The following is a 461,373-nucleotide window of genomic DNA, read 5'->3' on the forward strand; positions in this document are numbered from 1 at the left end:
AGACGCAGCCGTTTAACCCTCCTGGAATTCCGGCGGCCAACCCTGCCGATCCGAGAGAAGTGGTAATATGCTCAAGTACAGCTCTGTTTGATTTTTCTACATTGTCTGCAGGAATTCTTAATGGAAATCAAAACTTTAATGTAAGTTACCATCTGAGTCAGAATGATGCTTTAACAGGGAATAATCCTATTACAGCTCCAATCACAGTAAATACAACTACTGTTTACTATTACAGTATCAATTATACCGATCCAACCAATGCCACCAATCCGCTTAATAAATGTAAACAGGTTGGGACATTTAAATTCAAAGACGGTTCTATTACAGTTAAGAATGTAACATTAACCGAATGTAACAATAATAATGCGGGTACAGCTTTATTTGATTTAACCACAGCAGATGTTATTGGAAACCCAAATGTCACTAAGAAATATTATCACACGATGGCGGATCTCAATGCCGGTATCAATGAAATTACAACTCCCATGGCATTTGTATCTGCAGAAGGGGTTGTTTATGTAAAAGTCATCTCTGAATTTGGCTGTACAGCAGTCGCGCAGATCACATTGAAGTTTTATCCGGTAGTTGTTGTGAATGAAGTGACATTAAGATCATGTTTCATCGAAGGCAATCCTTCCACAGCATCTTTCAATCTTGTAAATGCTTCGGTAACGGGTCAGACGAATCCTACAAAAAAATACTATCCTTCAATGACGGATGCTGTCAATCAGACTAATGAGATTTTGAATGCTAATAATTATATTGCTCCAAATGGATTTGTATATGTAAGAGTTTCCAATGCTCAGGGATGTTATGCAGTAGCCAGAATTACCTTAGTCGTTATTGCGCCGGTATATTCTGCTACTCTTAAAGATGTAACTATTTGTGCAGAAGATCAGACCACGCTGGATGCGGGTGCAGGATTCAAAAGCTACGAATGGAGCACAGGAGCCACTACTCAAACGATCAAAGCAGGAATTGGAGTATATTGGGTAAAACTTAAAACCGGAGAATGTATTGCTACACAAACAGTAAAAGTACTTCCTTCCGAGCAGCCGGTTGTTTCCGGAATTGATATTTCTAATAATACAATTACGGTGTCCGTAACAGGAGGAAATCCGGCATATAAATATTCAATAGACAATATCATTTGGCAGGACTCCAATGTTTTTAATAATCTTTCAAGAGGAGATCATAAAGTATACGTAAAAGACGCTTACGATTGTGATCCCATAGAAATAGGAGTGGTTGTACCAAATTTGGTTAACGTGATAACCCCGAATGCAGATGGAGTGAATGATGTGATTGATTATTCAGCATTAGGCAGCAAGCAAAACCTGATCATGAATATTTTTGACCGCTATGGAAACAAAATCTTCCAGGCAGATAAATCAAATGGCTATAAATGGGATGGTACACAGGGCGGAAGAAGAGTGCCTACCGGAACTTACTGGTATTCTATCACATGGAATGAAAATGATAAAAATAATACAGCAATCAAATTTACAGGTTGGGTATTGGTGAAAAACAGGGAATAACAATAAATATAAAGCATAGATAAAACCACTTCGTTTGAAGTGGTTTTTATTTTTAAAAGTTTTTAAATTAGTTATCAAAATAGAAAAAATGAAAGACCTGTTTGTAAAACGTTTTGAATATTATAAATCCCTGGGAGATAAAACATTTGGTCAGCTTAATGATGAACAGATGTTCTGGCAGTATAATGATGAAAGTAATTCTATTGCCGTCATTGTGAAGCATATTGCAGGAAATATGCTTTCAAGATGGACTAATTTTCTGACTGAAGATGGAGAAAAATCCTGGCGTAACCGTGATGGAGAATTTGTCAATACATTTACGACTAAAGAGCAGGTACTGGATTTTTGGGAAAAAGGCTGGGAATGTTTTTTTGATGCTCTTGAAAAGATAAATGATGATAATATGTATTCAACAACTTATATCAGAGGGGAAGCTCACCCTGTTATTGATGCTGTTCTCCGCCAGCTGGCTCACTATCCTTATCATATCGGCCAGATTGTTTATATCGCTAAGATGATAAAAAATGAAGATTGGAATACACTGACTATTGCCAGAAACCGTTCTCAGGAATTTAATACAGAAATGAAAGGCAAGTTTTTAAATAATGAACCGGGTGCCAATTCGTCACCCGTCTGCTTTCAAAACAGCCCTGAAGTAAGGGATGAATATAAACAATAGATTGAATCAATCTTGGATTCTTATTAAAATTACTATCTTTGCACCCATAAAATTCAGGAGTAACAAATGTCTACTTTTCATAGAACTGCCGCGTTTCATACACTTGGCTGCAAATTAAACTTTGCAGAAACATCTACTATTGCCCGTCAATTAACAGATGCTGGTTATGATAAGGTAAGTTTTGATGATAAAGCGAATGTATATGTTATCAATACATGTTCCGTGACAGAAAATGCTGACCGTGAGTGTAAAATGCACGTAAAAAGAGCAATGAAAGCCAATCCGGAAGGACTGGTAGTTATTGTTGGATGCTATGCACAATTGAAACCTGAAGAAATTTCACAAATTGAAGGGGTTGATCTCGTTTTAGGAGCAAAAGAAAAATTCAATATTCTTAGCTACCTTGATGATTTAGAGAAATCCGAAAGTGAAGGAATAGTTCACTCATGTGAAATTGAAGAAACAGACTTCTTTATCGGAAGTTATTCTATTGGTGACAGAACCAGGGCTTTTCTGAAAGTTCAGGATGGCTGTGACTATAAATGTACCTATTGTACGATCCCGTTAGCAAGAGGAATTTCACGTTCTGATACTATCGAAAATGTTCTCAGAAATGCCACAGAAATTGCTGCAAAAGACATCAAAGAAATTGTTCTTACAGGGGTGAATATCGGTGATTATGGTAAAGGTGAATTCGGAAATAAAAGACACGAGCATACTTTCCTTGATCTTATTTCAGAACTGGATAAGGTAGAAGGGATTGAAAGAATCCGTATATCTTCTATTGAACCCAACCTTCTGAAAGATGAAAGTATTGAGCTGGTTTCTAAAAGTAAAAGCTTTGTTCCTCATTTTCATATTCCCCTACAGTCCGGAAGCGATGATCTCTTGAAAAAGATGAAACGCCGTTACCTGACAAAACTGTATAATGACAGAGTAAACAAGATCCGCGAGGTAATGCCTGATGCGGCTATTGGTGTAGATGTTATTGTAGGATTTCCGGGAGAAACAGAGGAGATATTTATGGAAACCTATAATTTCCTTAATGAACTTCCTATTACTTATCTTCACGTATTTACCTATTCTGAAAGAGAAAATACGGAAGCCGCTGCAATGGAAGGTGTTGTTCCAATAGCTGAAAGAAAAAAAAGAAATAAAATGCTTAGAATTCTATCTGAAAAGAAGAAAATGGCATTCTATCAGACACAACTTGGAAAATCGCTTCCTGTTCTTTGGGAGCACGAAAATAAAGACGGGAAAATGTTTGGCTTCACAGAAAACTATGTGAGAGTTCAAAAAGACTTTGACCCTGCCTCAGTAAACAAAATCGAATTTCTAAATTTAGAAAAAATCCTGTCAGATGGCACGGTTTCAGTGCAATCTTCCTACCAAAATTTTTTAGCAAAAGCATAGGCTCTTTGCAAAATTTCCACTAAATTTATTTTTAAACTTTAAATACTACATTCATGAGAGATAAGTTTTTATCTTGGGGAATTGTATTAGTAGCTGCTACATGGATTATAGCACTGCTGATCAGAGCGCATTATTGGATACCAACACTGTTATCCGCAATTTATGCATTAGGTGTATACAATGCTTATCAATCGAAACATGCTATTTTGAGGAACTTTCCTGTATTGGGATACTTCAGGTATTTTTTCGAGAGTATTTCACCTGAAATGCAGCAATATTTTATTGAAAGGGAGACAGATGGGAAGCCGTTTCCAAGAAATCAGCGTTCTGCAGTATACAGACGTGCAAAAAATTTAAGTGATACCGTAGCTTTCGGTACACAGCTGGAAGTTAATCACAGAAAATATGAAGGGATCAAGCATTCTATTTATGCAAAATCACCGTCAGAAGAGCTTCCGAGAGTATGGGTAGGAGGAGAACAATGTACACAGCCTTACCACGCCTCATTATTTAATATCTCAGCCATGAGTTTCGGAGCATTGAGTGACAGAGCTCAGATCTCCCTGAACAGAGGGGCCAAAAAAGGAAATTTTTATCACAATACAGGAGAAGGAGGAATTTCACCCCACCATATGGAAGGAGGTGACTTATGCTGGCAGATCGGAACAGGATATTTTGGATGTCGTGATGAAGAAGGAAAGTTCAATCCGGAGCTTTTTGAAAAATATGCGACACTTCCTAATGTTAAAATGGTGGAAATTAAATTATCACAAGGGGCAAAACCAGGACATGGAGGAGTTCTTCCAGGTGTAAAAAATACTCCGGAAATTGCAGCGATTCGTCACGTAACACCAGGAATGACCGTTATTTCGCCACCATCGCATACCTCATTCTCTGATGCAGCCGGATTGCTAAGGTTTGTACAGCAGTTGAGAGAACTTTCAGGAGGAAAACCTGTAGGATTTAAGCTTTGTATCGGTGATACCAAAGAATTTGAAGATATCTGCGTTCAAATGAATGTTCTGAAAATTTATCCGGACTTTATTACCATTGACGGAGCTGAAGGAGGAACAGGAGCTGCACCACCGGAATTCTCAGATGGAGTAGGGATGCCATTAGAACCGGCCTTGATATTTGTGAACAGAACGCTTAATAACTATAACTTAAGAAATAAATTAAGAGTAATAGCAAGCGGAAAAGTTCTTACCAGTCTGGATATTCTGAGAGCAATTTCGATGGGGGCTGATATGTGTAACAATGCAAGAGGATTTATGTTCTCTCTGGGATGTATTCAGGCATTGAGATGTAATACAAACAACTGTCCTACGGGAGTCGCTACACAAGATAAAATGCTTATCAAAGGACTTGATGTGACAGATAAGGCAGAAAGAGTATATCATTTCCATAAAAACACCCTTCATACTTGCAATGAACTGATTGCCGCAGCAGGAAGAAGTTCTTACGAAGAAGTAGATGCTACCATGTTTATGAGAGGAGATGAATTTGACCACCTTGCAGATCTTTATTTCCCGGATATCTTAGGAAATGTGAAGCAGAAGGCAAGATGATCGTAAAATATTACATAAAAAAACACCGCTATTGAGACGGTGTTTTTTTATTATGTGATTACTTTTATTGTTGTTGTTCTGATGTTTGTTTCTCACCACTTGGTCTGTCCTCCCTTCCATAAATCTGAAAGTTGAATACAAAAGATTTGTTTCTGTAAGAAGTATTTAAATACGGATAGTGAGGATTTCTGGCAAAAGCAGCTCTGGAAGGAACAATAATTACTCCCTGTAAGTTATAAGGTGCTTCATTAGAAAGATTATCAAATGCTTTGAACTTTTGTAAAGCTTCTCTGAAACCAGGGATTTGATAATAACTTGCTTTTTTTGCAGCATCAGGGGTAGTAACAGGGTCTAATATTGATTTCTTTGTGTAATAAAACATAGGGTCAATAACAGGGATACCAGTTCCGTCAATGGTATTTAAAAAAGCAGCTTTTGCTTGAAATGAAGTATTTCCATCAGAATTAACTGCCAGATAGGAGTATACTCTTCCCATGATTTTGATAATATCTGTACTTTCAATGGTTTTTCCATCAGCTGGTGAAGGCTGGGCTCCACTTCTCATGATATAAATAGTTCCGGAAGGAAGTGTTATAGGAGACAACTCAGATAGTTTCTTTTCATTGTCATCCGCAGTATCTGTTGAACTGAAAGTTTTTATATTACCCTGCGCATCCAGATAATTCTCATCCATGAATTTCTTAATGGCTTGATCATCATATGTGTTTTGTGTTGCAACGTCTTCCGGCTCTACATAAGGTTCTGTCGTATCATCTTTTTTACAAGCAGAAAAACACAAAGATCCTGCAAGGATATATAAAAATATTTTTTTCATTTCAAAAAACTTTAATTACTTTACAAATAATATAACGGCAAAAGTATAAAAAATTATGAGAATAGATAAATTTTTATGGAGCATTCGTTTTTATAAGACGAGAAATATTGCAGCAGAGGAGATTAAAAAGAATAGAGTTTCTATAGGAACGTCTTCCGTAAAGTCATCTAAAGAGGTAAAAGAAGGAGATACTATTAAAATCCGTAAAAATCAAATTGATTATAAAATAAAGGTAATTCAGCTTCCTAAAAGCAGAATAGGGGCTAAATTGGTGCCTCTCCATATCCAGGATGTGACGGATAAAGAACAATATGAACTGTTGAAACTTCGTAAGATGTCACAAGACTATTACAGAAATAAAGGAGAAGGAAGACCTACGAAGAAAGACAGAAGGGAAATGGATGATTATGTCGGTAACGACATTGCTTCAGACTTTACAGACTGGGATGATTTCTTTGGAGAGACAGATAATGGAGAGGAAAACGAAGATTAACATAAAAAATAAAAAAGCTCTAGAGATAGAGCTTTTCTATTATTTCGTTGACAATGTCTTCCGGTTCTCTGGAATCTGTACCCACAGTAAATTGTGCTTTACTGTAAAACTGATTTCTTTCAAATAAATGTTTAGCGATGAATTCCGGGAGGTCTTCATCAGATATATTGGCAATCAACGGTCTTTTTTCTTTCTGTTTTGAAAGCCTTTCAACCAATGTTCCCACAGAACTTCTTAAGAAAACACTTTTAGAGTTATGATTGATGATCTCCATATTATTGTAATACACAGGAGTCCCTCCGCCAAGGCTTAAAACTACATTTTCTTCCGAAGCCAATATCTCTTCCAGGGCCTCTCTTTCCAGCTTTCTAAAGTAAATCTCACCCTTCTTTTCAAAAATTTCCGGGATGGTTAATTTATTTCTTCTGGAAATCTCTTTATCGAGATCAATCAGTTTAAAATCGATTTTTTCGCTTAATATTTTGGAAATGTGAGATTTGCCACTTCCCATGTATCCAATCAATGAAATTACCATGAATTTTTTTTAAACAAATTTGCGAAAAAGTTTTGAGATAAAGAAAAAAGTCATATCTTTGCACCACTTAAAACAAGGGACATTACTTAAATGAAAACTTGATGAGTAAGTGACCGACTCGGTAGCTCAGCTGGTAGAGCAATACACTTTTAATGTATGGGTCCTGGGTTCGAATCCCAGCCGGGTCACAAGCAATAAAAATTACTGAACTTGTAATTTTATTGCCTGCGTGGTGAAATTGGTAGACACGCCATCTTGAGGGGGTGGTTTCCTAAGGATGTGCTGGTTCGAGTCCAGTCGCAGGCACTGCAAAGAAAAATTTATAATTAATATTGAAATTTATTTCATTTTAATTGTGGCCGACTCGGTAGCTCAGCTGGTAGAGCAATACACTTTTAATGTATGGGTCCTGGGTTCGAATCCCAGCCGGGTCACAAGTTTACTGAAAAGTAAATTTTTTTCATATTAATATTTTGTGATTTGGTGTTTCAAAGGCTTCCTTCAGGAGGCCTTTGATTTTTTTGTATTCAATCTAATGATCATAAAATATGAGTGATATTAATATAATTGATGAGGAATTAGCATGGATGATAGTTGCCGGATTATTGTCCGCAGCAGTATTCTTTTTAATCTTTTTATATCATGTTATTGTTGCTCACATCAAATCCAATAAAGAGAAAATAAAATTTAAAGATACCAGATCATATGGTTATATCATAGGAGGAGGAGCTGTGATGGGCTTTGAATTCTTTTGTTTACTATTGCTTTTAATCAAAAATAATAGTGTTCAAGAGATTGTAACTCTGCTGTTCACAGTGGTGTTATTCCTCTCTCCTGTAATGATTGGGTTGATTGGTTTTTATTACAATAGATCAAAAAAACTCTGACGTTGCCATCAGAGTTTATATCTTATAAAAAGTATGCGTTCTTGTATAATATTAATCTAAATGCATATTGTCAATTAATCTTACACCATCCACAACTACTACAATAAAGGCTCTGAATTTTCTGTCTTTATAGAAGAAGTCAGTTTCCTGCAGAGTGTTTTCATCGGCAATCAGGAAGTATTCCAGCTTCATTCCCTGTTGGTTGTCGAAAATATCTGTTACCCTTTCCTTTATTTCCGGTATTGTAACGGTTCTGAACCAATCGTTTACTTTTTGTAAAGTCTCATAAATGACTTTAGAAGCTTCTTTTCGGTCTTCATGAAGTCTCTGGTTTCTTGAGCTTAATGCCAATCCGTTTTCTGCTCTGTAGATGGGAACTCCTGATATTTTAACGGAAAGATGCTTTTTATCTACCATCTTTTTAATAATAGCAAGCTGCTGAAAGTCCTTTTCTCCAAAATAAGCATTGTCAGGCTGTATCTGTCTGAAAAGCTCTTCTACAACAGTTCCTACACCATCAAAATGTCCTGGTCTGGATTTTCCTTCCATCTCATTTTCTAATCCATCGAAATCATAACGCTGGCTTTCAGTTTTTTCAGGGTAGATATCTGCTACCTCAGGGATGTAAACGGCATCTACAAGACCTGAAGTTTGAAGAATAATAATGTCTCTGTTAACATCCCTTGGGTATTTTTCAAGATCTTCAGAATTGTTGAACTGGGTTGGATTTACAAAAATTGAAGAAATAACAAGGTCATTTTCTTTTCTTGCCTCTTCATACAGAGAAAGATGGCCTTTATGTAAAGCGCCCATAGTAGGTGCAAAGCCAATTCTTTTCCCCATTTCTTTCTGTCTTTCAATAAAATCCTGAAGGACTTTCCTGTTTTTTATAACTTCCATAGTTTATTTTAATGCTATTTCAAAAATACTAAAAATATCGTATAATAATATGCACTTTTAATAATTTGGAAAAGGGAATTTTCGTAAAAAAATGTTAATTAAAATAATGTTGGATGTTTTTTTGTAATTTTGCACATTAAAGCATTTTTACAAAAATTAGATAGAAAGTTTATGCCGAATCAAAAAATACTGTACATTACTACAGAGATGTATCCATATCAGGAAGATACCAATATGGCTGCAGTGGTAAACAAAATGGCACTTAAGATGCACCAAGAAGGCAATGATGTAAGAGTTTTTATGCCAAGATTTGGACAAATAAGTGAGAGAAAATTCCAACTTCATGAGGTGATCCGTCTTTCAGGAATGAATATTATTATCAATGACCTGGACCAGCCTCTTATCATTAAAGTAGCGTCTCTTCCGGGGGAAAGACTTCAGGTTTACTTTATTGATAACGAAGAATACTTCAAAAGAAAACAATACTATTTTGACGATGAAGGAACTCCTTTCGAAGACAATGACGAAAGAGCTATTTTCTTTGCCAGAGGAGTTATTGAAACCATTAAGAAATTAAATTGGGTACCTGATGTAATTCATTTGAATGGATGGATGGCTTCTTTTGTTCCAATTTATCTTAAAACTTATTACGAATCAGATACTTATTTCAAAGACGCAAAAATTGTACTTTCTCTTTACAATGAGAAAGATGCAGACCTGGATAAAAAGATCGACGAAAAACTACAGTTTGATAATATTTCAGGATTAAAAGCGTTAGATAACCCAACAATTAAAAGTTTTGTTATCGAAAGTATGAACTATGTAAATGCTGTTGTGAAAGGTGACGAGTTTCTGGATGAAGACCTGGATAAGGCTTTCAATGAAACCTCTACTGAGAAGTCGGAATATCTTGACATAGATTCTATAAATCAACTTTATTAAAAACACATTTTTAATGACTCATAATCTTAAAAGGACCTTCGCCATGCTTTTATTGGCGATTTTCGGAAGTACAATCCTTTATAACTGTGAACCGGATCCGGATTCTCTTGGTGAACAGTTGTTCAACGATGATGCAGCACAGGGTAATGAAATTGCATATCCAGTTATCGCATACAATTATAGCAACAATGATTCAATTAGAAGTGATGCTGCCAGATTAATCAGCGGAGTGAATGAATCAGGTGCGGCTTCATATGTTGGTGTTCTTGGAGCTTTTACTGAAAGCCAGTTTGGAATGCAGAGAGCATCTTACGTTACTCAGCTGAGAATGCCGGTAGATAATTATGATTTTAATGGTGCCAATCCAAAAGTAGACTCTGTTGTTCTTGTAGTGAGACCACCAGCGAATACTGCAGCGAATACCTATTTCTTTGAAAGCGATTCATTAAAAACAAATACATTTGAGAAAAGTGATTTTCCAGTAGATGGAGTGGCTACAGCTGTTTCAATTGAGAAGAAAACTTACCCTGTTCGTAAATACGGTAAAATAGGCGGTGGTTCAAAATCAATGAAAATCAATGTACACGAAGTGACTACGTTCTTAGATTCAAATGATGATAAGTTCAAACGTTCCAATGCGGGTACGAGTATAAGCACTGGTGAGTTATTAGGATCAGGAGTGTTTGATGGTAACATTAACTCCCTGTCTATTACTAAAAAATCTGACAACTCAGTTGTATTTACAGGAAACCTGGGATTCAGAATGAAGCTTAGCAATACAAACTTTTTCCAGACTCATATTCTTGATAAAAAAGGAAAACCTGAGCTTCAGGATGCTGCTAACTTTATCAGATACTTCAAAGGAATAAAGATTTCTGTGGACGAAACGGATAAATATCTTTACCAGTTCTCTCCGAATGACCTGCAGCTTATTATGTATTATAAATATGATAAAACAGAAAACGGAACAACAACAAGACCACAAACAAATCTTGTTTTCAACCTAGGAGGTTCTAATGCTCATATCGGACTGTATGAATACAACAACGCCGGAACTCCTGTCGCTAATGCTTTAGCGGCAAGCAACTCTAACGAAGGTGATGAAAAGCTTTATATTCAGGGAATGGGTGGTCCTTCTGTAGTTATGAAAATTAAGGATGAGACAATTGCAGACCTTAAGAAGATCTATGTTGAAAAGAAAGCAGGTATTTTAAGTGCTAAGATAAGAGTATATGTAGATCCTTTAAGCTGGAAGAATACGAACTCAACAGAAGATCGTAGATTTTCAATTCTAACCAATACATTAAATAGTAATGGTACTATTGATTTCTCAAAGCTAGCATATACATCAGACTTATCAACAGGACTTGGGTTATATAATTACAACAAGGATAAAGATTACTATGATATTGTAGTAACAAAAACAATCAAGGATCTTGTTGAAGGAGTAAAAGATAGTGATGGGAAGTTAATTGAGAATAAACCATTAGTAATCAGTGCTGGAACATTTGCAACAAATGCTACAGGAACCCTTTTAGGAGTTCGTAATACAACTAGAGCATTTGATATGAACAGAGTTATTTTGACAGGTATAGATAAAACGAATACCAATCCAAAAAGAATCCAGCTGATGGTGACTTACGCTACAAAAAAATAAATACAATAAATACAAAATACACTAGACAAAATATAATATGTGCGGAATAGTAGGATATACAGGTTTTCAAGACGCTTACGAAATTGTAATTAATGGTCTTAGAAGATTAGAATATAGAGGGTATGACAGTGCCGGAATTGTTTTAGAAAGTCCAGGTAACAAGCTGGAAGTAGAAAAAACAAAAGGTAAAGTTGAGGATTTGGTGAATATTTCGAAAGAATTAAAAGGGAAGTTTAAAATTGGAATGGGACATACCCGTTGGGCAACCCACGGAGTTCCAAGCGACAGAAACTCCCATCCGCACTTGTCAAACAATGGAAAAATAGCAGTTGTACATAATGGTATTATCGAAAACTATGATACCATTAAAACAATGCTTACGGAAAAAGGGTTTACTTTCAAATCAGAAACTGATACAGAAGTATTGGTAAACCTTTTCCAGTATTTTATGGATATTAATCCTGAAACTGATTTCCCGACTGCAGTAAGATATGCATTGAATGAAGTATATGGAGCGTATGCAATTACTGTACTTCACGAAGATTATCCGGGAGTATTGGTAGTGGGAAGATTAGGTTCTCCTCTGGCAATTGGAATCGGAGATAAAGAATACTTTATTGCATCTGATGCTTCTCCTTTCGTAGAATTTACGAAAGAAGCTATTTATCTTGAAGAAGGACATATGGCAACAATCTCTCTTGAAAATGGAGTAGATATCAGAACCATCAATGAAAACTCTAAAATTGAGCCGGAAATTCAGGAGCTTAAGATGAGCCTGGAGCAGATCGAAAAAGGTGGATACGAGCATTTCATGCTTAAAGAAATCTTTGAACAGCCTAAATCTGTACACGATACAATGAGGGGAAGACTTCTTTTAGATGAAGGAGTTATCAAAATGGCTGGTATCTGGGATCATGTGGAGAGATTCAAAAATGCCAACAGAATCATCATTATTGCTTGTGGAACTTCATGGCATGCAGGTCTTATCGGAGAATATCTGATAGAAGAATATGCAAGAATTCCTGTTGAAGTAGAATATGCATCAGAATTCAGATATAGAAATCCAATCATTACTGATAAAGATGTGGTGATCGCAATTTCTCAGTCCGGAGAAACAGCTGATACGATGGCTGCTTTAAAACTGGCAAAAGAAAAAGGTGCATTTATATATGGTATATGTAATGTTGTAGATTCTTCAATTGCAAGAATTACAGATGCTGGTTCATATACACATGCCGGTCCTGAAATTGGGGTTGCTTCTACAAAAGCATTTACTGCACAGCTTACTATTCTTACTTTAATTGCATTTAAATTAGGAAAACACAACGGAAACTTAGGAAACGCTGAATTTATGAGCTTAATTGCTGAGCTTGATGCTATCCCTAAGAAAATTGAAGATGTGCTGAATACGACCCACGAGCTGACTCAAAATATTGCAAAAGACTTTGTGAAAGCTACAAACTTCCTTTATTTAGGAAGAGGATACAATTATCCGGCTGCCCTTGAGGGAGCATTAAAATTAAAAGAAATTTCTTACATCCATGCAGAAGGATACCCGGCTGCAGAAATGAAGCACGGTCCAATTGCCCTGATCGATGAAAATATGCCAATTGTAATTATAGCACCTAAAAAAGGTCACTATGATAAGATTGTAAGTAATGTTCAGGAAATTAAAGCGAGAAAAGGTAAAATTATCGCTGTAGTGAATAAAGGAGACCGTCAGGTGAGTGAAATGGCAGATTATGTTATTGAAATCCCTGAAACTTCAGAATGTTTCTCACCAATCGTTGCTTCCGTACCTCTGCAACTGCTTGCTTATTATATTGCAGTATATAGAGGGGCAAACGTAGATCAACCGAGAAACCTTGCAAAATCTGTTACCGTGGAATAAAAAGTTGTTGTAAATAAAATAAATTTAGATTTCTTCCGTTATTTCAAAAAAAATCTTAAAAGTTTCTTAAAAAAATTATATATTTACGGCTTAATTATAAAAATTAACATGAAAAGGATATTTCTTTTATTATTGTCTGCGTCGGTAGCATCGGTATCTTGTTCAGGTGGTGGCAGCTCTTCTGTGGGGAAGCCAGGAACAAAAGGAGAATTGATACCAAGAGAAAAAACTAAATCATTTGTTGCGGAAAGACCATACGGAATGGTCGCAATTCCTGCAGGTTCATTTGTTGCTGGTTTAGCAGACCAGGATCCAACAAATACTCCTGAAAAAGCAGCATTGAAGACTGTTACTGTTTCTTCTTTCTTCATGGATGAAGCAGAAACTACCAACTCGGAGTACAGAGTATTTATCAACTATGTAAGAGACTCTATTGCGAGAACTTTACTTGCCGAAGCTGCCGGAGAAGGTGGTGATGAAGGCGGACGTAAAGGAGCTGCAATAGGAGATTACGCATATCTTGCTAAAAAAGAAGAAAATTTAACACCTTATCAAGAATATATGGAGGGCCAGGGTGGCCGGGAAGACGGAAGTTATGATGCCAGCAAAAGGTTAGATTGGAAAATCCCTTTGCACTGGAGCACAACAAAATATCCGGATGTAGAATACGCAGAAGTTTTAGAATCTCTGTATCTGCCTTCTTCTTCCAGAATTGGAAACGAAAGAATTTTAGATGTAAGCAAGCTTAAATATACTTACCGTTGGGGAGATATGGATGCCGCTGTTGCAGATAACGAAAGAGGAGCTAATTACCTGAAAAGCGAAAGTATCGCGATCTATCCTGATACTACAGTTTGGGTAAAAGATTTCCACTTTGCTTACAATGAGCCATTGTTTGAACAGTATTTCTGGCACAAGGCTTACAAAGACTATCCTGTTGTTGGGGTAACCTGGGATCAGGCAAGGGCTTATTGTAACTTTAGATCTAAATTGAAATCTGATTACAACGAAAGTTTAAAAAGAAAAAAACAAAAACCATTAGTGTTCCGTCTTCCAACAGAGACTGAATGGGAATATGCTGCAAGAGGGGGAATGCAAAATGCTACTTACCCTTGGGGTGGTCCATATTTAATGGATGACAGAGGTTGTTACCTTGCTAACTTCAAACCGAAGAGAGGTAACTACATGGAAGATGAGAAAAAAGGTACTTATACATATACAGCTCCAGTTAAGAAATTTAAGAAAAATGGGTTTGGGTTATTTGATATGGCTGGAAACGTTTCTGAGTGGACATTATCTTCGTTTAACAATTCATCAGCTGGGTTCACTTCTACATTAAATCCTTCTACTAAGGATAAAAAAGATACGAAGAAATCTGTAAGAGGTGGATCTTGGAAAGATATAGGATATGCACTAATGACAGGTGCTAGAGATTGGGAAAGAAAAGATTCCGCAAGAAGCTATATCGGATTTAGAACTGTACAGGATATTCCTGAAGCAGCTGTTAAGCCAAGAAGAGTTAACAGAAATTAATCAGACAATTTTTCAATAACAATTTTATTTAACATTAAAAAAACTAACTCAATATGTTTAAGACTAAAGATGCTTGGATGAATTTCTTTTATTCATTCGGTGCTGCAATTGTAATTCTTGGAGCTTGGCTTAAAATTACTCACATTACCTTGGGACCAATTAACGGTAACATCGCTCTTACCGTGGGACTTATTACTGAGGCGATTATCTTTATCATTTTTGCATTTGACCCTCCAAAATCTGAAGAGTCTTATGCTTGGGAAAATGTTTATCCTGAATTATTAGATAAGCATGCTAACCCAAATCCATTACACTCTAATGTATCTTCTAGAAATAACAATGCTGCAGCTCAATTTGCAGAATTAGAAAATTCTCTTTCTACCAAATTGGACAAAATGCTTGAGGATGCTAGATTAGATGTTCAATTATTTGAAAGATTAAGAACAGGAATTGATAAATTTTCAAACTCTGTTGATCAGATCAATCAAACTGTTGACGTATCTGCTTCTACTCATAAATATAATGACCAATTAAATAAAGCTGCTCAGCATATGGAAAGCATGAACGCTCTTTATGCAATGCAACTTGAAAGCGGTAAAAAACAATCAGAATTTGCTAACAAATATGTTGCAGATATGCAGAAATCTGCAGAACACTCTGAGAAATTCAATCAAGAGCTACAAGGTTTAACTTCTAATCTTAATAACTTAAATAGAGTTTATGGTGGTATGTTAACTGCTATGAAGTCTTAATTCCTAACCATTTCTAAATTTAACTATTTAATCAAAAAAACAAAGAAAAGAGAATGGCACAAGGAAAACAGACCCCTCGTCAGAAGATGATCAACCTGATGTATTTGGTGTTCATCGCGATGATGGCCCTAAATATTGATGCAGAAATCATCAGATCATACTATGACTCTACCAGAGCATTGAATGAAACCAGAACTTTAACAGAAAAAAAGAACGAGAAGATCTTTGAAAGAACGCTGGAAGCTAAAGCTCAGCAGGTTCCGGATACTTACGCTCAGCCTTGGGCTCAGTACAAAGTGCTGAAAATCAAAATTGATGCGTTGGTAAAATCTTCTCAGGATATCAAAGATTTGTTAAAAAAACAATCTGAGTTTCACGATAAAGATAAGGACGGAAAAGATATTGACGTAAGTGAAAACTTTGCTGCACTTAACAACAATGAAGCAACTACTGAATATTTCTTCAAAGAAGGAGATGAAAATACTCCATCAAAGAATGCATTAGATCTGAAAGCTAAAATTGATGATGTAAGAAACTATATCAATGCTACTTTTGGAAGCAATGGCCAGTTACAGGATTTAGTGGCAAGAGCTAACAAGTCTCTTATTGCGGAGTATCCTAAAGGGACTTCTCCAAATGAAAAGACTTGGTTCCAGAATAAATTTTATCATCAGCCGCTAATTGCTGCAATATCTAATTTGGAAATTATCCAAAATGATGCCAGAAACGTTCAGTCTGATGCATTGGCACTATTACTTCAGGAAAAAGTAGATGCGAATATCAAATTCTCAAGCTACGAACCTATCGTTTCAGGTCCGGTTGATATCCAGGCAGGAAAACAAGCTGAAGTAAAAGTAATGTTAGGAACTTATTCTAACAGCAATAAAATCAGCATCTCTGGTGTAAGCAAAGTAGAAAATGGTAAAGGTATTACACAAATTTCAGGTTCTGGAATTGGTGAACATAAATTAGGAGGTACAATTACATTGACAGATGCTACAGGTAAGCCACAATCTTTCCCTTGGACGCATACTTATAATGTAATCGCAGGACCTAGAGAAGTAAAACTTGAAAAAGGACTATTGCTTTCTGCTGATAAAATGAATGTAATGTATAGAGGACTTGAGAACCCTGTTTCAGGATCAATCTTAGGTGCTGACAATTCCAAACTTTCATTATCTGCTGCGGGAGCTACTGTAAAAGGTAAAGGTCCAGGTAAATGGGATGTAACGCCTACTACAGGAAATGTAGTTAAGTTAACATTATCAGGAACAGATCCATATGGTAAGACAGTTTCTCAAGTATTTGAGTACAGAATTAAGAATATTCCTAGACCTCAGGGTCAGATCAGAGGTAAGGCTGTAAACTTTATGCCGGCAGGTTCTATCCCTAACCAGATTGTATCCGCTACTTTACCTGATTTTGACTTCCCTGTTTCATTCACTGTAAATAGCTTCATTATCAAGCTTCCAGGAAAAGCAGGTACTCTGATTCAAGGTAGTTCACTAACAGGAGCAGAAGGTATGCTTAGAAATCTTAGACCTGGTGATGTAGTTCAGATCTATGATATTCAGGCTACGGCTACAGGATTGGGTAACCAGAGACTTAAGGAAATTTCACCTGTAATTATTAATGTACAATAAGGTTAATTTGTAAAATCATATTATGAAAAAATATATTAGCACCCTTTTAGTTTTAGTTTCGGGATTTGCATTTTCCCAGACTATTCTGAATGCTGCTTCTCCCGAAGAATTTAGACAAATGAGATCTGAATCTATGAGAAAAGCAGGGGATACTGTTATCAGCAATAAAGTAAAGCCTCTTGAATATGGTTTCGTTGATGACAAAGATATTTACAAGAGTATGTTTGTTTGGGAAATCATTGATATGAATGATAAGATCAACCAGCCATTCTATTATGACAATCCGGATGGTCTTCTTTCTAGCTCTACAAGATCTTTATATCAATTATTACTTGATGGAGCTCTTAAAGGTGACATTAAGGAAGTGTATGATGACGAAAACTTTGTGACTAGACTTACACCTGAAGCCATTCAGAAAAGACTGGAAAGTATAAGACTTGACGAAGAAGCGATCGATATTCTTAACTCTGGAAGAACACTTACAGAAGACGAGAAAAAAAGATTAACAGATATCATTAGAACAACAACTGATAAAGTAAAAGTTCTTAAAGTGATGGGTATGTGGTTTATCGATAAGAGAGACGGTCAAATGAAATACAGACCTCTAGGTATCGCAGCTATGGGGCCAGATCCTACATCTGTTGGAAGAATTGGTCCTGACGGTCAGCCTTTAGCTGGTGCCGATGAATTGATCGACTTATTCTGGATCTATTATCCAAGCGCTCGTGATATTTTAGCAAACAATTATGTTTTCAATAGAAAAAATTCTTCTGCCGATCTATCTTTTGATGATATCATCAATGCAAGAAGATTCTCTTCTATTATCTATAAGTCTTCAAGCGGCTTAGGAGATGGTACTATCAAAGACTATATTCCTAAAAATGCTGATGAACAGCTGGAAGAAAGCGATAGAATCAAATCGCAGATTCTTGACATGGAAAATGATATGTGGAATTACTAGATTTCACTTGATATTTATAGAAAACCTGAGTATTTTTACTCAGGTTTTTTTTATTATGAAATCGCCCTTTGCTTATTGCTAATCAATAATCAATGATATAGGCAGTTATATATGACCTTTAAATAAATGAAATTTCTCATATGAAAAATGTAGATTATATTATTGTAGGAGACGGATATGCAGGACTTTTTCTGGCTCATCAGCTAATTAAGAACAATAAGTCCTTTGTGATCTTTTCTGAAGGAAGAAAAAGTGCTTCACAGGTTTCAGCCGGAATTATCAATCCTGTTGTTCTTAAAAAATTTACCACATTCTGGAAAGCACAGGAGCAAATAGACTTTCTTAAAGGCAGTCTTAAAGAAATAGAATCTTATACCGGAGAAAACTACCTGATCAATGCTCCCATACATAGAATTTTTCATGATGAGAATGAACAGAATCTTTGGTTAAAGAAATCAGGAAATGAAGAACTATCAGCTTTTCTTGATAGAAATTTTGATCGCTTAAATGGGGTAAAAAACGATTTTCAGACGGGAAAGGTGAATCAGTCTGCCAGGCTTAATGTTAATGGTTTTTTTAGTGGTCTATTCAGTTATTTGGAAAAAAATGATCATTTAGTAAAAGAAAGATTCGATTATACTCAATTGAACCCTTCTGAATCGGTTTATAAAGATTTTTCTTTCAAAAATATCATTTTCTGTGAAGGAATGGGTGTGAAAGATAATCCATACTTTTCTGAAATAGCAGTGATTCCCAACAAAGGACATCATATAAAAGTAAAACTTTCCCAACCGATTCAGGAAAATATCACCATTAAAAAGAAACATTTCTTATTTCCAACCGAAAACGGGCTGTATTTTTATGGTGGAACCTACGACAGAGATCAGCTTCATCACCATATCGATGACTCAGCGGTCACTCAATTGGTCAATGGGCTTTCTGAATTTTATCCCTATGATTTTGAAGTGGAAGAAGTACATCTTGGCTTCCGTCCTACTGTAAAAGACAGAAGACCAATCATTGGAAGACATGAAACATTGCATAACTTGTATGTTTTTAATGGAATGGGTGCACGTGGTATTCTGAATGGATGCTATTTTTCACGGGATCTGTTCCATTTTATTGAACAGGGTACCCCATTGCACGAAGAAGTTTCTTCAAAGAGGTTTCAATAGCATATCTTAGTGTAAAGATTCAAAACTATAAAATATATGGACGAAAATATATTAGGTATCATTGCCGGTTTTCTTACTTCTGTTTCAATGATTCCGCAGCTTGTAAAGGTGATCAGAGAAAAGAATGTAGAAGATATTTCTCTGGTCATGCTTCTTGTTCTTATTTCAGGACTTTCGCTGTGGGTCTGGTATGGGATAAAAAAAGATGAAATGCCTATTATTTTATCCAATGGATTTGCTGTTCTGGTTAATATCAGCCTTCTGATCTGCTATTTTATTTACAACAAAAAGAAATAGAGTCTAACACATAAAAAAGACGCCTCAGAAATGAAGCGTTTTTATTTTTTTTATTTAAGTGAAATACGATTATTGAAGAACAAATTTGGCTAAAGGAGCCATTCTTGCCTTGTTTAAAGTAAGAGTATTTCCATTTACAGAGTAATTATCCGCAGCAAGGATAGCTTTTGTAAACTGGTTTTCAATATCCAGATCTTCACAAGCCATCATAGTAGACATTCCCTGATTGAATTTTATTCTCATGATTTCAGGTTTGATCTCGAAAGTTCCTCCTAATCCGTTACATCCGGCGTGGCCTTCATATCTCATTCCATTCATATCAAGTTTGAAATAAGGATTGTTTTTAGGATTTTTAAGATCAATCGGTTTCCCGTTAAGCTCTGTCAGTTTCCATGTTTTTCCAGTAATATCAGGAGTCGCTTTTTGTGCGTTTTGTGTTTTACATGAAACAACAAGAAATGTTGCAATAACAAGTGCCGATAAATAGTAATATAAACTTTTCATAATGCTTATTTTTTTAAGATGAATGCTATTCCTTATGCTAATACGATGCCATTTTTGCGGGGCCAGACTCTTTTTTTGCCTGTTTAAGATGGAACAGAACCATGTCTACATTCTTTTTAAGAAAAGTTATATTTCCCTTAATATCAGAATATTGATACTCTTCATTGGAGGCTGTATACTCAGGTAAAGCATCACTTTTTTTAAGGTCAAAAGTTTTACCGTTTAAATGTATAGTTGCGGTATTTTTAGTGTTGTTGATCGTTACTTCTATCTTTTCTCCATAGCTGTCAACATACACATCTTTGAAAATTTCGTCTGTGTTTTCGGGTGCAGCAGCGGTAATGGTTTCAGCTTCTTTTCCGGGATGTTTACATGCTGTTAGGGAAAGAATGGTCAATCCCAGAAGGATTGGTGGTAATAATTTTTTCATAGTGATAAGTGATTTTAAAGTGTTTCATGAATTATGATGTTAATGCCTTATAAATTTACAAATATTTTTAATAAATATGTGTTAAATTTTCATAAACTAACAGAGAGTTAAGATTTTGTCTAATTTAACTCACTGTTTTTTGAAACATTATTCACGAAACAGAAAGTAATAGTTATTGTAGGAAATTGAGGATCATCGTTGTTAATTCGGGAATTTTAAAGGACTTATTTTCAATAGTATAATGTATTTTTTTTTCATTTTTCATTTGTTGTGTAAATTTTCGGCAAAAATAATTCAAAAAGAAGAGAGTAACAATAAGTAAATGTTAATAATTAGTAATCATGATAAAGTTTAGGTTTGATTATGGAAATTTTTAAAATAGAGTTCCAGGCCATTAAAATGTTCAAAAAAGTAACAACTTAAAAATTAAAATTTCCTTAATTCAAAAAAAATGGCTTGATTTTTGAAAATTGAAACTTGCACAGATGAGATGTCAGAATTGCTCGAATTACCCTTGAATAAAGAAATGTTTAATGTTTATTATATTTTTAGATTCAGGTAATTTAAAGGATAGTTAAATTTTGTTAATCCATGATGATAATATCATAATCTGGGTGTACATTTGCCACTTCAAAATGAGAAACTTTATAGTATACTTTTTAACTGGTCTTTTTCTGCTCTTTGTAGTAGAAAGCAGGCTCGACGTTAAAACGCTTCGAAATGACTATTCCGGTCATGTTTCTCATCATATACCGAAAAGAGCCAACCGTCTTAACCAGACTTTTGAAAAACTCTCTGTTCAGCAGATGGCTGATACTGTAGACAACTCCACATTAGAACTTGCTGAAAATGATTTCCAGTTATCTGACGTATGGCAGGCTATTGTTGTTTTTGCAGGAGTTTTCAGCCTGGTTTATATTTTTGGATTAAAAAGCGATAAACGGTTTAGACCGGATATTCATGGCTTTGTCTTCGGTCTTACAGCCAAAAGATTCATTCTGATCCGTTCTATTAGAATTTAAAATTTTCTCAATCTATTCTTTTTCTGCCTGATTTCAGGTAGAAATACTTTGCGTTGTGTATGCTGGTAATCATCACATTGTACCTCTTTTATTACCGTTTTATTTCTATCAAAACATTAACGATTTATATAAACTCTAGAATTATGATAAAGAGAGTTGCTTCGGGAATTGCGCTGAGTGTCCTTCTGTTGGCGGTTGGCTGCAATAAGAAAAAAGAAGAAAAAGAAGAAGTTACCGTATTTCCGGTGACGTCCCCTGTAGTAATGGATACTGTAATCAACAAAGAATATGTTGCTCAGGTTCAATCCGTAAAAAACATTGAAGTAAGAGCTCAGGAAAAAGGTTTCCTGGAAAAAATCTTTGTAGATGAAGGACAATACGTGCAGGCGGGACAGACATTATTCCGAATCATGCCTAAACTGTATCAGGCAGAATTATTAAAAGCAAAAGCAGAGGTAGAACAAGCTTCTATCGAACTGAAAAATGCAAGTACATTAGCAGGAAACAATATTGTTTCTAAAAATGAAAAAGCAATGGCAAAAGCCAAGCTGGATGCTGCCAATGCAGAAATGAAACTGGCTCAGATCCATCTTTCATTTACTGATATCAAAGCGCCGTTCTCTGGTGTTATCAACAGAATTCCTTTGAAACTGGGAAGCCTGGTAGATGAAGGTGATTTGTTGACTTCATTGTCAGATAACACAAGTATCTATACTTATTTTAACGTTTCTGAGCCGGAATATTTAAGCTATCAGACTCACGCTGCAGACAGAGGAAGCAATCAGGTATCCCTGATCACAGCGAACGGAGAAACCTATTCGCAGAAAGGAGAGATCCAGACTATTGAAGGAGAATTTGATAATGAAACAGGTAATATTGCTTTCCGAGCCAAGTTCCCCAATCCTGATAAGCTTTTGAGAAATGGAGAAACAGGAAAGATCCGGATGACAATGCCTGTTCACAATGCATTAATTATTCCACAGAAAGCTACTTATGAGATTCAGGATCAGAAATACGTATTTGTTATTGATAAAAACGGAGTCGCTAAATCCCGAAATATCAAAATTGCTTATGAACTTCCGGATCTTTATGTAGTAGGTTCAGGAATATCAAAAGGAGATCAGATCCTTTTGGAAGGAGTTCAGAAAGTGAAGGATGATCAAAAGGTGAAAACAAAATTCCAGGATCCTAAGAAAGTTCTTCAATCATTGAAATTAAAAGCAGAGTAGTGGTCTCTAAAATGAAGTAGTATGTTTAAGAAATTCATTCGCAGACCAGTTCTGTCTATAGTAATCTCATTGATTATTGTATTTATGGGGATATTGTCATTGGTAAAACTTCCTGTGACGCAGTTCCCATCCATTTCTCCGCCTAAAGTAAATATTACCGCAGAATATCCCGGAGCTAACAACGAATTGTTGATTAAATCCGTAGTTATCCCTTTAGAAAGAGGGTTAAACGGAGTTCCAGGTATGAAATATATGACCTCGGATGCCGGAAATGACGGGGAAGCTTCCATTCAGCTTGTATTTGATCTGGGGACAGATCCCAACGTAGCTGCGGTAAATGTTCAGAACCGTGTATCTTCAGTAGTGAACAAACTGCCGCCTCTCGTAGTACGTGAAGGGGTAAAGATCACTCGTGAGGAACCTAACATGTTGATGTATATTAACCTGTACAGTGATGATCCTAAAGCTGACCAGAAATTCCTTTTCAACTATGCAGATATCAATGTAATGTCTGAATTGAGAAGGGTAAGCGGTGTTGGTTTTGCCGATATCCTGGGAACCCGTGAATATGCAATGCGTATCTGGCTTAAACCTGATCGATTAACGGCTTATAATATTTCAGCTGATGAAGTAATGGAATCTCTGAATGAGCAGAGTTTGGAAGCTTCTCCGGGTAAAACGGGAGAAAGTTCCGGAAAACGCTCTCAGTCATTCGAATATATATTAAAATATTCGGGTCGTTTCAACAACGAAAAAGATTATGGAAACATTATTCTAAAAGCAAAGCCGGACGGTGAGTCTGTAAGACTGAAAGATGTTGCAGATATAGAATTCGGAAGTTCCATGTATGATATTTATTCCACATTGAACGGAAAACCATCTGCGGCAATTACAGTAAAACAATCCTACGGATCTAATGCAAGCGACGTTATCAAAAACGTAAAAGCATTGATGAAGGATCTTGAAAAAAATAATTTCCCTAAAGGCATGCATTATGACATCAGTTATGATGTTTCCAGATTCCTGGATGCCTCTATGGAAAAAGTAATTCATACTTTGTTTGAAGCCTTTATTTTGGTTGCTATTGTGGTATTCCTATTCCTTGGAGACTGGCGTTCAACTTTGATTCCGGCACTGGCTGTTCCTGTTTCATTGGTAGGAACATTTGCGGTGATGTCCGCTTTTGGAATTACCCTGAATATGATTTCGCTCTTTGCCCTGGTAATGGCGATCGGGGTTGTAGTAGATGATGCGATTGTGGTAATTGAAGCCGTTCACGCCAAGATGGAAGAAAAACATCTTTCTCCATTGAAGGCAACAGAAGAAGCAATGCACGAGATCAGTGGAGCAATTATCGCAATTACGTTGGTAATGGCATCTGTATTTATTCCGATTGCATTTATGTCGGGACCGGTTGGAGTATTCTACCGTCAGTTCTCTATTACAATGGCCTCATCCATTATTTTATCAGGAGTTGTAGCACTTACTTTAACACCGGCTTTGTGTGCGTTGATCTTAAGAAATAACCACGGAAAACCTAAAAAGAAAACTCCGATTACCATATTCCTTGATAAATTCAATAATGTATTTACAAAAGGAGCTGGAAGATATGAGAAGATGCTGAATAAAACAGTGACGAAGAAAACAATTACATTACCGTTACTGTTAGCATTTTGTGCCTGTACATATTTCCTCAGCAACTCTTTGCCATCTGGATTTATTCCGGCTGAAGACCAGGGAATGATCTATGCAATTATTCAGACTCCACCGGGATCTACGTTGGAAAGAACCAATCAGATTGCCAAAGAACTTCTTAGAGAATCTGAAGATATTGACGGTGTACAGTCTGTTTCTTCTCTTGCAGGATATGAAATTTTGACCGAAGGTACCGGATCCAACTCCGGAACCTGTCTGATCAACCTTAAAAGCTGGGAGGACCGTAAAGAATCTGCTGCAGAAATCATTGAAAAGCTGGAAGAAAAAGCCAAGAATATTCCGGGAGCCAATATTGAATTCTTCCAACCGCCTTCCGTTCCGGGATATGGAGCTGCCGGAGGGTTTGAACTTCGTTTGCTGGATAAAGCAGGAAGTGGAGATTATCATAAAATGGAGCAGGTGAGTAATGACTTTGTGAAAGAACTGAAGAAACGTCCGGAACTTGGATCGGCATTTACATTCTATTCCGCGAGTTTTCCACAATATATGCTTAAGATTGATAACGATCTTGCAGAACAAAAAGGAGTGACCATTGAAAAAGCGATGGATAACCTATCTACATTGATCGGGTCCAACTATGAGACGAGTTTCATCCGTTTCGACAGACCTTATAAAGTAATAGTTCAGGCCGGACCTCAATACCGTGCTCTACCAACGGATCTGTTGAAACTGTATGTTAAAAATGATAAAGATCAGATGGTTCCTTACTCAGACTTCATGAGATTGGAAAAAGTATATGGACTGTCTGAGATTACACGACATAATATGTATAACTCTGCAGAGGTGAGTGGAACTCCGGCACCTGGATATAGTAGTGGACAAGCGATTAAGGCTATTCAGGAAGTGGCAGATAAAACACTTCCAAGAGGTTTTGGTATCGACTGGGCAGGTATTTCCAAAGATGAAGTAAGCCGTGGAAATGAAGCGGTATTTATCTTCCTGGTATGTTTAGGATTCGTATATCTGATTCTTTCTGCACAATATGAGAGTTTCATCCTTCCACTTCCGGTAATTTTATCTCTTCCGGTAGGTATTTTCGGAGCATTTTTATGCTTGAAACTTTTAGGATTGGAAAATAACATTTATGCACAGGTGGCCATGGTCATGTTGATTGGGCTTTTGGGTAAAAACGCTGTGTTGATTGTCGAGTTTGCTGTACAGAAGAAGGCAGAAGAGGGAATTCCTGTAGCAAAAGCTGCTATTGAAGGAGCTGCCATTCGTTTCCGTCCGATCCTGATGACATCATTTGCATTCGTTGCCGGATTGATTCCATTGGTTATTGCAACAGGTCCGGGAGCAATCGGTAACAGGACAATTGGTACTGCAGCGGCAGGAGGAATGTTGATCGGAACTATTTTCGGATTGATGATTATCCCAGGATTATATTACATCTTCGGAACTATTGCAGATAAGTCCAGATTGGCAAAATATGAAGAAGAAAATCCTTTAACAGAACAAACCGAACCTTATGAACATGATGGAAAATTTGAAGACTAAAAATATAATCACAGCCATTGCCTTATCACTTGTTCTTGCAAGTTGTAAGGCGCCAATGGCGACTGTCATAAAAGACGAGGTAAAAGAAAATATTCCTCAGAATTTTAATCAGGAAGAGCAGCAGGATGCAAATAACAATAGCGGAACAACTCCCTGGAGACAGTTCTTTACAGATCCAAACCTGGTAACCCTGATTGAAACAGCTTTAAAGAATAATCAGGAGTTGTTAATTACTCTTCAGGAAATTGAAATTGCTAAAAGTGGTGTTTTAGCTAAAAAAGGTAGGCTTACCCCAACTGTTTCCGCAGGAATAGGTGCTGGTCTGAAAAAAGCCGGTCGTTATACCAGTGAAGGAGCCGGTGATGCTACTACAGAAATTGAACCTGGAAAGGAAATGCCGGATCCGCTGGGAAATTTTGAAGCGGGATTAAATGCAAGCTGGGAGATTGATATCTGGAAAAAACTCAGAACCGAAAAAGAATCTGCAGTGGCCCACTATCTTTCTACGGTGGAAGGCAAAAACTTTATCCTGTCTAATCTTATTGAAGAAGTTGCTGATAATTACTATGAATTGCTGGCTCTTGATAATCAATTAGATATTATACAGCAGTACATCAAGCTTCAGCAAAGAGCGTTGGAAATTTCTAAAATTCAGAAAGAAGCTGCGGCTGCAACGGAACTGGCAGTGAAGAAATTTGAAGCGGAATTGGCGAAATCCAAAGCAGCAGAATATACAATCCGTCAGCAGATCACTGAGAAGGAAAATCAAATCAATGCTTTGCTGGGAAGATATCCACAGCCGATCGTGAGAACAAAAGAAAACTTTATGTCTACGATTCCTCCAACGGTTTATACGGGAATTCCGTCACAATTGCTGGCAAACCGTCCAGATATCAAGCAGGCAGAACTGGAATTGAAAGCATCAAAGCTGGATGTAGAAGCAGCAAGAAAAGAGTTTTATCCTTCTCTGGAAATTTCTGCGACATTAGGATTAGAGGCTTTCAAACCTTCCTATCTTGTTAAATTACCTGAATCCATTGCTTACAATCTGGCAGGTGAATTAGCAGGACCACTGATTAATAAAAGTGCGATAAAAGCTAATTTTCAGACAGCAGATGCAAAACAGGTTCAGGCATTGTACGAATATGACAAAACCATTCTGAACGCTTATCTGGATGTTGCCAATCTGATGTCGAAGGTTAAAAATATAGATCAGTATTATCAATTGAAATCTCAGGAAACCAAAGCGCTGGATCAGTCTATTGATATTGCCAATCAGTTATTCCGTAACTCCAGAGCTGATTATCTTGAAGTTCTTCTGAACCAAAGGGATGCGCTGGATGCTAAAATGGAACTTATTGAGGCAAAACAGAAACAGCTCAGCACAGTAGTTGACATCTATAAAAGTTTAGGTGGAGGCTGGAAATAAAACATCATAATTCTATCAATAAACAGTTAATGTTTTTTGGAAGGGTCAATTCTTTTGAATTGGCCCTTTTTTATTTTTAATGCGACAAGTTTTGTCGTTATCCGGAGATAATTTTGCATCAGGAAAATGAAAATATCAATATAAATAAAGTGAATTTAACAATAAATAGTATGATTTACAGGATACCACATGAAAGTGATTTTTATATCTTAAAAAGTGTTAAATTTGCGAAGTTTTAAGAAACTAATTACTAACTCAGAAAACAACATTGGAATGAAAAAAATCTATATTGGTGCATTCACCTTATGCACGGTCTTGGGAATCTCTGCCCAGGAAGTAGTATGGCAGAAAGATATCAAATCCTCTACCCAGGATTTTCTAAGCCAGGTTACTACAACCATAGATCAGCAATATCTTATCACGGGAAGCTCTATCCAAAGCGATAAGCAGCAAGCTTCAGGCAGTAAGCAAAATAATGGTTATGATTTTCATTTGGTAAAGCTAAACCAGCAAGGAAATGATGTCTGGGAGAAATACTTCTCAGGCTCCAACCATGATTATTTATCAGCAACAGTCACCACGCAGGATGGCGGATTTCTTTTGGCCGGAACATCCTATTCAGGAAAGGGTCTAGATAAAAAAGAGGATTCTAAAGGAGGTTCAGATATCTGGCTGATCAGAATCAATGAATTTGGCGATGAATTATGGCAAAAAACCTTAGGAAGCTCTTCCGATGAAGAAGCCAGAGCGGTTATTCAAACTACCGACTTAGGATTCTTTGTTGCTGGAAATGTACAAAACTCATCAAAAGGTTACGGATCCAAAGATGTCTTAATTACCAGAATCGATAAAAGTGGAAAAGAATTATCCCAATTAATCTTAGGCGGAAAAGGTTTAGATGAAGTGGAGAAGATGATTCCAACGAGAGATGGCGGAGCGTTATTGGGAGTTTACTCAAGGAGTTCCGAGGTTCGTGTTTCGGGATCTGAAAAGGGTTCCGGGATGCGAGATGCGGGTTCCGTGTCAAACATTCAAAACTCGAATCCCGTATCCCGAAACTCGAAACAAACTGAAAACTTTGGCGAGGGCGACTACTGGATCGTTAAGCTGGACAAAAATGGAAAAGTAGAATGGGAAAAGAATTTTGGAGGGAAAGGAGATGATCATATCAGAACATTGGCATTAACATCAACTGGCTTCATCATTGGTGGAGAATCCAGATCAGAAAGATCAGGAAATAAAATGGTAGGAATAGAAGAAGGGACAGACCTTTGGCTGATTTCTTTAAATGAAAGAGGTGATGAACTGTGGCAGAAATCCTTTAATTTCAAAAACCGTGATATTTTGATGAGTATGAGTGTGATTCAGAGTCAAGATGCAAGAATCAAGAACCAAGACGTCACAAAAGGAATATTGTTGGGAGGATATACTCAGGCTGAGGGAAGAATTCAGACTGATGATGAAACCTTCTGGATGCTCTATCTGGACCAAAACGGCAATGAACAGTGGAGAAAACATGTAAAAGGAGAATCCAGAAAGAAGGAAGAAAGACTTTCAGATTTGAAACTCAACAGAGACGGTTCAATTGTTTTGGCTGGAACAAGTGCAGAAGAATTTGGTAGAGAAAACTGGAAGATCGTGAAGCTGGGAGACAAGCAGGTTGATCAGCTGATTGAAAAATACGACATTAAAATTTATCCAAATCCTGTTTCAGATTATGCTTATGTAGAAATAGGCTTTGATTTTAAAGAAGCAGATATTCTGTTGTATGATATGAGTGGAAGACAGCTTCAGATTTTAAAGACAAAAAACAGAGTGACCAAGATCAATACTCAGGCTTTGGTTCAGGGAGCTTATCTGGTGACCATAAAAACGGATACGAATAAAACGGCGAATGCTAAATTAATCAAGAAATAAAACTAATGAAAAAAACATACCTAATACTGCCATTGTTTTTCATACAGTATTTACAATCACAGATTACAAATCAACAGCCTGTTTCCGCAAGCAGTCCTATGGACAATATAAAACAAATTTATCCCGCTGCTCCCACTGCAAATAATTTAATGAAATTTGAAGAAGTTCCTGTAAGCTATTATACGGGAATTCCGGATATTAAGATTCCTATTGCTGGTATCCCAACGAGCGATTCTAAAATCTCTATGAATGTTTCACTAAATTATCATCCTCTTAATGCAAAACCTCTTGAAAAATCAGGAGAAGAAGGATTAGGGTGGAGTCTATTTGCCGGAGGAACCATCACCAAAACCATAAGAGGGAGTGCAGATGACCGTAATTATGAAGGGGTTGAGAAAAGGGTAGGAATTCTTTATGATGAATTTAACTATGTGGGAGCCCATACTAATTATACAAGAAAATATTTAGATGAATTGGCCGTAGGTGGGGTATATCATACGGATCAGTATAAAAAACTTTTATTTGATGCCCTATTTTTTAACCAATATGATACGGAGTATGATCTTTACCAATACAATTTTATGGGCTATACCGGGAGATTTATCATTAAAAAATCTTCCGATAATAATTTGTATGTTGAAAAGTTAGATAAAAATAATCTAAAAATTACCATAGGCTCTACTACCCCTGGCAATGCATTAGAGGCAACGTCTTTTGTAATTCTTGATGAGTACGGAAATCAGTTTACCTTTGACGTATTAGAACGAACCCAGAGATCGAGTATCTCTAATAAATTAGGGTATTATGATTCATATCAAACCAATTCAAAAGATTCTGGTGAAAGTACTACTGCTTTTCACCTGAGCAAAGTTGCCAACACATCCAATACAGAATTGGTAAAGCTGGAGTATTACCCTCCGTTTGAAATTCAATATACAGATCACTCTAATATCACTAGGAATAAGTTTGCAAGTGAAGATGCAAACTCTTTGCCTGTAGCAACTACGTTTGATGGCCAGATGCCGGCTTCTTATGAAACGAATACCATAACAAATAATACATTTGTCCGAAGTTTAAAAGAGATAGAAATACCGGGAAAGGGAAAAATTAATTTTACATATTTGCAGGGAAGGAATGATTCAGGCTATAGTCTACCTCAGCAGTTGCAAAAACTAGATAAGGTTAAAGTTTTTGATTCATCCGGAAAATTACTGGAAACACACCAGTTATCTTACAGCTCTTTTACTTATAATTTAGCAGGAGGAAATTTGCCTAACACAACACTATCACTCTCAAAAGTAACTAAGTTTGATTCTTCTTCTAATAAAGAATATGATTATGTATTAGAATATACATCGAATCCGCAGAACCGAACTTTGGGAACAGATTCATGGGGTTGGTTTAACTGTCCCCGTCCTAATGCAAATCCTCTTTTGGCAAAATACGTTTCACCGGATTGTATCAACATGAATATCCTCAAAAGCATGAAACTTCCTTCAGGAGGAATTAGGACTTTTGATTTTGGAGCCAATACTTACTCATCAGATCATTTGGGAATGCCAATTACTAATTTTGATGATAATATTGAAAACTGGACTTACAGTAATGTTACTGATGTTACCTTGCAGAGTACTTTTTTTAATTCTGCTACTTATAGTTTAGGGAAGGTTCTTCAGAATAAAATATTGTTGCTGGAAAGTGGCGAAATTTTAAACAATGCCGATAATATTGGATTTTTATTCTTAGAAAAATTAAACTTGAATCACGAATTGCTACAGTCATATGGTATCAATACTACAGATAAAGAAATTAATTTAGAAGGTGGACATTTTTATAGAATTAAATTTACTTGGACCAATTCAAATGATCAGGGAACTGCTCTCGTTAAGTATTCATTTAAGACCAAAAATCCTATACAAAAGCAGTGGCTTAACGGAGGAGGGATTAGAATTAATACGATCAGTTATTATGACAATCCCAATGATGCCACTCCTCAAAAGAAAGTTACATTTTCGTATAACAAATTTACGGATTCAGGAAAAAGCAGTGGTGCCTTGGTATTTCCAAAACCTTTGCTGACTTATAAGTATGGGTATAGTAATAAATTTGTTTCGACTTGTGGAGGTATGTCTGTAGGATACTGTCAATACCCTTATGCCAATGAATTTGCAATCTATTCATCTCAGAGTTTTCTTCCTGTTCAGAAAACACAAGGCTCTGATGTGGGATATCAGAATATAACGGTTTCGGAAACGGATAAAGGTAGAACAGAATATTCTTACACTTCACCTATTGATAAGCCTAATCCGGATTCACACTATATTAACTTTGAATTGCCTCCATTTCTTCCTGTAGATAATTATGATTATAAAAGAGGACTATTGACAAAGGATGAAAAAAAGGATAATTTGAGTGTAAGTCTGTATAAAAAGGATACAGAATATAATATCTATGATTCGAGAGTTCTTACGGGATTAAATATAAGCTACATCAATTCACCCTACTCAGAGTATTTGTATGCAGGTCATTTTAACTCCTATGAAAATTATTATGCAGGCTGTATACAAAATCAAGGGTTAAACGTGTTTTGTGATAGCCGTAGCAATGTAAGCAGCATGATGAGAATTCTTCCGGTGCAGGAGATTATAGGAAAAGCAAATCCTATCCATTCTGAGACTACAGAATCTTTTAACGGGAAGACTTTAAAAACCTATGAAGATATTACGTATAATACAAGAGACTATCCTATAAAACAAAAAGTTACTTTTGCCGATAATAAAACCTCGGAAACTACTTCCAGCTATGCCCATGAGAAAAATAATCAGAGGCTTATCAATGCCAATATGATTGGTGTTCCTTTAGAAACCGAAACAAGTCAAACTATTGGAACTGTTACCAAAACACTTTCAAAAACAGAAACCAAATACGATAACCCATTGAACTTACTTCCAAGTTCCGTTGTATCTACTGACTTACAAAATGTTGTTTCTACAGAAGTTACTTATGATCAGTATGATTCCAAAGGTAATCTGCAGCAGTACACCACAAAAGATGGCATTTCAACAGTAATTATCTGGGGGTATAACCAAACCCAGCCGATTGCTAAGATAGAAGGAGCAAAATTATCAAATATTCAACAGTCATTAATTGATTCAATTGTTACTGCTTCTAATACAGATGCTTCAGCAGCTTCGGGTAATGATGAAACGGCGTTTTTATCTGCATTAAGTTCATTCAGAGCTAATACTTCCTTATCCGGTTATCAGATTACTACTTATACCTATGATCCTTTAGTTGGGGTAAGAAGTATCACTTCACCATCCGGAATCAGAGAAAGCTATGTCTATGACTCAGCTAATAGGCTTGAAAAAGTGATTGATGCGAATGGTAAAGTGCTGAAGGAGATGAAATACAATTATAAAAACTAAACACAATCATGAAAAAGATATTAATTCCAATAGGAATTCTCATAATGGGAACTGCCCAGGCGCAGCTTACTAATACAGAAAACTATGTCTATTCAAAGACGTATTTATCCGATCCTACGCTTGCTAATGTAAGAAGTTCCGAAACGGTTCAGTATTTTGACGGGCTGGGAAGACCTAAACAAATCGTTAATGTAAAAGCCTCTCCATTAGGAAAAGATGTTGTTACTCCCATTAAATACGATGCGTTCGGACGACAGGTTCAGGACTATCTTCCCATTCCCCAGGGAGGAACTCTCAATGGAGCCATTACTCCTGATCCATTATCCAATGTGAGCAGTACCCCTTATGGTTCAGAGAAGATTTATTCAGAGAAGATTCTGGAAAACTCGCCGTTAGACCGTGTTTTAGGACAAAAACAGGTTGGGAATGCATGGGACAACAAACCTGTACAATTTGGGTATGATGCCAATGCCGATGGCGAGGTGAAAAAATATACAGCCGCTTTTAATTATACCACCTTTACCTCCAGCCTGACATTATCAGGCTCCTATGGAATAGGACAGCTCTATAAAAATACAGTTACCGATGAAGACGGAAACCCAACCATTGAGTTTAAAAACGGACAGGGCCAGGTTGTACTGGTAAGAAAAGTAATCAGTGCTTCAGAAAATGCAGATACCTACTATGTTTATAATGATTATAACCAGCTGGCTTATGTAATTCCTCCCAAAGCTTCAGTAGAAGCAGATCCTAATACAGTACTTAATGACTTATGTTACCAGTATAAATATGACGGGAGGAACCGTCTGGTAGAAAAGAAGCTTCCGGGAAAAGGCTGGGAATATATGGTGTATGACAAACAGGACAGGCTGATCATGACCCAGGACGCTGTCATGGGAGCATTAAAACAATGGCTTTTTACCAAATATGATCAGTTTGGAAGAGCCTCCTACACCGGAATATATACCAGTTCCCAGACTTATGGTACAGCAGGAAGAGCCGCAGAACAGGTATTAGCAGATGCTAAAGGGAGTAATAATGTAACCAGATCCTCTACGGTAGGATTCACCAACAGCGGAGTGGGGGTATATTATGATAATGGTTCTGCGAGTTATCCGGGTTCTGTTACTAAACTATTAACGGTTAATTATTATGATACTTATCCCCAAGGCTCTCCTGGGGTCACCAATGTGTTTTCCCAGCCTCTTCTTACGGATAATCCTACTCAGGAAAGGACAACTAAAGGATTTCTTACCGCTTCTTATGTAAAGAATATAGAAGATGACAATTGGACGCGGAATTTCCTATGGTATGATACCAAAGGAAGAAACATCGGGTCAAGAAGCCGTAATTATTTGGGAGGCTATACTGTGATTAACAATAAGCTTGACTTTGCCGGGGTTGTCCTTCAGACCAATACCTACCATAGAAGGATTGGTACAGACCCTGAAAAGATTATTGTAGAAAAATTCACTTATGATTCCCAGAACAGGCTTCTGACCCATACCCATCAGATAGGAAGTAATCCTGTTGAATACCTGTCTCAGAATAAATACAATGAAATTTCCCAGCTGGAATCTAAGAAAGTAGGAGGAACAACGATTTCTTCTCCACTTCAGCAGATAGATTATAAGTATAATATCAGGGGTTGGATGACCCAGATCAATGATCCTGCAGCTTTGAATGGAAAACTATTCGGATATGAAATAAAATATCAGAATTCAGTTAATTCATCCTATAGAAAGTTCAATGGTAATATCTCTGAAGTAGACTGGAAAACTTCTATAGATGACAATTTGAAAAGATATATTTATGCTTATGATCCCTTAAACAGGCTTACAGCAGGGTATTATCAGGAACCGGAAACTTCTGTTCCTGTTAATCATTTTTACAATGAAGAAATAGCATATGATTCTAACGGAAATATTACCAGGCTTCAGAGAAACATGAAAGGAAGTACTAATTCATCAGAATATATAGACAATATTTATTATACCTATTCCGGAAATAGGCTTCTTTCAGCTTCTGATCTCACACAGAATTTTAATGGATATCCGACAGGAGGAAAACTGATAGATTATGATGACAACGGTAATATGATTAATCATAAGGATAAAGACATCAGTGAAATAAAATATAATTATCTGAACCTTCCTTATTCAGTTAGTATTTCTGGGGGGAAGGGTATTATAACAAAAAACATTCAATATACCTATAGAGCAGATGGAGTAAAAGTTGCTAAAAAATACACTCCGTTTTTAGGTAATATTGAGACCAATTATTTAGACAGCTTTCAGTATGATAATAGAGAAACAGGAGAGACAAGTTTACCATTACCTCCGACATTAAAATTTGTTTCTACTTCGGAAGGTTATTTTAATTTTGAAAATAATAAGTACATTTACAATTACACAGATCATTTGGGAAATGTGCGGGTAAGTTATTTCAATAATGGAAGCAGCATAGAAGTTCTTGAGGAAAGTAATTACTATCCATTTGGATTGAAGCATGGAATATCCAACCCTTCTATAGGAAACCCAAGCTATAATTATAAGTATAATGGGAAAGAGTTGCAGGAAACAGGAATGTATGATTACGGAGCAAGGTTTTATATGCCTGATCTGGGAAGATGGGGTGTGATAGATCCACTGGCGGAGAAGATGACAAGACATAATCCTTATAACTATGCTTTTAACAATCCTTTAAGCTTTATAGATCCCGACGGAAGGGCTCCCGATTGGCATAAAGATGGAAAAGGAAATTTGGTTGCTGATGTAGGAGATAGTGCGGGAACTTTAGCCACTTACTTGGGGACAGGTCAACAAAATGCAGAAAAGTTGCTAGAAAGTCAAGGCTATAGCTCTTATGAAAAAGATGGGGAAATTTATACACAAATAAATGAAGGAAGTAAGGTACAGGTTACATTTTCAAAGCTAGAACAAATTGACGGTAAGGCCTATGATAAAGTCATGAATGATCATGGTTATGAAAAGGCAGATATTGTACAAGTAGATAAAGTGACAAATACAGAGTTTAGTACAGATAGAAGTACTCATAAAAATGAACTCGGGTATCAGCAAGTGGGTGGTGTCAAACAGGAATATGTTAAAAAAGGTGAGGTAAATACCCATAAACAGACAGGCGCTGATATAGAATACTTTGCTTTCAGTAATACTATACGCGTTCACAATGAATATGTTACTCCTTTGGGAAAGGGAAGTAGTATAGTTAGTGGTTTAAATCAAAAACATAAAAGTCCTGGTACCAGATTAAAAAGTGAAAAAGGAGGATATAAAGAATTACTTCAAGGTATTTTAGAAGTCATAAAAAAGAAGAAATAAAGATGAAAAGTAAAAATTGGATATTCTATATAATTTTATTTTTTTTACTATTTGGATGTAAAAAAAATAATGATTCTTTTATGGTTGAAAGATTAAACCAAATAAATATTAATTATCTAGAAGTCATAAATAAATACAATCCTTTATTGATTAATCAATTTCCAAAAAAAATTAATAATTTGCCTGTAAAACTATCGTATAAAAATAATTCGTCAGAACCGTTTAATTATATTTATTTATTCGACTTTAATGTAGAAAAAAAAGTTGTAGATAGTATAACGTCCAGTACTCAGAGAAATGGGGGGATTTTAATAGACGCAAACTTTAGCACAAAGTCGATTGTTCTTAATACAAATCAGTTAAAAAAGATAAATCTAAGAATAAATAATAATGAAATGTTAGTTCCATATTTTTCAGATGAAAACTCAGAAAATAAAGAAGACATTATAAAAAAGGAAGACATGTATAGTTTAACAACGAAGGACGGCTTAGTTGATAAGTTTAAAACATACATTATTGACTATAATTATGATGACAAAATAAATCATAAATATTCAAAAGGAGTAAGTATATATTCAGAAAAAAAAATTGTTATTTATTGGACTATTTATTGGTAGAAAAATATGAAGAGTTTTATGCAGAAGATAGAAAAAATTGTAATAAGTATAACTTCTAAAATACTAGAATTTTTAAGTGAATTAATCAATTTTTGGTAGTATTTCAACTATGTTGATTTGATTAAAAATAATTAATATTGACTATCAAAAGTCTATGACTTTGAGTTGATAAAATAAAACCACTGCAATAGCAGTGGTTTTATTCATTTCCAGTATAGAGGAAAGCTTACGATAGAGGGTTATAACTTATTAAGTGCCTTATTTATCAAGCAATTTTTCCAGTCTGCTCATCACTTAATTTTCCCTTTTCTTTTAGCCCCCTCGCTCGTGTCCTTGAATAAAATAAAAACCACTGCAAAAGCAGTGGTTTTCTTTTAAAAAAGTCCTTGTACATCCTTATCAAAATACTGTGAACCACTTTATAAACAACCTCCAACCACTTAGTAAGTCTCTCCAGCCTCTTCATCAAGTGTCTTAAGACCGTTATTGAACATCCTCTAGCCCCTTATATAACAGGGTGTACCCCCTTACCCAAGGGGGTAGAAGGATATTAAAGTACCTGATAATCTCATTTTTCAATACACGAACTTTGGAATTAAAACAAATCGTATCAGAATATTTTAATTTCCTAACTTTGTAGTTCTCAATAACAAACAAAACTATGTCAATCACCAACGAAGATCAGATGATCGGAATGAAAAAAGTAAGTGAAGCCGTTGCATATACTTTGAAGAAAATGATGGATTATGCTGAACCCGGCATGACTACGAAAGATCTTGATGAATACGGAGCTAAAATACTGGAAGGTTTCGGGGCAAAGTCAGCGCCTTATCTGACTTATGGATTTCCAGGCTGGACGTGCATCAGCGTGGATAATGAATTCTGCCATGGTATTCCGACTGATCAAAGGATTTTGAAAGAAGGTGATCTGATCAATATTGACGTTTCTGCAGAACTTGATGGATATTGGGCCGATAACGGAGGCTCTTTTGTGATTGGGAAAGATATTCACGGACATCAGAAACTCGTGGAAGCATCCAAAGATATTTTGAGAAAGGCCATTGATAACATAAAAGGTGGTGTGAAAATAGCAGACATAGGTCATTTAATGGAAACAGAAGCAAAGAAAAGAGGTCTTAAAGTCATTAAGAACCTTGGTGGCCATGGAGTAGGACGAAGTCTACATGAACAGCCTGATGAATTGCTCAACTACAAAAACCGTTATGACACCAGACGTTTTAAGAAAAACTCTGTAGTCGCCATTGAAACTTTTATTTCCACTGATTCCAATCTTGCTATAGAATTAAAAGACGGATGGACTATGGTAGGAAATAAAGGTGGCTATATGGCTCAGCACGAACATACGATTGTTATCACCGATGGAAAACCTATCATTTTAACCGAAATGAACGAAATCCTGAATTAAGTACAGATTATTCTTGTGTGATTTGTAAATTACAAAGACACCAATTTCAATAAAAAAGTATTTTTTAGGCGCAAGATTTTATCATAATTTCGTTGCTGAAAATCTTTGATTTTCTTGCGCCTTAAAATATACATCATTAGTAAAAAACTTAGCGCCCTTGCGTTAAAACCCAACAATAAGTATTATTAAATCCCAAAGCTTCATCCAATCAACGTGTTGATTCCTTTTTTGTTCCCTTAAATTCAGTGTAAATAGTTGAAAACTTTGTGTTTACCATAAATCTCTCTTAGGAAAGATCATTTACAGCATAAAAATCTTTCAGAATACTTTCATAATCTGCTATAAAACCACTCTCCATAGTCCCTTCAATACGATACGTTTCCACATCTGTAATTCCTGTATAACTTCTGAAAACATCTTTGAGATAATCAGAAATATAATCCGGAGTTCCCTCAGTATTTCTTCCGCCGGAAGCAATAGCCAGATACACTTTTTTACCTTTAAACTGTCCCACACGATTCCATTGTTCATCAAAAACATAAGTCACTCCCGCCCGGATCAGCTGATCCAGCCATGCCTTCAAAGGAGTGGAAATTCCCAGATTAAACATAGGAGTTCCAATGACAATAATATCTGCTTCACGCACTTCATCCACAGTCGCATTGGCATACGAAAGAAGCTGCTTACTTTGCTCGTCATACAATCCCGGATGCTTATAAAACTCATGAATAGACACTTCATCAGCATATGGTGGTACATCTTTAATCAAATTCCGTACAACGACTTTATTGATAGTATGCTGTTGTAAAAGCTTTTCCAGAATGAGGGAACTCAATCTGTTGCTATAAGATAAATCTCCTCTCGCGCTGGAGATAATGTGCAGAATATTCTTCATACTTTATTTTTTGTTCTTATGACGATCTGATGTTCACAATGGGGACAGATGCATGTGCTTTTTATCAGTTTAAAATTGTAAAAAGCAGTATTCAGGAGAGTCAGCGATTGAAAAAGCCCGGTTTTAAATTGTTAAACAATAAATAGTTTGCTATATTTATGGGGTAAAACCACACCACAAAACTGATCTGCTATGAAAAAAGTTCTTTTAATCCTTTTGGGAATCGTTGTCATTCTGGCCGCTGTAGTGTTGATTAAAACTTACATCTATCCATTTAAGAAAAATGATATCGGAGCAGGTGAGGGATGGAAACCTGTAAAAAATGACTCTGCAGTGATGAGACTTTCAGGAGGAATAAAGGTTCCAACCGTTTCTACAGGAAGTTTAGGTGAATTCAATTATGCCCCGTTTGATCAGTTCAAAACCTATTTAAAAATATCCTATCCATTAGTCTATCAGAACACGGAAAATGTTGAAGTAAACCAATATGGGTTAGTATTCAGACTCAAAGGAAGCAATCCTGCTTTGGAACCTATTTTATTTCTTTCCCATATGGACGTTGTTCCTCCGGGAGATGCCGATATAAAGAATAATGAAGAAAATATATTCCGCCCGGATGATAAACCGGCAGAACCTGTTGCAAAAGTAGCGGAAGACTGGGATTTTGCCCCTTTTTCCGGAGCCGTAGCCAACGGAAGAATCTATGGAAGAGGAGCAATAGACATGAAAGGAATGTTATTTTCCTTAATGGAATCCATGAATTCTATGATTAAAAATAGGCAGATTCCACAACGCGATATCTATCTTGCTTTTGGTTTTGATGAAGAAGTTGGCGGACAGAAAGGAGCGATTCAGATTGCTGATTATTTTAAGAAAAAAGGATTGAAGTTCGATGCCGTTTATGACGAAGGCGGATTGATTATGAGAAAAGGAAACGTCGCAGGAATAGATACAGACGTGGCTGTCGTAGGATGTGCTGAAAAAGGTTTTCTTTCTGCAAAAATCAAAGTAAAAGGTCTTGGTGGTCATTCATCAATGCCTCCAATGGAAAGTGCTATCGGGAAAGCAGCTGTTATTATGCAGCGTTTGGAAGATGATCAGATGAAGCCTGTTATCACACCATTAATCAAAGAGTTTTTTAATAATATAGGAGGTGAAATGCCTTTTACAACAAGAATGGCACTGGCCAATCAATGGCTTTTAAAACCTGTTTTGATTTCACAGCTCACCAAAAATAATACAACCAATGCATTGGTAAGAACAACCACAGCCCTGACAATGATGAAAGGAAGTGACGGTACCAATGTACTTTCTCCTGAAGTGGAATTTGTGGTGAATTTCAGATTACTTCCCGGAAATTCAGTGAAGGATGTAAGGGATCATATTGCTAAAGCAACTGAAGGTTTCGATGTTGAGGTAGAAGAAATTGACAATACAAGAGAAGCTTCCGCGATTTCTCCAACCAATACGAAAGCTTTTAAAATGATAGAAGCCGGAGTCAAGGAAATTCATCCCGGAGCGATTGTCACTCCATATCTTACCATGGCAGGAACAGATGCCGGAAAATATGAGATTGTGAGCAAAAATGTATACAGATTCATGCCGATCAAGATCAACAGTGCGGAACAGCAGAGTATCCATAGCACCAATGAATACCTCAGTATCGAAAACTACCTGAAAATGATTCATTACTTTGAGTATGTGATGAAGAATTATGATAAGTAGATATCAATGATGAATGGTGAATGGTCAATTCTCTGCGCTTGTGAATTTTAATTCGTGTAAATCAATTTTTAACACAAAGTTCGCTAAGATATTTTAATGTTTAAAAACGATCGCAAAGGCGCTTCACTCAGCAATGATAAAGCAGCTATCCTAGCTGAACGAAGTGTCTTTGCGAACAAAATATAAAACGTTACTCAACAAACCTTGCGAACCTTAGCGTTAATAATGATTCACCATTGACTTTGCGAAGCAAAAATTGACTATTGACTTAATAATCTTTCAAATCTTTTCACAAAAAATATATTACGTCAAGTTTTGTCGCATTACGGGTATAGCTTTGTCATATCAAAATTACAGAGCTATGGAATTGCCATTTTACTTAAACTTTAACGACTTTGAACATAATTATTATGATAACCTTGAAAAATGGTTTGAAGAATATCATAATACCAGCGAAACAGATTATCTGAACGCTCTTGCGGAACTTTATAGTCCGTATGTCTATTACAATTTTGGAGATGACATGTTAAAGCCGGATGCTTCCATTGAAGTCAAAGACTGCTTTTTTCCTTATCATGAAAAAATCGGGATTTCTTTCTGCATTGATTGTGAAAACGGAACTTCACCAGCCAATGGGATGAATCAGGTTTTTGAATTTAAAAATATTTCCATGATGGAATATGCCCAGCATATTCTGGATAAGATCAATAAGTTTTGTTCAAAAAATGCCCAAACTCTGGACGGTACCAAAAATATTCAGGATTATATCAATAACTACACTATTATTACATCCATGGAAGGAGTAGGGTATTGTATCAGCTACAACCGTCATCAGAAAGCAATTCCTTTTTTAAAAGCTTATCTTCCGTATTATGGTCAGACAGTTAATATGGCAGTATACAGAGATTTTCTTTTCTCTGTTGTGCAGATTGCAGAATTCATAGATCAGAAACTGAAGACAGTACATGCTTTTAAACAAACTATTTATGCCCGCTCAAGAGCTGAAGCCAAATTCAATGTACAATTGAGCCGCCAGTTTCTGACTTTGTGCAACTAAGATTTTACACCAAACATTCATACTTAATTATATTGCAGGGAAACTTATGTTTCAAACAAAAATCCCGGTCAGTGATGACTGGGATTTTGTTGTATATAATGTGTAAAATTATTTTTTGCTATCTCTTTCTGTAAGGAATATTCCAGATCAGGTCTGCAGCCAGATAATGAACCCCTCCATGATGAATGCTTCTGCTGTCTCTGATCAGGTCATCCATATATCCTATATCTACGGTAAAAGGCGAATTAGGGATTGTAAACATATAGTAAGCTGCAATACGCATTTCACGATACCCGAAAGAACCCCATTGAGAATCAGGTTCATTGAGATGGCTGATTGAAAATAAGGCTTCTGCACTCAATGCCAGCTTTTGATTGTTTTTAGGAGATAAATTATAGGTTAATTGACTCTTGATACGGGTTCTGAACTGAAAGTCTTCCTCTACTTTATGAAAACCTGCATCAAAAAATTTCCTGAATTCCTGCCGCATTGTATTTTTTAGTTTCCATTTCTTTCCAAGGTCAAAAGTGTATGCATACCTTCCGTAGATTCTGAATTCCTGTTCCGTATTTTCTTTATCATAAGGAGCGGTGCTTTCGTACTGGGGCTGGCGGCGGTAGCTGATTGCATAACTGTACTGCTGATGGGGAGCAAAAGAATGGTATACCTCATGATTTAAAACAATGATCGCCTGTTTTGAAAATAAGTTATGATGATCCGGACTGCTTTTTCTTCCGATGGCAATATAACTCAACGCCTGTTTCTTTCCCAGAGAATCCAGCTGTCGTTTCACTCCAAAGGCACCCCAGAATGCATTATTGGTATCTCCTAATCCCGGTGGACTGATCTGTGCTTTGACAGATGCTCCTAGACATCCTAATAAAAATAATCCTGCAAAAATTTTCTTCGTGTTCAACATGATGGATAGCTGTTTTACTGTTAATTTTAGATGACTGCGAAACCATAAGATGAAAAAAAATACCGTTGAAACGCAGAGAGAATACTTCGTGATCGCAAAATTATAAGCTTTGTTCATAGAATGTTTATTCAAAATCTTTTAATACTGTTTAAAAACATGACAAAATAAACACCTGATTTAGGATAGAATTGGGAATAAAACATTCAATGCTTTTTTATACAAGATCAATTGTGGATAAAATGTTGATAACTTGTGGAAAAGCTATATGTGCGCGCAATATCAAAATCGCCGCAACATTCAATATTGCGGCGATTTAAAAATTATGGAACTTATTTTTATGATCCTATCCTGCTTTACACATTGCATCCCAGGTTGTCCAGAAATGAGCATTGATCGATCCGGTAGGAGGATTGGTGCTGTCAGCTACAATACCTACCATGGATGCACAGTTAGAATTACAGCCTATCTCATTGTGGCTTCCGTTCTGAGGCGGAATCTGACGCCATGTGCCGGTAGATCCGCTTAGTAATTCTACCTTAATCTCAAAGATCCCTGAAAGATTTGGAGTCTGAATTTGCTTGGTCGGATTTTCACTGGAAATGGTATCACTCCAATTTCCTTGCGAAAATGTTACCCGCCATGTAGATATCATTCTGGCAGTGTCGTTTTGAGGGGAAAGATATACCCAAAACTGTGCTCCGTTTCCAAGTACTACCTGGCCGGAAGAATTTGCATTTACACTTGTTGATGTCATATTGGTTTGGTTTTTAGTTGATTAGATTGTAATTCAAAGTAACGAAGAACCAGACAGATGTTCTATAGTGTAAATTACCAATTATGGTCTTAGGTATAAATACTTATGAAGTAGAGAATTGAATATGAACCAAGAATTCTGACCAAAAAATAAGCCTGTGCTTCATTAGCACAGGCTTTAATTTTCTTGCAGAGAGGAAGGGATTCGAACCCTCGATACAGTTACCCGTATACTACCTTTCCAGGGTAGCTCCTTCAACCACTCGGACACCTCTCTTTTTGAGATTGCAAAAATAGTGTAATTTCTTTAATATCCAAATTATTCCTGCAATTAATCCGTAATTTCTCCACAAAGGCTTCTGGTGAAATTATCAGCAAAGCTTCCGGAGTAGCTTGGGTTATCAATAAGGTGCATTGCTTTGGTAATAGCCGTTTCTGCAGTCATATCCCTTCCGCTGATTGCTCCGATTCTGGAGAAAATATTGCTGTTCTCATACTTTCCGAATGAGATACCTCCTGAAATACATTGGCTTACCACTACGATTTCCGTTCCGTTATTTCTGATTTCCTGAAGCGTTTCCTGAGTTTTTGCACTGCTGAAAATGGTTCCTGAACCGAAAACCTGAAGAATAAGAACCTTCATTTTAGGAATTTCTCTGAAATGGCTTAAGTGCATTCCCGGAAAAATCCTCCAGAATAAAATATCTTCAGAAATATGTTCATCAACATGAAATTCTACTTTCGGGTCACAACGGAATAAATTATCTTTAATAATATTCAAGTGAACTCCGGATTGTCCCAGAATAGGGTAATTCGGGCTTGAATAGGCATCAAAATACTCAGCAGAATATTTCAATGTTCTGTTTCCTCTTAATAATTTGTACTCAAAATAAATGGCAACCTCCTGAATAACCGCTTCATCGTTCTCGTAAAGGCTGGCATAATAAAGACTGGTCAGAAGATTTTCCTTGGCATCTGTCCTCAGATCTCCAATGGGAAGCTGAGAACCGGTCATGATTACAGGTTTTCTTAACCCTTTTAGCATGAAACTTAATGCGGATGCTGTATAAGACATGGTATCTGTTCCATGAAGAATGAGGAAACCATCGTAGTCGTTATAATTTTTGTGAATATAATTAGCAATCACTCTCCATTCTTCGGGTCCCATATCCGATGAGTCCAGTGGTTTGGCGAAAGGATGAACGAAGACTTCGCATTCCATGAGCCTCATTTCGGGCATCTTTTCAAATATATTACCAAAATCAAAGGCACGGAGACTTCCGGTTTCATAATCTTTTTCCATTCCGATGGTTCCACCGGTATAGATAAGCAGGACTTTTCGCTTCATGTACTATTTTTAATTAAGAATTGGAGCCCGATTAGGGTTCATAGGTCAAAATTACGTTAATTTGCAAAGATTTGAAAATGAATGAAACGCTTATATCAAAATTTTATAAAAATAAGATGGCAATCGTAGGCGTTACATTGGGCTATTGGAAAAAATAACTAAATGCAGATGAGTGATTTATCGCAGACTTATGAATATTTAAAACAGTTTTTAACCGAAGAAAGACTGGCAAAAATTGAACATTTTTCGCAGGAAAGTTCAGACTTTGTGCTTCCGGTTGTAGAAGATGTCTATCAGTTTAGAAATGCAGCTGCAATTGTACGTTCTGTGGAGGCTTGCGGCTTTCATAAAGTGGTCGCTTTACAGGAAGAGTATAGTTTTGAACCCAATCTTCGGGTCACAAAGGGCGCAGATACCTGGGTTGAGGTAGAAAAGCTTCCCCGAAATATGGAATCTTTTCAGAGTATTAAAGACAGAGGATATAAAATTGTGGTGGTTTCATTAGAAAATAATGCTAAAATGCTGCCTGAATATGAAATTACAGAACCGATTGCTTTAGTTTTCGGAACTGAAATGGAAGGAGTTTCCCAGGAGATTTTAGACTTTGCGGATGAAACGCTGGCTATCCCGATGTATGGTTTTACAAGGAGCTTCAATGTTTCCGTAGCAGCTTCAATCTGTATGTATGAATTGAAACAGAAGCTGATCAAATCTGATATTGATTATAAATTAAACGAAGAAAAACTTTTAAGGATGAAAATCCTTTGGACGGTAAATTCAATAAGAAGCGGACAACAGATCTTTGAAAAATATCTGAGAGAAAATAATATTGACTGGAAATAAGTCATTCAAAAATAAAAAAGAGAAGGCTCATGAACCTTCTCTTTTTGTTATCTATATCATATTATAATAATTCCATGCGGCGACAAAAACACCTGCTGTTTCTGTTCTAAGCCTTTGATTTCCGAGTGATACAGCTTTTACTTTATTGTCTGCCAGAAATGCAATTTCCTTTTCAGAAAAATCACCTTCAGGACCTATTAAAAATGTAAGCTGTTTCAGTTGAGGAATATTTTTAAGATCAATTCTTTCTAAATTTTCATGACAGTGTGCTACAAACGTATGGTCAGGATCAGTATTTTTCAAGAAGTCCGTCAGTTTTACAGTGTCATTGATGACCGGAAAATGAAATCTCAGACTCTGTTTTGATGCAGCAACAGCCTGTTTTCTGATTTTATCAATATTAATATTTTTACGTTCGGTTTTCTCCGTTACAATAATACTGATCTCAGAAATACCCATTTCTACAGCCTTTTCCACAAAGAATTCAATTCTGTCGATATTCTTGGTAGGAGCAATAGCAATATGAAGTTTAGGAGTGAATTCCGGCAGGCTTTCTTTGATTTCAGATACCTCAATACCTGCTTTTTTACCTTCTATAACCAGTTTTCCTGAAGCCAGCTTTCCTTTTCCATCCGTCACATGAATGTCTTCACCATCTCTCATACGAAGTACTTTCACAATATGCTGCTGTTCTTCATCATTGATGATGACCCCGTGATCCGTTATTTCACCGTAAAATAGTTTCATATATCCTGAGTTAAGAAGGCAACTCCTGTTTTTATAGTTGTGTAGATATCTGTATCACATTCACGGTAAGAACACATGTATATTTCTTCAATCCAGATATTGTTAATAAAAATCAGATTTAAATATTCCTGTTTTCTTAAATTATTTTTGATTGATAAATAATCTCCTTCTTTTGGAGTATAAGGAAAACTGAAAAGATGCTCAGAGTTTATTTTTTTTATAATTTCCTCTTTTATATCCTGAATATATCCTGTCTCAGAACTTGATGGAAAGTAATCTAAGGCATGTTCTACATCTTCATTTTTTCCTGTAACCGTTTCTAATACCCAATAATATTTTGAATTCTTTTTAGAATGCGTTCCCAGTATTTTTTCTTCTAAGAGTATTTTCATAAATCGTATTTTGCTGTTGCCGAAGTTCTCAAATCTGTAAATTCACCTCTCTCAAACTTCAGTTTCGCTACCATGGCAATCATCGCAGCATTATCTGTGGTATATTCAAACTTGGGGATGTAGATACTCCAGTCCAGTTTTTCTTTGTTGTCTTCCATTGCTTTTCTCAGCGCAGAGTTGGCAGATACACCACCTGCAATAGCAACTTTATTGACGTTGAGATCCTGGGCTGCTTTTTCAAGTTTATTCATCAGAATCTCAATGATAGATTTCTGTACAGATGCACACAGATCATTTAGGTTTTCCTTAATGAAATCCGGATTTTTTCTGACTTCTTTCTGAATAAAATACAGTACCGAAGTTTTAATACCGCTGAAAGAATAATCGTAGTTTTCCAGCTTCGGTTTGTTGAATTTAAACGCATCAGGATTCCCTTCTTTGGCAAGTCTGTCAATGATAGGTCCGGCAGGGTAGTCAAGATCAAAAATCTTTCCGATTTTATCAAAAGCTTCTCCTGCGGCATCATCAATGGTTTTTCCGATAATTTCCATATCGAAATAGTCTTTTACCAGTACAATCATGGTGTGTCCGCCACTTACCGTAAGACATAAGAATGGAAAAGTAGGCGGCACAGGATTTGCATCTTCGATGAAATGGGCCAGAATGTGGGCTTGAAGATGATTTACTTCAATTAAAGGTACATTCAGGCTCATAGCCAAAGACTTAGCAAATGATGTTCCTACAAGAAGAGATCCTAAAAGTCCCGGTCCGCGAGTAAATCCTATAGCAGAGATAGCATTTTGTTGTATATTTGCTTTAGAAAAAGATTTTTCAACAACGGGGATAATATTTTGCTGATGGGCCCGTGAAGCCAGTTCAGGGACAACACCACCATATTCTTTATGGATGGCCTGGTTTGCGGCAATGTTTGAAAGAATAGAATTTCCCTTGATGATAGCTGCTGAGGTGTCGTCGCAGGACGATTCAATACCTAAAATTATAGAGTCGCTCATAATAATGGCAAAGTTAGAGAATAATAACGAGAATGAGAATAAAAAATCGGTAGCTGAAAACCTAGGGGATCAGGTACAGAAAACTGTCGAAAATGTAGAAGAAAAAGTTCGGGAGACAGTAAAAGAAGCATCTGAGCTGGCTTCAGATGCCATACATCATCCTGTGGAAACGGCTGAAGAGTTTGGGAAACAGGCCATGAAAGATGTTACCAGCTATACCTGGTGGGGAAAGCTTCTCTTGATTCTCTTTTGGCTTGGCTTATTTGTAATAGGAGGTATATTGGTTATCATCAACCTTCCGGTAACGAAGCAATGGGCGGCAGATCAGGCTCTTCAAATCGTAAATAAAGATTTTAAATCAGGGTTTTCTACAGAAAGTGTGGATGTTAACTACTTTGGAGATGTAACAATCAAAGGTTTAAAAGTAAAAGACTATAAAGGGTTTGATTTTATTAAAGCCCGTGAATTCCGTGCAGATTCGGACTGGATATCTTTGGCTGTGAATGCTATTTCAGGAAAAAGCAATTCTTTAAGCTTCAATTCTCTGACTCTCGTTAATGCCGAAGTAAGAGTAATTACCTATAAAGGAGATAGTATATCCAATTTTGTCAGATTTACAGAACTCTTTGATGATGGTAAGAAAAGAAATCCGAACAAACCTCCTTTTCAGCTGAATTCCAGAGTACAGATTATTGATTCTGAAGTTTCCATCATCAATGAAAACTCTCCCGGAGAACAGGGGAAATGGCTAACAGCAAAAAAATTCAACTTAAAAGCACCGAACGTAAAAGTGAACGGACCAAATGTTTCGGCATTGATCAATAATATGTCCTTTGTGACCTCAAGATGGGGGAAATCTCATATTGTGGATACTTTTTCAACAGAACTGTCTTTAACGAAACAATTTTTGTCATTAAAAGATCTTACGCTGAATACCGACCATACATTACTTCAGGGAGATATTAAATTTAATCTTCATGATGGATCGTGGTCAGATTTTGCTGACAGGGTACGATGGGATATGAACATTCAACAGGGAAGTCAGATCAGTGGTTATGATATCAGCTATTTTGTGACGAACTGGGATAATATCAAACCGTTCAACCTTTCAGGGACAATGACGGGACCCTTAAATAAATTTCATCTGGAGAATTTCCTGATCAGAAATCCTGATGTCAACATTGCAACCAAAACAATGAAGGTTGATAACCTGCTGAAAGGACATTTTGCCATTGAAACAAAAGATCTTTCTGCAGATTTTACTTACAAGGATCTAAAAGCAATGATGCCTTCTTTTATCTCCAAAAAGATGAAGAATTTTGCTGATGATTTTGGAAAATTGAAATACAACGGGACAGCAAGAGTAAATCCGGATCAGATCTATGTGGATAGCGGGAATTTAATGACAGGAATAGGGCAGGCTAAAATTTCCAAACTTACCTTATCCGGTTACAGTACTGCAATGCCTAAATATTCCGGTTATCTTGATGTGAAAGACCTTAATACTTCTGTCATTACAAAGAATAAAACGGTAGGTTTAATCTCCGGTAAATTCGATCTTAACGGACAAAGCTTTGATGTCAATACCATGCGTCTGACGACTAAATCTCAGATTGCAAGCGTTGAAATTATGGATAAAACGATCAATAATCTGTATCTGGATGGATTATTGGATCATAAAAAATACAACGGACTTATTACCGTTAATGATGAACAGGCAAAAGCTACGATCAAAGGATTGATAGATTTCAGTACTTCAAGAGTGGCTATGGATGTCAACGCGGATGTCACTTACCTGAATATGAACTATTTTACCAATAAGCCTGGCAGCCAGGTGGTAAGCGGTCAGGTTGAAGGAAAGATGGCAATGTCTTCCATTAATGATCTTACGCTGGATGTTAATGCCAATAATCTGAACTTTGCTACGGCAACTCAAAAATATAATATTCCGAATGCTAAATTAAAAACTTTTGTAGAAGCAGGAGGTCGTGTGATTGATGTAGATGCTCCGGGAGCTGCTACAGGGAAGATATCGGGAAGATACAGCCTGGCTGATCTTGCAGGAATGGTAGAAAACGGAGTTGGAAAGATATTGGTAGGGCCACCACCGAGAAAATTATACCGTGGACAGAATTTTGCACTGAAATTTGATGTTCAGCAAGGATTGGTCAATTATTTTTTACCGGAACTTAAACTACCGCAGGGAGCTATAGTGGAAGGAGAATATGATGGAAATTCAAACAACCTGATTCTGAATCTGGATGCCGCTTCTTTGAAATATGTTATGACAAAAGAGGAAGAAATTACCGATGCTGATAAGGCACTGGCATCTTCCAGCCCTGATTATAAGGTTCACGACAGAAAGAATCTCAACAGAGACAGTGCAATGGTAGACAGTGTTAAAGTCAGAATTAATACAGCCGACCTTAACCAGCAATTGTATGCAAAGATCAATAGAGTAGTTTATAATAAAAATGTAATCAAAGATTTTGAGCTTAAAGGGAATAATGAGAATGGAAATACCCTTCATTTAGCTACCGTATTTAAGCATGGAAGTCCTGATGATGAAATTAATGAAAAGCTTAAAGAATATGCTATTAATGTAGATCAGTCTACGGATGCGGCGGGAGATTATGTATTCAGATTTGAGCCTACCGAAGTGAAATTCAATGAAGTGACCTGGGCTATAGATACAAGTCCGGAACTGAATCACTCCATTACCTATAGAAGGAATACCGGAGATTTTGATATCAGGAACCTAAGGGTGTATTCCGATAAAAGTGCTTTGTTTATTAAAGAAGCGCAATTTAAATCAGCAAAAGATTTTTATGTAGATGCCGATATCAATGAATTTGCTGTAGAAAAGCTTCTGGAAATGCAGTCCGGAGGAAATAGCATGGATATAAAAGGTCTTGCCAACGGAAGTGTCAAGATCAAAATGGATAAAAGTACCCTGCAGCCACTGGTAGATCTTAACATTGATAATATTAAGATGAATGGCAACGATATGGGAGATATCTCTATTTCTGCTACCAATGGTTTCTCACTGAATGTTTATGATATTGATGTGAAAGTTCATTCTGCAGGAGTCCTTGGAAATAACAGCCTTAATCTTACAGGAACTGTTAATAATAACACCTCTTCTCCGATTATTGACCTTACGGCTGAAATGCGTGATTTTGACCTGTCATTTACACAACAGTTTGTGCAGACTGTTTTTGGAAACCTTCGTGGTAAAGCTACCGGGGATCTTAAAATTAACGGAAAGCTTAATAATCTGGATTATAACGGTGATATTGCTTTAAAAGATTTTGGACTAAAGCTTTTGTTTACCGGGGTAGATTATGCATTTGATGATACTGTCATTCAGCTGACCAAAGGGCTGGCCATTCTCAACAATATTGAGGTACACGATGGAAGAACCAATTCCAAAGGGAATATTTCCGGGGCGATTCAGTTTGAGACCCTTTCTTCAATGGGGGTATCTCTCGTAATGAGAGCTGATAACCTTCTCATGCTAAATACAACACAAAAAGATTTTGACCTTTTCTGGGGAAGAGTTTACGGACAGGGAGATCTTTATGTAGACGGACCTGTTTCAGGATTAAGTATTACAACTCCTAATATGAAGGCGCTTAACGGAAGTACCTTTACCTTTAATTCCAGTTCTACATCCAATGTTGAAGAATTCAAGATGCTGAGATTCCTGAAAGAAGGAAAAGACGGTCTGATTACACTGGAAGAAAAGAAAAAAACAGGAGCCAATATGAATATTGATTTCAATCTGGCCGTAGATAAAGGAACTACTGTAAATGTGCTGGTAGGAGATGATGTAGGAAATATTACAGTAAAAGGTTCCGCAGATCCGTTGAGGTTCCACATGAACAGACAAGGGAATATCGCCATGAGCGGTACTTATAAAGTAGATAACGGAACATTTGTCTCTAAGGCAATTCTTAATAAAACTTTCCAGATAGAAAGGAACAGTAGTATCAGATGGGATGGTGATGCCATGAAGCCTGCATTAGACATTAATGCCAACTATATAAGAATGGTTTCTAATGCCGGGGAGTATCTTAGTATGGGAAAACTACAGCCTATAAGTATTTTGCTGCAGGCTCACATTACCCAGTCGTTGGTAGACCCTAATATTGACCTTAACGTAACTGCTATGGATGTTTCCAGCCAGGTGAGGGAAACGCTTGCTGCCAAAATGAGTCAGGAAGGGGAGAAGGTTCTTCAGTTCGGATCTGTCCTGCTGTTGAGTACTTTCAACGTTTCAAACTCTGGCGGGGTAGATGTGAATGTGGGAAATGTTGCAGAGTCTTCCGGATATAATATGCTTCTGAAACAATTGGGATCTGTACTTAATACGATGAGTAATGAATTCCAGATTGACCTTAATTATGTAAAAGGTGACCAGAACTCAAACTTTGGAGACAGAGCAAATGCGGGATTGAGTGTAGCCCTTTCCCCAAGAGTGAATATAAAAACAGGTCTGGGTATTCCACTATCGAAAACAGATGGTGCCCAAAACAACTATTTGTCTACAGAAGGCTCTGTAGAGTATGATTTATCTAAAAAGAACGACGGAACGTTGGTTATACGCGCTTATTCCAAGCCTACGAACATCGGAATGGTGAGTACAAACGGTTCTGCAAATCAAGCCTATGGAGGAGGGGTCGTGTGGAGTAAAAGCTTCAATTCTTTGTTTAAAAAGAAGAAAAAAGACAAAAAAACTTCAGATGCAAAAGGTGAAATAAAAACAGATTCTATAAAATCAAATGGTAAATAATTAGAATATTTTAATGATTTTTATCATCTGTGTTAATTATTGTTAATATTTGATATATATTTTTTAGTTAAATTATTTTTCGTAAATTTGCAAAAAATACATAGATTTTTTAAAGAAATTGTAATTTAACTAATATGAACTATCAACTGGACGAAATAGACAAGAAAATTCTTGATTTCTTAGTAGAAAACACAAGAATGCCTTTTACTGAAATTGCAAAGCAGATGGATGTTTCTGCTGGAACAATTCACGTAAGAGTGAAAAAGATGGAAGATGCAGGTATTATTTTGGGATCATCTCTTAATATCGATTATGGTAAGCTGGATTATCACTTTACAGCTTTCATAGGGATCCTTTTGACAAAATCAAACCGTACTCAGGAAGTATTGAAAGAATTGTCAACTTTACCTAACGTCATTGAAGCTAGCGTTATTTCAGGAAAATATAATATTTTCTGTAAAGTAAGAGCTAAGAATACAGATGATGCTAAAAGAATTATTTATCAGATAGATGACATTCAGGACGTAATGAGAACTGAAAGTATGATTTCTATGGAAGAATTCTTAAGTGACAAAAATAGATTGATCAACGCGATCTCTATATAAGTCAAATTTTAAACGAATAATTATAAAAGAACTTATGAAATCTCTCATAAGTTCTTTATTTTTGTAGGTATGGAAGAATACAGTTATTTTGACGAAGACCCGAAGAAAGGATGGGGATTTGTACTGGCATTTGCAGCCTTAATGTTGTTTACCATAATGGGGCTTGGAATAGATGTGGATGAATATCTGCAGCATGAATACCTGGAGATCCCAAGGTGGTATTTCTATGTTATTTTTTCAATTGATGTGTTGATGATGATTGGGTTGGTACTGATGTTCTTCTACAGAAAAATAGGAATCTTCATGTTCCCGGCTTTACTGGTAATGCACTTCTTTATGCACAATTATTACCTGTCTACATTCCTGTATACAGATGTTACCAACCTTTTTCTGTTTACAGGATTCGGAATGCTTGCCATTATCCCGAAATGGAAGTTTTTCAAATAGGAATATAATCACTTTATAATAAAAATAACAAACGGCTTTTAAATGGAATTTAAAAGCCGTTTTTGAATATATATAATATAAGGGGATGAGAAATGCTATCTGAGTTCTAACGAATGAAAAATTTTTTGCTTCAAAGGATTTTTTGTCCAGTCTTCCCAATCTCCCGTATAGGGATTATAGCCACATTTTAAAGGTTTTGATACATTCAGACCTTCTTTGCTTTTTTCTGCATTTTCGGTATATGCCCTGCAGTCTGTGCAGACATAACGGAACTCACAGTCCTTACAGATTTCTATATTGTCTTTGGTCAGATCCCAGTATTTTTTGAAATCGGGCTGGGTTATAGCCACTTCAAGACTGTTATTACGAATGTTTCCAAAGCTTTCAACCATCAGCGGGCAGTTTTTAATGGTGCCGTTTCGGTCAATGCCTATCTTTTTATACAGGCAGGAATTGTGGTTTATCGCTTCCAGTACTTTTGGAAGGTTGGTATTGAAATACTTCAGTTCCACTTTTCCACAGACAGATATTTTCAGGTCATCTTTCAGGAAATTCAGCGAGAATCTATATTCATCTTTAGCTTTGAAAGGAGGTTTCGAACAATTGTAGAAAATGAGACTATATATTCTGACTGTATTTTTTTGAAGAGCCTGTATAAAAGATAGATTGGTTTCCTTATGAAACGGAGAGAATATTTCTATTCCCGAAAGCACAGAGGTTTTAAATACATCATCAATTTCTATAAATTCATTTATTGTTAATGGTTTTAAACTGTAAATAACCAAATGTTTAATTCCAAGGTTTTCTATAGAAGGTTTTATTTTTTTTACGATCTCAATATCTTCCATTTCAATAAAGAGATTCGTTATATCACTGGGTTCATGATATTCATAAGAAAGAGGAGGGAAATTTCTGTCCCAATCGTTTTCAGTAACAAATCCATATTCTTTTTCCAGCAGGAGATTGATATATTCATGGACAATTGCTCTGGATTCTTCATCATAATCTTTCAATATCCCCTCAATAGATTGGTTTTTAAGTTCTTCTATGATTCCATAGAATTCTAACGGATACAATTCTGAAACATTTCTCTGTAGATCTGAGATCAATATCCGGGTTGCTCCTTTGGTGATCAGAATGTTGCTGAATAGGTTGAAATAGTTCATGAATTAATAAATTATATGGGAAAAAAATTAGTTTATTTTAATTTCAAAAACTTCATTTTCATGAATATGAGTAAAGTCTTTATTCATTGAAGTGAGATACCACATAACTTCAATCGTTGTTCTGTCATTATCATTTGAGAAAATCATTATCATTTGGTTTTTAAACTATCGGCTAAATCTTTTGCTAATTTGTTTCGGTACGTTAAACTTGGAAGACCAATGCCTTTTCGGTTATCATTTACTATTGATGAATCTTTTATATTTTCATATCCCTGATAAACTCCATAAGTATAAGGAACTTTATGATGCAGATTATTTCTGTCAATCATCGCAGCATAATCACGAGGTGGGCATTCACCAGATTTTACATATTCTAATATTTTAGTTTTAAAATAAGGGTAGTATTCATCATAATCTGCCATATGAAGCAGTATAGGTCCTGACGGCATAAAAAAGTCACTATTTAATAAACCTATTTTTTGCATACTTGGAAATCCATAATTTTTAAACATCCATTTTAGAAGCTCAGCATTCTTTTTATCATTTTTAGTAATTTCCTGATAATTTAGATCTCTTCGGCTGTTCTGATCACGCATAGATGCAACAGTAAAAGAGTCTACAAGCTTTTGATTAAGTCTTTTTTTCCACTGTGTAACTTTCAGCTCCATTTCCAAACTGTCTATTCCATATTTTTTATACAGCTTAATCAATTTTGGATCTTGTTTTTTATACTCCCAATAAGGAGCTATCAAAGGAATAAGTTTGTACAGACTTTTTTTTCCTCCAAATTTTGTATGATGCTGATCAGAGAGCCTTATATAAGTTTCATATTCTTCATGACGTTCTTGATTGAGAGGGGGTATTTTCTAAATAATGGTTTATATAATTTTATGGCTTTTTCAGGTTGTTTAGCCATTCTGTATATACTGTCAATTTCGTTTACTTTATTATAATATAAAATATAATTTCGATTTTTGCAGGCACAAAGAAATAGACAGAGAATCAGGTAAATGGTAGGCTTAAAATTAATATTGGGGGCTTTGTGTTTTTAAATTAGAATATTTCATTTCTTAAATTTTATAAAATAAATTACCTGTGTTTATTACCTTGATTTAAAAAAATAGTCTTTATGTATTGAAACTGTTTTTTCCTGTTACAATGGCTATTTCACTACTTGTACACAATTCTCTGAGATAATTAGTATCATTTAAACCTATTTCTATTCTACTTTATGATTTAGCTCAATAGGATTATTTTTCTCCCAAATTCGTTTTTGAATATTTCCTGTCATTTCTTTAAAATTGGTTCTTATCTTATTTCCACTTTCGTCGTAAGATGTTATTTCAGATTTATTGATCATGGATAGCGGCTCATTGTAAAAATTTTTTTGAAGTTTTTTGAAGTCTTCCCAGGTAATTTTCTTTTGAAATTTATCTGTATAAAGCTCTTTCCATTTGAAGTCTCTTATCTGAATGAGCTCAAAATCATAATCCAATTTTTCATCAGAAATTTTTATAATCAATCCTGGAAGACCATAAAAGACATATGGACCTTGCTGTAAAGGAATTTCGTTTGTAAACCATGCAGTCCAGTTTCTTCCCCCATATTCTACTTTTGCTTTTTGACAATTATAATTCCCAATTTTCTTTTTTTCGTCAATAATTTCCCAATGAAATTCTTCATTAATAGGAATAGCATACGTGCTATAAATTAAAGGAACAAATACATACTTTAGAATTTCATTATTTCCATTTTTCTTATAAACATAAAGTTGTTTGTGGTTATATTCCATATCAAATCCGTTTCCCCAACCTCTTTTTGCTCTTAATGAATCAGATTCACGAAATTTATCTGATCGAAACAAAGATTCTTTATTTTTAATATCTAGGTAAAAAATATTTTTTTCACTTTTAAAATTATCTGAATCAGCTCTGTAATTTAATTGATATATGAAGCTTGAACTTTGTGCTTTTAGAAATACAGATACCATAACAATAAAGAAAAAATATAATAGCTTCATAATAGCCTTACAAGTGATTTTATAGGTCTTTCTCTGATATAGAAATTGGTTTGGTACTTTTCACAATCTAAAACATAAATAATATCGTTTGGTTTTTTAAGCTTCTGATCATTGAAGGATTCAACATGTTTGAAAGTAAGTGGAAGCTTGTTTTTTTCTTTAACTTTAATTTTCATAGGTAATCAGCAATTTCTTGGTCCAACGAATAGTTACAGGTATGAGATAATCCCAGAAACTGCCCAATTGTATTGACTTCTAAAAAATAAAATTTACCATCTTTTCCTTTGATGAAATCCAATGATCCACAATTAAGGTCTAATGTCTGCATCAGTAGATGAATTTTTTCCTCAATGTCAACACTAAGTAGGTAAGGGATATTTCTGTTTGGTTTTTCTAAATTATATTTTCTGAAATCTGTTTTAGTCTGCTCGTCATTTTGAGAAAAAATAGCCATTGAGTAGCACTTTCCATTAAGATAAAATGTTCTGATTTCAAATTCTTTATCAATTTTATGTTGGAAGAATGTAGTGAAAAACTTCATTTTTTCCCGCTTATGTACAGTTGAAGTATACATAATGCCGTTTAAATCCGTATCAATATCATCCAATATAGGGTTTCCTCCAATCGTTTTTACAATGGTTGTGTTCAAAGAAACCTGATCTGTATTATCGGCCAAAAAATATTTCGGAACTTCTAATCCTACTTTTATAGCCTCTTCCAATACTAATAACTTATTAATATCACTGTTACTCTCTTTACTGATATGTTTCCTGGATTCCAGTTTTGTTCTTACATAATCTTCAAGCCAATGCTGTACTTCATTCATATGGGCATTCACAGAGGTATTGTCATACCGCAGACGTTTGATATTCAATCGGCCTCTTCTATACCATACGCTGGTAATCTCATCCAAAAAAAAGGAACTTCTGTTGCTTTCTAAAAAGATCTTTTTATTTTCCGTTTTAATTTCAAAAATTTCATCCTCATGGATGCGGATAAATTTCTTTTTCATAGCAAGGAGCCATTTTATGATCACCATGGTGGTTCTTTCATTGTTGTTGGAAATAATAAGAATCATCTCACAATTTATTTTTGGCTTTGGAAGAACGTCTTAGAGCTGGCAATCCAATGTTTTTTCTGATACGGTTTACTTTTACAGTATCAATGACAGATCTATAACTTGGATAGGAGCCGTAAGGCATCTCTTCTTTTTTGATCTGGAGATCATGTCTGTCTACCATATTAGCGTAATCCCTTGGTATACATTCTCCGGATTTTACATATTCAAACATTTTCATTTTAAAAAACGGATACTCTTTTGATTCTATCATATGGCTGAACAAGGGATGCATGGGCATAAAAACCCCATCATTTCCAATAAGTCCTATTTTCTGTATAGAAGGATAACCATAATTTTCAAAGGTCCATTTCAACAGTTGTGCATTTATTCTGTCATTTTTTTTCATAAGCTGTGGATTTCTTCGTCCTTCTGCTTGATCACGGATGAAAGCAATACTGAAAGAATCTACTAACCTTTTATTTAAACCTTTTTTCCAGTCTGCAATTCTTTGTCTCACTTCAGTGCTGTCTATACCGTATTTTTGGAACAGACCGAAGTAACTTTTCTCAGACCCTTCATAAGGAGCAATCAAAGGGATAAGCTTGTAAAGACCTTTCTTTCCTCCGAAATCTTTTTGATATTGATCAGCCAGTTTAATGTACGTCTCATACTCTTCAATACGGTCCTGATTTCTCGGACTATATTTTTTGAATAATTTCCGGTATTGTTTTATTGCCTCTTCTGGCTGATTGGCGATTCTATAGATGCTGTCAATTTCATTTACCCTGTTGTAATACACAATATAATTGTTGTTTTTGCTTTTACAGGAAAAGAATATAAAACTAATGATGAGTAAGGGTCCTATATATCTCAAAATCAAATTTCGTTTCATTATAATCCGTTTTATAAAGTCAATTAAGATTTTTTTTCTTTGTAAAGGGAGGAAATAACTCCTCCCTTACAATGTATGATATATTGCAGATAAATTTTATCCGACGTCTAAAGTTGACGAAAGCTTGTGGTCTACCCAGGTTTCTTTATCATACACTTCTCCTTTGTTTGTAGAAACATAGTTGATTGCAGTGTCTCCACTACCTTTGATAGATTGTAGACTTTTCATTTTTTTGTTTTCCAAAGAAGAGAAATTACTCTTCATACCGATTAACTTTTTCATGTTGATAATTTTTTGTTGTGTTGTGTAAATTATTTATGTCATGTAAACCCTGACATTTGGGGTGAATAATTCACATGTTTTCATGTACTGTACACATACAATGCAAAAATGTAGAATGTCTTCCGTCAACGTTGATGTTTTCAAATCTATCAATATTCAGTTCACTTCAATGGGATAAAACATGTAAATGAGTTGTTTATTTTGTGTACACATATTCATGTGCAAATTCTGTATATGTCAGAGGATTTAGTGAAATATTCCAAATATTGAAAAGTATAAAGTGAAGTCCGATAATGTAAAGAAAGCTTAGGAATAGTATAGGATATTATGCAGTAATATATTCTATTGTACAATACGGCGGAATGAATGAATTTAACATTAGAAATCACACGATAATTCTTTTATTTTGAAAGAAATTTGTATGTTACAAAGCATGTTTTTATAAAAAAGTACTGATTTTCTGCTCAAAAATGATGTGCTTTTTTTGTGAATTTTCACAGAAAAAGCATTGGTTTCAGATAAATTAATTCAGATAGACAATATTGAGTCATAAAAATGAAATTTTTTAACACCGTGGTGAAAAGTTTATGTGGTTTAAATATAAAAGTAAGGTATATACATATGATACTCGGAAAATAGGATCATCCAGAGAAGCTTTCTGGTTGTTTAAATATGGAGAATTGGTTCCTTTGCTGATTGGGGCAGCTATTTTGATTCCCGGATTGTTCCTGTATAATAAAAACAGATAGCTATAATCATGAAATTGAACAGCCTTCTAAAGAATATAATGTGCTGATTTGATAAGATAAAGGTAATTTTACCGCCCATTTTAAAAAAGAAAAGACGTATGGATTTTGAAATTTTAAAACAGCAGATAGAAAATGCTGCCAGGAAGGCTTTTTTAGAAGTGTATGAAAAGCATGGGGCAGAGGGAGTTTACAGTTTTGCACTGTACAGTGATGAAGGCGCAATGACGGTATGTCCTGCTGTCAATACAATGAAAGTTATGGAAATGGCAGATGAAGATGATGCTCTTTATAATAAATATGAACCGGCAGAATGGACTTATGAAATGGAGGGAGCGGAAAAAGAATTTGGTGATATCTGTACTCAACTGAGAGAAGAACTGGATAATCATGACGACGATGATCAATGGTTTGAAGGTTTTCAGACTAAGTTATATTCCATCTGCATTGAAGTGCTGGAGAAGCTTAGAAATGAGAATTTTTTCACAAAGATAACAGGCAAAGATATTTTCCTGATTTTCACGGTCTCAGATTATGAGTTTGAAGAGGAGGAACTGAAAAATATTATCGTCAGACTTAATGATAATGAATATAAAAGTGAATATCTTAACTGGATGGCTACCTGGGGCAATTAAAAGTATGACAAATTAAAAAAACACTTTAAATATATACATATGAAGCCCGATAAAATAATTGTCTCAGAAGCCTCTTTTAACAGCAGTGATCCTTATGATGTCATCAATTCCAATATTTCTGTTGTCAATCTTTTACACGAAGAAGGAGTTGGAGAAGAAAATATGCATGAAGATTCAATAACCAGTTACTATGTCGACTATTATGTCAGTCAGTATAAAAATGGAAATTTTTCTCAGTTTGTCTGGAATTCCGGATGGTCACCAGAACTAAACAGGATTATTGAAGAAGGTTTAAAGAAAATAGGTGCCCAAAAACATTGGGAACTATTTCTGGAACAGTCTTCAAAAGTAGAAAATATGGAAGAAGGAGAAAAGAAAGAGTTCCTGGAAAGTGAATATTTCGGACCTAACAAAACGAGAGATATTTTGAAAAATGATTCCTTTTACAGTCTGGATGAAAACTTAACAGAGCTTCATTCGCAATGGCTGAAGAACCATCCAGATCTGAAAGTTTTGTCTATTGATGAAATGTTCTCGCAGCTGGAGAAATGGGTAGGAAGGAAAATCGACCGTTAAAATTTAAATGAAACCTCAATCTATGGAAGATCTTGAAAACCTCAATATTGAATTTAAGAACTATCTGGCAGGAATCAGTGGAAAGTTTACCGAAGACCTTATTCATTTGCTGAAAGGTGAAAGTATCAATTATCTGAACGGAAATACGCAGGCTCATATCAAAGCTTTTTATTTTGAATATGAATTTGACTATCTGAATATTGTATTCTGGGGCGTAGACCATAAGGGAGAAATTGCAACAGAAATCATGTTTTTGCCAACCAAAAAGAATAACAATGATAATGGAAATGAAAAATGGAGCGGCTTGATTCCACAGAAGATATGGCAGAAAGCTTCAGATTTTGAGGACAATTATGAAGGTGATGATTTTGATGACATTCTGGATGAATATAATGATGAAAAATACAGGTTATTTGAACAATGGTTTTTTGATGTCTGGAAAGGAGCATCAGAACAGACCGGCGTAAAAACAGATGCCTATTTCTCAATTCATGATACCTATTTCAGAACAGATCTAAATACCCTGAAAACCATTAATGAGGATGAAATAGCACTGCGTTATGAATAACTGTCCTACAATAAAACCTTTTCAGAACATTAAAAACAAATCAAATTATAAACAATAATTATATTAATTATGAACAACTACAAATTTTATAAACAGGAGGGTAATCAGTATATCTTTAAGAACCAGCCGGTATTTATAACGGTACTTTGCATTATCTTTCTGATTGTGGCAGGATTGCTCTTTAACAGCGTAAGGACTCTTAGCTACGTTATCATTGCTGTGGTAGCACTTATTCTGATTAATTTTTTCACCAAGAAATTCATCATTGATATGGATCGCATGACGATTACAGGAAAACATACCATTTTTGTTCCGGCCAGAACCTATCCGATAGAGAATTTCAGAAACTTTCATGTGCTGGCAACAAAATACATGGGTTTTATCACTACCAATGTGATGCTGTCTGTTTATTTTGAAGTTAATGGTAAAGAAAAGCAGCTTACTATAGGCCAGGCTCTTACACAAAGAGGAATACAGAAGATGGTAAATGAAACGGAGGATATTATGAACATTAATAATCCAGAGAATGGATATCCGAGACCGCTATAAGTTTCAGGAAAACGGAAGTGAAATAAGCTTTATGCCCAACTACAATTTCCTGCGTGTTTTGGTATGGTGGTTGGCTTTGGGTGTTATTGCTCTTCCTTTGATCATATACTTTTTTATGGATAAAATGTCCGGTGACCAGTTCAAAATTGCATTGGGTTTGTGGATAATTTACATGGTTTACTTCCTGTTTGACTTATTTTTCAGGGTTCCGGTGAAATATATTTTTGATAAATCAGAGAAGTGTATTTACAGAAAACTTTTACTTTCCAAAAAGCTCATGAATTTTGATGAAATGACCTATTTTGTCAATGATGAAAGAGGAGGCTATTATTATTCAATAGGGAAAAAGAGAAATCAGTTTGTGAAAAACTACAGAATCAGCAATTACTTTTCTGGTTCAAAAGCTTCAGACAAAAGAGAAGATGAGTATGTAGAAAAAATCTTATTTCCTGTTTTGATCGTTGCTGGAGTTCCCCTAAATCATCAATCAGAACAATAATGAAGGATAAAAACTAATACTATGAAAAAGGAATATAACCATTCTTCTCCTTTGCAGGGGTGACAAAATTCAAAGGATTTTTGACGGGTGGTTATATGCACTACAACAATCAACTTTTTACAAATATCTAATAAAAACCCCGGCTGTTTCAAGGAAACAGCCGGGGTTTGTCTATATAAAAATAGCTTATCTTAAGCTAAAATTCTCTTTACAGCTTCTTTCACTGCAGCAGCATCAATTTTGTACTTCTTCATCAATTCTGCAGGTGTTGCAGACTCTCCGAAAGTGTCATTTACCGCTACAAACTCCTGTCTTGTAGGCCTTTTTCTTGCAAGCATACCTGCAACAGATTCTCCTAAACCACCAAGGTAGTTGTGCTCCTCAGCCGTTACAATTTTACCTGTTTTTTCAACAGATTTTAGAATGATCTCTTCATCAAGAGGCTTAATTGTGTGGATGTTGATGACCTCACAAGAAATACCTTCTTTTTCAAGCTCGTCAGCCGCTACAAGAGATTCCCAAACAAGGTGTCCTGTTGCAACAATCGTTACATCAGTACCTTCCTGAAGCATAATTCCTTTTCCAATTTCGAAAGGCATATCTTCCGGAATGAAAACAGGAACTACCGGTCTTCCGAATCTTAAATATACAGGACCTTCAAAATCTGCAATCGCCAGGGTAGCCGCTTTAGTCTGGTTGTAGTCACAAGTATTGATAACCGTCATTCCAGGAAGCATTTTCATCATACCAATATCTTCAAGAACCTGGTGGGTAGCTCCATCTTCTCCTAAAGTAAGACCTGCGTGAGATGCACAGATTTTTACATTTTTGTTAGAATAAGCGATAGACTGACGGATCTGATCATATACTCTTGAAGTAGAGAAGTTAGCAAAAGTTCCTGTAAATGGAATTTTTCCTGTAATGCTAAGACCTGCAGCAATCCCCATCATGTTCGCTTCTGCAATCCCTATCTGGAAGAATCTTTCCGGAGCTTTTTCAATGAATTTCTCCATTTTCAAAGAACCGATAAGGTCTGCACAAAGTGCTACTACATTAGGATTTTTGTCCGCCAGTTCTGCCAATCCTGCTCCGAATCCTGAACGAGTGTCCTTTTTTTCTGTATATGTATATTTCATTTTTATTGTATTAATCGAGATGTTAAGATATTAGTAATCAGCTGGAGCTTCTAGGTACAATTGCTTGAATGCTGTTTCTAGCTGCTCATCATTAGGAGCTTTACCATGCCAAGCATGAGATCCCATCATATAATCAACCCCGTAACCCATTTCTGTATGAAGAAGAATGGCTACCGGCTTGCCTTTTCCGGTTTCTGTTTTTGCTTTCTCAAGGATTGCAATCACAGCTTCAAGATCATTACCGTTCTTTTCTTCCAAAACAATCCATCCGAATGCTTCAAGTTTAGCATGAAGATTTCCTAAGCTTAATACATCATCTGTATCCCCATCAATCTGACGACCATTGTAGTCTATAGTAGAGATGATATTATCTACTTTTTTAGCAGCAGCATACATCAATGCTTCCCAGATTTGACCTTCCTGAAGCTCACCATCTCCGTGAAGAGTGTAAACAAGAGACTGATCACCATCTAACTTTTTACCTTGAGCTACACCAAGAGCTACAGAAAGTCCTTGTCCAAGAGAACCTGAAGCGACTCTGATTCCCGGAAGTCCCTCATGAGTAGTAGGGTGTCCCTGTAATCTTGAATCTAATTTTCTGAAAGTACTCAGTTCTTCAACAGGGAAGAAACCAAATCTTGCTAAAGTAGAGTAGAATACCGGAGAAATATGCCCGTTTGATAGATAAAAATGATCTTCATTTTTGCCTTCCATTGTGAAAGGAAGTTTATAGTTCATTACCTTTCCATAAAGGGCTGTGAAGTATTCTGTACAACCTAAACTTCCGCCCGGGTGTCCTGAATTTACAGCATGAACCATTCTTAAAATGTCTCTTCTGATCTGTGTAGTAAGAGATTTTAGCTCTTCAATACTTTTACTCATTATGTCTGATTTATTTGCACGCGAATTTACAATTTTTTACCGGCTTATGGAAATGCAAAAATCCGGATATGAAAACCCGGATTTTGATTAATTTGAATATTTTCCTGCTTTTAACAGCCTTCATTGAGGTAAACAGAGATTTCGGTTACTATATTATTAATAAATTTAAAGCTTAATAGAGTTCCTGCCTGGCTGTCTTCAATATTAAAATAACCGGAATCTTTAATAGGTTTGCTATTGTCATCCCAATCCGGGCGTACACTGAAGTTGGGATAATTTCTGTAAGCATTGATAAGGTCATCTCTGGTGCTTCCAACCCCAATTCCGCTTTTGGTCTTAAATTTTTTACTCGTTGTTGTCATGTAAGTAATAGAAGGCACACTAGGATTGGCTTCGTTAATATAATTGTCAAAAAGATCAATCTGGATGGCCTCCCCATTATACTTTACTGTATTTTTTTTCTCCCCATTAGAGTTTGTAAGTTTTGTTCCTGCAAGTTTTTCAGCTTCAGCCTTGGGCATGAAGACTTTAAACGGTCCGATTCTTAATGTTGACACTTCAAAATTTTCCTGAGCACTCATACATCCGAATGTGAATGCAAACATTAAAATTGAGATAATTTTTTTCATAGTTTTTTGATTTTTGTTTCTTTTTATTTTGTTGAATTTTTGAATGACTTTATATCATTCGGATCAAAGATAATTAAAATGAAAAAGTCTATAAAATTAGTTATTTAAATAAAGAAAAATTTACTTCTTAAGTTGAAGGCTTTGTGGTAGCTAGATTGTTGCTGTTTGTACAAAAAAAACATGCTTTTTTTAAATTTTCATATATAAATTTGGATAAGTTTAACTATTTTTATAATTCAATATTATTTGATTTATGAACCTTTAACTGATTATTTCTTAGTTTTTGGTATTATTAGTTGAATTAATAAAAATTACAAACCATTATATATGAAAATTAAACAATTATTTTATCTGGGGATATTTATTATATCTATTTCCTCAGGGAAAGCACAGGACTTTTTTACCGTGATCAGTGAGAGGTCCATCAAAGCAGATCCTAAAAACAGGACTGTACAACCGGAAAAGTCATTAACCTATACATTGGATGTGGCTGGAATGAAAAGTTATTTTAATTCCGTTCCGGAATTGAAAGACAGCGACCGTAAAGATAATGCACCCATTATTGTGTTGCCAATGCCTGACGGTACGAAAGCGAAATTCAAAATCTGGAAATCTTCGGTAATGGCTCCTGGATTAGCCAGCCAGTTTCCACAGATCATTACTTTTACAGGACAGGGAGTTGATGATAAATATGCTACTATAAAGCTTGATTTTACTGAGCTTGGTTTCCATGCGCAGATAAAATCTGTGGTAGCAGGGGATACTTACATTGATCCTTATGCAAAACAGGATATTAACAATTATATTATTTATAAAAAGAGTGACTTAATTGATAAAAATCCAAGATCCTGCGGAGTAAAAGATGAGGACGATTCTCCATTGGGAAAAAAAAACGCTCAAAAAACCGTAAGCCCAAGCGTAGGAACTCAAATTAGAGTTTTTAGATTGGCTGTGGCTTGTACTGGAGAATATGCTGTAGCAGCCACTGGTTCAGCCGCTCCTACTATAGCACAGACACTTTCAGCAATTGTAACATCAGTAAACAGAGTAAATGGAGTCTATGAGCAGGAAGTTGCTTCAAGACTGGTATTGGTGGATAATGAAACAAATGTTGTTTTTACAAATGCTGCTACTGATCCTTTTAACGGGAATAATGCTGCAGGAACATTAATTAATGAAAGCCAGACTCAGATTGATTTACTGATAGGAAATACTAATTATGACATCGGACATACTTTCAGTACAGGTGGTGGTGGATTAGCCGGATTAGGAGTAATCTGCAATGCAACCAATAAAGGAAGAGGAATTACCGGTTCCCCTAACCCTGTTGGTGACCCTTATGATATTGATTATGTAGCGCATGAAGTAGGACATCAGTTTGGAGGTCCGCATACTTTTAATGCAACTACAGGAAGCTGTGGAGGAGGAAACCGAAGTGCTGCCAATGCCGTAGAGCCCGGAAGCGGAATTACGATTATGGCATATGCCGGAATTTGTGGAAGTACAAATAACTTGGCTTCTAACAGTATTCCTACTTTCCATACCAAATCATTCCAGTCTATTACAGCGAAAGTTCAGTCAACAACATGTCAGGTGACCATTCCTTCTAACAATTTTCCGCCTTCTGTAAATGCCGGAGGTGATTATACCATCCCTAAGAGTACACCGTTCAGATTAGAGGGATCTGCTACAGATATAGACAATAATCCGCTTACTTACAGCTGGGAACAGAATGATGTAGGACCAGCAAGTGATTGGAATGCCCCAACAGGGAATGCTGCTATATTCAGATCATATGTGCCTGTAACCGTTCCTTACAGATATTTCCCGAAACTTACAGACGTGATCAATGGAACGGTATCCAAAGGAGAAGTTAGACCAGCCTATGCCAGAACCATGGAGTTCAGACTGACTGTAAGAGATAATAATGCAGGTTGTGCAGGAGTTACGAATGATGATGCTATTATTACTGTTGATGGAAATTCAGGACCGTTCAATGTAACTGCACCTACTACAGCGGTAAACTGGGCAGGTAATTCTACTCAGACCATAACATGGGATGTAGCGAATACAACTGCTTTCCCTGTAAATTGTGCTACTGTAAATATTTTCCTTTCCACAGACGGAGGTCTTACGTATCCAACACTTATTTTAGGTTCCACTGCAAATGATGGCTCCGAGACCGTTACCATTCCTAATGTAACGACCACGCAGGCCAGAATTATGGTGGCAGCAGAAACGAATGTATTTTATAATATTAACCCTATTAATTTTACCATCACTCAAACACTGGGTGTGAATGAAATTGCTACAAATAAAGATGTATTCGTGGTATATCCTAATCCAAGTAAAGGGCTTCTGAATATTAAATTTACCAATTCAAATGAAGTGTATGATATGACTGTATACGATGTAAGCGGAAAATTAGTATTCACTCAGGCTAATAATAAATTGAACCATGATAAAGTAGGTACTTTTGATTTGTCTCAGTTGGTGAAAGGTGACTATCTGATTAAAGTTAAATCTAAGAATATAGAGAAAACAATCAAGTGGATTAAAGAATAAAGAATCCATTTACTGAAATAAAAAAGGCTGTCTTCAATTGAGGACAGCCTTTTTAGATTTTTATAAAGATTAAACGACTTTTAAATAGTTTTTGTTTTTTACCAGCCAAAGACCGATAAAGGTCAGCAGTCCGTTAAGAACAATCAGTTCCACACCAATTTTGTAATCGGTATAAGTGGTAACAGCAAGATTGATCAAATAGGTAAGTACAGGTGCTAAAATAGTTACTGCAAGGATGGAATATTTTCTGGAGATCTGAAACTTTGTGAAAATTCCAAAAGCAAAAAGGCCTAAAAGCGGTCCGTAGGTATATCCTGCAATTTCCATGATCAGGTAAACAATAGATTTGTCATTCAATGATTTGAAAACCATGATCAGAATAAAGAAAACTACGGTGAAAATCAAATGCACTTTCATACGAAGACGTTTCTTTTCTTTTTCAGTTTTGGTTTTATCTTCATTAAGGTTTAATAAATCTACACAATACGAACTGGTTACAGCCGTTAAAGCACCATCTGCAGAAGGGAACAACGCTGAGATCAATCCGATAATGAAAATAACGGAAATCATCATTGGGAAATGCCCCTGAAGTGATAAAGCCGGGAAAAGGTCGTCTCCCATTATATTTTTAATATTTCCGGCACTATCTTTAAATCCGAAAATATTCGTCACTGTTTCAGAGTTCAGAGTTCCATATTCTGCTCCGTGCTGTAATGCAAAAAGATAAAGCAGTCCTCCCAGGAATAAAAATGCAAGGTTCACGATAAGAAGTGTTCCTGCAAAGGTCAGCATGTTTTTCTTTGAATTCTTAAGATTGTCTACAGAGATATTTTTCTGCATCATTTCCTGATCCAGCCCAGTCATTGCAATCGTAATAAAAATTCCGCCTAAAATTGTTTTCAGGAAAAAGGTTTTGGAATTAGGATCAAAATTGATGAAATGGGTGTAGTTTTTCTGTTCCAGAATAGTATATGCTTCCCCAAATGATAAATTCAGATTTGATAAAATATAAACGATACATGCTACAAGGCTGATAATCATAAAAGAAGTCTGCAGGGTATCCGTAATGACAATTGTCTTTACCCCCCCTTCAAAAGTGTACAGAAGGACCATCAGCAAAAGAATAAGAGAAGTTACCCAAAATGGAACTCCCAGTCCTTCCAGTAAGAATATCTGTAAAACATTGACGACCAGATATAATCTTGCCGTAGCACCAATTGCTCTTGAAATAATAAAGAAGATAGAACCTATTTTATGAGCTTCTACATTGAATCTTTTCCCCAGATAGGTGTAAATAGAGGTGAGGTTCATCTTATAATAAAGCGGAAGCAATATGGCTGCAACGATAAAATATCCGATGAAAAATCCGATGACCATCATATAGTACTCAAAACCTCCGTAAATATATTCGGAGCCGGTCATTTTTCCTACAGTTCCCGGAACGGAAATAAAAGTAACTCCGCTTAAGCTGGTTCCTATCATTCCGAATGCAACGAGCCACCATTTACTCTTTTTATTACCGATAAAAAATGACTGGTTATCAGAATTCCGGCTGGTGAAATAAGAAATCACCAAAAGGCCGATAAAATAGATGAAAACAAATAGCAAAAGGATAGTTCCTGAATTCATGCTTGATTTTTAAATTTTAGCAAATATATAAAAAAGATCAGTCGTGAATCATGAATTTAAAATACTGTTAGTTTTAGAACAAATTGTGATTATTAATTTGCTTTACAGTCTGTAATTTGCATAAAAATAAAAAACCTTCCAGAAATACTCTGAAAGGTTTGTATTGTAAGGGTGGAAAACAGTGGTTAATTCACTAAAACATCCTGAAGTTCCTCACTTTTCTGGAAACTTGCCTTAGCAAAAGGGCAGAGGGGAATAATCTTTTTCCCATTTTTTCTGGCAAAATCCACTGCAGCCAGAAGCATTTCCTTACCTACACCTTTTCCGTTGTAGGCTTCTTCCACCTCGGTGTGGTCTATAATAAATCTTTCTTCTCCCGCCCAGGTATATGTCATCACTCCTGCGCTACTTCCATCTATGAAAGCTTCAAAACTTCCGTGTTTCTCGTCGTTGTTTTGTTTTACTTCGATCATGTTATGAGAATTTAGTTAGTATTTCTATGTCGTTGGTAAATATTTTATGAACTGGGCATGCATCAGCAATGGTGTGCAGTCTTTTCAGCTGCTCATCATCCAGAATACCTTCAAAGCTGATATCTCTTTTGAAAACCGCTCTTTTTGTTAATGGGAAATTTTCAAGCTCTACTTCTACATTGATGTTTTCTACATCCCATTCCTTTCTTTCAATATACATTCTCAAGGTAGCTGCTGTACAGCTTGCCAGTGACGTAGCCAGAATTTCCATTGGGTTAAAACCTTTGTTCTGTCCGCCTTTATCAATCGGTTCATCCGTAATGATCTTATTTTCGCCGGCTGTTACTTCTGTATAATATTTTGTTTTTCCTAAACTTGCTTTTACCGTTACCGCCATTATTTTTCTGTATTGAATTTATAACTTAATGCGCCTGAAGGGCATTGGTCTATCTGTGTTTTAAGTTCTTCCGGGCTTGCATTCTCTGCTTTTATCCAGGGTCTTTCTTTAGGATTGTAGACTTTGGGAAGCAATTTTACGCATACAGCCGAGTGGATACACTTTTGAGGCTGCCAGATGACGGTGATGTTACCGTTGGGATATTCGTGTGTTTCCATATCAATTTTCTTTTAATGATTTTTCGATTCTTCTGTCCGGAATCAGCCATATAAGAGCCACTAGATAATAAAAACCTATGGCAATATAAGGATAAAAAAACGAAGTAACGATGCCAAGAACATAAAAAATAATAGAGATATATTCTTTATATTTCGAATGGATGGCCTCTTTCAGCTTTGAATCTTCCCCTTCGCACCGGATAATGACATGCTCCATAATGGTATAGGCAATTGCCGCCATAATGAGTCCGATCCCGTATACTGCAACAGGATTTTTAGCAAAACCGGTGGTTCCGATCCATTCTGTAGCAACAGGCATCAGAGAAAGCCAGAACAGCAGGTGGAGATTGGCCCAAAGAATGCTGCCATTTACTTTTTTTACCGTCTGAAACAAGTGATGATGATTGTTCCAGTAGATTCCTACATAAATAAAACTGAAAATATAAGCCAGGAACTTAGGAAGGAGAGGTTTGAGACTGGTCCAGCTATTTCCTTCCGGTACTTTCAGTTCAAGTACCATAATGGTGATAATAATAGCAAGGACACCGTCACTGAAGGCCTCTAATCTTCCTTTAGTCATTGGTTTTAACCTGATTTTTAAAGTTTTGTATTTTACCTTTCAGATCATTCAGCATATCCGGATTGATGACTCCGCTTTCCATATCAAAATTTTCATAAAACTTAGGCAATGAAAAAGTTTCCTTGATATCTGCTGCAAACTGTGGGAAAAATGTTTTTGCCGTATTCATTACATTTCCTCCGCCATAGCCTCCCGGAGAAGTGCTCATCAAAAACATTGGTTTATTCTGAAATACTTTTACATTAATTCTGGAAGACCAGTCAAAAACATTTTTAAAAGCTGAGCTGTAAGAACGGTTGTGTTCCGCAAGAGAGCAGATGATCACATCACATTCATCAATAACTTTTAAAAAATGATGGGCTTCATCCGGAAAACCTTTCTTTTCAAGGTCTACAGAGAATACAGGCATAGTGAAATTGTTGAGGTCGATCAAATTGATTTCATCTTCCTGAAAATCTTTCAGAACAAACTTTACCAGTTCCCTGTTGATAGAAGTGGAAGACGTACTTCCGGCAAATGCTAATATTTTCATGGTTTGAACTGAAATTATTTTCTGTTTAAAATAGCCTTTGGAAGCGGAACGTATTCATTTTCATCTCCCGGAACCAAAGGAAAAGCTTCGTGATTCTGGTCATTCCAGTTTACTTTTGCCTGATCAAGTAATTCCTTATCAGAGTTAACAAAATTCCAGAATATAAAACGTTCTTCATCGAATGGCTCACCTCCGAAAAGATAAACTGTTCCGTTTTCGCTCATATCAAACTCGCAAAGCTTGGTATCTTTAGCGATCATCAGCTGTTTTGAACCATAAGAATTTCCTTCTGTGGTAACCGTTCCATCCAGAACATACATTGCAGCTTCTCCGTAAAGATCTTTTCCGATGCTTATTTTTTTAGCCTCTTTTGTTTTTATTTCGATGAAAAATAACTTGCTGTGTACAGGAACCGGAGATGTTCTGCCAAATGCTTCACCAGCAATTAGTTTATACTGAATACCATCTTCTTCCCACACCGGAATCTCATCAGCTTCAATATGATGAAATGTAGGCTCAGACTGTTCAAGATGTTTCGGAAGTCCCACCCAGATCTGGAATCCATGAAGTCTTTTATCGGTGTGTCTTAAATATTCAGGGGTTCTTTCCGAATGTACAACTCCTTTTCCGGCAGTCATCCAGTTGACAGCACCCGGTTTTATTTCAAGAGCACTTCCAATACTGTCTCTGTGGAAAATAGAACCTTCCAGCAGATACGTTAATGTGGATAATCCGATATGGGGATGAGGGGGAACATCAAGGTTCTGATAATCCTTCAATTCTGAAGGTCCCATGTGATCTATAAAAACAAAAGGGCCAACCGCTCTTTTCTCACGGAAAGGCAGAAGCCTTCCTACCAGAAAATTTCCGATATCTGCTGCTTTTTCTTCAATGATAAGTCCAATATTTGACATGATGATGTGATACTTTTTTTAATGTTAAATAAATAGATTGAGAGGTTTTACAGGAAATTTAAAGTTTGTCATATCCTTCAAATTTCTCATCCACGATACGTTTCCATTCAGAATGTTTCTTGATAAAAGCGAAAACGTAAGGACAGAAGGGAAGAAGCTTTTTCCCGCTTTCTTCGATATAATTGAGCGTTTTCTCTACCACAGCTGCTGCTGCACCTGTTCCTGCCAGTTCAGGATCTGCTTCAGTGTGTACCAAAGCAATCTGGTGTGTTGTCTCACGGTAATCTATAAATGCATAATGCCCGTTGAATTCTATTTCAAATCTTTTTTCCGCTTTTACAAGAGGTATATTTTCAAATTCTGGTTTCATAATTTTTGAATTAAGGATTGCCTGCTTCTGTAATAGAGCAAAGCTTATTTGTTATCATAGCTAAACCTTACAGGTTTTCAAAACCCATAAGGTTTGCAATTATATAAAGTTAATAAAAAAGGAATTACCTAAGATTAAGATAAATTTAATTCTTTTAATCTTCAAGATATCCGAATTTCCCGGTGTTGAAATCCTCAAAAGCCTGCATGATTTCCTCTCTGGAATTCATTACAAAAGGGCCATGAGGGTAGATCGGTTCATTAATAGGCTCACCACTGATAATTAAAACAACAGCATCTTCTTTTGCTTCAATAGTGAAAGTTTCACCTTCATTTTTAAATAATGCAAAATGATCAGACTTCACGGTTTCTTCACCGTTGACGGTAATGTTTCCTTCAATAACCAAAGCTGCAGTATTGAAATGAGCCGGAAAATTAAAATCAGCTTTTCCACCTGCTTTAAGTTTGGCATTCATCATATGAACCGGTGTGAAAGTACTTGCAGGACCTTTATGACCGTCATATTCGCCGGCAATTATTTCTACAAAACCATTTTCACCTAAATCTACTCTTTCCATTTTAGAATTTTCGATAGCCTGATATTTCGGGCAGCTCATTTTATCTTTTGCCGGAAGATTTACCCAAAGCTGAACCATCTGAAAAATTCCTCCTTCTTTTGCCCATGTTGTTTCATGGTACTCTTTATGAAGAACTCCTTTTGCTGCGGTCATCCACTGAACGTCACCTTCTCCTATAACACCGCCGCCGCCAGCACTGTCATGGTGTTCTACTTTTCCGCTATACGCTATTGTTACTGTTTCAAAACCTCTGTGCGGATGAACTCCCACTCCTCTTGGTCTGTCGGAACCATTGAAATGAAATTTTGAATTGTAATCAAGCATAATAAACGGGTCCATTCTTTTCATATCTAATCCGGATACTCCCGGAATAAAATTATGAACCCTGAATCCATCGCCTACAAAGTGTGCAGGTCTCGGAGATACTACGATTTCTATTTTTTTAGTTGCCATCACATTGTTGATTATGTTAACAAAATTACCATAGTTATATGCGAAAAGCATTGATCTGTGTTAAGTTCGTAGGAAACGTAGAAAGGCAAAATGTACAGCGTGAAGTTTCAAATTTACCATTTTAAGTTTCATTCTTTAATCTTCCTTCGACTTCATATTCTTTCCATCTGAAATGTGTAGCCTTCTGAAAACAAATCCTGATAAAATTGTCAATATTCCTACCGTGAGAAATGTGAGTCGAAAGGCATTGTGAATTTCACCATTAATAAGATCTGTATTTTCAAACAGCTTTAAAACAATCAGTCCGAATGCAATTCCGAAACCGATAGCTAGCTGTTGATTCACTGAAATTAAAGAGTTTCCGCTGCTGGTCTGAAAATTCCGAAGGTCAGCAATAGAAATGGTATTCATAGAGGTGAACTGTATAGAGTTGAAAAAACCTAATACTGCGATAATGGGAATAAACCAATATAAGGAAGTATGTATATCAGGTATAGCGAGCAGGCAGATCAGCGTTCCGATGATGAATGTATTGATCATTAAAGTCTGACGATAGCCATATTTATCAAGAATTTTAATTACTGAGGATTTCCCGAAGATTGCCGTTAAAGCCATGGGAGCAATAATCCAGCCTGAAGTTACTGCTGATTGTTTATACGCAATCTGAATCATCAGGGGAAGCAATAACGGAACAGAACTGATTCCTAATCTGGTGGCCAGGTTTCCCACGATACCTACCCGAAAAGTTCTCACCTGAAAAAGGTTTAACGGGAAGATAGGATTTCCTCCTCTTTTAGCATGTTTGTAATAATAATACAGAAACAGGAAGCCCATAATGAATACAAGTAAAACAGGAGTGATATTCTGCATGTCCCCAAAAAGTTCCAGTGAAACGGAAAGCAGGAGGGAGGCCGCTGCAAAAATTAAAAAGCCTTTTAAATCAAAATCAACATCATCCGACTTGTAATTGGGCATGAATTTTAATCCTAAAAGAATTCCTAAAACACCAATCGGGATATTGATCAGAAATATCCAGTGCCATGAAAGGTAATCTACCATATAACCTCCGACTAACGGACCAAGTACAGGACCAATAAGAGCCGGAATAATGGCAAAGTTCATTGCTTTAAGGAGCTCACTTTTATCAAATGTTTTGATTAATGCCAGCTTTCCGACAGGAGTCATTAAACTTCCTCCGACTCCCTGGATGACCCTTGAAATTACCAAATGGGTAAGATTCTGAGACAAGGAACAAAACAAGGAACCTAAGCTGAACAGTACCAACGAGAAAATAAATACTTTTTTGGTCCCGAACCGGTCTGCCAGAAATCCGCTGGCAGGCATGAAAACAGCTAATGTAAGAACATAACTGATAATGGCGTTCTGCATATTAAGCGGAGATTCGTGCAGATCTTTTGCAATAGAAGGCAGGGAAGTATTCAGGATGGTTGAATCCAGCATCTGCATAAAAATAGCGGTAGCCAGAATCAAAGGTAATATTTTCTTTATGGATGTCTGTGGTGTGCTTGTTTCTGTCATTTCGTATAGGCTGAACCGTTAAAAACGTCCAGACTTATTTTATTTGAAGAATCTGCTTGCTTTAAGCAGGTTGATCTTTAGATAAAGAAATCCATATAAAATTAAAAAAGTCCTGTGAGATTTCACAGGACTTTTTGATTTATTTTCTAGGCTTTTCTACTCCTTTCCATTCATCACCGGCTTTTCTATACTGGCTTAAAGTGAAAGTTTTGAAATCCTTTGTTTTGTATTCGATGTTATCGGTATTCTGCTCAAATGGCATGATGTAATAATATTCGATATCTGTCTTATCAGATTTGTTTCCTTTTTTTACACTAGGAACATATTTTGAAAACTTATAGCTTGGAAGATATTGTTTCAGTCTTGCATAGAAAGCTTTGTCTTCTTTTTCGCTAGGAATGATATCTACAATATTCAAATCATCTTTTTTCTTGTCAATCCAAAGATAATATGTCTTTTCCTCTCCCATATTTCTGTTGAAAGAGTTGAAGGCAAATAATTCTTTCGGTACAAGTTCCTTTATTTTCTCAGGATCAACCTTTGTGTAGTATTGTCCTTTTGAAGGATCTACATAGGTTTCAAGATTGTACATCAAAACAGAATTGTTTTCAAATTTCTTATTTTTAAAATATTGATTTAAAGATAATTCTGCAGTTGCTCTAAGTTCTTTACCTCTGGCATCCAATTTTTTTGTTGGATTCTGAGGGTTTACATATTTTACGAATTCATATAAAACGACAGGTTTTATATCTTTAAGGTGAGGATACGTTTTTAGCTGCTCTGCTTTTACAAGCCAGTAGAATTGCTGGTAGTAATCATCTTTATCTTGATCTTTCACGCTCTTATAAGCCAAAGCAAGCTTCTTCGAATTCAGATATTTGCCATATTTTCCTTGTCCAAAAGCAAAACTTATGGCTAATAAGGCAAATAAAACAGTAAGGTTTCTTCTCATTTTTTTATAATTGATATTTTCGTTTTTCAAATATAATTATTTATTAGATATTATTTTGGATTGTCAGTTAAATTATGCCATATTGTTATTGTTAATTCAAAAGAAAATCCTGTATTACTACAGGATTGATAAATTATAACTGAGGAAGTTAGGTGTTTGAAGCGATGAAATTAAATATCAATAGTCAATTTTTGCTTCGCAAAATGAATGGTGAATGATTAACAGTAGATCAGAAAATACCTCTGTATTGATGGTTCTTAATCTCGAATCTCGCAACCCGAACCACATAACAAAATTGACAAGCACAGCGGATTGACGATTGACTATTCACTAATCAACCCCTCTAGTACGAAGTTTCATGTACTTTCACCGCTCTTCCGCTTGGATCATTCATTTTTTTGAATGCTTCATCCCATTCTAAAGCGATAGGAGTGGAGCAGGCTACAGATGGAACAGAAGGTACGGTAGCAGCTGCTGTTTCACTTGGAAAATGTTCTTCAAAAATAGTTCTGTATCTGTATTCTTCTTTGTTTTGAGGAGTGTTTAGCGGGAATCTGAATCTTGCGTTAGCCATCATTTCATCCGTCACTTCTTTTTCTGCAACTTCTTTTAAGGTATCGATCCATGAGTAGCCTACACCATCTGAGAACTGTTCTTTCTGTCTCCAGACAATAGAATCAGGAAGCATATCTTCAAAGGCTTTTCTCAATACCCATTTTTCGATTTTTCCTTCAGCCGTATTGATCATTTTATCTTTTGGGTTAAGAGTCATGGCAATATCCATAAATTCTTTGTCCAGAAAAGGAACTCTGCCTTCAATTCCCCAGCTCATTAGCGCTTTGTTGGCTCTTAAGCAGTCATACAGGTGAAGTTTGCCTAATTTTCTTACCGTTTCATCGTGGAATTCTTTTGCGTTTGGAGCTTTGTGGAAATATAAATAACCACCGAATAATTCATCAGAACCTTCTCCTGAAAGCACCATTTTTATTCCCATAGACTTAATTACTCTTGCCAGAAGATACATCGGGGTGGATGCCCTGATTGTTGTTACATCATAAGTTTCCAGGTGATAAATTACATCGCGTACAGCATCCAGCCCTTCCTGAACGGTAAAGTTAACTTCATGGTGAACAGATCCGATGTGTTTTGCAGCTGTTTGTGCAGCAGCCAGATCGGGAGAACCTACAAGTCCTACAGCAAAACTGTGAAGTCTTGGATACCAGGCTTCCTGTGTGTCTCCACTTTCAACTCTCTGGCGGGCAAATTTTGCGGTAATCGCTGAAATCACTGAGGAATCCAAACCTCCGGAAAGAAGTACACCATAAGGAACATCACTCATCAGTTGTCTGTGAACAGCATCCTCAAGACCCTTTCTTAATTTTGCGATATCTGTTTCGTTTTCTTTCACATGATCAAAACTGTCCCAGTCTCTTGTATACCATTGCTGAAGTTCAGCGCCGTCCGGACTGTAAACGAAATGTCCCGGTAAGAATGTTTCAATTTTTTTACATACTCCTTCAAGTGCTTTCAGTTCAGAAGCTACATAATAGTTTCCGTTTTTGTCCCAACCTTGATAAAGAGGGCATATTCCCATATGATCACGGGCAATAAGGTAGATGTCGTTTTCAGTGTCATATAATGCGAAGGCAAAAATCCCGTTCAGTTTTTCAACGAAATCTTTTCCGTACTTTCTGTAAAGAGCAAGGATTACCTCGCAGTCAGATTGAGTCTGAAACTCATAATCAGAAAATTCTTCTTTTAATTCTCTATGGTTGTAGATTTCACCATTCACGGCTAATACTACTTTTCCGTCTTTTGTAAATAAAGGTTGTTTTCCAGAGGTAGGATCTACAATGGCAAGTCTTTCGTGAGAGAAAATTACTTTTTCGTCCTGAAAAACGCCGCTCCAATCCGGTCCTCTGTGACGGATTTTTTTTGACATTTCCAGCACCTGAAGTCTTAATACTTCAGTTTTCTGTTTGGCATCAAATAAACATACAATTCCACACATAATTTCTATTATTTATGTGACAAAAGTAGAAGGGATGTTTATAAATAACAATGAAAAATATTTAAAAGCGAAAATTTTTAATTAATTAATTATTTAAAGTTAAAAGTATTAACTATTCTTTGAAATTAACATGTTTTTGATTAATTTTTTTCGTTGAGCCGAAATTGATGGTTTTTCCATACAAAATAAAAATGACATATTTATTAATCTATGGTAATTAATTATATGAATTTTAACCCTTACTTTGTGGCTCGAAATAATTTTTTTTCATCATTTGTGTTTTTACCTTCTTGCAATTCTCATGCAAGAAGGTTTTGTTTTATTGTACCCCAAGTAACGTTCCCGAAACATTCCATGAGCTGAAACTTGTGCCTTCGGAAGCTCCCTGAGAAATTTTCACCTGAATCGTATGTTTTCCGGCTTTCAAATCTCCAAGAGGAATGAAGTTAGGATTGGTAACTGTTCCCGGACACCAGTTTGATCTGCTGAGGTCTGATGAAGAAAGACCGTCCTGAAAATTTCCTGATGCCGGATTGTACAAACGGTACGAACCACAGTCTGTTCTCCATGGGACGAATGAAAATACCGGATTTCCATCAACGAAAATAGAATTGGCTTTAGGAACAAACTCATCTCCGTTTTCCCAGCCTCCATGTCCGGTTGTAGTATATCTTAACTGAGCATTTTTCAAATCTTTATTTAAAGTGAAATTAACAAGGAGTCCTTTATCCTGATTGAACATCGTAGAGTAGTCCTGCCCGGCCATTTCCATAATATTTAAAGTATTGAATAATGGTATCGCTGTATTGTTTTTATTAACTGTCTGATCACTCTTGTGAATGGTGATATCAAGGCTTACTTTATGTCCGCCTTTGTCATAGTTGCCAATAAATGTACCTACCCAAATTTCTTTTCCTGATAATGCAGGCTTAAGCTCTGTAATATCCTGCCGGTAAGGACTGATAGTCTGCCAGTTTTTTCCTTTAAGCTGAATATGATTGAACTTCTGGATTCCAAAAGCGGTAAAAAATCTCATCATTTCCGTAGCGGGGCTATAGTTATCGGTAGTTGTTATCCCGTAATATTGCTTTCCGTTTCCATTTTCATAGACAGGAAGTGTTTTTGCTCCTTTTTCCAATCCATCAAAAAAAGATTTTTCCTTATCCTGAGGGATGAAAAATACTGTTCCGGTTCTGTCATAGGCATCCCCGTTCGACTGTTGTTTCAGTTCTACAAAAATATTTTCTCCTTCTGTAATCGCAGGGAATTTTACTTTTTTAAGAATGATGGTTCCGTTGGCATATCTTTTTATCTGTTCATCAGATTTTGAGGCATCAGAGAAATTGATGGTTTCATTTTCAAAAACATTCAGCGTAGTAAATCTGCTTTTCCAAAGCAAATCTTTATACCCCAACTGATCCGTTGTCTGTATATTTCCCTTTACTATATTTTCAATTCCTGTATCCTTGATTTTTTTGATCGAACTGGCTGTAATTAAAGAGTTTTTATTTCTTTCGACTTCCAGAACCAGTCCTAAATTCTGTCCTAAAACAGAAGGCCCACCCTTTAGCTTCAAATCATTCGTGTACCAGATCTCAATGGTGTTTGAGTTCACCTTTGTGACTGCTTTTTTACAAGTGTAGCCTAGAATCTTTTTAGTTTCATTGGTGAGTTCAAAATCCTGCTTTCCCACAGACTCAGTATCTGATGTTAAAATAGTAGATCCCGGTTTTAAAAAAGCATATGAAACAATAATGTTTGTTGGCTTTTCTACCTTAGTGATTTCATAAGGGAAGCTGCTTTTTTGTTCTTTGATTGTACTGTTGAGAATGAAATTTTCTTTCTCATTAACCCAAACGATAGTAGAGGGCTGGTCTGTATTTGTTTTTCCGTTATATGAACTGGTATACTGAATTTCATAGGTCTGTGCAGAAAACAGACAGTATAAGAAGATGGCTAGAAAATTGAAAACAATTCTTGTATGCATAAATAAAATGAGTTTGCTGCAAAGTTATTCTAAAGTTTCCAGAGCATCAAACCGGTTTAATCTATACAGTTAGTAGACAATGTGCTTTAAATGTTACAAAAAATGTTACATTTTTTTAGAAAGATTTTTAAATAAAAAAAAACTACTCCAAAAAATAGAGTAGTTTTATATATTGTTATTGGGTTTGGATTAAGAAATTCTCTCAATCAAAGCCATATAGAATCCGTCATAACCCTCGCTAGGCATTACTTTTTCATCCTTAATCATTTTGAATCCGGGGTTGTTTTTGATGAATTCGTCTACCTGCAGATTGTTTTCAGATGGAAGGATAGAACATGTTGCATATACCATTTTTCCTCCTTTTTTAAGCATTTTAGAATAGTCCTGAAGGATTTGCTGCTGTTCTTTTTTAATTCTGTCAATAAAGTCCTGATCAATTTTCCACTTACTGTCCGGATTTCTTTTTAAAACTCCAAGACCAGAACATGGGGCATCAATCAGAAGTCTGTCAGCCTTTTCATGAAGACGTTTGATTACTTTATTATCGGCAATCATACGGGTTTCAATATTGTGGGCGCCAGCTCTTTTAGCACGACGTTTCAATTCGGCAAGTTTCCACTCGAAAATATCCAGGGCAATAATCTGGCCTTTGTTTTTCATTAATGCTGCTAAGTGAAGTGTTTTTCCTCCCGCACCTGCACATGCATCTACCACTCTTTGTCCTTCCTGCACATCAAGGAAATAACCGATCTTTTGAGAAGAAGCATCCTGAACTTCAAATAATCCTTCTTTAAACGCTGTGGTAAGAAAAACATTCTTCTTCTCTTCTAACTGAACAGCATCAGGATAATTTTTAATAGGAAAAGAAACAACACCTTCATCAGTAAGGTCAGAAATAAGTTCTTTTGTTGTTGTTCTTAAAGAATTTGCTCTTAAAACAGTGGGTGCCTGCTCATTCAAAGCAATCATTTCTCTTTCCCATTTAGCTCCAAGTTCTTTTTCAAGAGTTTCAGCAAGCCATTCAGGAATAGAATGCTCTATTGCTTTTGTAGGAACTGTATTCTTTTTAAGTTTGGTAAGAATGTCGGCAATTTTGATTCCGTCAAATTCTTCAAACTTTTTATAATTGGTTTTACTCCAAAGTAAATAGGCGATGATAAGCTTGTAAATGTTGTTGGGCTTTACACCCTCCCCCATATAATATTCAAGACGTTTTTTCCAACGGATAATATTGTAAAAAATTTCAGAAACAACAGCTCTGTCCTGGCTTCCCCATTTTCTGTTTGCTTTCAAAAGTCTTTCAATAACTTTATCTGCATATTTGTTTTTCTCAAAAAATGTCTCCTGTAAGGCATCGTGAATTCCGATTGCCAAGTTTCTGTGAATAAGTTCCATAAGTTTGCTTCGCTGTTTGAATCTGCAAAAATACGACTTTTAATTGAGAGTTTGGAATTTGGGATGTGAGAGTTTAAGAATGGCAGGCTGATGGTGATAGTGAATGGTCAATCCGCTTAGCTTGTAGATTTTTATAAGTATAAATAAATTTTAACGCAAAGACCGCTAAGAAATCTTATAGTTTTTTAAGAAGGATCGCAAAGGCGTTTCACTTAGCAATGATTAAACTGATATTCTGGCTGAACGAAGTGACTTTGCGAACGAAGTATAATATTTTTAATCAAGCTTTGCGAACGATAGCGTTTAGTTTGACTTTTCAACAGTAATTATACTGCACTTGACTTCAACCTCCAAAAAGCTCTACCTTTGCAAAAAATTAAAAATATGAGTGATACAGTACTTTGTCCGAAATGCAGCTCTGAGTTTACCTATCCGAGCGATAATATGATGGTCTGTTCCCAGTGTTTCCACGAATGGAATCCTGCAGAAGCGGCTACTGAAGCAGCTAACGAAGGAAAAATATTAGATTCAAATGGAAACGAACTTCAGGATGGAGATTCTGTAGTCGTAGTAAAAGATCTTCCTGTAAAAGGAGCTCCAAAACCGGTAAAAGCAGGAACCAAAGTGAAAAATATCCGTTTAAGACCAGGAAGTGATCATAATATTGACTGCAAAATTGATGGTTTCGGGGCAATGGCTCTTAAATCAGAGTTTGTAAAGAAAGCATAAGAAAATTACTGTTTTCTTATGTCTTAAAAATAAGAAAAGGAAAAAATTGGACAGTGTAATCTTTCTAAGACTTAATTGCAAGATTGCTAATGTCCGTCTGGAAGGCAGAAAGAGAAATAACCAAAAATTTCCTTAAGCTTTGGAAGTACAAATGTAAGAAAAAGTTTGAATAACCAATTCTTATGTTTGTATTTTTTTTATAGATAAGTGTAAGTAAATGTATAAGTTATGTAAAACACAGAGAAAAGGGAAAATATCCCGTATATAATAATAGCCCTGCCTTTTTGTCTTTAAATAAATGAAATATTTATAGATCCTGATATGCTCTCATCTGTATAAACTACAAGTTCTTTTTCCTTTGTTCTTAGCTTATTCCAATAATAGTTTCCTGCAAATCTGCTTTCCAGAACTTCGGCTTCGAGGCCGGATTCTGTAATTTTGATTTCTTTGGGATAATAAGAGAATTTGGGAAGCTGGAAGTCTTCAGCCTCGTTTTCACTGAAAATATTCACTTCTCCGAATAATTTTGCAACATAAGAGTTGTAAGGGTGTCTGTAGGTCTCTTCCGGACTGTCATTCTGAATTAGTCTTCCGTCCTGAAGAATAACAATCTGATCCAGCCACGGCATAATCTCCTGAAGTTCGTGAGTAGAGATAATTAAAGAAACTCCATGCTGCTTTACATATCTGAAAAGTCTTTCTCGAAGCTCAATTTTTCTCGGAAAATCCAGATTACTGAATGGTTCGTCTAAAATCAGGAGCTTTGGAAGTACAGACAATGCTCTGGCAATGGCCACTCTCTGCTGTTGTCCACCACTTAAATATTTGGGAAGTACGTTCGCAAATTCCTGAAGACCCACCACTTCCAGAAGTTCCGTTACGGTTTCTTTTTTTTGTTTTAAATTGATATTAGAAATAAACTTTCCTACGTTTTCGGCAACTGTAGCATAAGGCATAAGATCAAAATTCTGTGCTACGAATTTCATTTCCGGTTCCCCGGGAACAAGATTTCCTTTCGGTCCCAAAAGCTTTGTTCCGTTAAAAATAATTTCTCCACTTTCCCAATCAAGAAGACCATAAATAAGATTGAGAAGAGTGGATTTTCCGCATCCGCTTTCTCCTGCAAGAGCTATAATTCTGTTTTCTTCAAACCTTAGATTAAGGTTCTGAAACAGGGGATTTTCTTTGTTATGAGAGAAAAATAAATTGTTTATTTCTAATAGCATATTACAAATGTAAGGTTTTTATGAAAACATAATTTTTTTTATTATATTAGCGGAACTAATAAAAATAAATCAAAAATGAGAAAAAAACTGTTTTCGATAGCGATTCCTGCTTTATTCGTTGCTGCTGTAATGGTTTCTTGTAAAAAAGATAAACCGCTTACCAGTGAGAGTAATGAGGTGACGACTACCAAAGAAGGTAGCCAGTTCACTTTGGATACGCTAAACAGTAAAGTTGAATGGAAGGGATATAAAGTTTTTAAATCTGAGAATACAAGTCATTTTGGAACAATCAGGTTTGAAAGCGGAGATGTGACAGTGAAAGACGGAAAACTGGAAAGCGGAAAATTCGTTGCTGATATGAACTCATTAACTTCTGTGGATTTGAAAGACAGTCCGGAAGATATGGGAAAATTAAATGGCCACCTGAAGAGCGGCGATTTCTTTGAAGTTGAAAAATTTCCAACGGCTTCTTATGAAATTACAAAAGTTACTCCGGCTACAGAAGGTGATTATAATACTCTTTTGGATGGTAATTTAACAATTAAAGGAATTACAAAATCCGTTCAGTTTAAGGCTAATGTTTCTGTAAAAGACGGAGTGGTAAGTGTAGCTACTGAACCAAAGGATATCAAAAGAGAAGAGTTTGGGGTGAAGTTCCAGGCTCCTGCTGAAAACGGTGTGATTAAAGACGAGGTGACTCTTCAGATCAACGTTAAAGCTTTAGAAAAGAAATAATTTTTTTATTTAAGTGAAATAAGTGATTGAAGTCTGCCTCCCGAAAAAGAGGCAGATTTTTTTTTGACGGACTTATTATTCAACTTAAAATCGTATTTTTGCAAAACATTTTGAAAGGGTAAAATAATGATAGAAAAGATAGAAGAACTACTGATCGAAGTAAACGGCTTCAATGCTACCTCTAGGGAAGATATCGAAAACTTCCGAATCAAGTACAACGGTAAAAAAGGGGTTCTTAATGATTTTTACGAAACATTAAAAGAAGTTCCTAACGACCAGAAGAAAGATTTCGGACAGAAGATCAATACTTTGAAACAGGCAGTTGCTGTAAAATTGGAAGATTTGAAAAATTCTTCTGAATCTTCTGTTGTCGTAGAAAAAGAAGATCTTACAAGACCTGAATTTCCATTGGAATTGGGTTCAAGACACCCAATTAATCTGGTGAAAAACAGAATTATTGAAATCTTTAAATCTATTGGTTTTGCAGTAGCAGACGGACCAGAGATTGAAGATGACTGGCATAACTTTACGGCACTTAATCTTCCGGAATATCACCCGGCAAGAGATATGCAGGATACATTCTTTATTGAGCAGAATCCTGATATTCTTTTGAGAACACATACATCTTCTGTACAAACTCGTTTTATGGAAGAAAATCAGCCTCCAATCAGGATTTTATCTCCGGGAAGAGTTTTCAGAAATGAAGCCATCTCTTCACGTTCTCACTGTATCTTCCACCAGATTGAGGGATTATATATTGATGAGAATGTAAGTTTTGCAGATTTAAAGCAAACAATCCAGTTCTTTACTACTGAACTTTTCGGAAAATCTAAGATCAGAATGAGACCTTCTTTCTTCCCGTTCACTGAGCCGAGTGCTGAAATTGATGTGTATTGGGGATTAAACTCTGAAACAGATTACAGAATTACAAAAGGAACAGGATGGCTGGAGATCATGGGATGTGGAATGGTAGACCCTGCCGTACTGAAAAATGTGAATATCGATTCTGAGAAATATTCAGGATATGCATTCGGAATGGGAATTGAAAGAATTACAATGCTTCTTTACCAGATGAGTGACATCAGAATGTTCTTTGAAAATGATATCAGAACACTCGAACAGTTCAAAACACTATAAAAAATCAAACCTCCGGAGCTCCGGAGGTTTTTTGTTTTTAATTACTGACCTAAGAAACAAAACGTAATTAAAAACTGATCTTATTGAAAAATTTACACGTGTCTGTCTCTTATATCTATACTTCGGTTCGGATCCGCTTGGTACCTCAATGGAAGTATTGACATGCTGCAACTCTTTTATCTGCCTCTATTATTAAGACAATCCGTGTTAAGGATATATTACATCAGCAATAAAAAAAGCCTGTAAAATTTACAGGCTGTATCTTTAAAAACTTACAATTGTTATTTGCTGAACTTTAAAGGATATTTTACGTTTTTGTAATCATCAATACTGGCTTTCAGTGAACCTACTGCCAGTTCAGCTTTCAACAGCATCGGAATATGATTGGCATCATTGGAAACCCACATAGTTACGCCTTCTTTTTCTTTAAATACTCTTCCGCTTTTTACAGATGGAATAATCTTTAAACAATTGATGGTACCGAATTTTGTCTTTAAATTTTCTGTTCCTGTTACTTTTAACTGAAATGGAAACATCTCGTCATCAATCCATACATTCATATTGATGATGGTTCCCACCTTCAATTCATCCGGGCTTTTACTCCTTAAATAGTAAAAACATGAAAGCATATCCTGAACCCCTTTTACTGATTTTAGAACCTTAGAGCCATTGGCAGGAGTTTTTTTATCTGTTAAAATTAATGTATTATTATCGTGATTAAAAACCGTTTCAAAATGCTGGCGATAGCTTCCTTCACGTACATTTCTGACGTAGAAACTTGGTAATCCTGTTTGGGTATTGATGAAACTTTCATATAAATCTTCCACCTTGAAGAATGCTTTTACGGCGCCGGTAGTCTGTCCTGTTCCTTTTACATACAGATGGGGAATCCCTTTGTAATTGGTCTGTTTTGTAGTAAGGTTCGCTGTTCCTGCGTTAAGGAAGCCGTAATGTATTCTGAGAGTGATAGATTCTCCGTCCGCGATGTTATCAATCTGGGCTGAGCCTAAAAAGAATATAAATACTGCAAAAAGGTTTAAAATTTTCTTCATAACAAGACATTTACAAAAACATTGCCAAATTTAAAATCTTAAATGATAGATATTTGACAAATCTCAGGTTTTTATTTAGAATCAATTAAATATGCTTCGCATTAAAATTAGTAAATTTGCAGTTACATGTATAATTAAATTATCTTAAATATTATGATAACCACTGATATATTGATCATAGGTGCGGGACCTACAGGACTTTTTGCAGTTTTTGAAGCTGGTTTATTAAAAATGAAGTGCCATATTATTGATGCGCTTCCACAGCCAGGAGGGCAGTTGGCAGAACTGTATCCTAAAAAACCTATCTTCGATATTCCAGGTTATCCTTCAGTGAATGCTGGAGAATTGGTGGATAATTTAATGGAACAGATCAAGCAGTTTCAGCCTGGATTCACTTTGGGAGAAACCGCTGTTTCTTATACTAAAGTAGATGATGAATGGTTTGAAGTAATTACCAACAAAGGAACTGTTCACAGATGTAAAGCTATTGCCATTGCCGGTGGTTTAGGTACTTTTGAACCTAGAAAACCTACGATGGATAATATTGCAGATTACGAAGAAAAAGGCCTTGAGTACTTTGTGAAAGAACCTGAGCATTTCAGAAATAAAAAAGTAGTTATTGCCGGAGGTGGTGATTCTGCTCTTGACTGGAGTGTTTTCTTGTCAAATGTTGCCAGCGAAGTTACATTGATTCACAGAAGAAATGAATTCAGAGGCGCTTTGGATTCTGTAGAAAAAGTTCAGGACCTGAAGAATCAAGGGAAGATTAAATTAATCACTCCAGCAGAAGTTACAGCTATTAAAGGTGACGGAAAAGTAGAAGCGATCACGGTACAGGTTGACGGTCAAGAAGCTTATGATATTGAAACAGATTATTTTATTCCATTATTCGGATTGACTCCAAAACTTGGAGAGATCGGAAACTGGGGATTAAATATCGAGAAGAATGCAATCGTTGTAAATAACGCTTTAGATTACCAGACGAACATTGACGGAATCTATGCAATTGGAGATATCAACACCTATCCTGGAAAACTGAAGTTGATCCTTTGTGGTTTCCACGAAGCTACTTTGATGTGTCAGAGTGTTTACAACAGACTGAATCCTGGTAAAAAATTCGTATTAAAATATACAACGGTAAGTGGTGTTGACGGATTCGACGGAAGCCGTAAAGAAGCAGAGAAGGCAGTTGTGAAAAAAATTGACTAATTTTGCAGAATTATGTCAGACGTTAATATTAAAATTACCGACAGAGAAGGGGTAACCCATGATGTCGTAGCTCCTACGGATATGTCCATGAACTTAATGGAAATTATCCGTTCCTATGAATTGGCAGAAGAAGGTACTATTGGTGTATGTGGAGGAATGGCGATGTGTGCTTCATGCCAGGTATATGTAATCAATGATCCTGGTCTGGAACCAATGGGAGATGAAGAAGATGCTATGTTGGGTGAAGCTTTCCATGTGAAAGAAAACAGCAGATTGGGATGCCAGCTACATATTGCCGATGCAATGGAAGGGCTCGAAGTGGAAATTGCTCCTTATCCTTAGAAAATATTTTTTAATCTTAATAAGAAACCCGTCCGAATTTTTCGGACGGGTTTTTGTTTTTAAAAGAGTTTATTATTTAAACTTCTTCCTTAGAAATCCACTTTCCAACCGTAGGAGCCTGATAATTTCTCATCTTTTCCAGTAAGTCATCTATAGTGTCGCTGATCAGCAGCATATCACTGTTTATCTGCTTCAAGAACCCTTTATCCACCATGGTTTGAACCAGTTTAATCAGATCATCATAAAAACCATCAATATTCAAAATTCCGATCGGTTTTTTGTGAAGCCCGAGCTGTGCCCATGTGATCATCTCAAAGAATTCTTCTAATGTGCCGTAACCACCGGGAAGAACGATAACACCATCACAAAGTTCATTCATTTTGGTTTTTCTTTCGTGCATGGTTTCCACGATGATGAGTTCGGTCAGATTTTTGTGAGCAATTTCTTTAGATTGTAGAAAGTGGGGAAGGACTCCAATGACGCTACCATTTTCACTCAATGCTCCGTCGGCAATCGTTCCCATCAAGCCAACATCAGCACCTCCATAAATAAGCTGTATATCATGTTTAGCCAAGGTTTGTCCAAGGAGAAATGCCTGTTCTTTGTAAATGTCATGCGAGCCGAAACTTGAGCCGCAGAATACGGTGATACTTTTCATTGTATAAGGTTTTTTATGGTTTGGATGCTTCGACAAGCTCAGCATGACATCTCTAATACTAACTTTTTTTTAGGTATAAATTTTTAGCTGTGTCATGCTGAGCCTGTCGAAGCATTTTTATTTCAATTAAAACTAAAAATATCCAAAATCATAAGACTTTGGATATTCAATATAGTAATTTTAATGTTCTATTTCTGAGGAATATTGGCTAAAATATCTTTCAGGAAACTCCAGAATTTCTGAGTTGAAGGAATGTTCGCTTTTTCATCAGGAGAGTGAGCCCCTCTGATCGTTGGTCCAAAGCTTACCATTTCCATTTCAGGATAGTTGGCTCCAATGATACCACATTCAAGACCTGCATGGCAAGCTACTACATGAGGTTTTTCAGTGAACTTCTCAGTATAAAGTTTCTCCATCAGCTGTACGATCTCTGAACCTGGTTTTGGCTTCCATCCTGGATATGAACCGCTGAATTCAACATTCATTCCAGCCAATTCTGCTACAGATTTCAATTGTTCTGCCACTGAATATTTTGAAGAATCTACAGAAGATCTTGTAAGGTTTAAAATCTTAAGTTCTCCAACTTTCAATTCTACTCTTGCTACGTTATTAGAAGCTTCTACAAGATCAGCCACATCCGGACTCATTCTGTATACTCCATTATGAAGAGCTTTTAGAGTAAGGATTACTTTTTTAGAATCTCCTTCTGAAATTGCTTTGTCAGAAGACGTGGAGTTCTCAATATTGATCTGAATTCCCGGCTCTACAGTCGCAAATTCTTCTAAAATATCTTTCTTAAGAATCGTTACGTTTTCTATAAATTCCTGAGCATTTCTCACGGAAATCAGAGCTACACCTTCTCTAGGAATTGCATTTCTCAGACCTCCGCTGTCGATAGAAACCAATTCAATATTCTGATTTTCTAAACCGCTGTAAAGAAGTCTACCCAAAATAATATTGGCATTTCCGAAACCTTTATGAATATCCATTCCGGAGTGTCCACCCTGAAGACCTTTTACTTCAAGTCTTACAATTTGTCCTTTTGGAGCTTCTGCAGCATAGTTTTGAGTGATAGTTACGTCAACACCTCCTGCACAGCCAATATCAATCTCATCATCCTCTTCAGTATCAAGATTCAATAGAATTTGTCCTGTCAGTTGCCCTGGCTTTAGTCCTAAAGCACCCGTCATTCCAGTCTCTTCATCAATAGTGAAAAGAGCCTCCAATGCAGGATGTGGAATATCTGAACTTTCAAGAATAGACATAATGGTTGCTACTCCTAAACCATTATCAGCTCCTAAAGTAGTTCCTTTTGCCTTTACCCAGTCACCGTCAATCTCCATTTTGATTCCTTCTGTTTCAAAATCGAAATTAACATCGTTATTTTTCTGGCAAACCATATCAAGGTGCGATTGAAGCACGATAGATTTACGGTTTTCCATGCCAGCAGTGGCAGGTTTCTTAATAATAACGTTTCCTACTTCATCTACCGTAGTTTCCAGTCCTAAATTTTCACCAAATCCCTTGATAAAAGCTATTACTTTTTCCTCCTTTTTTGAAGGTCTTGGAACAGCATTTAATCTGGAGAAATTTTTCCAGATAATCTGCGGTTCTATATTAGATAATTCCATTGAATTTTATTTTTCTCAAATTTACAAAATAAAAAATGCTTCCGTGAGATACAGAAGCATTTTTGTTGTATGATTTCGCTTTTATTAACATCCACACTCTCCATAGATCGGAGTCGTAAATGTAGTTCCGTCTGGTTTCTCTATAGTCAGAGTCCCTTCAAACAGTAAAGCTTCTTCGCCTTTTATTTTTTTACCTTTTACGGAAATTTTGTAATCATCATTTTCTATTTCTTTGGTAAGCAGTTCATCTACCTCCATATCACTTGAAGAGATGAGATTCAGAGCCAGTCTTTTGCCATCCAGCATCATGTAAGCAGTTTTTCCGGCATCATCTGCGTAGATGTATCTTTCATTTTCAAAATCAGTTTTGCTTATCGCAAAATAGCAGGAGCATTCTTTAATTTCTTTAGGAAACGGAATGGTTCCCACCAGAATATTTCCAGAAGATGTACCTGTTGAAGCAGAATCTTTTGCAATAGGTAAAGAATCGGCAGAAGGAGAACCTGAAACCGTTTCTTTTTCCTTTTTGCAAGCTACCAATAGAAATGCGGAAAATAAAATGATTAAATATTTCATGTGTTTGTGGTTTTATTATTTTTCTTACCCTCTTGCTCTTTCAAGAAGTGTCATCATTAATAAAGAAAGGATTACTAAACTTTCTTCTTCATCATCAATATCGATCAGTCTGTCCAGCTGGAATCTTCTTCCGAAGAATGAAGGCATTTTTTTAAGTTTAAAATAAGCTTTCCCATCAATACCAGTCACCGTATAAGATGGATTAAGGAAATATCCTGTGAACATTCCGATGATAGGAAGTTCTCCTACAAAGCTGTCCCAGAATCTCACCCATGCACTGTCTTCCTGAACTTTAAACTTAGGCTGATCTTGGGCATCCAGAATATCGTAACTTGCTTTCCAGATAGAACGCATTCCTTTTCTTGCCAGTCTACCGAAGTTTTTATTGTCAATAAGATCATTCAAAGAATACGAAGCGTTGAAATCTATCCATTTATTAGCTTTGATTCTGAAAAGTTCCTTAGACTTGCTCTCATCATTGAAAACGATAACATCTTCTTTCAACTTGAACATTTTCTGACGCACATACGCTACATAATTTCCGTTTTTGTCAGTAATATTGAAGTCACTTGCTAAAGTAGTGATTTTGAATTTGAAATCCAGAGGATAGTTAAGATTGTTAAGTACCATGTTAGTTAATTTTTTTCATATTTAATTTAAGCCGCAAATATAAAGGTTTTTTTAGAGTTCTCAGGTAAGGGTGAAATTTAAAATATCATATTGAGACATTGTGTTGACGGAAATTTATAAGGTGATTTTTGTGAAAAATAAAATTAAACGCTGAGTTCGCAAGGGTTGTTTACTCTTTTTATATGTTTTGTTCACAAAGGCATTTCGTTCAGCTGAGATACAAGTTTTCTTATTGCTGAGTAAAGCGCCTTTGCGATCATTTTTTTAACCTTTAGACATCTTAGCGCGCTCAGCGTTAAAAATTTATTATACTGTATAAAAATTCACAAGCGAAGCGAACTGACGATTGACTATTCACTATTAATTATCAACTTTAATCCTTATTTTTGTACCTATGGATTATCCAAGTAAAGTATTGGCAAAGGCGGTAGACGAGATTTCGGGACTGCCTGGGATTGGAAGAAAAACCGCATTGAGATTAGCACTGCATTTGTTGAAGCAGCCCAATTCCAGAGTTGTAAGTCTTGGAAATTCCCTGATTAACCTTGTCAATGAAATAAAATATTGTAAAGAATGTCATAATTTTTCAGATTTTGACATCTGTGAAATATGCAGCAATGAAAAGAGAAATGGTGAACTGATCTGTATCGTTGAAGATGTACGGGATGTAATTGCTATTGAGAATACCGGAAAATATACAGGCAAGTATCTGATCCTGGGCGGAAAAATTTCTCCAATGGAAGGAGTAGGACCCGGGCAGTTAAATATTCCAAGTATTGAAAAGAAATTGAATGATGGAAAGGTGAAGGAATTTATTTTCGCATTGAGTGCCACGATGGAAGGAGATACAACAGCGTATTATATCTATAAGAAATTTAAAAGTTTCAATGTGAATTTCTCCAGCATTGCAAGAGGAATTTCAGTAGGAGATGAACTGGAATATGCTGATGAAATTTCATTAGGAAGATCCATTATCAACAGGCTGCCATATAACGAAAAGGATTAATATGAAGCTGTCTGTTATTATCGTTAATTATAATGTTGTACAATTGCTCAGAAGCTGCCTCTTGTCACTTCATAAATATATACAGGAGATAGACTATGAAGTGATTGTTATTGATAATGCCTCTACAGACAATTCCTGGAGAGATCTTATTCCCGAGTTTCCGAACGTACATTTTATAGCTTCTGAAATAAACGGAGGTTTTTCAAAAGCGAACAACCGGGCGATTCAGGCAGCAAAAGGAGAATATATTTTACTTTTGAATCCTGATACAGAATTTGAAGGGTTTTATATGAAGGAACTTCTGGATTTTGCCGATTCTCAGCCTGCATTCGGATGTCTGGGAGTGAGGATGCATGATGCGGAAGGTAATTTTCTTCCTGAAAGTAAACGTTCTGTTCCGGATATGTTTAACTCTTTTGAAAAGCTGTTTACAAATTTTAAAAAGAATAATTCCAAGTCTTATTACAGAAACGACATTGAGGAAAATGCGGTTGCTGAAATAGAAGTTATGACAGGCGCTTTTTTACTGGCTAAAAAAGACGTTTACGAAAAAATAGGAGGGCTGGATGAAGCTTATTTTATGTATGGAGAAGATATTGATCTTTGCTATACTTTCTTAAGAAACGGTTACAAAAACTTCTATTATGGTAAAGTTTCTATTCTTCATCACAAAGGAGAAAGCACTATTAAGAATGAAGTATATCTCAAGAGATTTTATGGAGCCATGCAGATCTTTATTGATAAATATTATAAAGAATCGAAGCCTGTACAATATTCATTTTTAAAGGCAGGGCTGAAACTTCGCTATCAGATTGAAAAGATCAAGTTAAAATAAAAAAGCAACTCAATTGGAGTTGCTTTTGTTTTATATAAGATGGTATTCTTCTTATTTTGCCGGTGCTACAGGAGTTTGTGCCGGAGTTGTTGTAGAAGAAGCAGGAGCTGACTGTTTTGCAGGAGCTTCTTTCTTCACTGGTTGTTTTTGTGTAGGAGCTACCTGAGACGGCTTTCCTGTAATAACAACGCTTAAAAGGATAAGAACGATGATAGTTCCGCCTAGAGTCCATGTTGCTTTTTCCATGAAATCATTGGTTCTCTGTACTCCAAACTGTGCAGATGATGCACCTCCGAATGTACTGGAAAGGCCTCCTCCTTTTGGATTTTGTGCCATAACGATAATTACCAATAAAACGCTGGCAACCATAACAAGAACCATCAATAGTGTAAATATAGTATCCATTAATTCTGATATCTTTTTGAATGGGCAAATTTAATCTTTTTTTACTGAATGACAAAGAAAGATATCGCCAAATGTTGATAAAAATAAAAACGGCAACAATTGTTGCCGTTTTTTCTATAAAAATTGGATGTTATTATTTAAAATCAGTATCAGTAGCCTTATTTATTTCATAAGACTTTACATTCATGGTCATATCCATTCCCATCTGGCTTACAGAGATTGTATATGGCATTTTTACCCCTTCTACATCTTTGTAATTAGAGAATGTTGTAGGGATTGTCACTTCCTGGCCCTTAGCTTTTACTTTTTTTGTTTCTCCGGTTTTTAATCCTGTTGCAACGCTGTAGTAATACGTTGTATCCCCACTTTTAATTGCATAAGAATCTTCACCTCCGATTTTCTCAATTCCTCCTAATTTATAATCAGCAGATTTTGCAAAACCTAATTCTTCAAAAAGCTCCGGGTTCTTTTGTTTTTCAGCAATTTCTTCCGGTGTGATGTCAATTTTTTGTCCCATCTGCATAGAATAACCGGTTTTCCCATCAAATACCTGCTTCTGAACAACCTGTCCCATTGCTGTTACAGTTGTCAGCTCCTTTCCGCCTTGTGCTTTAACGATTTTAAAATCGATGTTTTGTCCTTGCATAGACATTGAAGCATTCGTAGTATATGAAGTAATTTTAGCCAAATTAGCTTTTCCTCCGATAGCATTGATGTATTTATCTGCAATAGAGGCAACCGTTACACTTGCATCTACTTTTTGTACAGTTGGTTTTGAAACAGGATTTGCATCCTTATCAAAATATTTTACAGGGTAACCTAATTTTTCCAATCCTTCAGAAATATCAGATGCTTTACCTGCAATGAAAATTCTGCTTTGGTTTGGTAAAATGGTAGTCTTGACAGCATTTGAAACATCTGCAGCTGTTACTTTATCGATAGATTTCAGGTAATTGGTGTAGAAATCAGCTGGTAAATCCTGAACTTTTTGGTTCAATGCAAACCTTGCAATAGTTGCAGGCTGCTCTAAGGACATGATGAAAGAACCTTTCAGCTTTGCTTTTGCATTTGCCAATTCTTCTGGTTTTACCGTAGAAATAGCATTAAGTTCATTCATGAATTCCTTAACCGCTTTGTCTGTAACCTCATTTCTTACACTCGCACTTGCAGAAAATTCAGGAGAATACTTGCTTGCTACCATACTTGAATAAGCACCGTAAGTAAATCCGTTCTTCTCTCTAAGGTTCATGAAAAGTCTTGCTTCACCACCACCTCCAAGGATGTAATTGGCAATTGTTGCAGGGAAATAATTGGCATCTTTCATTTTCAACGTGTTCAGGTTTTTTAGAGAAACAACAGACTGTACAGCAGAAGGAACATCCACTACATTAATTTCTGTTTTCGCAACATTAGAAGCTGGCTCTAATTGTGCAACAGGGGTATTTGCTTTTTTCCAGCTATTGAAGGCCTTTTCGATCAAAGGTTTTACCTGGTCAAACTTTACGTCTCCAACGATTACTAAATAAGCATTGTCCGGAGCGTAGTATTTTTTATAGATGTTCTGTACATCGGCAAGCTGGATTTTGTTAATCGATTCAACAGTTTCAAATTCACCTCTTGAAGTATTTTTTCCATACATCAAAGCGTTTGAAACTCTTTCCGCGATAGAAGAAGCATTTTTTTCCTCAGATTTTAATCCTTCAATAGCTCTTTCTTTAGAGTTTTGAATTTCCTCAGCAGAGAATTTAGGATTAATAATTGCATCAGCCATCAGGCCTAATACTTCAGGGAAATATTTTGAAAGTGAGTTGGCAGAAGCACCTCCTGAAGAGAAATTAAGATTTGCCCCAAGGTAGTCCACTTTTTTGTTGAAATCATCTTTGGAGATATTCGTAGTTCCGTTTTCAAACTGTTCAGCCATGATTCCGCTTACCCCAGTTACAGCTCCTTCATTGTAAGGAGGTCTGTCCATAGAAAGGCTTGCACTTACTCTTGGCAGCTTGTTGTTCTCAACTACCATTACTGTAAGACCGTTGCTTAGCTGGAAAGTTTTTGGCTTAGCAATGTTAATCGCAGGAGTAGGTCCCGGCTTTGGCATTGCATTAAGATCTATTTTTTGTGCTGAAACCATTCCTGTAAAGAAAAACGCTGCAGCTATATATGTTAATTGCTTTTTCATTTGTAAAAATTTAATTTTTAATAATCATATTGTAACCTTAAAAGTTGAAATGATTACTTTTTCTCAGGTACGTAGTTAATGATTATTCTTTGGTTGGAATTAAGATACTTTTTAGCAGCATTTTGAAGATCCTGTCTTGTGATAGATCTGTAAATGTCGATTTCTTTATTGATCAAATTCGTGTCACCCATCAATACGTGGTTGGTTGCCAATGAAGCAGCAATTCCCTGAATGCTTGAGTTAGCATTTACAAACTGATTTTCGTACTGGTTTTGAAGTTTTTGATAATCATCTTCAGAGATTAGTGTAGTCTGAAGATTTTTGATTTCAGCGTCAATGTCAGTCTGTAAAGCCTGCTTTGTAGTCTGTCCCATCGGGATCGCGAAGAAGGCGAAAATACTGTAATCTTCCAGCCCTTGGTTAAAAGCAGCTACCTGAAGTGCTTTTTTGTCCTGATCAACTAATTTTTTATATAAAACCGAAGATTTTCCATTACTTAAATAAGAAGAAAGCATATCTAAAACATAAGCATCTTTCTCTTTGTTAGCCGGAGTTCTGTACGCGAAAACATAAGCAGGAAGCTGGATATTCGGGTCTGTTGCCGTTACTTCTTTTTCCTGAGTGATAGGAGTATCTTTAGGGAAATCTTTTGGATATAAAGTTCCTTTTGGAATTCCTCCATAATAGGTTTCGATCCATTTTTTAGTCTGTTCAGGTTTGATATCTCCTGCAACAACCAAAGTGGCGTTATTCGGTACGTAAAACTTCTTGTAGAACGCCTGGAATTCTTCTAGTTTAGCAGAATTCAGATCTTCCATAGAGCCGATTGTAGGCCAGTTGTACGGGTGATTGGTAAATAAATTTTTCTGAATAGTTGTGAAAAGATTTCCATAAGGCTGGTTGTCCATTCTTAATCTTTTCTCTTCTTTTACAACCTCTCTCTGTGTATCTACACCTACCTGATTGATTACCGCGTGACGCATTCTTTCAGCTTCCATCCAAAGTCCAAGCTGTTCGTTGTTAGAAGGGAATGTTTCATAGTAATACGTTCTGTCATTGGTGGTGTTGGCATTGTTCTGTCCTCCGTTGGAAGAAACAATCTTGAACCAGTCTCCTCTTTTGATATTAGGAGTTCCCTCAAATAAAAGGTGTTCAAAGAAGTGAGCAAAACCTGTTCTGCCTTTTACTTCATCCTTTGCACCTACATGGTACATTACACCTGTTGTTACAACCGGCGCCGAGTTATCCTGATGAAGAATTACGTGAAGACCATTGGGAAGGTCATACTCTTCGAATTTGATTTGCTGTGCATTCAGCATTAGCCCGAAGAAAGCTACGGCAGCAGCAGAAAGAAGTCGCTTTTTCATAAAATTTAGAAATTGTTTATCAATTAGTACGAAAAGTGAATTAAATGTTACAAAATGTATAGAAATATATGTTGTAATAAGAAAATTTTTAGAAATTAAAAGTTTAAAAAGTAGGAATTTATAATGTTAATTATCAATTTACTTTGCCTGCAAATAGTATTTTTAACGCAGAGTCCACTAAGATATTTAAATAACCTTCAGATCGGTGGCAATGGCGTTTTACTCAGCAATGCTTGCCCGAGATCTTTGCTAAATGTAATGCCTTTGCGAACAAAATATATAAGATTAATAAATCTTGCGGACATTAGCGTTTAATTTTGAATATTTAATAGGAGCCACTCACATTTTAAAGCAAAATTGACTATTGATATATATTTTAAGTATTAAAATTTGAGTGTTGCAATTTCTAACTTCTCATGAAAGTTTGAATTCTCCTCTGAATACATTAATTTTGTGTTCCCAAAATTTTTTTGCTGTATGGACTATTTGAAAGGACTCAATGAATCACAATATGAAGCCGTTACCTCTTTACAAGGACCTTTGATGGTGCTTGCCGGAGCAGGTTCCGGGAAAACGCGTGTACTTACCATGCGTATTGCTCATTTAATACATAATGGAATAGACCCTTTCAATATCCTGGCGCTTACCTTTACCAATAAGGCGGCTCGTGAAATGAAAGACCGTATTGCAAAAGTAGTAGGAGACAGTAATGCAAGAAGTCTTTGGATGGGAACTTTTCACTCTGTTTTTGCAAGAATTTTAAGAATTGAGGCTCATTATCTTGGATATCCTTCCAATTTTACCATTTATGATCAGCAGGATGCCCTGAATGTGATCAAAAAAGTACTGAAGGATATGAATATTGATGCAGATCTTTATAAACCTAAAAAAGTTCAGGCAAGAATCTCAACCTATAAAAATAATCTGATTACGGTAAAAGCTTATTTCAACAACCCGGAACTGATGGAGGCGGATGAAAAGGCTAATATGAAATTCATCGGACAGATTTATCAGAAATATGTAGATCAGTGTTTCAGAAACGGATCCATGGATTTTGATGACCTGTTGTTGAAAACCAATGAGCTGCTGACCCGTTTTCCTGAAGTGCTTGCAAAATATCAGGATAGGTTCAGATATATCATGGTGGATGAGTACCAGGATACCAACCACTCTCAGTATCTTATTGTAAAAGCATTAGCTTCAAAATTTGAGAATATCTGTGTGGTAGGGGATGATGCACAATCCATTTACTCTTTCCGTGGAGCTAACATTTACAATATCTTAAACTTTAAAAAAGATTATACAGATGCTAAAACAGTATCTCTGGAACAGAATTACCGTTCTACACAGAATATTGTAAATGCGGCTAATGTAGTTATTGCAAAAAATTTACAGCAGTTTAAGAAAAATGTATTCAGTGACAATGAAGAAGGGGATAAGATCAAAATATACCGATCTCTTTCCGATGCTGATGAAGCGAATTTTGTTGCCGGAAATATTTGGGAACTCCGTAACCGTGACCAGAGAAAATACAGTGATTTTGCCATTTTATACAGAACCAACTCTCAGACACGTGCTTTTGAAGATGCACTGAGACGTAAAAATATTCCATATAAAGTGTATGGAGGACTTTCCTTCTACCAAAGAAAAGAAGTAAAAGACCTTATTGGTTATCTTCGACTTCTGATCAATGAAAATGATTCTGAAGCATTGATGAGGATCATCAACTATCCTGCAAGAGGAATTGGAGAAACAACACAGAATAAACTGATCGTTTTTGCAGATGCTCATAATATTGCGGTTTCAAAAGTATTGGAAAATCTTCCGATGTATGCACCTCAATTGGGCCTGAACAACGGAGTTTTGAACAAGTTGAACGACTTCTGGTCTATGATAAAAGCTTTTCAGGTATTGCTGAAAACAGAAACAGCTTACAGTGTTGCTATGGAAGTGGCAAAACGAAGCGGCTTAATCAAGTTTTTGAAAGATGATCAGACTCCGGAAGGAATTTCCAGAGTAGAAAACGTACAGGAATTGATGAACTCCATGCAGGGATTCATTGAAGAGCAGATGCAGCTGGAAGACGGAGATCCGAGTCTTTCCAATTTCCTTGAAAATATCGCCCTTTCAGCAGATACTCAGGATAAGAACCTGGAAGATGATATGGTTTCATTGATGACTATTCACCTTTCAAAAGGACTTGAGTTTCCAGTAGTTCACTTAGTAGGACTTGAAGAAAATCTGTTCCCAAGCTTTATGAGCTCTGCCACCAGAGAAGACCTTGAGGAAGAGAGAAGACTATTTTATGTAGCACTGACAAGGGCTGAAAAACAGGTCTTTTTCTCATATGCTGTTTCCCGTTTTCAATGGGGGAAAATCACAGATGCAGAACCTTCAAGATTCTTAAGTGAAATTGATGATGAATATATTGAATTCCTTAATCCTGCTTTGGAAAAAAGATTTATCAATAATTCAGGGGTAAGATCCAATATTTTTGATGAACATCCTTCTGACATGAAATCTTTCAAAAAGGTTGAAAAGAAGACTCTCGATAGAGGTGATGCCTCAAAACCTGCTCAGGAAGTAAGAAAACTGAAACCTGTAAGTACAGCTAAAATTATCAACCCAAGTGGAGCTTCTTCTCAGGATATTGAAGTAGGAGATAAGGTGAGACACGACCGTTTTGGAATTGGAGAAGTTAGCTTCTTGGATGGAACGGATCCTCAGAATATCAAAGCAAAAGTTATTTTCATCCATGAAGGAGAGAAAAACCTGATTCTGAAATATGCAAAACTGACTAAGATTTAATTTCAGAACAATACAATATAAATAAAACGGGTTCAATTTTTGGATCCGTTTTATTTTATTTTTAAATGCAAAGCCCGCAATGTAACTATTGCACTTTGTCTATTTTTTTCGTTCGCAAAGGCGTTCCACTTAGCAAAGAGAAATTTCTCTGCTGAACGAAGTGCTTTTGTGAACATAAGAATAATAAGCTGTAAATTTTCCTTTGCGGTCATAGCGTTTAGATTACCTATTTTAAACACAAAGTTCGCAATGTGTTCATTCAGATGTATTTATTTTTCGTTCGCAATGACGTTCCACTTATTGAAGACAATTTCTCTGCTGAACGAAGTGCCTTTGCGAACATAAGAATAATAAGCTGTAAATTTTCCTTTGCGGTTATAGCGTTTAAACGGTAATATATTTCTCTATCTATTTTGAATTTAACCATCTATAAAGCAATGTTTTTATGAATGTTTCCTTAATTTATCTTAACTTTAAATAGGGATAGAAAGAAACGATAACCATTTTTTATAAAAACAAAGTCTATTGATTTTGTAGACTAATAAATATATTTTACATTTGCAGCTTGTAAAAACATAAATGTTCAATCAAATTAAACTATATGAGAAATAAAAAAACTATTCTTTCGGCCTCTGTTTTATTTTTTCTTGGAGTATATACTTACGGACAGGAAAAAGACAGCATCAAAACAAATAAAGACAGTATAAAAACCAATAATGTAGAAGAAGTAGTGGTGCTGGGATCAAGAGCTGGAGCCAGATCTAAAACAGACAGCCCGGTTCCTGTAGATGTATTCAATGTGAAAGAATCTTCAATCATTCTCCCACAAACAAATATTGGACAAATCCTGAATGCAGTAGCACCATCATTTACTTCTACGATTCAGACTAACTCAGACGGAACAGATCATTTGGATCCTGCTCAGCTGAGAGGTTTGGGACCGGACCAGGTATTGGTTTTGGTTAACGGAAAAAGAAGACACACTTCAGCATTGGTGAATGTAAACGGAACACCCGGAAGAGGTACCGTAGGAACGGATTTAAATGCCATTCCGTCTTTTGCATTAAACAGAATAGAAGTATTAAGAGACGGAGCTGCAGCACAATATGGATCTGATGCCATTGCCGGAGTAATTAATCTTGACTTGAAAAGAGATACAGGAAAACTGGCAGGACAAATAAGTTATGGAGGAAATTTAACACCAACAGCTAATGACCATACCGGCGATTTTGACGGACAGAATATTCAGCTGGATCTGAACTATGGTAATAAAATAGGAACCAAAGGAGGTTTCTTCAATATCACTTGGTCTTCACAGTTCAGAAATCCAACCTATAGAGCCGGAACAGAAAATGGACCTATTTACAATGCTTATAATGCCATTGAACAACGTGCACTAAATGACGGAGTTAATCTTTCTTCTCTTTTTACGAATATTGGGAATACACCCAATTCACAGCAGATTGTAAATTATGTACATCAGTATGCACAAAATGTAAACTACTTTTCTCAGGAGCTGCAAAATTCAATCCAGGGAGCCAATACCATTTCTGCATTACAAAGTATTTTGAAATCAGGAAATTTTACCAGAGATCAGCTTAATTACTTTACGGATCAGGAATTGGCGTACAGAGGGCAGGAAAGGAAGGATTTTAATATGCAGGTAGGGCAGTCGAAGCTTAATAATCATCAGCTTTTTGTGAATGCCGAAATCCCAGTAAGTGACAATTGGAAAGTGTATACTTTTGGTGGTTACAGCATAAGACACGGAACTTCCGGAGGATTCTACAGAAGACCAACTGAAAACAGAACTTTTACAGGATTGTATCCTAATGGTTATCTTCCACAGATTGGAACGGATATCCAGGATATTTCCCTGGCTGCAGGAATCAAAGGGAAATGGGACGGCTGGAATATTGATTTCAGTAATACATACGGGCAGAATTCATTTGCCTATAATATTCAAAACACCGGAAATACCTCCTTACGTTTTGCTTCGCCAAGAGAATTTAATGCAGGAGGGCTGAGATTTTCCCAAAACACAATCAATTTAGATTTCTCTAAAAAATACGATGTATGGGAAGGGATCAATGTCGCTTTCGGAGCTGAGCACCGCTATGAGAATTTTAAAATTACCCAAGGTGAAGAAGCTTCGTATCAGACATATGATCAATTTGGAAATATCTGGAACGGAGATCCAAGCCAGAGAGCTACGGACTTTTTTGGACTGCCTCTGCCGGGAGGATCACAGGTATTCAATGGATTTAAACCTGAGAATGCTGTGGATAAAAACAGACAGTCGGTGGCAGCTTATGCAGATGTAGAATTTAACTTCACCAACTGGTTATTGGTAGACGCTGCTGCGAGATATGAAAATTATTCTGATTTCGGATCGACATTCAATTATAAATTAGCTTCAAGAATCAAAATAGCGCCTAATTTCAATGTGAGATTTGCAGGATCTACAGGATTCAGAGCTCCGTCTATCCACCAGATTTATTATAATGTAACTTCTACATTGTTTACGAATAATCAACTTTTGGAAGTAGGAACTTTCAGTAATGATTCCCAGCTGGCAGGATTGCTAAGTATGCCAAAACTGAAGCAGGAAACTTCCAAATCAGCAAGTGTAGGATTTACCTACAAAATTCCTTCGGCAGGGCTTAGCTTTACAGCAGACGGATATTTCACAAGAATCGACAACCGTATCATCCTTACGGACCAGTTCTTAAGAAAAGATGTGCCTTCAGATGCACAAAAAGAGTATGATAAATTAAATGTGAACGGTGCTCAGTTCTTTACCAATGCAATTGATACGGAAACAAAAGGGTTGGATGTAGTGATTTCACATAATGTAAGATTTTCAGGTATAAAACTCGATAATAACTTTGCTATTAACCTTAATAAGACCAAACAGGTAGGAGATATCCATTCTGCAGGACTTTTACAGTCACCACAGCTTGAGAAAGTATATTTTTCTGAAAAATCAAGAGTGTATCTGGAAGAAGCTGTGCCTAGAGTGAAAGCCAGTCTTTCGCACACCCTTTCATGGAAGGATGCTACGTTCTATCTGAGAAATACTTATTTTGGAAAAGTAACAGGTGCTGATATTATTGATGTGAACGGAGACGGAATCATAGATTTTAATGAACACCAACCGATCGGAGATAAGATCATTACCGATATATCTGCTGCTTACCAGTTTACTAAAAACGTAGGGTTGACTTTGGGGGTGAACAATTTGTTTGATATTTATCCAACAAAAAACCTTACTGCTTCTACCAATAATGACCAGTTTATCTATTCACGTTCTACTTCACAGTTTGGACAAAATGGTAGATATGTTTTCGCGAGACTTAATTTCAATTTTTAAGTTCAATAGCAGATCTTACTTATGACTTATGAAATTGTTTAAAGTTTTATATTTTGAAACATTAAGATTGTATTAAGATATTGAGAGTATTAAGATAAGCTTCGCTTTAAGCTTAAAAATCAGAATGATTCATCTTAACTTAAATCCTTCTTAATGGTTTTAATGTATATATTCTGCATTTTTATCAGATTAAGGAACTTCTATAAAAAAAAACAGTTCAGAATTTCTGAACTGTTTTTTTATTTATGATCATATGAATTTATCTTTCCACAAGTTCCTTCACAGGTTCTCCATAATGATCCATTACTGTTTTGTTGATCTGAAGCAATTGATACCATTTTCGGAAAGCCCCTATAAATACAATAAGCATAAGAATCATGGCTGTTGCTGCTAGTGCAGCCAGTAAGTACTGTCCTTTGGGAATATAAATGGCGGTCACCTGGATATACCCGGCCCAGAATGTAATTCCGGCCATGAAAACTCCGGGAATAGCTGAGCATAAAGCATATTTTCCCCTGTTCATCCTGATTAGCATTGTTGTACAGACGATAAGTCCGCAGGCAGCCAGCAGCTGATTACTGATTCCGAATAACGGCCAGATGCTGTTTACGTTTCCGGTATACACAAGATATCCCCAGGCAAAAGTGAAAAGAAGACTGCTGATAATAATTCCCGGAATCCAGTTTTTATCATTGAATTTTGGAACTACAGAACCCAGCATTTCCTGTAAGAAGAAACGTCCCACTCTTGTCCCTGCATCAATAGCAGTAAGAATAAATACAGCTTCAAACATAATCGCAAAATTATACCAGTAGGCCGTCAGCTGATCCATATAAGGGATTTTGTTGAAGATATGGGCCATTCCTACAGCCAGAGATACAGCACCTCCGGTTCTTCCATACAGGTCAATCCCTATTTTTTGTGAATAATAATCTATGTCTACACCATGTAGTGAAGGATGTGTTGCAAGAAAAGAATCATAAGCTTCCTTAGGGGTGTTGATCGCAAAATAATCACCCGGCATCAGTGTACATGCCGCAATAAGTGCCATCAATGCTACAAAACCTTCCACAAGCATTGCTCCATATCCTACAAAAAGAATTTCTCTTTCCTTATTAAGCATTTTAGGAGTTGTTCCCGTAGCAATCACAGCATGGAAACCAGAAATTGCTCCGCAGGCAATCACGATAAAAATAAAAGGAAGTACAGGTCCGCCAATAATAGGCCCTCCACCATTTACAAAAGCAGTGATTGCTGGCATCTGTATGGTAGGATGAATCACAATGACCCCGATAGCCAGCATGATAATAGTTCCTATCTTTAAATAAGTGGAAAGATAATCTCTTGGAACCAAAAGCAGCCATACCGGTAATACAGAAGCAATAAAGCCATACAAAGGAATCGCGATAGAAATTGTTTTAATATCCCAGGAAAATAAATTGTTCATGGTAGGGTTCTGCATCAGACTATGTCCTCCGATGATTCCGGCAATCAAAAGGATACCGCCTAAAATACTTGCAAACAAAACACTGTTCTTTTTATAACGCATAATCAGTCCCATGATGATGGCGATAGGCATTGTGATGATTACTGTAAAAAGAGACCATGAAGCTTCATGCATTGCATTGATACAAGCCAGCGATAAACCCGCCAGCGTAAGAATCAGGATAAATAGAATTGCAAAACCAGCTACGGTTCCGGTTGCTTTTCCGATTTCTTTAGAAGCGATAGTCGCAAGACTTTGACCTTTGTGTCTCACAGAAGCAAAGAGTACAACCATATCATGAACTCCGCCTCCCAATACACATCCAATCAGAATCCATAATGCGCCCGGAAGATATCCGAACTGAGCGGCAAGAACAGGTCCTACTAATGGCCCTGCAGCAGCGATTGCAGCAAAATGATGTCCGAAAAGTACATTTTTATTCGTAGCGACATAATCTTTACCATCTGCAAATTCTACAGCAGGAGTCATATTTTGGTCGTTAAGCCTGAGAACTTTATTGGCAATAAAAATACCATAGAAACGGTAAGCTATCGCAAAAATAAGAACAGATACAAATATGAGAGTAAGCGCATTGATATTGTTTAAAGATTCCATATTGCTTATTTTTATTGATAAATAATTAATTGATTGGTGTTTTTGTTGTTAATAATTTAAACAATAGCCAAGGTAATTAATTCTCAATGAAAAAATATCAATATGTATATCAATCTAGCAAATTTGTTGTTGTAATGTATTTTATTATATTGATTTATAGTTATTTGAATTGTAATTGAATAGATGAATGTATATTACTTCTTTTGTGAAAGAACAAAATCCACCATTTCATCAGTAATTTTGTCCAGATAAGCTTTATCAGTTGTTCCAAAACCATGTACTCCGCCATCAACAATGATAAGAGCGTTTTGTATTTTGGCTCTGTTTAATTTTCTGTGAAGTTTTTTAGATTGGTTTAAAGGAACAATTTTGTCATTATTGCCCTGAACAATTAAAGTTGGAACTCCTTCCGAAACAAAATTAACTGGAGATAAGGTATTCAGATAATCGATGGCTCTATCCTGATCTTTTCTGATATCATACCCGGAAATTCCTTTTACCAGATTTTCCTGTAAACCGACAATCTTTTTTGACATCAACCCGATCATTCCTACCGGAATTGTTCCTAGTCTTGTATGGAAAAGCTTATTAAGATCAGCAGGACCATAATGATCAATTACATAATTTACTTTGGCAGAATAAGACGAAAGTTCCGGACTTCCCAGATAAGTATTGTCGGGAGTATAAGCCGCCATCAGGGAAAGGTGAGCTCCGGCTGAAGCCCCAAACAGACCTATATTATTGGTATCGAAATGATATTTATCTGCATTTTTTCTTACCCACCTGATAGCATCTTTGGTATCTTCCAGAGGCAGTGGAAAATGAGTACTATCATTCAGCAGCGTATAATTAATGCTGATCACGGCATATTGCTTTGCCATTAACTTTTCAACAGTGGTTTCCAGATAATTGTCTGCATGAACTACTTTATCGCCTTCAATCCATCCGCCTCCATGAACATAGATCAGTACAGGTATTTTTTCAGTGGCAACATTTTTAGGAATATATAAATCCAGAGCAAGAGGATTCCCTTTTTTATTGGTTTTATATACAATATCCTCAGACAGATGGGCTATCTTAGGAAGTACTGTACTTTTTACAGGAGGTGTTTTAACCTGTACTTGTGACAAGTTCTGGGAAAAAAATAAATTAGAAAAACCTAAGAATAAAACAAAAAACAGGTTTGTGAAAAACCTGCAGATTGATATGTTGTTTATCGATAAATTCATAATAAATTTTTAAGGATGTGTTATTTTACTAACTCCTCAAAAAGTTTACCAAAAGTACTGTTTAGATCTTTGGATTTTCCCGGATGAGGTCGGGAAGTCTGTACCACAGCACTTCTTACAGCTGTCAGCCAGCGGAAACGCTCAGGAATATCAAGCAGTGCAATAGGACCGCCGTCTTTATCACCATTGGCAATTTTCTGAAAACTTTCAAGATTCTGGATAATATCTTCATAGTCCAGTTTACTGTGCATGAGTTTAAATTTATCAGGACATAAATAGAATTCTACCCTGATGAATTTTTCCCTTTTGGAAAACATAACCAGTCCGATATTGAAAAATTCTTCTCTTTCAACTTTAGGTACCAAGCGTATTACCGCATATTCATATATTTTATCCTCTTGCATTTTTAGCTTCGTTTATAAAGATTTGAGAATTTTCTAATCTGGTTTTCAGAAACTGAAAATAGATCTCACGAATTTCTTCAGGCGTTTCATCAGCATCATTCCAGTGCAGCCAGTCCTCAGGAATTGTATTGACAATCTCCCTGAAAAGTATATCATTCAGTACTTCATGGGCAAATTGATCTGCTTCATCAAGCATTTTTGCCTTAGGAAGAAGTACATGGTCTTTCACATATTTGAAAGGCGTTTTTGCTGCTGTATCAAAATTCTGCCATGAATGGTGGAAGTAGAATGAAGCACCATTATCGATGATCCAAAGCTCTTTATTCCACATCAGCATATTTGTATTCCTAAAAGTACGGTCAATGTTAGTAATAAAGGCATCAAGCCATACTATTTTTGAAGCCAGAAGGGGATCAACACTTACTCCCGGATCATAAGTGATAGAACCGGAAAGATAGTGCAGACCAAGGTTCAGACCTTCAGAAAATTTTAGGAGATCCTGTATTTCCTCATCGGCTTCCGTTCTTCCGAAATCGGCATCAACATTGATAAAAACCAGTTCAGGAATTTTTAGTCCCAATGCTTCGGTAATCTTTCCACCCAAAAGTTCAGAGATAAGCATTTTTACCCCATGGCCTGCACCACGGAATTTTAATACATATTTGAAATCATCATCAGCTTCTGCCAGAGCAGGAAGAGATCCTCCTTCTCTCAATGGCAGAATGTAACGCGTCACGGTTACAGTTCTTAAATTCTGCATGAAGCAAAAATAAGCTTATTTTTTTATAATCTTTTTAGTGAATTCCTTTTCATCAGCTTTATACTGTAAAAAATAAACTCCACTGCTCAAATGCTGAAGTGGCAGAATATATCCTGAATCTGTTTTACTCAAATGACAATGAACAATTCTTCCGGAAGCATCGGTAAGTGAAAGTATTTCAATTCTCTTTTTAGAAGTAATGGTAATATGATGTTGAGTAGGGTTAGGATAAATCTGAACAGGATCCTGAATAGCTGTTTCTGCTGTATTTAAGGTACTTACCACAATCAGTTTTGTTTTGGTGGTAGTGGCTCCGCAGGCAGCTGTTGTCAGCTTTACGGTATAAGTTCCTCCTGCAGGGTAGGTATGTACCGGATTTTCTAGAGTTGAGGTTGTACCGTCACCAAAATCCCATGAATAGGCAGCTGCATTCTGTGTTGTATTGGTAAACTGAACCGTTCCTGCTCCGGTAAGCTGATAGGTGAATCTGCTGTGAACATCATTATTCGTTACAAACCATTTTACAGGCTGATTGTAAACCTCTGTTTTAACGATATCCTTGATTAGCTGTGCCTGTGCCGGACTAAGATTTCCATTAAAAGGGATCTGTGCAGGATCTTTCTTGAATAAAATAGTGTAAAATGTATACGCAGCAGCCATAGACCCAATATAACTCGGATGTGATTCATCCTGATCATACAATTCAATAGCTGGGTTTTGCTCCCTGATTGCTCTCCACACTTTACCTACAGGGGAAACAATACCTTCGTTGGTTGTTGCCATTTCCATATAGCGGTTATAAATCTGAGTATCCATTCCCTGATAGGTACAGACAGCGGGAAGTCCCGGACAATTCGCAGCATCACCGTTTTTACGGCCCCAGGTCATATAGAAGATTACATTTCCACAGGGATTTGATGTTTTAATCAAATTGGAAAGCTGAAGAGCATAAGGATATACCTGATTTTGAACCTGAGAATCCGGAAATGACGGAAGCTGGCTCTGTTCCTGTAATACGACATAATCCCAGTTTCCCTGGTTGATGGTTGAAATCACATCCGGATTGTTGGAATGATCCTGCAGCGTTGACCCGCCAGGTGTATGGCTGTGATGCTCCAGTACATCGCCGTTAGAAGCAGCAATACTTTGGATGAGGTTAGGCAAATCATTAACGTAAGTATAACTGTTTCCGATAAAGAACACCCTTTTGGTTGTCTGGCTGAGGATAAAAGAAAAAGTAATTAAAAGTAAAAGAAGTAGAGTTTTTTTCATAAATTTCAATTTAAATTAATCCCATAAATATAAATAATATTAAATAAACCCCATTTATTTTATGAATTTGATTAGTGAAAAGAATATATATTTAGAAAATAAAGAAACAAAAGGTTTTCTTGCTGATATTTTTTATAAAGACATTGGAAAAAAGCTTCCGTTGATACTGTTTGTTCATGGATATAAAGGTTATAAAGATTGGGGATCGTGGAATCTTATGGCGGAAAAGTTTGCTGAAGCAGGTTTTTTCTTCGTGAAGTTTAATTTTTCCCATAACGGAACTACACCGGATGATCCGCATAACTTTGGAGATCTTGAAGCTTTTGGCCATAATAATTATTCTAAAGAGCTTTCTGACCTTGGAGTGGTGATTGATCACTTTAGTAAATATCCTCGTGTGGATGAAGAAAAGATCATTCTGATAGGTCACAGCAGGGGAGGAGGAATTTCTATCATTAAAACTTTTGAAGATGAAAGAATCAATGGTCTGATTACTCTGGCCAGTGTGGATACTTTAGACCGCTTTCCCACAGGAGAAGCTTTTGAAAACTGGAAGAAGGACGGAGTTTATTATGCTCTGAACGGGCGTACCAAGCAGGAAATGCCCCACTATTATCAGTTTTATGAGAACTATGAGCAGAATGTTCACCGTTTTGATGTAGAACGGGCAACGGAGATGGCAAAAGCTCATATGCTGATTATTCATGGAACGGGTGATGAAGCTGTAGAGGTAAAACAAGCAGAGCATCTTCATATTCTTCATCCGAATTCTGAACTTTTCCTGATTGAAAATGCTAATCATACTTTCGGAGCAAAAGAGCCCTGGACAGAAACAGATTTACCCAAAGATCTGAATACTGTAACCGAAAAATGTATTGATTTTATCAAAGAAAAATTGAAATAAAACGGTTAAAACTACGTTATTATAAATTAACCACCATATCAGTATAATTATGAAAAAAGTTATTGCAGGCGCATTCGCGCTCTCATTATGTGTTATTTCGTGTAAAAAAGAAGCAAAGACAGAATCTTCAGCAAGCACAGATACTTTGGCTACAGTAATGTCTAAAGATTCTGTCATTACAAAAAATGATTCTGTAGCATCACCACCTCCTTCTGCTCCGGCTCCGGACGACAATAGTATCACTAAAAATGTGGGTAAATATCCTCATGATATCAAGTTGTTTGAAGATAAAAGCATCACTGAAAGACTGAAAAAACTTGCAGGAACTCAATATGATGAGATGGTGAAGAATTTTAATGTAGAAAGTCCTATTACATCAGAAAACGGAATTTATAAACTGTCAGGATGTAAGCAGCACGACTGTCCGGCATATGCAACACATATTTACTATGATGCCAAGAATGATAATCTGAATATTTCTATTGATAAAAACGGAAAGGTAACAGACTTTGCTGAAAAAGGGAAAATAACGATTTCCGAAACATTGAAAACAAAATAAAATATAAGAAGGGAAGTGGGAAGATAGAAGCTGGGAGTTGCTAATGGCATTCGATATCTATTGAAATCAAAATAGAACTATTTTCCAAAAGGTTATTAACTGAGTAAAAGTTATTCATAACCTTATGAACCTCCGGATTCTAACTTCCTCTTTAAATAAAAAAAGCCTGAAATTTCAGGCTTTTTTCTTTTATTTAATGGTCAAAATGGTCCATGCTTCTTCAATTTTACTTTCCAGAAGCAGTTTCTGGGCATTAAGGTGAATATGCTCATCCGCATGGAAGTCACCTGCAGGTAATACTTCTGTATTGGCAAGCATTCCAAGGTCATTCCCAGTAAATACTTTACTGTACTTAATAGAATCAGGCAACAGATCAAAGCCGATTCCTTTTGTTACCAAAGGTTTTGGAACTTCAAAAAGGCTGTTCTCATTACTTCTGGAATACCAGTTACTGCCTAAACGGGCTACCATATCCAGTTTTTTCTGATCCAGATTTCCGGTTTCATTCAGGTATTCTTCTCTGATGTGAATTTTCTGAACTTCACAGATCACAAGATTCCCGGCACCGCCCTGATCTCCCAATGGCTTTACCTCTAAAACTTTACATTCAAAGTTGACAGGGCATTCTTCAATCAGTTTAGGCTGTACAAGATCAGCCTCTTTCATGGTAAGTCCGGATTTTATAAACTCATTGACTCCGGTTTCATACTCTGTAGAAGCTAATGAGATCTGCTGTACAATAGGAAAATTCACTGTTCCAATGACTACTTCCGGTACTTCAAGAACATTTTCCAGCGTATGTTTGGTTGTATTATCACGAACTCTTCTCGATGGTGAAAAAATCAAAATCGGAGGAACTGTGCTGAACATATTAAAAAAACTGAACGGAGATAAATTGATGGTACCATCTTTATCCACAGTAGATGCCAAAGCAATCGGGCGCGGTGAAACAGCCGTCTGCATGATGGTCTGTAATTGTACGGAAGTTATCTCGGAAGGGATTACTGTTTTCATATTTTTGTTGTAACACTTAAGTTAAATTAAGTATTCAAATGATATTAAAAAGATGCTTCGACTCTGCTCAGCATGATATTTCTAATACTAACTGTTTTACAGCATATTTCTAGCGATGTCATGCTGAGCGAAGTCGAAGCATTTAATGATTAATTTTTATATTAACGTGTAGGAATAATTTTGCCGGAAACTTCCCCGAAACCTACTCTCACACCATCTTTTTCAGCCCAAGCCTTCATTGTAACGGTATCATTATCTTCAATGAATTTTCTTTCTTCACCATTGCTTAATGATAAAGGATTTTGTCCTCTCCAGGTCAATTCAAGCATAGAACCGAATGATTTTGGATCGCTTCCTGAAATGGTACCGCTGGCATATAGATCTCCCACTTCTACATTACATCCGTTTACTGTGTGATGGGCCAGCTGCTGGTTCATATTCCAGTACATGTGTTTATAGTTGCTTTCGGAGATCAGGTTTTGTTCTCCGTTTTCTGGTTGAATATAGACTTCAAGGTTGATGTCATAGTTTTGATCTCCTTCAAATTTTAAATATTCTAAAACTTCAGGATCCTGTACTGGAGAAGCTGTTCTGAATGGCTCCAAAGCTTCAAGAGTAACTACCCATGGAGAAATAGAAGAACCAAAGTTTTTCGCAAGGAATGGCCCTAGAGGAACATATTCCCAAGATTGAATATCTCTTGCAGACCAGTCGTTGAAAACAACCATTCCGAAGATGGCATCTTCTGCTTCTTTCGTTGAAATACTTTCTCCCATCTCTGTATTTTTATTGATGATGAAAGCCATTTCCAATTCAAAATCCAATTGTTTACATGGTCCGAAAACAGGGGTATCTGCATCAGCAGGTTTCATTTGTCCTTTTGGACGGTTGATTTCTGTTCCGGATACTACAATTGAAGATGCTCTTCCATGATAACCTACTGGTAAATGTTTCCAGTTAGGTAATAAAGCGTTTGCCGGATCACGGAACATTTTTCCTACGTTGGTAGCATGTTCGATACTGCTGTAAAAATCCGTGTAGTTCGGGATGTGAACAGGCATCATCATTTTTACTTTATCAAGGTCGTAGAAAGCTTCTTCTATTGTTTTCTGATCTTTTGATAATGTTGATCCTTCCTGTAATAATGTTTGAATTTTGGTACGAACAGCATTGGTAATTGGTTTACCCAGTTCGATAAATTCGTTGATGGTGTAAGCTTCAAAAACATTGTCGTCTAATCCTTCAATATCTTCAAAATAACCAAGATCATACAAGGTAGCAAGATCAATTACCTGATCTCCGATTCTTGTACAGCATCCGATATATTCTTTGTTAAAAACTGCGACTCCGAAAGGAATATTGTGTATAGAAAAATCCGAGTTTGAGGAATAGTCTACAAATGATTTCATAAGTTTAGATTTTAGTTAGATTAAAATATTGCTGAGTGTTTCCAAAGAATATTTATTTTGCCTTTTTTGAGTAAGATGCTTCATCTATCCACCTGTCTCTGGTATTGACATCGATGAGATATAGAATATTATCCTGCTGAGTCAACAATAACGTTTTCGTAACAGGCATTGGGATTTTTTTATTTTCAAGCATATCTGCTCTTAAAGAAATAATATTTTTTTTCCTGATGATATCGCCGGTGAAAACATTAGAACTGCTTTCTCCTGTAGCTTTATCATCGAAAACTTCTACATAAGTGGCATTGTTCCCTTTGATAATAATAAAGTCCCGTTCCGTATGATCAGCCTCATCTTTAATAAAAACGAATTTTTTGTTATCAATATTTACATTTTCAAGATGCTGATTGATGCCTTTTCTTTGTTCAAGTCGGTTAAGGATTTCATTCAAAGAACCGTATTGTGCTTTAAGCCCTAAAGTTCCTAAAAGGGAAATCCCGATTAAAAGTTTTCTCATATACTGTGTTTTATAAAAAAGTTTTGCCAGAATACTGAATCCTGACAAAACCTATATTTTTAATGTAAAATTAAAGATTACCTCTTCTTTCCTGCTCTCTTTCTAATGCTTCGAATAAAGCTTTGAAATTTCCGGCACCAAAACTCTGTGCACCGTGTCTTTCAATAATTTCGAAGAATAGAGTAGGACGGTCTTCTACAGGCTTGGTAAAGATCTGCAATAAGTACCCTTCTTCATCATGATCAATAAGTATACCTAAATCCTGAAGTTTTTTAAGATCTTCATCAATATGACCTACTCTTTCAGGAACCATATCGTAATAAGCTTCCGGTGGAGCAGAAAGAAACTCTACACCACGTTTTTTCAATTCAGTTACGGTATGGATGATATCTTTCGTAGCAACCGCGATGTGCTGTACGCCTTCTCCTTCGTAGAAATCAAGATATTCTTCTACCTGAGATTTCTTTTTACCCTCTGCAGGTTCGTTGATAGGGAATTTTGCAAATCCATTTCCGTTGGACATTACTTTAGACATCAATGCAGAATATTCTGTATTGATCTGCTTGTCGTCAAAAGAAAGAATGTTTACAAATCCCATTACCTTTTCATACCATTCTACTGTTGGGATCATTCTGTTCCAGTCAACATTTCCTACGCAGTGGTCTACATACAATAAACCTGCTTCTTCAGGCTTATAGTTACTTTCCCACTTTTCATATCCAGGCATGAAAGCTCCGTTGTAATTTTTTCTTTCTACAAACATGTGAACGGTTTCTCCATACGTGTAGATACCGGACATTCTTACCTCACCATGCTCATCAGTTAAAGTTACAGGCTCTAAATAAGGTTTACCACCTCTTTTAGTTGTTTCTTCGAAAGCTGCATAAGCGTCGTCTACCCAAAGTGCCAAAATTTTTACTCCGTCACCATGTTTTTTTACGTGTTCGCTGATAAGAGAGTCAGACTTAAGTCCTGTTGTTAGTACCAATCTGATTTTTCCTTGTTGAAGCACATAAGATGCACGGTCTCTTACTCCTGTTTCAGGACCCGCATAAGCTACAGACTGAAAACCGAAAGCGGTTTTGTAATAATGGGCAGCCTGTTTTGCATTTCCTACATAAAACTCAATGTAATCTGTACCGTTGATCGGTAAGAAATTTTCTGCTTGAGCTATTTTCTCGGCAAATGTAAGTGTTGACATATTTTCTCTTTTACTTTTATTTTATTGGTATGCAAATTACAAAAAACTTAGACATTGCGAAAATATTCCCTTGGATTCATTGAATATATTTAACATAAAGTTAAAGAAGAGTTTACTTAAGTATATTTAAGTTTCTTACGTTTGAAATCGGCTACTTACATTTGTAATACAAAAGACAAGTGAAAAAAATATTTCGAAACATGAAAGCCGTAGAGATTCTCTACGGCTTTCTTTTTATATTGTTTCAATCTTTCTGTTTAGCATTCCGGCATCAGGATTATAATTATCCCATATCTTCCAGGTATTATTTATCTTCCGGATGAAGTAGATCTGGGTACTAAGCTGGTTGACAAAATGCTCTTCTCCCGTTTCTCCCACTTTGAAAAGAAGGTTCCAGAATTCCTGAGACTCCAGTATTTTTTTGTCCGGCTCATCTGTAACGATGTGAATATCAAAAACTTCATAATTGGACCGGTTGTTTTTAGTAACCAGATGAAAATCCTTATCACACAGTTCTTTACTGAATTGTGACGCTCTTTCCAGAAACGGGGAATCATCAAATACCAGATCTTTTAACAGTTCAGTATTGTGAATGGGAAACAGCTTGTAAAATTCAAAAGCAGCAGCACAGTAATCATAAACCATCTGCGTAAGATTTGACCGGTTATCAGATTCCTCATGATCCTGTTTCTTATGTCTTACAGATAGTATATAATCATTAAGGTCTTTGTAGCCTAAGAAAATACAGATTTTATCTAATGTTTTAAGAAACCTGAGATCATTATGGGTTTTATCCTGGTAATCATTTTCAAAAAAACGCTGAAGGGTAACATGTGAAATGGTATTTCCAATTTCAAATTTTTTTCCCCCCTTCAGTTCTTCAGCCTCAGAGAGTTCATCTTTAATAATTTCGGAAAGAATAATATAATGGCTTCTCTTCCATTCATTCACATTCCCCAAAACAGAATTCCTTACTTTAGAATGCTTTACAACTTCTTCTCGTATCGAATTATATATAGTTTTCAATTTCCTTGTTTTTGAGTGAGTTTTATCAAAAATACTGCCAAAAGATTAGCGCTTTTTTATGATTCTGCAGATGTGGTTTCAAAATATGTTTTGAGATTTTAAATAAAAAAAACAATTTGGAAATCCTTTTTATTTGATTATCAGTGTTTAAATCTATCAAAGGCTGCTCTCTCCAGCATTTCTCTATCGTCCGGATGGGCAATGCTGATGAGTTCCTGTGCTCTCTGGCGAAGGTTTTTCCCATACAGGTAAGCCGTTCCGTATTCAGTAACAACGTAATGGATATGTCCTCTTGTGGTTACTACACCAGCTCCTTGTTTAAGAAAAGGAACGATTCTGGAAATTCCTTTTTTCGTTCTAGCGGTAATGGCTATGATAGGTTTTCCGTCATCACTTAATGCGGCACCGCGCATAAAGTCCATTTGTCCTCCAATTCCACTGTATTGCATTGTTCCGATAGAATCGGCGCATACCTGTCCCGTCAGATCTATTTCAATGGCGGAATTGATGGCAACCATTTTTTTGTTTCTCATGATATTGATCGGAAAGTTTACTTCGCTTACATCTCTGAAAGCAAATACAGTATTGTCATCTACATAATCATACAGTTTTCTGGTTCCGAAGCAAAAGCTTGTAATGGTTTTATTATCGTTGTATCCTTTATATTTATTGTTGATCACATCATCCTGAATCAAGTCAATAACACCATCACTCAGCATTTCGGTATGAATTCCCAGATCTTTATGGTTGGTAAGGCATTTCAAAACAGCATCAGGAATGGTTCCTATACCCATCTGAAGGGTAGATCTGTCTTCAATGAGTTCAGCCACATTTTTTCCGACAAGCATTTCTTCAGGACCTACTTTTGAACCATAATCTACGGTTGGAAGTTCCTCTTCATGCCAAACCAGTTTATGAATTCTGCTGATGTGGATCATCCCGTCTCCGTGGGTTCTTGGCATCCTGGGATTGACAATAGCAACAATGATTTTTGCGGTATCTACAGCCGCTCTTGCAATATCTACAGAAGTTCCCAGCGTACAGAAACCATGTCTGTCCGGAGGAGAAACCGTAACAATGGCTACATCAAGAGGCAGAATATTTTTTCTGAATAAAATAGGAATTTCACTTAGAAAGACAGGCACAAAGTCTCCTCTGTCAGAATTTACGGCATCACGCACAGGAGTGGAAACAAATAACGAATTGATGAAAAAACTGTCTTTGTATTCCGGTTTTGCAATTTCCACATTTCCTTGCTGGGTAATGGAGACCATTTCTACATTTTGTAGCCGGCCAGCCTGTCTTGCCAGCTCATCAATCAGGTAATTGGGAGTACATGCACTGCCGTGAAAAAATACCCGGTTTCCACTTTTTATCGTATATATTGCTTCTTCTGCACTGATGTAATTATTCATATTTAATCTTTTTTCAAAGGAGGTTGAGAGCATTATTTATTACATAAAATACTTCTATTCTTTCAAAGATAACCTTTATAATTTTATATTCATATAAATAGTTTAAGGATATTGCACAGACTTTTGTCATATAAATAAACCAGATACAATTTAAAAGATAAAGGACCAAATGCATTGGCATTCAGTCCTTTTATATCATTTATTATTTTGTTTAAAATCTTAATTGGCAGTTTCAACAGCTGTTTTCTGTTTCATACTTCCGGTTTCAGAGAATCGCAGATGCCAACTGAATGATTCTTCCAACAAATGAGGGGTGTGTCCGCCTCTTTCACATGCTCTGTCGAAATAGGATTGCAGTTCTTCTTTATATTCCGGATGAACACAATTGTCTATGATTTTCTGTGCTCTTTCTCTCGGTGCTAATCCTCTTAAGTCAGCTAATCCCACATCTGTTACCAGAATATCTACATCATGTTCTGTATGGTCCGTATGAGAGACCATCGGAAGAACGTGAGAAATATTATTGCCTTTTGAAGCAGCCTGAGTCACGAAAATACTTAAATAGGCATTTCTTGCAAAGTCTCCGGAACCTCCGATTCCATTCATAATTTTTGTTCCTCCGATATGGGTAGAGTTTACGTTTCCATAGATATCAAACTCAATAGCAGTGTTGATAGCAATTACTCCCAATCTTCTGATCAGTCCGGGAGTATTGGAAATATTCTGAGGTCTTAAAACGAATTTGTCTTTATATTTTGACAGGTTTCCTAACACTCTTTCATAGCATTCCTGAGAAACAGTAATGGATGATGCTGAAGCAAAACTCAATTTCCCGGAATCTATCAGATCAAATGTACTGTCCTGAAGCACTTCGGAAAACATGGTCAGGTCATAAAAATTACTGTCTTTGAATCCTGTAAGAACGGCATTCGCTACTTTACCGATACCTGCCTGAAGAGGAAGTAATCTGTCTGTAAGGCGTCCCAAAAGAACTTCATTTTCAAAAAAAGCAAGAAGATGTTTGGCGATAGCTGTTGTCTTTTCATCCGGCTCCGCAATATCTGCCGGACTGTCTTTACGATTGGTAAACACAATGGCTTCAATTTTTTCAGGATCAACAGGAATACTTTTTCTCCCGATTTTGTTCCATGGAGCGACAATAGGAATAACATTTCTGTAAGGATAATCTTCTGCCTGGTAGATGTCATGAATTCCATAAACTTCTTCCGGAACTTCCGTATTGATTTCAATGATGACTTTTTTAGCCAAAGCAGCAAAAGTCACGGAATTACCTACAGAAGTTGTAGGAACAATACTTCCGTCTCTTTCTATATAAGCCGCTTCAATAATGGCTACATCTATGCTCTGAAGATTTTTGGTGTGAAGAAGTTCAGCACTTTCACTCAAATGCTGATCGATGAAGAGAATTTCACCGTTGTTTATTTTGTTTCTTAAGACAGGATCTACCTGGAAAGGCATTCTTTTCTTTAGCACATTGGCTTCTGCCAGTTTTCCGTCAGTACCGTGGCCTAGTGAAGCTCCGGTCATCAAAGTGACTTTAAAGTCTTCTGTTTTTCCTCGTTCTGCCAGTGCAGGCAAAATTGCTTTGCTGTCACCTGCTTTTGTAAAGCCGCTGGACCCAATGGTCATGCCGTCTTTAATAATTTTTACAGCATTTTCTGCCGTGGTTACTTTTTGGTGTAGACTTTCTAATCTGATTCTTTCTAACATGTAATATTGATTTTGTTTTAAACCACCATTACTTAGGATGCGTCATGAAAAATAATGATGGCTAATATGTTAACCATACCTCACAAATTTACGAAAAAAGACGCTTTAAATAAAGGATTTAAAGCGTCTTTTGTATGTATTCAGTAATACTTTTTGATATGAACCTGATAGACTTTTTTACTGTTGAATAAATCTATTAGAATTTTTAACCACAAAAGTCACAAAAGTTTATTTTTGAGTATTTTAGATCACTGATAAAGGTAATAAGAATGTTACATAAAGTATACATCAGAAGAAAATCTTCGATTTTCAAAACTTTAGTGTTCTTTATAAACACTAAAGATTCACTTATAACCTTTAGTGTTTAGATTTTGTGGTTGATAGTAAAATTTAAAGCTGTTATAATTTTTATTGTTTTATTCTAACCATGAAGTTTTATAAGAAGGATCTTCTACTTTTAAAGCTTCTTCGGTAATTTTTAAAGGACGGAACGGATCTACCATTACCGCATATTCCTCTGTGAATTTTTTACCGATACTTCTTTCCATCGCACCTGGGTGAGGTCCGTGTACAATTCCTCCCGGGTGAAGGGTAAAGTCCATCAGATCAATATGATTACGGCTCATAAAGTCACCTTCTGTATAGAACAATACCTCATCAGAATCAATATTGGAATGATTGTAAGGTGCCGGAATAGCCTGTGGATGGTAATCATACATTCTTGCACAGAATGAACACACTACGAAATTGTGTCCCTCAAAATTCTGGTGAACCGGTGGCGGTTGGTGAATTCTTCCGGTAATAGGCTCGAAGTTTTTAATATTGAATTTATAAGGATAAAAATATCCGTCCCAGCCTACTACATCAAACGGGTGTGTTGCGTAGATGAAATCTGTAATCTGGTTTTCTTTTTTTACTTTAATCAGGAATTCTCCTTTCTCGTCAATAGGTTCTTTGAAAGCAGGAGCAATCATATCTCTTTCGCAGAATGGAGAATGTTCCAAAAGCTGTCCGAATTCATTTCTGTATCTTTTCGGAGTATAAATAGGAGAGTGGCTCTCCAATACAAAAAATACAGTATCATCAGACTTCAGCTCTACCTGATAGATCGTTCCTCTCGGAATAATAAGATAATCTCCGGTAACGAATTCAAGATCTCCCACAAAAGTTTTTAAAATTCCGGTTCCCTGATGAACATATAAAAGTTCATCACATTCCGCATTTTTGTAGAAATAATCCATCGATTTTCTTGGCTTAGCCAATCCCATCTTCAGATCATTGTTCATTAAAAGGATTTTTCGGCTGTCCATAAAATCGTCTTCAGGAGTGACATTCATTCCCTTAAACATTCTCGGAGCGATGTTTTTTTCCACGGCAATTTTTGGAGTGACATCTTTCGGCTCACCGATAGATTTGATCTGTGTAGGACGGTGGATATGATATAACAGAGAAGAAATACCATGAAAGCCTTCTGTACCAAAGAGCTGTTCATAGTAAAATTTATCTTCCGGTGACTTAAAGATCGTATGTCTTTTTGGTGGGATATTTCCCGCTAGATGATATCTCATTTTACTTTCTTATGTAGTTTCTCAAATTTAATCATTTTTCATGAATTGTCTCAACCTATTATTTTTCTTCAAGAGTTTTGTATTTAAAAAATAATTGTTAGATTTGTCTAACAATTTTAATTTCATGAAGCGAATATTATTTTCTATCACTTTTTTATCAACCTATTGTTTTGCGCAGGAGACAGACAGCTTAAGTTTGCAGCCCAATAAAAATCTGGATTCTGCAAAAGTTATGAAGAGGGAAATCAAAACAAGTAACATCGAAGATGTAGTGGTTACCGGAACCATAAAACCGATGAGCAGATCAAAAAGTCCTGTGGCAGTAGAAATCTACAGCCAGAAGTTCTTTCAGAAAAATCCGACTCCCAGTATTTTTGAAGCCATTGCTATGGTAAATGGAGTAAAACCTCAGCTGAATTGTTCTGTGTGTAATACAGGAGATATCCATATCAACGGACTGGAAGGACCTTACACGATGATTCTGATTGACGGGATGCCTATTGTAAGCTCACTTTCTACGGTATATGGCTTGAGTGGAATCCCGAATAGTCTGGTGGATAGAATAGAGGTGGTAAAAGGTCCTGCATCATCCATTTACGGTTCAGAAGCGATGGGAGGAGTAATTAATATTATTACTAAAAATGCTTTGACTGCTCCTAAGCTGAGTGTAGATATGATGACGAGTACCTGGAGTGAGAATAATCTGGATATTTCAACTAAGTTCAATGTAGGAAAGAATGCCGCTTCATTATTAAGTTTGAATTATTTCAGTTTTCAGGAAAGAATAGACCAGAATAAAGATAATTTCACAGACGCTACTCTACAGAGCAGGATTTCGGTTTTCAACAAATGGAATTTTAAAAGAAAGGAAAACAGACAGGCAAGTTTTGCGATGAGATATCTGTATGAAGACCGTTTCGGGGGAGAAATGCAATGGAATAAATCTTACCGTGGCAGTGATCAGGTATATGGAGAAAGTATTTATACCAATAGAGCGGAAATTTTCGGTTTGTATGAATGGCCTATGAAAGAGCATATTGTAACTCAGTTTTCCTACAACTATCATGACCAGAACTCATTTTACGGATCAAATCCTTTCAATGCCACACAAAAAGTAGCTTTTGTGCAGACGTATTGGGACAGAAGCTTCGGAAAGCATGATATCACGGCCGGACTTACTTTTAAAAGAACTTTTTATGATGACAATACCCCGGGAACATTAGCCTCAGACGGAATCACCAATGCGCCGATGAAATCTCCGATCTGGGGAGCTTTTGTCCAGGATCAATGGGAAATTAATGATAAAAATACCTTGTTGCTGGGATACCGATATGATTATGATAAAGTGCATCATTCCGTACATTCACCGAGATTAGCATGGAAGTTTTCACCCAATCCGTATCATACCCTGCGTTTCAATTTTGGAACGGGCTTCAGAGTGGTGAATTTATTTACTGAAGATCATGCAGCATTGACGGGTTCCCGCGAAGTGGTGGTAAAATCTGATCTTAAACCGGAAAGATCGGTGAACGGAAACCTGAATTATATATGGAAAATTCCTGTAGGAAACCGAATGGTAAATCTTGATGCTTCTGCATTCTATACTTATTTCAGCAATAAAATCGTGGGTGATTTTGATTCTGATCCTAATAAAATTATTTATGATAATCTTCACGGATACGGAATTTCAAGAGGAGCTTCTTTGAATGTGGATTTTGCATTTCAGTTTCCGCTAAGTGTCAATCTTGGAGTAACTTATCTTGATGTGTACCAGAAATTTGATAATGAAAATCAAAAAACACAACAGCTGCATGCTCCAAAGTGGAGTGGAACATATAATCTGACATATAAGTTCCCAAGTAACCTGACCATAGATTTTACAGGACAGTTTTACGGACCGATGAGGCTTCCTGTTCTGCAGAATGATTATCGCCCTGAATATTCACCATTCTATTCTTTGGCCAATATTCAGGTATCAAAGAGTTTCAAATCAGGATTTGAAGTATACTGCGGAATTAAAAATTTATTCAACTTTACTCCTAAAGATCCTTTGATGAGACCTTTTGATCCATTTGATAAACATGTTGATGATCCTATCAACAATCCTAATCATTATACTTTTGACACGGCATACGGCTATGCTCCAATGCAGCGTATCAGAGGTTTTCTGGGAGTAAAATATACTTTAAAATGAAAAAAATAACTTTATTTTTAATGTTAGTGCCCTGTTTTTATCTGTCTCAGATGAAGACAGGCACTTTTTCTGATCTTGAGATTCAGCAGAAGGAAAATCCAAAGCCGGTTGTCATTCACCTTTATACGGATTGGTGTGCCGTCTGTAAAATTGAATCTTATCGTTTAAATAAAGATAAAGAACTGGTTAATATGATCAATGATCATTTTTATTTTGTCAATTTCGAGGCAGAAAAGACGAAGGAGAAAATTCATTTTCAGAATCAGGAGTTTGAGTATCTGCAGAATGGAAACTCCGGAATTCATGAGTTGGCGCTGGCTTTGTCTAAGAATAAAAATCAGCCTGTTTATCCTTTATGGGTGTTTCTGGATAAGCATCAGAATCTGGTATATTATCAGGAAGGACAGATGACACCTGAAAAAATGAAGCAGAAGCTGTTGGAGATTTCTGCTTTGTAAATTGGGGGATTCTTGTTGGAAAACGCAAAGGCGCAAAGTTTTTTTCTTCTCTTATGTTTTAAGGCGCAAGGATTTTATCTGCGATAAATTGTATATTCCTAATACTTTATAGATCATTCCTTGTTGAAAATCTTTGATTTTCTTGCGCTTAAAAACAGTTATTATTTATTTTCTTTGTGCCTTTGCGTTTGTCCAACTTTAAAGATTTTCTGTTTATTTCTCACAGATTATACAGATTTTTAAGCTTGTTGAACTTTTAAAATTCGTGAGAACTATCCCAATCTTTAAATTTTTAAATAATTAAATCTTTTAATTCTCCCCTTCCGCATCTATCAACACAGCGAGCTGAATACACGGTTCATCAGAACGGTTGCTCCACGCGTGATTGGTGCTTCTTTGAATGACGATGTCTCCCGGTTTCAAAAGCGTTTCACCTTCTTCCATGATGAGGTAGAGTTCACCGGAAAGGATAATGATATAATCCAATGTGGGAGTTTGGTGCATCATCGGATGAGGTTCATTCTTTTTCCATTCAACCCCTAAATCTTTATCAGGAGGAATCACTACATATCGAAAGTAAGTACCGTTTTTGGGAGTTTGTGGAAATCCGGTATTCGGAATTCTGTTTTCAAAGTCCAGGCTTGCCGGTGTTTTCTGAGTATTCCATACATCAGAAATGATCAATCCCGGAAAATGTTCTACTGCGTTTTCTACCTGCTGGTCTTCTATAATAATAGATTTTCCGTTTTTAATTCCTGTTACGATTCGTCTTGGTATTGTGTTCATAGATTAATGTTTCATGATGAGTTTATGACCTTGGGTCTGATTATTTTTTAAAATAGAGTGTGCCTGCAGAACAGTATCCAGAGAAAGATTACCAATTACTTTATGTTGTGGCGGAAGAATCGTTTCGTTCTCAATGAGCTTTTTTATTTCAAGTAAACTGTTTTTATAATATTCATATTTTTTAATCATTCCATAAGTATAATTGGAGATATTCATAATCAAAGTTCCTTTGTTGAACAATGTTTCATGAGCATCTTTAGTGACTAAGGCGGTCACATCCACATAAGTTCCGTTAATTTTTAAAACTTCTGCCGTCACTTCAGACATGTAGTTTCCAACGAGATCAATTCCAAACTCAAAGGGCTGATCGTTATTGGCTTTTAAAATGTTCTCAATAAGATTTTTATCTCTGTAATTAACGATCTGATGGTTTTTTAATCCTAAATTGAGAAGCATCTGCCTGTTTTCTTCACTACCAACAGTTGCGATGACCTGTGGGATATTATGGGCTAATAAAAGTTTGATTAAAAATGAACCAACGCCTCCGGCTGCGCCAGTGATAAGGAGTGTATTCTCCGGGTTTAATTTCAGGCGGTTAAAGATTTGCAGAGAGGTAAGTCCTGCAGAAGGAATGGAAGCCGCCTGCTCAAACGAGATATTTTTTGGTTTAAAAGAAACAATAGCTTCAGGAACGGCAATATATTCTGCATAAGTGCCGTTGCTTCCCATAGAGCCGCTGCCACAATAGACTTCATCACCGATATTGAATTGCGTAACCTCGGGACCTTTGCTGACAATGATTCCGGATAATTCTCTTCCTAATATAGGAGAACTGATCAGTTTCCGTTCAAGCTCGTTTTCCAGCATTTGGTAGTCGATAGGATTAAAACCGCTGGCTTTAATCTGGATTAAAACTTCATGGTCCTTGGGTTGAGGCTGTTCGGTAAAACTATCTTCCAGATTTCCGTTTTTATTCAAAATAACTGCTTTCATAGGTAAGTATTTGTATTTGAGAAATCATGCGATTTCATATTACTGATTTGATACACAAATGTAAAGAGGGAATAGTTTATATTTGCTACTAGTTAACTAATGGTAACTAGTTACCTTGACGAAACTATTATGGCAAAAATTACTAAAAACGGCATCGAAAGAGAAGCAAGCTGTACCGAAGAATTGTTCGCGATGCGGGACAGTCTGGATGTATTGGGAGGAAAATGGAAACTTATGATCTTACGGTATCTTACCAACAGACCGGATCAGATGATTCATTTTAAAAAGCTGGAACGCAGTATTGAAGGAATCTCTGCGAAAATGCTGAGCAAGGAATTAAAAGAACTGGAAACGAACCTTCTGGTCACAAGAACGATTCAGGATACGAAACCTATCACTGTAACGTATGCTGTGACCGAATATGGAAAGTCTGTTTTTCCGGTGACGGAAACATTGGTAAACTGGGGAATACTTCATAGAGAAAAGATCAAGGAATCAATGGGGTAGTTATGAGTTATTGGAAAACGCAAAGACGCAAAGATTTTCCTTTAAACATGCCTTAAGGCGCAAGGATTTTATCTGCGATAAAATTGTATATTCCTAATACTTTATAGGTTATTCCTTGCTGAAAATCTTTGATTTTTCTTGCACCTTAAAGCAGAATATTATTAAATTTCTTTGCGCCTTTGCGATTACTAACACATATTGCTTCATCGGGAAAATATCAAAGAATCTATGAATTCTTCTGAACTATAAATCTCAATAAAAAATCCTCAGACCCGTATAGGATTGAGGATTTTAAATAATACCAAATTGTTTATTAATTTTTATCTAGCCATGACTGTACCAGCTCAGAGTGGTCTTTCACCCATTCTTTGGCGGTGGCTTCTTTATTTTTACTCTGTTCCATTTTCATTAGAAGATCAGACATATTTTCATCATCAAAATGGAGTCTGGAAAAGAATTTGGCGAGTTCAGGATGGTCTTTTCCAAAGCTTTTCCTGGAGTAAGTCTTAATCTGTTCTGCTTCACCGAATATCTTTTTGGGATCATCAAGAAACTTAAGCTTCATTTTACCAAACATCCAGTGGGGCTGCCATCCTGTTACCACAATCCATTGTTTACGTTGTATGGCATTTTGTAATTCGGTGATCATGGCAATGGTAGAGGAGTTGATCTGCTGATAATCCAGTTTATAATCGATAATTGCTTTATCTGCTCCGGTTGTTAGTCCAGCTCCTTTTTCAATTCCAATGATTCTGTGACTGAATTCCTCCTTATGCTGATTGAGTTCTTCAATAGAGTTAACAGGAACATATTCCGGAACGACCAATCCTATACGGCCGTTGTTGTAATTGGTGCCAAGATGAGTTAATCCCGGGAATTTAGCAAGTTTTTTAGCGTGAGTGTAAGGAAGCCAGACCCCCATGAAAAGGTCTGTATCTTCATTATTCATAGAAGCCAGAATCATATCTGTTGAAGCTTTTTGAATAATGACATGATAGCCCTGCTGATCTAAAATAGCTTTAGTAACGTGCGTCATGGCAACATCTTCTGCCCAGCCATCTACCATTCCTATGGTAATGTATTTGGAGTTTTTTATATTTTCACACGAATATAATGCAGCAAATACCAACATTAAAACGGGAAAAAACAGATATTTTAATTGTTTCATCTTATTGTTTTTTCTTTACAAATCCCTGGGTAATACGGTCGAGGATAATGGCTAAAATCACAACGGATAATCCACTTTCAAATCCTAATCCGATATCCAGATTATTAATTCCTTCCAATACTTTTTCTCCTAAGCCTCCTGCGGCAATCATTCCTGCGATAACCACCATGGATAAGGATAAAAGTATGGTTTGATTGATCCCGGTTAAAATTGTTTTCATGGCTAAAGGAAGCTCTACTTTAAACAGTATCTGTCGGTTGGTGGCTCCAAAAGCTCTGGCGGCTTCCACAATGTCTTTCGGAACAGCTTCAATTCCCAGTGTTGTTAATCTTACGGCAGGCGGCATCGCAAAAATAATGGTTGCAAAAGCTCCTGGAACCTTACCAATGCTGAAAAACAGTACAGCAGGAATCAGATACACAAATGCCGGCATTGTCTGCATTAAATCCAGTAATGGACGGATAACCTTTGCTGCTATTGCATTTTTAGCTGCCAAAATTCCCAGAGGGATAGAAAGGATAAGAGCTGTAATGGTGGAAACAAATATAAGTGCTAGTGTTTCCATGGTTTCTTTCCATAATCCCATTAAAAATATTAAACTTAGTCCGGCTGCGGTTACTACAGCAATACCTTTTCCTGCTTTCCATAGTGCCAGCAGTGTAAAGAAGAGAATGATTACATAAAAGGGTGTGTTTGTTAAAACCCATTCAATCCCCATAATAGAGGCATTTCCAACGTGTTTTATGACATCAAATACAGGTTTTCCATTTTCTGTGAGCCAATTGATAGCAGTTTCTACATATTGACCTATATCTATAGTTTTATTCATCTTATTGATTGTTTGCGATTTCTTTTAATTCAATGATTTCTTCTTCGTTAAACTTGGTCGCTTCTATGACAAGAGATAACTGAGTGACAAGACCTAAAAATTTATTGTCTTCATCAATTACTGCGATGGCTGATTTACTTCCGGAAATTAACGGCAGCATTTCTTCTACAGTGACTTCAGGATAGACTGAAGGAACATTGCTGTTGATAATTGATTCCACTGTAGGTTCTTTTCTTTTGGCAATTCGGACAACATCGTTAAGGGTTACAAAGCCCAGAAATTTATTTTGAAAATCTACTACAGGTAAGTTTTCTAATCCGGTGGCTCTCATTTTTCTTAATGCCCCTTCCGGACCGTCTTTTCTGAAACGTACTACGGTAGCTTTATCAAACATCAGAGATCTGGCAGTGATAATTGTTTTACGGTCTACTTTCTCTACGAAAGCTTTTACATAGTCGCTGGCAGGATTGGTTAAAATATCTTCTGCAGTTCCTATCTGTTCTATGACTCCATCTTTCATAATGACGATACGGTCTCCGATTTTAATAGCCTCGTCCAGATCGTGGGTAATGAAAACAATGGTTTTTTGCAATGTATTCTGCAGTTCAAGCATCTGATCCTGCATTTCAGATTTTATCAGAGGATCCAGTGCAGAAAAAGCCTCATCCATAAGCAGAACTTCAGGATCGTTTGCCAATGCTCTTGCTAAACCTACTCTCTGCTGCATTCCTCCTGAAAGTTGGGAAGGATACTGGTTTTCAAAACCATTCAATCCTACAATATCCAGGGCTTTCTGTGCTTTTTCATCACGGGAAGCTTTGTCTTCTCCTCTGATTTCCAGGCCGAAACCTGCATTGTCTAAAATAGTATGATGGGGAAGTAATCCGAATTTCTGAAATACCATACTCATTTCCGTTCTTCTTACTTCCAGAAGTTCTTTATTGTTTTTGCCGGTAATATCATCATCATTGATGTATACTTTTCCTGAGGTAGGCTCATTCAGCCTGTTAAGACAGCGCAGCAGCGTAGATTTTCCGCTTCCTGACAATCCCATGATGACAAAAAATTCTCCCTCATAGATTTCAAAACTTGCTTTGTTGATTCCTATGGTGCAGCCTGTTTTTTCAAGAATTTCTTTTTTGGAAAAGCCTTTGTCTAAAAGTTCCTGTGCTTTTTCTTTGTTTTTGCCAAAAATAATAGTCAGATCTTCAACTTTAAGTTTTACTTTTCTACTGTTTTCATTTTTTTCCATATTCAGAATTTTTGAATTAATAAATGATATAAAAAATTGTACACCAATTCATTATATAAGTTTAATCTTTGTTGTTCTGCTGATGACGATAGTGCAAAATAATTTGCAGAGCTTATAGTGATAAAAGCTTTTAACAAAAAAATAAGAGCATACAGACCATTGGGCCTTATGTTTATTTTTAAATATTTCAATTAGATTATACTCTAGAAAAAGAGTGTAGCATGTAAAAAGAGGTTAATCTCTTACATAGATTCTACAATTAAATTACGGATGAGGTAATTACAGATATGTGTACTGAACAACTTGAATTTCTACATCTCATCAAAATGCAGATCAGCATAAAAAACCTGTATATCAATTTTTTATGACGATGCAAATTTACGAATTTTATATTAAATGGATTTTTTTGGACGTAAGAAGCTGGTTTTAAGTCTGGTTATGGAAGGTGATATGTAGAGTGATTTTTCTCTTACCATTAAAGATAAGAGCGTATTGATATGGTAAAGATCTCGAAGGTGATCTTTCCAAATATGAGCTATGAAAATTACTTTAGTAAAACAGCAGTAATTGCCAATATTGCGGGTAGTGCCTGTACAAAGAATATTTTTTTTGTGGCAGAAATCGCTCCGTAAATTCCAGCTACCGCTACACATCCTAAAAAGAATAGTGCCACATTGGTCTGCCATTGCGGATCTTTGATCAAAAACGACCAAATCAGTCCGGCAGCCAGAAAACCATTGTAGAGCCCCTGATTGGCGGCTAGTCCCTTGGTAGGTTTAAACATTTCTGCAGGCAAAGCTGCTTTAAAGACTTCTTTTCCTTTTGTTTCCCAGGCAAACATTTCCATCCACAGAATGTAGATATGTTCTATTGCGACTAAGGCGATCAAAATTTTTGCAACGATGTCCATGATTTATTGTTTTTTGGAATTGTAAAACTAAAAAAATAAAGTTAAGTTTGATTACTAAATATTACAATGGAAACTTTCAAGGCACATTTAGATAAATTCATTACGATCACCGACGAGGAGTTTACTTCTATCATTTCTTTTTTTCAGGTTTTAAAAGTGAAAAAGAAAGAAAATCTGATGCTGGAAGGTGATATCTGTAAATTTAAATATTTCGTTGTGGAAGGATGCCTGAGAAAGTTTTTTGTGAACGAAAAAGGGGTAGAACAAACCACAGAATTTGCTATAGAAAACTGGTGGATGTCTGATACTTTTGCTTTTGAAAAACAGATGAAGTCAGACTTTAATATTCAGTCTGTAGAGAATTCTAAAATTTTAGTTATTGATTTTCAGTCTCAGGAACTTTTACTGGAAAAGCATCCCGTTATGGAACGTTATTTCAGAATGGTCTACCAAACGGCTTATGCTGCCGCTGAAAAAAGAATCCGTTATATTTATGAGATGACGAAAGAAGAATATTATGTACATTTCAGCACGTTGTATCCTTGGTTTATACAGAGAATTCCGCAATATTTAATTGCTTCCTTTTTAGGATTTACCCCAGAATATTTAAGTGAAATCAGGGCAAAGTTACGATCTTAAACCAGTTTAAGATTTTTACGGATCAAAAGCCGGAAATTTGTCATGTTATTAAAAGCCAATACAATGACAGATACCAAAAATCGATTTCCGCAGTTATTTTTAAGACTTGCTCTTGCTGTAACCATGCTTTCTGCAGTGGCAGACCGATTTGGATGGTGGAGTAAAGAAAATTCATCATGGGGAAATATGGAGAGTTTTAAAGAATATACAAGACAGCTGACATTTTTTCTTCCGGAAACAATGAGTACGTTCTCGGCGTATGCCGCTACTTTCTTTGAGATCCTTTTTCCATTTATGCTGATTGCAGGGTTCAAAACCAGAATTGCAGCGTATGGAAGCTGTATTCTGCTGTTGGTTTTTGCCATATCCATGACCATTGCTTCAGGACCTAAAGCTCCACTCAACTATTCTGTATGGGTAGGAAGTGCCGCAGCTCTTTTATTGGCGGTTCAGCAGCAATATTCTTTAAGTATAGATCAATTAACCAAAAAAAAATAATATAATGAGCGCAAGATTAAATATTGCAACAGTAGATTCAGCAGCTTACAAAGCGATGATGGGATTAGAAGGATATTTACAGACAACTTCTTTAACTCACATTCAAAAAGAATTAATTAAAATCAGGGCTTCACAGATTAATAAATGTGCTTTTTGCCTTGATATGCACACAAAAGATGCCATTAAATATGGTGAAACACCTCAGAGAATCTTCATTCTAAACGGATGGACGGAGGCAAAAGAATTTTTCACAGAAGAAGAGCAGGTGCTTTTGAAGATGACAGAGGAAATTACACTGATTAGCCAAAATGGATTAACAGAAGAAACGTTCCAAAAGGCGAAATCATTCTTTGATGACAGCCAGATTTCTCAGATTATTATGGCGATTGTAACCATCAATGCATGGAACAGAATTGCAATAAGCACGCATCTTCCGGTTGCAAAATAATGAAATAATGAAGCAGGAAGATGGATGCTCATGAAGCCTGCATAATTTACGGATGTTTACTTTTTATAAAAACGGCCTTTCAATTTTGAAAGGCCGTTTTCTGTAAGATTCAAAGCAACAATGTAATAGGGCTGTGGTATTAATTCTAAAAATAAATTCTAAGGTTAGCTTTATTTTTTTAACCGGAATTATTTTGTTACTCTGTTTTTTAAAGAAATTAATAAATAGCCACAGGATTCACATTCACCTGAGTAGAGCCTACGTATAAAGGCTGTCCCAATACGAATAAAAATTCCCAGACTTTTTGCTTCACTAAAGGTCGGCTGTCGATCAGTTCCAGATTATAAATTCCCTTTTTAGCCAGCATAAACTGGTTGATGGGAAATTCTTCTTTACTTTTCGGATTAGGATAGACTTCAGAAGCCCAGGTGTCACCACCAAAAGCTACGATTCCCTGATCGGCAAGCCATTTTGCAGCATCCATTCCGATTCCCGGTTCAGTTTCTAAGAATTGTTGATTGTTTTTACCGATCAATTCAAGCCATCCGGTATTGAAAAGAATGATATCACCTTTTCTCAGGGTAAGGCCCTGTTTCTTTAAAACAGATTTGATATCTTCTACCGTAAATTCTGTTCCTCCGGGTACTATTGATTTTCCATAATGAGCGGTCATATCAAGGACTACACCACGGGTTACGAAAGGAGGGACTTTTTCAACTCCCAGTTTTTTTACGCCTTCCACAGTCACAAAGTCTGTTGCTTTATTTCCGTTGTAGTAAATATTGTCAATACCGATGTGTCCGATACCGTTCAGCTGGGTTCCCACTCCGGTCCATCCGTTTACGAGTTCATCATTGAATGTAAATTTATTGGGACCTATGCTTTTTCCACCCTGTTCTCCGGGCTGGATATTATATAAATTGAAGCTTCTGTGTCTGAAAGCCGGAAGTTTTTTGTCAATAGGAACTGCAAGAGCTAAGGTTTTACCCTGTTTTACCAGTCCCAGAGCCTGTTTTACAACTTCAGGAGTCAATAAATTAGCAGCTCCTATTTCGTCCTGCGCTCCGTAAGAAGAAGGAAACCATGATTTATCTTCCGGATTGACAAGTGTCTGAGCATTGAATGTAATGCTGTTAAGAGTCAATAGGGTTACTAACCCGAATATTTTAATCAGATTATTTTTCATTTTTATGAGGTATGAGAGTTAAAGGGAAGAAGTTGGAAGCTGGAAGAGGGAAGTTTTATTAGTGTATTGATAATCAGTAGGCTTTTATTGCATTTTTCTGCATGTGACAAAGAGATTCCTCCTTCGTCGGAATGACAATTGAAGTTAAATTGTAAACCAATCTATTGGTTATCCGGCATCAATAACTTCTATCTTCCAGCTTTTGTATTAAATTTCGCTCAAAGCTGAATTGATGATGTTCAATTCTTCCTGAGAAAGGTCAATAGACATAGCTTTTGCATTTTCGATAGCTTGTTGTGCGTTTCTTGCTCCTGCCAGTACTACTGTAATTGCCGGCTGCAGTGTAGTCCATCTTAATACCAGTTGAGAAAGGCTGGCACCTTTTTCCTGCGCAATAGGTTCAATTTTTTCTAAGAAAGTTTTCACTTTATTCAAATCAAACTGCGAGAAATATCCGTTTCTGTGGTCGTTATCTTTTAATTGGGTTTCTTTAAAATATTTACCGGTTAAAAGACCTCTTTCCATTGGGCTGTATACGATAATTCCTGAATTGTTTTCCAAAGAATAGGGAACAAGGTCGTTTTCAATGGCACGGTTCAGCATACTGTAAGAAACCTGGTTGCTGGCAAGCTTTAAAGTTCTGTTAGCTTCTTTCATTTGAGCTACACTATAGTTGCTTACCCCTGCAGTACGGATTTTTCCCTGCTGGATTAATAATTCCATAGCTTCCATTGTCTCACCGATAGGAGTGGTGCTGTCCGGCCAGTGAAGCTGTAAAAGGTCAATATAATCTGTCCCTAATCTTTGTAAGCTTTCCTCAACTTCTTTGATGATGTTTTCTTTGGAAGCTAATTTATATACGGGAATTACTTTTCCTTCGTCTTCAGCATCAAAGAAAAATTCTCCTTTTCCGTTATTGCTTCCGTCCCAGACCAATCCGAATTTTGTTAAAAGCTGAATTTTTGAACGGTCTTTTCCTTTGATTGCTTCACCAATCATTTCTTCACTCAATCCGAAACCGTAGAAAGGTGCTGTGTCGATAGAAGTTACTCCATGATCCAATGATGCGTGTATAGAGTTGATAGAGTCCTGCTTTTCATTTCCTCCCCACATATTTCCTCCGATAGCAAAAGCTCCGTGTGTGATTGCTGATAATTCTAGATCTGTATTTCCTAATTTTCTATATTCCATTTTGTTTTAAAATTGTTATATGTAAACCACCCCGTCAAAAATTCTTTGAATTTTCGCCACCCCTCCAGTGGAGGGGAATTCTCGATGTTTCAATTGTAGTATTCGTGAAAATCGGAGATTTTCAAAAACTTAAGTGTTCTTATCAACAGCCTGTATTATAACTTTATTTACTTAAGTATTTAAAACTTTTGTGACTTTTGTGGTAAAATTATTTGTTATTTATTTAATTCTTTTAAAATAGCTTCTCCAACTCTCTTTGCAGATTGAGGATTCTGTCCTGTGATCACTCTTTGATCTGCAACTACATGGTTCTGCCAAAGCCCTGATTTTTCAAATTGTGCTCCTCTTTCTTTCAGCTTGTTTTCTAATAGGAAAGGAACTACATCTGTTAATTTTACTTCAGCTTCCTCTTCGTTAGTGAAAGCATTGATTTTTTTTCCGTCTACAAGATATTTCCCGTTATTCAGTTTGATATTTACCAATCCTGCCGGACCATGACATACTCCTGCCACAATACCTCCGTTTTCGTAGATTTTTGAAGCGATATCTGCCAGGTCTTTATTGTCTGCAAAATCCCACATGGCTCCATGTCCTCCTGCATAAAAGATGGTTGAATACTCTTTCGGGTTTACCTGAGAGGGTGTCATAGAATGGTCAATTTTGTTCTTGTACTCCTTGTTTTCCCAGAATTCTTTGTTTACAGGATCTTTCAAATCGAATCCGTCTACCGGAGGAGTTCCGCCTTTCGGACTTACAAAGTCAATTTCATATCCTGCATTGTGAAGAACTTCCCATGGATGAGAAACTTCACCCAGATAATATCCTGTATCTTCACCAGTACTGCCTTTTTTATCGTGGCTGGTTACGACGAATAAGATTTTCTTTTTCATATTTTTTGATTTTTTAGTTTGTGCCTGAGCGAATCCTATCGTGAAGATCGCCAGCATTAAAAACGCTAATTTTTTCATTATTAAATGATATTGGTAATATAAATCTGTGGTTTTTCCTGAAGCTTTTCATCTACCAATGCCCCGAAAGCCTGAATATAAGGCTGTTGATTGTGCTGATCCAGTCCCTCTTTACTTTTCCAGATTTCATAGAAAACAAATTCGTTTTTGTCTTCAATTCCCTGATGGAGGCTGTAAAGCTCACATGGTTCTTCTTTTCTTGTCTCTTTTACCATATTCTGAAGAACTTCCAATACCTCTGGCTGATGTTCTTCTTTGGCTTTTATAATTGCTGTAAGATGAATTTTCATATTAAATAAAATTTTCAATTGAGTTATAGATAGGTTTCCATTCCAGTTCTGTTCTGGCTTTGTCTGCATTACATCTGCTGTTGGATGCAAAGCCGAAGTAGCCGCCTGCAGGACCGAAATTGTCAACAGCGTCCTGTATACTTAAAGATTGGGCTGGTTCCAGATTGTATTTTTTACTGATAACTCCGGCAATGTTTTTTAAAGATGAAGCACCATTTTCTGCATAATAGATAGAGCCTTCTTTCGCTTTCTCCAAGGCCAGCACATACAGATCTGCCAAATCTTCAATATGTAAGTTGGACCAGATATTTTCACCTTCTCCAAAATAAACACCGTGCCCTTTTTTCTGAGAAAAATTAACCAAAGCCGGAATCTGGATACTGTCTTTTTTTATTCCAAGACCTTCTCCATAAACCATAGTAGGAACAATAACGATACTTCTTATCCCTTTTTGAACGGACTGAAGAACATAATTGTTAATGAGAACCCTTGATGCCATTTCCAGTCTTGGAGTCAGAGGGAAATCTTCAGTATACACAAAATCACTTCTTTTACCATTTTCTTTACCTCCGAAAATAGCAGATCCGGAAGTAAATATGAATGTTTTATGGCTTCCTTCCATTGCTTTGATAAAATTATCCACAGCATAAGCATCATCCGCAGAATCAGCATTATGGATTACTGCATCAACGCCGGAAACGGCTGTTTTTATTAAATCTTCATTGTGGATATTCCCAATAATGGTTTTAATGCCCAACGATTCCAGTTCCTGTACATGAGCTTCGTTACGAACTAATCCGGTTACTTCATAATTTCTGTCAAGCAGTTTTTTAGCGATAGTACCTCCTATATAGCCGGTAATACCTGTTATCAATATTTTTTTCATGATACTAATTCTGGTTTTAATTCTTTTTCAAATACATTTCTTACATGTTCTCTGTAAAGCTTCATATCACGCTCTATATTAGCATTTTTCTCCACATCATGGAAGTGGAAACTTTCCATTTTCTCCAGCGAAACAAAGGCATTCATTCTATGGAAACCAAATAATGGTCCATCATCTACACTTGTTTCACTGAAAAATTCTCCGGGAAGTGTAAAAGCTGTTGCAGGAGCGTTCCAGCTGGTAGTCAGCATATATTTTCTGCCACCAAGCATTCCTCCTGTACCATAATTGATTTCAGGATTCTCAGCCTTTCTTCCATCACTCATATAAATTCCTTTTGCATGACCTGCTGTGAAAACTTCATCAATATATCTTTTTAATCCGTTCGGAAGCTGAAACCACCAGATTGGAGTATGGTAAATAATGTAATCTGCCCAGACAAACTTTTGCACTTCTTCATGGTTATCATAATTTTCACTTACATTGGTGATCTTCACTTCTACATTATCAAATTCTTTAAGGGCTGCTAATGTATTTTCTGCAATAGTCTGATTATATTTTCCTCCGGAATGTCCGAAATTCTGTCCTCCGTTGATGATTAGTACTTTTTTCATTTTTTTATGATTGTTTAAATTTTACTCTGCAAAGTTAGGATGGATGTTTGTATAATAAAAATAATATAAATTATAGGAAAGTATTATTAAAATTATAGTTGGATTGGTTCAGGATTTTTGGTTTAAGTTGAAGGTCGAGAGTGAATGGTGAATAGTCAATAGTGAATAGTCAATCCGCTTCACTTGTGAATTTTTATGAGTATGCCAATTCACCATTGACTTTGCGCAGCAAAAATTGACCATTGACGGCACTAATGGTAAAATGTCATATCATATCTGAACTGAAATTCCTTTCTGTCATGTAAATTTGTTTAACAAATTGAAGGACAATGATACAGATAGCGGTTTTTAGTGATGTGCATGGAAATCTTCCTGCCCTGGAAGTAGTGTTGAAAGATATTGAGCAGAGAGGAATCAGGCAGAAGTTATGCTTAGGAGATCTGGTGGATTTTGCACCCTGGGGAAATGAAGTGATAGAAAAAATAAGAAACCTGAACATTCCCTGCCTGATGGGAAATCATGATGAAAGAATTGCTTTTGATATTCCTGTTGTTCCTTTGTCCAAGCATTCGGAAGAAGAGACGAATGCCAGATTCATAGCAATCGATCATTCTAAAAAACATATTACAGAAGAGAATAAAACGTTTTTATCAGAGCTGCCTTTTCATTTAAAATTAAATTATAAAGTAGGGGAAAAGCATTGGAATATTCAATTGGTTCATTCCAGTCTTGAAAGTAATGATACTTATCTTTATGAATCAGAAAATGATGAGGTTTTTGAGAATATGCTAAAAGATTCCCGAGCTGATATTGTGGTGATGGGACATACCCATTTATCATTTAAAAAACAGTTTGAAAATAATACCTGGGCTGTTAATTGTGGCTCTGTAGGACGTTCTAAAGAAGAAAACAGACTGGCTTCCTATTTGGTGCTGACTTTAGACGAAGAAAAAATCACCCCTGAAATTGTACAATTACCATATCCGATTGATGAAACAGTCCGTCAGATATGGGAAAGCGGGATTCCTGATTATTATGCCTCATTTCTGAAGAATGAAAATGTATTAATATTATAATTATTTTGTAAATTTGCATCAGAATATTAATAAATAAATCATGGTCAATTTAGAATGGTATCGTACTTTTAAGGCGATATATAAAACCGGGACATTGACGGGTGCTGCTGATGCTTTATTCATATCACAGCCGGGAGTGAGTCTGCATTTAAGCTCATTGGAAGCTTATGTAGGATACAAACTATTCGACAGGACCGGTAGAAAAATGATTCCTACAGAACGCGGGAAAGTATTGTTTAATGCCGTTGCTGAACCTATTACCAAACTGGAAGATGTAGAAAAAAACTTCCAGAAATCTACAGAAAAACATACCCCTACCATTAGTGTGGGAATGTGTTTTGAAACGTTTCAGACTACTTTGGAACAGTATGTTTCTTCATTGCCTTTTAATCTGATTATCAGTTTTGGAGAATATCCGGAAATGCTGGATCAGCTGGACAAAGGAATTCTTGATCTTATCATTACGCCGAAAAAAGGATCTTCACCCAATATCGAGCATGAAGCATTTTCTTCCGAGCAGATCGTTCTTGTAGGAGGGAAAGATGTGGATAAAGCTGCTTTCAATAAAATGTTAAAAACAAAAGATGCAGAGCAGATTGAAGGATGGCTGAAGAATGAAAAATGGTACGGAACCACCGGAGATATGGAACACCTTTTCCAGTTCTGGATATTGAATTTTGGTCATAAACCCAATTTCCGTCCCAATTATATTGTTCCCAATATGAATTCCATCATCCGTTGTCTGAAAGGAGGAACAGGATTAGCTGTAGTTCCCGATTTTCTATGCAGAAGCGATATCGAAAGCGGTGAAGTTCAGTTAATCTGGGAAGGAAAGAAGAAATTTGAAAATACATTGTACTTCGGATGCCGTAAGAAAACCAATTATCAAACTGAAATTGAACATATTAAAGGTTTATTCCGTAAGGTGATGAACTAGTAAAATCATATCTTTCATCTGTAAACCGTTTTCATAAATAGGATCTGGATAATTTTTAATAAAGAAATCTTTCAGAACTCCATTTTTGATGAATCCGTTTTTCTCATAAAATCTGATCTGTTGGAAACCGGTATCCGATGTTCCGACAGTCAGTGTTTTATAATGATTTTCTTTTGCAATTTCTTTTGCTTTATCCATCAGGATTCCTCCGATGCCTTTACTTCGGCAACTTTCAGTCACTGCGACGTTTTTAATTTCCAGTTCACTATTGCTCTTCTTGTACAGTGCCATCACAGCAATATTTTCAGTACCATTATTCAGAAGATAGATGTCAGAATTGAAAATATATTGATTGATCGCCTCCTTGGTTTCATCTGCCAGCAGCAAGAGATGATAAGGAATTTCCGAATCAGAATTTAATAGATTAAAAGTAAAATCTTCCATTTACAGACTCATATGAATAAGTGGATAGTCTTTTCCTGAACCGTCTTTCTCAGATCTTCCGATTTTTTTGAAACCCATTTTTTCATAAAACCCGATGGCTTGAGGATTTTGTTCATTCACATCCACTTTGGTCAATCCGGTTTTCTCTTTCATGAATTGATAAAGCGTTTTTCCGTAGCCTTTTCCACGCGTGTCATTATGAATAAAAAGCATTTCGAGGTTGCCTTCTGCTACAGAGGCAAATCCTTTAGCTTCATTATCTTCAGTGATTAAATAAACTTCCAGGTTAGGAAGATACTCTCTTGGAATGGCTTCTTTAAAATAATTGAAATCTTTTTCAGCAAGAAAATCGTGAGTTGCTTTTACAGCCGATTCCCAGATTTCCATAATTCTCGGATAATCTTCTGCAGCAGCCAGTCTGATATTTTGTGACATGATTTTTTAAATTTAAACAAAAATAAAGAAAATAGTGTTGGAATGCTAGCTGGACCGTAAATTAGAAACCAGAAATCAGTAAAAAAAATCAGTAACTGAAAGCTGGAATTACCTCATTACATAGCCATTTTTTAATAGAAACAGTAAAATTGGTAGGCGGGATTTTCAAAATTTTGTTGCAAATTTGTTTATCACTTTATATTAATAATTAAATAAAGACTTATGCAAAAGAAAACCTATACAGGACAGCCTGTGGTAACCTTAAATAACGGAGTGGATATTCCTGCTTTAGGCTTTGGAGTATGGCAGATGGAAGACCTGAAAGAATGTGAGAATGCAGTAATAAAAGCTATTCAGAGCGGATATAGAATGATTGATACGGCTGCTATTTATCAGAATGAAACGGCTGTAGGTGCCGGGGTAAAAAATAGCGGAGTAGACAGAGAAGCATTATTTATCACATCAAAAGTATGGGTTCAGGATCATGGGTATGAAAAAGCTAAAAGTGCTTTTCAGAGAACATTAGACAGACTGCAGATGGATTATCTTGATATGTACCTTATCCACTGGCCTTATGGAGACTTTTTAGGAACCTGGAAAGCTTTGGAAGAATTATACAAGGAAGGAAAGATCAAAGCTATAGGAGTATGTAATTTTACGATTGAGAAACTGGAAGAATTAAAAGCCAATTCAACCGTGTTGCCGGTAATCAACCAAATTGAACTGCACCCGGTATTCCAGCAAAAAGAATTGCAGGTATATGACAGAGAAAATAATATCATAACACAGCCATGGAGTCCGCTTGGAAATGGGAATGCCCAGCTTTTAAGTAATCCTGATCTGAAAGCAATTGCTGAAAAATATGGTAAAACCGTAGCTCAGGTAATTCTGAGATGGCATCTTCAGGAAGGATTTGTAGTGATTCCAAAATCTGTGACACCATCAAGAATTGAAGAAAACTTTAATGTATTTGATTTTGAACTTACAGAAGATGAAATGAATGTTGTTCGTTCTCTGGATACAGGGAAAAGATTATTCTTTGATCCTAAAGATCCTGAATGGGAGCAAAAAATGCTGAATTCCGTAGCGGATATTTAATCTTCAGATTGACAAATGAATAATTCCCGCAGGTTTCATGAACACAGATCAGGAATCTGAGTTATTGTGAAACCTGCGGGATTTTAAATGAATAATAACCCATGACTGCACAAGAATTCATACAAACACTCTCGTTATTCAGGAATGAAAAAGAACTCGATAAAGTAGAGAAGTTTTTCAAAGGAAATGATGGGATTACAAAGAGTTTCGGAGTGAAATTCGGAGATGTCTTTACTATGGCTAAAGAGTTTTCTGCTATGCCTTTGGATGAGGTCAATAAACTCCTTGACAGCGATTTTTATGAAGTAAGAATGGGGGCAGTGAGTATCATGGATTTCCAGGCCAGAAATAAAAAAACGACTGAAGATCAGAAAAAAGACCTTTTTGATCTGTACCTGAATCGCCATGACCGTTTGAATAACTGGGATTTTGTAGACAGGGCGGCCAGAAATATTATTGGAGAATATCTTCTTGACAAGCCTAGAGATATTTTGTATAAGCTTGCTTATTCCGACAGTCCGTGGGAAAGGAGAACAGCCATTGTAAGCACTCATGCGTTTATCAGGAAAAATGATGTAAAAGATACTTTTGCCCTTGCAGAAATCCTTATTCATGATCCTAATGAACTGGTGAATAAAGCAGTAGGAAGCTGGATCAGAGAGGCTGGAAAAAAAGACCAGGAGAAACTACATGATTTTCTCACTACTTATGCTAAAACAATGTCTGCTGTTACATTTTCTTACGCTACAGAAAAGCTTGATCCAGTATCAAAATTACACTATAAAGGACTGAGGAAAGCAAAATAAATCTTGCCTTGCACAATGTGCAATAGACGTTTTTCAATAACCCTAACCCTTAAACTTTAAACGTTGAACTTTAAATTCACTGAGGAATATCATGGTATTGAATGACTTTCATTGTCACTTTCTTCGTAAATTTTAATAAAAATAATTCTTATGTTTTGGCCGGATACAATCAGTAGAAAACTAGGGATACAATACCCTGTAATTCAGGCTCCGATGTTTGGAGTAAGTACGGTACAGATGGTGGCAGCTGCTGCAAAAGCAGGTTGTCTGGGATCACTGGCGCTGGCAGATCTTTCTGCGGATCAGTCTGTTGAATTGATCAGGGAAACGAAAAAACTGACTGATAAACTTTTTGCAGCCAATATATTTGTACATCACATTCCTGAAGTGACCGACGCTTTAAAAGAAAAGTTTATCAAAACGAAGCAGTTCCTTGAGCAGCTGGCGAAAGAAAATAATATTGAAGTAGAACTTCCGGAACTTGAGACGATCAGTATACATCCTTATCATGAGCAGGTGGATGTCATCATCGAAGAAAATTGTAAGATCTTGAGTTTTACATTCGGAAATCTGGATGATCAGAGTATTCAGAAATTAAAAGAAAACGAAATTACCCTTATCGGAACCTGTACTTCTGTGAATGAAGCTTTGCAGCTTGAAAAATCAGGTATTGATATCATCTGTGTTCAGGGAATAGAGGCGGGAGGCCACAGGGGAAGTTTTGAGGCGGAGCACATTCCGCAGATCGGAGGTTTATCTTTGCTGTCACAGGTGTATGATCATGTAAATGTTCCTTTGATCTATGCAGGAGGAATTTATGGAGCCAAGACATTGCAAGCCGTTAAAAATTTAGGAGCTCAGGGATTCCAGGTTGGAAATCTTCTGCTGGTTTCTCAGGAAAGTGCTTTGCAGCCTTTTGAAAAAGAAAGACTGAAAAAAGTACGGGAAGAAGAGATTGTTTTAACAAAAAGCTTTTCCGGAAGATATGCCAGAGGAGTGAAAAATCAGTTTATAGAAACGGTTGAAAATTCAGAATATATTTTACCATATCCTTATCAGAACAAGCTGACCAATGCACTGCGTAAAGCTGCAAAATCTTTGCAAAATCCGGAATTTGTTGGAATCTGGGTTGGACAGTCTATTCATCAGTATAGTGAACTTTCCACAGAAGAAATTTTGAGAAATCTGATCACAGAATGTGAAAGATAGATCAATATGTTTTCAATTTGCTGTTAATTTTCTATTTTCGTGAAATATAAAAACTAAAATCAGCGAAAATAAAAATGAAATTTTCAGAAGGAATTCAAAAATCACTCCCGTTCGGATACTTATTTCTTGTTGTAATGGGAATACTTAAAGAGAGTGTCTTCTACTATCAGATAGGCATTAATATTCTGAAATATTCAACAATAATGGATATTTTAATAAGTCCGATTGCTACCTTAACTGCTCATCCAGTAATACTGATTGCCCTGCTTGTTATCGTTGTATCTTCATTTGCCTTTCCGTCCTATTTATCAAAGCAAAGTAATAAGAATAAAAAATGGGCACTGAAAATGGCTTCTCTTAAAGAACATGAAAATATGAGTAAAGAGGCTATTGAGAATCATTTTACCAATATGTTTGTAAGATTTCTGGCCATGATGCTGTTGTCTTTCTTTGTAGGAATAGGTATGGGAGAAGGGATGACATTAACGAAAAGAATAAAGGAGAACAGACTTAAATATGATTATAAATTAAACTATAGTGATGATAGTTCTGATCTGGTTCATCTGATAGGATCAAACAGTATGTATTATATCTATCTGGCAAAAGGAAACAAAACGGTAAAAATTTCACCGGTAGGATCTATCAAAAGTATTGAGCTGGTCAACAACAAAAGATTGAATAACTAGAAATAATGCTTAATAAAAAAGCTTCAGATCATATGCTGAAGCTTTTTTATTTATTTTGTTAAATCAAGACCGCCAAAATTTCCGGAACTCATCATTAAATAAACACCATCCGTTTTATCCAATGTATTCCAATAGGCATGAAGATCTTCAGCATTCGTGAAAACCTTTAAATTTTCATTCTTGAATTTTTCTTTGATAAATTCTGGAGATATAGGCTCCATTCTCTTGATCTTCAAAGCATCTTCAGAGTAGAAAACGATGGCTTCATTCAAGCCGTCCATTGCATGATCATACTGCTCAAGGAAGGCCGGATTTAAGCTGGAATAGGTGTGAAGCTCCAGAAATCCATATTTCTTATCATTTTTGAATTGCTCCGTAAATGCTTTTACAGCTGCCTTCACCTTGCTTGGTGCATGAGCGAAATCTTTATAAAGTATTCCTTTATCTTCTCTTTCTACTTTTTCAAGACGTTTGGATGCTCCTTTGAAGCTCATAATAGCCTCATAGAAGTCTTCATCCATAATACCAAGCTGTCGGCAGATATGTCTTGCTCCTTCCATATTCAACAGGTTGTGGGCTCCAAAAACAGAAAGCGGAACATCTCCCATTTCAGTTTTTAAATACACTTTACCATTATTGATTTCGTATTCAGGAGTGTTGTAAGGGATTTTTCTGAAATAGTTTTCTGCATTTTCCACTACTTTCACTACTTCCGGATCCTCTTCATTGTATACCAGAACTCCACCTGGTGTAATGCTTGCTACAAACTTTCTGAACTGATCAATATAATCATCAAATGTTTTGAAAACATTGATATGATCCCATGCAATGCCACTCATCAAAGCGATATTCGGCTGATACAGTAAAAATTTAGAACGAAGGTCGATAGGAGAAGAAAGGTATTCATCACCTTCCAGAACCATGAAATCATTATCCTGAGTCAGTTTTACCATACAGTCGAAACCTTCAAGCTGAGCGCCTACCATGAAATCCACATCTTTCTGGTGGAAATTCAAAACATGAAGGATCATTGAAGTAATGGTTGTTTTACCATGTGATCCGGCAATGACAACTCTTGTTTTATTTTTTGACTGTTCGTAAAGGAATTCAGGATAAGAATATATTTTCAGACCCAGTTCTTTTGCTCTTGCCAGCTCAGGATTATCCTGGTGGGCATGCATCCCAAGAATAACAGCATCAATATCCGGAGTGATCTTTTCCGGGAACCATCCCATTTCCTGAGGCAGAATTCCTTTCTTTTCCAGGCGGGATTTTGAAGGCTCAAAAATAGCATCATCAGAACCTGTCACCTGATATCCTTTGTCTTTTAATGCAATCGCAAGATTATGCATGGCGCTTCCGCCAATGGCAATGAAGTGGGTTTTCAATTGTATTTACTGTTTTTTAACATTAGTATTAATGATCTGCTGGAAAACTTCAAGAATGTTGTTCCAGTTGGTCTGGTAATTCGGAATAATCATGCTGGCATCCGATTTACTCCCTTCATTTGGACCTTTCTTGATGTTGATGGAAGTTGAAATATTATCGTACAGTTTTTTGCGGTCTTCCTGTATTCTTCTGAAATTGTTCTGAGAAAGAACCTGATCCAGTTTTTTTAAATCTTCATCAGAAATTTTAAAATCCTGTTTATATTTTTTACCCTGCCCTTCAAAAGAGTAGTGTACATTATTCCCTTTTATAAGCATGTTTTCATATACAGGAGCATAGCCTCCACTTTTCGAATAGCTGATATCAAAATCCGAATATACCTTCTGGCTGTTGCATGAAACTAATACTATGATTGCAAATAAGATTCCAAGTATTTTGTTCATAATTTTTGTCATTACTTTAATTATTTGAGTCCTTTTGTTCTAATTTTTTAGCTTTAAGTTCTTCATCATAACTGTGTAATAAGTTGAAATCTTCTGTCTGCTCAATGGCAGTCATGATTTTCAATAAAATTTCCGGTGCTTTTTCATTATCATAATCAATATCCAAAGGAGCTTTGAATTCCATCGTAGGTTTTACACCGGTTACCTTTACGCGGAGTCCTTTTTTATCAAAAGCTCTTCTGAATCCGTTTATTTTGATTGGAATTACAATAGGACGCTGATTTTTCACCAATTTGGCAGTTCCTCTTCGTCCCTGTGCAAAAGCGGAAGTAGTTCCTTGAGGGAAAGTCGCTACCCAGCCATTGTCCAATGCTTTCATAATGTTGTCTACCTCACTCATATCTACCATTCTGTTGACATTTTTCCCTTCAGCTCTCCATGTTCTTTTTACTGTTACAGCACCCGCAATTTTGAAAATTTTGGGAAGAATACCTTTATTCATGGTTTCCTCTGCTGCTACATAGTAAAAATCGATCTTAGGGTTCAATAAGTAGATCGGGTTTTTTATCGTGTTTAAATATCCGTTATTTACAGCACAGAAAGCATGGTACATTGCTGCCACATCTGCAAAATAGGTCTGATGGTTGGATACAAAAAGTACGTTAGAATCCGGAAGATCCACAAGGTGTTCTGTTCCGGTTATCTTTAACTTATTAAAGCCGTTGAATCTTCTGTATGATACAACTCCTAAAATAAAAATAATAAACCTTTTCAAAAAATAAGGTGTTCCGAATGCATCGGTGAAAATATTTTTCTTCGCCATCTCTCAATTAAACACGGTAGTGCAAAGTTACATTTTTTTCAGCAACTGGCTGAATTCACTTAATATCATCGCTGTAGCACCCCAGATAATGTATCCGTTGAAATTGATAACAGGAACCTCATATCCGTTTGCATTAGGCAGTGCCATGATTTCGGGGGTACCAGACAGGTTTAGAAAGGAAGTGATGGGAAATTCTATGGTTTCCACAGCTTCCGTCTGCTGAAGAACGAAGGCGGGATTCTTTTTAGTATAAGAAATATAGGGATATACATAAAAATTGCTCGGTGGAATATAAATAGGAGACATTTCTCTGATGATCCTTACATAATGTTTGTCTATTCCAATTTCTTCGGAAGTTTCCCGAACTGCAGTTTCCGCAAAATCTCTGTCCATCTCCTCACGCTTTCCTCCAGGCAGTGAAATCTGCCCGCTGTGTCTGTCGTGTTCGTTAATCGTTCTTTGAATCAATGGAAAATACCATTCATTGTCTTTCAGATACAGAAGGATGTTGACCGCGGCAAATTTGGGATTCTTTGCCAATACTTCATCATAAGTAAAAACGGGGCGGGAGGGAGGTGAGAAAACTCCATGGGCGTGTTCACCAGGAAGCTCTACACTTTTTATTTTTCGTAATAAATCTTTTCCAAAATTTTCCATACCTCAAATTTAACAATATATCTTGAAGAAATAAGGGCCTTAACATTAATTAACCTATGTCGTATTAGAATGAAAAGATGAGTAATTGTGAATTTTGCTTCACCAATGAAAGGTGAATTATTGTGGGGTGGTAAAGATTTTAACACCCGGCACTGTGAAGTTTTACTACTCATGATGAATTTTGAAAAATGAGTGAAAATCGTGGCCGTAGAAAATTTAATATTCACCACTGAATGAGCTACTTACAGTTGTTAAAATAACTCCCGTATTTTTCCGTAACTGAAAACAATGACACCCGTACAACGGCAAATAGTGACCCTTACAACTATAAACAGTGACTTTTGAAATTTACACTTTGATGGTGGTTTTTCATCTTGGCTCAGAGGCTACCTTTGCCTTACTATTAACCAATTAATTTTTACTAAGATGAAAAATTTACTTACAGGTGTATTTACACTATTCGCCATGAGTTTCGGATTTGCACAATTCAATATTGATGTAACTACCCAAACAGGAAACTTAAATGTTGCTACTGTGGATCAGACTGGTCTTTTGAACATCAACTCTTTGACACAGACAGGGAATCGTAATACTGCAGACATTGATCAGGTAGGTATTTTGAACGTTAATACTGCACAAAGTATAGGAAACAGAAACTCAATAGATGTAGATCAGGTGGGTATTGGAAACTCAAATGAAGTAATGCAGATGGGAAACAGAAACTCTGCTTCAACATGGCAGCTTGGAGTTCTTAACTCTACAGAACAAACTCAGATAGGAAGAAGAAATGATGCTTCTTCGGTACAGGTAGGATTAGGGAACTCTGTCGTTCAATATCAGGACGGAAGAAGAAATGATGCTTCAGCTATTCAGTTAGGTAGCGGTAATGAAGCTTACCAGGTTCAGCTGGGAAGAAGAAATGATGCCAGCGGACTTCAGGTAGGAGCCAACAATATCCTTGTTCAGTATCAGGATGGTAATGATAACAGTGCTACTCACGTACAAGCAGGAACAGGTAATATTGCCGCTTCAGTTCAGGTAGGAGATGATAATACCTCTGCTGGATTACAGATTGGTAATGCCAACCAGCTTTATCAGTTCCAGGTAGGAGATTCCAACACAGCTATTGACCTTCAGATGGGTAATGGTAACTTCACCTGGGTAGCTCAGAGTGGTGATGGCCATATTCACGTAGGAGCTCAGATGGGTAACGGAAACTCAATGATTGTGAATCAATCCAATTAAGCCCTATAACATATACTGTAAATCTTAGAAATTGTAAAGGAGAAACTACAGGGTTTCTCCTTTTTTACCTCCGGTTTTCTTCGGTTTGCGTCAGTATCTTTAATACATAGAGGCCATGTTTACTTTAAGATGGAGTGTTTTTGCTCTTTTCATATTATTGCCATTACAGGCACAGGAAATAGACTGGGATAAGATCAACAGCAATACAATCTTTAATCTTATAGCCAGGCAGCAGATTGATCAGATTTCATACGGTACTAATATCATTCAGATGGGTGATTATAACAATGCCGAGCTTTCTCTTAATGCCAGAACTAATATTGTTGTAAAACAACTGGGAGACTTTAATACACTTTATTTTATCAATTCATTTACAGATAAAGAATCTAAAGCTGCCATTACTGCACAAGGAAACAATAATATTATTGATGTCACGGGAAGCAACAGTATTTCGGATGGAGTTCAGATCAATGTAAAGGGAGACAATAAAACAGTTTTCATGAGAAACTATTAAAATACAAATGATGAAACTTTTATATTCCCTTAGCCTGAGCACATTTTTTAGCTTCCTGTCTGTATGGACTTATGGGCAGGAAGATAAAAAAATAAATGCAAGAATAGAGAGCAGCCTCCTTGAAAATCAGATTATACTGAAAGCAATTGTAATGAACAATACCACCGTTTATAAGGAATTAAATTACCTTTTAGTTTCTATTAAAAAAGGAAATGACGGGAACCTTTCAAACAATCAGCAGAGTGGTAAATTTTCTGTGAATCCCAATGAAGTTAAAATATTATCGGAAATCAATGTCAATCTTGAATCAAAAGATGCATTGAAAGCCTTCCTTTATATCAGGGATGAAGAAACACAAAAGCTGGTCGCCAAAGACAGTCTGGAGCTTAACAGTGATCTTTTTAAAAAGAAAACAGCAAAGGTAGAAGAAGATGCGGCTTATGAGCTGAGAGGATTGACCATTGATGAAACTAAAACCAAGGTTGGAAAAGATTTTTATGATCTTTTTTATATACAATACAGCCAGCTTCCGGATAAAAGCATCAGTGCTATTACAATTACAGAACTTCCCCTTCGCGGAACAAGCGGCCAGATTAATATTCAGATTGAGGATAAGATTATTTACAGTTTTATGACCAATCCTGCAGAAGATTATTTAAAAGAGCAGCTGGTCTACAGCTTAAAATATATCAAAGAATTTAACGCTAAGAAAAACCTTATTAAAAATGAATTTATCTACTAAAAATGTCCGCCATGAAAACCTTTATCATTATTTTGACCTTTATTGCAGGTATTTTCTACGGAAAATCTCAGCAGCTCGTCTACAAACCGGTCAATCCGGCTTTTGGAGGAGACACGTTTAATTATCAGTGGCTTTTAAGCTCTGCCAATGCACAAAACCAATTTGACGAAAAAAATGATTTCAGCGATCTGCTGGATCGTGTAAATTCTCTTGACAGCTTTACCCAGAGTCTCAACAGGCAGATTCTCAGTGAACTTTCAAGAAAACTGTTTGATGAACAGTTTGGTGATGGAAATATAAAGCCCGGAAATTATCTTTTCGGATCGCTTTACTTACAGATTACCAATACTAATCAGGGACTTTTAATCAATATTTTGGATACCAGTAATGGCGATCAGTCCGAGATCGTAATTCCGAAATAGGAATAACTAAAAATAAACTTACCATGACAACCTACACTTACACCAGAATCTTTTTCTGTAGTTTCCTGCTATGCATTCTGCAGGCTTGTAGCTCAATATTTGGTTTACCTTCGGATCCCGAAAAACCAACAATGGGTGAGGTTACTTCCTCTACCGCAGAACTGAAAAACCTTCCCCTTCCCAAAGAAAAAATTGTAATTGGGGTCTACAAATTCCGGGATCAGACCGGCCAGTATAAACCTTCCGAAAACGGAAACAACTGGAGCACGGCAGTCCCTCAGGGAACCACCACCATTCTTATCAAAGCACTGGAAGACAGCCATTGGTTTATCCCTATTGAAAGGGAAAATATCGCCAATCTTCTCAATGAAAGACAAATCATCCGTTCCACACGACAGGAATATATAAAGGATGCAGATAAAAACAGTCAGGCACTTCCTCCTCTTTTATATGCCGGAATTCTTCTTGAAGGGGGCGTAATCTCCTATGACAGCAATATTCTCACCGGAGGGCTTGGAGCGAGGTATTTCGGAATCGGTGCTTCCACACAATACCGCCAGGACAGAATTACTATTTACCTTCGTGCTGTCTCTACTCTTAATGGAGAAATTCTTAAAACAGTTTATACCTCTAAAACCATTCTTTCAACCAGCGTCAACGGAAGTTTTTTCAGATATATTGATACGGAAAGACTCCTTGAAGCTGAGGTAGGACTCACCCAGAATGAGCCCGTTCAGCTTGCTGTAACCGAGGCTATTGAAAAAGCCGTAAAATCTCTTATTGTAGAAGGAATAAGAGATAAAATCTGGGGAAAAGCAGTGGATCCCAATGGAGGATACCAGACTTTAATCAATGAATATAACAGAGAGCAGGAGCAAAATGACGGAAGAGCAGTAGGTGGCAAATATCCGGAGAACTACAGACAGAAAGTTTCTGTATTTGCCAATGTTGAAGGGCAGAAAGTGAAAGATGATTATGTAGGCCCTAAAATGAATGTTGGAGGTAAAATAGGATTCAAATATTTCCTTACTCCCTACCTGAATATAGAATTGAATGGCAGTTATTTTACGCTGGAAAATTCAAATATTGTGAAAAGAAACTATTTCGGTCCCGAAGTGAATCTGGAATATGTGCTTTTTCCTAAATACAGATTCAGCCCATACATTTACGGTGGAGCTGGGGCTATGTATTCAAAATATAAACCTCAATATAAAACACAGTTCGGAGGAGGGCTGGAATATATGATCAGCCGGAATGTTTCACTGAGAGCTTCGGCTCAATATGACCTGGGATTCAAAGATGACTGGGAAGGCCTTGTGAATGGGAAAAGGAAAGATCAGGCTTTACGCTTTGGTATAGGAATCAATTTTTACTTCGGAAACAAATAAAAACACGAATTATGAAAACTTTAATTAAAATACTCAGCATATTCATCTTTGCTTTTTGTCTGTTTTCATGCAATGAAGACCTTGTAGAACAGGCTCAAACAGGAACACTAAAAGGAAAAGTTGTAAAAAGAGGCAGTAATGTGCCGCTTTCCAATGTGAAGATTTTTACCAATCCTACAACACAGACGGTTTTCACTGGTACAGACGGCTCTTTTGAAATCGCAGGCATGCCGGTAGGCAATTATTCTGTAAAAGCAGAGCTTTCGGGATATATTACCAGCTTTCAGTCTGTCAATATACAGAATCAAAATCAAGTGGTAACAGCAGTTTTTGAGATGGATGATGATACATCATTGAATTCTCCTCCCGCTACACCACAGTTGCTAAGTCCGATAGATAACGCAGTAAATCAACCTTTGAGCGTCGAATTAACCTGGAGCGCAACAGATCCGGATACAGCGGATGTTTTAAAATACAGTTTGGCAATTAAAAATAATCTTGACACTAATGTGATTCAGGTTAATGATTTGACAGCGAATCATTATACGCTTTCAAATCTGAAGTTTGGTGTAAGTTACTTCTGGCAGGTGTCTGTTTCGGACGGCATTCACCAGCCAGTTTTAAGCTCTATCAGTAAATTTACTACCAATACGGTACCGGCCAACAGGTATCATTATACCCAAAAACAGAATGGGAATTTTGTGATCATCTCCAGTGATGATCAGGGAAGTAATTTCCAGTTTACCAATTCTTCCTACAACAGCTGGCGGCCACGTAAGAACAACAATGCAGGTCTCATTGCTTTCCTTCGTACAGAAGGCGGAAGTACTCATATTTATACAGCCAATCCTGACGGTTCCAATCCTTTTAAAGTAACAACAGTAGCTGTAGCAGGTTTTAATAATTATGAAATGGATTTTGCATGGAGTACAAACGGTAAGGAGCTTATTTATTCTAATTTCAACAAACTGTACAGGATCAATAAAGACGGCAGCGGTCTGAGTCTGGTGTATACCACTCCTGACGGAAGTATGATATCCGAATGCGACTGGAGTTATGATGGTAGTAAAATAGCTTTGAAAACCAACGATTATAACGGCTATAATACCAAAGTTTATGTTATAGATATGACGGGAACTGTTCTTAAAACTGTATTGTCCGGTTCCCCGGGAGCCAGTGGTGGACTGAATTTCTCCGTAGACGGACAGCTTCTTCTCTTTACCCGTGATGTCTCAGGATATCTGGACGGAAGTGGAAATTACCGACAGCTGGATTCACATATTTTCATCTATAATCTTGTCACAGATGTTATAAGTGATATTTCTGCTGAAAGCGAAAAAGTGATGGGAACCAATGATCTTGACCCAAGATTCTCACCGAATAATGCACAGATCATTTTTATGAATACTTCCAATGATAATATTTCGCAAAGAAATGTAATGGCCATTGATCTTAACAGCAGTATGACGGATCTTACCCGAACAGCGCTTTTCAGCAACGGGGAGATGCCGGATTATGAATAAGCTTCAAGGTTTTTAAATTCAAAGTTTAATCTTGTTTCGCTACTTTTTATGATTCAATGATTGGTTTTGCAAAACAAATTAACTCATGATATTAAAAGTCCAGGGTTTTAAAGTTTAAAGTTCCAAGTTGTGAGCCAGAGATTAGAGATTTGGGTTGTTTGCACATAAACAATAAGTCAAAGTTATATAAGCTTTTTCATAGCTCAATTTCTGATCTCTATGTCTCACTTCTGGTTTTACAATGAATAAGGATTAATAATAAGTTACGCCCTGATTCTAGAATAAAAATGGATTAGGCATAAAAAATTCCAGACTGTAAAGTTTGGAATTTTTTTGAGTTTTTCATGGGAGAATTTCAGTCGATAATATGATTCTCAATAGCATATTTTACAATTCCGACTGAGTTTTTCGCATTTAGTTTCAAAAGAATTCTTTTTCGGTGTGTTTCTACCGTATTGATACTGATAAAAAGTTTTTCAGAGATATCTTTACTGCTGCATCCGTCGCAGATCAGTTTCAGGATTTCCATTTCACGGCGGGTGAGGGGTTCTTTGATGTGGGGATTTTGTTTTCCCTGCTCACTGCTGATGAAATTCATCATTTTTTCCTTTGCATGATCACAGATATAGATCTCATTGAGGAGTAAAACATTAATGGATTTCAGGAACTCATCATAAGTGCAGTTCTTGTCCAGATAACCTTTGATGCCTTTGTTGAAAAGCTTCCGCATATCTATCACGTCATAAGAGCTTCCTATGACAATGATTTTGGTGTTTTTATGTTCAGAAATAATGTTTTCTACCAACTTGCAGATTTCTGTAAGCATGAGCATGTTGGAACTCATGACAAGCATTTCCGATGGCTCTTTTTTTAAGTGTTTGGAGAGGGTTTCTAAAGAATTACAAATGTCAATTGTGCTAAAAATTTTGCTTTGTGTAAGCAGTCTTGATAATCCCTCGGTATAAAGCATGGGCTCATCAAAAATGGTCAATTTTGGTTTCATCATGGTTTGTTTTGTTTATATAAAAATATGAAAAAAACTTTATATTTTAAACAAAATTGATAAATAATTTTAAGTTATGTTGTTTTTCTTAGTGGTTAAATGTTGTTTTTATTAATTATTTAATAAATAATTCTCTTTTTGTGGAGTTTTTTAGAGTTATTACTGTTAAAACGTATTGTTTATCGTTGTTTTTAAAGTTTGTTTTCAAATGTGGTATCATATAACTAACGTGGTAGGGATATGCTTTACCGGAAAATTAACCGAGTTGGCAATGAAACAATATTCATTGGCTTTATGATGAAGCTGTTCTGCTTTTTCCTTCATAGATTCTTCTGCAACGGTTACTGCAGGATGTAAAGTTACTTCTGTAAAATATCCGCTTCCGTTGGCTGTTTCTGCCATTATACCTGTTGCTTCATCGGTGTAATCTGTCACAATAATGCCAGCCTCGGAACAGAAATGAAGATACCACAACATATGGCAGGAAGAAAGTGAGGATAGAAGCATCTCTTCCGGATTATGTTTTGTTCTGTTACCATGGAAAGCAGGATCTGATGAACCCTCGATAATAATTTTGTTTTCTGCAGAAATAGTATGGCTTCTTTCGTAATCTCTATATCCACTGGTTCCGGTTCCCTGATTGCCTGTCCATTGGACGGTGATTTTGTAACGATGATGTTTTTCCATTTTGAATTGAAATAAAAAAAGTATCTGCTAAAATTAAGCAAATACTTTTTTTTTAAATAAAATATGAATTTTTATTAATTTTTGATGAGCTTTCTACTGGTCGTATTACCATTCTCGAAAGTTATCTTTGCGGTATAGATCCCTTTGGATAAGTCTGAAACAGAAGAGTGAGAGTCTTTTATTGTTTTTATTACCTGCCCGCCAACGGAGAAAATTTCTATTTTAGTCACTCTATCCTTTGATATGAAGATGAGGTTTTGGCTTACGGGGTTTTCAATGGCAACTACAGAAGAAGATTTGCCCGGATTAGTGGTTGCCAATGTCATACTATTAAGAAGGTATTTTACGATATAGCCGCTTCCGTTAGCAATGATATTGTTGTCGTTAATGATCATATCTCCAACTGTTGTCAGGTTTGGGTCTGTTTCCACAGAATAATTGAAAACAGGTTCTATTTGTCCGTTTTGAGCAATTTTTGAAATGAAAAATTCACCTCCGTTCTGGGCATAATTCATTCCTCCGATGTAGTAGTAGCCATTTTTTTCAACGATACTCAAAATATCATTCAAAGAGGAAAAGGAAGAATTGAAATTAGCTGTAAATGATGGGTCAAAAGTTCCGTTTGCATTAATTTTGTTAAGACTTCCGGCTGCGTTCGGATCAAAGCTTGAAAAAATAATATTGTTATTGCTGTCAAGGATTGCAGATTGTATATATCCTGGATTGAAAGTTAGATTGACAATACCTGTGTTTCCAAAACCCGTAATAAGCTGTCCATCTGCGTTGTATTTTGCCATAGCACCCACATATGCCGAACCTGTAGGATCTGCCTTGTTGTATCCAAAACCGATAATATTGGATTGGTTGTCTAAAGCGACTAAGTTAAAGTTTGAAAAATTATTGATAAAGCCATTCATCCCGAATGTAGTATCAATGCTTCCATTTTCATTCAGTCTGCATATAATCCCTGTAGGATCTTGTAAGGGAATAATTGTTTTCTGTCCGTAAACGATTATTTTGTTATTCTGAAGGACAAGTCCGTATCCCCGAACATTCAGATCAGGATTGATATCAGCAATTTTTGCGATTCCGTTAACGCCAAAGGTATTGTCTAATTGTCCGTTTGGAAGTATTCTGATAACCACTGAGTAGTTGATATTTGCATCAGACGTAAATGCTTGAATTAAAAGTTTGCCATCCTGCTGCATTTTCAGCTGGCTGTCATTGGAAGTGTAAGGTAATTGAATTTCACCGTTGTTTCCGAAAGTGGTATCAATTGTACCAGTTGCGGTTAGCTTTGATAAAAAAGAGGGTGAGGGAGTCATTCCAGTATTCTTGGTATAAGTAAAATAAATGTTTCCGTCTGAATTTTGAACCATTTTAGACCAGGCATCATAGTTGGGGGTAGAATAGATACCATTTGAAGCAAAAAGATTGTCTTTAGACACAATCTGGGCAGAGATATTCTGAATCACCAGAATAGCCAGTAATAAAATTTTTTTCATTATTTGTTTGAGTTTTTATGTCTGACAAAAGTAATAAAAAAACCTCCGGTAAAAACCAGAGGTTGAATTTTGTCTTAATTAGAGAATTCTATTAATTCTTCTTTTTTAGCATTGTAGATTTTGTATTCTAAATATTTAAAAGAATCTCTTGGAACGATGGTTACCCATTTTTTGTATTTGATAAACCATTTCATCTGGATACTTTTAATGCCTTTTGTAAGGTAGGCTTCCACAAACGGGTGTACATGCAGATAGATTTTTCCTTTTTCTTTCTGCAGGATGTTTCTTAAGGTTTCACCCATTCTTTCCACGATAACAATAGGAGCTACAATTTCTCCGTCTTTGTTCGGGTTTTCTTCTTTGGTGTCGATCTGCTTTTCCGGACGGTTTCTTTGTCTGGTGATTTGGATCAGACCAAATTTACTAGGAGGAAGGATTTTGTGGCGTGCTTTGTCGCGCTTCATTTCCTCTTTCAGATGCTCGTAAAGATCTCTTCTGTGATCAGAATTTGGCATGTCTATGAAATCAATAACGATGATACCTCCCATATCGCGGAGGCGAAGTTGTCTTGCGATTTCAGTAGCGGCCATTTTGTTCACTTTCAGTGCATGTTCTTTATTGACAGCGGCTCCGGTAGTAATATTGTTGCCGGAGTTGACGTCAACGACGTGAAGTGCTTCTGTGTGTTCAATAACAAGATAGGCTCCTTTGGAACTTGGAATGTTAACGTGTTTTCCGAAGCTCTGTTTAAGCTGTTTTTCAACATTGTAATATTCCAGAAGAGGAATATGGGAATCATAAAACTGGACAATATTTTTCTTTTCAGGGGCAATTACTTCTACATAATTTGTCATTTCGCTTACCATTTGCTCATCATCGCAGATGATATTTACGAAATCCTGATTAAAATTGTCTCTTAAAATAGCTGAAGCTTTGTCTTCTTCGCTTAAAACTTTGGATGGAACTTTATTTTTCTGGATGTTTTTAAAAGTGCTTTCCCATTTCTGAACCAGCTGGTTCATATCATTATGAAGATCCGCTACTTTTTTTCCTTCGGCTACTGTTCTGATGATAACTCCGAAACCTTCAGGTTTGATACTGTCGATAAGGGTTCTCAGTCTTTCCTTTTCTTCAAAACTTCTGATCTTTTTAGAAATAGAAACTTTATTGTCGAAAGGGATCAGAACCAGAAAGCGTCCTGTCAGAGAGATTTGGGTAGAGATTCTTGGGCCTTTTGTAGAAATTGGCTCCTTAGTGATTTGCAGAAGAACTATATCGTCTTTGACGATCACTTTATCTACCGTTCCATTTTTGTCTATTTCGGGTTGTATCTCGAAATTCTTTAAGCTTGAAGTGCTTTGTTTTTTAGAAATAGTATCTTTTAAAAACTTTTTGTATGTAAGATACTGAGGCCCCAGATCCTGATAGTGCAGAAATGCATCCTTGTCATATCCGATATTGACGAATGCTGCATTCAGATTGGGTGCCAGTTTTTTTACTTTTCCTATAAACAGATCTCCAACTATAAAATCGCTTTTGTCCTCTTGCTCATGAAGTTCACATAGTCTTCCGTCTTCCAGTAATGCAATCTTTGTAAGATCATCTTCATGCGAAACTATTAGTTCTTTCTTCATTTTTTAATAAGATAAAATTGTTAAGATTATAGGAAGTGGATGTTTTCTAGATTAATTCATCTATTAAATATAAGGATTTTGAATGAAAACCATTATATGTTTATTAAAATAATATTTGAAACCATCTGCTTTCCGCGGAATCTTATAGTTGCAAACAAAAATATAGTTAGTGAACTTTAAGAATTTAAATCCACCAACTATATTATTATATTGTAAATCTCGAGAAGAGGAGATTATTTTTTCTTATGTCTGTTTGCTCTTCTTCTTTTCTTTCTTTTGTGAGTCGCAACCTTGTGTCTTTTTCTTTTCTTTCCGCTTGGCATAATTTTAATTTTTTAGTAACTAGTTAATATTCAGTTAATGTTCTTATTTTACTGCAACTTTAGTTTTTACTTTCTCAACAAAAGATTTTGAAGGTTTGAAAGCAGGAATGTTATGAGCAGGAATCTCAATTGCAGTGTTTTTAGAAATATTTCTTCCTGTTTTAGCAGCTCTTGTTTTAATGATAAAAGATCCAAAACCTCTTAGATAAACATTATCCCCATTATACATAGAAGTTCTGATCTCCTGCATAAAAGCTTCTACAACTTTCTGTGTTTCATTCTTTTCTGTTCCCAACTTATTTGAGATGGTGTTTACCAATTCTGCCTTTGTCATTTCCTTATTTTAATTTTAAATTTTAGGTGTGCAAATTTAGTTAAAAAAATTGAATACTAGCAAATTAGTGGCAAAATATTTTTATTCAAATCGTTGAGCTTTTAATGTATATGCTATATTAAGGCAGGATTGTAACAATTTAACAATAAAATAATCTAGCGGGATAAAGGTACAAAAAAAATAATGAACAAAATTTAATAAATGCCGGCAGCAAAAGGTTCTGCAGGGTTTTCTTACTTTATATTAAGTATTTGTGAACCCTCCTCAGTCTCCACCAGATATCCGGAATTTTAAATTTTAAATTTGAAATCAGAATTTTTTATAAACTGGAATTGTAATATCCGTTTTCTACGCAGAAACGTATAAGATGAAGCTTGGTTTTCAGTCCCAGTTTTTCTGTAAGCCGGTTGATATAAGTGTCAATAGTTCTTGTGCTTAGGTTAAGTTTTTCTGCAATTTCTTTATTGCTGAATCCCTCATAGCAGAATCTCATCAACTGTATTTCAGCCGGAGAAAGCTCTTCCTGGCCCTTTTTCTGCCTGTCCATGTATTCCTGTACGGCAAGGGGCTGCTGCTCCCATTCCTTGGAATAGGTTTGATAATCAAAGTCTTCAGTAGCAATACTTCCTTTAATAATATCCTTTATAATGGTGCTTTTTTTCTGACAATAATAGATATTAGGGATTTTTGAAAGAATTTCAGCCATATCTTCCTGGTAAGTACCGGAATAGGTGATAATAGGAGTTTCTGTGTTGTTTTTTCGGATGTATTTAATGGCTTCAATTCCGCTTAATACGGGCATAAATAGCTCAATGATGAACACATCCTCCTGTCTTCTGTAGATTCTGTTTACCAGCTCGTGCCCATTGTTACAGTCATTCAGAAGCATATAGAAAGGATTCTCCATGAGTGTTTTGATCATTATTTTTTTAAAATAAAAATCACTGTCAGCAATAGAAAAACGTACGGTATTAGATAATATTTTACTCATTCTTAATATCGATTTGGCGAATGATATTTAAAATTTAGAGGTCTAATTTATGAAAAACTTATCAAAGTGAAAATTAATATTAATTTAATCAGGGTTTTCACGAAACAGGTCTGGGGAAACTACGTATTGTGCATGAATTTTTTTTTTTATATTTTCACAGGCCAAACAAATCGCAAATTATGTCTTCTAACAGGGAAAAAAAATTAAACAAATCTGACGTAAGAATAGGCATTTGGAAGTTTATTCTGTCTTTTGTTGTTTTGTCAGTTGTAACTTTTACGTGTTTATTTCTCTTCTTTAAGAGTTATGATATACAACGTGAGGGGATCAGCCGGGATGCTGAAGCCTATAAAGAACTGATGCTTCGAAGTGACGTTCTGAAAGATCACATTGATGATATTTATGACAAAATGAACCAGCTTAGTATTAATAAGGTGGAGAATGAGGTATTCCTTAGAACCAGTATTATGGATAACGTGAGAGATGCCAAAAATATTATGGGCAAAGACAGTGCGCAGAGCTTTAAGCATTATGCTATACTGATGAAGCAGATTGTGCCTATGATGACCTTAAAGGCCAAGATCATTGAGGTAGAGTATAAGAAAAAAACAGTTCTAAGGGATCTGGATGAATGTATGGGTAAAATAAAAGTAACCAATAACGAGCTTAGAAAAGACCCTACAAGAAATTTCACAGGAAGTAAAAGAAGAAGATAAAAAATAAAGATATGCAAGGACAAATCACATTATCAAAGAAAGAAAGGCATTATCAGTTTTTTTATTTAATACTGATGCTTGTGACTGCCATGTTATTTTTGGGAGTCATCTTTTTAAAAGGTTTTGTATCTCCATTTTCTGATGAAGATGTAAGAGGAATTCAGAATCTTGAACAGAAAGCCGAATTTGAGCGTCATCAAAAAATTGTTATTCCTATCATGGACAGTACCTATACGATGATCACGAAGCTTACCGATGACGGTCCTCAACCATTTATAGAAAATAATATTCAATTAGGGGTTAATGACATTAACAGCTATTTTAACAGTACCGATGTTATTGATATCAGAAAAGATGCTTATCCTCAAATTGCAAAATTCTATAAAATGTACTATGATGACAAAAAAGTTATTTCAACTACTTCAGAAGACATTAAAATCTTTCAGAAGCAGGTGGATGAATGTAGAATCGGATTTAAGGATAAGCAAAATAAGCTTTATCAGCGTGAGCAGGATCTGAAAGCAAGAGTACAATAAGTAATAAATACCAGGAACTTTACATAAAACACATCACAATTACTAACTATGAATTATTTTCAAAAGAACAAGAAAAACATTATTATCGGTGTTGTTGCAACTTTGCTTATCGCAGCATTGGTTGCCCTATGGCTGCAGAAAAAAGTCATCCATTCAGCCGATGATATTGTTGGGGTAGTTTATCCGTCTTCACTGGCGGTAGGAGACACACTTTTATTCGAAGATAAGACCCAGTTTGCGAAAACCAAAAGATGGAATTTCGGAGACGGTACAACTTCAGATAAAAACAGTGGGATTCACTTCTATAATAAACCGGGGTACTATCAGGTGAGTTTGATCGTTGACAATAAGTATACGAAATCTTTCCCTGTAATGGTAAGCGCAAGAGGCGTTCAGAAAGCAAAAGATACAGCAAAAAATGCAACGACCATTGAGGCTGTAGCTCAGGCTATGCAAAATGAAAGCGTATCTTTCCGTGCCATTTCTGATGCAAAAGTGTTTGCCTGGAAATTCGGAGAAACAGGAAATACAGATTCTAAAGATAAGTTTACAATCTATTCTTACAAAAAACCCGGAGATTATGTGGTAACGCTGTACACTGAAGAATCTCAGGAGCCTATCTATCACCATATTAAGATCCTTCCGGCTTATGATGCTCTTGCAGAAGAAGAAGTTTCAGTAGAAGATTCTTACGCAAAGGTAGATAGTGATTTTAAATATCACCTGCAGCAGATTGCGAATGGAAACAGTTTCAATATGCATTACAATTACCTGTTGAGAACCTATCTGTGTAACAATGAAAACACAGTAGTAAAGGTAAATGACAGTAAAGTGAACAACTTCTACATGTATTGTGCCGGTCTTCAGTTTGACAAAAACACAGTGATTCAGACTGTGAAAGTGAACCTGGATGATAAGCAGGAGTGTGTAACTAAAGTAGAAATCAACCAAAGCAAATAATATCATCCGGTTTTACGGATGCGCCAATCATTAAAGATAAAATAGGATGAAAAATAAATTTCCTCTAGCAGCATATTATATAGGGTTATCAGTATTATTGACGAGTTGCCAGGTAAAACTGCCGTCAAAGAAAACCCCGGAGCCGTCACAGTATGGACAGGTGGATGCTTCCCCTGTCGTTAACGGGTATCCTAAAAAATCAGCGCCATGGATCGTTATTTCAGACAGATCGAGAAATACAGCTTATCTGGATAAAGATGATGAGAAATCTTACAAAGAAGTAAAATTCCTTGAACCTTTAATGGTTTTAAAACATAGAGACGGAATGGTAAAAGTAGCGGAATATGTTCCGGATGCTTTAATGAAAAAAGTTTCGTCAAAATCCATCAAAACATATGGATGGATTCCGGAATCTGACCTTCTTCTTTGGAATAACGCTTTAAAAAGTGAAAAAACGGGGTATCCTGTAAGAGTAGCCGTAGTGCCAAGTAACAGCGAAGTCATCAAAAATGCCGAAAGGTACTATAAGAATGACTCTATTATGGTGTTCAATTCACCAAGCCTTATTGAAACAGCCAATGTAAAGATTCCAAACGGACAAATTGTATATGTCTACAAACAGGCTGAAAACAACAAACGATTTTTAGTAGGTAAAAAACCTTCAATTGATATAGACAGCATCGGCAAAGGACTTTACGGATGGGTAAGTTCTAACGTGATTTCCAGCTGGGGAGAGCGTTCTGCAATTAAACTGAAAAACACAACAGGGATCAACGATTCTACATTAGGAATCTATGAAGGATATCCTGGAGGATCAGGATCAGATGCTGAAAATAAAAAAGCAGTTCTTCTTACAGATGTTAACAAAAGAACGCAGCTTGAGAATATCTTTCCTGTAAACCTTCCATTGGAACAGGCTCCAACTCCGGATTCAAAAACAAAATATTTTACCAATATCTTAGATTACAGCAAGAACTTTGTATCAAACGTATTGGGTGAACCTATTTATTTTGACCGTTACAGAGAGATCACAGAAAGAGATAAAAATATTAATATTGTTTTTGCATTGGACGTAAGCGCAGGAAATGCACCTTATGCACCTATTGTAAAATCATTATTGCAGGATCTTCAGCTTAGATTTGAAAAACCATCTTATTTTAGCAATGTTAAATATGGAGTGGTTTTATATAAAAATAATCCTTGTGGGGAAAATATTTCTGTATCAAACTTAAGTGCAGACTACAGCAAAATGACAGCGTTTATTGATCAGAAAACGAATGAGATGAACTGCGCAAGCAATAACGGGTATCAGCCGGTAGGAGAAGCTCTTACTGCAGCAGGAAACCTTCTTTCAAACGTATCTGATGAAACCAATATTGTAGTTACTGTAGGAACTTCTGCCAACCAAAGCGGAAATATGTACAGTGTGATCAGTTCACTTACTCAGGCTCAGGCAAGACTGATCATGTTCCAGACAAGTGCAAGATCATCTGATACCTATAACGATTTTGTATTGATGGCTGAAAATGTTGTTACCAATACAGCCAAAAATATTGCTGAACTTAAAAAACAAAAGATCATCAATCAGTATGATGTTCTTACTAAGAATAACTTCAGCCTGGTAGAAGGTGATGCGGGATTCTTCTCACTGGCTTACCCTAAACAGAGTATGTCTCAGGGATTTGTTATCTTCCCTAAAAAAGGTGATATTACAACTCCCGGATTCCTGAAAAAATCTGTTGACAGTCTTATTTCACAGGTTACTTTAGATAACCAGAATATTGATAAATCACTTAATGAATATTTCCATTCATCAGTGGGAGCAGGAAAAACAGATGTTGACGTAAAATATAAATATCTGTATCCGGGTCTTACCAATCCGGTATCTGCAGGAATTGCGGCACAGCTGATCAACTACGGAAGTCCATTCCTTGTAAAAGGATACATTCCAAAAGATCTGAAAGATTATACTCCTGGAATAGAAAAAGGAATTCTTATTTCTGAATCGGAATATGACAACTTAAAAGCTTTCTATACGGAAGTATACAGGAATACTAAGGCAGACCGTCCAGACTTTAATCAGGCAAGAGCAGTGAAAGAATATGTGAAGCTGCTGAAGAAATATAACCCGACTATAAAATTCCTGGATAAAGGAGCTCTTTATGAGCAGCCAATGTCTTATGCTATTGGAATGAGTACAGGATTTGATCTTTCTGAAGAAGAACTGATGGCTAAGTACAAACTTAAAGGTTGGAAAAAATCAAAGGTCGTACCTGGTGAGACCGTGAAAAATTATTTCTATCACTACAAAAATTTAGCAGACAGAATGCTTGCCAACAGAAATAACCCAGCTGTAAAGATTCAGCAGAACGGGCAGACTTTCTACTGGCTTAATGAATACTTTACCCCTTCAAGAATTCCGACGGAACAACCGGAATATACAAAGCATTAAGAAATTCATTTTTATAATATCAAAAAGCAGGAGTACATACTTCTGCTTTTTTTGTGTTCAAAAACCGGAAGTGAAAAGTTGAAGTGTATTAACCTTAAACCTTAAACCTTAAACCTTGAATCCAAAACTCACAGCAAAGCGAATTGGTCATCCATTATTTACCAGTAATTTCTCAATTATTTCTCTTTATAGTGCAAAACTGTTTTTTATCTTAAAAATGGGATTTAATTTAAAATGCTGTATGGGTGGGTGTTGCGATGTAGTGTTTAAATCTATTGTCGTAGAATTACGACAAGAAATCGTAGAACTACTACAATTTCTCAGATTTATATTGAAAAGTTTTTTTTAGCGAAAAAGAGCCTCTATATTTGCTAAACAATCACTGAATCACAAAATATTACTAACGATTAAAATTTACTAATCATGGCCGAAAGAAATTCAAGAGGAATCTTAAAATTCAACAACGGTGAAGGACAGAAGTTGTTAAAAATGAATTACAGCGTATCCAGATCTACAGACGTATCAGGACGTGTAGCATCAGATCCTTCTAATGCACTGATCAAAGTCACAGTAGAGGCTACTGAAAAATCTGATATTCTTGAAAGTTTATTAAATGGTAAATACAAACCTACAGTGGGAGAGATTACATTCAATAAATCTCACGAAGAAGGAACATTGATTACTTTGAACTGGCAGAACGGATATGTAATTCAACACCAGGTTGATTTTGATGCAATAGACAGCAATAGCATGCTTATCAGCTTTGTAATCAGTGCAGAAACCATTGACTATGGTACTTCTCAGTACGCTGGACTATGGCCGTCAAGCTAAAATTTACACACATTATCAACATTCATAAGAAAAAAGACTGTCCCTATTTAAGGCGGTCTTTTTTTGCCTGAATGAAAAACTTATACCAGGAAATATTACTTCATAACCTATTTATATAGTGTCTGTTATATAAAATAGTGTTATCTTTAATACAAAACACAAACACAAGCATATGAAAACCGAATCAAAGACAAAAGGATCTTCCTTCCGTCCGTCACAAAATGCAGACGGAATATCCGAGAATCATCATGCAGGAATCAACCGGCTGGTTAAATTATCACTGGTTGTGGAAGGTAAAATTATTAAGTACTACAAACATTTCACTCTTAAACAAAAAGCTAGCCACCACCACGAATTCAGTCTTACCCTTGCCCATGACGCATTGGGAGACAGGCAGAGCCACACGCTTGAAGAAGCTAATAAATTTTTGGGAAAACGTCTTACTGCTGTTATTTCTTACAAAGATATTGAGAAAAGTCCCGAAAGAAATTTTGTAGGCATCATTACCAAAGTAGGATTCAGCCAGGAAAAAATGAGTCTTGGAAATATTGTAATTTCCGGATACAGTCCAACAATTTTACTGGATGGAGCTCCACATATACAAAGTTTTGGCGGCGGACAACCTGTTAATATGGGTATCATAGCTGAAGAAGTAATCAAACAGGGAATTGATAAAGAACGATTTGATATACGGGTAGACACCAATGATTATTCCCAGATCATTTACAGCAGCCAGTACAATGAAACCCATTACAATTATCTGGCAAGAATGGCTGAAGCTTATGGGGAACAATTCTATTATGATGGAGAGGTACTGCATTTTGGAAAACTTCCTCCACAGAATAAACCTATCAAACTGCTCTATGGCAGCAATGCAGATCATGTAAAAGTAGAGTTAAAAGCTGTTCATACAAAGCCTCAATACTACGGCTACAACAGCAGCAAAAACGAAAAACTGACTTCCGGGGAAACTCCTGTAAGTCATATGGGCGATCTTGCCCGTACAGCATACGGTCATAATGATAAAATATATAAAACTCCGGCGCTTCAGATTGCACCTATTAAAGCTACAACCCATCTGGATGTAGAACATTCCCAAAGAAGCACTTCAGGAAGCGAAGCGGTAAATGTATTTTCCGTTTCCGGATCTACAACAGTTCCGTTTTTACATCCTGGATGTATTGTGGATATTCACATGAGAAAACCGGACAGTAATGAAACATCCTATTTTACCAAAGTGATGGTAACAGAGGTTGTTCATGAAATTGATACCATCGGACATTATTCAGGAACTTTTGAATCTATTGCTGCAGATACAGGTTTTTTACCCAAACCGGAATTTAATGTGCCCGCTGCACAGCCACAGATCGCAACCGTAATCTCAAATACTGACCCGGAAGGACAGGGAAGAGTTCAGGTGAGATTCGACTGGCAAATGAATGATACCACTCATTTTGTAAGAGTAATGAGTCCTGATGCCGGGGGAACAGATCAGATTACTCAAAACCGAGGGTATGTAGCGATTCCTGAAATAGGAGATCAGGTGATGGTTAATTTCGTTCACAGTCACCCCGACAGACCTTTTGTCATGGGAGGAATGTTTCACGGTGGAATAGGCCTTGGAGGTGGTGCAGACAACCGTGTAAAGTCTATTCAGACGAGAAGCGGACACAGAATCGTTTTCACAGAAGATGAAAGCATCATTATTACAGATAAAAGCGGTAATGAGATTCATCTGGATACTACCGGAAGCAATATTAACATTACGGCACCGGAAACGATTAATATTAATGCAAAAAATATAAATATAAGTGCTTCAGAGAATATTACATCTACAGCAGGATTAAATATTACAGAAGGTGCGGGAGTAAATCATATGAGTACCGCCGGAGGAATGATGATGCAGAATGCTGTGTTGGATTATTCTTTAATGGCTGCTAATATTTTGAAAGTGGCAAAAGGAGATATTTCTTCTGAGTCAACAAATGTGAAAAGAAATGCAAGTAAAGATATAGAGGTTATTTCTGCTGAAGGTACGATTCATCATAATGCTCAGAAAGAAGTAAAAAATAATAGCGGAGAAAAAGGGGCTAACTATTAATTTGATATCATGGGAAATATTACAGAAATAGCAGGTGGAAAGATATCTGAATTATCAACCCAGGAGATTGAAAATAATGCCGGAAACTTTATAAGTAATTTTGCTTCGAAATTTGTAAAACAAAAAGGTGATCAGCAAGGAGTTACTTATGACAATCCTCCTGGGGATGAAAGAAAAGTTAAAAACTCAATAAAAGGACTGGCCATTTTCCGGAGAAAAAGCAATTATTCCGCTCAGCCAGACTTTGGCTTTGATTGGTATGCAGGAGAAAATTACGAGACCACCTATACTGAGCCGTTTAATTATGAAAGTCTGGTGCTGGATGGGGTTGACAGTCTTAAAAAAGAATATGCTCCCCATTTAAAACATATCTCTTTGGGAGAGTTTGGTTATATTAACGTAGGTTCCAATAGTGGAAAATCAGGGTTGAATATCAATGGGAAACCCTATTTTGTTCCCTGGTTTTCTGGTTTTGCAAAAGACGGATCGGGGAGTAGCAAGAGCTATGAACTTGATGTGTTTTTCAATATTGAAGAACCTGTAGAAGGAAGAATAGATATAGGCAGTGATGCTGATGAGATAGAAATAGAATTTACGGATGAAGGAGGCAGCAGCTTTGAGATATCAGAAAGTACTCCAAAACAGTTCAGTAAAAATATTAAAATTACATTTTTAGATTATATTGCGGAAAGCACATGTATAATCATTACATTTCATAAAAAGTCTGAAGAAGAAAAGGCTGAAGAAAAACAATGGAAAGAAGATAAGGCTGCAGGAAAAAAAGTTGATTCAATGCCAACCATTTATATTACCGCAGGTGAATTGATGGGAATGCTTAATGTTTACAATAACAGCATAGAATATGATTTGAATGTCCGTTATGTAAAAGTTCACTTTAAAGGCTGGATCAAGGTGGATGGATATGATGAGAAAATATATCTGTCAAAAAGAAACGGTACTACTTCCTTACCTGATTATTTCGAAGATAAAGATATTATTAAAAGACAGCAGAAGCTCCAGAAACAAAAAGCCGAACTTGAAGCCGAATTGGCAGAGGTGCAAAGTGGTAAAACAGGGTGGTTCAACAGCAGTGAAGAAACATTGCAGAAGAAAATAGCAGAGAAAAATGAAGCTATTCTTAAAATTGATACTCAGAATAAAGCGAGGCTAAAAATAAACCAAGAACTGAACACCTATGAATTTAATACTTTAGAAACTAAGTTTAGCAGTTCATTTCTCAAAACTTATGAACAAAAAATTAAAGATACTTTCTCCCAAACATTAAGCCATTTCAAAATAGATAAAGAAGAATATCTGGAAGCAGATTTTGATAATATGGATGATGATCTGTATTTGAAAAAAAATGGTGCAAGCTGGGAATTGATGGAAGACGGAATATTTTCTGATAAGGGAGATGCAGGGTATGTGCAAAACTATTTGGAAAAAATATACAGGGAAAACAATCCCGGTTATGAAGATACTATTGTATTTTTTGTTCCTTTCGATATTGATGATTTATTTGGTAAATCTGAAAGCATAATGGCCGGTGCAGATAATGTGATCGTAGGACCTGCAATTATGGCAAAAAAGGATTGGATAACCATTCCTCATGAAGTAGCACACTCTTTGGGTCTGGCCCATTCTTTTCCCGATTCGGGATCAAATAAAATTGCAGGATTTTTTGAAGATTTCGTAAAAGCAGGGCATCTCTTCAAAGAAGGGAAAACAGAAAATGTAATGGATTATATTTATGGAGATGTATTGATCACTTTTTGGAAGTGGCAATGGGATAGGATTCATAAAGACTCGGATGATATGAAAGCAATAGATAAATTGAAAAAAAATGAAACTGAAAAATAAGAAATCCATCATCTTTAAGATGTTAGTTTTTATTGGCATAGTAATAAGTTGTCATTCAAATAGTCAAAATATGCAGGAATATAATAAAGAGGTTGAAAAGTTCAGCACCAAAGAATTGTACCCCAGCCAGAAGAGTGCTTATGAGAAAAATGGAGATATGGTATTGTTTTACCTACCCGGCAAACTGCATGAAAGGTATGCGAAAGTTGACCTGAAATCGCATGTTTTTGATATAAAGCATTCAATGTTTCTGAATACGGATGATCTGCTGGAGATTAATCATTTCAAATATTTTTTACCCCAAAAGTATTCTACTTTTTATAAATACCCTATTGGAAGAAGCGGAACGGCAGGAGGTGATTTCTTTACACTTATAGAATTTAATGAGCTTGGGCTCGTTAAAAGTATCGAAAAAAATCTTCCGGATGCCAAAAACAAATATCTGTATCACTACAATAAGTATGGTCAGTTATTGCGGATAGCTGAAGATAAAATGATTGATAAAATCTTGTTGGAGAATATATATGATGAAAACGGGAGGCTCATTTCTCAAAAGAAGAATACCAGAGATATACAGTCAGTAAGAGAATTTTCTTATGATAAAAATGATAATATTCTAGTAGAAAATATAAAAGAAAAAGTAATAGCACCTAACGGTAAAGTGGTAAAAGATGAAACTTATACTTTGCGCTATCAATATGACAGTAAAGGAAAAATCGTAAGAAAATACAGTGAAAATGAAAATCATGTTGTTGAATTTCAGTACGATCCTGCAAGTGATACCCTTATGAATATTGTTGAATATTACGGGATTTCAGATAAAGGAGATGCAAAAAAATGGGTAAATCATTTTACGAAGACAACTTACACCTATACTAAAGATCAGATTACGGGAGAGAACAAGTATGAATATAATATTGTAAATGCTTCAGTTCTTGCAGATAAAAAATGGACCCCAATATCTGTAGAACAACAAAAAGCATTAGCCTGGAAGAAATTTAAAGAAGGATCTGAAACACCACTGTCAGAAATTGATAAAAAGTATCAATATGAGACAGGTGCAATTCATACTGAAATCAATACCTACAATTTTTCCAACAAGTTTAAAAATGGAAAAACAGAAGTAAATAAAGAACTTGCCGATTCGGAAAAAATTAAGTTTATACTGGATAATAACGGAAGGATAACTCAGAAAGAAATTAGCAATACCAAAAAAAACAGCTCAGAAGTGCAAGTATTTTATTATTAAGTTTCTCTAAAAATGAATATCTTACAGCGGTTTTAAATCATGTTTGATTATTAAAAATGATCAATACAAAACCTGCTTTTTGTAAAAGCACTTAAACTAAATAACCTCAAACCCTAATGAATAAAATCACGGATCACCTGAAATATTTTTCCAAACTATCCGCAGCATTCATCCTAAGTATATTTAAAATTTATGCAATAGGCCTTATTTCTACCATTGTTACCCTGATATTGGGAATTTATATTTTATCTGATCGTTTAGGTCCATCATTGGGACATACCGGAGCTGTTGCATTTTTAATAACAACCATAAAAGCTAAACCGGTTTCAGCAAGTCTTTTTTATGTATTGACTATTATTGCTCCATTTTTTACTGTTGTTTTTGCTACAAAATACGCGATGTCTGTAGTGATCAGCAAACTCCTTCAGGATCATTCCAAAACAATTGTAATTCCGTTTATAGATAAAATAATTGGGATTTTTAAAGCAAAACAGCCAACGGTAATCCGTACAAGTGCTGATTTTGCAATTGCTAAAGTTAAACTCTTAAATGAGTTTAAAAATAGTTCCGAAAACAAAATACTCAAACGAATTTTAGGCTATGCTTTAAATAAAATAAAGTTCGATGAACTGAATCTGGGGGATGATAATGCAGACTTTTCAGAAATTATCAAAACTACATTGATTGAAAAACTACATGAACTGGCAGAACCATCGGCGATGTTATTCTATATCTACATCGGACTTCAATGGATCAGTTTGATTTTATTATATTTTTTGAATATATAAAAGAAAAAAGAAGGCTTAGAAGGCTAATTTGTTATAAAATTCAACCATCAGAATCTGGTTTAAAAACAAAAACACACCGTTGTTACTTCTCTAATTGAAGAATTAACTATCTTTATCTCGTTTAGAATAAAATAATTAATTTTAGCTACACAAAAGAAGAACTTTTCATTCTCTGACAGACAGGGATGAAAAATACAGATCAATACCATCAAATCTGCATAGTAAAACAGAACGCAAATATATTAATATAAGAAAATTATAAATGGGAGTACTAGTAACCAACGAAACCGTAAAGCAACTATTTCACATTGCTCAGTCGATAGCGAAGGAAAATTATAATGGAACCTATGGAGGCCCGCATATTCTGCAGGCTTTAATGCATAAGGATATCGGACTTAATGAATTTCTGAAAAGTATAGATAAAGATCCCGGCTATTTCTATGAATGGGCAGATGTCCGCATTGAAGAATACCCTAAAACAAATCATCTTCCCGATGAAGTAGGTCAGGATGATGCGATAGATACCCTTATCGAAGAGGCAGATGATATCCGTTTAAAATTAGGATTAGATGAGATTACTCCCATCTGTATTTTGACAGCAATTGTAAAACCACAGGTTGTTTTCTCACTTCAACAGCTCAAATCACTTCCGTTGAGAGAACATGAGATATTCAATCTTTATAGAAAAGATACACCGTTTACCGTTTCAGAAGATGGTGATTTCTCTTCATTGTTTTCAAATGGTTCAGACTATTCAGACTCTTCTTTTCCTTCCATTAAAAGTTACTGCGTAGACAGAACGGCACAGGCGAGAAAAGGAGAAATTGAAAATATCATTGGTAGAGATAAAGAACTAAGAATGCTGGTGGAAATCCTTTGCCGAAGAAGCAAACCCAATGTAATCATTATCGGGGAACCGGGAGTAGGGAAAACAGCATTAGTAGAAGGATTTGCTACTGAGATTATCAAAGGAAATGTACCCGAAATGCTTAAAAACGGAACCCTTTTAGAACTCGACACCGGAGCATTACTAGCCGGAACTTCTTATAAAGGAGAAATTGAAGACCGTCTGAAAAAAGTCATCAATGAATGTAAGAAAATTGAAAAAGCCATTCTTTTCATTGATGAGATTCATACCCTTTTAGACCCCAAAGGAAGCATCGGAAACGTTGCCAACCTTTTGAAACCTGAGCTTGCCAGAGGGGAAATCACCGTAATTGGAGCTACAACACAGGAAGAATACAGAAAAATTATAGAGCCGGAACAAGCTTTCAATCGTCGTTTTGAGGTATTAACAGTACATGAGCCGGATGAAAAAACCTGCGTAAAAATGATTGATGTACTGCTTGAAGGTTACAAAAAGCATCATGGTATTGAAGTCGAAAAAACTGCAATTCCGGAATGTGTACGTTTGGCTAAAAGATATGCAAAAGGTAAAAAATTACCCGATGCTGCTATTGACTTATTAGACAGAACAATGGCAGCCATCAAAATGCTTGATGAATTGTCAGAAAAAGAACTCAGCAGCTGGAAAGAAAGCTATGATGTTATTTTAAATGAAGAATATGCAGACAGCAAAGATAAAGCAGACGAGTTGATCTGGACTTACAACTTATTAAGAGATAAAATAAGCCCGATCCTTTGGGGATCGCTGAGTGAGCAGCCTGCCATTGACAACTCTATGCCGGTAGATCAGATTCAGCAGATTATTGAAGATACCTATGCCGAACTTCTACAGCATGCTGCGAAGAAAAGAGAAAAAGTAGACAGACTTGAACTTGCCGCTGTAATGGCTGCTAAAACCAATATTCCAATTGGAAAGATCCAGGCTCAGGAAAAAGAAAAACTCCTGAATATGGAATCACTTCTTCTGAACAGAGTCGTAGGGCAGGATCATGCATTAAAAATCCTTTCCGATGCTATTGTTGAAAACCGAAGTGGGTTGAATAAACCCGGGCAGCCCATTGGATCATTCTTCCTTCTGGGACCTACAGGAACCGGTAAAACAGAGCTGGCAAAATCTATGGCAGAATTACTTTTCAATGATGAAAAGGCAATGGTGCGTTTTGATATGTCAGAATTTAAAGAAGAACATTCCGCAGCCTTATTGTACGGAGCGCCTCCGGGATATGTAGGATATGAAGAAGGAGGTATGCTTGTCAATAAAATCAGACAACAGCCCTATACCGTTGTTTTATTTGACGAAATTGAAAAAGCCCATCATTCAGTTTTTGACGTATTCCTTCAGATTATGGACGAAGGAAAAGTACACGATAAACTGGGTAAAGAAGGAGATTTCAGCAATGCATTGATCCTTTTTACCTCCAATATCGGAAGCGAAGAAATTGTAAAACAGTTTGAAGAAGGAAAAATTCCGGAATCATCTTCATTGATGCAGATTATGTCCAATTCAGGACGATTCAGACCTGAGTTTTTAGCAAGAATCACCGAGATCATTCCTTTTGCACCGATCACAGAATCTATTGCAGAAAGAATCTTCAATATTCAGCTGAAATCACTTCATACCTCACTTATGAGATTGGGAATTACCTTAAAGATTAGTGATGATGCAGTAAGAAATCTGGCATTAGGCGGATTCAGCAGCAAGTATGGAGCAAGACAGATCTCAGGAGTAATCCGTGCACAGCTTGCAAGACCGATCTCTAAAATGATTGTTAGAGAAGAAGTAAAATCCGGCCAGACCATTCATGTTGATTGGAATAATGACGAAGAAAAACCAAGCTGGAAAGTAGATTAATTAGGAAGCGAAAAGGCAAAAAAAGTATATTTACCTTTTCGCTTATAAATACAAATAAAATGAAAACCATTGTCAGAAATATTTTTACAGGCTTACTATTATTAGGAACTGTTATAAGTGTAAATGGGCAGTTTCTTGCTGCTTCAGATACTTCAGAAAGCAGTGTGAGAAAATATAAAGGCATCATTAATGCCAATAAAGATCTTGTAGAATTTATTGAACAGTTACTTCTTCAGAAAGGGCTTCCCAAGCATTTGAGAAACCTGGCCCTGATAGAGTCCCATTTCGACAGAAATATCACTTCCGGAGCCGGAGCAGTAGGTATATGGCAGTTGATGACTGCACATGCCAACCAATATGGGCTTACGGAACAAAATCGTACCGATGTCTATAAAAGTACGAAAACAGCTGTTATCTCATTAGGAAACCTTTATAAAAAATATAACAATTGGGTAACCGTTGTGGCAGCTTATAACTGCGGTGAAGGCAATATTGCCAAAGCGATGGAAGCTGCAGGCTCCTCTCAATATCACGAATTCTCTAAATACCTTCCCGGAGAAACTATTAACCATGTGAAGAAATACCTCAATGCATGCTATGCTACAGGAGAACTTCAGAGTGTTTTAAGTAACTATAATTCTTCAAGAATCAACAAAATTTTCTTTGAGGACGGAAACAGAAGAGAGATGACCGCTGCGCTTTCAGAAACGGAAATCAACGCCGGATTCAATCTGAAAGTTGTCGCTGATGAGCTTAACGTAGACATGGATAAAATCCTTACGTGGAATCCTGGTATTGTAGAAGAACTGCAGAGAAAAGGAGAAAGCCCTTTCTATCTTCCTGTTGACCTTATGCCGGATTTCCTGCTCAGAAAAAATAAAATACTGGTTCGTTCCATCAAAGAAGGAGCAAGTATTCAACAGTAAATAATCTCAAGTACAAATAAAAAAACAATCAACGTTCAGTTGGTTGTTTTTTTTATGCAATAACTGATCTGTTAAAAAAGGCTAATTTTATATTAAAGGATTCTTAATATTTCTCACTTAGGTGGAAAATTATTGTTTTTATTGTTCTTTTTCAATATGTTGAAATCCTTTACTGATGATGTTTTGAGCGTGTTTTTTAAATCTATTGTCGTAGAATTACGACAAGAAATCGTAGAACTACTACAATTTCTCAGATTTATATTGAAAAGTTTTTTTTAGCAATAAAGAGCCTCTATCTTTGCTAAACAATCACCGAATCACAAAATATTAACGATCAAAATTTACAATCATGGCAGAAAGAAATTCAAGAGGAATCTTAAAATTCAACGGAGGAGAAGGACAAAAGCTGTTAAAAATGAATTACAGTGTATCCAGATCTACAGACGTATCAGGACGTGTAGCATCAGATCCTTCCAACGCATTGATCAAAGTAACAGTAGAGGCTACTGAAAAATCTGACATCCTTGAAAGCTTGTTAAACGGTAAATACAAGCCTACAAAAGGAGAAATTACATTCAACAAGTCTCACGAAGAAGGAACATTAATCACTTTGAACTGGGAAAACGGATACGTAATCCAGCACGAAGTAGACTTCGATGCAGTAGACAGCAACAGTATGCTGATCAGCTTCGTAATCAGCGCTGAAACCATTGACTACGGTACTTCTCAGTACGCTGGACTATGGCCTTCAGCAGGTAGTAATTAAGCCTATTCATCATCTTAGTAAAAATAAAATTGGTACAGAACAGTATACTCATCGAGTTTACTGTTCTGTTTTTTTATATAAGTTCAAGCTAATGAAAAACGGAATAAAATAATAAATACTTTCCAGTCTCAACCCATTCAAATTTATAGTGAATAAATAAAACAGTTTTGATTCTTGTAAGTTACCCTTTTAACGTTTTATTTCTCTTATTGGTGTAATAATTGGTGAAATTTTCTTATTTCCCAATGATATTTAATGTATTTATTTATAATATATTATGTTTTATTTTAAATCTTTTGTCGTAGAATTACGACATGAAATCGTAGAACTACTACACCAAATCGTATAACTACTACACTTTTTCATATTTCTGTTTAAATGCTTTTTTTTCAAAACCCAGGGAGCTATCTTTGTTATATAATTATTGAATAACAATTTATTACTAACGATTAAAATTTACAATCATGGCAGAAAGAAATTCAAGAGGAATTTTAAAATTCAACGGAGGAGAAGGACAGAAACTGTTAAAAATGAATTACAGTGTATCAAGATCTACAGACGTATCAGGACGTGTAGCATCAGATCCTTCTAACGCATTAATCAAGGTTACAGTAGAAGCTACTGAAAAATCTGACATCCTTGAAAGCTTGTTAAACGGTAAATACAAGCCTACAAAAGGAGAAATTACATTCAACAAATCTCACGAAGAAGGAACATTAATTACTTTGAATTGGGAGAATGGATACGTAATCCAGCACGAAGTAGACTTCGATGCAGTAGACAGCAACAGTATGCTGATCAGTTTTGTAGTAAGTGCCGAAACTATTGACTACGGTACTTCTCAATATGCTGGATTATGGCCAGGTAAATAATCCAATACAATGTAAAAAAAAAGGAACAGTATACCATTGGTATGCTGTTTCTCTTTTTTATCCATGACCTAATTAATAACCATATATAAAAAATAAGCAAAATGTTCAGACAAATTCTACCTGCTAAATGCTGAATATTGCCTCAAAAGTAAATACCGCTAAAAAAAAATTCACGAGCGAAGCAAATTGACGATTTACTATTCATCATTTGAGCCCCGAATCCCTTCCCCGGACTACCAACTTTTACGCCTATTTTCTTATATTTGTTCATTATTCAAAATATGGACGCAACACAAGATAAAAGGCTGTTTCTCATCGATGCCTATGCGATGATTTTCAGAGGATACTACGCATTAATCAGGAATCCGAGACTCACCAGCAAAGGACTGGATACTTCTGCTATCTTTGGTTTTACCAATTCTTTGATCGAATTGATCAGAAGAGAAAAACCTACCCACCTGGCAGTAGTTTTTGATGTAGGACAGGCTAGTGTAAGAACTGATGACTATTCAGATTACAAAGCCAACAGAAGCGAAACTCCTGAGGCGATTAAAATTGCTGTTCCATACATCCACAGAATTCTTGAAGCCATGCATATTCCACGCCTGGGAGTAGAAGGATATGAAGCGGATGATGTAATAGGTACCATTGCGTGCAAAGCAGAAAAAGAAGGGTACACCACTTTCATGGTAACGCCGGATAAGGATTTTGCACAGCTGGTTACAGATAAAATTAAGATTTATAAGCCAGGTTTAAAAGGTGGTGATATTGAAATTCTGGGCGTTGATGAGGTAAAGGCAAAATATGAGATTGAAGATCCTAAGCAGGTTATCGATTTTCTTGCCATGATGGGAGATGCGGTAGATAATATCCCCGGACTGGAAGGTGTAGGAGAGAAAACTGCGATGAAGTTCCTTAAAGAATTCGGAAATATAGAAACTTTATTAGCTAATACTGATCAACTGAAAGGAAAACTGAAAGAGAAAGTAGAAGCTTCTGCAGAACGTGGCATTTTATCTAAAAAATTAGCAACCATTATCTGTGATGCTCCTGTAGAATTCCATCAGGAACAATACGATCTGGAAACGCCGGATTTTGAAAAAGTAAAAGAAGTTTTTGATGAAATAGAATTCAGAAGACTTTACGAAAACCTTTACAGAGCTTTTGCACCTGCTCCAACAGAAACAGTGGTTGTGAGTGAAGTGGAAGTGAAGCAGACTCCAGCTGGTACAGAAATGAAAGGACAGGTGATGCAGCTTGATCTTTTTGCCAATTTTGAAGAGCTGGAACAGGCTACTTCTACAAAATCTACTATTGAGCAGAACGATCATCTTTATCAGTTTATCGACAATCCGAAAGCCCAGAAAAAATTAGTTGATAATCTGTTGAAGCAAAAGGTTGTTTGCTTTGATACGGAAACTACTTCATTAAACGAACTGGAAGCAGAATTGGTGGGAATGAGTTTCTCTTATAAAAAAGGGCTTGCCTATTATATTCCGCTTTCTGAAGACAGAACCGAAGTGTTACAGACGTTAGAGATTTTCAGGCCGTTTTTTGAAAAGGAAGACCTGCTGAAAATTGCTCACAATCTGAAATACGATTATAAAGTTTTAAAACAATACGACATTACTGTTAAAGGGGCAATGTTTGATACGATGATTGCCCATTACCTGTTGAATCCAGACGGAAGACATGGTATGGATTATCTTTCAGAAGTATACCTGAACTATAAACCGGTATCCATAGAAACCATCATCGGGAAAAAAGGTAAGAAACAGGGCAGCTTCAGAGATGCAGATCTGAGAACGCAGACAGATTATGCAGCAGAAGATGCAGACATCACTTTCCAATTGTATGAGCTTTTTGCACCACAGCTGAAAAAAGAAAATCTGGAAGAGCTTTTCTATAATATTGAAATGCCTCTGATGGAAGTCTTGGCAAAAATGGAACTGGCAGGTATTTCTCTAGATGAAAAATGGCTGGCACAGGAAAGTATAGATCTTGAAAATGACCTGAAGCAGTTAGAAACTACAATTTTTGAACTTTCAGGGGAAGAATTCAACATGAACTCACCCAAACAGCTTGGAGAAATTCTGTTTGAAAAAATGCAGCTGGATCCGAAAGCCAAAAAAACAAAGACAGGACAATATGCAACTTCAGAAGATGTTCTTCAGAAATTAAGTTCAAAACATGAGATCATTAAGCATATTCTGGAATACAGAACCTATCAGAAATTAAAATCAACCTATGTAGATGCGCTGCCTTCGCAGATTGATAAAGAAGATAACAGAGTACATACCAATTTCTCACAGACGACAGCTGCTACAGGCCGTCTGGCGAGTGTAAATCCAAACCTGCAGAATATCCCGATCCGAACTTTGAGAGGACAGCAGATTCGTGGAGCCTTTGTTTCCGGAGAAGGGAAGAAGATTATTTCTGCCGATTATTCACAGATTGAACTTCGTTTAATCGCTGAAATTTCAGGAGAAGATAATATGATCAAAGCATTCCAGGACGGAGAAGATATTCATGCTTCCACAGCAGCAAAACTCTTTAAAATTCCTCTGGAAGAAGTCTCCAAAACCCAGAGAAGCCAGGCAAAGACTGTAAACTTTGGTATCATCTACGGACAGGGAGCTTTTGCATTGGCAGAGCAGACTGGATTATCCCGTACAGAGGCTAAGCAGATGATTGAAGCTTATTTTGAAACCTATCCAAAACTGAAAGAGTACATGGCGGAACAGGTGAATAAAGCACGTCAGATGGGCTATGTGGAAACTATTTTAGGAAGAAAGCGTCACTTGAAAGATATCAATTCCAACAATTTTGTAGTAAGAGGTCATGCAGAAAGGAATGCTGTGAATGCCCCGGTTCAGGGAAGTGCCGCAGACGTTGTAAAGCTTGCGATGATCAAAATAGACAGAGAAATCATGGAACAGCAGTTAAAAACAAAAATGCTGCTTCAGGTACATGACGAATTGATATTTGAATCACCGGCAGATGAAATTGAAGCCGCTTCAAAACTCATCAAAACTGAAATGGAAAACGCCTTAAAAACGCAGGTTCCGTTGTTAGTAGAGATTGGGGTAGGAGACAATTGGCTGGAAGCGCATTAATCAATACTGCAAATCATACTTTAAATAAAAAACTTCCGTCTTTTGGGCGGAAGTTTTTGTTTATAATGTAAAATTGACTGTCAGAATAGTTTTATTTTATCATTCTTATCATAGCCAAATCATCTGTAGGTTTTACTCCATACTGATGCTCAAGTTGTTTAAGCTTTCTGTTAAGCATTTCTTCAGTATCACTATTTTGGCGGTCAATCATCAAATATTCTGCAAAATTGATCATTTCATCAGAATCTGTTTTTTTAATTTTTGAAAAGCTCAAAATACCATCAGTTGCAATGGAAATATCATTCGGATCATTAAAAATTATTTTCTGAGATTGATTAGAATACCAGTCTTCAAAGTTTTCATGAAGATGATAGGCAAGGTAATCAGGTTTATTATTACGATCAAATTCCATTATCTTTCCATTGACGCAAATAACGCCGTCACCAATGGCTAAGATTATTCCTTCGTTCTTTACCTTGTCATAAACCAAGATGATAAGAGTGGCTAACAGCTCTTTTTCATCCAGCATCATATGATTTTTACTAAATACAAGTTCTTTGAATAGGCCTTCAACTATTTCTTTGAGATCTTCGTCTAGACTGCGTTGAATATCTTTTTCATATAAAGATTTATAACTTGTTTCAATGATCACTTTACGTAAAAGCTTTCCAAAAAGTGCCGAAGCAAAATGACTGTCCATCGCTGTAGAGCAGCCGTCCATTACAGCACATACTATTTTATCAGAATCGATCTTTTTAACAAGCAAATAGTCTTCACAATGGTTGATATGATAATCTCCGATTTGTAAGGTAGAATATACGTTCATCGGATGCTAAAATAGTTCTATTTTTTCTGATATAAGTGTATGAGGGTTATTTTAGACGGTCAATTTCTTTTGTAATCTTCTTTCCCGGATGCTGTAATTTTGTTTTATTAACAGCAAGTGACTCCATATCTAAATGAAGTCACTTGTTATAGACGGTAAAAATCCCTGATATTAGATCTCATATTCTATTTCCCCCACATAATGCAGCGAATAATCGTCATTCTCTACAGAAACCGGATTAGGAATCACAAATCTTGTTGCAAAAATGATGGCATTCACAGGCGTATCCAGACTTAGTTCATTCAGTTTTCTTTCCAGGATTGGAATCCATTGGTCAGCGTAAGAATATTCTGCAAACTTGTCGTAAAGTCCAAGACTTTCATCCTCAAAGCCATATTCTATGAAGTCATCATCAAACCATTTGATGTTCTGTGATTCTGCGAATTTTGAAACATACTGATCGTCGGTTTCTTCCTCTATATAATAATTTTCATCCTCTTCTACGAAACTATAAAAATCTTCTTCATTCTTGAAATACCCTAACCAGAAGTGTGAAATTTCTTTATCCATAATAATCTTTTTATTCTAATCTTTTTAATTGTTTACTTGTATCAATAGCTTTTTCAAGCCGTGAAAGCCTTGTCTTTTCCTGCTTGGCACTCATAATCCAGTGTATAATTACCTTTTTATAAGAAGGAGCCTGGCTTTCAAAAAATTCCCAGGCAGCCTGATGATCCGTAAACTGTTTTTGATAAACAGGATCAAGAGCAACTTCTGCTTTTTCATGGGAATAAATTCCGGATTTGTTCTCTTTTCTGAGTTCAAATGCTTTTTGTCCTGCAGGAGTCATCAGCCCTGCTTTGGTGAGCGCTTCAACTTTCTTTATATTAATATTGCTCCAGATACTGGAAGACTTTCTTGGCGTAAAACGGATAGAATAGCTTTCGTGATCTATTGATTTTCTCACGCCGTCTATCCAGCCAAAGCACAAAGCCTGATCTACAGATTCAGACCAGCTCATAGAAGGTTTTCCACTTCCGGTTTTGTAGAATCCTGTCAACAGTTCTTTTTCCCCTTCGTGGTGCTTCTCAAGCCACTTTCTGAATTCTTCCTTTGTCGAAAAAAATGTAGGTTTCATAACTCCTTTACCTGCCTTTTACATTTAATCTGTAATATTACGAAAGTTTTCAGTCAAATAAAATCTTCTTGCCCTAAACAAAGTTCAATGATAACCCCGGAGATAATTTTTTTATTGTAATTTTATTCTAGGTTATAAATTATAAAAAATGGATTTTCTTCAGGACCATTACGCTGTCAAAAATGAATTGCTGCTTATCCTTATTTCTGTCATTTTAGGACTGTTCATTGGTGCCGAACGCGAATACCGTAATAAATCTGCCGGACTCAGAACCTTTATTCTGGTCTGTTTCGGAGCCTGTCTGTTTACGATTCTTTCCATCAAAATAGGTGTGGCCAATCCGGACCGTCTTGCAGCCAATATCATTACCGGTATAGGATTTTTGGGAGCAGGAGTGATTTTCAAAGGAGACAATAAAATTGAAGGTATTACTACTGCAACCACCATTTGGGCAACGGCTTCAATTGGAATGGCGGTAGGTTCCGGATATGTCTATATTTCCCTGCTGGGAACCGCTTTGGTATTGATTATTTTGAGTGCTTTAACTTACCTTCAGAATTTCATTGATAATTATAATAAAGTAAGGGAGTATAAAATTGCTGTGACAGGTTCTGCGGATATCAAATATTGTGAAAACATATTTAAAGAACATCACCTGAAATATCTGATGATTAAGCAGCAGTATTCACCGGAAAGTTTAACCGTTATCTGGCGGCTTACCGGAAAGAATACCCGTCATGAAGAATTAATCACACGTCTGGTAGACGATCCAAAAATCAGAGCCTATCAGTTTTAGAAGATATGAAAGTAAAAAAATAAAGGCCTGAGCCTTTATTTTTATTTTTTCTTGAATATATACAAATCCTTGTTGGGGCCGTCAATTTCTTTTCCTTCCATATCCAGTTGGAACAGCATATTTTCACCAACTTTATATTTATAGTTTGCTGTTTTTCCTTTTAAAGTAATCATAGTTCCTGTTGCATCCCATGTGAAAGATCCTTTATCCTGATTTTTTGAATTTCTATCAAGATATTCTTCAGAAATACTGAATGTTTTATCATTATTCAATGTTAAGGAAGTCTTGATACCCGGACAGTCAGCGCAAGGAATTGTTGCTTCATAAGTACCAGCCCAATCCAATGCATTTTCAGAAGTGTCACCAGCTGCTGTAGGGGTAGCTTTAGTGATGCTGTCTGTAGTAACTTGTTGAACAGCTGTTGCAGAATCTGTGGTTGTACCGGTTGTTTCAGTTGCTTCTTTTTTAGAACATGAGGCAAGGAACAGAGCGGCTCCCATTCCCAACATGAGCATTTTGCTTTTCATCATAATAATTGATTTAAGTATGTTTCTTAATAATAAAGTTACTTCCAATCAACAAAAACTAAGCCAGAGGGAGGAGAGTTTAATGTTTAATGTTTAATGTTTAATGTTGTTGGCCGATAATTGTCAGTATATGGTTCCGGGTTTAAATTGATAGATTTCTAAATAAGTTTTCTGCTTTCCCTGTTATCAATACATTTTATTTTTTACATTTTACAAAAACTACTTCTTAACAACTTTTCCGCGCGTTTTATAAGGCCTATTCTTATTTTTCTTTGTAAATTCGGGCAAAATTTTGATTATGACAAAAAAGATACTTTTATCTGTATTTCTTTTGCCAGCTGCAATGGCATTTGCACAACAATATGGCGGAATGTGGATTCCTACTGAGCTGAATGAAAAGGAAATGAAGGATTTGGGAATGAAGATTTCTGCAAAAGATATTTTCAACCCTCAGAAACCAAGCATAAAGGATGCGGTAGTACAGTTTAACGGTGGATGTACTGCGGAAATTATTTCGCCTAAAGGACTGCTTTTAACCAATCATCACTGTGGTTTCGGTCAGATTCAGGCGCATTCTACCGTTCAGAATGACCTTCTTTCAAACGGATTCTGGGCAAAAAATACACAGGGAGAACTTCCTAATCCGGGAGTAAAAGTAGATTTTATTGTAGATATAAAAGAAGTTACTGATCAGATTTTAGAAGGTACAGACAACCTAACGGAGCCGGAACTTACTAAAAGGATCAACAACAATATTGAGGTTTACAAAAACTCTCAGAAAATTGAATCTTACCAATCGATCATGGTAAAGCCTATGTATTATGGAAACAAATACTATGCTTACACCATCGAAACTTATAAAGATATCCGTCTTGTGGGGGCTCCCCCTCAAAGCATCGGAAAATTCGGAAGTGATACAGACAACTGGGTTTGGCCTAGACATACCGGAGATTTCTCTATGTTCAGAATCTATGCAGATAAGAACAACAGACCTGCGGAATATTCAAAAGATAATGTTCCTTACGTTCCGAAACACTATTTACCTGTTTCTATAAAAGATAAAAACGAAAACGATTTTACCTTTGTATTCGGTTTCCCTGGAAAAACTACAGAATATCTTCCTGCGGTAGGAGTAGAAAAAATCATGAAGGATATTGATCCTGCAAGAATTGCGGTACGTGATGTTGCTTTAAAAACATTAGACGAAAAAATGCGTGCTGACAATGAAACACGTATCAAATATGCTTCAAAATATGCTTCTGTAGCGAACTACTGGAAAAAATGGATCGGTGAAGTAGAAGGATTGAAAAAATCTAATGCTGTAGAAAAGAAAGTAATGTATGAAGGTTCTTTGGTGGCTAAAAATCCGGAGATCAAAAATACATTGGATCAGTTGAATAAACTATACAATGATCAGGCTCCTTATGCATTAAACAATGCTTATTTTACAGAAGTGGTAAGAAATGCTGAGACTTTGAAGCTTGCTGGTGATTATTATGACTTCGTAGCTTCTGTAGAAGCGGGTAGAATGGATGAAAAGGAACTTACAAAGTTAAAAACAAAATTAACCTCTTTCTACAAAGATTACAGTGCAGAGCTTGATGCTAAAGTAACCGCAAAATTATTGGCTTTATACGTTAATAAAACAGCGCCACAGTTTTTACCGACAGGGTTCAGTAAATACAAAGATGAAAGCCCGAATATCCCTGTAATAGAAGATATGTCTAAAAACTCTATCATCACAGGAAGAACTGCTGTGAATGGAGGAACATTAACTGCAGATATTGATAAAGCGTTTTCTAATCAGGATAAATTGATCAAAACGTTAAAGAAAGATCCTATTTATCAGCTGTATGTTTCTATGAAAGAAACATATATGAAAACTGCAGATCCGCAATATACCTCAATGCAGGCAAAAATTGATGCTTTACAGAAAAAGTTCATGGCACAGCAGATGCAGACGGATAAAGACAGAAAGTTCTTCCCGGATGCGAATTCAACGCTTCGTGTAACGTACGGTAAAGTAAAAGGATCTACACCTAGAGATGCAGTTTCTTACGGATATCAGACTCACCTGGCAGGAGTAATGGAAAAATATGTTCCCGGAGATTACGAATTTGATGTTCCAAAGAAACTGATTGATCTTTACAACAAAAAAGATTTCGGAAACTATAAAGATAAAACAGGTGATGTTCCTGTAGGATTCACTGCAACAAACCATACAACAGGAGGAAACTCTGGAAGCCCTGCTCTTGATGCCAACGGAAATCTTGTAGGATTGAATTTTGACAGACAGTGGGAAGGAACAATGAGTGATATCAACTATGATCCACGTTTCAGCAGAAACATCATGGTAGATACAAAATATATCCTTTTCATCATCGAGAAGTTTGCTGACTCAAAGTGGCTTGTTGATGAAATGAAGATTATAAAATAATTTTTAAAAGTTATACCTTTAAGAATCTATTTAAACTGAGTTTTGAATAGATTCTTTTTTATTTTAAATAAGATGAAAGACAGGATCATCAATGTTTTGGCAGCTTTCGAATCTGGTAATATCGGGAAATCTTTTCCGCTGGATTACTGTTTGCCGCTTTATCACAGTGTCTCCGACAGAGAACTTCCCCATATAAAACATGTGATCCGTTATAAGAATACAAAACAGTTTGAAGAAGATCTTGATCATCTTGCGAAGAATTTCCGGTTTGTCAACTGGCAGGAGTTTAAAGAGTGTATGTCCGGGGATTTTAAATCTAAGAAAAAAATTGCCCTGCTTACTTTTGATGACGGTTTCAGAGAATTTTATGATATAGTAGCACCGGTTTTGGAACGAAAGGGAATTTATGCCTGCAATTTCGTAAACCCTGCTTTTATTGATAATAAAGATATGATGTTCAGATGCAAAGCCAGCCTTCTTGCAGATGCAGTTGAGAAGAATAAAACTATAAATCCCGAGGTTTATCGTATATTTTCTCTTGACAGCCATGCAGACAAAGGTGTTTTACAAAAGAATATTTTACAGGTTAATTATCAGGGGAAAAATATTTTGGAAAGGCTTGCTGAAAAGCTTGAAGTGGATTTTAATGCTTATTCAAAAGAATGTAAACCCTATTTAAGTACAGAAGAGCTAAAAGAACTTACAAGGAAAGGTTTCGGAATCTCTTCTCACAGCTGGGATCACCCTAAATATGGAGATTTATCTTTGAAAGAACAGATGGAAACTACGAATAAAACTTTTGCTTATTTGAAAGAAAATGATTTCCTCTACGAAAGTTTTGCATTTCCGTTTACTGATTTTGAAGTTCAGAAAAACTTTTTTGATGAGCTCTTTAAAAATGAGGAAATCTATTGTAGTTTTGGATGTGCAGGGGTAAAACTGGATAGTGTAAAGAAAAATTTTCAAAGAATTCCAATGGAAATGGGTGAGAGCGGGGAACAAATACTGAAAAAAGAAACGGCTTACTTCAAACTGAAAAGACTGATTAACAAAAATACCATTCTGAGAAAATGATAGCGCTGAAAACATTCAACAGAAAAGAACTGGAAGATTTTATATCATCCGGAGCATTTCTGCAGTATGATTTTCTTCCTATTACAAAACATCGTGCATTGTCGCATATTCACAATCCTAAAGCATCAGAGGAAGATACCCTTCTTATTCTGGCATTCTTTGAAGAAAAACTTATTGGATATGTTGGGTGTTTCCCGGATTGCTTTGAGATTGATGGAAAGGAAATCCGCTATGCCTGGCTAAGCACTTTATATGCAAACCCTGATTACAGAAAAAGAAGACCTGCAAAAGCATTACTGAAAAAGGTTTTTGAAGAATACGAAGGCAGAATTGCCATTACAGAATTTACCAAAGAAGCAGAAGCCCTCTATAATATTATGGGTGTTTTTGAATATGTCTTTCCTAAAGAAGGGAAGAGATATTACTTCAGAACTGATGCTGCTAAAATGATTCCTGAAAAAAAACCGGGAACACAACCCTTGAAGCCGCTTTTTCAGTCTCTGGATGCTGCCGCCAATTTATTAATCTCAATAAAGAACTTACCGGTACAGAAACCGGACTTCAAATATGAGGTTCTTCCTCGTATTGACAAAGAAAGTGCTGATTTTATGACTGGATTTTCCGGGGTACGGAATGCAGATGAAATCAATACTTTTATAGATTATCCATGGATTTTGGAAGGAAAAAGAGACGTGAAATATTTCTTTTCAAGTTTTGCGGATACATTTACATACTTTTGGATTAAGATTTTCGATCAGAATAATCAACTCAAGGCTTGTTTCCTGTTGCAGCTCCGCGACGGATACCTTAAAATTCCCTACCTTTTTTCAACTTCTGATCTGGCTGAGGTTGTCAGGTTTTTAAATTATTTCATAATTACCAATAAAGTAAAAGGATTTACAAGTTATCAGACCAGCCTCAACAAGACAATACAACAATCGAAAGTATTTTCTCCTATTTATGACCGTGATTTTAAAAGAGAATATCTGTTTCATCAACAGCTGTTAGAATTACTTCCCAATAATTTTAATCCCAATTATCAGGACGGGGACGGGGATTGCATGATGACGTAATAGAATTATGAATTATAAATGATCACTGATCAATTATCATTGATCATTTATAAAAAACAAACCGCCCGATAATTCTATCGGGCGGTTTGTTTTTTAATGTCCGAAAATATCTTTCAGACTTACTTCTTTAAATGTTCCCATTTTATTGACTGCTTCCATATTCAGATTTTCTTTTTTACCGATAATGGCGGTGTTAAAATCTATGGATTTAACTTCTGTCTGATAAAAATGTCTGATATCTTCAAATTTCAGATCCTGAATCTGGTTGTAAATATCTTTTCTGAAATCATGATAAATATTCAGTTTCTTCAATCTTAATGTATTGAAAAATATATTATTTCGGGTAATCCTTGTTGAGGCAATCTGTTTCAGAGCAGCATTTCTGGCGTTCTCAAACTGAATAGGCACTTCAGGAAGTTCATTCATCAGTTCATTCATCGTATCCACAGCAATCATAAGCTTGTCAGGCTGAGTTCCGATATAAGTCGTTACATAATCCGGATGGTTGAGTTCCGAGTTCGCTGCATAAGAAACGTAAGCAGAGTAAGCAAGACTCTTACTTTCCCGGATTTCCTGGAAAACAATTGATGATAATCCCCGTCCAAAATATTCGTTAAATACATTGATCTTTCCAAAATGAAGTGGATTCACCAGATTTCCTTTTCCGATTTTGCTCATTTCCATCTGAACCATATCATAATTGATGAAATTTACATTTCCTCCGGTGGCAGGCTCTGGATATTGTTTAGCTTCCGAAATCTGAAGACTCTCAGTTTCTATATACTGACCAATATATCCCTTGAAATTTTCAAAGCTTTTACCATAGAAGAATACCTGATATGGATATTTGAAAAGCTTTTTTATTCTGTCAGTGAAAACTTCAGAATTGCTGCCTTCAAGTTCCTCTTGGGAAATAATATCCGTAAAACGTGAGTGAGCACCCAATTTTGTATAATTGGTCAGCGCTGTCATAATACGGTTTTTATCTTTCTTAATGGCCTCTCTGTTTTCCAGTACAGTTCCCACAAACTGATTATAGATTTCCTGGTCTGGTTTTACATCATGCATCCAGTGCTGCAGAAGAGCAATTCCCTTTTCTATATTTTCTTCCAATCCGCTTAGAGAAATGATCAACTGATTATTTGTGGTTTTGAAATCATTGCTGATTCCGATTTTGAAAAATTCCTTTTTTAAATCTTCAGGCGAAAGAGTATCCGTACCCAGGTATTGCAGCAACTGAGTGGAAATTCCCAAATCTCTGTCATTGTCACTTCCAAAAGGAAAAATGAAATGAAGCTGTGCAATATCATTATAGTTGTTCTTTACAAAACTTAATTTCTTTCCGTTAAGCTGATCAGTGGCAATTTCTTTCTGATAGTCGATAAATTCCGGCTTAATATCCTCTGTCTTATCCATTAAAATCTCTTTTAAAAACTCAGACTGAGTATCTCTGTTGATTTTAACAGGAGTAATACCTGGATTTTCAACTCTGATCAACATGTCATTGACACCTTTTTCTTTATTGACAACAACATAATTTTCTTTGAAAAAATCCTTGGCAAAATTCACTATATCTTCCTTCGTAAAAGCAGTATATTCATCCATCTCATTCAGTTCCTGCTCCCACGTTATCCCTTTTATATAAGAATCGTACAGGGTGGTAGCAAGCCCTTCTGCTGTTTCAAGGCCTTTCATTCTCTGAATTTTGAAATCATTAATGATTGCTGGCAGCATCCAGTCTGGGAAATCGCCTTTCTTTATCAGTTCAATTTCCTCCAGCACCATGTTCTTTGCTTCCTCAAGAGTTTGGTTTTCCTTAGGTACAGCTACAATAGAAAAATATCCATATTGTCTTAACCCTACAGAAAATGCCTGAGCCCAAAGCATTTTTTGAGTCTGATTGATATGCAGATCCAGTAATCCTGCTTCACCCCTGTTGCTGAGGATATTGGCAACAACATCTGCAAGCATAGCGTCCCTTGTTCCATAGCTTTCTGTTCTCCATGCCAACTGAGTGCGTGGAGTAGTAGGGCTTTTCACTGTTCTTGTTACAATTTCTGTAATGGGTTGTTCAATAATCGGTGTCTTTTGCGGAAGCTCTTTATAAGGCAAGGTGCCAAAATATTGATCAACTAATTGAATGGTCTCTTCAAAATCAAGATCACCAACCAGCACCATAGCGTAGTTATTAGGAACATAATACTCATCAAAGTACTTGTGAATAGCCTTCATAGAAGGGTTTTTCAAATGCTCGGCTCTTCCAAGTGTTGTCTGTTGGCCGTTAGGATGCGTAGGGAAAAGAGCATCCATCAATTCATAGCTTACAAGTCTTGTATCATTATCCTGAGCTCTGTTGAACTCTTCATATACAGATTCCAGTTCCGTATGAAAAAGACGAAGTACAATCTCAGAAAATCTTTCTTTTTCTATTTTTAGCCACTTTTCAAGTTCGTTGTTCGGGATATTGTTCTTATATACTGTTTCATCAAACCAGGTATGTGCATTCGTTCCGGTAGCTCCCAAAGAAGAAATGGCTTTGTCATATTCATTGGCAATAGCATATTGACTGGCTTCCTGAGAAACTTCATCAATTTTTTTATAGATCTCCTTTTTCTTTTCAGGATCCTGTTCTGCTTTATGCTCTTCATACAGCGCTGAGATCTGGTCCAGAAGTACTTCTTCCTTTTCCCAGTTTTGAGTCCCGATTTGTGAAGTCCCTTTAAACATCATATGCTCAAGATAATGGGCCAGTCCTGTATTATCAGACGGATCATTATTGCTTCCGGTTCTTACAGGAATAAAAGTCTGTATCCTAGGAGCATCAAAATTTTGAGCAAGAAAAACTTTCAACCCATTTTTCAAAGTATAAATTCTGACGTTATTTTCGTCATGTGTTATCGTAATATATTCGTAGTGGTTTTTATCAGTATGAACCGTTTCCTTATATTTTCTGTCTGTCATATAAAACTCATTTCACTCCTTAGAATCCGGAATGCACTACAAATGTATGAAATCAAAAAAAATGTTAGCTGCTTTTTATCACTATTACATCTATTGTTGTAGTTGAAAAGGTAAATCATAAGAATGAAATACCCATTGTAGAAAGGAAATAAAGGCTGCTACTGGTAATTTATTTTTATAGAATATCTTTCATACTATATAATATATAATAGTATACGCTTTAATATCCATTATTATACAGATGATCTTTTTCAGGAGCTATTTCCTGCTATCCATTCATACTCCTCACGCCCGGGCTGTGCGATTCTCAAATCCACCTGCTCTCCAACGCGTGCTGCGGGGTACCCATTTCTATCAGGGCTAGGGGGAGGTTAATGATGAATTATGAATTCCCCCGAAATACCCTATACTAAATATACATCATCATCTGTGCAAATGCGTGATCTGTGGTTAACCAGTACTCATTCCATAAGAACGCACTATTATCCTGAGCGTAGACGAAGGGAGCCTGTTTTATAAAAGCTTCCCCTTGCACCTTTCCCCCAACCTTCCCTTTATCTTATATATATATAATAGAATGTATCTTTCATTACCCCATTACTCATGATTTCTTCTCCCTCAAAGCGCTCCCTTGAATCTCCCAAACAAATGTTTAAAATTTTTCTCTCTGCGTTCCAGCGTATTAGGGTTAAATATTACGGGTGTGTAAAATTTATGTTAAATAAAGTTGTTTTGCGTTGCAATAAGTTGTTATCTTTGCCCCACTGAAAAACGAGAGTAATACAGTAGCGCAGGAGAGCTTTTAGATAAGCATAGACATTATGATACTTCAAAAAGAGGCAGACAAAAAACTTTAATTTTTTTATCAAAAAAAGTTGCGAGTTTAAAAAGAGTTTGTATCTTTGCAGTCCCAAATAAAGGGAGCGCAGGAGTAGAGTGATTAAGGTTTAGGAGAGGGATTAAGGTTACTTAAAAAACTTTAAAATTTTCTTTCAAAACATTTGGTCATTAAGAAATAAAGTTTTACTTTTGCACTCGCAAATACGGAGCGCCACTGACAGAAGAGAGTGCTTCGTTACAAAGCGAAAGATATAAAGATCATTGACATACAATATAACAACCAAGTAAGGAAAAACTAAAGCGTAAAAAAAACTTTGAGTGAGTCAGACAAACATACAATGGAGAGTTTGATCCTGGCTCAGGATGAACGCTAGCGGGAGGCCTAACACATGCAAGCCGAGCGGTATTGTTTCTTCGGAAATGAGAGAGCGGCGTACGGGTGCGGAACACGTGTGCAACCTGCCTTTATCTGGGGGATAGCCTTTCGAAAGGGAGATTAATACCCCATAATATTTAGAATGGCATCATTTTAAATTGAAAACTCCGGTGGATAGAGATGGGCACGCGCAAGATTAGATAGTTGGTGAGGTAACGGCTCACCAAGTCAACGATCTTTAGGGGGCCTGAGAGGGTGATCCCCCACACTGGTACTGAGACACGGACCAGACTCCTACGGGAGGCAGCAGTGAGGAATATTGGACAATGGGTGAGAGCCTGATCCAGCCATCCCGCGTGAAGGACGACGGCCCTATGGGTTGTAAACTTCTTTTGTATAGGGATAAACCTACCCTCGTGAGGGTAGCTGAAGGTACTATACGAATAAGCACCGGCTAACTCCGTGCCAGCAGCCGCGGTAATACGGAGGGTGCAAGCGTTATCCGGATTTATTGGGTTTAAAGGGTCCGTAGGCGGATCTGTAAGTCAGTGGTGAAATCTCACAGCTTAACTGTGAAACTGCCATTGATACTGCAGGTCTTGAGTGTTGTTGAAGTAGCTGGAATAAGTAGTGTAGCGGTGAAATGCATAGATATTACTTAGAACACCAATTGCGAAGGCAGGTTACTAAGCAACAACTGACGCTGATGGACGAAAGCGTGGGGAGCGAACAGGATTAGATACCCTGGTAGTCCACGCCGTAAACGATGCTAACTCGTTTTTGGTTTTTCGGAATCAGAGACTAAGCGAAAGTGATAAGTTAGCCACCTGGGGAGTACGTTCGCAAGAATGAAACTCAAAGGAATTGACGGGGGCCCGCACAAGCGGTGGATTATGTGGTTTAATTCGATGATACGCGAGGAACCTTACCAAGGCTTAAATGGGAAATGACAGGTTTAGAAATAGACTTTTCTTCGGACATTTTTCAAGGTGCTGCATGGTTGTCGTCAGCTCGTGCCGTGAGGTGTTAGGTTAAGTCCTGCAACGAGCGCAACCCCTGTCACTAGTTGCCATCATTAAGTTGGGGACTCTAGTGAGACTGCCTACGCAAGTAGAGAGGAAGGTGGGGATGACGTCAAATCATCACGGCCCTTACGCCTTGGGCCACACACGTAATACAATGGCCAGTACAGAGGGCAGCTACACGGTGACGTGATGCAAATCTCGAAAGCTGGTCTCAGTTCGGATTGGAGTCTGCAACTCGACTCTATGAAGCTGGAATCGCTAGTAATCGCGCATCAGCCATGGCGCGGTGAATACGTTCCCGGGCCTTGTACACACCGCCCGTCAAGCCATGGAAGTCTGGGGTACCTGAAGTCGGTGACCGTAAAAGGAGCTGCCTAGGGTAAAACAGGTAACTAGGGCTAAGTCGTAACAAGGTAGCCGTACCGGAAGGTGCGGCTGGAACATCTCATTTTAGAGCGTCGTAAGACGATAAAAAAACAAAGGTACTTAAATGTACCATGCACTTACTTCAAAGTAAAGCTTTAGTTTTTTGTTTGGTTGGTTATATTAAAAATACAACACCCACTAGAAATTAGTATAGGGAAAGAGATTGAGAAATGAAGAAGAGGAAAAGTATAACTTACTTACTCATTCCCATAACTCATATAAAGTCTCGTAGCTCAGCTGGTTAGAGCGCTACACTGATAATGTAGAGGTCGGCAGTTCGAGCCTGCCCGAGACTACTAATTAAAGCGGCTGGCAAATAGCTTATAGCTGATGGCAAAAATGCCAGAAGCCAGAAGCAAATAGCCAACAGCAACTAGAGGGGAATTAGCTCAGCTGGCTAGAGCGCCTGCCTTGCACGCAGGAGGTCAAGGGTTCGACTCCCTTATTCTCCACAGTTTTGGAAGACTGATTTAAAAGTTACGGATAGAGCCAAAAACAATATCTGTTCATCAGTTGTACAAAAAGAATTTAAGATCATTGACATTAACGGTAAAGACATCACAAAGAGATAACCGAGCACTTTCGAGTGCCGAGTTTATAAAAATATCGATAAATTAAATTTATCAAAAAATACTGAACTAATATAATTATTAGGAAAGAAATCGTTAAGGGCGTATGGCGGATGCCTAGGCTTTCAGAGGCGACGAAGGACGTGGTAAGCTGCGAAAAGCTGCGGGGATTGGCACACACGAATTGATCCGCAGATGTCCGAATGGGGCAACCCGGCTGGTTGAAGACCAGTCACCTCGTAAGAGGAGCAAACCCGGAGAACTGAAACATCTAAGTACCCGGAGGAAAAGAAATCGAAGAGATTCCGTAAGTAGTGGCGAGCGAAAGCGGATTAGCCCAAAAGCTGATATATGTTTAATAGAATGTTCTGGAAAGAACGGCCGTAGAGGGTGATAGCCCCGTATATGAAAGGCATATTTGAGTGATAAATGAGTAGGGCGGGACACGTGAAATCCTGTCTGAATATGGGGGGACCATCCTCCAAGGCTAAATACTCCTGAAAGACCGATAGTGAACAAGTACTGTGAAGGAAAGGTGAAAAGCACTTCGAATAGAAGGGTGAAATAGAACCTGAAACCGTACGCCTACAAGCGGTCGGAGCAGCATTAAGCTGTGACGGCGTGCCTTTTGCATAATGAGCCTACGAGTTAATTTTACTAGCGAGGTTAAGGTATTAAGTACCGGAGCCGGAGCGAAAGCGAGTCTGAATAGGGCGTATAGTTAGTAGGATTAGACGCGAAACCTTGTGATCTACCCATGGGCAGGTTGAAGCTCTGGTAACACAGAGTGGAGGACCGAACCGGTTGACGTTGAAAAGTCTTCGGATGACCTGTGGGTAGGGGTGAAAGGCCAATCAAACTGGGAGATAGCTCGTACTCTCCGAAATGCATTTAGGTGCAGCGTCGTATATAAGTTTATTAGAGGTAGAGCTACTGATTGGATGCGGGGGTTTCATCGCCTACCAATTCCTGACAAACTCCGAATGCTAATAAATGTTCTACGGCAGTGAGGGCATGGGTGCTAAGGTCCATGTCCGAGAGGGAAAGAACCCAGACCAACAGCTAAGGTCCCAAAATATATGTTAAGTTGAAACAACGCGGTTGGACTGCATTGACAGCTAGGATGTTGGCTTGGAAGCAGCCATTCATTTAAAGAGTGCGTAACAGCTCACTAGTCGAGCGGTCCGGCATGGATAATAATCGGGCATAAACATATTACCGAAGCTATGGATTTGTATTTTAGATACATCTGGTAGGAGAGCATTCTATTTGCGCTGAAGCAGTACTGTGAGGTATTGTGGAGCGGATAGAAAAGAAAATGTAGGCATAAGTAACGATAAAGCGGGCGAGAAACCCGCTCACCGAAAGACTAAGGTTTCCTCAGCCATGCTAATCAGCTGAGGGTTAGTCGGGACCTAACGCGAACCCGAAAGGGGTAGTGGATGGACAATGGGTTAATATTCCCATACTTGCTCACACTAAAAAGGGGACGGAGTGCCGTACTTACTGGAGACTGACGGAATAGTCAAGGCCTAGCCTTCGGGCGAAGCTGCTGTAGGGAAAGTGCTTCCAAGAAAAGCCGAAGTGAAGCAACCCGTACCAAAACCGACACAGGTAGTCGAGGAGAGAATCCTAAGGTGCTAGAGTGAATCATGGTTAAGGAACTAGGCAAAATAGTCTCGTAACTTCGGGAGAAGAGACGCCATCAGCAATGGTGGCCGCAGTAAAGAGGCCCAGGCGACTGTTTATCAAAAACACAGGACTCTGCAAAATCGAAAGATGCAGTATAGGGTCTGACACCTGCCCGGTGCTGGAAGGTTAAGGAAGGTGCTTAGGGTTAAACCGAAGGCATTGACTGAAGCCCCAGTAAACGGCGGCCGTAACTATAACGGTCCTAAGGTAGCGAAATTCCTTGTCGGGTAAGTTCCGACCTGCACGAATGGTGTAACGATCTGGGCACTGTCTCAACCATGAGCTCTGTGAAATTGTAGTATCGGTGAAGATGCCGATTACCCGCAATGGGACGAAAAGACCCTGTGAACCTTTACTATAACTTCGTATTGACTTTGAGTAAGTAATGTGTAGGATAGGTGGGAGGCTTTGAAGCTTGCACGCTAGTGTAGGTGGAGCCAACGTTGAAATACCACCCTTTACTTACTTGGAGCCTAACTTCTTAAGGGAAGGACATTGCGTGGTGGGTAGTTTGACTGGGGTGGTCGCCTCCAAAAGAGTAACGGAGGCTTTCAAAGGTACCCTCAGCACGCTTGGTAACCGTGCGTAGAGTGTAATGGCATAAGGGTGCTTGACTGTGAGACCTACAAGTCGATCAGGTGCGAAAGCAGGACATAGTGATCCGGTGGTTCCGTATGGAAGGGCCATCGCTCATAGGATAAAAGGTACTCCGGGGATAACAGGCTAGTCTCCCCCAAGAGCTCACATCGACGGGGAGGTTCGGCACCTCGATGTCGGCTCGTCACATCCTGGGGCTGGAGAAGGTCCCAAGGGTTGGGCTGTTCGCCCATTAAAGTGGCACGCGAGCTGGGTTCAGAACGTCGTGAGACAGTTCGGTCTCTATCTATTGCGGGCGTTAGATGTTTGAGAGGGCTTGATTCTAGTACGAGAGGACCGAATTGAACAAACCTCTGGTGTATCAGTTGTACCGCCAGGTGCACTGCTGAGTAGCTACGTTTGGAAGAGATAAGCACTGAAAGCATATAAGTGCGAAACTCGCCTCAAGATGAGACATCTTTTAAGGGTCGTTGGAGATGACGACGTTGATAGGCTACAGGTGTAAAGACAGTAATGTCATAGCCGAGTAGTACTAATTACCCGTAGATTTATAGCCTAATATGGCGCACGAAAGTGCAGCAAGGTTACCTCTTTGTGAAAGTTTTTATCGAAAATAACCAGGTAGCAGATGGTAGCTATTGGGAAGCAGGTAAAACCTGTATCCTTTTACTTATACCGTGCAGCCTTATATACCTTCTTTAGGGTGGTTTTAGCGGTGGGGCTCACCTGTTCCCATTCCGAACACAGAAGTTAAGCCCACCAGCGCCGATGGTACTGCGAAAGCGGGAGAGTAGGCCGCCGCCAGTTTTTATTTTATTTTTAAAAAATCCTTTATCTTATGATAAAGGATTTTTTTTTGCGTTATACCCAACTCATAAATAATAGGCAATCAGCAATCAATAATGATTGACTGTCCCCTATTGTCATCCACGACCATTGATCATTTACCGTTTATCATTTATCACCAATACTCCACTCCCCAGGAATCTATACAATACATTTTAAATTTTATAATTAAGTAGATCTAAGATTATCAATTTATCAATCACTTAAATATTAAAACATCTATAGTATTCCTTTGAACTTTTAAGATTCTAATAAGCCTTGATTCCTACGGAATGACATTATTGGAACAGGGGTATTAGTACGATTTAGAACTCCTCATTTCTCATCCCACAGTTCATACGCAGAACCCAGAGCCACACAACTCATCATTCATAACTTATAATTCATAATTAGCTTCCTCCCTAGCCCCGATAGTGATGGTTACCCCGCAGCATGCCTGGGAGAGCCAATGGGATGCAGCGCAGGGCAGCCTGGCGCGAGGAGTATGAATGGATAGTGGGAGAAGGCTCCAAAAATATCACCAGTTGTTCACTAAACTATTTCCTTGTAGAAACCAGTTTTACTCGAATAAATTCAATAAGTTTGTATTAGTTTTCCAAAAATAATTATAATGTCAGGAAACATTCTGATCATCGATGATGAGATCAAACTCCTTAAGTTACTGGGAATGATCCTCTCCCAAGAAAATTTTAATGTAAAAGAAGCTTCTACAGCACGTTCAGCGATGACAATGCTGGAGCAATATGATTTTGATGTTGTTTTAAGCGATGTCCGTCTGCCTGATGCTTTTGGAGTAGAACTGATAAAGTCTATTAAAAGCAAATATCCTCAGCTGGAAATTATTCTAATGACTGCATTTGGAAATATCACGGATGCAGTACAAGCCATGAAGAATGGCGCTTACGATTATCTGGTGAAAGGAGATGATAATGAGAAAATTATACCATTGGTGTATAAAGCCCTTGAAAAGGTAAAGGATAATAAATCTAGAATGGTCCAGCAGGTTATTACGAAAGGTTTTGATCAGATCCTGGGTAAATCACCTTTAATTCTGCAGGCTAAGAAATTAGCAGAAAAAGTGGCTTTAACGGATGCTGCTGTGCTTCTTACAGGAGAAACAGGAACGGGTAAGGAAGTCTTTGCCAGTGCTATTCATGAAGGAAGTGACAGAAATAAAAACAGCTTTGTGGCAATCAACTGTTCAGCATTTAGTAAAGAGATTTTGGAAAGTGAGCTTTTTGGCCATAAACAGGGGGCTTTTACAGGGGCGATAAAGGATAAAAAAGGGTTGATTGAAGAAGCAAATGGAGGGACATTATTTCTGGACGAAATTGGTGAGATGCCGATAGAACTTCAGGCTAAGCTGCTCAGAGTTCTGGAAACCAGGGAATTTATCAAAATGGGTGAGACGAAAGTTTCAAAGTCTGATTTTAGATTGATTGCGGCTACCAACAGAGATCTGGAGGTTGAAATAAAGCAGGGAAACTTCAGAGAAGATCTCTATTTCAGATTGAATGTATTTGAAATCAGTCTTCCGTCTCTGCGCAATAGAAAAGAAGATCTGAAAGTACTTGCGAAGAACTTTATTGATCTTTTTTCTCATAAACTTCACTTGTCCTCTGTTCAGGTGAGTCCGGACTATTATAAAGCGCTAGAAGTAAATGAATGGAAAGGAAATATTCGTGAGTTGAGAAACGCTGTAGAGCGGAGTTTGATTTTAATGGATAACAATATTCTTGATGCTGAAAGCCTTCCTCATTATTCCGAGAAAGCAGTTCCGGAAAGTGATTCGCTAAGCATTCGTTCACTGGAAAAAATACATATCCAAAAAGTATTACAGTACACAAAAGGAAATAAAGCAGAAGCTGCCCGTTTACTAGAGATCGGTATTGCTACGCTGTACAGAAAGCTTGAAGAATATGGATTGAAATAAATCTTTTATCATTTTAATAAAGAGCCTATCATTTTGATAGGCTTTTCTGTTTTTATATAGTTTGGTTATTTAGGTTAATGTGTTGATATATAGATTTTTACTCGATTGTTTTTCAGAATGGACTTTCTTTTGGCATATAGTCTCTGAATAAAATATTTTAAAATGACAATTTCAAGAAAAACGTTTAAAAAACGGGAGCATTCAACTTTTAGTCTGCTGATTGTATCGTATGTATTACTGACTCTTTTAACCCTAATGATTAAGATATGATGCTTATAAGTTTAATTCTGCTTTTTGCAGTGTTGTTTTGGCTTTTATATAAATCAGTTGAATTTTTTGATAGAATATAAATTATGTGGAGTTTATTTTTCCTCTCAATACTTGCCTTTGTGTATATCTGTTATGTTTTAATTAAACCTGAAAAATTTTAATTGGTCATGAATACAGAAATTTTAGGCATTATAGCAATGTTTGCTGTCACGTTAGTTATCGGAATATTTTTAGGTAAATACATAGCTAATGTTTATGGATACAAAAAAACTTTCCTTGATCCGGTTTTTGAACCCATTGAAAAGTTAATTTATAAAATATCGGGAATCAATCCTTCCCGTCAGATGAATTGGAAACAGAATATGTATGCCATGCTGGCGATCAATCTGATCTGGTTTATCATTGGTTTTCTTCTTTTAATGAACCAGGCCTGGCTTCCTTTAAATCCTGATGGAAATCCGAATATGTCACCCGATCTGGCTTTTAATACAACTATTTCGTTTTTAGTCAATTGTAATTTACAGCATTACTCGGGAGAAACGGGAGTAAGCTATCTGAGCCAGCTTTATCTGATGTTTTTACAGTTTGTAACAGCAGCAACAGGGATGGCGGCAATGGCGGTTCTTTTCAAAGCTTTTAAAGAAAAAACAAGCACAGAATTAGGGAATTTCTACGATTTTTTCACAAAATCAATGATCAGAATTCTGGTTCCAATAAGTATAATTGTAGCTTTCATTCTTTCTATCAATGGAAGTCCGATGACTTTTGAAGGAAAGGATCATATGATTACATGGGAAGGTCAGAAAGCTGATGTTTCCAGAGGTCCTGTATCTGCATTTGTTGCCATTAAACATTTAGGCACTAATGGAGGTGGGTTTTTTGGAGCCAACTCAGCACATCCGCTTGAAAATCCTAATTATATAACCAATATGACAGAGATGGTCACTCAAATGATCATTCCCTTTGCATTGGTATTTGCACTGGGTTTTTATCTGAAGAAAAGAAAGCTTTCATGGGTGATCTTTACCGTAATGACAGTCGGTTTTCTTGCTCTTACCATTCCGAATGTTGTGAATGAAACAGGAGGAAATCCTCTGATTACACAAATGGGAACAGACAACAGTCTGGGAGCAATGGAAGGCAAAGAAATACGCTTCGGAAGTGCTTCATCTGGTTATTGGAGTATCGCAACTACAGTTATTTCCACAGGGTCTGTGAATTCTATGCATGACAGTACAATGCCGCTTTCAGGGATGAATGAGCTGCTTGCGATGATGATCAACTGTTTCTACGGAGGCTGTGGAGTCGGAATTCTGAACTATTTCATCTTTATCATTCTGGCGGTATTCATAAGCGGTTTGATGGTAGGGCGAACCCCGGAATTTATGGGCAAAAAGATTGAAGCCAAAGAAATGAAGATCGCGATGATTGTAGCTTTATTCCATCCTTTCTTAATTCTTGCAGGAACAGCTTTAACGGCTTATTTACCGGAATTTGGAACAAAAACATTGAATAATCCCGGTTTCCATGGTTTCAGTGAAATGCTTTATGAATTTACCTCTTCTGCAGCAAATAACGGATCCGGATTCGAAGGACTTGGAGATAATACCCCTTGGTGGAATATCTCAACAGGAATTGTGCTGTTACTATCAAGATTCATCCCGATTATAGGACCGGTAGCGATTGCAGGACTATTGGCACAGAAGAAATATATCCCTGAAAGCTCAGGAACGCTGAAAACAGATACGGCTACTTTCGGATTTATGACACTGGCAGTGATTCTACTGATTGCAGCACTGTCTTTCTTCCCTGCATTGACCTTGGGTCCTATTGCAGAGCAGATTCAGTATTTCTCAAAATAAATGTGAACATTAAAAATTACAATCAATATTAACCATTAAGGATGCTGAGAAGTTTGAGGAAGCTAGTCTGACACTTACTGAAACGTTCACTTAATATTATCCATATCTATCCTTATTATTTGGCAGACCTTAATGGTGATTATTGATTTACAATGATATAAACTCTTTCAAAAAATGAAAAATCAGTCACAAACATTGTTTCAGAGAGATTTGGTAAATGAAGCGATCAAGCAGTCCTTCGTAAAGCTGAATCCGAAAATTATGTTTAAAAATCCAGTAATGTTCCTGGTGGAAGTCGGAACAGTTGTCATGTTCATTGTGAGCATGTTCAGTCTTACTGGTGATAAAAGCCAGGGAAGTTTTTCCTACAATTTTTTAGTATTTATTATTTTATTTTTCACCGTTCTGTTTGCGAATTTTGCAGAAGCTATAGCAGAAGCAAGAGGAAAAGCGCAGGCTGATACTCTCAGAAAGACAAGAGAAGAAACTCCAGCCAAATTAGTGGTTGATAATAAACCCGGGTTTCAGGTAGAAACAGTGTTGAAAATGTCTGCTGAAATGACTTTAGGTGATATTTTCCTTTGTGAAGCCGGAGATCAGATTCCGATGGATGGTGAGATTATTGAAGGTCTTGCAACCATTGATGAGTCTGCCATTACCGGGGAAAGTGCGCCTGTAATCCGTGAATCAGGAGGAGATAAAAGCTCTGTAACAGGAGGCACAAAAGTTCTTTCAGACAGAATTAAAGTAAAAGTAACAACAAAACCGGGAGAATCCTTCCTTGATAAAATGATTGCTCTTGTAGAAGGAGCATCAAGACAGAAAACACCTAACGAAATCGCATTAACTATACTTTTGGCAGGATTTACCCTTACATTTATTATTGTTACCCTTACTTTAAAGCCTTTTGCAGATTACGCGCAGACTCCGATTACCATTGCGGCATTTATATCTCTTTTCGTTTGTCTTATTCCGACAACAATTGGAGGTCTGCTTTCTGCAATTGGGATTGCAGGGATGGACAGAGCATTGAGAGCGAATGTGATTACCAAAAGTGGTAAAGCTGTAGAAACAGCGGGAGATATTGATGTTCTGCTGCTGGATAAAACAGGAACAATTACTATCGGAAACCGTAAAGCAACCCAGTTTCATCTTGCAAACGGAATTCAGCTTGAAGAATTTATTAAAGCTTCTGCACTAAGTTCTGTAGCTGATGAAACACCGGAAGGAAAATCAATCATTGAATTAAGTGCTTTGAAACCTGAAGATTTATTGGTTCCTAATCCTACTTATATTGATTTTACAGCAGAAACTAGAACTTCAGGGATCGATTTTGACGAAACAAGAATCCGTAAAGGAGCTTATGATACCATAAAAAAACTGACTGAAAAAGCCGGGAATATCTTCCCAAAAGAAACCCAGGATGCGGTGACCAAAATTTCTGAAAATGGAGGAACTCCTCTGGTGGTAGCCGTTAATGAAAAAGTATGGGGTGTAATTGAACTTCAGGATATCATCAAAACAGGAATTCAGGAGCGTTTCCAGAGACTGAGAAAAATGGGAGTAAAAACGGTAATGGTAACCGGAGATAATCCTTTAACAGCAAAATTTATTGCAGAAAAAGCTGGAGTAGACGACTTTATTGCTGAAGCCAAGCCTGAAGATAAGATGAATTACATCAAAAAGGAACAGCAGGAAGGGAAGCTGGTAGCCATGATGGGTGACGGTACAAACGATGCTCCGGCGCTGGCTCAGGCAGATGTAGGAGTAGCAATGAACAGCGGAACACAGGCGGCAAAAGAAGCCGGAAACATGGTAGATCTCGATAATGACCCAACAAAGCTGATCGAAATTGTGGAAATCGGGAAGCAGCTGCTGATGACAAGAGGAACATTGACAACTTTCAGTATTGCAAACGACGTTGCAAAATATTTTGCCATTATTCCTGCGCTCTTTATCACTTTTATTCCTTCGCTTCAGAAGCTGAATATTATGAATCTTCACAGCCCTGAAACAGCCATATTATCAGCGGTTATTTTCAATGCAGTGATCATTCCATTTCTGATCCCGCTGGCGTTAAAAGGGGTGGCTTATAAGCCAATTGGTGCAAGTGCCTTATTGAGAAGAAACCTTTTGATCTACGGTCTGGGTGGAGTCATAGTTCCGTTCATTGGGATCAAAATGATTGATCTGGTAATCAGTTTATTTTATTAAAATTTTAAAAATGAAAAATCATATTGTTTCAGCATTCAGATTAACTCTTGTAATGCTGGTGGTTACAGGTATTTATCTGGCAATTGTATACGGAGGTTCTAAAATACTTCCCAATAAAGGAAACGGAGAAATTGTTTATAATAAAGGGCAGAAATTTTATGCCAATATCGGACAGGAATTCAAATCTGAAAAATACTTTCATGGGCGTCCTTCTTCTGTCAATTATAATGCAGCAGGAAGTGGTGGCAGCAACAAAGGGCCAAGCAATGAAGAATATCTGGAAACTGTACAAAAAAGAATAGATACTTTAAAAATGAAGAACCCTGAAATGGGAAATACTAAAGTTCCTGTAGAACTTGTTACGGCAAGTGGTAGCGGTCTGGATCCTGATATTTCTGAAGAAGGAGCTTTGTACCAGGCAAAGAGAATCGCAAAAGTGAGAAGCCTTTCTGAAGAACAGATCAAAAATTTAATCAATAACCAAACTGAAAAGCCCTTTTTAGGACTTTTCGGACCATCAAAAGTCAATGTTCTGAAGCTTAATATTGCTTTGGATCAGTTAAAATAATAAATTTAATAACCGATAATCATGTCAAGGATTTAAACCCTGACATGATTAACATACCTTAATAAAAGTGAAAAAATATTTAGCTATAGGTGCCATATTGGGAATGTTTTTCTCAAAAGCCCAATCATCAGATTCATTGAAAACAGGGAATAAAGTGACATTTTCCGCTTATGCAGAACTCTTTTATACCTATGATTTTAATGAGCCGGGCAATCATATGCGTCAAAACTTTTTATACTCATATAACAGACATAATGAAATGAATCTTAACCTGGGATTAGTTAAAGCCAACTATCAGAGTGAAAATCTCCGTGCCAATGTAGCTTTAATGGCCGGAACTTATGCCCAGGATAATATGGCAGCTGAACAAGATGCTCTGCGCTATGTAAATGAAGCGAATATCGGAATCAAAATTTCTAAAAATAAAAACCTGTGGATTGATGCAGGGATCATGCCGTCTCATATCGGCTGGGAAAGTGCCATAGGAAAGGATAATATTAATCTGACCAGAAGTTTTGCAGCAGAAAATTCTCCTTATTTTGAAACGGGTGCCAAAATTTCTTATACCTCAGATAATGGGAAATGGTTTTTAAGCGGATTGGTCTTGAATGGCTGGCAGAGAATTGCCAGGCCTGAAGGAAATCAGAGTATTTCTTTCGGACATCAGGTGACCTATAAACCCAATGATAAAATTACCCTGAACAGCAGCTCGTTCATCGGGAATGATAAAGCAAAGGATGATAAAAGAATGCGCTATTTCCATGATTTGTATGGAAGCTTTCAGCTGACAGATCAGTTTTCAGCGGTATTAGGATTTGATATCGGAGCAGAGCAGAAGTCAAAAGGAAGCGAGCAGTATAATATCTGGTACAGCCCCAATGTATTAATGAAATATCAATTAGACAACAAATGGGCACTGGCAGGAAGATTAGAATATTACAATGATAAAAACGGTGTGATTATCAGTACAGAAACTCCCAATGGATTTCAGACTTTCGGATATTCTCTCAATGTAGATTATGCAATCTTTAAAAATGTGGTTTTCCGTACAGAGGCAAGAGGTTTTACTGCTAAAGATGCCATTTTTGCAAAAAATGATGAATTTAGAAAAGGAAATTTCTTCATCACAACAAGTCTTGCAGCCTGGTTTTAGTGATCAGTTTAACCACAGTTGAACGTGTTTAAAATAAAATTAAAAAGAATAAAATCAATGTCATCAGCAAAAGATTTTTTAGAACTTATCCAGAAATCCCGTAAAGGAAAATTCAAAATTTATATCGGGATGAGTGCAGGTGTAGGAAAGACTTTCCGTATGCTTCAGGAAGCGCATTCTCTTTTGCGAAATGGCATTGATGTAAAGGTTGGTTATATAGAAACCCATGGTCGGGAAGAAACCGTGGCACTGGTAGAAGGACTTCCTGAAATTGAAAGAAAATCGGTTTTTTATAAAGGAAAAAATCTTGAAGAAATGGATCTTCAGGCTATCATTAATGAACATCCTGAAGTCGTTTTGGTAGACGAGCTGGCCCATACCAATGTAGAAGGATCTAAAAATAAAAAAAGATGGCAGGATGTCCTGGAAATCCTTGATAATGGGATCAACGTTATTAGTGCCATGAATATCCAGCATATCGAAAGCCTGAATGAAGAAGTAAAGAAAATCACAGGAGTAGAAGTGGCAGAACGTGTTCCCGATAAAATTCTGGCATTGGCAGATGAAGTGGTGAACATTGACCTTACAGCTGATGAACTGCTGACCCGTTTAAAGGAAGGAAAAATCTATAAAAAGGAAAAAATTCAGACCGCTCTGAGCAATTTTTTCCAAAGTGGGCATATTCTCCAGCTTCGTGAGCTGGCTTTAAAAGAAGTGGCTACCCATGTGGAAAGGAAGGTAGAAACAGAAATCAAAACTGAAAATTTTAAACCCATAAAATTCCTTGCCTGTATCAGCAGCAACGAGAAAATTGCCAAAACAATTATCCGGAAAACAGCGAGATTAGCCAGTTACTATAACAGTCCATGGACTGTTTTGTACGTTCAGAAACCTTCTGAAAATCCGGAAAAAATTGCACTCGATAAGCAGCGGTATTTAATTAATAATTTTAATTTAGCACAGGAATTAGGCGCCAAAGTAGTCCGGATCAAAGAAAGCAGTGTTCATAACGGAATCCTGGAATATGTGATTGCCCATAATATCACAACGGTCTGCATTGGTAAACCTCATGCCAGTTTCTGGCAGCGAATGCTGGGCTACAGCTGGATCTATACCCTTATGAACAGGCTGAATGAAAGACAGATAGATATTATTATTTTATCATAAAAATAATGAAACTTAAAACGAAACTTACCTTAGGCGTTGGCCTTTTATTTCTGCTGATCGTTCTGCTTTCAGTGATAGGTTCTGTATACATCAATAAATTAAAATCTGATACTGAAAAGATTCTTACCGCCAATTACAACAGTCTGGAATTTTCCAAGAATATGCTTCTGGCCCTGGATAATATCAGTACAGACAGTACCGTTGCAATAGCAGATTTTAGGAAAAATAATAAATTACAGGAAAAGAATCTTACAGAATTTGGAGAAAAAGAAGCTACCCAGAACCTCAATATGCATTTCAGCAGCTATCTGAAAGCACCGGACATCCATAAAGAAAAACTAATCCGCGAGGATCTGGCGAAGATTATGTCTTTGAATATGAAAGGCATAGAACGGAAGAGTGATATCGCCATCATTACAGCAGAAAATGCCACGTTCTGGATCGTAAGTTTAGGAACAGTGTGCTTCCTGATTGCTTTTATTCTGCTTTTCAATTTACCACAAACTATTGCAGAGCCAATCAATCAGTTAACCTTCAGTATCAAACAGATTGCTGATAAAAACTATAATGAGAGGGTGCATTTCAAAGGAAGTGAAGAGTTCAGCAGTCTGGCAGATTCATTCAATACGATGGCGGAGAAACTTCAGGAGTACGAAAGCAGTACACTTTCCAAGCAATTGATGGATAAAAAACGGATCGAAACACTGGTGAACAATATGCATGATGCGGTGATTGGCCTGGATGAGAATCATTTTATCTACATGATCAATGATGAAGCATTGAAGATCACCAATCTCCATAAAGAAGAAATCATTGGTAAAACGGCTCATGAAGTAGCCATCAACAACGATCTGATGCGCGAACTGCTGAAAAATATTGACCATCCGGTAAAAGACCCGATTAAGATTGTCCGTGATAATAAAGAAAACTATTTTGAACAGGATATTGTTCCCATCAATATTGTAAAAACAGGTGAAAAGGAGAAAAAATATATCGGAAAGGTAATTTTGCTGAGAAATATTACCCCTTTTAAAGAACTGGATTTTGCTAAAACCAATTTCATTGCAACGATTTCCCATGAATTGAAAACTCCGATTTCTGCTATTAAAATGGGCGTTCAGCTCCTTGGAAATCAAAAGTTTGGGGAACTGAATGAGCAGCAGCAGGAATTATTGAAAAGCATCAATGAAGATGGGCAGCGTTTACTGGATATCACAGGAGAATTGCTTAATCTTTCTCAGGTAGAATCGGGAAATATCAGACTGACCGTGGAAAAATGTTCTCCTAAAGAAATTGTACAGACTGCTGTAAAGAATGTTGAAAAGCTTGCCGAACAGAAAAATATCACCATTAGTACAGAATATCTTTTAGAAGAAAGCGATGCGGTAACTGCCGATTTTGATAAAACAGTCTGGGTGATGAATAACTTTCTTACCAATGCTGTGAAACACTCTTTTCAGGATGAAAATATTCAGATTGTAGTAGAAAAACAGAACTCATTTATTCAGTTCAGTATTGTTGATACCGGAAGCGGAATTGATGAAAAATATCACCGTCAGATCTTTGACCGTTATTTTCAGGTTCCCGGAGAACATCAGAACGGAACAGGGCTGGGATTAGCAATCTCCAAGAATTTCATTGAAAAACAGCATGGAGAAATAGGAGTGAAGAGTTCTCTGAACAACGGGAGTACATTTTACTTCAGACTGCCGGTTTCATAACGATTAATGTTATATTTTAGTGTCATAGAATTTAAAGAACTTATAACTGTGAATATCAAAACTATTGCTTTCTTTTTTGGATTTATAATCGCTAACTTTTGTTTTGGTCAGCAAGAATTTCGTGAAAATTTTACTTTAAAACTTGCGGTTGATTCTGTGAAGTATTATCAGCAGGAAGTTAAAAAATCTCCTTATTTTGTTAAGGAAAATACTTTACAAATATACCCTGGTGAACATTTATTTATAGAAGCAGAGGTTAAAAACGGAAAATTGGAATTAATGAAGGTAGTTAAGGAGAATATAAACCCGTCAAAGACCATAGAAATAGAATTTTCGCAAGATGATGAAGATAAAAAACATAAAGGTATGATGCTTCAGGTAAGTAATCCCTTTGATAAAAATCTCTTATATGATGCAATGATGTATACTGTAGGAAAAAGCCAATGGGTTGAAACCTCAATTCTTCCAGTAAAACCTAAGTTGATGAGCTTTGAATTATGGAATGACGTTATTATTACGCTTGTGCTTCATAACTGGAGATTAGAAAACTGATAATCCTATTCTTTATATTTAATATTTACGATAAAAACAGAAATGAGAAAAACATTAGGACTTTTATTGATTTTACTAAGTATTCAGATCTCTGCTCAGACATTTTCATTAGAACAACTTAACGGCTTCAACAAACTGACAATGGATGAGTTTAAAAAGGAAATGAAACAGCAAAAGTTCAAGTTTTATGACAGAACTGAAGGTTTAGGTTTTCTTTTAACTGAATACGAAGCCCCAGACTATACCTCAAAAATCGGAAAGTTTGAATATACTGAAGAAAAATCAGAAGATAGAATTGAATTTGAGTTTAAAGAAAAGAAAGAATATGATCATTACCTTAAACTGATATTGGCAGCCGGATATAAAGAAACCGGGAAAGGAAAGATTATTACTAAAGAACCATACAGAGACTACTACAGGAATAAGGAACATATCAGGCTGATTCTGCCAAAGCCTGGAGAAAGTTCTCCATATACTATTATTGTTTTCAAGTAAATAGGATTGCACATATAAGCTGAAGTAATATGATGCAAAGACTGTAGATTTTATGATTTGAGTAAATAGTTTTAAATAAAATTTCTAAATTTGAATTTAAATCGCACAAGATGAATACGTCAGATTTAAAAATTAATTTGATCAACAGGATCACCCAATTAAAGGAAGCCAGAATTATTGAAGAAATTCAAAAAATTCTTGATTTTGAATTGGACCAGAATGAATATATTCTTAATGATGAGCAAAAAGAAAGAGTTGCTGAAGGAAGAAAAGAATATAAGAATAAAGCATACCTTACTGAAGACGAAGCCAACCAGGATATTGAAGAATGGCTAAAAGAAAAATAATCTGGACTGTTAAAACCCATCAAGAAAGAAAAGATATCCTTGAACGCTATGAGATAAAATCTAAAAGCTCAACTTTACGATAATAAAAAAGGCTGTGAAATTGATCACAGCCTTTTTATATGAAATTTTTATAAGCTTAATCTTTAATAAACTTTTGTACAAGTACTTTGTCCTTTGTGAAAGCTTTTAGAATATAATTTCCTTTGGAAAGTTCTGAAACAGAAATTAAATTTTCAGTTACATTTGTTGATCTGATAATTCTTCCAGTCGCATCATAGATTTCAGCTTTGATAATTTCCTGCTTGGATCTGATATTTAAAACATCTTTTGCAGGATTAGGATAAACAGAAATACTCTGGTTTTCCTTATCAATTTCTGCTGTTGCCAATACATTTTGAACGCTTGTTGTGTAAGTATTGGTTACAATAGGGTGGTTGTAATCAAAATAGATTCTCGCTGTATTACTGAAGCTGTCTCCAAGATTTAAGGTAGATTTTGTTTTGATTTTGAACGAAATATATCCGTCATTATTCGCATCATCAAAAGGTAGTTGGATATTTTCAAAGATGAATTCTACCGTATTTGGATTGGTAATTCTTGTTACAAAATTGTGACTTCCGTTCAATGCAACTAAACTTGATATATCAAATTTAGAAGTATCAATAACATCTTTTACAACAATATTCTGTGCATTTGCGGTTCCTGTATTTTCAAATCTGATCAGGTAATGTACATAATCTCCCACCTGGGTTTGCGTAATAGTAGTTCCTTCAAGACAGGTCTTATCATTCGGATCAAAAGAATTCACAGCCGATTGGTTCAACATAAACTTATTGTCAGCAGGTGTTTCATCAGTAGCTCCGTTGATTTGTGCCATGTAATGCAGAATGTCCCCGCTGTTTAACGGTGGAGCCTGTGTTGGTGTATTTAATTTCAATTTTACAGTGATTTCTCTGGTTTCCAGAGGAAGAAGATTGGTGAAATTCCAGGTTAACATTCCTGTAGACTGTATATCGGGAGAAACTGTTGCATTCAGGAAATTCATCAGGTTATCATTGAAATTGAAAGCAATATTTCCTGATTGGGCAACCGTTCCTTTATTTTTGTAAACAATTTTATATTTTGTATTAAATCCTGGAATAGCAGGTGTAGTAGGAATTATAAGGATTTCAAGATCATGGTGAGTTCCGTTAGGAGCTAAACAGAAATTTTGGGTTAGCGGACTTGTTTGTGTGGGAAAGTTAACGGTCAAAGTACTCGGAGATATTGTCCAATAGGCTGGATTTTCTGAAATAGGGGTAATCGTATGAGTACCCGCCTGTAAAGGAATAGAATAATTCCCTGACGAATCAGCGATCATACTTCCTGAGGCAGATCCACTTGTAATCGAAAATTTTTGAAACGATTTGTTAACATCATTGGGGTCACAGCCATTGTTGTTAATATCATACTTTGTATTACCGATAACTTTATAGTAAGTACCGCCCGGTGTGAATGAACAGTAGGAATTCAAATTGATATTGTTGAGTGAATAAGAAGTTAGATAATTACTAATCGCTGTGAAATCATCATCATCACAGCAAATATATTTAAGATTAGGATTGTTATTATTAATATGAAACCAGGATGCAACATTCAATACAGTTCCTCCGCTTTTCAGATTCATGTTTTTTAGAAGTGGATTGTCGTAGATCGTGATATTTTCCAGTAAAGGATTCATACTTAAATCCAATGTTGTAAGATTATTGTTTAGAGAACTAAACTGTCTTAAAGCTGGAAAAATTGAAAGATCTATAGCTGTTAAACCTGTAGATTGTAAACCAAGAGATTCTATATTTGTTGTATTATTGAAAGATAATGTTGATATCGGACTTTGTGAAAAATAAACAGTGTCTAAATTTTGTAAATTATGTAATTGAAGTGATGTTAAAGAATTACAATTATAAATTCCCAGATTATTCAGATTTGTACAACCTGTCAGATTAATATTATTGGTTGAAGAGCTGTTTCTTATTTGAAGCCATTCCAAAGCACTCATATTACTAAAATCTAAAGATTGAATATTAGTCTTATTGATCTCCAAAGATTTCAAATTAGGACAAAGACTAAGATTAATAGCATTGATAGGCTGAGTAGAATTTAGATTGTTAATAAGAAGACTTTTCAATGAATTGCTTTGCAGGTTGTAACTCGTAATATTATTATGCTCGGAAGACATTGTTGCTAAAGATGTACACCCTGCAATATTTAGAGAAGTTAATTGTGAATTATAGTTTATTGCTAAAGCGATGAGGTTAGTCATAGTACTTACGTCAACAGTAGAAACAGAAGTCCCATAGAGATATAGATCTGTTAAATTAGTAAAGCTTTTAATACCTTCGAGGGATTGAATATTGGCTCTGTTTCCATAATAAAGATCAGACAGCTTTACAACATTATTAGCTTCGCTTTGCTGTATGATGCCATCATTATTAGTGTCAACGGGAATACTGATTCCATATTGATCTTTTGCATAGCCATTGCTGTAATTAGCTGTTAGCAAAAAGTTCTTAAAAGCTGCATCAGGAATATTCACAATCTGTGCCTGAAACACTGCAAAAATCATCATAGAAATGATGAAGTAGATTTTTTTCATGTATTATTAGTTTGGAGTTATTGTTATGATTAAAAAACAAAAGTAAACCATTGAAATTGAATCTCAATGGTTTATGTAATAAATATTTTTCTTGAAAAATTATTGCTTTTCAATCAGGTCCAGAAACTGCTGTTCGTCCAGAATAGTAATTGTTCCAATATCCTGCGCTTTTTTCAGCTTGCTTCCTGCCTTTTCACCTACTACAAGATAGTTGAGGTTCTTTGATACCGCAGAAATATTTTTTCCGCCATGTTTTTCTACCATTTCCTCAGCAGATTCTCTGGTAAATAATGATAATTTCCCGGTGAATAGGAATGTTTTTCCTTCCAGAACGTTGGATAGTACTTCATTGGTGCTTTCTCCCTTTTCAAGCTGCACCCCATAAGATTTTAAACGTTCAATCATCAATACGTTTTCAGAGTTTTGGAAGAAATCTACTATACTTACCGCAATCTTGGCCCCGATATCTTCTACCTGGCAAAGCTCTTCAACAGTAGCATTTTTCAATTCTTCAATCGTTGGGAAGTTTTTGACCAGTTTCTTGGCAACCGTTTCTCCCACATGCTTGATCCCGATTCCGTACAGTACTTTCTCAAAAGGAATTTCTTTAGATTTCTCAATTCCTGAAATGATATTCTGAGCAGATTTCTCAGCCATTCTTTCCAATGGAAGAAGCTGCTCTTTCGTCAAAACATAAAAGTCTGCAGGATTCTCAATTAGCTTTTCCCTGTAAAGCTGTTCAATAGTTTCACTTCCCAGATTATCAATATTCAAGGCTTTTCTGGAAACATAATGAATCATTCTTCCCACTACCTGTGGAGGGCAGTGAAGTTCGTTTGGACAGAAATGAATGGCCTGATCTTCAATTTTTACCAGTTCAGTTCCACATTCAGGGCAATGTTTGATGTATTCTATTTCTTTGCTTTCTTCTGTTCTTTTATCCGTGTTTACGCCTACAATTTTTGGAATAATTTCCCCTCCTTTTTCTACATAGACGAAATCATGTTCATGAAGATCCAGTTTCTTGATGATATCCTCATTATGCAGAGAAGCTCTCTTAACGATAGTTCCGGCCAGTAAAACAGGTTTAAGATTAGCAACAGGCGTAATGGCACCCGTTCTTCCCACCTGATAAGATACACTTTGAAGCTCTGTTTCTACCTTTTCAGCTTTAAATTTATAAGCCATTGCCCAGCGGGGAGATTTGGCAGTATAACCAAGCTGTCTCTGCTGCTGTAATGAATTAACCTTTAAAACAATACCATCAATTTCAAAAGGCAGATTATGACGCTCTGTATCCCAGAATGTGATAAACTCCTGTACCTCAGCCATGGTTTTACATAATTTTGCCTGCTGAGAAGTTTTGAAGCCCCAGCTCTGTGCTTTCTGAAGGAGTTCCCAATGTGTTTCTGCAGGAACTTCATCAGAAATGAACTGGTACAGTACAGAAGAAAGTCCGCGCTTTCTTACCTCAGCGCTATCCTGCATTTTCAAACTTCCGCTGGCTGTATTTCTGGGATTCATGAAAGGATCAAGACCTTCTTCCTCACGAAGCTTATTAATTTTATCAAAGTTTTTTCTGGTCAGATAAATTTCTCCGCGCATAAAAAACTGACCCGGAAAATCACCTTTTAAAGTCAGAGGAATGTCTGAAATGGTACGTACATTCGGAGTGATTTCGTCTCCCTGAAAACCATCTCCACGGGTAACAGCCTGTGACAGTTTTCCGTTTTCATAAAGAATAGAAATGGATGCACCGTCATACTTTAGTTCAGCAACAAACTCTACCGGATCTTCAATGGTTTTGATGATTCTTTTTTCCCAGTCTTCCAGGTCGTCAAAATCATAAGAATTGTCCAGAGAATACATTCTGAATTTATGCTGAATGGTAGGGAAGACTTTGGTAACACCACCCCCTACACGTACCGTAGGCGAGTTCTCATCATAAAATTCCGGGTACTTGGCCTCCAGATCCTGAAGTTCCTGCAGAAGCATGTCGAATTCAAAATCCGTAATGGTAGGAGTATCCAGTTGATAATAGTTGTCGTTATGCTGGTGAAGCTCTTTGCGGAGCTGTTCTATCTTTTGTTGAATGTTTTCAGACATTGGTTTCTATCTTTTGAGCAAAAATAACTAAAGTAATTGCATTTAAAAAATAACAGAATTAAATAGTACAGGAAAATTAAAAATACGTAATATGCCTTAACAGATTGGTTTTGTAGGAAATAAAACATTTGTTTAAAGTAATTTAACATAACGTTCTGATTTAATTAAAAAAATGTTAAAGCTTTCTTAAACACCCTGCCATTAAAGTCAAAATACCTTTGCACATCTGATTGAAAGAAACCTCAACGTGATCTATTAACATGAAAATCAAAGAGGTTTCCTGGCGAACATCAAAAAATTAATCATAAAGATCTTCGGAAGAAATGAAAAAAGTAAAGATTGTACTGGGATTATTGTTTTTAGGGCTTGGGACAATGGCGTATGCACAGACCACGCAGGCTTCTATTGTAGGGAAAGTTACCGGACCGGGAAGTACGGCTCAGGAAAAAGTGAAAGTAACGATCGTGAATGAGTCTACAGGATTCAAAACGGAAACGGAAACAAACTCAAAAGGGGAGTATATTTTTAAGGAAATTCCTCTTGGGGGCCCTTATACAGTTATTGTAAATGATGATAAAAAAGAAGGCTACAATGTGAACTTCGGAGATCAGGTTACCGTAAATATGGATCTTGGTAACGAGAAACAAATTGAAGAAGTAAAAATTACCGGAAACCTTAAAAACAAGATCGGAAACCTTGGAGCTGCTACAGCAATTTCTGCTAAAAATATCAGTATGCTTCCGGTGAACGGAAGAAACTTTACCAACCTTGCTGAACTGTCACCATTGAGCGGAAAAGGCGGAAACCTTTCCGGACAGCTAGGATCTTCCACCAATTTTACCATTGATGGGATGACGGCGAAAAACCCTACTTCTGCAGGAGCTACTACCAGCCGAAGCGGTGCGCCATTCTCCATCTCCATTGAAGCGGTGCGTGAATTCAAAATTACAACCAATCAATATGATGTGACATTGGGAAGAAGTGGAGGAGGAACGGTAAGTGCCGTTACAAAATCAGGAACCAATAAATTTTCAGGAAGTGCCTGGGAATATTTAAGAACCAACTGGCTTTCCAGCCCATATGACATCAGGGGAAATAAAAGAGATAACGATTTCTCTACTTCTCAGTTCGGTTTTTCATTGGGTGGACCGATCATTAAAAATAAATTACATTTCTTCGTAGCCTGGGATCATCAGCTGGATTCAAGACCTTTGATAATTGCCGATATCAAATCTCCGGATGATGAGAAGAGATTCAATACAACAACGCAGACTCTTAATCAGTTTGTAGATATTGCAAGAGCAAAATATGGAGTGGGAAGCGGTCCTCAGTTTGGAAGTTTTGACAAAGTAAGAAACTCGGATGCAGGATTTGTACGTTTAGACTGGCAGATTAATGAGAAGCACTTATTGACCCTGAGAAATAACTTCACCTACGACCTTAATAAAAATGGTTTGGGTGATAATACCAATATCAATTTCTTTGAATCTTACGGAAACGACAAAAACCTTGATAACAGTTTATTGTTAACCTTAAGATCAAACCTGCGGCCTAATTTAACCAATGAATTAAAGGCGCAGTATCTTTATACTTTTCAGGACAGTTATCAAAACAATCAGCTAGGGAAACCTGTTCCTAGAGCGATTGTTGAGGGTGTAGCTTCAAGTGCCGGATCTACCAATATTCAGATTGGAGGGCACCGTTTTGCACAGGAAAGCTTTAGAAATAATGTATTCCAGATTGTTGACAACTTATACTACAATACAGATAAAGTAAAATATACTTTCGGAGCCGATTTGATGTATACAACCGCAAAATCTGTGTACGGAAGTGAAGTGAACGGAAGATTCCATTTCCAGGGAATGGGTAACTTTGATGCAATGACTCCTTACAGATTCTACAGAGAAGTTCCTTTGATGGAGGATCCGTCTGTAAGATCAAATATCTGGAATCTTGGTGTCTATGGGCAGTTTCAGACGAAAGTGGCAAAAGGTCTTGATTTAATGGCCGGTTTAAGATTAGATTACGGAGGTTACCCGAAAGCGGAATTCAATCAGAAACTGTTTGATGAAATGGGAATCAGAACTGATAATCAGATCAAATCATTTGTGATCCAGCCGAGGTTTCAGTTTGACTGGAATATCAATGAAGGAAATAAAGACTTCCTTAAATTCGGTGCCGGAATTTTCTCTTCGGATATCAACAATTACATGATCATCAACAATCTTGTATTTGATGGGAAACATTTGGCTACAGTGGATGTAACGGGTAAAGATGTTCCGTTCCCGGATTTCAACAGTTATAGAAACGATTACAATTCGGTGCCTTCACTTTCTCAGAAGCAGATTCCAACCATCAACTATACCGGTAAAGATGCAAAAATTCCAATCGTTTATAAAGCGAATATCTCTTATACCCATTTCTTCAATGAAAGATTCAGAGCCGGAATTGCAGGATATATGGCATTAGGTAGAAATAATTACTATTACTATGACAGAAACATGGTGGCGAATCCGTTCTTTACATTAGCTAATGAGGGAGGAAGAGGTGTATTCATTCCTACAGGTGCTATTACCAATAATGCCAATAACAGTGTAAGTTTCGACTGGAAACAAGGAAGAATCAATAACAACTTTGGAAGAGTATTGGAATTGGCAAGTGATGGTAAAGTAAACCAGTTCTCCTTCGTAATAGATACGAGTTACCGTTACTGGAAAGATGGAGAAATCACGGCAAGTTATACATGGTCTGATATCAAAGACAATACTTCTTACAACGGAAATGTAGCGAACTCTGCAACATTATCTACGATGATTCAGAGTGATCCGAGAGACTTAAGAATGACTTATTCTGACAACCAGTTTCGTAATAAAGTGGTGATCTATGGTAACTCTCCTACCATTGCCGGATTTACATTAGGAATCAGATATTCAGGAATTGGAGGTACCCGTTTTTCTGCTACAACAGGAGGAAATATCAATGGTGACTTCGTAGATTCCAATGACCTTGCTTTTATTTTCCCGAATCTTACCAAATCTATTTTGGATGATCCGCAGGTAGGACAGGCTCTGAAAGATTATATCAACGAGTATAATGGTAAAATTGCAGAACGTAACGGAGGTAAGAATGGTTTCTATGGAGTTTGGGATGTTCGTGTAGCGAAGAAAATAAAACTTGATAAAGTAGGAGCTTTTGAACTTTCTGTAGATATCTTCAATGTGGCGAACCTACTTAACAAAGAATGGGGAGTCAACAATTCATACACAAACACATCTTTGTATAAAGTAACCAGGTTTAATAAGGATACCATGCAGTATGAGTATGCCAAAAACGTAAGTGGAGGTGGTTTGGTTCCTATGTCCGGAAATCCATATCAGATCCAGATTGGTGCGAAGTATTCCTTCTAAACAATTATCTTTTTTAACCACTGAAGACATAAAAGAAATATAAATGACTCTTCTTACTATTAGTTTAAAATCTTTTATGTCTTTGTGGTTTCCATATTTTAATACCTACCTTTATCAGAAAGTTTCAGGACTTTTTTAAATTATCTAAATTATATTATGAAAAATTTTATCTTAGGGTTAGCAGTTTTAAGTACAGTTATGATGAAAGCACAAACCCAGATCATTGCCCATAGAGGATATTTCCAGACACAGCCTTCTACAACGGAGAACTCGCTTCAATCATTGGAAAATGCTCAGAAATTAAAAATTTATGGGTCTGAATTTGATGTAAGAATGACAAAAGATGGTGTATTGGTGATCAATCACGATGAACATCATGGTAAGATGGAAATTTCAGAAGCTACGTTCAAAGAATTGGAAGCATTGAAATTATCCAATGGAGAAAAGTTTCCTACGTTAAAAGATTATTTGAAACAGGGAAAAAAAGATAAAGCTCTGAAGCTGATCGTTGAGATCAAACCAGCCAAGACTCCGGAAATTGAAAATGAGATCACACAGAAAACAATCAAGATGATCAGGGATATGAAGCTGGAATCTCAGAGTGAGTTTATTTCTTTCAGCCTTAATATCTGTAAAGAGATCAAAAAGCTGGCACCTTCTTTTAAAGTACAATACCTGAACGGTGAGCTGTCTCCTGAACAGATCAAAAAAGAAGGATTGGATGGTATGGATTATCACTATAGTGTTTTCCAGAAAAACCCTACCTGGATTGTTGAAGCAAAGGCATTAGGATTAATTACCAATTCATGGACAGTAAATGATGTTGCTGTATACGATGAGTTGAAAAAACAAGGAATCGGGTTTGTAACAACCAATATTCCTGATCAGTTAAAGAATAAATAGTAATTGAAAATCCTTCACAAATAGTACAAATGAAGGGCAAAATATTCCCCTCTTCCGGAGGGGTGGTGAAAATTCAAAGAATTTTTGAAGGGGTGGTTTACAAAACCTTCTCAACCATTCGCCAGTAATCAACAATTTAAACAGTCTGTCCCTTATAAAGAGACAGACTGTTCTTTTTTAAGGGGTAAATAAAAAACAGTATGATTAAATTTGATTTATTGTATTGTAAATCAAATAAATATGTATTTTGTGTGGTATTATCTCAAGGAAAGACAATAAAGATACGTAAATAGGCTTGTAAACTGGTATTAAAAAAACTTAATTACTTAAGTGTTTATTAATTAGATTCTTATGTAATGTTATTAAGGCTGAATTAATATATGGTTTAATGTTTTTTTAAGAAACGTTAAAACTGTGTTAAGGTCATCCTTATAATGTCGTTTTAATTTTGCGCAAACAAAAAGGAAATGCGTAAAGAGACACAAAAACTGTTAGTTTTGTCACTGTTGGGATTCGTCAGTGTTAATCTGGCAGCTCAGCAGAAAGCTAAAAAAGACACAGTTAAAGGACTTGATGAAGTAGTAGTAACTGCTTTGGGAATCAAGAGACATGACAGAGCTTTGGGGTATGTTGCCGAGAAAGTAGATGCCAAAACATTTGAAGAAACCCAAAATAACAACTGGGCACAATCTATGGAAGGGAAAGTGGCAGGTCTTAAAATTCAGACTGCAGGAGCAGGGCCGCTTGGAACTTCCAGAATTACTTTGAGAGGAGAGAAATCCATTATGATGGATCATAACTATGCTCTTATTGTAGTGGATGGCGTTCCATTGGGGAATTCTACCACAGGTTCTGGTACTGCAGCATACGGAGCAGGTTCCGGAGGAGATGTTCCTATTGATCTCGGAAACGGATTAAACAGCATCAATCCGGATGATATTGAATCTGTAACGGTATTAAAAGGAGCTTCTGCAGCCGCATTATACGGATCCCGTGCCGCCAACGGAGCCTTAATGATCACTACAAAATCCGGAAAAACGAAAAACGGAAAACTGAGAGTAACCTTCAATTCTTCCTCAAGCTTTGATTCCGTATTGAAATGGCCGGACTGGCAGTATGAATACGGACAGGGAACTCTGGCAACCAATACAGCAGGAAATTTTTACTATTCTTATGGCCTTTCCGCAGACGGACCAAGTACAGGAGGTACAAGTAGTGCTTTCGGACCTAAATTCGCCGAACAGTATTATTTTCAATATGATCCCAATGTACTGGGACAAAGTAAGGAAAGACAATTGTGGAGACCTTATGAAAATAACATTAAAGGTTTCTGGCAAACAGGTTCTACCTACTCAAACAGCATTTCAGTAGAAAGCTCAAATGACAAAACAAGTTTCAGATCTTCACTTACCTATCTTAATAACGAGTGGATGATGCCGAATACAGGCTTTGACAGATTCAATTTTGCCCTGTCTTTTGCCCATCAGCTTACCCAAAAATTAAAAATCTCTACAAAATTTGCTTATAATACTACTTCCAGTGACAACCTTCCTGCGACGGGATACAACAACCAGTCGATTTCCTATTTCATGATTTTCCAAAATCCCAATGTGGATCTGGAATGGTATAAGCCCATCTGGAAACCGGGTCAGGAACAGGTTGACCAAATCCATCCTTTCAGCTCATTTATTGACAATCCATATATGATCGCTTACGAAATGTTGAATGGGGTCAGAAAAAAGACCATTACAGGAAACATTACGGCAGATTATCAGTTTAATAAGAATTTCAGTGTAATGCTGAGGTCAGGTATTGAAATTCTGAATGAAAAAAGAACAACCAAAAGACCATGGAGTTCTGCAAATTACCTGAAAGGGTTCTATAGAGAACAGTTTATCAAAAATCAGGAATATAACAACGACCTTTTATTCTCTTACAAAGCAGATTGGAATAAATTCAGTATTTCTGCCTCTGCAGGAGGAAGTATCCGTTATAATGAATACCTGATGACAGATTATCAGGCAATAGGATTGAAAACAGCCGGCGAATACAGCCTTACCAATGCGCTTTCTATTCCGGTTAAATATCCGGCACCAAGAGACAAACATGTAGACAGTGTTTATGGATTACTAACGCTGGGATATGACAATAAAATATTTGTGGACGTTACCGGAAGAAATGACTGGAGTTCTACACTTCCGAAGCAAAACAGATCCTTCTTTTATCCTTCAGTGAGTACCAGTTTCATTCTATCAGATATTTTTAACCTGAAAAGTAATAACCTGAACTTATGGAAGCTAAGAGCTTCATGGGCGAAAGTAGGGATAGACAGTGATCCTTACCTTTTGGATAATTACTATACAGCAAGTAATATTACCGGAAGTGTGGTGGCGCCTACTACTTTCAATAACCCTTCTCTTAAACCTGAAAAAAATACCAATATTGAAGCGGGTATGGATTTCAGCCTTTTCAAAAACAGGTTGAATCTTAATCTTACGGCTTATCAAAACATGAGTGAAAACCAGATTATTCCTGTTTCGCTGCCTTCCGAAAGCGGATATTCTAAAAGAGTGATCAATGCAGGGAAAATCAGAAACAGAGGACTTGAACTTTCAGCTGATATCTTAGCTGTGAAAGGTGAAAGCTTCTCATGGAAAGTAGGCGGGAACTGGTCTACCAACGAAAACAGGGTGATGACTTTACCTGAAGGATTTGACGGAATCGTGTCCAACGTAGGAGATGTTGTCTTCTATAAAATGGAAGTGGGTGGTTCTCTTGGAGACATGTATGGATTTAAATTATTAAGAACTCCGGACGGAAAAGTAATTTACGGAGACAACGGACTTCCGGGAAGACCTGCAGATATTGAAAAAGTAGGAAATGCATTCCCGAAATGGAGAGCCGGTCTTCAGAATGATTTCAAGATCAAAAACTTTACGATCAGCTTCTCGTTTGACGGTCAGTATGGTGGAATTGCTTATTCTCAGTCGCATCATAAAATGTCCGAACAGGGTAAACTGAAATCTACTCTTCCGGGAAGAGATAATCCTGGTGGAATGATTGTAGGAGACGGTGTTGTTCAGAATCCTGACGGATCTTTCAGCCCGAATATAAAAGGAGTACTGGTATCTTCTTATTATGGAGATTACTATAGAAGAGCCAATGTGGAAACCAACAGTTTCAGCACAGATTTTATTAAGCTGAGAGATGCAAGAATTGCCTATTCATTCCCGAAAGAGACCATAAAATCTCTGGGTCTGGATGATCTTACTCTTGCTATTTTCGGAAAAAATCTGTGGATGTGGACGAAGTTCCCATTGTTTGACCCTGAAGTCGCTACGCTGGATAATGCAACCATTACTCCGGGAGTAGAGATGGGGCAGCTTCCAACTGCAAGAACAGTTGGGTTTCAGTTAAATCTTAAATTCTAAAATCGTTAAAAATGAAAAAAATAATCATAAATCTGACATTGGCTGTTTCTGTTTTTATGCTTCAGTCCTGCGACAGAACATTTGAAGAAATCAATACAGATACCAGCAAAATAAAAGATCCTTCTGTGGGAAGTCTTCTTGCTCCCATCCAGTATGAAATGGGAAGCTATGGCTATAACAGAGCAGATGATTTCACTTTTGATATCATGCAGATTGCTTTAGACTTTCCGAATGAAGGAAATACCTACAGCAGATATTATATGGACGAAAAAAGTGGTAACGGATACTGGAATACCTCTTATAAATGGCTTAAGCAGGTAAGTGATCTTAGGAAATATGCTGAGAAAGAACAGAATAATAATTATCTGGCCATATCAATGGTCCTGAATGCATGGATTGCTTCCAACCTCACTGATGCTTTCGGTGATGTACCTTTATCTGAAGCAGTGAAGATTGAAGAAAATATTTTAAGACCGAAATATGATAAGCAGAAGGACATCTACATTCAACTCTTAAATGATCTGAAAACAGCAAATTCACTATTCAACACAAACCAGGCATTAGCAGAAACAGATTTGTTTTACAATGCCAATACCAACAGCCAGACCGGTATCTTAGGATGGAAGAAATTCTGTAATTCTCTTTCATTGAGATTATTAACGAGAATTTTAAGCAGAAACGGTGAAGTAAATGTGCATGAAAGAATTCAGGAGATTATCAATAATCCTGCACAATATCCTGTTTTTCAAAATAATACGGATAGTGCAGTGCTGCCACTTTCAGGAGTATCTCCATATTTGCCGCCAATTGCCCGCCCTCAGGATTTTACAGCTTACAGATCAGCAGGTGAGTTTTTTGTAAATGCTATGAAAGATAATAATGATCCAAGGCTGAGTATGTTTTTTACGAAAGCGAAAGCAACTACCGGGGAAGATCTTGGATATAAAGGAGCTCCGTCAGGATATGCTTTAGGAACAGCTTTCAACTACCAGCCTTCTAACCTTAATCAGAATCTGGCGAAAGCACCTTTAAAAATATTAATCATGACCTATTCTGAGGTTCAGTTTATTCTGGCAGAATTGGTTAACAAAGGAATTATTGCAGGAAATCAGCAGACCTATTATGAAACCGGAGTAAAATCTATTATTGAACAGTGGGGAGCAACAGTTCCAGCCAATTACTTCAGTAATGCAAACGTAGCTTACGACGGTTCTTTACAAAAGCTAATGCTTCAGAAATATATTTCCCTGTTTTTTGTAGACCATCAGCAATGGTACGAATACAGACGTACAAAACTGCCGGTACTTCCTAACAACGGAGGACTTCAGAACGGAGGGCAGATGCCTGTAAGATTTATGTACCCTACCACCACAAAAGTGATGAATACGGATAATTATAACGTAGCCGTACAATCTATGGGAGGTGACAATATCAACGTAAAAATGTGGTGGAATAAATAATTTGAGATTTAGAGATTAAAATAATTTAAAAATTAAAAAGATAATGAGTATCAATATAAAATTTTTAATGCCTTGCATCCTGGTTTCAGCAATGGCATTCTCACAAACTTCTGTTTCCGGATATGTATACGAAGACAGTAACAAAAATCAAAAGAAAGAAAACCGCGAAAAAGGAATTGAAGGCGTAGCCGTTTCTAACGGAGTTCAGGTAGTTCTTACGGATAAAAACGGACGATACAGCCTGCCGGTTCAGGAAGATCAGACTATTTTTGTGATCAAACCTTCAGGGTATCAGACTGCTTTAAATGCGAACAACTTACCTCAGTTTTATTACCATCATAAACCAAAAGGTTCTCCTGCAGATTTCAAATACAAAGGAGTAGCTGCTACAGGAGATCTTCCCAAAGAACTGAACTTCCCACTTTATAAACAAAACGAAAATAAGAACTTTGATATCCTTGTTTTTGGAGATCCACAGCCTTACACAGAAAAAGAACTGGATTACTTCAAAAGAGGAATTGTAAATGAAGTGAAGAACACTAAGAAAAATGCAGTGTTGGGAATCAGTCTTGGAGATTTGGTAGGAGATAATTTAAGTCTTCAGAAACCTTATGCAGACGTTATGAAAGAAGTCGGACTTCCTTGGTATAATGTAATGGGAAATCATGACATGAATTATGATGCGAAAGAAGACCGTCTTTCTGATGAAACATTTGAGTCGAATTTTGGTCCGGCCAATTACTCTTTCAACTATGGTAATGTACATTTCATCATTCTGGATGATATTCTTTATCCGGATCCGAGAGATGGAAAAGGATATTGGGGAGGATTCCGTGAAGATCAGCTTCAGTTCATTGAAAACGATCTGAAACTGGTTGATAAAAGTAAACTGATTGTCATTTCTTTCCATATTCCGTTGGAACATAGCAATGAAGACAGCTTCAGAAATGCGGACCGTCAGAAACTATTTGATTTCTTAAATCCTTTCCAGAATGTATTGCTTCTATCAGCACATACGCACATCCAACAGCAGATTTTCTATGGGAAAAAAGCAGGCTGGAATGGAATCAAGGAATTGCATGAATATAACGTAGGAACTACTTGCGGTGATTGGTATTCAGGAACACCGGATGATGCCGGCCTTCCTACTTCTACCATGAGAGACGGAACAGCAAAAGGATATTCATTCATCAGTTTTACAGACAATCAATATAAAGTTAAATACAGAACAGCCGGAAAACCGGAAGACTATCAAATTAAGTTATATATCCCAAAAGTGATTCCTTCCTCAAGAACTTCTGCAAAAGTGTTGGCTAATTTCTTTATAGGAAGCAAGAAAGACAAAGTAGAATACAGAATAGATAATGGAAAATGGGAAGAAATGGAATATGATGAAACCATAGACCCGAATTTTGCACTTTCTGTTTTCAAATGGGATTCTACGGAGAAAATTCTTCCGGGAAGAAGACCTTCCAATCCTGAAATGTCAAAGCACATCTGGGAAGCAGACTTTCCTAAAAAATTATCATTAGGAAAACATAAAGTTGAGGTGAAGGCTGTTGATATGTATGGAAACGAATTCACAGCTTCAGAAGAATTTGAAGTTCAGAATTCAATTCAGATTCCTTAAGTTTTTATTTTTTTTTACTATACCTTTTTTTTAGATTTTGAAGCCGATCCAACAGATCGGCTTCTATTTTTGTGGTTTAAGAAGATATAAGTTTCAATTGCCCTTCCCAACCATTAAAAAACTATTAAATCTGTGTTTTAACCATTTCATAAAAATGTTCTTTCGTAACTTTGTATAAAGAAAAGTATTATTACTATGAATATAAACGGAAAAAATGCCATCGTAACAGGTGGTGGAAGAGGATTGGGGAAAGCTGTAGCACTTGCTTTGGCCAATGAAGGAGTAAACGTTGCCATTACAGGAAGAAATGAGGAAAACCTAAAAATGACGGTTGAAGAAATCAAAAAACTGGGCGTAAACTCAGCATACGCAGTTTTTTCTGTAGACAATGAAATTCAGGTAAAAGCTGGAATTGAATCTTTAGCAGAACAATTGGGTGGTATTGATATCCTAATCAACAATGCAGGGATCGGAGACTTCGGAAGTATTGAAGAAATGCCTTCTGAAACATGGGAGCAGGTGATTAAAACCAATCTGTTTGGAGTATATTACGCAGCGAAAGCAGCTCATCCGTTTATGAAAGCTAAAGGAGAAGGTGATATCGTAAATGTAGCTTCTACAGCAGGTCTGAAAGGAGGTCCGAATATGTCTGCATACGCCGCTTCAAAGGCTGCAGTAGTATCTTTATCACAATCTATGATGGCAGAATGGAGAAAACAAAACATCCGTGTAATCACTTTGACTCCAAGTACCATCGCTTCAGATATGAGCATCCAGGGAGGTCTTACAGACGGAAATCCTGATAAAGTATTACAGCCGGAAGACTTCGCAGAATGGGTAAGAGATATTCTTAAAATGAACAGAAGAGCACTGATTGCAAACGGATCAATTTTCTCTACGAATCCATAAGAGGTTAAAAATTTAAAGTTCAAGGTTTAGAGTTTAATGTTATCAGCAGAGAATTGTTAGTCTACCTTGAATAATAAAAATCAATAGGAGCGGGCTATTATCCTGAGCGTAGACGAAGGGAGCCCGCTTTCTCTTTTTACGTTTCCATTTTATGCCTTAGCCAAAACTTACAATTTCCCTGCAATTCAAAAAATCTGTATCATCTGCGGGATAAAAAGCATAAAAATCCCCGGTTTCAGCCAAAAATTACGCTATCATTTTTTTAACCGTAATAACATTAGTATTTTTGCAGCAAATTAGTCACATGCAAAATTATTTAGAATTCAATTTCAAAATTTCTCCATTGCAGCCTTGGAATGAAATTTTAATGGCGGAACTTATAGAAATAGGTTTTGACAGCTTTACAGAAGAAATTGACGGAATTTTAGGATATATCCAGACAGAATTGTTTCAGGAAGAGCAGTTGAAAGCACTTTCGATTTTTGAAAATGAAAACGTAAAAATCGAATATTCTTTCGAAGAAATGCCTAATATCAACTGGAATGAAGAATGGGAAAAGAATTTCTCTCCAATCAATATTGATGATAAAGTATTGATCAGAGCCGAATTCCATGAATCGGTATCTGGAATGCATGAAATTATCATTCAGCCTAAAATGTCTTTCGGAACAGGACATCACCCTACCACCCACCTGATGATCCAGCAAATGATGGATATTGACTTCCATGGTAAAAAGGTATTGGATATGGGATGTGGAACTTCTGTACTGGCAATCTATGCGAAACAGCAGGGAGCAGGAGATACAAAAGCGATCGATATTGATGAATGGTCGGTAGAAAACTCAAAAGAAAATGCAGTAAGAAACAGTGTTGAATTAGATATTGAACAAGGAACTGCTGAAAATTTAGGAAAAGAAAATTTTGATGTTATTTTAGCCAATATCAACAGAAATATCCTTATTTCAGATATCCCGACTTATGTTTCAGTATTGAATGACGGTGGAAAACTATTACTTTCAGGACTGTGTTTCTTTGACGTAGATGATATTCTTGAAGTATGTAAAGAAAGCGGACTGGAACTGAAAAAACAGCTACAGCGTGAAGAATGGGTAAGTCTTCTGCTTGAAAAATAACACACAAAAAACAAAATACGAATATGAAAACTTTATGGACAGCTTTATTTTTACTGATGCTGCAGTTTTTTACAGCGCAGGAAAATGAAGTATATGCAGATGGAATCTTTGGTTTTGAAGAAAATAAGACGCAGAAAATCTTTACAGACTGGACCCGCGTGAGGCTGTATCCAGGAGTCAATACTCAGATTGTAGACTCATTGCAGACCAATCAGCAGGTGATGATTCTTAAAAAAGAAGAAACTGTCCTGAAATTGGGAGAAAGAGCGGCCAATTGGTATAAAATCTCTTATCAGAAAGGAGAGAATATATTGGAAGGATATATCTGGGGTGGTAATCTTTGTGTAGGGTACCGTAATAAAAACGGATATGATTTTCTCTTTGGACTTTCCAAAACGATTGACAGGAAGAATAAAGAATCCAATGAGACCGAAAAACAGAACATTGCCGGAATAAAAGTAATGGAAGGAAATACACTCATTGATGAGGTATATTTTGATACAGGAAGAGGAGAGGAGTTGAGTTCAGCGGCATTCAATATAGAAAGCAGTCACAAATTGCAGAATGTTGAATTTACCCTGAAAGCAATGGTTTCCGGAGAAGCCTGCGGAATCGCAAGCTATGATCAGTATGTTCTTTTTAAGGATAAAAAACTGATTACCCTTCCACAATTAATGAATGTAGGTGATGCCGGAGCTTTTTATCACAGTGAAGAATATGTTTTTCCTAATGATAAAGGAGGAATTTCTAACGCATTTATCCTAAAAGTGGAAGACATGGAAGTGGATGAGAAAGACAGAGAGAAGAAGAAAAGCTCTTCTAAAACTTATCTTTGGAACGGAAGTTCTTATAAGTTAAAATAATACTATTTCCTTAAAATAAATTAAACCGTTGTAGCAGCAGCGGTTTTTTTATTGTATAAAAAGGGTATAAAAAATAGGACTGGAACAAACCAATCCTACCCAAACATGATTAAGTGTATAGTTGAACCATAAGTGGCTATAAGGAATTAAGCACAAAAAGATTTTTATTGATCCTTAATCAATGTTTCCTTGATACTAATTAAAACTAACTAAGTGACCTTTCGGCTACGTTTACCATGTAAAAGTAATACGTCTTCCCATCTCTCAAATTAAAAGATAAACTGATTCAGCAAAATAGATAGGTGAAACGGAATTTTCAGCAAATGAAACGTATTTTGAAGATTTATAATGTTCCCGTTGTACTAATTCATTCCTTACTATGTCCAGTCGTTTACTTTAATGACATCAGCCTGTCTTGGGAAAATTTTTCTCATCAGCACATGATGTACTTCTTCATCTCCGTCTTTACAGCAATCTTCAATCACTGTGAGTTTGTAATCTTTATCTGAGGCTTCTCTCACTGTAGATAAAACAACACCGCTTGTAGATACTCCTGTCAGTACCAAATGTTGAATATTCAGACCACGCAGAACTACTTCAAGATCACTTCCTGTAAAAGCACTGAACCTTCTTTTGGTAATAACAATGTCCTCCTCTTCAGGGCTAAGCTCAGGATGAATAGCGACCCATTCTTTCATATTGACATCTGCCATATGTTGTTTAATTCCTGAAAATACTTTGTTATTAGAGTTTATTTCCGGCATTCCCTGTCTGAACCCTACTGTGATATAAATAACCGGAATTTGGCGATTTCTGGCGGCTTTAATGACCTTGTTGACATTAGATATCAATTCTTGTGTGTCAGGTAAGTTGCTTAATATTGATGACTGCATGTCCATCACCAATAATGCTGTTTTTATGTTTTCCATTTTAATTACACTTTATTAATAAATTGTTCCTCAGATTCTTCTAAAAGTTGGTTGTTCACTGCTTTTGTCTTATTCTTTTTAAATAGTAAGCGTCTGAAGACAACAGCAACTAAAACTCCCGCAATTCCTTCCAGTAATAAGGTTTTGGGTGCTCCTATTTTTTCCGATATAAACCCAATAAGTACACTTCCCAAAGGCAGCATCCCGAATATGGCGGTTAGCAAAATACTGATCGCTCTTGAGCGCATCTCAGGGATCACCTCAGACTGGACAATAATATTACAGGTGGTAAATTGCGCGACACCACCCAATCCTGTGAGCGCTGCAAAGAACATAGACCAATAGAAATTGGTGGCATATGAAAAGCATATCAATCCAATACTCAGAATAACTGTACTCAGGATGAGAATATTCCTCATAGATGCTCCTTTCTTCAGAGAAGCCAGAAATACAGTTCCGAGAACCGCCCCAATCCCAATGAAACTGGAAATATAACCGAATGTCTTAGCATCACCTTTGAAGATTTCCTTTGCATAAACAGGAATTAACGTATCGTAAGGTAAAATCAGCAAACCTGTAATACTCAGCATAATAATAACCAGACTGATGGATGGTTCTTTTTTCAGATACCTGAAACCCTCAGCCAATTCTGTGAAAGTTCCTTTTTTAGTTGTTTTTTTCGGAATGATCTTTATTTTCATCAAAGAAATCGAAAGCATTACCGCTGCAAAACTGGCTGCGTTGATAAGAAAACATGTTCCCGCTCCGAATTTTTGGAGGATAATTCCGGAAAGGGCAGGGCCCGCCAATTTAGCTATACTTGCCATGGCAGCACTCAGAGAAAGAGCACTTGGAAGGTCTTCATCATCCGTTACCACTTCATTAATCATAGCCTGACGGGCCGGAATGTCATAAGCGTTGATAATGCCGAGAAAAATGCTGAGTATAATGAAACTCCATATATTCTGATGTCCCGTCATTACCAGGAAAGCTAGAATAGATGCCTGTATTAATGATAAAATTTGAGTGATCTGTATCATTTTATACCGGTTATACCGATCTGCAGCAACTCCGCCGAATGCTGAAAATAAAAATGAAGGGAATTGTTCTGCAAAAATGGTGAGCCCCAGCATAAAAGCAGACTTGGTCATGCTGTATACAACCCATACTACCGCTGTACGCTGCATCCACGTCCCAAATTGAGAGACAGAACGCCCGAAAAAATACAATGTATAATTGGTGCTTCTGAAAGCCCGGAATGTACTGATATTACTTAGTTTGTTCATTTTTTTTAAAAAATAGACTATTTGACAAATAATGTAAAAGTGTCAAAATTTGGATAAAAAATTTTTACCCAATATGTTTAATAACCATAGAGGTTAGAGTGCTTACTGTACTGTTTAAGTTTTCGAAATTGTTTTTTAAACTCATCTCACGCCTTATTCCCCTGATACTGCTCTGTAGAATAAAGATGATGGTTTCCTGTTCTTCAATGGCAACTTCTGGAATTGAACCTTTGATAATGTTTGTTGAAAATAAATTCAACAGGAGATTTTTTTCCGCTTCCATCATTCTGTTGTGAGCATCGGTGATATGTTTTGACTTCTCTTCATTGTCCATTCCTGCTTCTATAGCTCTGAAAAAAGAAGATCTTTCTTCCGATGTTTTTACTTTAGCAAGACAAAACTCCTGTATTTTTCCTTCGAAAGTTCTTTTCTTCTTCATCTTGGAATCAATCTCAGAAATAACTTCCTTGATCAAATTTTCCAAAACCGCCTGAAATACTTCCTCCCGATTTTTATAATAATAATAAATTGAAGTTCTGCTTTTACCAACTGCTTTTGAAATATCATCCATTGTCACCTTCTTTAAACCATACTTCAAATACAGCCCTGAAGCGGTCTCCAGGATTTGTTGTGAAAGCTGATCTTGTTCTGTGTGAGATGACATTGTCTGAAAATTATCTGAAATAGGAATACAAAAATAAAATATTTTTGACAAAAAAACAAATTTTGTCAAATTGTACAATACGATAAATCAATTGAGGTAAATTGTATTCACAATAACTCTTGAATACTTATAATTTTTGATAAGAATAAATACACAAAAAGACTCACTGTTTCCAGTAAGTCTTTTTGTGATGATCTTCAAACTCTTTGGCTGCTGATCTTAATTGGAAATTACGGGTATTTTAGAGTGGTATGGCATTGAACAAGCTTCATATTGAAGTTAATAAAAAGCCGGCTTATCACCATAAACACCAGGTTTATTGACACCCACGCTTGATTTTATATCTTTTTCAGGATGCTCAATAATGTCAGTAATATAAGCTGCTACTGCCTTTCTTGCCACTTCTGTACCTATGAATGGTTCGCCTTTTTGGGTGGTTTCATAATCTGTTTCATCATTGTTGGTCAGCCAAGACGGACGAATAATCGTATAGTCTAAATCCTATTTTTCGATAATATCAGCTGCTTTTCGGTAAGGAGCTAAATCAGAACCAATCATTCTTTCATTCCACTGACCGAACTTACAGCCACTTCTTTATAAATGCCCAATGAGGTTACGAATATTAAACGCTTCACATTATTGGCATTTCATTGCCGACACAATTTCTCCTGCCATTTTATCTACTGCTCCCGCAAGGTTGGCATAAACAATATCCTGCCCTTTGATTGCTTCGTTCAAATCATCTGTGCTTAGCACATCGCCTTCAATGATGGTTGCCGATGTTTCAAAATGTTTTATAGGGGTCGGCATTTCTTGCAAACAAGGTTAATTCTATATTCTCTTTGGCGGAAAGAAATGTGATAACGTGTTGTGCAATTGCTCCGTTTGCACCTAATACCAATGCTTTTATTGTTTTCATTTTTTATGTTTTGCCTTCGTTATATTATTTATCTGGAAAATACATAGTTTTTTAACCACGCTTTTCCTGTAAAATATTCCTGCTGCGTAGAGACAAATCCCATTGCTTCGATTTCTTTTTCTGTATACGTTGCCTTTTTATTTTCAATGTTTATCCAATTTCAAAAGCATTTCTTTGGCGTTTGTATTTTTAGAATTTAAATCCAAAGATTTCTGATAATTTTGTTTTGATAATTCAAATTGTCCATTATTAAAATAGGCTTCTGCCAAACTGTCGTAAGGATTTCCGGAGTTGGGGAATTCAGAAACATAGAGTTTAAAAAGTTTGATGGAAGAAATTACGTTGCCATTTCTCATCAATTTATAACCTAGCGTATTCAATTCAGATTCATCAGAAAAGTTGTAAGAATCTGGTTTGCTTTTCTTTAATTCTTTGTAATAAGCGATTCCCGAATCGATGTTTTCAAAACATTTTTTCTCGATTTCTCTTCCTATTAATTTCTTCCCAAACGGTTTCAAATCATCTACCAGATATTGGACAGCATTGTATAAATTCCCGTAAGTATTTTCTCCTCCCTGATTTGTAATCACAGAAATCCCAATGTTATAATCTGGGAAAACCCAAAACAGATTCTGTGTTCCAAAAGCTCCGCCGTGTTTTCTGGCATTTCGTCCATTGTGATTTACGGTCACTTCATCCCAAAAATAAGCGTTCCAGTAATTTTTATTGTTGAGCAAATCCCTTTGTGATTCCTGAACAAGCAAATTTTTTTTATCAAGTTCAAATTTTAAAAATGTGGTCAAATCTGTTAGGGTTGATTTCAAATAACTTTGAGAGCCCCAAAGCGAGTATGGCAAAAATGGCATCAAATTGCCATTTCCATCATAACCATTTGCGATGGTTTCATTTTTATTGATATGAAGCGTTGTGTTATTTAATTTTAATGGAATTAAGATATTTTCCTTCAGCAAAGTTTCGTAACTTTTACCATAAACATTTTCAAGAATATGTGCTGTCAGTTGTAAAGTTCCATTATTATAATTATAAACTGTCCCTGGCAAAGTCTCCACTTTTATTGATTTTAGATCCTTAAAAAACTGTTCTTTTGTATATGCTTTTTCCAATTTTTCAATCTTGAAAGCAGTGCTGTAATTCCTTTCTTTCAACAATTCACTTTTGTCCGGCAAATCTTTGTTGAAACCGGATTTTAATGAAACCAAACCTTTAATCTTTACAGGCGTTCCATTAAATTGAAGATTGGGATAAGAACCTGTGATATATTTTCTAATGTCATCATCCAAACTTACTTTTCCATCCAAAACAGCTTTAGCCATCAATGTTCCGGTAAATAATTTAGTGATGGAAGCGATTTCAAATAAGGTAGAATTATTGGCTTTATTCCCTTTTCCTTTGTCGATTTCGCCGTAATGTTTGGTGTAGGTTTTTCCATCTTTCACGATTCCGATGGAGAAAGAATTCGCTTTTGTCGCTTTTAAAAATATTTCTGCCTGAGCATCCATCGAAGTAAAAATTTGCTTTTCGGTTAGTATTTTTTGTGCAAAAGCATAAAATCCAGAGATGAGCAGGACAATGCAAAGTAGTTTTTTCATTTGGGATATTGATTTCTAATTAATATGACAACTCAGAAAAGTGTTTGTTACATTTCGGGAACGCATTATTTCCCAATTTCCTTTTCAATTTTTAAAAGCATTTCTTTCGCATTATCATTATTGGGATTTAGTTCCAATGTTTTGTGATAATTCTTTTTCGATTCAGTGTAATCTTTTCTTATATAATAAATTTCTCCACGTGTATCATATACATTAAAGGAATTCGGGAATTCTGAGACTGCATAATCAATGACCTTCAATGCAGAATCTGTCTTGTTTTCACCTAAAAATTTATAGGCTAATTTGTTCAGCTCATTTTCAAAACCGTTGAAATTGTAGGAGTCAAACTTATTCTTTTTAATATCTTTTAAATAAAGAATTCCTTCCTCTACCGAGGATGCTTTTATTTTTTTATGCACTTCATAGATGACCAAAGGCTTAGGTAAATTCACTTTGTCATTATAAAGAACCCCGAAAATATCATCAATAACCGCTTCCAATTGTCCACCCCTTTTCCCTGCTCTGGTATTATCCAGCAACACAACATATATTCTATCCTCCGGGATTCTGGCTATATTACAGGAAAACCCATTGATTCCGCCACTATGAGCCATTACTGTAATATCTTTCCCTGAACCTAAAAAATTCTGATGTTTCTCAATATTCAAGCCATAAGCATAATTACCAGTGTGGGGTGTGAAATAGATTTTTTTGTTCTCTTCATTTAATAAAATATTGGTGTACAAAGCATCATCCCATTTCTTCATATCATTCGCTGTACTGTACATTCCGCCGGCAGAAAACACAGCAGTTTTCATATTGATGTAATCTGTTTTTTGGTAGCCATCGTAATCAAAATCATAACCTTGAGCGTAATTTGAAATGATTTCTTTCGGGTTTTCAATGCCTGTGTTTTTCATTCCAATCACATCAAATATTCTTTCCTTGAGAACTTCTTCATAAGGCTTTCCTGTAATTTCTTCGATAATCAAACCGAGTAAATAATAGCCTGTGTTACAATAGTTCTGTTTAGTTCCTGGCTCGAATCCCAGATTATCTTTGAAATATTTGACCGCAAAGTCTTTGTTGGATAAGTTTTCGAAAACCATTTTTGTTTTAAAATCAGGGAAATCAGTGTAATTGGGCAATCCTGAAGTATGGGTCAGAAGATGCTGAATGGTAATTCTATCCCCGACAGATTTGTTATACCAAGGTAAATACTGGCTTATTTTATCATCAAGGTTAATCTTTCCTTCTTGTTTGAGCTGCATAATCAGCATTCCCGTGAACTGTTTTGTAATGGAGCCTATTCTGAATTTAGTATCAGAAGCAGCAGCAATATTCCAGCTCATATCGGCTTTTCCATAATTTTTCTTTAGAATGATCTTGCTATTTTGAGCAACCAGCGCACTTCCGTTAAAAAGATCAAACTGATGATATTTTTCAAGGATCAAATTTATTTTTCCAACTTTTCCTTGTTCTGATTTTCGGATGTTTTGTTGGCAAAAGCCACTAATTGATAAAAGCAGAGAACAGACAAACAAGATAAGTTTCATATATGATTGATTTTTTAAAATTTCCGCAAAGATGCTCCGAATTGTCTTCATATACGACCGATTAAAAAAAGTCGAACGCATTTTCCGGATAAAATTCGTGTTAGAATGAATTTTTTCTAAAATCTGTTGGTGTTTTTCCTGTATATTTTTTGAAAGACGTATTGAATGATGATTTAGAATTAAAACCAACTTGATATAAAATTTCTAAAACTGTTAAATCTTTTTGCAGAGGATCTTTTAATATTTCCATTGCTTTCTCAATTCTGTATTCGTTGACGAAATCAAAAAAATGTTTATCCATATAAGAATTAATCAAAACCGATAAATCTTTAGCTGGTATTTGGACCTTTTCTGCCAATTCTTGAACCGTTAAATAAGGATTCAGATAAGGCTGTTGAGTCCGCATAAAATCTTTTATCTGGTTATTTTTTCATTATCTTCGGAAATCTGAACTTTTAGGCTTTGGAATAATATCTTTGATTAATAATTAGTGAGCGCGAAAGGATTCGAACCTTTGCCATCCCGACTGAAATCGGGATGCATTATTTCCTGAGCTATAAAAAAGAGTACACACAAAAAAAGACTCACTGTTTCCAGTAAGTCTTTAAGTGAGCGCGAAAGGATTCGAACCTTTGACCGTCTGCTTAGAAGGCAGATGCTCTATCCAGCTGAGCTACGCACCCATTAAGTAATTTTGAGAAAACTACTAAAACAGTCGGGGCGGCAGGATTCGAACCTGCGACCTCCTGGTCCCAAACCAGGCGCGATGACCGGACTACGCTACGCCCCGAGGGTGTCATCAGTAACGATATTTACTTCGTTTTTGCGGTTGCAAAGGTATAATATTTTTTCAAATAAAAAAATAAAATGAAGAATAATTTTTAATTAATTTTTTGTGAATGGGGTTTTATAAACTTTACATGATTAATAACCATTGACTTATCGTATTTGAAAAAAGATGAAAAAATTTCATTTTTTTTTACTTTTTTATTTGAACCCGTTTGTTCATGGTTTCTGCTTTAATAAATGATTTCATTGATCATTCAGTCAAATGAAAGAATTATAGGTTTCTGTCATTGTTAAAAATTGTTAAAAAAAAACTTGTGGTATCTGTTTCTTTTATAAATTTGCAAAAAAAAATTAATACCATAATAATACTATGAAGAAATCAGCCATTTCCATCTCTATCTACTATTATATTCTGAATTTTTAAGATAGTTTTCTTTTTTCGGTTAATTTTCAAACTAAACTTCAGTTGGCTATTGCTGACTATTTATTTGGCAAAAAATATCTAATATGTATAACCCTCTTTATTCTAGGGCATTCGCGATAATTTGTTTATCGTGTTCTGTGTCTGTTTATTCTCAACTGGTGGGATCTGATGTCCAATTATGGGAAAAAGCCAATCCAATACTTCACGAAGTAACAAAGTGCAAAGATGAAAATTTACTCAATTTTCATTGTGGTATCAAGGATAAGCTTTTCAAAAAATATATTAAATACAGTAAAAATAAGAGCCATACTCTTACAGCGGTCCACCGATCGAAGGAAGATGAATTGATATGGGAAAATACTGAAAAAAAGATTTCCTTAGGAAATAACAACTTTAAAACTGGTGGAGAAAAAACTGTTGAAATTAGAAAAAGGCCAAGTATTTTTTCGTTTGTAGCAGTTGCAGATCCGAACCGTGATAAATCTGATAGCTTGAAAATTAAATTTGAAGATCAGAATCTTTATGAGATGATATTTTTTCCAAGAAAAGCAAAATCTTCAGATCTTGGTAAAATACACTCCTATCTCTCTATTAAATACGGAATTTCACTGGAAAAGGGGAAATATTATAGCAGTGATGGAAAGATAATCTGGGATCCGGAAAAACATAAAGAATTTAGATACAAACCTACTGGATTAGGAAGAGACAATGGTAATGAACTCTACCAAAAACAGTCGTCCAACCAGGCTGATCTATTTTTAACAATTGGGAAAAATTCTATTGAAAGAACAAATGTTGAGAATCAATCTGTTTTTGAGAATAATCAGTTTGTTATTTGGTCTGATGATAATAATGAACTGACTTTAAAAAACGATGGTACCTTTGATGTTTTGCAAAAAAACTGGGAAATCAACTTTATAGGTAATAAAGTTCCTAAAACCGATTATAGTGTAAGAATATTGAAAGAAACGGTGAATCCAAGGTCTTTACCTATTGCTTATTGGATGTTCCTGAAAAAACCTGACGGAAGTATTCTGAAAGTTCAAGGATCTGAAGCTGCAAATTATATCATTTTTAATAAAGTTGATTTCCTTAATGATTTTGATAGTGGTGATACAGCTCATTTCACTTTTGCAGTAAGTCCATTGAAAAGTGCTAAGAATGAACGAGCGAATCAAAATCCAGATTCTGGATTATTAATTAACGGGGACTTATCACTGAATCTGACTAAAATTAATCTTTATCCGAATCCAGTTAAAAAAGGACAAACTTTTACAGTTACTTTCCCTCCTATGGAAGGACTTGGAATTTCCATTTATGATGGATCAGGAAGATTGGTCAAATTTGATAATATTGACCGAAAATCAAATCATTACACTGGTCAGTTGAAAGTTCAAAGTGCTTACATTATTAATCTTATTCAAGATAAAAAAATCATAAAAACGTTCAAATTAATCGTTGATTAAACTATACCATGAAAATAAATACGGATCAATTTCCTGTTACCAAGAAGTCTTGTTTACTGATAGGCTTTTTTGCGTTGATGTTTGTCTTTGCGAGCTTTACCAAAGAAGACAGGCAGAAGTTACAGGTATTCAAAAAAGAGCTGATAAGTAAATGGACTGATAAAAAAGTTGATTTAATTGATCAGGATGTAAAAGAAAATCCTTCTAATCAATTAACACAATCTGAAAAATTACTTGAAAAGAATATTTTAGATGAAAATCATTCTGTATTTTTAAATTCAGCAAAGGAAAATTTAGAATTCTCTGAGTTTAAAAATGATGTTGCTGTCGACAATAAGAATTTTTATCCATCAAAGGAAAAAGAAGGAACTATTGGTGCTTTCACGGATCAGGAAGAAGATGAAGTTTCTGATAACTTCTTTACCATTGACATTCCATCTGCGGAAAAAAACACTGTAGCATATCTTGAATACGATCTGTTTGGATTGGCTTCTCATGAGTCAGTATCCAGATCTATTAATCATAATATTGCGATAGGAGGAGGAATTATTGTTCCAAGCGCAAAATGGAGCCATCAAAAAGAGGAAATCAATTCTGAACTTATAAAAACAGGTTCTAATTCCATATTATTTACTTCACCTTCAGCCGGGGTAAAATACAAAGTAAAAAACTTACGTATTGTTTTTGAAAAAGATAAAAAGTATGATAATGATCTAATCATAAGTTCTGTACTGTCAGGAGATCAGTTGTATGTAAAAGGAAAGACAGCATCGTTAACAGATGTGGTAGTTAATAATGAAGTTGTTGCTGTAGAAAATGGTGAGTTTGAAAAAGTTGTCAAACTTTCAGAAAAAAATAAGGCAGAGGGTTCATTCTCTGTTATTGCAGGAGGTATAACTAATGCTTACAAAATTCCGGCTTCAACAAAAGCCTTTAAAGTAGTTGACAATTACTATGCAAAACCAAAAGGTGTTGAAATTTCAAAAGATAAAGAATTCAGTATAAGCTATGAAAATATGAATGTTTCTATAGAAAAAGGAACATCAGAATCGGCTTACATTGAAGTACTGAAATTAAGAGAAAAAGATATACCGGCAGTATCTCAGGGACTTAAAAATGTAACGTTGAATAATGCCGCTTACAGATTTTCAGTAACGGCCGGAAAGCTGGAGAAAAAGGCAAAGATTACTATTCCTTACGATACCAAAAGACTGGGATTGTTCTCTCCTAAGGATATCAAAATTTTCCATTTTGATTATGTCAAGAAACAATGGGTAGCAGACAAATCAGTTGTTGATGAGAAAAATAAAACGGTAATGGTAGAAGGAGATGGTGACCATGATTATATCAACGGAATTATTTCCGCTCCTGAATCTCCTCAGACAACAGCTTTTTCACCAACAAGTATCAGTGGATTGAAAGCTGCAGATCCTATGGCAGGAATGCAGCTGATGAATGCTCCTACAGCAAACCAAAAAGGAGATGCCAATATGAATTATCCTATTAAAGTTCCTGCAGGATTGGGAGGATTACAGCCTTCTTTAGCAATAGGATACAACAGTGGTGTCGGTAACGGATGGATGGGTGAAGGATGGGATCTTCAGGGATTATCTGCAATTACAGTGGATACCAGATGGGGAACGCCTAAGTTCGGTAGCCAGGAAACGGAATTGTATACTTTAGATGGTGAAATGCTTGTTTATCCTAATGGTTATCTACCACACAGACATAATAATACAAGTGAGACCTCTACAGATATTACGACAGCAAGACAGACTCGTAATTCGACAGGAAAAAAGCAATTTTATCTCAGAAAAAATCATGATTTTACTCTTATAGAAAGGGAAGGAGCTACTCCTGCTAATTATGCATGGATAGTAACTTCTACAAATGGTACTAAAAGCTATTATGGCGGAAGTGATAATTCTGTTATAAAAAATGACGAAGGCCAGATTGTTCATTGGGGATTAAGAATGGTAGAAGACAGTCATGGTAATAAAATGATGTTTACCTATCAGAAAAATATATTGGATCTTGGATCAACTAATGCCCTAACCGGAGGAATTTATTTTCATATTCAAAAAATAACTTACGGAAAAAATCAGGATTATAGTGTCAACTTTATTGCTGAAACCGGGATTAGCAGAAAAGATATCAGTATCAATGCAAAGCAAGGATTGAAAAGAGTAGAATCATATCTTTTAAAAGCTATTGATATAAAACATAAGACAGAAAAAATACGAACATATGGTGTAGAATACGAAGATGGACAATTTAATAAAACAAGGTTAAAAAGATTATACAGTCAGGTATACAACATTAAGATTGTGAATCCGCTTCCTATTGTTGATGACTATTCTTTTGAATACTATAACCAGGTAGAAAATAATCAGATATTTGGACCTGATACTCAGGTGCAGGTACAAAATTCCGAAAATGTTTATAACGGGCTTATTGAAAATATTCTGAAACCATCGAAAATCAATGGAAATATTTCTTCGGAAAACGGTTTGAACTTTAGACCTGCTGCCGGATTGAATTTCTTTTATTCTTCCAATGATGCATATGGGCACCTGATGTTTGGATTTCCTTTTGGATATTCCACGGCCGAAGCAAAGAATGCCCAACAGCTTATTGATTTTAATGGAGACGGTATTCAGGATATGATCTACAGAACTTCTTCTGAACTGAAATTCAGTCAGGGAAAATTGGATCAGGACGGTCATTTATCTTTTTTACCAGCCAAACCCTTATTAAATTATAATAATAACTTTACCTATACCGAAACCAAGACCAACAATTCAGGATGGGATATGGGAGCTACAGTATACAGTAGATCCCAGATTAAATCTACTTCCAAAGGAACAACATCTACCTATCTAATTGATGCTAATTCTGACGGATTAGTTGATATTGTCAATAATGGACAGGTGTGGTTTAACAAATATAATAAAGGTTTGCAACAGCCTGAAATGACCAAACATTCAGAATTTACAGAAAATATGGTTGTGAAGGATAAGCCAATAGCACCTCCGCTTTTACCACCTGTAGATCCTATTGTTACTCCAGATATTCCGGCAGTACCAATTACTGATGTTGTAAAAGTATGGATAGCGTCACAGGATGGTTATATCACGATTAAAGATAATATATCCGTACCTTCTTATACTGGAGATCAGGATGATTTACCAATAAAAATGTATTATTCGGTGGAAGCTCCTTACGCGTCTTCGGGTGCTTCTGTTAACACAAGAGTTTATCTTACTGAACTAAACCCCGGAGGCCTTGCGAAAAATATTTCGATCTCGAAGTATAATGATTATTATACAGAAATGAATACTATTTCCCCGGGATACAATATGGTGTCTAATTTTGTGGGAGCAGTTGATAGTTCTAATAGGATTTTTGTAAAAAGTGGGGAAAAGGTATATATAAGATTACATAAAAGTATGACGAAGAATTTAGAGGTAAACTCTAATCCGGAAGTTATTTATGTTGATCCCACAACAGGATCCCCTTTGTCAAGCAAGTTTATATTTCAGGATCAGTTTAAGTTGAATAATGGAAATTATGGAAGTAACTTCCTTACCAATAATTTATTATCATCAGCATATCTGGATGGTACGGGGACAGCAAATATTACAGTGGAAAGTGTTAATTTTCCTAATAGTACAGATAGCTTTACCTTTAAAGTAATTGCAGAAAATGCAAATACTGGCACAGCTACAGTGCTTCATTCTTCTGAATACATTCAGTCATATGATCCTTTTAATACTGAAGCTTATACAGGTACTTTGAATGTGAATTCAAGTGAGCCTGTTTATTTGAAATTTATTATAGAATCTGATTCTCATACATCATTCTTCAACAGCAACTGGAAAGATAAAATCAAAGTACATTATAATGCTGTTTCAAATAATAATGCATCAGTTAACTTAGATTTGTATCCCGTTGCTCAATATCCTTCATATGCAGTAACACAACTAAGAGCAAGGATAGACATTAGAAGTACACAGGATAATCCTAATATCGTTAGTGGGAAAAGAGCTTATGGTGTTCAGATAGACAAAGGTGTGACAAACTTTTCTACTCTTTCAACCGGATCGTTTTATTACGTAATCAAAACCGGATCTACAGTGATGGGAAAAAGAAAAGTAACTGTAGCAGCTAACGGAGCCAACTCCGTGATTAAAGAAGAGGATATGATTGGTGCATTTGATGTTCCGGGAATAAGTCCTATCAGTTTTTATAAAGGAGATTTAACAATACCGGAATTTGGTCAACCTCATCTTGTAAATATTCAGGTATACTGTAAAACAGATGGTGATTACGCTTTATTCAATAAATATTCTCAATACTTCCAGGGGAAACCATTCAAAATTTACGGAAGTGGTGAGTTGATTACCTCTGTGCCGCCAACTTCGGTAAATACAGCAATGTATAACCCAAAAACTGCTGTCTATAATAACTGGGGACAATTTTTATACAATCCGGGAATTATAGAAGGTTACACCTATGGGAAACCAATTGAAGCAGAAACTATGACTCCGGGTAATGTAGCTCAAAATACTTATCCACAATGTATTCAGCAGCCTCCTTTATCTGCAGAGGAATTGGCTAAGTGTATTGATAACCTACCTAATGCGAATCCTAACACAGGAAACAATACAGTTTCCCAATTTGTTTCTCCTATGAAACCCTATAGTTCGCTGGTAAATACAGGAGGGAACTATACTGTTAAAAGCATTTGGGTGGGAGCCGGAGAGAATCAGTTCGCTTCTGCAAGTTCTTTCAAGGATGATGAAGCTGTCAATTATTTCAATAATCCTATACCTAATACACCATCAGTAACACCTACTACTCTGGTAACAGCAGTACTTTCATTGGATACCACAATGAAGGCTATTAGTAGAAAACAGAGCAGCTACACTCGTAATACAACAAATACATTAAATGTATCAGTAGGAGGGGTAGGAATATCTGAAGCTGAATCAGAAACTGTACCTTGGGGGAAAGGAAGTATTGAAACTCAGACATTCTCTGATATAAATGGAGACGGGTATCCTGATATGGTATATCCTGAGTCTATTCAGCTGACTAATTCTGTTGGAAGTTTAGATGATATAAACCTGGTATCATCGGGAGGTTTTCCTACGGATTCCAATACCTATCAGAAGATGAATTCTCTGGGATTCTCTTATAACCTTTTTTCCGCTAGCGGAAGAATTAGTGTAAATGGTCTGTTGGGTACTACTTCAAAAGGGGATTCTTCTATGCCATGGTCTGGGTCCGGATCTGCTAGTGCAGGAGTTACCAAATATTTTAACTCATTTGATTCAGGAAATAACTTTTGGATGGATATTAATGGTGATGGACTTCCTGACAGAGTGGTAAACGGAGGAGCAATAAACATGGGAGTAATGCTCAACTTAGGAAAAAAATTATCGGGGATGAAGCCTGTTGAAAATATGCTTACTTACAGATCTCACCCGATAGGAAGTGAAAATATTTCTATAGGTGGAGGGTTAGGTTCTTCAGCAAATATGGGTGCTTTGAGCAGCTTTGGATTTGGTATCAGTGCAAGCTTAGGCGGTTCAGCTTCAAAGGGAACTGCAGATGTTGTATATGAAGATATCAACGGAGATGGTTTAATTGATATTCTTGAGGTGAAAAATTGCGATCTATTGCCAGGTTGTACTAAATGGACTAATGTTCGCTATAATTTAGGACATAAATTTGATACAGCTGTCCCATTGCTTAAAACAGTAGGAAATGTAGATTTCACTGAAGAAAGTGGCTCATATAATGGCTATTTCTCTTTCGGAGGAAGCTTTATGGTAAATATAGGACCTATCCCGATTATTCCTCCTGTTCCGATTCTGAATCTTTTCATAAAAGTAGGAGCAGGGGCAACTGCCAATCTGGGAATCAATGTTTCTGATACCCAAAAGGCTTTCAGAGATATGAACGGAGATGGATTTGTAGATCTTGTTGTAGATAACAGTAATGGATTTATAGTCAATTACTCGCTGATTGGGAAAACCAATAAACTGAAATCTGTTACTCAAAACATAACCAAAGGGAAGTACACTATAGACTATCAGTTTACACAGCCGAATTATGAGGATCCACATGCAAAACTGGTGGTTAAAGAGGTTAAAATATTAAACCCGGATGTCTTTAGTACAGACTATACGCTTTCCAGTACAGAGAAAGATATTGTAACCCGATATAAATTTGAAAATTCCAGATATGACAGAAGAGAAAGAGATAATTTTGGTTTTGGAAAAATAACACGTGAAGAAATAAATATCGATGGAAATCCTTATCGTAAAGCTGAGGATATGTATTATAACACAAGTTATTTCTTAAATGGATTAATTAAAGAAAGTAAAATCCTTTCGGGAAATGATGAGTTAATTTCCAAAGTGATCTATAACTATCGTTTATATAAATTTAAAGATAATACAACCAAAATAGACCCTAATTACTTAGCGGAAAGTTTTGATACCGGAGGAACAGAAGGTAGAAGAATGGCTACCGTTCTGTTGAATACGAAGATCAATACGAGATTTGAAAATGGTGGTGAAATAGAGACTACGGAAAAAATGGAGTATGATTACAATACCGGATTGGTTTCAAATTATACCTATACCAGCCCTACCAATTCCTATAAATCTGTGATCACTTATTGGACCGGACTGAATAAAAATATGATCGCAGTACCAAAAGAGATCAATGTATATGACGGAACAGGTTCTACTCTTTTAAGGAAGAGAAAAACCCAGGATATAAACGTTAATACAGGAGATGTCGGAAAATATATCGTATTTGATGGTTCTCAGGATATCATAACAGATTATACTTATGAGCCATCAGGTAATGTTAAAACAGTAACTTATCCACCTGATGAATCACAGAACAGATATTCCATATCCTATGAATATGATGATGAAACAGGTAAATATGTAATAAGGACAACTGATGCCTTTGGATATATTTCCTTTGGACAGTATAATCTTTATTTGGATGTTTTAACAAAAAGTACAGATATAACAGGAAATGTAATACAATATGGATATGATGACTATGGAAGGGCTATATCCATCATTGAACCTTATAGTCCTGCAAATATTTCTACAATAACTCACTCTTATTATTATGACCATTATGGTATGCCGAGTTCAGATCAGAATATTAAAATATTCCGTGCCAGAACCTCTCATTATGATGCAGACCATCCGAATAACCTGATTAATACAGATTCTTACTCAGATTTTATGGGAAGAGTAATACAGGTGAAGAAAGATATTGATATTAATGGAACAGAACGCAGATCTGTTTCAGGAAGACCAATATTTGATGTATTCGGAAGACAGCTATATCAATATCAGCCTCAGGAAGGAGACCTTCAGGATAATAATCTGAATCTGAATCTCAGCCAGTTTATGTTGTCCAATACGTACGACCACTCTGACAGGATTACGAATGTTAAATATGAAGACGGCGTTGAAAAATCAATTAGCTATGAGATAGAAGGGAATCTGTTTAAAAGTATTGAAGAATTGGATGTTACCAGGACAGAGACTTTCACCAATGCAGAGGGACAGATTGTTGAGAAAATAAATTATCTGAATAGTAACCCACTGTCTACAAAATTTGAATATAATACAGCAGGTGAACTGCTTATGGTAACTGATCCTCAAGGTATTAAGACGACCTATAAGTATAACCTTGCCGGAAGAAGAACAGAAATGTTGCACCCTGATAAAGGGCAGACTACTTATGAATATGATGCCGCTGGACATCTGATCAGATTTGTAACTCCAAATCTTGTTAATGATCCTAATATACAGAGTCATTTTATCCATTATCGATATGATAAGAACAGACTTATTGATATTACGCTTCCTAATCTTCCAAGTGGAGCAGTCAACCCTAATAATGTTCATTATGATTATATGCCTGCCAATTCAGGAAATAATTCAGGAAGGATTACAACAAAAACAGATGGAACAGGGTATACTACTTACAATTATGGTAAGCTGGGTGAAGTAATATCGGAAACCCGCAGGATATTCGGATACAGTATTCCAACGATGGAGTTCAAAACGGATTATATCTATGACGGCTGGAACCGTCTTAAAAAACTGACATATCCTGATGGAGAGCAGCTTACTTACAGTTATGATCTAGGAGGGAATCTTAAAACGGTAACCAACGGAAGTTATAATTATATTCAGAATATCAAATATGACCTTTATGAGCAGAGAACAGCAGCCAACTATGGAAATGGAACAAGAACAGATTATTCATATATTGCTACCAACAGAAGGTTAGATCACTTTGGGTTATGGAGCAATTCCAATGCGTTTTTATCCAACAGCTACGAGTATGATAAGAGAGGAAATATTATCCGTCTTGCCAATGATGTAGGGGTAACTCCGAATCAAATGGGAGGAACCTATGCTTTCAAATATGGATATGATACCTTAAACAGATTGATTGGTACGGAAAGTGATATGGGGCTAAATGATAAAGGAGGAACTCCTACAACACCCAATACTTCTCCATATGCGCAAAGTAACTCACATTTTGATCTTAAGAAGGTAATGTATAACGAGAGTGGAGGGATTGTATTGAAGGAACAGGTGCATCAGATCGACCAGCAGCCGAACCCGTTGAATACGTACTCGAATAACTATAAGTATATTCCGGAAACTCATAAAGTAAAGTCAATTACTGACGGTAATGTCAGCGGGACACAACAGCTTTTCGCCTATGATGAAAATGGGAACACCATTGAGCATGTTGATGAATTTGGTTCTAAGCATATGTTCTGGGATGAACAGGATCGTTTAAAAGCTTTTTACAGTGATGATTCTGGTGTATACCAATATTATGCATACGACGACAAAGGAGAAAGAACGATAAAGTACAATCTTCATGGAAGTTCTCAGCTATATCAGAACGGAGAATTGGTAGATCCGGGAAGCTTAAGTCTAACTGACTATACATTGTATCCTAATCCTTATGTAACGGTATCCTTAAACGGGCAGTATACCAAACATTATTTTGAAGGATCAACCCGTTTTGCCAGCAGGGTGATGGATGGAAGCAATATTTTTGTTCCCTTAAACCTCAGAACATCTGATCAGGGAACAACAATGAGAGAACCTGATCCTTCTGTTGATTTTAAAATATATCTTGAAAAAGCAGGAGTAGGCGATATTTCAGCAGAGCTGAATACTTTAAATGGACCAACCAGCCAGTTAGGATTATACTATTTGCATAATGACCATTTAGGAACAGCAACATTTGTTACCAATTCCAGTGCTCAGAGTACGCAGTTTTTCTTAAATTTACCATTCGGAGAAACGATGCTGGAGCAGAGAACAGGAGTATATGATAACCCATATAAGTTCAATGCAAAAGAACTGGATAGAGAAACCGGGCTGTATTACTATGGAGCAAGATATTATAACCCGAGAGCAAGTATTTGGTATGGGGTGGATCCTTTGGCTGTTTACAATCCGGCGATGGAGACTGAGTTTTACGGTGAAGGACAGCATAATGGAGGAGTATTTTATTGGGGTAACCTAAATCCTTATATTTATACATATCAGAATCCGATTAAATATGTTGATCCTAATGGTAAACAGACACTAAGCTGGAATATTTATGGAGATAATCCTCAGACAAGATCTCAGGTTGCTGGTGAGTATCTAGAATTGTCTAAAAATATTAATATGGCTTCCTTTGCGTTGGTAGACACATTCTTAACCAGAGGTTTTGGAACTAAGATTATGATTGCTTACGCTAGTGGAGAAGCCGCTCATAGTATGCAGATGCAGACTCATTGGCGAGATAGAGGTAATGAGGCTCAGGCAAAAAAATATGAACAGGAAGGAGCAGAAGCTACTAAAGAATTATTTATTTTTGGGGGTGTATCGGCTGTAGGTAGTATCGCTAAGAGCATGTATACAAGAATGTTACTTTGTTTCGTGAAAGGAACCTTGGTCTATACTTCAGATGGTCTGAAACCTATAGAAGATATTGAGATTGGAGACAAGGTGTGGTCTTACGATGAAATTAAGAAGCAAAATGAGTTAAAAAAAGTTCTTTCACTTTCACGTAATATTACTAAGCAATTATTAGAACTATCTATAAATAACTCTAAAATTATATGCACACCAGAACATCCTTTTTATATTAAAGGAAATTGGGTTCATGCTAAAGATTTAAAAAGAGGAGACCTTGTTGTCAATGATAAGGGGCACTTAATAAAAGTAGATGATATTAAAATTATAGACAAGATAGAAAATGTTTATAATTTAGAGATTGATGGAAATCATAATTATTTTGTTTCTGAACATAAAATTCTTGTACACAATGATGGCTGTGGGTTTATGGCAACCAAGAATGGATTTGTTAATAAAGAAGTAATTGAAGTTGCAGCTGGCCGAGGAAAACCACGATTGGAAGCAGATGGAAGTGTTAAGATTTTTAGAGGAGATCAGTATAAACAAGGGAAAATAGGCTATGGGTCTCAAAAAAACTGGATTGGTGCTGAAGAATTCGAGGTACCTAAATCAACTAATGCACATGATAGAATTTTAAGAAGGGTTGAAAGAGATGGTACAGTAAAATATGGATATAGTATGGAATCTGATTATAACGTAATTCATGAAATAAAACAAGTGAGTAAATAAAATGGAGATATTTTTAAATAATATTAAAATAGATTATTTAGATCTTACTAGAGATAGGAAAATTATCAATGATAAATTATTGCTAAAGGTTAAACCTGAGGCTAAATTCATTATTTTAGAAGAATTAGAAAAATCTGAAATTAGACTGGTCATAAATATTGATAATAGAGCTGGTATAAAAAAAGCTTTGTATGAAACCCGATTTCTTGTAGACTATGTTTTAACAGAGTATGATTATAATGAGCCAGACGGAATTATTCTTTATGGAACTATGATTAATAAAATGAGTATTACGGGAAGAGGATATGCTCAATATCTCATTAAAATTTTTTACGATTGGTTTAATCATTCAGATTTTAGCTGGGAAAAGTATGAAAATAAAGAAGTCAAAAGCTCTTATCTTCTGGCTTGCTTTATTTGGAATAAAGGTTTTTATAAAATAAGTGCTGAGAATAACATCATGAAAATGGATGGAAATATTGTTAGAGATGAAGAAGATTTTTTCTGTTATTTAGGTGAATTGTTCTTTGGAAAAAGAGGTTTTATGGGACTGGGATTAGATTCACTTCATGACCATACTATAGATGTAAGTAAGAATAATAATATGCAGGAATTTCATTTGTATATAAATTCAGCAGACGCTTTAGAAAAAACATTGGGAAATAGTTATTTTTTTAGGTCTTTAGAAATTTTAAAAAGAACTGGTATTAATATTTATATAGATGATTTAGTCTTTAAAATAAATAATAGCATTTAATAATTAAGATTACTTAATATTTGCTTCTGTTCCGCAAAGTCTCCCAACTTTGAGGTGAAAAAAATCAAATAACTTAATTCAATATTTAAAAAAAACCTCGCAAAACGCGAGGTTTTTTAATTTGTAATGACGACTAATCCCTATATTTGCCGAATGAAACGATTAATGTTGGCGTACCTGCTTTTCCCTGTATTCCTATTCTCACAGACTACCGGAAAAGTGATCAAAATTTCAGACGGAGATACCATTACTTTACTGTTAAAAGGGAACCAGCAAAAAAAACTCAGACTGGCTGAAGTCGATTGTCCTGAAAGTGGACAGGCATTTGGGAAAAATGCAAAACAGTTTACTTCTGCCCAGGTATTTGGGAAAACAGTAAGCTTTGTTGAGACGAACACGGACCGTTATGGGAGATCTATTGCAAAGGTTTATTATGATGACGGCAAATACCTTTCCAAAGAACTTATCAAAGCAGGAATGGGATGGTGGTATTTTGCTTACTCCAAAGATGCTTCTTTAGGTAAAATTCAGGAAAATGCACAATATAGAAAAGTTGGTCTCTGGCAGGATGTAAATGCTGTTGCACCCTGGGATTACCGTAAAATGAAGCGTGAGCTTAGAAATAATAAGAAAATCGAGGCCGCTAAAACTAGTGTAAAAATAAAAGGAGTAGCATAAGCCTTTGTTGGAACGCCTGAAGCTGGAAATTAATTAATATGTAGGCTGACAGTAACTCCCATCTTCAAGCTCCCTGCTTCCAACATTTTATCTATCCCCCTTTCTTCCTTACAAAAAGATAAAAACTCGCAGCCATGAAGATAAAAACGGAGGCGATATTACAGTAATCTATTCTTTCAAAAGCGATATTTTCACTCATGAAGTTATCCATTGATTTGTAGCCTCCGGTATAAATCAAAAAATCAGAGAATTTTTTCTGATAGATAATCGTCGTGAAAAGTAGCATGAATACACCAAAACCGATAGGGTAAATGAAGTTTTTAAAAAGAAGACTCAAAGTTAGCTGCACCATGGCAATAGCAGAAAGAGTAATGAAGAATTTCACAAAGACATAAAATATCACTTCTCTGAAGTCATAATTCTGGAAGCCCAGCTGTGGAAAAGCAATACTTAGCAAATATCCGCTTAACAATAAAGCCAGATAAGAGAAAAGCACTGAGAAAAAAACTGTTATCTGGATGAATATAGCTTTCGAGAAAAATATTTTAGTCTTGGAAACCGGAAGCGTGAAGAGAATTTTATAATTATTATTTCTGTATTCCACATCGCAGCAGGCATGCACAAAAAGAGAAACGAGTATAGGAAACAACAGATAAAAAAACATAAATACGATTTTTCCCAATGAAGCTTTCCATGGATTTATTGTTCCCTCAGATTCTTCTATTCCGGAGCGGAGTACATCATAAACCATATACAGATCAACCGCGAAGATAATCAGGACAGGAACGAGCAGAATTCCGAAAATTTCTTTGTTTTTGGAAAGTTTATACTGTTCGGATGAAAATGCCTTTAAAAAAGTATTAGTATTAGTCATGGTTTTTAGAAATTAAATTAATGAAGATCTGCTCAAGATTGGTGCTTTGAGACTCTATGTCATAAATCTCAATTCCATTTTGGATTAACATGGTAAGAAGACCATTGAATTTTTTGTCATCATTGATTTTCACTGAAATTTTGTTCATATTATTCAGTGTTGCGGAATAAGTGTCTTGGAGTAGAGATAATGCTTTTTCAACAGGATTGACTTTTAAAGCAACTTCTTTTTCGACTTTGCTTAAAAGTTCGTTCTTTGTTCCCTGGAAAATTATTTGCCCGCCTTCAATAATTCCGATATGGGTAGCTGTTTTTTCAAGCTCACTCAAAATATGGCTCGAAAGGAAAATGGTTTTCCCTTGTTCATTCAGATGCTGGAAGAGTTTTCTCATTTCAAAAATTCCCTGAGGATCAAGCCCATTGAGAGGTTCATCCAGAATCAGAAGTTTCGGATCATGAAAAATAGCCATTGCAATTCCCAGGCGCTGCTTCATTCCCATGGATAGAGCTGTTGCCTTTTTTTTCTTCTCGTTATGCAGATCTACCAGTTCCAGAACTTCATCAATTCTTTTATTTCCTTTACCATAGATGATATCCAGATACTTTAGGTTTTCAAAAACAGTAAGTTTTGTATAAAAACAAGGGGATTCAATCAGGTTTCCTGTACTGGCAAGAATCTCTGTCCGGTTCTGTTGTAAACTTTTATTTTGAATGAAAATATTGTCGGCCGATGATTCCAGAAGCCCTAAAAGAAGTTTAATCGTAGTCGATTTTCCCGCTCCGTTCCTTCCAAGATAGCCATAAACACTGCCTTCAGGAATATTGAGGTTGATATTGTTCAGAATGTTTTTAGAACCTATGGTATAACTGAGGTTTTTAGTAGTGATGCTTTCCATTATTCGTGAGAGGTTAAAAAAGTATTGGTGTCTATATAAAATATTCCGTCAAAAAACTGGCTCCAGACCTTTTTCTGATCTGTTCCCTGATTGATGGTGGAGATAAACTCTTTCTTCAGTACAGAACTTTCCGGGATACTTCTGAGATTGATAAAGAAATAAGGAGTCTTTGTTGCATGAAATGTATTTTCGATGGCGAGCTTTCCAGGCTTATCAATGGGAGTTCCGGTTTTATTGTATTTGGTATAGGATGAAAAATCAATCATATAAGAAGCCTTTCCGTATTTACTTTTGATATGAGCGCCCAGAGGTAAATAATTTTTGCTGTACCGGCTTGCAAAAGTATGAAGGTTTGAACACCACACAATGATTTTTTGTCCCTGATACACAGAATCAATCTGATAAATAAGGTTTTTAGCCATCAGAGAATCCCTGAACTGCATACTCTGCGTAGATCCTGCTTCATATTTCCATATTTTATCAAAATTGTTTCTCATATCATGTAAATACCGGGTATATATTCTGTTTTCAGGTGTTTTTTTCAGTTTTGAAACTATCTGTTCAAGTCGGCTTATTTCATTGAGAAAGTCCTTTTTCTGATTTCCGGATAAAATTTTTCCGGCAAACCCCTTGTACATAAAATTGGAAATCTGATTGATGTGTTTATTTAAAAGAGGAAATGGCTTAAGGTCAATCGAATTTTTGCTTAAAAAATCCTTCAAAAGCTTACTGCGTCTGTCATAAAGTTCCTCTCCGGAAAACTGTATATCAAACCCGCCCAGTTCTATGGGGTGATTTGAAGCTTTCGTTTTCTGATAATAGCTGATCAGAGGCTGGGTCTCCCTGTTGTTCCACCAGAAATCGAAAAGTCCCAATCCTCCTATAGAAGCCGAGGGAATTTTAAGGCTGTGGTTTTTCATTTCCTCATTCATCATCCAGATATCATACTGGCCGGCTTCATACAATAGAACATGATACCCCAGATTCTCATGGAGATATTTGATGAGTCTGCTTTTGGCTTTCATGGTAGCGCCGTCATAATGAATGTTTTCTCCCAGCATTACAATCCTGTTGTCTTTGAGCACATAATCCAGAATCTTCAGGTCGCTGTTATCCGGATATTCCATAGAAATACTTTTTATAGGGTATTTATACCGCTGGACATCGTTCAGGAGTTCCTGTTTTTCTTTTTCAGGGATATCTTTAAAAACAATTTTATTCAGGATTAAAACTGCAATTACAGAAACTATAAAAGTGTAAAGTATTTTTTTCATCCATTCAAAATTATACAGTTACTAAATGCCTTATTTGATTTTAAATTTAATAAAAAATAAAAGCTTTTTATGAAAACTATTTATCATTTAGTCGAAAATGATGCCAAGGGAAAAATAATGTCAATTCGTCATGTTTTTCCTGATGTTGGGAAATACCTTAGTGGTAAGGATAAAAACTGTCTCAAAAATAGCTGCACGTTTAGCTGGTAGTTTCACTGTTTTTTAGATAAGAATAAATGCTTATAAACCTGAAATTTCAATTTTTATTAAGAGAATTCCAGATCCTTTATTGCTCATATACCATATCTTTACTCAGACTTAAGCAGAACAAAAAAGCTGCAACTTTTTTTGAATATACAATAACCGTTCGTTTTGAATATACAATAATTCTTAGATTTGGATGCTGGATTTGATATGTAATCCATAGATGGTTAAAAAGAAATAAAAGGCTGAAAAAGATTGAGAAATGACTGACATATTTGAAAATTATCTATCCTCTACAGGAGAACTATCAGCTGGGGAAATCAACTTTTCTGCTCAGTTCTTCAAATCAGTCCGCTTAAAAAAAGGTGATTTTTTTATTCGCGAAGATGAATCCTGCCGTTATGTTGGATTTATAGTTAGTGGTGCTGTAAAAGCATACGCTATCGACAAAGAAGGAAAAGAAAATATAACCTGCTTTAAATTTGAAAATGAATTTGTCACCTCGTTTTCAGAGTTTATAACCCGGGAAAAATCCAGAAGGAGTATCAGAGCTATAGAAGATAGCATAATCTATAGGATAAATTATCCGGACTATCAGCATCTGCTTTGTCAGGTGGCTGCCTGGAATAGTGTTATAAAATCGGTGATGGAGCAGGAGTACAACCAAAAGGAACGTTATCTGCTGAACTATAATAATAGGTCCGCTCTGGATAAGTACCGTCATGTATTGTCTAACGAACCCAAGCTCGTCCAGCGCGTAACGACACAGGATCTTGCATCATATCTGGGTATCACGCAGCGATCACTTACACGCGCGAAAGGACAAATACACAGACCCAGTGTATTATAGGACAAATGTCCTTATGAAGTCCTTGTCAGCGAAGTAGATTTGCACAAAAAAACAATGTTACGTCAAATTGCTCCTGAAGTGTTCCAGATTTCACTGATGCCCCGAAATAGTATCAACTGTTATATTATCGAAGGCGTATTGGTAGATTCCGGAATACGCAGTTCATATACCACTGTAAAAAAAACTCTCCAGAAAATTCCTGTTTATCAACATGTACTGACACATGCGCATGCAGACCATCAGGGCTGTAGTGATCAGATTTGTGCTGAGTTTGAAATCCCTTTACTCTGTCATCCCGACGAAGTTTTTAGGACTGAAACGGGTATGGTGACCAACGATTACCCAACTCCACAACATTGGGTAGCAAAGTTGCAGCAAAAGTACTGGGCAGGTCAGGGACATAAAGTTGAACAGACAATCATTGAAAACGATAAGATCGGAAACTTTCGGGTAATTGAGACGCCCGGGCATTCAGCGGGTCATATTTCTTTATTCCGTGAGCGAGATGGTATACTGATCATCGGAGATGCGGCGACAAATATGAATCTGCTCACAACAGCGACTGGTCTGCGGCTTCCACCAGGCATATTCACTTCGGATCAGAAGCGTAATATCAAATCGCTCCAGAAGTTAGCAGAACTGAACCCTGCCATTATCTGTTTCGGTCATGGACCGATTATGCAAAATACCGATCGGAAGTTTGAACAATTTGTGGCTAAATGCAGTACGGCTATCTAAAGGTAGATCGTACTGTGATTGCGGTTTAAAAGAAGACGCATTTATTATATACATGGAACTAATATAAACAAAAAAGACTCACTGTTCAGTTCATCAATGAAAATTACTTCAACAGAAACATCAACAATGTAAAATCAAATATAATTTAAAATGCACAACGGGTATATGATATAGTCTGTTATTTGATGAATTAAACATAATGGGAGGTAGTTATAATATTACTCATGGAGGCTTTATTTTATCACCGGACGGTAAATGAAGCTGATTATCAAAATAATCCAGCGACTACAGGTGTTTTTATTGGTTCATTTGAGAATTCTAGTGGGGGATGTTATTGGGCCAGAAATATATAGAGAATCAATATTTTTGAGTTTATCAGAATATGATAAATGTATTTTTATTACATTCTGAGTATCATTTATAGAGGAATAAAATGGATATCTAGTGGCATCTTCTGAATTATTTAAAAAGGTCATAGTTGGTTCACTATTCTTATCAAAAGTATCAAGCTTCGCTTCTGATTCAACAGTCTTTCCGTGACCGAAGATGAGAAAATAGCATCCGTTAAAAGTAGATGTTTTTTGAAAAATAATTAATTTTAAATAAAGAAAAATTTATGATTAAGAAGTTTTAAAGAGATGGCCGTTTTACCTCATTTCCTGTAAAAACCATCTAGTAATAAATGATTAATCTATAGTGTCAACATTAAGATTTTTAATATATTCTGAAGGTGTAATTCCTTCAATTCTTTTGAAAGCTCTATTGAACGTAACTTGGTTGGAAAATCCTGAAGCGGTATAAATATACATAAAATTAACTTTATTCAAATCTTCTTCTTTAAGCATTTTTTTTACATTTTGTATTCTGCAGAAGTTTAAATAGTGAGTGTAATTGTCATAACCATTTAATTTTATTGCTGTTGATATATATATTACATTTGAATTAATAAGTGAAGATAAGTCTGATAAACTAAAATTCGAATTTGCAAAGTAACGTTCATCCTCAATGATTTTTTTAATACTAGCGTATAAAATCATATACTTTTCAATATCTTTATCTTCCTTTTTCTCGAGATCTAATGAATTGATATTGGGAAAACTATCTTTGTTTTCTAAGTTACCACTGCTATATTTTTCTTCACTTTCCTTTTTTTTTATCAAACGATTATAATGCATTAACAGTATTAGTATAAATAAATTTGAAAAAAATATAATCACTTCAGATGCTTTTCTTGATGATTCGGATACAAGTGTCAATTCATTGAAGTCATATATTTGATTTAATAAAAATATGGTAATAATTAATAGAGTTACATATATAGTATATATGTATACATATTTTTTTGAAAAAAATGTGTCAGCGGCCACAATTATTGGTAAAAACCACATTGAAACAAGTGTATTGTTTTTCCAGACATTAAGCATTATATAAGTAAGAAATATCGAAACAGAAATTATATAGATATGGACAATTTTATTGATATCATATTTTGGAAGAATAATTACCCAGGTATATAAAACAAGAAATAGAAATCCCAAAATATAATATGAGAAAAAAGTTGTTGAAGCAAAAAAGTATAAATAAATAGAATAAAAGCTTAAAACGATTGTTATAATCAAGACATATTTGGCTATAAGATCTCTTTTTAATTGATCACTCGTCATATTTTGGGTGTTCCTAACTAATTTCATTTAACTGACATTTTTCATTATAAGGATTATGATTTTACCATTTAAAAAAAACAATTGCTTTTTTAAATGATAATTTTTATAACAATTATCAAATATGTTTTTCAATCTTCTAAAGAAAATTCTGTTGGCAAAATAAACGAAAAAATAAATCAATTACTATTTGATTTCTATATCAAAACATTCGCGAGTGTTTAAACTAAAGTAAATTTTAATATTGTCTTCTTTAATGATCTTTATATCAAGACGTTAAGTGTTTTGATTACTCTTTGTAAATAACAATTCATATATTAAATATGTTTTAATCTATTGGAATAATAAAGAGGTTGTTTTAAATCATATTGCATAAATGAATTAATGGTATTGTAAATATCCTGTTTGTTTATAAATACATTTGTCTTGTGCCAAGTGAGGCAATTTCCCTAAAAAACAAATCAAATACATTTACAATCATGAAAAAAAATTTATTACCCTTACTAATTACCATTTTAACAGTATCGAATGTTTTTTGTCAAGTAGGTATAAACACAACAAACCCTCAGGGTATACTTCACATGAAAAACGTAACAAAGAAATTAGGTGTAGTGATGCCTATTGTGGATTCTGCTCCCTCAACAGTTACTCCAGCAGGTGCTGTTCCAGTGGAAGCTACGGTTGTATATGATTCTATAAAGCAATGTTTACGACTGAATACATCTGCAGGATGGTCAGATTGCCTTCTGGATAAGTCAACAGTAGAGGGATTGATATCAACATCTGTTCTAGGAGATAGGTTTTGGATGGTTAGCAAATATTCTAGTACTACTAGTCCGCTTATGCAAAAAAGATTTGATTATTCGTATTATACTAGTGCTTTCAATAGTATTACAGATAAGAACTTTCTTACGGGGGCTGGTTATACATCATATGGTTTAGGTCTTTCCCCTGCCGGAACCCAAAGTCCAGCTACCAGATTGATGGCAAAATCGGCACTTACAACAAATAGTGGTTTAGAGTCTAGAACTGTCATTACCACTTCCGGGGATATCTTTGTTACCGGATCTAATTATGGTGGGAAACTTGGCACCGGAGGTAATGGAGATGTGATAAGCAGCTGGACGAAAGTTACTATAGCAGGTTTGGCAGCTGGGGAAAATCCAATTCAGGTTCAGCAGAGTGCTTATAATACAATCATATTAACAAATCTTGGTAACGTATATGCTGCGGGTGAAAATGCAAGAGGGCAAACCGGACTAGGAACTACAGTAGGAAATACTTTAACTTATACTAAAATACCAACATTGAGCAATATTAAATCTATTTGGAGTGAACAAGAAAGAACTCCTTATAATATGTTTACTGCTATCGATGCAACGGGTAAAGTATTTGCCTGGGGATATAATTTCTATGCAGGACCTTGGGGAGCCACTGCAACATTTATTTCTACCCCTCAGGATATAACCAGTTTTTTTGCTCCGGCAACAGCATCAGGTGCTAAAGTGGTTAAAGTAATGATTGGGTATTACTCTTTGATTGCGCTGATGGATAATAATACATTATGGGGGTCTGTAGCACAAGGATTTCCACTATATAGGATAGGTAAAGGAAATGCAAATGCCACCAACAGTAATTTAATGTTGCTTTCTGACAGTATTTCCTTAGCTTCTGGTGAGACAATTGTTGATTTTGATATGGATATGGACGGAGCCGTAGTGATTACCAATCATTTTATATGGTATACAGGTTTCTCTTATAATTATAGATTTGGAAATGGCGGTGTTGGCCAAAGCGTAAACTGGACATTGCATTCTACTTCATTGCTTGATGGTGACGTAACATTAACAGCTGTGGATATGGGGTATTATGGGGTAATGATTGCGACGGGAAGTGGTGTTACAGAAGGTGGAAGCCGATTATTGGTTGCAGGATATAATGGTTTTAAAAGTTTAGGTACTACTCCGGCAACTGGAGATGTTCAAAACTTAACATATGCTACATATTAATTAAGTTAATTAACTAAATCGTAAAAATGGTTAAGGAAATATGGAATTTAAAGATATTCATATTGGTCGTTTAATTGAAAAAAGAGTTTTGGAATGTGAATTAGATTTGGAAAGAATCTGTAGTTTCTTTATGTGTAGTACTGAGGAGGTCTATAGAATGTATCACCTGAAAAGTATGGATTCAGAAATTATTCTTCGTTGGAGTAAATTAACCGAGTATGATTTTTTTAGAATATACACGCAACATTTAATTTTATATTCTCCAGCTACTGAGAATAATGTTAAAGCTTCATCAACGACCCTTCCAAGATTTAAAAAAAATATTTATACCAAAGAGATAATTGATTTTTTCTTAGAGTTAATAAATTCTGGAGAAAAAAGTAAAAATGAGATTATTGAAGAATATAATATTCCAAAGACTACCCTTTATAAATGGGTTGTTAAATATAGTGTAAATCAGTAGTTTATGTAATTTTAATTGTTAATAACAAGATATGAAAGCGTCTTCACCTAATTATAAGAAAATATTTTACGATATGATTGTTAGAAAATATCCTCATAAAATGGAAAGTGCAATAGGAACTCTCGTAAAGACGAATTTTACGGTATTAGATGTCATAAAAATTAACCAATTACTGGTGGAAGATAGCAATAATGAAAATGCAAAATTTAAATCTTATGATAAGACAACCATATTAATGGTTCTTAATTATCAAAAAGATAATAATTTAAACAATACCCAAACAGCAAGGCATTTTAAGTTAAGTAGAAATACATTAACCAAATGGAAGAGAATAGTTTGGTAAAAATGTATTTTTAATTGCTATAATAGATTCTAAATCATGTTTTTATTATATTAATACTATCTCACAACAATCTATATAAAAAAATCGAGGAGTGAATGCCTCGATTTTTTAGTTTTAAAATATCCAATCCTATTAATTAACTATATGTGTACATTTACAAGTTTTCAGCCAAGTCTGAGTTGACCTACTTTGCTTGTTATAGCTACTATATTCGTTCTGTTAGTTTTAATAGTCTCATTAAAAGTATCGTTAATTGATCCTAATTTCCAGACTAAATCGTAGCTAATTCAGTTTAGAGGCTAGAAGTTTTTATAGTATTTCTATGGCTCGTTTATTTTGAAGAATATGACCTTTAAAGAAGATTATAGGGAAAGGAAATAAAGAGCAGTGCAAAATTAGAGGCTGATAAGCTGGAAGAAGAACTGAGGTATTTGGTTTCAGAAACTAGTATATGACATTCAAGCCAGGCTTGATAATACCCTAAATCCTATTTCAAAGTATCTCAAAGCGTTATAAACAGGGCAATATAGAAACAAAAAAGACTTACTGGAAACAGTAAGTCTTTATGTGAGCGCGAAAGGATTCGAACCTTTGACCGTCTGCTTAGAAGGCAGATGCTCTATCCAGCTGAGCTACGCACCCATTAAGTAGTTTTGAGAAAACTACTAAAAACAGTCGGGGCGGCAGGATTCGAACCTGCGACCTCCTGGTCCCAAACCAGGCGCGATGACCGGACTACGCTACGCCCCGAATATATAAAAGAGCGGAGGGTAAGGGATTCGAACCCTTGCGACACTTTCGCGTCGACAGTTTAGCAAACTGCTCCATTAACCACTCTGGCAACCCTCCTTTTTGTTTATTTTTTAATGATCGTTGTTCCGTTATTGCGAGTGCAAATATAGAACAGATTTCCTTATTTACCAAATAAAATTCAAGAAAATTTTGTGTATTTTTGAAGTAATAAATCATCCAAAAACCAAACTGATGCGTAAGACATTATATATCATCGGATTAAGCACTTTTGTTTTTTCATGTACTTCTCAGCAAAATGTGAAAAAAAATACTTACAAACCGAAAACCCCAATAACACAGGCGAAACCGAAGGTTCAGACAACACCTCCGGTTGCTCCGAAACCAAAAGTAGTATCCGATCGTGGAGTTGACTTTTTTACTACTAATATAGCAGACCCAACAAAAAATGATAATACGATAAGTTATGGTTCTATTGTATCTGCAAAACCGGGAGGATATAAAGTTGTAAAGACTTATTTCCCTGCAGTAGCCCAAAACTTCAGACAACGTTACTTAATATTACATTATACAGCTCTTGCAGATGACAAATCTATTACCGTTCTTACCCAGCAGACGGTGAGTGCCCACTATCTGGTAAACAATACAGGAGACAACGAGATCTATCAGTTGGTAGACGAAAACAAAAGAGCATACCATGCAGGAATCAGTTCATGGAGAAATGACAAAAATCTTAATGATACTTCTATTGGGATTGAAATTGTAAATGCCGGCTATACTACAGATGCTACAGGTAAAAGAACATTTGCTCCTTTTAGTGATGATCAGGTGAAAAAAGTGGCAGCATTGGTTAAAGATATTGTAACAAGATATCAGATTCAGCCTAATTATGTACTTGCTCATTCAGATATTGCTCCTACAAGAAAACAGGATCCGGGACCAATGTTCCCATGGAAAAAACTGTATGATGAATACCAGATTGGGATGTGGTATGATGAAGCAGCCAAGCAAACTTATCTTGAGGCAGCGCAGGCAGACATTACGGCAAGATATAATGAATCCAGCTTTATTTTCCTTATTCAGACTTCATTGCAGAAATTTGGATACGGATTGGAGCCTAGCGGAACCTGGGATGATGCCACCAAGAAGACAATTGAAGCATTCCAGTACCATTTCCGTCCGCAGAATTATGACGGAATCATGGATGCCGAAACATGGGCAATACTGCAAGCTTTAAATCAAAAATATCCAGTAAAATAATTCAAATTAAAGCGCATCGGTTAGATGCGTTTTTGCTATCTTTAAACGATCAAAAACAGTAAAATATCTGTAATGGAAAATTTCAGGAAAGAAAGTGATCTATTAGGCGAACTGAATGTGCCTTTAGATGCTTATTATGGGGTTCAGACACAAAGAGCTATTGATAATTTTAAAATTTCAGGACAGCTTTTGTCTTCATATCCGGATTTCATAAAAGGGTTGGCTTTTGTAAAAAAAGCGGCAGCAAAAACCAATTATGAACTAGGACTTTTAGATGAAAGCCTCTATTTTAAAATAGCAGAAGCGTGTGATGAAATTGTAGACGGGAAATATCATGACCAGTTTCCGGTAGATATGATTCAGGGTGGGGCAGGAACCTCCATCAACATGAATGCCAATGAAGTAATTGCCAATATCGTATTGGAGAAATTAGGGAAAAATAAAGGAGAATACGAATTCTGTTCACCTAATGATCATATCAACCTTTCCCAGTCAACCAATGATGCTTATCCTACAGCCATCAAAATGGGATTGCTGCAGATGAACATCGGACTGGTAGAAAAGCTTGAAAAAATTATTGCTGCATTCCGTGCAAAAGGAAAGGAGTTTCATGATGTCATCAAAATGGGCCGTACACAGCTTCAGGATGCCGTTCCAATGACTTTGGGGCAGGAGTTTGAAGCGTATGCAGCTACATTAGAAGAAGATATCTCCAAGCTGAATAACAATGCAAATCTTTTTGTTGAAGTAAACATGGGGGCAACAGCTATCGGAACAGGATTAAATGCTCCGGTAGGTTATGCTACACTTTGTGCTAAAAACTTGGCTCAGATTACAGGATACCCAATTGTTTCAGCACCGGATTTAGTGGAAGCAACACCAGATACAGGATCTTATGTAATCTACTCTTCAGCAACGAAGCGTCTTGCTGTGAAATTATCAAAGATCTGTAACGATTTAAGATTATTGTCATCAGGTCCGAGAGCTGGGCTTTTTGAAATCAACCTTCCGCCAATGCAGCCGGGATCTTCTATCATGCCAGGTAAAGTAAATCCGGTAATTCCGGAAGTGGTAAACCAGGTTTGTTTCAAAGTGTTCGGGAATGATCTTACCGTGACTTTTGCAGCAGAAGCAGGACAACTGCAGCTTAATGTAATGGAGCCGGTACTTTCCCATGCAATCATGGAAAATATTAACTTTCTTTGCAATGCTTTAGATACCCTTCGCGAGAAATGTGTGGTTGGAATTACGGCTAATAAAGAGATCTGTCTGAATATGGTGAAGCACAGCATCGGTATTGTAACAGCGCTTAACCCTTATATCGGGTACAAACAGTCTACACAGATTGCCAAAGAAGCATTGGAAACCGGGAAAAGCGTTTACAACCTTGTTCTTGAAAAGGGAATTCTTTCCCAGGAGAAACTGGACGAAATCCTTGATCCGAAAAATATGCTGAAACCGCATAATAAATAAATTCTATAAACGATGAATGATCAATGATAATTGATATCCTAAAATCTTCTTATCATTGATCATTGATCATTAATCATTGATAATTCGTGAGGTTTTTAATTATAATTCCTGCTCATAACGAAGAAGACAACCTCTCCTTTACGCTGGATTCTTTACAAAAGCAAAGCAGCAAAGATTTTAAAGTAGTGGTAGTGAATGACGGTTCTGTAGATAGAACCCCTGAAATCATCAGGAAATATACAAAGACTGATTCCCGTTTTGAAACAGTCAATCTTCAGAAATCTGCACATCAGCCCGGTTCTAAAGTTGTTCATGCTTTTAAAAATGGCCTCCGGACTCAATCGATGGATGAATTTGATATCATCTGTAAATTTGATGCCGATATCATCCTTCCGGAAAACTACCTGACAGCAGTAGAAACAGCTTTTACAAACAATCCGGAATATGGGCTCGTAGGAGGTCTTTTGTACATAGAAAAAGACGGAAAGTGGATCTATGAAGGAAATTCCAATAAACATCACGTAAGAGGTCCTATGAAAGCTTACCGTAAAGAGTGTTTTACTCAGATCGGAGGCTTAAGGGAAACTTTAGGCTGGGATAATATTGATTCCATACTGTTGGAAAATCTGGGATGGAAGGAAATTGTTCTTCCGGAACTTAATGTGAAGCTGATTAAAGTAAAAGGAGCTGATTATACCATACGGCCTGCGGATTATTATGGCAGGTACTTTTATTTCTTAGGCCTGAACAGGTTTCTGGCTTACATTGCCTCCTCAAAAGAAGCGATGAAAAGCAAGTCTCCATCATTTTTCTTTGATATTATAAATTCCTATGAAAATTGCAGATCAAAAAAAATGGAGCTTAAAATTACAAAAGAAGAGCAAAAAGCAATTAATGATCAGCGTTGGAGAATGCTGAAGAAGAAATGGCTGAAGATGTAAGGGAATAATTTGTAAACTTTGATATAGATCAATAGGAATGGGCTTTAGCCCGTTTAATTAAAAAAATAAAAAATCCACTGGCTTTAGCCAAAATTTATAAGACTTAATTCCCGCTAACCCTGTGAAAAAAATAGCTTACATAGAAATAGACACGCACGCAGAAATTGCTCAGGCTTTTATAGATGTTATGGAAGGCTCTCAGGATTTTACGGTAGATTATTATTTTTCAAAAAGAATCAAAGATCATATTAATCATCGTAATGAAACTGTTTTTTTATCAGACAGTTCTATGATTCTGGATCAGTTAAAAGGGAAAGGATATGATTTGGTTGTCATTGGAACTGTACATCGTTATTTTAATACATTTTTGGCGATAACAAAAAAGTACAATACAGCAATCATTACCCATAATCTTAATTTTGCAAAAGCTTCAAAACTGAATCTGATGAAAAGTATTTTCAAAGGAGATATTATTTTCAGAGTGAAATTGTGGCTCAAAGAAGGATTATTTTATAATACTAAAGTTTATAAGACATCCCGATCGCTTTTAGTGCTTGATGAGGCTTTGGTTTCAGGAAGACATCAGTTTTTGCCACTGTTTTATACCAGAGATTTTGATACCATTAAAAATGATAATCTTATTGTAGTTATTCCGGGAGGAGTTTCTCAGAAGAGAAGAGATTATGCTTATATTTTTAAAACAATTCAGAATGTAAAGACAGATAAGCATTGTGAGTTTGTATTCCTTGGAAAAGCAAAGGATCATGAATTAAAAGAGGTTGAACAGCTGTCGCAAAGACTGCCTGAAAATATCAGTATTACTTATTTCTCCGAAAGAGTTTCTTCTGAAAATTTCGAAAAATGGATGCAGAAAGCGGATGTTCTATGGTGCCCTATTCAGCAGGAAACAGAGTTCTTCAGCATGAAAGAGACGTATGGCGTGACTAAAATGACAGGAAATCTTGGGGATGCAGTAGCTTACGGGAAATTGGCCGTTTTCCCTGAGGATTATCCTTCAAAACTTGAATTTATCATTCCTGAAAAAGAAAATATTCTTGATCAGTTAAAGACTTTATCAGAGACTCCATTTGACTTTTTTAATACTTACAGTAAAGAAGTGGTGCAGAAAAAACTGTTTCAATTTTTACATAGTCTGATGTAAGTAAAATCAACATACTTCAATAAATAATACCTTACCTTCTCCGTGTTTTCGCCTTAAAAAGTCTATTTAATCTTAAATACACTCTTGATGAACCTCATATTCAGATAGTCTTCAACCGGGAATATTTTGGTGAAATAATTTCCAATATAAATCAGTATCAGAACAACTGCCGGTTTATAAACAAGATTAAGCAGATTGCTGTTGAAGTTGGGAAGAACAATAGCTACTGTAATCGCTAAAGTACAGATAATAGAGACAAAAATCATTTCAATACTTAAAGGTGAAACCTTGAATACAATATAGTTGAAAACGATTTTTACAACGTTATAAATCGTAAGAGAAATGGCTGTAGATAAAGCAATTCCAATCAGTTTCAGATCTGTATTTTTAATGAAATAATAATTAAGCCCAATTGTCAGCCCCGCCAGTAAAAGCATCACCAGAATATTAAATCTGTAATATTTTGAAAGAGAAATAATGTTTCCGTTGAAACCTGTTGCAAGATCTATCAACACGGCAGAACCCCAGATCCAGACTACAGGTTCATATTCTCTGAGCATAGTTCCGTTCTTGGGCATAAATTGGGTCAGATACGGGAATCCAACCATGATGCACGAGAATAAAACAGCACCAAGGAAATATAATGTTAAAGATGTTTTCTTGTGAAACCTGTCTAGCTCTTCCATATCTCCGTCTGCCAGCGTCTTGTTGATGATAGGAGCAGAAATATTAAATAATCCAAGCTGTGGAATAGAGATTAATGAGATCAGGGCATATAAAACAGAATAGATTCCTACCTCTTCCATTCCCATGAATTCCCCGATCATAAAGCTGTTGATTGCCAGATAATTTCCAAAAGTTCCCAGGAATCCGAAGAAACTGTAATTGAAAAAATCTTTCCAGAAATTATTTTTCTTAAAATAATCTGTATTAAAATCAAGTTTGATTTTCTCCAGTTTATTGGTATAATAGATATACCCCAAAAGCATTAAAAAGAATATTCCAAAAAAGAATGCAAAAGCAATTTTCTGCGATGTTACAGCAGTAAGATTCTGTGATAAAGCAAAGAAAAAGAGGCAGAAAGCTCCCAGATTTGCGATTTTCGGAAACAGATTGTCGAAAATATTGGAAACCACAATTCTTTTATAATTGGAAGTATATTTATTAAAAATAGCACAAAATGAAAGGATTAAAATCAGAGGAAGAATCATTTCTTTGATTTTCCATGCTTCCGAGTGCCTGAACTTTGGATAAAAATAGGGAAGTATAAAAAATACAACTGTGAAAATAAGAAAGTTGATAAAAACAGTGAGCAGCGACAATGACAGCATGTTTTGTTTTTTACCGTCTTTTTCTACCGTGTGAAAAAATTTTACGTTTGAATAGGAAATTCCCAAGACAACAAAAGGAACCAGCATTTCTGCAGTAGGAAGAATGTAGCGCAGCTTTCCATAAAATTCAAAATCATTCGGAAATATGAATATTGCGGAAACTGTGCCCAGCAAAAACCCAATATAACCGATAATGGAATATTTGAAGCCTTGTCTTGCTACTACACTCATAAAGTTGTTTTAAATGTTTTTAGGTATAAAAATAATATTGTTGATGTACTGAGTTTTATTTTTTTCGTCGTTTGTATTTTGTGTTATGATATCTTCTGTAAGACTTTCCAGGGTAAAGCTGTTTCTGTTCAGATATTTCGCTTCATATCCCCAGCTTATTACTTCAGATATTTCATTCCATATAGGAGTCTGGTGGTGTCTTTGTTCCATCTCAACCATTAATGTCGGTGTGAACTGTCGGATGGTTTCTCTTGCTCCTAAAAGTGTTTTTATTTCGTTTCCTTCAACGTCTATTTTGATAAAATCAAGCCTTTTGAAATGTTCCAGTGCAGCCCATTCATCCAGTTTGATCACTTTTACTTTTTCCATATAGCTTTTTTCTTCTCCTTTTTCCTTGTATGAAGTGTTTAAAGTACCGCGGGAAGCAATTGTTTTTCCGTTAATAATAGGTACTTTGAACTCGGCCATTATGTTTTCGTCAGAAAGAGCCAGAGGAAAAATATGCATTGCAGGAAACAGTCTCTTTAATCTACGGTAAAGCTTTTTATTAGGTTCAAAACCATAAATGTTATCGTGGTTCAAAGTGTTTTCCAATTGATATAGGAAAGTTCCCACATTAGCACCAATGTCCAATATAACAGCATTCTTAGAAAGGTATTCTTTGATCCATACCAGTTCCGGCTCTACATTACGTTCCGAAAAATTATTTTTATTAAGATTATTTAACGTTTTAAAATATCTTTTTTTATAGAAATTCGGACTTATATATTGTAGTTTTTCTGCGATTTTTTGGTATAAAGACATTCGTAAGCGTTTTGACGAACAGCAAAGATAAGCAAAAATGTAAAACTTTTCTTAAAAAATGTTAAATATAATAGATTGATTCTCAATAATTATCTTTTGTTTCTGTTTTGTAATCAGTTGTTTTTTAATGGATTTTAAATTTGTCACAGAAACATCTCTATACCCTGAATGTTTGTAAAAGATTCAGAAATAGAAAGTTTATTACCAGTTATCTGTGAAAACTTGTGTTACCTGCTGGTAAAAAACATCTGTGTTTCAGGATAAATTAAAGAAAAGGAGTGTTCAGGAAATCATTGAATGGTTTCATCAGTTTGAAAACTTTATTCATGTTTTTCACAGCATTTTTATCCAGTACTTCCTCATCTTTTAAAGAGTATACTACAATGAAATTTTTAAGTTTCAGATATTCTCCCATAGGATCCTCTTTCTCGAAACCTTGCGGGATTTTTTTCAGTTTGTCGTCCTGGTCAAGTTCCGGGAAGTGCTTTTTAAAATCCTTATTATTGAGAATTTTAAGGAAATCATCACCATACAACGATATTTCTTTACGTACTTCTTTCAGAACTGAAGATTCTGGCATATAGATACCTCCGGCTAAAAAGGATTTTCCAGGTTCCATATGAAGATAGTAACCTCCTTTCTGATTTCCTTTTCCCATTCCCAGAGATGCTCCGAAATTGGTTTTATAAGGAGATTTGTCTTTTGAAAATCTTGTGTCTCTGTAAATTCTGAACAAGGCTTTTTTACTGTCAATTTTAGCAAGTTCTTCATCAAAACCTGACATCTCTTTAATCAGTTCATCCAGAAATGAAACAACGTTTTGCTGAGATTCAGTATACAGGTTTTTATTTTCATTAAACCATTCTCGGTTATTGTTTTTATTTAATTTGTTTAAAAAATCAAATGTTTTGGAAGAAATACTTGCAGACATATTGTATTAGGTGTTTTTTATCGTTGTTAAGTGAGATTTATAAAGGCTTCTCAACCCCGAATCCCGAATCTCACAACTCAAATTTACAAAAACTATTCATATCTCAATGCCTCAATAGGATCAAGTTTTGAAGCTTTCAGCGCGGGATAATACCCGAAAAATACTCCCGTCACGGCACATACGATAAAGGAAACAATAATGGAAGATTCCGTAATGAAAGTAGGCCACGAAAGGAAAAAAGTAACCAGTTCTGAAGACAGAATACCTAAAAGTACTCCAAGAATTCCACCGGTAATACTGATAAGCACAGCTTCAATAAGAAACTGGTACAGGATATCTTTTCCTCTGGCACCAATAGACATTCTCAGCCCGATTTCTTTGGTTCGTTCCGTAACGGATACATACATAATATTCATAATTCCGATTCCGCCTACAATAAGCGAAATACCGGCAATAGCAGATAACAAAACGGTCAGAAGCTGGCTGGTGGAACTCATGGTAGAGATAAGCTCAGCCTGAGTTCTCACACTGAAATCATCATTGCTTCCGTCGACAGGAAGTTTATGTTGCTTTCTCAAAATTTCTGAAACCTGATCGGTAGCCTGCTGTGAAGTATTTTCACTGGAAGAAGCTGCATAAATGGTCTGAACATAGGTGATTCCTAAAAATCTTCTCTGAACAGTGTTGAATGGTGCAATAATGACATCGTCCTGATCCTGCCCAAATGCATTGGAGCCTTTTGGAGCCAGGATTCCGATAACTTTCATGGGAACTTTATTGAACCTGATAACGGCTCCTACGGGATCTTCACCATTGGGAAATAAATTATTGTAAACCGTTTGCCCTAAAAGACAGACCTTATTGGAAGATGACACATCTTTTCTGGTGAAAGAGTTGCCATTCGCAATGCTCCAGTCTCTGATGCTGAAATATTCTTCATTCACACCTTGTAATTGAGTAGGCCAGTTATTAGGCCCGTTGATAGACTGTCCATTAGTTTGTACAGCAGGGGAGACATAAGAAACATCAGGAGCTCCTTTTGAAATAGCGTCTGCATCCTGCGGTCTCAGTGTCTGTAATCCAGAAGCCCCGATTCTGGCCCCTCCGGAAACATTCACATTACTGGACGGACGTATGGTAATCATATTGGAGCCCATAGAAGAAAGCTGATCACTGATGCTTTTTTTTGAACCTTCTCCAATGGCTGTCATTGCAATTACCGAAGCCACACCGATAATAATACCGAGCATGGTTAAAAATGCACGAAGTTTATTCCGTAGGAGGGCTTTCCAGGCAATTCTAAAGAGGTTTGAGAGGTTCATTGTAATAAATTTTCAGTTTAAAACTATTTGTAATCATCATTTACCGGAAGGTTTTCGAGGGCTTCTCTGGCAGATTTGATTTGATCATTATTGACATCTTTAATGACTTTTCCATCCCGAAGAGTTACTGTTCTGCTGCTGAAAGTGGCAATATCAGGTTCATGAGTTACAAAAACGATGGTTCGTCCCTGTTTATGCAGATCCTGCATGAGTGCCATGATTTCATAGGAAGTTCTGGTATCCAGGTTTCCGGTGGCTTCATCTGCAAGGATCATTACAGGTTCGTTTACCAAAGCTCTGGCGATGGCAACTCTTTGCTGCTGCCCTCCGGACATCTGATTGGGAAGATGATCAATCCTGCTTTCAAGTTTTACCGCAGTCAGAGCCTGTATAGCTCTTTTGTGACGTTCTTCAGTAGATGTTTTTGAGTTATAAAGAAGCGGAAGCTCTACATTTTCTTTTGCTGTGGTCCTTGGAAGAAGGTTGTAAGACTGAAATACAAAACCTATTTTTTGATTTCTGAGAACAGCAAGCTCATCGCGGTCAAGATTCTTAATATTAACCCCATCCAGGCTATAATCACCTCCAGAGGGTTTATCCAGGCAACCAATAATATTAAGCAGGGTAGATTTTCCGGAACCGCTGCTTCCCATAATGGTAACGAATTCACCTTTCTCTACTGTGAATGTGACGCCTTTCAGTGCATGAACAACTTCTTCACCCATCTTGAATTCTCTTTTCAGATCTGTGATCTCCAGAATTTTTTCTGCCATGACTTTTGTTTTTAGGTTTTCTAGTTGCTTAGGCTTGGTTTGAATTATTTTGGTCCGCCGCCACCGCCACTGTTTCTATTGTTTCCGCCCCCTCTTCTTTGAGGCATAAATGGACTTTTAGCCTGCCCGCCGGATGATTTTTTTGAAAGAACTTTATAGCCGGTGATGATATTGTCGTTTTTATTTAACCCTGAAACAACCTGTATTTCGGTGTCATTATCCATTCCGGTTTTTATTTTTTTGCGGGAAATAGTACTGTCTTTAGTAATGATCCAGACGGCTGCCTCACTTTTATTCTCTGTTTCTTTACCCTGTTTCTTCCATTGTCCTTTTTCATGTTTTTTACCATTGGCAAAGGGAGGATTTATTTTATATTTTTTGATAATCAAACTATCTGGTCTGAAGCTGGTTGCTGCTACCGGAATTTTCATGATACTGTCTAAAACCTGCGTATAAATTGTAATATTTGCCGTCATTCCCGGCTTTAGTTTTAAACCCGAATTATCTGCGTTGATAATGGTGGTATAATTCACCACATTCGATGAAACGGTAGGGTGAAGACGGACTTCTGAAACCTCACCATCAAAGGTTTCATCCGGAAAAGCATCTACCGTAAATGTTGCTTTCTGACCTACTTTTACATTTCCTATATCAGCTTCATCTACAGAAGCACGTACCCTCATTTTGGTAAGATCTTTAGCAATACTGAAAAGGGTAGGAGTACTGAAGCTTGAAGCTACGGTCTGCCCCTCACTTACATTTCTGTTGAGAACAGTTCCGTCAATAGGGGAATAGATATTAGTAAGAGACAGGTTTTTGTTGGCAGTAGAAATCTGAGCATTTACAGATCCTACCTGTGCTTTCGCAGCATTGTACTGATTGGTTGCATTATCATAATCTGCTTTACTGATAGCTCCCACTTTGTACAGTTGTGACTGTCTGTTGATGTTAATTTCGTTGTAAGCAAGATTGCTTTTTGCATTTTGCAGGTTGGCTTTGATCTGCTGTGACTGGAACTGAAGCAGATCCGGATCTAAAGTAGCCAGTAGTTGGCCTTTTTTCACTGTAGAATTAAAGTCAACATAAATATTTTTAATGATTCCTGATACCTGAGTACCTACTGCAACGGTATCTACAGGCTGAATGGTTCCTGTAGCAGTAATGGAATTTGAAATTTGTCCCATTTCAGGCTTTACTGTTTCCAGCTGGATTTTTATTTCTTTTTCTCTGATGAAAAAAAACCAGGCTGCACCTATTGCAATGATGCCGCCCACAACCCAGTACAACCATTTTTTATTCTTTGTTTTCATAGCTTACTTTAGATTTATAGGGTTACCTGCGTAAAATTCGTAGATCTGTTTATTGAGAATTGCAGTGTATTTTGCCTGAAGGTAATTCTGGACAGACTGTATATAAAGCAATCTTTGCTGCTGAAGCTGTACATAATCAATGCTTCCGATTTTCATCTGAGCATTCACAATATCATAACTCTGTTTGCTGATGTCCATTTGCTTGTAGGCAGAATCGTACTGGGATAGCGCATTCTGGAGATTAATGTAAGATTGTTCTACCTGCTGATTAAGGACCGTTTTTGTATTCAGTAAATCAAGATTGGCCTGTTCAATCGCTATTTTCGACTTCTCAATCTGTGTTTTGTAAATTCTGTTGTTGTAAATCGGAATTCCAAGGCTTAATCCAATGGGCATATAAAAGTTATTTCCCAACTGATTAAAGTAATTTCCATTTCCATTAGAATAGTTGGTGGAAATATTTCCTGTCAGACTCAGGGTAGGCTGAATGGAAGCTTTGGTCATTTTTAGATTTGTATTGGAATTTTCTACGTTAAGTTCCCCGTATTTTATTTCCGGACGTTGGTTTTGTGCCAGATTTTGAACATCCTGTAAGGTTTTCAGCTGATCATCTACAGCAATGCTGTCGGGTTTTACAACCTGAAAATCATACCCTGAGGGAAGCTGCAGGATTTGTTTTAAATTAACAGTATTCGTGCGCAGATTGTTTTGAGTAGCTGTCAGGTTATACTGATCCTGAGCAACTTGTGACTGGATCTGTAGATAATTTAATTTGGAAAGGCTTCCGGCTTTATACAGCTGGTCACCTTGTTTCAATTGAGTTTGTGTTGTTTTCAGAACATTTTCAAGAGAAATAATATTTTCCTGATTCATCAGAATATTCAGATAAGCCTGGGTGATCGTGAGGGTAATGTTGTTTTGTGCTTCCTGGACGGATAAGTCTGCCATCTGAACCAGCAGATTTTTTGAGGCTTCATTGTTTTTAATATAATTGGCATGATAAAGGGTCATGGAAGAATTGGCCCCGATACTTTGAGATTGTGCACCTGTCATATGAAGACCGTCACTTCCGTTGACAGCAAAAAGTCCTTGTGAAACGGTTCCGCTTAAATTGGGATATTTTGCATCTTTTGCCTGAAGGAGATCCTGTTGGGCAGCATTTTTTGAAAGTCTTAGAGAATTAATGGAAATATTATTCGCTTTTGCATATTCAATGCAATTTTCCAGAGTCCAGGCGGCCGGATAATTGGGTGTTTGGGAAAATATTTCCAAGGCCATGCATAAGAATATCAAAAAGAAAAATTTGCGTTCCATGGTTTTATTTTTGAAAATTCATAAATAACACAGAAAAAATCAATCCAATTTAATAAAAAAAAATAATGTTTAACAAGTTTTTAACCTAAAGCTGGTTTTTTTACATTTAATTTTCAAAAAATTAAAAATATATTAAAAGATTCTGAATTTAAGATTGTATATTTAAAACTTTATTCAAAAACAAGTCAAATATTTATTGTATCTTTGCAAAAATTTTAAAATAGTTAATGAATTTATTTACGGAAACCAATTTAAGTCCTGATATCCTTAAGGCAATTGGCGAACTGGGCTACGAAAGCCCAACAGAAATCCAAAAACAGACTATCCCTTTTATTCTTTCAGATATTCGCGACTTGATCGCACTTGCGCAAACAGGGACAGGCAAGACAGCAGCGTTTTCGCTTCCGATTTTGGATATGATTGACGATACGAGTCGCAAAATCCAATTATTGGTGCTTTGTCCGACACGGGAATTATGTCTTCAGATTTCGAAGGACATAAAGAATTACTCTAAGTACATGAAAGACATCAAAACTACTGCAGTTTATGGTGGAAGTAGTATTGTAGATCAGATGAGATCTTTGAAGGATAAACCACAGATTATTGTGGGAACTCCGGGAAGAGTAATTGATCTTATCAACAGAAAGGCATTAGACTTTTCTGCGATTCATTGGTTAGTATTAGACGAAGCTGATGAAATGCTTTCTATGGGATTCAAAGACGAATTGGAAACCATTCTAAGCGAAACTCCGGAAACTAAACAAACTTTCTTATTCTCTGCAACGATGAATAAAGAGGTGGAAAGAATTTCCAAAAATTACCTTACAAAACCACACCGTATTTCAGTAGGTTCTATCAACGAAGTGAAGAAGAACATTACTCACGAATACTATGTAGTAGGGTACCGTCAGAAAAAAGAAGCGTTGAAGAGATTGATCGATGCTAATCCTAATCAGTACTCCATTATCTTCTGTAGAACGAGAATGGAAACTCAGGAGGTAGCAGATTTCTTAATGCAGAACGGTTATGCAGCTGATGCTCTTCATGGTGATCTTTCTCAGGCGCAGAGAGATACGGTAATGAAGAAATTCAGATTGAAAAACATTGATATTCTTGTAGCGACAGACGTTGCAGCAAGAGGATTGGATGTAAACTCTCTTACACACGTTATTCACTTCTCTTTACCAGATGATCCTGAAGTATTCGTTCACAGAAGCGGAAGAACAGGTAGAGCTGGAAAAGACGGTATTTCTATGGCTTTGATAAAGCCTGAAGAAAGCAGAAAACTGAAACAGATCAAATCTGCAACAAAAATTGAAATCAACGAAAAATTCATTCCTACAGGTGAAGATATTATCAAAGCTCAGGTAGGAGGTGTATTCGAAAAATTATTGACGGAGCACGAGGATCTTTTCGAATTTGATGATAGCTTAATTCCTGATCTAAGCAAATTTACAAAAGAAGAATTGGTGCACCAGCTGCTACAGTTTCAATTGAAGGATCTTGCTTTATATTACAAAGATAAACACGATCTTGCTGAGCAGAAGTTTAGCAGCAGAGATGACGATTACTCAAGAAGAGACCGTGGACGTGATAGAGACAGAGATAGAGGCCGTGACAGAGAAAACAGCCGAGACAGAGATCGCGGTGGAAGAGACAGAGATCGTGGTGGAAAGCCAAGAAGAAGAGATGAGAATATGGTAAGATTCTTCTTTAATCTTGGAAAAAAAGACCAGTTGAAGAAGCTTGATGTTTTGGATATTATCAATAAGGCTACAGGTGATGGAAAATCCAAGAAAAGAGCTGAGATTGGAGATATCGAAATCTTAGAAAAATTCTCTTTCTTTGAGGTTGAAAAATCGTTTAAGGACAATGTCTTGAGCAATATTCAATCAATGAAGTTCAAAGGAAAAGATATGAGAGCTGAAGTTGCAAACTAAATCTCATCAATTACTATATAAAACCGGCGTTAATGCCGGTTTTTTTATTTGATAATCAGGAGTTAAGCGAATGTTAACAAAACTTAATGTCATATAGTTTCACGTACAATCCTTTTTTAGGAAATTTGCACTCGAATTATAAATACTAAAAAATGGGAATTGGTAATATTTTCCACGCTTTTCAACCAAAAGATAAAATCTTCTTTGTACTTTTCGAAAAAGTAACTGAAAATCTAGTTGCAATGTCAGAAGATTTCAACACAGGAATCAAGGATTTCGATCTTAATGATGATTCTATGCTGAAGAAAATGAGTGACTTCGAACACAAGAATGATGAACTTACTCACGAAATTTTCGTAGAATTAGGGAAAAACTTCATTACACCTTTTGACCGTGAGGATATCCACACATTGGCAACAGGACTGGATGATATCGCTGATTATATCTACGCTTCCACAAAATATATTTTCCTTTACAAATCACCTGAGATGAAGGCTTATTCAGACTTCTCTTTATTGATCCATAAAGCATGTCTTGAAATTCAGAATGCAATGAAAAACCTTAAAGGGTTCAAAAATATGGAACAGGTGAAAGAAGCTTGTATTAAGGTGAACTCTATTGAGAATATTGCTGACGATTTGCTTTCCAATTCAATGGTAGACTTATTTGAAACCAATGATGCGATCAACATTATTAAAGTTTCATCTGTATTGAACTACCTTGAAATTGTAACGGATAAAGCAGAAGATGTTGCCAATACAATTGAGAACATCATGATTAAATACGCCTAATACATAGCAAAAAATGGAATTTCCGATTTTACTTGTAGTTATTGTTGTGTTGGCCCTGATCTTCGATTATATCAATGGTTTTCATGATGCAGCCAACTCAATTGCAACTATTGTTTCTACAAAAGTTTTAACTCCATTCCAGGCTGTACTTTGGGCAGCACTTTGGAACTTTGCAGCGTTCTTTATTGCTGCTTATATTATTGGAGAATTCAAAATTGGTAATACAATTGCCAAAACAGTTAATGAGAATTTTATTACTCTTGAGGTTATATTTTCCGGTCTTATAGCGGCTATTGCCTGGAACCTTCTTACATGGTGGTTCGGAATCCCTTCATCATCATCACATACGCTGATCGGAGGTTTCTTGGGGGCAGCTCTTATGCATGCTTTCATGATGGATTATCATGCCGTGGCTGCAGCACAGCCGGAGCTTGGGATATGGGAGACCACTAAGGAGGCTTTCGTTCAGGTAACCCATCAGGGTGTGGTGAAGTTTGACAAAGTGATTCCTATCTTCCTGTTCATTTTCATGGCACCGATCATAGGGATGATTATCTCCATCATTATTACATTGATTATTGTACACCTTTATAAAAAATCAAACCCGCACAAAGCAGACAAATCTTTCAAAAGATTACAGTTGGCATCGTCAGCATTGTTCAGTTTAGGACACGGCTTGAATGATGCTCAGAAAGTAATGGGAATCATTGGGGCAGCGGTAATTTATTATCATGTTAACATGCTTCAGGATGCTCAATATTTGAATATTCCTTCTGCCGAACGTTTTGATTATTTTGCTCAACATTATATTTGGGTTCCTTTAGTATCATTTATTGCAATTGCCTTAGGGACAATGAGTGGTGGTTGGAAGATCATCAAAACAATGGGTACCAAGATTACGAAAGTAACTTCATTAGAAGGTGTAAGTGCAGAAACTGCAGGGGCTATTACCCTGTTCATTACAGATCACTTTGGTATTCCTGTATCTACTACACATACGATCACAGGTTCTATCATCGGGGTAGGATTAACGAAAAGAATTTCAGCAGTAAGATGGGGAATTACAGTAAGTCTTCTTTGGGCTTGGGTACTTACCATTCCAATCTCTGCAATAGTGGCAGCAATTACCTATCTTGTGGTAACCTTCCTTTTCTAAAAAACAAATCATATAATTATATAAACTTTGTCCGTTTGGGCAAAGTTTTTTGTTTTATAAAGCCCCGAAAAATCGTATTTTTGTTCAAATTAAAAGATTTTATGGAATTTTTAGACAGATACCAGCAGATTGTTGCGGACGCCATCACTAAATATACTTTTAAAGATAAACCTTCGGAGCTGTATGACCCGATGAATTATATTATTTCCCATGGTGGAAAGCGTCTTCGTCCTATTATGGTGCTGATGGCTTGTGAGATGTTCGGCGGAGATCTTACGCAGGCAATTAAGCCCGCTTTGGCTATCGAGTTTTTCCATAATTTCACGCTGATCCATGATGATATTATGGATGAAGCTCCTTTAAGAAGAAATAAGCCTACCATTCATACTTTACACGGTCTTAATGTGGGAATCCTTTCCGGAGACGGATTGATGCTTAAAGCCTATAAGTTTTTTGAGGATCTGGAGCCTGAAATCTTTAAAGCATGTATCAGAATATTTACCCATACCGGGCTTCTGCTTTGTGAAGGGCAGCAGTATGATATCAACTTTGAAACTCAGAAAGACGTTACTTTTGATGACTACATCAGAATGATTACTTATAAAACAGGAGTTTTGAGTGCTTCTTCATTTGAGATTGGCGCTTTGATTGCAAGAGCAGATTTTAAAGATGCCAAAGCTATTTTCAATTTCGGAAAACATATCGGAATTGCATTCCAGATTATGGATGATTATCTTGATGTATTCGGTGATCAGGCACAGTTTGGGAAAAAACATGCCGGAGATATTTACGAAAACAAGAAAACCGTTCTGTATTTGTTGGCAAGAGAACATGCTACCGATGAAGAAAGAAAAGAGCTGGATTACTGGTACTCTAAAAAGACGGAAAATGTTGATAAAGTCTATGGCGTAGAAAAGATATTCAGAAGAACAAAAGTAGATGAAAAAGCGTTACGTCTGATCGAAAAACATAATGAAATCGGACAAAGCTATCTTCAGAAAATAGATGTTCCTGAAGAAAAGAAAAAACCTTTTATCGAACTGGCAAATTATTTGTTGAGAAGAGAAAGTTAATAGAGGTAGTGGATAGTAGGTAGCAGGTAGCAGCATTTACCTGCGATCTATTTCCTGCAACCTAATCCCTATACAATGAAATTCAGAACAGAAGTTGATATTCCTGCCTCAGATAAGAAGATTGAGATTGAAGATAAAATATTTTCAATAGGCTCATGCTTTGCCTCTGAAATGACTGATTTACTTCATGATGGGCAACTTCAGACCCTTAACAATCCTTTTGGGACGATATTTAATCCTTTTTCAATCAATAATGCTATCAACAGATTACATGATTCTGCGTTTTATGAAGAAGAGGAACTGATTACCTATAATGAAGAATATATTTCTCTGGATCATCACACCAGTTTTGATACCCGGTATATTCATCAGACCTTAGATAAAATTAATGGAGCTATTGAAGCAGGAAATTCCTTTCTTCAGGAAGCTGACTGGATTATTATTACCTACGGATCCTCATTTATCTATGAGTTTCTTCCCAAGAACAAACTGGTGGCCAACTGTCACAAAATTCCACAAAAGTTTTTTGAGAAAAGACTGCTTTCCCATCAGGAACTGACAAGTTCTATTTACCAGACGATTCTTGACCTTAAAGATATTTGCAAAGAGGGAATACAGATCCTGTTTACCGTTTCCCCAGTAAGACATATTAAAGATGGAATGGTAGAAAACCAGCTAAGTAAATCCAAATTAATTACAGCCATCCACGAGTCTATTTCTCTCTTTGAAGACTGTCATTATCTGCCGGTCTATGAGATTTTAATGGATGACCTCCGGGATTACCGTTTTTATAAAGAAGATATGATTCATCCAAGCACACAGGCGGTTAATTATATTTTTGAAAAATTTGGAAATGCCTATTTTTCAGTTGATACCCAGAATTTTATTAAAGAAAACTTTAAGATTATTAAGGCACTGGAACATAAAACCAGTGATAAGAAAGACCCTAAGTTTATAGAATTCAGAGAGAAATTAGATCAAAAAATTGAAATTCAGCGTAAAAAGGTAAAACATAAAATTTTTTAAATGCTTGATTTTACTGGAATTGACTATCTGAAAAGTGGGAATGAGAGACAGAAAAGGGCTTATGAAGTTCTTGAAAAATATCAGATTTTTGAAAAATTAAAGAATTATTCACCCATTTTAGCAGGAACTGTTCCTATTGAAATTGATATAGAAGGAAGTGATCTGGATCTTATTTTTGAGATTGATTTAAGATTTGAAGAAGACTTTCTGAATGATTTAATGACTAGCAGGTTTATTCCTTACGATGTGGACGTGGAGCATCCCATTGTAAACGGCGAAAAATGCATTACATTGAATTTTGTACTGGAAGGGTTTCCCATCGAAATTTTTGGACAGAATAAGCCAACAAAAAAGCAAAATGCTTATCTCCATATGGTGGCTGAATATAAAATATTAAAGGAAAAAGGAGAAGAATTTAAACAAAAAATAATAGAACTTAAAAAGCAGGGAATAAAAACAGAGCCGGCTTTCGGAATGTTGCTGGGGCTTGAAAATCCTTATGAAGATCTATTGAAATTTTAAATAAAATGATTGATACACATACACATCTATACGCAGAAGAATTTGATGAAGACAGAAAAGAAGCTATTCAAAGGGCTTTAGATAAAGGAATTACAGAATTCTATCTTCCTGCTATCGATTCTGAATCTCATGGGAAGATGTTGCAGCTGGAAACAGAATATCCGGGACAAATTTTCTCAATGATGGGGTTACACCCTTGTTATGTAAAACCGGAATCGTGGGAAAAAGAACTTGAAATTGTAAAAAATTATCTCGATCAGAGACATTTTCCTGCAATTGGGGAAATCGGGATTGATCTGTATTGGGATAAAACAACTTTGGATATTCAGGTGAAAGCTTTTGAACAGCAGATTGACTGGGCCATAGAAAAGGATCTTCCGATTGTGATTCATACAAGAGAAAGCTTTGATGAGACATTTGAAGTGCTGGAAAGAAAAAAACACCCGAAGCTGAGAGGAATTTTCCATTGCTTTTCAGGAAATCTGGAACAGGCACAGCACGCTGTTGACCTTAATTTCATTTTAGGAATTGGTGGAGTAGTAACGTTCAAAAACGGGAAAATAGACCAGTTTCTGAATGAAATTCCACTGGATAAGATTGTTCTGGAAACAGACTCTCCTTATCTGGCGCCGGTTCCCCACAGAGGAAAAAGAAATGAAAGCTCCTACCTTGATCTGGTAGCCGGTAAACTGGTGGATATCTATGGGAAAGATTTCTCTGAGATAGATCGCATCACTACAGAAAATGCAAAGAATCTTTTTCAGTCATAAAGGTTCTCAACTTTAAGATAAACAAAACCCTCTTCAATTTTGAAAAGGGTTTTATTTTTATTTCTTTCTGGTAAAATTCTTGTTTTTAGGCTTTTTGAAACCTACTGAAGCTCCTGTAGAAGGCTTCTTACGGTTATTATTTGGCCTTGAATTATTACTGTTTCCTGTTGTTTTAGGTTTCTCACCACCTGCATGAAAAGGTTTGTTGTTAGAATCCCTTTTCTGGGCAATCAAATCATCAGTATGGAACGGATGGTCTTTGATCACAGGAATTTTCTTCCCAATCAATTTTTCAGTATTCTTTAAATTCAAAAGATCAAGTCCGTCTACAAAAGATATAGAATTACCTTCAGCTCCGGCTCTACCTGTTCTTCCGATTCTGTGTACATAGGTTTCGGAAACATCGGAAAGTTCAAAATTGATCACGAATTTCAATTCATCAATATCAATTCCTCTTGCTGCAATATCCGTGGCAACAAGAACTCTTGTTTTTCCGGATTTAAAGTTATTCAAAGCATTTTGTCTCGCATTCTGAGATTTATTACCATGAATGGCTTCAGCAGAAATATCGTCTTTCTGAAGTTTTCTCGAAATCTTATCTGCACCGTGTTTTGTTCTTGCAAATACCAATACAGAATCTGAAATATCATTTTGAAGAATGTGAGAAAGCAAATTCAGTTTGTTATCTTTTTCTACAAAATATACAGATTGTTTAATGGTATCTGCTGTAGAAGAAACCGGAGTTACTTCTACTTTTACCGGATTATTCAGGATAGAATTAGCCAGTTTCTGGATTTCAGCCGGCATTGTTGCAGAAAAGAACAAAGTCTGTCTTCTCTGAGGTAAAAGTTTGATGATTCTTTTTACATCATGTACAAATCCCATATCCAGCATTCTGTCTGCTTCATCAAGAACAAAGATTTCAAGGTTTTTTAAGCTGATGATGCCTTGAGCAATAAAGTCAAGAAGTCTTCCTGGTGTTGCTACCAGAATATCAATTCCTTTTCTCAAAGCAGCTTCCTGGTTTCCTTGTTTTACCCCTCCAAAAATAACAAGTTGTTTTAATGGAAGATATTTACCATAAGCGTTAATGTTTTCCTCAATCTGAATGGCCAGTTCTCTGGTTGGTGTAAGGATTAATGCTTTTATATGTTTATTGGGAATTTTATTTTTGGATAAATTCTGTAGAATAGGAATAGAAAAAGCAGCTGTTTTACCAGTTCCTGTCTGCGCGCAGCCTAAAAAGTCTCTACCGTCTAATATATCAGGGATCGATCTTTCCTGGATAGGAGTAGGAGTCGTGTATCCCTGTTCCTGAATTGCTTTTGCAATAGGTTCTATTAAGTTTAAGTCTGTAAAATTCAAATGAATTATTTTAAAATTTAAATAAAAATTCCTTCAGTCTGAAAGAATTACATTCTACAAAGGTAGTCTAAATATTTTTAAGTATCTTATTCCACTTTTTTAGACTTATTGACTATTGGAAAAAAGAAATGGCCACCCAAATATGAGCCGCCTTTTTTTCTATTAAATGTCTGAAATTTATTTAAATCTATATCCTACACCAGCCTGCAGAAATCCAATTTTAATAGGAACTGCATTGCTTTTATTCATTTCTATAAAATTGAAATTATATCTGGCATCAACAAAAAACTTCTCATTAATCTTATATTCTGCACCCAGGAAAGGAAATAAATTCAAGGTTTTTAAAGATTCATAATTGTGGGTTTCTGCCTCATCAAAAAGATTATCCATTTTTACTTTGGATGATATGTTAAACCCTAAGTTGATTCCTGCAGATGCAGAAAGTTGTGGAACAATATAGTATTTTAATGAAATAGGAACCTGTATCTGATTGAATTTGTAATCAAAGTTCATATTACCCATGCTTACCACTTCACTGCCAACCAACTGATACCAGGGATAAGCATCTTTACCACCCAATTGAGTATACAGTAATTCAGCCTGCAAACCAAATTTAGAAGATAAAGGTTGTTCTGCTACGATACCTGCATAGAAATAGGATTTTGAATCCAGCCCAGTTCCAAAAAATTTCATATTGGATAAGGAATATCCTCCTTTTACACCAAAGCTCATAGATGTCTGGTCTTTTGTATTTTCTTGTGCATTAAATAGTGCTGAGAAAGCAAATACTGCAAGGAAAAAAATGTTTTTCTTCATGTTTATTTTAAATGGTTATTAATTTTACAAAAAAATAATTCCTCCAAATGAAGGAATTACTGTTACAAAGATAATTTAAATATTTTTTTAGTGAAACTATTTCACTTTAGTCCATTCCTGGTTTTTTCTTAAGTTTTCAAAAAATTGATAGACTTCTGAAAGCTTTTCACTTCCGTGTTTTCCATAGTCTTCAATATTTTTTGAAGTACCGTCAGCGAATTTGATTCTTAAATAAGAGGTTGGAAGATCGGTAATGTTTCGCTCACCATATTTGTCGTTTAAGTTTTTTGCATTGAGCCCATCCAGCAAACTGATTAGTTTATTGTAATCCTCTTCCTTGATTGTTCCTTTAAAAGTTCCTTCGCGAGGCTTGGAAAATTCATCTTTTGAAGGTTTATCATTAAAATTAAAATGTTCTGCTTCAAAAACTGCTGTTCTGTCCGGACTGATAGTCATTTTAAAAACAGGACAGAATCCAAAACAGGGAGTTGCCTCATATTCAATAGCAGAATATTTGGAATTTACTTTCTGAGAAGTACACGAAAATAAAAATACAAATGCGCAAAGGCCCAGTAAATATTTCATAGTTTTTTCAATTTCGGAGATTCTCCCAATAATTGTTCCAAAAGACAAAATTTTCCTTTGTTTTTATGTTAAATATATATGGAAAACCTGCTTAACCTTTTATTTTAACCATTAAGATTGTATTAAGATGTTAAGAATATGAAGATAAGCTTCGCTTTACGCTTAAAAATCAGAATGATTTACTTAACTATACTTTATTTTTTAAATCCTTCTTAATGGTTTAAAATATTGTCTAAAAGAAATAGAATTAATTTTATTAAAAAACAGCCTCAGATTTTTCTAAGGCTGTTTTGTATGTTGCAGTTCCATTCTAAAATAAAACTGGTGAATCAATGTTTTTTCTATCCGTGCAATTGTTTCCAGATGGCGTCTTTAAGTTCCATAAGGCCTTCTCCGGTAACTCCTGAGAAGAACAAAGGCTGCTTGTTTTCAGGAAACTCTGCTGCAATTTCTTTTTTCAGTTCATCATCCAAAAGGTCAGATTTTGATACAGAAATAATAAAGTCTTTATCTAAAAGTTCAGGATTGTATTCTTTTAATTCATTCTCCAGAATTTTAAATTCCTGGTAGTGATCTTCAGAATCAGAAGGAATTAAAAATAACAAGATAGAGTTTCTTTCAATATGTCTCAGGAATCTGTGTCCTAAGCCTTTTCCTTCTGCTGCTCCTTCAATAATTCCCGGAATATCAGCCATTACAAAAGATTTGTAATTTCTGTAATCTACAATTCCAAGGTTAGGAGTCAGAGTAGTGAAGGCGTAATTGGCAATTTTTGGTTTTGCTGCAGAAACAGATGCTAAAAGTGTAGATTTTCCAGCGTTTGGAAATCCAACAAGTCCTACATCGGCCAAAATTTTAAGCTCGAAGACAACATAGCCTTCTTCGCCATCCATTCCGGGCTGAGCAAATCTTGGAGTCTGATTAGTAGAAGATTTGAAAAATTCATTTCCTCTTCCTCCTTTTCCACCCAGCATCAAAATTATTTCCTGCTTGTCATCAAGGATTTCTCCGATAATTTCACCTTCTTCATTTTTAGCGATAGTCCCAATGGGAACATCAATATAAATATCAGAACCGTCAGCTCCTGTAAGCTGGTTTTTCGCTCCGTTTTCACCTCGTTCTGCTTTTATGTGACGGGTGTATCGAAGTGGAAGCAAAGTCCATTCATTAGCATTTCCTCTCATGATGACGTGTCCGCCACGACCTCCGTCGCCACCGTCAGGACCACCTTTAGGGATATACTTTTCACGGCGAAGGTGGGCAGAGCCAGCACCTCCGTGTCCGCTTTTACAATGGATCTTTACGTAATCTACAAAGTTAGACATATAGTTTGTGTTGCGAGTTGCAGGCTACGGGACGAAATTTTCTATCCCGCACCCGTATCCCGATTATTTAATTTTCTCTACTTCAGCGAAAAGTTTTTGGGAAATTTCATCAATTTCTCCAACACCGTTTACCTCTACATATTTACCCTGCTGCTTATAAAGCTCGGCAACTTCTGCTGTTTTAGTATAATATTCTTTAATTCTGTTTTCGATGATCTCTACATTGCTGTCGTCTGATCTTCCACTGGTTTCACCTCTTTTCAGAAGTCTTTCAACCAAAATTTTATCCTCTACTACCAATGAAAGACAGATGTCAATATTGTCATTCAGTACTTCCTTAACGATGGTTTCCAAAGCTTCTGTCTGTGCAGTTGTTCTTGGATATCCGTCAAAAATAAAACCATTGGTATCAGTAGGTTTTTTGATCTCATCGATCAGCATATCTGTTGTTACCTGATCCGGAACCAATTCTCCCTTATCGATGTATGACTTAGCCAGTTTTCCAAGTTCAGTGTCATTTTTCATATTGTATCTGAAAAGATCACCTGTTGAAACCTGTTTTAAATTGAATTTCTCGATTAGATTCTGAGCTTGTGTTCCTTTTCCACTTCCTGGAGGGCCGAACAGAACAATGTTTATCATAATGTTGATACGCTTCCAGCCACTAGTAATACACTGTTGGCTTTTAGCTTTTTTAAGTTAATATTTTACTTTTATTTCGATTAAGTTTTAAAGCTAACAGCCAATAGCCAGTAGCTAATGACAATAATTAATGGTTGATTTGTCCGTCTTCCAATTGATATAAATTAGGTAGGTTTCTTCCCAATTCATCATAATCAAGTCCGTATCCAAGTACAAATTTGTTTGGAATTTCCATTCCGATATAATCCAGCTTGAAATCTTTCTTGTAAATCTCAGGTTTCAGTAAGAAACTAGCCAGCTTTACAGATTTAGGACGTTGTGTTTCCTTAAAATATTTGAAAAGACTCTCAACAGTGTTTCCTGTATCTACGATATCTTCTACGATAATAATGTGACGGTCTCTTACATCTTTGGTAAGTTCCATTTTCTGATAAACAATCCCTGTAGATTCAGTTCCTACATAAGAACTCATTTGAATGAAGGCAATTTCACATTCCCCCGGGTAATATTTTAAAAGATCTGAGAAGAACATCACCACCCCATTTAAAACGCCAATGAAAACAGGCACTTCATCTTTGTAATCTTCATAAATTCTTAACGCTGTCTCTTTTACAATTTCCTGAATTTCGGCATCCTTTAAATAAGGAACGAAAGTTTTGTCGTGAACTTTAATGCTTTCCATAAAATTTTTAGTAGGAGGCAAAGTTACGGATTTTTGATTAAAATACTTTCCTGTTTTTATTAGTTTGACAGTTTGATGGTTTCGGGATGACAAAGTGAGGGATTATGATGAAGCCTGTTTAAATCAGAATAAGTATAAGTCATTGAACAACATAGGAAGCTATAGCCTTAGAAAAATGAATTCTTTGGAAGAGAATAAATAACCGGTGTTTAAGTGTGGAAGAAAAAAGAGATGATAAATATCCTGATAATTTATGAAAAAATGAATATTGCGGAAAATGAGTATCTTTGTTCCTTCAAAACCCAAAATACGGACATGTAGGATATCATTTCTTTCAGATTCAATAAAACAGTAACGAAGATGTTACTGGTGTTCAACCATTTTTTAAGAAAGAAATCATGATTTTACTACAAAATATATCCTTTGGGTTTCCGGGAGGAGATCTTCTATTTAATTATACCCATTTAACGATACCTTCTCACACCAAATCTGCATTGGTGGGAAGTAATGGCATGGGAAAATCAACCCTGCTGAAAATGATCGCGGGTGAAATACAGCCTTTAAGCGGAAATATTACTACTTCAGGTTCTGTTTTTTATATTCCTCAGATGTTTGGGAACTTTAATCATCTTACTATTGCTGAATGTCTTAAAATAGATCAGAAACTGAATGCGCTCCAAAAAATTACCAATGGAGAGGTTGATGAAATTTATTTTGAAATTCTCAATGACGATTGGGATATTGAAGAGCGTTGTCAGCAGGCATTGGAACATTGGGGACTTGACAATTTTGAACTGTCTCAAAAACTGGAAGGCCTGAGCGGCGGTCAGAAAACCAAGGTCTTTCTTGCCGGCATTCAGATCAGTCAGCCTGATATCATCATATTGGATGAACCTACTAACCATTTGGATCTTGATGGAAGGAAGATCCTGTATGATCTTATTGATAAAACAGATGCAACAGTAGTTATTGTAAGCCACGACCGGACTTTGCTTAATCTTGTTGATACCATCTTTGAATTAAGCAATCAGGGAATTGCCACGTATGGAGGAAACTATGATTTCTATGCAGAGCAAAAAGAAGTAGAGGAAGAAGCTTTATATAATGATATCCATGCAAAAGAACGGGCCTTGAAAAAGGCGAAAGAGAAAGAAAGGGAAACACTGGAACGGAAACAGAAACTGGATGCAAAAGGAAAGCAAAAGCAGGAAAAATCCGGTGTTGCACGAATTATGATGAACACGCTTCGGAATAATGCTGAAAAAAATAGTTCAAAGCTGAAAAGTGTGCACGCAGAGAAAATCAGCGGGATTTCAGATGGTTTGAGAGACCTGCGTTCCTCCTTAAAGAATTCTGAACAGATGAAAGTGAACTTTAATGATTCCAATCTGCATTCAGGGAAGATTTTAATTACGGCTGAAGATATTAATTTCAATTATGGAAATGGAAATCTATGGAAAGAAAATGTCAACCTTGAGATCCGAAGCGGGGAAAGAATTTCTATCAAAGGTTCGAATGGCTCAGGAAAAACAAGTCTGATAAAACTTCTGTTGGGAAATACTGAACCTTCCGAAGGAATAATAGACAGAGCGGAGTTTAACAGCATCTATATTGATCAGGAATATTCGCTGATTGATAATGATTCTACTCTTTATGATTTTGTCCAGACCTTTAATGATCATGCACTGCAGGAATTTGAGGTGAAAACATTACTGTCCAGATTTTTATTCGGTAAAGATACCTGGGACAAAAAATGTGGAATGCTGAGTGGAGGGGAGCGTTTGCGCTTGCTTCTATGCGGACTTTCCATCAGCAATAAAGCTCCGGATATGATCATTCTTGATGAACCCACGAATAACCTGGATCTTCAGAATGTGGAAATTCTCACCCATTCCATTAAAGATTATCATGGAACGCTGTTAGTTATCTCGCATGATGAAGTTTTTCTGGAAGAGATTGGGATTGATCGGGAATTGATGCTTGGCTAAGTGATTATTTGTATAATGTGGAATATATTCAATAGGGGAGGGTTTTAGCTCGTCTTCATTATCAAAACAGTTTCATTGGCTTTGTCCAAAACATGTAAGAAAATCTGGAAATTTATTTCCAGGTTTTTTTATAAATTTTAAGTAACATAACCTTTGTTATTGCGGGCAAAGCGAAGCAATCTCTATCCAGCCTGTAAATTTCCCTGTTTTATTTTATTCAGAATAATATCCATCTTTTGAGGCAGGTCATAATCACCTGAAAGCTCAATCAAAGGAGTATTCATCTCAGACAGCCATTCCAGATGGGCTTTTAGTGTTCTGTTGGCAACACCTGTATTGTGATCATAATCTTTAGCCCAATCCATAAACTCCTGGAATTTTTCTGCTCTTTCCGGATGGGTAATAATTTCTTCGCCATATCTTTCATACTCTCTTTTTCGCAGTCTGTCCAGTCGTACTTCAGGAGGAAGATAGAGGAAAATAATCAGGTCAAATGCCGGAAATACATTTTCACCCCAATGAATGATTGAACCTCCAAAAATCCAGCTGTCTGTGGAGTGGAGTTTATCTGAAACAGCTGCGTTTCTTATTTCCGGGTTTTGTCTTTCTGTAAAGGGATTTGATGTGGTAAGCCAGAAAAAATCATCACTGTCAAAGTATTCAAGATTGAGTTCCTCAGATAATGCTTTTCCTAAAGTGGTAACCCCGGAACCTGAAGCTCCGAAAATATGTATTCTCATGACTTTTTAAGTTTATTAAAGCTGCTGAAATTGAATGATCTGCGAGAGTCTTTATGATTTTAAAATCCAGTTATAGATCTCATTCAGGACTTCTTCTCTTATGGATTCATTTAAAATCTCATGACGCATTTCCGGATAGATCTTTACTTCCACATTCTGAAAACCGTCTGTTTTTAAATTGTTGACTGTATACATTACGCCTTTTCCAAAATCACCTATTGGATCATTCTGTCCGCTTACAAACAGAAAAGGAAATGACTGAGAAATAGTGGCAGCCCAGTTTCTCGCCGTAGCTTTTTTATAAACAGTAAATAAAGTATAAAAAGCGTTATGGGTAAACGGAATTCCACAAAGTTCATCCTGCTCAAAAGCTTTTCTGTTGTTAGGATTTACGCTCAGCCAGCTGGTATCACTGAAATCTTTATCCTTTTTAAAATGTTTGTTATTAACGCTCGTAAAAACAGAATTCAAAAAAGTACGATGACGAGGGGCGATGGCATTGGTTAATGATAAATAAACTCTCAATACATCTATTCCCGGTAAAGGCCCGCCGGTTCCTGTAATAATAGCTCCTGCAAATTTAGTGCTTGCTTTTTGAAGAAGACATCGTGTAATAAAAGATCCCATAGAATGCCCCAAAATAAAATGCGGAACATCCGGATATTGCTCTGCGAGATAATCTGCCATCATTTCTGCATCTGCAACAAGTCTTTCATCCGGTTTTTCAAGCTGAAAGAAACCAATGTCTTTTTTCTCTTTGACAGATTTTCCGTGTCCCAAATGATCATAGGTCAGTACAGCAATGCCATGACTGGCAAAATATTCTGCAATTTCCGCATACCTTCCACTGTGTTCCTGCATGCCGTGAACAATGAGAAGGGTGGCTTTTGCTGTTTCCGGAGAGAATAGAGTGTGGAAAAGCTGAGACTTACTGTCTGTAATCGATGATAAATAGGTTGAGTGTTGGGATGAGGTCATAGCAATTGGAATATTATTTTATTTCAATTTCTGGAAGTTTATAATTTCCAACAATTTCAATTAATTTTGAAGTATTGGCTTTTAAATTATTAAAGAAAGAATCCATATTTTCCGGGTATCCTCTTTCACTCATTGCAAAAAGAAGAATACCTTTATTTTTACCCTTATTAACAAGTTTATAGCGGTAAATATTTCTTTCTGCAATTAATATCTCCTTGCCATCCTTTGAATTTTCACTGATAAGAAAATCTAAAATATACTCTCCATTATTTTCAAAAATCTGATAATTGACAACAGGGTTGTTTTTTTTCATCTCCTGAAGTTCACCTACTTTTTGATCAACAATATCTTTAAGATTGAAATCCCCTTTTATAAAGTCGATTAAAATCATGCTACCATATTTATTGATATTTTCATTTGAGCTTAAATATTCTTGCTTGTAGTAATTTTCATTGGGATGCGAGCTCCAAACAAGATTATATTCTTTTTGATTCAATTTGATAGGACCCGATATATTTAGATAATCATTTACTTTATTTTGAGCATTTACATAAAGCAGAGGTACTATTAAAAGTAAAATCAGAATTCTTAATTTCATTTTGTATAATTTCTAAAGTAAATATAACCCATTTTATATACTTGTGAAAGTAAAATTATATATATAAAGTAATATTCAACCTCATGATTTTCATCCCAACTCAAAATAAATATCCTCTATAATTTGGTCGTCATTTTTTTTAAAAGTAATTTTGCACGAATCTAAAAACAAAAGTAAAATATGTCAACTTATGTAGTTGTAGGTCTTCAGTACGGAGATGAAGGCAAAGGAAAAATCACGGATGTTTTATCAGCAAAATCGGACTATGTAGTACGTTTCCAGGGTGGAGATAACGCAGGTCACACGGTTTATGTGGGTGAAGAAAAATTCGTTTTGCACCTTCTTCCTTCAGGAGTTCTTCAATGCAAAGGGAAATGTATCATTGCGAACGGAGTAGTGGTAAACCCTAAGTCTTTTATTAGAGAAGTTGGTCAGATCGAGAGCAAAGGCTTGAGAACAGATCACATCTTTATCAGCAGAAGAGCGCATGTGATCATGCCTTACCACATCCTTTTGGATACTTACCGTGAAGAGGAACACGGAGGAACTCAGATTGGAACTACCAAAAAAGGAATCGGACCTTGTTATGAAGATAAAATTGCAAGAATCGGGATCAGAATGGTAGATCTTTTAAATCCAGAAATTTTAAGAGATAAAATTGAGAAAAACTTAAAAGTTAAGAATTCTCTTTTTGAAAAATATTACGGAAAACCAACATTAGACGTTGAAGAAATCTACAACGAATATTTAGCAATCGGAAAACAGCTTCAGGACAGAATCGTTGATACTGAATTAGAGCTGAACGAAGCGATCAGAGACGGTAAAAACGTATTATTCGAAGGAGCACAGGCGTTGATGTTGGATATCGACTTCGGTACTTATCCATATGTAACTTCATCTTCTCCGTCTACAGGAGGAGTTTGTACAGGAGCTGGTGTTCCGCCAACTTCGCTTCAGAACTTAATCGGTGTGGCAAAAGCATACTGTACAAGAGTTGGAAACGGTCCTTTCCCTTCTGAATTAGATAACGAACTGGGTGAGAAAATCAGACAGATCGGTGGTGAATTCGGAGCTACTACAGGTAGACCGAGAAGAACAGGTTGGTTAGACCTTGTTTCTTTAAAGCACGCTTGTATGATCAACGGAATCAACAATCTTGTGATCACTAAGCTTGACGTTCTTACAGGAATTGAAAACCTGAAAGTAGTAACACATTATAAAACTGAAGACGGGAAAATTATTGATTATTTCACTTCTTCAACAGAAAAGCTATACAATTACGAGCCAATCTATCAGGATTTACCAGGTTGGAGCGAAGATATTACAAAAGCAAGAAGCTATGATGAACTTCCTGACACTGCTCAGAAATACATCGAGTTTATTGAGAAATACTTAGGAATCAATGTATACTTAGTTTCTGTAGGTCCTGAAAGAAGTCAGAACATCATCAGAAAAGAATTATTCTAATTTCTTAGACTATAAAATAACAGAGAGACTATCATTGGATGGTCTCTTTTTTTTGTTTAAAAATTAATGAATTTCGTTTTTTACCTGAATTAGTCACCCCATGTCAAGGTTCTAAACCTTGACATGGGTGCAGCTTAAAAGAGAATATTTGATTTTAAGATCTTCATTTATTGAAATCCTCTTATATTTAATATTAATTTTAATCTAATGGAAGAAAATAAAATACCCCAGCGTTTTCTGGATAATATTGTGATCAGTTTATATCTTACCATTACATATGCTGTTTTGATTATTGTTTACTTAGGCTTACCATTCAGTATAAGTTCAGATTTCTTACTGATTCTGTTTATTGTCTGCAGTTTGATTTTTAGCATAGGAGCAATCTATTTTGCTGCTAAAAGTTATTCAAAAACAAAGATCAGTTCTGTTATTCTCATTATTATTAATGCTTTGGGATTATTAATACCGCTAACTCTTCTTATCCTGCTTATATAATCTTTTCTACTACGCTAAGGCTATGGTATTTGTGGCTTGTTGTTCTTATTTACTTTTATGAGAAATAGAGCTGTTTTTCTGTGCAACTTTCTATTTAAAAATGTTAAAATTCAAACATTATCATAAAATTTTCTAATATTATGTTGTTTTGCTAAAATTTTGGCAAATGTTTTGATATTACAACATTGCTTATCGATAAGAGCTAACCAAACTAATAATCAAAATTTTTAACAGTTTAAAAAGTAGTAGTGATGAAACAACATAATCAAAACCAGGAATTTCGTTTTAACGAAGTTCTCTTTGAGCACCGCAATAAAGAATATGGTGCCTATGCATTAAGAAACGAATCAGATCGAATATTAACCAAAGCGCTTTTTATCGGAGCAAGTTTAATGGCCGCAGTATCTATTACTCCGTTTGTGATTTCTGCAATGAAATCAGATGTAATGATAGATAGAATTAAGGATAATGGTGAAAGAAGAATAATTAAAATTGTTGAACCACCTGAAAAAGATCCTCCTGTCCAGATTGTAAAAACTGTTGCACCTCCAAACACGAAAACGTTTGACAGTACAGTGCCTACACCATCAAGTGAAGCTAAAGATGACGTAAAAAAAGATCCTGTACCGGATGACGCTGTTGCGGGCTTTGTAAACAACTTTAAAGGAGATCCTGTAGCACCTAATACACCGAATGTTCCAGTATCAGTAGGAACAGGCCCTGTAATTAATACTCTGCCACCGGTAATTTCTGATCCGGTGGATAAAAATAAAATTGCAGAATCTGGAGAACTTGGCGTAGAAGCTAATTTCACAGGAGGAATAGACTCCTTCAGAAATAAAGTAATGAACAACTTCGATGGTTCAGGATTTGAATCAGAAGATGTAGTAAAAACGACAGTTACCTTTATTGTAGAAATGGACGGAACCATCTCAGGGGTAAAAGCTAATGGAACCAACGCCGACTTTAACAGTGAAGCTATGAGAACAATCAAAAATATCTCAAGCAAAGGAAAATGGATTCCAGCCAAAAACAAAAAAGGAGAATTCGTAAGAAGTTATTTCAAATTTCCTATCTCAATGAAGTTTGATAATTAATAAGGAAAAACACATTTCAAATAGTTATCCACAAAGATTTTTTTTTGTGGATAATTTTTTTTATTGCTAAATTGCTTATTAACAATATTTTAACTCAATTTTGATTTTCCCCACTCACTGAGAGCAAAGAAAAAAGTGTATTTTTGAAACTTAAAGTTCTAATAATGGCAAAAATCATAGGTATTGCTAATCAAAAAGGAGGCGTTGGTAAAACTACCACCGCTGTCAACTTGGCGGCAGCATTAGGAGTATTGGAAAAAAGAATATTAATCATTGATGCTGATCCTCAGGCGAATGCTACATCCGGTCTGGGTGTTGAAGATGTTCAGTATTCTACTTATAATCTTTTGGAGCATAGTGCAGAAACAAGAGTTTGCATCAAAAGAACTGCGACTCCGAACCTGGATATTATTCCGTCGCATATTGATTTGGTAGCTGCGGAAATTGAATTGGTAGACAAGGAGGATCGTGAGTATATGCTGAGAAAAGCACTGGCAAGTGTAAGAGACGATTATGACTATATCATCATCGACTGTGCACCGAGTTTAGGTCTTATTACAGTAAACGCTCTTACTGCAGCAGATTCTGTAATTATTCCGATCCAGTGTGAGTATTTTGCATTAGAAGGACTGGGGAAACTTTTGAATACCGTTAAAAACGTTCAGAAGATCCATAATAAAGATCTTGGGATAGAAGGTCTTCTTCTTACGATGTATGACAGCCGATTGAGATTATCCAATCAGGTAGTGGAAGAAGTAAATCTGCACTTCCCGGAAATGGTTTTTGAAACCATTATCAGCAGAAACGTAAGATTGAGTGAAGCACCAAGTTTTGGAGAAAGTATCCTGAATTATGATGCAGAAAGTAAAGGAGCTGTTCAGTATATTCAATTAGCTGAAGAAGTTCTTTTAAGGAACGAAAACTTAATAAAGAATTAAATTAATAATAAATGGCCAATAAGTGTATGCTGGTCATCACTTGTTAAACATCATTTATCAATTATATCTATGAAGGACAAAAAAAGAGCTATGGGACGCGGTTTGGGCGCTATTTTAAGTGCAGAATCTAAAGCAACTGTCAATTCAGCTACTGATGAAGGAGCAGATAAGTTTGTGGGAAATATTGTAGAAGTTTCGCTTGAAGATATCTATCCGAACCCGACGCAGCCGAGAACTTATTTTGATGAAAAAGCATTAAACGAGCTTGCACAGTCAATTGAAAACCTAGGTGTAATCCAGCCGATTACCCTGAGAAAAGATGGTGAAAAGTTTGAAATCATTTCCGGGGAAAGACGTTACAGAGCAACTAAAATTGCAGGGTTAACGACTATTCCTGCCTATATCCGTTTAGTAAATGATCAGGAACTTCTTGAGATGGCTCTTGTTGAAAATATCCAGAGAGAAGATCTTGATGCCATCGAAATTGCATTGACTTATCATAGGCTTTTAGAGGAAATAGGACTTACACAGGAAAATCTGAGCCAGAGAATAGGAAAGGACAGAAGTACCATTACCAATTCTATCAGGCTGTTAAGACTAAATCCGGATATTCAGAATGCTATCAGAAGCGGTGAAATTTCTGCAGGACACGGCAGAGCAATCATCAGTCTTGAAAGTGAAGAAGATCAGCAGGTTTTGTTCGAGCTTATTATCAAAGAAAAATTAAACGTTCGTCAGGCAGAGCAGGCTGCTGCTGCATTGAAAAATCCAAAATCTCCCGCTGCAAAAAAAGCAAAAGTGGAGCTTTCCAATAACTATAAAAAAGCCCAGAAGACAATCGCTGATATCTTGGAAGTAAAAGTGGAAATCAAATCTTCTGGAAATGGTAAAAAAGGTAAAATTGTCCTGGACTTCAAAAATGAAGAAGAGCTGGAATATATTTTATCCCATATTAAATAATGAAGAAAATATTTTTCACATTTTTCTTGTGTATCGCTGCATTGGCCTATTCACAAGTAAAACCTATTGATACCGTTCGGATGCAGACTCCTCCGAAAGAGGAACCCCGTGTGGTAAAACCAGGTAAAACAGAAGCAAAGATCATTGAAGATCTGGAAAAAGCCAATGGTCCCACAGTAAAAACTATAAAATTGAATCCCACCAGAGCAGGATTATATTCTGCTGTTTTACCGGGATTGGGACAGTTTTATAACAAAAAATACTGGAAAATTCCCATTGTTTGGGGAGCAGTAGGAGCCGGAGTGGGGATTGCTGTATGGAATGACAACCAGTATAAAAAATATCGTGAATACTACATCGCGAAACTTAATGGAACACCCAATGAGTTTGTGGACAGCCACCCGTTTTTAGATAAAAGAGCATTGGGGAACGCCCAGGACAGAGCGAAGAGACAAAGAGATTATGCTATTGCAATTACAGGACTTATTTATATTCTGAATATTGTAGATGCCGTAGTAGATGCTCACCTTTACGAAAGCCGTCATGACCCGGATTTGGTTTTTAAACCATCTGTTATTCAGGATCAGTATGGGTACAGTGCTCCCAAAACAGGGTTCAGTTTAAGTTATAGATTTTAGAAGACAACATATCTGCTAAAGACTTCGGTTGAAAGCAGTATTTAAAAATAAAAAAGATTATATGAAAATAGCATTAGTTGGTTATGGTAAAATGGGTAAGATCATTGATGAGATCGCACAGAAACGAGGTCATGAAGTAGTTGCCCGTCTTAAGGAAACCCCAACTGCTGAGAATCTTAATAATCCGGATGTTGTGATTGAATTCTCATTGCCGGAAGTGGCATTTGAAAACATCAAAGCTTGTCTTGAAAATAAAATTCCGGTGATCTGTGGAACTACAGGCTGGCTGGATCAAAAAGAAGAAATAGAAAAACTGGCTGTAGAAAACGACTCTGCATTCCTATATAGTTCCAACTTTAGTTTAGGAGTCAATTTATTTTTTGCTTTAAACGAAAAGCTTGCAGATCTGATGAAAAATGTAGATGAATACTCTTGCCAGTTGGAAGAGATTCACCATATCCATAAAAAAGATGCTCCAAGTGGAACTGCTATTTCTATTGCAGAAGGAATCATCCAAAACAATCCTAAATTTGATGCCTGGAAGCTGGAAGAAACAGAAGGTAAACAATTAGGGATTTTTGCAGTACGTGAAGATGAAGTTCCGGGAACTCATAGCGTGTATTACAGAAGTGAAGTAGACGAAATCGAGATCAAGCACACTGCTTTCAACAGAAACGGTTTTGCGCTGGGAGCTGTAGTAGCTGCCGAATGGATCAAAGATAAAAAAGGAAACTTCGCAATGAAAGACGTTTTGGGACTTTAATTTGTAACAAATTCTGTAAATTGCAGACAAATAAACAGAAAATGATGAATAGTGAATTGTAAACAGCGGACTGCTTTTATCATTTATTACTCATCATTTTTATCATAAGAATAGGCACAAAAAATTTATGAATTATTTTTTAACTTATACAGTATATGTCCTCATACTATCCGTATTGATGGGTGTTTCATCTTGGAAACTGTTCAAGAAAATGGGCTATAGCCCTTTATTTGCTTTTATCCCTTTCTACAACTATTTCATCATTCTGAAAGAAACAAAACATCCGAAATGGTGGGCGATCCTGTCTTATCTTCCGATTGTAGGGCCAATCATGATGTCTGTTTTCCACCTTTATCTGGTGAAAAAGTTCGGGAAAACCCTTTTCAAAGATCAGATTCTTACCGTGATCCTGCCGTTTATTTATATGGCGGTGATCAACTATTCTAAAGATGTAGAGTTAGAAGATGAAAATGCAAACGATCTGTTTCTTACAGACGAAGAAAAGAATGATAAAAAGAAAGATACATTCGTAGGTTCTATTACCTTCGCGGTAGTTTTTGCAACCATTATCCACGTTTTTGTAACACAGCCTTTTGGGATTCCTACAGGATCTATGGAGAGAACATTATTGGTGGGTGACTTCCTTTTTGTAAACAAATGGAGCTATGGTTACAGACTTCCGATGCGTCCGGTAGCAATACCTTTCCTTCAGGGGACCATTATGGATACAGGACAGAAAGGTAACCCGAAGGATGATCCAAAATCTTACGTAGACGGAATAAAGCTTCCTTACACAAGAATTTTACAATTCAACAAGCCGCAGAAAAATGATGTGGTGGTTTTCAACTATCCTCAGGATTCTGTACATACAGCGATCGACAGAAAAGATCCTTACGTAAAACGTTGTGTTGCTACAGCAGGTGATACTTTTGAAATGAGAGCCGGAAGACTTTTCGTTAACGGAAAGCCGGAAGTTGTTTTAGGAGATCAGGAAGTACAGCACAGATATATTGTAACAACCGATGCTCAATTAGATATCCCAACCTTATATAAAGCTTATGGATTTTTACCGGTTCAGGAGTTTCAACAGGATAACGGAGGATTTATTTATGGTTTTCAGGGGTTAACGGATAAGACGGCTAAAGAAATTAAAGAACTTCCTCATGTTCTTGATATGAAGGAAGAGGTTTCAGCAAAAGGTGAAGCTGCAGTATATTACAGAGATGAAGCCAAAACAAAGATTGATACTACTCAGTCTATTTTCCCGATCAACAAACCTTGGAATCAGGATTGGTACGGCCCGCTTAGAATTCCTAAAAAAGGAGATGTGGTAGCTATCAACCAGGAAACACTTCCAACCTATCAGTGGATCATTTCTGAATATGAGCACAACAGTTTAGAGAAAAAGAACGGGAAAATCTTTATCAACGGAAGAGAAGCAACCCAGTATACTATTCAGCAGGATTATTATATGATGGTAGGGGACAATAGAGATGCTTCTTTAGATGCAAGATTCTTTGGTTTTGTTCCTGAAGAAAATATTGTAGGAAAGCCAATGTTTACATGGATGAGTCTTCAGGGTGCATTTGCAGACAGCAGTTCTACTTATCAGGCGCCATTCAAAATCCGTTGGGAAAGAATGTTCAAAGCAACCAATACAGGAGAAGCCAATAAAACCTCTTACTGGTGGATTGCAGCGATGATCCTGATCTTGTTCTTCGGATGGGAATATTTCGTAAAATTATTCAGAAAGAAAAAAACTGAAGACGACTAATAGAAAAATTAAACTTAAAATAGAATGAAGTATTTGAAAAAATACTTCATTTTTGTATTATGAATATGAAGAATGTATTATTGCCGGCATTTTATTTGCCCCCAATTTCATGGTTTTCAGTGTTGTTAAATCCTGAGAATGAAATTACACTGGAACAGTTTGAGAGCTTTCCCAAGCAGACTTATAGAAACAGAGCGAACATCTATGGAGCCAACGGAAAACTGTCTTTAATAATCCCTATCCATCATAACGGAAAAAGAGAATTTAAAGATGTTGAAATTTCTTACCGTGAAGATTGGAGAGCCCTGCATTGGAAATCAATCAAAACAGCATATCAGAGTTCCCCTTATTTTGAATACTATGAAGATAAGTTCAGAAAAATATTTGAGCTTCAGGAAAAGTATCTTCTTGATTTTAACCTTAAAGGGATAGAAGTCATCCAACAGATACTTAAAACAGAAAAGGCACACTCTTTGAATGAAGAATATATCAAAAATCCTGAGAGTATTAATTTCAGAGAAAAGTTTTCGGCAAAACTTCCTTCAGAGTTTCAGATGGAAGAATATTACCAGACGTTTTCTGATAAATTCGGATTTTTGGAGGATTTGTCGGTTCTTGATCTTCTATGCAATAAAGGTCCGGAATCGCTTATGTATATAAAAAATATAAAACAAGCATATTAGCATACCATCGCTATTAATGGAATTTTCAGCATACAGCAGATGAAGTTGGCGATTGGTATATCTTTTTAAAAAATAAATTTCAACATATGAAAAAGGTATTATTAGCTGCAGTTTTTTTAGCAGGTTTTAGTTTTTCTTTCGCACAGGAATCTAAAGCTAAAAGTATTGATCCAAACGAAGACAAAGATCTGATGACATGGTATCATAAGGATTTTACAACTTCAAAAGTATATGGGGTAAATACGGCAAATGCTTATAAATACTTAGAATCTAAAGGACTGAAGCCTAAAACCGTTGTGGTAGGAGTTTTGGATAGTGGAGTACAGGTAGACCACCCCGGATTGGTAAATAACCTTTGGTCAAACCCTAATGAAATTCCCGGAAATGGTAAAGATGATGACGGAAACGGATATATTGATGATGTACACGGTTGGAACTTCATTGGAGGTAAAAACGGTGATATTGATATCGACAATATGGAAGTGACAAGAGTCGTTGCCAAATACAAACCTGTTTTTGAAGGAAGTGATTCTACTAAGAATAAAGCAAATCAGGCTCAAATGAAAGAAGAGTTTGAAATGTATATGAAGGCCAAAGATATGTTCAATACAAAAAGTATCGAGGCTCAACAGGATTTTATGACCTATTCTATGCTGAATGAGCTGATTCCTAATATGGTTAAATTATTAGGAGGTAAGCCTGTAACAGCTGAAACACTTTCAGCAATTAAAGCCCCTACAGATCAAAAAGATGCAATCGCACTGGAATTCCTGGGCCAGATTTCTCAAAGTCCTGAATTCAAAGGAAAATCTTCCACTGAATTTGAAAAAAAGATGAAGGAAGAGATGAAGGAGGCAATAGACCATTTTGCTCCGGCAGCAAAACAATATGATCTTTCCTATGATCCTAGAAAAGAGATTGTAGGTGATAACTATGATGATTATTCTGAAAAAGGCTATGGTAACAATCATTACGAAGGACCGGATGCAGAACATGGAACTCACGTAGCAGGAATCATTGCAGGACTTCCCCAGGGAAAAGAGATTCAGCACGGGGTAGCTTCAAAAGTTGCTAAGATCATGTCTGTAAGAACAGTTCCAAATGGCGATGAAAGAGATAAGGATGTTGCCAACGCCATCAGATATGCAGTAGATAACGGAGCGAAAGTTTTAAATATGAGCTTCGGGAAACCTGTTTCCCCGGGTAAAAATGTAGTCTGGGATGCTTTTAAATATGCCGAAGATAAAGGGGTACTTTTGGTAAAAGCTGCAGGTAATGAAAATGAAGATGTAGCAGAACATCTGGCATATCCTACCAACTTTAAAAATGTTACTGATGAAAAACCATTTGTAAGCAATGTTCTTGTGGTAGGAGCAAGTACCAATAAAAACAGTGCTTTGAGAGCCGATTTTTCTAACTACAATAAAAAAATGGTGAATGTTTTCGCTCCGGGAGAGGAAATTTATTCTACCGTTCCTAAAAACGAATACAAATACCTTCAGGGAACTTCTATGGCTTCCCCTGTGGTAGCTGGAGGAGCTGCTGTTTTATTAGCATATATGCCGGATCTGAAACCTTACCAGATTATTGAAGCGCTTGTGAAAAGCAGCAATCCAAGTACTGCAAACGGATTCACAGATCAATCGCAGGCAGGTGGTGTTATCGACCTGAAAAAAGCTGCGGAATATGCCTATACCAATTTCTACAAAGGAAAGCCGTCAAGTACTGCTAAGCCTTCGAAATCCGTAAAAAAGGCTGTTAAAAAATAATTTATCTCCCTGTGTTTAAGGAGAAACCATAGAAAGTCCGGATTTTTTTCGGACTTTTTATTTTTTATTTTAAATTTTGGCACGGTTTTTTGTAACTTTATAATAACAAAATAATAAACAACAAAATGAAAAAGTTACTACTTGCAGGGATGTTGGGAACATCACTTTTTGCAGTGTCGTGTTCCTCTGTTAACAAAGCAGCTACATCTCAAAATCAAAGAGCAGACTTCCTTAAATTAAAAGGAGATTGGCAGATCGTGAGCGTAGATTATGAAAAAGGCTATAAAATCAAACCTTTTGATGAAGGTGCAGATGCGCAGTGTTTCGTAGGAAGCCACTGGAGACTGATTCCTAACAACTGGACAGGAGCGTATACTTTGAACGGAGGTGGAGATTGCCCGGCAATTACACAACCTATCAAGTTTGAAGTAAAAGACGGTAACACGTTTATGTTTAAAAAAATTGCTCAAGGTACTAAAGCAAAACAAAATACAGCCGGTTATACAATGACGTTAATCAGCCAGACTACAGATCAGTTTTCTCTTCAGCAAGATGTTCCTTTTGAAGGAGGCAATGTAAAAGTAGTTTACAACTTCCAGAGAGCAGGAATGAAATAATTTATCAACATAAAAGATCAAAAAAATGAATTTTAATAAAACATACGTAGGAGCCCTTTTCTTGTCATCAGCATTATTATTGACAAGCTGTGAGGCGGTTCAGAATTCAAATCACCAACAAAGAGGCACAGCAGTAGGTGTTGCTTCAGGAGCAGTACTTGGAGGTATCTTGGGTAACAATGTAGGAAAAGGAGGAAATGGAGCTATTGGTGCTGTATTAGGTGGTATTATCGGTGGTGTAGCTGGTAATGTTATCGGTAACAAAATGGACAAGCAGGCTAAAGATATTAAAGAAACTTTACCGGGAGCTCAGGTAGAAAGAGTAGGAGATGGTATTAAAGTAACAATGAACGAAAGCATCGTTAATTTTGCATTCGACTCTTCAAACCTTACTTCTGTTGCACAGACTAACCTGGATAAACTGGCTCAGGTATTAGCGAACAACCCTGATACTAATATCAATATCTACGGACATACAGACAGCGTAGGTAAAGACGCTTACAACGTGGCGCTTTCTCAAAGAAGAGCAGATGCCGTGAAATCTTATTTAGTAGGAAAAGGAATTGTATCAAGCAGAATGTTCACAAAAGGGGAAGGTAAAAATATGCCGGTAGCCAGCAATGATACTGATGAAGGAAGAGCTAAAAACAGAAGAGTTGAATTTGCGATCACTGCAAATGAAAAAATGATTAATGATGCCAAGCAAGGGCAGTAATTAATTTTACATATAAATATTTTCGTAAAAGACCGCCCCGGCGGTTTTTTTTGTATTTTTATGCTAGAAATTTTGAATTGATTACTTTTGCACTTGAAACAACATAAATGAAGAAATATTTAAAGCTGCTCCGCGTAGAGCAATGGGTGAAAAACCTTTTTGTATTTGTCCCGCTCTTCTTTTCAGGTAACATTACCAACATAGATCTGCTTACTAAAAGCATTTTCGCATTTGTAATATTTTCGCTTGCGGCTAGTGTTGTATATATTCTGAATGATTATAATGATATTGAAGCAGACAGAAAACATCCTGAAAAAAGGAGAAGACCTCTGGCGAGTGGTGCTATTTCAAAAGCAACAGCTATAGGAATTCTTATCGGTCTGATTATTACAGATATTGTTCTTGTATTTTTTACACGATTCTATTTCCATGAGTTGCTATGGAAGTTTGCGATTATAATAGGATTCTATGTAGTGATGAATCTGGCATATACATTTAGACTTAAGCATGTTCCGATCATCGATATTTTTATTATTGCCATAGGATTTGTACTTCGTGTATTGGCTGGAGGTTATATTACTGGAATCAGTATTTCACAATGGGCTATTCTTTTAACGTTTGTATTGGCACTCGTGCTTGCTATTGGAAAAAGAAGAGGAGAATTGATCAATGCACAGGTTTCAGGAAAAACAAGACGGGCATTAGACGGGTATAATGTTCAGTTTGCAGATATTGCATTATCTATTTCTATTACGCTGGCTATTGTATGTTACCTGATGTTTACCCTGTCACCGGAAGTTCAGGAAAGATTCCATGAAAGGGTTTTTTATACGGTAATCTTCGTGGTTTTTGCCTTATTAAGATATCTTCAGCAGACATTGGTCTACAACAGAACGGAATCTCCTACAAAAATTGTGTACCGGGACCGCTATATACAGGTTACCCTATTACTTTGGGTTGCTGCATTTTTAATTCAAATTTATTTTAAGAAATGAAGCCGAATTTCACACAGAAAGTTACAAACTGGGGTAATTACCCGGTAGTGGAGAAAGAAATGAGATCAGAGGACAGTTTCAAAAAAATAAAAGAATTTGTACTCAATCACAACGAGATTATTGCCAGAGGAAACGGAAGATGCTATGGAGATGCTTCGTTGGGAGAATCTATATTTTCAACAAAAAAATTAAATAAGTTTATCAATTTTGACCGTTTAAACGGGGTGATAGAATGCGAATCCGGAGTACTGCTTTCAGATGTTCTGGAAATTGCTGTTCCGCAGGGATATTTTCTATACGTTACTCCCGGGACAAAGTTTATATCAGTGGGAGGAGCTATTGCTTCCGATGTTCATGGGAAAAACCACCATGCAGAAGGATGTTTTTCAGAATACGTGATTGAATTTAAGCTCATGACTGAGAGCGGACAAATTATTACCTGTTCCAGAGAAGAAAATTCAGAGAAATTCTGGGCTACTATTGGTGGAATGGGACTTACAGGGATTATTCTTACAGCAAAATTTAAGCTTAAAAATATAGAATCCGCATACATTCGCCAGGAAAGTATCAAAGCAGAAAACCTGGATGAAATCTTTAAACTGTTTGATGAAAGTGAAAACTGGACTTATACCGTTGCCTGGATCGATTGTCTTCAGAAAGGAAAAAATATTGGAAGAAGTATCCTGATGAGAGGTGAGCATGCCTTCCAACATGAGCTTCCCCAAAGTCTTTCGAAAACTCCTTTAAGATTAAAGAAAAAATTACAGCCTACAGTTCCTTTTTATTTTCCGGGATTTGTACTGAATGCACTTACGGTAAAAATATTCAACTGGCTATATTATAAAAAACAGTCTAAGAAGGAAGTCAAGAACTTTATTGATTACGAAACATTTTTCTATCCTTTGGATGCTATTAATGATTGGAACAAAATCTATGGGAAATCCGGTTTTATACAATATCAGATGGTGATTCCTAAAGAAGCGGGAAAAGAAGGAATGAAAAAAATCCTTGAAACGATTGCCAATAGTGGGAATGGATCATTCTTAGCAGTTTTAAAACTTTTTGGAAAACATAATCCGGAGGCTTATAACTCATTTCCGGTGGAAGGGTATACACTGGCCTTGGATTTTAAAGTGAATTCAAAACTGAAAAAACTGGTAGACCAGCTTGATGCAATTGTTCAGGAGTTCGGAGGAAGAATTTACCTTACCAAAGACAGTATGAGCAGATCATCACTTACCAATTATCTGAAAAATATTCAAAATCCTAAATTTGTGTCTTTACAGCACAAAAGAATCATAAACAACAACTCATAATGATAGTTCTGGGAAGCACATCTGAAGTGGCACAGGCTTTTGTGGAAAAAGCACTTCAGGAAGGAGAAAAGTTTGAAAAAATCTATCTTTTTACCTCAAATAAAGAAACTACAGAACGGTTTGCAAGACATATTGATGTGAAATTTCTGCAGCAGGCAGAAGTTATTGAACTGGATCTGACGAAAGAAATTGATTACAACAGATTTGATAATATCAATTCAAATGTATTATTTTGTGCCGTAGGATATTTAGGAGAAGGAACAGAAGAAGGACTGTATGATAACAGGAATACGGAACGCATTATAGATATTAATTATTCAAAACTGGTTCCCGTAATGAACTATTTTGCTCATAAATTTGAAAACAGAAGATCCGGAACGATCATTGGGCTTTCATCAGTAGCAGGAGACAGGGGAAGACAGAGTAATTTTATCTATGGAAGTGCAAAAGCTGCGTTTACAGCCTATCTGAGTGGTTTGAGAAACTATCTCTTTGATAAAAAAGTACACGTTCTTACGATAAAACCTGGGTTTATGGCAACCAAAATGACTGAAGGTCTGCCTTTAAATCCAAAACTGACCGCAACGCCGAAACAAGCGGCTGCCTGTATTTATAAAGCCTTTAAAAAGGAGAAAAACGTGGCATATGTTTTGCCGGTTTGGAGTATTATTATGATGATTATCAGGAATATCCCTGAATTTATATTCAAAAAATTAAAGCTTTAAAGAGAAATGAAAAAATTGTATTGTTTTGATTTTGACGGAACTTTGACCTACAAGGATACTATGTTTATGTATCTTAAATTCTACGATTCTACAAAATACCGGATACAATTTTTAAGACATGTACCGCTTTTCATTCTATTGAAGTTAAAGCTTGCCGAAACAGAAAAAGTGAAAAAAAGTTTTATCGGGTCTATTTTAAAAGGACAGTCTCAAGAAAAGATCGAAATGAAATCTAAACAATTTTTTGAACTTCACTATCCTAAAATTGTAAGGGAAAATGCATTAGACTTTATAAAAAATATCGATAGGAATAATACACAAAGTTTATTGGTGACCGCATCCTTAGATATTTGGGTAAAGCCTTTCGCTGAGGAACTTAAAATGGAGCTTGTTTCTACGCGGGCAGAGTTTAAGAACGGAATTTTCACAGGAAACTTTGTAGGGAAAAACTGTAATGGGAAAGAAAAACTGGTAAGAATTAAAGAAGAAATAAACAATTCTAAATACGATAAAATTATTGCATTTGGGGATACTTCAGGGGATCGGGCAATGTTGAAATGGGCAAATGAAGGACATTATCAATTTTTTCACTAATTTTGGGAGATAAAATTGTAAAAAATGAAAAGCCTGATAATTGCATGTACAGTAATATTGATGAGCTGTGCAAGCACTTCATCTCAGAAGTCTTCTGCTATGCAGGGAAATACTGAACTCCTTGTTTCTGAATCTCAGGGAGGAACTGATAAACCAGGCTTTAAGATAATTGAAGACGAAAAAGAGTTTCGTAACATTATCAGTGGAAGTTTTGGTACCGCAGATCTGGGAAAAGATTCTTATGTCAGCTATCCGAAATTTCCGAAAAATAAAAAAGTTGTTATATACAATTTGGGAACCTTCAGATCAGGAAGTCACAAAATTGAAGAAATCAAAAGTATCTCTGTAAAAAATCAGATTCTCTATGTAGAAGTTCCGGCAGGAGAACCCTCCGGTGGAATGGAAATTCAGGTGATCTCCAGTCCATGGTTTATTTTTACTGTTCCCACAGATTACAAGTTTACCTCCGTAGAATTAAAATATTCAAAATAATAATGGATAAAGTATATTTAGATAATGCCGCAACCACTCCGCTTGCAGAAGAAGTTATAGATGCAATGGTGGGCACTATGAAGATGAATTTCGGAAACCCGTCTTCAACGCACAGCTTTGGCCAGGAAGCAAAAATCCTTATTGAAAATGTAAGAAGACAGGTTGCAGACTATCTTCATGTAACTCCTGCTGAGATCATTTTTACTTCCTGTGGAACCGAATCCAACAATATGATCATCAAATCCTCGGTAGAACACCTTGGAGTAGAAAGAATCATCAGCTCTCCTCTGGAACATAAATGTGTTTCTGAAAGTATTTTGGACATGAAAAACAGAAAAGGAGTAGAAGTAAACTACATCCGTCCGAATGAAAAAGGAGATATTGACCTTACAAAATTAGAAGAGCTTTTAAAAGCCTCAGATAAAAAAACATTGGTAAGCTTAATGCATGCCAACAACGAAATCGGAAATATCATTAATCTTAAACAAGTTGCCCAGCTGTGCAAAGAGCATCATGCCCTTTTCCACTCGGATACGGTACAGACGATGGCTCATATGAATCTTGATTTCTCTGATATTCCTGTAGACTTCGCTTCCTGTAGTGCCCATAAGTTTCACGGACCAAAAGGAGCTGGATTTGCATTTATCAGAAAAGCAACGGGCTTAAAAGGAATTATTACCGGAGGACCTCAGGAAAGAAGCCTTAGAGCCGGAACTGAAAATGTTAGCGGCATCGTAGGACTGGGTAAAGCGTTAGAGCTTTCTCTGAATCATATGGATGAATATACCAACCATATGCAGGATATTAAAAATTACGCAATTGAAAAACTTTCTGCTGAAATTGAAGGAATTAAGTTCAACGGAAGAAGTGCTGAAAAAGAAAACAGCCTTTATACGGTTTTAAGTGCTTTACTACCTTATAAAAATCCATTGATAGGACTTCAGTTGGATATGAAAGGAATTGCAATCTCTCAGGGAAGTGCATGCTCATCAGGAGCTTCAAAACCTTCAATGGTTATGATGATGGTGCTTTCTGAAGACGAAATGGATCATTGTACACCATTGCGTATCTCTTTCAGCCATATGACAACCAAAGCGGATATCGATACATTAGTGAAGGCTCTGAAAGAAATTTCAAGCGACTATACTATAGAAAAAACTAATGTTGAGCATAGATAGTCTTATGCTTTAAAAATCGTAATTTTGAACATCCAATAGAGGATTAAAAGAAAATAATATTAATTAAAATAAAAGAAACAAAAATGGCTTTAGAAATTACAGACAGCTCATTTCAGGATACGGTTTTAAAATCTGATAAACCGGTATTAGTGGACTTTTGGGCAGTATGGTGTGGACCATGCAGAACTTTAGGACCAATCATCGAAGAAGTAGCATCAGATTTTGAAGGTAAAGCAATCGTTGGGAAAGTAGATGTAGACAACAACCAAGAGATTTCTATGCAGTATGGTATCAGAAATATCCCTACAGTTCTTATTTTTAAGAATGGGGAAGTGGTAGATAAATTAGTAGGTGTGGCTCCAAAAGAGGTAATCGCTGAAAAATTAAGCGCTCACTTATAAAAAAATAAGTTTGATAATGAATGCCTTCCAGTATTGGGAGGCATTTTTTTTAAAATAATTTGCAGATAACAAAAAAAGGTGTAATTTTGCAACCACGAAAAAGAAACGACGTTCTTTAAAAAATGATCCGGTAGTTCAGCTGGTTAGAATGCCGCCCTGTCACGGCGGAGGTCGCGGGTTCGAGTCCCGTCCGGATCGCAGAAGTTTTCTCAATTTCTTTTAAAAAATTGATCCGGTAGTTCAGCTGGTTAGAATGCCGCCCTGTCACGGCGGAGGTCGCGGGTTCGAGTCCCGTCCGGATCGCAAATACAATATAAAATTTGTATAGAATACTGTAAAATATATGTTTTACAGTATTTTTTTTGTTTTATGTGTATTTTAAAAAAATGAGAACGGATCAGGTACAAAAGCTGGATGGAAATAATATCCGTATATCTCGGTGGGTTTATGGGTCTTTTTAATAATCTGTTTTTGGAATTTTGTTTCAAAATGTTAATTTATAATTTAAATAAAAATTAGCATGTAGTACTAAAAATATTAATAATAATTGTTACCTTCGCCCAATAATAAAAGCCACTGAGTGTTGAATTAATGAAAATGATATTTTAGGTTTATTTGTATATGGGGGATATTTTTAAAATCAGGGAGTTAAGGTATATACCCAGATGGTCGGTTTTTTTTATCGACATTTCAGTTATTTTCTTTTCTGTTTTAGTTTCATATTTGTTCTTAAAAAGTCTGGAGGTAAAACTGAACTTTATTGAGTACCAAAATGAAAAAATATTTTCAGTAATTATTGTTAATATTCTGTTTATACTCCTGTTCAAAACATATGCAGGAATCATAAGACATTCTACTTTTTTAGATTTTTGTAAAATTTTGTGGTCTTCGGGTAGTGCTCTTATTGCATTACTGGGACTGAATTTTATATCGGGACTGGCATTGGGTAAACCTCTTTTTTTATATCCGGTTCTGTTTTTATTTTTCTTTATTTCTATTTTTCTGATGTTCTTTTTCAGAATGATAACCAAACAGTTTTTTTCTATATTTATGGATGTTAAGGATATTTCATCTAAGGAAAGGGTTGCTGTTGTAGGAATAAGTGATGCTTCTGTTTCATTAGCGAATGCTATTATTCATCATCCTGATCATCCCTATCAGCTGGCAGGATTTCTTAGTGCCAGATCAGATTCTAAGAAAGCAATGCTGCTAGGTCATAAGATTTATAATAAAAAACAGTTTCTTAAAAGCAATAATCTGAGAGAACAGTTTGATGCTGTTTTAATCAAAGATATGATGACAAAGCGGGAAATGGAAGAATGGACTGCTCTTGCATTGGATAATGGATTGAAAGTATTAAAAGCACCCGTAGCCAGTATAATAAAAGAAGATGATGTTGTAAAAGGCATCCGTCCGCTTAAGATTGAAGATTTGCTTAATCGTCCGGCCATTAAAATAGAAGGGGACGAGGTAAAGAGTTTTCATGTTAATAAAACTATTTTAGTAACCGGAGGCGCCGGGTCTATAGGAAGCGAAATTGTAAGGCAGGTTGCTCAATTGAATTCATCACTTATTGTGGTGGTTGATCAGGCGGAATCTCCTTTATACGAACTGCAGCTTGAATTATTAGAGAGATTCCCGAACCAAAGATTCAAATTTGTATTGGCAGATATTTCAAACTATCCAAGGATGGAAAAACTGTTTGAAGATTATCAGTTTTCAATTGTCTATCATGCGGCTGCGTACAAACATGTTCCCTTAATAGAAGATAATCCGCATGAAGCTATTTTTGTCAATATCGGAGGAACTAAAAATTTAGCTCTTTTATCGAAAAAATATAGTGTAAATCGTTTTGTGATGGTATCTACAGATAAAGCTGTAAACCCAACTAACGTAATGGGAGCTTCTAAAAGAGCCGCTGAACTTTTTGTACAATCTTTACAAAATTCTTCTGAGAATACAACAAAATTTATTACAACACGTTTTGGAAATGTACTAGGTTCCAACGGTTCTGTAATACCGCATTTCAAAAAACAAATTGAAAAAGGAGGTCCGGTTACAATTACTCATCCTGATATTATTCGTTATTTTATGACTATCCCGGAAGCCTGCGAATTGGTACTTCAGGCAGGAACAATGGGAGAAGGGGGTGAGATTTATGTTTTTGATATGGGTAAACCTGTCAAAATCTTGGATTTAGCAGAAAGAATGATTAAATTATCAGGATATACGCCAGGTATTGATATTAAAATTGATTTTATAGGCTTACGACCAGGCGAAAAATTATATGAAGAACTTTTAACAGATCATTCTACGACTATTCCTACGCATCATGAGAAAATTATGATATCCAGAGATCCGGTGATGGAGTTTGAAGATATAGAAGCTTTGTGTCAACGGATTATTATGTTAGCAGTGAATAAGGATAGTTTACAAATTGTGAAAACATTAAAAGTTATTGTACCAGAATTTATAAGCAATAATTCGGAATTTGAAGTTTTAGATAAAATATCTGAACATTAAGTATATGAGTGAATTATATGAATGAAATTAATAAAAAAAATAGTGGAAAATAATAATTTTCGTTATTTTGTTTTCAAACGGAATGAAAATTGCTAGAAAAAGAAATAATCTAAATATAGGGATTAAAATACGCCTCACATAAGTAAAAACTTCTTATAACATAGTATATTAAATAAAATTGAAGTTAACTCAAGTAGACTAGAACAAAAAAACATATGAATAAAACTATTATTGCGTATATAATACTGTTATCGGTTACTTTATTATCATGTAGACCGAAGCAAAATATGGTATATATATCAAAACATAATATGGAAGAGGAAGTTGCAAAAGCAAAGTTCCAGGGCTTACATATTCAGGAAGGAGATGTACTTTTAATTCTTGTTTCTGCACTGGATGAAGTTGCAGTAAAACCATTTAATCTTAACACTACAAATAAGGTAGGAAGCACTTCAAATGCCGGAATAAATCAATATGCACAACCAAGTGAGTATTTGGTAAATGAGGAAGGAAACATCTATTTTCCTGTAATAGGGAATGTATATGCTAAAGGAATGTCGCAGATACAACTGAAGAATGACCTTGAGGCTCGTCTTAAGAGATATCTTACAGATCCTATGGTGAGTATTACTCTCAAAAATTTCAATGTGAGTATCTTAGGTGAAGTAAAAAATCCGGGACAGAAAGAAAGTGTTTCTCAAAAGATTAACATTTTTCAGGCATTAGGCCTTGCCGGTGATATGACAGATTTTGGAGACCGTACCAATGTAAAGCTTATCCGTACTGGAGAAGATGGGACTGATCAGATTGCTAATGTTGATCTTACCAGATCTGATATTGTAAGTTCTCCATACTATTATATGAAACAAAATGACATATTATATGTACAGCCGGACAAAAACAAACAGGTTCAGGCCAACTCGAACCCGAACAGAGCGCTTACATTCCAGATTATTGGTGCATTATTAACAGCGGGCACGCTTATTATTGCCTTAACACGAAGATAAAATATGCAGAAGATAGAATTTCAGGAAAAGGAAGATAGTTTGAATCTAAGAAAAGTTATCTCTCAATACCTATATAAATGGCCGTGGTTTATTGCTTCCATTTTACTTTTTGTAATAGGAGCTTACATTTATCTTAGATATAGTGTACCTCAATATCAATCAACAACGGTTCTTAAATTTGATAAAAAACAAAATAATCTTTCCTCAGCATTATCAGATCTGGAGAATCTTGGTATGGGCTTAGGGAATGCTGATGAGCTGAAAAGTGAGGGAGCTGTTGTAACCTCACGACCTATCCTCATGGAGGTTGTGAAAAATCTTAATCTTAATGTTGAATATTTCAATACAGGAGAAATTAAAGATTCACAGCTATTTAACAAAATTCCCGTTGTTGCAAAAGTATTATCATATAATAATAATGAAAATTTTAAATTTTCTGAATATACAATGATGGACTTAAAGGGGGATGAGTTTACGCTTCAGAATGAAAAAAAAGCAACCTTTAAAGGTAAGTTTAATATTCCTCTGAATTTAGATTTTGGAATCGTAATGTTTCAGAGAAATTCTGCTGTTCCTTTTAAATCAAAATATAAAGTAATTTTTTGGAATCCCATTGAGAAAGTAAAAAAATTAGAAAAAACGGTTGAGATCAATTTACCAGATGAAAAAGCCATGCTAATGGAAATAAACCTGATAGGATCTCTTCCTGAAAAATCGGAGGCTATTCTTAATGAGGTGACTAAGCAATATAATCTGGATGGTCAGAAAGATAAAAATTTACAAGCTCAGAATACTCAGGAATTCATCGATAAAAGACTGGAAGTGATTACCAAAGACCTTTCAGGGGTAGAAAACCAAAAAGAAGATTTCGAGAACCGTAATCGTATTGTAGATATTCAGGCACAGGCGGAACTTGCATTACAGAATACAAGTGATAACACCAAAGTTCTCCTTCAGCAGCAGGCTCAGCTAGACCTTCTGAATTCACTTTCAGGAGAGGCTTCAAAAGGCAATAACCAGCTTATGCCATCCAACCTTGGGTTGAATCCTTCATTGGAACAATCTATAACTCAGTATAACTCATTGATTATCAGTAGAAATAAAACCCTTAAACAAGCGACCAATGAAAACCCTGCTGTTATAGAAATGAACAGGGAAATTGCTTCTTTAAAGGAAGTAATCCGTGATAATATCCGTGAGCAGAAGCAAACGGTACAGACAGGTATTTCTCAGCTGCAGAACCAGATCAATACTAACAACAGTATGATTCAAAAAGTTCCCGGACAGTCTAAAGTCTATAGGGGAATTGAGCGTCAGCAAAATCTTAAAGAACAGTTGTTTTTATTTCTCCTTCAAAAAAGAGAAGAAAATGCAATCAATCTATCGGTAAATGTACCGAAAGCTAAAATTGTAAACCCTGCATTTACAGAAGATATACCTGTATCCCCTAAAAAAGATATTATCCTTTTAGGAGCAATGTTACTTGGTATATTATTTCCTTTTGCTGTTTTATACTTCCTTTTCATGCTGGATGATAAGATTTATACCAGAGATGATATTAAAGAACGCTCAGAATTGGGTGTATTGGTAGACATACCTTCACTTAAGGATAATGAAAATCATTTGATACAGAAAAACGACTTTTCCGAGTTGGCTGAAGCTTTCAGAGTTCTTGTTTCAAACCTTAAATTCGTTTTGCCTGTAAAGGAGACTGCTAAAGTAGTTATGGTAACTTCTTCAGTAAAAGGAGAAGGGAAAACCCTGGTATCCGTGAATCTTGCACTTACCATTGCCAATAAGAATTCAAGAGCGCTTCTGATAGGTTCGGATATTCGTAACCCTCAGATTCAGCGATATGACAGTGAGCCAACCAAAAGAAAAGGTCTTACAGAATATTTATATGATAATTCTGTAAACGTGGAAGAACTTATCCATACATCCACTACCAATCCTTCATGTGATGTCATTTATGCCGGAGCAATTCCTCCTAACCCTCAGGAACTGCTTTCTAACGGAAGGTATCAAAAACTTATTGCGGAGATGTCTTCTCAATATGCATATATCATTATAGACTCTGCACCACTTATGCTGGTTTCAGATACTCTTAGCATCGTTGATACAGCAGATGCAACATTATATGTTGTAAGATCAGGAGTATCAAGAAATATTTTGATAGATTTTGCTAATGATCTGGTGAAAGACTCTAAGTTGAAGAATGTGTCTTTTGTCATTAATGATGTTTCAAAACGTGCAGGAGGTTACGGATATAACTATAGCTATGGATATGGCTACAGTCAAACAAATGATAAAAAAAGTTGGTGGAGTAAAATTTTCAAATCATAAAAATGAATAAAATTTTAATTACAGGTGGAGCGGGTTTTATCGGTTCTAACTTAACAGAGTATTTTTTAAATAAAGGCTATTATGTAGTGTGCTTAGACAATTTTGCAACAGGACACCGTCATAATGTTGAACCTTTCCTTGGAAATCCAAACTATCAGCTTATCGAAGGAGATATCCGTGATTTGGAAGTTTGTCAGAAAGCGGTGGAAAATGTAGATTATATTCTGCATCAGGCTGCTCTCGGTTCAGTTCCCAGATCAATTAAGGATCCTATTACAAGTAACGATGTGAATGTTTCAGGATTTTTAAATATGCTGATTGCTGCACGAGATGCCAAAGTAAAGCGTTTTGTTTATGCAGCTTCCTCATCCACATATGGTGATTCTGCATCATTACCTAAAGTAGAAGATGTTATCGGAAGACCATTATCACCATACGCCATTACCAAATATGTAAATGAATTGTATGCAGATGTATTCGGAAAAACTTACGGATTGGAATGCATTGGTTTGAGATATTTTAATGTGTTTGGAAGGAGACAGGATCCCAACGGAGCTTATGCTGCTGTGATTCCATTATTTATAAAACAGTTGATCAATCATGAGTCACCGAAAATTAATGGTACAGGTGATTATTCCCGTGATTTTACATACATTGACAACGTAATTCAGATGAATGAGCTGGCCATGCTTACTGAAAGCCCGGATGCAGTGAATACAGTTTATAATACAGCAGTGGGTGATCGTACAACATTGAATGATCTGATTGGATATCTTAAAAAATATCTTAGCGAATTTGATGGAGAGATTGCCAATATTGATGCTGTTCATGGTCCGAACCGTGTAGGAGATATTCCACACTCACTGGCATCAGTTGAAAAAGCAGAAAAATTATTAGGATATAAACCTAGCCACAATATAGATAAAGGTTTAAAAGAAGCTATTAACTGGTATTGGACAAATTTAAAGTAACATTTTTTAATTGAATCTTTATGAAGAAAGAACATAAAATTGCCATTATAGGACTAGGATATGTCGGTTTGCCTTTAGCCAGGTTGTTTGCCACACAATATTCGGTTGTAGGTTTTGATATTAATCAGAAAAGGATTGCAGAACTGAACACTGGGGTAGACAGTACTCTGGAAGTGGAAAATGAAGTATTGGAATCTGTATTAATTCAGAATAACCCTTTTAACCAGGGAGCTGCAAAAGGATTATATTGTTCAGCTGATATCAAGGATATTCAGGATGCTGACATTTACGTTATTACTGTTCCTACTCCGGTGGATCAGCATAACCGTCCTGACCTTACTCCGCTGTATAAAGCCTCAGAAACTGTAGGAAAAGTATTGTCCAAAGGTGATATTGTGATTTACGAATCTACAGTATATCCCGGAGCTACTGAAGAAGAATGTATCCCTGTTCTTGAAAAAATTTCAGGAATGGTATTTAACCAGGACTTCTTTGCAGGATATTCTCCTGAACGTATTAATCCCGGTGACAAAGAGCATACTGTTGAAAAGATCTTAAAAGTTACCTCGGGCTCAACACCTGAAATCGGGGAAATAGTAAATAATTTATATCAGTCCGTAATCATTGCAGGAACTCATTTGGCTCCAACAATCAAGGTTGCAGAAGCTGCCAAGGTAATTGAAAATTCACAAAGGGATATTAATATTGCTTTTGTAAACGAATTGGCAAAAATATTCAATCTTTTAGATATTGATACTCATGCAGTTTTGGAAGCAGCAGGAACCAAATGGAACTTTTTACCCTTCAAACCAGGGTTAGTAGGAGGACACTGTATTGGTGTAGATCCATATTATCTGGCTCAGAAAGCTCAGGAAAAAGGGTATCATCCGGAAATTATATTAGCAGGACGCCGTCTTAATGATTCCATGGGACAGTATGTAGCTTCTCAGCTATTGAAAACCATGATTAAAAACAAGGTAACCATCAATGGTGCCACAGTTTTGAATTTAGGAATAACGTTTAAAGAAAACTGTCCGGATGTACGTAATACAAAGGCGGTAGATGTGATTCATGGGCTTGAAGACTATGCTTTACAGGTTACAACTTTTGATCCATGGGCTAATCCTGATGAAGTAAGACACGAATATGGACTAGAGGTCGTGAATGAAATTCCACAGGAAAAATATGATGCTATTATCCTTACCGTTGCACATAAACAATTCAATGATCTGGATTTAAAAAATCATTTAAAAGAAAATGGAATAATTTATGACGTAAAAGGAATCTTAGAAGAAAGTCATTCAAGGTTATAAATAAATATGAACTAAATAATATTTATTACTATAATAATGAATAGCAATACTTTACTAAAAAGTACATTAATATATACAATTGGTAATTTTGGATCTAAGATTTTATCTTTTCTATTAATTCCTATTTATTCCTACTACCTTTCCAGAAAAGAATTAGGAGAATATGACTTAGTGCTGACTAGTGTCAATTTATTAGTTCCTTTTGTCTCCTTGCAGATGAATGAGGCCATTTATCGCTGGTTTCTGGACAAAGAAAACGAAAAAGAAAATTATATTGATAATATTTTTAAGCAATGTAGTATTCTGTTACTGGTTTCCTTTATCAGCTTTGAACTGTTGCTTTACCTGGCTGGGCTTTTTTATCATATTCCTTACCAGAAAGAATTGTCACTGCTGATTATAAGCTCTTGTTTATTGCCTTTCTTTCAGCAAATATTAAGAGGGTTGGGGTTAACGAGATACTATTCATTTATAGGAATTATAAATAGTTTTTTTATATTTTCTTTTAGTTTACTTTTCCTGCTGACAGATATATTTCAGGATAAGGTACAGGGGATCTTTTATGCACTTTTTATCAGTAATTTTATTGCAATTTTACTGATGCTGTTCAAAGTAAGTTTTCTGTTTAAGAAATATGTTAGTATAAAAATTAACTACTCATTACAAAAGCAGATTCTATTTTACTCCCTTCCATTAATATTAAATTCTATAAGCTGGTGGGTTATTAACGCATCAGACAGATATATTATTTTAAAGTTTTTAACAATAGAAGACAATGGTATCTATGCTGTTTCTGCAAGGCTTCCCGCTATTCTGACGATCTTTAATACCGTCTTTATGCTGGCCTGGCAGGATATGGCAATCTCCGGAAACGATCCCAATAACCCCTTTTTCTCAAAGCTTTTTAATAAATATATCGCTGTAAATATTGGCTTATCAACCATTTTAATAGCAGCTACTCCGTTGATTACGGAAGTTCTGTTTGATTCAAAATTTTATGAATCCTGGAAATATGCCACCCTTCTGTACATAGGATCTTGTTTTTCGTCGATTTCCGGCTTTTTAGGTGCTATTTATTTAAAAACCAAATCAACAAAGGGGATTTTTATTACAAGTATGATAGGGGCATTGGTGAATGTATTTATTTCAGTGGCTTTTATTAAGTATATTGGTCTTTATGCACCTGCTTTAGGTACATTTGTCAGCTTCTTTGTTATGTTTATTATAAGATACAGACAGACAGCTGAGATTTTAAAATTAGATATAGATATTAAATCTTTCATCATACAGCTGCTGGTGGTTTTTAGTATAATTATACTGTTATACATAAATAGTAGTCATTTAATTTCAATATCTTTAACGGTATTGTCGTTATTCCTTTTCGGTTATTTTAATAAAGATATTTTAAAAAAAGTCTTTAATAAATTAAATTCTCTAAAAAAATAAATATGAATTCCAATAAAGAAAATATAAGACAATTAAAAAATATAATATCTACTCAGCTTACTCCACTCATTGATAATGATTTTATTCTGTTAGATATACCTAATCATAGAAATATTGGAGATTCTTTAATTTGGAAAGGAGAATTAGAATTTTTTAAAACATTAGCCCATAAGTGTATTGGGCAGTACAACAGATATACTTTCAAAAAAAGTGATATAAAATCTGAGAAAACAGTTATTCTGCTGCACGGAGGAGGAAACTTTGGTGATATATATGAATCAAGTCAAAGTTTTAAAAGATATATCATTGAAAACTTTCCCAATAACAAGATTATTGTTCTGCCTCAAACGGTACATTACAATAGCGAAGCAAATCTAAAAAGAGATTTTGCTATTTTCAACAATCATCGTGATCTTCACGTATTAGTAAGAGATTTGCCTTCATATGATACTTTAAAAGCTGCTTTTAATGAAGAAAAATTAAAATTAGCACCGGATATGGCTTTCTTTTTAGATTTTGATGCTGATATTAAGACCAATTCTCCTGAAACGAGAAAGAATTTATATCTGAACAGAACTGATGCAGAAGCAAGTAAAGATTCTTTTCAGAATGTCATTGAAGGGGAATATGATATAAAAGATTGGCCAACTTACAATTCTTCCTCAAAGAGAATGAATACCATCACCAATTATGTAGAAGCTCTGGACGGTAAGCTTTCAAAAATCATTAAGTTTTTGCCTGCCTCTTCTTTAATAATTGATAACGCCTATGGATTCAAAAAGAGAAATGGAATGGATCTGCATATCAACCGCGGAAAGGAGTTTATCAATCAATATCATAAAGTATATACAACCCGTTTGCATGGTTTAATCCTGAGTATCTTATTGGATAAAGAGGTTGTTATCTTAGATAACGTTTATGGGAAAAGTAAAAATTTTTACGATGCATGGCTGAAGAATTTTAATAATGTTAAACTTTATGTAAAGAATGAGTCCTAAAATTTCGGTAATTTTACCTGCATATAATGCTGAACAGTATCTTAGAACAGCGGTAGACAGTATACTTGCACAAAGTTTTAAAGACTTTGAATTGTTGATTATTAATGACGGTTCCATAGATTTCACAAAAGAAATCATATTAAGCTATAAGGATGAAAGGATAAGGTACATTGAAAATGAAAAGAATTTAGGATTAATAGAAACTTTGAATAAAGGGATCTTACTAGCAAAAGGTGAATATATTGCCAGAATGGATGCTGATGATATATGCCATTCATCCCGTTTTCAAATGCAGATAGATTTCATGGAGAAGAATCCGGAATATATTATCTGCAGCTCATCCAGAAAGGAATTTGCCCATTCTATTTCTCATTTTCACCTTAGTGTACTTCCGGTTGATGATACATCAATTAGGATACATTCAATTTTCAGTACACCTTTTACCCATCCGGCAGTGATGTTCAGGGCTGGTATTATTAAAGAGAATAATCTTTTTTTTGAAAAGGATTATAAGTATGCCGAGGATTATCAGTTGTGGATCAAAATTCTGCAATATGGTAAAGGGTACAATTTTAGAATGCCTTTGTTGTATTATAGAGATACACCCAATAGCCAAACCAATGTTGGAGCTGGCCAGATAGAACAGAGAAAGAGAACAATATCTAATATTCAGCAGCTGGCTTTACAGCAGCAGAATATTGTTTTAGATCAAAAAGAATTAGATTTTATTTATATTCTGTCTTTATCGGATAAAATTAGAAATATCAGTTTTGAAGACTTTTCAGTGGATTTTATTCTTTCCTTTTTTAAGAAACTTTCTTTAGAACTAAAATCAAATTATCCGAATAATAAATTCAATGTTAATTGTGTTTTAGGTAAAAGATATCTTAAAATTTTATTATTTAACTTAAAAAGGTTGCCATTTACTCAGTTAATGAAGTTAGGGTTTAGTAAATTAACTTTTTTTGGAATATATGAATTGATAAATGAAAAGATTGGAAATAAATAATACGATAGATAAATTCACGAAATCTGATTACCTTATAGGTACATCAATATGTTTTGTGATTTCAATATTATATATGTTTAATTTAAACCAGATAGTAGTAGGCGGTTTATCTATTCTATTATTTTTGTTTTACTTTAATCGTATACGTAAAAGGGCTACCCTTAATGAAGCATTTACTATTTGTTTAATATTAACTTTACCTTTCAGCTTCAGCCCTTTGGTGGGAAGTAGTTTTTTCAGCCTTTTTATTATTATTCAGTTTTTATTTATCTGTGTATTATTTGCCAGTAACTTTTCTTCAAAAAAGAACCTGCTCATTCAAATTCTGGGGCTGGGGTTATTGTTATTTTGTTTGGGTGTTTATTTTTTTAATCAGTCTAATTATCCGAAAATATTGGTCGAAACATTGATAAAAACACTGTTATTTTTATTAATAATTATAATAGCGTTAATTAAGTTGAAAATGTCCGACTTAACTGTTTCTTCGATGATGAAGTTCTATGTTTTCGCAGCATCCGTGGCAGGTTTAATGGTATTAATCCAATACCTGTCTTTGAAAATCTTGGGAATAAATTATCTGGGTGTTCAGAATCAATTTGGTAAATCCAGAACTGGATTTGCTGGTCTTTTTTATGATTATAGTATTTCATCTATCTATTTATCAAGTGCCTCTTTGATTTTATGTTATGGATTACTGACTAAGAAATATATCATTAATTATAAATGGAGTATCATTTTCTTGCTTTTTACTATAGGAACCAGTGTATTAACTTCCGGAAGATCCGGTATAGCGGCTCTTTTTATAGCCCTTTTCTTTCTGCTTATATATTTGAGGAATATAAAAATAATTGTGATCTCATTAATTGTAGGCTTTCCCCTGGTTAAGACCATATTATATATATATTCTTTAAATAGAACAACTAATTTATCCAATGACTCCGGACGTCTAGATAACTATTTGAACGCCCTGAACTATTTTTATAAAAACTTCTGGTTTGGTTCCAGGTTTTTGGGCTTTAGTGAGACATCAAAATCCATGTTACCCCATAATTTTATTTTAGATTTTCTTGTGCAGTATGGTGTTGTTTTTACTTTACTGCTATTATTATTTCTAATTGTTGTGTGGTTTAAAGGTTTAAAAAAGCAGCCAATTTTGTTTTTTCTTTTTTTATTAATGCTTGTTGGAGGAAACTTTCATGCATCATTTATAAATACACATTATATAGTTATCCCACTTATTCTAATTATCGGAACACTCAATAATAATGAAAGTATATCATATCATAAATAGTTTAAGGTTTGGCGGTGCAGAAAGGTTAGTAGTTGACCTTTGTACTGAATTGTCTGAGGGAAGTTCAGACGAAATACATTTGTTATTATTAGACGATATTGATACCTCTTTAAAAAAAGAAGTAGAAAGTAATGGAAAAATAAAAATTGACGTAATTCCTTCAAAAAGCCTATATGATATTCGGATTCCCTTTTTTATAAATAGAAGAGTCACAGATGCGGATGTTATTCATTTGCATTTATTTCCTACACTATATTGGGGGGTATTGTACAAACTTTTATTTTCCCGAAAACAAAAAGTAGTATTTACTGAACATAGTACCGAAAATAACAGAAGATCTAAGTGGTATTTAAAAAGAATAGAAAAATTTATTTACGCCCAATTAAACTCTATTATCTGTATTTCAGAATCCACAGAAAAAAATCTTATTCAACATTTAGGATCTGAATTTAAAGCAAAGATGAAGGTCATAAATAATGGAGTCAACCTCAATAAGTTTTATAATTCAAAAGCTTATTCCCGTACTGCGTATAATGTGTCAGACAAAGATTTTTTATTAATTCAGGTAGCAAGTTTCAGAGCTGCAAAAGACCAGCCTACCCTGATCAGAGCACTTACATTGTTACCTCCTCATGTAAAAGCGATATTCGTAGGAGAGGGGCCGGAATTAGAAAACTGCAAAGAACTTGTTAAAAATAATGGGTTGGAAAACAGAGCTTTTTTCTTAGGTAATCAGGCCAATATTGCTGAACTCATCAAAATGAGCGATGTAGTAGTTGTATCATCCCATTATGAAGGGTTTGGTATTGTAGCAGTAGAAGGGATGGCTTGTAATAAACCTGTGGTTGCCTCAAATGTGCCGGGTCTTTCAGAAGTCGTTTCAGAGTATGGAATATTATTTGATAGAGGTAAAGCTGAGGATTTAGCTGAAATAATTAAAAATTTACACTCAAATTCATCTTTTTATAACACAACTGCCGAAAAATGTTTTTCTAGATCAAAAAATTTCTCTATTGAAGAAATTGCAAAATATTATCGTGAAATATATTATACATTATGAGAAGCTTATTAATTTTTTTACTTATAGTTAATCTATCATGTGCGCAGGGGAAATTTAGTTATAAAGATGTTCCTGATACTTATATTAAAAAAGCTGAGGTCACTTCAGCCTTCAATAATTTAAAAGCAAAATCTTTTGAAGTTGTAAAACTTCTTCCCAATAATTACAAAAAGGACGGATCAGAAGATTATACGGCATATGTTCAGAAAGCAATTAATGAAAATGCAACGGTTTTACTACCCAATTTTCCCATTTTAATCAATGATAAAGGGCTTCAGCTAAAGGATAATTCTACCTTATTATTTGATGATAAATCCCAATTGAAATTGAAGGCATCCAATAATCAGGGATATGCCATGATTGATATTACAGGAAAGAAAAATGTAAGTGTATATAACCCTGATATTATAGGAGACAGATCTGTTCATCTGGGGAAAACAGGAGAATGGGGTATGGGAATAAATATTAAAGATGCCGTAAATATAAAAATCTATAATCCTGTGATCAAAGACTGTTGGGGAGATGGTATCTATATAGGGGGAAATGGTTTCTCCAATAATATTTCTGTGATAGGAGGTCTTATTGATAATAACCGAAGAAACGGAATTTCTGTTATAAGCGGTGACAATATTTTACTGCAGAATTTAGTAGTTTCAAATACCAATGGAGCTAATCCTAAGACGGGAATAGATATAGAACCTAATACTCCTGATAACAAAAAAGTAAATATTTCATTAAAATCAATCGTAACATATAATAATGAGGTGAGCGGGCTTGCCTTTTATTTAGCTAGGCTAAGAGGAGATAGTGACGCAAATAACGTTAATGTAGTTATTGAAAATTATAAAGATTTTTATTCCAAAAGTGGAATTTCCTATTCTAATCAGAAAAATGATGCTAAAAAGAAATTGATGGGGAATATTGTTTTTTCAGGTATTGACTTAAAATACAACAAAGTACCTTTTAATTTCTTGTATAAGAATTCATCCTTGGATAATATTAATTTGAAGGTAAATGACTTTAAATCAGATCATAAAGATAATAAAGGAATAGTAACTGATTTACAGAAATTTTCACAACAAAAGATAAAATACAATCAATAATTACTTTTACTTTGAAATAAAGAAAGGTAATGTGTAAAATATACATATTCTATAAATATTAATTTTTCCAAAAAAAGTGATAATGGAAAGATTTTTGCTTATGATATTATGCTTAAAAAAGACTTAAAATAAAAATTAAAGTTTTTAATGTTGTTAGAAATGTTAAAAATATAATGAAATTGTTTACGAAACTTGAAAACTGAAAATAATTAAGAATTTTATTTTCTTTAATGATCTTAAGGAGAATAGTAAATTAAAATGTTAATGAAATCAATCATCTAATCAAATTTATGTCATATAGAATATAAATGACATCAAGGTATTCAACTACCAATATATAGCTGGCGAAGATGTGAAGATGATGCACATTTATCTCTGCCACAACGCTATCAAATCTCAAAAAACACGTATGCAAATAGGAGGATTAATGATTTTCCTAGATTGAAATGATGCTATGTCAACCCAAAACTAAGTTCGGTTTGTAACAAATTTTGGATTAACAGGGGTTCATAATAATTTATATTGTTTTTAAAAAAAAAATCACAAACAAGTGAAATTTAAATAAATGAGTAAAAATAACAACACACAAAAGATTTATGAAAAATTTATTAATTAGTTCTAGGGTTTATAGAAATAATAATAAAAAAATGAAAGAAGTTGAAAACTAAATTAGTACGGATTACAACAGTGCCGCTTTCTTTAAAAATTCTACTGAAAGGGCAGCATCGGTTTATGTCAGAACATTTTGATGTAATAGGTGTTTCATCCCCAGGTAAGGAGCTGGATGAAGTGAAAAAAGATGAAGAAATAGACGTAATAGCGATTGATATGTCTCGTAAGATTACTCCCATTAAAGACATTAAATCTTTATGGAGTACTTATCGATTTTTAAGAAAAGAGAAACCACAAATTGTTCATACTCATACCCCTAAAGCTGGTATTGTAGGGATGTTGGCTGCAAGAATGGCAGGGGTTCCTCATAGACTGCATACAGTGGCAGGCTTACCATTGATGGAGGTAACGGGTATGAAACGTCAGGTTTTAGATCTTGTTGAGAAATTAACTTATGCTTCTGCAACACAGGTGTACCCAAATTCAAAAGGGCTGTCTGATTATATTATCGAGCACAAATATGCAGACAAATACAAGCTTAAGGTAATTGGAAACGGTTCATCAAACGGAATTGATACTTCATTCTTTTCACCCGAACACGTTTCAGAAGATCAGAAAACTTTTCTAAAAAATGAATTAAAAATAGAAAACACAGATTTTGTTTTCGTGTTTGTAGGACGTTTGGTTGGAGACAAAGGAATTAATGAACTGATAAAAGCATTTTCTGCTTTAAATAAACAAGAAAATCAACAGCGTTCAAAATTATTATTGGTAGGTCCTCTGGAACAAGAGCTGGATCCGTTATATCCCGATACATTAAATGAAATAGAAAATAACCCGGATATTGTCTCTGTAGGTTTTCAGAAAGATGTTCGTCCTTATTTTGCGATTTCTGATGTACTGGTTTTTCCTAGCTATCGGGAGGGTTTCCCTAATGTGGTGATGCAGGCCGGAGCAATGGAACTGCCAAGTATAGTTTCTGATATCAATGGATGCAATGAAATCATTGTGGAAAATGAGAATGGAGTAATTGTGCCTGTAAAAGATAGTGAAAGTCTTAGGGAAGAAATGGAGAAAATGATCTCAGACAAAGATTATTATCAGACATTAAAAAAGAATGCACGGCCGATGATTGAAGATCGATTCGAGCAGTCTGTGATCTGGAATGCTATATTAAGTGAATATAAAAAATTGATTAAAGAAAGAGAATTTCGTGCTTAAGATTTAATAAAATATGTAATATTTTAGAGCTATATTTAAAAATGCCTGAATAGTACGGTGAATCTATCATCTTAAGATTAGATATTGAAATAGTAAGAATGTTGATTTTGTGTGTGTTTTTATAGTCGACTTTCTTAAATGCTCTAAGTATAACCTGTTAAAAAGGTGTTTACAGTAGTTAATATCTGAATTTTTTATATTTGAGAATGTGTATTTTACAAATAGCTTTAAAAGAAAAGGAACAGGTTTCTTGGGAAAAACTAAAAAAAGCTATATATTTGCACCAGTTAAAAACAAATGCTCTTAGATTGTTTACGAAAGTGATTTATATGATCATTTACTAAATAGGAGAGTATCTTAAAGCAGATGGATAGGACTTTCTGATAATCAGAAGTTCGGTCCGGATTGTAAAAGTTTTGTCAATTTACCTTAAAAAAATTGATCCGGTAGTTCAGCTGGTTAGAATGCCGCCCTGTCACGGCGGAGGTCGCGGGTTCGAGTCCCGTCCGGATCGCAAAAAGTCTTCTAGAAATAGAAGACTTTTTTTTGTTTATTACTTTGATAAAAATTGCTATCATCGAAAATGATAAAGCTTTATCTACTCTTATATATTTAGACATAAATAAAAATGGCCGGAAGAAATTCCAGCCATCATTGCTTTAAAGTATTGTTTATAATTTACTTTTTAATAATTTTTACAATAGTTTCAGAATTGTTGATTCTTACCAGATAAGCTCCGGTTAATAGTGAAGTAACATCTGTTTGTTTATTGATAAATTTACCTTCTTTCATCAACTGTCCGGACATATTATAAATCTGATAATAATAGTCCTTATTGTCTTTAGCTTCAACATACAGGATATCTTTTACAGGATTAGGATATAGAACAAGCTTATCGTCTTTTACTTTTTCCTCGATAACCGTTTTACTGAAAGCAGTTCTGGCCTGAAAACCGGTGTTTGGTGTTACAGGAATACCTGGCAGCGGTCCTCTTGGAATATTGATATCTTCCTGCTTCACACATCTGCAGCTCATAGCTGCATAAGGATCAATATCAGCATTTTTCACCATAATTCTGGAAAAATTATCGAAAGACATATAAGTAGCTCTGCCTGTCAGTTCTCCATTTAAATTAGCATACCAGATTCCACCTGATAAAGTACCAATACTATAATAAGGGAATGTAATTGCCGCATCAGGATACATTACACTTCTGCCGCCTTTTGTAAGACTTTTCGGATAATTTCCTACATTATATAAACTGTTATTAAATACAAATCCTACTGTTTTACCATAAGGACTGGCGAGATTGCTATAAATAGGTGATCCATAATAACCAGTCTCTGTATTACCTACAATCTGACCAGATTTTATTGCACCATTAGTATCTTTATACGATGGCGTTTCAAAGTTTTCTTTAAAGCTCCACGGGGTAGTTTTTATGGTAGAAGACCCACTGATCGGATGTTTATATGTAGGACCTGTACCAGTCTCCGGTATTCTCCATCCATTCGGGCAAGGATCAAAAACAGATTTTTTATCACCTAATCCCCATCGTTCAGCATATAACCCATGATAGTTAGTGTCAAACAACCAATCTGAAGCAAGATTATAATTAGCATAATTAGCTCCACGTGACGGATACTTAACTGTTGGTACCATAAACTTTAAAGGGTTTGCTGTAGAATACCCCAGAATTTTTTCTATTCTTACATCTATTTTATCATTGGCACTAATACTGCTTTTATAAGTGTCATAATTTACTATATTACTTGAATTATAGTTCGCCTCAGTAAAATTTGAATAGGTTACAACTCCATTATTAGTAGTACCCAGTGATATATTATACTTAGAACCGCTTATATTAGTAAATATAGGAAGAGGATCTTTTCTACCCCATTGATAGTGTAATCCTTGCGAACGATTAAGTTGATTAACATCATTTGCTACCCCTGGATTATAAGGGCTCGGCATAATGTCAATAGCTCCTAAATTCCTATCCATGATGGATGTTTTCATGATCATTCCTTTCTGAGTATAGTTGATGTAATTATCAGTCGTGATTGGAGTATCATTTACATGGGTAAAAGAATTTACGGATGTATTGGTTACCCAGATGTGCCAGCTCCAGTAAACAGGATTACTCACTGAACCATTGTGTAAAGTAACTACTGCATTTCCAGACTGATTGGCGTTTACCTTCACATTGATATTGGAATCTTTGGAAGATGGATTGTCCAGAGTCAATTGGGTTACCATAGCAGGATTATCTGTCCAAAGGATATTCGCTTTTAAATTATTAAAACTTGCAGCATCCAGAATCTGAGTATTGCCTAAATAATTACTTTGTACAGAAAAAGCTTTACTCACCGGGATTGAAATTACCTGATCTGCTGTAGATTTTGTAATCATATAACTATTAGGATTATCTAATCCTACTTTGTATGTTTCAGATTCACTAAAGAAAGTGGTTTTGAAGTCGTAGTTATTTTTTACAAATAGCGGATCCTTAATACATCGGCATGCATGTGCATTGTTAGTTGGATAATCATCAGATGGTTTATAGCTGTAAACACCATAAACATCCGGGTAATTAGTTTCATCTGGTCTGAAACCATTCACTATCTGATCCGAAGACGGAATTAACCTTAATGCACTGGCTACTGAGGAATACCCAGAAACTGTAGTCATTGTTGAAGTCCACAAATAGGTTTCAAGCTGGTCTGTGAAGGCTGCTTTAGTATGATATCTGGTATCTCCGCCTATTCCTCTTCCTATCCAGCCGGTTCCTGGGAATATACCAATATTGTTACCTTCTACATTCGTCATATCAAAACCATACTGAGGATATATTTTGATACCGGCAAGATATGTTTTCAGATTAGGCAATCCCGGGAAAATATTTGATCTGCCAAGATTTAAAGCGGAAAGCGGGCTGTTTACTTTAGGCCCGAAAGGCGTAAAATCCATTCTTACATTTTTTGTTGATGATGCAACCAACACTGAAGGTAACCTCCATCCGTTAGGACATGGGTCAAAAGAAGACTTATTTCTGTAAGGTTGTGAAACAGTATAATCTACTGCCTGTACTCCCAGTGAATTATCAGACCATAAGTTCACTTTACTGAGTTCATCAGTTTGTAACCCTGGTACCTGCCCAAACCAGTTGTAATAGTAAGGCACCGTATTTACAGTACCATAGGTGGAAAGAGGAGAGTTATTAGTACCATTATCATTTACATAGATCAGGCTCAGAGGATTTTTTACTGATACTCTGATATTATCTGTTATGTTGGCTGTAGATTTATTGACAAACTTTATTAATTCATTAAAATTTTTATAATCATTAAAAGGACTGTCGGTAAATCTTACTCTTGATATAGCATCGTCATATACAATTTTTCCTAAGCTTCCGGTTATTTGATAGAAACTGGCATCATTATTTGTCAACGATGGAAAAGGATCTTTTCTTCCCCATTGGTATAATAATCCGCCGCTTCTGTTCCATCCTGCTCCAGTAAGAGAATTCCCCATTGCACCAAGGTTCCTGTCCATCCAGCCCCATTCAGAATTTGGAATAGTCTCTACGGTTCCGTCGCTTAATTGTCTTTTTACATCATCATAGCTTTTATAGGTAGAGCCATTTGTTGGGTCATCTGTTACCCAAACGTGCCATGACCAGAAAACTTCTCCATTTACCTTAAAAGAAATCAATGCATTTCCTTTTTTTACTTTATTGACAGGTACTTTAATTTTTGCATTTTCACCTGAATCTATAATATCCAAAGTATAATTTTCTTTAGATTTTATCAATCCCATATTGTCTTCCCATAAAACATCCGCTGTTACCGGTCCGGAAGGCACATCAATACCTTTCATATAATTCCCGCTTCGCCACATTTCATAGGCTTTTTTTACAGGAATATACAATCCGTCTACCGTATTGCCATCCTGATCTTTACCTGTGAAAATATAGCTGTTGGGGGCTTTGGTCCAGTCTGCTACTGTATAGTCAGCCTGTGCTCCGGCGTTGATTGCAAAGCAGTTGTTCGAGCAGTCTGCTGAATCATATGCCGTGGAATTTCCAAAAATACCTACGTACTTTATGAATTTTTTGATTTCAGCTTCTACTTCCGAAAGTGGTCTCATCGGTCCGTTCCAGTCAGCACGTACTTTTCTGTTTCTGATGGCTCCGATACCATATAATGACGCTTGAGGAGTATTGCTTAAGAAAAAGTTTTCAGATCCGGGTCCTCTCTGTTTGTCATATAAAGGAGGGTAACCGAAATCATTCACTGTATTATAATTGCTTAATGCATTCACAGTAATATACTGTCCGGTAGATTTGTATACCCTGAAACCTGTTATTTTACTTACAACAATAACTACAGGCTCTTGATCTGCAATAATGTCAGTCAGTTTCTCGTTGATGTAATTGTAAAGGTTGTAATACCTGTTAACTAGAGCATTAGGGTTTGTAAAATCCAAATACCCTCTGCCCCAGGGTTCTCCGCCCTCTTCAGGAGGTAAAAACCAGTTACTGAAGTTAATAAAGAAACCCGAACTTGAAAATTTACCGGCAAATACATAAACAGGGTCATGATATGAAAACTCAAAAGGGCTTGTATCACTGCCCTGGTAGATATATTTCTGTGAGCTGACAATCGTACCGAGATTATTAGGATTTTCAATGTTGATGACAGGTGCATTGGTATTCGTGTTATCTAATGTACCGTTTGCATTGACTGATAAAACAATATCATCCAGTTTCTTTGTTAGATGCTGTGATTTTACCCGGTCTTTTACACCGGAAACAGTTCCGTTAGGATTAAATAATACTGTACCGCTTTTTTTCGGGGTGAAAAGTATGGTGTATTCATTTTCATCCAGTTCACAAGCTGTCGCAGTATAATCTCCGAATTTGTAATGGCTCACAGCCTTATTCCATGTGATGTCAGAGAAGTTGTTAGTCTCTGAGCCTAGCTCAACTTTTAAATTGTATGTACTGTTTACAGAAGCGGGCAATTCAAATGTTGCATTAAGATTTTCATCATACTGGTTGCTTGCATACAATGTTTTACACCACATGCTGATCCATTCTCCCTGAGCATTCTGATATTTGACGGAAATTAGAATATCACTCGTGGTGACAGGTTTGTGAAGCTGACCGCTCATGACAACGGCTCCTTTTTCATTCACGTTTTGTGAAATTACGATCAGCGGATCCAGATCAAAATTGTAGGTAGTTACAGGAATATAGCTTCCCAAAATAATGGGGGCATTACGAAAATGCCAGTCCGTATCACCTCGTGGAGAGGCGTAAACGGATGCTGCTGAGCATAATACAGCCCAGATTGATAAGAAAGTTTTTTTTCTCATACACATGTTTTTTTAGATTAATATTTGATCCTATGAATAACTTGTATTCAAATTCTATGGTAATTGCAGATTCCTAATTGTAGAGATAGAAGAATAATAATAAAGCAGATCTACTTTAAAACAATAGTTACTGAAAATCAAATAGTACTGTTTATTACAGTCTTTTAGAACCGATAATTCATTAGAACCGCTTCTTTTCATTACAAAATCAGAATAAGAGAAACCGGATTATATTGGTAAGTCCTTAAACAATCCAGTTTTCTGATATAAATGATTATTACCGGTCTTCAGTGTGTGGTCTTGTAGTGGAGTATAGGCTGGTGTAATAGGATATATTGCAGCCGGGATTGGGGATAAAGATTTTTTTTTCATGTTTGTGTTTTTAGTTTTTTATAAAAATAATGAATAATCAATTATACAATTAGGCAAGTTTACAATCAGGGCAATCAGAAGAAAATATCATAAAATAGATATTATATTAATGAGAATTTTCTATTGATTTTTTTGCGCTTTTTATAATGTTTTAAATAAATATGAGCGTAAAACTGCATTAATTTGTTAATAACCATTATTTTTGCAAATATACGATATTAAAAAAAACACACAATGAGTCAAAAAAATCTGACTAATAAGACCTCAGCTGAGGGTAGAGAAATATGCCCCGTTCAAAGGTTTTTAAAATCCATTTCAGGGAAATTGAAACCGGAAATACTGAGTCTGGCAATCAAGTCAACGTTACGTTTTAGCAGTTTGCTTCGTGAAATAGAAGGATCTAATAAACAATCATTATCTGTCGCATTGAGAGAACTGGAAGAAATGAATTTATTGGAGAGGGTGGTCATCAGGCAGAAACCTTTACACGTAGAATATAATCTTACTAAAAAAGGAAAAGCATTAATCCCCATTTTTCAACAGTTGGAAGGTTTGGTATAAAAACGAAAAATTATTTGCCCTCAGGTAGAGCTGATCGTAAATCAAAAAGCCGGCTCTGAGTGAACCGGCTTACTATTTATTTACATGAAGAATTCAAAGGGTTGTTAAGATAATCTTTCCCTTGTGGCGGCTGTACAAAATAAGGTGTTCCATACGTATTTCCCGGGCGGAAAAAGTCGGTGGAAATTACCTGGGCACCGCTGCTGGATGCTGCCTTAGATCGTGTAAAATCATTGGTCTTAGCTTCGTAGGTTTCAATATCTGATCTGGTTCTGACCATAAAACCCTGCTTTACCAGATTCTGTATCTCTTTCTGTCTTACAATAGCATTATCCCGTAGGATAAATCCTGCGAAAGAATCATCAGGCTCACTGTTCAGGAACATGACTCTTTCTTTTAATGAACCGTCTATGAGGTAAGGGTTATTTTTTGAAGATAAAGTTCCCGCACTTCCGGGAAGCAGCATAAAAATGAATTTTCCCTTACTGTCATTCAGCTTAGGCCAGTTATTGTGGGTTACAGCTTCCCTGAGTGTAGAGTATTTACCCTGAACTTCTTTTGGAGTGATGATCTTGTCCTTTCCAAGGTATTTTACAATTTCTCCATCCAGATCATCGTAGGCTTTTTTATCAAAAGGAAGGACTTTTGTACTGTTTTCAAGAATCGGGAAACCTGAATCTTTGGCTTCGATCATCATAAAAACCGGAGTATGATCAGGATGTTGATCAGACCATGTTTTAAGAGCGGTAAGCGCATCTTTCAAAGTCGGATAATGAGTTCTGAAATCAATATCTGCCATATGCAATACTTTAAAACCAGGCTGATCCATCCCTGCTGTATTAAAAGAAGCCAGATCTGTTACTCCTTTTGCCTTTAATGTTTCATACGTGGCAGGATGGCTGAATCTGCCACCTTCCGGATCATAATAGACATCTATTTCCAGGCCTCTAAGATTGGCGTTGAGCTGTTCCGAGAAGTCAGGATGATTATAATTCAGTCCTTCTTTCAAGTCCATTCCATAGGGGTGATACTCTTTAAATTTAGCTTTTTGCTCTTCAGACATCATACTGCTGTATTTCTGCATCATTCCGTTGATGATAGGAGTTACCAGATCCAGCACTTTAGGATCTGCCGGCTGGGCGTATGAATTATGAGTTCCTACAATCTGCAGTTGATTGATTCTTATATTCTGGCATTTATCCTGTGCCTGCAGCAGTGCTGTCATACAAAATGCAGCTCCATACATATACTTTTTCATATGAATTAAAAAAACTTTTGATTAAAAATTAAAATTGAATCCCAGCTGCCCTCGTATTCCTGAGTAAGAAATATTTTCTACACGGTCTTTTGTACCCATATAATAGCGGTTGGGTTCATTGAAAATATTGTTCAGTTCAATAAACAGGCGGACCTTCTTTGTAAGACTGTAAGAAGTGGAAAGGTCTACCGTAAAGTTTTTATCAAAATACTGATAATGATCTGCACCTGCAGCTGCTCTGATTTCACTTACATAATTTCCTTTATAATTTCCAGCCAGACGGATCATCAGCTTACTGGTTTCATAGAACAGAATGGTATTGAAAATATGCTTGGCCTGATTTGGGATTGTGGTAGACATTGTTCCGGTCTGTTTGCCGTTTTCGTACACTGGCATATTCATTTTGGAAGAGATGTAGGTGTAATTCCCTTCAAAACCAATATTTTTCAAAAATCCGGGTAGGTTTTCAAAACGTTTGGATATTCCGAATTCAAAACCAAACAGTTTGGCTCCTTCCAGGTTTTTGGGAGCTGTAAAAGTATAAGTTCTTCCTGCGAGATCTACCACAGACTGGTCTTTGTAAATAAGATTGGTAATATCTTTATAGAATACTCCGGCTGTTATTAGATCCAGTTTTCCGAAGTAGTTCTCAAACATAAGATCAAAGTTATTTGAAAATGTAGGATCCAGTTTGGTATTTCCCTGAGTGATGGTGTTGGTAATATCATTGACAATGGTTCCTGGGTTCAGGTCATTAAAATCCGGTCTTGCAAAAGAACGGGTGTAGGCCAGTCTCAGAATCCTGTTGCTGCTGATATTCCACTTCATATTCACCATAGGAAGTACTACATTATAGGTTTTATTGTCTTTAATGTCTTCCGTTTTATTGTCTTTATCAGAGATTACTTTTTTGCCCCAGAAGGTAACGTCATTATATTCATTCCTGAAACCTCCCAATACCTGAAGCTGGTCTGAAATCTTCAAGGTTCCCATCAGATATGCGGCCCATACATTTTCGGTACCTCTGTAGGAACTTGTAATATTCGAATTGCTGTCTTTACCGCTCACCTGCATCAGTCCCAGGCTGTTTTGTGTGGCAGGATTGTACATCTGGTCGATCTGCGCATTGGTAATCTGATCAATGATTACTGCATTGTAAGGATTACCCAATGGATTCATAAAACCTCCTTTGTATGGGAAACCTTCACGCTCAAGCTGGCTTAAATAGGTTACCGGAGATCCCGGAATTCCCAATGATGATTTGGGCATCCAAACCAATACGGAGCTGTCAACTATTTTATTCTTGTTGTTGTATTTTGTTCCGAATTTAATCTCAAAATTATCTGCTGCTTTATATTTGATATCAACCTGTCCTCTAAGATCCGTTTCACTGTTATGATTCTGGCTTAGGATAATCTGATTCAATTTAAGTTTATCTGCAGCTATTGCCTGCTGATTATAAGGAAGGGTATATCTTCCTGTATCACCAATACCGTCCGGAGCATCCATCGCCATATATTTTCTTCCGTCAGCAGACAGATTTCCATAGGTCATAGCTTGTGTGAAATTGATGATAGGGTAGCCTCTTTGATCTTTTTCAAGATTATCCGGCGAATCGAACTTAAACTCAGAACGCGCTTTGGATAAAGACCAATCCACCTGCATACGCTGTCCCACTTGATGATTACCTCCAAGCTGAATAGAATAAAGATCCGTAAGATAATCTGCATAACGAGCCTGAAGAAGGACATTTTTACTGTCAAAATTAAAATAGGTTTCCCTTACGGACTGACCATCTTTGTACTGGCTGTATAATGCTTTTGCATATAATTTATTCCTGCTGTCTATCTCATAATCCAAGCCTAAATTGAATCCCAGCGTTCTCCGGTTCGCCAGATAATCACGAAGCTGAAGCTGATTGATGGAATAAGAGGCTGTTTTATCTTTCAGTCCATAGTTGTAAATATTCCTCATCTGATCAATAGCTGTAGAGCGCTCCCAGATCACTGCTGAGGTAATGAATTTCAGCTTATCAGTAATTTTATTTCCATAGACAATAGACGTGTTGTAACTGGGGGATTTTGACATGTTGACATATCCGGAAGCCATACTTACAGCCAAAGTTTCCTTATTGGGTGAGGTTTTCGTGATAAAATCCACATTTCCTCCAATGGCATCTCCGTCAAGATCCGGAGTCAGGGCTTTGGACAAACGGACATTCTGAATAAGTTCCGATGGGAAGATATCCATCTGAATTCCACGGTTGGCATTGTCACCACTGGCACTCGGCATTCTGTTGCCATTCAGAGTGGAAGCAGTCCATTGTATAGGCGTTCCTCGTACCGCTACAAAACGTCCTTCACCCATATCCCTTTCAATAGATACTCCCTGCATACGCTGTACGGCATCTGCAGCATTACGATCCGGTAGTTTCCCGATGGCATCGGCAGACAGTACTTCCGTAATCGTGTTGGAGTTTTTCTTCATGGTAATTGCTCTGGCCTGTGATGCTTTATACACACTGGTAACCACAACTTCCTGAAGGTTGTTTTCTTTAAACTTAGCTCCGAATTTAATCAAGCCAAGGTCTACTTCCTTTTTATCTGTAATGGTGAAAGGAATATAAACATTATCATATCCTTTATATTCCACAACAAGCTTATAACTGCCGTCATAAACATTATTAAGAACAAAAGAACCGTCGGTATCAGAAGTTATCTTCTGTCCGCTGTTTTCAATATAAACCAAAGCATTGGGAAGGTTTCCCTGACTGTCTACTACGGTTCCGTGAACAGTGGTTTGTGCAAAGGCCAAAGGCCCAAGAAGAAAAAATGCTGCTTTTGTTAAAAAAAGTCTTTCTCGTGACATCCTTATAAAGTTTGGTGCAAAGATGTCAGTTCCCTCAAAAGTTTTGGTTCATTTAAATTTTATGCAACTTTTTCTGTTGAGTTCGAGGTGAACTGTGTTGTAAATCAATAAGTTGCTAATATTAAATAATTGTAACTAATGAACAAGCTGAGAAGGAAGACAATCGAATTCCTTTTTAAAATATTTATAAAAAGTAGATTTGGATTTAAAACCACATTGAAATGCGAGATCCGTAACACTGGCTGAAGGATCTTCTGATAGAATCTGTTTAAAATGTTGTATACGGCTTCTGTTGGTATATTCGTGAAAATTGGAATGCAGATGTTTATTAAAAGTGATGCTTAAATCTGCCTTGTTTATTTTCAGTTGACCCGAGAGTTGGTCTAAGGTAAATTCCTCATCCAAATATACATGGCTCTCCTGATAGAAAGAAATAATAGCACTTTGCACAGAGTCAAAATCTATTTTTGACAGATCTTTATACTGATAGGTTTCTTTGGGAGCAGAAGAATGTGATATATTTTGCTGTTCCTGCAGTTTGTGCTGGTACGTTAAAATATAAACGTACAAAATCCACCCGAATTGAAAGAGAAACAGAAGGCTGTAGATCTTCTGATAAATCAAAGTATCCCATCCCAGTTGGTAGACCGTCCAGAACATCAATACTCCCAACAATACGTAACCAACCAGATAACGGAAATTGCCGGCTACAGGATGGGTAATATTTTTGCGGTATCTTGTCAGTAAATAAATACATAAAACAAGGCAGGCGATCCAATAATAACTGTAATATACAAAGTAGGATTTATAAGATGTGATGGCCAGATCTGCCCAGGAAAGGTCAAGCATCTTTGCAGAAAGTGCAATGGCATGATGAATAACAACCAATGTTAGCGGAACAATCAGGTATTTAAGCTTGTCTCTCCATTTTGCATGAATTAAATGGGTAGTAATATAAAGAAAAATGAGCCCTTTAAAAACACGAAGGCTTCCCGGAATTTCATACAAAACAGATTCATAACCGAATTTTTGAATGATGAAATATTCATATCCCATATCCAATGTGACCACTCCGATATACAATAGCAGCATATTCAGTACAGATTCTCTGTTTTTGATAAGAGATATAAGCAGAGTAAGGGTGATAAGTGCCTGTAGTACAACTACCATAATGATATATAACATGATAACTGATATTTTGCCAAAATTATAGATAATATGGGCATGGCATCTTTAACAAATTATTAAATATCAACTTATAAAAACAGACAATAATTAAGATATAGATCCTGACAGGTATTTTTTCCGGTTTTGTATATTGAGCGGATATTGTTATTTTAGCTAGTAAGCATAATTCGGATGTCAAAAAAGAAAATTTATTCTTACAGATTCAATGTCCGTTTTAATATAACCCATCACTGATACCATATTATTCATGAAAAAACAATTTCAAAACTGGACTCTCTTTTTTATTGCAGGAATCATTGCAATTATTGGCGGGTTGATTGGTTCTATTATTTTAATGACAGGAGTATCTGCTGCTGATGGATTATTCGGAATGTATATTCTGTTCAGCCTGCTTCCCATATTGCTTGTGATTATTATAGACCGGCTTCTCGTATGGAAATTCGGAAATAAAAACGTCAATAAAGTTCAGTTTTCAATACTGCTGTTGATCATACTCTTATGGCTTGTAAGATTTGTGGTGAATCTGATTATATAAATTACTCCTATGAAAAAATTGTTGCTATTCTGTATTATCACGATCTCTGCTGTGTACTCTGCGCAGCCTTTTACCCTGAAATCTACAGGAGAAGCGAAAGAGTTCAGCCTCACACTTTATTACGGAGCGCAAGGCAAAGGAGCTTTTGTGCAGTATTCAGGGAAGAAAGAAATCATTCCTTTACAAGTAAAAAGCTTTAAAGTTGATACTGACGGGAGAAGTGACGGACAGCCGGATATCGAGTATTACGTCTGGAATGAGATGGTTGGAGGGAAAATAAATGGAGTATACAAGTTTGAAATCATGCAACATCAGGCTTCAAACATTAGCTATACAAGAGGAAAGGATAACAGAAAGTTTACGCTGGAAATGGTTGAAGATGAAAAAAAGTACGACGGAAGTGGCAAATATCTTCTGCATGGGGCTTTACTTTCGTTTAATCATTTTTATAATAATAACCTCACCATTACTTATTCTGACAGGAAAAAGACGGCTATAGAACTTCCGGCTCCTGATAAACCTTCTTTTGTCAGACAGAGCATTATAGAGGATTATAACTTTGATGGCTATGATGATATCGCATTCTCTGTTCCTGATGAAGGAATGGGTGTTTACAGGATGTTTGATATTTATCTGTACAATCCTGGAAGCAAACGTTTTGAAAAACTTAAAGAGCCGGATTATTCCCGTTCAAGCTGCTCCTGCCTTTGTGATGTGACTATAGAAAAAGATAAGAAGCTTTTAAAAACAGGATGCAGAGGCGGAGCAAGATGGCATCAGGATGTCTACCGCTTCGTTAAAAACGGGATCTTAGAATGGATTGCCACAAAAGAACAGACGGAAGAATAATGTTTTTGTTCAACGTTTGAAAACACCTTTAAAATCTATATTTTTATAAAACCTTTACGCTATAACTCCTCATTTACAGTGATAAAGCCTCCGTTTTTTTACGGTATTTTTAATAATGTCTTTTGTGTTTCAATTTTAGGTCTGATATTTGTACTGGGTAGCCAAACTAAATGGCCGATTTATTTATGAAAAACATATCTGTGAAAAAATCCTTTCTTTATGCATGTTTGTGCGCAGTTTTTCTTGTTTCCTGTAAAAAAGAAATAGACAAAATAAGCGATACTTTTAAAGATACCGTGTCTGCTTCGGAGACCCCGGAGGTAGAAAAGGATTCTATAAAGAAAGATTCTGTTCCTGTAGTAAAGAAAGAATCTGTTCCACCTGTAATGCAGGAAAATGGTTTTTATAATGCTTTTGTTCTTCCAAAGGATAAAAAAATGCGTGACTCTATCTATGCTGAATACAGTAAGAAATACAGTGTAGAAGAACGTACAGCTATTTTAGCTTTAAACAGACTGGACTCTAAAAGTAAATGGAATGCCGATACACTGGTAGTTCCAGCGAAAATAGATACAACATTAATGGCGTATTCACCATTTCCAATGCAGTTAGATGTATTAAGCGGAGTGAAAAAGTTCGTTATTTTCTCTTATCCTATACAGGCTTTTGCGGTATATTCCAATGGAAGTCTTGTGAAATGGGGACCTACAAGTATGGGGAAAAAAGCTGCACAGACAACAAGAGGGCTTACTTTTGCGAACTGGAAAAAGAAGCTGGCAATTTCCACAGTGAGCACAGAATGGAAGCTTCCCTATAATTTCAATATTCACAATATAGGAGGAATCGGATGGCATGAATATACGCTTCCGGGATATCCTGCCTCACACTCATGTCTTCGATTGCTGAGGAAAGATGCCCAATGGCTGTATTCCTATGCAGATACCTGGATACTGAATCCTGGAGGTGCTACAACTAAGGCCAAAGGTACAGCAGTAATGGTATTCGGAGATTATAAATGGGGTGGAAGAAAACCATGGAGAAAGCTTTTAGAAGATCCTAATGCCAACAATATATCCGTTGAAGAACTTACCAAGCTCCTTGAACCGGAGGTTCCGAAAATGCTGAAAGAACAAAGCAACAGAGAAAAAGTAGCGGATTCTATCAAAACGGCAAAAGCAATGGCCACACCTATTCAGAACGAAAAGCCTGAAGAATCCCCGTCTAATTAATTTTCTTTTCAAACTGCAGAGTAGATTCTTCAGCAAACCTTCTCAGCTTAAGCATTTCATCTTTACCTTTATGCTGCCCGAATCTTGCAGCGATATAAGTAAGAAGAATAAAAAATAACATGATAAAAGAAGCGCTCAGTGCCCAAGGGTATTCAGCGCTTTTTATTTGCTTCTCTACGTAATACATAGTGAAGAAAGTCATCCAGAGAATAGAAAAAGTAAAATACAGGAACATGAAGAATGTCCACACCGCAGAGCTGGGACCAAATACTCCGCGTATTGCCGTATGCTCATCTTCCATTTCTACCCTTAGTGCAAGGCAGGGTTTCCAGTAGCTGTCATATTTTGTTTTTATCCAGATGGTAGCAACTTCTCTATTGATATTACCTGAAAACTCATCTTTATGCTCTTCCATATACTTTTTCAGATTTTCAGCGTACTCTTCCTTGGTGAGATGAGTAAACATTTTAAATCTTGGCCGGGTTCTTATTCTGTCTAAGGTGCTTTCTTCAGTATTCATATTTTTATTCTTGATATGGAATGGGATCTTCAAGCATGAAGCGCAATATCAGTTCTTTATTTTTTCTTTGGATAACCATGGTAATATTTCTTCCTTCATTAGATTTCATAAGCTCTACAATTGTTTCCAAGGTCATATTTGAAGTTCTGGATCCGTTTATACTAATAATCTTATCTTCTTTTTGTAGACCTGCCTTATAAGCTGGAGAGTCTTTTCTCACCCCAGCAATAGAAAAGATAGGTTTTAAACTGAACTTATATTGAAAGGAATCATTGTAGATAACATTTACTACGGATACTGCCTTTTCTGTTTCAATTTTTACCCTGTCTTGTTCCCATTCAAGCCCTTCTTGCTTAAAATCTAATCCACTCATATTAAAATGAAAAGGATCATCAAAATATCTGTTTTTTCTCAAATATAGTTTTTGGTTGGGATAATCAAAAACAACTGTGAACCGCCGCATAATTTCTCCACCTATGGAACCTTTTCTATTTTCAACTAAATTAACGTGCTGGATAGAAAACTCATCTGGCATAGCGGTAAGAGGTTTTTCAAATTTAAACTTTCCAAGATAAAAATTATGAATACGGCTTCTTTTACCATAAATATCTCCATTGAAACCACGGCCCAGAAAATCATCAATATTAGGCCTGTTGTAGACGAAATTTTTAATAAGAGTGGGGAAGAGCCAGATCGCATCACTGTTTCCAAGGTCAATCAAAAGTTTAGAATCTTTCTTTTCATTTGTCATTTCCACACCAGCATACAGATAAGGTTTGTCTTTTTCAATCGTGATTGGAAACTCTTCAAATCTTTTGGTTTTCTTGTTTAAAAGATCAGCATTTTCATAAACCGTTATTTTCTTTGAGGCATAATCAATGTAAATAGGATGATCTTTAAAAAAATGATATCCAATAACTCCATTCACAGGAATTCCTACGTGAGGTGAAATATTAAATTCCTCATCAATAATGATGTAGAGAGACATGGAAGTATTGACAATTTCATTTCCTATTTTACCCAAATTACGTTCAGATTTTAAGCCATCAATACTTAAGTTTCCTCCTAGACCTGAAAATTTAACTTTTTCAACATTACTTAGTTTCAGTTCTTTATTTTCCAGACTGAAAAGAATAGTCTCCGAAACTCCCGTATCCAGCAAAAAGGTAAGTTCCGCACCGTTGACATTGATAGGAATAAAGATAAGATTGTTGATAAACTGAAAAGGAATGACCGCTTTTTTTGTATTAATCAACTCAAAAGAGTTCTGGGCATTTATAAAAATGCTTAGAAATAATCCCAGTAAAAGCAATTTAAATTTCATTTACTGAATTTACTGAAATTATCTATATGATAATAAAAAAACATTCCAAAAGCAGGAATGTTTGTGTAAACTACAATGAAGTAGTGTTTTTTGTTGAATTTATTTCAAATTGGGTCTTGATTATTTGGAGAAGAATTCCATCAGATCCATATAATTCTTCTGATTAACACCATGTCCGCTCATATATTCTCTGAAAGTGAAATAACAGCTGAGATCATACAGAAGGTCAGCCGCTTTTCGTCCCCATTCAAGTGGAATCACAGCATCATCGGAGCCATGTGAAATGAAAAAACGAAGCTTTTCCAGTTTCTTTTTATCTTTTACAATACCATCCAGAATTTTATCTTCAGGATAACTGCTTAGACAGGCAACATAATTGAATAATTCAGGGTGTTTTAAAGCCAAAGCATAGCACAAAATTCCTCCCTGGCTGAAACCGCACAGATGAGTTTTGCTTTCTGTAAGTCCATAATGGTTGATGATCTTAAGCATGCTTTCCAATACGGCATTTAAAGATTCCTTTGCCTGAGGAACATCAATAAAATTTTCGGGATCGTTGAAATTAATATCATACCAGGAATATCCTTCAAATTGAGTATCATGTGGAGCTCTGAAACTTACAATGATCCAGTCATTGGGAAGTGTTTCCCTGAAGCTGAAAAGATCTTGCTCATTACTGCCGTAGCCATGAAGCATAAAAAGAATAGGGGTATTGGAGGTAATATTTTCCGGCTCTCTTACTAGATAATCTAAATTCATAGAGCAAAGATAATTAAATTACATTCAGAATCTTAACTTTTGTTATTCATACAATGAACTTTGACAGGATGATGCTTTATGTGTAAGGATTGTTTCTTTGAAGTGTATTTTTGGGCTTTAGGGACAGATTTTTATTTTTGTTGATTTGATATTATTTAGAAATTTTTGTTGGAAAATTTTCATAAAAGTTATTTTTATATTAATAAAAAACTTATATTTGAAACATTAAAAAATCTATTTGGAGAAATGAAGCAATTTTACAATTCAAAAAGTTTACTTAGACTTTCTTTTTTATTCGTTTTATTATTTTCTGTAATTACCATTGTTAATTCTTGTAAAAAAGATGACGATGAAGAATTTAAGGATCATGTGGTTCAGTTTGAAGTGAAGACCACTACAGGAGGAAACATTATAAGTGTTGTAACACAGGTGGGCACGGCTCAGAACACTATATACAATACTCCGCAGTCACCGGTAATTTCACCATGGACAAGTGGGGAATTCTTTGTGAACTCCAGCCAGGCACAGTTGAATCTTGATGCTAACGCGTCAATGCCGGATGATAATTCTGAGTTAACGATCAATCTTTATATAGATGGAGAAGTTGCAAGAACTGTTAAGAAAAAAGGAAAAGGAGTATTAGTTGCTTCTATCGATTACAGTTTCCTAGAACCATAAAATAGTACAATATTTATATACAAAAGACCGCTCTTAGAGCGGTCTTTTATTTTTCAATCAATTGTTGCTGTACTGCAAGATTGATCAATTCTGTTGAGTTCTTTGCATGGAATTTCTGAAGCAGATTCTTACGGTGGGTGTCTACAGTAAGCGGACTTAAGAAAAGCTCTTCGGCAATCATATTACTTGTTTTCCCCTGCGCTACCATCTGAAGGATTTGTTTTTCTCTTTTGGTAAGCCGCGGCATTGGAAGATCATGCTGAGATGGACGGCTGATGATCTGTTTTGTCTCATTGCAGAAAACAATGTCTCCGGAAAGAGCCCCTTTGATGCATATTACAAGTTCATCAATAGAAGTATTCTTGAGAAGATAACCACTTGCTCCGTTTTGTATAGACTGCATGATGATACTCCGCTCAGAACGGTTACTGAACATAATCACTGAGGTATTCGGGGATATTTTCTTTATTTCTCTGCAGAGTTCCGTGCCGTTGCTATCAGGTAGCGTAATATCAAGGAGAATAATATCTACCATTTCTGATTGGATAAAATTGATGGTTTCTGCACCAGTCGTAAAACTTCCTGCTACGTTAAAAACGGGCTGGCTGTTTAGCATCATTCTAAGACCTTCAATGACAATAGGATGGTCGTCTGCGATGATGATATTTATTTTCTCATTCTCCATGGATGTTGAGTTCTATATTAATGGTAGTTCCCTGATTATCAGAATGTATTTCCATTGTTCCTTTCAGGTAATTGACCCTGTTTTTCAGGTTACGAAGTCCCATACTTTTGGTGGTGTTTTCTATATTTTTATCAAAACCTTTTCCGTTGTCTTCAATCGTGATCATAAAATTTTCGCCGGATTGTGAGCATTGAAGTAAGATGCTGCTGGCTTCTGCATGTTTTATGGCATTGGCCAATAATTCCTGTACAATCCTGTAAATATTAAGCTGAATATTTAAAGGCAGTTTTTTACTAATATCTATAGCCTGAAAATCAATTTCGAGGTTTTTTCTGCTGTAAAATTCACACAAATCATGTATGGCTGTTTCCAAACCAAAATTAAGCAATGATTCAGGCATTAAATTTCTGGCTACATGCCGGAGCTCACTCACGGAGTTGTCCAGCTGGCCTAAGATTTTATAAAATTCCTGATCCTTTTCAGGGTGAAGATGAGTGGAAGACCATGTAGAAAAATTGATTTTAACCCCCGCAAGCATTCCGCCCAAACCATCATGAAGATCTCTTGCAATACGCTCTCTTTCTCTTTCTTCCCCATCAAGAATAGCTTTGGTAAGGGATAATTCTTCCTTTTGTTTAATGTCTTCTATTTTCTGCTTGTTTATTTTTTTATTTTTTCTGAAAATGATAAAAAGAAAGCCCAGAAGGCTTAGTGCCAGCAATAAAACAAGACCCATTCCCCATAAATAAGAGTTCTTCTTACTTACCTCAAGATCCTTTTGATTTTTTTCAGCATTTAAATTCGCTATTTTTCTTTCCTTTTCAGCGGTATTGAACTTGGATTCAAGTTTGTTGATTTCAAGCTTTACATTCTCGGTGTTCAGACTGTCGTTTAATTTAGAATATTTCTGTTCCCATAGAAGTGCTTCTTTGGTATTTCCTGTTTCCTCATTGAGTAAAGAAAGTTGCTTATAAAAAGTTTTTCTGTTGTTAAGATCAATAGCTAAGGACTTTTCCGTTAAAACATCCTCTAAAGTAATCTTAGCTTCCTTATATCTTTTAAGTTTCTTTAAAATATCATACTTGTTGAAATAAAACATCTGAGCCAGAAGATTCTGATTGAATTTTTTTGCATAAAAAATCCCTTTTTCTATCACCGGGAGTGCTTCTTCATTTTTTTGCCGGGTAATATAGAAAAGTGTTTTACTGTAATAATAGAATGCATTGGATGAAGACTCCGGATAAGGGCGGATGAGTTGTTCTGCTTTATATAAGAACTTTTCAGCTTCATCTCCATTGGCCTGATAGCAGAAATTGTTGGCAGAGTTGAGGTACGTGAAAAATAATTCAGCAGACTGCGGATATTGTTTCTCAAGAATTTTCAATGCTTTATTATTGTAATCTTCTGCCTTTTTAAACTGTGCATTATAAGTAAGGATTACCGCAAGCTGAGTGTATAAGAAACCTAAATTCCTGCTGTTTTCATATTTTTTTACCAGCGGAATACTTTTTTCAAGAATAATCTTGACCAGCGGAATGTATCCTTCTTTATCTTTTTGGGTTACCCCATAGCTGTACCAGGCCAGTGCCTGAAAAAAATCGGATTCTTCACTTTTAAATTTAGATAAAGATTTGATAGCCTGCTGATAAGAAATACCCGCTTTCCTTTTGTTCCTTTCCATGTTATACTGCCCCTCGTAATAATAATATTTTGCTGAAAAGTAAGGGTTGCTTCGAGCCAGTATTTTTCCATTTGCAAGATATTTTTTACTCAAAACAGAATCACTGTTTCTATAATAATTTGATAAAAGGAAAGAAGCCGTTGCTTTTGAAGTATCGGGAAAATTTCCCCTTGCAATGCTTTGTAAGCTGTCTATATAAGATTTCTCATTAAGTGGAATGATTTGCTGGGATTGCAATGTAAAAAATAAGAATAGGCTTAATAGGGCAAGTAATCTCTTCATTATGGATCAATTCTGAAAAATATTTTTTTAAACGCTCAATTTAATTAAAAATTTTAGCATAAAAAATACCTGAATTTAGGTAGAAAAAATTACTGATTTTTCAGGATTGATAGACATAAGTGATGCTCATAGCTTTGCAATCAAATCATGAATCATAGAATATTTAATATAGTAACTAAAATTTAAACAAAAAGATTATGAAAAAAATGAGAATGAATCAGCTGTTAAGAGGCGCATTTGTTGCAGTAATAGCAGTAATGCTTATTGGATTTACAGCTTCATGCAGTAATGATGATGATGACAACAATGTGAATGGAGCAGGGAAAAGTCATAAAGTGGTTTTTAAAGCAATCGCTTCATCAGGAAGTAATATTGATGTAGCGGTGTACGGAATTGACGGTAACCCTACTACAGCATCAAGTCTTAGCGGATCAACATGGAGCAGCCCTGAAGTAACATCAGAATCAGGAGCATACAGTGCCAATGTTGCAGTAAACGCTATCGGGCTAGACGGTTCTGCTACCTTGAAGGTTCAGATCTGGGTAGACGGAGAACTGAAGAAAGAAGGAACTTCCAGCGGACAGTATTTATCAGCTTCTGCAAGCTATACATTTTAATATCAAATTTTTAGGACATAAAACAGGCGCTGAGATGAATCTCAGCGCCTGTTTTTATTTTTATATGGTATTTAAGATTAGCCTACCTTAACAATAAAGTAGCTTTTCTTACCTTTTTGGAGCAATAGGAATTTACCGTCAATAAGATCAGCTTCATTGGCTGTAAAAGTGTCATTCACTTTTTGCTTGTTGACAGAGATCGCATTTCCTTTAATTTCTCTTTGAGCTTCACTTTTAGATTTTAGGAATCCTGATTTTTCAGAAAGAAGATCGATAATATTCACTCCTAAAACATCAGTTTTTGCAATTTCTTTCTGAGGAACTCCATCAAAAACTTCAAGGAATATTTCCTCATCAAGGCTTACCAGATCTTCAGCTGTGGAACGCCCGAAAAGAATTTCAGAAGCTTTCAGTGCTTTTTCATATTCTTCTCTTCCATGTACCCAAACAGTAACCTCTTCAGCCAGTCTCTTTTGTAGTTTTCTTTCGTGTGCCGCTGTTTTATGTTCTTCAATTAAAGCTTCAATTTCTTCTTTTCCTAAGAAAGTATAGAACTTGATGAATCTTTCAGCATCATCATCAGTAGCATTCAGCCAGAACTGGTAGAATTTGTAAGGAGACGTTTTCTTTTTATCCAGCCAATAGTTTTCTCCACTTTCAGACTTCCCGAATTTAGAACCATCCGCTTTAGTAATCAAAGGAACTGTTAATGCAAACGCTTCACCCTGAGCTTTTCTACGGATCAATTCTGTTCCTGTAGTGATATTTCCCCACTGGTCAGAACCTCCCATCTGTAGCTTTACATTGTTGTTTTGGTATAGGTGAAGGAAATCATATCCCTGAATTAGCTGGTACGTAAATTCTGTAAAACTCATTCCGTCAACACCTGCATCTCCTGAAAGTCTTTTCTTTACAGAATCTTTAGCCATCATATAGTTGACTGTGATGTTTTTTCCTACATTTTTAGCAAAATCAAGGAAAGAAATATTCTTCATCCAGTCATAGTTGTTCACCAATTCAGCTTTATTGGGTCCATTTCCATCAAAATTTAAGAATTTTGAAAGCTGGTTCTTTAAACAATCAACGTAGTGTAAAAGAGTTTCTTCATCCAGAAGATTTCTTTCGGCCGATTTCCCGGAAGGGTCACCAATCATACCTGTAGCGCCTCCTACCAAAGCAATCGGTTTGTGGCCATGCTGCTGGAAGTGAGCTAAAATTTTTATCTGGATAAGACTTCCGATATGTAAAGAATCGGCAGTAGGATCAAAACCAATATATGCAGTAGTTACCTCTTTATTCAGTTGTTCATCGGTTCCTGGCATCATATCGGCAAACAGACCACGCCATTTCAGTTCTTCTATAAAGGAATTCATTGATTGTTAACTTTAAAATTTTAAGAAGCAAAGATAGTAAATTCAGAAGGAAGAGAAAAAAGGAGAAACAGCAAATAAGCAAATTGATAAAAACCTGAAAATGCTTTGGTGGTAACTTTGGAAGCAAAGGTAGATTCACTGTTTTCCCTTTTGCAATTATGCCCCAAATACGCTATATTTGTTATTAATGAACGACGAACAGCTATTCCTGCTCATACAAAAGGCCAAGGATAAAGACCAGAAGGCCCAGACTAAACTCATCAATGTTTTTTGGGTGGATGTTTTCTCTTTTGTAATGAAAAAGGTAAGGGATGAAAACGATGCTGATGAAATTACCGTAAATGTTTTTTCAAAAGTATTGTCGAAACTGGATATGTTTGATCCTCATTTTCAGTTTAAAACCTGGATATTGACCATTGCCCAGAATACCGTTATCGATTTCTGGAGAAAAAAGAACCGTGAGAATGAAGATGCTGTTGAAAATCTTGATGAGGTTAAAAACCAATATGCAAAATCTCCGGAAGAACTTCTGATTTCTGAAGAAGAACAGAAGAAAATCATCAAAACCATAGAATCCCTGGATGCCAACTATCAGGATATTATCAAGTTGAGGTTTTTTGAAGAAAAAAGCATCAAAGAAATTGCTGAAGAGCTGGGGATTTCCGTTGCCAATACCAAAGTACGGGTAATGCGTGCTAAAAAAGTCTTAGCTGAGCTCTTGAAGAATAATGAGTTTGATGATAATTAAGTTCAATAATACTATTCAATAGAAGCGGGCTTTAGCCCGTTTACTGAAAAAAAAAATTCAAAATCGGCTTTAGCCAAAATATAAATCTTATAATTTAGTTTAAAAATAAACTTCTTCTTTTGTTTTAGGAAGAATTATTTTTTGTTGTTTTTCCTGATTTCTGTTTTGAAGATTGATCTTGAGTCCTTTTTTAATATAAGTTTCCTTTAAGGATTTACCATATTCAGCTGTATTTTCAACTTCTTTTGAATAGTTCAGCTGCCCCGTTGAAAGGTTGAAATCTATATCTTTCCAGTAATCTCCCGGCCTTCCTGAAGTGGAGGATGTTCCTATTAATTCAAAATGCCCGTTTTGAAATCTATATTTATCTGTGACATCCCACTTCCAGCTGCTTCCGCCATTTTGAGAAATAACCAGAATTCCTTTTTCTATTTTAGTTTCTCTATAAGGATCACCCATCATACCTCCACCATTGCTTTCCATAACAGCGTTTCTCGATTTTTCCAGGACAGTCCATGCTCCTCCAACTTTCTTTAGGATCTGAATTTCGCGGATGTTTCCCATGTCAGTTGTATCCTTTGTATTGTAAATAATTACTTTTTCAGGAATTTTATCACCATCAAGATCTCCGTCTACCGTTTCAAGAAGAGTAGAACCTGCTGGCTGAAATTGTTTTTGAGCAAGACAGAATGTTCCGGCTGCCATACATAAAATAAAGACTATTTTTCTCATAAGGAATTTTGAAAACTTAAATGTACAATGAAATTTTGAATTATCAGTTTCATCAATATCTCTGGTTGATGGTTTCCATTAAAAAATCCTTAACTTTGAACTTCAATTTTAGAAATGGAAAATTCAGTTCAAGACACTACCGTTCAAAAACCAAAATGGATCCGCGTAAAACTTCCTACCGGAAAGAATTACAGAGAGCTGAGAACTTTGGTTGATAAATATAAATTAAATACCATTTGCCAAAGCGGAAGCTGCCCGAACATGGGAGAATGTTGGGGTGAAGGTACAGCAACTTTCATGATTTTAGGAAATATCTGTACGAGAAGCTGTGGATTCTGTGGCGTAAAAACAGGAAAACCGCTTGATGTAAATTGGGATGAACCTGAAAAAGTAGCAAGATCTATCAAATTAATGAAGATCAAACATGCCGTTCTTACTTCTGTAGACCGCGATGATCTGAAAGATATGGGATCTATTCTTTGGGGAGAAACAGTGAATGCTGTAAGAAGAATCTCTCCGGGAACAACGATGGAAACTCTGATTCCGGATTTCCAGGGTATTACAAAACATCTGGACAGACTGGTAGAAGTAGCTCCGGAAGTAATCTCTCACAACATGGAAACGGTAAAACGTCTGACCAGAGAGGTGAGAATCCAGGCAAAATATGAAAGAAGCCTTGAAGTATTAAGATATCTGAAAGAAGCCGGACAAAGAAGAACCAAAACAGGGGTAATGCTTGGATTAGGTGAAACTAAAGATGAGGTTTTCCAAACGATAGAGGATATCAGAAATGCGAATGTAGATGTTATTACTCTTGGACAGTATTTGCAACCGACTAAAAAGCATCTTCCTGTAAAAAAATTCATCACTCCTGAAGAATTTGATGAGTTCGGAGATTTTGCAAGAAGTTTAGGTTTCAGACACGTTGAAAGCTCTCCTCTTGTAAGAAGTTCTTACCACGCAGAAAAACATATTCATTAAAATATAAACCGTTCAGCAATGAACGGTTTTTGTTTTTTTAGGTAGCAGAGATTAGATTGTAGGGATTAGGGATTAGGGATTAGGGAGTGAAAGGGCTTCCATTTGTAATAACGATTTTCATAATTCCCTTCCTCCTGAGGGGTGGCGAAAATTCAAAGAATTTTTGACGGGGTGGTTTAGTTGTTACCTTCAATGGCTTACATTGCATCATTTACGTCCTACTTATTACAAGACGTTTCCTTTGTAATCACTCCAATCCGGCCATTGATTTCAATCGGTTTAAAATGTTTCTTTTTAAATTCGGAAGGTGTTTCGCCTGTATGTTGTTTGAATAGTTTATTAAAGTAAGAAAGACTTTCAAAACCTACCTGAAAGCAAACTTCAGTCACAGAATAATCTTTCAACAGGAATATTTTAGCCTGATTGATTCTATAGTTATTAACAAAATCGGTAAAGGTCATGTTGGTCTGCTTTTTAAAATAACGGCAGAACGCAGGCGTGCTTAGACTTACAATTTTTGCAATTTCATTGACATTAGGTTTCTTGTCGTAATTTTCGTGGATATAGTCGTAAATGGTTCCCATCCGGATTTTATCATTCAGAAACCACTTGATTCTGGTATCTTCCTTGTTGAGTTCCTTTACTTCTGTTGAATCAGCGAGGATCTGTAGAATTTCAATTAATCCTACCAGAGATTCAAAAGAGTTTTTATCTTTAATGATCTGTAGTTTTTCAACTACTGTATTTTTTGTTTCCCCGGAAAATGATAATCCAAGATATGACCGTTCTAAAAGAATTTTGATATTCTCAAATTCAGGAACAGGAAGAATAATATCCTGAAGGAAGTTTTCCCGCATCTGCAGCACAAGTTGTTGGCATTCAGTCTGAATACCATAGTCAAAATTAAGATGGGGAACATTAGATCCAATCAATAAAAGATCACTGTCTGTAAAGGCCGAAATATCTCTTCCTACATGCCGGATTCCGTTCACGGCTTCTACATAGACCAATTCGATTTCCGGATGATAATGCCAGAAAAAACAGTTTTTCAGGGAAGGGGCAAATAGTTTAAAAGATTTCCCTTTTTCAAATTCAATAATTTCTTTCTGGATTTTCATCTTGTTCTCATTTGATTGTTTCTGAATATAAAATTAAATAAAAAGGTTAATATGGAGCAAATTTTTATCATTCGAAGAGGTGTGAAATTCAAACTTTCTTTCGATTTTTGCACTTTCAAAATGAAGACGCTCAGGTATTTTTAATTTGAAAGAAAATAATTCAGAAAAAAGATTTAGATACAATGAAGATTGATAAAAGAATAATCCCCCTGGCCATCGGTGGTTTGGGGATAGGAACTACAGAATTTACCGTAATGGGGCTGTTGCCGGATATTGCAAAAACATTACAGATTACGATCCCGCAGGCCGGACATTTAATTTCTGCTTATGCTATGGGAGTGGTCATCGGAGCTCCGATTCTGATCGGGTACTCGGTGAAATTTCCCCCTAAGAAAGTTTTGATCGCTTTTATGATCCTTTTTACCCTATTTAATGGACTTTCTGCAATTGCTCCAGGATATAACAGTATGCTGGTTATCCGTTTTCTGTCTGGACTTCCTCATGGAGCATTCTTCGGAGTAGGAACGGTAGTCGCTTCAAGAATGGCAGGAAAAGGGAAAGAAGCATTTTATATATCGATGATGTTTACGGGGCTCACGGTCGCCAACCTGGCCATGGTTCCTCTGGTCACCTACATCGGACATACATTCCATTGGAGACTGTACTTTGCTATTGTAGCAGTTATTGGTCTTTTTGCCATATTATTTTTGAAACTGTGGCTTCCTGCAATGGAATCCAATCAAAATACCCATTTCATGGAAGAGCTGAAATTCCTTAAAAATAAACAATCCTGGCTGGTCCTTGCCATTACAGCGATTGGATTTGGAGGTCTTTTCACATGGTTAAGTTATATTACACCTTTAATGACGGTTGTTGCAGGAATCAAAAGCAGCCAAATGGCCTATGTCATGGTTCTTGCCGGAGCCGGAATGGTAGTTGGAAACCTGGTAGGAGGGATCGTTTCAGATAAATTGGGACCTGAAAAAACATGTGCCCTTCTGATCTTCCTGATGATGATTTCTCTGGGAGGAGTATTTTTCCTTGCTGAGCATCAGAATATCGCTCTTATACTGACCTTTATGTGTGGCGCTTTATCGATGTCTATTGCATCGCCTATCAATATTATGATGATGAAAGCTGCTCCAAAAAGCGAAATGATGGCCGCTGCTTTTATGCAGGCAGGTTTTAATATTGCCAATGCAATGGGAGCTTTTTTTGGGGGAATTCCTCTGGAATACGGTTATTCATTCAACTATCCATCACTGGTAGGAGTAGGAATGACTTTTATTGGGGTGATTATAAGTGTAAGGTATATGTATCTGTACGGTTCAAAGGCTCAAAATGAAGAGGAAGTTGCCGCAGAATGTGTATCTTGTGATAAATAAGATTATTCTTTCTTATGAAATAAAAAAAGAGCCTGTTTCTGATTGAAACAGGCTCTTTTGTATAAAATGAGTTTTATGCCTCTACCTCATCTCCATTTTTGCACCAGTAGAGGGCATTGTATAAATTTTCTTTGGGAAAAGATTTAAACTCTCCCGGCATCAGAACACTGAAAATACTGGTAAAATCACGTATACCTTCTTTGTCAGTCACAATGGCCGACCGGTTCCAGTTGGTAAGATTTTTCAATCCTAACAACAGATCTTCAAGCCATGCTCCCATGGTAAAATTATCCAGATCGGTATCCAAATACAATAAGTAATTCAACTCACCGAATTGCTCTACCTTCTCTTTTACGCGCGGAATTACCAGTCTTTCAAAATCCTCTTTCGTTACTTCTCCCGTTGCATTAAATGCTGCAACATTTTCCGGGGCTTCTGGAATAATTGTTATCATAATAAATATTTTATGGTGGTTTGAGTTTTAAAGAACAACAATAATTACACCATAATTTGATGAAAAATTGTTAAAAAAGGTATAAATATTGTTACTTTCAGTGTAAAATATTAATATGGATCTCAAATCAAATGAACCTTTCTGGCTTTTAAAAAACGGACTGTTAGCTTCTTATCCTTCTTTAAAATCAAATGAAGAATGTGATGTTCTTGTTTTGGGAGGTGGTATTACAGGAAGTCTGATTGCCCATCAGATGATAGAAAACGGATATAATACAATCCTTATTGATAAAAGAGAGCTTTGCAATGGAAGCACTTCTGCTACGACTTCAATGCTGCAGTACGAAATAGATGTTCCTCTTTATGAACTGATAGAAAAAATAGGCATAAAAGGAGCTGTTTTAAGTTATAAAGCCTGTAGTGATGCTATTGATACATTGGAAAAACTTTCAAAAATGATTAAATCCAATGCAGGTTTTAAAAGAAAGAAATCTCTGTATTTTGCTTCAAAAAAGAAAGATGCAGAATGGCTGAAGAAAGAATATGAAGTGAGAAAAGAAAACGGATTTGAAGTGCAGTGGCTTGATGCAGAACAGATTCTTGAAAAATTTGAATTTAAAAATACTTACGGCGGTATTTTATCCAGGCAGGGAGCAAGTATTGACGCTTTTCAGTTTGCTCATGAACTTTTCATGCATAATGTAAAGAAAGGATTGAAGATATTTGATAAAACTGAAATGATAAAAGTGGAGGAGCATAAAGGTTTTAACCTGGTTACGGTAAACAGTGGATATCAGATCAAAGCAAAAAAAATCATTTACTGCATTGGTTATGAAAGTAAAAATTTACTGAAAGAAAACTTTGTGAATCTGAAAAGTACTTATGCTGTGGTTTCTCAAATAGACAAAGACAAGTTTAAAAATATAAGCAGTACATTGGTCTGGAATACTGATGATCCTTACCTCTACATGCGGACTACCGATGACGGAAGAATTCTTATCGGTGGGGGAGACGAAGACTTTTATGACGCTGAAAAACGGGACACTCTCCTTAATAAAAAAGAAAAAGAGATTCTTAAAAATCTGAAGAAAATAAAGCCTGATTACCATTTTTACCCTGATTTTGTATGGGCAGGAACTTTTGGAGAAACTAAAGATGGTCTGCCTTATATCGGAGAACATAAAAAACTGAGAAACTCCTATTTTGTATTAGGTTTTGGAGGAAACGGAATCACTTTTTCAGTAACGGGAATGGAGATGGCTTCTCTATTTATGAAAAATAAAAAACATCCGCTGTCAAGATATTTTAAGTTTGGGAGGTGATACTGGAGTTTTTGAACCACAAAAGTCACAAAAGTCTTTAAGCACTTAAGTTATTTTAAGCTACTGCTAAATGTTTAAGGAGTGCACTTAAGTTTCTGAAAACCTTCGATTTTTAATCTATCCATAAAAACTGTTTAGATTCCTACGGAATGACACAATTGGAACAGCTGTTTATTTATGCAGGTTGTCATTCCGTAGGAATCCTGGTTAAATTACTTGAAAAAATGTAATAAATAGATACTCCAACAAATACTCCAATTGCAGACGCTTAATTCCCATCCTCTGGAGGGTGGCGAAAATTCAAAGAATTTTTGACGGGGTGGTTTACATGTATTTAATAACATAAAAAAGCGGGTAAAACCCGCTTTTAAACTACAAACTATACCCGTTCTTTTTTGCCAGTTCAACAATAGAACTCTCAATTGCTTTTCCCAGGTCATCAGAATCATCAGTGCCTCGTTTTTTCATTTCTCCGTCAATAAAGGTCTGGCGCTTTTTGGAAAGCTCTTCAATTTCTTTCTGAATTTTATCACGAGCGGCAGACTTTGCCGTGATCGTTTTTTGAATTTCTTCCTTGCTTTTTCCTTTCAGCTCGGCAGGAAGTTCACTTTCTTTTACATTGGCAATAAATCCGGCATCCTTTTCGGCCTTATCCACCAAATCCCAGTGATCATTTTTGTAAGCATTCTTTTTAGATTTGGCAACGGCCCTTTCCACTAAGTTGGATGCTGACTGTGATTCAGCGTTTTTATCCTGCGTGATCTGCTTTAGTCTGTATTCCGAACCGTGGTTTCCATAATAGATGTAAGTATCGTTCAGCTTTGCATTGCATTCGGAAATTTTGATATCGTAAGGCGTTTCAATATAGATTACTTTTCTGTCACTGTCGATATTGAAATATTTTCCACCTCCCAAAGACGCGCCGTTTTGCCAGAATGTCTGGATTCCTTCTTCCCGGCTTCCGCAGAAAATAGTGTTGGTGTAAATGTTTTTATCCTTTGCTTTTGAAACAACATCCTTATAATTTATTTTTCCCTGATTGAATGCTTCATTCCCTGCAATATAAATCAGTTTCATACTTTTATCATTGCTGTCCCAGTTCAGGTTGGCAGAAGCATCACGGATAACAGCACCGCAATATTCACTGCCGCCATTGGTTTTTAAGGCAAATAGTTTTTCGGAAATAAGATCAAGATCCTGAGTAAGAGGAGCAATCTGGCGGATATAATTTTCATCGCGGATTCCGTCGTTGCCATATTCATACAGGGCAATTTCAATCTGGGGCGCTTTTCCGTTGTACTTTAAAGTGGTCAAAGTATTCACAATATTCCACAGTCTGGATTTTGCCTGATCAATCAATCCGTCCATACTATTGGAAGTGTCCAGTAAAAGAGCGACCTGAATTTTATTGTCCTTTACAATTGAGCTGGACGGAATCAATGTTACTGGTACATTACTTTGTATAGAGCGGTTCTCCGGAATATTGCCAGAGCTTAAAAAAGCTGTACCCGCTGCAAGTGCTAAGATTTTTAAAGTTGTCATATTATTATTTATTATTGGTTATCTGCTGTAATATTGGATCTGCATCTCTTTAGGATATTTTACTTCATAAGAGAATGTAATCTTCTCAGAATTGCCTGAACCTATGTTTTTGTTCCACAGGATACTTCCCGTTTTATCATCAAGGTTTCCTCCACCCAAATCCAATGTTTTGACCAGAATCTTAGAATTTTCACTGATTGGGAGCTGGTCAAGAACTTCCAGTTCAATATTTTCTTTCGTATTATTTCTGATACTTATCTGGTAAGACTCTGTTTCCCATTTGTTAGAATTCATTGCCTTTTGAGAAGTTTTATCTTCAAGCTTAATTCTTTTTACTGTAATTCTTTCATCTGTTCCCAGAGAAATCGGGAATTCGTCTTTCACATAATTGCTGGTAATATTGGTTTTCCCGATATAATTATCATCAAAGTAAATATTGGCTTCTCCATTGATGAGGTTAAGATTCTGCCAGTTCTTTATAAAAGCCATCAGGAATACCTGATTATTAAGTTTAGGAACGGTGTGGTATTTATAAGTGGCATCAATTTGTTTTTTATCCAGAATGACATACTGTTCTTTTTCCTGGCTTACTATGGTCTGATTGTAATTAAGCTCATAGATCACATTCATCTGGCTGTCAGAAACTGAAGCTACAGGAATCTGACTTGGCTTTGCAGCAATATCTTCTCTCATTTGATAGACATTAGCTGCTGAAGTTTCCTTTTTAGATTTATAAGCTGCCACTTCCATCTGAGAATTGTATGGTGTATATTCAGCTACGTACAGCGGAGATAAAATAGGTCTGTCCTGGTTGTATGAAGGTCTGTAAGTAGAGACAAACAACTTTACATTTTTCCAGTCCTGTCCGGTCTTCTGATAAATTTTACCTTTATAAACCATTTCAAGAGGTTTCTTGACAGACTCAGCACGCAAATCATAAGAAGGAATCCATCCGGCATCAGAAACAATATAGCTTATCCCAAGATTCAGATTGGTTTCGTTATCTGCAAGAATTTCAAGCAATAGCTCTCTGCGGTTGGTATTTTTATGCGTTTGCTCCTCGGCAGACTGCTTGTTGAGTTTTGCGATACTTTCATCCAGAACCGTTTTCTGTTCGTCCAGAAGAAATACCTGGCTATCGATTTCCAGCATTCGTTTTCTATAAAATTCCGTAAGCTTAATAAGCTGTTCCTGCGGAGTAGATTTATCATTGGTGGAGACTTTTAAATTGTCATTAATGATCCGTTGCTCTCCCATCAGGTTTTTGATTTGAATATTCAGCAGGCTCACCTGTCTTTGAAGCTTTTTTGTCTCTGTTTCAAGTTTCTTTTCATTGTCTGATAATTCATCATTCTTCAAAAAATTATTTTGAGGCGTTATGGAAAGGAGTGTAGTATTTTTTTCAAGATTGATTTTATACGTATTTTCATCCAGATTATTGGGAAGATTGACAATTCTTATGGTATTTCTACCTTTCTGAAGACTCACATTGGTACTTCCGAAAACTTTTGCTCCCTGAAGAAATACAGTGGCCTGCTTTACTTCAATTTCTTTTTTTATTTCCTGTGCTTTACTAAAGGCAGCCAAAAATATGATTAATAGTAAAAAATAGCGTTTCATCGTTTATTATTTTGAATTTATAGAAGTAAAATTATCTCTATTTAAGGCTGAAAATTGGGAAACTTGGTGAAGGGGTAATTTGACTTGGTGAGTATGCCATAGAGAAAAAAGAGGTTGTTTCAAAATTGTCATTCTGACGAAGGAAGAATCTCTTTTACAATAAATTCGATTCCGTTCGAAACGACAGAAAACAAAAAAAGCTACCCTTTGGGGCAGCCTTATTTAATTTATTATTTTAAAGAATCTCGTATCTTGTCTTGATACTGTATTTCAGCTTGATGTTTTCAATATTATCAAAAGAATAGTCTACCGGAGCATCAGACATTTCCATCTGTACACTGTTTACTCTGCCTTTATAAGCTGCCGGCATGATCATATCGCTGGTATAGTCTTCTATTTCTACGATTTCAAGAGCATTTCCGGTTTTTTTGCCCATACTTTCCAGTAAATAATCTGCTTTTTCTTTAGCGGCTTTCAAAGCATTGATCTTTACTGCTTTTCTGAAATCTGCAATTTTAGTACTCTTTACCTCTGCGATGTTCAGGCTGCTTACCCATTTTTGATTCAGGTCTTCAAAAATTTTACTCAGACTTGATTTTGTGTCGGCTTTAAACTGATAACTTTTAGTAAACTTGGCTGTTTTAGAATAAATATTCTGGTACATTGATTTGAACTTGATGTCCTCGTTCTTTACTCCTGCATTTTTTAAAGTTTCAAATAACTTCTTCTCATTATCTGCCAGATCATTTTTGTTATCTGCTTTTATTCCGATGCTGAAGATGATTTCATCCGGTTCTACTTCCATTTCGGCAACACCTGTAACTTCAATTGCGTTTTTCTTTACTTCTTGTGTCTGAGCGTTTACAAAGCTTCCAAGAGTTAAAATTCCGATTAATAAAAAATGTTTCAATTTCATAATTTCCTGTTTTTAAATTTTTAATTACTGATGTAAAATTACGCCGATCAGAAACCGGAATTCGGGAGACTTGGTGAAATGGAGCTTTCACTTGGTGAGACTTCAGAAATGAATTACTTCTCTTTATTTTTCTTCAGATCATATTTTACGTTGAGGTTCATAATATACTGTATACCCACTTCAGGATCAGAGTTGTTAATAACCTTATCAAAGCCGGTATAATCTGTTCCGTCATAGTAAAAGGTCTTTGATTTTCTTTCTTCTTTTTTTACATATCTGCTGTCATATCCATAGGTGACGCTGGCGCTTTCAAGAGCGGTATAATTTTGATATTGATTTTTGGGAAAAATATAAGTAAAACCTGAACTGGCTGTAGGTTTGCCGATAATTTCCTTTTTAAATAAACCAAAGTAGTTTTCCTTCTTTTTATCGAAAACAGCATATGCTTCTTTGAGAAGATCTTCCTGGATTTTATCAATATCATTGTTGATGTAATCCACTTTAATAATATCATAGATCTGAAAATCCGAAGCTTCAGAGATCAGTTTTTCAATCATTGAATGTTTGTTTACCGTAATAATGATATTTTTCTTGGTTTCGAACCCATCCATTTTCTGAATGGTTACCTGAGTGTCTTTATTAATGTCATAATCATAGATTTTTGTCTGCGAGATAAAATCCACAAAAATATCATCGTTTTTGATGCCCATTGATGATATCCTTTTTATAAAACCATTGATTCTCCTGTTGATATTTTCGATGGCAATTTTAGGTGTGGCAGCTTCTTCATTCAAACCCAGAGTAAGTTTATATTGGTCTGCAGTCTTATTCATCAATACTTTTACACTAACAACCAAGGTGGAATCATTGGCGAAATAACTATTAGTATTGTTGAAGTCAGGGAGGTTTTTTAGGGCGGAATAATCGTTGTTATTTTTGTCTCTGTAAATTTGGTTTCCTCCCACCTGCGCTTTTGAAAAGCTTAAAAAAGAAGTCATGATGAGAAAAAATGCTACTGTTTGTTTTTTCATGATTTTTAAATTTGAATTATTTTGCCCCAAACTTAGTCTTACGGTCACGGTGTCAATGACTAAACTTGGTGAAAGGGTATTTTCGCTTGGTGAATAGTTTTTGAGTACACTATATATATGTATATCTTTGTTTTATGAAAATGTTTACACTTCTTACAATCTTTTTACTGATGCTTTGGGGAAATACTATGTCTTCCCAGAACACTAATAATAGCAGTGCTGCTGTGGAAGAAGTGCAGGTAGAGACGAAGAAGCTGAAAAAAGCAATGGATACTAAAAATGAACCTGCCCAGGCAGATTCATATTATAATATTGGCGAAACATTTTTTAATAGTGGAAATTTTCCGAAAAGTGAAGAGTATTACACCAAAGCGAAAAATCTGTATGAAAAACTCAATGACAAGCCAAATATTGAAAAAGCAACCCGCAGATTGGCCCAGTCACAGGAAAAACAGAATAAAATAACGCCTGCTATCAGTAACTATGGCAGAGCGGCACAAATGAATTATAGTGAAAAAAGTAAGGCCGTCAATTCTAATGACGTTACAAGACTTTCTTCTCCTACGCCGGAGCTTAGGGCAGAAGCTATTCAGAATAATATCAACCTGAGTAAAAAAGAAAACGAACAGGGTGATCTTGCGGAAAGCTACAGTCAGTTAGCTGATGTCAATCTTAAACAGAAAGATGTTTCCAGTGCGGAAGAAAATCTTAATACAGCGTATAAAATCTCTAAAAAAGAAGCTCCGCAGCAAGCATTGGCCATCAATCAGAAACTTGCAGATCTTTATGTTGAAAACAAGAACTTTGAAAAAGCTATTGAAGCCAAAAAGAAGGTGTTGAAAGAAGATTTTGTAAAAGAAAACTCGCAGGAAAAAGTCAATCAGATTCAGGAACTTGCGGATATTTATATTAAGAAAAATGATCCTAAAGAAGCGGTAGATCTTTTGAAAAATGCCTATGGAATTGCTTTGGATAAAGGCCATACATTAGAAGCGCAGAAGAGCGTAAAAAAGCTGGACAGTCTGTACGCTATTTCAGGAAATATTGATGCCTCCGTTCAATTGTACAGAGACTTTTTAGGAAAACTTCCAAACCTGGTTTCCAAGGACAGAAGCCTGGTAGACAATAAAATTCTGGAAGATACCGAGCAGCGGATTTCTCAGCTGGAAAAAGAAAGAGAATTGAAAGATGAGCTTATCCGCAAGAAAAATGTATTCAATTATAGTCTGATCGGAGCTTTAATTCTATTGACGGGATTGATTATTTTTATTTTCAGAACACTGAAAAAAGTTCAGACAAAAAATAAAAAGATTGCTCTTCAGTCGTTGCGCAGAGAGATGAACCCGCATTTTATCTTTAACAGTTTGAATAGTGTTAACCACTTTATTGCAACCAATAATGAACTGGAAGCCAACCAGTATCTGACAAAATTCTCCAAGCTGATGCGTGGCGTGATGGAAAATTCTACCGAAGATTTTATTCCTTTCCAACAGGAGCTTGACCTTCTCCAGAATTATCTTGCTTTAGAAAAAACACGTTTTGCAGATAAGTTTGATTATGAAATTGAAGTAGATGAAAGTTTGAATATGCAAAACCTCCAGATTCCGGGAATGCTGATACAGCCGTTTCTGGAAAATGCAATATGGCACGGACTCCGTTACAGAACAGAAAAAGGATTTTTAAAATTAAACTTTGAAAAGAGTGAATCGCATCTGAAGATTCTTATCGAAGACAACGGAATAGGCATTGAAGAAAGCAAAAAGCAGAAAACCCAGCATCAAAAAACAAGAGAGGGCAGAGGAATGAAAAATACACTGGAAAGAATTCAGCTTCTGAATGATTTGTACAAAAAAGATATTACCTGCTCTGTAAAGGACAAGGAAAATGATACCGGAGTTTTAGTCACTATAAAAATTAATATGCACTAATCTGAATTCAGGTTAGTGTATTTTGTTTGTGAATCAGTCATTTACTTACTATATTTTTTTAATTTAATAGGATGTTACTTTTTATCAAAGTGCCAGAAACACTCGAAAATTGCACTTTTCTAATACCTTTTACCTTCTATCTGCCACCCGTCACCCAAAAAACCTGTAACCATTTTGAGAAAGTTATTGTCTTAATAGATAAAAACTTAACCCAAAATGGAAACTAACCGTCAAACAGCCAGACTCGCAGGATTTTTTTATCTTATTGTTATCGTAACCGGACTTTTCAGCCTAATGTACGTTCCGTCTAAGCTGATCGTCTGGGAGAATCCTGCATTGACTTTTCAAAATATTTCTTCTTCAGCACAGTTATTCAGATTAAGTATAGCAAGCAGCATTACCTGTTATATCGCTTTTACTTTACTTCCTTTGGTCTTGTATAAACTATTGAAAGCTGTAGATGATCGTTATGCAAAACTGATGGTTATTCTCGCTCTTATCAGTATTCCTATTTCCTTTATCAATCTCCAAAGCAAATTTTCTGTTCTTACTATTATTGAAGGCGCTGACTATCTGAAAATATTTGATCTACAGCAGCTGCAGGCCCAGATGATGCTCTTGCTGAGCAGTTATAACAAGGGACTTTTAATTGCGCAGATCTTTTGGGGATTGTGGCTTTTTCCTTTTGGATATTTGGTATATAAGTCCGGTTTTTTACCAAAAGTTTTAGGAATCTTCTTAATGTTGGGCTGCTTTGGATATGTGATCAACGTTTTTGGAAGAACTGCAATTCCTCATTTTTCAGACAATTCAATATCTGGTTATGTCACATTACCGGCAACAGTAGGAGAGATAGGAATCTGTCTGTGGTTGCTGTTGGTTGGGATACGAAATAAAAAAATAGATTAAAAAATCATAACCATGAACAATTCTACAAAATTTGAAGATGTGCAGATCAATGTGAAAATCATATTGGCCGGTCTTTGGACTTCGGTTACTCTGTGCTATCTGTACGGTGATTATTTCGAGCTTTATACTCCGGGGAAAACCCGTGGTCTGGTGGAGGGAACTAATTTATTAGATTCCCCACCTAAATTACTTCTTGCTTCAGTCATTTTGGCTATTCCCGCGGTAATGGTGTTTCTTTCTCTGATATTAAAACCGGTAGTGAACAGAATGCTCAACATCACCTTTGGTACATTTTTTACTCTGGTAATGCTGTTTATTGGTATTATTTCTTTCTCGGATTGGTATTTGTTTTATGTTTTTCTTGCCATGGTAGAATGCATTATTACAATATTGATCATAAAGCACGCATGGTGCTGGAAGAAAGTATAACCTTTATCCACACATGGTTTGGGTAAGATTGTAAGGTTAATTAAATATTCCTAATTTGCATCTGGAATCTATTACCTGCCACCTAATATCTTACGTAATGAAAATAAAAGCCGTAATTGTAGACGATGAACTTATAGCAAGAGAAGTTTTACGAAGTTATCTTACCAAATACTGTCCGCAGGTGGAAATTCTTGGTGAAGCTGAAAATATTAAAGAAGCCGTGCCATTGATTGCTGAAAAGCAGCCTCAGTTGGTATTTCTGGATGTAGAAATGCCTTTCGGAAATGCCTTTGATGTATTGGAAGCTACCAAGGAATTTTCCTATGAAACCATTTTCATTACTGCATTTTCACAATATTCATTACAGGCTTTAAACAAATCAGCAAGTTATTATATTTTAAAACCTATTGATATTCAGGAGCTGATTCTTGCGGTGAATAAAGTAGTAGAAAGCCTTGAGAAAAAAGAAGAGCTCAACCGGAATAAGATTCTGCTTGAAAACCTGAAATTAAAACCTGAAAAACAGCAGTTAATTCTTCCAACCCTGCAAGGATTCGATGTTGTAAAGACTGAAGATATTATGAGACTTCAGGCTGATGGAAACTTTACGCAGGTCTATCTCACTGACGGCTCCAAAAAAATGGTGTGTCGCTTTTTAAAACATTTTGATGACTTGCTGGAAAGCCCGTTTGTGAGAGTTCATCGTTCCCATATTATCAATACAGGGTTTGTGAAATCCTACCATAAAAGCGGAACCGTAATGCTGTCTGATGATACTGAAATTGAGGTTTCAGGAAGCTTTAAAGATAATTTTCTGAAAGTATTTTCATAGAATTTATTGTTCCTTAACAGCTTTAAGGCATTATTTTTGACGTTTTTATAAGAACCACACAAAATATTCCGATCATGAAAACCATTCATAAAATTATACTTCCCGTTTCGTTGGGAGCATTGGGGCTTGTTATTTTCAACTCATATTCTGTAAGGATTCCCAGAGGTGCCTCTGCGGTAAAGAATTTTGATCTTAATAAATACCTTGGTAGATGGTATGAGATTGCCCGTTTTGATTACAGGTTCGAAAAAAATATGGATAATGTCACTGCAGAATATACAGAGAATCCGGATGGAACAGTTCAGGTTAGAAATAAAGGGTACGATTACGTTAAAAAAGTATGGAATGAATCTATAGGGGAAGCAAAATTTGTAAAAGATCCGAAAGAAGCCCGTCTGAAAGTTTCATTTTTTAAACCAATCTGGGCCGGTTATAACGTTATAGATATTGATGAAGACTATCAATATGCTCTGGTGGCAGGAAGCAGCTTAAAATATTTATGGATGCTTTCCCGTACTCCTAACATTCCTGAAAGCATCCGCCAGCGTTTCCTTCAGAAAGCAAGAAAAATTGGCTATAATACCGATGAGCTGATCTGGGTAAAACATAATCAGTAAAAATAAAAGGGCAAAATGATGTGCAAATTTGCCCTTTCATTTTTTAGTTTTTAATATATTCTTTCCATTCCTCAAAGCGGTGATCAATAACCTGTTTCATCAGATCATAGTTTTCGTAGGTATCCTCAATGTGGTAGAAGGTTTCGTATTCGTAATCGTTTTCCTCAGCTTTAGTATCAAAAATATTAACGTAATCATCAGCAAATGAGCTGTATCTGTTTCCGAAATCTGTTTCATCGGCATAGTAATCCTTTGCAAAAAGATTTCCCAGCTCATTCAGGTCATATTCAGAAAATTTCCCGTCGCAGGACTCCATAATAAATTCTGCACCTGTGATTTCTCTGCGTTTTAATTTTTCAATTTCCTCTTCATTATCTTCTTTCAGTTCATCAGAAATCAGATCATTCTGAATGCACCAGTTCAGGAACATTCCTGTATGTGTTGCTCCGTTTTTCTGAGGAAGTTCCTCAGGAAAATCACCACCATAATGCCATGAAGCATCATCATATTTCGACATAATTATTATTATAGTTTTAAATAAATTTTGTCAAAAATAGAAAAAATCAATTTATATTGCTGCAGCCACAGAATTTTCCGTCATTTGCATAGAATTTTTTTCAACAAAAAAACATATGGAAAAAGCTGTTCTGATTACCATTGGTGATGAAATCCTTTCTGGAAACACGGTAGATACCAATTCTAATTTTATTGCTGCTGAACTTAAAAACATAGGAATAAAAGTTACTCAGATTCTTACAATCTCAGACGAAATTGAAACCATTAAAGAGGCTTTGAATGTTGCTTTTGGAGCAGGCGACTTAGTGATTACAACAGGAGGACTCGGGCCTACCAGAGACGACAAAACCAAAAAGGCACTTGCGGAGTATTTCAATGATGAAATTGCCCTGGATGAGGTGACATTCAATCATCTTAAAGGGTATATGGAGAGAAGGGGAAGGGCAGATATTCTCGAAAGAAATAAGGAACAGGCTTTTGTCCCAACCAAATCTATTGTGTTTCAGAATCATTACGGAACAGCGCCCTGCATGATGATGGAGCTGGAAGGTAAACTGTGCTACAGCCTTCCTGGTGTTCCTTACGAGGTAAAACCGCTTATCAAAGATCAGATTATTCCCTATTTACAGGAAAGATTCAGCCTTCATTATATCCATACCAGGATTGTTTCCGTAGTGGGAATTCCCGAGAGTATCCTTGCAGACACCATTGAAGACTGGGAACTGGCACTTCCGGAAAATATTGCACTGTCTTACCTTCCGGTGGGAACGCGTGTAAAGCTTCGTCTGACAGCTTCCGGTGATAATGAGGAACAGCTGAAACAGATAACGGAAGAAGAAATTCAGAAACTACTTCCTTTGGTAGAAGGTCACGTAATCGCTGTATCGGAGGATAAAATCGAAAATATTCTGGCAGAAATGCTTACCGAAAGAAATCTGACGATTTCCACAGCAGAAAGCTGTACCGGAGGTGAACTGGCAAAAATGATCACTTCAGTTTCCGGCAGTTCAAAATATTTCCTTGGCGGAATGGTGGCTTATGCTACAGAGAAAAAGATTAAAATTTTAAATGTTTCTAAAGCAACCGTAGACCAGTTTACTGTGGTAAGTGAAGAGGTAGCTCAGGAAATGGCAAAAGGCTGTCAGGAATTATTTGAAACCCATATTTCTCTTTCTACGACAGGTGTGGCAGGCCCGGGAAAAGGAGAAGACGGTAAAGATATCGGAACGGTTTATTATACGATAAGGATTAATGACAAAGCAGAAACATTTACATTATACATGCCTCATCTGGAAAGAGTAGACTTCATGAATTTCGTTTCCCAAAAGGTGATTCAGGATCTTGTAAGCTTACTTATAAACAGTTAGATACATTTCTGCTTTTTAATTTTTTTTTAATTAATTTTAGTAGAGTTTTTCACACTTTTTGAGACTCATTCAATAAATTTCAAAATTGTGGAAGATTCCAAACAGATTTTTCAGACCAACAGCAGGAAACGCTGGAAAAGTGTACAGTGGGGAAGCCGTATTTTTATCTTTGTAGGAATACTGCTTTTGCTTGCTTTGGGGCTGATGATGACCCTGGACAGAAGTCCTAAAATTCCTTTTAAAGAAGATTATAAAGCTGTAATTACGGCCAATAAACCCTATCTTCAGGAGAATAAAATTTCCAAAGAATATAAAGGTTTCAGAAGCTTTATCTCGGAAAAAACAATCCATACCAACCTCGATAAAATTCAGAAAGCGAGAGCAGAAAGATATAAAAATCAGAACAGAAACTGGGCTCAGTTTCCAGGCGGAATCCGGTCTGCATTCTATGTAGCATGGGATCCTCAGTCTCTGATGTCTCTGAAACGAAATATCAGACACGTTAATCTGGTTTTTCCGGAATGGTTTTTCCTTGATCCTAAAACAGGTGATCTGAAAACCAATGTGGATCCGGAAGGGTACAAAGTGATTAAAAGAACGGGAGTTGCTGCAATGCCAATGTTGAGCAACAACTCTGATCAGGAATTTCATTCAGAAGGAATTGTAAAAGTTCTTAATGATCCTCAGAAAAGATCACATTTGATTCAAAAACTTACCCAGCAATGTAAAAAATACCATTTCAAAGGCATTAATATTGACTTTGAGGATATGAATCTGGATTCTGATGAAAATCTGATTGCTTTTATGAAAGAGCTTTCAGAAACTTTCAAAAAGAACCAGCTGCTGGTGACTATGGATATCATGACAGACAATGATGATTACAACATCCCGAGATTGAATCCCTATGTAGATTACTTTGTATTGATGGCTTACGATGAATATTCTGCAGGAAGTGATGCAGGGCCGGTTTCCTCTCAAAAATGGATCGAAGAACAGACAGGAAAAATCGTAAAACAAACCTCTCCACAAAAAATCATTCTGGGCTTGGGAGCTTATGGCTATGATTGGAGTTCCAATAAAGATGATAATACCTCTGTAACCTATATGCAGGCAATTACCAAAGCCAGCGCCAGTAAAGCAGTAATTGATTTTAATGACAATACTTTTAATTTAAATTATTCCTATACCGATTCTAAAAACCTCACCCACACGGTGTTTTTCAATGATGCGGCTTCTATTTTCAATACGATGCGTTTCTCCTCAGAATATCCATTGGCAGGAACAGCACTCTGGAGACTGGGAAGTGAGGACAGCAGAGTCTGGAATTTCTATGATAAAGATCTTACGTTTGCCGGCCTTTCCAAGCTGAATTTAAAAAACCTTGAAAATGTAAAAGGGCAGACCATGGTGGATTATATTGGTGATGGAGAAGTATTGGATGTTCTGAATACTCCTCATGACGGAAAAATTGCACTTGAAATTGACCCGAAAGAAAAAATAATCACGGATGAAAATTATATTACCTATCCAAGCTCTTATGAGGTGAAAAAATATGGAAGTGCCCCACAAAAAGAATTGGTGCTTACTTTTGATGACGGTCCGGACGAAACATATACTCCGCAGATATTAGATGTACTGTCCAAATATCATGTTCCGGCAGCATTCTTTTTAGTAGGATTAAATGCAGAAAAGAACCTTCCACTCGTTAAAAGAATTTACAGAGAAGGACACGAGATAGGAAATCACACATTTACCCACGAGAATGTAGCGAAAGTAAGTCCGGAAAGAGCTTTGCTGGAACTGAAACTAACAAGATTGCTGATAGAATGCGTGACAGGACATAGTACAATTCTGTTCAGAGCTCCGTATAATGCAGACTCTGAGCCTACTACTTCGGAAGAAATTATTCCGGTAGCACTGGCAAGACAGCAAAACTATCTGGATATCGGGGAAAATATAGATCCTGAAGACTGGCAGCCGGGAATAAAAGCAGATGAGATTGTAAAACGTGTGATGGCAGGGCTCAAACTACAGAGAGGAAATATCATCCTTCTTCATGATGCGGGCGGAGACACCAGAGAAGAAACAGTGAAAGCTTTAAAAATCCTGATCCCTACACTTCAGAAACAAGGCTATCATTTTACCAACCTTACCAGTATTCTGCATAAAACCAGAAGTGAACTGATGCCTGAAGTTCCGAAAACGAAGTCATATTATATCATGCAGCTCAACCTTGTCTTGGCCACTGTAATTTATGGAATAAGTCATTTTCTGGTTGCATTATTTACCATTTTCATTGTATTGGGTTTGATCAGACTATTGCTGATGGTATACTGGGCTTTTAAAGAACGAAAAAAAGAAAAAAAACTGGGTGGGTTTCCGGTTTTGGAATCTTATCCGAAAGTTTCTATTATTGTGCCTGCTTATAATGAAGAAGTGAATATTGTTTCTTCTCTGCAGAATCTGCTGAAGCAAACCTATCCAAATTTTAACATTATTATGGTAGATGACGGAAGTAAGGATTCTACTTATGAAAAGGTATTAGAAGCATTCCTTGGGCATCCGAAAATGAAAATTTTCACCAAAACAAATGGCGGAAAAGCAACGGCCCTGAACTTCGGAATATCACAGACAGATGCAGAATACGTAGTCTGCATTGATGCAGACACCAAACTGCAGCAGGATGCCGTAAAATATCTGGTTGCAAGATTTTTGAACTCAAATCCGGAAGAGAAAATTGCAGCCGTAGCAGGAAATGTGAAAGTTGGAAACAGAGTCAACTGGCTTACCAGATGGCAGGCTATAGAATATACAACAAGTCAGAATTTTGACAGGCTTGCATATGCGAATATCAATGCGATTACCGTAATTCCGGGTGCTATCGGGGCATTCAGAAGAGCTGTGATCCTTGAGGCCGGAGGTTATTCATCCGACACTTTAGCAGAAGATTGTGATATTACCGTGAAAATTTTAAAAGCAGGGTATACCGTCGCCAATGAAAACAGAGCGGTTGCTGTTACGGAAGCTCCGGAGACTGCGAGCCAGTTTTTGAAACAGCGTTTCCGCTGGACTTACGGAATCATGCAGATGTTCTGGAAACAGAGACAGACTTTCCTTAACCCCAAATATAAAGGATTGGGACTTTGGGCAATGCCGAATATTTTATTATTCCAATATATTATTCCATTTTTCTCACCGCTGGCAGATGTGATTATGTTCTTTGGAATTTTGTCCGGTAACGGAGATAAAATATTTACCTATTATCTGATCTTCCTTTTGGTGGATGCTTCCTTAGCTTTAGTGGCATTCATTATGCAGCGTGAAAAACTGATCAATCTGCTGTATATTATTCCGCAGAGATTCGGATATAGATGGCTGATGTATATTGTTTTGTTTAAAAGTTTAAGAAAGGCATTGAAAGGCGAAATGCAGTTCTGGGGATTCCTGAAAAGAACCGGAAATGTAAAAGAGATAGCAACTTCTTAAGAAATTGGGAAACTGGAAGGAGGAAGCTGGAAGTTATAAAAATCATACAATAACTTCAAGCTTTGTTCTTCCAGCTTCCGTCTTTTATAAATTCTTATCATGCTATGACATTATTGTTTAAATTTGTTTCCTTAAAAAGTAACAAATACGAAATAAATCATACCTATTCTAAAAATTGTTATCATAATGAAAAAAATAACGCTTTCTTTGTTTTTAATAGCAGGGATTTGTACTCAGACTACCATGAGCGCACAAGCTAAAACTGCTAAAGTAGCAGTGAACAATACAGACAAAGGTTTAGACCTTAGCTTGATGGACACTTCGGTGCGTCCTCAGGATGATTTTTACAACTATGTGAGTGGAACCTGGATGAAAACTGCCAAAATTCCATCTGATAAACCAACTTGGGGAAGCTTCAACAAACTGGCTGAGGACACGGATAACAATTCCATGACAATCCTGAACTCTCTTCTGAAAGATAAATTTGCTGACGGAAGTGAAGGTAAAAAAATCCAGGATCTCTATGCTACTTACATGAACATGGAGAAGAGAAATGCAGACGGAATCAAACCTATCCAGGAAAATCTGAATAAGATTGATGCTATTAAAAACATGGCTGATCTTCAGAACTACCTTACTTCTGTAACGAAAGAAGGAGAAAATGTTTTTTACGGATGGGGAGTAGATGCAGACCTTAAAGATTCTAAAATGAACGCGGTTTATTTAGGAAATGCTTCTTTAGGTTTAGGAAGAGATTACTATCAGAAAGTAAACGAAAAAAATACAGAAGCAATTGCTGAATATCAGAAATATGTAGCTTCAATGCTAAAAGAATTAGGGTACAAAAATGCTGATGAAGCAGCAAAAGGTATCGTAAATTATGAAAAAAGCATCGCACAGACTTATCTGACAAACGAGCAGAGCCGTGATAACACACTTCAGTACAATCCTAAGACGATGGCTGAACTTTCTGCTCTGGTAAAAAATGTAGATCTTCCAGGATATCTTAAAAAAGTTGGAGTAAATTCTGACAAAGTAATTATCAGTGAATTAGGATTCTATAAAAACTTCGATAAATTAGTGAATGCTCAGAATCTTTCTGTAATCAAAGATTATCTGAAATTCCACATGATCCACGGAAGTGCTTCTTACTTAAGTGAAAACTTAGGGAACATGAAATTTACTTTCTATGGTAAATATCTTAGAGGACAGCAGGAACAAAGAGCTCTTAACAAAAGAGGTTTTGAATTGATCAACGGTTCTTTAGGAGAAGCTTTCGGAAAATTATATGTTGAGAAATATTTCCCTGCTGAAGCTAAAGCTCAGATGGTAGAATTGATCGATTATTTAAAGAAAAGTTTCGCAGTTCATATCAACAACTTAGCTTGGATGTCTTCTACAACTAAGGAAAAAGCAATGCAGAAACTGAATAAGTTTACGGTAAAAGTTGCTTATCCGGACAAATGGAAAGACTATTCAAAATTAAATATCCTTTCTGAAGCAAATGGTGGAAACCTGTATAAAAACCTTCAGAACATTGGAGAATGGCAGTACAATAAAGATTTAGCTAAAATCGGTAAGCCAGTGGATAAAACAGAATGGGGAATGACTCCACAGACTGTAAATGCATATTACAACCCGGTAAACAACGAGATTGTATTCCCTGCTGCTATCCTTCAGCCGCCATTCTTTAACCCTAAAGCTGATGCTGCTGTAAACTTCGGAGGTATTGGTGCCGTTATTGGTCACGAAATGAGCCACGGATTTGATGATTCAGGAGCACAGTTCGATGCTGATGGTAACTTAGTAGACTGGTGGACTCCGGAAGATAAAGCGAACTTTGAAAAGGCAACAAAAGCTCTTGCTTCTCAGTATGACAAATACGAGCCTGTAAAAGGAACTTTTGTAAATGGTACTTTCACAAACGGTGAAAATATCGCTGACTTAGGAGGAGTGAATATCGCTTATGATGCTCTTCAGATGTATTTAAAAGACAAAGGAAACCCAGGAAAAATCAGTGGATTCTCTCAGGATCAGAGATTCTTCCTAAGCTGGGCAACGGTTTGGAGAACATTATCTAGTGAGAAATATATGGTAAATCAGGTGAAAACTGATCCGCACTCTCCGGGATACTTCAGAAGTTTTGGTCCGCTTATCAACGTTGATGCCTTCTATAAAGCATTCGACGTGAAAAAAGGAGACAAATTATACAAAACTCCGGAAGAAAGAATCAAAATCTGGTAAAAATAACAACCGCTCAGCAATGGGCGGTTTTGTTTTTTAGGTAGCAGGTGAATAGGGTTTAGGGATTAGGGAATCGGATGAGTTATATTTGTCGTAGTATCTTCCATCATTCCCATCCTGTGGAGGGGCGTCAAAAATTCCTTGAATTTTTGACGGGGTGGTCTACAACAATGTCATTTTCCACCCACATTTCAAAAGAACACCCAAAAACTTCAAACCTTAAACTCAAAACTTTAAATTTTTAACCTTAAATCTCCATTCAGATATAAATATCACTCATCACATATCATTAAAGTTTGTATATTTGATAAGTTTGTGTAAAATCAAAAATAATCTTTAATGAAAAAGCTAAATATTGGAATACTTGCCCTTTCAGGTATTGTATTTCTTAATTCGTGTGGTGCAGCAAAGACTGCAGGGACAGAGAATAAAACAGAAGCTGCAGCAAAAGTGGCTGAACCGGTAAAAGAAGAGGGAATCAATTTATCGTATATGGATACCAGTGTCCGTCCACAGGATGACTTTTTTAGCTATGTAAACGGAAATTGGGTGAAAACTACTCAGATTCCTTCTGATAAAGCAAACTGGGGTTCTTTCAATGCTTTGAGAGAAAACGTAGATGATGCTTCATTAGATATATTAAACAAAATCCTTACAGAATCATATCCGGCCGGATCAGAAGGACAGAAAATCCAGAATTTGTATGCCTCTTTTATGGATACCAATAAGAGAAATGCAGAAGGTCTGGCTCCTATTAAGGCTGATCTTGCCAAAGTAGATGCCATTAAAAGCCTTAATGATCTTCAGAAATACCTGTTGGATGCTACAAAATTGGGAGACAACTCTTTCTATGGATGGAGAGTAGGTGCTGATATGAAGAACTCCAACATGAATGCAGTATATCTTGGCGGTCCGGATCTTGGGTTGGGAAGAGATTATTATCAGAAAGTAAACGAAGCCAATACTAAAACACTGGCAGAATATCAGGCATACGTTGGAAAGCTATTCGGAGTTTTAGGATATAAAAATTCTCCACAGGCTGCACAGAATGTGGTAGATTTTGAAAAACAGCTTGCTAATTATCTATTGACTCTTGAGCAAAACAGAGATGCCAATTTAAGATACAACCCTAAAAATGTATCAGAATTGTCTGGTCTGGTTAAAAATGTTGACCTTGCAAAATATCTTAAGGATGCCGGAGTAAATACAGACAGAGTAATCATTGGTGAACTGAAGTACTACCAGAATATGGATCAGTTTGTAACGCAGAAAAACCTTCCTTTACTGAAAGACTATCTGAAATATCATATCATCAATGGAAATGCAAGCAACCTGAATGACAGCCTGGAGCAGATCAGATTTGACTTCTATGCTAAATATTTGCAGGGTCAGAAAGAACAGCGTCCAATGAACAAAAGAGGTCTTACGCTTGTAAACGGAGTTCTTGGAGAAGCTTTCGGAAAATTATATGTTGACAAATATTTCACTCCTGAAGCTAAAAAGCAGATGGAAACGTATATTGATTACCTTTTAAAATCATTCAAAACACATATCGCCAATATAGACTGGATGTCTCCTGAAACCAAAGTGAAAGCTCAGGAAAAACTATCCAAGTTTACCGTGAAAATTGCTTACCCTGATAAATGGAAAGATTATACACAGTTAAAAGTAGAATCTCCAAAAGAGGGAGCAACATTATATTCTAACCTTCAGAATGTAGCAGCATGGCAGTATCAGAGAAGTTTAGATAAAGTAGGAAAACCTGTGGACAAAACAGAATGGGGAATGTCTCCACAAACGGTAAATGCATACTACAGTGGATCAAACAACGAAATTGTATTCCCTGCAGCTATTCTTCAACCGCCTTTCTACAATCCTAAAGCTGATGCAGCAGTGAATTTCGGAGGTATTGGTGCCGTTATCGGTCACGAAATTTCTCACGGATTTGACGACAGCGGTTCCCGTTTCGATGGAGATGGTAACCTTAATAACTGGTGGAGTGATGCAGATCGTAAAAACTTTGATGCAAAAGTAGGTCAGCTGGCAGCTCAGTACAGCGCTTATGAGCCTGTAAAAGGAAGTTTCGTAAACGGTAAATTTACAAGCGGTGAAAACATCGGTGACTTAGGTGGAGTAGCGGTGGCTTATGACGCGCTGCAGATGTATTTAAAAGATAAAGGAAATCCAGGTAAGATCAGCGGGTTCACTCAGGATCAGAGATTCTTTATGAGCTGGGCAACCGTCTGGAGAACAAAAGCTACTGATCAGTATATGATCAATCAGGTGAAAACAGACCCGCACTCTCCGGGAATGTTCAGAGCTTTCGGGCCACTGGTAAACCAGGATTCATTCATCAAAGCATTTGATATCAAACCGGGAGACAAATTATATAAAGCTCCTCAGGACAGAATAAAAATCTGGTAATTTTACCTTAAATTGTTAGAAAAGAAAGAATCCGTCTCACATTGGTTGGGGCGGATTCTCTTTTTAATATTCTTTCTTATAATTCCGGAGAACAAATTTTATTCCTGTTTCTATAATATCTCCCATTGTTTTACAATACTTGAAATTGATATCATAAGTGAGTTTTTGTAAAGCAGTCTTTAGTTCTTTAACATTGGCTTCCGGTGCAATATTATCTTTTTTCATAATAGAAATGAGCTCATCGAATCTGTTTTGGCTGCTCGTCACTCTTTTTACGATTTGTGAACGGACCTCCTTACGGTATTGCTCTATAGAACTGGGCTTCAGTTTTTCCAGTACCATATTCACCATTTGACTGTTTTCTTTGAAATACTGTGGAAGATAAACTTTCAGATTTCCCTCATAAGACTGCTGGTCAAAATCAATGGGGCGGATTCTGTAAATGACCTGGTCAAAATCATGTATGGGAATCACAACATAATTATAAGACCTCATATCACCAAGAAGCCCAATAAGACAGCGCTCATTGAATTTCACAAATTCCTTGGAAATCTGTGCCTTTTCCAATTCCGTACAGTTGAACATATGCTTCTGAATAAAAACATCCCCTGGAATTCCCAAAATATGCTCTTCAATCAAAGTGTTTTTATACACCAGAAAATTAATTCGGTTGGGAGAAAGCAGGTCTTCAAGTTCCAGTCCGAATATTCGGGAAGCATCCGCCTGTTTAATATAAAAATAAGTATAATTATCATTAAGGATATTTCTCACCCGAACCCGGAAAGGTTTAGAATTTCCGAAAGTACAAAAGTCAATGGTATCCACTTTCAGATAAGGTAAAGTAGCGATGTCTCCATCAGAATGAAGAAGGGTATAAATCTTATTTAAATTAGCCTCTATTTCTTTAAACTCAAATTCAGGATATAATACCCCAAGCCACAAAGTATCTTTTCCGTCTTTATCCAGAATACTCACGCTGTCACTGAACCTTAGAAGATCTTCATACAAAAACTTAATCTTAGTAGTTCTGTTATATTTTTCCAGGTATTGCTGTAATGCTTCTGAAACTGGAAATATCGGTTTTCTAAACGCTATTTTTACATCTTTCATACACTGTTCACTTTGATTAAATATAAAGAATATTTTTTGTGTAATAACTGGGAATCCTTATTTTAACATTCATTGGATGCTTTTGTATAAGAATAAAGTGAACGAAAATTTTATTTACTTTTTCTTGAATTTTTTTATTTATTTTTTCATAGCTTAGTGATATCGTAATATGGTGATTTTATGTTGAATAAATGTAGATAAAATTAGATGATTCAAGAAAAATCTTAGTAAAGTTTTTTATGTTACAGTTTTTTTTTAAATTTAAACACTGGATTGGTAATTTATTTGATTCATCTGTAAATTACTCAAAGACAGATCCAAACCAAAATAAGAAATCTCAAAATAACAATAATATGGCAATGTTTAATTATGGTGTTGGCGGAAACGAAGTAAAAGTAGACGCTAATGAAGCTATTCAGGAAATACAGGAAAATAAATCACTGATAGTAAGCCAACTTACAACAGAAGAGTCTTATACACCTGAAATCGTAACAGGATTAAAAACAGTGGAAGACGTTTTCAAACATTTTCAGCCTTCAATATCGGTACAACACGAAACAGAAGACGGAGGAGTGGTAGAAGAAGAATTCCGTTTTCAAAACCTTGGAGACTTTACCCCTAAAAGCCTTACTCAGAAGTCAGATTATCTGCAGCAGCTGAGCATGGAGCAGGAGCAGTACAATAAAATCGTACGTCAGCTGAAAACAAACAAAATTCTACGCAATATGCTGGAGAACGATCAGACAAGAGCAGCGTTCATAGAAGTATTGAAAGAAGTGGCACAAGAACTTGAAAAATAATTAAAGACTTACATTAAATCATGGATAGCAAATTACAGGCACAAGAAAGCCAGCAGCAGGGTCAGCAGCAGCACTCGGGACAACCGAAAGGAAACCCGCTTGCAGAGCTCAATAAAATGGGAGGATTTGGCTTTGTTGAATCCGTTGTAGACGGTATTGCCAATATGAACCCAACAAGAAAGGCAAGAAAAGAAATCTTCCTGAATGACAGCAATAAAGCAGATGAAAGAAAAGAACTTCTTCAGAAGATCAATCTTTGGGTAAACCTTTTAGAAGGTAGCGAATCTGCAGATAAAATGGCTGATACGTGCAAAACTAAAGCACAACAGGCCGACCAAAACTTAAAGACAAACTTAAAAAATACACTGGATACTGTTCGTCTGTTGGAAACCAATTACAGAACAGTAGCTCAATTCTACAAAAACACAGAATTGGATAAAGTGGACAACGTAAGTATTGTAAACGCAAGCATCGAACAGGTTTCAGATTTGGATAATCCTTTGTTCATTGATGCAATCTCAGAAGAATTTAAAAATTACTATGACCGTCTTGACCTTAGAGATAACTACTCAATCCTTGCAATACCAGGATATTTAGGATCCAACAAGGTAATCGAGAAATGGGCAAAAATCTGTAACGAAAACAAAGTAATGATGGTTACAGACTTTGCTAACCTTGATAAGCCGGATGACGTGGTAGACTTATTCCACTCAGCCAATCTTACAGGAGGAGAACTTCACAGAAGTAACGTTATTATGACGTGTAACTGGCTGGTAGGACGTGGTAAAGCTGAAGAAGTAGGGGAAGAAGAAAATGTAGAACTTCCACCTTCCACTTCATTAGCAGGAAAAATCCATAAAACCCTGATGTCTCAGGTTGCAGCAGGTAAAAAACATGGTAATATCAACGAAGTAGACGCTGTAAAATTTGAATTGAAGAAAAGTGAAATTTCTCAGTTGGAAAAAATGGGTCTTGTACCAATGGTAAACGAATACGGAAAAATTATGGCCTTCTCTGCGAAGACATTATTTACAGGAGACAATATCGGTCTCCAGACGTATTCCGTAGTTCGTGTATTCGACTACGTAACCAAAGTACTTCTGGACTTCCTGAACAGAAGAGCTTTTGAAAACTGGAATGCTAAAAACGAGGACGATTTGAGAAGACAGATCGTAACCTTCCTTGATAACATTAAAGGGCCGGACAAATTGATCGAAAAATTCAAAATTGTTCGTTTCGAGCAGGATAGAGTAAACAAAGACAGAGTGTGGCTGGATATCCGTATGACCCCTTATTTCCCTACGAAGAGTTTCGTTATTAAACTTGACGGACACAAAGGAGATGATGGCAACGAATGGGATGCAGAATATACTCAGGAGTAACATCAACGTACTTTACATAACAAAAACCGATGCAATTTTACATCGGTTTTTTTTCAACCAACACCTATGAAATTTAATATGAATAAGAAACTTATTATTAGCTTACCCGCTATAGTGATGGTGCTTTTGATAAGTTGCGAGAAAAAATACCAAAGTCCCGGACAATACGAGAATGATCTTTTTGCAGATGAACATCAGGAAGGGAAGGCATATATCATGAGTAAGGATGAATGTTTTGATGGCAGTGAGCTGGTAATTGCAAGTTCAGAAGTAAAACTGGCAGACAGTTCAAAAGGCCGTGGAAAATCATTCTTCCTTTACAAAGTAAGATCTGGAAAAGTATTAAAAACGGTAAGAGATTCCACCGTAGAAATGCCGATGCTTTTTTTATCTCAATACAAACTAAAGATAAAAAATACTGATTCTATGTATGTTTATCTGAAAAAACTGGAAGGATACCGTTTTTTAAAGAAAGACAGAAACCTTAATTATCAGTGGTTAAAAGCGGCTCCTGTTTACAATGTAGATAAGAAATAACTTTGAATCCGATAATTTTTTATATCACGATATAATGATTTTTTGTATTTTTGTTTTTGAACAAACACAAAAACAAAATGAAAAAAAATGTTATCCTAATTGATGATATTATCCATCATCGTTTCTTACAATTTGATCCGAAAATCAATACTTGTCTAAATAACTGTCAGCTAAAAGTTAGTAATACATTATATTACCCATGACAGGAACTATTATCGGGAATCAAAATCCAATGGTGGGAAAAGCCTATCCTTACGAAATACAACCTTCCGGCCTCTCGTTCGGGTTGAAAGGCGAATATGAATGGCATCTTTATAAGAAACAGAAAAACGGAATCTGGAAAGATATTACCTCCCAACCTAAAAAAGGTGAAAAGGTAACGTACAGATTTGGAGAAATAGGCTTGGGAATAGAATTTCAAATGAAAGTCTACGAAACTAAAAAAGGTATTTTCCCGGGGCTTCCTGCTACCAAAGAATTGGCTGCCACTTTCATACTGATTCCTACCAGTGATAAGGTTCCAAATAGATAAAGTAATTCTTTTCAACAGAGGAGGAAAAGATGTTAATAAAGCCAGCTATCGTGATACTCTTATTGCCCAGGCTCACTGCATTGCAATGTTCAATAAGGAAATAGAATTTCACCTTTGGGAAGATGATGCTCCGGGCAAAGGCCATGATCCCAATATTAATAAAAACAACCGTCATACAAGAAGTTACAAGGCTCTTGTCAATGAAAAAGGGATTGCGGAAGTACCAATCCCCCTGATGTCTGATGAAAAAATTCTTCGTCAGGTAGCCAATCAGTTTATGATGAAAGGTGACAAGAATGAAGGAGCTAATCATGAATACTATGTTACGGCAACTTACTCCGGGAAAATTCAGGGAGCCAGCCAGGTGAATGTAGATGTAGCCAATCCTGATTATAAAGGACAGCCTCAAAATCAGCCCAAGCCACAACCTAAGCCTCAAAATCAAAATCAACCTCAGCAACACACGCCAAAATTCACGCCTGGACAAGGAGGTGGTCCCAAACAGCCCGATCCTAAAGGGAATATCATAGAAGCTGTTTTCATTGATGATACTGGAAAAGAGCTTTCCAAAGTAGCTGTAGGAGATAAAGTGAGGGTAAGAATTCACTCCAAAAATATGGTTGGAAAACACATCCAGTATGTGGTCTGGGAATATGACACTACTTCCAACGATGAAGTCTACAGAAGCGGAAATATTAAAATTCCTGCCGATGTATGTGATACTTCAGGATTTATCATTAGCAAAGATATTTTTGAAAAAGGAATCGGCTCTCCTATCGGCGATCCAGATGCAGATAAACAAAATTATTTTATAGAAATTATCTCCAAAGATCTTTCAGCAGAATCTCAGAAATTTGGGGTAAATTCGGAGGGCTTGATGGAAGTGGAGAAGGTGAAGAGTGCGGCGGGGGTGCAGAAACAAAACAAAAACCAGACTGGAGAAAAATGTTTTTGTAATAGAGATTTTGAAGAAAAAGATGTAAAGCAACTTGTTAAGTTACTAAAAGGAACTGAAACAATTTGGGAAGGACAAGCATTAAAAGGAGGTAAAAGAACTCCTTGCAATATCAGTGACAAGTCTTTTGCCACCCTTACAAAAGGATTAAACTCTGCATTCAAAAAGTATAATATTAATACCTGTATTCAAAAGATCCATTTCCTCGCCCAAGCTTGTGAAGAGACTGGTACCTTTGCCCTATCAGAAGAAACTAAAAGTGATTACTTATCAAGTCAAAGTATTTATAAAGGTCGCGGATTACTACAACTAACTGGTGTTAGAACAGATGAGAAAGATTTAACAACTTTATTTAATAAACCTGGGCCTTATAAGGATTATGCTGATTATAAAAATGATCAAAATATTGTAAAAAATCCGAGTATTCTTGCTAACAATGCAGATTATTGTATTGATAGTGGGGCTTGGATTTGGAGCGTTAATAAAAAAATGACCAGTAATCCTAAATCTGATGCAATAACCAAATGGGGTAAAGAAACTTTAGGAAAATCTCTGAATGAGTTAGCATTATATGGTGATAAATATTTAGAATTAATTTCTGTTTTATTAAATGGACGTAATTCAGAAACAGAAATGCCAAATGGATGGCAAATAAGAAAAAATAATTACGATCTATTAAAGACAGGTTTTTTCATATATAACAAATTTCATGGAAATACTTCTCCTTCTGCACCTGTTAATGCTAAAGATATTGTCACATATCATATATTTGCTAATGGAGATATCGAAAAACATATTCCTAAAAATATAAAATTAGAAAACCAATACCTATACCAATATATTTATCATGACAAGAATAATAAGGAGCATGTTATATGTAAAGCAGAATGGCATATAACGCAGGAAAAATTAAATGGACAAAAACCAGGAATAAAACCAACACACAGCAAAATACTTTCAGATATTCCAGTATCGGATGGACAAACTAAAAGAAGAGTAAAATATCAAAATGGTGATATTGCCGAATATGGGACAAATGAAGGAAAATCATTTTGGGTTCTTTATAAAGTAACTGGAAGAAAAATAGAACTAGTTAAAATGCCTGATTCTTTAAATTATAATAATTCAGGAATTTCAATTAAATACTCTTTTACCAATACTAAAAGGAGATACACAGAGCCTGGGCATCTTGCTGTATTTATAGGTGTCTTAGCAGAATGTGGATATTCTGATGTTCAAACAACAGGAAGCTGTTTTAGTGAAGCATCTTGTTTTCCAAGTGTTGAACATGTAAATGGGAAAAGCATTGACACATTATATTTAGATGACATTAGGGAACAGAAATTAATTAATGCTTTTCATAAATTTGGTATCACTAAGCAATTAAGAGGTAGCAAAAAGAAAGCTTTCACTCATACTACTGACGGTAAAAAATTACATAACAGTCACTTACATTCAGGAATTATCGCTCCTGGTAAAATAAAAATTATAAAAGAATGAAAAATAATATAATTTTCTTATTATCTCTAATTATTATAAGCTGCAAAAAAAGCAACACTATTCAGGATAATAATTCTCAACTAACATTAGGTAAAACTGATACAACTTTTCAATTTAAACCGATAGGTTTAGAGTCTATAAAAGTTTATTCCTTTCCAAAAGAATGGAAAGTTAATACATATATGGAAGAAAATGTATCACTTAACAAAGATGATATCACTTCTCAGACTAAACTTGAAAAAATTGATTATTTTAATACAATCAAGGGAACAAAAAATGAATACACGAATCCAAATTATTTCAATTTCATTAAGCAAGACAGCATATTAAAGATCTCAAAAATAGATTCTTTATTTATTACTGATTCTACAAATTTACATGATGGTAGAAAATTATTAGCATTTAAAACTGTAGCAACTTTAGATAGTGATGAATACGAATTCCCTGTAAAGATTTTTAAAGTAGATGTTGCTATTTTTAAAGGTAAGAATGTCCTTAAGAGTGAAAATATCTTTTCTGAAATTGATTATCCATACGCAACAAAACAAAATATATGTTATTTAGATAAAAATGGAAATTTAGAGTGTAAAAAATTTAGTATTGAAGAAGACAAAGTTTATTTTGAAGGATCCCATAAAAAAAATTTAAAAAAAATATTTAATATCAAATGACAACCATAAAAAAAGTATATAGTTACTTCGCTTTGTTATTGACAATATTGATAAGTATTTGTTGTAAACAAGCAGTGGATACTTCATCAAAAAACATCGCACACAATGAAAATTATTTTATTGGAGATTCTATTCTTGCAAGTGCAAACTATTTCAATTCTCTAAAGAACGGAAAAGGGTATTTAGTATTAAAAAAACAAAATGAAGAATATTTGAAAAAATACTCTTTAACTAAAAACAATGAGCTTTATTTGCCGCTAGAGAATAATATTTCAATTAAACTTATAAAAGAAAAGCTAGAAGGTAAAAATACAATAAAAGTAAACCTCTTTACTTTTATCAACAATAAAAAAACTGACTCAATACAATTTTACAGAAATATTCCTCAGTCGGAATTAGGTATGTATAATTGTTTATCATATTTTAACTCTAAAACAGGGAAAATATGGCAAATCAAATATTTTCACTCAGACAATAATAAAGGTCTTAATATAATTTCCTATACAGAGAGAAATATATCTTCTGATGGTTCTATTAAATCGGATTCGATACAATATTTAGATGAATCTTTGGATCTGAAATTAGATGAGCTTAATTTATATTATTAAATATTTTTAATAGTATAAAACATAAAAAGAAACTTTGATAAAACAAATATAAAATCATAGTTTTTTGTACACTGCACAGTACGATCAAATGTGAAATAAACTCTCAAGCTATTTTAATTATAATTTACCTTATTTAGAATATATGATTTGGCACAGAGACGATTTTGATAAGATTGGGACCCTATAATAGGGGTGTAAAATAACCACAAATAATGAAAAACATTTCTTTAGCTCTTATATATTCACTGCTACTATCTTGCACCGGACAACTTCACTTGCAGAATATCAAAGAAATAATTTCATTAAAAGACGCACCTTATAATATTACAGATGAAGGAGACGGCACAAAATCAAACTGTGGTGACCTGTCTCCTGAATTTATCAATAAAGCGAAAAAAGTATTAGAGCAAAGAAAATTTCAATTTCCTGACGAAAATACATTTAGTCAAAAAATTTTGGATATATTTTCTTTCAATTTAAAAGATTATAAAAATTCCATAATTGCTTTACGTCCAGCAATGTTTCCAGAGGTAGTTATTAAAGAAAATAAATTTATTTTCATTCAGGATGCCGATGCTGAAGAACCAGAGTTTATAAATCCTGACTTATTATATCATTTTAATTCTTACGTATTTTATAATACTCCCGTATCTTATGTTTGGCTGCAAACAAACAATTCAAATCTTTTATACGATTTAGTTGTTTACTATGGATACAATAAGGATAAAAAGCTTGTAGAATCAGTATTTAAAAAATTCGATTTTAATAGCCTTTCCGATATGGAACAGTTAATTTTTATAGATTCTGGTGGCTATAAAAAATTGAAAAAACAAATATTTGACGACATAGAAACCATTATTTACAAAGGTAAAGTTGAAGACTTTTCTTATGCTAAAGAGGGTAATAGTTATTTAAGAATAGGTGATATTATAAGTAAAATATCATCATCTCCAAAAGAATATTTTGAACCTGAAAAAACAATATCTTATTTATTTGAGAGAGAATTAAGAGTTGGAATACAAGGTGATATTGAAAGCTATTTAAATAAAAATCCAAAATATAAATCAAATCTGGAAAAAAACAATTTTTATGATTTAGCTACTTTAAAAAGTTATGTAAAATATATCTACCAAAAAGAAAACAATACCAATTTTATCATTCAAGATTCTGACGGCTATACTAATTTAAGAAAGGATAAAAATTCGTCTTCTCAAATTCTCCAAAAGATAAATACAGGTGAAAAAATTGAAGTTTTAGATCAAAATGGTGATTGGTGGTTAGTAGTTTCTAAAGAAGGTAAAAAGGGATATGTTCACAAAAGCAGAATAAAAGCAGAATAAATAACTTAACCAAATAATGAAAAACTTTACTACTTTACTACTTCTTATATTCTTATTCTACAATTGCAAAGGCCAGGATAAGGATGAAAAAAAGAAAATAGATACAAAAGTTTACATTGCCAACTGTAAAGGTGAATATTCTACAAAAGAAAAATTAACTAAAAAAGATAAAGGATGGTCTCTCAATAATAGTGATATTGAAAAAATCATGAATTTATCAGTTCCTCTTACCGAAGAAGAATGGCATTTTTCATATCCAATTACACCATGTAATATTAATATAAAAGGTTATTCATATAAAGGAAAAAAATATGACTTACAGATTAATGGAGGTTCATACATTTCTTTTTTTGATGGAAAAAAAACACAAATCTTAGGATGTGAACTACCGGAATGTAAAAAGTATTTTCTCAAATCTAAAGAAAATATGGAAGAAGAAGATCTATCCTCTTCTTCTAATTCAGAATCTACACAAACTAAAAATTATAGAGTTAACTTTAATAAAAGTGATAAAAATGATATCGTTTTTATAGAAAAAAATATAAATGACTATACTTTAAAAGCACAAACTGATAATAAAGTATTTTTTACCAAAAATATTAGCTGTGATTTTATAGAAATAGATACTAATACAAAAAACAAACAAGCTTTCAATTTAATTTTAGGTTACACTGATCAATATCAAAACACATCTCGGAAAATTGTTATACCAGTATTTTTCAAAAATAATGATTTACTTATTGAAAAATTATTTATTGCAACTTTGGGAACGAGTGCGAAAACAGGTAAGGAAGAATGGATGCAAAAAGAGATTTCTGAAAAAACATCCCTTAAACAACTTGATTTGGATAAAATCCTATTAGAATAAATGAAAAAAATAATTCTATTATCCTTACTTTTCTTTATTAACTGCAAAGAGGATAATGCAAAAGCTATTGATAGTATAGAATAACAATATGAAACATTATACTTTGATGATGATAATGTTGGGGACAAAGCGGAAGTTAGGGCGAAACAAAATGCAGAACTCTCAAGTTTTATTTTATCCATCTATTTATCTTCTTTGAACAAAACGGTTGAAATCCCCATTATAAATAATAGTATTCTATATAACAATGCTGAATCAGATTATTATTTAAGTGATCCTATTATTAAAAATAAAATCATTATCATTCGAGTAGATTATGCCGATCAAATTACAAAACCAAATATTTCCGGAGAAAGAATCTGATTGAAAAAATAAAATTTAGGTTTGATCCTAAAAACAAAAAAATACAAGTTATTGGGTATGATCTAAGTTATACAAAAGCTCAAAAGAATTATTCAAAATCATTTAATTTTATTACAGGTAAGTTTTATTCTTCATCATACTTTGATGGTAAAAAAGAAGAGACATCTGGTTGGGCTTCAGAACTTCAAAACATATATATAGAAAATTGGAATAGTGATTTTATCGGTAAACTTTTACTATATGGAAATGAAATTGAATAAAATTTTATAAAAAAAAGGACAATGATGAAACCCTTTTTAATTTTATTACTTCTTATTTTTTTCTTTTACGACTGTAAAGGTCAAAAAGAGAAAAATGATAACATAAATTTTCTAGATACAAAATACCAAACAACTGGTTTTTTTATTCCAGATATCTCCAATCCTTATCCAAAATACACTTATTCGGATAAAAAAATGGGTGTTTTCAGTGTTGACTTTATTGGAAAAAAAGACATAGAACAATATTTCTGGAACCCCAACAATTCAAAAGGTTTTTTTTCAAAGTCCATCAATAAAGAAAATGATTCTCAAGATTCAAAATTGATAAAAAACTATATTAAAGAAAACGATTATTATATAGTTGCTTCTTATCTACCAAATAAATTCATCTCTTATACAGGAGGGAAAGATGGAGAATTTGAACCAAAGCAAAATGCAAAAACAACTTTCTATTTATATGAAAACAATAAATGGAAAAAAATAGGAGAAATAGAGCCTTCAAAGATTCCAGAAGATATTTTAGCATTTGAAACAAACCTTATTCAGAAAGAGCTTTTTAAAAATCTTAAAAGCAACTCATCAACTTATGATGGTACTCATTCTACTTCAGTAAAAACAGAGCCTACAACAACAGGTATGGCTTCTATTTCATATAAATTTGATATAAAAAAAATAATGTAATCTTATCATTAAATACATATAAAGAGTCAAATCTTTGTGAAGGCAAATAGGTATCGAAAAAGGCAATCAATTAGAAATATATTATAATGGTGATCAATTAAATTGTGTAGGTATTGATCCGAAATTTATAATTAAAAAAGATAAAACTCAATTTTATATAAAAGGAGTTGGAGGAGAATCTACTAATAATGAATGGATATTGATGCAATAAGTCAATTTTTACCCTATTTATAAACCAAATGATGAAAAAAAAATTGATTTTAGTTATTCGCACTTCTCCCATACTCTTGTAAACAGTCTAAAGAAGAAAAACAAACGAATGATGAAATTCATTCGGAAAATATTGCCAGTAATTTATTTAAAGGTAAATGGCATCTCATTAGTAAAGAAAACAATAAATATTATTATTGCTTTCATATTTCAAAAAATTCTGGAGCATCTGTTTAAACTCTTTCTAAAAATTTTAAACAGGTCTAAAAAATAAAATAAACCTATCTTTGCAGCATTGAAAATAATGTTAAAGAGAAAGAGAAAATCATCTCTTCAATGATTTAAAACAAGATTGGTTTTTGGAAAAAAATAAAACAGCCTCAGAATTTCTATACGTTGGCAACAAAATCCTGGAATGGTATAGAAATAATGCAAGAGATTTACCTTTCAGACAGACAAAGGATCCGTATAAAATCTGGATCTGTGAAATCGTATTTCAGCAGACAAGGATCAATCAGGGATTGAATCATTATAATAATTTCATTAAAAGATTTCCCGATGTAAAAACGTTGGCGCAAGCTGAGGAAAATGAAGTTTTATTATATTGGAAAGGATTGGGCTATTATTCAAGGGCCATCAATATTCATAAAGCTGCCCAACAGATCATGGATGATTACCAGGGTGTCTTTCCTCATCAATATGAAGAAATTCTAAAATTAAAAGGAGTAGGGAAATATACCGCTGCAGCTGTGTCAAGTATCTGTTTCTGTGGAAAAATGCCTGCTGTTGACGGGAATTTCTACCGTGTTCTGAGCCGCCTTTTTGCTGATGATTTTGATATTTCGAATTCCAGAGCTTTTACCTATTTCTCTGAGCTGGCTGCTTTGGTGATGCCGGAAAATGTTGGGGACTTTAATCAGGCGATGATGGATATAGGTTCAGAGATCTGTAAACCCAAAAATCCACTTTGTGGAGAATGTCCCATCAATGAAGACTGTCTGGCATTTTCTATGCAAAAGACTTCAGATTATCCTGTAAAAACAAAAAAAATAAAAGCCGAAGATCTTGCTTTGACTTATTATTTTGTCCACAGAAACGGCCAATTTCTGATCCGTCAGAGAACAGACGATTTCATATGGAAAAAGTTATTTGAGTTTCCAGCAGGTATTTCATTGGATATGGAACCATTTATTACAGGTTCAAAAACGGTTGCTCATAAACTTACTCATAAGAATTTAAGTATTGAAATATTGAATGTTGAGGTCACTTCACAAAAGATATGGAATGATTTTATAGCTGAAAATCAATACCTGATTACAGATGTTGAAGGCTCTCACGAAAAATCGTTTCCGAAGCCTTTGGAAAATTATATTCAAAACTCTCTGAAAGACTGAAATTTGTCTTCCGAAATCTGAAATCTAATTTGTACTTTTGCAAAATGATTAAAAAAGTCATTTTTATTTTTGTATCACTGCTTTTAATTTCATGTGGAAAAGACCCTTCACCCAAACCTTATGGAGAACTGCGTCTTGAATATCCAACACCGAAATACCAAAAGTTTGAAAACGATTGTGCCTATACCTTTGAGTACTCGGACTTTGCTACTATTGCTCCTGCTAAAAAACCTTGCTGGTTCTATGTGAACTATCCTAAAATGAAGGCAAAGCTTTTCGTTACCTATTACCCGATACAAAATGACTTTGCAGACCATATCAAAGAAGCTGAAAAAATGGTATATGAGCATACCATCAAAGCCAGTTCTATAGATACGAAATCCTTTGAATACCCTGAAAAAAAAGTATACGGTAACTTCTATGAGCTGAAAGGGCAGAGTGCTTCCAACCTTCAGTTTTACATTACAGACAGTACGAAACACTTCGTTACTGCTTACTTATACTTTAATACGAGACCGAAACCGGATTCTCTTGCACCTGCAGTGAACTATATCAAAAACGATATGAAACACATGCTGGACTCTTTTGAATGGAAAAAATAATTACTTTTAATATACATTGAAAAATATATGAAACTTTTAGTTGTAGGAAGTGTTGCATTTGATGCAATTGAAACACCATTTGGTAAAACGGATAAAATTTTAGGAGGTGCAGCCACTTATATCGGAATCACTTCATCAATTTTAGGCGTTAAATCCGGAATTGTTTCTGTAGTAGGAGGAGACTTTCCACAAGAACATCTTGATATGTTCACAGACAGAGATATAAATATCGAAGGAATTGAAATCGTAAAAGAAGGAAAAACATTCTTCTGGTCTGGAAAATACCACAATGATCTGAACACAAGAGATACTTTGGCTACAGAAGTAAATGTGCTGGAGAATTTTGATCCGAAAATCCCGGATTCAATGCAGGATGCCGAAATTTTGTTACTTGGAAACCTACACCCTGGAGTTCAGTTATCAGTACTTGAAAAAATGAACAACCGTCCGAAATTGGTTATCCTTGATACCATGAACTTCTGGATGGATTCTGCATGGGATATCTTAATGGATATGATTGCGAAAACAGACGTAATTACTATTAATGATGAAGAAGCAAGACAGCTTTCTGGAGAATATTCTTTAGTAAAAGCAGCTAAAAAGATTCATACAATGGGACCTGAGTATGTGATCATCAAAAAAGGAGAGCACGGAGCTTTACTTTTCCATGACAATAAAGTATTTGCTATCCCGGCACTTCCGTTAGAAGATGTTTTCGATCCAACAGGAGCTGGAGATACTTTCGCAGGAGGTTTTGCAGCTTATCTTGCTAAAAAAGAGAAAATAGATTTCGAAACAATGAAATCGGCTCTTATCGTAGGATCTGCTATGGCTTCATTCACTGTAGAGAAGTTCGGAACAGAAAGAATAGAGGAAGTAAGCGAGGCAGATATGTTCAGCAGATTGAGACAATTCAAAGAATTAACGACTTTTGATGTTGAACTGCAGTAAATAAGTCTTTTTAAGAAATATTTATAATAAAAAATTGAGTGAAATTCGTTAAGAATTCTAAATTTGCAACTTGTTAAAATAGTAAAATGACAAATAAACTAAAAATCACTTTTCTTCTTGGGATTTTCATCATGATATTCTCTTCAAATATGATGAATGCCCAGCTAAAACAAGGAGATTTGGTGGATGGTATTGCAGCTGTTATCGGAGATGAGATTGTTTTGGAATCTGATGTTCTTGAGCAAATGAATTATGGGAAACAGCAGGGAGCTGCCAACACAGACAAATGTGAGTTCCTGGAAAACCTTATCAGCAACAAGCTTCTTGTATATGAAGCAAAAAAAGATACCTTAATTGAAAACCGTTCTGCAGCAATCAAAGAACAGGCTAATGCAAAATACCGTCAGTTGCTTTCTCAATTTCCGGATGAAAAAACTTTGCTTACCGCTTATAAGTTCAGAAATGCTTATGAAATGAAAAATGCTATCGAAAAGATAGATACTGACCAGTATTACGGACAGGCAAAATACCAGAGAGTTACTGAGAAGGCTGACGTAACTCCAAATGAGGTAACTGACTTTTATAATATGTATAAAACACAGCTGCCACAGATAAAAGATGAAGTTACTTTAGCTCAGATTATGATCTATCCTACATTAACGGAAGCACACAAACAAGACCTTATCAACAGATTGAAAAAAATCAAGCAGGATATTCTTGGGGGAGAAACTTTTGAAAGCCAGGCCAGAATTTATTCTGAAGATGAAGGATCAGCTGCTAACGGAGGATTATATAAAAATATCAATAAAGGGCAGATGGTGAAGCCATTCGAGGCTGCTGCACTGAACCTTCAGGAAAATGATATCTCAGATCCTATTGAATCAGAATTCGGATTCCACATTATCCAGTTGCTGAAAAGATCAGGTAAAGTGTATGATGCAAGACATATCTTGCTAAAAGGAGTACCTACTGATGATGAACTTAAAACTGCAAAAGCAAAACTAGACAGTATCAGAGGTCTTATCGTGAGTGGTAAAATGACATTTAAAGATGCTGCTTTTAAATTCTCAGATGATAAAAGAACAAAATTCAACGCAGGGATAATTCCTGGAGCAGATGGTTCTGATAAAATTGAGAGAGAAAGTATTCCGGGAACAATCAGCTACGAATTAGCAGGATTGAACAAAGGAGATATCACTACAGCTTTTGAAGATGAAGAAAACAAGAGAAAGGAAATCAAAATCATCAAAGTGGAAGATGTGATTCCTTCTCACCAGATTACACTGGAAACAGATTTCAGCAGAATCAAGCAGATGGCGCTGAATAAAAAGAAAAGTGAAATGGTTGAAAAGTTTGTCAACTCTAAGTTACCTACAACTTTTATCTCTATTGACGGACGTTACGACAGTTGTAGCTTTAAGTCAAACTGGAAGAAACAATCCATGACAAAATAAAATCAAAACCTTCAGAACTTCTGAAGGTTTTTTTATTAATATATTTATAAAAATAAGAGTATGGATTATACTTTTTATCTTAGAAAATTTCAATTGGCAACATCCGGAATTCCTGAAGAAATACTCTGTAATAATGGGTTGAAATTGTCTGTTGATATAGTTTTGGAATCTGTTGCACTTAAAGTCTACAATCCGGAATGGAGTGGGGACCCTCAGTCACCTTTGGATGCCGAGGGGCGGATTTTCTTTTCTGTTTGGTTAAATGATGAAACGATTCGTGAAAAAAAGATCTATTATAACATCCATGCCCTAAAACTAAGAACATTGAAAGCCTACAAAATATCCAGCAGAGATTTTGCTCAGAATTTCAGGAAAGAGTTTTTAGAATACCAGAAAGAATGGCCTAATGTGAGTGTAAATTATGGCCCTCTGACATTAATGCAAGGTTGGGTAGAGCTACAAGAAGATAGTATAGAGAAAGATATATGTGAGCTTGCTCAGCTTTTTTTGAAAATAACTCCAGTTATTGACCGTATTTTGGAACTTTATAAAAGATGATAATATGAGTTTTCTGTATATTTTTAGCGAACAGAAGACCCTTGGAATCGTTGTTTTTAGTATTTTTACGCATGAGCAATTTTATAGATTTTAACGCTGCAAAAAAACTTCATGATATGGAGGCTTCCCAAAATAGAATTTCACACCTTTTTAATATTAAATATCCCATTATCCAGGCAGGTATGATCTGGCATTCCGGATGGAGACTCGCTTCTGCGGTTTCCAATTGTGGAGGATTGGGCTTAATTGGAGCAGGAAGTATGTATCCTGACATCCTGAGAGAAAATATCCAGAAATGCAAACAGGCTACAGATAAACCTTTCGGGGTAAATGTACCAATGTTATATCCTAATATTGAAGAGATCATTCAGATCATTCTTGAAGAAGGAGTCAAAATTGTATTCACGTCAGCAGGTAACCCGAAGACTTATACAGAAACCCTGCAGAAAGAAGGAATAAAAGTAGCTCACGTAGTTTCCTCCACCAAATTTGCTGTAAAGTGTGAAGACGCAGGAGTAGATGCTATCGTTGCAGAAGGTTTCGAAGCAGGAGGTCACAATGGAAGAGATGAAACAACAACGTTCTGCCTTATTCCAAACGTTAAAAAACATATTTCTAAGCCGTTAATTGCTGCAGGAGGAATTGCTTTAGGGTCACAGATCAAAGCGGCAATGATTCTGGGGGCAGATGGTGTACAGATCGGATCCCGTTTTGCCGCTACTACAGAAGCCAGTGCTCATGAAAACTGGAAAAAGAAAATCACAGAACTGCAGGAAGGAGATACCCATCTTACTTTGAAGGAACTGGCACCTGTAAGAATGGTTAAAAATAAATTTTTCAGTGAACTGGAAGGCATCTATCAGATCGGAAGAGATAAAGATGCATTAATTGCTTCATTAGGAAGAGCCAGAGCAAAACGCGGAATGTTTGAAGGAGATATGGAAGATGGAGAGTTGGAAATAGGTCAGGTTTCTGCCCTGATTGATGAAGTTCTCCCGGTGGAAACTGTTTTCAGTCACTTATTAAAAGAATTTGAAGAAACGAAAATGCCTGTATTTTAAAATATAATTGATTTAATGGAAGGAAGAATAATTGATGTAAAGGGTAAAAAATTATATATAGAACACTATAATCCGTTTGAAGGCAGACCTACCATTGTTTTTCTGCATGATTCACTCGGTTCAGTACAGCTTTGGAGAGACTTTCCAGCTAAATTATCTGAAGCTGCACAGTGCAATACTCTTGCTTACGACCGTTTAGGGTATGGAAAATCACATCCGATGCCTACTCATGAAAGACCGGTAAATTATATGGAGCTGGAAGCAGATCTCTTGAATGATTTATTGGTTGAAATGAATATTGATAACGCTATTCTTTTCGGGCACAGTGATGGAGGAACCATTGCTTTGATCATCGCTGCAAAATATCCGGAAAGAGTAAATACCGTTGTTTGTGAAGCAGGACATATATTTGTGGAAGATGTAACGTTGAAAGGAGTTTATGATGCCTGGGAAGCCTACAAAACAATCAATCTTGCAGAACGTTTGCAGAAATATCACGGTGATAAAGTCGAAATGCTTTTCAGAGCATGGACAGAAACATGGACACGGGACGATTACAGAACCTGGAATATTGAACATCTCTTGAAGCATATCATTTGTCCATTGTTATTTATCCAGGGAGAAGCTGATGAATATGGCACATTGGATCAGGTAGAGAAAACTGTTACCCAGGTAAGTGGAATTGCTGAGAAATATATTATCCCAGCTACAGGGCATACACCACACAAAGAAGTTCCTGAACTAGTATTGGAAAGAGCAACAGAATTTATAAGTAAGTATTCTTAATCTGGAATTACGATAAACAATATGAATTAAGACACCTTTTAACGGGTGTCTTTTTATATTAAATGAATTCCGGTTACAGTAACTCCAGTTCAGCGGCAATGTTTTCCTTTGCCTGCACCTCATATTTTTCCTTAAAATACTCTGTTTTAAAGATACTTTCAAGTTCCAGAAAATGTCTGAGTACTTTTTTTCGTCCCGGCCTATAAAGAAAATCAGGGTAAATGGAATATTCTTTTCTGATATTTTGAGTATATTCCAAATAAGTTTTAAAATCTTTTCCCAACACAGAAAGATCAGCATCTAAAAGATAATTGGTATCCTTATGATCAGACTTCTGATGCGATTTTGTGGCAAGAATCTGCTGCGAAATGATAGTGATTTTGTCGTTATTTATATGAAGCTCACCAAGTCTTTTCTCAGCTCTAGCAGCACTTTTTTCCTCATTAGACTTGGAAGTGGCATCATAAATAATATCATGGTAGAATACTGAGAAAGCAATAGCTTTAAAATCTGAAATATTAACTTTCACCGCTTCAAGTTCATGAAACATATTTTCCAGATGAAAAAGATTGTGGTAATATCTGCCTTTTTCAGAATATCTGGTCTCAAGTTCGTTCCACAGGCTGTTGATCAGCTGTTTGTTTTCGGTGAAAGGAGAACAAAGCGTTTCAAAATAATTTTTCAGATCCATAGAAATAAGATATAAAAAAAGGAACTTTTAAAAAGTTCCCTGATTTGATTCCAGAACAGCCTTCAGCTCGGCCCAGCCTCCGCCGTTATAACCGTCCTTTAATCCTTGATTGTTAAGATAATCCAATGCCTTTCCGCTTCTGTTTCCGCTTCTGCAGAATAAGATCACCGGCTTTTCAATAGATAGAATCTCATCCTGTCTATCTTCTACTTCACCTAAAGGAATATTCTTAGCACCATCTATATTGCCGTCCATTTCAAGCTCCATTGGCTCACGAACGTCAATTAATTCATAGTTTCCGGATTGTATTACTTCTATTAAAGACATAGTTGTTGGGTTTAAACATTAAATTAGAAACGAAATTACGTAATTTTTTTTTGAAAAAAATCCTAATTAAAACATAATTTTTCAGAAAAGAAGCAGGATAGGAACAGGAGTTCAGATGAACCTCCACAGAAATCAGAAGATTGATAAAATAATCTTAATTTTGCAGTGTGAAATTATGAATGCAGGCGCTGAAAAATATTCCCAACTGATAAAGTCCAAGGCAAAAAGTTTTGGATTCCAGAGTTGTGGCATTTCTAAAGCTGATTTTTTGGAAGAAGATGCTCCCCATCTTGAAAAATGGCTGAAGAACAATTATAACGGCGAAATGAAGTACATGGAAAATCATTTCGACAAAAGACTTGATCCCCGGCTTTTGGTAGAGGGTTCCAAATCTGTTATTTCACTTTCATACAATTACTTTCCCGAGGAAAAAATTTCAATATTAGAAAATTACAAGATCTCAAAATATGCTTATGCAGAAGATTATCATGAAGTAATCAAAGAAATCCTTCGTGAGATGGTTGCAGAGCTGCAGGAGGAAATAGGAGAGTTCGGATTTCGGGTTTTTGTAGATTCTGCACCCATTATGGAAAGAAGCTGGGCCCGAAAATCTGGAATCGGCTGGGTAGGAAAAAATGCAAACCTCATTACCAAACAGAACGGATCTTTTTACTTTCTGGCTGAAATTATCTGCGATTTGGAACTGATTGCCGATCATGCCACTACAGACCATTGCGGAAGCTGCAGAAAATGTATTGATGCTTGTCCCACGGATGCTATTGTTTCGGAGAAAATTATTGACGGAAGCCGTTGTATTTCTTATGCAACCATAGAACTCAAAAATGAAATTCCGGATTATTTTAAAGATAAAATGGAAGACTGGATGTTTGGCTGTGACATCTGCCAGGATGTTTGCCCATGGAACCGTTTTTCAGCCCCCAACAAACAAAGCCGTTTCAAACCCAATGAAGCCCTGAAAAATTTTAAAAAAGGAGAATGGAAAGAAATTACCCAGGAAATTTTCTCTGAAATCTTCAGGAAATCCCCCGTGAAAAGAACCAAATTTGTAGGTTTGAAGCGAAATATTGAGTTTTTACAGAAGTCTTCTGATTGATTTTTCCCTGAACTTTCGGTGACAATCCCTCCTTCGGAATTTTTTATAGTTCCAAACCAGAGCTGATAATCGACCATTCCTTAAATTTTTGGCTTTAAGGAGGTAAAGATTTGTATCAATAAGTTAATTGAAAACCGTTTCCTATAAAGAAAAAATGACTTTCAGGAGATCAGAATCTCACCGAAAATCAACGTTTTTTTTGTATTCTTTTAGGAGCAGTTTTTACTCTTACTTTAAACCTTTTTTGGGATTTGATAGTTTTACGCATATTTGTGAATATTTCGTAACTAAATATAGCTAATTTTTCGATTAAAACAAATACTTTTACTAAAAATTAAAGATTAAATTTTATTAAAACATGACTGTGAAAACTATATTAATGTATCTCCTGAAAGTGGTAGGAATTATTTTAGGAATTGTGGTGATTTATGTAATCCTGGGGTTACTGATTCCCTATATTCCGGTTTCGGCTAAAAATGATGGACAGAAAAAAGAAATTCCGATTTATATTTATACCAACGGAGTACATACTGATATAGTAATGCCTGTAAAAAATGATCTGCAGGACTGGAGCATGAAAATTCCTTTCGCCAATACAAAATCAAAAAAAACAGATTATCAGTATATCGGAATAGGCTGGGGAGACAAAGGATTCTATCTTGATACGCCTACATGGGCAGACCTGAAGTTTTCAACAGCTGTAAAAGCAGCATTCTGGCTTAGTGATTCCGCTATGCACTGTACTTATTATAATACAATGAAAGAAGGAGACGACTGTAAAATGATTATGATCAGCAGAAACCAGTATGAGAATCTGGTAAAATTTGTAGAAGATAAATTTGACAGAGATCAGAACGGTAATTTCATGTTAATTCCTACAAATGCAGTGTATAGTGATAATGATGCCTTTTATGATGCCAAAGGAACCTACAGCTTTCTTTACACCTGCAATACATGGTCAAATAATGCTTTAAAGGCTGCAGGACAGAAAGCAGCACTTTGGACTCCATCAGATTTCGGAATTTTTCAGCACTATAAATAATTCATGAAGGGAATTTATCTGTTTTTCATCGCATTTTGGTTGTGTTCATGTTCTCAGGAGAAAAAAAGCAGTACCATACATACTGCTGAAATACCTGCTACTATTGAAAAGAAGCCTGCAGCAGACTTATCCGGGATAAAAATGAAAGCCGAAGAAGCGTTGAAGTTCTGTAATTCAAAGAACCTTAATAATGATTTCTGTATTCTTATTGATATGAGTCTCCATTCCGGAGTGAACCGGTTTTTTGTCTGGGATTTTAAAAATAATAAGATCTCCAAAAAATACCTGGTAGGCCATGGTTGTGGTTCCAATTCATGGAGTAAAGACGATTCTAAAGCAAATCCGGGATTCAGTAATGAAGATGGAAGCCACCTTTCCTCTTTAGGAAAATATAAGCTTGAAGGAAGAGGGTACAGCGACTGGGGAATTAATATAAAATACCTGATGCACGGACTTGAGGAAACAAACGGCAATGCTTTAAAAAGATTTATTGTCTTTCATTCCTGGGACATGATGAGTGATGATGAAGTCTTTCCCAAAGGATCTCCCGAAGGATGGGGTTGTCCTACTGTTTCCAACAATGCTATGAAGGAAATTGATCCGATGATTCAGTACTCGAAGAAACCCGTTCTGATGTGGATATATAATTAAATCTTTGTTATACATTTGTTTCATAACAATCATGTAAATTGATTCCGTCTTATGAAACATACGCTTTTCCGCGAACAACAGCTCAATTGTGATATAGAAACCGCCTGGAAATTTTTTTCTTCAGCCAATAACCTTTCAGAAATTACCCCGAAAGATATGGGCTTTATTGTATTGACGGAAATGGATGATGATGAAATCTATGAAAGAATGCTCATCGACTATTATGTTTCTCCATTGTTTGGTATTAAAATGAAATGGCAGACAGAAATCACCCACGTCGATTTTCAAAAAAGCTTTATTGATTTCCAGAAAAAAGGCCCATACAAACTATGGAACCACCATCATGAATTTATTCCCAATGAAGAAGGCGTACTGATGAGAGATACCATAGATTATGAACTTCCTATGGGATTTCTAGGCGAAATTGCTCACCGTCTTTTCGTTAAAAAGAAACTGGAACATATTTTTGATTACCGTTTCAGAGTGCTCAGTAAATTGTTCTAGCTATCAATAGAAATGGGCTTAGCCTGTTAAAAATAAAAGCAAAATCAATTGGCTTTAGCCAAAACCTTTAATGATTTTATCTAAATTCCTATGGAATAACAGAGGCTATGAATAAATATAACGTTCTGTTTGTCATTCCGCAAGAATCTAAATTCCAATAATTGGAATTTATTCATCCATTGTTTAAGTTTTTTTAACAGTTCAATGATCGGATTTCCCAGTAGAAATCACTATTTTTGCACCATATCGTTTTTACTAAAAAACTAATGTGTTCTGGTTGACATGGCAGGTCTGAGGTCATTTATCTTATTTTATATCATGCTGGTTTTTACCCTTTTCAATTCGAATTGGGCAGAAAAATCATTGCAGAATATTCCTCATGTTCCCCATGTAACCAATATTCATCTTCTGGATGTGTACGAAGAGGCAGATATGAATACGCATGCATTGCCTGCAGCTGCCAAAATTGTAAAACATTCCGTCAAAAAAAGTGATCCCGCAATTGCGGATTTTTCAGGAATTTTAAAAGTTATTCCGAAAATCATCCTTCCGGAGATTGCTGTATCTACTATTTGTGGAGTTAAATCCTTTCTCCATCTCCTCCAGTTGTACTAGGTTTAAGTTATTGAATATCAAATTACTTTAACGAAAATTTTATAACTTAAACATTTAAAAATGTATTTTAAAACTGTGATAATTTGCTTTATGGCAACATTATTCGCTGTGTCATGCAGTAAAGACAAGGAGAAAAATAATAAAAAAGACAAAGAAGTTCCCGTACTGGAAATCAAAGAAAAAGATACACTGGTAAGCAACCAGTTTGTCACCGATATCCAGGCTAAAAAAAATGTTGAAATGCGGTCCAGAATCGGAGGCATTATACAGCATATTTATGTAAACGAGGGACAATTTGTACATCAGGGGCAGGCTTTATTTAAAATCAATGATGCTGAGCTGCAGATGGAACTTCTGAAAGCTAATGCGACATTAAAGCAGACTGAAGCTGATGTTCGTATAGCAGAAGTAGAACTGAAGCAGATTCAGAGTCTTCATGCTAAAAAATTTGTAGCCAATAACGAATTGGAAATGGTGAAAGCAAAACTGTCCTCTGCCAAAGCAAAACATGCTTTTGCCGATGCAGAAAAGAGAACGGTTCTTCAGAAAATAAGCTTTACAAGGATAACGGCACCTTTTGATGGGGTAATTGACGTGATTCCTCATAAAGACGGAAGTCTGGTAGAAAATGGGACGTTATTGACTACGCTGTCTCAATTGAATGAAGTATATGCGTATTTTTCCATTCCTGAAAATCTGTATTTTGAGCTTTTGGCCAACGATAAGATCGGAAGTCATCAAAAGATAGAGCTGACGCTGCCCAATGGAGTCAATTATCAGTTCAACGGCGCTTTAAAAACCGCTGAAGGGGAAATCGACAGAGCCACGGGTTCCATTCGTTATAAAGTACTTTTCCCGAATCCGGACCGTCTGATTAAACACGGGACTTCCGGGAAACTTATTATTTCTGAACAACAGAATAATGCGATTCTTATTCCACAAAAATCTACCTTCTCCATCCAGGATAAGACCTATGTTTTTGTTGTGGATAAACAGAATAAAGTGAAAATGACCAGTATTAAGATCGGAAATACCTTAAGGGATTCTTATATGGTAGAAAGCGGCCTTAAAAAAGGAGATTTAATCATTTATGAAGGGACTCAGTCTTTGAAAGATGGTGATATCATCAAAATCAAAAAGAAATATTAACCTTTCATAATCTTTAAATCTATTGACTATGGTAGAAATGTTTATAAGACGAAAGGTTCTTTCGTTGGTTATTTCCATATTATTTGTATTACTGGGAATTATGGCATTGCTGAAGATGCCGATCACCCAGTTTCCGGACATCGTACCGCCCTCAGTAACCGTTACGGCAAAATATACAGGAGCTAATGCGGAAGTATCTGCCAATGCTGTAGCTCTTCCACTGGAACGTGCTATCAATGGAGTGCCGGGAATGACATATATGTCTACGGTTACTTCCAATGACGGACTTACCCTTATTCAGGTGTTCTTTGAAGTGGGAATAGATCCTGATGTAGCAGCGGTAAACGTCCAGAACAGGGTGACAACCATTCTTGACGAACTTCCTGAAGAGGTAATCAGAGCCGGAGTTACCACTGAAAAAGAGGTAAACAGTATGCTGATGTACCTCAATATCACAAGTACAGATCCGAGCCAGGATGAACAGTTCATCTATAATTTTACGGATATTAATGTCCTTCAGGAATTGAAACGTATTGATGGAGTTGGCCGTGCCGAGATTATGGGGCAGAAAGAATATTCGATGAGAGTATGGCTGGATCCACAGAAAATGGCGGCTTACAATATTTCTGCGGATGAAGTGATCACTTCATTACAAAAACAGAATATTTCTGCAGCGCCCGGAAAAGTTGGAGAAACGTCAGGGAAGACTTCCAGTCAGCTTCAATATGTGATCAAATATAAAGGGAAGTTTTTTGAGCCTAAACAATATGAAGAAGTTCCCATTAGATCTGATGTTGACGGAACAATTTTAAAGCTTAAAGACATTGCTAAAGTTGAATTCGGAGCGATGAACTACGGAATGGTTTCCAAAACAGACGGAAGACCATCCGCATCCATCATGATGAAACAACGTCCCGGTTCCAATGCTTCCGAGGTTATTGAAAGTGTAAAAGCAAAAATGGAAGAATTAAAAGTCACATCTTTCCCACCCGGAATGGAGTACAATATGGCGTATGATGTTTCCAGATTCCTGGATGCTTCCATCAGTGCGGTACTGACAACTCTTATTGAAGCCTTTATTCTGGTAGGAATTGTGGTGTTTATCTTCCTTCAGGACTGGCGTTCCACTTTGATTCCTGTGTTGGCTGTTCCGGTAGCATTGGTAGGAACTTTTGCCTTCATGAATATGCTTGATTTCTCTGTTAACCTTTTAACATTGTTTGCATTGGTTCTTGCCATCGGAATTGTGGTTGATAATGCCATTGTCGTCGTTGAAGCCGTCCATGTGAAAATGGAAGAAGGAATGAATGCAATGGATGCAACCATCAGTGCAACCAAAGAAATTGCAGGAGCGGTAGTGGCTATTACCATCGTAATGTCAGCAGTATTTATTCCTGTAGCATTTCTTGATGGTCCGGTAGGAGTATTCTATCGTCAGTTCTCACTGACATTGGCAATCAGTATTGTGATTTCCGGAGTGAATGCATTGACTCTTACGCCAGCGCTTTGTGCGATTATTTTAAAACCTCACAATCATGATAAAAAGAAAACAATCATTGACAGAGCTTTCCAGAGTTTCAATACAGGTTTTGAAAGGCTGACCAATGGATATGTAAGTATTCTATCAAAATTTGCGACGAGAACTATGGTTACTTTTGGACTGTTATTTTTATTCGTTGGATTGACTTTTGTGACCAGCAAATTCCTGCCAACCGGATTTATTCCAATGGAAGATCAGGGAATGGTGTATGTAAGTGTCACTACTCCGCAGGGAGCAACGGTAGAAAGAACTGAAAAAGTGCTGGATGAAGTGACTGTTATTGCCAAGAAAATTAATGGAGTAGAAAACGTGACCACTCTTGCAGGGTACAGTATTGTAACGGAAATCGCAGGTTCATCCTACGGAATGGCGATGATCAATCTTAAAGACTGGAAAGAAAGAAATATTTCAGTGAACAATCTGATCACGGAGCTTTCTGATAAAACTAAAAGCATTGCAGATGCCCAGATTGAGATCTTTGCCCCGCCCACAGTTCCGGGATTCGGTAATACCAGTGGTTTTGAACTGCGTTTGCTGGACAGAACCGGAGGAACCATTGAGAACACAGATAAAATCACCAAGGACTTTGTTAAAAAACTAAATGAAGCTCCGGAGCTGCAGAACAGTTTTACCAGTTTTGATGCCACTTTCCCGCAATATATGATCAATGTGGATTATGATATGGCAGCGAAGAAAGGAGTTTCAGTAGACAATGCGATGTCCACATTACAGACCATGCTGGGATCCTATTATGCCACGAATTTTATCCGTTTCAGTCAGATGTATAAAGTGATGGTACAGGCAAGTCCGGAGCATCGGGATACCCCTGAAAGTATTCTGAATTTATATTTAAAGAATGATAAAGGTGAAATGATTCCCTTCTCTACCTTCATCACCATTGAAAAAGTATACGGACCTGAAGTACTGACGAGATACAATATGTATATGTCTGCGATGATCAATGGAGAACCTGCGGACGGATACAGCTCCGGGGATGCTATTGCTGCTGTAGAACGTGTTGCCAAAGAGACACTGCCAAGAGGATTTGATGTTGAGTGGTCCGGAATGACAAGAGAAGAAATCTTATCAGGAAACCAGACTGTTTATATTTTCGCGATCTGCCTTTTATTCGTCTATCTTTTACTGGCGGCACAATATGAAAGCTTCCTTCTTCCTATGCCGGTATTATTAAGCCTTCCAACGGGAATCTTTGGTTCCTATATCGCATTGGTACTTATGGGATTGGATAATAATATTTATGCACAGGTAGCATTGGTGATGCTGATTGGACTTTTGGCTAAAAATGCTATCCTGATCGTAGAATTTGCGGTGGCAAGAAATAAACAGGGATACGATATCATTCCTGCAGCAATTGAAGGAGCCAGACAGCGTCTGAGACCTATTCTGATGACCTCTTTTGCATTCGTAGCAGGGCTTATTCCATTATGTATTGCATCAGGAGCAGGAGCAATAGGTAACCGTTCCATTGGTACAGCAGCAGCAGGAGGAATGCTGATAGGAACCATCTTCGGATTGGTAGTGATTCCGGGACTGTATATATTCTTTGCAAAACTTGAAAATAAGAAGAAAGATGAAAAGATTAAATCATAGAAATATAATATACGGAATTGCTTCACTAAGCCTGGTTTCATGTGCTGTTCCAAAAGTAACCGAATTGAAAAAAGCTCAGGAATTGCCAGAGGAAATTATCAAAGCTGATAACAATAAATCTCCGGATGAATTCCAGCAGATCAACTTAAAGGCTTATTTTACAGATCCGCAGCTGCTCGAACTTTTTGATAAAGTGGTTCAGGCCAATCCGGATTTCCAGATTGCGCAGCAAAGAGTGGAGATTGCCAACAGTTTCCTTCAAAGATCAAAAATGGATTTACTGCCTTCCCTTGAAGTAGGAGTAGAGGCTTCCGGCAACCGGTATGGAAAATATACCATGGAAGGAGTCGGGAACTATGATACCAATCTTTCTCCCAATATTACGGAAGATCAGAAGATCAATAGAAATTTTACGCCTAATTACGGGCTTGGAGCAAGGAGCAGCTGGGAAATTGATGCGTGGGGCAAACTGAAAAACAAAAAGATTGCTGCCCAGAAGAAATATCTGGCTTCCACAGAAGGGCTGAGACTGCTGCAGGTAGAACTTTTTACAGATATTGCCAATTTATATTATCAGCTGGTGGCTTTAGACAATCGTCTTGCTATTTACCAGAAGAATTACAACCTCCAGCAGAGAGCATTTGAAATTGTTCTGGCGCAGCGTGAAGTGGGAAAAGCTACAGAATTAGCTGTACAGCAGTTCAAAGCGCAGAATAACAACTGGCTGGCAGAGATTGAACACATAAGGGTAGAAATTGTTACTGTAGAACAGGCTATTACTACACTCACGGGAAGTTATGGCGGAGATGTAAAACGCGGAAAAATATTGATGCCTACCAATATGGAAGTCTTAAATAAAACAATTAATGTAGAAGGAGTTATTCATTCCCGACCGGATGTAGCCGCAAACTATTATGTTTTAGAGGCTTCTCAGGCTGATGCAAAAGCTGCAAGGGCTGCATTTTATCCTAAAATTGATCTTGGAGCCGGCTTCGGACTGAATTCTTTCTCTATAGAGACATTTTTTAAACCAAGTTCACTGGCAGGGCAATTGTTGGGTGGATTGATGGTGCCTGTTTTTAATAAAGGACAACTGAAATATGAATTCAAGGTAGCGAGTAAGGAGCAGGAAATTGCTTTTTTAAACTACCAGAAAAGTATTACGACTGCTTTTAACGAGCTTCAGTCGATCCTGAAACAGACTAAGATCTATGAACGTGTTCTGAAACTGAAATCAGAGGAAGTAGGTTTTCTTGATCGTGGGGTGGAGGTTTCCAACGATCTCTATCTGACAGGATATGCCAATTATTTTGAACTGATCAACTCTCAGAAGAGCAAACTGACTGCTGAACTGGATTTATTACAGTTCCAGCACCAGAATACCAGAAATAACGTCCTGCTGTTTAAAGCGCTGGGTGGGAAACTGGATTAATTTTTACTTTTTTTACGATGAAATAAGCTGTCTTTTTGGACAGCTTATTTTATATTTTTAAACTTTAACTATGTTCTGCGGGTTCCCGTAATGGTAATTGAAATAATTCAAGGATATTGCATTAGAATCTAACTTTTTATAAGTTGAGTTAACTTTTTTTATATGTCCAAAAAAAGAGACTGTCTCATTGAGACAGTCTCTTTCTATATTTCTTAAAACAAACCTGCTTTACGGGCAGAATCATTTTATGTGTAAGTATTATTTAACAATCTGGATTTCAACAGCTGAAAATCCTTTAGGAGACTTCTCTTTTTCGAAAGATACTTTGTTTCCTTTTTTTACCGGCTCCACACAGTTGTTGTTGTGGAAGAAGATATTTTCTTTGTTATTATCTTCGGTGATGAAGCCATACCCTTTTTCACTAAGGAAAGTAACAATTCCAGTTTTTCTTGGATCTTCCTCAATAATAGGAGCTGCTCCCAATTGAATATCATCAAGGTTTACTTCCTGTCTTTGTTCAGGTGGAGTAGATGTTAATCTTCCGAATTCATCTACATACATGTAGACGTCCTCCGCTCCTTTGTTGTTGTTCGTCTTACGATCTTCGCGTCTTAGCGCCTTTTCTTTTTGCTTTTGAATTTTTTTCTTGAAATTTTCCTTTTTAGAAAAAGAATCTGCCATAAATTATTTTTAGTATTTAGTTTCTATAAATTAATTGGTTCAATCTGGTCCGTTTTAGACCTTATAAAGCCTGGCTATGTTTTCTGTTTTGGATAATCCCAATCATACAGAGCTTTAAAATTCCGACAAGTATTGTTCTTAGTAGAAGAATAAAAGTTTAAAATATGGCTGCTCAAAAAGCAAAGACTGAATAAAAAATATTCGGGTCGTTACAGAAAACAAAGTATAGACTTGGTTATTTAATGTACAAATATACAACAATAAAATGAATTATCAGGTTTTAAATGATTGATTATCAGAAATGGTTTTACGGCAGATCTGCCGGGATACCTTTATAGTCTGAATGTAAGACGATAATGAGAGCCAGAACAAGGGCATAAAAAAATCCTCAGAAGACTGAGGATTATAAAAAAATATATTATAAAAATGAAGTGGTGTATAATACGGCTGGAAAAGCATCAAATGTTATGCCTAAAATTGATGCGTAATAGTGAATTATATAACTTTGTTTAATATGAAAGGGGTGTTTTGGGTCATATCTGGCTGGTAAATAGCATTCTATTAAAAAATGTTGTTTATAAAAAAAAATAAATGTTTCTGTCTTAGTTTACATTGAGAATCATAATATCAGCTGATAATCACTTTGCAGTTTTCTAAAATTCCCGAAAACTTCACCATGTTGAGACCATTTTTATTATTCATCTTTGTCTCATTAACATTTAAAAATAAAATCGATGTCAACACAAAATGTAAAAGGAAAAGTTGTTTTAATTGCCGGAGGAGGTAAAAACCTTGGAGGACTTTTAAGTAGAGATTTTGCTGCGAAAGGAGCAAAACTGGCAATACATTATAACAGTGAAAGTTCAAAAGCAGATAGCGAAAAAACACTTGCTGAGGTACAGGCATTAGGAGCAGAAGCATTTTTGTTCCAAGGAGATCTTACCAAAGTAGACAATATTACAAAATTCTTTGATGAAACAATTTCCCGTTTCGGAGGGATTGATATTGCAATCAATACCGTAGGAATGGTACTGAAAAAACCATTTTCAGAGACTACAGAAGCGGAATATGATACCATGTTCAATGTCAATTCAAAATCAGCTTACTTCTTTTTGCAGGAAGCAGGTAACAAACTGAACGATCACGGGAAGATCTGTACCATTGTTACTTCACTGCTGGCTGCTTACACAGGACTGTATTCTACTTATGCCGGAGCAAAGGCACCTGTAGAGCATTTTACAAGAGCTGCTTCTAAAGAATTCGGAGCAAGAGGAATTTCTGTAACGGCTGTAGCCCCTGGACCAATGGATACTCCTTTCTTCTATGGACAGGAAACAGATGATGCCGTTGCTTATCATAAATCAGCATCAGCATTGGGAGGACTTACAAATATAAAAGATATCGCTCCGCTGGTAGAATTTCTGGTAACAGAAGGCTGGTGGATTACCGGGCAGACCATTTTTGCTAACGGAGGATATACCACAAGATAATCTATCAGATAATCATAAAAAAGAAACTCACTGAAAACTGTTTTCAGTGAGTTTTTATTTTAGAAGAAAATCAGAAAATTAAGTGGTTTTTACCTTTCCTTTTTCCAATATACTTTTGATGATAAAGAATAAACCGAGAAGAATAAAAGGAATACTTAGCAGCTGTCCCATATTCAGAATCATTCCGTGCTCAAATTCTACCTGGTCTACCTTGATGAACTCAATCAGAATTCTCATAATGAAGATCAGCAGAATACTGATTCCGAAATAAAACCCTTTTCCGATTTTAAATATGTTTTTCTTATAAATAAAATACACAGAAAGGAAAATAATAAAATAAGAGATCGCTTCATAAAGTTGGGCAGGGTGTCTCGGAAGATTATCTACCTGATGGAAAATAAAAGCCCATGGAACGTCCGTAGGAACTCCTATGATCTCAGAATTCATAAGATTGGCAAGCCTTATAAAAGTACCACCCAACGGAAGTACAATCGCTATAGCATCTAAAACCGTCATGAACGGGATAGAAAATTTTCTCGCATAGATGAGAAGCATGATCACCAATCCGATACCACCACCATGGCTGGCAAGTCCTGCAAATCCTGTAAAGTGATAGGTTCCGTCTACTCCTTTCTGAATTGGCAGCAATATTTCAAGCGGATGCTGGGAATAATAATCAAAATCATAAAAAAGACAGTGCCCCAATCTGGCACCCACCAAAATTCCTATAAGTGCATAAGAGAATAAAGCTTCATGAGCCTGCGAACTAAGGCCTTCTTTTTTATAAATACGTTTTAAAATATTTAAACATAAAACCAGTCCTGCAAGAAATAGCAGCCCGTAATATTTTAAAGGAAATCCTAAGATATTGACGATTTCGGGATTCACATCCCAGTTGATATATAATAAATTCATTCCTGCAAAGATAAGAAAATAGGAATTTCTGAACTGAATGGAAGTATTTTACTGTTTTTCAATTTGATTTTCAGAATGCTAAGGGTTCGTTTGTACATCAGATAGAATTCTGTTTCTGAGCATACGAGATCTTTATCCGGGGTAAGAATGAACATAATTTAAAATGATTCTTGATGAAACATTTGGTAACTTTAGGGGACCACCAAAATAAAAAGCTATGCATCATCAGTTGGAGAAACATTATGTAAACAGGGTAGGCTGGCTTCGTGCAGCTGTATTGGGAGCGAATGACGGTTTGTTGTCCACCACAAGTATTGTCATTGGGGTTGCAGCCGCAGAACCAGACCGGCATATTATTATTCTTGCGGCACTGGCAGGTATGATTGCCGGAGCGATGTCTATGGCAGCGGGGGAATATGTTTCCGTGAGTTCGCAGGAAGATACCGAGAAAGCAGATTTACTTCGTGAAAAACGTGAGCTTGAAGAAATGCCTGAAATAGAACTTAGAGAGCTTGCCAAAGTGTATGAGAAACGAGGATGTACCAAAGAGACAGCAATGCAGGTAGCAGTTGAACTTACGGAACACGATGCATTGGGAGCACATGCCCGTGATGAATTAGGTATTAATGAAATAACGCAGGCGAAACCATTGCAGGCAGCGATGGCTTCATTCAGTTCATTTGCTGTGGGAGCTTTATTGCCGTTTAGCGTTTCTCTTTTAGCACCACTTAAACAAATGGTGTATTTCCAATATGGATTTTCAATTATATTTTTAATGCTTTTGGGAGCAATCTCTGCCAAAGCGGGAGGTTCCAGTATTAAAGTAGCCGTATTGAGGATCTGTTTCTGGGGAACTGTTGCAATGGGAATTACAGCATTTGTAGGGCACATTTTTGGAGTTAATGTAGCGTAAAGTCTGTAAAAATTATTTACATTTTATATGCCTTAAAAAGTGTATTTTACATCACAAATTCAGATAAATGAAGAATATTTTTATTTTGTTTTTTGTGGTTGTTATTAATGCAACTGTTTGCGCTCAAAAAAATAGCTACACCTATTTTATGAAGACCTGGAATTTCATAAAATATTATCATCCTGATGTTGCCAGCGGAAAAAAAGATGCCGACAGCCTGTTTTTGGAGACTATTGGGAGAGTGAATGAAAAATCAGATGAAAATGCAGTTATTACCTTTTTATCAGCAAATCTGAATCATAAATTTTCCGGTGCTCCGGTTATTGATACTCCGAAAGATGTACTCTCTGTCAATCAAGACTTCAGATGGTATCAGAACAATAAAAAAGTCAGTTTAGAAAACAAAATAGTACTGAATGATATCTACAGCCATAGATTCATTGCTGATGCTGATCAGAAAGAAAAAATACTTGCTTCTGAGACAAACGAATTTAAAAAAGATGAGAATCTGCCGCTTGCCTACCGTTTGCTGACATTGGCCAAATTGCAGGGTGCGATTGATTATCTTTATCCACATAAATATCTGATGGATAAAAATACTGAAGCCTATTTCTCGGATTTAACAGACCAAACTGTTCACTGTACTTCAAGAAAAGAGTTTGAGATTATTCTGGCAAAAGTAGTTTCCTCAATGGAAGATACCCATTCTTTCAGGTTTTATGATCAGCTTAATTATAAAAATGAAATTTTCTACAGATCATATTTTCCTCCCTTTAATTATGTGATATTGAAAGATCATATATTGGTGACCCAGCTTCTTTTACCTGAAATCTGTTCCAAAGCTAATATTCATATTGGAGATAGAATAACGGAGGTTGGTGGTAAAAGTATCCGTCAGATTATTAAAGAAAAGAAAGAATTACTTTCCACCTCTAATCCTGAAACGTTGTTGTATCTGATGTCAGATTACCAGAGAAATCTGATCTGGCCTGATGATCAGCCTCGTAAAGACTTAAAAGTAGTGTCAAAGGATAATAAAGCCTATCACGCAGATACAGAGTTTATTAATTTCACAGACAAACAACAACGAGCAATAGTAACAGAGTACATCCAAAATAAAACCCGCCTTAAGCAGCAGTACAAAATTGATCATAAAGATATTGCCTATTTTAAAATCAATGATGCTTTTGCTTTTACAAACAATATAGCTGATGATAAGCTGGATGATCATATGGATTCTATTTTCCAAGAAGCATCATCAAAAAAGGCTATTGTCTTTGATATGAGAGGATATCCGGATTGGGGTGGATTTGTATTCTATTATGTCTACAAATACTTCTCGCCCGTAGAGAACCATTTTGGAAAATACTATAAACCCAACGTGAAAAATATCGGGACCTATATTCCAATCAGTTATAAAGATTTTGGGACTTATTATTCTGATATTAAAAATAAAACCATCCATCCATACACGGGAAAGGTATTTATGATTGTCAATCCGGAGACCTTAAGTATGAGTGAATGGAATACAATGAATCTTCAGAATATTTTTCCTCAGTCCAAAACCATCGGCCAAAGAACAGCAGGTGCAGATGGTGACATCAGAACATTGAAACTGCCTGCCGGATATAACTTGGAATTTACCGGAAATGGTATTTTTTATTATGACAATTCCCAGACTCAAAAAGTAGGTGTGAGGATCAATGAATTCATTGAGTATTCTGATGATGATATTATTCAGAAACGGGATCTGGAGCTTGAAGCAGTTTTAAAAGGATTGAATTAGTTAATAAAAGATGAGTTAGATAAAAGAATAAGACCACCTGCAAAACGCAGGTGGTCTTTTGTATTAATAAACTATTCTCATATTTTATTTCATGAGAGGTAATTATTACTTATTTAGAAATCTCTTTTCAACCAGGTGATAAAAAATAGTGGTTATAGGGATAATAAAAATAAAAATAAATGCAAAGATCACCCATTGCCGGGTATCATCTGTGAGTTCAAAGTTTTTTAATAAATAAAGATTTATTAATGCAAGGAACGGACCGTGTATAAGATATAAACTGTATGATATTTTTCCTAAAAATTCTAATGGTTTGCTTTCAAGAATAATGATTGATTTTCCTGTTGCTTTTTTGTATGTGACTAATGAATACAATAAAAAAGAGAATGTTACCCCTGTAATTAATATCATTAAAAAACTGTTAATATCTAATAATGCGAATAGTGATAAACTTCCTATGAAAAGAATTACAGCTAAAGGAATTAAAAATTTATTGATTGTTGTCTTTTTAAATGATAAATAACAACAGATAACTCCCATGAAAAATAGAATTATAAATTCAGGTTTTGCCATTGGAATCAGCTTTTTTAATAATAATGCCAATAAAGCGAATATAATAAATGAGACATATTTATTAGTTTTTTTCCAAAGTATAAGCATGAGAGGAAAAAGCCAATAAATCTGCCATTCTGTAGCTATGGACCAATGTGCTCCATTGATCTTATAAACCCATGAAGAATTTAAATTATGAAATAATCCAATATGACTGATAACAGACCAAAAAGTGACAGGTATTTTGCTATCCCAAGCTGTATTTTGTGCTGTTTGTAATAAGGGAAAACATAAAATCATTAATCCTGATAACAATAATGCAATATAATAGGGCGGAATTAATCTTTTGGCTCTTCTGCTAATATATCTTTTAAACCCTCCTTTTATTTCCATATTATTGTTAACCACTGGAATAGCAAGGCAAAAACCGGAAAGAACTATAAATATAGATACTGCCAAATGACCAATTGACGTAGCTTTTTGTATAAAATAGAGAACAAGGTCATTAGACCATTTAATATCATGAGCTGCAGAATAGCCATTAAATAATAAAGAATGATACAAAACTACCCATAACGCAGAAATTCCTCTTATTCCATCAAGAAACTCAAATCTTATCTTCATAAAAAAATTTTCCGCAAAAGTAAAGAAAATTAAAATCTGAATGTGTTAAAAAATAATATTACTAATACTTTATTAATGAATCTGTTTAGGCTTAGATTATTATATTTCTAATATTTGAAAAATAAGAGTTATAACAACAAGAGTAAAAGTGAAATTAAATTGAAGAAAGTATTGTAAAAAGTTACCTTTTGATCACTGTGAAAATTAAAAACCTCTGAAAATCAAATGATTTCAGAGGTTTTCTGTACCCAGGACCGGGATCGAACCGGTACTCCTAAGAACTGGTGTTTGAGACCAGCGCGTCTACCAATTCCGCCACCTGGGCTTGATGTTGAGTTCAAACATGATGTTTGTTTCAAATTGGTGTGCAAATATAGGAACTTTTTTCAATGTTCAAAAGCTTTTTGAAGAAAAATTTTTAAAAGCTGAGTTCCAAACCATCGTAGGCAAGGTGTATTCCGGCCGGAAGCTGCTTGTCTTCAATATTATGCAGCCCTAAATGATGGCTGATATGTGTTAAAAATAATTTTTTCGGTTTTAGCTCTTCAAACAGTTTGATGACGTCCGGAAGAATAAAATGGGCAGGATGGGGGTCAAATTTTCTGATACAGTTTAATATCAGGACATCCAGATTCTTCAGCTTTTCCTTTTCTGTTTCAGAAATGAATCCGGCATCTGTAATGTAGGCAAGGTTTTTAAATTTGTATCCAAATACGGTAATTTTATAGTGGATCACTTCTACGGGAGTGATTTCTGTGTCCAGTACGTGAAAAGGTTTGTTTTCAATTTCATGAAGTTCAAAAGCGGGCGCACCGGGATACCTTACATCTGCAAAAGCGTAAGGAAACCTGTTTTTAATTTCGTGAGCGACTCTTGAATAGCAGTAGAGAGGAACATCTTTTCCACTCTTAAAAATCAATGGCCGCATATCATCAAGCCCGATTACGTGGTCATTATGCTCATGAGTAATCAACGCAATATCTACGGTATGTTCTTGGTTGGTAAGCATTTGCTGCCTGAAATCCGGACCGCAGTCGATCAGTATTTTTTTATTTTCCTCCGTAGTCACCATCACGGAAGAACGTAAACGTTTGTCTTTGGGATTTTCAGAAGTACACACTTCACATGTACAGCCTATAACGGGTACACCTTGAGAAGTACCGGTTCCTAAAAATTTCAACTTCATTTTGTTTTGAGGTTGGTTTAATTTTGGTAAATTTACAAAAAATTTCATGTCCTAATGTATCAGAAACTAACTCCTAAACAAAAAGCATTAACAATTAATCTAGATCCTACTATTTATGGTACTTTCGCAGAAATTGGAGCAGGGCAGGAGACTGTTCGCCACTTTTTTAGAGCAGGAGGAGCTTCCGGTACGATTGCTAAAGCGATGTCTGCGTATGACAAAGATTTTAGTGATGCCATCTACGGAAAGGAAGTAAAAAATAGATACGTTACCCAAAACAGGCTTCGCAAAATGCTTCGATATGAAGTAGCTTTGATTGAAGAAAGAATTTCAAGAGATAATAATCCTGATAGAAAATTTTTTTCTTATGCCAATACGGTAACAACCATCAATTTTGACAAGACTGTAAAAGGCCATGGCTGGGTAGGAATTCGTTTTCAGACCAAAGAAAATGAAGATTACAATGAAATCGTGATTCACGTAAAATTCAAAGAAAATGATGCTACCCTTCAGCAGGAAACCTTAGGGAATCTTGGGGTAAATCTTATTTTCGGGGCTTTCAATTACTTTGACAACCCAAGAACTTTAGTAGAATCTTTATACGATGATGTTGCAAAAGACAACCTGGAAATTGATATGATTGATTTCAGCGGACCTGCTTTTGCCTATGTTGATAACAGACTGATGTCTCTTCAGCTGGTGAAAAATGGAATGACCGATGCGGTGATTTTCAATTCTCAGGGCAGTAATATGCTTCCGGCAGATGTATTGTACAAAAAAAATATTTTCGCAGTAAGAGGAAGTTTCAGACCGGTAACGAAAGTAAACATTGATATGCTTAAAAATGGGATGGATATGTTTTTCAAAGACGCTATCTGCACCCATGAAGAAACAGAAGTTCTAATCGAAATCACTATTTCCAATCTGAGAGCAGATGGAGATATTGACGAAAGAGATTTCCTTGATAGAGTAGATATTCTTGGTAAACTGGGCTATACTGTTATTATTTCAAACTTCTCTGAATATTACAGACTGATCGATTATTTCGCATCTTATACAAGTGGAGATATTGGTGTAGCGATGGGAGTAAACAACCTTTTGATGGTATTTGATGAAAAATACTATAAAGATATGTCAGGAGGAATCCTTGAAGCATTCGGGAAATTTTTCAGAAACGGAATGAGAGTATATCTTTATCCATATAAAGATCCTGAAACTCACCAGTTGCTGGATTCTTCAAACCTGAAAGTAGAAGAAAACCTGAAAGAACTCTATAAATATTTCAAACACAACAATCGTATTGTAGATATTACGAACTATAATCCGGAGTTTCTGGAAATCTACTCAAGAGAAATTTTGAGAAAAATAGCATGTTGTGTGAAAGGCTGGGAAAGCCAGGTTCCGGAAGGTGTAGCAGAAATGATTAAAGAGCGTGGAATGTTCGGATATAAAGAAGAACTTTCCCTAAAACAATTCTCTTAAAAAAATATATACAATGTCAGAATTAAAGAAAAGACTTTCCTCAATTCTTGAAAGTCCTAAACATAATACAGAAGAAAAACTTGAAAAAGTTTGCCACTTGTTGGATCAGGAAATTTCTTATTTCAACTGGACGGGTTTCTATTTCAAAAACGGAGATAAGGAAGAATTGATTTTAGGTCCTTATGTAGGAGCACCAACAGATCATACCATTATTCCTTACGGTAAAGGAATTTGCGGACAGGTTGCGGTTTCCAATGAAACATTTGTAGTTCCTGATGTAAATGAAGAAAGCAATTATTTAAGCTGCTCTATTGATACAAAAGCAGAAATTGTAGTTCCTATCTTTAAAGACGGAAAAAACATCGGCCAGATTGATATTGATTCTCATAAGGTAGACCCTTTCACTAATGAAGACCGTGAATTATTAGAATGGCTTTGTAACGAAGTTTCTAAGGTTTTATAGTAGAATTTCAATACGAATACAATATAGACTCCGGCTTTTATAGTTGGAGTTTTTTATGAGTATAACCGGAAATTCCTAGTTTATTATTCAGAAATTATGGATTATAAGTGGTAATGACAAACATGATTAAAGGTCCGTCTCCTGTATTTTCAATAGAATGATAACCTATAGAACTGATGGCTGTAATATCTCCTTTCTTAATAACTTTCTTTCGTATGGATCCCTCAAGTCCGGTTCTTTCACGGTATTCTCCGGTTCCGTGAATGACCACGTACAGTTCCTGCTCATTTCTTTGGTTGTGCGTATGAAACCCGGATTCATCACCTTTATTCAGTAAAACCATATACGCTGCAAGGCGATTATTAGCTAATTCCTTCTGATCAAACATCTGTAGCATATATACAGTTCCTTTTCCACCGTACATATTCTCACGTTTATCCATTTGTGTGATGGCTCGTTCATTCTTTTCAAAAGCCATTACATAAAGATTGATGTATTTTGAAACTTCCTGAATAACGTGATCAAATTCTGCTCCTTCAGATAATATAAATGTATCAGACATGTGAGTTTAAAGTTTAATGTTTTAGAGTTTAAAGTTAATGGTCAAAAAAATTAGCTTTGCTGCATCAGGTGAATTTCAGCCAATAATTCTTTAAAGTAATTCTCACATTTTGCAATATGAGTTCCATACCAGGAAAATGCTTCACCATCTACAATCATGATTTTTTTATCAGGGTAAAAAGCCTGCAGTTCTTCAATATGTTTTTCTTTAAAGGGAAATGGTTCGGAAGAAAGCATGATGACCTCTGCATCTGCAAGATCTTCAGTAGTAATCTGAGGATAGCGGGTTTTATCTTTGAAAATATTCTCAAAGCCAATTTCTGATAAAATCCTATGAATAAATGTATCTGAACCAATGGTCATATAAGGATTCTTCCAGATAAGATAAGCCGCTTTCAGAGGTGTTTCCAGCTTGGCCTGATTCAGTATTTCATATATTTTAAGATTAAAAAGCTGTGCTCTCTCTTCCTTTCCGAAAAGTTGTCCGAGATTTTTAAGCAGATAATAATTGTCCTCAATTGTTTCAACATTCGTCACCGTTACTTTAAAGTCATCCATTAAAGCTTCTACCTGGTCTTTTACATTCTCTTCCTTATTGGCAAGAATAAGATCCGGCTGTAATGCTTTTATTTTCTCGATATTGATATTCTTGGTTCCACCGATTATGGGTACATTTTTTATTTTATCCTGAGGATGAATGCAGAATTTTGTTCTTCCGATAACTTCATTTTCGGTGAGTCCAAGGTCAAATAAAGCCTCAGTAATTGAAGGTACAAGTGAAACGATTTTCATATTGGCATGTTAGATGATGCCTAAAATTACAAAAGTTTTCCGGTTAAGAAAAGTCCGGCTACGGTAAAATAGATAATAAGTCCCGTCACATCTACCAATGTTGCTACAAACGGAGCCGAAGAAGTAGCTGGGTCAAGGTTTAATTTCTTTAAGACAAACGGGATCATAGAACCGGATAGCGTTCCCCACAACACAATGGCAATTAATGAAACTGAAACACTTAATCCAACGTAAGCCCAGTACTGACCATAATCAAAAAGACCAATCTGCTGCCAAAGCATAATTCTTATAAATCCTATAACTCCCAAAATTGCCCCAAGACATAATCCGGAGATAATTTCTTTTTTCATGACATACCACCAGTCTTTAAGACTGATCTCCTGAAGCGCCATTGCACGGATAATTAATGTTGCTGCCTGCGATCCGGAGTTTCCTCCACTGGAAATAATCAACGGAACAAATAGAGCAAGAACAACAGCTTTTTCAATTTCTTTATCAAAATATCCCATTGCAGAAGCTGTCAGCATTTCCGAAACAAATAAAATGATCAGCCAGGTTGCTCTTTTTTTGATCATTTCAGTCCAGGAGGTCTGGATGTAAGGAAGATCCAATGCTTCCAATCCCCCGAATTTCTGAATATCTTCCGTATTCTGCTGTTCAATCTGATCGAGAATATCGTCAATTGTTACAATTCCTACCAGAACACCGGCTTCTGTAATGATTGGAAGAGCGCCACGGTCATACTTTTCAAAATAAGTTACTGCATCTTCTTTGGAAGTTGTTGTGGTAATCGCAACGAAATGATTGTCTGTGATATCAGAAACCAGTGTATCTTCCTCTTCCAACAGCAAAGTTCCGATAGCAAGGTCATCAATCAGGCGGTTTCTTTCATCCACCACATACAGGTAGTTCATGGTTTCCACTCTTTTTCCTACCTTTTTGATCTGCTGAAGACATCTCTTTACTGTCCATTCCTTACGGATCTGAATATAATAAGGCGTCATCAGACGGGCAATAGAGTCTGAATTGTATCCAAGAAGTTTTAAAGCAATTCTTCTTTCCTGAGGGTTAAGATGATTGATAGAATATTTGATAAGCTCATCCGGAAAATCCTCGAAAAGAGCAGTCCTGTCATCTGGAGTCATTGCATTCAGGATCTCAGAAACTTCATCGCTTCCGATACTTCTGATGGTATCTTCCTGAAAATCAGGGTCAAGGTGTGAAAAAACTTCTGCTTTGTATTCTTTCGGAACCTTCAGGAACGCGAGCAGTCTCTCATCAGCAGGAAGTTCGCTGAGAGTTTCGGCAATATCGGCAGGGTTGAAGATAAGTTCGTCTCTAGAATTCAAAACGTGAAATTTTTTGGATATGCAAAAATAATTCAAATTTTTAAGACTGAGCAATAAAGTGGCAAAATTAAGGATTAATTAAAGTTTATCACTTCAGTATAAGGCCAAAAAAAAAACACCCGCCGAAGCGAATGTTAAAAAATTAAATTTAAATTCCAATATTCTTTAAATTGGTTCACATTCTGAGGTAGGGATGTATGTGCAGACAGCATTTGTACAGCACTGGTAGGGGCCGCAATCTGAGTTGTCCCCACACTTTTTTATTCCGCTTCCTTTAATATTTTTTTGCTGCAGCCTGTTGAGCTTCTTAAGATTTGAATTTTTCATGGTAATCAAATATAGTAAGATTAAGGCTCTATCGGACAGTCATGATCCCAACATTCTCCGTTACAGCAATATCCCACAGAACATGGTCTTGTTATACTGCATCTGAAGGGGCCGATGCCGCCGTTGATCTCTTTAGCAGCTTGTCTGCTGAGTTTCTTCAAGTTTTTCATATGGTTTAGATTTAATGTTAAACTAAAATAGTAAATATTTTCATATTATTCATTTGGTGGTGAAAATATTTTACTATAAATCAAGGTTTTGTTTAATTTTTAAATAAAAAACACCTACAAGTGCAGGTGTCTGTAATGATCATATATTATTCCAGGGGACATGGATTCACAACACAGATGTTATGACAGCACGAACCGCCCGGACATTCGTAATGTTCTGTACATTTTTTGAAAGGTCCGCTCCCTTTGATTTCCTTTTGTACTTGTCTGCTGAGTTTTTTTAGATTTTTCATGATATTTTATGTGAGTTAGTTAAGTTTTTTATATTCTATTCAAGGCAGATGAACGGTGAACAAATGCCATAGCAGCAATATCCTACAGTACACGGGTTACTGTCACTGCATCGTTCAATGGATCCTCCATTGATTTGCTTTGCTTTTTCTCTACTGAGTTTCTTTAGATTTTTCATAGGGTTTAGATTTTAATATTGAACTAAAATAGTAAAAAATATTTAATAATTCCTTATTTGGTGAAAATATTTAATTGTTAATCAGTTATTTATGATATGTTTAAACTAAAAAGCACCTGTTTCATAGGCGTGAACAAGTGCTTTATTTAACATGAAAATATTTATAATTCAGGGCATGGATACACTACACATACTCTGTGACAGCATGATCCACCCGGACATTCAAAAGGATATTGACATTTCTGAAGACGTATGATACTTCCTGAGATTTCTTTCTGACTGTTTCTGTTCAGTCTTTTTAAATTTAAATTTTTCATAATAATTTAGATTTAAGATCAAACTAAACTAATGAAAGCATTCAAAGTATTGATATACATGTAGATATTCTGCAGGATAAAGGCTATGAAAGAATTATGAATTATGAATTATGAATTATGAATTATGAATTATGAATTATTCTGATACGGCTAATTGATCTGAAGTGTAAAAATTCACGATTGACTTGCGAAGCAAAATTGACCATTGATTATCAAAGGTCTTATATTCCAACTTTAAACTCAAAGCACTGCTTCCGTTGACTTCAGCTTTCTCAGCTTTTTTATGATTCCTTTTATAGCTCCTTCGGTTCCTATTTTAACAGAGTTTACTGTTGAACCCAGCAGGCGCATATTTTTTCGGTAAGTATCATAGTCTGTTTCCGTGACAAGATTTCCGTCAGAACCAAAAAGTTTCATGCTGACAACTACCTGATTGGAGAAAACATATTTTCCTAAGCCTACTTTGAAATACCGTACTTTGGAAACAATCGCAAAATCAGCATCGTTATTGAGGCAGTAATCTGCGATGGTCTGTTTATCTATGCTGTCAAAGGGAACCTGAACTTCCGCCCGGAGCATTTTATTTCTTCTGCTGCTGAAATTATCGGAAACAGCGTCAAAGAATGCATTGTTGGTGGGATCTTTTATCTCATCAACATCAGGCTCTACTTCAGGATTGAAGTACAGAACTTTTTTTATTTTGTCATCAGCCGTTTTCTGAGCTTTTACCGAAGTAATGCCGATGAATAAAAAAGTTGTAATTGCCGTAAAGAATATAATTTTTTTCATTTGTAATTCGAATGCAAAATTACTGCCTTTTCGTTGGATTGCATAAAATTTATTAAGAAATTTTTAACATTTTTTTCTATCAAATTTGATTTATGAAATCAATAATGTTTGCAGAATCAAAAAATAGTCGTAATTTTGCACCCGTTACATAATAATCATTAAACAATATTGGAATGTACTTAACAACAGACAAAAAGCAGGAAATTTTCGCAAAACACGGAAAATCTGCACAAGACACAGGAAGTGCTGAAGGACAAATCGCTCTTTTCACTTTCAGAATCAACCACTTATCTCAGCACTTAAAGGCTAACCGTCATGATTTCAACACAGAGAGATCTCTAGTGAAATTGGTAGGTAAGAGAAAAAGTTTACTAGATTACCTTAAAAACAAAGATATCGCAAGATATAGAGCAATTATTGCTGAACTAGGTTTAAGAAAATAATCTATAAAGATTTTCAAAATAAAAAGCAACTTCGAAAGAGGTTGCTTTTTTATTTTATATTACTGTGACTCTTTAACCACAAAAGGGACAAAGCTTTTTAGAAACTATTAAATGTTTGAGAAGAGCACTTAAGTTTTTTTAAAGTCTTTGATTTTCATGTGATATAAAGAGTATTTAGATTCCTACGGAATGACACAATTCAAATGGAGTTGTATTCATGCAATTTGTCATTCCGTAGGAATCCAGCTTTTATTATTCATAAAAGATTACAACTTAAGCCAATAGCACAACTGAAGGTGCACTAATTCCCATCCTCCGGAGGGGTGGCGAAAATTCAAAGAATTTTTGAAGGGGTGGTTAATTGCTATCTTTTCCAATCTTCCCCAAATGCGTATTCTGAAAACTGTCCGAATACTTCAATCCATAGCCCATAATTCTGTCAAAAGCTGAATGAGAAAATAAAATGGCTCCGGCCATTTGCAGATAGGGTAGAGATAGAGCTGTTCCGGCAAAATAAACAAGGATCGCTACTCCAAAGTGATGGAAGAGATTATAGAAAAATGCTCCAACTTTGGTATTCACTGTATACCCCAGCATTGAAATGTCCGGAGCAAGAAATAGCCCTGCAAACCACCACCATGAATATCCCGTTAGGGCAAAAGCATAGATTCCTAATAACAGAAATGCTGCGTATTCAAGCTTTAATTGTATTTTCATATCATATTGTTAATCTATTAGATAAGTTCCTGTTTATTACAAAAAGTTACATTTTAAGATCAAAAAAAGAAAGCGGAACACCTTTGAGATATTCCGCTTATACATTTTGATATGATTGATTTTAATGACCAGATTTAGCTTCGGTATTCTCTACATGACCAAGATACTTGGTACAGTAAGCCCCGAAGATAAGAATAACCAGATAACAGAATACAGGAATGATGAATGAATGCTGTACGCCAAACTGATCTGCAAGATATCCCTGGAAAATAGGAACTATAGCCCCACCTAAAATAGCCATTACAACCAGTGAAGATCCCTGGCTGGTATATTTCCCCAGTCCTGAGATTGCCAGTGTATAAATATTCGAGAACATAATAGAGTTGAAAATTCCGATTCCTAGAATACTGTACATTGCCAGTTCTCCATGATTGACCATAGCAGAAATCAGTAATACAACATTGATCGCTGCAAAGATGGATAATGTTCTTGCCGGAGCCGATTTACCCACGAAAAAGGCAATGAAATTAAGAACGATAAATACAAGGAAAAAGCTGATCTGAGAGAAGGTAAGGTTCACAATACTAAAGATAACAAGGAAAACTGCTCCTGCTGCCCCAAGCATATAAACAGCCTTTTTACTCTGGCTTAAAGATTGGTTCAAAGAAATAGCCCCAAGAAAACGGCCGATCATGGCTCCGCCCCAATACAGGGAAAGGTAGTTTTTGCTGATAATTTCATTAAATCCCATAATCTGTGGCTGCTCAAGGAAACTGATAATAAAACTTCCTACAGCAACTTCTCCGCCTACATAGCAGAACATTGCAAATACTCCGAATTTCAGGTGGCTGAATTCAAGAGCTCCCCAGCCTTTTATCACTTCTTCTTCACCCATCTGGAATGAAGGAAGTTTAACTCTTGAAATCAACAGAGCTACCAATAAAAGGATTCCTGCGAAAATAAGGTAAGGGATTCTCGTTGCTACCGCACTGAATGACCCATCCGGAGAAGAGAAAAATTCAAAAATAAGATGGCCTCCAAGCACAGGAGCAATCGTAGTTCCGAATGCATTGAATGCCTGTGTCATATTCAGCCGGCTGGAAGCAGATTCTTCACTCCCCAGTAACGAAACATAGGCATTGGCAGTAATCTGCAGTACCGTAAAGCCTAGTCCCAAAATAAACAAAGCTCCCAAAAACAACGGATAATACGAGAAAGTAGCTGCCGGATAAAACAGGACACAGCCAAAAGCTGCCAGAAAAATTCCGAACAGAATTCCTTTTTTGTACCCTAATTTATTGATAGGATCTCCTTTTGTGATCGAGATCAGGAAATAAATCAGCGATCCGATAAAGTAAGCCCCGAAAAAACAGAACTGTACCAGCATGGATTCGAAAAAAGTAAGATTGAAAAGTTGCTTCAGATAAGGGATCAGGATGTCATTCATACAGGTGATGAATCCCCACATAAAAAACAACAGGGTGATGGTAATCAACGGAACCGTATAATTCCTGCTTTGCGATTGTACTTCTTTATTAATCATAAACATTTATTTATCTGTATAAGGATAAGTCCTTAACTTTTTTTGCCTACAGCATTGCATTTTTTGAAGTAAGGCAAATATAGGGATCAACCTATGTTTCTGCAATAATTTTAATGGTTTTTATAATGAAATGTATACTTCTTTTCAATTTAGAATATTATTTACATTTTTTGAGACAATAATACAAAAACAACAGCATTTTTCAATGCATTATCTTCAGAAAAATGCATTGAAATAATGAATAAGTTGAGATTACAGCTATAAATTTTGAATCTTTCATCAACTGATAGCCAATTTTTTGTATTTTGACAGCCTATTTATGCAATTGAAAAATTTAATATTTCATTATTATATAGTACCTTTGCACACGAAATTTAAAGAGTTTAAATATTAATTCATACTCAATACGGAGTATTAAGAAGACAAATTTATGAGTATACCTCAAGCGTTTACAGAAATGATTACTCTTGCAGATGGCAGAGAAATCACTATTGAAACAGGGAAATTGGCCAAGCAGGCTGATGGATCTGTGGTAGTAAAAATGGGTGGAACAATGCTTTTAGCAACTGTTGTAGCCAATAAAGAAGCAAATCCTGGTGTAGATTTTTTACCATTAACAGTTGATTATAGAGAAAAATTCTATGCAGGTGGAAGAATTCCTGGAAATTTCTTCCGTAGAGAAGCAAGACCTTCTGATCAGGAAATTTTAACGATGCGTTTGGTGGACAGAGTTTTACGTCCGCTTTTCCCTGAAGATTTCCACGCTGAAGTTCAGGTGATGATTTCATTAATTTCTTATGACGGAAAAACAATTCCTGATGATTTAGCAGGTTTGGCAGCTTCTGCAGCGATTGCTATTACAGATATTCCTTTCAACGGACCAATGTCTGAAGTAAGAGTTGTAAGATTTGACGGAGTGCTTTCTGTTAACCCAAGTTATGAAGAACTGAAAAATTCTGAGCTTGATATCATGGTGGGAGCTACTAAAGATTCCATCGTAATGGTAGAAGGTGAAATGAAAGAAATTTCTGAGCAGGAAATGTTGGAAGCTATTAATTTTGGTCATGCTGAAATTAAAAAACAAATCGAAGCTCAGGAGAGATTAGCAGAAAAAGTAGGAAAAGCTTTCCCTAAGAGAGAATATTCTCACGAAAATCACGACGAAGAAATTCGTGAAAAAGTATGGAAAGAAACTTATGATAAAGTATATGAAGTAGCAAGAACTCCATCTGGAAAAGAGGAGAGAGGAGAGAAATTTAAAGCAGTTCGTGAAGAATTTTTAGCTCAATATGCTGAAAATGCAGAAGAATTGGAAAGAGTAACACCTTTCGTAAAAGTATATTATCATGATGTAGAGAAAGAAGCAATGCGTCAGATGATCCTTGAAGACAATATCCGTCTTGATGGTCGTGATCCTCAAACGATCCGTCCTATCTGGTCAGAAATTGACTACCTTCCGGGAGCTCACGGTTCTGCAGTGTTTACAAGAGGTGAAACTCAGTCTTTAACAGCCGTAACTTTAGGTTCTGTGAAAGATGCAAACATGGTAGATAGTGTTATTTCTCAGCACGACGAAAAATTCTTCTTACATTATAACTTCCCTCCGTTCTCTACAGGTGAAGCAAGACCTTTAAGAGGAACTTCAAGAAGAGAAGTAGGACACGGAAACCTTGCTCAAAGAGCATTACAGGCAGTTATTCCTGAAGAAAATCCATATACCATCAGAATTGTTTCTGATATCTTAGAATCAAACGGTTCATCTTCAATGGCAACAGTTTGTGCAGGAACACTGGCACTAATGGATGCCGGGGTAAAGATTACAAAACCTGTTTCAGGTATTGCAATGGGATTGATTACGGATGCAAAATCAGGTAAATTCACTGTACTTTCTGATATCTTAGGAGATGAAGATCACCTTGGAGATATGGACTTCAAAGTAACAGGTACTGCAGACGGTATCACTGCTTGTCAGATGGATATCAAAATTCAGGGTCTTTCTATGGATATCATGGAAAAAGCTTTGATGCAGGCAAGAGACGGAAGATTACACATCTTAAATAAAATCACTGAAACAATCTCTGAACCAAGAGCAGACGTGAAGCCTCACGCTCCGAAAATGGTAGTAATGGAAATCTCTAAAGACTTCATTGGTGCTGTAATCGGGCCTGGAGGAAAGATCATTCAGCAGATGCAGAAAGATACGGATACCGTTATTGCTATTGAAGAAGTAGGGGAGATTGGACGTATCGAAATTGCAGGAACAGACAGAGAGAAAATCAATGCTGCTGTTGCTAAGATCAATGAAATTACTTTCGTACCGGTTGTAGGAGAAGTTTACAATGGTAAAGTAGTGAAAGTAATGGACTTCGGTGCATTTGTGGCGATTGCTAAAGGAACAGAAGGACTTCTTCACATTTCTGAAATTGAATGGGCTCGTCTTGACAAAGTTCCTTATGCTGAAGGTGATGAAGTAGAAGTGAAGTTCATGGGTTACGATGACCGTAAGAAAATGAAACTTTCAAGAAAAGTTCTTTTACCAAGACCTCCAAGACCTGAAGGACAGGGGAGACCAGAAGGGCAAAGAAGACCGGAAGGACAAGGAAGACCTGAGGGACAAAGAAGACCAGAAGGACAAAAGCCACAAGGTGAAAGACCAGTGGAAAACGAAACTCCTTCTAACGAAGCTTAATAAGATTCATTCTTACATATAAAAAATCCCTCAATTTTGAGGGATTTTTGCTTTTTATGTCATTGCGAAATGCAAAGCATTGAAGCAATCTCACTTTTTAAAATTCAGAGATTGTTTAGCTTGCAATGACTGTGGTTATTAACTTCCAATTCTCTGTTTCAAATCCTCAGCGCCTCCTGTTTTTCTGGGCTGCCCGTTTTTGGAAGATCCGAAATTGTAGGCGTAAGAAAGTGTCACCACACGGGTATCTCTTTTTACTGCGAAGTTTTCGAGATAATCATTATAAACAGTTTGCCCTTTTATATTGCTTGTAAAGAACATATCGGTGAAGGCCAGCTTCAGGGTGCTATTGTTTTTGAATTTCTTTTGCGCTCCGATATTCAGATACCAGTTAGGACTCACATTCAGATAAGCGTAAATTTCTCTTGCTTTGTAATTTCCGGTAAGTTCGGCAGTGAAACCATTGCCTAATTTGAAGGAATTAATACTGTTGATGCTAAACGTGAAATTTCCTTTGTTATTGATCTGTGTTCCTGAAACATTCCCGGTATATGATCCATAGTAGAAATTAGCACTGTTGTTCATATCCCACCATTTGGTCACCTTTACAGGAGCAATAAGATTTAATCCGAAATAAGATACAGAACTCAGGTTTTCAATGGTTTGTACCGTTACCACCTGTCCGTTTTCTACCACAGGTTTAAGGATATCTGTGATATTATTAGAGGTCTTACTATAGCTTAATGTTGCAAAATATTTGTTGCTCAAGCTGTAAGTCAGTTCATAATTCATCGTGGTCTGTGCATTCAGATCAGGATTTCCTGCCTTAAGCGTGGTGGGATCAAGATAAAACTTAAACGGATTCAGCTGGTTGTAGCTCGGTCTTGTGATTCTTCTGCTGAAATTAACTTCAAGGTTACTTTTATCTGTCAGATCATAAGAAAAGACGGCACTTGGAAACAATTGTGTGTAATTTCTTTTGTTAATTTGATTCGTGGTAAGCTGGGTTCCTTTTACATTGGTGTTTTCCATTCTTAGTCCGGCAGTCGCTTTGAACTTTTCCCATTTTTTAGAGACATTTCCATAGACCGCATTAATATTTTCTTCGTAAATAAAATGATTGGTTTTGGAAAGATCAGGGATCAGAATTCCGGAACTCGCATTGAAAAACTTCAGATCATTGTCTGTTTTTACAAAGCTGGTTTTAATTCCCGTTTCCAGCTTCCATTCATGGTTAAAATTCTTGGTAAGATCAGACTTTAAAGAATAAATGTTCAGTTTTCCATCCATATCACCTTTTATAATATCCAGATTATCTGTTCCGCTGGCTATTTCATGTATTTGGGTATCAAAACTTTGCAGCGAAGAATTTGCATAATTAATGTAATCGAAATCAGTAGAGATTTCAGAGCCTAAAGAATCAATCGTGTATTTATGGTTAAGATTGAATGAAAGATTGGTCCAGCGGTCATTCGATCTGTTGACGGTGGTGAATGAGCTTTCAGGAAGATGGCTGCTTCCCAGTGTCACGTTAGAATTATCTCCGTTTACATTGAATTTATTTGAAACCAGCCCTACAGAAAAGCCAAGCACATTTTTATCATTCAGATAATAATCCATTCCCGCTTTGGCAACATGGCTGTTGAATTTGAATTTCAGATAATTATCCTGTACATATGCTTTTTTGAAATTGTTGGCTTCATAGAAATTCCTGTCCAGGACCAGACCGTTGTAAGCTTCCCTGTAGGCAAAGCTGTAATTTCCGAAAATATTGATTTTCTTATTTCGGTGGTTAATACTGAAACTGTTATTATTCTTCACATATTTACCCGTTCCCAATGACGTGGAAACACTTCCGTTGGTTCCTTTTCTCTGTTCCTTTTTAAGCTTAATATTAATGATTGCAGATCCTGCTGCATCATATTTGGAAGATGGGTTGGTAATGAATTCTATCTTTTCAATCGTAGAGGATGGAATTCCCTTAAGGTAATTGGCAAGGTCACTTCCCGTCATTGGTGTATTTTTGCCGTCAATCTGAATCAGAAGATTTCCTTTTCCGCGAAGGCTTATATTATCATTATTGTCAATACTCACTCCCGGAGCTTTTTCCAATACTTCAAAAGCGGAATTTCCGGTGCTGGCAATGCTGTTTTCAACATTCATAATCATCTTTCCGTCCTGTCTTTCAATAAGAGGTTTGGTTTTGGTGATCGTTACACCTTCAATAGATTTTATATTCAGGTCTATGGAAGGTAGAGTCGTATTTTCGGCCAATGAAATATTTTCTGAATGATAGACTTCAGTACCGTTTCTATTGATCTTTACCTGATAAGTTCCTTGTTTTAAATCATTAAAATTAAACTTACCATTACCATCAGCAATTTCTGTTTTGATTAACTGATGATCTGCATTAAAGAGATTGATCTCCATCTGCTCAGCTTTGCCGGATTGTATATTTCCGGACAATGAAAAACTCTGTGCAGCCTGTTGGGCAGAATATCTGCTGCTGAACAAGATCAGTATACAGATAAATATAAATGAGAGTATTCTGGTCATAGCGTTTTACTTTTTAGGGTTAAGACAGTTTTCTGAAATTTTCAGTAAAGCTGAATACATGACTTCCAGTTCCTCATTTTTAATACCCTTCAAAGCCGTTTTACGGTTCTTCTCCACGATATTCTGAACCTCTCTGATCACTTTTACTCCGGAATCTGTTACTTCCAGATTGGTTTTTCGGCGGTCTTCAGGATGAACATGTCTTGTAATGTATTCGGATTTTACCATTAAATCAATAATCCTCGTGACAGAAGCATTGTCTTTGAAAACAAGATCACCAATCTCATTCTGAGTAATTCCCGGGTTTTCCAGAATCGCTTTGATGATAAGCCACTGATCAATCGTGATCGTATAGCCATGCGCTTTCAGCTGCCGCTGTGCATAGTTTCTGTAGGCTCTGATTGCTTTGTCTATGTTGTAGAATATAATTGAATTTAACTTTTCCATATTTCAGAATTTAAAATGACTTATCAATTATTGATATATCAACTAATTGGTAGAATCCCTTTTTATTTTGTTACAATTCCTGAAAAATATTTTTAAAAAAATTAAAAACGGTTTGTAAATTATTTCTGATTTGTCTTTGTAGAAGCATTTTTCGACTCTGAAGTAAACGTTATATTTTCTGTGGTTTTGAATAATCTGTCGATCTGTTTTCTGACTGAGGCATTCGGAGCAGCTTTGTAAAATTCATTAATCAGATCCAGTGAAGAGGGTTTCTTGGGATATTGATTATTGTTCAGAAAGCTTTTTAAAGCCGTGTTCACGTTCTCTTCACCAATTAAATTGCTCAATTCTACCATGGCTGCAGCACCTTTGGAATAAGAAATATGAGGAACACCTCCCGTAGCTTTATAGATCGGAACATTTTCAGACAATCCTTTTTCATTGTCATAGATCTGCTCATGCACCTGGATTCTTTCCATCATTTTTTCTCTTCCGTGCATTTTTTTGTAAAGCATCATTTCCGTATACATAGCCAGTGTTTCGGTTAGCATTACAGAACCCTCTCTATTGTCAGGATTGATCTGGCTGTTTCCCCACCAGAGATGGGAAAGCTCATGACCAGCCAATTCATTGATGACATCCTGTTTTTTATCCGCCTGTATATTGGCATGGAAAACCATATCTTCAGGCATAAAGACTGCAGAAGGATAAGCTGTTGCAGCAAAGCCTCTGGTGAAAGAAGAAATCTCTGCAAAATTAATGGTTGCAAAAGGATATTTCCCAAAATTCTGCTGGCAGTAATCCAAAGTAAGCTTTGCGTTTTCCAGAAGATGATCTACGTTTTCAAAATGTTTTTGATGATAAAAGATATTGATGGTGATTCCTTTATAGCGCTCACTTTTTATTTCATAGTTAGCTGAAGAAACGGCAAACCGGAAAGGAATCTGATCTGCTTTATACCGGAAATAATGACGGCCGGATTTTGTCCATTTCTTTACTAGGTCTCCTGTGCCTATGGCTGTCTGATTCTCTTCAGTAGAAACAGTCATATTGAGATTAATGAAATCCTTTTTTACTACTTCAGGAGCTTCCGGCTTCTTCAGTTCCGTAAGTTTTCCCAATCTGAATTGGCTGCGTTGTTTTTCATCCTGAATTTCATAATCCTTTTGATAACCGATGGTGGGATAATATCTGCTGATCCTCATAAAAGAACCGTTTTCAATAACGGAATTAAAGGATTGATGGCCATTGACCGCAAACCATTGGTAAAACAGGTTGAAATTCAGGGAAGCTGTCTCGCCCGATTGAATAGCCTGTTTTAATACAACTTCTTTAGTGTTTTTGTTAATTTTCATGGTTTCCCGACCCGATATCAATACGGCAGATTCAAGTTTCAGATCCTCATTAAAGTTGATGAGTATTTTATTGATGGGCTGACCGGTTTGATTGGTAAGAGTATATTTCCCTATAATCTGATAGGCGTTTTCTAAAGGATAAAGATTGATTTCTGTGGTAATATCAGTAATATCAGGCTGTGGCAGATTTTCATACTTCCGGAAGTTTTTTTCGTATTCTACTGAGCTTAAGATAGCCAGGTCTTCATTTTTAGGAACATACCCTTTCATAAAAAATACTCCGGCAAAAATTCCTGAAATCAGCAGAAGAATACTGAGACCAGAAGGAATGACAGAGATTTTTTTAATCCTTATAAAATGATTAAACATCCATAAAGTACAGATGATACCCGTTCCGAACAGAAGTCTTTGTGCAAAAGCCTTTTCATAGATCCCATAGCCGTTAAAATCACTGTAAGTGCCTTTAAAATCTGAAAATATTCTGAAAAGAGGGTAGGAGATGATTTTCCCGGAAACAGGACCGGACAATACAAAAACTGCGAGAATGGAAACTGCGAGTGCAATGAACTTATTAGGAATTCTGTCATTAATCAGAAGGATCAATCCGGAAAAAAGGATCAAGGGGAAAGTGTTGAAAAGGAAAACACCCAGATAAGCCCTCCAGTCGATATAAAAATACTGATAGGCAGCCTGGAAAACAATTCCCTGAGCAATTAAAATTCCTGTAAAGAAAAACAGCAGGAGGCTGATTGAAATAAAATGCCCGGTTACTTTGTTTTTGGAGAAATAAGTACTGTTTTCAATGAGGAAAAATCCGGAAGACCGGCTTCTCCAGAAGATATCGTTCAGAAAATACACTGAAATAAGAAGGCCAAGCAGATGGAAATTCTCTGAAATAGTTTTAGCCATAAGTCCAGAACCGGCATATTTCTGCGGAAGGCGAATTCCTTTTTCAATCTCGGCATACATTTCCATGCCGACACAAAATAAAAGGAGGATAGAAACAGCAGGAACAGCAATGCTTTTGAACAGATACGTAAGGTCGATTTTTACAAAAGAAAATACAGCCCGAGAAGAAGCCGATCCGCCAAAGTTTGCTGAAACAGTTGAATATTCTGATCTATCCGTTTCAGATAATAACTGAATAGGTCCCGATGTTTTTACTTTCTTTCCGGATACATTGGAGAATGAAAATAACCTGAATGAAAGAAGAAGAAATCCAACTGATATCAGGATAAATAAGAGTCTGTTGAACAGCAGATAACCTGTAAAAGGAACCATCTGAATATTTTTCTGATATGAACTCAGATCACGGGCCTGCATGAAATAAGCAGACAGTCCAAAAGGGTCAATCAAAGCCGAAAGCTGTTGTGTCTCTAAAGACTGTGGCAAACTTCCCGCCATAAAAGGAGAGTTGGAAAACAGTAAAACAATCATATATAACACATACAGAAGCAGCCCGCCCACTACAACCAGTAGTTTTTTCTTAACAATAAATGAAATAAGAAACAGGAAACTGCAGACAAAAAAGCTGTTGATGAGGCCGAAGATCAATAGTGGATAGATGTAATGAATGATATTAAAACCTTCCTGCATTTCACTGCCGGTACGCATGATTTGTCCTATGAGAAATCCTGTCATCAGAAATGAAAAACTTACAAAGGTCTGGAGGAAATAAGTGGTGAATTTCCCTTTCAGGTAAGTGGACTTTGAAAAAGGAAATGAAAACAGAATATGGTCAAATTTTGAATCCTGATCTTTAAACAACAGCTGTAAGGCATACACGCTGGCAAAAAAAATAATAGCAAGACTCAGCATTCCGGTCATAAAACCGATGGTATAGGGTGAGTTTAAATAAATTCCTTCTCCTACTGAAAGATTAAACTGGCTCCCACAAAAAATACCGAGAGCTGCTAAAAGTAAGGCCACAAGATAGGTGAGCCAGTGCTTGCTAGTGCGTCTGGCTTCAAATAAAAATATAGTATTCATGATTAAGGTTTTTGAGTGAGTGTATGGAAATAAACGTGTTCCAATAAAGGAGTTACGGAACTGAAATTTTTGGGAGATTCTTCAGAAAATACAGTAATATGAAGTTCTCTTTCGAGAAGCTGTCTGCTGATAATCTCATACTTGGAACTATAAGTATCCAGTTCGGTTTTGTCAATAGGTTTTGACCAGATTTTGTTGTCCAGCGCTGCAATTAATTTTCCGGGATTCCCTTTTCTGAGAATCTGTCCGTGGTTCATCACTGCCATTTCTGAGCAAAGATTTCTGACATCTTCAACGAGATGAGTTGACAAAATAACGATAACCTCCTGGCTGATATCATTGAGCAATGTATTGAATCGGTTGCGTTCTTCAGGATCCAGTCCTGCGGTGGGCTCATCTACAATAATAATTTTTGGATCTCCCAATAATGCCTGAGCTACGCCAAAACGCTGTTTCATCCCTCCTGAGAAGGTGTGTACTTCTTTTTTAGCAAAATCAGAAAGGTTGACCTTTTCAAGCAGACCCAGAATTTGATTTTTACGTTGGTTTTTATCGGTGATACCTTTTAATACAGCAATATGTTCCAATAGGTCGTAGGCTGATACTTTCGGATAAACTCCAAAATCCTGAGGAAGAAATCCAAGATTCTGTTTGATATAATCGGGATTCTTGATAATATCTACTTCATTGAAAAGAATCGTTCCCGATGTTGGTTTCTGAAGCCCCACAATGGTTTTCATCAGAGATGATTTTCCGGCTCCGTTGGGTCCCAGCAGTCCGAACATTCCGTTTTTGATGTCGAGAGAAATGTCCTTAATGGCTTGAAAACCATTTTTATAGGTAAGACTTAAGTTGTTGATGGATAATGTATTCATAATGTTATGTTTGGGGAATAGAAGGACAGGCGGCCTTTCGGCAGCGATTTTAGAGGTTTAAAGTTTAAAGTTTAAAGTTTAGGGTTTGGAGGTTAGCTGGAAGTTAAAAGTTAGATGCGGAATTTTTACACATTCATCTTCAAACTCACCAACCCGAAACTCGTACCTCGAATCCCGTTTACTCTTTAAATTCAAGAATATCGCCGGGCTGGCATTCCAGGATTTTACAGATGGCTTCAAGCGTATCGAAGCGGACCCCTTTGGCTTTTCCGGTTTTAAGGATAGAGAGGTTGACGGGCGTGATACCCAGTTTTTCTGCCAATTCTTTACTCTGCATTTTTCGTTTGGCAAGCATCACATCTAAGTTGACTATAATTGGCATTTTAAATAAATAGGTCTTGTTCGTTTTGCAAATGTAGTCCTTGCTTAAAGATATTCGCAAGAAACAGACAGAAAATTCCAAGCATAAAGTGAATAAACACCAGTCCCCATATCATACTTTCTACTTCCACAAAGAAACTCGCGATAATCACCAGCGGAAGGGGAATAAAAATATTGTACAGGTAAAATTTCTTAAGCTGATTGATATTTTCCTGCGTAAACAGTTTCTGCTGGAAAAATACTTTGAAAACCCTGGCAGATAACCAGAAAAAGATTCCATACGTGATGAGTACAGCCAGAAATGAAAAAATCATATAGGAGTAATTGTTTTCGATATTCAGAAATGGCTGTTCTGTAAACGGATAATTGATGTGGAGAAACTTTCCCTCTTTGTAAGGTGTAACCGCAAATCCGGTGATAAGACAGAATATAGAGTACACAAAAGTGATTAAATATCCAGCTGACAATACAGAGCAGATATAAAATAAAATCCTTGAAATAATTTTGGTCTGGTTCATGGCACGAACATTAATTACTATTGCAAATGTATAATTAATTATCGTAAAACAATAATTAATTTAAATAAAATTTTATTTTTTTAAATTTGATGCTTCTCAAAAAAACCGATAGAATAATGTGATAATCAAAGTTTTTAATTAATTTTAAATAACAAAAAGATAGAAATCATGGCTTACAGTACTGAACTTGCCGAGCGGGTACGTGAACGGCTTTCAATGGTAGAAAATATTGAGGTTGAAGAGAAGAAAATGTTCAGCGGACTGTCTTTTCTGGTGAACGGGAAGATGTGCATCAATATCAGTCATGACAACCTGATGTGCCGTTATGATCCTGAGCTGGAAGATGAGGTTTCGGAGAAAAAAGGTTTTCTGCCGATGATTATGAAAGGGAAGCAGCTCAATGGGTATTGCTATGTAGAACCCATTGGTTTTAAAAAAGCAGATGATTTTGAATACTGGATCAAAATCTGTCTGGATTATAATCCGATAGCAAAGGCTTCGAAGAAGTGAGTTTTGGAGAGTGAGAATGTTTGAGAGTAAGAGAGTGGGAATGCCGGAATTCAGCAGTCCCACATTCATCATTCATCATTTATAATTCATCATTATCTCCGTACAGTTTTTCTCTGATCTGAATTAATATTTTTGTTGTTTTTTCCAGATCCGGCCCGTCAGGAAGACTGGAGGCAGAATAATGATTTTCTATTGATTCTATAAGGTTTTCTGCCTTTTGCATTACGTTTTCATACGATTGATTGCCTACTTTGATATCTAACAGTTCGTCGCGGTTTTCTACGAGGATCGTCAGTGAGCTGGTTTTAAAAATCTGCTCACAGGACTGCAGCAGCCGGATCGTGTGCATCATGTTCTTGCTGTCGTAATTCTGTCCGTGATTCTGATTGACATTATAGCGGTCTTCATTGCGCTCAGCCACCCATTTCCAGTATTCCCTGTAGTCTTTGCAGTACACAGAGTAGGCATCGAGGTTGCAGAACATATAAGCAACAGGTTTTTCATCTTTAGGAATGGATGAGACAGAAACCTGGTTTGCCTCTTCATTTTGGATAACACCTTTATATCCCAACGTTCCAGTGTCATCATAAAATAAAGCATACGTTCCTTTTGTATGGTCAATGCTTATTAATCCGCATTTCTCTTGTGATAAACCACCCCGTCCTGCGGACACCCCTCCAGAGGATGGGAATTCAAGAAGCCATTTTTTCAAGGGTACAGAACCTTGTCCTTCAAGAATAAAACAGAAATCCAGAACAGATTTTCTCTCTTTATCGATAGGATTTAAAATCTTTTTGTTGAGACCTTTTGCTTTTTTAATCTGTGAAACAGCATAGCCAGCAAAGGTATCTTTACATAGTCTTGATAGAAAATCTTCAGTTTTCAACAAATCCATCAACGGATGTTTATATTGGATACAATCCTCCGGACTGGCCAGAATTTCAAGAATATTGGGATTGTTTTTCTGTAACAGTTCAACAAATCTCCCGATTTCATAATACGTAATGTCATTTGTCTCATTGGAAATCTGCGGAATATAGTTCAGGCCAAAGAAATCTTCCTTCGGCAAGTAATACACACCACGGATATCCGTATCAGAATTCTCCGTTGCCAGCCCGAAAGCCCGGCTTCCGGAAATGGCTTCGAAGAGGAGAAGGTTGTTATTTTTTAGGTCTTGGATGGTCATTTTAATTATTTAAATTGTAGCTTTTTGATGAAGTCAATTTTTTGATATTTAATGGAACTCGCATTAATTTCAATTTTTTCAAAATCATAGTGAGAACGCCCTGCAATATACCCGGTTTTATCATCATTAATGATTAGGAATTCTTCACCTCCACAGGTTTCAAATGTGTAAATTCCAATATAAAAAGGAATTGAATCATATTCCTGAAGACATGTATTCAAAAAAGAAAAATCAATATTTTCAGAGACAAATTTTTTTTCAAGCAATGAATATTCATAATTCCCCTCATCAATCATATTTTGAAGAAATTCAAAATCTATAGCAGAATCTACATATTTCCCGATAATAAACTCAACAAATTCTTTAGTGTAAAATATTTTATAATCATCAGTTTTTTTTAGTACCTGATAATAAAAATTGTCGGAATCTTCTGAAAATTTGGCAAAATAAGTCTGTATATTTTCTGGTATTACAATTCTATACTTTGACTGTATGATATTACAATGTTTAATAAAAGAGTTTTCTTTTTCCATGGATATTAATTTTTAATACAACTGTTCACAATTACTTCCAAAGCACTTCAAATGGTTTAAATTATAGCGCTAATATTTCCCTAAAAACCCTCTCCATCTCACCCTTATCCGCTTTTCCTCCTGACAGACTTTTCGATTTTTCTTCATTCTCAGCGATTGTTTTCTCCAGAAATTCAAACAGTTCCCAATCATTCGGGTGATAATAAGATTCTCCTTTGGTTGCTTTTAAGGTGATAAGATCTTCTATTTTTCCTCTGGTTGTATCATCCGTTAAAACAAGCAGATCACTGAACAGTACAGGAGGAACCGTTCCTTTTTCTATGATCCATTTTCCCGTTAATGTGGTTCGTAAGCAATAAAAGTAACTTTTTAATTTTACTTCATCACTTCTGCAGGCTTCCAGATATTTCTTGCTCATGCTTAAATAATGATAAGAAACCGCAACCGGAGAAAAACAGGTGTCTGCCAACGGGCTGAACAGTTCTACAAACTTTTCATTTGCTTTATATACTATTGGAGAATAAAACCAGCTTAGTAAGGCTGCATTCGACTTCAGCAAAAGATGAAAGGTCTTTCGCAGATCCCAACCCGAACCGTCCAGATTATCTTCTGTCATAAATTCTATTGTTTCATCCTTATCCCATGGAGAAAGATACCAGTCTTTTTCATGACGGTATATGAAACGTATGTCATAATCACTGTCAGGAGAGGCAAAACCCCAGGCTCTGCTTCCTGATTCTACCGCAAGAAGGACTTCTACGCCCCGGCTTGCTTCAACTTCTTTTATTTTTTCAAGTATTTTTGGTGTCATTGTTTTTGATTTATAATGCAAAGGAAAGAATGGTGTGCGCAATGTTCTTACGTAGAATTTTTGTGTTTGAAAGTTTTAGTGTGAGAGAGTTTGAGGGTGTGTATCTAACTTGCAGCCCTAAGCTTATAAAAACTACTGAAAAAGGTACAAATTCTTCCTCATTTCACTAATATTGCACTTTCTCAATTTAACATAACTACATTTAATATCCATGTTATCATCAGAATTACAGCATAAAATTGATTTTAAGACAAAACCGTTAGGTGCATTAGGACATTTGGAACACCTTGCTCACAAAATCGGAATGGTTCAGAAGACCACTTCACCACAGTTATTGAATCCTCATATGGTGGTTTTTGCTGCCGATCACGGAATTGCTGCTGCAGGCGTAAGTGCTTACCCACAGGAAGTAACCTATCAGATGGTCATGAATTTTCTGGGTGGTGGTGCAGCCATCAATGTTTTTTGCAGACAGCATGGTATTAAGATTAAAATTGTAGATGCCGGAGTGAATTTTGATTTTCCTGAAGGGCTGAATCTGATTTATAAAAAAGTCAGAAAATCCAGCCGTAATATCCTGGAAGAACCAGCCATGACTTTTGAAGAATACCAGCTGGCACTTAAAAATGGAAAGGCTGTAGTTGCTGAAATTGCTGGAAAGGACTGTAATATCATTGGTTTCGGTGAAATGGGAATCGGGAATACTTCAGCTTCTTCATTGATGATGAGCAAACTGTTTGACATTCCGATTACCAATTGTATAGGACGCGGAACAGGTTTGAATGACCACCAGTTACAAAATAAGATCAGTATCTTAACAGAAGCGATAGAGAAATATCCGTCTGAAATGACTGAGGATGAAATTGCTCAAATCTTTGGCGGATTAGAAATTGTACAAATGATCGGAGCCATTGAAGAAGCTTATCATCATAATATGCTGATTATGGTAGATGGATTTATTGCAACGGTAGCAGTAGCAACGGTATGGAAAAAGAATCCTGAAATCCTGAACAATTGCATTTTCTGTCATGTAAGCAATGAAAATGCCCACCCTCAATTGTTGGGACTGATGAGGGAGAAAGCTATTTTAAATCTGAATCTGCGACTTGGTGAAGGAACAGGCTGTGCATTGGCCTATCCAATTATTCAAAGTGCGGTTAATTTCCTGAATGAAATGTCAAGTTTTGAAGATGCTCACATTTCCAATAAATCGTCTTAAGCTTTATAAAATAATAAAGGGGCAATAAAGCCCCTTTTATGTATCAATGCAATCTGTTAGTAAGTCTTGGCAACATCTTTACCAGTAAACATCATTCTTATAGGTTTCTTTTGGATCGCATCCTCATTAAAATTATAGATTTTAAAAATCAGTTCAGTAGGAATGTATCTGTATAAACCGTCATCCACTAAATATATTTTGCCGTCATTGGTGTTTTGTACCAGTTGATTGGCTGAGGTAATATCAGGTCCTCTCTCTCCGGTATAGTCGTTGATATTGTTAACTTTTAAAAGTTTCCACTCTTTAGATTTTCCGGTTCTTGGATCTGGTTTAAAATCAAACAATCCATTCACAACAGACCAGGAATCAATACGTCTTAAAGTACTTTCAAAGACAAGATAAACTGCTCCTGTGCTGGTATCCTGGAAAAATTCTCCGTCACGAATTCTGAAAGCTTTAGGCTCTGATTCTTTCAGGTAGAAGGAAATACCTTCATAAACAAATCCATCTTTTCCATCCCCCAATTCATTCTTATCTCTCGTATAGAAGTGGGTCTTTTTATCACCATTAAAATACCTGTAAATAGGAAAGCTTCCTGGCTCATCACCGTTATAACTGGTACCGAGATCTCTTTTTTCCCAGTAACTTTGACCTGTAAGCTCATTAGGGTTAGTCGTTAATACCAGATCATTAGTTCCTGTATGAAACCATCTTGTAATTACCGGACCGGGGCCATCTGCAGAACCTAATAATCTCTCCTGAAAATAATAGCTTAATCCAGGATAGGATTTAGGAAGTTCGGATGGTAAAGGGGAGGTATTGTACAGATATTTTTTAGTAAGATCACTGTAGAAACCGTAAATAGGATTAGTTAAATAAAAAGATTTAGACCAGATTCCTGCAGGAGGAGGAGTGGGTGTATCAGGGTTATCTCTGAAGCCTCCTTTTGCCAGCATGTTTTTTCCGGATGAATTTAAGGCTTGTGATTCATTTACATTTTCCAGTTCATCACCGGGAGCTGAACAGCTTACTATGGATATAAGACATAATCCAACGAAATACGCTTTTTTCATTTGTTTTTTTTCATGGTTATTAATGGTGCAAAAGTAAAAAAACACTGTATTTAAAGTGAAAATAGTAAGGTGATAACATTCATGTTTTTCATTTTTCCCATTTATCTTTTGATCATATCTGAAAGCTTTCCTAATTTTACTGAAATTGATTAATCCCGGTTTTTATATCTAAAAAACAATGAAAGTCCTCAAGAATGAACTGATCTACTTTGCAACAGCGCTGATGTTTTTCACAAGAATCCCGGTTCCGTTTACCATTCCTTATTCCAGTGAGATTATGAACAAATCTCAAAAGTATTTTGCCTGGGTTGGGTTGGTAATAGGACTTATCAATGCGGTGATCCTTTATCTTTCCACAATGCTTTTTAATTTGGAAATAGGAATTGTTTTAATGATGATCTCCAGTGTTTTGCTTACCGGAGCTTTTCATGAAGATGGTTTTACAGATATGTGCGACAGTTTCGGAGGCGGCTATGGAAAGGAAAAAATCCTGACTATTATGAAAGACAGCCGGGTAGGAGCATATGGAACGATTGGAATTATCCTTCTTTTTGCTTTGAAATTTTATAGCATCCAGGCTTTGGGAGTTGTTGCTCCATTGAGAGTCCTCGGCATCATTATTTTAGCGCATACGGCAAGCCGGTTTATTTCAGGGACTATGATTTATACCCACCAATACGTTACTGATATTGATGTCAGCAAATCGAAACCTTTAGCCAATAAACCATTGGATAAAATGGCTTTACTGGTGGGGTTTATCAGTGTTTTAATTGCTTTTGCCCTGATTCCGGACTGGCGGTTGATTTTCGCTTTTGCGCTGGCATATTCAGGCAAAATATATATGGGTTGGTATTTTAAAAAGCATATCGGCGGCTATACAGGCGATTGTCTGGGATCTGTGCAGCAGGTTTGTGAAGTTTTATTTTACTTAGGAACAATGATCGTATGGAAATTCATTTAATCCGTCATACTGCCGTAGAAAATCCGGAAAATCTATGTTATGGTTTTGCTGAAATGCCTTTAAGAAAAGAGTATCCTGAAGATTTTAAAACGTTGGAGATAGATGATGATTATGATATGATAATCTCCAGTCCTTCCCAACGCTGCTGTCTTTTAGCTGATTATTTTAAATTCGATTATCGGACAGATGAAAGACTTCGGGAAATGAATTTCGGGAACTGGGAACTGAAAAAATGGACTGATATTCCGGAAGAAGAAATCAATCCCTGGTACAAAGATTTTGTCAATATCAAAGCTTCTGGCGGAGAAAATCTCCTTGAAATGCAGACCCGTGTTCTCAATTTTTGGAATGCATTAATTCAGAAAAAAGATATACATAAAGTTCTCATTGCCACGCATGCCGGAGTCATTCGTCTGATTGTTCAGACTGTGCTTCAGTTTCCGCTGGAAAATATGTTCAGTATTCAGATTGATTATGGAAAGAAAGTGATCATTAATGTAGATGCAGGCATCTTTTCTGTTAAAAAGATAAATGTATAGACACTGTAAAGTTCTTTACTAACTAGAATATGATGTTTAGATTCCTATGGAATGACACAATTGTAATGATGGTCTTACCCATATAGTTTGTCATTCCGAAGGAATCCAGCCACTTTTATCCACAAAAAACGCCACCTGATACCATCAGATGACGTGAAAGAATTTATTTAAAAATTCTGATAAAACTATCTTTTTCCAGGCTTTCCAGAGAAAAATCAAAGTCAGCTTCTGCTTTTTCTGTTGTAATCTCTGCTCCCAGTTCTTTAATAAGATCATTGAAAGACATCGCTTCAAACCATTGCTGGTATAATGCACTTGTTGCCATAGTGGAAACTTCACTATTTCCTGAAACATGAGAATGTCCGGCTCCGAAATTCAATAGCACGAAACATTGCTTTTCGTTTTTTGTGACCAGCATTCCCAGAATCATTTGCTTCTGAACCGAGTTACATCTGGCTTCAGCAAAAAGATGGTTAGGGTTCATCATATAGTCGTAGGAAATATCATCTCCCTTTCCGATCACGATTTTATATCCACAATTTGACTCTCCGCTGAAAACGTTATTCATAACAAGTGTTGGTGCACAGTGTCCTTTATTGGCGTAAAGATATTCAACGGCACCATTGGGAGCAGAAGTCATATCTCCTGAATACATCAATTGTCCGTCACCATGATTATAAGCAGCGTTCCAACCTATTTTTCCTGCGATATTCAATCCCGAAAGGTCAAGATCACTGGCTCCCCACTGATCTTCCCAATAAATACCTACTGCCAGTCTTTCACTATAAAAACGGGTTCCGGTAGGAATATTTCCAACAAACATTTTTTCAGAAGTTGGTAATGCAAATTCTACATTCTCAGGAAAATAGAATTTCTTTCCGGAAATATTTTCATACTTCAGTTTCAGGAAATCTAAAATAAATTCATAGTTGAATTGATTCACGTAAGTTTCCTTACCTTTTTTCACCCATGATTTTCCGTTTCTGACTCTGTAGACAAAAGTATCCTGACCATACATTCTTGAGTAACACGCTGACAGTGCTTTAAATAATGCAAATGGTGTCGCATTTTCAAGCCAATGCCAATCACTGTTTTCCAGTAATGTATTGGTAGCATCATTCAACGGGTTTGAGACCAATGGCTTATGATTTACTTTAGAGAGCTTTGAAATTTTATTAATGGCTTTGGGAGCTCTGTTTTTATAAGAAAGGAATAAAGGCTTAAATCTGTTGAAAATTTCTGCCAGTTTTTCCTGCCCAAAACTTTCAAACAGATAGGTTGGATTAAAATTACTTTGCTTAATTAAAGTAATCAATTCATCGTTTTTGATTAAAAGCGTTGTATTCGTCGTTTTATAAATGACATAACGGAAAAACTCAACAGGATTTTCAGGATAAATATCGTACAGATCAGCTATTTTTATAATGGCTTCTTTATTTCTGATATTTTCTTTTCCTGTGAAATCATATTCCAGTTCCGTATGCAGCATATACAGCAAATCATCAATGGTTTCTTCTTTCAAAGCGATTCCGGACTTTAGGAGAGAAAGGCATTTTTCCTGCATTTCTTCTACTGTATAAGCCTTGATTACTTTAAAAATCAACTTTGCATCAGGAACATTCAATAGTTCTTCAGGAATATAAATTTCACTCTGAAAATTACTTCCATAGGTTGAAATATAATGTCTGATTTGTTCAAAAAACAATTCTATTCTGGAAGTATTTTTTATTTTCTCCCAGGATTTATGAAATGTTTTATTCAAATCATTCCCATTCAGTTTTTCCTTGGCATAATAAGAGATGATTTCATTCTTTGCCCAAACTGCATTTGGTTCAATAATAAAACCGTCATTAGAAATAAATGGCTCTGCATTTGATTCTCTGGCCAATACCGCATTGAATAATTGTAGTGTTTTCATTGTTTTAAGTTAAAAAAATAAGTGAGGAGTATATTCATTAAAAGTGAAGGGTATAGGAACTCCTTTTACCTATAGTTTATAAAAAGCGGGGAGTAATTTATCCAAAAAATATAGGAACTCCCTTTGCCTTATAATGTGTAAAAAAGCGGAAAGTAAATCTGGAAATATAGGAACTTTCTTTGCCTTTAATTTTTTTAACATATGAAAATGACTGATAAGTGAATATAAGCATTTTCATTGTTTTGAGGAGCAGACAGGACTCGAACCTGTGACCCACAATCTTGGCGATTTATAGGAACTTTAGTTGCCTGCAGCGAAAAGTAATTTTTGTTGCTCTAACCATCTGAGCTACTGCCCCTGCCGTTATGAAAAAAGTTTTCATTAACCTTACAGGCTTTTATACCTGTAAGGTTGGTCATTAGTTTTTTTCAACCTTTATGGTTTGTATTTAAATTAAGAATTATGCTTTTCTATATTTCTTCTTTCTCTTCCATGGTGCATTCTTCTCAACATCTCCGGCCATAATACACCCGTAAGGCATTACTTCATCCAAAACTTCGCAAAGTCCGTATTCTTCAATCTGTGCTCTTACGTTCTTAGCACTTTTATAAGCGCTCGGAAGCTCAGAAATATCAACTTCATTGGAATAGAAACGGATATCTAATCCTTCTGTTTCCTCATTGAAAATTTCTTCAGTTGTTTTATGAGCCAAAGATCTTTTATGCTGGCTTCTGCTGAAATTTCTTCCGGCTCCATGCGGTGCAAAACCTAAGTTTCTTTCATTTGTTTTTCCCTGAACAATCAGTACCGGTTCTGCCATATTCAACGGAATCAGTCTTGGTCCCGTGATATCAGGCATGAATTTATCATCCAGTGGAGTTGCCCCTTTTGCATGATAGAACAGATCTCCATCTTTGAAAACGAAGTTATGCTCATTCCAATATCTGTTTTCCTTCTCCATTTCCAGCTTATTCAAAACTGCATCATGAAGGGAAGTATGGTTTTCTTTTGTCCATTGTCTGATCAGCTGAAGGGCTTCCCAATAGGATTTACCTTCTTCAGTATCATAAGGAATCCAGGCGTTTTCTCTCAATGTTTCAGGAGAAAGTTCCTGTCTGAAACGGTTGGCTGTCTTCATTCCTTTATCATATAAAGCCGCTCCCGGTGCTCTTGAACCGTGATGAGTTACCATCATAGTATTTCCGGTATTTTTAGAAATTCCTACAAAAAGGAAGTGGTTTCCGTCTCCCTGAGTCCCCATATGAGAACGGGCAATGCTGATCAGTTTTTCATCATTTAAGAATTTATTTTCTCTGAAAGCATCCATCAGTTCCTGAGACATCGGCATCTGCTCACCTCTTGGTCTTCCTCCATATCCGAAGTGTGTTACAGAATGTGCAGCATCCAGTACCTCTTTAGGATTTATTTTTCCAAAATCCGTCAGCATCACTGAACAACAGATATCAGCGCTATGGAATCCCGGATGAATCGCATTCTTGGCAATTACCACACCTCCTACCGGAATCTGACCTTCAGGACCTGTAGGACAGGCATCAGGCATGATAGCTCCACCAATTAGTGTGGGCGTTTTCATCAGAACTTTCATCGTTCTGATTACTTTTTCCACATTATCGTTTTCACTTTCGTCTTCAGCTCGTATGTTGATCATAAAATCTTTAGCTGTTTCGTGAAGCGGAATAATATCCGGCTGTTTGAACTGTACCAGATACTCTGTGATCTGATGTTCATCCAGATTATTCTCGTTGATATAGCTAATGGCATCTTTAAACCATTTTGCTGGTCTGTATCCTAATTCGATTAAATGATTTCCATTAAATTCCATGTTGTTTCATTTTGATGATGCAAAGTAATATCATTATTGCGCAATAGTTTTGCGTAGATAAAGAAATTTTAATTATTTTTACAAAAAGTTATAAAAAAGGCCAGAAAGCTGATCCGTGAATTGGTACATAAGCCTGAAATAATATAAAACAAAATTAAAATCTGCAGTTATGGTACTATTAGAACAATTAAAACATTTTCCGGAAACGATTCAGTTTGGTGATGTTATCGCTTACATTGATGAAAATTATGAGTTTACTCCTACAGCTTTTCAAAACGGAGATACAACAAATCAGGCAGGACAGAACAATGGTTCGTGTAAGCTTTTCAGCTTTGCAAGCATTCAGGATCTGACCAAAGAAGAGACACTTTGGCTTTTTGGTGAATTCTACAGGGAAGATGTATTGAAAAATCCTGAGGGAAGTGATCATCAGAATATCCGGAACTTTATGAAGTTTGGCTGGGAAGGGGTTACTTTTGACGAAAATGCCTTAAAGGAAAAATAACTTTTAGAAAAGAGCAAAAACGAATAAGCGAATAGCTTATTTAAAAACACCAATCATTAAACACTAAGGTATGTCATCCAATAAAAACGCTCTGATCCGATATAAAACATTAGATAAATGTCTTAAAAACAAATACAGGAAATATACGCTGGAAGATCTCATTGACGAATGTTCAGAAGCATTATTTGAATTTGAAGGAAAAGAATCTTATGTTAGTAAACGGACGGTTCAGCTCGATCTTCAGAATATGCGGAGTGAGAAATTCGGGTATGAAGCTCCTATTGAAGTCTACGAAAGAAAATACTACCGCTACAGTGATCCGGAATATAGTATTCATAATATCTCTGTGAATGAAAGTGATCTGAAGGCCATGAACAATGCAGTTCAGATTTTAAAACAGTTCAAGGACTTTTCCATGTTCAAAGAGATGAATGGGGTAATTCAGAAACTGGAAGACTCAATTCATGCCACCAATCAGAAATCAATTATTCACCTGGATAAAAATGAGCAGCTGAAAGGACTGGAACATATTGATATCCTATATGAAAGTATTGCCAATAAAAAAGTACTGAAGATTCTTTACAAAAGCTTTACGGCAAGAGAATCCAATGTATTTACCGTACACCCGCAGCTGTTGAAGGAATTCAACAACCGCTGGTTTCTGATCTGTCTTTATAAGCAGAAAATGTACAATCTGGCTCTGGACAGGATGGAAAGTATTGAAACAGATGAAAGTCTTCCCTATATTGATAAAGATCTGGATGGCGATGAATACTTCAAAGATATTGTAGGAGTTACCGTTTCAGAGTCAATGGATCCGAGAAATGTGATTTTCTGGGTAGATGCAGGAAATGCTCCCTATGTGAAGACTAAACCGCTACATAAAAGCCAGGAGATTATTAGAGAAGATAATGAAGGAACACTCTTTAAAATTTGTGTTCAGATCAATTTTGAATTAGAAAGATTGCTGCTTGGGTTTGGGGACAGTTTGATTGTTCATAAACCCCGAAAATTAAGAGTGAAAATGGAAGAAAAGTTCAATGCTGGTCGTAAAAACTATCAAAGTCTGATTGTTCCTGATGAAAACTAAATTTTTTGTCCATTTTATCTTGGCTTGGAAATTGTATTAATAACTTAACAATACCATATTATATTATGAAATCAAGAATATTTAAAGCATTAATTGCGATCCTGGCACCCATAGCGATAGAATATATTGTTAAAAAAATATCTGAGAAACTTGATAAAAAGGAAGATCAGAAAGAAAAAGAACCAAAGCAGATTACGGCTTAAACGTACAAGTAGTTAAAATTTAAAATTATTGAAAAGAGACTGTCAGAGTTATGTACAGTCTCTTTTTTTGTTGTAATGGATATTTTTGGTGAATGCTGAGAACCACCCCGTCAAAAATTCTTTGAATTTTCGACACCCTTCCGAAGGAGGGAAATTCCTAAGTCTTCAACTCAAATATTTCTTATGGAATAGCTTTCTCCAATGCTGTTTTCTGACAGATAACATCGGCTGGATTCTTACGGAATGACAAACTGTACGGATAAACTATCATTACAATTGTGTCATTCCGTAGGAATTTCGGTTTTTCTACACAAAATCATAAATCCCATCCTTCCATCCCAATACTTTAGAAGAATCTGCTTTAAGCCAGTTTTTCAGGATGGTAGCATATACTTTTCTGAAATCTTCTTTGTAGATTAGGTCGCCGTCATTCAGATTCTGTAAATCGGGAAGAGCATTCAGAATGCCTTTCTTTTTAAGGTTTCCGCTGATAAAAAACATTTGATTAGCTGTCCCGTGGTCTGTTCCGTTGCTGGCATTCTGAGCCACACGGCGCCCAAATTCTGAGAATGTCATCAGCAGGATATTATTGAAAAGTCCGTTACTTTTCATATCGGCAACAAATGATTTTACAGCTTCATTGATATCATTGAATAACTTTTTCTGTCGGTCATTCTGATTGACATGGGTATCAAAACTTCCGATCGAAAGATAATAAACCTGTGTATTGATATCAGATTTTATTAAAGAAGCAACGGTCTTAAAGTCTTTTCCCAACTGGGAATTTGGATAAACCTGTTCTGTTTTTTTTGTTTTACTTTTTTCAAAGATATAATCGGCATTATTGATGGTTGAGCCTAGAGTCTGATAAAGATAAGACACAGTTTCATCATCGTGATGATGGTCGTAGAGAGATTTAAAATACTTTTCCTGACTGGTTTGGTAGAGTCTTTTAGGATCTTTAAAGGCAAAAGCCTTATTATTTTCTCCTTTTAAGGCAAGACTCAACATATCATCTACTTCCAGTGCCTGGGTAGGGTGGTCGCATCGGTAGCATTCTTCGTCAAGAAAACGTCCCAGCCAGCCTGTTTCCAGAAACTGATCACTTCTGCTTGCTGACTGCCAGATATCCATACTTCGGAAATGGGATTTGTCAGGGTTGGGATACCCTACATTATTCATTACAGAAAGTTCTCCATTGTCAAAGAGTTCTTTAAAATAGGATAGTGACGGATTGATTCCTGCTTCATCAGTCAGCGGTATTGAATCCTGAATAGCCAGTGTTTTTCTTTCTCTGAAATAAATATCATTTTTAGCTGGAATAATCGTATTCAGGCCGTCATTTCCTCCTGTAAACTGAAGAACTACCAGAATGTTCTGATTGGGATTCAGAGCCTCATCCAGCGTCATGGCTTTTAAGAAATTAGGCATTAGCATAGAAGCGGTAGCCAGTGAACTTATTTTGAGGAATTCTCTTCTTTTGATTAACATAATTTTGTTTTTAGGGTAAAGGAGATAATAGGTAGCAGATGACAGGTGGCAGTTTTTAGGTTGGAGGACTGTGCTATATTTTTACTACTATTTGTTTTTATAAAACTTTTATGAAAAATTATATAGTAAATAAAAGGTTCTAAAGTCAAACGACAGTTCACTATTACCTGCTGCCTGGAACCTAAAACCTGCAACCTACATTAACTGGTATTCCGGGGTAGACATCAGGTTGATGACATTCATTTTTATACTCTTGTCAGAAAAATTCTTTACAGAGTTCATATCGAGACTTTGAGTATTCTGCAGAAGATAATCTTCACAGTTTTTATTGGCGAAGAGCTTTTCAATACGCTCCCAGTCTATGGTGATATTTGGATTTTTAAAGCTTTTGTTTAAAGCTGTTTCCCGGGATTTCATTCCCATATCGATATCATCATCCTGTCGCGGACTGTATTCCAATGGGCGAAGCCCTGACCATATCTGTGGAATCTGAAGTCTTACCATCAGGGTAGAACTGTCTATCCATGCTTTTCCGTTCGGCCATCCTGCTACATTAGGCGGATAGAGCAGCATCTGTCCCAATAATTTCTGGTACACGATGAGGTTTTCAGGATTCTGAATATGCATAGGAAGTATTCTCATCATACCGGCCATCAGTTCTATGGGTGATTTTATACGGTTGCCGATATTCTTTTGCTCATAAAACCAGGTGCTTGAAAATATTTCAGTCATCAGCTTTTTGATGTCATATCCTGAATTATAGAAATTTGTACTCAGTTTGTTGACAATATCCTGATCGGGTTTTTCATTAACGAAGAATTTATAGATTTTCGTTGTTATAAACTGTGCTGTTGCCTTCTGTTCCAAAATAATATTGAGCACATCGCTTCCATCAAAGTTGCCCGTTTTACCTAAAAAAGTCTTTGCGCCTTCATCATGGAGGTTTTTCCTTTCTCTGAAATTTCCTTCCTTATCATAACTCCATCCCGTAAAAGCTCTGGCACCTTCTCTTACGTCTTTTTCAGTATAATTGCCCCTTCCCATAGTAAACAGTTCCATCACCTCACGGGCGAAATTCTCATTAGGATGATCCTTTTTATTCTGTTGATTATTAAGAAAATTAAGCATGGCTGTCGACTGGCTTACTTCAAAAAGCAGATCTTTAAAATTTCCCAATGCATTCTTTCGGAGAGTATTTAAAAGTTGTTTGTTGAACCTTGGGTTGACCACTCTTGAAGCAAAATGCCCATGCCAGAAGAACGCCATCTTTTCCCTCATCTGTTCTCTGCTGTTTACAATTGTATTCAGAAAATTGAGATTCAGTTCATTGTTTTGCTCCCTGTTGAGTCGCTGCATTTCTTTTTTCTTTTCTGCGGGAGCTGTACTGTTCATGTAATCCACTGCCGAATCCGGATCAGGAGTGTCATAGGTGATCTCACTGAAACTGTCCTCTTTCAATAATTCAGCCACTAAGGTTTTAATGCTTTTGTTTTTCAAATCATCAATTTGATGAATGCCTACACCAAAACCTGCCCGCCAAAGAAGATGCTTGTTTTTTAATAATGAATCAGCTGTCATGAGGAATTTATTTTTTTGATACGCTTTGAAGAAAAAGGTTAAAATAATAACGGGTTAAGGATTGTTAATATTGTTGTTAGAGCTGGAAGCTAGAAGATGGAGGCTGGAAGTAATATGCTGCTATATAATAGCTCCCGACCTTTTTTCTTTAATTCACTTTTTAAGAGTACTTTTTTGATAATTTTTGTTAAACAAATATTTAAATTTTGTTAAAAATAAGATATTGATATTCATTATTTTATGATTTTCAATGGTGTTAAAACAAGAAAAAAAACCTTGCTTGGCATGATTTTTACATCCTATTGTTTAGTAAAATTTAAAAAATAGAGTTATGAAAATGTTTAAACAAGCAATAGTACTGGCTGGTGTTTTAACAGCAGGTATAGCAAGCGCCCAAAGTTCACAGATGAATAATATGATCAAAGTAGGTGCAAATGTTGGTTTAGCAGTTCCCGCTGATAATCTTTCCGCTGCAGTAGGAGTGGATGTAGCTTACCAGAACCTTATTACACCAGGATTTGGATTAGGTATTGCATCAGGATATACTCACTACTTTGGAAAAGAGAACAACGGATATAAAAATAATGATGTAGGAGTAGTTCCTGTAGCCGCTTTAATCAGAATTTATCCAAAACAAACAGGTTTCTATTTCGGAACAGATTTAGGATATGGTTTCCTGGTAGGAGATAAAACAGTGGCATCCAACACCAATGTTGAAAGAGCAAGCGGAGGTTTCTACCTTAAACCGGAGATCGGTTACCACAACAGAGACTGGAATTTCTTCGTACAATACCAAAAGGTTTTTGTAGGAACAAAAGGAGATTTGCCAGGTCAGGACTATAATGTGGGGAATATCGGTGTAGGATTCGGTTACAATATTCCATTAGGAAAGTAGTTAGATTTAATATATAAACAATTATTAACCAAAACCTTTTCACGAAAGTGGAAAGGTTTTTTTGTTCTGTGCAGGATTTACAAAAACAATTATTATATTTGGTAAAATTTGAGGTTATGATTCTGAATCCAAAATTTCCACTTTATTTACCAGGAGTAGAGAACAGTAATAATGATAATGTTTCTATCATTGGGGCAAGTCTCCGTGAAGATATAACGATCTTAGGCTATTTTGTTTCCGGGAACGGAGGTCTTGAGATAAAAGTACAAAATAAATATGCAACCAAAGAATACACTTCTTTTTCAGATATTTTAAAGAAGTTTATTCAGGATAACCAGTTGCAAAATGTAAAACGTCTGGGAATGGCAGTGCCAGGTCCTGTACTTGACGGAAAAAGCAGTCCTGCAAGATTGGGCTGGAATTTAGATGTTGAAGAATATGCCCGTGATTTCGGGTTCGAAAAAGTAGACATGCTGAATGACCTTGAGGCTTCTGCCTACGGAATGGCTCTTCTTGAAGATAACGACCTTGAAGCTATTTATACAAGCGGACATCTTGAAAAAGGAAATGTAGCGGTTCTTGCTCCCGGAAACGGATTGGGTGAAGCCGGATATTTCTTTGACGGAAAATACCTGAGACCTTTCGCTACAGAAGGAGGACATTCAGAATTTTCACCAAGAACCAATGTAGAGGTTGAATTTTACCAGTTCCTAAACAATATCTATGGTATTGTAAGCTGGGAAAATGTACTTTCAAAGTCAGGGTTATTCAATATCTATAGATTTTTAAGGGATGTAAAAAGGCATCCTGAACCGGAATGGTTGGGAGAGCGCCTTGCACAAGGGAATTTTGTGGAAGAACTTTATAAAGCGGCAATCGAGGAGAATGTATTGATCTGCAAAATAGCTTTAGACACTTTCCTTGAGTTTCTGGCAAGAGAAGCAAATAACCTGACATTAAAAGTAAAAGCTACCGGAGGATTACTGATTTCGGGAGATATTCCTCAGATGGTCAGAGAATATATAGATAAGGCAAAATTCTATGAAAAATTCAAGATCAGTGATAAAATGGAAGGAATGCTTAAAAATATTCCGATCTATTTGGTCAAGCAAAATCATACAGCATTAAATGGTATAGCACTTTATACAGCTTACTATCAGGTATAAAACAGAGCTCCGAAGAAATTCGGAGTTTTTTTATGAGATGATATTATTCATGAAAATAATAATTTTTATTGATGTACATCAATGAAATCTATTGAATAAGATACCTACCTTTGTGTTATTAAATAAGTAAATAACTCTATTCAATGAAAAAAATATTTTTATTAGCAGTTTTAGCTGGTGGTTTAGCTTTCGGACAGTCAAAAAAAGTAGTAGCGTCTGATGTACACTGGTGGGGATATAAAGTAGCAAAATCTGAAGCAAGTTCTCACGACGGTACAGTGAAAGTAAAGTCTGGAGATATGATCATGAAAGGAAACCAATTGGTAGGTGGAAGCTTCGTATTGGATATGACTTCTATCAGCTCAACTGACCTTACAGGAGAATATCAGCAAAAATTAAACGGACACCTTAAGAATGGTGATTTCTTTGAAGTTGAAAAATTCCCTACTGCAAGCTTTAAAATCACTGGAATCAAGAAAAACAGCGATAAAATCTACAGTTCTCTTGTAACAGGAAACCTTACTGTAAAAGGAAAAACAAACCCAATTACTTTCCCTGCTAAGATTTCTTACAGCAAAGGAGTAGTAAGCCTGGTTTCAAATAAATTCGCTTTCGACAGACAAAAATTTGATGTAGCTTATAAGTCTACAATGCAGGATGTTTTTGTGAAAGATGATATTGAAATGCTTGTAAAAGTAACTGCTCAATAAATTAATCAAAAAAAGATTATTAAAAGTGTAGAAGTTCTACACTTTTTTTTATTTTTGTTGAATTGTAAATAAAAAAGAATGAAAAGATTACTATTGTTTGCTATGGTGTGCGCAAGTATATCATTTGTTTCTGCCCAAAAGAAATTTGATAAGGTTGCAAAAGTGACTTCATCAGAGATCAGATGGTGGGGGTATAAAGTGGTGAAAACCGAAGCATCTTCCCACTCAGGAACAGTAAAGCTAAAGAGCGGAAAATTCAACTTTGACCACACGGTTCTGGTAGATGGAGAATTTGTAATAGATATGAGAAGTATGATGGCGGGAGATGTTTCTGATGAAGATCAAATCAAACTTACTAATGATCTGAAAAGCACAAATTTCTTTGAAGTAAAAAAATTCCCTATTGCAAAATTCCATTTGACTAAAATTATTCCTTTAGCAAACAGTGAATACAATTCTACAGTATACGGAGACCTTACCCTTAAAGGAGTAAGAAAAACAATTTCTTTCCCTGCGAATGTATATGTTACTCAGTTTACAACCTCTATTGAATCTGCGAAGTTCTCTCTGAACAGAAGAGACTTTAAAGTATTCTATCAGTCTTCACTGAAAGATTATTTCATTAAGAACGAAATGGATATCCAATTCAAAGTTACTACAGAAATGCTGGATAACGAGAATAGAGCTCCGAAAAAGAAAAAATAAGATTAATATACAATCAATATAAAAATGAGCAGTTCATCAGAGCTGCTCATTTTTTATGCCCTTGTTGCATCAAAGATTGACTTAATCATTCACTGTTCCCTGTATTTTTTATAAATTCGTAGTATGAAAATTTATATCGTCAGTGGTCTGGGAGCAGACTTTAAAGTCCTTGAGAGAATAGAGTTTCCCAAACACTATGAATTGATTTTTATAGATTGGCTTATCCCTGAAAAAAATGAACCTTTTGATGCCTATGTTAAGAGAATGGCAGATAAAGTAGATGATTCTGAGCCGTTCTGCCTGTTGGGATATTCTTTTGGAGGAATTATTGTGCAGGAGATTAACCAATTGAAACCTGCGGAGAAAGTTGTGATCCTAGGAAGCATAAAATCTGATAAAGAAAAATCAAAATTCATCAGGACAGGTGAGATGACCAAAATCCCCAGGATATTACCGGTAGGTTTGTTCAACGATAAAGCTGCCAATGTATATGCTGTTATCCGAAAGCTTTTTGATCCTAAAAACCCTAAACTTCTGCAATATTTTAAAGTAAGAGATCCTTATTATCTGAAATGGTCTGTAGAAAAAGTTTCCGAGTGGAAGTTTAAAGAAAATCCAAATGTGATTCAGATCTTAGGGGATAAAGACATTGTTTTCCCAATCCGTTATTCCAATCCGGATTATATAATAAAAGGAGGGACCCATCTTTTTCCTGCTACGAAATCCAAGGAAGTTTCAAAAATATTGAATGAAGTATTTTGTGAAAAATAGAAATATTATTGCTTGAATATTTTTTTAAGGGGTGTTTGTTTTAAAAATGTATTTTTTATAGAATTTATATTTAAATTTGATAGGGTTAAATATAAATTTTATGAAAATAGGATTAAAATGGATCGTTTCATTCTCAGTGATTACACTTGTTGCCATTGGTGGTTTATTCTGGAGTCCGGATACCGATATTCCTGATACCGGAGAATTTTTAAGTGAAGATAAAATTGTAGGCGCGGATGTTGCCTGGATTCTGGCTGCCGCTGGGCTTGTTCTGTTGATGACACCCGGACTGTCTTTCTTTTACGGAGGAATGGTTGGCAGAAAAAACGTGATTTCTACCATGCTACAGAGTTTTATTGCCTTAGGAGTTATCTCTATGGTCTGGGTAGTAGTAGGTTTTTCTTTGTCTTTCGGTGAATCTTTGGGGATTACCATTGCCGGAAAACATTACGGAATCATTGGAAATCCGCTCAGTTATCCATTTTTTAGCGGAGTTGGAAATCTTCCTCATAAAATGATGGCTCCTACGATACCTTTTATTCTTTTTGCTTTATTTCAAATGAAATTTGCAGTTATTACCCCTGCAATTATTACCGGATCATTTGCCGAAAGGGTTCGTTTTATTTCTTATTTATTATTCATTGTCCTTTTCAGTATTTTTATTTATACACCACTTTGTCATATGGTATGGCATCCTGACGGTCTTTTAAACAAATATTTTGGAGTGAAAGACTTTGCAGGCGGAACCGTTGTACACATGAGTGCCGGTTTTGCAGCACTTGCCGGAGCTTTGGTAGTAGGAAACAGAAAAAATCCCCATCATGAGCCTTCCAATATTCCCTATGTACTTCTAGGGACAGGAATGTTGTGGTTTGGATGGTTCGGATTTAATGCAGGATCTGCGTTGAGTGCTTCTGCTTCTGCAGCTACTGCTTTTGGAACAACTACAATAGCCTCCGCTTCCGCGATGATGACCTGGATCTTTTTCGATAGAATCAATGGCAGAAGTGTTTCCGCTTTGGGAGCCTGTATCGGCGCTGTAGTAGGGCTGGTGGCCATTACTCCCGGATGTGGTTTTGTGAGTATTCAGGAAAGTCTTTTTATAGGATTTATTACAGCTATAGTTTCAAATATAATGGTCAACTGGAAAGGGTTAAAGAAAATAGATGATACTTTGGATGTTTTTGCCTGCCATGGAGTAGGAGGAATTATGGGAATGATCCTTACTGCTGTCTTTGCTCATGGTGAAAAAGCGAGCCTGCTTCATGGAGGAATTGATGTTTTTCTTCATCATATGGCTGCTTTGGTTCTGGTTTCTGTTTTTACATTTTTGGGTTCATTCATTTTATATAAACTTACAGATTCAATGATCACCTTAAGAGTTTCCGAAGAGTCTGAAAACAAAGGGCTTGATCTGTCTCAGCATGAGGAAAGTTTCAGTTGATAAAAAACAGGGCATATTGATAACCTAATGCCCTGAAAACCTGTAAAAGTTTAAAGATCTTTCATCATCTTAATGAATAGAATGAATAGTTTCGAAGATTTTATTTTTAGAATTTTCAAAGACTTCACCTCCAAATTCCTCATTATCTAAGGAATGAATGGTGACATCGTTTACACCCATGATTCCGAAAATATGTTTAAGATAAGTCGTTTGAAAATTAACGTGTCCGTTCTTTTCATTTTCTCCATATCCGGTATCACCGCGGGTTGATAGAATAAAGAGCTTTTTGTTTTCAAGAAGCCCCGCATAATCTCCGTCCGGAACTCCGGATCTGAATTTCCAGGTTTCATTGATTCTCATTACCTGGTCAATATAAGCTTTTAAACCGCTTGGAATAGACCAGTTATACATAGGAGTTCCAATGACATAGATATCATGTTCTTTGAGTTCTTTGACCAATTCATCACTGAGCTGCAAAGGTTTTTGATTTTCTTCAGTTTTGTCTGCCGGTTTTTTGAATGCCCCTGCAATCCAGGATTCATTAATGTTGGGAATAGTGTCAATTCCGGCTTCCCGCCAGGTAAATGTATCCTGAGGGTATTTGGTCTTCCAGTTTTCAACGAAGAGTTTGGTTAGTTTTCTGCTGTAAGATCTTTCGTTTCTTACACTTGCATTGATAATCAGTATTTTCATTTGTTATAATTTATAACAGCAAAATTCCTGATTATTTATGCCAAAGAAATTGATCTAGTTCAAGAGGATTTATTTTTTTTCCGAATTCTGCTTATAAATTCAGCAGATACTCCCAGGTAAGAAGCAATGAGATATTGAGGAACTCTGGATGCAATACTGGGATAAGTTTCCAGAAAATCATAATACTTTTGTTCAGCTTTGTGCATATGATTAAATACCACTCTTTTTTCGAGTGTTCCAAGATAACCTTCTAAAATAATCCTGAAGTATTTTTCTAAAGATGGAATTTCTTCCAGCATTTTTTGAAAAGACGGATGGCTGATCTGTAAAAGGCGGGTTTTTTCAACAGCCTGTATATTATAGATGGATGCTTTTTGTTTTGAAAAACTGGCGATATCTGTTGCCCACCAATGGTCAATTGCTAAAAAAAGAATTTCTTCATTTCCATTGTCAGCATTAATGCAGAAAGCTTTCAATACGCCCGAAACAATATAGCTGTCATGGCGGCATATTTCCCCGTTTCTTAAAAGGAATTCTCCTTTTTCCAATGTTTTTTCCGTCCAGAAACTTTTAAAAATAGAAATTTCTTCCGGGCTTAATTTGATGTGTTGTGAAATATTTTTAATTAATGTTTCCATTCAAAATGATTAAAAGACACTTAAATAATAGATTCAACAGTATAGGCTAATGTACAAAAATACTTGTCATAAATTCATTTCATGGCTTATGAAAACCGAATAAATCTGGGATTTTGCTATGCATATATTAGGATTTATCATGTATCTTTGTTTTTGAGGAAAATGACGAATCATTTATGGAATCAATATCGGTTTTTGAGATTATTAAAGTAGGAATAGGCCCGTCCAGTTCGCATACGATGGGACCTTGGAATGCAGCAGCTGCATTTATCAGGATTATTAAAAGAGAAAGATCAATCGAAGAAGTTAAAGAGGTTTTTCTTGAATTTTTTGGCTCGCTCGCAAAAACGGGGATTGGGCACGGAACTGATATTGCAGGAATGCTTGGTTTGAATGGGGAAGATTTTAAGACGATCAATACTTCAAAAATTGATGAGAAAATAGAGTACATCAAAAGTACTCAAACCATTCATCTGGGAGGGGAGAAGGTGATTCCATTTGTTTATGGACATCATTTGATTTTGAATATGAAAAAAAGCCTTGATTTTCACCCGAATGGAATGATCTTCAGAGCTGTTTTTGAAGATGGAACCGAGCTTGTACAGGATTTTTATTCTGTAGGAGGAGGTTTTATTGCCAGCCAGGAAAAAAACTCTATTCAGAAACAATGCGTACGTACATTATATCCTTGTCATAAAGCTTCTGATATTGCAAAATATTGCGAGAAACTTGGGCTTAATAAGATTTCAGATTTAATTTTCATGAATGAAGAAAGCTGGAGAACTCAGGAAGAAACGAGACAGGAGGCGCTTTACATCTGGCAGCAGATTAAAGAATGTATTTATAAAGGCGTAAATAAAGAAGGAATTCTTCCTGGCGGACTGAATGTTTCCCGAAGAGCAGCAGGAATCAACAGAAAACTGTTAGGAGACAAAATTTATAAAAATAAGGATGAATGGTTCCAGCAGGTTGTAGATGCTGAAGAAAACTTTACGAATATCAACAAATGGATCGCCTGTTTTGCACTGGCTGTGAATGAAGAGAATGCAAGTTTCGGAAGAATTATCACCGCACCTACTAATGGCGCAAGTGGAGTAATTCCGGCAGTATTGATGTATGCTCAGGCATTTACACCGTTTATCAGTGAAGATGATATTGTAAGATTCCTGCTCGTGGCAGGAGAAATAGGGACGTTATTCAAGAAAAACGCAACCATTTCTGCAGCGATGGGAGGATGTCAGGCCGAAATTGGGGTTTCTTCCGCAATGGCAGCTGCCGGGCTTACGGAGATTTTGGGTGGAAGTGTCGGACAGGTATTGATGGCAGCAGAAATTGCAATGGAACATCACCTTGGATTAACCTGTGACCCAATCAAAGGACTGGTACAGATTCCGTGTATTGAAAGAAATACAATGGGAGCGATGAAAGCGATTACAGCAGCGAATATCGCATTGGAAAGTGATCCTACCAAAGCCAAAGTAACATTGGATGAGGTGATCCAGACGATGTGGGAAACCGCTCAGTCCATGAGTGACCGTTTTAAAGAAACTTCAGAAGGTGGATTAGCCATCGCGGTAAACGTTCCGGAATGTTAATAGAAATAAAGCTGTTTTAACAATATAAAACCCTTAGACATTACTGACTAAGGGTTTCTTAATAAAATAAAAGTAAAAACCATTGGGCTTTTAGTATTGTATAAAGAGATTTTATCTTAAAATTCCTCTAATCCTGTTGGCATTGGTAATCAGTTCTTCAAGGTATTCATAGTTCTCTTTTTCAAGGGCAGATTTGAATTTTCTAAGCTGAGAGATATGTTCGTTCAGTACATCCAGCACATTTTCTTTGTTTTGTTTAAAGATGGGAACCCACATTTCAGGATGCGACTTGGCAAGACGTACCGTACTTGAGAAACCGGAACTGGCAAGCTGAAAAATAGTTTCCTCCTCACGTTCTTTTTCCAATACAGTATTGGCAAGGGCATAAGAAGTAATATGGGAAATATGAGAGATGTAAGCAGTGTGAACATCGTGATCTTTTGCATCCATGTAAATCATGTGCATATCAAGGGCATTGACCACCTTTTCAACGGTGCTCAATGCATCATCTGCCGATTCTTCTTTGTTACATATCACTCCTGCTTTTCCGGAGAAACTTTCAGCAATGGCAGATTTCGGACCATTGTTTTCTGTTCCCCACATCGGGTGGAACGCTACAAATCTTGAACGTTTCGGATGGTTTTTTACAGCATTTACTATTCCAGCTTTGGTAGAGCCTGCATCCATTACCGTCTGCTGATCAGACACAAGGTCAAGAACAGAAGGCAACAGTTTTCTGGCAGCATCTACAGGAATGGCAAGAATAATCAGATCCGAATTTTTAATCCCATGCTCCAGATCTACACCGGCATCAATTATTTTCAGATCTAATGCGTCACTGATATGCTGTGTATTGTTATCGATTCCGTAGATGAAGCTGGCCACGTTTTTCTCTCTTAATTTCAAAGCCATTGAACCTCCAATCAATCCTACTCCAATAATACTTATTTTCATCTTTTTACATTTTTTAAAATAAAAAAACCTCGTCCCTAGGACGAGGTTTTAAATTATATTCATAAGAATCCCTATCCCAGAGCTGAGGTAAAAATTCTATAATAATATGTTCCGTTGTTAAAATTCACAAGGCAAAGGTAAAAATATTTTTCAAATGAAACGAAATTTCTTTTCTAAATTATATATAGATTATATTAATTGGTGGTCTTTTTTAATTGTATCCATTCATTGAATGTTGCCTTACCTCCAACTCCCTGAATAAAATAAGTGTTTTTTTCTTTTTTAATTTTAAAATTGCAGTTATCATGATTTTCATTTATCAAATTGATTTCATTATTTTGAATCTGCTCAATTTTATAATTTCCTTTACACAATGACGTATTAGCATCAATAAAAGCTAAATCTGATTTAATTGTTATTTCGTAACATGTTTCAGATTTAATAGAATCCTTTCTCTCATTTGCTGTGCAAATGTTATAAAAGCCTTTGAAATCAATTAAGTTTTTATTCAAATTTACATTTGTTGTCATTGCGGGTTGAAATTGCTCTTCAATCAAAGTTGAGTTTTGTTCTTTTTTAACATTTTCCCATTCCTTTTTGTTCCTTTCTTTACAACTCCAAAAGACGAAGGATAATATTAAAGGGATTAAAAAGTTTTTCATCATTTGGTTTTAGTTATTGTTTTTCTAATTCCTGCCAATCTTTGTTTATAAATCTTTTACTTCTTATATAATATTTTTTATTCTCATTTTTTAGATAAAAATCATCCATATCATCTTGATCACATTTTCCTTTTGCGTGTAAAGTATTATTTTCCTTAATTAAACGGTATTCTCCTTCACACCAATAATCTTCGACATGTTCTGCTCCGATACTTAGAATTGCTTTTTGGTCTGATTCTATTGTTATTGAATAAAGTATATTTGTTTCATTATTATCAAATTGACTAGTAGCTTTGGTTGAAATTTTATAAGAGCCTTTCCAATCATTATTGTTAGTTATAATTTCTTTATTTTTAATACTTTGACTGTCATCTGTATTATTATCAATATTTCTTGTAAAATAATTTTTAGTTTCTTTTGTTACTATTTTCTTTTCCTGCTTACTTGAACATGAAAAAGATATGAGTAGTAATAAAATTAAAAAGGGTTTCATCATTTGCTAGTATATTTATTCTGATTTTATTCTGCTTTTGTGAACATATCCCTTTTTACCTTCTTTGGAAACTACCAACCACCAATCACCATTTTGGTCTAAAACCTCAACCTGCTCTCCCGTTTTTATTTTTTGAAGAATTTGAGATGATGTATTTTTATCTTTTCTTAGATTGGTAAATCCATCGGGGTCTACTATTCTTGAATATATTTTTTCTTGATTATCTTCTTGAAGAAGCCCATAATCTTTGGAGTATTTTTCAAGAGAGGGATAACCATAATATTTGTTTTTTTTAAAAGAGTCCCTTAGTTCTGGGTGAGAAATATAGATGTTATTTAACAATAAATATGTTTTATCTGATTGTATATCAATATTTTCTTTACCTGTGAAACCAAGCTGTAAAAGATAAGCAATAGCTTTTTGTAATGTTGAATCAGGAATACCATTCTTTTTGATAATATTGTCTTTATTATCGGCAAGATAAGTTGTTAATGCATATAAAAATGAATCTTTTGATTTTAGGTTTTCCAATAGCTTTTCTCTAATTTTAAATACATTCGTTGTACTATTGTAGAATACAAATGATAGTCTCGAACTTTGCTCAATATCATCCCAATTCTGAATATTTCTAATTGCAGAATTAAAAAGAGTTTCATTCTTTTCATAATTAAATAGAACTACCAAATCAATTGCAAGATCAGTATTTTTAGATGCTACGCTCAAAATGGATATTAAATCATTTTGGTAAATAATTTTGTTCAGGGATAATAATTCTTCGAAATAAGGATAGTCTTTATTACTTTTTATATCTGCCTTGACATTATCTAAATCAGGTAAAATATCATTACCTATTTTAATATATTTTCCTTCCTTTGATATCTGATAATTGGTAGCTTCATTGAATATTAAGACATTATTATATCCGTTTTGAAGCTTATCAGGTTTAATACCAAGTAGATTCGCATTTACTTTATCAAAATTTTCCTTGGTATTTTTGAATTTATGATGGGTGAAATAACTTTCAATTATTTCAGTTTCTTTTTCTACCATTTTCTCATCCTGCTTACCTGAACATGAAAAGAATGCAAATGATAATAGGATTAAAAAGGGTTTCATCATTGTGGATTTATCTTAATTTTCAAACATTTCGAAACAGTAAGGATTATTTATTTTTTTAATATTACATTTTTTAATCCATATCTTTTTTCTGTGTATTCGCTCTCAAATAATAACTTACCTTTATCATATCGAAGAGTACCGAAATAATGTGGTTTATCTGCATCACCTGTATATCCGTTAATTACCTGTGAATATTTTAAAAATATTCTTCCATCAACAGTCTTATCTTCTTTAAGTAGGTATTGATTATACATTTTTCCCATATTTCCAGATTCTGTATAAATAATAGAATCTTTCTCAATTTTCAACGAAACTCCATAATCATCCAACTTCTCGTTGGTTGCAAAATATTCTCCTGATGGGATAGAAATCTGTTGTTTTGATGATGAAATACTTCCTCCAATTTTCTGTAAATCAGATTCAATAACTTGAGTATTAAGATCATATTTTTTTTCTTTCTTCAATACACAGCTTTTTCCTTTTTGATTATCTGTGCACGAAATGGATATGAATGATAATAAAATTAAAAAGTTTTTCATGATTTGGTTTATGGGATTGTGTCAACTAGATTTATTGCATCAATATCCATTCATTATTAGTAGATTCTCCTCCAACTCCTTTTATATAAAATTGAGTTTTATCTTTTTTAATTATAAATTTCGGATCAATATCTACACAATTTAATTGATCACCACTATAATATATTTCTAATTGATTGTCTTTTTCGATACCTATATATTTACCTTCACACAGGTTGGACTCCTTATATGTGTTTAGTGATAAGAATATATTACTCTTTTTAATGTCAAATTCATATGAAATAGAAGCCATACCTGTTGTTGTAGCTTCTGTTTCTACTGAAGTAGAATGAGTACCATCATAAGTTGATGAATGGTTTTTAAGATTTTTAAGAACCTCTTTCTGAATAAGACTGGTTTCAAATGCTAAAATATCTTCTGGAATCTTTGAAGTCTCAATTTCTCCTATTTGTTTCCATTTATTCTTTTCATATAAATAAAACGTTGTTTTTGCATTTTGTTTTGGTTCAAACTCTCCATCTTCTCCACCTGTATAAGTGATGAATTCACTAGGTAAATAAGAAGCAACTACATAATAATTATTTTCTTTAATGAGGTTTTTTATAGCTTTTGAATTTTGGGCATCATTTTCAGGATTATTAGATTTCGAAAAAAAACCTTTCGAATTATTAGGGCTCCAAAAATATTGAGTTTCATTACTTTTCCCGATAAAATCTACACTGAAAACACCCATTTTTTTATCTGAATAAGTGTATGTTGGATAGGGATTGGAGATATCTGGAATGAAAAAACCGGTTGCTTGGTATTTTGTATCTAGAAAATTGATAGAGTTCTCATCTAGGTTTGTAATTTGAACTTTTTGAGAATTATCGATTTTTTTAGAATTTTGAACCTTGTTTTTTTCTTGTCCATTACAACTTTGTAAGGTAACAAATGCAATTACTATTAAAAATATTTTATTCATTCTTATTATTTAATATGATTTCCTTTTACAGTTTCATCAAATTTTGTTTTCATAAATTGTTCTGGATCTACACGTGTATTTCCACCATAAAAAACGCCATTCGTTGATGCTTCAATGTGAACATGATAGTATTGAGGTAAAATATCTTTTGCATTCCCTGTATTTCCAGATTTACCGAAAACTTTTCCATGTTTTATCTTTTGTCCTTTTGATACAGAATATGAGTTTAAATGACAATATCTTATCCAGATAAATTTACCATTTTTATCTTTAGATTTAATAGTAACAATCATTCCTAAATCTCCTTTTGTGTCTAGGGCTTCTACAACTTCTCCACAAAGCATTGATTTTAATTCCTTGTCTAAATTTGCTAAGATATCGGTACCTGTGTGATAATATCCTTTAGGATGTTTGTTATTGTACCTAGGAGTTCTATGAAATCTATTTTTGTTTACGTTGTTACTTTGGTCATTTAATTTTGGATTGTCTATTACATCATCATATTCAAAGCATTGGGAACAATCTTCTGGGCATTTTGATGTTTGCTTTTCATCTGATTTTTCAGGTGAACTATTACAATTAAATTTTTGTGTTTTATGAGTACTTCCTTCGTCATAGCTATCATGATATCTTTCTAAAATTTCTGAACGTTGAATCTTACCATCTCCTTTATTTATTCCTTTACTTTTTTTATCAACACTTTCATTTTGAGTATATTCAATAGTCCCTTTCTCATATAAAACATAATTATCTGATTGATTTACACCTTTAGGAGCAAATACATGTAAATAAATGTCTTCTGAGGTTTTAATTTTACTTTTTGAAGGTTCAAAATATTTTTTAACATAATCAAGTTGTTTAATTTCTCCCATTGTTGCAAAACGTAATTTTACTTCATGTAATTTATCGAAGCCGCTACCAGATTTAAATTCTCCAATTGCTTGTAATGCAGATTGTGTAAATTGAATTAACCCAACTGCTCGTGAAGTACGAACTTCTTTTCCCGTTTTTTTATCTTTTTGAATAAGCCAGAAATCATCTTTTGTTATGGCCTTGACATTCTTTAAAGTTTGACCCATTATTTGGTGAGCTTTAAATGAACTTGCTGTTTCTACATTCATTACAGCCATTAACCCACTTGCCATCTCCATTTTTCTATTTTCTCCCCACAATTCAGCGCATATTTGCACTACTTTCTTTCTAAACTCACAACTCACTTTCTCCCCCCAAATTAAATCTTTATATTGTTCTTGGCATATACAACTTCCTTGTTTCTCAGGTTTTTCTGTTTTCTGCACTCCCGCCGCACTCTTCACCTTCTCCACTTCCATCAAGCCCTCCGAATTTACCCCAAATTTCTGAGATTCTGCGGAAAGATCTTTGGAGATAATTTCGATAAAATAATTTTGTTTATCGGAGTCCGGATCGCCAATAGGGGAGTCTATTCCTTTTTCAAAAATAGCTTTTGTAATGATAAATCCTGAAGTGTCATAGATATCCGCTGTAATTTTAATATTTCCACTTCTAAACACTTCATCATTGGAAGCGGTGTCATATTCCCAAACTACATATTGAATATGTTTTTCCACCATATTTTTGGAGTGGATTCTTATCCTCACTTTATCTCCTACAGCTACTTTGGAAAGCTCTTTTCCTGTGTCATCAATGAAAACAGCTTCTATAATATTTCCCTTAGGAGCAGGTTGTTTGGGACTACCTCCTTGTTGTGGAGGAAATTTTTGGGTTTGTGTACCGGGTTGAGGCTTAGGTTTGGGCTGGTTTTGGGGTTGTCCTTTATAATCAGGATTGGCTACATCTACATTCACCTGGCTGGCTCCCTGAATTTTCCCGGAGTAAGTTGCCGTAACATAGTATTCATGATTAGCTCCTTCATTCTTGTCACCTTTCATCATAAACTGATTGGCTACCTGACGAAGAATTTTTTCATCAGACATCAGAGGAATTGGTACTTCTGCAATCCCTTTTTCATTGACCCGAGCCTTGTAACTTCTTGTATGACGGTTATTTTTATTGATATTAGCATCATGGCCTTTGCCCGGAGCATCATCTTCCCAAAGATGAAACTCTATTTCTTTATTGAACATTGCGATACAATGAGCCTGCGCGATAAGAGTATCACGATAGCTGGCTTTATTGACATCTTTTGCCCCTCTGTTGAAAAGAATTACTTTATCTATTTTTGAAACCTTATCACTGGTAGGAATCAGTATGAAAGTGCCAGCCAATTCTTTGGTATCAGGAAGCCCCGGGAAAATACCTTTTTTAGTTTCGTAGACTTTCATTTGAAATTCTATTCCCAAGCCTATTTCTCCAAATCTGTACGTTACCTTTTCACCTTTTTTAGGTTGGGAGGTAATGTCTTTCCAGATTCCGTTTTTCTGTTTCTTATAAAGATGCCATTCATATTCGCCTTTCAACCCGAACGAGAGGCCGGAAGGTTTTACTTCGTAGGTGTAGGTTTTTCCTACTAAAGGATTCTGATTCCCAATAATATTTCCTGTCATGGCTTAGCTGTAATAAAGTTCGTCTGTACCTTTTGTATCTTCCTTGAATTCATCAAAATCTACAACAGGGTTATAGACCTGCTGTTCCTGCGTATTGGCTTTTCCAACCTGGCTTTTGCTGGTTTCACTTTGCTGGCCATGCTTGAGAATGGTGATTTTCCCTCCTGTGCTGCACATCAGTTCTGAGATTTCTGTAAGGCAGCTTTTTCCCATGACTTTTACTTTCTCATAAGTTTTCTGCCATTTTCCTGCGGGAGCATAAGCGCAGGGAAGATATCCTCCTGAACTTGGCTTAAGCTTACATTGTCCAAAGGGCTGTGCCGCCGGATCAAGCTG

394 protein-coding genes, 16 tRNA genes, 3 rRNA genes and 1 pseudogene (2 of these 414 only partly in view) are annotated in these 461,373 nt (G+C 36.0%); 230 read left to right on the forward strand and 184 right to left on the reverse strand.

The features are described 5' to 3' along the window. The 4 genes from KYG33_RS19170 to KYG33_RS19185 form a co-directional block, all read left to right on the forward strand. A protein-coding gene (locus KYG33_RS19170) for a T9SS type B sorting domain-containing protein (RefSeq protein WP_077413977.1) crosses the window boundary here: on the forward strand, window positions 1-1,538 show its 3' portion. It extends 565 nt beyond the left edge of the window; only the last 1,538 of its 2,103 coding nucleotides appear in the window; the start codon falls outside the window, past its left edge; it ends in the stop codon at window positions 1,536-1,538. 88 nt (window positions 1,539-1,626) lie between these two features. Beyond that, window positions 1,627-2,217, forward strand: coding sequence for a DUF1572 family protein (locus KYG33_RS19175; RefSeq protein WP_219072248.1), 591 nt, complete (start codon window positions 1,627-1,629; stop codon window positions 2,215-2,217). 66 nt (window positions 2,218-2,283) lie between these two features. Further along, entirely contained in the window at window positions 2,284-3,630 is a 1,347-nt protein-coding gene (gene mtaB, locus KYG33_RS19180) for a tRNA (N(6)-L-threonylcarbamoyladenosine(37)-C(2))-methylthiotransferase MtaB (protein WP_077413979.1), read from the forward strand. Between the two features lie 53 nt (window positions 3,631-3,683). Next, a complete protein-coding gene (locus tag KYG33_RS19185) occupies window positions 3,684-5,198 on the forward strand; it encodes an FMN-binding glutamate synthase family protein (RefSeq protein ID WP_077413980.1) in 1,515 nt (504 codons plus the stop codon). 64 nt (window positions 5,199-5,262) lie between these two features. Here KYG33_RS19185 and KYG33_RS19190 read toward each other — a convergent pair whose 3' ends face one another. Next, a complete protein-coding gene (locus KYG33_RS19190; protein ID WP_219072249.1) occupies window positions 5,263-6,033 on the reverse strand; it encodes a hypothetical protein in 771 nt (256 codons plus the stop codon). Between the two features lie 55 nt (window positions 6,034-6,088). Here KYG33_RS19190 and KYG33_RS19195 point away from each other — a divergent pair, with 55 nt between their 5' ends. Further along, window positions 6,089-6,526: an RNA-binding S4 domain-containing protein gene (locus KYG33_RS19195; RefSeq protein WP_180565209.1), complete on the forward strand. Its 438-nt coding sequence runs from the start codon at window positions 6,089-6,091 to the stop codon at window positions 6,524-6,526. 19 nt (window positions 6,527-6,545) lie between these two features. On the opposite strand, the gene KYG33_RS19200 is transcribed toward KYG33_RS19195, so the two are convergent. Further along, window positions 6,546-7,061 (reverse strand): shikimate kinase, encoded by a 516-nt coding sequence (locus KYG33_RS19200; RefSeq protein WP_047377852.1) that lies wholly within the window; start codon window positions 7,059-7,061, stop codon window positions 6,546-6,548. A gap of 115 nt (window positions 7,062-7,176) precedes the next feature. Between KYG33_RS19200 and KYG33_RS19205 the strand changes: the two genes are divergently transcribed. From KYG33_RS19205 to KYG33_RS19220, 4 genes are all read left to right on the forward strand, one after another. Beyond that, a tRNA-Lys gene (locus KYG33_RS19205) sits at window positions 7,177-7,249 on the forward strand. Window positions 7,250-7,284: 35 nt separating this feature from the next. After that, window positions 7,285-7,367, forward strand: a tRNA-Leu gene (locus KYG33_RS19210). A gap of 55 nt (window positions 7,368-7,422) precedes the next feature. Further along, window positions 7,423-7,495: transfer RNA gene (locus KYG33_RS19215), tRNA-Lys, on the forward strand. A 114-nt stretch (window positions 7,496-7,609) separates the two neighbouring features. Continuing rightward, entirely contained in the window at window positions 7,610-7,948 is a 339-nt protein-coding gene (locus KYG33_RS19220) for a hypothetical protein (protein WP_219072250.1), read from the forward strand. Window positions 7,949-7,999: 51 nt separating this feature from the next. On the opposite strand, the gene panC is transcribed toward KYG33_RS19220, so the two are convergent. Further along, window positions 8,000-8,848, reverse strand: coding sequence for a pantoate--beta-alanine ligase (gene panC, locus KYG33_RS19225; RefSeq protein WP_219072251.1), 849 nt, complete (start codon window positions 8,846-8,848; stop codon window positions 8,000-8,002). 171 nt (window positions 8,849-9,019) lie between these two features. Between panC and KYG33_RS19230 the strand changes: the two genes are divergently transcribed. From KYG33_RS19230 to KYG33_RS19270, 9 genes are all read left to right on the forward strand, one after another. Then, the gene (locus KYG33_RS19230) at window positions 9,020-9,790 is read left to right on the forward strand and encodes a glycogen/starch synthase (protein WP_180565211.1); all 771 of its coding nucleotides are present in this window, start codon (window positions 9,020-9,022) and stop codon (window positions 9,788-9,790) included. A gap of 13 nt (window positions 9,791-9,803) precedes the next feature. Next, a complete protein-coding gene (locus tag KYG33_RS19235; RefSeq protein WP_180565212.1) occupies window positions 9,804-11,447 on the forward strand; it encodes a DUF4270 family protein in 1,644 nt (547 codons plus the stop codon). A gap of 37 nt (window positions 11,448-11,484) precedes the next feature. Then, on the forward strand, window positions 11,485-13,338 hold the full coding sequence (gene glmS, locus KYG33_RS19240; protein ID WP_077413988.1) for a glutamine--fructose-6-phosphate transaminase (isomerizing): 1,854 nt from the start codon (window positions 11,485-11,487) through the stop codon (window positions 13,336-13,338). A gap of 108 nt (window positions 13,339-13,446) precedes the next feature. Beyond that, window positions 13,447-14,871: a gliding motility lipoprotein GldK gene (gldK, locus tag KYG33_RS19245; protein ID WP_047382406.1), complete on the forward strand. Its 1,425-nt coding sequence runs from the start codon at window positions 13,447-13,449 to the stop codon at window positions 14,869-14,871. Between the two features lie 53 nt (window positions 14,872-14,924). Next, complete coding sequence (gene gldL, locus KYG33_RS19250) at window positions 14,925-15,623, forward strand: gliding motility protein GldL (RefSeq protein WP_047382408.1); 699 nt, start codon at window positions 14,925-14,927, stop codon at window positions 15,621-15,623. Window positions 15,624-15,676: 53 nt separating this feature from the next. Next, complete coding sequence (locus KYG33_RS19255) at window positions 15,677-17,266, forward strand: GldM family protein (RefSeq protein WP_077413989.1); 1,590 nt, start codon at window positions 15,677-15,679, stop codon at window positions 17,264-17,266. A 22-nt stretch (window positions 17,267-17,288) separates the two neighbouring features. Continuing rightward, window positions 17,289-18,227, forward strand: a complete 939-nt coding sequence (gene gldN / locus KYG33_RS19260; RefSeq protein WP_077413990.1) for a gliding motility protein GldN — start codon at window positions 17,289-17,291, stop codon at window positions 18,225-18,227. Between the two features lie 140 nt (window positions 18,228-18,367). Then, a complete protein-coding gene (locus KYG33_RS19265) occupies window positions 18,368-19,402 on the forward strand; it encodes an NAD(P)/FAD-dependent oxidoreductase (RefSeq protein ID WP_219072252.1) in 1,035 nt (344 codons plus the stop codon). Between the two features lie 36 nt (window positions 19,403-19,438). Further along, complete coding sequence (locus KYG33_RS19270; RefSeq protein WP_077413992.1) at window positions 19,439-19,699, forward strand: SemiSWEET transporter; 261 nt, start codon at window positions 19,439-19,441, stop codon at window positions 19,697-19,699. A 69-nt stretch (window positions 19,700-19,768) separates the two neighbouring features. Here the strand turns inward: KYG33_RS19270 and KYG33_RS19275 are convergent, their stop codons facing one another. Both KYG33_RS19275 and KYG33_RS19280 read right to left on the reverse strand, forming a co-directional pair. After that, on the reverse strand, window positions 19,769-20,203 hold the full coding sequence (locus tag KYG33_RS19275) for an META domain-containing protein (protein WP_077413993.1): 435 nt from the start codon (window positions 20,201-20,203) through the stop codon (window positions 19,769-19,771). A 37-nt stretch (window positions 20,204-20,240) separates the two neighbouring features. After that, on the reverse strand, window positions 20,241-20,633 hold the full coding sequence (locus tag KYG33_RS19280) for a multicopper oxidase domain-containing protein (protein WP_077413994.1): 393 nt from the start codon (window positions 20,631-20,633) through the stop codon (window positions 20,241-20,243). A gap of 635 nt (window positions 20,634-21,268) precedes the next feature. On the opposite strand from KYG33_RS19280, the gene KYG33_RS19285 reads away from it, so the two are divergent. From KYG33_RS19285 to map, 9 genes are all read left to right on the forward strand, one after another. Further along, entirely contained in the window at window positions 21,269-21,655 is a 387-nt protein-coding gene (locus KYG33_RS19285; RefSeq protein ID WP_047382424.1) for a hypothetical protein, read from the forward strand. A 146-nt stretch (window positions 21,656-21,801) separates the two neighbouring features. Further along, on the forward strand, window positions 21,802-22,884 hold the full coding sequence (locus KYG33_RS19290; RefSeq protein WP_411267052.1) for an efflux RND transporter periplasmic adaptor subunit: 1,083 nt from the start codon (window positions 21,802-21,804) through the stop codon (window positions 22,882-22,884). 21 nt (window positions 22,885-22,905) lie between these two features. Then, window positions 22,906-26,097 carry an efflux RND transporter permease subunit gene (locus tag KYG33_RS19295; protein WP_077413996.1) on the forward strand — a complete coding sequence of 1,064 codons (3,192 nt, stop codon included), beginning with the start codon at window positions 22,906-22,908 and terminating at the stop codon, window positions 26,095-26,097. Next, on the forward strand, window positions 26,069-27,526 hold the full coding sequence (locus tag KYG33_RS19300) for a TolC family protein (protein WP_077413997.1): 1,458 nt from the start codon (window positions 26,069-26,071) through the stop codon (window positions 27,524-27,526). Before KYG33_RS19295 ends, KYG33_RS19300 begins: the two co-directional genes overlap by 29 nt. Window positions 27,527-27,799: 273 nt before the next feature. Next, the gene (locus tag KYG33_RS19305; RefSeq protein WP_077413998.1) at window positions 27,800-29,443 is read left to right on the forward strand and encodes a T9SS type A sorting domain-containing protein; all 1,644 of its coding nucleotides are present in this window, start codon (window positions 27,800-27,802) and stop codon (window positions 29,441-29,443) included. Window positions 29,444-29,448: 5 nt separating this feature from the next. Beyond that, the gene (locus tag KYG33_RS19310) at window positions 29,449-32,871 is read left to right on the forward strand and encodes an RHS repeat domain-containing protein (RefSeq protein WP_219072254.1); all 3,423 of its coding nucleotides are present in this window, start codon (window positions 29,449-29,451) and stop codon (window positions 32,869-32,871) included. A gap of 8 nt (window positions 32,872-32,879) precedes the next feature. Then, window positions 32,880-36,212, forward strand: a complete 3,333-nt coding sequence (locus tag KYG33_RS19315; protein ID WP_219072255.1) for a DUF6443 domain-containing protein — start codon at window positions 32,880-32,882, stop codon at window positions 36,210-36,212. 2 nt (window positions 36,213-36,214) lie between these two features. Further along, window positions 36,215-36,829, forward strand: coding sequence for a hypothetical protein (locus KYG33_RS19320; protein ID WP_077414001.1), 615 nt, complete (start codon window positions 36,215-36,217; stop codon window positions 36,827-36,829). Between the two features lie 661 nt (window positions 36,830-37,490). Further along, on the forward strand, window positions 37,491-38,255 hold the full coding sequence (map, locus tag KYG33_RS19325; protein WP_077414003.1) for a type I methionyl aminopeptidase: 765 nt from the start codon (window positions 37,491-37,493) through the stop codon (window positions 38,253-38,255). Between the two features lie 286 nt (window positions 38,256-38,541). On the opposite strand, the gene KYG33_RS19330 is transcribed toward map, so the two are convergent. Beyond that, window positions 38,542-39,150 (reverse strand): FMN-dependent NADH-azoreductase, encoded by a 609-nt coding sequence (locus tag KYG33_RS19330; RefSeq protein WP_077414004.1) that lies wholly within the window; start codon window positions 39,148-39,150, stop codon window positions 38,542-38,544. Window positions 39,151-39,342: 192 nt separating this feature from the next. On the opposite strand from KYG33_RS19330, the gene KYG33_RS19335 reads away from it, so the two are divergent. Further along, on the forward strand, window positions 39,343-40,875 hold the full coding sequence (locus tag KYG33_RS19335; RefSeq protein WP_219072256.1) for a M20/M25/M40 family metallo-hydrolase: 1,533 nt from the start codon (window positions 39,343-39,345) through the stop codon (window positions 40,873-40,875). Window positions 40,876-41,236: 361 nt separating this feature from the next. Further along, window positions 41,237-41,932, forward strand: a complete 696-nt coding sequence (locus KYG33_RS19340) for a hypothetical protein (protein WP_077414006.1) — start codon at window positions 41,237-41,239, stop codon at window positions 41,930-41,932. A 118-nt stretch (window positions 41,933-42,050) separates the two neighbouring features. On the opposite strand, the gene KYG33_RS19345 is transcribed toward KYG33_RS19340, so the two are convergent. From KYG33_RS19345 to KYG33_RS19360, 4 genes are all read right to left on the reverse strand, one after another. Further along, window positions 42,051-42,851: a DUF2490 domain-containing protein gene (locus tag KYG33_RS19345; protein WP_219072257.1), complete on the reverse strand. Its 801-nt coding sequence runs from the start codon at window positions 42,849-42,851 to the stop codon at window positions 42,051-42,053. 343 nt (window positions 42,852-43,194) lie between these two features. Then, a complete protein-coding gene (locus KYG33_RS19350) occupies window positions 43,195-43,605 on the reverse strand; it encodes a hypothetical protein (RefSeq protein WP_180565226.1) in 411 nt (136 codons plus the stop codon). A 189-nt stretch (window positions 43,606-43,794) separates the two neighbouring features. Further along, window positions 43,795-43,881: transfer RNA gene (locus KYG33_RS19355), tRNA-Ser, on the reverse strand. A gap of 54 nt (window positions 43,882-43,935) precedes the next feature. Beyond that, a complete protein-coding gene (locus KYG33_RS19360; protein WP_077414009.1) occupies window positions 43,936-44,952 on the reverse strand; it encodes an asparaginase in 1,017 nt (338 codons plus the stop codon). Window positions 44,953-45,114: 162 nt separating this feature from the next. Between KYG33_RS19360 and KYG33_RS19365 the strand changes: the two genes are divergently transcribed. Next, window positions 45,115-45,795 carry a TrmH family RNA methyltransferase gene (locus KYG33_RS19365; protein ID WP_180565228.1) on the forward strand — a complete coding sequence of 227 codons (681 nt, stop codon included), beginning with the start codon at window positions 45,115-45,117 and terminating at the stop codon, window positions 45,793-45,795. A 51-nt stretch (window positions 45,796-45,846) separates the two neighbouring features. Here KYG33_RS19365 and KYG33_RS19370 read toward each other — a convergent pair whose 3' ends face one another. From KYG33_RS19370 to tsaD, 3 genes are read right to left on the reverse strand one after another with little or no spacing between them, the layout of a single operon-like run. Next, on the reverse strand, window positions 45,847-46,542 hold the full coding sequence (locus tag KYG33_RS19370) for an RsmE family RNA methyltransferase (RefSeq protein ID WP_077414011.1): 696 nt from the start codon (window positions 46,540-46,542) through the stop codon (window positions 45,847-45,849). Next, window positions 46,539-46,934 (reverse strand): hypothetical protein, encoded by a 396-nt coding sequence (locus tag KYG33_RS19375; RefSeq protein WP_077414012.1) that lies wholly within the window; start codon window positions 46,932-46,934, stop codon window positions 46,539-46,541. Before KYG33_RS19375 ends, KYG33_RS19370 begins: the two co-directional genes overlap by 4 nt. Next, on the reverse strand, window positions 46,931-47,947 hold the full coding sequence (gene tsaD, locus KYG33_RS19380) for a tRNA (adenosine(37)-N6)-threonylcarbamoyltransferase complex transferase subunit TsaD (protein ID WP_077414013.1): 1,017 nt from the start codon (window positions 47,945-47,947) through the stop codon (window positions 46,931-46,933). The genes KYG33_RS19375 and tsaD overlap by 4 nt, the downstream gene beginning before the upstream one ends. 4 nt (window positions 47,948-47,951) lie before the next feature. Here tsaD and KYG33_RS19385 point away from each other — a divergent pair, with 4 nt between their 5' ends. The 3 genes from KYG33_RS19385 to KYG33_RS19395 all read left to right on the forward strand — a co-directional run bounded on the left by KYG33_RS19385 (window position 47,952) and on the right by KYG33_RS19395 (window position 53,794). Beyond that, the gene (locus KYG33_RS19385; RefSeq protein WP_219072258.1) at window positions 47,952-52,742 is read left to right on the forward strand and encodes a translocation/assembly module TamB; all 4,791 of its coding nucleotides are present in this window, start codon (window positions 47,952-47,954) and stop codon (window positions 52,740-52,742) included. Between the two features lie 134 nt (window positions 52,743-52,876). Further along, complete coding sequence (locus KYG33_RS19390; RefSeq protein ID WP_039371059.1) at window positions 52,877-53,347, forward strand: Lrp/AsnC family transcriptional regulator; 471 nt, start codon at window positions 52,877-52,879, stop codon at window positions 53,345-53,347. Window positions 53,348-53,416: 69 nt separating this feature from the next. Then, window positions 53,417-53,794: a hypothetical protein gene (locus KYG33_RS19395; protein WP_047373649.1), complete on the forward strand. Its 378-nt coding sequence runs from the start codon at window positions 53,417-53,419 to the stop codon at window positions 53,792-53,794. A 95-nt stretch (window positions 53,795-53,889) separates the two neighbouring features. Here KYG33_RS19395 and gwsS read toward each other — a convergent pair whose 3' ends face one another. The 6 genes from gwsS to KYG33_RS19425 all read right to left on the reverse strand — a co-directional run bounded on the left by gwsS (window position 53,890) and on the right by KYG33_RS19425 (window position 59,214). Next, window positions 53,890-54,960 carry a grasp-with-spasm system SPASM domain peptide maturase gene (gwsS, locus tag KYG33_RS19400; RefSeq protein WP_077414015.1) on the reverse strand — a complete coding sequence of 357 codons (1,071 nt, stop codon included), beginning with the start codon at window positions 54,958-54,960 and terminating at the stop codon, window positions 53,890-53,892. Window positions 54,961-55,109: 149 nt separating this feature from the next. Further along, window positions 55,110-55,712 carry a hypothetical protein gene (locus KYG33_RS19405; protein WP_219072259.1) on the reverse strand — a complete coding sequence of 201 codons (603 nt, stop codon included), beginning with the start codon at window positions 55,710-55,712 and terminating at the stop codon, window positions 55,110-55,112. 467 nt (window positions 55,713-56,179) lie between these two features. Continuing rightward, window positions 56,180-56,980, reverse strand: a complete 801-nt coding sequence (locus tag KYG33_RS19410; protein ID WP_219072260.1) for a GLPGLI family protein — start codon at window positions 56,978-56,980, stop codon at window positions 56,180-56,182. Window positions 56,981-57,152: 172 nt separating this feature from the next. Beyond that, entirely contained in the window at window positions 57,153-58,058 is a 906-nt protein-coding gene (gene gwsG / locus KYG33_RS19415) for a grasp-with-spasm system ATP-grasp peptide maturase (protein WP_219072261.1), read from the reverse strand. Window position 58,059: 1 nt separating this feature from the next. After that, window positions 58,060-58,932 carry a hypothetical protein gene (locus tag KYG33_RS19420; protein WP_077414020.1) on the reverse strand — a complete coding sequence of 291 codons (873 nt, stop codon included), beginning with the start codon at window positions 58,930-58,932 and terminating at the stop codon, window positions 58,060-58,062. Between the two features lie 96 nt (window positions 58,933-59,028). Beyond that, window positions 59,029-59,214 (reverse strand): grasp-with-spasm system A modified peptide, encoded by a 186-nt coding sequence (locus tag KYG33_RS19425; protein ID WP_077414021.1) that lies wholly within the window; start codon window positions 59,212-59,214, stop codon window positions 59,029-59,031. Window positions 59,215-60,061: 847 nt separating this feature from the next. On the opposite strand from KYG33_RS19425, the gene KYG33_RS19430 reads away from it, so the two are divergent. The 5 genes from KYG33_RS19430 to KYG33_RS19450 all read left to right on the forward strand — a co-directional run bounded on the left by KYG33_RS19430 (window position 60,062) and on the right by KYG33_RS19450 (window position 62,787). Beyond that, window positions 60,062-60,595, forward strand: coding sequence for a DUF4303 domain-containing protein (locus KYG33_RS19430; RefSeq protein WP_219072262.1), 534 nt, complete (start codon window positions 60,062-60,064; stop codon window positions 60,593-60,595). A gap of 39 nt (window positions 60,596-60,634) precedes the next feature. Next, window positions 60,635-61,171: a DUF4375 domain-containing protein gene (locus tag KYG33_RS19435; protein ID WP_077414023.1), complete on the forward strand. Its 537-nt coding sequence runs from the start codon at window positions 60,635-60,637 to the stop codon at window positions 61,169-61,171. A gap of 7 nt (window positions 61,172-61,178) precedes the next feature. Continuing rightward, window positions 61,179-61,739, forward strand: coding sequence for a hypothetical protein (locus tag KYG33_RS19440; RefSeq protein ID WP_139348472.1), 561 nt, complete (start codon window positions 61,179-61,181; stop codon window positions 61,737-61,739). A 69-nt stretch (window positions 61,740-61,808) separates the two neighbouring features. Then, window positions 61,809-62,288, forward strand: coding sequence for a hypothetical protein (locus tag KYG33_RS19445; RefSeq protein ID WP_077414026.1), 480 nt, complete (start codon window positions 61,809-61,811; stop codon window positions 62,286-62,288). Next, window positions 62,266-62,787: a hypothetical protein gene (locus KYG33_RS19450; protein ID WP_232539062.1), complete on the forward strand. Its 522-nt coding sequence runs from the start codon at window positions 62,266-62,268 to the stop codon at window positions 62,785-62,787. The genes KYG33_RS19445 and KYG33_RS19450 overlap by 23 nt, the downstream gene beginning before the upstream one ends. Before the next feature lie 191 nt (window positions 62,788-62,978). Here the strand turns inward: KYG33_RS19450 and KYG33_RS19455 are convergent, their stop codons facing one another. The 3 genes from KYG33_RS19455 to KYG33_RS19465 form a co-directional block, all read right to left on the reverse strand. After that, window positions 62,979-63,923, reverse strand: a complete 945-nt coding sequence (locus tag KYG33_RS19455) for a transketolase family protein (RefSeq protein ID WP_034697001.1) — start codon at window positions 63,921-63,923, stop codon at window positions 62,979-62,981. Between the two features lie 30 nt (window positions 63,924-63,953). Beyond that, window positions 63,954-64,805, reverse strand: a complete 852-nt coding sequence (locus KYG33_RS19460) for a transketolase (protein WP_219072263.1) — start codon at window positions 64,803-64,805, stop codon at window positions 63,954-63,956. Between the two features lie 110 nt (window positions 64,806-64,915). Beyond that, window positions 64,916-65,434 (reverse strand): hypothetical protein, encoded by a 519-nt coding sequence (locus tag KYG33_RS19465; protein ID WP_077414030.1) that lies wholly within the window; start codon window positions 65,432-65,434, stop codon window positions 64,916-64,918. A gap of 327 nt (window positions 65,435-65,761) precedes the next feature. Here KYG33_RS19465 and KYG33_RS19470 point away from each other — a divergent pair, with 327 nt between their 5' ends. Then, window positions 65,762-67,999, forward strand: a complete 2,238-nt coding sequence (locus KYG33_RS19470) for a reprolysin-like metallopeptidase (RefSeq protein ID WP_077414032.1) — start codon at window positions 65,762-65,764, stop codon at window positions 67,997-67,999. Window positions 68,000-68,068: 69 nt separating this feature from the next. Here the strand turns inward: KYG33_RS19470 and KYG33_RS19475 are convergent, their stop codons facing one another. From KYG33_RS19475 to KYG33_RS19540, 14 genes are all read right to left on the reverse strand, one after another. Then, a complete protein-coding gene (locus KYG33_RS19475; protein WP_077414033.1) occupies window positions 68,069-69,628 on the reverse strand; it encodes a sodium:solute symporter in 1,560 nt (519 codons plus the stop codon). 185 nt (window positions 69,629-69,813) lie between these two features. Then, on the reverse strand, window positions 69,814-70,101 hold the full coding sequence (locus KYG33_RS19480; protein ID WP_175627200.1) for a GNAT family N-acetyltransferase: 288 nt from the start codon (window positions 70,099-70,101) through the stop codon (window positions 69,814-69,816). Window position 70,102: 1 nt separating this feature from the next. Continuing rightward, the gene (locus KYG33_RS19485) at window positions 70,103-70,498 is read right to left on the reverse strand and encodes an OsmC family protein (protein WP_219072264.1); all 396 of its coding nucleotides are present in this window, start codon (window positions 70,496-70,498) and stop codon (window positions 70,103-70,105) included. Next, entirely contained in the window at window positions 70,498-70,716 is a 219-nt protein-coding gene (locus tag KYG33_RS19490; protein WP_047424288.1) for a (4Fe-4S)-binding protein, read from the reverse strand. The genes KYG33_RS19485 and KYG33_RS19490 overlap by 1 nt, the downstream gene beginning before the upstream one ends. Window position 70,717: 1 nt before the next feature. Further along, the gene (locus tag KYG33_RS19495; RefSeq protein WP_219072265.1) at window positions 70,718-71,296 is read right to left on the reverse strand and encodes a TMEM175 family protein; all 579 of its coding nucleotides are present in this window, start codon (window positions 71,294-71,296) and stop codon (window positions 70,718-70,720) included. Further along, window positions 71,289-71,828 carry an NADPH-dependent FMN reductase gene (locus tag KYG33_RS19500; protein ID WP_077414038.1) on the reverse strand — a complete coding sequence of 180 codons (540 nt, stop codon included), beginning with the start codon at window positions 71,826-71,828 and terminating at the stop codon, window positions 71,289-71,291. The genes KYG33_RS19495 and KYG33_RS19500 overlap by 8 nt, the downstream gene beginning before the upstream one ends. Window positions 71,829-71,842: 14 nt before the next feature. Further along, a complete protein-coding gene (locus KYG33_RS19505; RefSeq protein WP_077414039.1) occupies window positions 71,843-72,742 on the reverse strand; it encodes a pirin family protein in 900 nt (299 codons plus the stop codon). Between the two features lie 58 nt (window positions 72,743-72,800). Continuing rightward, entirely contained in the window at window positions 72,801-73,112 is a 312-nt protein-coding gene (locus tag KYG33_RS19510; protein ID WP_077414041.1) for a GNAT family N-acetyltransferase, read from the reverse strand. A gap of 154 nt (window positions 73,113-73,266) precedes the next feature. After that, window positions 73,267-74,142 carry a pirin family protein gene (locus KYG33_RS19515; RefSeq protein ID WP_180565236.1) on the reverse strand — a complete coding sequence of 292 codons (876 nt, stop codon included), beginning with the start codon at window positions 74,140-74,142 and terminating at the stop codon, window positions 73,267-73,269. Between the two features lie 135 nt (window positions 74,143-74,277). Then, the gene (locus KYG33_RS19520; RefSeq protein ID WP_077414043.1) at window positions 74,278-75,681 is read right to left on the reverse strand and encodes an MFS transporter; all 1,404 of its coding nucleotides are present in this window, start codon (window positions 75,679-75,681) and stop codon (window positions 74,278-74,280) included. A gap of 139 nt (window positions 75,682-75,820) precedes the next feature. Beyond that, window positions 75,821-76,663 (reverse strand): hypothetical protein, encoded by an 843-nt coding sequence (locus KYG33_RS19525; RefSeq protein ID WP_257468845.1) that lies wholly within the window; start codon window positions 76,661-76,663, stop codon window positions 75,821-75,823. Between the two features lie 313 nt (window positions 76,664-76,976). After that, on the reverse strand, window positions 76,977-78,644 hold the full coding sequence (asnB, locus tag KYG33_RS19530) for an asparagine synthase B (protein ID WP_219072266.1): 1,668 nt from the start codon (window positions 78,642-78,644) through the stop codon (window positions 76,977-76,979). A gap of 319 nt (window positions 78,645-78,963) precedes the next feature. Continuing rightward, window positions 78,964-80,631 carry a GLPGLI family protein gene (locus KYG33_RS19535; protein WP_219072267.1) on the reverse strand — a complete coding sequence of 556 codons (1,668 nt, stop codon included), beginning with the start codon at window positions 80,629-80,631 and terminating at the stop codon, window positions 78,964-78,966. A 189-nt stretch (window positions 80,632-80,820) separates the two neighbouring features. Next, entirely contained in the window at window positions 80,821-82,026 is a 1,206-nt protein-coding gene (locus KYG33_RS19540; RefSeq protein ID WP_077414049.1) for an RsmB/NOP family class I SAM-dependent RNA methyltransferase, read from the reverse strand. A 384-nt stretch (window positions 82,027-82,410) separates the two neighbouring features. Between KYG33_RS19540 and KYG33_RS19545 the strand changes: the two genes are divergently transcribed. Next, window positions 82,411-82,755, forward strand: a complete 345-nt coding sequence (locus KYG33_RS19545; protein WP_219072268.1) for a zinc ribbon domain-containing protein YjdM — start codon at window positions 82,411-82,413, stop codon at window positions 82,753-82,755. Window positions 82,756-83,045: 290 nt separating this feature from the next. On the opposite strand, the gene KYG33_RS19550 is transcribed toward KYG33_RS19545, so the two are convergent. Continuing rightward, window positions 83,046-83,981 (reverse strand): sulfate/molybdate ABC transporter ATP-binding protein, encoded by a 936-nt coding sequence (locus KYG33_RS19550; RefSeq protein WP_077414052.1) that lies wholly within the window; start codon window positions 83,979-83,981, stop codon window positions 83,046-83,048. Between the two features lie 75 nt (window positions 83,982-84,056). Between KYG33_RS19550 and KYG33_RS19555 the strand changes: the two genes are divergently transcribed. Next, a complete protein-coding gene (locus KYG33_RS19555) occupies window positions 84,057-84,716 on the forward strand; it encodes a YceI family protein (protein ID WP_077414054.1) in 660 nt (219 codons plus the stop codon). A gap of 126 nt (window positions 84,717-84,842) precedes the next feature. After that, window positions 84,843-85,853 carry a phenylalanine--tRNA ligase subunit alpha gene (pheS, locus tag KYG33_RS19560; RefSeq protein WP_077414055.1) on the forward strand — a complete coding sequence of 337 codons (1,011 nt, stop codon included), beginning with the start codon at window positions 84,843-84,845 and terminating at the stop codon, window positions 85,851-85,853. A gap of 281 nt (window positions 85,854-86,134) precedes the next feature. On the opposite strand, the gene KYG33_RS19565 is transcribed toward pheS, so the two are convergent. Next, entirely contained in the window at window positions 86,135-86,905 is a 771-nt protein-coding gene (locus KYG33_RS19565; protein ID WP_077414057.1) for a DUF3108 domain-containing protein, read from the reverse strand. 153 nt (window positions 86,906-87,058) lie between these two features. Between KYG33_RS19565 and KYG33_RS19570 the strand changes: the two genes are divergently transcribed. After that, window positions 87,059-88,114: an NAD(P)/FAD-dependent oxidoreductase gene (locus tag KYG33_RS19570; protein ID WP_077414059.1), complete on the forward strand. Its 1,056-nt coding sequence runs from the start codon at window positions 87,059-87,061 to the stop codon at window positions 88,112-88,114. A 12-nt stretch (window positions 88,115-88,126) separates the two neighbouring features. Continuing rightward, window positions 88,127-88,456, forward strand: a complete 330-nt coding sequence (locus KYG33_RS19575; RefSeq protein ID WP_047382628.1) for a 2Fe-2S iron-sulfur cluster binding domain-containing protein — start codon at window positions 88,127-88,129, stop codon at window positions 88,454-88,456. Between the two features lie 76 nt (window positions 88,457-88,532). Here the strand turns inward: KYG33_RS19575 and KYG33_RS19580 are convergent, their stop codons facing one another. The 4 genes from KYG33_RS19580 to KYG33_RS19595 all read right to left on the reverse strand — a co-directional run bounded on the left by KYG33_RS19580 (window position 88,533) and on the right by KYG33_RS19595 (window position 91,951). Beyond that, a complete protein-coding gene (locus KYG33_RS19580) occupies window positions 88,533-89,114 on the reverse strand; it encodes a TIGR00730 family Rossman fold protein (protein ID WP_077414060.1) in 582 nt (193 codons plus the stop codon). A gap of 188 nt (window positions 89,115-89,302) precedes the next feature. After that, complete coding sequence (locus tag KYG33_RS19585; RefSeq protein WP_219072269.1) at window positions 89,303-90,745, reverse strand: aminoacyl-histidine dipeptidase; 1,443 nt, start codon at window positions 90,743-90,745, stop codon at window positions 89,303-89,305. 84 nt (window positions 90,746-90,829) lie between these two features. Then, window positions 90,830-91,321 (reverse strand): hypothetical protein, encoded by a 492-nt coding sequence (locus tag KYG33_RS19590; protein WP_077414062.1) that lies wholly within the window; start codon window positions 91,319-91,321, stop codon window positions 90,830-90,832. Between the two features lie 24 nt (window positions 91,322-91,345). Beyond that, window positions 91,346-91,951 (reverse strand): hypothetical protein, encoded by a 606-nt coding sequence (locus tag KYG33_RS19595; RefSeq protein ID WP_077414063.1) that lies wholly within the window; start codon window positions 91,949-91,951, stop codon window positions 91,346-91,348. 394 nt (window positions 91,952-92,345) lie between these two features. Between KYG33_RS19595 and recR the strand changes: the two genes are divergently transcribed. Beyond that, the gene (gene recR / locus KYG33_RS19600) at window positions 92,346-92,957 is read left to right on the forward strand and encodes a recombination mediator RecR (RefSeq protein ID WP_219072270.1); all 612 of its coding nucleotides are present in this window, start codon (window positions 92,346-92,348) and stop codon (window positions 92,955-92,957) included. Further along, window positions 92,953-93,792, forward strand: a complete 840-nt coding sequence (locus KYG33_RS19605; protein WP_139348473.1) for a glycosyltransferase family 2 protein — start codon at window positions 92,953-92,955, stop codon at window positions 93,790-93,792. Before recR ends, KYG33_RS19605 begins: the two co-directional genes overlap by 5 nt. A gap of 51 nt (window positions 93,793-93,843) precedes the next feature. Here the strand turns inward: KYG33_RS19605 and secG are convergent, their stop codons facing one another. The 3 genes from secG to KYG33_RS19620 all read right to left on the reverse strand — a co-directional run bounded on the left by secG (window position 93,844) and on the right by KYG33_RS19620 (window position 97,743). Then, window positions 93,844-94,197: a preprotein translocase subunit SecG gene (gene secG, locus KYG33_RS19610; protein WP_077414065.1), complete on the reverse strand. Its 354-nt coding sequence runs from the start codon at window positions 94,195-94,197 to the stop codon at window positions 93,844-93,846. A 133-nt stretch (window positions 94,198-94,330) separates the two neighbouring features. Next, window positions 94,331-96,376 carry a M16 family metallopeptidase gene (locus KYG33_RS19615; RefSeq protein WP_219072271.1) on the reverse strand — a complete coding sequence of 682 codons (2,046 nt, stop codon included), beginning with the start codon at window positions 96,374-96,376 and terminating at the stop codon, window positions 94,331-94,333. Between the two features lie 53 nt (window positions 96,377-96,429). Further along, window positions 96,430-97,743 carry a M16 family metallopeptidase gene (locus tag KYG33_RS19620; RefSeq protein WP_219072272.1) on the reverse strand — a complete coding sequence of 438 codons (1,314 nt, stop codon included), beginning with the start codon at window positions 97,741-97,743 and terminating at the stop codon, window positions 96,430-96,432. A gap of 477 nt (window positions 97,744-98,220) precedes the next feature. On the opposite strand from KYG33_RS19620, the gene KYG33_RS19625 reads away from it, so the two are divergent. Together KYG33_RS19625 and KYG33_RS19630 are read left to right on the forward strand one after the other, a co-directional pair. Beyond that, a complete protein-coding gene (locus KYG33_RS19625; RefSeq protein WP_180565241.1) occupies window positions 98,221-100,551 on the forward strand; it encodes an ATP-dependent helicase in 2,331 nt (776 codons plus the stop codon). Between the two features lie 601 nt (window positions 100,552-101,152). After that, window positions 101,153-103,924, forward strand: coding sequence for a TonB-dependent receptor plug domain-containing protein (locus KYG33_RS19630; RefSeq protein WP_219072273.1), 2,772 nt, complete (start codon window positions 101,153-101,155; stop codon window positions 103,922-103,924). 259 nt (window positions 103,925-104,183) lie between these two features. Here the strand turns inward: KYG33_RS19630 and KYG33_RS19635 are convergent, their stop codons facing one another. The 5 genes from KYG33_RS19635 to KYG33_RS19655 all read right to left on the reverse strand — a co-directional run bounded on the left by KYG33_RS19635 (window position 104,184) and on the right by KYG33_RS19655 (window position 109,690). Next, window positions 104,184-106,025 (reverse strand): carbon starvation protein A, encoded by a 1,842-nt coding sequence (locus tag KYG33_RS19635; RefSeq protein WP_180565243.1) that lies wholly within the window; start codon window positions 106,023-106,025, stop codon window positions 104,184-104,186. Between the two features lie 194 nt (window positions 106,026-106,219). Beyond that, window positions 106,220-107,155 carry an alpha/beta hydrolase gene (locus KYG33_RS19640; RefSeq protein WP_228408641.1) on the reverse strand — a complete coding sequence of 312 codons (936 nt, stop codon included), beginning with the start codon at window positions 107,153-107,155 and terminating at the stop codon, window positions 106,220-106,222. A 119-nt stretch (window positions 107,156-107,274) separates the two neighbouring features. Continuing rightward, window positions 107,275-107,658, reverse strand: coding sequence for a DUF3037 domain-containing protein (locus KYG33_RS19645; protein WP_077414077.1), 384 nt, complete (start codon window positions 107,656-107,658; stop codon window positions 107,275-107,277). After that, window positions 107,645-108,418 (reverse strand): HipA family kinase, encoded by a 774-nt coding sequence (locus KYG33_RS19650; protein WP_077414079.1) that lies wholly within the window; start codon window positions 108,416-108,418, stop codon window positions 107,645-107,647. Before KYG33_RS19650 ends, KYG33_RS19645 begins: the two co-directional genes overlap by 14 nt. A 15-nt stretch (window positions 108,419-108,433) precedes the next feature. After that, window positions 108,434-109,690, reverse strand: coding sequence for a T9SS type A sorting domain-containing protein (locus KYG33_RS19655; RefSeq protein ID WP_219072274.1), 1,257 nt, complete (start codon window positions 109,688-109,690; stop codon window positions 108,434-108,436). Between the two features lie 61 nt (window positions 109,691-109,751). Between KYG33_RS19655 and KYG33_RS19660 the strand changes: the two genes are divergently transcribed. Further along, the gene (locus tag KYG33_RS19660; RefSeq protein ID WP_219072275.1) at window positions 109,752-110,594 is read left to right on the forward strand and encodes an alpha/beta hydrolase family protein; all 843 of its coding nucleotides are present in this window, start codon (window positions 109,752-109,754) and stop codon (window positions 110,592-110,594) included. A gap of 49 nt (window positions 110,595-110,643) precedes the next feature. Further along, complete coding sequence (locus KYG33_RS19665) at window positions 110,644-111,153, forward strand: hypothetical protein (protein WP_219072276.1); 510 nt, start codon at window positions 110,644-110,646, stop codon at window positions 111,151-111,153. 189 nt (window positions 111,154-111,342) lie between these two features. Here the strand turns inward: KYG33_RS19665 and KYG33_RS19670 are convergent, their stop codons facing one another. The 8 genes from KYG33_RS19670 to KYG33_RS19705 form a co-directional block, all read right to left on the reverse strand. Continuing rightward, on the reverse strand, window positions 111,343-112,167 hold the full coding sequence (locus KYG33_RS19670; protein WP_077414087.1) for a flavin reductase family protein: 825 nt from the start codon (window positions 112,165-112,167) through the stop codon (window positions 111,343-111,345). 161 nt (window positions 112,168-112,328) lie between these two features. Next, a complete protein-coding gene (fahA, locus tag KYG33_RS19675; RefSeq protein ID WP_077414089.1) occupies window positions 112,329-113,576 on the reverse strand; it encodes a fumarylacetoacetase in 1,248 nt (415 codons plus the stop codon). A 52-nt stretch (window positions 113,577-113,628) separates the two neighbouring features. Then, window positions 113,629-114,090: a hypothetical protein gene (locus tag KYG33_RS19680; RefSeq protein WP_077414259.1), complete on the reverse strand. Its 462-nt coding sequence runs from the start codon at window positions 114,088-114,090 to the stop codon at window positions 113,629-113,631. A 70-nt stretch (window positions 114,091-114,160) separates the two neighbouring features. Further along, entirely contained in the window at window positions 114,161-115,291 is a 1,131-nt protein-coding gene (gene hppD / locus KYG33_RS19685; protein ID WP_077414091.1) for a 4-hydroxyphenylpyruvate dioxygenase, read from the reverse strand. A gap of 234 nt (window positions 115,292-115,525) precedes the next feature. After that, on the reverse strand, window positions 115,526-116,317 hold the full coding sequence (locus tag KYG33_RS19690; RefSeq protein WP_077414093.1) for a hypothetical protein: 792 nt from the start codon (window positions 116,315-116,317) through the stop codon (window positions 115,526-115,528). Window positions 116,318-116,457: 140 nt separating this feature from the next. Further along, the gene (locus KYG33_RS19695; protein WP_047382678.1) at window positions 116,458-117,732 is read right to left on the reverse strand and encodes an acetyl-CoA hydrolase/transferase family protein; all 1,275 of its coding nucleotides are present in this window, start codon (window positions 117,730-117,732) and stop codon (window positions 116,458-116,460) included. 219 nt (window positions 117,733-117,951) lie between these two features. Further along, the gene (locus tag KYG33_RS19700) at window positions 117,952-119,463 is read right to left on the reverse strand and encodes a succinate CoA transferase (protein WP_077414095.1); all 1,512 of its coding nucleotides are present in this window, start codon (window positions 119,461-119,463) and stop codon (window positions 117,952-117,954) included. A 416-nt stretch (window positions 119,464-119,879) separates the two neighbouring features. After that, the gene (locus KYG33_RS19705; RefSeq protein ID WP_077414097.1) at window positions 119,880-121,031 is read right to left on the reverse strand and encodes a homogentisate 1,2-dioxygenase; all 1,152 of its coding nucleotides are present in this window, start codon (window positions 121,029-121,031) and stop codon (window positions 119,880-119,882) included. A gap of 124 nt (window positions 121,032-121,155) precedes the next feature. Here KYG33_RS19705 and KYG33_RS19710 point away from each other — a divergent pair, with 124 nt between their 5' ends. Both KYG33_RS19710 and KYG33_RS19715 read left to right on the forward strand, forming a co-directional pair. Beyond that, window positions 121,156-123,225, forward strand: coding sequence for a TonB-dependent receptor plug domain-containing protein (locus KYG33_RS19710; RefSeq protein WP_077414099.1), 2,070 nt, complete (start codon window positions 121,156-121,158; stop codon window positions 123,223-123,225). After that, on the forward strand, window positions 123,222-123,683 hold the full coding sequence (locus tag KYG33_RS19715; protein ID WP_219072277.1) for a thioredoxin family protein: 462 nt from the start codon (window positions 123,222-123,224) through the stop codon (window positions 123,681-123,683). Before KYG33_RS19710 ends, KYG33_RS19715 begins: the two co-directional genes overlap by 4 nt. Before the next feature lie 309 nt (window positions 123,684-123,992). Here the strand turns inward: KYG33_RS19715 and KYG33_RS19720 are convergent, their stop codons facing one another. Next, window positions 123,993-124,469 carry a cupin domain-containing protein gene (locus KYG33_RS19720; protein ID WP_219072278.1) on the reverse strand — a complete coding sequence of 159 codons (477 nt, stop codon included), beginning with the start codon at window positions 124,467-124,469 and terminating at the stop codon, window positions 123,993-123,995. Window positions 124,470-124,472: 3 nt separating this feature from the next. Beyond that, on the reverse strand, window positions 124,473-125,462 hold the full coding sequence (locus tag KYG33_RS19725; protein ID WP_219072279.1) for an NADP-dependent oxidoreductase: 990 nt from the start codon (window positions 125,460-125,462) through the stop codon (window positions 124,473-124,475). Between the two features lie 129 nt (window positions 125,463-125,591). Between KYG33_RS19725 and KYG33_RS19730 the strand changes: the two genes are divergently transcribed. Next, the gene (locus KYG33_RS19730; protein WP_077414262.1) at window positions 125,592-125,969 is read left to right on the forward strand and encodes a winged helix-turn-helix transcriptional regulator; all 378 of its coding nucleotides are present in this window, start codon (window positions 125,592-125,594) and stop codon (window positions 125,967-125,969) included. Between the two features lie 313 nt (window positions 125,970-126,282). Here the strand turns inward: KYG33_RS19730 and KYG33_RS19735 are convergent, their stop codons facing one another. The 4 genes from KYG33_RS19735 to KYG33_RS19750 form a co-directional block, all read right to left on the reverse strand. Further along, window positions 126,283-127,137 (reverse strand): glycine betaine ABC transporter substrate-binding protein, encoded by an 855-nt coding sequence (locus KYG33_RS19735; protein ID WP_219072280.1) that lies wholly within the window; start codon window positions 127,135-127,137, stop codon window positions 126,283-126,285. A gap of 1 nt (window position 127,138) precedes the next feature. After that, complete coding sequence (locus tag KYG33_RS19740; RefSeq protein ID WP_077414110.1) at window positions 127,139-127,966, reverse strand: ABC transporter permease; 828 nt, start codon at window positions 127,964-127,966, stop codon at window positions 127,139-127,141. A gap of 1 nt (window position 127,967) precedes the next feature. Further along, window positions 127,968-129,218 carry a glycine betaine/L-proline ABC transporter ATP-binding protein gene (locus KYG33_RS19745; protein ID WP_077414111.1) on the reverse strand — a complete coding sequence of 417 codons (1,251 nt, stop codon included), beginning with the start codon at window positions 129,216-129,218 and terminating at the stop codon, window positions 127,968-127,970. Between the two features lie 544 nt (window positions 129,219-129,762). Beyond that, a complete protein-coding gene (locus KYG33_RS19750; RefSeq protein ID WP_077414113.1) occupies window positions 129,763-130,128 on the reverse strand; it encodes a DUF1304 domain-containing protein in 366 nt (121 codons plus the stop codon). Between the two features lie 66 nt (window positions 130,129-130,194). Here KYG33_RS19750 and KYG33_RS19755 point away from each other — a divergent pair, with 66 nt between their 5' ends. The 3 genes from KYG33_RS19755 to KYG33_RS19765 all read left to right on the forward strand — a co-directional run bounded on the left by KYG33_RS19755 (window position 130,195) and on the right by KYG33_RS19765 (window position 131,713). Then, entirely contained in the window at window positions 130,195-130,767 is a 573-nt protein-coding gene (locus KYG33_RS19755; RefSeq protein ID WP_180565249.1) for a Crp/Fnr family transcriptional regulator, read from the forward strand. Between the two features lie 63 nt (window positions 130,768-130,830). Further along, a complete protein-coding gene (locus KYG33_RS19760) occupies window positions 130,831-131,265 on the forward strand; it encodes a DoxX family protein (RefSeq protein WP_228408644.1) in 435 nt (144 codons plus the stop codon). A 4-nt stretch (window positions 131,266-131,269) separates the two neighbouring features. Continuing rightward, entirely contained in the window at window positions 131,270-131,713 is a 444-nt protein-coding gene (locus KYG33_RS19765; protein ID WP_077414119.1) for a carboxymuconolactone decarboxylase family protein, read from the forward strand. 217 nt (window positions 131,714-131,930) lie between these two features. On the opposite strand, the gene KYG33_RS19770 is transcribed toward KYG33_RS19765, so the two are convergent. From KYG33_RS19770 to KYG33_RS19795, 6 genes are all read right to left on the reverse strand, one after another. After that, window positions 131,931-132,899, reverse strand: coding sequence for a cyclase family protein (locus tag KYG33_RS19770; protein WP_219072281.1), 969 nt, complete (start codon window positions 132,897-132,899; stop codon window positions 131,931-131,933). A gap of 207 nt (window positions 132,900-133,106) precedes the next feature. Further along, entirely contained in the window at window positions 133,107-134,090 is a 984-nt protein-coding gene (locus tag KYG33_RS19775) for an aldo/keto reductase (protein ID WP_180565251.1), read from the reverse strand. A 215-nt stretch (window positions 134,091-134,305) separates the two neighbouring features. After that, a complete protein-coding gene (locus tag KYG33_RS19780; protein ID WP_198424139.1) occupies window positions 134,306-135,058 on the reverse strand; it encodes a type 1 glutamine amidotransferase domain-containing protein in 753 nt (250 codons plus the stop codon). 2 nt (window positions 135,059-135,060) lie between these two features. Next, complete coding sequence (locus tag KYG33_RS19785) at window positions 135,061-135,348, reverse strand: putative quinol monooxygenase (protein ID WP_077414125.1); 288 nt, start codon at window positions 135,346-135,348, stop codon at window positions 135,061-135,063. Window position 135,349: 1 nt separating this feature from the next. Then, window positions 135,350-136,234 (reverse strand): NAD-dependent epimerase/dehydratase family protein, encoded by an 885-nt coding sequence (locus tag KYG33_RS19790; RefSeq protein WP_219072282.1) that lies wholly within the window; start codon window positions 136,232-136,234, stop codon window positions 135,350-135,352. Next, on the reverse strand, window positions 136,231-136,848 hold the full coding sequence (locus KYG33_RS19795) for an NAD(P)H-dependent oxidoreductase (protein WP_077414129.1): 618 nt from the start codon (window positions 136,846-136,848) through the stop codon (window positions 136,231-136,233). The genes KYG33_RS19790 and KYG33_RS19795 overlap by 4 nt, the downstream gene beginning before the upstream one ends. A 329-nt stretch (window positions 136,849-137,177) precedes the next feature. Between KYG33_RS19795 and KYG33_RS19800 the strand changes: the two genes are divergently transcribed. Together KYG33_RS19800 and KYG33_RS19805 are read left to right on the forward strand one after the other, a co-directional pair. Then, window positions 137,178-137,924 carry a metallophosphoesterase family protein gene (locus KYG33_RS19800; protein ID WP_180565253.1) on the forward strand — a complete coding sequence of 249 codons (747 nt, stop codon included), beginning with the start codon at window positions 137,178-137,180 and terminating at the stop codon, window positions 137,922-137,924. Between the two features lie 40 nt (window positions 137,925-137,964). Continuing rightward, window positions 137,965-138,861 (forward strand): LysR family transcriptional regulator, encoded by an 897-nt coding sequence (locus KYG33_RS19805; RefSeq protein ID WP_077414133.1) that lies wholly within the window; start codon window positions 137,965-137,967, stop codon window positions 138,859-138,861. Here KYG33_RS19805 and KYG33_RS19810 read toward each other — a convergent pair. Then, window positions 138,838-139,305: a GNAT family N-acetyltransferase gene (locus KYG33_RS19810; protein ID WP_077414135.1), complete on the reverse strand. Its 468-nt coding sequence runs from the start codon at window positions 139,303-139,305 to the stop codon at window positions 138,838-138,840. The genes KYG33_RS19805 and KYG33_RS19810 overlap by 24 nt on opposite strands. Continuing rightward, window positions 139,306-139,740 (reverse strand): GNAT family N-acetyltransferase, encoded by a 435-nt coding sequence (locus KYG33_RS19815; protein WP_219072283.1) that lies wholly within the window; start codon window positions 139,738-139,740, stop codon window positions 139,306-139,308. It lies immediately after the preceding gene. A 222-nt stretch (window positions 139,741-139,962) separates the two neighbouring features. On the opposite strand from KYG33_RS19815, the gene KYG33_RS19820 reads away from it, so the two are divergent. The 4 genes from KYG33_RS19820 to KYG33_RS19835 all read left to right on the forward strand — a co-directional run bounded on the left by KYG33_RS19820 (window position 139,963) and on the right by KYG33_RS19835 (window position 143,539). Continuing rightward, the gene (locus KYG33_RS19820; RefSeq protein WP_219072284.1) at window positions 139,963-140,838 is read left to right on the forward strand and encodes an aldo/keto reductase; all 876 of its coding nucleotides are present in this window, start codon (window positions 139,963-139,965) and stop codon (window positions 140,836-140,838) included. Between the two features lie 101 nt (window positions 140,839-140,939). Further along, the gene (locus KYG33_RS19825) at window positions 140,940-141,644 is read left to right on the forward strand and encodes a DNA alkylation repair protein (protein WP_219072285.1); all 705 of its coding nucleotides are present in this window, start codon (window positions 140,940-140,942) and stop codon (window positions 141,642-141,644) included. Window positions 141,645-141,794: 150 nt separating this feature from the next. Continuing rightward, complete coding sequence (locus KYG33_RS19830) at window positions 141,795-142,853, forward strand: NAD(P)H-dependent flavin oxidoreductase (protein WP_219072286.1); 1,059 nt, start codon at window positions 141,795-141,797, stop codon at window positions 142,851-142,853. Window positions 142,854-142,927: 74 nt separating this feature from the next. Continuing rightward, the gene (locus tag KYG33_RS19835) at window positions 142,928-143,539 is read left to right on the forward strand and encodes a hypothetical protein (protein ID WP_219072287.1); all 612 of its coding nucleotides are present in this window, start codon (window positions 142,928-142,930) and stop codon (window positions 143,537-143,539) included. A 50-nt stretch (window positions 143,540-143,589) separates the two neighbouring features. Here KYG33_RS19835 and KYG33_RS19840 read toward each other — a convergent pair whose 3' ends face one another. From KYG33_RS19840 to KYG33_RS19855, 4 genes are read right to left on the reverse strand one after another with little or no spacing between them, the layout of a single operon-like run. Continuing rightward, window positions 143,590-144,927: a UDP-N-acetylmuramate--L-alanine ligase gene (locus tag KYG33_RS19840; RefSeq protein WP_180565258.1), complete on the reverse strand. Its 1,338-nt coding sequence runs from the start codon at window positions 144,925-144,927 to the stop codon at window positions 143,590-143,592. A gap of 6 nt (window positions 144,928-144,933) precedes the next feature. Next, window positions 144,934-145,371, reverse strand: a complete 438-nt coding sequence (locus tag KYG33_RS19845) for a hypothetical protein (protein ID WP_077414268.1) — start codon at window positions 145,369-145,371, stop codon at window positions 144,934-144,936. 16 nt (window positions 145,372-145,387) lie between these two features. After that, window positions 145,388-146,194: a lysophospholipid acyltransferase family protein gene (locus KYG33_RS19850; protein WP_047373745.1), complete on the reverse strand. Its 807-nt coding sequence runs from the start codon at window positions 146,192-146,194 to the stop codon at window positions 145,388-145,390. 27 nt (window positions 146,195-146,221) lie between these two features. Next, on the reverse strand, window positions 146,222-146,851 hold the full coding sequence (locus KYG33_RS19855) for an NUDIX hydrolase (RefSeq protein WP_077414149.1): 630 nt from the start codon (window positions 146,849-146,851) through the stop codon (window positions 146,222-146,224). Window positions 146,852-147,277: 426 nt separating this feature from the next. Here KYG33_RS19855 and KYG33_RS19860 point away from each other — a divergent pair, with 426 nt between their 5' ends. The 6 genes from KYG33_RS19860 (at window position 147,278) to KYG33_RS19885 (ending at window position 152,685) form a co-directional block, all read left to right on the forward strand. Next, window positions 147,278-148,096, forward strand: a complete 819-nt coding sequence (locus KYG33_RS19860; protein WP_219072288.1) for an RIP homotypic interaction motif-containing protein — start codon at window positions 147,278-147,280, stop codon at window positions 148,094-148,096. Between the two features lie 115 nt (window positions 148,097-148,211). After that, entirely contained in the window at window positions 148,212-148,610 is a 399-nt protein-coding gene (locus KYG33_RS19865; protein WP_180565259.1) for a hypothetical protein, read from the forward strand. 7 nt (window positions 148,611-148,617) lie between these two features. Further along, window positions 148,618-149,352: a curli production assembly/transport protein CsgE gene (locus KYG33_RS19870; RefSeq protein WP_257468846.1), complete on the forward strand. Its 735-nt coding sequence runs from the start codon at window positions 148,618-148,620 to the stop codon at window positions 149,350-149,352. 11 nt (window positions 149,353-149,363) lie between these two features. After that, on the forward strand, window positions 149,364-149,774 hold the full coding sequence (locus tag KYG33_RS19875; RefSeq protein ID WP_077414270.1) for a curli production assembly/transport component CsgF: 411 nt from the start codon (window positions 149,364-149,366) through the stop codon (window positions 149,772-149,774). A 23-nt stretch (window positions 149,775-149,797) separates the two neighbouring features. Then, on the forward strand, window positions 149,798-151,162 hold the full coding sequence (locus tag KYG33_RS19880; protein ID WP_077414157.1) for a CsgG/HfaB family protein: 1,365 nt from the start codon (window positions 149,798-149,800) through the stop codon (window positions 151,160-151,162). Window positions 151,163-151,173: 11 nt separating this feature from the next. Further along, entirely contained in the window at window positions 151,174-152,685 is a 1,512-nt protein-coding gene (locus tag KYG33_RS19885) for a carboxypeptidase-like regulatory domain-containing protein (protein WP_180565261.1), read from the forward strand. Window positions 152,686-153,040: 355 nt separating this feature from the next. Here KYG33_RS19885 and KYG33_RS19890 read toward each other — a convergent pair whose 3' ends face one another. The 6 genes from KYG33_RS19890 to KYG33_RS19915 all read right to left on the reverse strand — a co-directional run bounded on the left by KYG33_RS19890 (window position 153,041) and on the right by KYG33_RS19915 (window position 159,162). Then, window positions 153,041-153,691 (reverse strand): response regulator transcription factor, encoded by a 651-nt coding sequence (locus tag KYG33_RS19890; RefSeq protein ID WP_228408650.1) that lies wholly within the window; start codon window positions 153,689-153,691, stop codon window positions 153,041-153,043. Window positions 153,692-153,904: 213 nt separating this feature from the next. Further along, window positions 153,905-154,375: an OsmC family protein gene (locus KYG33_RS19895; protein ID WP_077414161.1), complete on the reverse strand. Its 471-nt coding sequence runs from the start codon at window positions 154,373-154,375 to the stop codon at window positions 153,905-153,907. Between the two features lie 74 nt (window positions 154,376-154,449). Next, window positions 154,450-155,880 carry a T9SS type A sorting domain-containing protein gene (locus KYG33_RS19900; RefSeq protein WP_219072289.1) on the reverse strand — a complete coding sequence of 477 codons (1,431 nt, stop codon included), beginning with the start codon at window positions 155,878-155,880 and terminating at the stop codon, window positions 154,450-154,452. Between the two features lie 74 nt (window positions 155,881-155,954). Then, on the reverse strand, window positions 155,955-157,514 hold the full coding sequence (locus tag KYG33_RS19905) for a ribonuclease E/G (protein ID WP_077414165.1): 1,560 nt from the start codon (window positions 157,512-157,514) through the stop codon (window positions 155,955-155,957). A 366-nt stretch (window positions 157,515-157,880) separates the two neighbouring features. Further along, a complete protein-coding gene (locus KYG33_RS19910; protein ID WP_002984212.1) occupies window positions 157,881-158,171 on the reverse strand; it encodes an HU family DNA-binding protein in 291 nt (96 codons plus the stop codon). Between the two features lie 319 nt (window positions 158,172-158,490). Further along, the gene (locus tag KYG33_RS19915) at window positions 158,491-159,162 is read right to left on the reverse strand and encodes a response regulator transcription factor (RefSeq protein WP_077414167.1); all 672 of its coding nucleotides are present in this window, start codon (window positions 159,160-159,162) and stop codon (window positions 158,491-158,493) included. 179 nt (window positions 159,163-159,341) lie between these two features. Between KYG33_RS19915 and tssO the strand changes: the two genes are divergently transcribed. The 14 genes from tssO (at window position 159,342) to polA (ending at window position 179,093) form a co-directional block, all read left to right on the forward strand. Further along, window positions 159,342-159,878: a type VI secretion system TssO gene (gene tssO / locus KYG33_RS19920; protein WP_077414169.1), complete on the forward strand. Its 537-nt coding sequence runs from the start codon at window positions 159,342-159,344 to the stop codon at window positions 159,876-159,878. A gap of 11 nt (window positions 159,879-159,889) precedes the next feature. Next, window positions 159,890-160,414, forward strand: a complete 525-nt coding sequence (locus KYG33_RS19925; protein ID WP_077414171.1) for a type VI secretion system transmembrane protein TssO — start codon at window positions 159,890-159,892, stop codon at window positions 160,412-160,414. Window positions 160,415-160,462: 48 nt separating this feature from the next. Beyond that, window positions 160,463-161,374, forward strand: coding sequence for a PKD domain-containing protein (locus KYG33_RS19930; RefSeq protein ID WP_077414173.1), 912 nt, complete (start codon window positions 160,463-160,465; stop codon window positions 161,372-161,374). 46 nt (window positions 161,375-161,420) lie between these two features. Continuing rightward, window positions 161,421-163,826, forward strand: coding sequence for a type VI secretion system protein TssR domain-containing protein (gene tssR / locus KYG33_RS19935; protein ID WP_077414175.1), 2,406 nt, complete (start codon window positions 161,421-161,423; stop codon window positions 163,824-163,826). Window positions 163,827-164,249: 423 nt separating this feature from the next. Further along, window positions 164,250-164,657: a type VI secretion system tube protein TssD gene (gene tssD, locus KYG33_RS19940; RefSeq protein ID WP_034697144.1), complete on the forward strand. Its 408-nt coding sequence runs from the start codon at window positions 164,250-164,252 to the stop codon at window positions 164,655-164,657. A 172-nt stretch (window positions 164,658-164,829) separates the two neighbouring features. After that, a complete protein-coding gene (locus KYG33_RS19945; RefSeq protein WP_219072290.1) occupies window positions 164,830-166,758 on the forward strand; it encodes a type VI secretion system Vgr family protein in 1,929 nt (642 codons plus the stop codon). A gap of 9 nt (window positions 166,759-166,767) precedes the next feature. Then, the gene (locus KYG33_RS19950; protein WP_219072291.1) at window positions 166,768-168,618 is read left to right on the forward strand and encodes a hypothetical protein; all 1,851 of its coding nucleotides are present in this window, start codon (window positions 166,768-166,770) and stop codon (window positions 168,616-168,618) included. Window positions 168,619-168,688: 70 nt separating this feature from the next. Further along, window positions 168,689-169,867, forward strand: coding sequence for an RHS repeat domain-containing protein (locus KYG33_RS19955; protein WP_077414181.1), 1,179 nt, complete (start codon window positions 168,689-168,691; stop codon window positions 169,865-169,867). Window positions 169,868-169,983: 116 nt separating this feature from the next. Beyond that, complete coding sequence (locus KYG33_RS19960; RefSeq protein ID WP_219072292.1) at window positions 169,984-170,655, forward strand: hypothetical protein; 672 nt, start codon at window positions 169,984-169,986, stop codon at window positions 170,653-170,655. A 262-nt stretch (window positions 170,656-170,917) separates the two neighbouring features. Further along, complete coding sequence (locus tag KYG33_RS19965) at window positions 170,918-173,413, forward strand: ATP-dependent Clp protease ATP-binding subunit (RefSeq protein ID WP_219072293.1); 2,496 nt, start codon at window positions 170,918-170,920, stop codon at window positions 173,411-173,413. 59 nt (window positions 173,414-173,472) lie between these two features. After that, window positions 173,473-174,339 (forward strand): lytic transglycosylase domain-containing protein, encoded by an 867-nt coding sequence (locus tag KYG33_RS19970; RefSeq protein WP_077414187.1) that lies wholly within the window; start codon window positions 173,473-173,475, stop codon window positions 174,337-174,339. 349 nt (window positions 174,340-174,688) lie between these two features. Beyond that, window positions 174,689-175,105 carry a type VI secretion system tube protein TssD gene (gene tssD, locus KYG33_RS19975; protein ID WP_077414280.1) on the forward strand — a complete coding sequence of 139 codons (417 nt, stop codon included), beginning with the start codon at window positions 174,689-174,691 and terminating at the stop codon, window positions 175,103-175,105. A gap of 464 nt (window positions 175,106-175,569) precedes the next feature. Next, window positions 175,570-175,977, forward strand: a complete 408-nt coding sequence (tssD, locus tag KYG33_RS19980; protein WP_047382792.1) for a type VI secretion system tube protein TssD — start codon at window positions 175,570-175,572, stop codon at window positions 175,975-175,977. Between the two features lie 281 nt (window positions 175,978-176,258). Continuing rightward, window positions 176,259-179,093, forward strand: a complete 2,835-nt coding sequence (polA, locus tag KYG33_RS19985; protein WP_219072294.1) for a DNA polymerase I — start codon at window positions 176,259-176,261, stop codon at window positions 179,091-179,093. 91 nt (window positions 179,094-179,184) lie between these two features. Here polA and KYG33_RS19990 read toward each other — a convergent pair whose 3' ends face one another. The 3 genes from KYG33_RS19990 to KYG33_RS20000 all read right to left on the reverse strand — a co-directional run bounded on the left by KYG33_RS19990 (window position 179,185) and on the right by KYG33_RS20000 (window position 181,057). Further along, on the reverse strand, window positions 179,185-179,919 hold the full coding sequence (locus KYG33_RS19990) for a protein phosphatase 2C domain-containing protein (protein WP_077414191.1): 735 nt from the start codon (window positions 179,917-179,919) through the stop codon (window positions 179,185-179,187). Between the two features lie 171 nt (window positions 179,920-180,090). After that, complete coding sequence (locus tag KYG33_RS19995) at window positions 180,091-180,489, reverse strand: immunity 22 family protein (protein ID WP_077414193.1); 399 nt, start codon at window positions 180,487-180,489, stop codon at window positions 180,091-180,093. 10 nt (window positions 180,490-180,499) lie between these two features. Then, window positions 180,500-181,057, reverse strand: a complete 558-nt coding sequence (locus KYG33_RS20000) for a YdeI/OmpD-associated family protein (RefSeq protein WP_077414196.1) — start codon at window positions 181,055-181,057, stop codon at window positions 180,500-180,502. Window positions 181,058-181,205: 148 nt separating this feature from the next. On the opposite strand from KYG33_RS20000, the gene KYG33_RS20005 reads away from it, so the two are divergent. Next, window positions 181,206-181,853: an MgtC/SapB family protein gene (locus KYG33_RS20005; RefSeq protein ID WP_077414199.1), complete on the forward strand. Its 648-nt coding sequence runs from the start codon at window positions 181,206-181,208 to the stop codon at window positions 181,851-181,853. Between the two features lie 41 nt (window positions 181,854-181,894). On the opposite strand, the gene KYG33_RS20010 is transcribed toward KYG33_RS20005, so the two are convergent. Then, window positions 181,895-182,383 carry a copper resistance protein NlpE gene (locus KYG33_RS20010; protein ID WP_228408652.1) on the reverse strand — a complete coding sequence of 163 codons (489 nt, stop codon included), beginning with the start codon at window positions 182,381-182,383 and terminating at the stop codon, window positions 181,895-181,897. Window positions 182,384-182,678: 295 nt separating this feature from the next. Between KYG33_RS20010 and KYG33_RS20015 the strand changes: the two genes are divergently transcribed. From KYG33_RS20015 to KYG33_RS20025, 3 genes are all read left to right on the forward strand, one after another. Beyond that, window positions 182,679-184,817: a S46 family peptidase gene (locus KYG33_RS20015; RefSeq protein WP_077414201.1), complete on the forward strand. Its 2,139-nt coding sequence runs from the start codon at window positions 182,679-182,681 to the stop codon at window positions 184,815-184,817. A gap of 72 nt (window positions 184,818-184,889) precedes the next feature. Then, a complete protein-coding gene (locus KYG33_RS20020) occupies window positions 184,890-185,891 on the forward strand; it encodes a polysaccharide deacetylase family protein (RefSeq protein ID WP_180565273.1) in 1,002 nt (333 codons plus the stop codon). Continuing rightward, window positions 185,888-186,964, forward strand: coding sequence for a GNAT family N-acetyltransferase (locus KYG33_RS20025; protein ID WP_077414207.1), 1,077 nt, complete (start codon window positions 185,888-185,890; stop codon window positions 186,962-186,964). The genes KYG33_RS20020 and KYG33_RS20025 overlap by 4 nt, the downstream gene beginning before the upstream one ends. 93 nt (window positions 186,965-187,057) lie before the next feature. On the opposite strand, the gene KYG33_RS20030 is transcribed toward KYG33_RS20025, so the two are convergent. Next, the gene (locus KYG33_RS20030) at window positions 187,058-189,925 is read right to left on the reverse strand and encodes a M16 family metallopeptidase (RefSeq protein ID WP_219072295.1); all 2,868 of its coding nucleotides are present in this window, start codon (window positions 189,923-189,925) and stop codon (window positions 187,058-187,060) included. Between the two features lie 1,175 nt (window positions 189,926-191,100). Between KYG33_RS20030 and KYG33_RS20035 the strand changes: the two genes are divergently transcribed. From KYG33_RS20035 to KYG33_RS20105, 16 genes are all read left to right on the forward strand, one after another. Beyond that, a 16S ribosomal RNA gene (locus KYG33_RS20035) occupies window positions 191,101-192,617 on the forward strand. Window positions 192,618-192,814: 197 nt separating this feature from the next. Further along, a tRNA-Ile gene (locus tag KYG33_RS20040) sits at window positions 192,815-192,888 on the forward strand. An 82-nt stretch (window positions 192,889-192,970) separates the two neighbouring features. Then, window positions 192,971-193,044 (forward strand) — tRNA-Ala (locus KYG33_RS20045). Window positions 193,045-193,247: 203 nt separating this feature from the next. After that, a 23S ribosomal RNA gene (locus tag KYG33_RS20050) occupies window positions 193,248-196,006 on the forward strand. Between the two features lie 143 nt (window positions 196,007-196,149). Continuing rightward, window positions 196,150-196,257: ribosomal RNA gene (rrf, locus tag KYG33_RS20055) — 5S ribosomal RNA — on the forward strand. Together the 16S, 23S and 5S rRNA genes with 2 tRNA genes alongside form the textbook arrangement of a ribosomal RNA operon. Before the next feature lie 649 nt (window positions 196,258-196,906). Further along, window positions 196,907-198,229, forward strand: a complete 1,323-nt coding sequence (locus KYG33_RS20060; RefSeq protein WP_219072296.1) for a sigma-54-dependent transcriptional regulator — start codon at window positions 196,907-196,909, stop codon at window positions 198,227-198,229. Window positions 198,230-198,582: 353 nt separating this feature from the next. After that, complete coding sequence (locus KYG33_RS22645; RefSeq protein WP_077415921.1) at window positions 198,583-198,660, forward strand: potassium-transporting ATPase subunit F; 78 nt, start codon at window positions 198,583-198,585, stop codon at window positions 198,658-198,660. A gap of 6 nt (window positions 198,661-198,666) precedes the next feature. Beyond that, window positions 198,667-200,361: a potassium-transporting ATPase subunit KdpA gene (gene kdpA / locus KYG33_RS20065; RefSeq protein WP_219072297.1), complete on the forward strand. Its 1,695-nt coding sequence runs from the start codon at window positions 198,667-198,669 to the stop codon at window positions 200,359-200,361. 174 nt (window positions 200,362-200,535) lie between these two features. Continuing rightward, window positions 200,536-202,575 carry a potassium-transporting ATPase subunit KdpB gene (kdpB, locus tag KYG33_RS20070; protein WP_219072298.1) on the forward strand — a complete coding sequence of 680 codons (2,040 nt, stop codon included), beginning with the start codon at window positions 200,536-200,538 and terminating at the stop codon, window positions 202,573-202,575. A 10-nt stretch (window positions 202,576-202,585) separates the two neighbouring features. Continuing rightward, entirely contained in the window at window positions 202,586-203,143 is a 558-nt protein-coding gene (kdpC, locus tag KYG33_RS20075) for a potassium-transporting ATPase subunit KdpC (RefSeq protein WP_077415826.1), read from the forward strand. A gap of 67 nt (window positions 203,144-203,210) precedes the next feature. Then, entirely contained in the window at window positions 203,211-204,296 is a 1,086-nt protein-coding gene (locus KYG33_RS20080; RefSeq protein ID WP_257468847.1) for a porin, read from the forward strand. A gap of 57 nt (window positions 204,297-204,353) precedes the next feature. Further along, a complete protein-coding gene (locus KYG33_RS20085) occupies window positions 204,354-205,463 on the forward strand; it encodes a histidine kinase (protein WP_047383121.1) in 1,110 nt (369 codons plus the stop codon). Between the two features lie 5 nt (window positions 205,464-205,468). After that, entirely contained in the window at window positions 205,469-207,184 is a 1,716-nt protein-coding gene (locus tag KYG33_RS20090) for an ATP-binding protein (RefSeq protein ID WP_077415824.1), read from the forward strand. Window positions 207,185-207,232: 48 nt separating this feature from the next. Beyond that, complete coding sequence (locus KYG33_RS20095; RefSeq protein ID WP_219072299.1) at window positions 207,233-207,736, forward strand: hypothetical protein; 504 nt, start codon at window positions 207,233-207,235, stop codon at window positions 207,734-207,736. Window positions 207,737-207,778: 42 nt separating this feature from the next. Further along, the gene (locus KYG33_RS20100) at window positions 207,779-208,231 is read left to right on the forward strand and encodes a hypothetical protein (protein WP_077415820.1); all 453 of its coding nucleotides are present in this window, start codon (window positions 207,779-207,781) and stop codon (window positions 208,229-208,231) included. 110 nt (window positions 208,232-208,341) lie between these two features. Then, window positions 208,342-208,578 carry a hypothetical protein gene (locus tag KYG33_RS20105; protein ID WP_077415818.1) on the forward strand — a complete coding sequence of 79 codons (237 nt, stop codon included), beginning with the start codon at window positions 208,342-208,344 and terminating at the stop codon, window positions 208,576-208,578. 136 nt (window positions 208,579-208,714) lie between these two features. Here the strand turns inward: KYG33_RS20105 and KYG33_RS20110 are convergent, their stop codons facing one another. Both KYG33_RS20110 and ligA read right to left on the reverse strand, forming a co-directional pair. After that, window positions 208,715-211,213: a T9SS type A sorting domain-containing protein gene (locus KYG33_RS20110; RefSeq protein ID WP_219072300.1), complete on the reverse strand. Its 2,499-nt coding sequence runs from the start codon at window positions 211,211-211,213 to the stop codon at window positions 208,715-208,717. A gap of 99 nt (window positions 211,214-211,312) precedes the next feature. After that, entirely contained in the window at window positions 211,313-213,319 is a 2,007-nt protein-coding gene (gene ligA, locus KYG33_RS20115; RefSeq protein ID WP_219072301.1) for an NAD-dependent DNA ligase LigA, read from the reverse strand. Window positions 213,320-213,642: 323 nt separating this feature from the next. Here ligA and KYG33_RS20120 point away from each other — a divergent pair, with 323 nt between their 5' ends. The 8 genes from KYG33_RS20120 to KYG33_RS20155 all read left to right on the forward strand — a co-directional run bounded on the left by KYG33_RS20120 (window position 213,643) and on the right by KYG33_RS20155 (window position 227,054). Beyond that, window positions 213,643-216,726, forward strand: a complete 3,084-nt coding sequence (locus KYG33_RS20120; protein WP_180565280.1) for a TonB-dependent receptor — start codon at window positions 213,643-213,645, stop codon at window positions 216,724-216,726. A 156-nt stretch (window positions 216,727-216,882) separates the two neighbouring features. Beyond that, window positions 216,883-217,629, forward strand: a complete 747-nt coding sequence (locus tag KYG33_RS20125) for a glycerophosphodiester phosphodiesterase family protein (RefSeq protein ID WP_077415810.1) — start codon at window positions 216,883-216,885, stop codon at window positions 217,627-217,629. Window positions 217,630-218,096: 467 nt separating this feature from the next. Continuing rightward, on the forward strand, window positions 218,097-221,060 hold the full coding sequence (locus KYG33_RS20130) for a SusC/RagA family TonB-linked outer membrane protein (protein ID WP_219072302.1): 2,964 nt from the start codon (window positions 218,097-218,099) through the stop codon (window positions 221,058-221,060). A gap of 11 nt (window positions 221,061-221,071) precedes the next feature. Then, window positions 221,072-222,520, forward strand: a complete 1,449-nt coding sequence (locus KYG33_RS20135) for a SusD/RagB family nutrient-binding outer membrane lipoprotein (RefSeq protein WP_219072303.1) — start codon at window positions 221,072-221,074, stop codon at window positions 222,518-222,520. A gap of 67 nt (window positions 222,521-222,587) precedes the next feature. Next, a complete protein-coding gene (locus tag KYG33_RS20140) occupies window positions 222,588-224,150 on the forward strand; it encodes a calcineurin-like phosphoesterase C-terminal domain-containing protein (protein ID WP_219073275.1) in 1,563 nt (520 codons plus the stop codon). Window positions 224,151-224,345: 195 nt separating this feature from the next. Continuing rightward, a complete protein-coding gene (locus tag KYG33_RS20145; protein WP_077415804.1) occupies window positions 224,346-225,059 on the forward strand; it encodes a 3-ketoacyl-ACP reductase in 714 nt (237 codons plus the stop codon). Window positions 225,060-225,363: 304 nt separating this feature from the next. Continuing rightward, window positions 225,364-226,191 carry a 50S ribosomal protein L11 methyltransferase gene (gene prmA / locus KYG33_RS20150; RefSeq protein ID WP_219072304.1) on the forward strand — a complete coding sequence of 276 codons (828 nt, stop codon included), beginning with the start codon at window positions 225,364-225,366 and terminating at the stop codon, window positions 226,189-226,191. A gap of 23 nt (window positions 226,192-226,214) precedes the next feature. Beyond that, window positions 226,215-227,054 (forward strand): SH3 domain-containing protein, encoded by an 840-nt coding sequence (locus KYG33_RS20155; protein WP_219072305.1) that lies wholly within the window; start codon window positions 226,215-226,217, stop codon window positions 227,052-227,054. Window positions 227,055-227,431: 377 nt separating this feature from the next. Here the strand turns inward: KYG33_RS20155 and KYG33_RS20160 are convergent, their stop codons facing one another. The 10 genes and pseudogenes from KYG33_RS20160 to KYG33_RS20200 all read right to left on the reverse strand — a co-directional run bounded on the left by KYG33_RS20160 (window position 227,432) and on the right by KYG33_RS20200 (window position 234,808). Next, entirely contained in the window at window positions 227,432-227,983 is a 552-nt protein-coding gene (locus KYG33_RS20160; RefSeq protein ID WP_219072306.1) for a cysteine hydrolase family protein, read from the reverse strand. A gap of 5 nt (window positions 227,984-227,988) precedes the next feature. Next, window positions 227,989-229,269, reverse strand: coding sequence for an MFS transporter (locus tag KYG33_RS20165; RefSeq protein ID WP_219072307.1), 1,281 nt, complete (start codon window positions 229,267-229,269; stop codon window positions 227,989-227,991). Between the two features lie 64 nt (window positions 229,270-229,333). After that, a complete protein-coding gene (locus KYG33_RS20170; protein WP_180565285.1) occupies window positions 229,334-229,933 on the reverse strand; it encodes a TetR/AcrR family transcriptional regulator in 600 nt (199 codons plus the stop codon). 279 nt (window positions 229,934-230,212) lie between these two features. Next, window positions 230,213-230,743: pseudogene (locus KYG33_RS20175) on the reverse strand (NAD(P)H-binding protein). After that, complete coding sequence (locus KYG33_RS22545; RefSeq protein ID WP_257468848.1) at window positions 230,718-230,852, reverse strand: hypothetical protein; 135 nt, start codon at window positions 230,850-230,852, stop codon at window positions 230,718-230,720. Before KYG33_RS22545 ends, KYG33_RS20175 begins: the two are co-directional and overlap by 26 nt. 143 nt (window positions 230,853-230,995) lie before the next feature. After that, entirely contained in the window at window positions 230,996-232,462 is a 1,467-nt protein-coding gene (locus KYG33_RS20180; RefSeq protein WP_219072308.1) for a serine hydrolase, read from the reverse strand. A gap of 65 nt (window positions 232,463-232,527) precedes the next feature. After that, window positions 232,528-234,018 carry a serine hydrolase domain-containing protein gene (locus KYG33_RS20185; RefSeq protein ID WP_219072309.1) on the reverse strand — a complete coding sequence of 497 codons (1,491 nt, stop codon included), beginning with the start codon at window positions 234,016-234,018 and terminating at the stop codon, window positions 232,528-232,530. A gap of 100 nt (window positions 234,019-234,118) precedes the next feature. Further along, window positions 234,119-234,376 (reverse strand): helix-turn-helix domain-containing protein, encoded by a 258-nt coding sequence (locus tag KYG33_RS20190; protein ID WP_317619658.1) that lies wholly within the window; start codon window positions 234,374-234,376, stop codon window positions 234,119-234,121. Window positions 234,377-234,627: 251 nt separating this feature from the next. Further along, a tRNA-Arg gene (locus tag KYG33_RS20195) sits at window positions 234,628-234,701 on the reverse strand. A 32-nt stretch (window positions 234,702-234,733) separates the two neighbouring features. Continuing rightward, a tRNA-Pro gene (locus tag KYG33_RS20200) sits at window positions 234,734-234,808 on the reverse strand. 560 nt (window positions 234,809-235,368) lie between these two features. Here KYG33_RS20200 and KYG33_RS20205 point away from each other — a divergent pair. From KYG33_RS20205 to KYG33_RS20220, 4 genes are all read left to right on the forward strand, one after another. Continuing rightward, a complete protein-coding gene (locus tag KYG33_RS20205; protein WP_180565289.1) occupies window positions 235,369-236,697 on the forward strand; it encodes a T9SS type A sorting domain-containing protein in 1,329 nt (442 codons plus the stop codon). 8 nt (window positions 236,698-236,705) lie between these two features. Beyond that, window positions 236,706-247,409, forward strand: coding sequence for a polymorphic toxin-type HINT domain-containing protein (locus tag KYG33_RS20210; protein ID WP_219072310.1), 10,704 nt, complete (start codon window positions 236,706-236,708; stop codon window positions 247,407-247,409). A 1-nt stretch (window position 247,410) separates the two neighbouring features. Next, entirely contained in the window at window positions 247,411-248,166 is a 756-nt protein-coding gene (locus tag KYG33_RS20215; RefSeq protein WP_219072311.1) for a hypothetical protein, read from the forward strand. A gap of 153 nt (window positions 248,167-248,319) precedes the next feature. Then, window positions 248,320-248,844: a thermonuclease family protein gene (locus tag KYG33_RS20220; protein ID WP_077415779.1), complete on the forward strand. Its 525-nt coding sequence runs from the start codon at window positions 248,320-248,322 to the stop codon at window positions 248,842-248,844. Window positions 248,845-248,935: 91 nt separating this feature from the next. Here KYG33_RS20220 and KYG33_RS20225 read toward each other — a convergent pair whose 3' ends face one another. The 3 genes from KYG33_RS20225 to KYG33_RS20235 are packed head-to-tail and all read right to left on the reverse strand — an operon-like array spanning window position 248,936 to window position 251,887. Further along, window positions 248,936-249,718, reverse strand: a complete 783-nt coding sequence (locus tag KYG33_RS20225; protein ID WP_219072312.1) for an ABC transporter permease — start codon at window positions 249,716-249,718, stop codon at window positions 248,936-248,938. Beyond that, complete coding sequence (locus KYG33_RS20230) at window positions 249,711-250,613, reverse strand: ATP-binding cassette domain-containing protein (protein ID WP_219072313.1); 903 nt, start codon at window positions 250,611-250,613, stop codon at window positions 249,711-249,713. Before KYG33_RS20230 ends, KYG33_RS20225 begins: the two co-directional genes overlap by 8 nt. Next, a complete protein-coding gene (locus KYG33_RS20235; protein WP_219072314.1) occupies window positions 250,613-251,887 on the reverse strand; it encodes an erythromycin esterase family protein in 1,275 nt (424 codons plus the stop codon). The genes KYG33_RS20230 and KYG33_RS20235 overlap by 1 nt, the downstream gene beginning before the upstream one ends. 466 nt (window positions 251,888-252,353) lie before the next feature. Here KYG33_RS20235 and KYG33_RS20240 point away from each other — a divergent pair, with 466 nt between their 5' ends. Both KYG33_RS20240 and KYG33_RS20245 read left to right on the forward strand, forming a co-directional pair. Beyond that, complete coding sequence (locus KYG33_RS20240; RefSeq protein WP_077415771.1) at window positions 252,354-252,941, forward strand: Crp/Fnr family transcriptional regulator; 588 nt, start codon at window positions 252,354-252,356, stop codon at window positions 252,939-252,941. Between the two features lie 54 nt (window positions 252,942-252,995). Further along, entirely contained in the window at window positions 252,996-253,679 is a 684-nt protein-coding gene (locus KYG33_RS20245; RefSeq protein ID WP_077415769.1) for an MBL fold metallo-hydrolase, read from the forward strand. A 686-nt stretch (window positions 253,680-254,365) separates the two neighbouring features. Here KYG33_RS20245 and KYG33_RS20250 read toward each other — a convergent pair. Then, a complete protein-coding gene (locus KYG33_RS20250; protein WP_219072315.1) occupies window positions 254,366-255,370 on the reverse strand; it encodes a helix-turn-helix domain-containing protein in 1,005 nt (334 codons plus the stop codon). Between the two features lie 551 nt (window positions 255,371-255,921). On the opposite strand from KYG33_RS20250, the gene KYG33_RS20255 reads away from it, so the two are divergent. From KYG33_RS20255 to KYG33_RS20265, 3 genes are read left to right on the forward strand one after another with little or no spacing between them, the layout of a single operon-like run. Next, window positions 255,922-257,349, forward strand: a complete 1,428-nt coding sequence (locus KYG33_RS20255) for a hypothetical protein (RefSeq protein ID WP_219072316.1) — start codon at window positions 255,922-255,924, stop codon at window positions 257,347-257,349. A 40-nt stretch (window positions 257,350-257,389) separates the two neighbouring features. After that, window positions 257,390-257,812: a transposase gene (locus tag KYG33_RS20260; RefSeq protein WP_077415761.1), complete on the forward strand. Its 423-nt coding sequence runs from the start codon at window positions 257,390-257,392 to the stop codon at window positions 257,810-257,812. 31 nt (window positions 257,813-257,843) lie between these two features. Beyond that, window positions 257,844-258,155, forward strand: coding sequence for a hypothetical protein (locus tag KYG33_RS20265; protein ID WP_077415759.1), 312 nt, complete (start codon window positions 257,844-257,846; stop codon window positions 258,153-258,155). Window positions 258,156-258,723: 568 nt separating this feature from the next. Here KYG33_RS20265 and KYG33_RS20270 read toward each other — a convergent pair. From KYG33_RS20270 to KYG33_RS20280, 3 genes are all read right to left on the reverse strand, one after another. Continuing rightward, a tRNA-Arg gene (locus tag KYG33_RS20270) sits at window positions 258,724-258,797 on the reverse strand. A gap of 33 nt (window positions 258,798-258,830) precedes the next feature. Beyond that, a tRNA-Pro gene (locus tag KYG33_RS20275) sits at window positions 258,831-258,905 on the reverse strand. A 14-nt stretch (window positions 258,906-258,919) separates the two neighbouring features. Further along, window positions 258,920-259,004 (reverse strand) — tRNA-Ser (locus KYG33_RS20280). A 135-nt stretch (window positions 259,005-259,139) separates the two neighbouring features. Between KYG33_RS20280 and KYG33_RS20285 the strand changes: the two genes are divergently transcribed. From KYG33_RS20285 to KYG33_RS20300, 4 genes are all read left to right on the forward strand, one after another. Next, the gene (locus KYG33_RS20285; protein WP_219072317.1) at window positions 259,140-260,165 is read left to right on the forward strand and encodes an N-acetylmuramoyl-L-alanine amidase; all 1,026 of its coding nucleotides are present in this window, start codon (window positions 259,140-259,142) and stop codon (window positions 260,163-260,165) included. A gap of 72 nt (window positions 260,166-260,237) precedes the next feature. Further along, complete coding sequence (aspA, locus tag KYG33_RS20290) at window positions 260,238-261,638, forward strand: aspartate ammonia-lyase (RefSeq protein WP_077415755.1); 1,401 nt, start codon at window positions 260,238-260,240, stop codon at window positions 261,636-261,638. Window positions 261,639-261,724: 86 nt separating this feature from the next. Beyond that, window positions 261,725-262,579, forward strand: a complete 855-nt coding sequence (locus tag KYG33_RS20295) for a glycosyltransferase (RefSeq protein WP_219072318.1) — start codon at window positions 261,725-261,727, stop codon at window positions 262,577-262,579. Between the two features lie 121 nt (window positions 262,580-262,700). Continuing rightward, entirely contained in the window at window positions 262,701-263,741 is a 1,041-nt protein-coding gene (locus tag KYG33_RS20300) for a hypothetical protein (protein ID WP_219072319.1), read from the forward strand. Window positions 263,742-263,803: 62 nt separating this feature from the next. On the opposite strand, the gene KYG33_RS20305 is transcribed toward KYG33_RS20300, so the two are convergent. From KYG33_RS20305 to KYG33_RS20335, 7 genes are all read right to left on the reverse strand, one after another. Next, complete coding sequence (locus KYG33_RS20305) at window positions 263,804-265,303, reverse strand: lipopolysaccharide biosynthesis protein (protein ID WP_219072320.1); 1,500 nt, start codon at window positions 265,301-265,303, stop codon at window positions 263,804-263,806. 9 nt (window positions 265,304-265,312) lie between these two features. Beyond that, on the reverse strand, window positions 265,313-266,107 hold the full coding sequence (locus tag KYG33_RS20310) for an FkbM family methyltransferase (protein WP_180565299.1): 795 nt from the start codon (window positions 266,105-266,107) through the stop codon (window positions 265,313-265,315). A 265-nt stretch (window positions 266,108-266,372) separates the two neighbouring features. Next, a complete protein-coding gene (locus tag KYG33_RS20315) occupies window positions 266,373-267,038 on the reverse strand; it encodes a DUF2461 domain-containing protein (RefSeq protein ID WP_077415745.1) in 666 nt (221 codons plus the stop codon). Between the two features lie 92 nt (window positions 267,039-267,130). After that, window positions 267,131-268,360: an ABC transporter permease gene (locus KYG33_RS20320; RefSeq protein WP_047380899.1), complete on the reverse strand. Its 1,230-nt coding sequence runs from the start codon at window positions 268,358-268,360 to the stop codon at window positions 267,131-267,133. A 23-nt stretch (window positions 268,361-268,383) separates the two neighbouring features. After that, on the reverse strand, window positions 268,384-269,133 hold the full coding sequence (locus KYG33_RS20325) for an ABC transporter ATP-binding protein (RefSeq protein WP_219072321.1): 750 nt from the start codon (window positions 269,131-269,133) through the stop codon (window positions 268,384-268,386). 44 nt (window positions 269,134-269,177) lie between these two features. Further along, the gene (locus KYG33_RS20330) at window positions 269,178-270,443 is read right to left on the reverse strand and encodes an efflux RND transporter periplasmic adaptor subunit (protein ID WP_219072322.1); all 1,266 of its coding nucleotides are present in this window, start codon (window positions 270,441-270,443) and stop codon (window positions 269,178-269,180) included. A gap of 3 nt (window positions 270,444-270,446) precedes the next feature. After that, window positions 270,447-271,757, reverse strand: a complete 1,311-nt coding sequence (locus KYG33_RS20335; RefSeq protein ID WP_219072323.1) for a TolC family protein — start codon at window positions 271,755-271,757, stop codon at window positions 270,447-270,449. Window positions 271,758-271,984: 227 nt separating this feature from the next. On the opposite strand from KYG33_RS20335, the gene KYG33_RS20340 reads away from it, so the two are divergent. The 7 genes from KYG33_RS20340 (at window position 271,985) to KYG33_RS20370 (ending at window position 279,035) form a co-directional block, all read left to right on the forward strand. Further along, window positions 271,985-273,697 carry a DEAD/DEAH box helicase gene (locus tag KYG33_RS20340; RefSeq protein ID WP_077415737.1) on the forward strand — a complete coding sequence of 571 codons (1,713 nt, stop codon included), beginning with the start codon at window positions 271,985-271,987 and terminating at the stop codon, window positions 273,695-273,697. Between the two features lie 152 nt (window positions 273,698-273,849). Continuing rightward, complete coding sequence (locus KYG33_RS20345; protein WP_047374124.1) at window positions 273,850-274,488, forward strand: DUF47 domain-containing protein; 639 nt, start codon at window positions 273,850-273,852, stop codon at window positions 274,486-274,488. A 13-nt stretch (window positions 274,489-274,501) separates the two neighbouring features. Then, window positions 274,502-275,644 (forward strand): inorganic phosphate transporter, encoded by a 1,143-nt coding sequence (locus tag KYG33_RS20350; RefSeq protein ID WP_077415735.1) that lies wholly within the window; start codon window positions 274,502-274,504, stop codon window positions 275,642-275,644. A 101-nt stretch (window positions 275,645-275,745) separates the two neighbouring features. Beyond that, window positions 275,746-276,717: a polyprenyl synthetase family protein gene (locus KYG33_RS20355; RefSeq protein WP_077415733.1), complete on the forward strand. Its 972-nt coding sequence runs from the start codon at window positions 275,746-275,748 to the stop codon at window positions 276,715-276,717. 75 nt (window positions 276,718-276,792) lie between these two features. Next, window positions 276,793-277,743, forward strand: coding sequence for a GSCFA domain-containing protein (locus KYG33_RS20360; RefSeq protein ID WP_077415731.1), 951 nt, complete (start codon window positions 276,793-276,795; stop codon window positions 277,741-277,743). Then, window positions 277,744-278,265 (forward strand): DUF4269 domain-containing protein, encoded by a 522-nt coding sequence (locus KYG33_RS20365; protein WP_077415729.1) that lies wholly within the window; start codon window positions 277,744-277,746, stop codon window positions 278,263-278,265. 5 nt (window positions 278,266-278,270) lie between these two features. Next, the gene (locus KYG33_RS20370; RefSeq protein WP_077415727.1) at window positions 278,271-279,035 is read left to right on the forward strand and encodes a TatD family hydrolase; all 765 of its coding nucleotides are present in this window, start codon (window positions 278,271-278,273) and stop codon (window positions 279,033-279,035) included. 57 nt (window positions 279,036-279,092) lie between these two features. On the opposite strand, the gene KYG33_RS20375 is transcribed toward KYG33_RS20370, so the two are convergent. From KYG33_RS20375 to hpt, 6 genes are all read right to left on the reverse strand, one after another. After that, window positions 279,093-280,400, reverse strand: a complete 1,308-nt coding sequence (locus KYG33_RS20375; RefSeq protein WP_077415725.1) for a DEAD/DEAH box helicase — start codon at window positions 280,398-280,400, stop codon at window positions 279,093-279,095. A gap of 177 nt (window positions 280,401-280,577) precedes the next feature. After that, window positions 280,578-281,216, reverse strand: coding sequence for a porin family protein (locus KYG33_RS20380; protein ID WP_077415723.1), 639 nt, complete (start codon window positions 281,214-281,216; stop codon window positions 280,578-280,580). Between the two features lie 96 nt (window positions 281,217-281,312). Then, window positions 281,313-281,801 (reverse strand): DUF6438 domain-containing protein, encoded by a 489-nt coding sequence (locus KYG33_RS20385; RefSeq protein WP_180565304.1) that lies wholly within the window; start codon window positions 281,799-281,801, stop codon window positions 281,313-281,315. A gap of 341 nt (window positions 281,802-282,142) precedes the next feature. Continuing rightward, complete coding sequence (obgE, locus tag KYG33_RS20390; RefSeq protein WP_077415721.1) at window positions 282,143-283,126, reverse strand: GTPase ObgE; 984 nt, start codon at window positions 283,124-283,126, stop codon at window positions 282,143-282,145. Window positions 283,127-283,189: 63 nt separating this feature from the next. Then, window positions 283,190-283,768: an adenylate kinase gene (locus tag KYG33_RS20395; protein WP_077415719.1), complete on the reverse strand. Its 579-nt coding sequence runs from the start codon at window positions 283,766-283,768 to the stop codon at window positions 283,190-283,192. Window positions 283,769-283,895: 127 nt separating this feature from the next. Next, a complete protein-coding gene (hpt, locus tag KYG33_RS20400) occupies window positions 283,896-284,450 on the reverse strand; it encodes a hypoxanthine phosphoribosyltransferase (RefSeq protein WP_077415717.1) in 555 nt (184 codons plus the stop codon). Between the two features lie 398 nt (window positions 284,451-284,848). On the opposite strand from hpt, the gene KYG33_RS20405 reads away from it, so the two are divergent. After that, window positions 284,849-286,438 (forward strand): ABC-F family ATP-binding cassette domain-containing protein, encoded by a 1,590-nt coding sequence (locus KYG33_RS20405; protein ID WP_219072324.1) that lies wholly within the window; start codon window positions 284,849-284,851, stop codon window positions 286,436-286,438. A gap of 182 nt (window positions 286,439-286,620) precedes the next feature. Here KYG33_RS20405 and KYG33_RS20410 read toward each other — a convergent pair whose 3' ends face one another. From KYG33_RS20410 to KYG33_RS20420, 3 genes are read right to left on the reverse strand one after another with little or no spacing between them, the layout of a single operon-like run. Beyond that, on the reverse strand, window positions 286,621-287,178 hold the full coding sequence (locus KYG33_RS20410) for an AAA family ATPase (protein ID WP_219072325.1): 558 nt from the start codon (window positions 287,176-287,178) through the stop codon (window positions 286,621-286,623). Between the two features lie 51 nt (window positions 287,179-287,229). After that, on the reverse strand, window positions 287,230-288,156 hold the full coding sequence (locus KYG33_RS20415; RefSeq protein ID WP_077415711.1) for an alpha/beta fold hydrolase: 927 nt from the start codon (window positions 288,154-288,156) through the stop codon (window positions 287,230-287,232). A 13-nt stretch (window positions 288,157-288,169) separates the two neighbouring features. Then, complete coding sequence (locus tag KYG33_RS20420) at window positions 288,170-288,754, reverse strand: hypothetical protein (RefSeq protein WP_077415710.1); 585 nt, start codon at window positions 288,752-288,754, stop codon at window positions 288,170-288,172. A 180-nt stretch (window positions 288,755-288,934) separates the two neighbouring features. Between KYG33_RS20420 and KYG33_RS20425 the strand changes: the two genes are divergently transcribed. The 34 genes from KYG33_RS20425 to KYG33_RS20590 all read left to right on the forward strand — a co-directional run bounded on the left by KYG33_RS20425 (window position 288,935) and on the right by KYG33_RS20590 (window position 323,782). Next, on the forward strand, window positions 288,935-290,221 hold the full coding sequence (locus tag KYG33_RS20425; protein WP_077415708.1) for an adenylosuccinate synthase: 1,287 nt from the start codon (window positions 288,935-288,937) through the stop codon (window positions 290,219-290,221). A 207-nt stretch (window positions 290,222-290,428) separates the two neighbouring features. After that, window positions 290,429-290,716, forward strand: coding sequence for a hypothetical protein (locus KYG33_RS20430; protein ID WP_180565309.1), 288 nt, complete (start codon window positions 290,429-290,431; stop codon window positions 290,714-290,716). A gap of 251 nt (window positions 290,717-290,967) precedes the next feature. After that, window positions 290,968-291,813 (forward strand): energy transducer TonB, encoded by an 846-nt coding sequence (locus KYG33_RS20435; protein ID WP_180565310.1) that lies wholly within the window; start codon window positions 290,968-290,970, stop codon window positions 291,811-291,813. Between the two features lie 164 nt (window positions 291,814-291,977). Further along, window positions 291,978-292,751 (forward strand): ParA family protein, encoded by a 774-nt coding sequence (locus tag KYG33_RS20440; RefSeq protein WP_047374161.1) that lies wholly within the window; start codon window positions 291,978-291,980, stop codon window positions 292,749-292,751. Between the two features lie 69 nt (window positions 292,752-292,820). Then, the gene (locus KYG33_RS20445) at window positions 292,821-293,711 is read left to right on the forward strand and encodes a ParB/RepB/Spo0J family partition protein (RefSeq protein ID WP_047380955.1); all 891 of its coding nucleotides are present in this window, start codon (window positions 292,821-292,823) and stop codon (window positions 293,709-293,711) included. Beyond that, window positions 293,711-294,349, forward strand: coding sequence for a DUF5683 domain-containing protein (locus tag KYG33_RS20450; RefSeq protein WP_047380957.1), 639 nt, complete (start codon window positions 293,711-293,713; stop codon window positions 294,347-294,349). The genes KYG33_RS20445 and KYG33_RS20450 overlap by 1 nt, the downstream gene beginning before the upstream one ends. A 61-nt stretch (window positions 294,350-294,410) precedes the next feature. Beyond that, complete coding sequence (gene dapB / locus KYG33_RS20455; protein ID WP_077415913.1) at window positions 294,411-295,112, forward strand: 4-hydroxy-tetrahydrodipicolinate reductase; 702 nt, start codon at window positions 294,411-294,413, stop codon at window positions 295,110-295,112. A gap of 127 nt (window positions 295,113-295,239) precedes the next feature. Beyond that, window positions 295,240-296,886, forward strand: a complete 1,647-nt coding sequence (gene lepB, locus KYG33_RS20460) for a signal peptidase I (protein WP_077415700.1) — start codon at window positions 295,240-295,242, stop codon at window positions 296,884-296,886. 59 nt (window positions 296,887-296,945) lie between these two features. After that, window positions 296,946-297,569, forward strand: a complete 624-nt coding sequence (locus tag KYG33_RS20465) for a WbqC family protein (protein ID WP_410493597.1) — start codon at window positions 296,946-296,948, stop codon at window positions 297,567-297,569. Window positions 297,570-297,655: 86 nt separating this feature from the next. After that, window positions 297,656-299,338, forward strand: a complete 1,683-nt coding sequence (locus KYG33_RS20470) for a S8 family serine peptidase (protein WP_219072326.1) — start codon at window positions 297,656-297,658, stop codon at window positions 299,336-299,338. Window positions 299,339-299,463: 125 nt separating this feature from the next. After that, on the forward strand, window positions 299,464-299,955 hold the full coding sequence (locus KYG33_RS20475) for a lipocalin family protein (protein ID WP_077415696.1): 492 nt from the start codon (window positions 299,464-299,466) through the stop codon (window positions 299,953-299,955). Between the two features lie 25 nt (window positions 299,956-299,980). Continuing rightward, window positions 299,981-300,670 carry an OmpA family protein gene (locus tag KYG33_RS20480; protein ID WP_219072327.1) on the forward strand — a complete coding sequence of 230 codons (690 nt, stop codon included), beginning with the start codon at window positions 299,981-299,983 and terminating at the stop codon, window positions 300,668-300,670. Window positions 300,671-300,777: 107 nt separating this feature from the next. Beyond that, window positions 300,778-301,665 carry a decaprenyl-phosphate phosphoribosyltransferase gene (locus KYG33_RS20485; RefSeq protein ID WP_077415693.1) on the forward strand — a complete coding sequence of 296 codons (888 nt, stop codon included), beginning with the start codon at window positions 300,778-300,780 and terminating at the stop codon, window positions 301,663-301,665. Beyond that, window positions 301,662-302,981: an FAD-binding oxidoreductase gene (locus KYG33_RS20490; protein ID WP_077415691.1), complete on the forward strand. Its 1,320-nt coding sequence runs from the start codon at window positions 301,662-301,664 to the stop codon at window positions 302,979-302,981. The genes KYG33_RS20485 and KYG33_RS20490 overlap by 4 nt, the downstream gene beginning before the upstream one ends. Then, window positions 302,981-303,706 (forward strand): SDR family NAD(P)-dependent oxidoreductase, encoded by a 726-nt coding sequence (locus KYG33_RS20495; RefSeq protein WP_077415689.1) that lies wholly within the window; start codon window positions 302,981-302,983, stop codon window positions 303,704-303,706. Before KYG33_RS20490 ends, KYG33_RS20495 begins: the two co-directional genes overlap by 1 nt. A gap of 6 nt (window positions 303,707-303,712) precedes the next feature. Continuing rightward, window positions 303,713-304,300, forward strand: coding sequence for an HAD family hydrolase (locus tag KYG33_RS20500; RefSeq protein WP_077415687.1), 588 nt, complete (start codon window positions 303,713-303,715; stop codon window positions 304,298-304,300). Between the two features lie 24 nt (window positions 304,301-304,324). After that, window positions 304,325-304,792, forward strand: coding sequence for a hypothetical protein (locus KYG33_RS20505; RefSeq protein ID WP_077415685.1), 468 nt, complete (start codon window positions 304,325-304,327; stop codon window positions 304,790-304,792). A gap of 2 nt (window positions 304,793-304,794) precedes the next feature. Continuing rightward, window positions 304,795-305,970, forward strand: coding sequence for a cysteine desulfurase family protein (locus tag KYG33_RS20510; protein ID WP_077415683.1), 1,176 nt, complete (start codon window positions 304,795-304,797; stop codon window positions 305,968-305,970). Window positions 305,971-306,053: 83 nt separating this feature from the next. Further along, window positions 306,054-306,371, forward strand: a complete 318-nt coding sequence (trxA, locus tag KYG33_RS20515; protein WP_047380983.1) for a thioredoxin — start codon at window positions 306,054-306,056, stop codon at window positions 306,369-306,371. 124 nt (window positions 306,372-306,495) lie between these two features. Beyond that, window positions 306,496-306,569: transfer RNA gene (locus tag KYG33_RS20520), tRNA-Asp, on the forward strand. 31 nt (window positions 306,570-306,600) lie between these two features. Then, window positions 306,601-306,674, forward strand: a tRNA-Asp gene (locus tag KYG33_RS20525). 318 nt (window positions 306,675-306,992) lie between these two features. Beyond that, window positions 306,993-308,894: a polysaccharide biosynthesis protein gene (locus tag KYG33_RS20530; protein WP_077415681.1), complete on the forward strand. Its 1,902-nt coding sequence runs from the start codon at window positions 306,993-306,995 to the stop codon at window positions 308,892-308,894. 287 nt (window positions 308,895-309,181) lie between these two features. Further along, window positions 309,182-309,901 carry a polysaccharide biosynthesis/export family protein gene (locus tag KYG33_RS20535; protein WP_228408739.1) on the forward strand — a complete coding sequence of 240 codons (720 nt, stop codon included), beginning with the start codon at window positions 309,182-309,184 and terminating at the stop codon, window positions 309,899-309,901. A 3-nt stretch (window positions 309,902-309,904) separates the two neighbouring features. After that, entirely contained in the window at window positions 309,905-312,244 is a 2,340-nt protein-coding gene (locus KYG33_RS20540) for a GumC family protein (RefSeq protein WP_077415677.1), read from the forward strand. 2 nt (window positions 312,245-312,246) lie between these two features. Continuing rightward, window positions 312,247-313,215 (forward strand): SDR family oxidoreductase, encoded by a 969-nt coding sequence (locus KYG33_RS20545; protein WP_077415675.1) that lies wholly within the window; start codon window positions 312,247-312,249, stop codon window positions 313,213-313,215. A gap of 20 nt (window positions 313,216-313,235) precedes the next feature. Then, window positions 313,236-314,528 carry a nucleotide sugar dehydrogenase gene (locus tag KYG33_RS20550; protein ID WP_317619660.1) on the forward strand — a complete coding sequence of 431 codons (1,293 nt, stop codon included), beginning with the start codon at window positions 313,236-313,238 and terminating at the stop codon, window positions 314,526-314,528. Between the two features lie 36 nt (window positions 314,529-314,564). After that, a complete protein-coding gene (locus KYG33_RS20555; protein ID WP_180565315.1) occupies window positions 314,565-315,974 on the forward strand; it encodes a lipopolysaccharide biosynthesis protein in 1,410 nt (469 codons plus the stop codon). Between the two features lie 2 nt (window positions 315,975-315,976). After that, window positions 315,977-316,972, forward strand: coding sequence for a polysaccharide pyruvyl transferase family protein (locus KYG33_RS20560; protein WP_077415669.1), 996 nt, complete (start codon window positions 315,977-315,979; stop codon window positions 316,970-316,972). After that, window positions 316,962-317,981, forward strand: coding sequence for a glycosyltransferase family 2 protein (locus KYG33_RS20565; RefSeq protein WP_077415667.1), 1,020 nt, complete (start codon window positions 316,962-316,964; stop codon window positions 317,979-317,981). Before KYG33_RS20560 ends, KYG33_RS20565 begins: the two co-directional genes overlap by 11 nt. Window positions 317,982-318,054: 73 nt before the next feature. Further along, a complete protein-coding gene (locus tag KYG33_RS20570; protein WP_139348499.1) occupies window positions 318,055-319,272 on the forward strand; it encodes an O-antigen ligase family protein in 1,218 nt (405 codons plus the stop codon). Continuing rightward, window positions 319,247-320,332: a glycosyltransferase gene (locus KYG33_RS20575; protein WP_219072328.1), complete on the forward strand. Its 1,086-nt coding sequence runs from the start codon at window positions 319,247-319,249 to the stop codon at window positions 320,330-320,332. Before KYG33_RS20570 ends, KYG33_RS20575 begins: the two co-directional genes overlap by 26 nt. Next, the gene (locus KYG33_RS20580; protein ID WP_077415661.1) at window positions 320,329-321,435 is read left to right on the forward strand and encodes a right-handed parallel beta-helix repeat-containing protein; all 1,107 of its coding nucleotides are present in this window, start codon (window positions 320,329-320,331) and stop codon (window positions 321,433-321,435) included. Before KYG33_RS20575 ends, KYG33_RS20580 begins: the two co-directional genes overlap by 4 nt. 732 nt (window positions 321,436-322,167) lie before the next feature. Beyond that, the gene (locus KYG33_RS20585; RefSeq protein ID WP_077415659.1) at window positions 322,168-323,268 is read left to right on the forward strand and encodes a glycosyltransferase family 4 protein; all 1,101 of its coding nucleotides are present in this window, start codon (window positions 322,168-322,170) and stop codon (window positions 323,266-323,268) included. A 440-nt stretch (window positions 323,269-323,708) separates the two neighbouring features. Beyond that, window positions 323,709-323,782 (forward strand) — tRNA-Asp (locus KYG33_RS20590). A gap of 164 nt (window positions 323,783-323,946) precedes the next feature. On the opposite strand, the gene KYG33_RS20595 is transcribed toward KYG33_RS20590, so the two are convergent. Further along, a complete protein-coding gene (locus KYG33_RS20595; RefSeq protein WP_219072329.1) occupies window positions 323,947-328,647 on the reverse strand; it encodes a T9SS type A sorting domain-containing protein in 4,701 nt (1,566 codons plus the stop codon). A 606-nt stretch (window positions 328,648-329,253) separates the two neighbouring features. On the opposite strand from KYG33_RS20595, the gene KYG33_RS20600 reads away from it, so the two are divergent. Next, window positions 329,254-329,580 carry a winged helix-turn-helix transcriptional regulator gene (locus KYG33_RS20600; protein ID WP_139348498.1) on the forward strand — a complete coding sequence of 109 codons (327 nt, stop codon included), beginning with the start codon at window positions 329,254-329,256 and terminating at the stop codon, window positions 329,578-329,580. A 76-nt stretch (window positions 329,581-329,656) separates the two neighbouring features. Here KYG33_RS20600 and KYG33_RS20605 read toward each other — a convergent pair whose 3' ends face one another. The 3 genes from KYG33_RS20605 to KYG33_RS20615 form a co-directional block, all read right to left on the reverse strand. Continuing rightward, entirely contained in the window at window positions 329,657-330,838 is a 1,182-nt protein-coding gene (locus KYG33_RS20605; protein ID WP_219072330.1) for a phosphatidylinositol-specific phospholipase C domain-containing protein, read from the reverse strand. A gap of 21 nt (window positions 330,839-330,859) precedes the next feature. After that, window positions 330,860-333,706: a TonB-dependent receptor gene (locus tag KYG33_RS20610; protein WP_219072331.1), complete on the reverse strand. Its 2,847-nt coding sequence runs from the start codon at window positions 333,704-333,706 to the stop codon at window positions 330,860-330,862. A gap of 135 nt (window positions 333,707-333,841) precedes the next feature. Next, window positions 333,842-334,891 (reverse strand): AraC family transcriptional regulator, encoded by a 1,050-nt coding sequence (locus tag KYG33_RS20615; RefSeq protein ID WP_077415651.1) that lies wholly within the window; start codon window positions 334,889-334,891, stop codon window positions 333,842-333,844. Between the two features lie 250 nt (window positions 334,892-335,141). On the opposite strand from KYG33_RS20615, the gene KYG33_RS20620 reads away from it, so the two are divergent. From KYG33_RS20620 to KYG33_RS20630, 3 genes are all read left to right on the forward strand, one after another. Further along, window positions 335,142-335,429 carry a hypothetical protein gene (locus tag KYG33_RS20620; protein ID WP_077415649.1) on the forward strand — a complete coding sequence of 96 codons (288 nt, stop codon included), beginning with the start codon at window positions 335,142-335,144 and terminating at the stop codon, window positions 335,427-335,429. Between the two features lie 9 nt (window positions 335,430-335,438). After that, on the forward strand, window positions 335,439-336,278 hold the full coding sequence (locus KYG33_RS20625) for an XAC2610-related protein (protein ID WP_219072332.1): 840 nt from the start codon (window positions 335,439-335,441) through the stop codon (window positions 336,276-336,278). Between the two features lie 185 nt (window positions 336,279-336,463). After that, the gene (locus KYG33_RS20630) at window positions 336,464-337,507 is read left to right on the forward strand and encodes a L,D-transpeptidase (RefSeq protein ID WP_175627221.1); all 1,044 of its coding nucleotides are present in this window, start codon (window positions 336,464-336,466) and stop codon (window positions 337,505-337,507) included. Here KYG33_RS20630 and KYG33_RS20635 read toward each other — a convergent pair. From KYG33_RS20635 to KYG33_RS20645, 3 genes are all read right to left on the reverse strand, one after another. Next, the gene (locus KYG33_RS20635) at window positions 337,500-338,027 is read right to left on the reverse strand and encodes a hypothetical protein (protein ID WP_077415645.1); all 528 of its coding nucleotides are present in this window, start codon (window positions 338,025-338,027) and stop codon (window positions 337,500-337,502) included. The two genes, KYG33_RS20630 and KYG33_RS20635, sit on opposite strands and share 8 nt — an antisense overlap. A 4-nt stretch (window positions 338,028-338,031) precedes the next feature. Next, window positions 338,032-339,351, reverse strand: a complete 1,320-nt coding sequence (locus KYG33_RS20640; protein WP_180565321.1) for a PDZ domain-containing protein — start codon at window positions 339,349-339,351, stop codon at window positions 338,032-338,034. Between the two features lie 120 nt (window positions 339,352-339,471). Then, window positions 339,472-340,110, reverse strand: coding sequence for an alpha/beta hydrolase (locus tag KYG33_RS20645; RefSeq protein ID WP_077415641.1), 639 nt, complete (start codon window positions 340,108-340,110; stop codon window positions 339,472-339,474). A gap of 246 nt (window positions 340,111-340,356) precedes the next feature. Here KYG33_RS20645 and KYG33_RS20650 point away from each other — a divergent pair, with 246 nt between their 5' ends. Continuing rightward, window positions 340,357-340,788: a hypothetical protein gene (locus KYG33_RS20650; RefSeq protein ID WP_228408737.1), complete on the forward strand. Its 432-nt coding sequence runs from the start codon at window positions 340,357-340,359 to the stop codon at window positions 340,786-340,788. Window positions 340,789-340,834: 46 nt separating this feature from the next. On the opposite strand, the gene KYG33_RS20655 is transcribed toward KYG33_RS20650, so the two are convergent. Then, window positions 340,835-341,473, reverse strand: a complete 639-nt coding sequence (locus KYG33_RS20655; protein ID WP_077415637.1) for a response regulator transcription factor — start codon at window positions 341,471-341,473, stop codon at window positions 340,835-340,837. Then, on the reverse strand, window positions 341,463-343,436 hold the full coding sequence (locus tag KYG33_RS20660) for a sensor histidine kinase (RefSeq protein ID WP_219072333.1): 1,974 nt from the start codon (window positions 343,434-343,436) through the stop codon (window positions 341,463-341,465). Before KYG33_RS20660 ends, KYG33_RS20655 begins: the two co-directional genes overlap by 11 nt. A gap of 197 nt (window positions 343,437-343,633) precedes the next feature. Here KYG33_RS20660 and KYG33_RS20665 point away from each other — a divergent pair, with 197 nt between their 5' ends. Beyond that, window positions 343,634-344,053: a hypothetical protein gene (locus tag KYG33_RS20665; protein WP_180565323.1), complete on the forward strand. Its 420-nt coding sequence runs from the start codon at window positions 343,634-343,636 to the stop codon at window positions 344,051-344,053. A 77-nt stretch (window positions 344,054-344,130) separates the two neighbouring features. Here KYG33_RS20665 and tyrS read toward each other — a convergent pair whose 3' ends face one another. After that, a complete protein-coding gene (tyrS, locus tag KYG33_RS20670) occupies window positions 344,131-345,426 on the reverse strand; it encodes a tyrosine--tRNA ligase (protein ID WP_077415631.1) in 1,296 nt (431 codons plus the stop codon). A gap of 187 nt (window positions 345,427-345,613) precedes the next feature. Between tyrS and KYG33_RS20675 the strand changes: the two genes are divergently transcribed. Further along, window positions 345,614-346,174: an RNA polymerase sigma factor gene (locus KYG33_RS20675; protein WP_047420407.1), complete on the forward strand. Its 561-nt coding sequence runs from the start codon at window positions 345,614-345,616 to the stop codon at window positions 346,172-346,174. 99 nt (window positions 346,175-346,273) lie between these two features. Here KYG33_RS20675 and KYG33_RS20680 read toward each other — a convergent pair whose 3' ends face one another. Next, complete coding sequence (locus KYG33_RS20680) at window positions 346,274-346,906, reverse strand: hypothetical protein (protein WP_077415629.1); 633 nt, start codon at window positions 346,904-346,906, stop codon at window positions 346,274-346,276. Between the two features lie 114 nt (window positions 346,907-347,020). Between KYG33_RS20680 and lipA the strand changes: the two genes are divergently transcribed. After that, window positions 347,021-347,887, forward strand: coding sequence for a lipoyl synthase (gene lipA / locus KYG33_RS20685; RefSeq protein ID WP_002981042.1), 867 nt, complete (start codon window positions 347,021-347,023; stop codon window positions 347,885-347,887). A 218-nt stretch (window positions 347,888-348,105) separates the two neighbouring features. Here lipA and KYG33_RS20690 read toward each other — a convergent pair whose 3' ends face one another. Further along, the gene (locus tag KYG33_RS20690; RefSeq protein ID WP_180565324.1) at window positions 348,106-349,005 is read right to left on the reverse strand and encodes an AraC family transcriptional regulator; all 900 of its coding nucleotides are present in this window, start codon (window positions 349,003-349,005) and stop codon (window positions 348,106-348,108) included. A gap of 182 nt (window positions 349,006-349,187) precedes the next feature. Here KYG33_RS20690 and KYG33_RS20695 point away from each other — a divergent pair, with 182 nt between their 5' ends. Further along, window positions 349,188-350,390, forward strand: a complete 1,203-nt coding sequence (locus tag KYG33_RS20695) for an MFS transporter (RefSeq protein WP_139348497.1) — start codon at window positions 349,188-349,190, stop codon at window positions 350,388-350,390. Window positions 350,391-350,463: 73 nt separating this feature from the next. On the opposite strand, the gene KYG33_RS20700 is transcribed toward KYG33_RS20695, so the two are convergent. Beyond that, window positions 350,464-350,844 carry an STAS/SEC14 domain-containing protein gene (locus KYG33_RS20700; RefSeq protein WP_047377160.1) on the reverse strand — a complete coding sequence of 127 codons (381 nt, stop codon included), beginning with the start codon at window positions 350,842-350,844 and terminating at the stop codon, window positions 350,464-350,466. A gap of 115 nt (window positions 350,845-350,959) precedes the next feature. Here KYG33_RS20700 and KYG33_RS20705 point away from each other — a divergent pair, with 115 nt between their 5' ends. Beyond that, window positions 350,960-352,165, forward strand: coding sequence for an NAD(P)/FAD-dependent oxidoreductase (locus KYG33_RS20705; protein ID WP_219072334.1), 1,206 nt, complete (start codon window positions 350,960-350,962; stop codon window positions 352,163-352,165). 372 nt (window positions 352,166-352,537) lie between these two features. On the opposite strand, the gene KYG33_RS20710 is transcribed toward KYG33_RS20705, so the two are convergent. The 4 genes from KYG33_RS20710 to KYG33_RS20725 all read right to left on the reverse strand — a co-directional run bounded on the left by KYG33_RS20710 (window position 352,538) and on the right by KYG33_RS20725 (window position 357,274). Further along, a complete protein-coding gene (locus tag KYG33_RS20710) occupies window positions 352,538-353,707 on the reverse strand; it encodes a VWA domain-containing protein (RefSeq protein ID WP_180565325.1) in 1,170 nt (389 codons plus the stop codon). Between the two features lie 18 nt (window positions 353,708-353,725). Continuing rightward, entirely contained in the window at window positions 353,726-355,327 is a 1,602-nt protein-coding gene (locus KYG33_RS20715; protein ID WP_077415622.1) for a DUF4139 domain-containing protein, read from the reverse strand. Window positions 355,328-355,562: 235 nt separating this feature from the next. After that, window positions 355,563-356,243, reverse strand: a complete 681-nt coding sequence (locus KYG33_RS20720) for an SIMPL domain-containing protein (RefSeq protein ID WP_077415620.1) — start codon at window positions 356,241-356,243, stop codon at window positions 355,563-355,565. Window positions 356,244-356,356: 113 nt separating this feature from the next. After that, window positions 356,357-357,274 (reverse strand): SIMPL domain-containing protein, encoded by a 918-nt coding sequence (locus KYG33_RS20725; protein ID WP_219072335.1) that lies wholly within the window; start codon window positions 357,272-357,274, stop codon window positions 356,357-356,359. Between the two features lie 134 nt (window positions 357,275-357,408). Between KYG33_RS20725 and KYG33_RS20730 the strand changes: the two genes are divergently transcribed. From KYG33_RS20730 to KYG33_RS20750, 5 genes are all read left to right on the forward strand, one after another. Continuing rightward, window positions 357,409-359,202 (forward strand): histidine kinase, encoded by a 1,794-nt coding sequence (locus KYG33_RS20730; RefSeq protein ID WP_180565328.1) that lies wholly within the window; start codon window positions 357,409-357,411, stop codon window positions 359,200-359,202. Between the two features lie 216 nt (window positions 359,203-359,418). Beyond that, on the forward strand, window positions 359,419-360,111 hold the full coding sequence (locus tag KYG33_RS20735; RefSeq protein WP_077415614.1) for a DUF4386 domain-containing protein: 693 nt from the start codon (window positions 359,419-359,421) through the stop codon (window positions 360,109-360,111). A gap of 12 nt (window positions 360,112-360,123) precedes the next feature. Next, window positions 360,124-360,540 (forward strand): DUF6326 family protein, encoded by a 417-nt coding sequence (locus KYG33_RS20740; protein ID WP_077415612.1) that lies wholly within the window; start codon window positions 360,124-360,126, stop codon window positions 360,538-360,540. A 97-nt stretch (window positions 360,541-360,637) separates the two neighbouring features. Beyond that, on the forward strand, window positions 360,638-361,372 hold the full coding sequence (locus KYG33_RS20745) for a LytR/AlgR family response regulator transcription factor (RefSeq protein ID WP_047381057.1): 735 nt from the start codon (window positions 360,638-360,640) through the stop codon (window positions 361,370-361,372). A gap of 74 nt (window positions 361,373-361,446) precedes the next feature. Further along, on the forward strand, window positions 361,447-361,989 hold the full coding sequence (locus KYG33_RS20750; RefSeq protein ID WP_219072336.1) for a lipocalin family protein: 543 nt from the start codon (window positions 361,447-361,449) through the stop codon (window positions 361,987-361,989). Between the two features lie 43 nt (window positions 361,990-362,032). Here the strand turns inward: KYG33_RS20750 and KYG33_RS20755 are convergent, their stop codons facing one another. Beyond that, window positions 362,033-362,506: a hypothetical protein gene (locus tag KYG33_RS20755; protein WP_219072337.1), complete on the reverse strand. Its 474-nt coding sequence runs from the start codon at window positions 362,504-362,506 to the stop codon at window positions 362,033-362,035. A gap of 115 nt (window positions 362,507-362,621) precedes the next feature. On the opposite strand from KYG33_RS20755, the gene KYG33_RS20760 reads away from it, so the two are divergent. The 4 genes from KYG33_RS20760 (at window position 362,622) to KYG33_RS20775 (ending at window position 372,026) form a co-directional block, all read left to right on the forward strand. Beyond that, window positions 362,622-363,872, forward strand: coding sequence for a CinA family nicotinamide mononucleotide deamidase-related protein (locus tag KYG33_RS20760; RefSeq protein WP_180565332.1), 1,251 nt, complete (start codon window positions 362,622-362,624; stop codon window positions 363,870-363,872). An 87-nt stretch (window positions 363,873-363,959) separates the two neighbouring features. Then, on the forward strand, window positions 363,960-367,358 hold the full coding sequence (locus KYG33_RS20765) for a polysaccharide deacetylase family protein (RefSeq protein WP_219072338.1): 3,399 nt from the start codon (window positions 363,960-363,962) through the stop codon (window positions 367,356-367,358). Between the two features lie 186 nt (window positions 367,359-367,544). Beyond that, window positions 367,545-369,602: a M13 family metallopeptidase gene (locus KYG33_RS20770; protein WP_219072339.1), complete on the forward strand. Its 2,058-nt coding sequence runs from the start codon at window positions 367,545-367,547 to the stop codon at window positions 369,600-369,602. Between the two features lie 339 nt (window positions 369,603-369,941). Further along, a complete protein-coding gene (locus KYG33_RS20775; RefSeq protein ID WP_219072340.1) occupies window positions 369,942-372,026 on the forward strand; it encodes a M13 family metallopeptidase in 2,085 nt (694 codons plus the stop codon). 63 nt (window positions 372,027-372,089) lie between these two features. Here the strand turns inward: KYG33_RS20775 and KYG33_RS20780 are convergent, their stop codons facing one another. After that, window positions 372,090-373,136: a hypothetical protein gene (locus KYG33_RS20780; protein WP_219072341.1), complete on the reverse strand. Its 1,047-nt coding sequence runs from the start codon at window positions 373,134-373,136 to the stop codon at window positions 372,090-372,092. A 353-nt stretch (window positions 373,137-373,489) separates the two neighbouring features. Between KYG33_RS20780 and KYG33_RS20785 the strand changes: the two genes are divergently transcribed. The 17 genes from KYG33_RS20785 to KYG33_RS20865 all read left to right on the forward strand — a co-directional run bounded on the left by KYG33_RS20785 (window position 373,490) and on the right by KYG33_RS20865 (window position 390,649). Beyond that, window positions 373,490-373,936 (forward strand): type VI secretion system contractile sheath small subunit, encoded by a 447-nt coding sequence (locus KYG33_RS20785; protein ID WP_047381441.1) that lies wholly within the window; start codon window positions 373,490-373,492, stop codon window positions 373,934-373,936. 20 nt (window positions 373,937-373,956) lie between these two features. After that, a complete protein-coding gene (locus KYG33_RS20790) occupies window positions 373,957-375,318 on the forward strand; it encodes a DUF5458 family protein (RefSeq protein WP_077415595.1) in 1,362 nt (453 codons plus the stop codon). A 78-nt stretch (window positions 375,319-375,396) separates the two neighbouring features. Continuing rightward, complete coding sequence (locus tag KYG33_RS20795) at window positions 375,397-375,855, forward strand: hypothetical protein (protein WP_257468854.1); 459 nt, start codon at window positions 375,397-375,399, stop codon at window positions 375,853-375,855. Between the two features lie 199 nt (window positions 375,856-376,054). Beyond that, a complete protein-coding gene (locus tag KYG33_RS20800; RefSeq protein ID WP_219072343.1) occupies window positions 376,055-376,387 on the forward strand; it encodes a hypothetical protein in 333 nt (110 codons plus the stop codon). 85 nt (window positions 376,388-376,472) lie between these two features. Next, complete coding sequence (locus KYG33_RS20805) at window positions 376,473-378,842, forward strand: hypothetical protein (protein WP_219072344.1); 2,370 nt, start codon at window positions 376,473-376,475, stop codon at window positions 378,840-378,842. After that, window positions 378,839-379,513 carry a hypothetical protein gene (locus tag KYG33_RS20810; RefSeq protein ID WP_219072345.1) on the forward strand — a complete coding sequence of 225 codons (675 nt, stop codon included), beginning with the start codon at window positions 378,839-378,841 and terminating at the stop codon, window positions 379,511-379,513. Before KYG33_RS20805 ends, KYG33_RS20810 begins: the two co-directional genes overlap by 4 nt. Further along, on the forward strand, window positions 379,510-380,121 hold the full coding sequence (locus KYG33_RS20815) for a hypothetical protein (RefSeq protein WP_219072346.1): 612 nt from the start codon (window positions 379,510-379,512) through the stop codon (window positions 380,119-380,121). Before KYG33_RS20810 ends, KYG33_RS20815 begins: the two co-directional genes overlap by 4 nt. 212 nt (window positions 380,122-380,333) lie before the next feature. Next, on the forward strand, window positions 380,334-381,461 hold the full coding sequence (locus tag KYG33_RS20820) for an SH3 domain-containing protein (RefSeq protein ID WP_077415585.1): 1,128 nt from the start codon (window positions 380,334-380,336) through the stop codon (window positions 381,459-381,461). Window positions 381,462-381,477: 16 nt separating this feature from the next. Next, entirely contained in the window at window positions 381,478-382,329 is an 852-nt protein-coding gene (locus KYG33_RS20825; protein ID WP_077415583.1) for a hypothetical protein, read from the forward strand. Window positions 382,330-382,973: 644 nt separating this feature from the next. Further along, window positions 382,974-383,633 (forward strand): hypothetical protein, encoded by a 660-nt coding sequence (locus tag KYG33_RS20830; protein WP_077415581.1) that lies wholly within the window; start codon window positions 382,974-382,976, stop codon window positions 383,631-383,633. Window positions 383,634-384,202: 569 nt separating this feature from the next. Further along, window positions 384,203-385,237 (forward strand): A/G-specific adenine glycosylase, encoded by a 1,035-nt coding sequence (gene mutY, locus KYG33_RS20835; protein WP_219072347.1) that lies wholly within the window; start codon window positions 384,203-384,205, stop codon window positions 385,235-385,237. Window positions 385,238-385,281: 44 nt separating this feature from the next. Beyond that, a complete protein-coding gene (gldD, locus tag KYG33_RS20840) occupies window positions 385,282-385,839 on the forward strand; it encodes a gliding motility lipoprotein GldD (protein WP_047381079.1) in 558 nt (185 codons plus the stop codon). A gap of 27 nt (window positions 385,840-385,866) precedes the next feature. Continuing rightward, window positions 385,867-386,790: a PfkB family carbohydrate kinase gene (locus KYG33_RS20845; protein WP_077415577.1), complete on the forward strand. Its 924-nt coding sequence runs from the start codon at window positions 385,867-385,869 to the stop codon at window positions 386,788-386,790. An 86-nt stretch (window positions 386,791-386,876) separates the two neighbouring features. Further along, window positions 386,877-388,244 (forward strand): peptidylprolyl isomerase, encoded by a 1,368-nt coding sequence (locus KYG33_RS20850; protein WP_077415575.1) that lies wholly within the window; start codon window positions 386,877-386,879, stop codon window positions 388,242-388,244. Window positions 388,245-388,304: 60 nt separating this feature from the next. Continuing rightward, window positions 388,305-388,802 carry a hypothetical protein gene (locus KYG33_RS20855; protein ID WP_077415573.1) on the forward strand — a complete coding sequence of 166 codons (498 nt, stop codon included), beginning with the start codon at window positions 388,305-388,307 and terminating at the stop codon, window positions 388,800-388,802. Window positions 388,803-388,873: 71 nt separating this feature from the next. Continuing rightward, window positions 388,874-389,863 (forward strand): NAD(P)H-dependent flavin oxidoreductase, encoded by a 990-nt coding sequence (locus KYG33_RS20860; protein WP_228408733.1) that lies wholly within the window; start codon window positions 388,874-388,876, stop codon window positions 389,861-389,863. 15 nt (window positions 389,864-389,878) lie between these two features. Further along, window positions 389,879-390,649 carry an alpha/beta fold hydrolase gene (locus KYG33_RS20865; RefSeq protein WP_077415571.1) on the forward strand — a complete coding sequence of 257 codons (771 nt, stop codon included), beginning with the start codon at window positions 389,879-389,881 and terminating at the stop codon, window positions 390,647-390,649. Window positions 390,650-390,722: 73 nt separating this feature from the next. Here KYG33_RS20865 and KYG33_RS20870 read toward each other — a convergent pair whose 3' ends face one another. Together KYG33_RS20870 and KYG33_RS20875 are read right to left on the reverse strand one after the other, a co-directional pair. Then, window positions 390,723-391,340, reverse strand: a complete 618-nt coding sequence (locus tag KYG33_RS20870) for a hypothetical protein (protein ID WP_077415569.1) — start codon at window positions 391,338-391,340, stop codon at window positions 390,723-390,725. Between the two features lie 27 nt (window positions 391,341-391,367). After that, window positions 391,368-391,667, reverse strand: a complete 300-nt coding sequence (locus KYG33_RS20875) for a rhodanese-like domain-containing protein (protein WP_077415567.1) — start codon at window positions 391,665-391,667, stop codon at window positions 391,368-391,370. 175 nt (window positions 391,668-391,842) lie between these two features. On the opposite strand from KYG33_RS20875, the gene queG reads away from it, so the two are divergent. The 8 genes from queG to KYG33_RS20915 all read left to right on the forward strand — a co-directional run bounded on the left by queG (window position 391,843) and on the right by KYG33_RS20915 (window position 401,325). Further along, a complete protein-coding gene (queG, locus tag KYG33_RS20880; RefSeq protein ID WP_077415900.1) occupies window positions 391,843-392,781 on the forward strand; it encodes a tRNA epoxyqueuosine(34) reductase QueG in 939 nt (312 codons plus the stop codon). Between the two features lie 358 nt (window positions 392,782-393,139). Beyond that, the gene (locus KYG33_RS20885) at window positions 393,140-393,823 is read left to right on the forward strand and encodes a TIGR02117 family protein (protein WP_077415565.1); all 684 of its coding nucleotides are present in this window, start codon (window positions 393,140-393,142) and stop codon (window positions 393,821-393,823) included. 3 nt (window positions 393,824-393,826) lie between these two features. After that, window positions 393,827-394,474, forward strand: coding sequence for a murein L,D-transpeptidase catalytic domain-containing protein (locus KYG33_RS20890; RefSeq protein ID WP_077415563.1), 648 nt, complete (start codon window positions 393,827-393,829; stop codon window positions 394,472-394,474). 51 nt (window positions 394,475-394,525) lie between these two features. Then, window positions 394,526-394,978 carry an SRPBCC family protein gene (locus KYG33_RS20895; RefSeq protein ID WP_219072348.1) on the forward strand — a complete coding sequence of 151 codons (453 nt, stop codon included), beginning with the start codon at window positions 394,526-394,528 and terminating at the stop codon, window positions 394,976-394,978. 282 nt (window positions 394,979-395,260) lie between these two features. Next, window positions 395,261-395,593, forward strand: coding sequence for a hypothetical protein (locus KYG33_RS20900; RefSeq protein ID WP_219072349.1), 333 nt, complete (start codon window positions 395,261-395,263; stop codon window positions 395,591-395,593). A 60-nt stretch (window positions 395,594-395,653) separates the two neighbouring features. Beyond that, a complete protein-coding gene (locus KYG33_RS20905; protein WP_219072350.1) occupies window positions 395,654-396,742 on the forward strand; it encodes an efflux RND transporter periplasmic adaptor subunit in 1,089 nt (362 codons plus the stop codon). A 28-nt stretch (window positions 396,743-396,770) separates the two neighbouring features. Next, complete coding sequence (locus KYG33_RS20910; RefSeq protein ID WP_077415555.1) at window positions 396,771-399,893, forward strand: efflux RND transporter permease subunit; 3,123 nt, start codon at window positions 396,771-396,773, stop codon at window positions 399,891-399,893. After that, the gene (locus KYG33_RS20915; RefSeq protein WP_077415553.1) at window positions 399,874-401,325 is read left to right on the forward strand and encodes a TolC family protein; all 1,452 of its coding nucleotides are present in this window, start codon (window positions 399,874-399,876) and stop codon (window positions 401,323-401,325) included. The genes KYG33_RS20910 and KYG33_RS20915 overlap by 20 nt, the downstream gene beginning before the upstream one ends. Window positions 401,326-401,583: 258 nt before the next feature. Here KYG33_RS20915 and KYG33_RS20920 read toward each other — a convergent pair whose 3' ends face one another. Continuing rightward, window positions 401,584-402,006 carry a cold shock domain-containing protein gene (locus KYG33_RS20920; protein WP_077415551.1) on the reverse strand — a complete coding sequence of 141 codons (423 nt, stop codon included), beginning with the start codon at window positions 402,004-402,006 and terminating at the stop codon, window positions 401,584-401,586. Window positions 402,007-402,740: 734 nt separating this feature from the next. Between KYG33_RS20920 and KYG33_RS20925 the strand changes: the two genes are divergently transcribed. Next, the gene (locus tag KYG33_RS20925; protein WP_219072351.1) at window positions 402,741-403,496 is read left to right on the forward strand and encodes an SDR family oxidoreductase; all 756 of its coding nucleotides are present in this window, start codon (window positions 402,741-402,743) and stop codon (window positions 403,494-403,496) included. A 78-nt stretch (window positions 403,497-403,574) separates the two neighbouring features. Here KYG33_RS20925 and lgt read toward each other — a convergent pair whose 3' ends face one another. Both lgt and KYG33_RS20935 read right to left on the reverse strand, forming a co-directional pair. Further along, on the reverse strand, window positions 403,575-404,411 hold the full coding sequence (gene lgt, locus KYG33_RS20930) for a prolipoprotein diacylglyceryl transferase (RefSeq protein WP_077415547.1): 837 nt from the start codon (window positions 404,409-404,411) through the stop codon (window positions 403,575-403,577). Beyond that, a complete protein-coding gene (locus KYG33_RS20935) occupies window positions 404,408-404,566 on the reverse strand; it encodes a hypothetical protein (protein WP_180565344.1) in 159 nt (52 codons plus the stop codon). The genes lgt and KYG33_RS20935 overlap by 4 nt, the downstream gene beginning before the upstream one ends. 62 nt (window positions 404,567-404,628) lie before the next feature. Here KYG33_RS20935 and KYG33_RS20940 point away from each other — a divergent pair, with 62 nt between their 5' ends. Both KYG33_RS20940 and KYG33_RS20945 read left to right on the forward strand, forming a co-directional pair. Further along, complete coding sequence (locus KYG33_RS20940) at window positions 404,629-405,324, forward strand: VIT family protein (protein WP_077415545.1); 696 nt, start codon at window positions 404,629-404,631, stop codon at window positions 405,322-405,324. Window positions 405,325-405,391: 67 nt separating this feature from the next. Next, window positions 405,392-407,110: a S41 family peptidase gene (locus KYG33_RS20945; protein ID WP_077415543.1), complete on the forward strand. Its 1,719-nt coding sequence runs from the start codon at window positions 405,392-405,394 to the stop codon at window positions 407,108-407,110. Window positions 407,111-407,215: 105 nt separating this feature from the next. Here the strand turns inward: KYG33_RS20945 and KYG33_RS20950 are convergent, their stop codons facing one another. The 3 genes from KYG33_RS20950 to KYG33_RS20960 all read right to left on the reverse strand — a co-directional run bounded on the left by KYG33_RS20950 (window position 407,216) and on the right by KYG33_RS20960 (window position 409,472). Beyond that, window positions 407,216-408,286, reverse strand: coding sequence for an acyltransferase family protein (locus tag KYG33_RS20950; RefSeq protein WP_077415541.1), 1,071 nt, complete (start codon window positions 408,284-408,286; stop codon window positions 407,216-407,218). Window positions 408,287-408,531: 245 nt separating this feature from the next. Beyond that, a tRNA-Leu gene (locus tag KYG33_RS20955) sits at window positions 408,532-408,611 on the reverse strand. A gap of 93 nt (window positions 408,612-408,704) precedes the next feature. Further along, the gene (locus tag KYG33_RS20960; RefSeq protein ID WP_077415896.1) at window positions 408,705-409,472 is read right to left on the reverse strand and encodes an MBL fold metallo-hydrolase; all 768 of its coding nucleotides are present in this window, start codon (window positions 409,470-409,472) and stop codon (window positions 408,705-408,707) included. A gap of 54 nt (window positions 409,473-409,526) precedes the next feature. On the opposite strand from KYG33_RS20960, the gene KYG33_RS20965 reads away from it, so the two are divergent. Then, entirely contained in the window at window positions 409,527-410,954 is a 1,428-nt protein-coding gene (locus tag KYG33_RS20965; RefSeq protein WP_077415524.1) for a nicotinate-nucleotide adenylyltransferase, read from the forward strand. 13 nt (window positions 410,955-410,967) lie between these two features. Beyond that, window positions 410,968-411,417 carry a GAF domain-containing protein gene (locus tag KYG33_RS20970; protein ID WP_047381126.1) on the forward strand — a complete coding sequence of 150 codons (450 nt, stop codon included), beginning with the start codon at window positions 410,968-410,970 and terminating at the stop codon, window positions 411,415-411,417. A 94-nt stretch (window positions 411,418-411,511) separates the two neighbouring features. Here KYG33_RS20970 and KYG33_RS20975 read toward each other — a convergent pair whose 3' ends face one another. The 8 genes from KYG33_RS20975 to KYG33_RS21010 form a co-directional block, all read right to left on the reverse strand. Further along, window positions 411,512-411,979: a cupin domain-containing protein gene (locus KYG33_RS20975; protein ID WP_077415522.1), complete on the reverse strand. Its 468-nt coding sequence runs from the start codon at window positions 411,977-411,979 to the stop codon at window positions 411,512-411,514. A gap of 50 nt (window positions 411,980-412,029) precedes the next feature. Next, entirely contained in the window at window positions 412,030-412,770 is a 741-nt protein-coding gene (locus KYG33_RS20980) for an ABC transporter substrate-binding protein (RefSeq protein ID WP_077415521.1), read from the reverse strand. Window positions 412,771-412,796: 26 nt separating this feature from the next. After that, window positions 412,797-414,119 (reverse strand): magnesium transporter, encoded by a 1,323-nt coding sequence (gene mgtE, locus KYG33_RS20985; RefSeq protein ID WP_077415519.1) that lies wholly within the window; start codon window positions 414,117-414,119, stop codon window positions 412,797-412,799. 347 nt (window positions 414,120-414,466) lie between these two features. After that, window positions 414,467-414,616: a bacteriocin-like protein gene (locus KYG33_RS20990; RefSeq protein WP_156121080.1), complete on the reverse strand. Its 150-nt coding sequence runs from the start codon at window positions 414,614-414,616 to the stop codon at window positions 414,467-414,469. A gap of 146 nt (window positions 414,617-414,762) precedes the next feature. After that, entirely contained in the window at window positions 414,763-414,909 is a 147-nt protein-coding gene (locus KYG33_RS20995; RefSeq protein WP_172625734.1) for a bacteriocin-like protein, read from the reverse strand. A gap of 35 nt (window positions 414,910-414,944) precedes the next feature. Next, on the reverse strand, window positions 414,945-415,085 hold the full coding sequence (locus KYG33_RS21000; protein WP_175627217.1) for a bacteriocin-like protein: 141 nt from the start codon (window positions 415,083-415,085) through the stop codon (window positions 414,945-414,947). 161 nt (window positions 415,086-415,246) lie between these two features. Continuing rightward, entirely contained in the window at window positions 415,247-415,402 is a 156-nt protein-coding gene (locus KYG33_RS21005) for a hypothetical protein (protein WP_219072352.1), read from the reverse strand. A gap of 240 nt (window positions 415,403-415,642) precedes the next feature. Then, window positions 415,643-416,191: a pyruvate decarboxylase gene (locus KYG33_RS21010; RefSeq protein WP_077415517.1), complete on the reverse strand. Its 549-nt coding sequence runs from the start codon at window positions 416,189-416,191 to the stop codon at window positions 415,643-415,645. Window positions 416,192-416,364: 173 nt separating this feature from the next. Here KYG33_RS21010 and rpsO point away from each other — a divergent pair, with 173 nt between their 5' ends. Then, window positions 416,365-416,634, forward strand: a complete 270-nt coding sequence (gene rpsO, locus KYG33_RS21015; protein WP_034692246.1) for a 30S ribosomal protein S15 — start codon at window positions 416,365-416,367, stop codon at window positions 416,632-416,634. A gap of 357 nt (window positions 416,635-416,991) precedes the next feature. Here rpsO and KYG33_RS21020 read toward each other — a convergent pair whose 3' ends face one another. After that, complete coding sequence (locus KYG33_RS21020) at window positions 416,992-417,351, reverse strand: DUF4260 domain-containing protein (RefSeq protein ID WP_077415515.1); 360 nt, start codon at window positions 417,349-417,351, stop codon at window positions 416,992-416,994. Window positions 417,352-417,472: 121 nt separating this feature from the next. Next, window positions 417,473-418,894 carry a sugar MFS transporter gene (locus tag KYG33_RS21025; protein ID WP_077415513.1) on the reverse strand — a complete coding sequence of 474 codons (1,422 nt, stop codon included), beginning with the start codon at window positions 418,892-418,894 and terminating at the stop codon, window positions 417,473-417,475. Window positions 418,895-419,324: 430 nt separating this feature from the next. Between KYG33_RS21025 and KYG33_RS21030 the strand changes: the two genes are divergently transcribed. Next, window positions 419,325-421,583, forward strand: coding sequence for a polyribonucleotide nucleotidyltransferase (locus KYG33_RS21030; RefSeq protein WP_077415511.1), 2,259 nt, complete (start codon window positions 419,325-419,327; stop codon window positions 421,581-421,583). Window positions 421,584-421,721: 138 nt separating this feature from the next. On the opposite strand, the gene KYG33_RS21035 is transcribed toward KYG33_RS21030, so the two are convergent. The 6 genes from KYG33_RS21035 to KYG33_RS21060 all read right to left on the reverse strand — a co-directional run bounded on the left by KYG33_RS21035 (window position 421,722) and on the right by KYG33_RS21060 (window position 429,704). Then, complete coding sequence (locus KYG33_RS21035) at window positions 421,722-424,139, reverse strand: TonB-dependent receptor (RefSeq protein ID WP_219072353.1); 2,418 nt, start codon at window positions 424,137-424,139, stop codon at window positions 421,722-421,724. A gap of 6 nt (window positions 424,140-424,145) precedes the next feature. Then, window positions 424,146-424,586 (reverse strand): MarR family winged helix-turn-helix transcriptional regulator, encoded by a 441-nt coding sequence (locus KYG33_RS21040; protein WP_047381143.1) that lies wholly within the window; start codon window positions 424,584-424,586, stop codon window positions 424,146-424,148. 119 nt (window positions 424,587-424,705) lie between these two features. Then, complete coding sequence (locus tag KYG33_RS21045) at window positions 424,706-427,930, reverse strand: M1 family aminopeptidase (protein WP_219072354.1); 3,225 nt, start codon at window positions 427,928-427,930, stop codon at window positions 424,706-424,708. Window positions 427,931-427,932: 2 nt separating this feature from the next. Further along, window positions 427,933-428,805: an ABC transporter ATP-binding protein gene (locus KYG33_RS21050; protein WP_219072355.1), complete on the reverse strand. Its 873-nt coding sequence runs from the start codon at window positions 428,803-428,805 to the stop codon at window positions 427,933-427,935. Between the two features lie 178 nt (window positions 428,806-428,983). Further along, the gene (locus KYG33_RS21055) at window positions 428,984-429,187 is read right to left on the reverse strand and encodes a helix-turn-helix domain-containing protein (protein WP_002980904.1); all 204 of its coding nucleotides are present in this window, start codon (window positions 429,185-429,187) and stop codon (window positions 428,984-428,986) included. A 1-nt stretch (window position 429,188) separates the two neighbouring features. Next, a complete protein-coding gene (locus KYG33_RS21060; protein ID WP_219072356.1) occupies window positions 429,189-429,704 on the reverse strand; it encodes a DUF2975 domain-containing protein in 516 nt (171 codons plus the stop codon). 168 nt (window positions 429,705-429,872) lie between these two features. On the opposite strand from KYG33_RS21060, the gene KYG33_RS21065 reads away from it, so the two are divergent. Beyond that, entirely contained in the window at window positions 429,873-430,214 is a 342-nt protein-coding gene (locus KYG33_RS21065) for a TfoX/Sxy family protein (protein ID WP_219072357.1), read from the forward strand. A 79-nt stretch (window positions 430,215-430,293) separates the two neighbouring features. Here the strand turns inward: KYG33_RS21065 and KYG33_RS21070 are convergent, their stop codons facing one another. The 3 genes from KYG33_RS21070 to KYG33_RS21080 form a co-directional block, all read right to left on the reverse strand. Continuing rightward, a complete protein-coding gene (locus KYG33_RS21070) occupies window positions 430,294-431,400 on the reverse strand; it encodes a DNA polymerase beta superfamily protein (RefSeq protein WP_219072358.1) in 1,107 nt (368 codons plus the stop codon). Between the two features lie 5 nt (window positions 431,401-431,405). Continuing rightward, window positions 431,406-431,933, reverse strand: a complete 528-nt coding sequence (locus tag KYG33_RS21075) for a hypothetical protein (RefSeq protein WP_180565418.1) — start codon at window positions 431,931-431,933, stop codon at window positions 431,406-431,408. A gap of 61 nt (window positions 431,934-431,994) precedes the next feature. Further along, the gene (locus tag KYG33_RS21080; RefSeq protein WP_219072359.1) at window positions 431,995-432,744 is read right to left on the reverse strand and encodes a DNA polymerase beta superfamily protein; all 750 of its coding nucleotides are present in this window, start codon (window positions 432,742-432,744) and stop codon (window positions 431,995-431,997) included. Window positions 432,745-432,955: 211 nt separating this feature from the next. On the opposite strand from KYG33_RS21080, the gene cobT reads away from it, so the two are divergent. Beyond that, window positions 432,956-433,963 carry a nicotinate-nucleotide--dimethylbenzimidazole phosphoribosyltransferase gene (gene cobT, locus KYG33_RS21085; RefSeq protein WP_219072360.1) on the forward strand — a complete coding sequence of 336 codons (1,008 nt, stop codon included), beginning with the start codon at window positions 432,956-432,958 and terminating at the stop codon, window positions 433,961-433,963. A gap of 56 nt (window positions 433,964-434,019) precedes the next feature. Here the strand turns inward: cobT and KYG33_RS21090 are convergent, their stop codons facing one another. Then, window positions 434,020-435,036: a hypothetical protein gene (locus tag KYG33_RS21090; protein WP_219072361.1), complete on the reverse strand. Its 1,017-nt coding sequence runs from the start codon at window positions 435,034-435,036 to the stop codon at window positions 434,020-434,022. 178 nt (window positions 435,037-435,214) lie between these two features. On the opposite strand from KYG33_RS21090, the gene KYG33_RS21095 reads away from it, so the two are divergent. Continuing rightward, on the forward strand, window positions 435,215-435,997 hold the full coding sequence (locus KYG33_RS21095) for an adenosylcobinamide-GDP ribazoletransferase (RefSeq protein WP_219072362.1): 783 nt from the start codon (window positions 435,215-435,217) through the stop codon (window positions 435,995-435,997). Beyond that, on the forward strand, window positions 435,982-436,536 hold the full coding sequence (locus KYG33_RS21100) for a histidine phosphatase family protein (protein ID WP_219072363.1): 555 nt from the start codon (window positions 435,982-435,984) through the stop codon (window positions 436,534-436,536). The genes KYG33_RS21095 and KYG33_RS21100 overlap by 16 nt, the downstream gene beginning before the upstream one ends. Before the next feature lie 163 nt (window positions 436,537-436,699). Here KYG33_RS21100 and KYG33_RS21105 read toward each other — a convergent pair whose 3' ends face one another. From KYG33_RS21105 to KYG33_RS22650, 3 genes are all read right to left on the reverse strand, one after another. Continuing rightward, window positions 436,700-438,454: a hypothetical protein gene (locus KYG33_RS21105; protein ID WP_219072364.1), complete on the reverse strand. Its 1,755-nt coding sequence runs from the start codon at window positions 438,452-438,454 to the stop codon at window positions 436,700-436,702. A 245-nt stretch (window positions 438,455-438,699) separates the two neighbouring features. Beyond that, window positions 438,700-438,812, reverse strand: a tRNA-OTHER gene (locus tag KYG33_RS21110). Between the two features lie 102 nt (window positions 438,813-438,914). After that, on the reverse strand, window positions 438,915-439,715 hold the full coding sequence (locus KYG33_RS22650) for an RtcB family protein (RefSeq protein WP_411267053.1): 801 nt from the start codon (window positions 439,713-439,715) through the stop codon (window positions 438,915-438,917). Between the two features lie 751 nt (window positions 439,716-440,466). Here KYG33_RS22650 and KYG33_RS21120 point away from each other — a divergent pair. The 3 genes from KYG33_RS21120 (at window position 440,467) to KYG33_RS21130 (ending at window position 442,095) form a co-directional block, all read left to right on the forward strand. Beyond that, on the forward strand, window positions 440,467-440,802 hold the full coding sequence (locus KYG33_RS21120) for a HopJ type III effector protein (RefSeq protein ID WP_077415481.1): 336 nt from the start codon (window positions 440,467-440,469) through the stop codon (window positions 440,800-440,802). 70 nt (window positions 440,803-440,872) lie between these two features. Further along, window positions 440,873-441,892, forward strand: a complete 1,020-nt coding sequence (locus KYG33_RS21125) for a helix-turn-helix transcriptional regulator (protein ID WP_077415479.1) — start codon at window positions 440,873-440,875, stop codon at window positions 441,890-441,892. Between the two features lie 65 nt (window positions 441,893-441,957). Beyond that, window positions 441,958-442,095, forward strand: a complete 138-nt coding sequence (locus KYG33_RS21130) for a hypothetical protein (protein ID WP_164723343.1) — start codon at window positions 441,958-441,960, stop codon at window positions 442,093-442,095. A 306-nt stretch (window positions 442,096-442,401) separates the two neighbouring features. Here the strand turns inward: KYG33_RS21130 and KYG33_RS21135 are convergent, their stop codons facing one another. Both KYG33_RS21135 and KYG33_RS21140 read right to left on the reverse strand, forming a co-directional pair. After that, entirely contained in the window at window positions 442,402-443,586 is a 1,185-nt protein-coding gene (locus tag KYG33_RS21135) for a DUF1501 domain-containing protein (protein ID WP_180565426.1), read from the reverse strand. A gap of 195 nt (window positions 443,587-443,781) precedes the next feature. Continuing rightward, window positions 443,782-445,164, reverse strand: coding sequence for a DUF1800 family protein (locus KYG33_RS21140; protein ID WP_219072366.1), 1,383 nt, complete (start codon window positions 445,162-445,164; stop codon window positions 443,782-443,784). A gap of 331 nt (window positions 445,165-445,495) precedes the next feature. On the opposite strand from KYG33_RS21140, the gene KYG33_RS21145 reads away from it, so the two are divergent. The 6 genes from KYG33_RS21145 (at window position 445,496) to KYG33_RS21170 (ending at window position 450,855) form a co-directional block, all read left to right on the forward strand. Further along, on the forward strand, window positions 445,496-446,059 hold the full coding sequence (locus tag KYG33_RS21145) for a hypothetical protein (protein ID WP_077415473.1): 564 nt from the start codon (window positions 445,496-445,498) through the stop codon (window positions 446,057-446,059). Window positions 446,060-446,175: 116 nt separating this feature from the next. Next, the gene (locus tag KYG33_RS21150; RefSeq protein WP_077415471.1) at window positions 446,176-447,225 is read left to right on the forward strand and encodes a glucokinase; all 1,050 of its coding nucleotides are present in this window, start codon (window positions 446,176-446,178) and stop codon (window positions 447,223-447,225) included. Window positions 447,226-447,368: 143 nt separating this feature from the next. Continuing rightward, window positions 447,369-447,935, forward strand: coding sequence for a YceI family protein (locus tag KYG33_RS21155; protein ID WP_077415469.1), 567 nt, complete (start codon window positions 447,369-447,371; stop codon window positions 447,933-447,935). 78 nt (window positions 447,936-448,013) lie between these two features. Continuing rightward, window positions 448,014-448,640 (forward strand): YceI family protein, encoded by a 627-nt coding sequence (locus KYG33_RS21160; protein ID WP_047381173.1) that lies wholly within the window; start codon window positions 448,014-448,016, stop codon window positions 448,638-448,640. Window positions 448,641-448,763: 123 nt separating this feature from the next. Next, a complete protein-coding gene (locus KYG33_RS21165) occupies window positions 448,764-449,411 on the forward strand; it encodes an alpha/beta hydrolase (RefSeq protein WP_180565428.1) in 648 nt (215 codons plus the stop codon). Window positions 449,412-449,511: 100 nt separating this feature from the next. After that, window positions 449,512-450,855: an ammonium transporter gene (locus KYG33_RS21170; protein ID WP_077415466.1), complete on the forward strand. Its 1,344-nt coding sequence runs from the start codon at window positions 449,512-449,514 to the stop codon at window positions 450,853-450,855. 69 nt (window positions 450,856-450,924) lie between these two features. Here KYG33_RS21170 and KYG33_RS21175 read toward each other — a convergent pair whose 3' ends face one another. Together KYG33_RS21175 and KYG33_RS21180 are read right to left on the reverse strand one after the other, a co-directional pair. Beyond that, window positions 450,925-451,548, reverse strand: a complete 624-nt coding sequence (locus tag KYG33_RS21175; protein ID WP_219072367.1) for an FMN-dependent NADH-azoreductase — start codon at window positions 451,546-451,548, stop codon at window positions 450,925-450,927. Between the two features lie 59 nt (window positions 451,549-451,607). After that, window positions 451,608-452,186, reverse strand: coding sequence for a Crp/Fnr family transcriptional regulator (locus KYG33_RS21180; RefSeq protein WP_077415462.1), 579 nt, complete (start codon window positions 452,184-452,186; stop codon window positions 451,608-451,610). 176 nt (window positions 452,187-452,362) lie between these two features. On the opposite strand from KYG33_RS21180, the gene KYG33_RS21185 reads away from it, so the two are divergent. Beyond that, the gene (locus tag KYG33_RS21185; RefSeq protein WP_077415460.1) at window positions 452,363-453,781 is read left to right on the forward strand and encodes an L-serine ammonia-lyase; all 1,419 of its coding nucleotides are present in this window, start codon (window positions 452,363-452,365) and stop codon (window positions 453,779-453,781) included. A gap of 111 nt (window positions 453,782-453,892) precedes the next feature. On the opposite strand, the gene KYG33_RS21190 is transcribed toward KYG33_RS21185, so the two are convergent. From KYG33_RS21190 to KYG33_RS21225, 8 genes are all read right to left on the reverse strand, one after another. After that, window positions 453,893-454,735: a prephenate dehydrogenase gene (locus tag KYG33_RS21190; RefSeq protein ID WP_219072368.1), complete on the reverse strand. Its 843-nt coding sequence runs from the start codon at window positions 454,733-454,735 to the stop codon at window positions 453,893-453,895. 194 nt (window positions 454,736-454,929) lie between these two features. After that, complete coding sequence (locus KYG33_RS21195; RefSeq protein WP_219072369.1) at window positions 454,930-455,400, reverse strand: hypothetical protein; 471 nt, start codon at window positions 455,398-455,400, stop codon at window positions 454,930-454,932. Window positions 455,401-455,410: 10 nt separating this feature from the next. Next, window positions 455,411-455,893 (reverse strand): hypothetical protein, encoded by a 483-nt coding sequence (locus KYG33_RS21200; RefSeq protein ID WP_219072370.1) that lies wholly within the window; start codon window positions 455,891-455,893, stop codon window positions 455,411-455,413. Window positions 455,894-455,905: 12 nt separating this feature from the next. Continuing rightward, a complete protein-coding gene (locus KYG33_RS21205; RefSeq protein WP_219072371.1) occupies window positions 455,906-457,009 on the reverse strand; it encodes an SH3 domain-containing protein in 1,104 nt (367 codons plus the stop codon). Window positions 457,010-457,056: 47 nt separating this feature from the next. Further along, window positions 457,057-457,548, reverse strand: coding sequence for a hypothetical protein (locus KYG33_RS21210; RefSeq protein WP_180565438.1), 492 nt, complete (start codon window positions 457,546-457,548; stop codon window positions 457,057-457,059). 31 nt (window positions 457,549-457,579) lie between these two features. Continuing rightward, window positions 457,580-458,512 carry a hypothetical protein gene (locus KYG33_RS21215; protein WP_077415454.1) on the reverse strand — a complete coding sequence of 311 codons (933 nt, stop codon included), beginning with the start codon at window positions 458,510-458,512 and terminating at the stop codon, window positions 457,580-457,582. 5 nt (window positions 458,513-458,517) lie between these two features. Then, window positions 458,518-460,815, reverse strand: coding sequence for a M23 family metallopeptidase (locus KYG33_RS21220; protein ID WP_219072372.1), 2,298 nt, complete (start codon window positions 460,813-460,815; stop codon window positions 458,518-458,520). A 225-nt stretch (window positions 460,816-461,040) separates the two neighbouring features. Then, window positions 461,041-461,373: the end of a PAAR-like protein gene (locus KYG33_RS21225; RefSeq protein WP_175627215.1), read on the reverse strand. The gene runs 519 nt beyond the window's last position; 333 of the gene's 852 nt are visible here — the last part of the coding sequence; the start codon falls outside the window, past its right edge; the stop codon is at window positions 461,041-461,043.

The sequence above is a fragment of the Chryseobacterium sp. D764 genome, from assembly GCF_019317325.1.
Lineage (GTDB): Bacteria > Bacteroidota > Bacteroidia > Flavobacteriales > Weeksellaceae > Chryseobacterium.

Excerpts from the sequence above, each read along its gene's own strand:
- KYG33_RS20430 (WP_180565309.1), top strand. The coding sequence starts at position 290,429 with ATGGAAGAAAATAAAATACCCCAGCGTTTTCTGGATAATATTGTGATC.
- KYG33_RS19855 (WP_077414149.1), bottom strand. The coding sequence starts at position 146,851 with ATGGAAAATTTTGGAAAAGATTTATTACGAAAAATAAAAAGTGTAGAG.
- KYG33_RS21025 (WP_077415513.1), bottom strand. The coding sequence starts at position 418,894 with ATGATTAATAAAGAAGTACAATCGCAAAGCAGGAATTATACGGTTCCG.
- KYG33_RS20440 (WP_047374161.1), top strand. The coding sequence starts at position 291,978 with ATGGCAAAAATCATAGGTATTGCTAATCAAAAAGGAGGCGTTGGTAAA.
- KYG33_RS20125 (WP_077415810.1), top strand. The coding sequence starts at position 216,883 with ATGAAAAATTTTATCTTAGGGTTAGCAGTTTTAAGTACAGTTATGATG.
- KYG33_RS19730 (WP_077414262.1), top strand. The coding sequence starts at position 125,592 with ATGGCAAAAATTACTAAAAACGGCATCGAAAGAGAAGCAAGCTGTACC.
- KYG33_RS19410 (WP_219072260.1), bottom strand. The coding sequence starts at position 56,980 with ATGAAGCTATTATATTTTTTCTTTATTGTTATGGTATCTGTATTTCTA.
- KYG33_RS20340 (WP_077415737.1), top strand. The coding sequence starts at position 271,985 with ATGAATTTATTTACGGAAACCAATTTAAGTCCTGATATCCTTAAGGCA.
- KYG33_RS19200 (WP_047377852.1), bottom strand. The coding sequence starts at position 7,061 with ATGGTAATTTCATTGATTGGATACATGGGAAGTGGCAAATCTCACATT.
- KYG33_RS19825 (WP_219072285.1), top strand. The coding sequence starts at position 140,940 with ATGACTGCACAAGAATTCATACAAACACTCTCGTTATTCAGGAATGAA.
- KYG33_RS20745 (WP_047381057.1), top strand. The coding sequence starts at position 360,638 with ATGAAAATAAAAGCCGTAATTGTAGACGATGAACTTATAGCAAGAGAA.
- KYG33_RS19770 (WP_219072281.1), bottom strand. The coding sequence starts at position 132,899 with ATGAAAAATAATCTGATTAAAATATTCGGGTTAGTAACCCTATTGACT.
- KYG33_RS19370 (WP_077414011.1), bottom strand. The coding sequence starts at position 46,542 with ATGAAACTATTTTACGGTGAAATAACGGATCACGGGGTCATCATCAAT.
- KYG33_RS19545 (WP_219072268.1), top strand. The coding sequence starts at position 82,411 with ATGAGTGATACAGTACTTTGTCCGAAATGCAGCTCTGAGTTTACCTAT.
- KYG33_RS21075 (WP_180565418.1), bottom strand. The coding sequence starts at position 431,933 with ATGGAAAAAGAAAACTCTTTTATTAAACATTGTAATATCATACAGTCA.
- KYG33_RS19820 (WP_219072284.1), top strand. The coding sequence starts at position 139,963 with ATGCAAAAGAAAACCTATACAGGACAGCCTGTGGTAACCTTAAATAAC.
- KYG33_RS19790 (WP_219072282.1), bottom strand. The coding sequence starts at position 136,234 with ATGAAAAAAATATTGATAACAGGTATTACCGGCTATATAGGAGGTACT.
- KYG33_RS19500 (WP_077414038.1), bottom strand. The coding sequence starts at position 71,828 with ATGAAAATATTAGCATTTGCCGGAAGTACGTCTTCCACTTCTATCAAC.
- KYG33_RS20920 (WP_077415551.1), bottom strand. The coding sequence starts at position 402,006 with ATGGCAGATTCTTTTTCTAAAAAGGAAAATTTCAAGAAAAAAATTCAA.
- KYG33_RS20845 (WP_077415577.1), top strand. The coding sequence starts at position 385,867 with ATGAAACTTTTAGTTGTAGGAAGTGTTGCATTTGATGCAATTGAAACA.
- KYG33_RS20910 (WP_077415555.1), top strand. The coding sequence starts at position 396,771 with ATGGTAGAAATGTTTATAAGACGAAAGGTTCTTTCGTTGGTTATTTCC.
- KYG33_RS20550 (WP_317619660.1), top strand. The coding sequence starts at position 313,236 with ATGAAGAAAGAACATAAAATTGCCATTATAGGACTAGGATATGTCGGT.
- KYG33_RS20890 (WP_077415563.1), top strand. The coding sequence starts at position 393,827 with ATGAAGGGAATTTATCTGTTTTTCATCGCATTTTGGTTGTGTTCATGT.
- KYG33_RS22645 (WP_077415921.1), top strand. The coding sequence starts at position 198,583 with ATGTGGAGTTTATTTTTCCTCTCAATACTTGCCTTTGTGTATATCTGT.
- KYG33_RS21010 (WP_077415517.1), bottom strand. The coding sequence starts at position 416,191 with ATGAAAAAAATTATATTCTTTACGGCAATTACAACTTTTTTATTCATC.
- KYG33_RS20655 (WP_077415637.1), bottom strand. The coding sequence starts at position 341,473 with ATGGAGAATGAGAAAATAAATATCATCATCGCAGACGACCATCCTATT.
- KYG33_RS20225 (WP_219072312.1), bottom strand. The coding sequence starts at position 249,718 with ATGACTAATACTAATACTTTTTTAAAGGCATTTTCATCCGAACAGTAT.
- KYG33_RS19565 (WP_077414057.1), bottom strand. The coding sequence starts at position 86,905 with ATGAAGAAAATTTTAAACCTTTTTGCAGTATTTATATTCTTTTTAGGC.
- KYG33_RS21130 (WP_164723343.1), top strand. The coding sequence starts at position 441,958 with ATGAAATCAAGAATATTTAAAGCATTAATTGCGATCCTGGCACCCATA.
- KYG33_RS19580 (WP_077414060.1), bottom strand. The coding sequence starts at position 89,114 with ATGAAAAGTATCACCGTATTCTGCGGCTCAAGTTTCGGCTCGCATGAC.
- tssD (WP_047382792.1), top strand. The coding sequence starts at position 175,570 with ATGGCAGAAAGAAATTCAAGAGGAATTTTAAAATTCAACGGAGGAGAA.
- KYG33_RS19635 (WP_180565243.1), bottom strand. The coding sequence starts at position 106,025 with ATGGAATCTTTAAACAATATCAATGCGCTTACTCTCATATTTGTATCT.
- KYG33_RS21220 (WP_219072372.1), bottom strand. The coding sequence starts at position 460,815 with ATGAAAGTCTACGAAACTAAAAAAGGTATTTTCCCGGGGCTTCCTGAT.
- KYG33_RS21165 (WP_180565428.1), top strand. The coding sequence starts at position 448,764 with ATGAAAATTTATATCGTCAGTGGTCTGGGAGCAGACTTTAAAGTCCTT.
- KYG33_RS20355 (WP_077415733.1), top strand. The coding sequence starts at position 275,746 with ATGGAATTTTTAGACAGATACCAGCAGATTGTTGCGGACGCCATCACT.
- KYG33_RS19755 (WP_180565249.1), top strand. The coding sequence starts at position 130,195 with ATGGAAACTTTCAAGGCACATTTAGATAAATTCATTACGATCACCGAC.
- KYG33_RS19570 (WP_077414059.1), top strand. The coding sequence starts at position 87,059 with ATGATAACCACTGATATATTGATCATAGGTGCGGGACCTACAGGACTT.
- KYG33_RS20545 (WP_077415675.1), top strand. The coding sequence starts at position 312,247 with ATGAATAAAATTTTAATTACAGGTGGAGCGGGTTTTATCGGTTCTAAC.
- KYG33_RS20325 (WP_219072321.1), bottom strand. The coding sequence starts at position 269,133 with ATGGCAGAAAAAATTCTGGAGATCACAGATCTGAAAAGAGAATTCAAG.
- KYG33_RS20795 (WP_257468854.1), top strand. The coding sequence starts at position 375,397 with ATGAATAAGAAACTTATTATTAGCTTACCCGCTATAGTGATGGTGCTT.
- KYG33_RS19350 (WP_180565226.1), bottom strand. The coding sequence starts at position 43,605 with ATGACATCAACAAGTGTAAATGCAAATTCTTCCGGCCAGGTAGTACTT.
- KYG33_RS19995 (WP_077414193.1), bottom strand. The coding sequence starts at position 180,489 with ATGGATAAAGAAATTTCACACTTCTGGTTAGGGTATTTCAAGAATGAA.
- KYG33_RS19720 (WP_219072278.1), bottom strand. The coding sequence starts at position 124,469 with ATGAACACAATACCAAGACGAATCGTAACAGGAATTAAAAACGGAAAA.
- kdpA (WP_219072297.1), top strand. The coding sequence starts at position 198,667 with ATGAATACAGAAATTTTAGGCATTATAGCAATGTTTGCTGTCACGTTA.
- KYG33_RS20265 (WP_077415759.1), top strand. The coding sequence starts at position 257,844 with ATGAAAGCGTCTTCACCTAATTATAAGAAAATATTTTACGATATGATT.
- KYG33_RS20085 (WP_047383121.1), top strand. The coding sequence starts at position 204,354 with ATGTCATCAGCAAAAGATTTTTTAGAACTTATCCAGAAATCCCGTAAA.
- KYG33_RS19455 (WP_034697001.1), bottom strand. The coding sequence starts at position 63,923 with ATGAAATATACATATACAGAAAAAAAGGACACTCGTTCAGGATTCGGA.
- KYG33_RS20305 (WP_219072320.1), bottom strand. The coding sequence starts at position 265,303 with ATGAGTGTAGTAGCAAGACAAGGCTTCAAATATTCCATTATCGGTTAT.
- KYG33_RS19270 (WP_077413992.1), top strand. The coding sequence starts at position 19,439 with ATGGACGAAAATATATTAGGTATCATTGCCGGTTTTCTTACTTCTGTT.
- KYG33_RS19265 (WP_219072252.1), top strand. The coding sequence starts at position 18,368 with ATGAAAAATGTAGATTATATTATTGTAGGAGACGGATATGCAGGACTT.
- KYG33_RS20610 (WP_219072331.1), bottom strand. The coding sequence starts at position 333,706 with ATGTCACGAGAAAGACTTTTTTTAACAAAAGCAGCATTTTTTCTTCTT.
- KYG33_RS20480 (WP_219072327.1), top strand. The coding sequence starts at position 299,981 with ATGAATTTTAATAAAACATACGTAGGAGCCCTTTTCTTGTCATCAGCA.
- KYG33_RS19375 (WP_077414012.1), bottom strand. The coding sequence starts at position 46,934 with ATGAAAATACTCTTAGAAGAAAAAATACTGGGAACGCATTCTAAAAAG.
- KYG33_RS19345 (WP_219072257.1), bottom strand. The coding sequence starts at position 42,851 with ATGTTGAACACGAAGAAAATTTTTGCAGGATTATTTTTATTAGGATGT.
- KYG33_RS20775 (WP_219072340.1), top strand. The coding sequence starts at position 369,942 with ATGAAAAAGCTAAATATTGGAATACTTGCCCTTTCAGGTATTGTATTT.
- KYG33_RS19520 (WP_077414043.1), bottom strand. The coding sequence starts at position 75,681 with ATGACAGAAACAAGCACACCACAGACATCCATAAAGAAAATATTACCT.
- KYG33_RS20800 (WP_219072343.1), top strand. The coding sequence starts at position 376,055 with ATGACAGGAACTATTATCGGGAATCAAAATCCAATGGTGGGAAAAGCC.
- recR (WP_219072270.1), top strand. The coding sequence starts at position 92,346 with ATGGATTATCCAAGTAAAGTATTGGCAAAGGCGGTAGACGAGATTTCG.
- KYG33_RS19440 (WP_139348472.1), top strand. The coding sequence starts at position 61,179 with ATGAAACCTCAATCTATGGAAGATCTTGAAAACCTCAATATTGAATTT.
- KYG33_RS19895 (WP_077414161.1), bottom strand. The coding sequence starts at position 154,375 with ATGGAAAAACATCATCGTTACAAAATCACCGTCCAATGGACAGGCAAT.
- pheS (WP_077414055.1), top strand. The coding sequence starts at position 84,843 with ATGATAGAAAAGATAGAAGAACTACTGATCGAAGTAAACGGCTTCAAT.
- KYG33_RS19695 (WP_047382678.1), bottom strand. The coding sequence starts at position 117,732 with ATGAATAATTACATCAGTGCAGAAGAAGCAATATATACGATAAAAAGT.
- KYG33_RS20405 (WP_219072324.1), top strand. The coding sequence starts at position 284,849 with ATGATTTTACTACAAAATATATCCTTTGGGTTTCCGGGAGGAGATCTT.
- KYG33_RS20540 (WP_077415677.1), top strand. The coding sequence starts at position 309,905 with ATGCAGAAGATAGAATTTCAGGAAAAGGAAGATAGTTTGAATCTAAGA.
- KYG33_RS20510 (WP_077415683.1), top strand. The coding sequence starts at position 304,795 with ATGGATAAAGTATATTTAGATAATGCCGCAACCACTCCGCTTGCAGAA.
- KYG33_RS20850 (WP_077415575.1), top strand. The coding sequence starts at position 386,877 with ATGACAAATAAACTAAAAATCACTTTTCTTCTTGGGATTTTCATCATG.
- lgt (WP_077415547.1), bottom strand. The coding sequence starts at position 404,411 with ATGAATTTATTATATATCAACTGGGATGTGAATCCCGAAATCGTCAAT.
- KYG33_RS21095 (WP_219072362.1), top strand. The coding sequence starts at position 435,215 with ATGAAAGTCCTCAAGAATGAACTGATCTACTTTGCAACAGCGCTGATG.
- KYG33_RS20360 (WP_077415731.1), top strand. The coding sequence starts at position 276,793 with ATGAAATTCAGAACAGAAGTTGATATTCCTGCCTCAGATAAGAAGATT.
- hppD (WP_077414091.1), bottom strand. The coding sequence starts at position 115,291 with ATGTCAACACTTACATTTGCCGAGAAAATAGCTCAAGCAGAAAATTTC.
- KYG33_RS19845 (WP_077414268.1), bottom strand. The coding sequence starts at position 145,371 with ATGAACAAAATACTTGGAATCTTATTTGCAATCATAGTATTAGTTTCA.
- KYG33_RS20870 (WP_077415569.1), bottom strand. The coding sequence starts at position 391,340 with ATGGATCTGAAAAATTATTTTGAAACGCTTTGTTCTCCTTTCACCGAA.
- KYG33_RS20660 (WP_219072333.1), bottom strand. The coding sequence starts at position 343,436 with ATGAAGAGATTACTTGCCCTATTAAGCCTATTCTTATTTTTTACATTG.
- KYG33_RS20715 (WP_077415622.1), bottom strand. The coding sequence starts at position 355,327 with ATGAAACGCTATTTTTTACTATTAATCATATTTTTGGCTGCCTTTAGT.
- KYG33_RS20855 (WP_077415573.1), top strand. The coding sequence starts at position 388,305 with ATGGATTATACTTTTTATCTTAGAAAATTTCAATTGGCAACATCCGGA.
- KYG33_RS19625 (WP_180565241.1), top strand. The coding sequence starts at position 98,221 with ATGGACTATTTGAAAGGACTCAATGAATCACAATATGAAGCCGTTACC.
- KYG33_RS19590 (WP_077414062.1), bottom strand. The coding sequence starts at position 91,321 with ATGAAATATTTAATCATTTTATTTTCCGCATTTCTATTGGTAGCTTGC.
- KYG33_RS19575 (WP_047382628.1), top strand. The coding sequence starts at position 88,127 with ATGTCAGACGTTAATATTAAAATTACCGACAGAGAAGGGGTAACCCAT.
- KYG33_RS21185 (WP_077415460.1), top strand. The coding sequence starts at position 452,363 with ATGGAATCAATATCGGTTTTTGAGATTATTAAAGTAGGAATAGGCCCG.
- KYG33_RS19515 (WP_180565236.1), bottom strand. The coding sequence starts at position 74,142 with ATGGCAACTAAAAAAATAGAAATCGTAGTATCTCCGAGACCTGCACAC.
- KYG33_RS19700 (WP_077414095.1), bottom strand. The coding sequence starts at position 119,463 with ATGTTAGAAAGAATCAGATTAGAAAGTCTACACCAAAAAGTAACCACG.
- KYG33_RS19735 (WP_219072280.1), bottom strand. The coding sequence starts at position 127,137 with ATGAAACAATTAAAATATCTGTTTTTTCCCGTTTTAATGTTGGTATTT.
- KYG33_RS19445 (WP_077414026.1), top strand. The coding sequence starts at position 61,809 with ATGAACAACTACAAATTTTATAAACAGGAGGGTAATCAGTATATCTTT.
- KYG33_RS20165 (WP_219072307.1), bottom strand. The coding sequence starts at position 229,269 with ATGAACAAACTAAGTAATATCAGTACATTCCGGGCTTTCAGAAGCACC.
- KYG33_RS20975 (WP_077415522.1), bottom strand. The coding sequence starts at position 411,979 with ATGTCTGATACATTTATATTATCTGAAGGAGCAGAATTTGATCACGTT.
- KYG33_RS20000 (WP_077414196.1), bottom strand. The coding sequence starts at position 181,057 with ATGAAACCTACATTTTTTTCGACAAAGGAAGAATTCAGAAAGTGGCTT.
- KYG33_RS19875 (WP_077414270.1), top strand. The coding sequence starts at position 149,364 with ATGAAAACCTTTATCATTATTTTGACCTTTATTGCAGGTATTTTCTAC.
- KYG33_RS21215 (WP_077415454.1), bottom strand. The coding sequence starts at position 458,512 with ATGAATAAAATATTTTTAATAGTAATTGCATTTGTTACCTTACAAAGT.
- KYG33_RS19765 (WP_077414119.1), top strand. The coding sequence starts at position 131,270 with ATGAGCGCAAGATTAAATATTGCAACAGTAGATTCAGCAGCTTACAAA.
- KYG33_RS21160 (WP_047381173.1), top strand. The coding sequence starts at position 448,014 with ATGAAAAGATTACTATTGTTTGCTATGGTGTGCGCAAGTATATCATTT.
- KYG33_RS19360 (WP_077414009.1), bottom strand. The coding sequence starts at position 44,952 with ATGAAGCGAAAAGTCCTGCTTATCTATACCGGTGGAACCATCGGAATG.
- KYG33_RS20320 (WP_047380899.1), bottom strand. The coding sequence starts at position 268,360 with ATGAACCTCTCAAACCTCTTTAGAATTGCCTGGAAAGCCCTCCTACGG.
- lipA (WP_002981042.1), top strand. The coding sequence starts at position 347,021 with ATGGAAAATTCAGTTCAAGACACTACCGTTCAAAAACCAAAATGGATC.
- KYG33_RS20905 (WP_219072350.1), top strand. The coding sequence starts at position 395,654 with ATGTATTTTAAAACTGTGATAATTTGCTTTATGGCAACATTATTCGCT.
- KYG33_RS20635 (WP_077415645.1), bottom strand. The coding sequence starts at position 338,027 with ATGAATACTGAAGAAAGCACCTTAGACAGAATAAGAACCCGGCCAAGA.
- KYG33_RS20935 (WP_180565344.1), bottom strand. The coding sequence starts at position 404,566 with ATGTTCATTCTTACCCCGGATAAAGATCTCGTATGCTCAGAAACAGAA.
- KYG33_RS19795 (WP_077414129.1), bottom strand. The coding sequence starts at position 136,848 with ATGAAAAAAGTACTAATCATCAACGGAGGACAGAATTTCGGACATTCC.
- KYG33_RS20215 (WP_219072311.1), top strand. The coding sequence starts at position 247,411 with ATGGAGATATTTTTAAATAATATTAAAATAGATTATTTAGATCTTACT.
- gldD (WP_047381079.1), top strand. The coding sequence starts at position 385,282 with ATGATTAAAAAAGTCATTTTTATTTTTGTATCACTGCTTTTAATTTCA.
- asnB (WP_219072266.1), bottom strand. The coding sequence starts at position 78,644 with ATGTGTGGAATTGTATGTTTATTTGATGCCAAACAGAAAACTGAAGTA.
- KYG33_RS19505 (WP_077414039.1), bottom strand. The coding sequence starts at position 72,742 with ATGTCAAATATTGGACTTATCATTGAAGAAAAAGCAGCAGATATCGGA.
- KYG33_RS19255 (WP_077413989.1), top strand. The coding sequence starts at position 15,677 with ATGGCACAAGGAAAACAGACCCCTCGTCAGAAGATGATCAACCTGATG.
- KYG33_RS20370 (WP_077415727.1), top strand. The coding sequence starts at position 278,271 with ATGATTGATACACATACACATCTATACGCAGAAGAATTTGATGAAGAC.
- KYG33_RS21125 (WP_077415479.1), top strand. The coding sequence starts at position 440,873 with ATGTCATCCAATAAAAACGCTCTGATCCGATATAAAACATTAGATAAA.
- kdpC (WP_077415826.1), top strand. The coding sequence starts at position 202,586 with ATGAAAAATCATATTGTTTCAGCATTCAGATTAACTCTTGTAATGCTG.
- KYG33_RS20180 (WP_219072308.1), bottom strand. The coding sequence starts at position 232,462 with ATGAAAAAACTACTTTGCATTGTCCTGCTCATCTCTGGATTTTATGCT.
- KYG33_RS20330 (WP_219072322.1), bottom strand. The coding sequence starts at position 270,443 with ATGAAAACAAAGAATAAAAAATGGTTGTACTGGGTTGTGGGCGGCATC.
- KYG33_RS20580 (WP_077415661.1), top strand. The coding sequence starts at position 320,329 with ATGAGAAGCTTATTAATTTTTTTACTTATAGTTAATCTATCATGTGCG.
- KYG33_RS19185 (WP_077413980.1), top strand. The coding sequence starts at position 3,684 with ATGAGAGATAAGTTTTTATCTTGGGGAATTGTATTAGTAGCTGCTACA.
- KYG33_RS20560 (WP_077415669.1), top strand. The coding sequence starts at position 315,977 with ATGAATTCCAATAAAGAAAATATAAGACAATTAAAAAATATAATATCT.
- KYG33_RS19800 (WP_180565253.1), top strand. The coding sequence starts at position 137,178 with ATGATACAGATAGCGGTTTTTAGTGATGTGCATGGAAATCTTCCTGCC.
- KYG33_RS19420 (WP_077414020.1), bottom strand. The coding sequence starts at position 58,932 with ATGAAACGAAATTTGATTTTGAGATATATAGGACCCTTACTCATCATT.
- map (WP_077414003.1), top strand. The coding sequence starts at position 37,491 with ATGTCAATCACCAACGAAGATCAGATGATCGGAATGAAAAAAGTAAGT.
- KYG33_RS20415 (WP_077415711.1), bottom strand. The coding sequence starts at position 288,156 with ATGACCTCATCCCAACACTCAACCTATTTATCATCGATTACAGACAGT.
- tyrS (WP_077415631.1), bottom strand. The coding sequence starts at position 345,426 with ATGAATTCCTTTATAGAAGAACTGAAATGGCGTGGTCTGTTTGCCGAT.
- KYG33_RS19540 (WP_077414049.1), bottom strand. The coding sequence starts at position 82,026 with ATGGAACTTATTCACAGAAACTTGGCAATCGGAATTCACGATGCCTTA.
- gldN (WP_077413990.1), top strand. The coding sequence starts at position 17,289 with ATGAAAAAATATATTAGCACCCTTTTAGTTTTAGTTTCGGGATTTGCA.
- KYG33_RS19485 (WP_219072264.1), bottom strand. The coding sequence starts at position 70,498 with ATGGCGGTAACGGTAAAAGCAAGTTTAGGAAAAACAAAATATTATACA.
- KYG33_RS20230 (WP_219072313.1), bottom strand. The coding sequence starts at position 250,613 with ATGGAAAGCATCACTACTAAAAACCTCAGTTATACCATAGGTTCTAAA.
- KYG33_RS19490 (WP_047424288.1), bottom strand. The coding sequence starts at position 70,716 with ATGGAAACACACGAATATCCCAACGGTAACATCACCGTCATCTGGCAG.
- KYG33_RS19425 (WP_077414021.1), bottom strand. The coding sequence starts at position 59,214 with ATGAAAAAGTTAATCGGTATGAAGAGTAATTTCTCTTCTTTGGAAAAC.
- KYG33_RS20030 (WP_219072295.1), bottom strand. The coding sequence starts at position 189,925 with ATGACAGACAGAAAATATAAGGAAACGGTTCATACTGATAAAAACCAC.
- KYG33_RS20565 (WP_077415667.1), top strand. The coding sequence starts at position 316,962 with ATGAGTCCTAAAATTTCGGTAATTTTACCTGCATATAATGCTGAACAG.
- KYG33_RS20240 (WP_077415771.1), top strand. The coding sequence starts at position 252,354 with ATGACTGACATATTTGAAAATTATCTATCCTCTACAGGAGAACTATCA.
- KYG33_RS20665 (WP_180565323.1), top strand. The coding sequence starts at position 343,634 with ATGAAAAAAATGAGAATGAATCAGCTGTTAAGAGGCGCATTTGTTGCA.
- KYG33_RS19275 (WP_077413993.1), bottom strand. The coding sequence starts at position 20,203 with ATGAAAAGTTTATATTACTATTTATCGGCACTTGTTATTGCAACATTT.
- KYG33_RS20735 (WP_077415614.1), top strand. The coding sequence starts at position 359,419 with ATGGAAACTAACCGTCAAACAGCCAGACTCGCAGGATTTTTTTATCTT.
- KYG33_RS20345 (WP_047374124.1), top strand. The coding sequence starts at position 273,850 with ATGGGAATTGGTAATATTTTCCACGCTTTTCAACCAAAAGATAAAATC.
- KYG33_RS20450 (WP_047380957.1), top strand. The coding sequence starts at position 293,711 with ATGAAGAAAATATTTTTCACATTTTTCTTGTGTATCGCTGCATTGGCC.
- KYG33_RS20865 (WP_077415571.1), top strand. The coding sequence starts at position 389,879 with ATGGAAGGAAGAATAATTGATGTAAAGGGTAAAAAATTATATATAGAA.
- KYG33_RS20740 (WP_077415612.1), top strand. The coding sequence starts at position 360,124 with ATGAACAATTCTACAAAATTTGAAGATGTGCAGATCAATGTGAAAATC.
- secG (WP_077414065.1), bottom strand. The coding sequence starts at position 94,197 with ATGGATACTATATTTACACTATTGATGGTTCTTGTTATGGTTGCCAGC.
- KYG33_RS19925 (WP_077414171.1), top strand. The coding sequence starts at position 159,890 with ATGCAAGGACAAATCACATTATCAAAGAAAGAAAGGCATTATCAGTTT.
- obgE (WP_077415721.1), bottom strand. The coding sequence starts at position 283,126 with ATGTCTAACTTTGTAGATTACGTAAAGATCCATTGTAAAAGCGGACAC.
- KYG33_RS19960 (WP_219072292.1), top strand. The coding sequence starts at position 169,984 with ATGAATAAAATCACGGATCACCTGAAATATTTTTCCAAACTATCCGCA.
- KYG33_RS19905 (WP_077414165.1), bottom strand. The coding sequence starts at position 157,514 with ATGAAGAAAGAACTAATAGTTTCGCATGAAGATGATCTTACAAAGATT.
- tssD (WP_077414280.1), top strand. The coding sequence starts at position 174,689 with ATGGCAGAAAGAAATTCAAGAGGAATCTTAAAATTCAACGGAGGAGAA.
- KYG33_RS21200 (WP_219072370.1), bottom strand. The coding sequence starts at position 455,893 with ATGATGAAACCCTTTTTAATTTTATTACTACTCATATCTTTTTCATGT.
- KYG33_RS21040 (WP_047381143.1), bottom strand. The coding sequence starts at position 424,586 with ATGGAAAAGTTAAATTCAATTATATTCTACAACATAGACAAAGCAATC.
- KYG33_RS20530 (WP_077415681.1), top strand. The coding sequence starts at position 306,993 with ATGGGGGATATTTTTAAAATCAGGGAGTTAAGGTATATACCCAGATGG.
- KYG33_RS21120 (WP_077415481.1), top strand. The coding sequence starts at position 440,467 with ATGGTACTATTAGAACAATTAAAACATTTTCCGGAAACGATTCAGTTT.
- KYG33_RS20640 (WP_180565321.1), bottom strand. The coding sequence starts at position 339,351 with ATGAAATTTAAATTGCTTTTACTGGGATTATTTCTAAGCATTTTTATA.
- KYG33_RS20395 (WP_077415719.1), bottom strand. The coding sequence starts at position 283,768 with ATGATAAACATTGTTCTGTTCGGCCCTCCAGGAAGTGGAAAAGGAACA.
- KYG33_RS20810 (WP_219072345.1), top strand. The coding sequence starts at position 378,839 with ATGAAAAATAATATAATTTTCTTATTATCTCTAATTATTATAAGCTGC.
- KYG33_RS20595 (WP_219072329.1), bottom strand. The coding sequence starts at position 328,647 with ATGAGAAAAAAAACTTTCTTATCAATCTGGGCTGTATTATGCTCAGCA.
- KYG33_RS20790 (WP_077415595.1), top strand. The coding sequence starts at position 373,957 with ATGGATAGCAAATTACAGGCACAAGAAAGCCAGCAGCAGGGTCAGCAG.
- aspA (WP_077415755.1), top strand. The coding sequence starts at position 260,238 with ATGGAAAATTTCAGGAAAGAAAGTGATCTATTAGGCGAACTGAATGTG.
- KYG33_RS20420 (WP_077415710.1), bottom strand. The coding sequence starts at position 288,754 with ATGAAATTAAGAATTCTGATTTTACTTTTAATAGTACCTCTGCTTTAT.
- KYG33_RS20750 (WP_219072336.1), top strand. The coding sequence starts at position 361,447 with ATGAAAACCATTCATAAAATTATACTTCCCGTTTCGTTGGGAGCATTG.
- KYG33_RS19220 (WP_219072250.1), top strand. The coding sequence starts at position 7,610 with ATGAGTGATATTAATATAATTGATGAGGAATTAGCATGGATGATAGTT.
- KYG33_RS20100 (WP_077415820.1), top strand. The coding sequence starts at position 207,779 with ATGAGAAAAACATTAGGACTTTTATTGATTTTACTAAGTATTCAGATC.
- hpt (WP_077415717.1), bottom strand. The coding sequence starts at position 284,450 with ATGGAAAGCATTAAAGTTCACGACAAAACTTTCGTTCCTTATTTAAAG.
- KYG33_RS20705 (WP_219072334.1), top strand. The coding sequence starts at position 350,960 with ATGGATCTCAAATCAAATGAACCTTTCTGGCTTTTAAAAAACGGACTG.
- KYG33_RS20680 (WP_077415629.1), bottom strand. The coding sequence starts at position 346,906 with ATGAGAAAAATAGTCTTTATTTTATGTATGGCAGCCGGAACATTCTGT.
- KYG33_RS20695 (WP_139348497.1), top strand. The coding sequence starts at position 349,188 with ATGAAGATTGATAAAAGAATAATCCCCCTGGCCATCGGTGGTTTGGGG.
- tssR (WP_077414175.1), top strand. The coding sequence starts at position 161,421 with ATGAAAAATAAATTTCCTCTAGCAGCATATTATATAGGGTTATCAGTA.
- KYG33_RS19305 (WP_077413998.1), top strand. The coding sequence starts at position 27,800 with ATGAAAAAAATCTATATTGGTGCATTCACCTTATGCACGGTCTTGGGA.
- KYG33_RS19555 (WP_077414054.1), top strand. The coding sequence starts at position 84,057 with ATGAGAAAAAAACTGTTTTCGATAGCGATTCCTGCTTTATTCGTTGCT.
- KYG33_RS20965 (WP_077415524.1), top strand. The coding sequence starts at position 409,527 with ATGTATCAGAAACTAACTCCTAAACAAAAAGCATTAACAATTAATCTA.
- tssD (WP_034697144.1), top strand. The coding sequence starts at position 164,250 with ATGGCCGAAAGAAATTCAAGAGGAATCTTAAAATTCAACAACGGTGAA.
- KYG33_RS19810 (WP_077414135.1), bottom strand. The coding sequence starts at position 139,305 with ATGGAAGATTTTACTTTTAATCTATTAAATTCTGATTCGGAAATTCCT.
- KYG33_RS20995 (WP_172625734.1), bottom strand. The coding sequence starts at position 414,909 with ATGAAAAATCTAAAAAAACTCAGCAGACAAGTACAAAAGGAAATCAAA.
- tsaD (WP_077414013.1), bottom strand. The coding sequence starts at position 47,947 with ATGAGCGACTCTATAATTTTAGGTATTGAATCGTCCTGCGACGACACC.
- fahA (WP_077414089.1), bottom strand. The coding sequence starts at position 113,576 with ATGAAATCATTTGTAGACTATTCCTCAAACTCGGATTTTTCTATACAC.
- KYG33_RS21090 (WP_219072361.1), bottom strand. The coding sequence starts at position 435,036 with ATGAAAAAAGCGTATTTCGTTGGATTATGTCTTATATCCATAGTAAGC.
- KYG33_RS20245 (WP_077415769.1), top strand. The coding sequence starts at position 252,996 with ATGTTACGTCAAATTGCTCCTGAAGTGTTCCAGATTTCACTGATGCCC.
- dapB (WP_077415913.1), top strand. The coding sequence starts at position 294,411 with ATGAAAATAGCATTAGTTGGTTATGGTAAAATGGGTAAGATCATTGAT.
- KYG33_RS19285 (WP_047382424.1), top strand. The coding sequence starts at position 21,269 with ATGAGAAACTTTATAGTATACTTTTTAACTGGTCTTTTTCTGCTCTTT.
- KYG33_RS19805 (WP_077414133.1), top strand. The coding sequence starts at position 137,965 with ATGGTCAATTTAGAATGGTATCGTACTTTTAAGGCGATATATAAAACC.
- KYG33_RS20785 (WP_047381441.1), top strand. The coding sequence starts at position 373,490 with ATGGCAATGTTTAATTATGGTGTTGGCGGAAACGAAGTAAAAGTAGAC.
- KYG33_RS20485 (WP_077415693.1), top strand. The coding sequence starts at position 300,778 with ATGAAGAAATATTTAAAGCTGCTCCGCGTAGAGCAATGGGTGAAAAAC.
- KYG33_RS20130 (WP_219072302.1), top strand. The coding sequence starts at position 218,097 with ATGCGTAAAGAGACACAAAAACTGTTAGTTTTGTCACTGTTGGGATTC.
- KYG33_RS19295 (WP_077413996.1), top strand. The coding sequence starts at position 22,906 with ATGTTTAAGAAATTCATTCGCAGACCAGTTCTGTCTATAGTAATCTCA.
- KYG33_RS19595 (WP_077414063.1), bottom strand. The coding sequence starts at position 91,951 with ATGGTACTTAACAATCTTAACTATCCTCTGGATTTCAAATTCAAAATC.
- KYG33_RS20755 (WP_219072337.1), bottom strand. The coding sequence starts at position 362,506 with ATGTCGAAATATGATGATGCTTCATGGCATTATGGTGGTGATTTTCCT.
- KYG33_RS20385 (WP_180565304.1), bottom strand. The coding sequence starts at position 281,801 with ATGAAATATTTACTGGGCCTTTGCGCATTTGTATTTTTATTTTCGTGT.
- KYG33_RS19230 (WP_180565211.1), top strand. The coding sequence starts at position 9,020 with ATGCCGAATCAAAAAATACTGTACATTACTACAGAGATGTATCCATAT.
- KYG33_RS22545 (WP_257468848.1), bottom strand. The coding sequence starts at position 230,852 with ATGAAAACAATAAAAGCATTGGTATTAGGTGCAAACGGAGCAATTGCA.
- kdpB (WP_219072298.1), top strand. The coding sequence starts at position 200,536 with ATGAAAAATCAGTCACAAACATTGTTTCAGAGAGATTTGGTAAATGAA.
- KYG33_RS20725 (WP_219072335.1), bottom strand. The coding sequence starts at position 357,274 with ATGAAAAAACAAACAGTAGCATTTTTTCTCATCATGACTTCTTTTTTA.
- KYG33_RS20815 (WP_219072346.1), top strand. The coding sequence starts at position 379,510 with ATGACAACCATAAAAAAAGTATATAGTTACTTCGCTTTGTTATTGACA.
- KYG33_RS19815 (WP_219072283.1), bottom strand. The coding sequence starts at position 139,740 with ATGTCACAAAATATCAGACTGGCTGCTGCAGAAGATTATCCGAGAATT.
- KYG33_RS20970 (WP_047381126.1), top strand. The coding sequence starts at position 410,968 with ATGTCAGAATTAAAGAAAAGACTTTCCTCAATTCTTGAAAGTCCTAAA.
- KYG33_RS20885 (WP_077415565.1), top strand. The coding sequence starts at position 393,140 with ATGACTGTGAAAACTATATTAATGTATCTCCTGAAAGTGGTAGGAATT.
- KYG33_RS20025 (WP_077414207.1), top strand. The coding sequence starts at position 185,888 with ATGATAGCGCTGAAAACATTCAACAGAAAAGAACTGGAAGATTTTATA.
- KYG33_RS19860 (WP_219072288.1), top strand. The coding sequence starts at position 147,278 with ATGAAAAATTTACTTACAGGTGTATTTACACTATTCGCCATGAGTTTC.
- KYG33_RS20945 (WP_077415543.1), top strand. The coding sequence starts at position 405,392 with ATGAAGAATATTTTTATTTTGTTTTTTGTGGTTGTTATTAATGCAACT.
- KYG33_RS20925 (WP_219072351.1), top strand. The coding sequence starts at position 402,741 with ATGTCAACACAAAATGTAAAAGGAAAAGTTGTTTTAATTGCCGGAGGA.
- KYG33_RS20570 (WP_139348499.1), top strand. The coding sequence starts at position 318,055 with ATGTTTAATTTAAACCAGATAGTAGTAGGCGGTTTATCTATTCTATTA.
- KYG33_RS21205 (WP_219072371.1), bottom strand. The coding sequence starts at position 457,009 with ATGATGAAACCCTTTTTAATCCTATTATCATTTGCATTCTTTTCATGT.
- lepB (WP_077415700.1), top strand. The coding sequence starts at position 295,240 with ATGAATTATTTTTTAACTTATACAGTATATGTCCTCATACTATCCGTA.
- gwsG (WP_219072261.1), bottom strand. The coding sequence starts at position 58,058 with ATGATTCTTATTATTTCCAACAACAATGAAAGAACCACCATGGTGATC.
- tssO (WP_077414169.1), top strand. The coding sequence starts at position 159,342 with ATGTCTTCTAACAGGGAAAAAAAATTAAACAAATCTGACGTAAGAATA.
- KYG33_RS20350 (WP_077415735.1), top strand. The coding sequence starts at position 274,502 with ATGGAATTTCCGATTTTACTTGTAGTTATTGTTGTGTTGGCCCTGATC.
- KYG33_RS20690 (WP_180565324.1), bottom strand. The coding sequence starts at position 349,005 with ATGAAAATCCAGAAAGAAATTATTGAATTTGAAAAAGGGAAATCTTTT.
- KYG33_RS20465 (WP_410493597.1), top strand. The coding sequence starts at position 296,946 with ATGAATATGAAGAATGTATTATTGCCGGCATTTTATTTGCCCCCAATT.
- KYG33_RS19430 (WP_219072262.1), top strand. The coding sequence starts at position 60,062 with ATGGATTTTGAAATTTTAAAACAGCAGATAGAAAATGCTGCCAGGAAG.
- panC (WP_219072251.1), bottom strand. The coding sequence starts at position 8,848 with ATGGAAGTTATAAAAAACAGGAAAGTCCTTCAGGATTTTATTGAAAGA.
- KYG33_RS20235 (WP_219072314.1), bottom strand. The coding sequence starts at position 251,887 with ATGAAAAAAATACTTTACACTTTTATAGTTTCTGTAATTGCAGTTTTA.
- KYG33_RS20410 (WP_219072325.1), bottom strand. The coding sequence starts at position 287,178 with ATGAGAATACATATTTTCGGAGCTTCAGGTTCCGGGGTTACCACTTTA.
- KYG33_RS19450 (WP_232539062.1), top strand. The coding sequence starts at position 62,266 with ATGGATATCCGAGACCGCTATAAGTTTCAGGAAAACGGAAGTGAAATA.
- KYG33_RS19175 (WP_219072248.1), top strand. The coding sequence starts at position 1,627 with ATGAAAGACCTGTTTGTAAAACGTTTTGAATATTATAAATCCCTGGGA.
- KYG33_RS21210 (WP_180565438.1), bottom strand. The coding sequence starts at position 457,548 with ATGAAAAACTTTTTAATTTTATTATCATTCATATCCATTTCGTGCACA.
- KYG33_RS19195 (WP_180565209.1), top strand. The coding sequence starts at position 6,089 with ATGAGAATAGATAAATTTTTATGGAGCATTCGTTTTTATAAGACGAGA.
- KYG33_RS19460 (WP_219072263.1), bottom strand. The coding sequence starts at position 64,805 with ATGAGTAAAAGTATTGAAGAGCTAAAATCTCTTACTACACAGATCAGA.
- KYG33_RS19330 (WP_077414004.1), bottom strand. The coding sequence starts at position 39,150 with ATGAAGAATATTCTGCACATTATCTCCAGCGCGAGAGGAGATTTATCT.
- KYG33_RS20185 (WP_219072309.1), bottom strand. The coding sequence starts at position 234,018 with ATGAAACTTATCTTGTTTGTCTGTTCTCTGCTTTTATCAATTAGTGGC.
- KYG33_RS19510 (WP_077414041.1), bottom strand. The coding sequence starts at position 73,112 with ATGAAACCAGAATTTGAAAATATACCTCTTGTAAAAGCGGAAAAAAGA.
- KYG33_RS19235 (WP_180565212.1), top strand. The coding sequence starts at position 9,804 with ATGACTCATAATCTTAAAAGGACCTTCGCCATGCTTTTATTGGCGATT.
- KYG33_RS20915 (WP_077415553.1), top strand. The coding sequence starts at position 399,874 with ATGAAAAGATTAAATCATAGAAATATAATATACGGAATTGCTTCACTA.
- KYG33_RS20700 (WP_047377160.1), bottom strand. The coding sequence starts at position 350,844 with ATGATAACAATTATTCCAGAAGCCCCGGAAAATGTTGCAGCATTTAAT.
- KYG33_RS20575 (WP_219072328.1), top strand. The coding sequence starts at position 319,247 with ATGAAAGTATATCATATCATAAATAGTTTAAGGTTTGGCGGTGCAGAA.
- KYG33_RS20260 (WP_077415761.1), top strand. The coding sequence starts at position 257,390 with ATGGAATTTAAAGATATTCATATTGGTCGTTTAATTGAAAAAAGAGTT.
- KYG33_RS21150 (WP_077415471.1), top strand. The coding sequence starts at position 446,176 with ATGATTCTGAATCCAAAATTTCCACTTTATTTACCAGGAGTAGAGAAC.
- KYG33_RS21055 (WP_002980904.1), bottom strand. The coding sequence starts at position 429,187 with ATGCCAATTATAGTCAACTTAGATGTGATGCTTGCCAAACGAAAAATG.
- KYG33_RS19655 (WP_219072274.1), bottom strand. The coding sequence starts at position 109,690 with ATGAAAAAAACTCTACTTCTTTTACTTTTAATTACTTTTTCTTTTATC.
- KYG33_RS19945 (WP_219072290.1), top strand. The coding sequence starts at position 164,830 with ATGAAAACCGAATCAAAGACAAAAGGATCTTCCTTCCGTCCGTCACAA.
- KYG33_RS19645 (WP_077414077.1), bottom strand. The coding sequence starts at position 107,658 with ATGCAAGAGGATAAAATATATGAATATGCGGTAATACGCTTGGTACCT.
- KYG33_RS20650 (WP_228408737.1), top strand. The coding sequence starts at position 340,357 with ATGAAGCAATTTTACAATTCAAAAAGTTTACTTAGACTTTCTTTTTTA.
- KYG33_RS19390 (WP_039371059.1), top strand. The coding sequence starts at position 52,877 with ATGAACTATCAACTGGACGAAATAGACAAGAAAATTCTTGATTTCTTA.
- KYG33_RS22650 (WP_411267053.1), bottom strand. The coding sequence starts at position 439,715 with ATGGGGACTCAGGGAGACGGAAACCACTTCCTTTTTGTAGGAATTTCT.
- KYG33_RS20470 (WP_219072326.1), top strand. The coding sequence starts at position 297,656 with ATGAAAAAGGTATTATTAGCTGCAGTTTTTTTAGCAGGTTTTAGTTTT.
- KYG33_RS20255 (WP_219072316.1), top strand. The coding sequence starts at position 255,922 with ATGAAAAACGTAACAAAGAAATTAGGTGTAGTGATGCCTATTGTGGAT.
- KYG33_RS20980 (WP_077415521.1), bottom strand. The coding sequence starts at position 412,770 with ATGAAAATCGTTTCACTTGTACCTTCAATTACTGAGGCTTTATTTGAC.
- KYG33_RS20160 (WP_219072306.1), bottom strand. The coding sequence starts at position 227,983 with ATGGAAAACATAAAAACAGCATTATTGGTGATGGACATGCAGTCATCA.
- KYG33_RS20625 (WP_219072332.1), top strand. The coding sequence starts at position 335,439 with ATGAAAAAATTGTTGCTATTCTGTATTATCACGATCTCTGCTGTGTAC.
- KYG33_RS20950 (WP_077415541.1), bottom strand. The coding sequence starts at position 408,286 with ATGAAGATAAGATTTGAGTTTCTTGATGGAATAAGAGGAATTTCTGCG.
- KYG33_RS19340 (WP_077414006.1), top strand. The coding sequence starts at position 41,237 with ATGGAATTGCCATTTTACTTAAACTTTAACGACTTTGAACATAATTAT.
- KYG33_RS20365 (WP_077415729.1), top strand. The coding sequence starts at position 277,744 with ATGCTTGATTTTACTGGAATTGACTATCTGAAAAGTGGGAATGAGAGA.
- KYG33_RS20435 (WP_180565310.1), top strand. The coding sequence starts at position 290,968 with ATGAAACAACATAATCAAAACCAGGAATTTCGTTTTAACGAAGTTCTC.
- KYG33_RS20535 (WP_228408739.1), top strand. The coding sequence starts at position 309,182 with ATGGTATATATATCAAAACATAATATGGAAGAGGAAGTTGCAAAAGCA.
- KYG33_RS20960 (WP_077415896.1), bottom strand. The coding sequence starts at position 409,472 with ATGAAGTTGAAATTTTTAGGAACCGGTACTTCTCAAGGTGTACCCGTT.
- KYG33_RS19665 (WP_219072276.1), top strand. The coding sequence starts at position 110,644 with ATGAAAAAAGTTATTGCAGGCGCATTCGCGCTCTCATTATGTGTTATT.
- KYG33_RS19930 (WP_077414173.1), top strand. The coding sequence starts at position 160,463 with ATGAATTATTTTCAAAAGAACAAGAAAAACATTATTATCGGTGTTGTT.
- KYG33_RS19650 (WP_077414079.1), bottom strand. The coding sequence starts at position 108,418 with ATGCAGAATTTAAGAACTGTAACCGTGACGCGTTACATTCTGCCATTG.
- KYG33_RS21195 (WP_219072369.1), bottom strand. The coding sequence starts at position 455,400 with ATGATGAAAAACTTTTTAATCCCTTTAATATTATCCTTCGTCTTTTGG.
- KYG33_RS19885 (WP_180565261.1), top strand. The coding sequence starts at position 151,174 with ATGAAAACTTTAATTAAAATACTCAGCATATTCATCTTTGCTTTTTGT.
- KYG33_RS20210 (WP_219072310.1), top strand. The coding sequence starts at position 236,706 with ATGAAAATAAATACGGATCAATTTCCTGTTACCAAGAAGTCTTGTTTA.
- prmA (WP_219072304.1), top strand. The coding sequence starts at position 225,364 with ATGCAAAATTATTTAGAATTCAATTTCAAAATTTCTCCATTGCAGCCT.
- KYG33_RS20005 (WP_077414199.1), top strand. The coding sequence starts at position 181,206 with ATGGATTTTCTTCAGGACCATTACGCTGTCAAAAATGAATTGCTGCTT.
- KYG33_RS21030 (WP_077415511.1), top strand. The coding sequence starts at position 419,325 with ATGAGTATACCTCAAGCGTTTACAGAAATGATTACTCTTGCAGATGGC.
- KYG33_RS20310 (WP_180565299.1), bottom strand. The coding sequence starts at position 266,107 with ATGTCTTTATACCAAAAAATCGCAGAAAAACTACAATATATAAGTCCG.
- KYG33_RS19715 (WP_219072277.1), top strand. The coding sequence starts at position 123,222 with ATGAAAAAAATAACTTTATTTTTAATGTTAGTGCCCTGTTTTTATCTG.
- KYG33_RS21175 (WP_219072367.1), bottom strand. The coding sequence starts at position 451,548 with ATGAAAATACTGATTATCAATGCAAGTGTAAGAAACGAAAGATCTTAC.
- KYG33_RS20110 (WP_219072300.1), bottom strand. The coding sequence starts at position 211,213 with ATGAAAAAAATCTACTTCATCATTTCTATGATGATTTTTGCAGTGTTT.
- KYG33_RS20630 (WP_175627221.1), top strand. The coding sequence starts at position 336,464 with ATGAAAAACATATCTGTGAAAAAATCCTTTCTTTATGCATGTTTGTGC.
- KYG33_RS19705 (WP_077414097.1), bottom strand. The coding sequence starts at position 121,031 with ATGAGATATCATCTAGCGGGAAATATCCCACCAAAAAGACATACGATC.
- KYG33_RS20990 (WP_156121080.1), bottom strand. The coding sequence starts at position 414,616 with ATGAAAAACTTGAAGAAACTCAGCAGACAAGCTGCTAAAGAGATCAAC.
- KYG33_RS20600 (WP_139348498.1), top strand. The coding sequence starts at position 329,254 with ATGAGTCAAAAAAATCTGACTAATAAGACCTCAGCTGAGGGTAGAGAA.
- KYG33_RS19315 (WP_219072255.1), top strand. The coding sequence starts at position 32,880 with ATGAAAAAGATATTAATTCCAATAGGAATTCTCATAATGGGAACTGCC.
- KYG33_RS19880 (WP_077414157.1), top strand. The coding sequence starts at position 149,798 with ATGACAACCTACACTTACACCAGAATCTTTTTCTGTAGTTTCCTGCTA.
- gwsS (WP_077414015.1), bottom strand. The coding sequence starts at position 54,960 with ATGAACTATTTCAACCTATTCAGCAACATTCTGATCACCAAAGGAGCA.
- KYG33_RS19745 (WP_077414111.1), bottom strand. The coding sequence starts at position 129,218 with ATGGAAAAAAATGAAAACAGTAGAAAAGTAAAACTTAAAGTTGAAGAT.
- KYG33_RS19835 (WP_219072287.1), top strand. The coding sequence starts at position 142,928 with ATGAAATTTTCAGAAGGAATTCAAAAATCACTCCCGTTCGGATACTTA.
- KYG33_RS19670 (WP_077414087.1), bottom strand. The coding sequence starts at position 112,167 with ATGAAAACAGTAATCCCTTCCGAGATAACTTCCGTACAATTACAGACC.
- KYG33_RS20105 (WP_077415818.1), top strand. The coding sequence starts at position 208,342 with ATGAATACGTCAGATTTAAAAATTAATTTGATCAACAGGATCACCCAA.
- KYG33_RS20585 (WP_077415659.1), top strand. The coding sequence starts at position 322,168 with ATGTCAGAACATTTTGATGTAATAGGTGTTTCATCCCCAGGTAAGGAG.
- KYG33_RS20820 (WP_077415585.1), top strand. The coding sequence starts at position 380,334 with ATGAAAAACATTTCTTTAGCTCTTATATATTCACTGCTACTATCTTGC.
- KYG33_RS19950 (WP_219072291.1), top strand. The coding sequence starts at position 166,768 with ATGGGAAATATTACAGAAATAGCAGGTGGAAAGATATCTGAATTATCA.
- KYG33_RS19865 (WP_180565259.1), top strand. The coding sequence starts at position 148,212 with ATGTTTACTTTAAGATGGAGTGTTTTTGCTCTTTTCATATTATTGCCA.
- KYG33_RS20140 (WP_219073275.1), top strand. The coding sequence starts at position 222,588 with ATGCCTTGCATCCTGGTTTCAGCAATGGCATTCTCACAAACTTCTGTT.
- KYG33_RS20220 (WP_077415779.1), top strand. The coding sequence starts at position 248,320 with ATGAAACGATTAATGTTGGCGTACCTGCTTTTCCCTGTATTCCTATTC.
- KYG33_RS19710 (WP_077414099.1), top strand. The coding sequence starts at position 121,156 with ATGAAGCGAATATTATTTTCTATCACTTTTTTATCAACCTATTGTTTT.
- KYG33_RS20135 (WP_219072303.1), top strand. The coding sequence starts at position 221,072 with ATGAAAAAAATAATCATAAATCTGACATTGGCTGTTTCTGTTTTTATG.
- KYG33_RS20015 (WP_077414201.1), top strand. The coding sequence starts at position 182,679 with ATGACAAAAAAGATACTTTTATCTGTATTTCTTTTGCCAGCTGCAATG.
- gldL (WP_047382408.1), top strand. The coding sequence starts at position 14,925 with ATGTTTAAGACTAAAGATGCTTGGATGAATTTCTTTTATTCATTCGGT.
- KYG33_RS21080 (WP_219072359.1), bottom strand. The coding sequence starts at position 432,744 with ATGACACCAAAAATACTTGAAAAAATAAAAGAAGTTGAAGCAAGCCGG.
- KYG33_RS19335 (WP_219072256.1), top strand. The coding sequence starts at position 39,343 with ATGAAAAAAGTTCTTTTAATCCTTTTGGGAATCGTTGTCATTCTGGCC.
- KYG33_RS21145 (WP_077415473.1), top strand. The coding sequence starts at position 445,496 with ATGAAAATGTTTAAACAAGCAATAGTACTGGCTGGTGTTTTAACAGCA.
- rpsO (WP_034692246.1), top strand. The coding sequence starts at position 416,365 with ATGTACTTAACAACAGACAAAAAGCAGGAAATTTTCGCAAAACACGGA.
- KYG33_RS20605 (WP_219072330.1), bottom strand. The coding sequence starts at position 330,838 with ATGAAAAAGTATATGTATGGAGCTGCATTTTGTATGACAGCACTGCTG.
- KYG33_RS21105 (WP_219072364.1), bottom strand. The coding sequence starts at position 438,454 with ATGAAAACACTACAATTATTCAATGCGGTATTGGCCAGAGAATCAAAT.
- KYG33_RS20335 (WP_219072323.1), bottom strand. The coding sequence starts at position 271,757 with ATGGAACGCAAATTTTTCTTTTTGATATTCTTATGCATGGCCTTGGAA.
- KYG33_RS19480 (WP_175627200.1), bottom strand. The coding sequence starts at position 70,101 with ATGATCGAAGTAAAACAAAACAACGACGAGAAACACGGAAGTTTTGAA.
- KYG33_RS21140 (WP_219072366.1), bottom strand. The coding sequence starts at position 445,164 with ATGACAGCTGATTCATTATTAAAAAACAAGCATCTTCTTTGGCGGGCA.
- KYG33_RS20505 (WP_077415685.1), top strand. The coding sequence starts at position 304,325 with ATGAAAAGCCTGATAATTGCATGTACAGTAATATTGATGAGCTGTGCA.
- KYG33_RS21065 (WP_219072357.1), top strand. The coding sequence starts at position 429,873 with ATGGCTTACAGTACTGAACTTGCCGAGCGGGTACGTGAACGGCTTTCA.
- cobT (WP_219072360.1), top strand. The coding sequence starts at position 432,956 with ATGTTATCATCAGAATTACAGCATAAAATTGATTTTAAGACAAAACCG.
- KYG33_RS20555 (WP_180565315.1), top strand. The coding sequence starts at position 314,565 with ATGAATAGCAATACTTTACTAAAAAGTACATTAATATATACAATTGGT.
- KYG33_RS19190 (WP_219072249.1), bottom strand. The coding sequence starts at position 6,033 with ATGAAAAAAATATTTTTATATATCCTTGCAGGATCTTTGTGTTTTTCT.
- queG (WP_077415900.1), top strand. The coding sequence starts at position 391,843 with ATGAATGCAGGCGCTGAAAAATATTCCCAACTGATAAAGTCCAAGGCA.
- KYG33_RS20875 (WP_077415567.1), bottom strand. The coding sequence starts at position 391,667 with ATGTCTTTAATAGAAGTAATACAATCCGGAAACTATGAATTAATTGAC.
- KYG33_RS21000 (WP_175627217.1), bottom strand. The coding sequence starts at position 415,085 with ATGAAAAATCTAAAGAAACTCAGTAGAGAAAAAGCAAAGCAAATCAAT.
- KYG33_RS20315 (WP_077415745.1), bottom strand. The coding sequence starts at position 267,038 with ATGTCTGCAAGTATTTCTTCCAAAACATTTGATTTTTTAAACAAATTA.
- KYG33_RS20825 (WP_077415583.1), top strand. The coding sequence starts at position 381,478 with ATGAAAAACTTTACTACTTTACTACTTCTTATATTCTTATTCTACAAT.
- KYG33_RS19775 (WP_180565251.1), bottom strand. The coding sequence starts at position 134,090 with ATGGAATATAGAAAATTAGGAAATACAGATCTAGAATTATCAGCAATC.
- KYG33_RS20155 (WP_219072305.1), top strand. The coding sequence starts at position 226,215 with ATGAAAACTTTATGGACAGCTTTATTTTTACTGATGCTGCAGTTTTTT.
- KYG33_RS20120 (WP_180565280.1), top strand. The coding sequence starts at position 213,643 with ATGAAAAAAGTAAAGATTGTACTGGGATTATTGTTTTTAGGGCTTGGG.
- ligA (WP_219072301.1), bottom strand. The coding sequence starts at position 213,319 with ATGTCTGAAAACATTCAACAAAAGATAGAACAGCTCCGCAAAGAGCTT.
- KYG33_RS19850 (WP_047373745.1), bottom strand. The coding sequence starts at position 146,194 with ATGGCGAAGAAAAATATTTTCACCGATGCATTCGGAACACCTTATTTT.
- KYG33_RS21050 (WP_219072355.1), bottom strand. The coding sequence starts at position 428,805 with ATGAATACATTATCCATCAACAACTTAAGTCTTACCTATAAAAATGGT.
- KYG33_RS19630 (WP_219072273.1), top strand. The coding sequence starts at position 101,153 with ATGAGAAATAAAAAAACTATTCTTTCGGCCTCTGTTTTATTTTTTCTT.
- KYG33_RS20900 (WP_219072349.1), top strand. The coding sequence starts at position 395,261 with ATGGCAGGTCTGAGGTCATTTATCTTATTTTATATCATGCTGGTTTTT.
- KYG33_RS21170 (WP_077415466.1), top strand. The coding sequence starts at position 449,512 with ATGAAAATAGGATTAAAATGGATCGTTTCATTCTCAGTGATTACACTT.
- KYG33_RS20495 (WP_077415689.1), top strand. The coding sequence starts at position 302,981 with ATGATAGTTCTGGGAAGCACATCTGAAGTGGCACAGGCTTTTGTGGAA.
- KYG33_RS21155 (WP_077415469.1), top strand. The coding sequence starts at position 447,369 with ATGAAAAAAATATTTTTATTAGCAGTTTTAGCTGGTGGTTTAGCTTTC.
- KYG33_RS20780 (WP_219072341.1), bottom strand. The coding sequence starts at position 373,136 with ATGAAAGATGTAAAAATAGCGTTTAGAAAACCGATATTTCCAGTTTCA.
- KYG33_RS19385 (WP_219072258.1), top strand. The coding sequence starts at position 47,952 with ATGGCAAAGTTAGAGAATAATAACGAGAATGAGAATAAAAAATCGGTA.
- KYG33_RS21005 (WP_219072352.1), bottom strand. The coding sequence starts at position 415,402 with ATGAAAAATTTAAATTTAAAAAGACTGAACAGAAACAGTCAGAAAGAA.
- KYG33_RS19970 (WP_077414187.1), top strand. The coding sequence starts at position 173,473 with ATGAAAACCATTGTCAGAAATATTTTTACAGGCTTACTATTATTAGGA.
- KYG33_RS19785 (WP_077414125.1), bottom strand. The coding sequence starts at position 135,348 with ATGAAAATTCATCTTACAGCAATTATAAAAGCCAAAGAAGAACATCAG.
- KYG33_RS20645 (WP_077415641.1), bottom strand. The coding sequence starts at position 340,110 with ATGAATTTAGATTATCTAGTAAGAGAGCCGGAAAATATTACCTCCAAT.
- KYG33_RS19760 (WP_228408644.1), top strand. The coding sequence starts at position 130,831 with ATGACAGATACCAAAAATCGATTTCCGCAGTTATTTTTAAGACTTGCT.
- KYG33_RS20285 (WP_219072317.1), top strand. The coding sequence starts at position 259,140 with ATGCGTAAGACATTATATATCATCGGATTAAGCACTTTTGTTTTTTCA.
- KYG33_RS20675 (WP_047420407.1), top strand. The coding sequence starts at position 345,614 with ATGAACGACGAACAGCTATTCCTGCTCATACAAAAGGCCAAGGATAAA.
- KYG33_RS19470 (WP_077414032.1), top strand. The coding sequence starts at position 65,762 with ATGAAAATTAAACAATTATTTTATCTGGGGATATTTATTATATCTATT.
- KYG33_RS19495 (WP_219072265.1), bottom strand. The coding sequence starts at position 71,296 with ATGACTAAAGGAAGATTAGAGGCCTTCAGTGACGGTGTCCTTGCTATT.
- KYG33_RS20475 (WP_077415696.1), top strand. The coding sequence starts at position 299,464 with ATGAAAAAGTTACTACTTGCAGGGATGTTGGGAACATCACTTTTTGCA.
- KYG33_RS20060 (WP_219072296.1), top strand. The coding sequence starts at position 196,907 with ATGTCAGGAAACATTCTGATCATCGATGATGAGATCAAACTCCTTAAG.
- KYG33_RS19620 (WP_219072272.1), bottom strand. The coding sequence starts at position 97,743 with ATGAAAAAGCGACTTCTTTCTGCTGCTGCCGTAGCTTTCTTCGGGCTA.
- KYG33_RS19475 (WP_077414033.1), bottom strand. The coding sequence starts at position 69,628 with ATGAATTCAGGAACTATCCTTTTGCTATTTGTTTTCATCTATTTTATC.
- KYG33_RS19965 (WP_219072293.1), top strand. The coding sequence starts at position 170,918 with ATGGGAGTACTAGTAACCAACGAAACCGTAAAGCAACTATTTCACATT.
- KYG33_RS20145 (WP_077415804.1), top strand. The coding sequence starts at position 224,346 with ATGAATATAAACGGAAAAAATGCCATCGTAACAGGTGGTGGAAGAGGA.
- KYG33_RS21190 (WP_219072368.1), bottom strand. The coding sequence starts at position 454,735 with ATGAAAATAAGTATTATTGGAGTAGGATTGATTGGAGGTTCAATGGCT.
- KYG33_RS20010 (WP_228408652.1), bottom strand. The coding sequence starts at position 182,383 with ATGATGAAAAGCAAAATGCTCATGTTGGGAATGGGAGCCGCTCTGTTC.
- KYG33_RS21045 (WP_219072354.1), bottom strand. The coding sequence starts at position 427,930 with ATGAATACTATATTTTTATTTGAAGCCAGACGCACTAGCAAGCACTGG.
- KYG33_RS20720 (WP_077415620.1), bottom strand. The coding sequence starts at position 356,243 with ATGAAATTGAAACATTTTTTATTAATCGGAATTTTAACTCTTGGAAGC.
- KYG33_RS19830 (WP_219072286.1), top strand. The coding sequence starts at position 141,795 with ATGTTTTGGCCGGATACAATCAGTAGAAAACTAGGGATACAATACCCT.
- KYG33_RS20940 (WP_077415545.1), top strand. The coding sequence starts at position 404,629 with ATGCATCATCAGTTGGAGAAACATTATGTAAACAGGGTAGGCTGGCTT.
- KYG33_RS19740 (WP_077414110.1), bottom strand. The coding sequence starts at position 127,966 with ATGAATAAAACTATAGATATAGGTCAATATGTAGAAACTGCTATCAAT.
- KYG33_RS19365 (WP_180565228.1), top strand. The coding sequence starts at position 45,115 with ATGCAGATGAGTGATTTATCGCAGACTTATGAATATTTAAAACAGTTT.
- KYG33_RS20380 (WP_077415723.1), bottom strand. The coding sequence starts at position 281,216 with ATGAAGAAAAACATTTTTTTCCTTGCAGTATTTGCTTTCTCAGCACTA.
- KYG33_RS20710 (WP_180565325.1), bottom strand. The coding sequence starts at position 353,707 with ATGACAACTTTAAAAATCTTAGCACTTGCAGCGGGTACAGCTTTTTTA.
- KYG33_RS19910 (WP_002984212.1), bottom strand. The coding sequence starts at position 158,171 with ATGACAAAGGCAGAATTGGTAAACACCATCTCAAATAAGTTGGGAACA.
- KYG33_RS19725 (WP_219072279.1), bottom strand. The coding sequence starts at position 125,462 with ATGAAAGCAGTTATTTTGAATAAAAACGGAAATCTGGAAGATAGTTTT.
- KYG33_RS19585 (WP_219072269.1), bottom strand. The coding sequence starts at position 90,745 with ATGGAATTATCTAATATAGAACCGCAGATTATCTGGAAAAATTTCTCC.
- KYG33_RS19615 (WP_219072271.1), bottom strand. The coding sequence starts at position 96,376 with ATGAAAAAGCAATTAACATATATAGCTGCAGCGTTTTTCTTTACAGGA.
- KYG33_RS20250 (WP_219072315.1), bottom strand. The coding sequence starts at position 255,370 with ATGAAATTAGTTAGGAACACCCAAAATATGACGAGTGATCAATTAAAA.
- KYG33_RS20170 (WP_180565285.1), bottom strand. The coding sequence starts at position 229,933 with ATGTCATCTCACACAGAACAAGATCAGCTTTCACAACAAATCCTGGAG.
- KYG33_RS21020 (WP_077415515.1), bottom strand. The coding sequence starts at position 417,351 with ATGAAAATACAATTAAAGCTTGAATACGCAGCATTTCTGTTATTAGGA.
- KYG33_RS20020 (WP_180565273.1), top strand. The coding sequence starts at position 184,890 with ATGAAAGACAGGATCATCAATGTTTTGGCAGCTTTCGAATCTGGTAAT.
- KYG33_RS19550 (WP_077414052.1), bottom strand. The coding sequence starts at position 83,981 with ATGCTATTAGAAATAAACAATTTATTTTTCTCTCATAACAAAGAAAAT.
- gldK (WP_047382406.1), top strand. The coding sequence starts at position 13,447 with ATGAAAAGGATATTTCTTTTATTATTGTCTGCGTCGGTAGCATCGGTA.
- KYG33_RS21035 (WP_219072353.1), bottom strand. The coding sequence starts at position 424,139 with ATGACCAGAATACTCTCATTTATATTTATCTGTATACTGATCTTGTTC.
- KYG33_RS19465 (WP_077414030.1), bottom strand. The coding sequence starts at position 65,434 with ATGAAAAAAATTATCTCAATTTTAATGTTTGCATTCACATTCGGATGT.
- KYG33_RS19680 (WP_077414259.1), bottom strand. The coding sequence starts at position 114,090 with ATGAGAAAACTTTTAATCGGGATTTCCCTTTTAGGAACTTTAGGGCTT.
- KYG33_RS21060 (WP_219072356.1), bottom strand. The coding sequence starts at position 429,704 with ATGAACCAGACCAAAATTATTTCAAGGATTTTATTTTATATCTGCTCT.
- KYG33_RS21135 (WP_180565426.1), bottom strand. The coding sequence starts at position 443,586 with ATGTTAATCAAAAGAAGAGAATTCCTCAAAATAAGTTCACTGGCTACC.
- KYG33_RS20445 (WP_047380955.1), top strand. The coding sequence starts at position 292,821 with ATGAAGGACAAAAAAAGAGCTATGGGACGCGGTTTGGGCGCTATTTTA.
- KYG33_RS20830 (WP_077415581.1), top strand. The coding sequence starts at position 382,974 with ATGATGAAACCCTTTTTAATTTTATTACTTCTTATTTTTTTCTTTTAC.
- KYG33_RS19955 (WP_077414181.1), top strand. The coding sequence starts at position 168,689 with ATGCAGGAATATAATAAAGAGGTTGAAAAGTTCAGCACCAAAGAATTG.
- KYG33_RS19395 (WP_047373649.1), top strand. The coding sequence starts at position 53,417 with ATGGAAGAATACAGTTATTTTGACGAAGACCCGAAGAAAGGATGGGGA.
- KYG33_RS19660 (WP_219072275.1), top strand. The coding sequence starts at position 109,752 with ATGAATTTGATTAGTGAAAAGAATATATATTTAGAAAATAAAGAAACA.
- KYG33_RS19870 (WP_257468846.1), top strand. The coding sequence starts at position 148,618 with ATGATGAAACTTTTATATTCCCTTAGCCTGAGCACATTTTTTAGCTTC.
- KYG33_RS19310 (WP_219072254.1), top strand. The coding sequence starts at position 29,449 with ATGAAAAAAACATACCTAATACTGCCATTGTTTTTCATACAGTATTTA.
- KYG33_RS19750 (WP_077414113.1), bottom strand. The coding sequence starts at position 130,128 with ATGGACATCGTTGCAAAAATTTTGATCGCCTTAGTCGCAATAGAACAT.
- KYG33_RS20760 (WP_180565332.1), top strand. The coding sequence starts at position 362,622 with ATGGAAAAAGCTGTTCTGATTACCATTGGTGATGAAATCCTTTCTGGA.
- KYG33_RS19915 (WP_077414167.1), bottom strand. The coding sequence starts at position 159,162 with ATGAGTAAAATATTATCTAATACCGTACGTTTTTCTATTGCTGACAGT.
- KYG33_RS20730 (WP_180565328.1), top strand. The coding sequence starts at position 357,409 with ATGAAAATGTTTACACTTCTTACAATCTTTTTACTGATGCTTTGGGGA.
- KYG33_RS20620 (WP_077415649.1), top strand. The coding sequence starts at position 335,142 with ATGAAAAAACAATTTCAAAACTGGACTCTCTTTTTTATTGCAGGAATC.
- KYG33_RS19990 (WP_077414191.1), bottom strand. The coding sequence starts at position 179,919 with ATGAACGTATATTCTACCTTACAAATCGGAGATTATCATATCAACCAT.
- KYG33_RS19900 (WP_219072289.1), bottom strand. The coding sequence starts at position 155,880 with ATGAAAAAAATTTTATTACTGGCTATTCTGGTGATTCAGAATATCTCT.
- KYG33_RS19890 (WP_228408650.1), bottom strand. The coding sequence starts at position 153,691 with ATGATGAAACCAAAATTGACCATTTTTGATGAGCCCATGCTTTATACC.
- KYG33_RS20490 (WP_077415691.1), top strand. The coding sequence starts at position 301,662 with ATGAAGCCGAATTTCACACAGAAAGTTACAAACTGGGGTAATTACCCG.
- KYG33_RS21180 (WP_077415462.1), bottom strand. The coding sequence starts at position 452,186 with ATGGAAACATTAATTAAAAATATTTCACAACACATCAAATTAAGCCCG.
- KYG33_RS19280 (WP_077413994.1), bottom strand. The coding sequence starts at position 20,633 with ATGAAAAAATTATTACCACCAATCCTTCTGGGATTGACCATTCTTTCC.
- KYG33_RS20615 (WP_077415651.1), bottom strand. The coding sequence starts at position 334,891 with ATGTTATATATCATTATGGTAGTTGTACTACAGGCACTTATCACCCTT.
- KYG33_RS20805 (WP_219072344.1), top strand. The coding sequence starts at position 376,473 with ATGTTCAATAAGGAAATAGAATTTCACCTTTGGGAAGATGATGCTCCG.
- glmS (WP_077413988.1), top strand. The coding sequence starts at position 11,485 with ATGTGCGGAATAGTAGGATATACAGGTTTTCAAGACGCTTACGAAATT.
- KYG33_RS20770 (WP_219072339.1), top strand. The coding sequence starts at position 367,545 with ATGAAAAAAATAACGCTTTCTTTGTTTTTAATAGCAGGGATTTGTACT.
- KYG33_RS19320 (WP_077414001.1), top strand. The coding sequence starts at position 36,215 with ATGAAAAGTAAAAATTGGATATTCTATATAATTTTATTTTTTTTACTA.
- KYG33_RS19780 (WP_198424139.1), bottom strand. The coding sequence starts at position 135,058 with ATGAAAAAATTAGCGTTTTTAATGCTGGCGATCTTCACGATAGGATTC.
- KYG33_RS20090 (WP_077415824.1), top strand. The coding sequence starts at position 205,469 with ATGAAACTTAAAACGAAACTTACCTTAGGCGTTGGCCTTTTATTTCTG.
- mtaB (WP_077413979.1), top strand. The coding sequence starts at position 2,284 with ATGTCTACTTTTCATAGAACTGCCGCGTTTCATACACTTGGCTGCAAA.
- trxA (WP_047380983.1), top strand. The coding sequence starts at position 306,054 with ATGGCTTTAGAAATTACAGACAGCTCATTTCAGGATACGGTTTTAAAA.
- KYG33_RS19535 (WP_219072267.1), bottom strand. The coding sequence starts at position 80,631 with ATGCATACAAGAATTGTTTTCAATTTTCTAGCCATCTTCTTATACTGT.
- KYG33_RS20500 (WP_077415687.1), top strand. The coding sequence starts at position 303,713 with ATGAAAAAATTGTATTGTTTTGATTTTGACGGAACTTTGACCTACAAG.
- KYG33_RS20425 (WP_077415708.1), top strand. The coding sequence starts at position 288,935 with ATGTCAACTTATGTAGTTGTAGGTCTTCAGTACGGAGATGAAGGCAAA.
- KYG33_RS20860 (WP_228408733.1), top strand. The coding sequence starts at position 388,874 with ATGAGCAATTTTATAGATTTTAACGCTGCAAAAAAACTTCATGATATG.
- KYG33_RS21070 (WP_219072358.1), bottom strand. The coding sequence starts at position 431,400 with ATGACCATCCAAGACCTAAAAAATAACAACCTTCTCCTCTTCGAAGCC.
- KYG33_RS19300 (WP_077413997.1), top strand. The coding sequence starts at position 26,069 with ATGAACATGATGGAAAATTTGAAGACTAAAAATATAATCACAGCCATT.
- KYG33_RS21100 (WP_219072363.1), top strand. The coding sequence starts at position 435,982 with ATGGAAATTCATTTAATCCGTCATACTGCCGTAGAAAATCCGGAAAAT.
- polA (WP_219072294.1), top strand. The coding sequence starts at position 176,259 with ATGGACGCAACACAAGATAAAAGGCTGTTTCTCATCGATGCCTATGCG.
- KYG33_RS20895 (WP_219072348.1), top strand. The coding sequence starts at position 394,526 with ATGAAACATACGCTTTTCCGCGAACAACAGCTCAATTGTGATATAGAA.
- KYG33_RS19435 (WP_077414023.1), top strand. The coding sequence starts at position 60,635 with ATGAAGCCCGATAAAATAATTGTCTCAGAAGCCTCTTTTAACAGCAGT.